Annotated in this window: 413 protein-coding genes, 1 tRNA gene and 1 other RNA gene (1 of these 415 cut by a window edge); 211 read left to right on the top strand and 204 right to left on the bottom strand. The window is 47.7% G+C overall.

All coding sequences use genetic code 11. The features are described from left to right. Together ACJJII_RS13100 and ACJJII_RS13095 are read right to left on the bottom strand one after the other, a co-directional pair. Positions 1 to 641 carry the 5' portion of an acyl-CoA dehydrogenase family protein gene (locus tag ACJJII_RS13100; protein ID WP_444916506.1) on the bottom strand. 592 nt of this gene lie to the left of the window's left edge, so 641 of the gene's 1233 nt are visible here — the first part of the coding sequence; it begins with the start codon at positions 639 to 641; the stop codon falls past the left edge of the window. A gap of 14 nt (positions 642 to 655) precedes the next feature. Further along, a complete protein-coding gene (locus ACJJII_RS13095; RefSeq protein ID WP_444916505.1) occupies positions 656 to 1330 on the bottom strand; it encodes a histidine phosphatase family protein in 675 nt (224 codons plus the stop codon). Between the two features lie 108 nt (positions 1331 to 1438). Here ACJJII_RS13095 and ACJJII_RS13090 point away from each other — a divergent pair, with 108 nt between their 5' ends. Both ACJJII_RS13090 and ACJJII_RS13085 read left to right on the top strand, forming a co-directional pair. Continuing rightward, positions 1439 to 2332, top strand: a complete 894-nt coding sequence (locus ACJJII_RS13090; RefSeq protein WP_444916504.1) for a LysR family transcriptional regulator — start codon at positions 1439 to 1441, stop codon at positions 2330 to 2332. Positions 2333 to 2557: 225 nt separating this feature from the next. After that, a complete protein-coding gene (locus ACJJII_RS13085) occupies positions 2558 to 4594 on the top strand; it encodes an oxidoreductase (protein ID WP_444916503.1) in 2037 nt (678 codons plus the stop codon). 84 nt (positions 4595 to 4678) lie between these two features. Here the strand turns inward: ACJJII_RS13085 and ACJJII_RS13080 are convergent, their stop codons facing one another. Further along, complete coding sequence (locus ACJJII_RS13080) at positions 4679 to 5944, bottom strand: MFS transporter (RefSeq protein ID WP_444916502.1); 1266 nt, start codon at positions 5942 to 5944, stop codon at positions 4679 to 4681. Between the two features lie 638 nt (positions 5945 to 6582). On the opposite strand from ACJJII_RS13080, the gene ACJJII_RS13075 reads away from it, so the two are divergent. Next, positions 6583 to 11352 carry a CapA family protein gene (locus ACJJII_RS13075; RefSeq protein ID WP_444916501.1) on the top strand — a complete coding sequence of 1590 codons (4770 nt, stop codon included), beginning with the start codon at positions 6583 to 6585 and terminating at the stop codon, positions 11350 to 11352. A gap of 36 nt (positions 11353 to 11388) precedes the next feature. Here ACJJII_RS13075 and ACJJII_RS13070 read toward each other — a convergent pair whose 3' ends face one another. From ACJJII_RS13070 to ACJJII_RS13050, 5 genes are all read right to left on the bottom strand, one after another. Beyond that, positions 11389 to 12300, bottom strand: coding sequence for a transglutaminase-like domain-containing protein (locus tag ACJJII_RS13070; protein ID WP_444916500.1), 912 nt, complete (start codon positions 12298 to 12300; stop codon positions 11389 to 11391). A gap of 12 nt (positions 12301 to 12312) precedes the next feature. Then, positions 12313 to 13569, bottom strand: coding sequence for an HlyD family type I secretion periplasmic adaptor subunit (locus ACJJII_RS13065; RefSeq protein WP_444916499.1), 1257 nt, complete (start codon positions 13567 to 13569; stop codon positions 12313 to 12315). Positions 13570 to 13590: 21 nt separating this feature from the next. After that, positions 13591 to 15795 carry a type I secretion system permease/ATPase gene (locus ACJJII_RS13060; protein WP_444916498.1) on the bottom strand — a complete coding sequence of 735 codons (2205 nt, stop codon included), beginning with the start codon at positions 15793 to 15795 and terminating at the stop codon, positions 13591 to 13593. Further along, the gene (locus ACJJII_RS13055) at positions 15792 to 17222 is read right to left on the bottom strand and encodes a TolC family outer membrane protein (RefSeq protein WP_444916497.1); all 1431 of its coding nucleotides are present in this window, start codon (positions 17220 to 17222) and stop codon (positions 15792 to 15794) included. The genes ACJJII_RS13060 and ACJJII_RS13055 overlap by 4 nt, the downstream gene beginning before the upstream one ends. A 146-nt stretch (positions 17223 to 17368) precedes the next feature. After that, positions 17369 to 20848: a BapA/Bap/LapF family prefix-like domain-containing protein gene (locus ACJJII_RS13050; protein WP_444916496.1), complete on the bottom strand. Its 3480-nt coding sequence runs from the start codon at positions 20846 to 20848 to the stop codon at positions 17369 to 17371. 176 nt (positions 20849 to 21024) lie between these two features. On the opposite strand from ACJJII_RS13050, the gene ACJJII_RS13045 reads away from it, so the two are divergent. Continuing rightward, complete coding sequence (locus ACJJII_RS13045; protein WP_444916495.1) at positions 21025 to 22683, top strand: carboxylesterase/lipase family protein; 1659 nt, start codon at positions 21025 to 21027, stop codon at positions 22681 to 22683. A gap of 10 nt (positions 22684 to 22693) precedes the next feature. Beyond that, entirely contained in the window at positions 22694 to 23242 is a 549-nt protein-coding gene (locus tag ACJJII_RS13040) for a histidine phosphatase family protein (protein WP_444916494.1), read from the top strand. A gap of 42 nt (positions 23243 to 23284) precedes the next feature. On the opposite strand, the gene pepN is transcribed toward ACJJII_RS13040, so the two are convergent. Further along, positions 23285 to 25936, bottom strand: coding sequence for an aminopeptidase N (gene pepN, locus ACJJII_RS13035; RefSeq protein ID WP_444916493.1), 2652 nt, complete (start codon positions 25934 to 25936; stop codon positions 23285 to 23287). A gap of 496 nt (positions 25937 to 26432) precedes the next feature. Here pepN and ACJJII_RS13030 point away from each other — a divergent pair, with 496 nt between their 5' ends. The 3 genes from ACJJII_RS13030 to ACJJII_RS13020 all read left to right on the top strand — a co-directional run bounded on the left by ACJJII_RS13030 (position 26433) and on the right by ACJJII_RS13020 (position 30136). Beyond that, positions 26433 to 29423: an intermembrane phospholipid transport protein YdbH family protein gene (locus ACJJII_RS13030; RefSeq protein ID WP_444916492.1), complete on the top strand. Its 2991-nt coding sequence runs from the start codon at positions 26433 to 26435 to the stop codon at positions 29421 to 29423. A gap of 181 nt (positions 29424 to 29604) precedes the next feature. Then, positions 29605 to 29799 carry a YnbE family lipoprotein gene (locus ACJJII_RS13025; protein ID WP_282931815.1) on the top strand — a complete coding sequence of 65 codons (195 nt, stop codon included), beginning with the start codon at positions 29605 to 29607 and terminating at the stop codon, positions 29797 to 29799. A 10-nt stretch (positions 29800 to 29809) separates the two neighbouring features. Continuing rightward, entirely contained in the window at positions 29810 to 30136 is a 327-nt protein-coding gene (locus tag ACJJII_RS13020; protein WP_282931814.1) for a YdbL family probable chaperone protein, read from the top strand. An 82-nt stretch (positions 30137 to 30218) separates the two neighbouring features. On the opposite strand, the gene rpoS is transcribed toward ACJJII_RS13020, so the two are convergent. The 13 genes from rpoS to ACJJII_RS12955 form a co-directional block, all read right to left on the bottom strand. After that, entirely contained in the window at positions 30219 to 31265 is a 1047-nt protein-coding gene (gene rpoS, locus ACJJII_RS13015) for an RNA polymerase sigma factor RpoS (protein ID WP_413664895.1), read from the bottom strand. A gap of 199 nt (positions 31266 to 31464) precedes the next feature. Next, on the bottom strand, positions 31465 to 32226 hold the full coding sequence (locus ACJJII_RS13010; protein WP_444894558.1) for a peptidoglycan DD-metalloendopeptidase family protein: 762 nt from the start codon (positions 32224 to 32226) through the stop codon (positions 31465 to 31467). A 194-nt stretch (positions 32227 to 32420) separates the two neighbouring features. Beyond that, positions 32421 to 33383, bottom strand: a complete 963-nt coding sequence (locus tag ACJJII_RS13005) for a DUF368 domain-containing protein (protein WP_444898139.1) — start codon at positions 33381 to 33383, stop codon at positions 32421 to 32423. Then, positions 33380 to 34051, bottom strand: coding sequence for a protein-L-isoaspartate(D-aspartate) O-methyltransferase (locus ACJJII_RS13000; protein ID WP_444898140.1), 672 nt, complete (start codon positions 34049 to 34051; stop codon positions 33380 to 33382). The genes ACJJII_RS13005 and ACJJII_RS13000 overlap by 4 nt, the downstream gene beginning before the upstream one ends. Before the next feature lie 54 nt (positions 34052 to 34105). Then, positions 34106 to 35068 (bottom strand): tRNA pseudouridine(13) synthase TruD, encoded by a 963-nt coding sequence (gene truD, locus ACJJII_RS12995; RefSeq protein ID WP_444916491.1) that lies wholly within the window; start codon positions 35066 to 35068, stop codon positions 34106 to 34108. Beyond that, on the bottom strand, positions 35061 to 35546 hold the full coding sequence (gene ispF, locus ACJJII_RS12990; RefSeq protein WP_202862866.1) for a 2-C-methyl-D-erythritol 2,4-cyclodiphosphate synthase: 486 nt from the start codon (positions 35544 to 35546) through the stop codon (positions 35061 to 35063). Before ispF ends, truD begins: the two co-directional genes overlap by 8 nt. Next, the gene (gene ispD, locus ACJJII_RS12985; protein ID WP_444916490.1) at positions 35546 to 36265 is read right to left on the bottom strand and encodes a 2-C-methyl-D-erythritol 4-phosphate cytidylyltransferase; all 720 of its coding nucleotides are present in this window, start codon (positions 36263 to 36265) and stop codon (positions 35546 to 35548) included. The genes ispF and ispD overlap by 1 nt, the downstream gene beginning before the upstream one ends. Beyond that, a complete protein-coding gene (locus tag ACJJII_RS12980) occupies positions 36262 to 36549 on the bottom strand; it encodes a septum formation initiator family protein (RefSeq protein ID WP_282931806.1) in 288 nt (95 codons plus the stop codon). Before ACJJII_RS12980 ends, ispD begins: the two co-directional genes overlap by 4 nt. A 95-nt stretch (positions 36550 to 36644) precedes the next feature. Beyond that, positions 36645 to 37931, bottom strand: a complete 1287-nt coding sequence (gene eno / locus ACJJII_RS12975; RefSeq protein WP_444898143.1) for a phosphopyruvate hydratase — start codon at positions 37929 to 37931, stop codon at positions 36645 to 36647. Positions 37932 to 38074: 143 nt separating this feature from the next. Further along, entirely contained in the window at positions 38075 to 38920 is an 846-nt protein-coding gene (gene kdsA / locus ACJJII_RS12970) for a 3-deoxy-8-phosphooctulonate synthase (RefSeq protein WP_413664888.1), read from the bottom strand. A 56-nt stretch (positions 38921 to 38976) separates the two neighbouring features. Beyond that, positions 38977 to 40611, bottom strand: a complete 1635-nt coding sequence (gene pyrG, locus ACJJII_RS12965) for a CTP synthase (RefSeq protein WP_444916489.1) — start codon at positions 40609 to 40611, stop codon at positions 38977 to 38979. A 125-nt stretch (positions 40612 to 40736) separates the two neighbouring features. Next, positions 40737 to 42047, bottom strand: coding sequence for a tRNA lysidine(34) synthetase TilS (gene tilS / locus ACJJII_RS12960; protein WP_444916488.1), 1311 nt, complete (start codon positions 42045 to 42047; stop codon positions 40737 to 40739). A gap of 68 nt (positions 42048 to 42115) precedes the next feature. Continuing rightward, positions 42116 to 43345, bottom strand: a complete 1230-nt coding sequence (locus tag ACJJII_RS12955) for an AraC family transcriptional regulator (RefSeq protein ID WP_444916487.1) — start codon at positions 43343 to 43345, stop codon at positions 42116 to 42118. Between the two features lie 490 nt (positions 43346 to 43835). On the opposite strand from ACJJII_RS12955, the gene ACJJII_RS12950 reads away from it, so the two are divergent. From ACJJII_RS12950 to ACJJII_RS12935, 4 genes are all read left to right on the top strand, one after another. Then, positions 43836 to 44429 carry a gluconate 2-dehydrogenase subunit 3 family protein gene (locus ACJJII_RS12950; RefSeq protein WP_444916486.1) on the top strand — a complete coding sequence of 198 codons (594 nt, stop codon included), beginning with the start codon at positions 43836 to 43838 and terminating at the stop codon, positions 44427 to 44429. 11 nt (positions 44430 to 44440) lie between these two features. Then, the gene (locus tag ACJJII_RS12945; RefSeq protein WP_444916485.1) at positions 44441 to 46177 is read left to right on the top strand and encodes a GMC oxidoreductase; all 1737 of its coding nucleotides are present in this window, start codon (positions 44441 to 44443) and stop codon (positions 46175 to 46177) included. Positions 46178 to 46272: 95 nt separating this feature from the next. Then, positions 46273 to 47355 (top strand): sugar phosphate isomerase/epimerase family protein, encoded by a 1083-nt coding sequence (locus ACJJII_RS12940; protein WP_444916484.1) that lies wholly within the window; start codon positions 46273 to 46275, stop codon positions 47353 to 47355. Then, entirely contained in the window at positions 47352 to 48023 is a 672-nt protein-coding gene (locus ACJJII_RS12935; RefSeq protein WP_444916483.1) for a DUF1349 domain-containing protein, read from the top strand. The genes ACJJII_RS12940 and ACJJII_RS12935 overlap by 4 nt, the downstream gene beginning before the upstream one ends. A gap of 129 nt (positions 48024 to 48152) precedes the next feature. Here ACJJII_RS12935 and ACJJII_RS12930 read toward each other — a convergent pair whose 3' ends face one another. The 3 genes from ACJJII_RS12930 to ACJJII_RS12920 all read right to left on the bottom strand — a co-directional run bounded on the left by ACJJII_RS12930 (position 48153) and on the right by ACJJII_RS12920 (position 54023). Beyond that, complete coding sequence (locus ACJJII_RS12930) at positions 48153 to 48902, bottom strand: alpha/beta fold hydrolase (RefSeq protein ID WP_444916482.1); 750 nt, start codon at positions 48900 to 48902, stop codon at positions 48153 to 48155. An 812-nt stretch (positions 48903 to 49714) separates the two neighbouring features. Continuing rightward, a complete protein-coding gene (locus tag ACJJII_RS12925; protein WP_444916481.1) occupies positions 49715 to 52306 on the bottom strand; it encodes a glycoside hydrolase family 3 protein in 2592 nt (863 codons plus the stop codon). A 385-nt stretch (positions 52307 to 52691) separates the two neighbouring features. Further along, entirely contained in the window at positions 52692 to 54023 is a 1332-nt protein-coding gene (locus ACJJII_RS12920) for a sugar MFS transporter (RefSeq protein WP_444916480.1), read from the bottom strand. Positions 54024 to 54547: 524 nt separating this feature from the next. On the opposite strand from ACJJII_RS12920, the gene ACJJII_RS12915 reads away from it, so the two are divergent. Together ACJJII_RS12915 and ACJJII_RS12910 are read left to right on the top strand one after the other, a co-directional pair. Next, positions 54548 to 55720 (top strand): sensor histidine kinase, encoded by a 1173-nt coding sequence (locus ACJJII_RS12915; protein ID WP_444916479.1) that lies wholly within the window; start codon positions 54548 to 54550, stop codon positions 55718 to 55720. Next, the gene (locus ACJJII_RS12910; protein ID WP_444916478.1) at positions 55717 to 56556 is read left to right on the top strand and encodes a LytR/AlgR family response regulator transcription factor; all 840 of its coding nucleotides are present in this window, start codon (positions 55717 to 55719) and stop codon (positions 56554 to 56556) included. The genes ACJJII_RS12915 and ACJJII_RS12910 overlap by 4 nt, the downstream gene beginning before the upstream one ends. Positions 56557 to 56703: 147 nt before the next feature. On the opposite strand, the gene ACJJII_RS12905 is transcribed toward ACJJII_RS12910, so the two are convergent. The 7 genes from ACJJII_RS12905 to ACJJII_RS12875 all read right to left on the bottom strand — a co-directional run bounded on the left by ACJJII_RS12905 (position 56704) and on the right by ACJJII_RS12875 (position 65974). Then, entirely contained in the window at positions 56704 to 57966 is a 1263-nt protein-coding gene (locus tag ACJJII_RS12905; protein ID WP_444916477.1) for a sugar MFS transporter, read from the bottom strand. Between the two features lie 553 nt (positions 57967 to 58519). Then, positions 58520 to 59476: an acetyl-CoA carboxylase carboxyltransferase subunit alpha gene (locus ACJJII_RS12900; RefSeq protein ID WP_282931792.1), complete on the bottom strand. Its 957-nt coding sequence runs from the start codon at positions 59474 to 59476 to the stop codon at positions 58520 to 58522. Positions 59477 to 59569: 93 nt separating this feature from the next. Next, positions 59570 to 63088 (bottom strand): DNA polymerase III subunit alpha, encoded by a 3519-nt coding sequence (dnaE, locus tag ACJJII_RS12895; protein ID WP_444916476.1) that lies wholly within the window; start codon positions 63086 to 63088, stop codon positions 59570 to 59572. A gap of 58 nt (positions 63089 to 63146) precedes the next feature. Next, complete coding sequence (locus ACJJII_RS12890; protein WP_444916475.1) at positions 63147 to 63362, bottom strand: DUF1289 domain-containing protein; 216 nt, start codon at positions 63360 to 63362, stop codon at positions 63147 to 63149. Beyond that, complete coding sequence (locus ACJJII_RS12885; RefSeq protein ID WP_444916474.1) at positions 63355 to 63891, bottom strand: gamma carbonic anhydrase family protein; 537 nt, start codon at positions 63889 to 63891, stop codon at positions 63355 to 63357. The genes ACJJII_RS12890 and ACJJII_RS12885 overlap by 8 nt, the downstream gene beginning before the upstream one ends. A 98-nt stretch (positions 63892 to 63989) precedes the next feature. Continuing rightward, positions 63990 to 64511, bottom strand: a complete 522-nt coding sequence (locus tag ACJJII_RS12880; RefSeq protein WP_444916473.1) for a methylated-DNA--[protein]-cysteine S-methyltransferase — start codon at positions 64509 to 64511, stop codon at positions 63990 to 63992. Further along, positions 64508 to 65974, bottom strand: a complete 1467-nt coding sequence (locus ACJJII_RS12875; protein WP_444916472.1) for an AlkA N-terminal domain-containing protein — start codon at positions 65972 to 65974, stop codon at positions 64508 to 64510. Before ACJJII_RS12875 ends, ACJJII_RS12880 begins: the two co-directional genes overlap by 4 nt. A 784-nt stretch (positions 65975 to 66758) precedes the next feature. Between ACJJII_RS12875 and ACJJII_RS12870 the strand changes: the two genes are divergently transcribed. The 8 genes from ACJJII_RS12870 (at position 66759) to ACJJII_RS12835 (ending at position 72734) form a co-directional block, all read left to right on the top strand. Next, positions 66759 to 67298, top strand: a complete 540-nt coding sequence (locus ACJJII_RS12870) for a hypothetical protein (RefSeq protein WP_444916471.1) — start codon at positions 66759 to 66761, stop codon at positions 67296 to 67298. A 117-nt stretch (positions 67299 to 67415) separates the two neighbouring features. Further along, complete coding sequence (locus tag ACJJII_RS12865) at positions 67416 to 68498, top strand: GmrSD restriction endonuclease domain-containing protein (RefSeq protein ID WP_444916470.1); 1083 nt, start codon at positions 67416 to 67418, stop codon at positions 68496 to 68498. Positions 68499 to 68500: 2 nt separating this feature from the next. Then, positions 68501 to 68983: a HEPN domain-containing protein gene (locus tag ACJJII_RS12860; RefSeq protein ID WP_444916469.1), complete on the top strand. Its 483-nt coding sequence runs from the start codon at positions 68501 to 68503 to the stop codon at positions 68981 to 68983. A gap of 339 nt (positions 68984 to 69322) precedes the next feature. Continuing rightward, a complete protein-coding gene (locus ACJJII_RS12855) occupies positions 69323 to 69517 on the top strand; it encodes a hypothetical protein (protein ID WP_444919296.1) in 195 nt (64 codons plus the stop codon). After that, positions 69424 to 69720 carry a transposase gene (locus ACJJII_RS12850; RefSeq protein ID WP_444916468.1) on the top strand — a complete coding sequence of 99 codons (297 nt, stop codon included), beginning with the start codon at positions 69424 to 69426 and terminating at the stop codon, positions 69718 to 69720. The genes ACJJII_RS12855 and ACJJII_RS12850 overlap by 94 nt, the downstream gene beginning before the upstream one ends. Positions 69721 to 69887: 167 nt before the next feature. Beyond that, the gene (locus ACJJII_RS12845) at positions 69888 to 70520 is read left to right on the top strand and encodes a hypothetical protein (protein WP_444916467.1); all 633 of its coding nucleotides are present in this window, start codon (positions 69888 to 69890) and stop codon (positions 70518 to 70520) included. 948 nt (positions 70521 to 71468) lie between these two features. Next, positions 71469 to 71723 carry a hypothetical protein gene (locus ACJJII_RS12840; protein ID WP_444916466.1) on the top strand — a complete coding sequence of 85 codons (255 nt, stop codon included), beginning with the start codon at positions 71469 to 71471 and terminating at the stop codon, positions 71721 to 71723. A gap of 606 nt (positions 71724 to 72329) precedes the next feature. Further along, the gene (locus ACJJII_RS12835) at positions 72330 to 72734 is read left to right on the top strand and encodes a PH domain-containing protein (protein ID WP_444916465.1); all 405 of its coding nucleotides are present in this window, start codon (positions 72330 to 72332) and stop codon (positions 72732 to 72734) included. A gap of 250 nt (positions 72735 to 72984) precedes the next feature. On the opposite strand, the gene ACJJII_RS12830 is transcribed toward ACJJII_RS12835, so the two are convergent. Further along, positions 72985 to 73980, bottom strand: coding sequence for a transposase (locus ACJJII_RS12830; RefSeq protein ID WP_444916464.1), 996 nt, complete (start codon positions 73978 to 73980; stop codon positions 72985 to 72987). A 390-nt stretch (positions 73981 to 74370) separates the two neighbouring features. Between ACJJII_RS12830 and ACJJII_RS12825 the strand changes: the two genes are divergently transcribed. The 21 genes from ACJJII_RS12825 (at position 74371) to ACJJII_RS12725 (ending at position 89163) form a co-directional block, all read left to right on the top strand. Then, the gene (locus ACJJII_RS12825; RefSeq protein ID WP_444916463.1) at positions 74371 to 74796 is read left to right on the top strand and encodes a GIY-YIG nuclease family protein; all 426 of its coding nucleotides are present in this window, start codon (positions 74371 to 74373) and stop codon (positions 74794 to 74796) included. A gap of 105 nt (positions 74797 to 74901) precedes the next feature. Next, entirely contained in the window at positions 74902 to 75345 is a 444-nt protein-coding gene (locus ACJJII_RS12820) for a hypothetical protein (protein ID WP_444916462.1), read from the top strand. Between the two features lie 461 nt (positions 75346 to 75806). Next, positions 75807 to 76172, top strand: a complete 366-nt coding sequence (locus tag ACJJII_RS12815; RefSeq protein WP_444916461.1) for a hypothetical protein — start codon at positions 75807 to 75809, stop codon at positions 76170 to 76172. A gap of 208 nt (positions 76173 to 76380) precedes the next feature. Then, positions 76381 to 76659: a hypothetical protein gene (locus tag ACJJII_RS12810; RefSeq protein ID WP_444916460.1), complete on the top strand. Its 279-nt coding sequence runs from the start codon at positions 76381 to 76383 to the stop codon at positions 76657 to 76659. A 103-nt stretch (positions 76660 to 76762) separates the two neighbouring features. Then, a complete protein-coding gene (locus ACJJII_RS12805) occupies positions 76763 to 77062 on the top strand; it encodes a hypothetical protein (RefSeq protein WP_444916459.1) in 300 nt (99 codons plus the stop codon). A 64-nt stretch (positions 77063 to 77126) separates the two neighbouring features. Then, positions 77127 to 77498, top strand: a complete 372-nt coding sequence (locus tag ACJJII_RS12800) for a VOC family protein (RefSeq protein ID WP_444916458.1) — start codon at positions 77127 to 77129, stop codon at positions 77496 to 77498. Positions 77499 to 77597: 99 nt separating this feature from the next. Next, the gene (locus ACJJII_RS12795) at positions 77598 to 78011 is read left to right on the top strand and encodes a hypothetical protein (protein ID WP_444916457.1); all 414 of its coding nucleotides are present in this window, start codon (positions 77598 to 77600) and stop codon (positions 78009 to 78011) included. Positions 78012 to 78049: 38 nt separating this feature from the next. Next, positions 78050 to 78430, top strand: coding sequence for a hypothetical protein (locus ACJJII_RS12790; RefSeq protein WP_444916456.1), 381 nt, complete (start codon positions 78050 to 78052; stop codon positions 78428 to 78430). A gap of 147 nt (positions 78431 to 78577) precedes the next feature. Beyond that, positions 78578 to 79009: an MAPEG family protein gene (locus tag ACJJII_RS12785; protein ID WP_444916455.1), complete on the top strand. Its 432-nt coding sequence runs from the start codon at positions 78578 to 78580 to the stop codon at positions 79007 to 79009. Between the two features lie 88 nt (positions 79010 to 79097). Next, positions 79098 to 79478 carry a hypothetical protein gene (locus ACJJII_RS12780; protein ID WP_444916454.1) on the top strand — a complete coding sequence of 127 codons (381 nt, stop codon included), beginning with the start codon at positions 79098 to 79100 and terminating at the stop codon, positions 79476 to 79478. A 93-nt stretch (positions 79479 to 79571) separates the two neighbouring features. Continuing rightward, entirely contained in the window at positions 79572 to 79907 is a 336-nt protein-coding gene (locus tag ACJJII_RS12775) for a hypothetical protein (protein WP_444916453.1), read from the top strand. Between the two features lie 124 nt (positions 79908 to 80031). Next, complete coding sequence (locus tag ACJJII_RS12770; protein WP_444916452.1) at positions 80032 to 80334, top strand: hypothetical protein; 303 nt, start codon at positions 80032 to 80034, stop codon at positions 80332 to 80334. 150 nt (positions 80335 to 80484) lie between these two features. Then, entirely contained in the window at positions 80485 to 80730 is a 246-nt protein-coding gene (locus ACJJII_RS12765; RefSeq protein ID WP_444898167.1) for a VF530 family protein, read from the top strand. 630 nt (positions 80731 to 81360) lie between these two features. Then, a complete protein-coding gene (locus ACJJII_RS12760; RefSeq protein WP_444916451.1) occupies positions 81361 to 81771 on the top strand; it encodes a hypothetical protein in 411 nt (136 codons plus the stop codon). Positions 81772 to 83218: 1447 nt separating this feature from the next. Then, on the top strand, positions 83219 to 83989 hold the full coding sequence (locus ACJJII_RS12755) for an alpha/beta hydrolase (RefSeq protein ID WP_444916450.1): 771 nt from the start codon (positions 83219 to 83221) through the stop codon (positions 83987 to 83989). Between the two features lie 1165 nt (positions 83990 to 85154). After that, positions 85155 to 85514, top strand: a complete 360-nt coding sequence (locus tag ACJJII_RS12750) for a nuclear transport factor 2 family protein (protein ID WP_444916449.1) — start codon at positions 85155 to 85157, stop codon at positions 85512 to 85514. A gap of 230 nt (positions 85515 to 85744) precedes the next feature. Then, the gene (locus ACJJII_RS12745) at positions 85745 to 86215 is read left to right on the top strand and encodes a hypothetical protein (RefSeq protein ID WP_444916448.1); all 471 of its coding nucleotides are present in this window, start codon (positions 85745 to 85747) and stop codon (positions 86213 to 86215) included. A 90-nt stretch (positions 86216 to 86305) separates the two neighbouring features. Further along, entirely contained in the window at positions 86306 to 87064 is a 759-nt protein-coding gene (locus ACJJII_RS12740) for a hypothetical protein (RefSeq protein ID WP_444916447.1), read from the top strand. A 28-nt stretch (positions 87065 to 87092) separates the two neighbouring features. After that, positions 87093 to 87443, top strand: a complete 351-nt coding sequence (locus ACJJII_RS12735) for a hypothetical protein (protein ID WP_444916446.1) — start codon at positions 87093 to 87095, stop codon at positions 87441 to 87443. Positions 87444 to 87749: 306 nt separating this feature from the next. Beyond that, positions 87750 to 88700, top strand: coding sequence for an IS5 family transposase (locus tag ACJJII_RS12730; RefSeq protein ID WP_444916445.1), 951 nt, complete (start codon positions 87750 to 87752; stop codon positions 88698 to 88700). A gap of 133 nt (positions 88701 to 88833) precedes the next feature. Next, positions 88834 to 89163, top strand: a complete 330-nt coding sequence (locus ACJJII_RS12725; RefSeq protein ID WP_444916444.1) for a hypothetical protein — start codon at positions 88834 to 88836, stop codon at positions 89161 to 89163. 666 nt (positions 89164 to 89829) lie between these two features. Here ACJJII_RS12725 and csrA (ACJJII_RS12720) read toward each other — a convergent pair. After that, on the bottom strand, positions 89830 to 90018 hold the full coding sequence (gene csrA, locus ACJJII_RS12720) for a carbon storage regulator CsrA (protein WP_444915871.1): 189 nt from the start codon (positions 90016 to 90018) through the stop codon (positions 89830 to 89832). A 1345-nt stretch (positions 90019 to 91363) separates the two neighbouring features. On the opposite strand from csrA (ACJJII_RS12720), the gene ACJJII_RS12715 reads away from it, so the two are divergent. The 4 genes from ACJJII_RS12715 (at position 91364) to ACJJII_RS12700 (ending at position 93304) form a co-directional block, all read left to right on the top strand. Further along, positions 91364 to 91783, top strand: a complete 420-nt coding sequence (locus ACJJII_RS12715) for a GNAT family N-acetyltransferase (protein ID WP_444916443.1) — start codon at positions 91364 to 91366, stop codon at positions 91781 to 91783. 140 nt (positions 91784 to 91923) lie between these two features. Continuing rightward, complete coding sequence (locus ACJJII_RS12710; protein WP_444916442.1) at positions 91924 to 92307, top strand: VOC family protein; 384 nt, start codon at positions 91924 to 91926, stop codon at positions 92305 to 92307. 242 nt (positions 92308 to 92549) lie between these two features. Further along, complete coding sequence (locus ACJJII_RS12705) at positions 92550 to 92855, top strand: hypothetical protein (protein ID WP_444916441.1); 306 nt, start codon at positions 92550 to 92552, stop codon at positions 92853 to 92855. 38 nt (positions 92856 to 92893) lie between these two features. Next, a complete protein-coding gene (locus tag ACJJII_RS12700) occupies positions 92894 to 93304 on the top strand; it encodes a DUF4288 domain-containing protein (RefSeq protein ID WP_444916440.1) in 411 nt (136 codons plus the stop codon). 169 nt (positions 93305 to 93473) lie between these two features. Here ACJJII_RS12700 and ACJJII_RS12695 read toward each other — a convergent pair whose 3' ends face one another. Further along, entirely contained in the window at positions 93474 to 94517 is a 1044-nt protein-coding gene (locus ACJJII_RS12695; RefSeq protein WP_444916439.1) for an AraC family transcriptional regulator, read from the bottom strand. A 178-nt stretch (positions 94518 to 94695) separates the two neighbouring features. Between ACJJII_RS12695 and ACJJII_RS12690 the strand changes: the two genes are divergently transcribed. The 5 genes from ACJJII_RS12690 to ACJJII_RS12670 all read left to right on the top strand — a co-directional run bounded on the left by ACJJII_RS12690 (position 94696) and on the right by ACJJII_RS12670 (position 102953). Then, positions 94696 to 96612: a DUF3604 domain-containing protein gene (locus ACJJII_RS12690; protein ID WP_444916438.1), complete on the top strand. Its 1917-nt coding sequence runs from the start codon at positions 94696 to 94698 to the stop codon at positions 96610 to 96612. A 105-nt stretch (positions 96613 to 96717) separates the two neighbouring features. Next, positions 96718 to 97632: a peptidylprolyl isomerase gene (locus ACJJII_RS12685; protein ID WP_444916437.1), complete on the top strand. Its 915-nt coding sequence runs from the start codon at positions 96718 to 96720 to the stop codon at positions 97630 to 97632. Beyond that, positions 97622 to 98683, top strand: coding sequence for a HupE/UreJ family protein (locus tag ACJJII_RS12680; RefSeq protein WP_444916436.1), 1062 nt, complete (start codon positions 97622 to 97624; stop codon positions 98681 to 98683). The genes ACJJII_RS12685 and ACJJII_RS12680 overlap by 11 nt, the downstream gene beginning before the upstream one ends. Positions 98684 to 98907: 224 nt before the next feature. After that, positions 98908 to 99366, top strand: coding sequence for a GNAT family N-acetyltransferase (locus ACJJII_RS12675; RefSeq protein ID WP_444916435.1), 459 nt, complete (start codon positions 98908 to 98910; stop codon positions 99364 to 99366). A 569-nt stretch (positions 99367 to 99935) separates the two neighbouring features. Further along, complete coding sequence (locus ACJJII_RS12670; RefSeq protein ID WP_444916434.1) at positions 99936 to 102953, top strand: thrombospondin type 3 repeat-containing protein; 3018 nt, start codon at positions 99936 to 99938, stop codon at positions 102951 to 102953. 462 nt (positions 102954 to 103415) lie between these two features. On the opposite strand, the gene ACJJII_RS12665 is transcribed toward ACJJII_RS12670, so the two are convergent. The 9 genes from ACJJII_RS12665 to ACJJII_RS12625 form a co-directional block, all read right to left on the bottom strand. Then, positions 103416 to 104933, bottom strand: coding sequence for an MFS transporter (locus ACJJII_RS12665; RefSeq protein ID WP_444916433.1), 1518 nt, complete (start codon positions 104931 to 104933; stop codon positions 103416 to 103418). A gap of 550 nt (positions 104934 to 105483) precedes the next feature. Next, positions 105484 to 106296: a right-handed parallel beta-helix repeat-containing protein gene (locus tag ACJJII_RS12660; protein ID WP_444916432.1), complete on the bottom strand. Its 813-nt coding sequence runs from the start codon at positions 106294 to 106296 to the stop codon at positions 105484 to 105486. Between the two features lie 340 nt (positions 106297 to 106636). Then, the gene (locus tag ACJJII_RS12655) at positions 106637 to 107668 is read right to left on the bottom strand and encodes a hypothetical protein (protein ID WP_444916431.1); all 1032 of its coding nucleotides are present in this window, start codon (positions 107666 to 107668) and stop codon (positions 106637 to 106639) included. Positions 107669 to 107701: 33 nt separating this feature from the next. Further along, positions 107702 to 108796, bottom strand: a complete 1095-nt coding sequence (locus tag ACJJII_RS12650) for a hypothetical protein (RefSeq protein WP_444916430.1) — start codon at positions 108794 to 108796, stop codon at positions 107702 to 107704. A 106-nt stretch (positions 108797 to 108902) separates the two neighbouring features. Then, positions 108903 to 109994: a hypothetical protein gene (locus tag ACJJII_RS12645; RefSeq protein WP_444916429.1), complete on the bottom strand. Its 1092-nt coding sequence runs from the start codon at positions 109992 to 109994 to the stop codon at positions 108903 to 108905. 110 nt (positions 109995 to 110104) lie between these two features. Next, positions 110105 to 111193: a hypothetical protein gene (locus tag ACJJII_RS12640; protein WP_444916428.1), complete on the bottom strand. Its 1089-nt coding sequence runs from the start codon at positions 111191 to 111193 to the stop codon at positions 110105 to 110107. A gap of 388 nt (positions 111194 to 111581) precedes the next feature. Next, the gene (locus ACJJII_RS12635; RefSeq protein WP_444916427.1) at positions 111582 to 112376 is read right to left on the bottom strand and encodes a right-handed parallel beta-helix repeat-containing protein; all 795 of its coding nucleotides are present in this window, start codon (positions 112374 to 112376) and stop codon (positions 111582 to 111584) included. Positions 112377 to 112869: 493 nt separating this feature from the next. Beyond that, a complete protein-coding gene (locus ACJJII_RS12630; RefSeq protein ID WP_444916426.1) occupies positions 112870 to 114504 on the bottom strand; it encodes a PepSY-associated TM helix domain-containing protein in 1635 nt (544 codons plus the stop codon). A gap of 4 nt (positions 114505 to 114508) precedes the next feature. Then, on the bottom strand, positions 114509 to 114880 hold the full coding sequence (locus ACJJII_RS12625) for a hypothetical protein (RefSeq protein ID WP_444916425.1): 372 nt from the start codon (positions 114878 to 114880) through the stop codon (positions 114509 to 114511). Positions 114881 to 115317: 437 nt separating this feature from the next. Between ACJJII_RS12625 and ACJJII_RS12620 the strand changes: the two genes are divergently transcribed. Next, positions 115318 to 117390 carry a TonB-dependent receptor gene (locus tag ACJJII_RS12620; RefSeq protein ID WP_444916424.1) on the top strand — a complete coding sequence of 691 codons (2073 nt, stop codon included), beginning with the start codon at positions 115318 to 115320 and terminating at the stop codon, positions 117388 to 117390. A gap of 90 nt (positions 117391 to 117480) precedes the next feature. Here ACJJII_RS12620 and ACJJII_RS12615 read toward each other — a convergent pair whose 3' ends face one another. Continuing rightward, on the bottom strand, positions 117481 to 118347 hold the full coding sequence (locus ACJJII_RS12615) for a hypothetical protein (RefSeq protein ID WP_444912402.1): 867 nt from the start codon (positions 118345 to 118347) through the stop codon (positions 117481 to 117483). A gap of 721 nt (positions 118348 to 119068) precedes the next feature. Between ACJJII_RS12615 and ACJJII_RS12610 the strand changes: the two genes are divergently transcribed. Continuing rightward, positions 119069 to 119881, top strand: coding sequence for a NosD domain-containing protein (locus tag ACJJII_RS12610; RefSeq protein ID WP_444916423.1), 813 nt, complete (start codon positions 119069 to 119071; stop codon positions 119879 to 119881). Positions 119882 to 120065: 184 nt separating this feature from the next. Next, the gene (locus tag ACJJII_RS12605; RefSeq protein WP_444916422.1) at positions 120066 to 120878 is read left to right on the top strand and encodes a right-handed parallel beta-helix repeat-containing protein; all 813 of its coding nucleotides are present in this window, start codon (positions 120066 to 120068) and stop codon (positions 120876 to 120878) included. Between the two features lie 73 nt (positions 120879 to 120951). Here ACJJII_RS12605 and ACJJII_RS12600 read toward each other — a convergent pair whose 3' ends face one another. From ACJJII_RS12600 to ACJJII_RS12565, 8 genes are all read right to left on the bottom strand, one after another. Beyond that, entirely contained in the window at positions 120952 to 121764 is an 813-nt protein-coding gene (locus ACJJII_RS12600) for a NosD domain-containing protein (RefSeq protein ID WP_444916421.1), read from the bottom strand. Positions 121765 to 122062: 298 nt separating this feature from the next. Then, positions 122063 to 122905, bottom strand: a complete 843-nt coding sequence (locus ACJJII_RS12595; RefSeq protein ID WP_444912399.1) for a right-handed parallel beta-helix repeat-containing protein — start codon at positions 122903 to 122905, stop codon at positions 122063 to 122065. Between the two features lie 223 nt (positions 122906 to 123128). Beyond that, positions 123129 to 123950 carry a right-handed parallel beta-helix repeat-containing protein gene (locus ACJJII_RS12590; protein WP_444916420.1) on the bottom strand — a complete coding sequence of 274 codons (822 nt, stop codon included), beginning with the start codon at positions 123948 to 123950 and terminating at the stop codon, positions 123129 to 123131. Positions 123951 to 124199: 249 nt separating this feature from the next. After that, positions 124200 to 125423, bottom strand: a complete 1224-nt coding sequence (locus ACJJII_RS12585) for a VWA domain-containing protein (RefSeq protein WP_444916419.1) — start codon at positions 125421 to 125423, stop codon at positions 124200 to 124202. Beyond that, positions 125411 to 127714 carry a DUF5682 family protein gene (locus tag ACJJII_RS12580; protein WP_444916418.1) on the bottom strand — a complete coding sequence of 768 codons (2304 nt, stop codon included), beginning with the start codon at positions 127712 to 127714 and terminating at the stop codon, positions 125411 to 125413. The genes ACJJII_RS12585 and ACJJII_RS12580 overlap by 13 nt, the downstream gene beginning before the upstream one ends. 10 nt (positions 127715 to 127724) lie before the next feature. Beyond that, positions 127725 to 128804, bottom strand: a complete 1080-nt coding sequence (locus ACJJII_RS12575; protein ID WP_444916417.1) for an ATP-binding protein — start codon at positions 128802 to 128804, stop codon at positions 127725 to 127727. Between the two features lie 103 nt (positions 128805 to 128907). Next, positions 128908 to 130407 carry a DUF5691 domain-containing protein gene (locus tag ACJJII_RS12570; protein WP_444916416.1) on the bottom strand — a complete coding sequence of 500 codons (1500 nt, stop codon included), beginning with the start codon at positions 130405 to 130407 and terminating at the stop codon, positions 128908 to 128910. Further along, positions 130401 to 131789, bottom strand: coding sequence for an SWIM zinc finger family protein (locus ACJJII_RS12565; RefSeq protein WP_444916415.1), 1389 nt, complete (start codon positions 131787 to 131789; stop codon positions 130401 to 130403). Before ACJJII_RS12565 ends, ACJJII_RS12570 begins: the two co-directional genes overlap by 7 nt. Before the next feature lie 365 nt (positions 131790 to 132154). On the opposite strand from ACJJII_RS12565, the gene ACJJII_RS12560 reads away from it, so the two are divergent. After that, entirely contained in the window at positions 132155 to 133135 is a 981-nt protein-coding gene (locus tag ACJJII_RS12560) for an alpha/beta hydrolase family protein (RefSeq protein ID WP_444916414.1), read from the top strand. An 83-nt stretch (positions 133136 to 133218) separates the two neighbouring features. On the opposite strand, the gene ACJJII_RS12555 is transcribed toward ACJJII_RS12560, so the two are convergent. The 9 genes from ACJJII_RS12555 to ACJJII_RS12515 all read right to left on the bottom strand — a co-directional run bounded on the left by ACJJII_RS12555 (position 133219) and on the right by ACJJII_RS12515 (position 142784). Next, positions 133219 to 133557 carry a YnfA family protein gene (locus ACJJII_RS12555; protein WP_444919275.1) on the bottom strand — a complete coding sequence of 113 codons (339 nt, stop codon included), beginning with the start codon at positions 133555 to 133557 and terminating at the stop codon, positions 133219 to 133221. Positions 133558 to 133577: 20 nt separating this feature from the next. Next, a complete protein-coding gene (locus ACJJII_RS12550; protein WP_444916413.1) occupies positions 133578 to 134132 on the bottom strand; it encodes a hypothetical protein in 555 nt (184 codons plus the stop codon). Positions 134133 to 134396: 264 nt separating this feature from the next. Then, positions 134397 to 135053, bottom strand: a complete 657-nt coding sequence (locus tag ACJJII_RS12545) for a glutathione S-transferase family protein (protein WP_444916412.1) — start codon at positions 135051 to 135053, stop codon at positions 134397 to 134399. A 407-nt stretch (positions 135054 to 135460) separates the two neighbouring features. Beyond that, the gene (locus tag ACJJII_RS12540; protein WP_282931727.1) at positions 135461 to 136285 is read right to left on the bottom strand and encodes a right-handed parallel beta-helix repeat-containing protein; all 825 of its coding nucleotides are present in this window, start codon (positions 136283 to 136285) and stop codon (positions 135461 to 135463) included. A 219-nt stretch (positions 136286 to 136504) separates the two neighbouring features. Next, positions 136505 to 138226 (bottom strand): DUF8614 domain-containing protein, encoded by a 1722-nt coding sequence (locus tag ACJJII_RS12535; protein WP_444916411.1) that lies wholly within the window; start codon positions 138224 to 138226, stop codon positions 136505 to 136507. Positions 138227 to 138292: 66 nt separating this feature from the next. Further along, positions 138293 to 140110, bottom strand: a complete 1818-nt coding sequence (locus tag ACJJII_RS12530; RefSeq protein WP_444916410.1) for an ABCB family ABC transporter ATP-binding protein/permease — start codon at positions 140108 to 140110, stop codon at positions 138293 to 138295. A 540-nt stretch (positions 140111 to 140650) separates the two neighbouring features. Further along, positions 140651 to 141061 (bottom strand): hypothetical protein, encoded by a 411-nt coding sequence (locus ACJJII_RS12525; RefSeq protein WP_444916409.1) that lies wholly within the window; start codon positions 141059 to 141061, stop codon positions 140651 to 140653. Between the two features lie 422 nt (positions 141062 to 141483). Continuing rightward, the gene (locus tag ACJJII_RS12520) at positions 141484 to 142395 is read right to left on the bottom strand and encodes an alpha/beta hydrolase (protein WP_444916408.1); all 912 of its coding nucleotides are present in this window, start codon (positions 142393 to 142395) and stop codon (positions 141484 to 141486) included. Between the two features lie 11 nt (positions 142396 to 142406). Beyond that, on the bottom strand, positions 142407 to 142784 hold the full coding sequence (locus ACJJII_RS12515; protein ID WP_444916407.1) for a Cif family virulence factor: 378 nt from the start codon (positions 142782 to 142784) through the stop codon (positions 142407 to 142409). Between the two features lie 111 nt (positions 142785 to 142895). On the opposite strand from ACJJII_RS12515, the gene ACJJII_RS12510 reads away from it, so the two are divergent. After that, on the top strand, positions 142896 to 143774 hold the full coding sequence (locus tag ACJJII_RS12510) for a LysR family transcriptional regulator (RefSeq protein ID WP_444916406.1): 879 nt from the start codon (positions 142896 to 142898) through the stop codon (positions 143772 to 143774). A 58-nt stretch (positions 143775 to 143832) separates the two neighbouring features. On the opposite strand, the gene ACJJII_RS12505 is transcribed toward ACJJII_RS12510, so the two are convergent. Together ACJJII_RS12505 and ACJJII_RS12500 are read right to left on the bottom strand one after the other, a co-directional pair. Beyond that, positions 143833 to 144594 carry a hypothetical protein gene (locus ACJJII_RS12505; protein ID WP_444916405.1) on the bottom strand — a complete coding sequence of 254 codons (762 nt, stop codon included), beginning with the start codon at positions 144592 to 144594 and terminating at the stop codon, positions 143833 to 143835. Between the two features lie 375 nt (positions 144595 to 144969). Next, entirely contained in the window at positions 144970 to 145326 is a 357-nt protein-coding gene (locus ACJJII_RS12500) for a hypothetical protein (RefSeq protein WP_444916404.1), read from the bottom strand. A gap of 322 nt (positions 145327 to 145648) precedes the next feature. Between ACJJII_RS12500 and ACJJII_RS12495 the strand changes: the two genes are divergently transcribed. Continuing rightward, positions 145649 to 146164, top strand: a complete 516-nt coding sequence (locus ACJJII_RS12495) for a nuclear transport factor 2 family protein (RefSeq protein WP_444916403.1) — start codon at positions 145649 to 145651, stop codon at positions 146162 to 146164. A gap of 26 nt (positions 146165 to 146190) precedes the next feature. On the opposite strand, the gene ACJJII_RS12490 is transcribed toward ACJJII_RS12495, so the two are convergent. The 3 genes from ACJJII_RS12490 to ACJJII_RS12480 all read right to left on the bottom strand — a co-directional run bounded on the left by ACJJII_RS12490 (position 146191) and on the right by ACJJII_RS12480 (position 151445). Beyond that, positions 146191 to 146802, bottom strand: a complete 612-nt coding sequence (locus tag ACJJII_RS12490; RefSeq protein ID WP_444906063.1) for a CoA pyrophosphatase — start codon at positions 146800 to 146802, stop codon at positions 146191 to 146193. A 134-nt stretch (positions 146803 to 146936) separates the two neighbouring features. Further along, positions 146937 to 150110, bottom strand: coding sequence for an efflux RND transporter permease subunit (locus ACJJII_RS12485; RefSeq protein ID WP_444916402.1), 3174 nt, complete (start codon positions 150108 to 150110; stop codon positions 146937 to 146939). A gap of 12 nt (positions 150111 to 150122) precedes the next feature. After that, the gene (locus ACJJII_RS12480; protein WP_444916401.1) at positions 150123 to 151445 is read right to left on the bottom strand and encodes an efflux RND transporter periplasmic adaptor subunit; all 1323 of its coding nucleotides are present in this window, start codon (positions 151443 to 151445) and stop codon (positions 150123 to 150125) included. Between the two features lie 69 nt (positions 151446 to 151514). Between ACJJII_RS12480 and ACJJII_RS12475 the strand changes: the two genes are divergently transcribed. Further along, complete coding sequence (locus tag ACJJII_RS12475; protein WP_444916400.1) at positions 151515 to 152054, top strand: NUDIX hydrolase; 540 nt, start codon at positions 151515 to 151517, stop codon at positions 152052 to 152054. A 48-nt stretch (positions 152055 to 152102) separates the two neighbouring features. Continuing rightward, positions 152103 to 152642, top strand: a complete 540-nt coding sequence (locus ACJJII_RS12470; RefSeq protein ID WP_444916399.1) for a DUF4124 domain-containing protein — start codon at positions 152103 to 152105, stop codon at positions 152640 to 152642. Here ACJJII_RS12470 and ACJJII_RS12465 read toward each other — a convergent pair. The 5 genes from ACJJII_RS12465 to nhaA form a co-directional block, all read right to left on the bottom strand. Beyond that, on the bottom strand, positions 152639 to 152986 hold the full coding sequence (locus tag ACJJII_RS12465) for a YqfO family protein (RefSeq protein WP_444916398.1): 348 nt from the start codon (positions 152984 to 152986) through the stop codon (positions 152639 to 152641). The genes ACJJII_RS12470 and ACJJII_RS12465 overlap by 4 nt on opposite strands. Before the next feature lie 72 nt (positions 152987 to 153058). Continuing rightward, the gene (gene trxA, locus ACJJII_RS12460) at positions 153059 to 153913 is read right to left on the bottom strand and encodes a thioredoxin (protein ID WP_444916397.1); all 855 of its coding nucleotides are present in this window, start codon (positions 153911 to 153913) and stop codon (positions 153059 to 153061) included. Positions 153914 to 153958: 45 nt separating this feature from the next. Further along, on the bottom strand, positions 153959 to 154339 hold the full coding sequence (locus tag ACJJII_RS12455; RefSeq protein WP_282931699.1) for an MmcQ/YjbR family DNA-binding protein: 381 nt from the start codon (positions 154337 to 154339) through the stop codon (positions 153959 to 153961). A 2-nt stretch (positions 154340 to 154341) separates the two neighbouring features. Further along, entirely contained in the window at positions 154342 to 155718 is a 1377-nt protein-coding gene (locus ACJJII_RS12450) for a hypothetical protein (RefSeq protein WP_444916396.1), read from the bottom strand. Between the two features lie 103 nt (positions 155719 to 155821). Then, a complete protein-coding gene (gene nhaA / locus ACJJII_RS12445; protein ID WP_444916395.1) occupies positions 155822 to 157297 on the bottom strand; it encodes a Na+/H+ antiporter NhaA in 1476 nt (491 codons plus the stop codon). 126 nt (positions 157298 to 157423) lie between these two features. On the opposite strand from nhaA, the gene ACJJII_RS12440 reads away from it, so the two are divergent. After that, positions 157424 to 158185 carry a TlyA family RNA methyltransferase gene (locus tag ACJJII_RS12440; protein ID WP_444916394.1) on the top strand — a complete coding sequence of 254 codons (762 nt, stop codon included), beginning with the start codon at positions 157424 to 157426 and terminating at the stop codon, positions 158183 to 158185. A 150-nt stretch (positions 158186 to 158335) separates the two neighbouring features. On the opposite strand, the gene ACJJII_RS12435 is transcribed toward ACJJII_RS12440, so the two are convergent. After that, positions 158336 to 159238 carry a LysR family transcriptional regulator gene (locus ACJJII_RS12435; protein ID WP_444916393.1) on the bottom strand — a complete coding sequence of 301 codons (903 nt, stop codon included), beginning with the start codon at positions 159236 to 159238 and terminating at the stop codon, positions 158336 to 158338. A 136-nt stretch (positions 159239 to 159374) separates the two neighbouring features. Between ACJJII_RS12435 and ACJJII_RS12430 the strand changes: the two genes are divergently transcribed. Then, positions 159375 to 160064, top strand: coding sequence for a pirin family protein (locus ACJJII_RS12430; protein WP_444916392.1), 690 nt, complete (start codon positions 159375 to 159377; stop codon positions 160062 to 160064). 469 nt (positions 160065 to 160533) lie between these two features. Continuing rightward, a complete protein-coding gene (locus tag ACJJII_RS12425; protein ID WP_444916391.1) occupies positions 160534 to 161037 on the top strand; it encodes a thermonuclease family protein in 504 nt (167 codons plus the stop codon). Positions 161038 to 161150: 113 nt separating this feature from the next. Here ACJJII_RS12425 and ACJJII_RS12420 read toward each other — a convergent pair whose 3' ends face one another. The 5 genes from ACJJII_RS12420 to ACJJII_RS12400 form a co-directional block, all read right to left on the bottom strand. After that, on the bottom strand, positions 161151 to 162338 hold the full coding sequence (locus tag ACJJII_RS12420; protein WP_444916390.1) for an alpha/beta hydrolase-fold protein: 1188 nt from the start codon (positions 162336 to 162338) through the stop codon (positions 161151 to 161153). A gap of 204 nt (positions 162339 to 162542) precedes the next feature. Then, positions 162543 to 163283: an NUDIX domain-containing protein gene (locus tag ACJJII_RS12415; RefSeq protein ID WP_444916389.1), complete on the bottom strand. Its 741-nt coding sequence runs from the start codon at positions 163281 to 163283 to the stop codon at positions 162543 to 162545. Positions 163284 to 163403: 120 nt separating this feature from the next. Next, a complete protein-coding gene (locus tag ACJJII_RS12410) occupies positions 163404 to 163799 on the bottom strand; it encodes a GNAT family N-acetyltransferase (protein ID WP_444916388.1) in 396 nt (131 codons plus the stop codon). A 75-nt stretch (positions 163800 to 163874) separates the two neighbouring features. After that, entirely contained in the window at positions 163875 to 164348 is a 474-nt protein-coding gene (locus tag ACJJII_RS12405; RefSeq protein WP_444894651.1) for an OsmC family protein, read from the bottom strand. Between the two features lie 155 nt (positions 164349 to 164503). Beyond that, positions 164504 to 164848 (bottom strand): 4a-hydroxytetrahydrobiopterin dehydratase, encoded by a 345-nt coding sequence (locus tag ACJJII_RS12400; RefSeq protein WP_108732232.1) that lies wholly within the window; start codon positions 164846 to 164848, stop codon positions 164504 to 164506. 208 nt (positions 164849 to 165056) lie between these two features. Between ACJJII_RS12400 and ACJJII_RS12395 the strand changes: the two genes are divergently transcribed. Further along, the gene (locus ACJJII_RS12395; protein ID WP_444916387.1) at positions 165057 to 166880 is read left to right on the top strand and encodes a DUF885 domain-containing protein; all 1824 of its coding nucleotides are present in this window, start codon (positions 165057 to 165059) and stop codon (positions 166878 to 166880) included. A gap of 42 nt (positions 166881 to 166922) precedes the next feature. Here the strand turns inward: ACJJII_RS12395 and ACJJII_RS12390 are convergent, their stop codons facing one another. Both ACJJII_RS12390 and ACJJII_RS12385 read right to left on the bottom strand, forming a co-directional pair. Next, positions 166923 to 168431, bottom strand: a complete 1509-nt coding sequence (locus tag ACJJII_RS12390) for a fumarate hydratase (RefSeq protein WP_444916386.1) — start codon at positions 168429 to 168431, stop codon at positions 166923 to 166925. Positions 168432 to 168583: 152 nt separating this feature from the next. Next, positions 168584 to 169342, bottom strand: a complete 759-nt coding sequence (locus ACJJII_RS12385; RefSeq protein WP_282931689.1) for a coiled-coil domain-containing protein — start codon at positions 169340 to 169342, stop codon at positions 168584 to 168586. 332 nt (positions 169343 to 169674) lie between these two features. Between ACJJII_RS12385 and sodB the strand changes: the two genes are divergently transcribed. The 3 genes from sodB to ACJJII_RS12370 all read left to right on the top strand — a co-directional run bounded on the left by sodB (position 169675) and on the right by ACJJII_RS12370 (position 174684). Then, positions 169675 to 170256, top strand: a complete 582-nt coding sequence (gene sodB / locus ACJJII_RS12380) for a superoxide dismutase [Fe] (protein ID WP_108732228.1) — start codon at positions 169675 to 169677, stop codon at positions 170254 to 170256. 235 nt (positions 170257 to 170491) lie between these two features. Continuing rightward, entirely contained in the window at positions 170492 to 172369 is a 1878-nt protein-coding gene (locus ACJJII_RS12375) for a DUF885 domain-containing protein (RefSeq protein ID WP_444916385.1), read from the top strand. A gap of 428 nt (positions 172370 to 172797) precedes the next feature. After that, the gene (locus ACJJII_RS12370) at positions 172798 to 174684 is read left to right on the top strand and encodes a DUF885 domain-containing protein (protein ID WP_444916384.1); all 1887 of its coding nucleotides are present in this window, start codon (positions 172798 to 172800) and stop codon (positions 174682 to 174684) included. 224 nt (positions 174685 to 174908) lie between these two features. Here ACJJII_RS12370 and ACJJII_RS12365 read toward each other — a convergent pair whose 3' ends face one another. The 5 genes from ACJJII_RS12365 to ACJJII_RS12345 all read right to left on the bottom strand — a co-directional run bounded on the left by ACJJII_RS12365 (position 174909) and on the right by ACJJII_RS12345 (position 180552). Beyond that, positions 174909 to 175304, bottom strand: a complete 396-nt coding sequence (locus tag ACJJII_RS12365) for a cupin domain-containing protein (protein ID WP_282931686.1) — start codon at positions 175302 to 175304, stop codon at positions 174909 to 174911. Between the two features lie 272 nt (positions 175305 to 175576). Continuing rightward, positions 175577 to 177394 (bottom strand): DUF885 domain-containing protein, encoded by a 1818-nt coding sequence (locus tag ACJJII_RS12360; RefSeq protein WP_444916383.1) that lies wholly within the window; start codon positions 177392 to 177394, stop codon positions 175577 to 175579. A gap of 127 nt (positions 177395 to 177521) precedes the next feature. Beyond that, positions 177522 to 178454 (bottom strand): universal stress protein, encoded by a 933-nt coding sequence (locus ACJJII_RS12355; RefSeq protein ID WP_444916382.1) that lies wholly within the window; start codon positions 178452 to 178454, stop codon positions 177522 to 177524. Between the two features lie 285 nt (positions 178455 to 178739). Continuing rightward, positions 178740 to 179453, bottom strand: a complete 714-nt coding sequence (gene hda / locus ACJJII_RS12350) for a DnaA regulatory inactivator Hda (RefSeq protein ID WP_282931683.1) — start codon at positions 179451 to 179453, stop codon at positions 178740 to 178742. A gap of 1 nt (position 179454) precedes the next feature. Next, positions 179455 to 180552 (bottom strand): DUF2066 domain-containing protein, encoded by a 1098-nt coding sequence (locus ACJJII_RS12345; protein ID WP_282931682.1) that lies wholly within the window; start codon positions 180550 to 180552, stop codon positions 179455 to 179457. Positions 180553 to 180829: 277 nt separating this feature from the next. On the opposite strand from ACJJII_RS12345, the gene purM reads away from it, so the two are divergent. From purM to ACJJII_RS12315, 6 genes are all read left to right on the top strand, one after another. Beyond that, a complete protein-coding gene (purM, locus tag ACJJII_RS12340; RefSeq protein ID WP_444916381.1) occupies positions 180830 to 181891 on the top strand; it encodes a phosphoribosylformylglycinamidine cyclo-ligase in 1062 nt (353 codons plus the stop codon). Continuing rightward, positions 181891 to 182535 (top strand): phosphoribosylglycinamide formyltransferase, encoded by a 645-nt coding sequence (gene purN / locus ACJJII_RS12335; protein WP_444916380.1) that lies wholly within the window; start codon positions 181891 to 181893, stop codon positions 182533 to 182535. Before purM ends, purN begins: the two co-directional genes overlap by 1 nt. 101 nt (positions 182536 to 182636) lie before the next feature. Then, the gene (locus ACJJII_RS12330) at positions 182637 to 183341 is read left to right on the top strand and encodes a DUF3108 domain-containing protein (protein ID WP_444916379.1); all 705 of its coding nucleotides are present in this window, start codon (positions 182637 to 182639) and stop codon (positions 183339 to 183341) included. Between the two features lie 244 nt (positions 183342 to 183585). Continuing rightward, positions 183586 to 184989 (top strand): OmpP1/FadL family transporter, encoded by a 1404-nt coding sequence (locus tag ACJJII_RS12325; protein WP_444916378.1) that lies wholly within the window; start codon positions 183586 to 183588, stop codon positions 184987 to 184989. Between the two features lie 506 nt (positions 184990 to 185495). Then, complete coding sequence (locus tag ACJJII_RS12320) at positions 185496 to 186269, top strand: type IV pili methyl-accepting chemotaxis transducer N-terminal domain-containing protein (RefSeq protein ID WP_413664788.1); 774 nt, start codon at positions 185496 to 185498, stop codon at positions 186267 to 186269. Between the two features lie 2 nt (positions 186270 to 186271). After that, positions 186272 to 187588 carry a YlbE family protein gene (locus tag ACJJII_RS12315; RefSeq protein ID WP_413664787.1) on the top strand — a complete coding sequence of 439 codons (1317 nt, stop codon included), beginning with the start codon at positions 186272 to 186274 and terminating at the stop codon, positions 187586 to 187588. Positions 187589 to 187695: 107 nt separating this feature from the next. Here ACJJII_RS12315 and ACJJII_RS12310 read toward each other — a convergent pair whose 3' ends face one another. Both ACJJII_RS12310 and ffs read right to left on the bottom strand, forming a co-directional pair. Then, a complete protein-coding gene (locus tag ACJJII_RS12310; RefSeq protein WP_444916377.1) occupies positions 187696 to 189555 on the bottom strand; it encodes a M2 family metallopeptidase in 1860 nt (619 codons plus the stop codon). 250 nt (positions 189556 to 189805) lie between these two features. Next, positions 189806 to 189903, bottom strand: an RNA gene (gene ffs / locus ACJJII_RS12305) — signal recognition particle sRNA small type. 134 nt (positions 189904 to 190037) lie between these two features. Here ffs and ACJJII_RS12300 point away from each other — a divergent pair. From ACJJII_RS12300 to ACJJII_RS12290, 3 genes are all read left to right on the top strand, one after another. Beyond that, positions 190038 to 190898, top strand: coding sequence for a 6-carboxytetrahydropterin synthase (locus tag ACJJII_RS12300; protein WP_444916376.1), 861 nt, complete (start codon positions 190038 to 190040; stop codon positions 190896 to 190898). A gap of 54 nt (positions 190899 to 190952) precedes the next feature. Then, entirely contained in the window at positions 190953 to 191669 is a 717-nt protein-coding gene (locus ACJJII_RS12295) for a 16S rRNA (uracil(1498)-N(3))-methyltransferase (RefSeq protein ID WP_444916375.1), read from the top strand. Positions 191670 to 191916: 247 nt separating this feature from the next. Beyond that, the gene (locus ACJJII_RS12290) at positions 191917 to 193272 is read left to right on the top strand and encodes a substrate-binding domain-containing protein (RefSeq protein WP_444916374.1); all 1356 of its coding nucleotides are present in this window, start codon (positions 191917 to 191919) and stop codon (positions 193270 to 193272) included. Between the two features lie 307 nt (positions 193273 to 193579). Here the strand turns inward: ACJJII_RS12290 and ald are convergent, their stop codons facing one another. Next, on the bottom strand, positions 193580 to 194725 hold the full coding sequence (gene ald / locus ACJJII_RS12285) for an alanine dehydrogenase (RefSeq protein ID WP_282931671.1): 1146 nt from the start codon (positions 194723 to 194725) through the stop codon (positions 193580 to 193582). Between the two features lie 195 nt (positions 194726 to 194920). On the opposite strand from ald, the gene ACJJII_RS12280 reads away from it, so the two are divergent. Beyond that, positions 194921 to 195406 (top strand): Lrp/AsnC ligand binding domain-containing protein, encoded by a 486-nt coding sequence (locus ACJJII_RS12280; RefSeq protein ID WP_108732211.1) that lies wholly within the window; start codon positions 194921 to 194923, stop codon positions 195404 to 195406. A 50-nt stretch (positions 195407 to 195456) separates the two neighbouring features. Here the strand turns inward: ACJJII_RS12280 and ACJJII_RS12275 are convergent, their stop codons facing one another. The 3 genes from ACJJII_RS12275 to putP all read right to left on the bottom strand — a co-directional run bounded on the left by ACJJII_RS12275 (position 195457) and on the right by putP (position 198160). Continuing rightward, complete coding sequence (locus ACJJII_RS12275) at positions 195457 to 195921, bottom strand: Mpo1 family 2-hydroxy fatty acid dioxygenase (RefSeq protein WP_444894669.1); 465 nt, start codon at positions 195919 to 195921, stop codon at positions 195457 to 195459. 107 nt (positions 195922 to 196028) lie between these two features. Further along, a complete protein-coding gene (locus ACJJII_RS12270; RefSeq protein WP_444894670.1) occupies positions 196029 to 196541 on the bottom strand; it encodes an O-acetyl-ADP-ribose deacetylase in 513 nt (170 codons plus the stop codon). 152 nt (positions 196542 to 196693) lie between these two features. After that, the gene (gene putP, locus ACJJII_RS12265; RefSeq protein ID WP_444916373.1) at positions 196694 to 198160 is read right to left on the bottom strand and encodes a sodium/proline symporter PutP; all 1467 of its coding nucleotides are present in this window, start codon (positions 198158 to 198160) and stop codon (positions 196694 to 196696) included. A 114-nt stretch (positions 198161 to 198274) separates the two neighbouring features. Between putP and ACJJII_RS12260 the strand changes: the two genes are divergently transcribed. After that, positions 198275 to 198976 carry a hypothetical protein gene (locus tag ACJJII_RS12260; RefSeq protein WP_282931666.1) on the top strand — a complete coding sequence of 234 codons (702 nt, stop codon included), beginning with the start codon at positions 198275 to 198277 and terminating at the stop codon, positions 198974 to 198976. Here the strand turns inward: ACJJII_RS12260 and ttcA are convergent. Together ttcA and ACJJII_RS12250 are read right to left on the bottom strand one after the other, a co-directional pair. After that, positions 198861 to 199778, bottom strand: a complete 918-nt coding sequence (gene ttcA / locus ACJJII_RS12255) for a tRNA 2-thiocytidine(32) synthetase TtcA (protein WP_444912358.1) — start codon at positions 199776 to 199778, stop codon at positions 198861 to 198863. The genes ACJJII_RS12260 and ttcA overlap by 116 nt on opposite strands. 120 nt (positions 199779 to 199898) lie before the next feature. Beyond that, positions 199899 to 200567: an arylesterase gene (locus ACJJII_RS12250; protein WP_282931664.1), complete on the bottom strand. Its 669-nt coding sequence runs from the start codon at positions 200565 to 200567 to the stop codon at positions 199899 to 199901. A gap of 45 nt (positions 200568 to 200612) precedes the next feature. On the opposite strand from ACJJII_RS12250, the gene ACJJII_RS12245 reads away from it, so the two are divergent. From ACJJII_RS12245 to ACJJII_RS12230, 4 genes are all read left to right on the top strand, one after another. Then, positions 200613 to 201335 carry an ABC transporter ATP-binding protein gene (locus ACJJII_RS12245; protein WP_444916372.1) on the top strand — a complete coding sequence of 241 codons (723 nt, stop codon included), beginning with the start codon at positions 200613 to 200615 and terminating at the stop codon, positions 201333 to 201335. Continuing rightward, on the top strand, positions 201335 to 203785 hold the full coding sequence (locus ACJJII_RS12240) for an ABC transporter permease (RefSeq protein WP_444916371.1): 2451 nt from the start codon (positions 201335 to 201337) through the stop codon (positions 203783 to 203785). The genes ACJJII_RS12245 and ACJJII_RS12240 overlap by 1 nt, the downstream gene beginning before the upstream one ends. A 7-nt stretch (positions 203786 to 203792) precedes the next feature. After that, a complete protein-coding gene (gene bioA, locus ACJJII_RS12235) occupies positions 203793 to 205097 on the top strand; it encodes an adenosylmethionine--8-amino-7-oxononanoate transaminase (protein ID WP_444916370.1) in 1305 nt (434 codons plus the stop codon). 406 nt (positions 205098 to 205503) lie between these two features. After that, on the top strand, positions 205504 to 205920 hold the full coding sequence (locus ACJJII_RS12230; protein WP_108732203.1) for a DUF6746 family protein: 417 nt from the start codon (positions 205504 to 205506) through the stop codon (positions 205918 to 205920). 137 nt (positions 205921 to 206057) lie between these two features. On the opposite strand, the gene csrA (ACJJII_RS12225) is transcribed toward ACJJII_RS12230, so the two are convergent. Further along, on the bottom strand, positions 206058 to 206246 hold the full coding sequence (csrA, locus tag ACJJII_RS12225) for a carbon storage regulator CsrA (protein ID WP_299583554.1): 189 nt from the start codon (positions 206244 to 206246) through the stop codon (positions 206058 to 206060). A 1721-nt stretch (positions 206247 to 207967) separates the two neighbouring features. Between csrA (ACJJII_RS12225) and ACJJII_RS12220 the strand changes: the two genes are divergently transcribed. The 3 genes from ACJJII_RS12220 (at position 207968) to ACJJII_RS12210 (ending at position 209355) form a co-directional block, all read left to right on the top strand. Further along, positions 207968 to 208480 (top strand): hypothetical protein, encoded by a 513-nt coding sequence (locus ACJJII_RS12220; RefSeq protein ID WP_444916369.1) that lies wholly within the window; start codon positions 207968 to 207970, stop codon positions 208478 to 208480. 31 nt (positions 208481 to 208511) lie between these two features. Beyond that, positions 208512 to 208892 carry a VOC family protein gene (locus tag ACJJII_RS12215; protein WP_444906100.1) on the top strand — a complete coding sequence of 127 codons (381 nt, stop codon included), beginning with the start codon at positions 208512 to 208514 and terminating at the stop codon, positions 208890 to 208892. Positions 208893 to 208974: 82 nt separating this feature from the next. Continuing rightward, entirely contained in the window at positions 208975 to 209355 is a 381-nt protein-coding gene (locus ACJJII_RS12210) for an energy transducer TonB (RefSeq protein ID WP_444906101.1), read from the top strand. Between the two features lie 313 nt (positions 209356 to 209668). Here the strand turns inward: ACJJII_RS12210 and ACJJII_RS12205 are convergent, their stop codons facing one another. Next, positions 209669 to 210145: a hypothetical protein gene (locus ACJJII_RS12205; protein ID WP_444916368.1), complete on the bottom strand. Its 477-nt coding sequence runs from the start codon at positions 210143 to 210145 to the stop codon at positions 209669 to 209671. Between the two features lie 128 nt (positions 210146 to 210273). Here ACJJII_RS12205 and ACJJII_RS12200 point away from each other — a divergent pair, with 128 nt between their 5' ends. From ACJJII_RS12200 to ACJJII_RS12145, 12 genes are all read left to right on the top strand, one after another. Continuing rightward, positions 210274 to 210540: a hypothetical protein gene (locus tag ACJJII_RS12200; protein ID WP_444916367.1), complete on the top strand. Its 267-nt coding sequence runs from the start codon at positions 210274 to 210276 to the stop codon at positions 210538 to 210540. Positions 210541 to 210821: 281 nt separating this feature from the next. Next, entirely contained in the window at positions 210822 to 211286 is a 465-nt protein-coding gene (locus ACJJII_RS12195) for a Tse2 family ADP-ribosyltransferase toxin (RefSeq protein WP_444916366.1), read from the top strand. 801 nt (positions 211287 to 212087) lie between these two features. Next, entirely contained in the window at positions 212088 to 212381 is a 294-nt protein-coding gene (locus tag ACJJII_RS12190) for a hypothetical protein (RefSeq protein WP_444916365.1), read from the top strand. A gap of 590 nt (positions 212382 to 212971) precedes the next feature. Continuing rightward, positions 212972 to 213643 carry a hypothetical protein gene (locus ACJJII_RS12185; protein WP_444916364.1) on the top strand — a complete coding sequence of 224 codons (672 nt, stop codon included), beginning with the start codon at positions 212972 to 212974 and terminating at the stop codon, positions 213641 to 213643. 80 nt (positions 213644 to 213723) lie between these two features. After that, positions 213724 to 214398 carry a penicillin-insensitive murein endopeptidase gene (locus ACJJII_RS12180; RefSeq protein ID WP_444915795.1) on the top strand — a complete coding sequence of 225 codons (675 nt, stop codon included), beginning with the start codon at positions 213724 to 213726 and terminating at the stop codon, positions 214396 to 214398. 758 nt (positions 214399 to 215156) lie between these two features. Next, complete coding sequence (locus tag ACJJII_RS12175; RefSeq protein WP_444915794.1) at positions 215157 to 215789, top strand: DUF1294 domain-containing protein; 633 nt, start codon at positions 215157 to 215159, stop codon at positions 215787 to 215789. A gap of 773 nt (positions 215790 to 216562) precedes the next feature. After that, positions 216563 to 217081: a hypothetical protein gene (locus tag ACJJII_RS12170; protein WP_444916363.1), complete on the top strand. Its 519-nt coding sequence runs from the start codon at positions 216563 to 216565 to the stop codon at positions 217079 to 217081. Between the two features lie 132 nt (positions 217082 to 217213). Beyond that, positions 217214 to 218149 carry a hypothetical protein gene (locus ACJJII_RS12165; RefSeq protein ID WP_444916362.1) on the top strand — a complete coding sequence of 312 codons (936 nt, stop codon included), beginning with the start codon at positions 217214 to 217216 and terminating at the stop codon, positions 218147 to 218149. 823 nt (positions 218150 to 218972) lie between these two features. After that, positions 218973 to 219422: a hypothetical protein gene (locus ACJJII_RS12160; RefSeq protein WP_444916361.1), complete on the top strand. Its 450-nt coding sequence runs from the start codon at positions 218973 to 218975 to the stop codon at positions 219420 to 219422. Positions 219423 to 220318: 896 nt separating this feature from the next. Then, positions 220319 to 220723 carry an ester cyclase gene (locus ACJJII_RS12155; RefSeq protein ID WP_444916360.1) on the top strand — a complete coding sequence of 135 codons (405 nt, stop codon included), beginning with the start codon at positions 220319 to 220321 and terminating at the stop codon, positions 220721 to 220723. Positions 220724 to 220787: 64 nt separating this feature from the next. Then, entirely contained in the window at positions 220788 to 221120 is a 333-nt protein-coding gene (locus tag ACJJII_RS12150; protein ID WP_444916359.1) for a hypothetical protein, read from the top strand. A gap of 93 nt (positions 221121 to 221213) precedes the next feature. Further along, the gene (locus tag ACJJII_RS12145; protein WP_444916358.1) at positions 221214 to 221681 is read left to right on the top strand and encodes a hypothetical protein; all 468 of its coding nucleotides are present in this window, start codon (positions 221214 to 221216) and stop codon (positions 221679 to 221681) included. A gap of 413 nt (positions 221682 to 222094) precedes the next feature. Here ACJJII_RS12145 and ACJJII_RS12140 read toward each other — a convergent pair whose 3' ends face one another. Both ACJJII_RS12140 and ACJJII_RS12135 read right to left on the bottom strand, forming a co-directional pair. Further along, positions 222095 to 222982 (bottom strand): IS3 family transposase, encoded by an 888-nt coding sequence (locus ACJJII_RS12140; protein ID WP_413662311.1) that lies wholly within the window; start codon positions 222980 to 222982, stop codon positions 222095 to 222097. After that, positions 222934 to 223287, bottom strand: a complete 354-nt coding sequence (locus ACJJII_RS12135) for a transposase (protein ID WP_413662312.1) — start codon at positions 223285 to 223287, stop codon at positions 222934 to 222936. Before ACJJII_RS12135 ends, ACJJII_RS12140 begins: the two co-directional genes overlap by 49 nt. A gap of 37 nt (positions 223288 to 223324) precedes the next feature. Between ACJJII_RS12135 and ACJJII_RS12130 the strand changes: the two genes are divergently transcribed. The 5 genes from ACJJII_RS12130 to ACJJII_RS12110 all read left to right on the top strand — a co-directional run bounded on the left by ACJJII_RS12130 (position 223325) and on the right by ACJJII_RS12110 (position 226668). Continuing rightward, the gene (locus tag ACJJII_RS12130) at positions 223325 to 223744 is read left to right on the top strand and encodes a hypothetical protein (protein ID WP_444916357.1); all 420 of its coding nucleotides are present in this window, start codon (positions 223325 to 223327) and stop codon (positions 223742 to 223744) included. A gap of 126 nt (positions 223745 to 223870) precedes the next feature. Continuing rightward, positions 223871 to 224386, top strand: a complete 516-nt coding sequence (locus tag ACJJII_RS12125; protein ID WP_444916356.1) for a hypothetical protein — start codon at positions 223871 to 223873, stop codon at positions 224384 to 224386. Between the two features lie 108 nt (positions 224387 to 224494). After that, positions 224495 to 224830 carry a hypothetical protein gene (locus ACJJII_RS12120; protein WP_444916355.1) on the top strand — a complete coding sequence of 112 codons (336 nt, stop codon included), beginning with the start codon at positions 224495 to 224497 and terminating at the stop codon, positions 224828 to 224830. Positions 224831 to 224934: 104 nt separating this feature from the next. Beyond that, positions 224935 to 225276: a hypothetical protein gene (locus tag ACJJII_RS12115; RefSeq protein ID WP_444912330.1), complete on the top strand. Its 342-nt coding sequence runs from the start codon at positions 224935 to 224937 to the stop codon at positions 225274 to 225276. Between the two features lie 528 nt (positions 225277 to 225804). Next, positions 225805 to 226668 (top strand): PA4780 family RIO1-like protein kinase, encoded by an 864-nt coding sequence (locus ACJJII_RS12110; RefSeq protein ID WP_444916354.1) that lies wholly within the window; start codon positions 225805 to 225807, stop codon positions 226666 to 226668. 737 nt (positions 226669 to 227405) lie between these two features. Here the strand turns inward: ACJJII_RS12110 and rho are convergent. Together rho and ACJJII_RS12100 are read right to left on the bottom strand one after the other, a co-directional pair. Then, positions 227406 to 228344: a transcription termination factor Rho gene (rho, locus tag ACJJII_RS12105; RefSeq protein ID WP_444916353.1), complete on the bottom strand. Its 939-nt coding sequence runs from the start codon at positions 228342 to 228344 to the stop codon at positions 227406 to 227408. Positions 228345 to 229447: 1103 nt separating this feature from the next. Beyond that, positions 229448 to 229891 (bottom strand): SRPBCC family protein, encoded by a 444-nt coding sequence (locus ACJJII_RS12100; protein ID WP_444916352.1) that lies wholly within the window; start codon positions 229889 to 229891, stop codon positions 229448 to 229450. Positions 229892 to 229993: 102 nt separating this feature from the next. On the opposite strand from ACJJII_RS12100, the gene ACJJII_RS12095 reads away from it, so the two are divergent. The 18 genes from ACJJII_RS12095 to ACJJII_RS12010 all read left to right on the top strand — a co-directional run bounded on the left by ACJJII_RS12095 (position 229994) and on the right by ACJJII_RS12010 (position 249170). Beyond that, entirely contained in the window at positions 229994 to 230884 is an 891-nt protein-coding gene (locus ACJJII_RS12095; protein ID WP_413664753.1) for a LysR family transcriptional regulator, read from the top strand. Between the two features lie 691 nt (positions 230885 to 231575). Next, complete coding sequence (locus ACJJII_RS12090; RefSeq protein ID WP_444916351.1) at positions 231576 to 232628, top strand: hypothetical protein; 1053 nt, start codon at positions 231576 to 231578, stop codon at positions 232626 to 232628. A gap of 1238 nt (positions 232629 to 233866) precedes the next feature. Beyond that, positions 233867 to 234202, top strand: a complete 336-nt coding sequence (locus ACJJII_RS12085) for a hypothetical protein (protein WP_444916350.1) — start codon at positions 233867 to 233869, stop codon at positions 234200 to 234202. Positions 234203 to 234609: 407 nt separating this feature from the next. After that, positions 234610 to 235236 (top strand): LysE family translocator, encoded by a 627-nt coding sequence (locus ACJJII_RS12080; protein WP_444916349.1) that lies wholly within the window; start codon positions 234610 to 234612, stop codon positions 235234 to 235236. A 556-nt stretch (positions 235237 to 235792) separates the two neighbouring features. Beyond that, positions 235793 to 236248 (top strand): GNAT family N-acetyltransferase, encoded by a 456-nt coding sequence (locus ACJJII_RS12075; protein ID WP_444916348.1) that lies wholly within the window; start codon positions 235793 to 235795, stop codon positions 236246 to 236248. Positions 236249 to 236900: 652 nt separating this feature from the next. Next, positions 236901 to 237668 (top strand): hypothetical protein, encoded by a 768-nt coding sequence (locus ACJJII_RS12070; RefSeq protein WP_444916347.1) that lies wholly within the window; start codon positions 236901 to 236903, stop codon positions 237666 to 237668. Positions 237669 to 238138: 470 nt separating this feature from the next. Continuing rightward, a complete protein-coding gene (locus ACJJII_RS12065; RefSeq protein ID WP_444916346.1) occupies positions 238139 to 238663 on the top strand; it encodes a hypothetical protein in 525 nt (174 codons plus the stop codon). Between the two features lie 141 nt (positions 238664 to 238804). Next, entirely contained in the window at positions 238805 to 239062 is a 258-nt protein-coding gene (locus tag ACJJII_RS12060; RefSeq protein ID WP_444916345.1) for a hypothetical protein, read from the top strand. Between the two features lie 131 nt (positions 239063 to 239193). After that, complete coding sequence (locus ACJJII_RS12055; protein WP_444894851.1) at positions 239194 to 239652, top strand: DUF2314 domain-containing protein; 459 nt, start codon at positions 239194 to 239196, stop codon at positions 239650 to 239652. Between the two features lie 637 nt (positions 239653 to 240289). Continuing rightward, positions 240290 to 241174 carry a TolB-like translocation protein gene (locus tag ACJJII_RS12050; protein WP_444916344.1) on the top strand — a complete coding sequence of 295 codons (885 nt, stop codon included), beginning with the start codon at positions 240290 to 240292 and terminating at the stop codon, positions 241172 to 241174. Positions 241175 to 242573: 1399 nt separating this feature from the next. Beyond that, positions 242574 to 242978, top strand: coding sequence for a putative signal transducing protein (locus ACJJII_RS12045; protein WP_444916343.1), 405 nt, complete (start codon positions 242574 to 242576; stop codon positions 242976 to 242978). 884 nt (positions 242979 to 243862) lie between these two features. Then, positions 243863 to 244543 (top strand): DUF6629 family protein, encoded by a 681-nt coding sequence (locus ACJJII_RS12040; RefSeq protein WP_413664739.1) that lies wholly within the window; start codon positions 243863 to 243865, stop codon positions 244541 to 244543. A gap of 1089 nt (positions 244544 to 245632) precedes the next feature. Then, positions 245633 to 246049 carry a hypothetical protein gene (locus tag ACJJII_RS12035; protein ID WP_413664738.1) on the top strand — a complete coding sequence of 139 codons (417 nt, stop codon included), beginning with the start codon at positions 245633 to 245635 and terminating at the stop codon, positions 246047 to 246049. A 94-nt stretch (positions 246050 to 246143) separates the two neighbouring features. After that, positions 246144 to 246542, top strand: coding sequence for a hypothetical protein (locus ACJJII_RS12030; RefSeq protein WP_444916342.1), 399 nt, complete (start codon positions 246144 to 246146; stop codon positions 246540 to 246542). A 145-nt stretch (positions 246543 to 246687) separates the two neighbouring features. Beyond that, positions 246688 to 247014 (top strand): hypothetical protein, encoded by a 327-nt coding sequence (locus tag ACJJII_RS12025; RefSeq protein ID WP_413664736.1) that lies wholly within the window; start codon positions 246688 to 246690, stop codon positions 247012 to 247014. Between the two features lie 163 nt (positions 247015 to 247177). After that, a complete protein-coding gene (locus ACJJII_RS12020; RefSeq protein ID WP_444916341.1) occupies positions 247178 to 247489 on the top strand; it encodes an outer membrane protein assembly factor BamD in 312 nt (103 codons plus the stop codon). 48 nt (positions 247490 to 247537) lie between these two features. Further along, positions 247538 to 247999 (top strand): hypothetical protein, encoded by a 462-nt coding sequence (locus ACJJII_RS12015; RefSeq protein ID WP_444916340.1) that lies wholly within the window; start codon positions 247538 to 247540, stop codon positions 247997 to 247999. A gap of 127 nt (positions 248000 to 248126) precedes the next feature. Continuing rightward, a complete protein-coding gene (locus ACJJII_RS12010) occupies positions 248127 to 249170 on the top strand; it encodes an ABC transporter ATP-binding protein (RefSeq protein WP_444916339.1) in 1044 nt (347 codons plus the stop codon). A gap of 6 nt (positions 249171 to 249176) precedes the next feature. Here ACJJII_RS12010 and ACJJII_RS12005 read toward each other — a convergent pair whose 3' ends face one another. Together ACJJII_RS12005 and ACJJII_RS12000 are read right to left on the bottom strand one after the other, a co-directional pair. Next, positions 249177 to 250862 carry an ABC transporter permease gene (locus tag ACJJII_RS12005; protein ID WP_444916338.1) on the bottom strand — a complete coding sequence of 562 codons (1686 nt, stop codon included), beginning with the start codon at positions 250860 to 250862 and terminating at the stop codon, positions 249177 to 249179. A 121-nt stretch (positions 250863 to 250983) separates the two neighbouring features. Then, a complete protein-coding gene (locus tag ACJJII_RS12000; RefSeq protein ID WP_444916337.1) occupies positions 250984 to 252015 on the bottom strand; it encodes a Fe(3+) ABC transporter substrate-binding protein in 1032 nt (343 codons plus the stop codon). Between the two features lie 149 nt (positions 252016 to 252164). Between ACJJII_RS12000 and ACJJII_RS11995 the strand changes: the two genes are divergently transcribed. From ACJJII_RS11995 to ACJJII_RS11980, 4 genes are all read left to right on the top strand, one after another. After that, the gene (locus ACJJII_RS11995; RefSeq protein ID WP_444916336.1) at positions 252165 to 252572 is read left to right on the top strand and encodes a hypothetical protein; all 408 of its coding nucleotides are present in this window, start codon (positions 252165 to 252167) and stop codon (positions 252570 to 252572) included. 130 nt (positions 252573 to 252702) lie between these two features. Next, positions 252703 to 252969: a PepSY domain-containing protein gene (locus tag ACJJII_RS11990; RefSeq protein ID WP_282931601.1), complete on the top strand. Its 267-nt coding sequence runs from the start codon at positions 252703 to 252705 to the stop codon at positions 252967 to 252969. A 237-nt stretch (positions 252970 to 253206) separates the two neighbouring features. Continuing rightward, positions 253207 to 254652 (top strand): coniferyl aldehyde dehydrogenase, encoded by a 1446-nt coding sequence (locus ACJJII_RS11985; RefSeq protein ID WP_444916335.1) that lies wholly within the window; start codon positions 253207 to 253209, stop codon positions 254650 to 254652. 149 nt (positions 254653 to 254801) lie between these two features. Further along, a complete protein-coding gene (locus ACJJII_RS11980) occupies positions 254802 to 255107 on the top strand; it encodes a hypothetical protein (RefSeq protein WP_413664728.1) in 306 nt (101 codons plus the stop codon). Between the two features lie 96 nt (positions 255108 to 255203). Here the strand turns inward: ACJJII_RS11980 and ACJJII_RS11975 are convergent, their stop codons facing one another. The 3 genes from ACJJII_RS11975 to ACJJII_RS11965 all read right to left on the bottom strand — a co-directional run bounded on the left by ACJJII_RS11975 (position 255204) and on the right by ACJJII_RS11965 (position 257510). After that, positions 255204 to 256202 (bottom strand): AraC family transcriptional regulator, encoded by a 999-nt coding sequence (locus tag ACJJII_RS11975; protein ID WP_444906122.1) that lies wholly within the window; start codon positions 256200 to 256202, stop codon positions 255204 to 255206. Positions 256203 to 256220: 18 nt separating this feature from the next. Then, positions 256221 to 256994 carry an SDR family NAD(P)-dependent oxidoreductase gene (locus ACJJII_RS11970; RefSeq protein WP_444894871.1) on the bottom strand — a complete coding sequence of 258 codons (774 nt, stop codon included), beginning with the start codon at positions 256992 to 256994 and terminating at the stop codon, positions 256221 to 256223. 132 nt (positions 256995 to 257126) lie between these two features. Continuing rightward, positions 257127 to 257510, bottom strand: a complete 384-nt coding sequence (locus ACJJII_RS11965) for a zinc ribbon domain-containing protein (protein ID WP_444894872.1) — start codon at positions 257508 to 257510, stop codon at positions 257127 to 257129. 34 nt (positions 257511 to 257544) lie between these two features. Between ACJJII_RS11965 and ACJJII_RS11960 the strand changes: the two genes are divergently transcribed. Next, on the top strand, positions 257545 to 257826 hold the full coding sequence (locus ACJJII_RS11960) for a hypothetical protein (RefSeq protein ID WP_444894873.1): 282 nt from the start codon (positions 257545 to 257547) through the stop codon (positions 257824 to 257826). A 201-nt stretch (positions 257827 to 258027) separates the two neighbouring features. Here the strand turns inward: ACJJII_RS11960 and ACJJII_RS11955 are convergent, their stop codons facing one another. The 7 genes from ACJJII_RS11955 to ACJJII_RS11925 all read right to left on the bottom strand — a co-directional run bounded on the left by ACJJII_RS11955 (position 258028) and on the right by ACJJII_RS11925 (position 263047). Beyond that, the gene (locus ACJJII_RS11955; RefSeq protein ID WP_444916334.1) at positions 258028 to 258444 is read right to left on the bottom strand and encodes a PaaI family thioesterase; all 417 of its coding nucleotides are present in this window, start codon (positions 258442 to 258444) and stop codon (positions 258028 to 258030) included. 33 nt (positions 258445 to 258477) lie between these two features. Further along, a complete protein-coding gene (locus ACJJII_RS11950) occupies positions 258478 to 259128 on the bottom strand; it encodes a hypothetical protein (protein ID WP_444912306.1) in 651 nt (216 codons plus the stop codon). Positions 259129 to 259223: 95 nt separating this feature from the next. Further along, positions 259224 to 259715, bottom strand: coding sequence for a riboflavin biosynthesis intermediates N-glycosidase (ybiA, locus tag ACJJII_RS11945; protein ID WP_444916333.1), 492 nt, complete (start codon positions 259713 to 259715; stop codon positions 259224 to 259226). A gap of 63 nt (positions 259716 to 259778) precedes the next feature. Then, complete coding sequence (locus tag ACJJII_RS11940; protein WP_444912304.1) at positions 259779 to 260234, bottom strand: hypothetical protein; 456 nt, start codon at positions 260232 to 260234, stop codon at positions 259779 to 259781. 129 nt (positions 260235 to 260363) lie between these two features. Next, positions 260364 to 262004, bottom strand: a complete 1641-nt coding sequence (gene groL / locus ACJJII_RS11935) for a chaperonin GroEL (protein ID WP_444894876.1) — start codon at positions 262002 to 262004, stop codon at positions 260364 to 260366. Positions 262005 to 262052: 48 nt separating this feature from the next. Further along, a complete protein-coding gene (locus ACJJII_RS11930; RefSeq protein ID WP_020412315.1) occupies positions 262053 to 262346 on the bottom strand; it encodes a co-chaperone GroES in 294 nt (97 codons plus the stop codon). Between the two features lie 215 nt (positions 262347 to 262561). Then, positions 262562 to 263047 (bottom strand): FxsA family protein, encoded by a 486-nt coding sequence (locus ACJJII_RS11925; protein ID WP_413664721.1) that lies wholly within the window; start codon positions 263045 to 263047, stop codon positions 262562 to 262564. Positions 263048 to 263191: 144 nt separating this feature from the next. On the opposite strand from ACJJII_RS11925, the gene cfa reads away from it, so the two are divergent. Beyond that, entirely contained in the window at positions 263192 to 264340 is a 1149-nt protein-coding gene (gene cfa, locus ACJJII_RS11920) for a cyclopropane fatty acyl phospholipid synthase (protein WP_444916332.1), read from the top strand. Positions 264341 to 264430: 90 nt separating this feature from the next. Here the strand turns inward: cfa and ACJJII_RS11915 are convergent, their stop codons facing one another. Beyond that, a complete protein-coding gene (locus ACJJII_RS11915) occupies positions 264431 to 265192 on the bottom strand; it encodes an SDR family oxidoreductase (protein ID WP_444916331.1) in 762 nt (253 codons plus the stop codon). Between the two features lie 84 nt (positions 265193 to 265276). Beyond that, complete coding sequence (locus ACJJII_RS11910) at positions 265277 to 266308, bottom strand: DUF481 domain-containing protein (RefSeq protein WP_444894881.1); 1032 nt, start codon at positions 266306 to 266308, stop codon at positions 265277 to 265279. 241 nt (positions 266309 to 266549) lie between these two features. Here ACJJII_RS11910 and ACJJII_RS11905 point away from each other — a divergent pair, with 241 nt between their 5' ends. After that, positions 266550 to 266855 carry an MGMT family protein gene (locus ACJJII_RS11905; protein WP_413664717.1) on the top strand — a complete coding sequence of 102 codons (306 nt, stop codon included), beginning with the start codon at positions 266550 to 266552 and terminating at the stop codon, positions 266853 to 266855. 20 nt (positions 266856 to 266875) lie between these two features. On the opposite strand, the gene ACJJII_RS11900 is transcribed toward ACJJII_RS11905, so the two are convergent. The 8 genes from ACJJII_RS11900 to ACJJII_RS11865 form a co-directional block, all read right to left on the bottom strand. After that, positions 266876 to 268147 (bottom strand): AmpG family muropeptide MFS transporter, encoded by a 1272-nt coding sequence (locus ACJJII_RS11900; protein ID WP_444916330.1) that lies wholly within the window; start codon positions 268145 to 268147, stop codon positions 266876 to 266878. 236 nt (positions 268148 to 268383) lie between these two features. Then, positions 268384 to 269757, bottom strand: a complete 1374-nt coding sequence (locus ACJJII_RS11895; RefSeq protein WP_444916329.1) for an AmpG family muropeptide MFS transporter — start codon at positions 269755 to 269757, stop codon at positions 268384 to 268386. 340 nt (positions 269758 to 270097) lie between these two features. After that, on the bottom strand, positions 270098 to 270670 hold the full coding sequence (locus ACJJII_RS11890) for a YbhB/YbcL family Raf kinase inhibitor-like protein (RefSeq protein WP_413664714.1): 573 nt from the start codon (positions 270668 to 270670) through the stop codon (positions 270098 to 270100). Positions 270671 to 270685: 15 nt separating this feature from the next. Then, positions 270686 to 271672 carry a threonine ammonia-lyase gene (locus ACJJII_RS11885; protein WP_444894885.1) on the bottom strand — a complete coding sequence of 329 codons (987 nt, stop codon included), beginning with the start codon at positions 271670 to 271672 and terminating at the stop codon, positions 270686 to 270688. A 113-nt stretch (positions 271673 to 271785) separates the two neighbouring features. Further along, a complete protein-coding gene (locus tag ACJJII_RS11880) occupies positions 271786 to 273213 on the bottom strand; it encodes an aldehyde dehydrogenase family protein (protein WP_444906131.1) in 1428 nt (475 codons plus the stop codon). A 238-nt stretch (positions 273214 to 273451) separates the two neighbouring features. Next, positions 273452 to 274327, bottom strand: a complete 876-nt coding sequence (ampE, locus tag ACJJII_RS11875; RefSeq protein WP_444916328.1) for a regulatory signaling modulator protein AmpE — start codon at positions 274325 to 274327, stop codon at positions 273452 to 273454. An 89-nt stretch (positions 274328 to 274416) separates the two neighbouring features. Next, positions 274417 to 274974 (bottom strand): 1,6-anhydro-N-acetylmuramyl-L-alanine amidase AmpD, encoded by a 558-nt coding sequence (gene ampD, locus ACJJII_RS11870; protein ID WP_413664710.1) that lies wholly within the window; start codon positions 274972 to 274974, stop codon positions 274417 to 274419. A gap of 190 nt (positions 274975 to 275164) precedes the next feature. Continuing rightward, complete coding sequence (locus ACJJII_RS11865) at positions 275165 to 277624, bottom strand: DUF1631 domain-containing protein (protein ID WP_444916327.1); 2460 nt, start codon at positions 277622 to 277624, stop codon at positions 275165 to 275167. A 433-nt stretch (positions 277625 to 278057) separates the two neighbouring features. On the opposite strand from ACJJII_RS11865, the gene nadC reads away from it, so the two are divergent. After that, on the top strand, positions 278058 to 278912 hold the full coding sequence (gene nadC / locus ACJJII_RS11860; RefSeq protein WP_444916326.1) for a carboxylating nicotinate-nucleotide diphosphorylase: 855 nt from the start codon (positions 278058 to 278060) through the stop codon (positions 278910 to 278912). 27 nt (positions 278913 to 278939) lie between these two features. On the opposite strand, the gene ACJJII_RS11855 is transcribed toward nadC, so the two are convergent. The 10 genes from ACJJII_RS11855 to ACJJII_RS11810 all read right to left on the bottom strand — a co-directional run bounded on the left by ACJJII_RS11855 (position 278940) and on the right by ACJJII_RS11810 (position 289126). Then, positions 278940 to 279689, bottom strand: coding sequence for a sulfite exporter TauE/SafE family protein (locus ACJJII_RS11855; protein WP_444916325.1), 750 nt, complete (start codon positions 279687 to 279689; stop codon positions 278940 to 278942). Further along, a complete protein-coding gene (ccoS, locus tag ACJJII_RS11850) occupies positions 279690 to 279875 on the bottom strand; it encodes a cbb3-type cytochrome oxidase assembly protein CcoS (RefSeq protein ID WP_108732140.1) in 186 nt (61 codons plus the stop codon). A 34-nt stretch (positions 279876 to 279909) separates the two neighbouring features. Next, positions 279910 to 282342 (bottom strand): heavy metal translocating P-type ATPase, encoded by a 2433-nt coding sequence (locus tag ACJJII_RS11845; protein WP_444916324.1) that lies wholly within the window; start codon positions 282340 to 282342, stop codon positions 279910 to 279912. After that, positions 282339 to 282863 carry a FixH family protein gene (locus ACJJII_RS11840; protein ID WP_444891804.1) on the bottom strand — a complete coding sequence of 175 codons (525 nt, stop codon included), beginning with the start codon at positions 282861 to 282863 and terminating at the stop codon, positions 282339 to 282341. The genes ACJJII_RS11845 and ACJJII_RS11840 overlap by 4 nt, the downstream gene beginning before the upstream one ends. 85 nt (positions 282864 to 282948) lie before the next feature. Next, on the bottom strand, positions 282949 to 284367 hold the full coding sequence (gene ccoG, locus ACJJII_RS11835) for a cytochrome c oxidase accessory protein CcoG (protein WP_413664704.1): 1419 nt from the start codon (positions 284365 to 284367) through the stop codon (positions 282949 to 282951). 139 nt (positions 284368 to 284506) lie between these two features. After that, entirely contained in the window at positions 284507 to 285415 is a 909-nt protein-coding gene (gene ccoP / locus ACJJII_RS11830) for a cytochrome-c oxidase, cbb3-type subunit III (RefSeq protein WP_444906137.1), read from the bottom strand. Continuing rightward, positions 285415 to 285648, bottom strand: a complete 234-nt coding sequence (locus ACJJII_RS11825; protein WP_413664702.1) for a cbb3-type cytochrome oxidase subunit 3 — start codon at positions 285646 to 285648, stop codon at positions 285415 to 285417. The genes ccoP and ACJJII_RS11825 overlap by 1 nt, the downstream gene beginning before the upstream one ends. Before the next feature lie 18 nt (positions 285649 to 285666). Next, entirely contained in the window at positions 285667 to 286284 is a 618-nt protein-coding gene (gene ccoO / locus ACJJII_RS11820) for a cytochrome-c oxidase, cbb3-type subunit II (RefSeq protein WP_413664701.1), read from the bottom strand. A gap of 11 nt (positions 286285 to 286295) precedes the next feature. Further along, entirely contained in the window at positions 286296 to 287750 is a 1455-nt protein-coding gene (ccoN, locus tag ACJJII_RS11815) for a cytochrome-c oxidase, cbb3-type subunit I (protein ID WP_413664700.1), read from the bottom strand. Between the two features lie 155 nt (positions 287751 to 287905). Beyond that, on the bottom strand, positions 287906 to 289126 hold the full coding sequence (locus tag ACJJII_RS11810; protein ID WP_413664699.1) for an argininosuccinate synthase: 1221 nt from the start codon (positions 289124 to 289126) through the stop codon (positions 287906 to 287908). 319 nt (positions 289127 to 289445) lie between these two features. Here ACJJII_RS11810 and pyrC point away from each other — a divergent pair, with 319 nt between their 5' ends. The 3 genes from pyrC to ACJJII_RS11795 all read left to right on the top strand — a co-directional run bounded on the left by pyrC (position 289446) and on the right by ACJJII_RS11795 (position 291643). Beyond that, positions 289446 to 290477, top strand: coding sequence for a dihydroorotase (pyrC, locus tag ACJJII_RS11805; RefSeq protein ID WP_444894895.1), 1032 nt, complete (start codon positions 289446 to 289448; stop codon positions 290475 to 290477). Positions 290478 to 290606: 129 nt separating this feature from the next. After that, positions 290607 to 291278 (top strand): ribonuclease T, encoded by a 672-nt coding sequence (rnt, locus tag ACJJII_RS11800; protein ID WP_282931564.1) that lies wholly within the window; start codon positions 290607 to 290609, stop codon positions 291276 to 291278. A gap of 170 nt (positions 291279 to 291448) precedes the next feature. Further along, positions 291449 to 291643, top strand: a complete 195-nt coding sequence (locus tag ACJJII_RS11795; protein ID WP_413664697.1) for a PFL_1563 family small protein — start codon at positions 291449 to 291451, stop codon at positions 291641 to 291643. A 105-nt stretch (positions 291644 to 291748) separates the two neighbouring features. On the opposite strand, the gene secF is transcribed toward ACJJII_RS11795, so the two are convergent. From secF to queA, 4 genes are all read right to left on the bottom strand, one after another. Continuing rightward, positions 291749 to 292750, bottom strand: coding sequence for a protein translocase subunit SecF (secF, locus tag ACJJII_RS11790; RefSeq protein ID WP_444894896.1), 1002 nt, complete (start codon positions 292748 to 292750; stop codon positions 291749 to 291751). 11 nt (positions 292751 to 292761) lie between these two features. Beyond that, on the bottom strand, positions 292762 to 294630 hold the full coding sequence (secD, locus tag ACJJII_RS11785) for a protein translocase subunit SecD (protein ID WP_444916323.1): 1869 nt from the start codon (positions 294628 to 294630) through the stop codon (positions 292762 to 292764). Positions 294631 to 294849: 219 nt separating this feature from the next. Continuing rightward, positions 294850 to 295968, bottom strand: a complete 1119-nt coding sequence (gene tgt, locus ACJJII_RS11780) for a tRNA guanosine(34) transglycosylase Tgt (RefSeq protein WP_444894765.1) — start codon at positions 295966 to 295968, stop codon at positions 294850 to 294852. 14 nt (positions 295969 to 295982) lie between these two features. Next, positions 295983 to 297056: a tRNA preQ1(34) S-adenosylmethionine ribosyltransferase-isomerase QueA gene (queA, locus tag ACJJII_RS11775; protein ID WP_444916322.1), complete on the bottom strand. Its 1074-nt coding sequence runs from the start codon at positions 297054 to 297056 to the stop codon at positions 295983 to 295985. Between the two features lie 178 nt (positions 297057 to 297234). Here queA and ACJJII_RS11770 point away from each other — a divergent pair. From ACJJII_RS11770 to ACJJII_RS11745, 6 genes are all read left to right on the top strand, one after another. Next, a tRNA-Leu gene (locus tag ACJJII_RS11770) sits at positions 297235 to 297321 on the top strand. A 598-nt stretch (positions 297322 to 297919) separates the two neighbouring features. Further along, the gene (locus tag ACJJII_RS11765; RefSeq protein ID WP_444916321.1) at positions 297920 to 298960 is read left to right on the top strand and encodes a DUF3800 domain-containing protein; all 1041 of its coding nucleotides are present in this window, start codon (positions 297920 to 297922) and stop codon (positions 298958 to 298960) included. Between the two features lie 1057 nt (positions 298961 to 300017). Beyond that, the gene (locus ACJJII_RS11760; RefSeq protein ID WP_444916320.1) at positions 300018 to 300491 is read left to right on the top strand and encodes a YhfG family protein; all 474 of its coding nucleotides are present in this window, start codon (positions 300018 to 300020) and stop codon (positions 300489 to 300491) included. Position 300492: 1 nt separating this feature from the next. Further along, the gene (locus ACJJII_RS11755) at positions 300493 to 301104 is read left to right on the top strand and encodes a Fic/DOC family protein (protein ID WP_444916319.1); all 612 of its coding nucleotides are present in this window, start codon (positions 300493 to 300495) and stop codon (positions 301102 to 301104) included. Positions 301105 to 301364: 260 nt separating this feature from the next. Continuing rightward, a complete protein-coding gene (locus ACJJII_RS11750) occupies positions 301365 to 301532 on the top strand; it encodes a hypothetical protein (RefSeq protein WP_444916318.1) in 168 nt (55 codons plus the stop codon). 474 nt (positions 301533 to 302006) lie between these two features. Continuing rightward, positions 302007 to 302438: a GFA family protein gene (locus tag ACJJII_RS11745; RefSeq protein WP_444916317.1), complete on the top strand. Its 432-nt coding sequence runs from the start codon at positions 302007 to 302009 to the stop codon at positions 302436 to 302438. Positions 302439 to 302547: 109 nt separating this feature from the next. Here the strand turns inward: ACJJII_RS11745 and ACJJII_RS11740 are convergent, their stop codons facing one another. After that, positions 302548 to 303477, bottom strand: coding sequence for a hypothetical protein (locus tag ACJJII_RS11740; protein WP_444916316.1), 930 nt, complete (start codon positions 303475 to 303477; stop codon positions 302548 to 302550). A 406-nt stretch (positions 303478 to 303883) separates the two neighbouring features. On the opposite strand from ACJJII_RS11740, the gene ACJJII_RS11735 reads away from it, so the two are divergent. The 4 genes from ACJJII_RS11735 to ACJJII_RS11720 all read left to right on the top strand — a co-directional run bounded on the left by ACJJII_RS11735 (position 303884) and on the right by ACJJII_RS11720 (position 308101). Then, positions 303884 to 304189 (top strand): hypothetical protein, encoded by a 306-nt coding sequence (locus tag ACJJII_RS11735; protein ID WP_444916315.1) that lies wholly within the window; start codon positions 303884 to 303886, stop codon positions 304187 to 304189. Positions 304190 to 304807: 618 nt separating this feature from the next. After that, on the top strand, positions 304808 to 306184 hold the full coding sequence (locus tag ACJJII_RS11730) for an amidohydrolase family protein (RefSeq protein WP_444916314.1): 1377 nt from the start codon (positions 304808 to 304810) through the stop codon (positions 306182 to 306184). Between the two features lie 151 nt (positions 306185 to 306335). Continuing rightward, positions 306336 to 307367: a sensor histidine kinase gene (locus tag ACJJII_RS11725; RefSeq protein WP_444916313.1), complete on the top strand. Its 1032-nt coding sequence runs from the start codon at positions 306336 to 306338 to the stop codon at positions 307365 to 307367. After that, a complete protein-coding gene (locus ACJJII_RS11720; protein WP_444916312.1) occupies positions 307364 to 308101 on the top strand; it encodes a LytR/AlgR family response regulator transcription factor in 738 nt (245 codons plus the stop codon). Before ACJJII_RS11725 ends, ACJJII_RS11720 begins: the two co-directional genes overlap by 4 nt. A gap of 262 nt (positions 308102 to 308363) precedes the next feature. On the opposite strand, the gene ACJJII_RS11715 is transcribed toward ACJJII_RS11720, so the two are convergent. The 4 genes from ACJJII_RS11715 to ACJJII_RS11700 form a co-directional block, all read right to left on the bottom strand. Next, positions 308364 to 309041, bottom strand: a complete 678-nt coding sequence (locus ACJJII_RS11715) for a DUF7822 domain-containing protein (protein ID WP_444916311.1) — start codon at positions 309039 to 309041, stop codon at positions 308364 to 308366. 514 nt (positions 309042 to 309555) lie between these two features. Continuing rightward, positions 309556 to 309804, bottom strand: a complete 249-nt coding sequence (locus ACJJII_RS11710) for a hypothetical protein (protein WP_444916310.1) — start codon at positions 309802 to 309804, stop codon at positions 309556 to 309558. Between the two features lie 43 nt (positions 309805 to 309847). Then, entirely contained in the window at positions 309848 to 310075 is a 228-nt protein-coding gene (locus ACJJII_RS11705) for a hypothetical protein (protein ID WP_413664682.1), read from the bottom strand. A 432-nt stretch (positions 310076 to 310507) separates the two neighbouring features. Further along, positions 310508 to 311005, bottom strand: a complete 498-nt coding sequence (locus ACJJII_RS11700; protein ID WP_444916309.1) for an SMI1/KNR4 family protein — start codon at positions 311003 to 311005, stop codon at positions 310508 to 310510. Positions 311006 to 311879: 874 nt separating this feature from the next. On the opposite strand from ACJJII_RS11700, the gene csrA (ACJJII_RS11695) reads away from it, so the two are divergent. Further along, complete coding sequence (csrA, locus tag ACJJII_RS11695; protein ID WP_444916308.1) at positions 311880 to 312059, top strand: carbon storage regulator CsrA; 180 nt, start codon at positions 311880 to 311882, stop codon at positions 312057 to 312059. A 121-nt stretch (positions 312060 to 312180) separates the two neighbouring features. Here the strand turns inward: csrA (ACJJII_RS11695) and ACJJII_RS11690 are convergent, their stop codons facing one another. Further along, positions 312181 to 312909, bottom strand: coding sequence for a helix-turn-helix transcriptional regulator (locus ACJJII_RS11690; protein ID WP_413664679.1), 729 nt, complete (start codon positions 312907 to 312909; stop codon positions 312181 to 312183). Between the two features lie 170 nt (positions 312910 to 313079). Here ACJJII_RS11690 and ACJJII_RS11685 point away from each other — a divergent pair, with 170 nt between their 5' ends. From ACJJII_RS11685 to ACJJII_RS11660, 6 genes are all read left to right on the top strand, one after another. Then, positions 313080 to 314024, top strand: a complete 945-nt coding sequence (locus ACJJII_RS11685; RefSeq protein WP_444894958.1) for an alpha/beta fold hydrolase — start codon at positions 313080 to 313082, stop codon at positions 314022 to 314024. Between the two features lie 343 nt (positions 314025 to 314367). Beyond that, positions 314368 to 314841 carry a LabA-like NYN domain-containing protein gene (locus ACJJII_RS11680; RefSeq protein WP_444894959.1) on the top strand — a complete coding sequence of 158 codons (474 nt, stop codon included), beginning with the start codon at positions 314368 to 314370 and terminating at the stop codon, positions 314839 to 314841. A gap of 177 nt (positions 314842 to 315018) precedes the next feature. Then, a complete protein-coding gene (locus ACJJII_RS11675) occupies positions 315019 to 315387 on the top strand; it encodes a hypothetical protein (protein WP_444916307.1) in 369 nt (122 codons plus the stop codon). 53 nt (positions 315388 to 315440) lie between these two features. Beyond that, positions 315441 to 316013, top strand: a complete 573-nt coding sequence (locus ACJJII_RS11670; RefSeq protein WP_444894961.1) for a hypothetical protein — start codon at positions 315441 to 315443, stop codon at positions 316011 to 316013. A gap of 20 nt (positions 316014 to 316033) precedes the next feature. Continuing rightward, positions 316034 to 316393: a hypothetical protein gene (locus tag ACJJII_RS11665; RefSeq protein ID WP_444894962.1), complete on the top strand. Its 360-nt coding sequence runs from the start codon at positions 316034 to 316036 to the stop codon at positions 316391 to 316393. A 284-nt stretch (positions 316394 to 316677) separates the two neighbouring features. After that, positions 316678 to 317694, top strand: coding sequence for a patatin-like phospholipase family protein (locus tag ACJJII_RS11660; protein ID WP_444916306.1), 1017 nt, complete (start codon positions 316678 to 316680; stop codon positions 317692 to 317694). Positions 317695 to 317750: 56 nt separating this feature from the next. Here the strand turns inward: ACJJII_RS11660 and ACJJII_RS11655 are convergent, their stop codons facing one another. From ACJJII_RS11655 to ACJJII_RS11645, 3 genes are all read right to left on the bottom strand, one after another. Then, complete coding sequence (locus ACJJII_RS11655; protein WP_444916305.1) at positions 317751 to 319697, bottom strand: aconitate hydratase; 1947 nt, start codon at positions 319695 to 319697, stop codon at positions 317751 to 317753. A 350-nt stretch (positions 319698 to 320047) separates the two neighbouring features. After that, entirely contained in the window at positions 320048 to 320767 is a 720-nt protein-coding gene (locus tag ACJJII_RS11650; RefSeq protein WP_444916304.1) for a class I SAM-dependent methyltransferase, read from the bottom strand. 283 nt (positions 320768 to 321050) lie between these two features. Continuing rightward, positions 321051 to 321446, bottom strand: coding sequence for a DUF4345 family protein (locus ACJJII_RS11645; RefSeq protein ID WP_444916303.1), 396 nt, complete (start codon positions 321444 to 321446; stop codon positions 321051 to 321053). Positions 321447 to 321505: 59 nt separating this feature from the next. Here ACJJII_RS11645 and ACJJII_RS11640 point away from each other — a divergent pair, with 59 nt between their 5' ends. Both ACJJII_RS11640 and ACJJII_RS11635 read left to right on the top strand, forming a co-directional pair. Beyond that, positions 321506 to 322273, top strand: coding sequence for a helix-turn-helix transcriptional regulator (locus tag ACJJII_RS11640; RefSeq protein ID WP_444916302.1), 768 nt, complete (start codon positions 321506 to 321508; stop codon positions 322271 to 322273). Positions 322274 to 323006: 733 nt separating this feature from the next. Then, positions 323007 to 324161 (top strand): serine hydrolase domain-containing protein, encoded by a 1155-nt coding sequence (locus tag ACJJII_RS11635; RefSeq protein ID WP_444916301.1) that lies wholly within the window; start codon positions 323007 to 323009, stop codon positions 324159 to 324161. A gap of 70 nt (positions 324162 to 324231) precedes the next feature. Here the strand turns inward: ACJJII_RS11635 and ACJJII_RS11630 are convergent, their stop codons facing one another. After that, the gene (locus tag ACJJII_RS11630) at positions 324232 to 324702 is read right to left on the bottom strand and encodes a helix-turn-helix domain-containing protein (RefSeq protein ID WP_444916300.1); all 471 of its coding nucleotides are present in this window, start codon (positions 324700 to 324702) and stop codon (positions 324232 to 324234) included. Between the two features lie 222 nt (positions 324703 to 324924). Here ACJJII_RS11630 and ACJJII_RS11625 point away from each other — a divergent pair, with 222 nt between their 5' ends. Then, positions 324925 to 325242 (top strand): cupin domain-containing protein, encoded by a 318-nt coding sequence (locus ACJJII_RS11625; RefSeq protein WP_444916299.1) that lies wholly within the window; start codon positions 324925 to 324927, stop codon positions 325240 to 325242. Positions 325243 to 325434: 192 nt separating this feature from the next. Here the strand turns inward: ACJJII_RS11625 and ACJJII_RS11620 are convergent, their stop codons facing one another. Continuing rightward, on the bottom strand, positions 325435 to 325983 hold the full coding sequence (locus ACJJII_RS11620) for a cysteine hydrolase family protein (protein WP_444916298.1): 549 nt from the start codon (positions 325981 to 325983) through the stop codon (positions 325435 to 325437). A gap of 115 nt (positions 325984 to 326098) precedes the next feature. Here ACJJII_RS11620 and ACJJII_RS11615 point away from each other — a divergent pair, with 115 nt between their 5' ends. The 5 genes from ACJJII_RS11615 to ACJJII_RS11595 all read left to right on the top strand — a co-directional run bounded on the left by ACJJII_RS11615 (position 326099) and on the right by ACJJII_RS11595 (position 332085). Further along, positions 326099 to 327061 carry a GlxA family transcriptional regulator gene (locus tag ACJJII_RS11615; RefSeq protein ID WP_444916297.1) on the top strand — a complete coding sequence of 321 codons (963 nt, stop codon included), beginning with the start codon at positions 326099 to 326101 and terminating at the stop codon, positions 327059 to 327061. A gap of 181 nt (positions 327062 to 327242) precedes the next feature. Further along, positions 327243 to 327620, top strand: coding sequence for a hypothetical protein (locus ACJJII_RS11610; protein WP_444916296.1), 378 nt, complete (start codon positions 327243 to 327245; stop codon positions 327618 to 327620). Between the two features lie 409 nt (positions 327621 to 328029). After that, positions 328030 to 329049, top strand: coding sequence for a cytochrome-c peroxidase (locus tag ACJJII_RS11605; RefSeq protein ID WP_444916295.1), 1020 nt, complete (start codon positions 328030 to 328032; stop codon positions 329047 to 329049). A gap of 557 nt (positions 329050 to 329606) precedes the next feature. Beyond that, a complete protein-coding gene (locus ACJJII_RS11600) occupies positions 329607 to 330773 on the top strand; it encodes a patatin-like phospholipase family protein (RefSeq protein WP_444916294.1) in 1167 nt (388 codons plus the stop codon). Positions 330774 to 330978: 205 nt separating this feature from the next. Next, positions 330979 to 332085 carry an acyltransferase family protein gene (locus ACJJII_RS11595; protein ID WP_444916293.1) on the top strand — a complete coding sequence of 369 codons (1107 nt, stop codon included), beginning with the start codon at positions 330979 to 330981 and terminating at the stop codon, positions 332083 to 332085. Between the two features lie 97 nt (positions 332086 to 332182). Here the strand turns inward: ACJJII_RS11595 and ACJJII_RS11590 are convergent, their stop codons facing one another. Then, positions 332183 to 332803: a LysE/ArgO family amino acid transporter gene (locus tag ACJJII_RS11590; protein ID WP_282933969.1), complete on the bottom strand. Its 621-nt coding sequence runs from the start codon at positions 332801 to 332803 to the stop codon at positions 332183 to 332185. 130 nt (positions 332804 to 332933) lie between these two features. Here ACJJII_RS11590 and ACJJII_RS11585 point away from each other — a divergent pair, with 130 nt between their 5' ends. Then, on the top strand, positions 332934 to 333836 hold the full coding sequence (locus tag ACJJII_RS11585) for a LysR family transcriptional regulator ArgP (protein ID WP_444906174.1): 903 nt from the start codon (positions 332934 to 332936) through the stop codon (positions 333834 to 333836). Positions 333837 to 333844: 8 nt separating this feature from the next. Here ACJJII_RS11585 and ACJJII_RS11580 read toward each other — a convergent pair whose 3' ends face one another. Together ACJJII_RS11580 and ACJJII_RS11575 are read right to left on the bottom strand one after the other, a co-directional pair. Beyond that, positions 333845 to 334720: a nucleoside deaminase gene (locus ACJJII_RS11580; RefSeq protein ID WP_444906175.1), complete on the bottom strand. Its 876-nt coding sequence runs from the start codon at positions 334718 to 334720 to the stop codon at positions 333845 to 333847. Continuing rightward, positions 334711 to 335580 carry a LysR family transcriptional regulator gene (locus ACJJII_RS11575; RefSeq protein ID WP_444919243.1) on the bottom strand — a complete coding sequence of 290 codons (870 nt, stop codon included), beginning with the start codon at positions 335578 to 335580 and terminating at the stop codon, positions 334711 to 334713. The genes ACJJII_RS11580 and ACJJII_RS11575 overlap by 10 nt, the downstream gene beginning before the upstream one ends. 90 nt (positions 335581 to 335670) lie before the next feature. On the opposite strand from ACJJII_RS11575, the gene ACJJII_RS11570 reads away from it, so the two are divergent. Then, positions 335671 to 336171, top strand: a complete 501-nt coding sequence (locus tag ACJJII_RS11570) for a lactoylglutathione lyase family protein (protein WP_444914509.1) — start codon at positions 335671 to 335673, stop codon at positions 336169 to 336171. A 100-nt stretch (positions 336172 to 336271) separates the two neighbouring features. Here the strand turns inward: ACJJII_RS11570 and ACJJII_RS11565 are convergent, their stop codons facing one another. Beyond that, positions 336272 to 337477 (bottom strand): multidrug effflux MFS transporter, encoded by a 1206-nt coding sequence (locus tag ACJJII_RS11565; protein ID WP_444919242.1) that lies wholly within the window; start codon positions 337475 to 337477, stop codon positions 336272 to 336274. Positions 337478 to 337757: 280 nt separating this feature from the next. Here ACJJII_RS11565 and ACJJII_RS11560 point away from each other — a divergent pair, with 280 nt between their 5' ends. After that, complete coding sequence (locus ACJJII_RS11560; RefSeq protein ID WP_444919241.1) at positions 337758 to 338861, top strand: glycosyltransferase family 25 protein; 1104 nt, start codon at positions 337758 to 337760, stop codon at positions 338859 to 338861. An 11-nt stretch (positions 338862 to 338872) separates the two neighbouring features. On the opposite strand, the gene ACJJII_RS11555 is transcribed toward ACJJII_RS11560, so the two are convergent. Genes ACJJII_RS11555 through ACJJII_RS11540 form a run of 4 tightly spaced genes read right to left on the bottom strand, consistent with a single transcriptional unit; the run spans position 338873 to position 342225 of the window. Further along, positions 338873 to 339310, bottom strand: a complete 438-nt coding sequence (locus ACJJII_RS11555) for an ion channel (RefSeq protein WP_282933977.1) — start codon at positions 339308 to 339310, stop codon at positions 338873 to 338875. Continuing rightward, on the bottom strand, positions 339297 to 339752 hold the full coding sequence (tadA, locus tag ACJJII_RS11550; RefSeq protein ID WP_444919240.1) for a tRNA adenosine(34) deaminase TadA: 456 nt from the start codon (positions 339750 to 339752) through the stop codon (positions 339297 to 339299). Before tadA ends, ACJJII_RS11555 begins: the two co-directional genes overlap by 14 nt. A 35-nt stretch (positions 339753 to 339787) precedes the next feature. Continuing rightward, complete coding sequence (locus ACJJII_RS11545; RefSeq protein ID WP_444892963.1) at positions 339788 to 340591, bottom strand: putative RNA methyltransferase; 804 nt, start codon at positions 340589 to 340591, stop codon at positions 339788 to 339790. Continuing rightward, entirely contained in the window at positions 340588 to 342225 is a 1638-nt protein-coding gene (locus tag ACJJII_RS11540) for a GMC family oxidoreductase (RefSeq protein ID WP_444919239.1), read from the bottom strand. Before ACJJII_RS11540 ends, ACJJII_RS11545 begins: the two co-directional genes overlap by 4 nt. 84 nt (positions 342226 to 342309) lie before the next feature. On the opposite strand from ACJJII_RS11540, the gene ACJJII_RS11535 reads away from it, so the two are divergent. After that, a complete protein-coding gene (locus ACJJII_RS11535; protein ID WP_444919238.1) occupies positions 342310 to 342999 on the top strand; it encodes a class I SAM-dependent DNA methyltransferase in 690 nt (229 codons plus the stop codon). Positions 343000 to 343025: 26 nt separating this feature from the next. Here the strand turns inward: ACJJII_RS11535 and ACJJII_RS11530 are convergent, their stop codons facing one another. Then, entirely contained in the window at positions 343026 to 343178 is a 153-nt protein-coding gene (locus ACJJII_RS11530) for a hypothetical protein (protein WP_413664650.1), read from the bottom strand. Between the two features lie 165 nt (positions 343179 to 343343). Between ACJJII_RS11530 and ACJJII_RS11525 the strand changes: the two genes are divergently transcribed. Further along, positions 343344 to 343832, top strand: coding sequence for a hypothetical protein (locus ACJJII_RS11525; RefSeq protein WP_444914514.1), 489 nt, complete (start codon positions 343344 to 343346; stop codon positions 343830 to 343832). An 88-nt stretch (positions 343833 to 343920) separates the two neighbouring features. Further along, positions 343921 to 344415, top strand: coding sequence for an RDD family protein (locus ACJJII_RS11520; RefSeq protein WP_444919237.1), 495 nt, complete (start codon positions 343921 to 343923; stop codon positions 344413 to 344415). Between the two features lie 13 nt (positions 344416 to 344428). Here the strand turns inward: ACJJII_RS11520 and lptG are convergent, their stop codons facing one another. Further along, complete coding sequence (gene lptG, locus ACJJII_RS11515) at positions 344429 to 345490, bottom strand: LPS export ABC transporter permease LptG (protein WP_444919236.1); 1062 nt, start codon at positions 345488 to 345490, stop codon at positions 344429 to 344431. Further along, the gene (lptF, locus tag ACJJII_RS11510) at positions 345483 to 346613 is read right to left on the bottom strand and encodes an LPS export ABC transporter permease LptF (protein ID WP_444919235.1); all 1131 of its coding nucleotides are present in this window, start codon (positions 346611 to 346613) and stop codon (positions 345483 to 345485) included. Before lptF ends, lptG begins: the two co-directional genes overlap by 8 nt. Positions 346614 to 346802: 189 nt before the next feature. On the opposite strand from lptF, the gene ACJJII_RS11505 reads away from it, so the two are divergent. The 6 genes from ACJJII_RS11505 (at position 346803) to ACJJII_RS11480 (ending at position 354344) form a co-directional block, all read left to right on the top strand. Further along, the gene (locus ACJJII_RS11505; RefSeq protein ID WP_444919234.1) at positions 346803 to 348269 is read left to right on the top strand and encodes a leucyl aminopeptidase; all 1467 of its coding nucleotides are present in this window, start codon (positions 346803 to 346805) and stop codon (positions 348267 to 348269) included. A gap of 129 nt (positions 348270 to 348398) precedes the next feature. Next, the gene (locus ACJJII_RS11500) at positions 348399 to 348821 is read left to right on the top strand and encodes a DNA polymerase III subunit chi (protein WP_444919233.1); all 423 of its coding nucleotides are present in this window, start codon (positions 348399 to 348401) and stop codon (positions 348819 to 348821) included. Between the two features lie 24 nt (positions 348822 to 348845). Continuing rightward, on the top strand, positions 348846 to 349736 hold the full coding sequence (locus ACJJII_RS11495) for a hypothetical protein (RefSeq protein WP_444919232.1): 891 nt from the start codon (positions 348846 to 348848) through the stop codon (positions 349734 to 349736). A 173-nt stretch (positions 349737 to 349909) separates the two neighbouring features. Beyond that, positions 349910 to 352684, top strand: coding sequence for a valine--tRNA ligase (locus tag ACJJII_RS11490; RefSeq protein WP_444919231.1), 2775 nt, complete (start codon positions 349910 to 349912; stop codon positions 352682 to 352684). A 535-nt stretch (positions 352685 to 353219) separates the two neighbouring features. Next, on the top strand, positions 353220 to 353843 hold the full coding sequence (locus tag ACJJII_RS11485; protein WP_444919230.1) for a suppressor of fused domain protein: 624 nt from the start codon (positions 353220 to 353222) through the stop codon (positions 353841 to 353843). A 96-nt stretch (positions 353844 to 353939) separates the two neighbouring features. Continuing rightward, positions 353940 to 354344 carry an ABZJ_00895 family protein gene (locus ACJJII_RS11480; protein ID WP_444919229.1) on the top strand — a complete coding sequence of 135 codons (405 nt, stop codon included), beginning with the start codon at positions 353940 to 353942 and terminating at the stop codon, positions 354342 to 354344. 101 nt (positions 354345 to 354445) lie between these two features. On the opposite strand, the gene csrA (ACJJII_RS11475) is transcribed toward ACJJII_RS11480, so the two are convergent. Beyond that, positions 354446 to 354634 carry a carbon storage regulator CsrA gene (gene csrA / locus ACJJII_RS11475; RefSeq protein ID WP_444919228.1) on the bottom strand — a complete coding sequence of 63 codons (189 nt, stop codon included), beginning with the start codon at positions 354632 to 354634 and terminating at the stop codon, positions 354446 to 354448. Between the two features lie 937 nt (positions 354635 to 355571). Between csrA (ACJJII_RS11475) and ACJJII_RS11470 the strand changes: the two genes are divergently transcribed. Continuing rightward, complete coding sequence (locus ACJJII_RS11470) at positions 355572 to 357395, top strand: ATP-binding protein (protein ID WP_444902077.1); 1824 nt, start codon at positions 355572 to 355574, stop codon at positions 357393 to 357395. Between the two features lie 582 nt (positions 357396 to 357977). Here the strand turns inward: ACJJII_RS11470 and ACJJII_RS11465 are convergent. Then, positions 357978 to 358964 (bottom strand): transposase, encoded by a 987-nt coding sequence (locus ACJJII_RS11465; RefSeq protein ID WP_444919227.1) that lies wholly within the window; start codon positions 358962 to 358964, stop codon positions 357978 to 357980. A 504-nt stretch (positions 358965 to 359468) separates the two neighbouring features. Between ACJJII_RS11465 and ACJJII_RS11460 the strand changes: the two genes are divergently transcribed. The 15 genes from ACJJII_RS11460 to ACJJII_RS11385 all read left to right on the top strand — a co-directional run bounded on the left by ACJJII_RS11460 (position 359469) and on the right by ACJJII_RS11385 (position 374248). Next, positions 359469 to 360197 carry an SMI1/KNR4 family protein gene (locus tag ACJJII_RS11460; RefSeq protein ID WP_444919226.1) on the top strand — a complete coding sequence of 243 codons (729 nt, stop codon included), beginning with the start codon at positions 359469 to 359471 and terminating at the stop codon, positions 360195 to 360197. 787 nt (positions 360198 to 360984) lie between these two features. Continuing rightward, the gene (locus ACJJII_RS11455) at positions 360985 to 361488 is read left to right on the top strand and encodes a hypothetical protein (RefSeq protein WP_444906195.1); all 504 of its coding nucleotides are present in this window, start codon (positions 360985 to 360987) and stop codon (positions 361486 to 361488) included. Between the two features lie 61 nt (positions 361489 to 361549). Next, positions 361550 to 362014: a DUF4262 domain-containing protein gene (locus tag ACJJII_RS11450; protein ID WP_444906196.1), complete on the top strand. Its 465-nt coding sequence runs from the start codon at positions 361550 to 361552 to the stop codon at positions 362012 to 362014. A gap of 563 nt (positions 362015 to 362577) precedes the next feature. Next, positions 362578 to 362940, top strand: a complete 363-nt coding sequence (locus ACJJII_RS11445) for a hypothetical protein (protein ID WP_444906197.1) — start codon at positions 362578 to 362580, stop codon at positions 362938 to 362940. Between the two features lie 165 nt (positions 362941 to 363105). After that, entirely contained in the window at positions 363106 to 363492 is a 387-nt protein-coding gene (locus ACJJII_RS11440; RefSeq protein ID WP_108732066.1) for a type II toxin-antitoxin system YafO family toxin, read from the top strand. Between the two features lie 612 nt (positions 363493 to 364104). After that, entirely contained in the window at positions 364105 to 364281 is a 177-nt protein-coding gene (locus ACJJII_RS11435) for a hypothetical protein (RefSeq protein ID WP_444919225.1), read from the top strand. A 664-nt stretch (positions 364282 to 364945) separates the two neighbouring features. After that, positions 364946 to 365599 carry a hypothetical protein gene (locus tag ACJJII_RS11430; protein WP_444919224.1) on the top strand — a complete coding sequence of 218 codons (654 nt, stop codon included), beginning with the start codon at positions 364946 to 364948 and terminating at the stop codon, positions 365597 to 365599. Positions 365600 to 366267: 668 nt separating this feature from the next. Further along, positions 366268 to 366750: a YcxB family protein gene (locus tag ACJJII_RS11425; RefSeq protein WP_444919223.1), complete on the top strand. Its 483-nt coding sequence runs from the start codon at positions 366268 to 366270 to the stop codon at positions 366748 to 366750. A 107-nt stretch (positions 366751 to 366857) separates the two neighbouring features. Beyond that, positions 366858 to 367370, top strand: coding sequence for an SEL1-like repeat protein (locus tag ACJJII_RS11420; protein ID WP_444919222.1), 513 nt, complete (start codon positions 366858 to 366860; stop codon positions 367368 to 367370). Between the two features lie 856 nt (positions 367371 to 368226). Further along, positions 368227 to 368430, top strand: coding sequence for a cold-shock protein (locus ACJJII_RS11415; RefSeq protein WP_444919221.1), 204 nt, complete (start codon positions 368227 to 368229; stop codon positions 368428 to 368430). Positions 368431 to 369037: 607 nt separating this feature from the next. Beyond that, on the top strand, positions 369038 to 369448 hold the full coding sequence (locus ACJJII_RS11410; protein ID WP_444919220.1) for a hypothetical protein: 411 nt from the start codon (positions 369038 to 369040) through the stop codon (positions 369446 to 369448). A gap of 60 nt (positions 369449 to 369508) precedes the next feature. Continuing rightward, on the top strand, positions 369509 to 369859 hold the full coding sequence (locus tag ACJJII_RS11405; protein ID WP_444919219.1) for a hypothetical protein: 351 nt from the start codon (positions 369509 to 369511) through the stop codon (positions 369857 to 369859). A gap of 790 nt (positions 369860 to 370649) precedes the next feature. Beyond that, the gene (locus tag ACJJII_RS11400) at positions 370650 to 371915 is read left to right on the top strand and encodes an amidohydrolase family protein (protein ID WP_444919218.1); all 1266 of its coding nucleotides are present in this window, start codon (positions 370650 to 370652) and stop codon (positions 371913 to 371915) included. Between the two features lie 466 nt (positions 371916 to 372381). After that, complete coding sequence (locus tag ACJJII_RS11395; protein WP_444919217.1) at positions 372382 to 373002, top strand: class I SAM-dependent methyltransferase; 621 nt, start codon at positions 372382 to 372384, stop codon at positions 373000 to 373002. Between the two features lie 1012 nt (positions 373003 to 374014). After that, complete coding sequence (locus ACJJII_RS11385) at positions 374015 to 374248, top strand: DUF5062 family protein (RefSeq protein WP_413664607.1); 234 nt, start codon at positions 374015 to 374017, stop codon at positions 374246 to 374248. Positions 374249 to 374292: 44 nt separating this feature from the next. On the opposite strand, the gene ACJJII_RS11380 is transcribed toward ACJJII_RS11385, so the two are convergent. Beyond that, positions 374293 to 375018 (bottom strand): SDR family oxidoreductase, encoded by a 726-nt coding sequence (locus tag ACJJII_RS11380; RefSeq protein ID WP_444919215.1) that lies wholly within the window; start codon positions 375016 to 375018, stop codon positions 374293 to 374295. Positions 375019 to 375132: 114 nt separating this feature from the next. Here ACJJII_RS11380 and gcvA point away from each other — a divergent pair, with 114 nt between their 5' ends. From gcvA to ACJJII_RS11365, 3 genes are all read left to right on the top strand, one after another. Beyond that, positions 375133 to 376062 (top strand): transcriptional regulator GcvA, encoded by a 930-nt coding sequence (gene gcvA / locus ACJJII_RS11375; protein WP_444919214.1) that lies wholly within the window; start codon positions 375133 to 375135, stop codon positions 376060 to 376062. Between the two features lie 2627 nt (positions 376063 to 378689). Then, positions 378690 to 379559 (top strand): ankyrin repeat domain-containing protein, encoded by an 870-nt coding sequence (locus ACJJII_RS11370; RefSeq protein WP_444919213.1) that lies wholly within the window; start codon positions 378690 to 378692, stop codon positions 379557 to 379559. A 766-nt stretch (positions 379560 to 380325) separates the two neighbouring features. Further along, positions 380326 to 381255: a DUF4124 domain-containing protein gene (locus ACJJII_RS11365; protein WP_444919212.1), complete on the top strand. Its 930-nt coding sequence runs from the start codon at positions 380326 to 380328 to the stop codon at positions 381253 to 381255. 1040 nt (positions 381256 to 382295) lie between these two features. Here ACJJII_RS11365 and ACJJII_RS11360 read toward each other — a convergent pair. Beyond that, complete coding sequence (locus ACJJII_RS11360) at positions 382296 to 382733, bottom strand: DoxX family protein (protein WP_444919211.1); 438 nt, start codon at positions 382731 to 382733, stop codon at positions 382296 to 382298. A 113-nt stretch (positions 382734 to 382846) separates the two neighbouring features. On the opposite strand from ACJJII_RS11360, the gene ACJJII_RS11355 reads away from it, so the two are divergent. The 17 genes from ACJJII_RS11355 to ACJJII_RS11275 all read left to right on the top strand — a co-directional run bounded on the left by ACJJII_RS11355 (position 382847) and on the right by ACJJII_RS11275 (position 401525). Next, positions 382847 to 383716 carry a LysR family transcriptional regulator gene (locus ACJJII_RS11355; RefSeq protein WP_444919210.1) on the top strand — a complete coding sequence of 290 codons (870 nt, stop codon included), beginning with the start codon at positions 382847 to 382849 and terminating at the stop codon, positions 383714 to 383716. Between the two features lie 426 nt (positions 383717 to 384142). Continuing rightward, the gene (locus ACJJII_RS11350; RefSeq protein WP_444919209.1) at positions 384143 to 384547 is read left to right on the top strand and encodes an ACT domain-containing protein; all 405 of its coding nucleotides are present in this window, start codon (positions 384143 to 384145) and stop codon (positions 384545 to 384547) included. 108 nt (positions 384548 to 384655) lie between these two features. Continuing rightward, positions 384656 to 385129, top strand: coding sequence for a CYTH domain-containing protein (locus ACJJII_RS11345; protein ID WP_444919208.1), 474 nt, complete (start codon positions 384656 to 384658; stop codon positions 385127 to 385129). A 711-nt stretch (positions 385130 to 385840) separates the two neighbouring features. Beyond that, positions 385841 to 386254, top strand: coding sequence for an NADH-quinone oxidoreductase subunit A (gene ndhC / locus ACJJII_RS11340; protein WP_282934024.1), 414 nt, complete (start codon positions 385841 to 385843; stop codon positions 386252 to 386254). Between the two features lie 18 nt (positions 386255 to 386272). Beyond that, positions 386273 to 386920 (top strand): NADH-quinone oxidoreductase subunit B, encoded by a 648-nt coding sequence (locus ACJJII_RS11335; RefSeq protein ID WP_444919207.1) that lies wholly within the window; start codon positions 386273 to 386275, stop codon positions 386918 to 386920. A gap of 36 nt (positions 386921 to 386956) precedes the next feature. Further along, on the top strand, positions 386957 to 388762 hold the full coding sequence (gene nuoC / locus ACJJII_RS11330) for an NADH-quinone oxidoreductase subunit C/D (RefSeq protein WP_413664590.1): 1806 nt from the start codon (positions 386957 to 386959) through the stop codon (positions 388760 to 388762). 145 nt (positions 388763 to 388907) lie between these two features. Beyond that, the gene (gene nuoE / locus ACJJII_RS11325) at positions 388908 to 389474 is read left to right on the top strand and encodes an NADH-quinone oxidoreductase subunit NuoE (protein WP_444919206.1); all 567 of its coding nucleotides are present in this window, start codon (positions 388908 to 388910) and stop codon (positions 389472 to 389474) included. Continuing rightward, complete coding sequence (nuoF, locus tag ACJJII_RS11320) at positions 389452 to 390726, top strand: NADH-quinone oxidoreductase subunit NuoF (protein WP_444919205.1); 1275 nt, start codon at positions 389452 to 389454, stop codon at positions 390724 to 390726. The genes nuoE and nuoF overlap by 23 nt, the downstream gene beginning before the upstream one ends. Positions 390727 to 390795: 69 nt before the next feature. After that, positions 390796 to 393639 (top strand): NADH-quinone oxidoreductase subunit NuoG, encoded by a 2844-nt coding sequence (gene nuoG, locus ACJJII_RS11315; protein ID WP_444919204.1) that lies wholly within the window; start codon positions 390796 to 390798, stop codon positions 393637 to 393639. Between the two features lie 2 nt (positions 393640 to 393641). Beyond that, a complete protein-coding gene (gene nuoH / locus ACJJII_RS11310; RefSeq protein ID WP_282934030.1) occupies positions 393642 to 394598 on the top strand; it encodes an NADH-quinone oxidoreductase subunit NuoH in 957 nt (318 codons plus the stop codon). Positions 394599 to 394629: 31 nt separating this feature from the next. Beyond that, positions 394630 to 395148 carry an NADH-quinone oxidoreductase subunit NuoI gene (gene nuoI, locus ACJJII_RS11305; RefSeq protein ID WP_282934031.1) on the top strand — a complete coding sequence of 173 codons (519 nt, stop codon included), beginning with the start codon at positions 394630 to 394632 and terminating at the stop codon, positions 395146 to 395148. Positions 395149 to 395185: 37 nt separating this feature from the next. Next, the gene (nuoJ, locus tag ACJJII_RS11300) at positions 395186 to 395695 is read left to right on the top strand and encodes an NADH-quinone oxidoreductase subunit J (RefSeq protein ID WP_413664586.1); all 510 of its coding nucleotides are present in this window, start codon (positions 395186 to 395188) and stop codon (positions 395693 to 395695) included. A gap of 4 nt (positions 395696 to 395699) precedes the next feature. After that, entirely contained in the window at positions 395700 to 396017 is a 318-nt protein-coding gene (gene nuoK, locus ACJJII_RS11295; RefSeq protein ID WP_444892930.1) for an NADH-quinone oxidoreductase subunit NuoK, read from the top strand. A 1-nt stretch (position 396018) separates the two neighbouring features. Further along, positions 396019 to 397857 carry an NADH-quinone oxidoreductase subunit L gene (gene nuoL, locus ACJJII_RS11290; RefSeq protein WP_444919203.1) on the top strand — a complete coding sequence of 613 codons (1839 nt, stop codon included), beginning with the start codon at positions 396019 to 396021 and terminating at the stop codon, positions 397855 to 397857. Beyond that, on the top strand, positions 397854 to 399452 hold the full coding sequence (nuoM, locus tag ACJJII_RS11285) for an NADH-quinone oxidoreductase subunit M (RefSeq protein WP_444919202.1): 1599 nt from the start codon (positions 397854 to 397856) through the stop codon (positions 399450 to 399452). Before nuoL ends, nuoM begins: the two co-directional genes overlap by 4 nt. After that, on the top strand, positions 399449 to 400993 hold the full coding sequence (locus tag ACJJII_RS11280; protein WP_444919201.1) for an NADH-quinone oxidoreductase subunit N: 1545 nt from the start codon (positions 399449 to 399451) through the stop codon (positions 400991 to 400993). The genes nuoM and ACJJII_RS11280 overlap by 4 nt, the downstream gene beginning before the upstream one ends. Positions 400994 to 401066: 73 nt before the next feature. Next, the gene (locus tag ACJJII_RS11275; protein ID WP_282934036.1) at positions 401067 to 401525 is read left to right on the top strand and encodes a hypothetical protein; all 459 of its coding nucleotides are present in this window, start codon (positions 401067 to 401069) and stop codon (positions 401523 to 401525) included. Positions 401526 to 401640: 115 nt separating this feature from the next. Here the strand turns inward: ACJJII_RS11275 and ACJJII_RS11270 are convergent, their stop codons facing one another. From ACJJII_RS11270 to ACJJII_RS11245, 6 genes are all read right to left on the bottom strand, one after another. Beyond that, positions 401641 to 404169, bottom strand: coding sequence for a TonB-dependent receptor plug domain-containing protein (locus ACJJII_RS11270; RefSeq protein ID WP_444919200.1), 2529 nt, complete (start codon positions 404167 to 404169; stop codon positions 401641 to 401643). A 766-nt stretch (positions 404170 to 404935) separates the two neighbouring features. Beyond that, positions 404936 to 405643 (bottom strand): aspartate/glutamate racemase family protein, encoded by a 708-nt coding sequence (locus ACJJII_RS11265; protein ID WP_444919199.1) that lies wholly within the window; start codon positions 405641 to 405643, stop codon positions 404936 to 404938. 181 nt (positions 405644 to 405824) lie between these two features. Next, positions 405825 to 406646 (bottom strand): MBL fold metallo-hydrolase, encoded by an 822-nt coding sequence (locus ACJJII_RS11260; protein ID WP_282934039.1) that lies wholly within the window; start codon positions 406644 to 406646, stop codon positions 405825 to 405827. A 166-nt stretch (positions 406647 to 406812) separates the two neighbouring features. Continuing rightward, positions 406813 to 407316 (bottom strand): protein disulfide oxidoreductase, encoded by a 504-nt coding sequence (locus tag ACJJII_RS11255; protein WP_444919198.1) that lies wholly within the window; start codon positions 407314 to 407316, stop codon positions 406813 to 406815. A 15-nt stretch (positions 407317 to 407331) separates the two neighbouring features. Then, entirely contained in the window at positions 407332 to 407958 is a 627-nt protein-coding gene (locus ACJJII_RS11250) for a thioredoxin family protein (protein WP_444919197.1), read from the bottom strand. Positions 407959 to 407960: 2 nt separating this feature from the next. Then, positions 407961 to 409991, bottom strand: coding sequence for a protein-disulfide reductase DsbD family protein (locus tag ACJJII_RS11245; RefSeq protein WP_444919196.1), 2031 nt, complete (start codon positions 409989 to 409991; stop codon positions 407961 to 407963). A gap of 134 nt (positions 409992 to 410125) precedes the next feature. Between ACJJII_RS11245 and ACJJII_RS11240 the strand changes: the two genes are divergently transcribed. Beyond that, a complete protein-coding gene (locus tag ACJJII_RS11240) occupies positions 410126 to 410983 on the top strand; it encodes an alpha/beta hydrolase (RefSeq protein WP_282934044.1) in 858 nt (285 codons plus the stop codon). A 31-nt stretch (positions 410984 to 411014) separates the two neighbouring features. On the opposite strand, the gene ACJJII_RS11235 is transcribed toward ACJJII_RS11240, so the two are convergent. Both ACJJII_RS11235 and ACJJII_RS11230 read right to left on the bottom strand, forming a co-directional pair. After that, positions 411015 to 412043, bottom strand: a complete 1029-nt coding sequence (locus ACJJII_RS11235; RefSeq protein ID WP_444919195.1) for a glycosyltransferase family 4 protein — start codon at positions 412041 to 412043, stop codon at positions 411015 to 411017. Between the two features lie 91 nt (positions 412044 to 412134). Further along, entirely contained in the window at positions 412135 to 413292 is a 1158-nt protein-coding gene (locus tag ACJJII_RS11230) for an NAD-dependent epimerase/dehydratase family protein (RefSeq protein WP_444919194.1), read from the bottom strand. A gap of 1377 nt (positions 413293 to 414669) precedes the next feature. On the opposite strand from ACJJII_RS11230, the gene ACJJII_RS11225 reads away from it, so the two are divergent. Further along, on the top strand, positions 414670 to 416298 hold the full coding sequence (locus tag ACJJII_RS11225) for a di-heme oxidoredictase family protein (RefSeq protein ID WP_444919193.1): 1629 nt from the start codon (positions 414670 to 414672) through the stop codon (positions 416296 to 416298). Between the two features lie 70 nt (positions 416299 to 416368). Here the strand turns inward: ACJJII_RS11225 and ACJJII_RS11220 are convergent, their stop codons facing one another. Beyond that, positions 416369 to 416677, bottom strand: coding sequence for a GFA family protein (locus ACJJII_RS11220; protein WP_444919192.1), 309 nt, complete (start codon positions 416675 to 416677; stop codon positions 416369 to 416371). A 46-nt stretch (positions 416678 to 416723) separates the two neighbouring features. Further along, positions 416724 to 416936, bottom strand: coding sequence for a GFA family protein (locus ACJJII_RS11215; RefSeq protein WP_444919191.1), 213 nt, complete (start codon positions 416934 to 416936; stop codon positions 416724 to 416726). Between the two features lie 92 nt (positions 416937 to 417028). Here ACJJII_RS11215 and ACJJII_RS11210 point away from each other — a divergent pair, with 92 nt between their 5' ends. Beyond that, a complete protein-coding gene (locus ACJJII_RS11210) occupies positions 417029 to 417817 on the top strand; it encodes a class I SAM-dependent methyltransferase (RefSeq protein ID WP_444919190.1) in 789 nt (262 codons plus the stop codon). A gap of 18 nt (positions 417818 to 417835) precedes the next feature. Here the strand turns inward: ACJJII_RS11210 and ACJJII_RS11205 are convergent, their stop codons facing one another. From ACJJII_RS11205 to trmJ, 26 genes are all read right to left on the bottom strand, one after another. After that, positions 417836 to 418069 carry a hypothetical protein gene (locus ACJJII_RS11205; protein WP_444919189.1) on the bottom strand — a complete coding sequence of 78 codons (234 nt, stop codon included), beginning with the start codon at positions 418067 to 418069 and terminating at the stop codon, positions 417836 to 417838. A 59-nt stretch (positions 418070 to 418128) separates the two neighbouring features. After that, positions 418129 to 418344, bottom strand: coding sequence for a hypothetical protein (locus ACJJII_RS11200; RefSeq protein WP_444919188.1), 216 nt, complete (start codon positions 418342 to 418344; stop codon positions 418129 to 418131). Between the two features lie 299 nt (positions 418345 to 418643). Then, positions 418644 to 419465, bottom strand: a complete 822-nt coding sequence (locus ACJJII_RS11195) for an MBL fold metallo-hydrolase (protein ID WP_444919187.1) — start codon at positions 419463 to 419465, stop codon at positions 418644 to 418646. A gap of 164 nt (positions 419466 to 419629) precedes the next feature. Beyond that, positions 419630 to 420313 carry a tRNA (N6-threonylcarbamoyladenosine(37)-N6)-methyltransferase TrmO gene (tsaA, locus tag ACJJII_RS11190; RefSeq protein WP_444919186.1) on the bottom strand — a complete coding sequence of 228 codons (684 nt, stop codon included), beginning with the start codon at positions 420311 to 420313 and terminating at the stop codon, positions 419630 to 419632. A 24-nt stretch (positions 420314 to 420337) separates the two neighbouring features. After that, entirely contained in the window at positions 420338 to 421801 is a 1464-nt protein-coding gene (locus ACJJII_RS11185) for an NAD-dependent succinate-semialdehyde dehydrogenase (RefSeq protein WP_444919185.1), read from the bottom strand. A gap of 167 nt (positions 421802 to 421968) precedes the next feature. Continuing rightward, entirely contained in the window at positions 421969 to 423366 is a 1398-nt protein-coding gene (gene der, locus ACJJII_RS11180) for a ribosome biogenesis GTPase Der (protein ID WP_282934066.1), read from the bottom strand. Positions 423367 to 423512: 146 nt separating this feature from the next. Further along, complete coding sequence (gene bamB, locus ACJJII_RS11175) at positions 423513 to 424676, bottom strand: outer membrane protein assembly factor BamB (protein ID WP_282934067.1); 1164 nt, start codon at positions 424674 to 424676, stop codon at positions 423513 to 423515. Next, a complete protein-coding gene (locus tag ACJJII_RS11170; RefSeq protein WP_444895038.1) occupies positions 424676 to 425383 on the bottom strand; it encodes a YfgM family protein in 708 nt (235 codons plus the stop codon). Before ACJJII_RS11170 ends, bamB begins: the two co-directional genes overlap by 1 nt. A gap of 70 nt (positions 425384 to 425453) precedes the next feature. Then, entirely contained in the window at positions 425454 to 426716 is a 1263-nt protein-coding gene (hisS, locus tag ACJJII_RS11165; RefSeq protein ID WP_444906247.1) for a histidine--tRNA ligase, read from the bottom strand. A 57-nt stretch (positions 426717 to 426773) separates the two neighbouring features. Beyond that, entirely contained in the window at positions 426774 to 427886 is a 1113-nt protein-coding gene (ispG, locus tag ACJJII_RS11160) for a flavodoxin-dependent (E)-4-hydroxy-3-methylbut-2-enyl-diphosphate synthase (protein WP_282934070.1), read from the bottom strand. Between the two features lie 98 nt (positions 427887 to 427984). Beyond that, entirely contained in the window at positions 427985 to 428941 is a 957-nt protein-coding gene (locus ACJJII_RS11155; protein ID WP_444919184.1) for a RodZ domain-containing protein, read from the bottom strand. Then, positions 428931 to 429707, bottom strand: a complete 777-nt coding sequence (gene pilW / locus ACJJII_RS11150; protein ID WP_444906250.1) for a type IV pilus biogenesis/stability protein PilW — start codon at positions 429705 to 429707, stop codon at positions 428931 to 428933. Before pilW ends, ACJJII_RS11155 begins: the two co-directional genes overlap by 11 nt. 355 nt (positions 429708 to 430062) lie before the next feature. Further along, the gene (locus ACJJII_RS11145) at positions 430063 to 432012 is read right to left on the bottom strand and encodes a cytochrome-c peroxidase (protein WP_444919183.1); all 1950 of its coding nucleotides are present in this window, start codon (positions 432010 to 432012) and stop codon (positions 430063 to 430065) included. A 608-nt stretch (positions 432013 to 432620) separates the two neighbouring features. Then, positions 432621 to 434561 (bottom strand): cytochrome-c peroxidase, encoded by a 1941-nt coding sequence (locus ACJJII_RS11140; RefSeq protein ID WP_444919182.1) that lies wholly within the window; start codon positions 434559 to 434561, stop codon positions 432621 to 432623. A 410-nt stretch (positions 434562 to 434971) separates the two neighbouring features. After that, complete coding sequence (locus tag ACJJII_RS11135) at positions 434972 to 436924, bottom strand: cytochrome-c peroxidase (RefSeq protein WP_444919181.1); 1953 nt, start codon at positions 436922 to 436924, stop codon at positions 434972 to 434974. Between the two features lie 537 nt (positions 436925 to 437461). After that, a complete protein-coding gene (gene rlmN / locus ACJJII_RS11130) occupies positions 437462 to 438580 on the bottom strand; it encodes a dual-specificity RNA methyltransferase RlmN (RefSeq protein WP_444892905.1) in 1119 nt (372 codons plus the stop codon). 63 nt (positions 438581 to 438643) lie between these two features. Then, on the bottom strand, positions 438644 to 439072 hold the full coding sequence (gene ndk / locus ACJJII_RS11125) for a nucleoside-diphosphate kinase (protein ID WP_108731991.1): 429 nt from the start codon (positions 439070 to 439072) through the stop codon (positions 438644 to 438646). A 291-nt stretch (positions 439073 to 439363) separates the two neighbouring features. After that, on the bottom strand, positions 439364 to 439558 hold the full coding sequence (gene iscX / locus ACJJII_RS11120) for a Fe-S cluster assembly protein IscX (RefSeq protein WP_282934076.1): 195 nt from the start codon (positions 439556 to 439558) through the stop codon (positions 439364 to 439366). Positions 439559 to 439582: 24 nt separating this feature from the next. Further along, a complete protein-coding gene (gene fdx, locus ACJJII_RS11115) occupies positions 439583 to 439921 on the bottom strand; it encodes an ISC system 2Fe-2S type ferredoxin (protein ID WP_108731989.1) in 339 nt (112 codons plus the stop codon). A 90-nt stretch (positions 439922 to 440011) separates the two neighbouring features. Then, on the bottom strand, positions 440012 to 441883 hold the full coding sequence (gene hscA, locus ACJJII_RS11110) for a Fe-S protein assembly chaperone HscA (RefSeq protein ID WP_444919180.1): 1872 nt from the start codon (positions 441881 to 441883) through the stop codon (positions 440012 to 440014). A gap of 63 nt (positions 441884 to 441946) precedes the next feature. Further along, positions 441947 to 442474, bottom strand: a complete 528-nt coding sequence (gene hscB, locus ACJJII_RS11105) for a co-chaperone HscB (RefSeq protein ID WP_444919179.1) — start codon at positions 442472 to 442474, stop codon at positions 441947 to 441949. A 136-nt stretch (positions 442475 to 442610) separates the two neighbouring features. After that, positions 442611 to 442922 (bottom strand): iron-sulfur cluster assembly protein IscA, encoded by a 312-nt coding sequence (gene iscA / locus ACJJII_RS11100; RefSeq protein ID WP_444895049.1) that lies wholly within the window; start codon positions 442920 to 442922, stop codon positions 442611 to 442613. Between the two features lie 56 nt (positions 442923 to 442978). Next, complete coding sequence (gene iscU, locus ACJJII_RS11095) at positions 442979 to 443401, bottom strand: Fe-S cluster assembly scaffold IscU (RefSeq protein ID WP_108731985.1); 423 nt, start codon at positions 443399 to 443401, stop codon at positions 442979 to 442981. Between the two features lie 27 nt (positions 443402 to 443428). Continuing rightward, positions 443429 to 444643 (bottom strand): IscS subfamily cysteine desulfurase, encoded by a 1215-nt coding sequence (locus ACJJII_RS11090; protein WP_444894792.1) that lies wholly within the window; start codon positions 444641 to 444643, stop codon positions 443429 to 443431. 62 nt (positions 444644 to 444705) lie between these two features. Next, positions 444706 to 445182, bottom strand: a complete 477-nt coding sequence (gene iscR, locus ACJJII_RS11085) for a Fe-S cluster assembly transcriptional regulator IscR (RefSeq protein WP_282934079.1) — start codon at positions 445180 to 445182, stop codon at positions 444706 to 444708. Between the two features lie 106 nt (positions 445183 to 445288). Then, the gene (gene trmJ, locus ACJJII_RS11080; RefSeq protein ID WP_108731983.1) at positions 445289 to 446080 is read right to left on the bottom strand and encodes a tRNA (cytosine(32)/uridine(32)-2'-O)-methyltransferase TrmJ; all 792 of its coding nucleotides are present in this window, start codon (positions 446078 to 446080) and stop codon (positions 445289 to 445291) included. A 135-nt stretch (positions 446081 to 446215) separates the two neighbouring features. Here trmJ and ACJJII_RS11075 point away from each other — a divergent pair, with 135 nt between their 5' ends. Continuing rightward, positions 446216 to 447019: an inositol monophosphatase family protein gene (locus ACJJII_RS11075; protein ID WP_444919178.1), complete on the top strand. Its 804-nt coding sequence runs from the start codon at positions 446216 to 446218 to the stop codon at positions 447017 to 447019. A 58-nt stretch (positions 447020 to 447077) separates the two neighbouring features. Here ACJJII_RS11075 and ACJJII_RS11070 read toward each other — a convergent pair whose 3' ends face one another. Beyond that, entirely contained in the window at positions 447078 to 449117 is a 2040-nt protein-coding gene (locus ACJJII_RS11070; protein WP_444919177.1) for an ATP-binding protein, read from the bottom strand. Between the two features lie 469 nt (positions 449118 to 449586). Here ACJJII_RS11070 and ACJJII_RS11065 point away from each other — a divergent pair, with 469 nt between their 5' ends. Beyond that, positions 449587 to 450750, top strand: a complete 1164-nt coding sequence (locus tag ACJJII_RS11065; RefSeq protein WP_444919176.1) for an acyl-CoA desaturase — start codon at positions 449587 to 449589, stop codon at positions 450748 to 450750. A gap of 59 nt (positions 450751 to 450809) precedes the next feature. Here the strand turns inward: ACJJII_RS11065 and ACJJII_RS11060 are convergent, their stop codons facing one another. From ACJJII_RS11060 to ACJJII_RS11035, 6 genes are all read right to left on the bottom strand, one after another. After that, the gene (locus ACJJII_RS11060; protein ID WP_444892899.1) at positions 450810 to 451805 is read right to left on the bottom strand and encodes an alpha-L-glutamate ligase-like protein; all 996 of its coding nucleotides are present in this window, start codon (positions 451803 to 451805) and stop codon (positions 450810 to 450812) included. An 8-nt stretch (positions 451806 to 451813) separates the two neighbouring features. Next, positions 451814 to 453346, bottom strand: coding sequence for an inactive transglutaminase family protein (locus ACJJII_RS11055; RefSeq protein ID WP_108731979.1), 1533 nt, complete (start codon positions 453344 to 453346; stop codon positions 451814 to 451816). A gap of 55 nt (positions 453347 to 453401) precedes the next feature. Beyond that, positions 453402 to 454085: an ATP-dependent zinc protease family protein gene (locus ACJJII_RS11050; RefSeq protein ID WP_413664553.1), complete on the bottom strand. Its 684-nt coding sequence runs from the start codon at positions 454083 to 454085 to the stop codon at positions 453402 to 453404. Positions 454086 to 454317: 232 nt separating this feature from the next. Beyond that, on the bottom strand, positions 454318 to 454641 hold the full coding sequence (locus ACJJII_RS11045) for a YqcC family protein (RefSeq protein ID WP_444919175.1): 324 nt from the start codon (positions 454639 to 454641) through the stop codon (positions 454318 to 454320). Between the two features lie 91 nt (positions 454642 to 454732). Next, positions 454733 to 456868 (bottom strand): ATP-dependent DNA helicase DinG, encoded by a 2136-nt coding sequence (gene dinG, locus ACJJII_RS11040; protein ID WP_444919174.1) that lies wholly within the window; start codon positions 456866 to 456868, stop codon positions 454733 to 454735. Between the two features lie 92 nt (positions 456869 to 456960). Continuing rightward, positions 456961 to 458130, bottom strand: a complete 1170-nt coding sequence (locus ACJJII_RS11035) for a 1-acyl-sn-glycerol-3-phosphate acyltransferase (RefSeq protein ID WP_413664551.1) — start codon at positions 458128 to 458130, stop codon at positions 456961 to 456963. Positions 458131 to 458443: 313 nt separating this feature from the next. Here ACJJII_RS11035 and nhaC point away from each other — a divergent pair, with 313 nt between their 5' ends. Both nhaC and ACJJII_RS11025 read left to right on the top strand, forming a co-directional pair. After that, positions 458444 to 459910 (top strand): Na+/H+ antiporter NhaC, encoded by a 1467-nt coding sequence (nhaC, locus tag ACJJII_RS11030; protein WP_413665846.1) that lies wholly within the window; start codon positions 458444 to 458446, stop codon positions 459908 to 459910. A 19-nt stretch (positions 459911 to 459929) separates the two neighbouring features. Further along, entirely contained in the window at positions 459930 to 460970 is a 1041-nt protein-coding gene (locus ACJJII_RS11025; RefSeq protein WP_444919173.1) for a DUF3549 family protein, read from the top strand. Positions 460971 to 461373 lie beyond the last annotated feature (403 nt).

The raw sequence follows: 461373 nt of genomic DNA, 5'->3' as shown, positions 1-461373 counted from the left end.
GTCATCGGGCGAACTATTTTGACTCCAGGCGTATCGGTGGGTACCAGGATTTGCGATTGCTGCTGGTGACGATTGGGATTTTCCGGGTCAGTCTTACCCATCACGATCATCACTTTACAGCGTTTATTCATCAAGCCACTGATATAAAACTTGTGGCCGTTAATAACGTAGCTATCGCCATCGCGGATAATCGACGTTTCGATATTAGTGGCATCGGAGGAGGCAACCCGGGGTTCAGTCATAGCAAATGCAGAGCGAATTTTTCCATCCAAAAGCGGGGTTAACCATTGTTCCCGCTGGGCCTCAGAACCATATTGAGCCAAAACTTCCATATTGCCGGTATCCGGGGCATTACAGTTAAATACCTCCGATGCAAAAAGTACTTTCCCCATTTCCTCAGCCAGGGGCGCATACTCCAGGTTATTGAGCCCGGCACCGTAACGGGAATCCGGCAAGAACAAATTCCAGAGTTCCGCTTCCCGGGCTTTAATCTTTAATTCTGCCAAAATCGCCGGCTCTCCCCAGCGATCCTCCTGCAACTGCTGCATAAATATCGCTTCGGCGGGATAAATATATTGCTGCATGAAATTTTGCAGGCGTTCCAGCAGTCCCTTTACCTTGTCTGAGTATTCAAATTCCATCGCTACCTGCCCAATCAACTGTAAGTGATATGTTCGTGACGCCCATCCCGATCCAGGTGCGGCACATGATTGAAACTGTGCAGACTGATATTTTCTGCACTGAAAAATAAACGGCTAACGGCTGTGTTTTGGATTTGCATATTGAGATTGGCAACGGTGGATATTGAGCCTCCCAATATTTGCGTCAACATCATGGCAATGGCACCACCCGAACTAACAACCAGGGTTCGGCTGCCTTTGGGGCTATCGCAAATGTTTTTAAGCGCATCTGCGATTCTGGCTTCAAAATGCGACCAGGTTTCCGGTGGACTGATGTCACCGGCGGCCCAAGCCAGCATCCCCTGCTTCAAGAATCGATAAAAATCGGCGCGACTGGCACCTGCTCCCGGTGCCCGATCCGGGTATAGCTCGCTGTAATGCTTGGCAACCGCTAGAAAATCAAATTCATTAAGTTGGGGGAGTACACTGCGGGTATTTTCACTGGGGAGTTCCAGCCCCTCGCAAATTCCGTCCAAAGTTTGCCGGTGCCGGGTTAGGTTGCCGCACAGCAACCGGTCGAAACGAATACCCTTATCCCGCCAGTATTCACCCAGCCAGCGCGACTGTTGCCAGCCAGTATCGGAGAGATTGTCATAGTCATCGGCCCCAAATGAAGCCTGTCCGTGACGTACCAGAATAAATTCAGCCACCTATTTCCCTCCCCTTTTGATCTCCCCAACCCTATCCCCAGCATTTGAATCATCAAAGTTTATTATGCGAATATTGAATCATTCATGAGAGTGATGACGGTGGCAGCAATGCAATTACAGCGAATCGACATGAACCTCTTTCCCGTGCTGGAGGCGATATACGCAACCCGAAACCTGACTCGTGCCGCTGAGCAACTGCACATCACCCAGCCGGCTGTCAGTAATGCTCTGGCACGACTTCGCCGTACGTTAGACGACCCACTATTCACTCGCAGTCCCACCGGTATGGCACCGACGCCACTGACTGAAAGTATTATGCCGAAGGTCCAGGAAGCTCTTTCTCTACTGGGGGCAAGCCTTAGCGAGCAGCGTCACTTTGTGCCACAGGAAGCCAGAAAAACCTTGCGCCTCTCCATGAACGATATGGCGGAGACTTTCCTTTTACCCAGGCTGCTGGAAGTGCTGGAGCAGGAGGCCCCAGGTATTACTGTCGAGTCTTTCCAGGTCCCAAGGGAGCAGCTGGTCAAGGAACTGGCCGCCAACACGCTGGACTTTGCCCTGGATGTTCCCGTACCCACTTCCCCACAGATAAAACAACAGCGACTGATGAACGATCGCTACCTGTGTATGTTGCGCCAGGATCACCCCTTGGCGGATTCCGCCAGCCTTACCCTGGAACAGTACCTGAAGCTGGAACATATCCATGTCTCCAGCCGTCGCAGTGGTCCTGGCCTGGAAGATATTGCCCTGAACAAGTTAGGGCGCCGTCGCAATGTGAAATTGAGGGTCCAGCACTACCGGGTCGCACCGTTAGTGGTATTGAGAACCGACCTGGCACTGACAGTCCCCGCCAGCCTGGCGCGACAGTACTTAGCCCGATTGTTTGAGCTTCCGTTTCAAATACCGCAAATGGACTGGCACCTGCTGTGGCATAAAAATCAACACGACGACCCAGCCAATCAATGGCTGCGAAACAAGTTGGTAAGCTTGGTAGAGGAGTAAATGAGCCTCTGTATACGTCGAGACAGGGAACCCTTAAAAAACACTTTATTTATAGATGAGAATGGGACGCATCAAGGTTAGATAGGGCCCGTAATTGATCACTGAATTCGACCGGTTAAGTCACTGTTTCACAGTGGGCCGTCTTGTTATCCTGCTGGGCAACGATATGCACTTTTTTGCATATACATAAATGAACCCTAAAGGTTACAAGAAGAGAAATTTGCCATGTCCCAAGCCTACCCTAATATGCTTGCCCCCCTGGACCTGGGCTTCACCACCCTGAAAAACCGGGTGCTGATGGGCTCCATGCACACCAACCTGGAAGAACACCCCAATGGCTTCACCCGTTTGGCGGCCTTTTTTGCCGAACGTGCCCGCGGTGGCGTTGGCCTGATTGTAACCGGTGGTATTGCCCCGAACGAAGAGAGTGGCGTATTCCAGGGCGCTTCGAAGATGACCACTTCGGAAGAAGCCCAGCAGCACCGCGAAGTCACCGATGCTGTTCACGCTGAGGGCGGCAAGATCTGTATGCAGATCTTGCACACCGGCCGTTACGCCTACAACGAAAACCTGATTGCACCCTCTCCCATCCAGGCGCCGATCAACCCCTTCACCCCGCGCGAATTGACCAGCGAGGAAATCGAAGGCCAGATCGATGACTATGTACGCTGCGCCACCCTGGCTCGCGAAGCCGGCTACGATGGTGTGGAGATCATGGGCTCCGAGGGTTACTTTATTAACCAATTCATCGTGAAACGCACCAACAAGCGTACCGATGAGTGGGGCGGCTCCTTCGAAAACCGTATCCGCCTGCCGATCGAAGTTGTGCGCCGCGTACGGGAAGCCGTCGGCGAGAACTTTATTATTATTTACCGCCTGTCCATGTTGGACCTGGTGGAAGATGGCAGTGACTTCGATGAAGTAGTGGCTCTGGGGCAGGCTATCGAAAAAGCTGGCGCCACAATTATCAATACCGGTATCGGCTGGCACGAAGCGCGCGTTCCCACTATTGCCACCAGTGTTCCCCGCGCGGCATTTACCGATATCACCGCCAAGGTGAAAAAGCACCTGTCTATCCCGGTAGTTGCCAGCAACCGTATCAATGTGCCGGAAGTCGCCGAAGAAGTTCTGTCCTCCGGCCAGGCTGACATGATCTCCATGGCACGCCCCTTCCTGGCAGACTCTGAGTTCGTCAACAAAGCCGCCGAAGGCCGCGCCGACGAGATCAACACTTGCATTGGCTGTAACCAAGCGTGTCTGGACCACACTTTCCAGCTGAAACTGACCTCCTGTCTGGTAAACCCCCGCGCTTGTCACGAAACCGAATTGAACTACCTGCCTACCAACAACGTGAAAAAGGTAGCTGTAATCGGCGCCGGCCCTGCGGGCATGGCCGCATCTACCGTTGCCGCAGAGCGTGGACACGAAGTAACCCTGTTCGAAGGCAGCGATAAGATTGGTGGCCAGTTCAATATCGCCAAGCAGATCCCCGGCAAGGCAGAATTCCAGGAAACCCTGCGCTACTTTAAGCGTCGCCTGGAAGTCACCGGTGTTGAAGTAAAACTTAATACCATTGCCACAGCAGAAGACCTGCAATCTTTTGATGAAGTGATTATTGCTACCGGTATCGAGCCGCGCACTCCACCGATCCCCGGCATTGAGAGCGATAAAGTCCTGGGTTACCTGGATGTACTGAAGCACAAGAAGCCGGTTGGCGAGAAGGTTGCCATTATCGGAGCCGGCGGTATCGGCTTTGATGTAGCGGAGTACCTGACCCACGATGGCCCCCACTCCACAGAAGATGAAGTGGTCGCCAGCGATAAGGAAGAGTTCTTCAACGAATGGGGTGTCGATATTGCCCTGGAGAATCGCTCCGGCCTGAAGCCTCGCGAAGCAGTAAGCTCTCCGCGCCAGGTATATTTGTTGCAACGCAAAACCACCAAAGTGGGCGCGGGCCTGGGTAAAACCACCGGCTGGATTCATCGCGGCAGCTTGCAGCATCGCAAGGTAGAGATGATTGCCGGTGCCCTTTACGACAAAATTGACGATAAAGGCCTGCATATCCGCGTTGGTGAAGAGGAAAAGGTACTGGAAGTTGACAATATTATTGTCTGCGCCGGTCAGGAGCCTGCACGCAAGCTATACGAAGCTCTGCAAGAGCGCGGCGTAACCACCCACCTGATTGGTGGCGCTGATGAAGCCGCAGAACTCGATGCCAAGCGCGCTATCGACCAGGGCTCACGTCTCGCTGCCGAGATCTAATCTCCCGGCGATCACAAAATAAAATACCCCCGTCGACCAGAGTTGGCGGGGGTATTTTTTTGCCCTTAAATTCTGTATCCCGTGCTAGGACACGTTGGCGACTCGATCCGCGACGACCGTTCCCTCAGGCTCAGGCCACTCAGGGCGAGACAGATACTCGGTAAGGCGATAGAGCACAAACACGACTCCACATAACGCCACTAACAAGCCGTATAAGGCCGGGCCACTCCACCATTGAATAATCACTCCACCAATTAATGGCGCCATCGACCAGCCAATGGCATAAAAGGAAGAGGCCCCAAAATAGGTACCGCGTAAATGGGATGGTGCCAGCCGGTCAATTTGAATGCTCATGGTTGGAAACAAAATTGCCTCAGCCAGGCTCAAAATAAAAGTCGCTCCGAGCCAACCCCAAAACCAATCTACCGGATTTAGGGCATACCAAATCTGGGAGACCGACAAAATACCCAACCCAATCACAATACGGGTGTTAATGGCCAGCGGCCCCATTAACTTCATAATGGGAAACTGCAGTAATACTATCGTCGACGCATTAACAAAGATCATGCTGGATATCAGCTCTACCAATCCCGGCGCTTCAGCTCGAGTGAGGTATTGCACCAAGCTTGAATCCATATGCGCGTAGATAAACAGCGTTAAAATATTCGCAATAATCACCACCAGAAATACCTGATCACGGCTCAATACCGAGAGCGTATTTCCCAGAGATACGCCCGCATCCCTTTGCTTACTCGCTAAACGTCCGCTCTCGGTTCTGGCAAAACCCCAAACAAAGGCCAGGGCTAAGAGTAAGTAGCTGAGAGAGGTGAGCCCAAAAGTGGATTGCTGCGCACTCAAACCAGCCCAGACACCCACAATCGGCCCCAGCGCGGCCCCCACATTAATCAGGAAGTAGCGGAATTGCAGCGCCAATTCACGGCTGGCTTGATCGTCAATTAAGTCGCCTATCAGCGCACTCGCCGGCGGCTCCCACACCGCACGACCGATAGCACACAGGGTCATCGCACAGATAAATCCTGCCAAGGTTTGCGTCACAGCCAACAAGGCAAAGGAAAAAATACTCACAATACAGCCAAGCAATAGCATATTGCGGCGCCCATAGCGATCCGATAGCGCACCGGTAAAGAAGCCCAACACAGCAGCACCAACGGCAGATGCACTTAAGATCAAACCAATTTCAGCCGCGCCGAGGTGAAACTTTTCAAATAGAAGGATGGCCAGGAAAGGCCAGACCATAAAATAAGTTCCACGGCTAAAAAAACTGCCAATTAAAATAATCCAAACTAACGGAGGGAAGCTCCTCAAGCTTCTCCACCACTTCCCATTCATGGTTACTACTCCAATAGATTCACTGCCAACAATTCGATAGAGGCACCTGTCCTGTATGGTTTAAGTTGGCTGGTTCCAGATAAGAGAATGGCGCTAAGGCCACTCGGCGAGTGCCCGCGAGTCATTGGTACAAATGCAAACCCGGAAGGTTCTCTCACTATTCGGCCAAGGTGCCCATCTTTCAGGGGAGGGCAAGCAGCCTACCTCAGAAAATTAAGAGGCAGACAAAGAAGAGTTTCAGTAAGCAAGATGAATTTGAGACAAACAACCTTTATTTACCGACAAAAAAACCCGAGATGATAAGATCCCGGGTTTCCTTCTTGGCAGAAAATGCTCCTGCCCTACGGCTAAACCTTGGTATTAACCCTAACTGTTAATTACAGGTTAATAGAGAATAATCTGAGTGAGTTGCACAACAGTCATTCTGAATACGGTTACCCAATACTATCCGACAAGATTTGTTTTGAAAACCCAAACTGACAGATAAAACAAAAAAAATATTTGCCACATCATCACCCCAGTACAAACCACTAAAAGCAGAATCTTCCCCCCCGTCTATACTCGTTCAGGAAAAGCACCCGAGCCGACCAGCAGAAAAAATACTGCCACGCTTTTTTAATAGAGAGATAAGTCGCGACATGTCCCTATCCAACATGCTCGTTCAAGTGCGTGCTCAGGTTGAGCAGGCACTGGGTAAGCAACGCCCCCCCTATACCTTGTTTTTTTCAATTAGTGATGCCAAGCATCGCGCCATCGTGAAGCATAAAACGGCGGCGGATATTTCGGAAGCCTGGCAAGCCTTAGCAAAGACAATCCAAAGGGCAGCAAAGTCGCACAAGATGGAACCCTGTTGGTTACGTGTCGATTGGGTCACCCAAAAAAGCACAATGACATTTGCAGGCTTGGAAGAAATCCTTAAAGACACCAAGAGGTCGTATTTCCGCTATGGCCTCGCACTTGATATGGACTGCGAAATAGCATTCCTGGAGCAAGAGCTAAATGCTAATGCCATGCTCTATGGCGGAAATCAGATTGATCATGTCATTATTAATGAGAACAATTTTCTTGCCTACGCTAAGCAAAGATTCGGAATAAATACCGAGCTGGATTTTTCAGAAGAAAAGACTGTGCTTTTGCTTTCAACTCAGGGAATTTTCTGTGAATCCAAGCGCCAGCCCGTTTGCCTCTACGGACCCGGTTTAGATGCCGGCCGACGTGTCATAGAAAAATTAGATACTAATACTGTCTCTGATTTGATTAGAAACAGCAGTAACTACTTAAGCTCTCAAGTCAAAAAGAATGGCTCCTTCCACTATGGTTGGCACGCCTGTTTCGACCGAAAGATCGACACCTATAACAACTTACGACATGCCAGTAGTACTTATTCGATGATTGAAGCCTGGGAGGTTACTGGCGACAAAGCTCTAATGAGCTCCATACATCGATCACTGGAACACCTTACAACAGAGCTAATTCAGACCGCCACCCTCCCCTCAGGCGCTGAGGGAGCTTTTTTGGTAGAGGCAAATAATGAAATAAAACTAGGGGGCAACGCAGTATCACTGTTAGCCCTGGTAAAGTACTCTGAAGCAACGAAAACCGACAAGTATTCCAAACTGATGGAGCAATTAGCACTTGGGATAGAGTATATGCAGGACTCAATCACCGGGCAGTTCTCCCATGTTCTTGAATATCCAGACCTTCAAGTTAAAGATAAACATAGGGTCATCTATTACGACGGTGAAGCTGCCTTTGGTTTGATGCGGCTTTATGGCTTTACTAAAGATTCACGCTGGCTAAATTTAGTTGAAAAGGCATTTGATTATTTCATTCAAGCCAATCACTGGCGCGCTCACGATCATTGGTTAAGCTACTGCGTTAATGAACTAACCCTTTATCGCCCCGAAGAGAAGTACTACCAGTTCGGTATTCGAAACTTCGCCAGCTATTTGGATTTTGTGGAGAATAGGATAACCACATTCCCTACTCTGCTTGAATTGATGATGGCAGCTGAAAAGATGGTAACTCGCTTGGGCAAAGAGCCCGAGTTCCAATATTTACTTGACCAGGTAGACCTAAAACACTTTTACAGAGCACTACATAAGCGTGCGATGTACCTTCTAAATGGGTATTTCTGGCCTGAATTCGCCATGTATTTCAAGAATCCCAAACGTATATTGGGAAGCTTCTTTATCCGGCACCATGCCTTCAGAATCCGTATTGATGATGTCGAGCACTATCTATCTGGTTTTGTCGCTTATCGAAAGTACCTGCTTACGCCCAAAAATGCACCCGAGGATATTGAGGAGGCATACCAAGAAATGACCGTCGAGCCAACTGCCGGCTCCCACAAGTCACTACCAGTGCTCGCTTGGGGAGGAGATGTTAACTTAGCCCGGAGGCAGCATTACCGTACGGCCCAATTTGGCACCGAAAAAGTACTCGGCACAGTCATTGCCCTAAAAAACGCAGATATAAGCGTCGTTAACTTAGAGTGTGTCGTCGGAACTGAGGGTGAGCAAGGGATCAGTAAAGGCGAATCGTCCCCATACTATTACCGAGCCCGGCCCGAAATGCTTTCGGTATTAATGGAAGCCGGTATTGATGTTGTTGTCACTGCAAATAATCACAGTGGAGACTATGGCACTGCTGCGTTAATGGAACAGCAGTATTGGCTCAACGAAACCGGTATCGGGCACACAGGCTCAGGCATCAATATCGAAGAAGCTCTGGCCCCAGTATATCGCCCGGCAGGTCGACTTAATGTAGCCATTTTTTCTCTTGATGCTACACAACCCCGATTTGCAGCAGGTCCAAATACTCCCGGATGTGCACACTTGCCACTAACCATGCCCAGTCTCTGGTTCGACAATTTGAAGCCTCGAATTGAGGCCGCGCGAGAGAAAGCTCATATAGTACTTGTCGCTGTTCACTGGGGAGGCAACAGAGAACCCGAACCCAGCGAAGACGAAATCGCTATTGGTCATGCCATTATCGATGCAGGGGCAGATGGTATTCTGGGTACCAGTGCGCATAACCTACAAGGTATTGAAGTCTATAAGAATCGGCCAATCATCCATGACGCCGGGGATCTATTATTTGATGCAGTTCGGCGAAGCTTGGCAGATAGTGGAGTCTTTCGGCTTTACTTAAGTGAAAAAGGAGTAGAAAAGGTTGTCTTTGTACCTGTAGGTGTCGGATTTGGCTTTAGCAAGCAGTTGAGTGGAGATAGCGCAAAAGAGCTTACCCAACGATTTTCCAAATTCTGTTCAGCTCTGGGAACAAACCTAGTACCGAATTCAGATGGTAGCGGAACCATCTTGCTTTCGCCTCCGGATAGACAATACCGTAAATTACCACATCTCTTTAAAACCCATTACAAACGGGACCCGATTAAGCAGCAGCGTCCATTGAGTCCAAACTGGACAGTAGATCAAGTACCCCTGGATGCGCAGATCCCTCCGCTTGAATGCGGACCGCTTAAATTATTAGGTGTCAGATTTTATCCCCGTGAAATAAAAACTCGCCAGATGCTGTGGGTAGAATCCTTCTGGACTACCGACGAGAAAGTACAGGAAGATTTTCGCCTGGACTTTCGAGCTATCCCCATTAAGGAAACATCTATGCCTTATTGGGGAAAATCGATGGACCATGATCCCTGTGATTGGCAGGTACCCACCACAAAATGGCAGCCGGGGGTAATCTACCGAGACCTGTATGGAATAAGAGCACCAGCCAAGAATGAACTTCAACCTGTACATTTACATTTAGCCGTAGGCCTAATTTCAAACACCACCCAAATTAAACCCATACTCGTGGGGGGAATGATTACTCAACTGAATCTACTGGGGAAGAAGCCCTCCACTCGTCCCAGAGTCCCAAGTTATATGACCGAGTTCCCACCGGTTGTTTATCAACATCATCCAGGTCAAACTTGGAACGAAGAACAAATTAATACAATTGCAGGTGGCAGATGGTTGGTCCCTCCCCCAAAGGGATGGTTTGTCCGAAGCGTAATCTCAGGGAGTAGCTTTATAGAGGAGTCTCTTGACCCTATTCTATTCGTTGCACACACTAACCTTGATCGAGCTTACCATGAACAAAGCTCAAAGAAGCCAACTAAATTTTGGGATTTCCACCAGAAGCTCCCTTCTTTTGCCGATCAAATTGCCGGAGTAATTGTATCCAAACCCGTTGCTGGACTTCCAAAAGATCTCCCTGTACTCCAGGTAAAAGACCCAATCAAAGTTATTGTCGAGTTAGGTTTAGCGGCAAGGGAGCGATTTACTGGTGATGTAATAGCGATTACTGGCACTGCGGGAAAGTCAACAACACTCAAGATGATTACCCAAACGCTGGGAACAAGAGAAAAAATACTTTCCAGTATGGGGAACTATAACTCTCGCGTAGGTGCGCCATCAATGATGGCTAGCCTGAATCAAGATCATGAAGTCGCAGTTATAGAAGTTGCTCAAAGTGCCCTATGGATGAAACGTGGCCCTATTACACATCAAGTAAAACCCACTATTGCCTTAATAACCGAAATTGGAATGTCTCAAACTAGTCACCACGTAAAATGTGTCGAAGATACTGCTCGTTGGAAGTCACGAATTTATGATGGTCTTACTGGCTCCGCTATCGCTATTGCTGGAGAGCATCTAAAGTGCTTTGACTATGTATTGAAGAAAGCCAAGAAACATGCAAAGCGAATCATCATCTTTGGGGAAAGTCCTAATGCTGAAGTTCGTATTCTGGGAGTACGTACCGATGAATCTGGTAGCTGGGTCCAACTGAAATTTCCTAAGCGGGAATTAGAACTTCGCGTTCCTGCTCCAAGTATCGGTATGCTACACAATGCTGTCGCCTCCATTTGCGCAGTCTATGCCTTGGGCAGAGATATCGATGCAGCGGCATTAAAACTACAAGAACTACAGTTAGATGACAGCCACCTACAGCGCACCCGTATAAAAGTACATGGGAAATCCATTAGTCTGATCGATGATAGTTGGAATGCTACTGTCAGCTCAATGCTTAATGCTTTTTCCGTATTTGCACAAACTGAAACTCAAGATAAAGGAAGAAAGATTGCCGTTCTAGGCCGAATCGTTCATTTAGGCGAAAAAGCCAAGGAGCTTCATGAGAGCCTTGCTGGCCCCCTTATTCAAAGCAAGGTAAATTGGGTAATAACCCATGGCGAGGAGATGGAGTATCTTCGCAAGGTGCTGCCTGATGAATTATTAGGCCCTCACTTTTCCGAAGCTCCCGCCTTGGTAAGTTATCTAACAGACTTTTGTCAGGATTCAGACCTTATCCTTTTAAAAGGCTCAAGGCGGGATTCAGATTTTGGCTCTATTCCTGCACTGCTAGATAAACTCCAAAAAACCGGGCAGACTTTGGAAACAGAATAAAATTCAGTCTACAAAATATATCAGAACAAGTAGTCGCTATTGTAAGCTCCACTCAATGGCGACCTTTGTTTGGTCTACATTTCCCTTGAATTCTTTAGGCCACAAATTAGACCACACCCAAGTAAAATCGCGGGTAAGAGTAATTTTACTGAGCTGTCCTCGACCAAACCCATATCCAAATCGAGACTCCTGAGCCAAATTAGGATCTACCGGCATCCAGCGTCCATTCATGTAGACTTCAGCAGCATGATGATTGGGTTGTTTAAATTGCTTTCTTTTGGTAAAAAGAAACTCAGAAGTGACCCTTGCTGGATAGCCCATTGAACGGGCCAAAGCAACAAAAAGAGCTGCATACTCTGTACAATCGCCCTTTCTTGACTCGAGTGCCGCAAGTGCGCCTTTTGTCGGTTGGATTTTATATTCGATAACAGCTTGGGGTAAGAGAAATGCAGCTCGCAATCGCCCCTCTTCATCAGAAAACGTATTCTGAATTTCCAAGGATAATTTTTTTATTGCCAAAGCATCTGATTCAATATACTTTGCTGGCTGAAGATATTTTTTAGCCGGATAAGGCTCACGACCTCGAGAAATCTTGGCATAATCATAAGAACTCAACAAAAGGTCAAAATGAAATTTTCGCTTAACGACCTTTCCTGCAGGTATGTCTAGCCTTACTTCTAAATACTTGGAATCTCCCTTCTTATGATCCTTGATAACTAAATTTTCAGGGTATTCGTATCTTATCTCTTTTAATGACTGCTGCAATCCAGTTTCAACTGGCATCGACAATCTGTGAATATACCCTATGACATCACGTTCAGAGTGATTTTCTATAGTAACTTCTGCGGACAAGGTAACCTTCTTGCTATCAGCTACTGCACCGCGCCAAAGACCAAAAAGGCCGAGAAAAATACAAAACACCGAAAACGCGATTTTGCTACCAAGCATCAATTCCCACCGCTATCTCTCTCGCAAAGCTTCACTTGCTCTGTTAATCGGCTTTAACAGATAATCAAAGATGGTTTTTGATCCTGTTTTGATATCCACCGTAGCAATCATCCCAGGCACAATTGGGAATTTCTTTCCAACTTTATTTATCAAGGAATCTTTTTCAGTTAGGATAAAAACCCGATAATAATACTCTCCTGGTGTAAATTCATCTTGTATTGTATCTGGAGATATAGTCGTAACCTCACCATCTAAGCCTCCATACACTGCATACTCATAAGCTGTTATTTTTACCTTGGCAGCCTGTCCAGGACGAATAAACGCCACATCTCTAGGAGATATTTTTGCCTCAATTAAGAGCTGATCGTCCAGAGGGACTATCTCCATTAATTTTCCATTGGGTGGCACAACTCCGCCTATTGTCGTAACTTCAATAGCCTTAACGATTCCCCTCACAGGAGATCGATGAGTCAACCGGGTCAAAGAGTCAGACCGCCCTTCTTTTACTGAAGAAAGTGACTCAACTTCTGCTCTGACATTGGCAAGCTCTTCTCGAGCCTTGACCATATAATCGGACTTGATTTCCAGAATTTTGGTTTCCAGCTCTGACTTCTGCCGTTGCAGACGCAACACATCGACACTACTAGCCGCCCCAGAATCAAGTAAAGAAGTTGTTATAGTTAGTTCCTTGTTAACCAACTCTAATGTTTCTTTTGAACCACGAAGGGATTCCGCCAGACCTCGCTGTCTTATGTCAAATAACTTCTTTTCTGTGGCAATAAGTTCGGTGAATTCTGTAAGTTCTTCCGGGAATTTTATTGGTGTTCCATTTACTTCGGCATTTAAACGGGAAACGCTAGCAAGTGCAGCTCTATATCTTGCTGAAATTTCATCTACATTTGAGCGAAGCTTTGTCGGATCCAGTTGTGCTAACACCTCCCCTTTCTCGACAATGTCTCCCTCAGATACTTTTAAGTCAGCAAGTATGCCCCCCTCCAAAGACTGAATAATTTGTGAACGTGAAGTTGGCACTACTTTTCCACTACCCGATGACACTTCATCCACTTTGGCGAGATATGACCAAGTCACTGACGCTGCAAGAAGTAGGAAAAATACCCAAACAATTCTTCCAGAACGAACCAGAGATGCATCATCAACATCATCGCCATACTGCTTTTCGTCATTTTGAGAGTCTATATCTAGGAGGGCAACGCGTTTTGGCTCTCGCTGAGGGTGTGATAGCAAATCGTGACCATCTGCGTTTGACATGGCTACCTCGCCAAAATTTGTCTATGAAACCTTCTCACCCTGTTGGGTATCTTTGCCTTTTTGTCGTGACAATATGGAAATCGCCTTATCTTTGGGCTCATCTAAAGCAACTCTGCCGCTATCTAAAACTATTACGCGATCCACAAAATTTAGAATACTTGTTCTATGAGTAGCGACTACAACTGTCCGCTCAGCACTCCACTGTGAAAGAGCATGAATAAACCGCTTCTCAGTAGCTTCATCCAGGGCTGACGTTGGCTCATCTAACAAAAGAACATTTGGTTGGCGTAGAAGCAGGCGGGCTAGAAGTAGAGATTGCTTTTGTCCTCCAGAGAGTCCAAACCCTCCTTCCTGGATCAAGCACCCCAACCCTTTTGGAAGCTTGTTAACAAAAGCCTTGGCGCCTGTCATATCAAGCGCCCACATAATTTCCTCATCACTGGCATACGGGGCGCCTAGCACCAGGTTTTCATAAATAGTGCCATGGAAAAGGCCTGTTTTCTGACTAAGCAGGGAAACATCACGCCTGACATCAGCAGGATCTATGTGGGCAAGGCTCACATCATCAAGCCGCAACTGCCCCCTGGCAGGCTCGATGTATCCAGATAAAGCATGTAAAAAGGTTGACTTCCCTGACCCATTTCTACCCAGGATTGCAATTCGCTCACCTTGATGTATTTTTAGGTCGGAAATAACCAGCGCTGGTTCAGCAGCACTATCTCCGTAGTTATATACCGTTTGCTGAAAGTGATAATTGCCCTGGATAACTGATTTTTGTACTTTTTTTTCATTCTCAGGATTATCAACCGGCAGCTGCATAATTTGATCAATACCCTGCATCGCAAATCTAGCCTGCTGCCATCGACTAAGAACTTGGGTTATATTTGCCATTGGCGCCATCATTCTGGAGCCCAGAATCGAGGCCGCTACCAAGGCTCCGGTCGTCATACTCCCTTCCATTACCATCGGCGCCCCAAAAAGAACAACAACAGCAAAAACCGATGATTGAACATTGTGTGTCCAGCTCAATAACAGCCCTACCAAATACCGCAATTTAAGACTGGATTCGGCGGTAATTGCATTGAAGTGATTCCACTGCCCTTGAAATCTCTGCTCTGCCTGCATTGCTTTTATATCTTCAAGTCCCTGCACTGTCTCAATTAGCATGGCATTGCGCAGAGCACCCTCTCTGATTGATTCTTTGGAGAGAGTCGCCAATTTTGGCTGAAGTAGCAAACCAGGAATTATCAGCAGGAAGACTGCTACCAAAGGAATTAATGCCAGGCTTCCTGCAATCCACCACATAACAAACAGAAAAAGAATAAAAAATGGAAGGTCCGCGAGTGCCAGTATTGTAGAGGATGTAAACAACTCTCTTATTCTTTCAAGATCTCTAATTTGTGAAATAAAGGTCCCTGTAGACTTTGGTCTTGCCTGATCTTTGACCCGGATAGCATGGCCAAAGACTAAATCTGACATACGAATATCCGCGCGTTTTCCCAACAGATCCGTTACCCTGACCCGCATGGTTCTCATAATGAAGTCAAAAACAATGGCAACTACAACACCACTAAAAAGGACATAAAGTGTTGGCAATGACTCGGCGGGGATTACTCGATCATAGACTTGCTTGGAAAAAATGATGCCTGCTAACGCCAATGAATTAGCGATTGTAGTAGCAATCATCACATGAAAGTAGGGTTTTAAGTCCCGCAATATAATACGTCGAAACCAATGTTTATCGTGGGGCTTAATATACTCATCAATTCTAGAATCAGTCGCTGTACGCCTAGGCCGGAATATTGCCAAACTTAAAATTTGACTCTGCAACTCACACAGAGGCACACTCGTTTTTAGGCCTTTATCGCCACAGTAGGTAACACTCAGTTGCTCTTGCTTGGATACAGAATCGATGACAACCAACTGTCCATCTATCGTTTGTGCTACAACAGGCAATCTCCAAGAATTAATCGCAGACTCTGTGAATGGGCAAAATTTAACCGTTAGGCCTGCTTGCCGTGACATCTGACGAATAACACCTTCTACCGAATCACAGCCCCCCCAATTTCCCGCTATTCGTACTCTCTCAGCCGAACAGTCGATACGATAATGTCGTGCAATGGCAATAATTGCCTCACACCATGGACCAAAGTCAGATGCCATATTGGAGGTATCTAAAGATGAACCCTCACCATCATTAGTACTTTCAATTTGGTTATTATTCAAGGCAACACCTCCACGCCCTGAATTTGAATACCTTCTAGCTTGAAGGCTTCACGCATACCGCCACGACTATGTAAGCAGTCAATTTTTAATAAATGCAAATCAAAAATCGTATTATTTTTTTCCAGACGGGCAAGGTGTAATTCCTGCTCTGAATTTAGCAAATCAATTAAAGTTCTTGTTCCCAAGGTGGAGTATTGCTGCTTATAGAGATCCCTTGTTTCTGCAATTGCACTTTCCCTGGCACTAAGCGCCCCCAAACTTCGCATTAACCCTTCTGCCTCCTCTTGTGCCTCCCGATACTTTTGGGTTGCTGACAGTTGAGCTGAATCCCGAGCAGCATCCGCGGACTGTAAGGCATAATTAGCACCTTCTCGACCAGCGGATATTTTTCCGCCTTGGTATATAGGCATGGAAACATTTAGGAAGATGGCTTTTTCATTTTCATTGAGGGCGTTGGCATCTACATAGTTTTGATCCAAATATTGATTTACATTACCGTCCAAAGTGAATGTCGGCCAAGTGTTTGCTTTTGCCAACTTTAGTTTCGCTTCTGCCTCTGCTCTATCTGCTTCGGCAACCAGAACCTCTGGAACAGAGGAAAGATTAAACGATTCAACGTCACAAGCTTGGGCGACATCTTCCGGAACATACATAGCAACTCGAAAAGGGGACTGAAAGCCTGTTAATTTTTGTAGCGTGCTACGCCACCGCCGCAACAGGGCTTCAACCTGTTGCTTGGAGGCCTGCGCAGCATCTACTCTAGACTGAGCTTGTAAAACATCTGAACGAGAACTCACCCCTCGTTCTTTTCGAATTTGCACAAGTCTGGCAATAGCAGATACACCTTGAACTTGTGCATCAGAAGTAATTAGAAGTGACTGGTAACGTTGAACTTCAATCGCAGCTTTTGCAGTTCTCCTTGCAACTTCATCAATAGATTGGAGAACTTCAGCTTGCGATCTTTGCACCCCTGCTTGGGCAACAGAAACGCTACTGGATACTTTGCCAAAGTCATAAACCATCTGTGAAACATTCATCTGAAATGCGTGACCATCACCTTCACGCTTATATTCAGAATCATGTCCAGCCACAACACCAGCACTCAACTGCGGGAAATATCCTGACCTTGCGGAACGGACACCCTGCCTCTGCTGGTAAAGACTGCCTATTGCTTCTGCAATTAGGGGGTGCCAACCCACCGCTTGATGCACGACTTCAAGGATATTAAGTTCATTTCGTTGAATTCCCCTTTCATACTCACTAAACGATAACTGCCTAAGTGAATCATTCACTTCGACATCCATTTTACTTGGACTAATTACTTCAGCTGTGGGGGACGAACCAAAGAGGTCAGCTTCAGCAAGGAGAGCCCAAAATGCCAGAGCAAATAGCAATGACATTTTCCATAGTCGTTTAAACACTTCCACTATGTTCACTTTTCACTGATTATTGGAGAGGTAAAACACGCACTCACCGCTAGACATCAACGGTTTCGTAGAGTGGCTACGAAAGTCTAGCCAAAAAAAACCGGGCCTTGCGGCCCGGTAAATAAGTTAATTAAAGGCTATCTGATCTAGGTGTCACTCAAGCCATTTTGTTGCCACATATCTCCAACAGGATCTTCAAACGCCGCTGCATTATCTGTCGCTGTCAGGGCATCAGTGCCACCAACCATGCCAATGGAATCTAAGGTCGGGCTCACACCCTCCTCATTTCCGCTCGACTCAAATACCTGAGCATCTTCACTCGTTGACTCAAGTAGCTCATCGATTGACAGGTTAGAACCGGCACCCAGCATACCTTCGCCCGCATCTGCAGTAACGTCGATATCGAGGAACCCATCAGATCCAACGGTTGAATCAGAACCGATATTGATGATGGTGATATCAATATCAATGTCGATATCAAGGTTGATATCTATGTCGATATTTATATCGATGTCTACATCTGCATCAGCGTCTGCATCAGCGTCTGCATCAGCATCTGCATCAGCGTCTGCATCCGCGTCTGCATCCGCGTCTGCATCCGCGTCTGCATCAGCGTCTGCATCAGTGTCAGCGTCTGCATCTCCATCGGGCACCCAAGCGAACAACGCATCGGACGACGTTCCAGCTTCGCTATCGAGAGCTTCTACATCGCTGTCTTGAAGTTCACCAGGCTCTTGCGAATCCGATCCGATATTGATGATGATAATATCAACGTCAATATCAATATTGATGTCGATATCAATATCAATATTTATGTCGATATCGACATCTGCATCCGCATCAGCGTCGGCATCCGCATCAGCGTCGGCATCGGCATCGGCATCGGCATCCGCATCCGCATCCGCGTCAGCATCAGCATCAGCATCAGCATCAGCATCAGCATCAGCATCAGCATCAGCATCGGCATCGGCATCGGCATCGGCATCTGCATCTGCATCTGCATCGGCATCTGCATCTGCATCTGCATCGGCATCGGCATCGGCATCGGCATCAGCATCAGCATCGGCATCAGCATCAGCATCGGCATCAGCATCGGCGTCGGCGTCGGCGTCGGCGTCGGCATCCGCATCCGCATCCGCGTCAGCATCGGCATCGGCATCCGCGTCGGCATCGGCATCGGCATCCGCGTCGGCATCCGCGTCGGCATCCGCGTCGGCATCCGCGTCGGCATCCGCGTCGGCATCCGCGTCGGCATCCGCGTCGGCATCCCCATCGGGCACCCAAGCGAACAACGCATCAGACGGCGTTCCGGCACCGCTATCGAGAGCTTCTACATCGCTGTCTTGAAGCTCACCAGGCTCTTGAGAATTTGATCCGATATTGATGATGATAATGTCAACGTCAATATCAATATTGATGTCAATATCAATATCAATATTTATGTCGATATCGACATCTGCATCAGCGTCTGCATCGGCATCCGCATCCGCATCGGCATCGGCATCGGCATCGGCATCCGCATCCGCATCAGCGTCGGCATCCGCATCGGCATCGGCATCGGCATCGGCGTCGGCGTCGGCGTCGGCGTCGGCGTCGGCGTCGGCATCAGCATCCGCGTCAGCATCGGCATCCGCATCGGCATCAGCGTCGGCATCTGCGTCAGCATCCGCGTCGGCATCGGCATCGGCATCCGCGTCAGCATCGGCATCCGCATCGGCATCGGCATCGGCATCGGCATCGGCATCGGCATCGGCATCGGCATCCGCGTCAGCATCCGCGTCGGCGTCGGCATCCGCATCCGCATCCGCGTCAGCATCGGCATCTGCATCTGCGTCAGCATCCGCGTCGGCATCCGCATCGGCATCTGCGTCGGCATCCGCGTCGGCATCCGCGTCGGCATCGGCATCGGCATCCGCGTCGGCATCAGCATCTGCGTCGGCATCCGCATCTGCGTCAGCATCCGCGTCGGCATCGGCATCGGCGTCCGCATCAGCATCAGCATCAGCATCAGCATCAGCGTCGGCATCCGCATCAGCGTCGGCATCCGCATCAGCATCAGCATCAGCATCAGCATCAGCGTCGGCATCGGCATCGGCATCGGCGTCAGCGTCAGCGTCAGCGTCGGCATCGGCATCGGCATCGGCATCGGCATCGGCATCCGCGTCAGCGTCAGCGTCGGCGTCGGCGTCGGCATCTGCATCTGCATCTGCGTCAGCATCCGCGTCGGCATCCGCATCGGCATCTGCGTCGGCATCCGCGTCGGCATCCGCGTCGGCATCGGCATCGGCATCCGCGTCGGCATCCGCATCAGCATCTGCGTCGGCATCCGCATCTGCGTCAGCATCCGCGTCGGCATCGGCATCGGCATCGGCGTCCGCATCAGCATCAGCGTCGGCATCCGCATCAGCGTCGGCATCCGCATCAGCATCAGCATCAGCATCAGCGTCGGCATCGGCATCGGCGTCAGCGTCGGCATCCGCGTCAGCGTCAGCGTCAGCGTCAGCGTCAGCGTCAGCGTCGGCGTCGGCATCCGCATCCGCATCCGCATCCGCATCGGCATCGGCATCGGCATCGGCATCGGCATCAGCATCAGCATCAGCATCAGCGTCGGCATCCGCATCAGCGTCGGCATCCGCATCAGCATCAGCATCAGCGTCAGCATCGGCATCGGCATCGGCGTCAGCGTCGGCATCCGCGTCAGCGTCGGCGTCGGCGTCGGCGTCGGCGTCGGCGTCGGCGTCGGCGTCGGCGTCAGCATCGGCATCCGCGTCGGCATCCGCATCGGCATCTGCGTCGGCATCCGCGTCGGCATCCGCGTCGGCATCGGCATCGGCATCCGCGTCGGCATCCGCATCCGCATCAGCATCGGCGTCGGCATCGGCATCGGCATCGGCATCGGCGTCAGCATCCGCATCGGCGTCAGCATCTGCATCGGCATCAGCGTCGGCGTCGGCATCCGCATCAGCATCAGCATCAGCATCAGCATCAGCATCAGCATCAGCATCAGCATCAGCATCGGCGTCAGCATCCGCATCAGCGTCAGCATCTGCATCGGCATCAGCGTCGGCATCGGCGTCCGCATCGGCGTCCGCATCGGCATCCGCATCGGCATCCGCATCGGCATCCGCATCGGCATCCGCATCGGCATCGGCATCAGCATCTGAGTCAGCGTCGGCATCAGAATCAGGAATAAAAAAACGATCGCCGTCATTATCATCGTCATCACTAGCCGCGATAGCGATAACAACAACTCCAAGGGCAATTAATGCAGGAATCCACCAAGAAATACCGGGATTGGCTGGAGCTGGTGCGGGATAAGATGCACCACCAGCCGCAGCAAAGGCAGAGATTAAGTCTCCATTAGAAGCTAACATAAGAGGCTCTTCAGCCCCGGTTAGCACTAGCTCACTATGGTCACCTTCTTCATCTAACAGGTAAAACCCTGAAATAATGATGATTTGACCGGACTTTAAAACAATTACAAGGTCTACTCCGTCCTTGGAAAAAGACGCAATATCCTCAGGATCTGCGGGCATTTCGACAAGACCAGGAGAGGTCAAAGATAGCCCCTCCAGTGATCGCTCGTCGATTGAGCCCGTGGATTTGTCAAAGATTTTCGCAATCATGCTCTCACCAACTTCAAACGGTGCAACTTCCTAAATACACAGTTCATGGCCTGAGCTTAAAGACGGAAAATACCCCACTTTGAGCCCATCCGTGACTAGATTCACTAATACATAGCCTTACTAATTTCCCTCCATAAAAAAACAATTACGCCAGTACGTTTTTACGCGCACTACTTTTGTATGGACGTAATTCAAAACGTTTTCAAGGAGGAGTTAGGCTGCGGCAGGAGAAAAACAGTTTTCGTGCTAACTTCAGCAAGATTAGGAAGTTACAAATGACTACAGACCCGGAAATTGGCAGGCACTTAAACAAAAAACCTACCCCCGTTGTTGATACGCCTGCCGGGCCAATCATCGGAACCACAGATGAAGAAACTGGCGTGTATAAATTCTTGGGTATTCCCTACGCTCTCCCCCCTGTAGGAAATTTACGCTGGCTACCACCGCAAGAATTGGACCGCTGGAAAAATCCTTTCCAAGCGCATAGCTTTGGTACACCAGCAGCGCAAAACTCATCCGCCCTAATGGAAGTTCGAGATCAAAACGGGAATCTTCCTGAAAGGGAGGAATGCCTCTATTTGAATGTATTCTCTCCCGCAATGTCGCAAGGAAAAAAGCTGCCAGTAATGTTTTGGGTTCATGGCGGCTCTTTTTACATGGGATCAGGATGCCAAGAAATTTACAATGGTAAATACTTGGCGGCTAGCGGTCGGACAATTGTTGTCACTATTAACTACCGTTTAGGCGCACTGGGATTTCTGCGCCTAAAGGATATTAGTGATATACCATCAACCGGCAATGAAGGGCTTTTAGACCAAATAGCCGCCCTACAATGGGTTCGAAAAAATATCTCAGCATTTGGCGGAGATCCAAACAATATCACTCTTTTTGGCGAATCAGCCGGGGCAATGAGCATTGCCTCCTTACTTGAAACTCCACAATGTAAAGGTCTTATACGCCGTGCAATTGTCCAAAGTGGGCACCCAAGAGCCTCCCACTCCCAGCAAAGCGCCAACCATGTTGGTAAGACTTTCATTCAGCACTTTGAGGAAATCTCTGGTGGCATCTCACTACAAAATTGTCCAACCAAACTTCTTCTGAAAACCCAAAAAGCAATACTCTCTGACACGTCTATGACAGCAAAATGGGGGCAACTGCCATTTAAACCTGTCGCAGACAGGGAACTTTTTTCCCCTGAAAAAAAGCTCCCCCCGACACACCAAACATCCCTTTTGTTAGGGAACAATTTGGAGGAATGGAATCTCTTCAGCGCAATAAACCCTGAAAGCTTTAACATGGACTACCGGCAAATATGCACTCATTTGGAATGGCTTATCCCAGAGTCCGAGTTAAAGCCCCTACTCAGACATTACTATCAACTAGCAAAAAAAATGACAGACAACCCCTGGCCAGAATGGAGCCGAGCCTGGAACCTCTTGCTCACTGATATGGTATTCACCTTGCCAGGGTTGAGACACCTACAAAGTCATCAGGGGGAAAACTATCACTATCACTTTGCACAACCTCTCGCTGCACAGCCTTTACTAGGGGCCTGTCACGCCGTTGAGCTTGGCTATGTATTTGGAACCCATAGCGATCAGTCCTTGAAAACACTATATGGTGCTGAAGAAAACCCCCATTTATTAAGTGCCTCAATGCAACAAGCTTGGCTGAATTTTGCTGAAACAGGGAAACCCGGCAATGATTGGCCAGAGTTTTCAGGAAAACACAGTAAGCGATTTGGCAATCATCCCTCAGCCAGGGCGTTTAACTCACCAGAGCTTCTCAGTTTATGGCAACATATACCCGACGATAGGTTGAATGGTTATCTTTAGGTTGGCATAGATGGCAAGAATTTTTTTAATCAGGCATGGAGAAGCAGCGAAAGGGGAGCACATCCCCGATCCAATACTCACAGACGAAGGTTACAAGCAGGCAGAAGAGCTAGCCCTAAAACTTTCCACACTCGAGAAAGTTCAATTAATAAGCAGCCCCAAACTCCGTGCACAGCAAACAGCAAAGCCCTTGGCCGAAGTTTGGGATATAGAGGTTGTAATTGAAAATGCAGTGACGGAAATACCTACACCAGAGGAAATACCCAAAGCTCAACGCCTAACCTGGTTACGAACATTACTTACTGGAGACTGGGACCCCTGCGACAGAGAACAAAAAGATTGGCGCGATGGAATAATCAGGTATTTGGAAAGTCTTTCAGAGGACACCTTTATCTTCTGCCATTTTATGGTCATCAATTCAGTTGTTGCACATATCCGGAACCACCAAAAAGTACAACAGTTTAGGCCCGATTACACTTCAATCACTGAGCTAAAAAATGATGGAAACAAGCTACATTTAGTCCAGCTAGGCGAAGAAAAAGAAAACAAAATTCTATAAGAAAATGGGGTATGTGCAGCATACCCCAAGCGGGCATTTATTTTAAATCAAGCTTTTGCTGACTACCTCAAACAAATCCTTAGATAGGTCTCCCGAATCAGCAACCCTTTGCAGGGCAACTTTCATCTTCTCACCCAGGCTACCAGAGTACTTTTTCCAACGTGTGATCGGTATAACCAGCCTTGCTGAAATTTGTGGATTTAGCTTGTCCAAGGCCAGAACCTGATCGGCAACAAACTCAAACCCGCTACCATCGCTCTTATGGAATTGCTTAAAATTACGATTAGCAAAACCACCTATTACAGACCTTACTTTATTGGGGTTTTTCATTTCAAAAGCAGGGTGATCCATAAGTGCACGAATATTTTCCAATGTACCGCGCTTGGGACTACAACTCTGCTGACCCAGCCATAGTTCTACTACTTGAGTATCGGTTTTCCAGCGCTCATAAAATTGTTCAATCAACCCCCCGGCTCGGTCTTCCGGTGCATGATTAATAATAACAGCGAGAGCCGCCGCACTATCTGTCATATTACTAGCGCTCTCAAACTGAACCTGGGCTATATCTAACGCCTCCTCAGTTTCTGTTATGCAGATATAGGATAAACAGGTATTTTTAAGTCGTCTTTGCGCAATATCTAACGCATTCGGGCTATAGGGCTTTGTGGTATTCAATTCTAGATAGCGCTTGCGAAATTCATCAAATAATTCACCTGCAATTACCTTCTTTACAAATTCCCTCGCAACAATTATTGCTTCCGCATCAATAGATGATGACTCTTCAGCGATAAACTGCTCACTGGGCAATTGCAAGATCTCTGCGACCAGCGCTAGATCGAGATCAACATCCTCTAAAACCTCTTTATAAGCACTGATTAAACTTGGTTGTACCTGTAGTTCCTCACCTTTACGAAAAGCCACCTGAAGCTCACACAAAGCATTTAATGCTAGGCGCTGACTTGCATCCCAGCGGTTAAACGTGTCCTTATCCTTGCTCATTAAAAATTGAAGCTGCTCATTACTATAGTTGTACCTTATTTTTACTGGAGCGGAGAAGCCTCGCAGCAATGAGGGTAAAGGCTTCTCCGCAAGTCCGGAAAACTCAAAAGATTGCTCATCTTCTGTTAACTGTAAAACAGTTTCAGTATCACCCTGCTCATTGAGTACAAGCTCTGCGCCATCAGCCCCCAGCAATCCAATTCTTATTGGTAAGTGGAAAGGTAACTTCTCTTCCTGGCCTGGCGATGAAGGGCAAGACTGGCGAATAGTTAGACTATAAGTGCCATCAGTTTCATTAAAGCTATCTGTCACATCAAGTATCGGCGTGCCTGCTTGGCTGTACCAGTTGCGGAATTGCTTCAGTTCAACCTTGTTAGCATCTTCCATCGCCTTGACGAAATCTTCACAGGTTACCGCGCAACCATCGTGCTGCTGAAAGTACAAGTCACTTCCTTTGCGGAACCCTTCTGCACCTAAGAGTGTATGAATCATCCGTACAACTTCCGCACCCTTTTCATAAATTGTCAGAGTGTAAAAGTTTGAAATTTCTATATAAGAATCTGGCCTGATAGGATGGGCCATAGGGCCGGCATCTTCAGCAAACTGGGTAGTACGCAAAAGGGATACATCTTCAATACGCTTAACCGCTCGGGAATTAAGATCAGCGGAGAACTCCGCATCACGAAATACGGTAAAACCTTCCTTCAGGCTCAACTGAAACCAATCCCGGCAAGTAACCCGATTGCCGGACCAGTTGTGAAAATACTCATGTCCTACAATAGACTCAATCCGCTGAAAAGCTGAATCCGTTGCTGTTTCTGGGCTAGCGAGCACACAGGCCGAATTGAAAATATTCAATCCTTTGTTTTCCATAGCCCCCATATTGAAATGATCAACAGCAACAATCATAAAGATGTCTAGGTCATATTCCTTTCCGTAAGTTTCCTCATCCCAACGCATCGCATTTTTAAGTGAGCGCATAGCATGATCACACTTCCCAATATTTTTCGCTTCCGTAAAGATCTGTAACTTAACCTTTCTACCAGAGGCTGTTGTGAAGCTATCTTCCACATGCTCCAAGTCCCCGCCTACCAACGCAAATAAGTAAGCCGGCTTGGCGAATGGATCTTCCCAAGTTACAAACTGACGACCATCTTCATATCTACCCCTTTCAACTTCATTGCCATTTGAAAGTAGTACTGGGTGGTCCATCGGCGCGACGATGGTGGTGGTAAATTTGGACATAACATCCGGCCGGTCAGGATAGAAAGTAATTTTTCTAAATCCTTCAGCTTCACATTGAGTGCAATACATACCATTAGAGAGATATAATCCCTCTAGAGATGTGTTTTCCTCCGGATTTATCCGATTGCGGATTTCCAGCAGAAATTCTGGTTTCTCTACAGGGATAGACAGGCCCTCAGGTAGAACCTGATAATCAGATGTAGACAACAAAACTCCATCCAAAGAAACCGAAAGTAATTCCAGCTCGACACCATCCAGCACTAAAGGCGGCAGCCCTGCACCCGCTTGCGGATTTCTGCGAATATTCAAACGAGATTTGACCAAAGTTGCCTTGGGTTCCAGCTCAAAATGTAAATCAGTAGCATCCACCAGGTAATCTGGTACTTGATAGTCTTTCAGGTAAATGGTCTTTGGCTGGCTATCTTTCATTATTGAAACACCTTCAGTCATTCTATGCCCTTCCGGGGCAGTATGAATTCGATTAATTGGACCAACAATATCGTTACCCGGGCCAATACTATTTATCACCCAAGTTAAAAACCGGACTATAGCTTCCCAGCGCGATTGGTGCCACGCATAGATAAGTTTGATTAATACTTGCCCTTGCAGCCTTGCCCACAGCCACTCTTGGCACATCTGCCTCCACAAGCACAGAGGTAACAGCGACGGAGAAGGTAAAAACTATCAGTGCGCCACATTAGATAGGTGAAAACTATATAATAGTGGTCGATTATATACCCATATAGAGCACTTACTGTCTGCCCTACCCCACAGCACAGTAGATACTGACCAACATGGTGAGAAATTGCAGCCAGTATAATTATCCAATCTGGTAAACTCGTCATAGGGTAGCAGTAAGGGATTAAAGTATTCCTACTTCGCCCTTTCGTAACGAATAATAGATTTAAGTTTGAGCTAATCTCTTGCGGGAATTCCGAGGTTCAGTGTGCGTAAACTCCGTATCTCCATCATAACTCTATCTTGTTTTTTAGCTGCCCTCATAGCAGCTAGCTGGTGGAAAAAGGATATCGTTGCCTCTCAGCTAATCAATATTTTCTCAGGAGAGGTAGTTATTCAGGAGCTGACAGGACTACGACTGGGTTTTAAAGAAGTTTCCATCCAGGAAGTTCGCCTAAAGTCCAGCGTAAATAGTATTATCCTCCTCGAGGGAGTAAAAATTGTCTATCCTTTCCATATTATTTATGACCGAGATAACACCCAAAAAATTGAACTATCAATAGAAAAGCTAACCAGGAGCATGGAAGCTGAAGATATCGTTACCAAAGCCCATATCAACGAGCAGCTCCCGGAAAATAATGTCAAGACAAGTAATACATTATCGTTAAGTGCCCTAAGCCAAAGTCTAACCCGCTTTTTGCCAGGCAAGATATCCGTTAAGCAAATAGTACTCGATGGCCAATTGATTGGCGGCCCACTAAATATAGCTCGCGACAGCACAAAAATTCATGCCGAAACTCCCCTTAAACACCCCCAGTTTGGCGAGCTTAATTTATATTTTGAGGCTTTTTTAGGTTTGTCAGAAATCAAACTAAAACCCAGAATACTAACTAACAACTCAAAGATTCTGTCTGAAGCTGATATAACTATTGCTAAACTAGAAACTGACACATGGATTTTAAACAGTGAACTTGTATCAGAGCTGGAATCTATAGCCCCACTGATAGAGATATTTGAACCTAAAGCTAGCTCCACAACTAAGCCGACAGTATCAGGCAAAATTATAGCTACCACCGCAATTAGCTTGCCAGACAATCTGCTATCCATTTCAAGCTACCGAGAAATTGACATTCAACTTAATGGCAATGATCTAAAGGCCACAATCCCATACGCTCAACTAAACTCCAATATAGAAGCCCAATTATCTATAAGTAATCCAATAAAAATAACACTTGAATCACTATTTCCATTTAAACCTCGACATATCAAGGGGAGTGGCGAGCTTGATATAGCTTTAGATACTGATAAAAACACCAATACCCCGCTATTAAGTGCGGACTTTAGCTCGAGCACATCGGCGACATCTCCCGAATTAGATATCGAAGGTACTTTTCATCTAACAAGTGCAAATACTATAGTTAATTCCCCCCTATATCTCAGACACTTGCCAGCACTACCTATTGATAGTGTTAATGGAGATGTGACATTTAAGGGTAAACTTCAACTAAGTTCGCTTAACAATATTAACTCTCCAGAAGTAAATAGCTTTCAATTAGAATTGATACCAAACCAAACTATTCAATTGGATATTTCAGCTTCCACTTCAGGAAAAAACTCTCCTTTAATTACTACTGGATTACATCAGAGCAAGATACAGGCAAGCATTAAAGATCTTATCTCCATTACAGGTGACCTGACCAATCCCAACCAAAGAGATATTAAGATCGAACAAGGATCTCTAACTGCAACGATACAAGGCTCCAATGGGGACTCGACAGTACAGTTAACCGCTAGCGACATACAATGTCACTTCTCTGATATCAGTGCCTGTAACTTTGAGCTGAAGACAAAAATATCCCAACTTTATGAGCGGGCCAGAGAATTAGCAGTTACCAATCTAAGTTCAACGGCCAAGGCAAAGATTGAAAGCAATCTTAAAGGTCAAAAATTCACTCTAGAGAACATTAAAGTATCTGGAGAAAAAATAACAACCAAAACATTGGAGGCTGACAGAGTAAACTTAGATATACCAACAGTACACTGCGAAGTAACAGAACCTACAATCTGTACTCTCCCAGAAATAAGCAGTCAGTTTGGAATTATCAACACCGAGCAATTTTCCCTTTCTGGAGACCTCAATTTTCTTGATAGTATTGTTACCATCAAAAATGGTGCTACAGCGCTGGACAGTGAATTTAATAGTAACAATTTAGAGATTGAGACACCGGAAAAGTACAAGGTTAACTCTTCAGCCAAAGGCAAGCTATCCCTGCAACACAATAAGCTAACAAGTCATAGTCAAATTAAAGCAGGTGCAATTAAAATTGATTTAAGCGGCTCTTACGACTTATCAAAATCCTCAGGTGGAGTTGAATTTTCCGTTCCTGAAGTGACCTTTAGTACGGATCGCTCTCTAAACGATACGATCCAGGGCCTTCCCCTCAATATCGTCTCGGGCAGACTTTCTGCCGGTGGTTCTGTGTCTTTGCCCTCCCAGTCCAAAGATAGTATCCATGTTTTATTGGACGATATTGCAGCAACCTATAAAGATAGTTTTGCCACCGGAATCAGTGGAGATCTAAAAGTAGAAAACGAAGATGGGCACTGGATCACACCTACACCATACCCACTATCGATAGAATCTATTAACGCGGGCTTACCAGTGAAAAATATCCAGTTATCACTGCAACTGGACAAACAGAAAGATATTACATTGCATAATTTTTCTGCTGATTTTTTGCAAGGCAAGGTTACTTCATCAGCCCTTATTTGGAATCTCGCTGAAGAGACTCGAAAAAGCATTGTACATGCACAAGGTATTTCTCTAAAGGCTTTAGCTCAGGAGACGGACTCAGAGAACTTTGAGGCCAGCGGGCTAATTAATTTGGAAATCCCCATTGTAACGGGACCTGAGGGTATCACTGTGGAAGCCGGCCACCTTCAGGGTGAAGCTCCAGGCGGACGCTTACGCTACTACGGAGCCTTTTCTCCGCAGATGCTGGCAAGCAACCCCCAACTTAAGTTGATAGCCAATGCACTGGAAGATTATGAGTTTCAAACACTGGAAGGCAGCATAGACTATCCAGCCAGCGGAGATCTCCAACTACAGCTAAAGCTGGTTGGTCGAAGTGAGGCTATCGATTCTGATCGAGACCTGGTGATCAACCTGAACCTTGAAAACAATATCCCAGATATGCTGCGCTCATTGCAAGCCAGTCGTGATTTGACTGAAACCCTGGAAAAGCAGCTGGACCAATAGGTCAGGAGTGAAGTAGCCTTTATTGGTATGTACAAGCCTGCTTGGTTCATCACCGGTTAAGGTTGACTCAATAAAATACTTGGGTCTGCCGGCATCCAACTCACCTGCTGAACCAGGCAGGTAACACGGGCTAGGTACAAAAAGTAAAAGGGTACCAAAGAGGTACTGTGAGGAGTGTCAGATGAAAGCCAGCCGACTGATTCCTATGGGGCTGCTATACGCTATGGTTGCTACAGGGTGTACACCCACTGTAGCGGTCAAGGCTCCCAGTGAGCCAATTACAGTAAACCTGAATGTGAAAATTGAGCATGAAATTCGGGTCAAGGTCGACAAGGACCTGGACAACCTGTTTGAAGACAAGGAAGGGATTTTCTAAGGAGGCAAATATGAAGACATTAATGAAAGCCTTTTTGGCACTGAGCTTATTAATCGCCCTGCCTGCAATGGCAATTTCCCTGAATGAAGCCAAAAGTAAGGGCCTGGTTGGTGAAGCCAATAGCGGATACATCGCTATCGTAGATGCCAGCTCACCAGAACTGGAAAAACTGGTCAAAGAAGTGAATGCCAAGCGAAAAGCTGCTTACGCTCGAATCGCTGAACGCAATAAAATTGATATAGCCCAAGTGGCAACACGCGCCGCTGAAAAGTTGGAAGCCCGCTTGTCACCCGGAGAATACTACCAGGACAACCTGGGACGCTGGGTAAGGAAGTAACTCATAGCCCGAAGACTTCAAAGAGATGATAAAAAACCCCACAGCCAGAAACTGGCAGTGGGGTATTATCAAGGAGTAGAGGCTACAAATTGCCAAATAGTGAATGCCCGTCGAGCCCCTGCTTCTCCATAACCTCTCTTAAACGTTTCAGTGCATCCACCTGTATCTGCCTGACCCGCTCCCTGGTGAGACCGATTTCACGCCCTACTTCTTCCAGGGTGCTCGCTTCAAAACCGCGCAAACCAAACCGCCTAGAGACCACTTCACACTGCTTGTCAGGTAACTCTCCCAACCAGCGGTTGATGCTGTCAAAAAGGTCCCTGTCCTGTAAAAGCTCTGCTGGGTCAGATTCCTGCTGATCGGGGATGGTATCTACCAAGGTCTTCTCAGAAGAGGGCCCAATGGGAGTATCTACAGAAGTAACCCGCTCATTGAGCCCCAGCATACGCTCGACATCTTCGACTGGCTTCTCAAGGAGGGTGGCAATTTCTTCTGCAGATGGCTCGTGATCCAGCTTTTGCGCCAACTCTCGAGATGCACGCAAGTACACGTTTAACTCTTTCACGACATGGATGGGCAGGCGTATGGTCCGGGTCTGATTCATTATGGCCCGTTCTATCGTCTGACGTATCCACCAGGTGGCGTAAGTGGAAAAGCGAAAACCTCTCTCTGGATCAAACTTCTCAACTGCTCGAATCAGGCCCAGATTGCCTTCCTCAATAAGGTCCAGCAGTGCCAAACCTCGGCTAACGTAGCGGCGAGCAATCTTTACAACAAGGCGAAGATTGCTCTCGATCATTCGTTTTCTTGCCGCAGCATCTCCACGCAAAGCCTTGCGCGCGTAATACACCTCTTCTTCTGCGGTCAATAGGGGGGAGAATCCAATTTCATTGAGATAGAGTTGAGTAGCGTCGAGATTTTTCTGCAAATGGCCATCGCCATCCAATCTACAAACTCTACTTTTCTCTGCCTGGGAGGGTGCGGAACTCTTTTTAGCCGCAGATTTCCGCGTGCGACTAACACCTGCTTCAGTTGAACCTAATTTCTGCTCATCATTTTCAACGTCTAACTCAGGAGGAAAGTCTTCTGCCTGGCCAGCCATAGACTGGTCTTGCCGTTGTGCTTCCATTTCCCCTGCTCCTTGTACTTTGCCAATTTCAGCCGCACAACACACTCGGACATTGATAACACAACTATCAATGCCGCAGGTATGTGGCGACAGCCACTGAATCGGCTGACCCTGGGATGGCCACGATTACAGTGACTACCTCAAGTGGTACTAGTTAAAAGTCCATTTTTATTTGCAGAGCTTTACTGCGGCCGTGAACTTACGGTAAGTAGGCAAGAGGGTCTACTGGCTGACCGTTTTTGCGAATCTCAAAGTGGAGCTTGTTGCGGTCGGTACCACTCGAACCCAGTTCCGCTATCCTTTGCCCCGCCTTTACCCTGCTGCCCTCCTTTACGAGCAACCGGTGATTGTGTGCATAGGCACTGAGGTAAACCTCGTTGTGCTTGACGATCAGCAGCTTTCCATAACCTCTCAAGGCGCTTCCTGCGTAGATCACGGTGCCATCAGCCGCTGCCAGTACAGACTCACCCTTTTCACCCGCGATATCAACTCCCTTACGCAATGGGTCCCCAGAGCGGAAGTGACTAATCACTTTCCCCTTGGCGGGCCAGCGCCAGTTGACCGATCCGCTCCGGCGAGATGCTGTTGATTGGCGCTTTGGGCTTGGTGTTAAAGATTTTTTAGCAGTGGTCGTTTGTGTTGTTTTCGGTTTAGCTTTTGCGACTGGCGCTTTTTGCTTCTTTTGCGTGCTGGCAGTGCTCTTGGTTGGCACTGAACCCGTCAGCCTGATTCTCTGCCCAGGATATATTTGATAAGGGGAGCGGATACCATTTATCGCAGCCAATTGGCGAAAATCCTTGCCGTAACGCCAGGCTATCGAATAGAGGGTATCTCCTTTACCAACCGTGTGGTGGGTAATTTTGATACTCGGGGGCTGGCGTAGGGAGCTTGAGGGGGCTTTGTGGCTGGAACAGGAGGAAACGGCCTGCAGCAGAACCAGCAAGCCTAATATTTTAAACACCCCCCACAAACAATGACCGATTTTAGGGAGTTTGTTCCGCCAACATCGGCGCTCAAGAGGTTGCAAAAGATGACATTCCATTATTCTCTTTTTACATCAGACCACGGCATTTATGGAAAAAGTGTCTAAAGAAAAGCTCCAAAAATCTCTGGAAAAGTTTGATAAAACGCTGCCATACCGAGATTTTCCAGATCTTATTGCGGAGTGGCGCAAGACTTCTCTCTGTGCACCTTGCCAAAGAAGTCTACAGCGAGAACTAAGAGCGCTGCCACTAGAGCCGCAACAATTGCGCCCCCCAAATGAGCACTGTCGCCGGTTTGCTCGACATAAGTTAGCGGAGAAGTGTTGGATAGCAAAGGGGCCAATTTGCTTGATGCTTCGATTTCCCCAGGCATAGGCAGTTTCCAGGGCCAAATAATCTTCAAACTACCCAACAAAACCCCGGCAAGAAATGCCAATGTCCTGGCTACATATTTGTGCATCAGCCAAGACAACAACCGACTGAAGAGCATCAGACCTATTGCCGCTCCTGCCGCAAAGCACAATAGGTTTGAAATTTGGAGTTCATGAACTGCAGCTAAAACCTTGGGGTATATCCCGATTAATAACAGCAGGAAAGCGCCGGAAATTCCCGGCAGTGCCATCGCACATATTGCCAAAGCACCTGATAAAAATAGTGTAAGTGGAGTTGCCGGTATCTCCGAAGGCCGCATCTCGCTCACTGTTACTGCAAGCGCAATACCCAGTACGAGAAAAACCAAAACAGATGGCGACCACCGGGGGATATTTCTCACAATGGGAACAATAGAAGCGATAACCAAACCGAAAAAGAAAGACCACACAACAATTGGATAATTTTGCAGTAAGCCACTAATCAGGTGGGCCAAGCTAAAAACGCTCAACAATACCCCAAGGAAAAGAGAGAGCAGAAAGCTCCCATTAATATAGCGCCAAGTGGATAGAAACCCCTCCTTCCGCCACACTGTAATACAATGCGGGCCTATTCGACTGAGGGAGTCCAAAAGCTCCTGGTAGATGCCGGTAATAAAGGCAATAGTTCCCCCGGAAACACCGGGTACCACATCGGCAGCCCCCATTGCCATTCCCCGCAGAAGTACTCCGGGGTAGCGACTTTTTAGAACCTCAGTAAATCTCATCGAACCACGCCACCGAGTAAAGGCACGAAACGTACCGCTTCCAACTTTTCCACATCAAACTTATTACTATCCTCACGACGAGTCACCATCGTCAGGTATTGTTGCTCGGCCCCCACCGGAATTACCAAAACCCCATTGGGAGCCAGCTGTTCTCGCAGCTCATCAGGAATCATTGCAGGTGCTGCTGCAGCCAGGATTGCATCGTAAGGACCCTCGTCTTTCCAACCAAAGCCCCCATTGCTGAGCTTGTACTCTACATTGCTATAACCCAGCTCCCCCAACCGATGGCGAGCGGTTTCCAATAGAGGTTCGACACGCTCGACGGAATAAAGTTGTTCGACCAAGCGAGCAAGAATGGCCGTTTGGTAGCCAGAGCCCGTACCCACTTCCAGAACTCGGTGTAGAGACTTGGCTCTACTCAGTAGGAGTTCAGTCATACGGGCGACAATGTATGGCTGGGAAATAGTTTGGCCATACCCTATGGGCAAAGCAGTATCTTCGTAAGCCCGAATAGCCAGGGCTTCATCCAGAAAGAGGTGTCGAGGAGTGGACGCCATTACATCCAGCACCTCCTCGTTGGATATCCCCTCTTCCCGCAATCGCTGGATCAAGCGATTACGGGTTCGCTGGGAAGTCATCCCCAGACCTTCTTGTCTCAAGCGATCCATATTCTTTTCTTGTCCATGATTTGTGCAACAGTGCCAGTCACCTAAATACAAATTTTATGTGCACTGTTTAACATTGACCAGCTGAGCTATCTCCCGTAGCAAAGCCGTAGCAAAAGTACCCGGTGGCAAGGCAAATTCGACGATTAAATGATCACCTTCCCACTCATAGCGAAACGCCTCCGGGGATAAAATCATGGCCCGGCGCTCCTGGCTAAGACCGCAGTGCTCCAGCCAGTTGCACCAAGGCTGCCACGGAGACAACACTTGCTCTTCCAACAGCCCCAGGGCATCCGTTGACAGATTTCTGCCACGCCCCCAAAGAGGCCCAGTTGGGTAATCTTCAGGTTCTCCAACGAGAGGGCTCTGCCAGGTTCCGGTGTTGATTCGTTCAGCCAAAACCTGGTTGAACAGCCAGCTTCGGGCAGCAGACATGGCGAAGGCCTTTTCGCTTTTGCGGCAGCGACCGTCCTCTTCAGCTAAGTTTTTTGCCAGGCTAAGGTTATTGCCATCAATCCCAAAGCGCTGCTCACCGAAGTAATTGGGCACCCCTTTGGGAATCAGCTGAAGTACTTCTTCTGCTTTGTCCCGATCACCTTCTACATTTCGCAGCCGAATCTTGAAGCGATTCCCCATATGCTCGCCACGACGCAACTTTCGTGCTCCCCGGAAGGCCTGGAGCAATGAAATCTCATCGCTGTTAATTTGCGACCAGTCTGCTTCTGGCTTTTGTCCGAGCCATACACTGAACCATTGAGTGGTAACAGCATGTCGGTCTTTCAAGCCATAAAAGCTGACATCCCGGCTTTGCACCCCGGCTAACTTCGCCAATTCCTTGGCAACCCAGGCGGTATTTGCCCCGCGCTTTTTAACCTGCAAATAAACATGCTCGCCATCTTTATCAGCCGGCGGCATAGCCAGTTCATCGACAATAAAATCTTCTGGTTCTGTGCGAAAATCGCCAGAAATTACCGCACCCCCAAGCGCTCGGGGCCAATCCAGGTTCCAAACTTCAGACATCTTTGCGCTCTAATAAAACAGTAGCTTGCGCGGCGATACCCTCACCGCGACCAGTAAATCCAAGCTTTTCTGTAGTGGTTGCTTTGACACTGATCGCATCGCAATCAACACCACAGTCAGCGGCAATATTGACTCGCATTCCATCGATATGCGGAGCCATTTTGGGGGCCTGGGCAATCAACGTCATATCCGCATTAACCAGGCGATACCCTTTACTATCGATTAATCCAACAACATGTCGAAGCAGGTTTCTGCTATCCGCTCCGGCAAATTGTTCATCGTTATCGGGAAAGTGTTTACCGATATCTCCCAGGGCCAGAGCACCCAGTAAGGCATCCGACAGGGCGTGCAGTAAAACATCCCCGTCAGAATGAGCTACCAAACCATACCCATAGGGGATTTGTACTCCTCCGAGCACTACATGATCACCAGGGCCAAATGCGTGCACATCAAAGCCCTGGCCTATTCGAAAACTCACTATCGCTTATCCTCAGTCGGGGAGTAGCGCAGACGTAAAATAGTTTCTGCAATTATGATATCGGCGGGGTGCGTCACTTTAATATTGTCACTATCACCCGCAACCAATTGCGGTGAATGGCCAAAAAACTCCAGTGCACTGGCTTCATCGGTTACAGCGACCCCTTGTTCCAGGGCTTTACCAAGGCATGAGTGCAGAGTACTGAGAGGGGCCCGCTGTGGGGTTTGCGCCAACCAAATACTTTCGCGGTCAACCGTTTCTTCCACACAGGCTACACCGCCAGTCAAATGACTGCGCTTTAATGTGTCGCTTGCGGGGCGCGCCAAAAGTGCCATCGGTGAGACTTCGTCACTGAGTAAAGCGCAGATATCGCGCTCAGACACACAGGGTCGTGCAGCATCGTGGACTAAAACCGGAGTATCGCCGCTTTCTCGCTCCGCCAGGAAATCCAGGGCGGACTGAACAGAGTCTGCTCTCTCAGCTCCACCAATGACGGTGTGTACCAAGGGGTGGTTTGCTTCTTTCAGGTGAGGGAAGTAGGTATCCTGCTCCGATAGCGATACTACAACGCCAGCCAAACCTGGCCACCCAAGAATATTTTTTAAAGTCAGGGATAGCAGTGGTCGCCCGAGCAATGGCAGGTACTGTTTCGGGCGATCAGCCCCCATACGTTTGCCAACGCCGGCAGCGGGTACAATGACCCAGTAATCCTTAATCAATTTTCAGCCTCTTCCTTATCCAGGAAGATAAACAGTGTTTCCCCTTCCTTGATCAGTCCCAGGTCATAACGGGCTTTCGCTTCCACACCATCAGTGCCAACTTTCAAACTGCGGACTTCCCTAAACAGTTGACGGTTTTCCCGCACCAGCGCGATATTTTTTTCTTGCTGTTGGGCTAATTGACGCTTGAGACGGGTAACTTCGGCGAGACTACCTTCACCAACCCAAAGTCGGTACTGGGTGGCGAGGAGCATAATGGTGAGTATTGCCAGCAGCCATTTCATACGAGATTACGATATTTCGCTTGTTCGTATTTATAGTACTACAAAGAGGGGCTGGCCCCTCTTTGTAGTACTTGCACGCTAATTCAAATAATGGATTACTTGAATTCAGCGCGGCCGCGATAAGGAGCGGAACCATTCAGCTCAGCTTCGATGCGCAGCAGACGGTTGTACTTGGCTACGCGGTCTGAACGGCAAAGGGAACCGGTCTTGATTTGACCAGCAGCAGTCGCAACCGCCAGATCCGCAATAGTAGTATCTTCGGTCTCACCGGAGCGGTGAGAGATCACAGCGGTGTAGCCCGCATCTTTAGCCATTTTGATCGCATCCAGAGTCTCGGACAGGGAGCCGATCTGGTTGAACTTGATCAAGATAGAGTTACCGACACCTTTCTCGATACCTTCCTTCAGGATCTTGGTGTTGGTTACGAACAGGTCGTCGCCTACCAGCTGTACTTTTTCACCAATTTTATCGGTGAGTACTTTCCAACCGTCCCAATCACTCTCGTCCATACCGTCTTCGATAGACAGGATCGGATAGTTGGCGGACAGATCGGCCAGGTAGCTGGCAAAACCTTCACTATCGAACTGCTTGCCTTCGCCAGCCAAGTCGTACTTGCCATCTTTGTAGAACTCGGAAGAAGCGCAGTCCAGAGCCAGGGTAATGTCATCACCCAGGGTGTAACCGGCCTTCTCTACCGCTTCAGCAATCACTTTCAGCGCTGCTTCGTTGGAAGGCAGGTTCGGAGCAAAGCCACCTTCATCGCCAACTGCAGTGTTCAGGCTGTTGCTGGACAGTACTTTCTTCAGGGAGTGGAAGATCTCAGCACCTTGGCGCAGAGCTTCGGCAAAAGATTCAGCCTTAACCGGCTGAACCATAAATTCCTGGATATCCACATTGTTGTCAGCGTGCTCACCGCCATTGAGGATATTCATCATCGGCACCGGCATGGAGTACTCGCCCGGAGTGCCGTTTACCTCAGCAATGTGCTGGTACAAAGGGATTTTTTTGGAAGCAGCAGCTGCTTTAGCGGCAGCCAGGGAAACCGCCAAAATAGCGTTAGCGCCGAAGTTCGCCTTATTTTCAGTGCCGTCGGCATCGATCATCGCCTTGTCCAGGGCGCGCTGATCAGTAGCATCCATACCCTTGAGCAGGTCGGCGATAGTAGTGTTGATATTTTCAACCGCTTTCAGGACACCCTTGCCCAAGTAACGGCTTTTATCGCCATCGCGAAGTTCCAGCGCTTCACGGGAGCCAGTAGAGGCACCGGAGGGGGCGCAGGCGGAGCCAATAGAACCATCCTCCAGGATTACATCGGCTTCAACGGTAGGGTTACCGCGAGAATCCATTACTTCAAAGGCTTTAACAGCGACAATCTTGCTCATTTACAATGGGCTCCGTATTGGTACTTACTGAAAATAGGTTTTCGTAAATCAGACTTTACGCACTTTTTGCTACAGCACTCAGGCTAAATAGCAGAGGGGAAAGTGCCGCGCGCCCAATCAGGGCGCGCAAAAATATTTCTTTTTTATTTCGTATCCAGCGGCTCAAAACCTTTAATCAGGTCATCTACCGCTTTCATCTGCGCCAGGAATGGCTCCAGCTTTTCCAGTGGCAATGCACTGGGGCCATCACACAATGCTTTGTCTGGGTTCGGGTGTGCTTCCAGGAACAGGCCGGCAATACCGATAGCCAAACCTGCGCGGCCCAGCTCAGTGACCTGTGCACGGCGACCACCAGAAGCTGCACCGGAAGGATCGCGCATTTGCAGTGAGTGGGTGACGTCAAAAATCAGCGGCGCACCGCCGGAGGCATTGATCATGGTGCTAAAGCCCAGCATATCGACAACCAGGTTGTCGTAGCCAAAGCAGGCACCGCGCTCACACAAAAGAATATTTTCGTTGCCACACTCAGCAAATTTCTCCACCACATTTTTAACTTGCGGCGGGCTCATAAACTGGGGCTTTTTGACATTGATCACTGCACCAGTCGCTGCCATAGCGGCGACAAGATCAGTCTGGCGGGCCAGGAAGGCCGGCAGCTGGATAATATCCACGACTTCGGCAACCGGAGCAGCCTGGTGTACTTCGTGGACATCAGTAATCAAGGGAACCTTAAAGGTATCTTTGATTTCCTGAAAAATCTTCAGGCCTTCTTCCATTCCCGGTCCGCGATAGGAATTGATGGAAGAGCGATTGGCCTTGTCAAAAGACGCTTTAAAAACATAGGGAATACCCAGTTTTTCAGTGACTTTTACATAGTGCTCAGCCACCTGCATCGCCAGGTCGCGGGATTCCAGTACATTCATACCGCCAAACAGCGCAAAGGGCTTATCGTTGGCGACCTGAATATTTCCGACTTCAATTGTTTTCACTGTCAGCTCCCTGTCATCTCACCCCCAGTCACAGAGACCGGGGGGCGGATTACTGATTAACCCTGGTTTTCACGCTGCTTCATTGCGGCGGCAACAAAGCTTTCGAACAGCGGATGGCCGTCGCGCGGGGTTGAAGTAAATTCCGGGTGGAACTGGCAAGCAACGAACCAGGGATGGTTCGGCAATTCAACCATTTCTACCAGGGTATCGTCTGCAGACCAGCCGCCAATTTTCAAACCAGCTTGCTGCAGGCGATCAACGTAGTTGTTGTTCACTTCATAGCGGTGGCGGTGGCGCTCTACAATGACGTCTGCGCCGTAGATATCGCGAGCCTTGGTGTCTTTAGCCAAGCGACATTCCTGGCCGCCCAAGCGCATGGTGCCACCCAGGTCGGACTGCTCGTCGCGCTTCTCGATATTGCCTTCGCTATCGATCCACTCTGTGATCAGGCCGATAACAGGGTGCGGGGTTTTAGTATTGAATTCAGTACTGTTGGCACCTTCGAGGCCGAGCACATTGCGCGCGAACTCGATAACCACAGACTGTAAACCGAGGCAGATGCCCAGGTAAGGAATATTGTTTTCACGAGCGTAGCGAACAGATTCAAGCTTGCCCTCTAAACCGCGCTCACCAAACCCACCTGGAACCAGGATTGCATCGGCATCCTTGATCAGGCCAATGCCGTTCTCACCCTCAACGTCTTCAGCGTTGATAAAGTCGATATCCACTTTGCAGCGATGCTTGATACCCGCATGGGTCAGAGACTCGATCAGGGACTTATAGGCATCCAGCAACTCCATGTATTTGCCAACCATGGCAATTTTCACTTCGTGCTGCGGGTTCAGCTTGCCATCGACTACTTCATCCCACTCGGAAAGGTCTGGTGCCTGGCATTCCAGCTGCAGTTTTTCCACAACGATATCGTCGAGGCCGTAACTGTGCAGAAGACGCGGTACGCCGTAGATGGTCTTGGCATCAGGCAGGGGTACAACAGCGCGCTCTTCAACATTGGTGAACAGTGCGATCTTGCGGCGGGAGTCCTCATCGATCTCGCGCTCGGAACGGCACAGCAGAATATCCGGCTGCAAGCCGATTGAACGCAACTCTTTAACAGAGTGCTGAGTCGGCTTGGTCTTGGTTTCACCAGCAGTGGCAAGGAAAGGCACATAGCTCAGGTGGATCAACAGGGCGCGATTGGTGCCCATTTCCACACGCAGCTGACGCACAGATTCCAGGAACGGTTGGGATTCGATATCACCTACGGTGCCACCGATTTCAACAATAGCGACATCGACATCGCGGCCACCTTCTACAACGCGGCGCTTGATCTCGTCGGTAATATGGGGGATCACCTGTACGGTGCCACCCAAGTAGTCACCACGGCGCTCTTTGCGCAGTACGGTTTCGTACACGCGGCCGGTGGTGAAGTTGTTACGCTTGGACATCCGGGTACGGATAAAGCGTTCGTAGTGACCCAGGTCCAGGTCAGTCTCGGCACCATCCTCGGTGACATACACCTCGCCGTGCTGGAAGGGACTCATGGTACCCGGGTCTACGTTGATGTAGGGGTCCAGTTTGAGGATGGTAACCTTGAGGCCGCGGGCCTCGAGAATGGCGGCCAAAGAGGCGGAGGCGATACCTTTCCCCAACGAGGAAACCACGCCACCAGTTACAAAAATATAGCGCGTCATGCAAAACCTTGGTCAGTTGAGCGCTCGATGAATGTCGAGCTTACAGGGCTGGCCCGGGCGGATAATCCAGCTTCTCCCGGTGCCTTTTAGACGGGGCGCCAGGGTAGCAGAAACCCCCTTAACACTCAATCGAAAAACCGCCAGCCGGGTGGTTCATCCGGGATGGCGCAGCCTGCTTTGCATGAAAAGAGCCCCGCGACAGCCACCAGATCATCCCCCAAAAATACCAATGGGACACGATCCCTGAGCCAGGGCTCTAGAGCCCACTCCTGCAAGAGCTTCTTAAGCGTTTGTGACCTGGAGCGATTTACCGGGTGAGCACGCTCCCCTCCTCTGCGATAACACACTCGATAATCGTCCACTGGCCAATCCGACAAGGGCCGAAGAATGCCACCCGCTGGCAGAGTCAGATTAGAGCGGCCATCCCAGTGCCAACTTTTATCGGAGTTATTGGCAATTGGCGCCAGCTCAGGGGTCAGGTAAAGGCGATTCCGAAAACGTCGCACCACTCGCCCACCCATATTAACTTCAAGCTGTGCGTCCTCTGCCGCATGAGTCACCTGGAAAAGCGCCTGATTTAATAGGGCTGACTCTGGCGGTTGCCCCCCTTGGCGCAATACCCAATGCCGCACAAGGTTTTTACGGCGCCCCTCGCTAAGGCTGAAGAAGCGAGGCAGGGCCAGACTTTCGCCAAATCGCTCCACCTTTAAATCAGCCTCCTCCAGGTCTGCAAGTGCCAACTCAGACAGCAAGTCCGCAGACTCCCTCAGGTTCTCCGCTGCCCGAGCGATCTGGCGACTCACTCCCCAACGCTGGTTGAGCAGTGGCACAACTCGATGCCGCAAAAAATTACGCTCCAGGGCCTCATCCGCATTGCTGTCATCTTCAATCCAGCTCAATCCGTGAGCCTCAGCCCACTGCTCTAGCTCTTTTCGCCCCGCTCCGAGTAGAGGGCGCAGTAAGTACTTATTATCTCCGATAGTTCGACTCTCGGACATACTGGCCAATCCCAACACGCCCGCGCCCCGCATTAATCGCAGCAGGAAAGTCTCAGCTTGGTCATCCGCGTGGTGACCGAGCAGAATTTGATCACCTTCGGACATCACCTGATTGAAGGCCGCATATCTCGCCCGGCGAGCCCCCTGCTCCAATCCGCCATCTTTGTAATCAACAGCAACCTGGATGGCTGTAAAGGGTACCGCCAGATTTTCAGCAAACTCTTTACAGTGAGCCAGCCAAATGTCCGCATTTGTATTTAGGCCATGGTGAATATGAAGCGCATGCACGGGAATCTGGCAAGTTACCAGAAGGTGCAGGAGAACAGTAGAATCCAGACCACCAGAAAACCCCACCCACAACTGGCCGCTGGCAGGGTGGGACTCTAGTAACCCCTTTATCAGAGTTGGGAGTTTTTCAGGGGGGTCTACGGGTTTCACAAGGGATCAAGCCAGAATCAAATTTTCAAAAGTATACTGCCAAACCCAGCAAAGACGGCTAGAGCCCTTTAGCTGGGCTCTATAGCACCCTTCTCACTGCCAGCCCTGGCTTCGCAATTAAGCCGGCGGTACTCGGTCGGCGTCATACCAACCATTTTCTTAAAAAAGGAGTTAAATGTAGCCTTGGTATTAAAGCCCGAGGACAACATTACCTCCATCACGGTGAGCCCCGCATTTTGCGGCTCCCGCAACATCCGTTTTGCCTCACCTATACGGTAACGGTTTACAAACTCGAAGAAGTTGCACTGAAAATGACGATTAATCGTCTGTGAAAGCAACCTGCGTGATACCTGTAACTGCCCTGACAACTGCTCTAGGGTAAGGGCTGGGACCAAGTAAGGCTTTTCTTCCCGCATATAATTTTCAATTTGGGCTGCCAACTCCAGATCAATCTCAGGCTCCCCATTAGCATCCTGTTCCTGGTCAGAACCTACATCTTCTCCGGACTTCTCCATTTTATGCCCATCGCCCTCAAACATTGAGGAGTAACTGAGACTAAAGAAGATCATGGCACTAACCAAAACAAATACAGCGTAGTTACTAAACAGCCCCATCGCTCCAATATTCAACTGGAGCTGCCACTCCTGCGCCAGCCCTACCGCCAGGTTAATCATCAGAGCCCAAATACGAACCAGCAAGAAGCCCCAGATCAACACCAGCAGCCAAGTCAGGTCAATTTTCTCAATACTGGAATGATTATCTCGAATCTGCCTGCGGCATCGACGCACCTCAAAAAGACACAAAACACCGAAAAGTACCCGAAGCGATTCACGAGCCAATCCCAACAAGTGATCGAACATTGAGCCAGTAGTTAAATTCTCCCCACGCAGCATGGCTGTCTTGGTTTCGCTATCAAATTGCCAGTAGGAGAAATATTCAAACACAACTGCCAGAAAAAAAGGCAGCAGGTACCAAAGGTACCGCCTGGAAATCCTAAACCCCTCGCGAGTTAAGGAGCGGGTATACCAAAGCAACAGGGGACCTTCTAACCAGTAGGCTGCGCCAAATACAAAAAACAAGTTCGGGGAAGTCTCAATGGACCAACTGCGGAAACCCTCACCAAAATTAATCAGGATATCCAGGGGAATAGCGGCTTGTGAGAACAGAAATAGCGCCAACAAGGTGTTGCTGAAACGCCGCTCACGACGAATCACTAACAACAACAGTGCAAAAAGAGCGCACTGATAACTGGTCATTATCAAAACAATATCGTGGAAATTGAATAGTAAAGCGTCCATTGATACTCAAATAGCCCTTCTACCTAGGGAGCCTCTGAATAACGCCATAATGCCTCTGCGGGTCTTGAAGGCTGCAGATGTTAGGCGTAGCTCGCCGCGAATGGCCTAGTCCTTTGCAAGAGCTGCAACGCAGCAGCTGTGGCCTTCAAGGCCCGCCCTTCGGGGCTTGCAGAGCGATTCACACTCCGCGTTGCGACTTCTTGAAAGGTCTAGACATTCCTGCGAAGCCGCGCCTTGATTGTGAACCGCTCTGCATGCCAGAGGTATCACGGAGTTATTCAGAGGCTCCCTAGAAAGATATTACCACTAAACCACCATCGACCCGTCCAAATGAGGGGTAAAGCTTTAGGTAATACCTGAATTTGTACGTCCAGATTTGGGTATTACCACAAATCAAGACGACGAGCTTGAGCCCCGAAGACAAAATCTCCCTACCAGTATCGATTCACCAGAAAAGAACTAACTCTTCAAGCAACAAGGGGAGACCGGGATGATAAACCGTCGGAAATTTATTCAAGGACTGGCCACTGTGGGCGGGACCTCTCTGGCCCTAACCTGCACAGAGCAGCAAGCTCTTGCGGCAGCAGATAATTTTTTCAAATCGCGAAGAACTGACGCCTACCGGGCACGGCTTTTCTCTATTGAACAACTCACCACCCTGCACAAAATCTGCTCCTACCTGATACCCGCAACGGATACTCCCGGCGCAGCTGAAACAGAGTGCCATTTATTTGTCGATCACTATTTAACCGACTGCATAGAAGAGCAGACCCAGCTAAAAACCAAAAAGCTCTTACATGAGTTGGATGAGTGTGCCACCACCCGGTATGGACACCCCTTTATTCATCTTGCCCCAGAACAATCGGTTGCTCTACTCGAATCACTCGACACCGGAATAGCCCCCTTTAACCCAGACTTACAGCAAGACTTCAGGAATCTTAAATTCCTGGTGTGCCTTGGCTACTACACCAGCTTTACCGGAGCCACCCGTGAACTTGCTTACCAAGCAATTCCCGGTGGGTTCAAAGGTTCAGTTCCCTTGGATCAAACCGGGAAGGCCTGGGGTTCACTGCCACGTATTTAAAGGAAAGCACTATGCAAAATGATGAATTATTGATCCAAAAAGAAAGCCAAGTATTTGACGCAATCGTTATAGGGTCAGGTATTAGCGGTGGCTGGGCAGCAAAAGAACTAACCGAACGAGGGTTAAATACCCTGATGATAGATCGGGGCAGGATGGTAAAACACGGCCAGGACTACCCCACAGAAAACAAAGGAACTTGGGAATTCCCACTCCGTACTAAAATGAACATGAAAGAGAAAAAAGAAATCTATCCGATACAAAGTCGTAGTATTTTTCTCAATGAAAGCACCAAGCATTTTTTCTGCAATGACAACGAACAACCCTACTCCACAGAGTCCGGCTCAGACTTTACCTGGATTCGCGGCAATCAAGTAGGGGGCAAAAGCCTTCTCTGGTTCCGGCAGTCATATCGATTTAGTAACCACGACTTTCTCGCAAACAAACGTGATGGCGTAGGAGTTGATTGGCCCATTCGCTACAAGGATATTGCACCCTGGTACAGCAAAGTCGAACGCTTTGCCGGAATCAGTGGCAATACTGACAATATTGAGCAGCTGCCAGACTCCGAATACCAACCACCATTTGAGATGTACCAGTGTGAACAAGACATCAAGTCCAAGTTTGAAAAGCAGTACAGTGATAAGCATTTCATTATTGGAAGAGCTGCTCACCTGACCAAGCCAAACCGGGAACAGGTAGCCCTAGGCCGATACAACTGCCAGGCTCGTAACCAGTGCCAACGAGGCTGCTCATTCGGCGGCTACTTTTCTACACAAAGCGCCACCATGCCAGCCGCAATGAGAACCGGCAAACTACAAATTGCCAGTAATAGCGTGGTACACAGCCTTATTTATAATTCGAAAAAGAACCGAGTAGCTGGCGTAAGGGTAATCGACAGCGAAACCCTGCAACAACGAGAGTATTTTGGCCGAATCATTTTCCTCTGCGCATCCACATTGGGCTCAACCCAAATACTCCTCAACTCAGCCAACAAGCATTTCCCCAAGGGGCTCGCCAACAGCTCTGGTGTACTGGGCCACTACCTTATGGACCACAATTACAATGCCTCAGCCCACGGCTTTATTGATGGTTATGAAGATGAGTACTTCTCCGGGTGGAGACCAACCGGCATCCTGATTCCCAATTTCCAATATCGCCCCGAACTTTACCGAAAGCACTACAAGCGCGGCTACCAGATTTCAGGAAGCGCCTATCGGCAGGACTGGCGGACAATGGCTGCTTCCGAGGGGATTGGAAAATCCTTCAAAGAAAAACTGCAACAACCTGGGCGCTGGGGATTTTGGATCGGTGCACAGGGAGAGATGTTACCGAGGCACGAAAACCAGGTCAGCCTCCACTCCACCAAAAAAGATAAGTGGGGAATCCCGCAACTACATATCAATTGCCAATGGTCTGAAAATGAGCGCCTAATGATGGAGGATGCCTGTGAGACCATGCAAGCTATGCTTAAGAATTTGGGGCTAAGTGAAGTTAGTGGACAAGTCACTAGTGATAAATACCCCCCTGGAAGTGCCATCCATGAGGTAGGCACAGCACGAATGGGTAGTGATAAAACCAACTCAGTTTTAAATGGGCACAACCAGTCGCACGATATACCCAACCTTTTTGTAACCGATGGCTCCTGCTTCGCCTCTTCAGCAGTTCAAAACCCCTCTCTAACTTTTATGGCATTAACTGCTCGAGCCGCAAACTATGCAGCCAGCGAACTTTCTGCGGGGAGATTATAAAAGTGATAAGCCTACGAAATTTATCTCGCAATCTGTTTACAGCTCTTCTCTTGACAACTTTACCTACCTTAAAATCAATCGCGATAGAAGTGAATATGACTACTGAGAAAATTGAACCCCAACTCGTGGTTCAACTATGGTCTGTTCGCCATGAGTTAAACCGGGACTTTTCAGGCACACTAAAAAGACTAAAAGCAGCAGGTTTTAATGCGATAGAACTGGCTGCGGAACTAGGTCTGTACAAAGAAAAATCAAAGGAACTCCGCTCTCTACTGGAGCAATTAAAGCTAAAATTGAGCGGTGCACACGTTTCTATTACCCAGCTGCTCCCGGAATCAATTGATGCAACGGCCACTTATTACCAGACCCTGGGTGCCGAATACCTAATTGTTGGCTGGGACCCGAGAAGCTGGGACCCTAACGGAGTAAACAAGTTAATATCGCAGCTTCGCAGTGCGCAATCCGTTCTTTCCAAGTACGGTTTGAAAATGGGATTTCATAATCACGATAAAGAATTTTCCACCTATCAAAACACAACTTTCTGGGACTATATATCCCAGTCTACTGATGACAATTTCATTTTGCAGTTAGACATCGGCTGGGTTTCTGCGGCAGGCAAAGATCCTATCAACTATCTAAAACGATATCCGGGGCGAACCTATACCACTCACTTTAAATCCTGGGTTCCTGATGAGAATATTAACAATAAAGCTAGGGAGCCTCTGAATAACTCCATGATGCCTCTGGCATGCAGAGCGGTTCACAATCAAGGCGCGGCTTCGCAGGAATGTCTAGACCTTTCAAGAAGTTGCAACGCGGAGTGTGAATCGCTCTGCGAGCCCCGAAGGGCGGGCCTTGAAGGCTACAGCTGCTGCGTTGCAGCTCTTGCAAAGGGCTACGGCCATTCGCGGCGAGCTGCGCCTAACATCTGCAGCCTTCAAGGCCCGCAGAGGCATTACGGAGTTATTCAGAGGCTCCTTATAATCGGCATGGATCTAATAGATTGGCCTTCAATTATTGAGGCCAGTATCGAAGTCGGCGGCAGCCAGTGGATTATTCTTGAGCAGGAGACTACACCAAAGGGCATGGAAACAATAGAGGCACTTATAAAATCAAAAGCAAATCTTCAGCAATACCTTTCATCGTATATGTCCACTAGAAAGGATATAAAATCATGAAATACCTACTCCCCGCCCTATTGACTTTGATACTTCAAGCCAGCAATTGCATAGCAATGACAGCCGCCCCAGAAATTTACAACTATTTAAGAATTCCCTATCCGCTGGAAAAACAGCACACAATTCAAGAACCAAACATCGCACCTTCAAAAATCACCATCACCGCTACAAAAGGCAGCGATTTATTCACCAATGCCGACAGCTCTTATCAAATAGACAATGCCCCAAGGTTACTTTTCGCACCGAATACTGACTTTATTTTTTCCGCAAAAGTCTCTGTAGACTTTGAGAAAAATTTTGATGGAGCCGCTTTAATTGTTTATGCAGACGAGGGAAACTGGGCAAAACTTCTACTTGAGAGGTTTAACTCTGGCAAAAATGGCATAGCGTCTACCGTCGTTTATAAAGGTGGTGACGATGCCTACCATATAGAAACCCAGAGGGAATACAGCCATCTAAAAATTGCAAGGAAAGGAACTACATACTTCTTTTATCACTCAGAGGATAGCAGACACTGGTCATACCTTCGATCATTTTCCCTGCAGACCTCCAAGCCCACCAGGATTGGTTTTCTCGCCCAATCACCTACAGGCCTCAAAGTACAAGCTTTGTTTTCTGATATTAACTTTGAGGAAAAAACAATTACAGACTATATGCAGGGAACCTAACGACCCGACTATCGTCTCGAGGAAAAAACTTCGAGAGAACATTAATAACAGCCTTCGAGATACATAGCTATGACAAGCGCAACTTCTGTCATAGCTATGCATCTCGAGCCACCCGGGAAATGCTTGTCATCAAGCAGTCCGCGCCAAGGGCCTGTTTATACCAAGAAGATACCCAGAGAGAAGCTGATAAAATTCTTCAGGCTTTTCAAGCATAGGACTGTGCCCACAATCATACACTTCACAATAATCCAAATTATCATTCTGGGAGGCCAGCAACCGCCAGGATTCAGCCGGTGTTATTTGATCAAAGTCTCCCCATATTAACTTGATCGAGCATCTCACTTTTTCCAGGCTTTCATGAACATCATATTTCCTGCTTATATTCAGCCATTTAATCACAGATTTAAAGGTCTCATTAGTGGAGAATATGGTATCGATATCGGCCACGCCCTTTTCGTAGTCCGGTTTCGGCAGGCGGTTAATATCTCGGAAGACCCGCTCACAAAGTATATTTGCTGCTCCAGGTACCGACCCGCGTAAATCAGAAAGGGAAACTCCTGCCTCCAATTCCTCAAGCCCCGGGGCTCCACTGATAACCACCCCGGCTACCAGTTCAGGATACTTTGCGGCAAAATCTAACGTAATAAGCCCACTCATCGAGTTCCCGACCAGAATATTATTATCCATATCTCCATTTAACTGGAGGCACTCTCGAATCATTTCGTGGGCCGAATCCAACTTACCCATAAAAACCTCGGGGATAGATGGCTCGATAACAGTTATTTTATGCCCCTGCTGCCGGCAAGCGTCTGCAACCTGGTTCCAAATCCATCCACGCGCGAAAAGTCCTGGTAAAAAAACGATATGACAAGGTGCCATTAGTTCCTCCAATTCCATTTCAAGTTAATTTATCCGCACCACCCCCGGCACTACCATGACCGAGGACCTCAAAATGCACAAAAATCAAATAGGGAACCAACCCACCATAACCGCCATAATTCAATGGAAGGCTAGGTCTGAAAAGTAAACACTCGAAAAATAACAAGCAATAAGAATGCCAACTATCCAAGAGCCCTAATTTTGAGAGCGAAGCCATACTAACCAGTGAGGAATGGCAGCTTCATTTCAAATTAATTACCTTTCTGTTCCTGAAAAAATGGAACCTACGCAAAACCTAGCTCACCCTGAAATTTAAATCAGATTAGAAAATAAAATTTATTGAATAATCTATTTGCCTGCACGCTTGCAGTGCTTGACAACTCAACACAGCACCAATAGCGGCAATAATTTTGTGACAAGTAATACTATGAAGGCGTGAAATAACAAAAATTAGGAGAGGTAGATTTATTGTGGGATAACGCTATCCAATATACTAAAAATGGAGAAGGAAATAATACACTGCGCTCGGGACCCTATGAGGCACGGATGCCGATTAGGAGCTTACAGGGATGTATTCACAGCGTGTCTCAAGTGAAGTGTGTTCTTTCCTTCCACCCCAGTAGTAAATCTATGGGATAAAAGAAATAGTAATGTCTGGAAAGAAGAGATTGGCGGGCAAAGAAGTGCCAACGGGATGGAACATCACACTGGCACCGTTCCTGTGAGAACAAATTGTTTCAGCCGCTAACCGGAACCAAAAAACAGGCTCCGGTTAGAACTGAGGGTAATTAGCCCTTTAAGTGTGTTGTAACTTAACCGTCACAACGAATATCAGCAGATACTCCAGCTTCCGGGGTCAACTTAACATTGGCAACCGCAATAGCCATCGGAGCTTCACTCTCCAGACCAAAGGCACTAAAGACCTTGCCGAAATCCGCACCGGCTTTTACAAAACACTGCAGATCTACAGAAACCCGGGTCCAGCTTTCCTGTTCCATGGATTTCAGCGCAGACTCCAGCGGTACCTTGGCAGAACAGCCATCACCACAGTTCATGGTAGCCACCACCGGCTTTTCAATTGGCTGATCGACACGGATATTCAGTGTCAGCGCAGATTTCTCTTCCAGGTAGACATTCAGGTCCTGCATATATTCAGCAGACAACTGAACTGCACCAGGACGCAGGCCTTTCCAGGTAATCAGTCGAGCATCTTCCTGGGAAGACATATCGATGGAGCTGACAGTGATGTTTTTATCGTCTCCGCTAACCGCGAAGTTACCGTGTACAGGTACAACCTCTGCCCCAGCTTCAGCAATATTCAACACCCAGGGAGCTTGCGGGCGGGATACCAACAGCCAGGCTTCTTCCAAACCGCCACCGGCACTGGATTCACTGGTCTCCGGCAATTCGTTGCTCACCAGGGATTCCTGTTCAGCAGCCAGGCCATAGCCCAACTCAAACAATGGCTCGTAATTGTCGTGGTAAGGATTCAGGACATTCTGATAGCTGTGCATTGGCCAGCTAAATGGCAGCTTGCCAGTAAAGTCGTAACGGGCTTCCCCATCGGCGCCTTTAATCAGCACATCCGCAACACCAGCACCTTCAGAGCCAGGCAGCCAGGCAGCAACAAAGGCATCGGATGCATTCAATTCACTGTTAATCCAGAGAGGACGGCCTGAAAGGAAAACGCTCACTACCTGAACACCCTGCTCGCGCAGTTTTTTCAGCAGCGCCAAATCCTTCTTATTACCGCGCTGGTATTCCAGGTTGGTAATATCGCCGTGCCACTCTGCATAGGGCTCTTCGCCAAATACAACAACAGCAACTTTGGGTGCCTTACCATTAGCAAAAGTGGCATCTGAGAAGCTGCCATCCGCACTCAATACCGCTTCACCGCCAGCGGCTTTAACCGCCGATGAAATGCCTTCAAAGATTGAAGTGGCACCGGGGAAGTCTGCGCGCGTGTTGCCGGTACCCTGCCAGGAAATCGTCCAGCCACCACTCTGTTTGGACAGGTTATCCGCACCATCGCCGGCAACCAGAATATTCTGGTCCGCAGCCAATGGCAGCAGCTGGTCGTTGTTTTTCAGCAACACCAGGGATTTGCGTACCGCTTCACGAGCGATTGCGCGGTGCTCCGGGTTGCCCAGGATGCCGTCTTTGCCTGCCAGCGGCATATTGCGGTCAAACAGACCTGCACGGATCTTCACTCGCAGGATACGGCGAACAGCATCATCGATACGCTCTGCACCGATTTCACCGCTCTTGGCCTGGGCCAGGGTGTTGTTGTACAGGGCTTTCCAGTCCGCCGGCACCATAAACATATCGAGGCCGGCATTAATCGCCGCTGCACAGCTCTCTACGGTGCAACCGGGCACGAAACCGTGGCCATTCCAATCGCCCACCACAAATCCATCAAAACCGAGGCGCTCTTTCAGAACAGTAGTCAGAAGGTATTTGTGGCCGTGGAGTTTTTCACCGTTCCAGCTATTGAATGAAGCCATAACGGTCTGTACGCCTGCCGGCAGAGATGTCAGGTAACCCGCTGCATGGACTTCTGCCAGTTCTTTTTCCGGAACCGCATTATCACCTCGGTCAATTCCTCGATTCGTACCACCGTCACCGACAAAGTGCTTGGCAGTGGCTACCAGATTTTCGCCGCGCAGGAATTCAGCGCTGGATTTTTCGCCCTGGAGCCCCTTCACCATTGCCTCGGCATAATCCGCAACAATCTTGGGATCTTCGGAATAGCTCTCGTAAGTTCTGCCCCAGCGGTCATCGCGGACTACCGCGACGGTGGGAGCGAAAGTCCAATCAATACCGGTCACTGCCACTTCGCGGGCGGTGGCGCTGCCAATACGCTCAATCAGCTCCGGGTCTTGAGCGGCACCCAAACCAATATTGTGAGGGAACAGGGTCGCACCGATCACATTGTTGTGGCCGTGAACCGCATCGGAGCCCCAGATCAGGGGAATCGCAACACCGCCATCGGAAGTGTCCATAGAAGCCTTAAAGAAGGCGTCAGAAAGGGCCAACCAGTCTTGCGGCGTGGCAAACTTATCGTTGTTCGGGAAGGCGCCACCACCATTCAATACGGAACCCAGGTGATAGGTCTTCACATCTTCAGGAGTAACGCTGCGGATTTCCGCCTGGATCATCTGACCCACTTTCTCTTCCAGAGACATGCGGGACATGATTTCAGTGATTTGGGCTTCCAGCTTTTCATCGCGTGGTAAGGCTGGCTTGAGTTCAGGCCAGTTGTCGATGCCCTCGGCGGCACTGGTGCCAGTATCGGCCTGCGCTTTATCGGCTTTTGGCTCAGTTTGTTGGCTCTCGGAATGACACCCGGCGAGCACAGAAGCACAGAGCACAAAGCCCAGCGAAAATCGCTTACTAAAATTCACGAATAACTCCCAAAATTATTCCACGCTTGTTAACTGGCTCTACGAGTTGCGCTCAGACAAACTTCAGAGGAAATATCTCCAAAGCCCTACACCCAGCGCGACCTACTATCGCCATATTTATTATGCCGCACATCACCTGCCCCGGCAGTTGTGCACGGTCTGCCTCCACCGAGCTGAAATATTAGAGATAACTCCAAACCCAGCTCTCGTCGGAATCTAGTTCTGCGAATGCCGTATGCACCGAACGGCCATAAAACTAAGTCATGGCTACCCTGTGGGCACAGTTCGCAATGACAACAAATTGCAGTACTTGTCTCTATAGGCCAATAGAAATCCGATGGGCTGGTCCAAATCGCAGACAAGGCGGAAAGGACAAATGAAGGCTTTACTCCGCCGCGCTACCGCGCAGGGTTCGCGAAAAAGCGCCGTAATAAACGATGTAGCAGTAACACACCAGAGGCACCAAAAATGAATACTGGATACCGGCGCTATCGGCCAGCATCCCCTGGAATAGAGGAATAACTGCACCGCCGACGATTGCCATACACAGAACACCGCTACCCTGGCTGGTATGTTTGCCCAGCCCACGCAAGGCCAGGCTGAATATGGTCGGGAACATAATCGAGTTACACAGGCCCACTGCAACTATGGACCAGACCGCGATCGGGCCAGACGTCATCATCGCGATGGCAATAAGCACCACCGAACCCAGACCACAAACCGCCAGGGTTTTTCCCGCAGAAACAAAGCGAAGCAAAAAGGCCCCTGCAAAGCGCCCTATCATCGCCCCACCCCAGTAATAGGAGACATACTTTGACGCTTCAAAAGGAGCCATCTTGGCCACTGATGGCTCACCAAAGAAACTCACCAGAAAACTGCCAATAGCCACCTCTGCGCCAACATAAGCAAAAATGCCCACAGCCCCCAAGGTCAAGCGGGGAAAACGCCACAGAGAAAACACATCGTGACCATCCGCCCCTCCACCTTGTTGGTGCTCGGGAATAGCTGGCAACCTGATCCAGGAAAATAAAGCGACCATTACCAGGAGAAGTACGGCCAACCAGAAATAAGGGGTCTCAACCAAAGCCGCTTCGCGAGCCCTGAACTCGATAATACTCGCCGCTGTATCCGGGTCAGCGGAAATAGTGAGCCCAGCAAAGAAAACTGCGCCGCCAATCACCGGTGCCAAGGTAGTTCCGAGGGAGTTAAAAGCCTGGGTCAGATTCAGTCGACTGGGCGCCGTGCGAGCACTGCCCAGCGCAATAACATAGGGGTTCGCAGAAACCTGCAGCAGGGTAATACCGGAAGCCAGGACAAACAGCCCCAGTAAAAAGACTTCGTAGATTTGCAGGCGGGCAGCGGGAATAAAGACCAGGCAACCCGCACAGGCCACCAAAAGCCCGAGTACCAGTCCTAACTGATAACCAACCCGCCTCAACAACATGCCTGCCGGTACAGACACAAGGAAATAAGCAGCAAAAAAGTAAAACTGCACCAAGACAGCCTTGGTATAACTCAGCTCAAAAACATTTTTCAGGTGTGGTACCAGCACATCGTTCAGGCCGGTAATAAATCCCCAAATCAGGAATAGGGACGTAAGTGCAATTAAATTGATATAGCGCGGGGCAACGCCGGCTGCTACTCCAGCACGGGCATCAGTGTCATATTTAGCCATCTCGCTCGAGGAGAACCCCGATTCGGGCAACATCTGGCTCATCGGAAACCGATCCCCAAATCAAAACTATTTCTTACTAGCGGTTTGTCCATTCACCCGGAATTTTTTCCGCCACCACAACATTTTCAACAGAAGCCAATATCACCCCTGCAACTGTGGATTCATTCAAGCCGTTAAAGGCCCTGCACATTTTTACCACAATTACTGGCAACTACCTATCTACTCAACCAAATTTCAAATTACCGTTTTTGACCAGATAGACAATCTAATAGTGTCGAACTGGATAAACAGAAGTACCACTGAACTTTGCTATCAAAGAAGCTCTGACCGATTTACTCGGGTTTAAAAATAGAGAGGAGTTGTCTTCTGAATCGAGATTGCCGAAAATTACTCGACTATTCACCCCGAAATCAGATAGAAAGGACTTTCTCGGGGATGAGTAGGAAGCGTGGCGCTATCCCCCCTAGCGGGTCACGTTTCTGCAAGGTAATATTTCGCGGATAATAATGAACGCGACGATGAGCGTCTATCCCGTCCTTTTCACAATACTAAATATGCGGGAAATCATGCAGTACTCGACCCGTCTGGAAACGAGACCGAACACTGAAATTCAGTCGACCCGCTGGTTTTGGAAACTGCAGCTGGTCAGCTGGGTTGGTATATTACTGGTCACTTTTCTTTCACTGACCCTGTGGCACTCCCCGACTGAGTGGCCCCACTTCGAGCCGGTCAATACAGTATTCCAGTGCGCTATTGCATTTTTATTATCCCTGTTTCTAAAACCGATTTTTGATGTTGCCTGGGAATCAGAGCTCGCTTTCCGCACCGTGATCTACCTTCTGGCTGTCGCTGTTATTTCGGGAATATGGACCCTGGTTCGAATGGAGGCCTATATACGCCTCAGTGGTGAACACTCGATCTGGTCTGAGTTCGGCGGCTGGTATTACGCTTCTTTATTTGTATTTTTATTCTGGAGCGCCCTGTACTGCGGGGTAAAATATCACTTCCTACTCAATGAAGAGCACAAGAAAATGCTGGAGGTTGCAGCAGTACATGAACGGGAGCAACTCCGCAGACTCCAAGCAGAGGCCATCGCCAATGAAGCGCAACTAAAAATGTTGCGCTACCAGCTTAACCCCCACTTTCTCTTCAATACGCTCAACTCCATTAACGCCCTGATTCGATTCCAGCAAGCTGATGAAGCGCGAGAAATGGTTGTGCGTCTCAGTGATTTTTTAAGGCTCTCCCTAAAAGAAGATCCGATGCAGAAAGTTGAGCTTGAACGAGAGATCGAGGCGGTATTGCTCTACTTGGAGATTGAAAAAACCCGCTTTGCCGACAGGTTGTCCGTAGACCTGTCGATCGATGAAACCGTACGCCGCGCACAAGTGCCCAGCATGTTGCTGCAACCACTGGTGGAAAACTCGGTGAAATATGCCATAGCCCCCAACGAAATGGGGGGCAATATCGGTATCCATGCACACAACACCGATGATCGCCTGGTGCTGGAAGTCTACGACACCGGTTGCCCAGATCACTTTGCCAGCGAATGTGACCCGGAATCCTCCTCAACAGGAGTGGGCCTCAAAAACGTGCGCGAACGATTATCCACGCTCTACCCTCAAGATTTCAAAATAGAACAAAACAAAAATTCTGATGGCGGTATGCAAGTACTCATCAATATTCCACTGGAAATTTCCAACCCATCAACCCACCTGACACAGGGAGAAGTTCAATGAGCAAGCTCAGCGTCGTACTGGTGGACGACGAGCCCCTGGCTTTAAGACTACTGAAAAGTATGCTCGAAGAACGCAGGGACCTGGATATTCTCGCCTGTTGTCGCAATGGCCGGGAAGCTGTCCAAGCAGTTTCAGAGCACAACCCGGACCTACTCATTCTCGATGTGCAGATGCCAGGAATGAACGGTTTTGATGTAGTGCGCAACCTGCAGGCTGACACCATGCCCTTGGTCATCTTTGCCACAGCCTACGACCAATACGCCCTTAAGGCTTTTGAAGTCCACGCAGTTGACTATGTACTCAAGCCACTGGACCCGCGCCGACTGGAAACCGCCCTCGACCGGGCCCGACAGCGCCAGGCACAGATGATATCCAAAGGAGAGGATGGCCATCAGGAAGAGAAAAATCGCCTGATGCGATCTTTCGAAAGCAGTGCCGGCAAAGCATCAAGCGGAGAGAACGCCACTGCTTCAACCCAACGTCTCGCCATTAAAGACCGGGGCAGTATCACCATGGTTAGCCAACCGGATATCGAGTGGATCGATGCGGCGGGTGACTATATGTGTGTGCATGCCAAAGGGGAAACCCATGTAATGCGCAGCACTATTAAAGACCTGCAAAAACAACTCTGCCCGGACACTTTTAAACGCATTCACAGATCCACACTGGTTAACCTGAACTTTATTGTACATATCAAGGTTTTAACCAAAGGCGAGTACTTTCTCACCCTGAGCAGCGGCGCAAAGCTGAAAGTAAGCCGCAACTATCGCTTACCGATTAAAGAGTTTCTCGATTCCAACAAACAGTCTGATCTAACTGCCCCCCAAGCTTCCTAACCCCCAACCTCTCTAAAACTGGCAGGGATCGCCGGTACCCCCTCCCCTCCACAATCAAATACATTTCAAATTGGCCATTTATTCCGGACACAAAAAAGCCGGCATAAAAATGCCGGCAAACGAGCTCAGAAGAGAAGAAAAGAAAACTTAAGCGCGTTTATCTGTACGGTGTCCTGAGAGACCGTAGTAGAGAATATAGAGGTAACAGAAGATCGGCAGAACGAACGCCAATTGGATACCAATTTGGTCAGCCAGAAGCCCCTGTAACAACGGCACAATGGCACCGCCTACAATGGCCAGGCATAAGATTCCGGAGCCCTGACTGGTCGATGGGCCCAGCTTGGCCAGCGCCAAACTAAAGATAGTCGGGAACATAATAGAGTTGCACAGACCCACAGCCAGTACCGCCCACATCGCCAGATAGCCGCTACCCGTAACAGTAATCAACAACAGTACACAGGAGCCGATAGAGCAGATTGCGAGCACTTTGCCAGCAGAGATAAAGCGCATAATTAAAGCGCCGGCAAAGCGACCGACCATAGCGCCACCCCAATACAGGGAGATATAGAAGGCGGCTTCAGACTCTTCCAAACCGGCAATGGAATCCTCAGCGATAAAGTTCACCAGGAAGCTACCGATAGAGACTTCGGCACCCACGTAGACAAAAATAGCGATCGCGCCCAACACCAAGTGACGGTAGCTCCAGGCGGAAGCGGCTTCAGTATTGGAAACAGACTCAGAAGTTGCACTACTGACAATTGAGGGCAAATTCAAAAATGCGAAGACGATAGCCAGGATCGCCAGCGCGGAGGCCAGGATCAGGTAAGGCACTTCAATAACAGCAGCGCTGGCAGCACCCGCTGCAACACCGGCAGCGGGTAAAATCAGCAGTGCACCAAATTGAGGAGCGATAGTCGTGCCCAAGGAGTTAAAGCCTTGGGTCAGAGTCAGGCGGCTGGGCGCAGTGCGCTCATCGCCCAGTGCTGTCACATAAGGGTTGGCGGAAACCTGTAAAATAGTAATACCGGAAGCCAGAATAAACAGTGCACCGAGGAATAGCGCATAGACTTCCATTCTTTCAGCGGGGATAAACAGCAAACAGCCAACCACCGAAATACTTAAGCCGGTCACAATCCCTTTCTGATAACCAATTTTACTGACCAGGGCACCGGCAGGCAGGGAAACGAGGAAATAAGCACCAAAAAAGCAGAACTGCACCAGCATTGCCTGGGCATAGTTCAGCTCGAAAATTCCTTTCAAGTAGGGAATCAAAATATCATTCAGGCAGGTGATAAAGCCCCACATAAAAAATAGTGAGGTCAGCGCCACCAGGGCAAACCTGTGCCCCGACTGGTCACCCGTCGGTATCTGCGCAGCATCCGTTGCTGTATTACTCTGCATTATTGCCATAATTATTAATCCTGAGACTTCAGCTCACAGGTCTCTCCGGTCGATATTTTTATCCGGGCAAACCTGTGCCTATTGCACCAATCTTTATTGTTGGTACTTTCTATCATGGAGGTAGCGCCGCCTCAGAGGGCTTTTCGATAAGGGGGTTCAAAATGGGGGCAGCGTGGACAATCAGCGGCCGCCAGGCTCCAGACTGTCTGCTATCGGGTCAGGCAAACCGCTTTCTCAACGGCTTCCCTCGAAAGAGTAGATCAACCTGTTTGAGTACTTTTTTTCCCTCTAAGGCTTCCCGGGAGTCCAATAACCTAGCTGTTTTGACAAGACTGACCACAAGGCAGCTCTGTAAATAGTGGTTTTTTCAGGCAGAGGGACAGCGAAAGGGAAAACTCAATCGCGCGGAAAATGACACACAAGCGCAAGCATCTATGAGTAGGGAAAGAAGGGACTAGGAAGGAAACACCAACCGCGCACACGGCAATAAATTTATACACTTGGCGCGGCAGGGAAAGGATCTAGGGAGCCTCTGAACAACTCCCTAGAGTAAAAAAGCAGCTTAGGAAACGATATTGCCGTAGCTCATCAGGCGCTGATAGCGCTTCTCCAGCAGCTCATCAATGGGGATGCTGCTCAGCTGGTCCAGCTGCTCGCTGAGACGGTCTTTGAGGTTATTGGCCATTGCATCTGGATCGCGGTGAGCGCCACCGAGAGGTTCGGGGATGGTTTCATCCACAATACCCAACTCTTCCAACACGCTGGAGGTCACCCCCATCGCCTCAGCGGCCAAAGGCGCTTTCTCGACCGTTTTCCAGATAATGTTGGCGCAACCCTCAGGGGAAATTACAAAGTAGGTGGAGTACTGCAGCATGTTCAGCTGGTCACCCACACCGATCGCCAGCGCACCACCGGATGAACCTTCACCAATCACGGTACAAATAATCGGCGTGCGCAGGCGGGACATCACTGCCAGGTTCTGGGCGATGGCTTCACTGATACCGCGCTCTTCACTGTCGATACCCGGATAGGCTCCCGGGGTGTCGATCAGGGTCAGCACCGGCATTTTAAAGCGCTCGGCCATTTCCATAACACGCAGGGCTTTGCGGTAACCCTCCGGCTTCGGCATACCAAAGTTGCGTGCAACCTTCTCGTTTACAGAGCGGCCTTTCTCTTCACCAATCACCGCTACCGGCTTGCCATTTAAGCGAGCGATACCGGCGATAATCGCCTTGTCATCACCAAAGTGACGGTCGCCGTGCAGCTCATCCCAATCGGTAAACAAGCGCTCGATATAGTCCTTTGAATAGGGACGTTGCGGATGGCGGGCTACCTGTACGACCTGCCATGGGCTCAGGTCGGAGTAGATGGACTCGGTCAAAGTTCTACTCTTCTCCCGCAACCGGGTAACTTCATCGGCGATATTCAGCTCGTTGTCATCACCCACAAGCTGCAGCTCTTTTATCTTGCCTTCCAGCTCTGCAATTGGCTGCTCAAACTCGAGAAAATTAAAATTCATGAAATCTGCGCCTTTAACTCTTTTTGTTACCACCGGGCTATCACAGCGGCATAGCTTAACTGTACAGAACCAGCCAGTCGAGCCCGGTAGATTTTAACGCCGTTGTGCGTATTGAAGCGCCACCTGCTCACGTCCCAATAGTTCCCTGAGGGACTGGACCATCTGGTCGTTTGGTTCTACGTTCCACTGCGGCGGCAGTCGGTACAAGCCCCGGGCATCGTGGCGGGAAACCTCAAGGCTCACCCCGCACTGACCACCGGTATAGGGTTGCAGGCAAGCGGCCAGCCGCTTGGCCAGCCCCGGTGCCACACTGCCGCTATCCACTCGCAAGCGCACCCCGGTCACCCGGCTCTGGCGCAACTCATCGAGCGTGGAAACGCTGTTTACTGTCATCTTCAGGCCGCCGCTGTAATCGTCAGTGGCAACCGGTCCATCCAATACCAGCAAAGCATCCTTGGCCAACTTGTCTCGATGTTCGCCAAAGGCCTCGCTGAACATGGCCGCTTCAATACGGCCACTGCGATCATCCAGGGTAACAATAGCCATGGAATCACCGCGTTTTGTTTTCATTACCCGCATCGCCACCACCAGGCCCGCAACTTTTTGCGATTCCCGGCCGGGTTTCAAATCGGCGATTCGCGCCTTCACCAGGTGTTGTAACTCACCGGCATACTCGTCAATCGGGTGCCCTGTGAGATACAGACCCAGGGTATTCTTTTCGCCTTCCAGGCGCTCGCGGATACTCCAGCAGCGTGTGCGACGGAAATCCTCGTACACATCGCCTTCCGATGCCTGGGGCACCACTTCGCCAAACAGGTCCATCATGCCCGCATTGGCATTGGCCTTTTGCTGTTCCGCCGCTTTTACCGCTTCATCCAGCGCGTTAAACAGCACTGCACGGGAATAATCCAAACCGTCGGCACTATTGGTATCCGGGCCTATGCTGTCCAGTGCTCCGGAGCGCACCAGCGCCTCCAGCGCGCGCTTGTTCACCTTGCGTGGGTCAACCCGCGAACAGAAGTCGAACAAGTCGGTAAAGGGACCGCCCTCTTCCCGCGCCGCAATAATATTTTCGATCGGACCTTCACCCAGGCCCTTAATCGCACCGAGACCGTAAATAATGCGATTGTCGATATCCACCGAGAACTGAAAGCTGCCCAGATTCACATCCGGCGGCACCAGCACCAGCTCCATGGCTCGGCACTCTTCGATAAAGGTCACCACCTTATCGGTCTTATCCATATCCGAAGACATGGTCGCCGCCATAAACTGGGCGGGATAGTGCGCTTTCAGCCAAGCGGTCTGGTATGACACCAGTGCGTAAGCCGCAGAGTGCGATTTGTTAAAACCATAGCCTGCGAACTTCTCTACCAGGTCGAAGATCTTAATCGCAAGTTCGGGGTCAATTCCTTGCTCTTTTGCCCCATTTTCAAAAGTGGCCCTCTGTTTGGCCATTTCCTCCGGTTTCTTTTTACCCATCGCCCGACGCAACAGGTCGGCGCCACCGAGGGTATAGCCCGCCAACTCCTGGGCGATCTGCATAACCTGTTCCTGGTAAACAATAACCCCGTACGTGGGCTCCAGGATCGGTTGCAGTTTTTCATGCTGGTATTTGGCATCCGGGTAGGCCACCTGGGCGCGACCGTGCTTACGGTTAATAAAGTCATCAACCATGCCCGATTGCAGCGGACCCGGACGGAACAGGGCCACCAAGGCGATCATATCTTCCAGGTTGTCCGGCTGTAGGCGCTTGATCAGGTCCTTCATACCTCGGGATTCCAGCTGGAATACCGCCGTGGTCTCTGCCCTTTTGAGCATTTTGAAGGTTTCTTCATCGTCCAGCGGCAGCGCGGCAATATCCAGGGGCTCCTCACCCTCTCGCGCACGGGTCTCGTCCACCATGCGCTTGGCCCAGTCGATAATGGTCAGCGTCCGCAGGCCAAGGAAGTCGAACTTCACCAGGCCCGCATCTTCCACATCGTTTTTATCGAACTGGGTTACCAGACCCGCACCGGTCTCGTCACAGTAGAGCGGCGCAAAGTCGGTGAGCTTGGTGGGGGCGATAACCACACCACCGGCGTGCTTGCCCACGTTACGGGAGACCCCTTCGAGTTGCAGGGCCATCTCCCAGATTTCCTGGCCCTCATCGTCGTGGTCGAGGAATTCCCGCAGGATCTCTTCCTGGTCGAAAGCCTTTTGCAGGGTCATGCCCACATCGGGGGGAATCATTTTGGACAGCTTGTCGGCAAGGCCGTAGGACTTGCCCTGCACCCGCGCCACATCCCGCACCACCGCCTTCGCGGCCATGGTTCCGAAGGTGATAATCTGGCTCACCGCCTGGCGGCCATAGTTATCCGCAACATAGCCAATTACCCGGTCGCGCTTCTCCATACAGAAGTCGATATCGAAGTCGGGCATCGACACCCGCTCCGGGTTCAGGAATCGTTCGAACAGCAGATCGTATTGCAGCGGGTCCAGATCGGTAATGTCCAGCGAGTAGGCCACCAGGGAACCGGCACCGGAACCCCGCCCCGGGCCCACCGGGATATCGTGGTCTTTGGCCCACTGGATAAAGTCCATTACGATCAGGAAGTAACCGGGGAATCCCATCTGGATAATGATATCCAGCTCAAAGCGCAGGCGGTCTTCGTAGATCTGGCGGCGCTCGGCATAGTCCGCAGCGGACTTGTCGAGGATGGTGGCGAGGCGCCGCTCCATACCTTCATAGGAGACCTTTTCGAAGAACTGGTCTTCGGTCATGCCCTCGGGAATCGGGTATTCCGGCAGGAAGTACTTACCCAGCTGGATCGGTGCGGAGCAGCGCTTGGCAATCTCCACGGTGTTTTCCAGGGCTTCGGGGATATCGCCAAACAGCTCCCACATTTCTTCCGGTGTGCGGAAATACTGCTGCGCGGAATAGCGGCGTTCGCGGCGGGGATCATCGAGAGCGCGGCCTTCGTGAATACAGACACGCACCTCGTGGGCCTCGAACTCGCTCTCGTCCATAAAGCGCACGTCGTTAGTGGCTACCACTGGCAAGTTCAGGTTCTGGGCCAACTTCACCGCCGAGTGCAGGTAGTCCTCATCGCCGGCGCGACCGGTGCGCTGTAACTCCAGGTAATAGCGGCCGGGGAATAACTCCGCCCACTCCCGTGCCAGCTCCTCCGCCTGGGCGCGGCGCCCCGCTACCAATGCACGGCCCACATCGCCGTACTTGGCACCGGACAGCATCAGCACCCCTTCGCTGTACTCCTTAACCCATTCGCGCTTGATATAAGCGTTACCGTGGTACTGCCCCTCCATCCAGGCGCGGGAAATCAGCTCGGTAATATTGCGGTAGCCATCGGCGTTCATCGCATAGAGCGTGATCAGCGTAGGCTTGCCTTCGCCGCCTTCGCTGAGCCAAAAATCCGCTGCGGTAATCGGCTTGATACCGGAACCCAAACAGGCCCGGTAAAATTTAATCTGCCCGTAGAGGTTGCACTGGTCGGTAATCGCCAGGGCTGGCATTTCCAGCTCCTGGGCGCGGGCGATGGCCGGCTTGATTCTTACCAGGCCATCGATCAGGGAAAATTCTGAGTGAATTCTTAGGTGGACAAAGGGTTGGGTCATAGTCGCATTTAGTTCCGGGCCCTGCGAGGCCCGGCCCCGACAAAGCGCTATCGATTGTTTACCAGATTCGGCCCATTTGCCGCGCGCGCTCGGTGCAGAGCTTTAACACTGCACGGCGCTCATCATTGTTCATGGAGCCCCAGCGGCTGATTTCGTTACCACTGCGAAAACAGCCCTCGCACAGATCCTGCTCATTCAGGGCACATACGGAGATACAGGGGGATTTCACCGGGCGCTCTTTCGGCTCCACGGTTTTTACCAGTTGTTCAGACATCTTTAGCCTCAAGCGGGACCAGTTCACTGGCGAAATGTTTGCCGTTGGCCGCATAGTGATCGCTGCTGGCTTTGAGCAGCTCGTAGGTGGCGGGATCGAGAGATTTTACTACCTTGCCGGGAGAGCCCAGCACCATAGAGTAATCGGGGATTTCTGTGCCCTCGGTCACCAGCGCATTGGCGCCAATGATACAGCACTTGCCGATTTTGGCCCGGTTTAAGATCACGGCATTGATACCAATCAGGCTGTAATCACCAATGGCACAGCCGTGAAGCATCACTTTATGGCCTACGGTGACACCGGTGCCGATGGTTAATGGCACACCCACATCGGCATGCAATACCGAGCCATCCTGTACGTTGCTGTGTTCACCGATAGTGATCGGCGCACAGTCGCCGCGCACCACCGCGTTAAACCATACGGAGCTATGCGCGAGCATACGTACATCTCCAATCACATGGGCACCGGGCGCAATATAGTGGCCCTCACCTTCCAGTTGTGGCTGTTTATCCCCCAATCTGTACAGCATTTGGCCTCCGGCTCGATATGATTATGAACCGCTCATTATCTCGCGCCAAAGAGGCCGTGGCTAGGGAGAGATGATTGCGCTTTTCCCAATATTACCGGTTAAAGCAGCTCGCCCTGCTGGACAAAGTTGGCCCCCTCAAGAGTGAGCAAGCGCGCTTTCAAAGACAGGCCGCCGGCGTAGCCGGTAAGGCTGCCATTGGCCCCGATTACACGGTGGCAGGGAATAACGATGGCAATCGGATTCGCACCATTGGCCCGCGCTACCGCGCGAATAGCCCGTGGCTGATCCAACCACTGGGCTTGCTGGCTGTAACTGCGGGTTTCGCCAAAGGGAATTTGCAACAGCGCATCCCAAACCCGGCGCTGGAATTCAGTGCCCTTTGGCGCCAGAGGCAAATCAAAACTTTTGCGCTGGCCGGCGATATATTCCCGCAACTGCTGAGCGGCCAAATCTGTCAGCTCCGAGGCCCCCCGCTGCCAACCGGCTCCCAAACGCAATGGCCGTTCATCGTCATAAAACTGGAGTGCAACTATCCCCCGGGAGAGACCCTCTCCCTCCTGCTCGCAGGCCGCGATGGCAACATCACCCAATTCCGTGGTGTAACTCTCATAGACAATCATTTTTTCTCTCCAGATTTCAGGGACTGCCACAACAAAATGGCTCCATATGCCCGCCAGGGCCGCCACTGCTCAGCCCGCTCCAGGGCCTGCTTGGGTTTTGCCTTTTCACCATCACTGCCCAAGGCTTGCAGAATACCCAAATCCGACGCGGGGAAAGCATCTGGCATCGACAGGCCCCGCATAGCAATATAATGCGCCGTCCAATCGCCAATACCCGGCAGTGCCGTTGCTTGGCTGCACCAGTCCTCCAGGGACTGATCGGCAAAACTCACACGGCCATCCAAAGTTGCGGCGACAAACTCCTGTAGGGTTTTCACCCGAGCCCGGGTCAAGCCCAGATCGGCAAAGTCCGCCTCAGCGAGACGCTCCGCCGTTGGGAATAAAAACCGCTCTCTGCCAGCATCGTCCACAAACGACTCCCCGTAGCGGGCCACGATACGTCCGGCAATAGTGGTCGCCGCCGCGACACTGATCTGCTGACCGAGAATCGCCCGCAGTGCATATTCGAATGGGTCCCAGGCACCGGGCAAGCGCAGGCCCGGATTCTTCGCCAACTGATCCGCCAGCAGTGGATCTTCATTTAATACCGTCTGGATCTCTTCAATATCCGCATCCAGATCAAACAACCGGCGCAGGCGCTGGTTCAGTAGATATAACCCCGCCCCACCTTCCTGACCAAAAACCTCCACTACCAGGCGATTTCGTTCCGGATCGTGGGAAACCTCCATCACGCCGCGACAGGCATCCAGTTCGAAACTGCGTGAATAGACCTCCCCCTCCACCTGCTCCACCCCCGCCAAAGCGCGAGTTCCCAAGAAAGCCAGGAGTTGTTGCCAATCTAATGGCGGGCGGTAATCCAGGTACAGCCGCACCCGTGTGGCACTCGCCTTCTCCGCGCGCACTGCGTGTCCCTCCCTGCGCACCTCGGATGGGGTGCGTTTGTAGATCTGTTTGAATACGCCGTTAAAGCGTCTCAAGCTGTTAAAACCGGACTCGTAGGCTATTTCAGCAATAGGCAGGTCCGTATCTCGCAGTAAACGAAAAGCAAACAGTGCCCGCTCGGTTTGCCAAACCGCTAAGGGACTTACCCCCAGGTGCTCAGAGAACAGACGGCGTAAATAGCGGCTGCTGACCCCGAGACGCTCTGCCAGTTGCTCCACAGATTGAGGCTCGCGCTCACTGCGCATCAGTTTTAAAGCGCGCTGTACGGTAGTCGAAACCAATCCCCAAGCTGGACTGCCCGGCGCAGAATCGGGTCGACAGCGCAGACAGGGCCTAAAGCCCGCATTGGCCGCCTCCGCCGCAGTCTCAAAATAAGTGACATTGCGCTCCAGCGGAGGCCGAGCGGGACAGATCGGGCGGCAGAAAATGCCGGTTGTTTTCACTGCGGTATAGAAGCGTCCATCAAAGCGCCGGTCTCGGGCCAATCGAGCACTGGAGCAAACTGCTGCATCAATCTTCATAAGTCTCTCTCGTTTCTGACTACCAGTGTATGGATTGGACGGTATCGGAACTAGTCATAAACGGAACTGACCATTTTAGGCTGTAGACTTGCAAGTCAGGATAGTGAGGCCCGGAGGGAAAGGGGCCAAGTGGGCTCACTTTAAATATCTCACTCAAAGAACACCTCGGTCGATAAGTCACACTTAAACATTATTTTTAAGTAAACCTATAAAATCGAGTTTTTATAAATTGCAGAGAGGTGTTTCTTACATAGATTGATTAGCCTTCAGATAAGGTGTCCTATTTGGCAAAAAATTATTGATTAAGTACGCTACAATTCATCATACAAATTTTGCATAGCCTGTTTGTCCTTTTGAAAATTGCAGCCTCCAGCAACTTTGAAAGCTGCCTTTGTAAGTTGTTCCCCCTTTTAAATCGGTCTGTAAGTCAGAAACACCATGGAGTGTTTCAACAGCAATCTAGGTTTTCAAACAGCCAGGCCGTTGCTTGGTTCAACGCCAGCTCTATATGAGCTGGCCTCAGCCAGTAACAAACTGTTATTTTCAACAACGGCTTTAACAGGAGAAATTTGTTGAAATACAATGAATTACAAATTGAGCCAACATTTGGGATAGTGTCAAAGTAATCACGTTTACATTTGGTACGATTGACATAAAAGCAGGCAGATTTTTGATTGAAATAATGTTTTTTAGCCAAGGAGTAAGATTGATTCTAGGATAGCAATTAGGATAATAGTGGACAGAATGATCACTAAATAAATGTTAGGCGTTATTGAAGCTAAATATGATTATAAAAATTTGGAAAGATCCCGTTTGGAGTAAAGTGATCGCTACTGCGATCACTTCAATTCTAGCCGCATTTTTTTATAAGATGGGGGTATCTTCTGAATCAACTGTAAAAATAACCTCTGATCTAGCAACGTTTTTTGCAGCAAAACTTGAAGTAAAAATGTGGCAGATCGCTCTTTTATTCATTTCTGCGGTTACACTTCTTGGTATCATTTTCAAATGGACTGCAAAAAAAATTTTCTATTCCTCCTATCTCACAGAGTACCTTTCTGACAACGATATTATGGGGCTTAAATGGGAATGGAGGTATGGCCCAGATGGAGAATTGGTGGATTTCAAATGCCTTTGTCCAGACTGTTCTATGCAAATGACTTTCAAGGATAAAACGGTGGATTCCATACCAAGATGTGAGTATTTTTGCCCAAAGTGTAGCCACTCCCATGGCTTTACCGGCTTCGAAAACGTAGAAGAATTGGCAAAGCTACTTATAGAAAGAATAATCCGATTGGGGCGATGGAAAAAGCGAGCCACCTAACAAAGCGCTGCAAGGTGTCGTCTTGCTTTGTACGTTTTTTGCGCACAATGCAAGCCGTCCCTGAGCACGGCGTTAACTCTCAAGAGCACTGAAAGTTTAGGAATCTAAGGAAATCGAATGAATACAGAATATAATGAAGGTCTAGAAGCTATAGAAAGTGAGGACGCTGACTTAGATTCAACCCCAGCGGAATATGAGGTAATCACATATCCTGCCGATTTTACGCTTGAAGGTCTAGTATCAAAATATAAAAAAGGATCAATGACAGTCCCTGGCTTTCAGCGTAGCTACGTTTGGAATATCAAACAAGCCAGTAGACTTATAGAGTCATTCCTATTGGGGCTTCCGGTTCCTGCAATCTTTCTTTTTACTGATGATGAACGAAATGAGCAGCTAGTAATCGACGGCCAGCAGCGTTTGATGACCATAGTATATTTTCTAGACGGATACTTTGGAGAATCGGATGCAAAGGGCAGAAGGAAAATTTTCAAATTGACGGGGCTGAACGAAAAGAGCCCTTTCTATAATAAAACGTATTCTGACCTAGAAGAAGACAATCAAGCTGCTTTTAATAAGCTGAACGATAGTGTGCTGCGAGCATTTGTAATTAAACAAATAACTCCGAATGGAAATACAAGCGTTTATCATATATTCGAAAGACTGAATACCGGCGGTACTCAGCTAGTTGGCCAAGAAATACGAAACTGTGTATATCATGGTCCATTCAATGATCTTCTTTGCGAATTAAATCAATACGAAAACTGGCGAAAGATATTCGGTACGCCAACTTTGCATAAACGACAAAAAGACGTAGAGCTAATCCTACGCTTCTTTGCATTCTTTGAAAATGGTGACAGCTACGAAAAACCGATTAAAGATTTCATGTCCAATTACATGAAGATCAATCAATACTTGCCTGCTGACAATGCCGAAATGCTTGCAGGATTATTTAAAAATACATGTGATGAAATTATTCGAGAGCTTGGAGAAAAGCCTTTCCACATATGGTCTGGTCTAAACGTGGCGGCTTATGACTCAGTATTTACCACTATAGCTAAAACTGACCCTATTGATGAGCTTCAAGAAAAATATGAACATTTAAAAAGTGATGAGGACTTTATAAAAGGTGTTCGAGGATCAACTACAGATGATTCGATCATTGAATTAAGAATGAGTCTAGCCAAACGGTACCTGGTATAGCTATGCATTACGAGCGTATAGAAAATGCGTTAGATGTGTGTAATGAGCATGTCATGCATTTGGATCCTTCCAATTTACAGGACAAAGAGCTTGAGACATATCTTGTATCAGGTTTAGTAGTACTAATTGTCTCTGAGTATGAGGAATATCTCGAGCAGTTATTCGGGCAGAGAGCGGATAGATGCGGTGATCAGCACGCCTCAAACTATATTAAGAAAACGCTTTCTCAAAAGTTTAGAAGTCCTGATTTGGGCAAAATTAATGAAACGTTGAATCGCTTTGATCGAGCCTACAAAGACGTGTTTATGGGGGAGGTTGAAAACTCACCAGAACACGCCGCCTGGGATTCAATAATGAAAGCAAGGCATGCTGTTGTCCATAAGAAAGGCAGCTTGAATATGACGTTTTTAGAGCTAAAAGAAAAATACCCACTTACAAAGAATCTTATTTCAAGTGTAGAGACTGCTTTAGGAGTGGTGAGTTAAATCGAGTAGCCGGTAGTTTCTAACTACCGGCCCCCACACCACCTATCGTGCGGGTCCGCAATGGGCAGTTCCCTATCGGCAATGATGCACATAAATAGGACACCCATGAAATCACAAATAGACACTCACTCAAATAGGACACCCATGAATCATTCCCAATAGGGTTTGCGGCTTACGCTTTTTGTTCGGTGGGTGTCTAGATCTGCTCTTACTAAGCAAAAAGCCAAGTATGGCAAGCGTAAACAAAAAGGTAGGGCTAATGTCCAGCAGACTTTCCCTGCTAGTGAATTTACATTCAATAAGAAAAAGAAAGCCTGTATCTGTCAGGCAGGAAAATCTATGCTTTTATTAAAGGGAGAGCATGTCAGTGAAGGTCAGAAAAGCTATTGTTCGAAGGGCGCCTCACTGACTGCAGGGGATGCAGCCTTAAAAATCAGTGTATGCGAAACCCAGGTTCTGCCAGCTCTCGAAAAGGACACGGAAGGCAAGGATCCCAAACTTGGACAAACGGTCGGACAGCCACTGACTGGATGAAAAAGCGGGTTGATAGTATCGAAGGCAAGACCATTTATGGACATCGAATGTCTGTTGTTGAGCCAGTGTTCGGGAACATTAGTACCAACAAGCGATTGAATCGCTTCTCGCTACGAGGAAAAAGTAAGGTTCAGGGACAATGGCAGATGTTCTGCTTGGTACATAATATTGAAAAGTTGATGAGATATGGCAGTATCCAATGATTGAGTATAAATCAAGGGCATCAAGACGCTTAAATTTAATACAATGAAAGAAATTTGGTGGTATAGATAAATTTTGGCCGAAATTTTAATTGAAGGAGTTTGGGAAATGACAGCTTTTTCTAAAACTGTTTTTCTACAGCCTCGTTAGCACTCAAAAGGAATATTCCATGAACCTGAGCCAGTTTCCTGGTTACTACCAGCAGTATGAGTGGAACGGAAAGCACAAGTTATTCGGGTATCCCGCTGACACAAGCCCTGAATTCAGTTGGATAGCCTCGCTTGAAAAGCGATTCATTTGGTTAAGAAACAATTCTCAAATCGAGAATACAGCATCAAAATATTTAATCCAAGAAATGATTGAATGGGGAGGTAGTCAAAATGGTGTCCTTCAGAAATTCAACGATGGAAGCGGCGAAGTAAACCTATACGATAGGGTGCAGGAAATAATTATAAACATAAATAATCCGCGATCAGCAATCTCATTTGCTTTGCAATTACCTGGTCTTGGCCTAACTTACGCATCAAAATTTTTGCGCTTTATGGAACCAGGAATATATGGAGCGCTTGATTCTCGAATTCGCACAGCCCTGCTCAATGAAGGTGTACTCCAGAGAATACATGATGGAAACACTAACAGCATGGTGAACGGATATTTAGCTTTCTTAGATTATCTTGGTAAGCTCCGGGATGAACTCGAAAGTCAACACATTAGAAAACCGGATTGCGTTCTGTCTTGCACAGGTATGTGGAGACCATCAGAAATTGAAATGGCGTTATTCTGTTGGGCCGAGGCAGCATAAGTAGTGCTAAATCGGGTAGCCGGTAGTTTTTAGCTACCGGCCCCCACACCACCCATCATGCGGGTCCGCAATGGGCGGTTCCTATCCGTAATGAATCTCTACCCAACGATAGTGTCGAGCAGATCTTCATTTGAGTTGAGTGTCATGGCAGTGCGCTACATCAACTTTAACCGACTGGAAACATATCAGTAGGCTAGCCCTGTCTTTTAACTCGTGGATTTTGGGTTCAGGCCTTCAACGTATCCAAGGTATTAATCTTGGTATTCGGCTACTATGCCGTCGGCTGACTTCTGTTTAATCACCTTGATCATTACTGACCAAGGCGCCGCTGTGTTCCACCAATTTTGTTTACCCCCGCGATCGTGGCTAGTGGTCCATGCGGAAAGTAATGTAACTTAAGAAAATATACTTTATTTCTTTATGCGTATTACTGATGTCTAATTTTTACAGCTATAAATTTATTAGTTACACAATTAACCGCATGGACCACTAGCGGGCTGGGCTTACTTATGAGTCAGCGGCCACGCTGACAGCTTTACAGCAGCAGGTTGAACAGATCTCCCCAGATAAGAACGTGAACTTTCACTACACAACTGCATCATTTACTCTACCCGTTAGACCACATGGCTTTTGTATCCTTGGCTACCTCGCCTCCAGGCTAAGCCTTATATGATGTTTCTGTTCGTCAGCTCGTAGTTTTGCTAGCGGCTTCCTCCCCACAAAACCTCACGGTGTTGCAGTTGCCATTCGCTAGTAGTTAGCATTTAATGAAGTCCATTAAACGGTGATCTTCCTACAGGGGACTTTCACCCCATTAGTTCACGCCCATGCTGGGCGTACCAAGGCCAAGCATACCGCCCACGAAAAACGTGGGCTGGGCGGCGTTAGAGGCTAATTCCCTCAGCCTCTGCGTATTTATATGATAGAGGGATTCTTGAGGAGATAATAATGAGTGATGAAGTAGATAAAGAGGCCAAAATTGCAGGTGTTGCTGGTGGAGTAGTTGGGGCGGCAGGCTCTGTGGGTACAGTAGCCGCTTCAGGAACTGTAACCGGGCTTGGCGTTACAGGTATAACGTCAGGCCTCGCCGCAGTTGGAGGAGTAGTTGGAGGGGGTATGGCCACCGGTCTAGTTATAACAGCGGCGGCTCCTGTTGCTATTGGAGCTGCGGCTTACGGTTTATATAAATGGCTAAAGGACTAATTCGCCCCTAACAAGTGACTATGGTTGCTGCGGGCCTTTGGCCCTTCGCGGGACAGCCTAAACTACGCTCCGGCCGCCCCTGTTGTAGTCGTTATTGTGGCGGTCATTTTTTAGATGGTTTGTAGTTGTTGCAAGTAACAATTTCTACCTGAACACGCTTCGCCAGAGAGTTCTCCTTCAAACTGGTACCGCAGTTTCGTTCAAGTGCCTTCGTTTAAAGCCAACAAGTTCTGCAAGCCAACTGCACCATTGTGGAGTGCCAATCAGCTAGTTAACTGGTGGGGAAAGTATTGAAAATAAATAGGACACCCATAAATCATGCCCAATAGGGTTGGCGGCTTATGCTTTTTGTCTGGCGGGTGTCTAGATCTGTTCTTAGATCTATTCTCGCTCCAGCCACTACGTGGCTTCCGCCGGACCTCCGCTTCGCTCCAGCCGGTTATTGCGGGCGTTAGGTGGATTATGAGGAAGTGGATATACCTCTTGACATTGACCGTGATTGGCAGCACAACAGTCAATTATTGGGCAGTGGCCAGCCTACGCGTTGCTTCGGCTGCCCTTGCTAGCGGCATTATAGCTACACAGTTACCAAGTAAGGAGATATAAATGGCTTATATAGAGGAATCATTATCTAAAGGCGAAGAGATCCATGAGGTTTTCAAACTACATTGGTTTTCTAAAATCCCAATGGTTATTTGGATTATCTTAGCGTTGCCGACATTAGGGCTGACTTTAATTCTCGCTATTTGGGAATGGCTGAAACTTAGGAGCTTAGAACAGGGAGTTACAAACAAACGCGCCATACGGAAAAGTGGCATCATTTCACGAAAAACTGATGAAATGAAAATTGGTTCCATTGAAACAGTCGAAATAGACCAAGGGGTATTCGGGAGGATTTTTGGTTTTGGTAGCGTGAAAATAACCGGCCGCGGAATTAGTGATGTTGTTTTTGAAAAAATAGACAACCCCCTTGAAGTAAAGAAATCGGTTGAGAGCATTGAGTCAACATAAAGCTGTAAATCGGGTAGCCGGTAGTTTCTAGCTACCGGCCCCCACACCACCCATCGTGCGGGCCCGCAATGGCAACACAAATAGGACACCCATGAATCATATGGGAGAGAGGGAAGTCGGCAAAATAAAAAGCCATGCTCGCCAGAGGAGCATCGAAGCACGAATATGCGGAGTATTTTATCTATTTTTGATGTGCAGAGCTTTCAGCACACAGGGCGAACGGGGATCGATCGGTGGGATTAAAAATGATTCAATTGAGTTGAGATGAAGGGTAAGAGAGAAACTTTTGGCAATCACGCACGCCTTGGGCCCAGCGTCTATTCAATAAGTTACAGGCTTTCCGTACTGCTTCAACCGACCCTACCAATCCTTTAAATCGGCTTTCAAAATTTCGGTTGAGGTAAAGCCAGTGCTCAGGTGAAATACCCAGGCGTTCAAGTATGGGAGGGGTATTTTCAGCCATAGTGCCGCGCTTTCTGGGATCTAGATGCCGACCACTCCAATCCACCAACTCCAAATAGTGGCCCAGCTGAAAAGGTAACCCTTTTGGCATATTTAAGCGCTCATCCCCCACAAACGGTAGTAAACTTTTGGGTTGCTCAGCGGTGATTGCAGAGCGAATACGCAGTTGAATAGAGGTGTGATCAGAGTCTTCAGGCGTTTTGGCAATATTAGCGCGGATAGGGTTTAGGTCTACATAGGCCATGCAAGCGGCGAGGGCTTTTTCATCCAACAAAGCCTGGGACTTAAATCGCCCCTCCCAAAAACGGCCTGTACACTTGTCTTCAGCATTGTCTTGTCGAGCAATAGACTCGTTTAAACAGCGCATAAACCAACTGATATCTATTAAGCGCTCCCTCCATATTGCGGTGACTTCTCTTAGCTTTTCCAGCTCACAGTGATCGAGGGTATCGCCTTTGAGATAGCGTAGAGCCAGAGAGGGAGCCCGAAACAGCTTCTCCCAACGGGTAATTACCTCTGCAAGAGACCACTTATCAGCAGATTTTTTGTCGATGTAGAGTACTACATGGTAGTGATTGCTCATCACTGCAAAGGCGGCAATATCCAGCGCAAAAACCCCGGCCAATTGCTGTATACGATTTTCAATCCATTCGCGCCGATGTTCGTAATCTCTCCCAGATTCAGTATCCCGACCACAAAGGAATGCTCGCCGCACACAGCGGGATACGCAGTGGTAATAAGGGGTTGCATCAAGAGATATCTGACTGCTTCGAGGTAGAGTCATCAGCTGAACACACATTTATGTGGATGAGTATCCAGTATCTTCTAGTGTATTCATCCCATGTCAATGGGGCTGGCGGCTTATACCTTCTGTTTGGAGGGTGTTTAAATCAACTCTTCCTTGGCCACCTCGCCTCCAGGCTAAGCCTTATATGATGTTTCTATTCGTCAGCTCGTAGTTTTGCTAGTGGCTTCCTCCCCACAATACTTCACGGTGTTGCAGTTGCCATTCGCTAGTAGTTAGCATTTAATGAAGCCCATTAAATGGTGATCTCCCTACAGGGGACTTTAACCCCATTAGTTCACGCCCATGCTGGGGGTACCAAGAAGCTGCTAGGGGCAGCATTACACTACGCTCCATGCAGCCCCGGGGCCATACGTTATGGTGACAATCATGCTAGTGAAACTTCGTACAAAATTTTCGGAAAACGGAAGTTTTGACTTGCCTACAAAAGAAAACGTAACAAAGTATATCCGTTTAAATAAAGTGCCCAACAGACCCGGATTATATTTTATTTTTGCTGGCCATGGTTGCAAAGGTGATCCAATTTATATTGGCAAAGCTGGGACGTTAACACAAGCGGGGCTTTTCAGGCCGCAAGGTATTGCAAAGCGCTTGGGTGCAAAGCAAAATGGGAAAACCCGCAATTGTTACTTCCAACAGATTATGCGGCAAAAATATAAACAAGGTCTTTCTTTTGCTTGGTTTGTTACATATGGCAATGGTCACTCAACTTTGCCAGCTCTTGCTGAGGCTGAAGAAATCCAAAAGTTTTTACAAAAAAATAGGTGCTTGCCAGCCCTTAATAAGGCGTTCTAGTCATGTCACCATACAAGCTTGTCAAACAACGCCACACATCTTCGGTGTTCCGCTGGACTCGCTCCTGCACCACTCGCCGTTTACAAAAGCGTTATGTGGTTAAGTATGAACAATAAGCGTACCCTGCTAGCTGTACTGCTATCTCCTATTGCATCCTCAGTCTTAATAGTTGCGATACTTGTAGATTCACTTTTCAACGGGCAAAGTTTGGTCTCATTTGAAGGACTTTTGGTTCTAACTTTGTTTGCAATTGGCTCTATAGCTGTATCATATGTATTCGTTTTGCTTGTCGGGCTACCTATTCATTTTGTATTTTCAAAACTGAATATTACATCCTGGCTGGCCTATACATTATCTGGAATAGTTGTCGCGCTTAGCTATCAATATATTCAATACCTAGCTGATGAGATGCCTGCTCAATTACAAGAAGCAGGATATGCGTTGTACGCAGGAGGTGGTTTGATTGTGTCACTCGTATTTTGGTACTTTGCAGTGAAACTGCATAACAATAACAGGCAAAGCGACGGAAAAAATTCTCGCGTGCTATAAGGCATTATGTGTGTGCACGTATGACTATCAATGTATACATCAAAGAAACTAATATAGATAAGATTCAGAGCTGGATCTCCTCAGTCTTCGAATCTGTAGAGCAAGTAGACCACGAAGACGATTTGTATATCTATCACGGCAAATTTCACCATGACCGTGTTTTTGTAACCGTCACCACTGACCTAGATGATTTCACGGAATTTTCGTGCCTTTTTCTCGTGTTTGAAGGTGGTGCCAAATGGGGAAATGATCAAGAATGTGCGCTCGACCTACATAAACACTTTCATTGTAAAGTTGTTTGTTCCCATGGAACAAACCAGTACAATCCATATACGTGGCTTCATATCTCCGATAAAGGTGAGGAAATTAGTGATAAAGCTTGGTAAAACGTATAACAAGCATAGGCAAGGGGTGGACAAACCGCTGGTTTGCCCGCACCTAATACAGTCGTTAGGGACCTAATGAGAGTAATCACACTTTATATAGTTTTATTTTCATCACTAGCAATGGCCACGGAATTTGCGCCCCCTAAATGGTACCCACATAAAGACTATACACCGTCAGATAAAGTAATCCTAGCCTTCGATACCGCTCAGGAATATTATGTAAAGAATGTAGCGAGCACAAACCAACCTATTGATTATGAGTTTCATGCTTATGCAACAGATGGTGGCTATGTCGTTTCAATTATGGTGCTTTATCGTGAGAAAGATGGTAAGCATAGCGTGGCGATGGATGGCGAGCACTGTATCTTTTTGAATCAGCAATACACAATAAAAGGATCAAGGCAGTGCATGGCAGCAGGCCCAAGTCCTTTAAAGCAGTGACACCTAACAATCAGCAGCAATCGCTCCCGTTGGTCGCTGGGACAGTCAAAACGCTACGCTTATTTGCCTGTCCCTGTGCGGGTCGTTATGAGTTAGCTCTGAGGAAATTACGATTATAGGATCTATCTTCTATTCACTCTTAGTGTTTGTAGTTGTGGGGCCGTTTATCGGCACTATACTATTTTCCATCCAAGGTGGAGCCTCTCCATTGAAAATATTAGGGCTTGGTTATGTCATGGGCTTGTTGCCCGCTTTAGTCGCTTGGGCATTTAATTTGGCGTTTACGCTATTAATCAAGCGTCGCAACCTACCGGGTTACACATCTGGTATGCTAAGCGGTGTTGCTTTGCTGCTAGTTGCATTGGTTATAAAGGGTTTTCCATCTGACCCTAAAGCTGGTTTGTTTTTGTTGTTTATGTTAACTATTCCATCATGTATTTGTAGCTGGCTGGTTAATCAAAAGTTGGGGAGTCTTCAAAGTTCATAACAAGGCAATTAACTATGCCACTTGCTGTGCAAGCGGCCGGACCTCCGCACACTGCGCTTGCTTCAGCCCGTTATCGCGGCGTCATGAAAAAGGAAGTTGAAATATGTGGGATGAAACTGTTGTAAAGATCTTGCCTTATCTTAAAGGCTTTACTCTCTGGGAGGTAAACGAAAGAAGAGAATATGAAAAAATTGATCCAACAGATATTAAATCGATAAGTGAAAATGTGTGCTATTTGGCTATATCGTGCGCAAAAGAAAGAGAGTTACTTCCCTATAACACAGGTGGCCCAATAGAGGAGTTACTTGATTCCTTGTCGGGTGTGGTGGGAAACGATATTTTCAGGCAAATAAATAGAAGTGGACCATTTTTTGGTGAGTACCTTCGGATTGAAAAATCATAACAAGTCTGTGTTGTCGCCCCATTGCGGCAGTTTTGTATCATAAATTAATAAAAGAGGATATATTTTGATAAAGCTCTCTGTAAGTATTGATGTTTCTAATATTAAACAAGCTGAGAATTTTTATATTAAAGCTCTTGGTTGTAAAAAACTAAGGGATCAAGGTGGAATGTCTGTAATTTCAGTAGAGAACTGTGATATTTATCTACAAGAGAAAGAAGCTCGATCAGTAGCAGCCCCCACCGAGACAGTTGAGCGAAATTATTCTCGTCATTGGACCCCCGTCCATATTGACTTTCTAGCTGAAAACGTAGATGAAATAGTTAAGCGAATTGTTAAACTAGGCGGAAAGCATGAAGGCGGAGAAAGAGGTGACTGGGGTACTATTGCATATTGCTCAGATCCTTTTGGTAATGGGTTTTGTGTAATTAATGAGTAAAACACATACAAAGCACATTAAAAGTCGCTCCACCACGTTGCGCCTGATGTCGTTGACGCTCTGCCTTTTATATGGTTGCTAGCCTCCTATAGGAGTTTTATGAAAAATATAGATTTAAAAGGAATTTTCGTCGGTGGATTTCTTGGGCTACTCGGTGTTTTCGTTATCATCGTAATCTCGACATTTATTAAAATTATGCTGTTTGGCTATCAACCATACAATGCTCCATACACTACCGAAGAGCTTGTCATTTTGGTTTTTACATGTACCTTTAACTATATCTGGTCAGGCTTTATAATCTCCAAAATATCCCGAAAAGGCAAATTACTTAATCCGATTATCGTCTCTTCAATAATATTGGTATTAGCTTTCTTTCCCGCTCGTGAAGTACCGTTTTGGTATATTTTACTATCTGGTTTTCTAGCACCACCACTTTTCTACTATGGTGCTAATTACCACCTTAAAAGGCTAACCAGGCGCTCAAGCAGGGAAGCCGAAAGCAGCGCTGCTTAGCCCGGCGTTGGCCTTCTAGGACATTACGGAGCACTTACATGTCGATCAATGCTGACTGGGCCTATTGGACGTATATTCTTGTAGACGGAAATGTTGCTACGAGAGGTTGTATTCTAGAGCTAAATTTAGAGAAAAAATGGATCAAATATTCTAAGGAAACAGGAAATTCCCCTCAAGACAACCCCTTTAAAAAAGGAGATCCACGGAGAAGTGAGTGGTATCTTGAAACCTGTGAAGGAACTTATAAGGAGATATGGGTGGACCCTAAAAAGTCTCTAATTCTCTCGCGTGAAGAATTCCGTGCTATTGAGTCTGGTATTAAACCCGAATCTTTTATATTTTTGAATGATACCGATCCGAGAGCATATTTCGAGAGTGAAATCCAAGTTGTATCGACAAGAGTTCCACCGAAAAAATAGCCATGAAAAAAAGTCTAACAAGGCCGATCAGTTTGTTCCAGGCCTGCAGCCTTACGCGGGACGACCAACGCTCCAGCTGCTCCTGTTGTGGTCATTATGCCCCGTTCAGCTCTCCAACCTCAGTAAATAATAAAAAGGAATCAATGAATGATTGAAAGTGCCCAAATAATTCAGCCTGTAATTGCCTTGATAGCTTGGTCAATGGTTATGTGGTTGTGGATGTACGCAACACGATTGCCTGCAGTGAAGAAAGCTAAATTAAAGCTTGATCCGAATGCTCCTCGCGGAGAGCAAATGTCAACCCTACCTCCCCACGTTCGTTGGAAAGCTGATAATTATAATCATCTCATGGAGCAACCAACTATTTTCTATGCATTGGCAATATCGCTTGCAGTCCTTGGCGCAGGAGATAGCATAAATTTTATTCTGGCATGGACATATGTCGGCATTCGAGTAATTCATAGTATTGTGCAAGCAACTTTCAACAAAATTGAAATCAGGTTTTTAATATTTGCTCTATCAAACATTCCATTATTAGCCTTAACAGTGAGCGCTGTGCGAACCACATTTATGCAATAAAACCAGTGGGCATAATAAAACGTCGGCGTTCGGCAGCAAACTGCCAGGGACGCCTACGGCGCCCCACAACTCCGTGTTAGCACAATATATGAAAGCACATATACCTTATGAAGAAAGATCTGGAAGAAAACCGGATTTTGTAGTCAAGTACAAGATAGACTTATCTGAAGAGAATAAAAATGCCAAGCCGGGACAAGGAATGAGAGTGGATTTTCTTTATGACGGGGATGATCCTCAAGTTGAAGGTATACACATGATCTGGCCAGAGATTCTTGATGAAGATGGCAGAGTCATAAGAGATACTACTCCGGGCAATATTCCTAATGAAGGCTTTGCCAATATGTGGATATTAAGTGAAGATCGCCGTGAGTATCACCATAAAAGGCTTAAGATTGGTGCAAAAGGGACTTGGTGGCGCGGTGGTCGCATTGCTAATGTTACGGTAGTTCAGATCAATGCTGTTAAATAGTACTTACAAATTGTGGCACAATCGCCGACATAGGATATAGGCTGGACTCGCTACACGTCGTTCCACTCGCCTGTGTATAAGGCGTTAAAAGTTATGAAGTTAATCGCAGCATTAATTTTGACTGCTCTATCTTCTAGTGCCTTATCATATCAGGCACTTTCAACGGCCGTCAGATCTCTATTGGAGTCAGGGAGTACAGATAGCTTTGTTCACGTCGGAAACAGCATACAGTCAGAATTCAACAAGCGTCAAAGCATTATCTCGTTATGCACCCTCAACATTCTCGAAGGTGATGCCAAACAACCAATAGGTGATGGTAGTGCTAGCAATCATGCTCTCATTACCTGCCCTGGCTTTAGAGCTCTCGGCATTCGTTTAAAACCTGAAGAGTCCGGCAAATACCATATATTGGGTTACTGGTCCCAGTGAGCTTTTAACAAGTTGCTGCATCCCACCACCTATACTCCGTTCGCTTTGTGCTGTACGCTACGCTAGCACAAAGCGGCTCCATTCCATCGGCATCTGTGCAAGGCGTTATGTGTAAGGAAGAATTGTGGATGCAACTACACTGAGAGAAAAGCAGGAAGAGTTTTTTCAGTCAGGGAAAATCAACAAGGCTGAATACAATGAGCTCTCGTCGATTCACCAGAGGATATCTGAAATATCATCAAAGGCTGAAATGAGCTCAGAGGAAGCTGAAAAGATAGGTGAACTATTGCAATCTAGCTCAAATATTCTATTAAAAGATGCTATCGAAACAGATACCACCTTTACTCAAAATTTAACAAAAAGAAGTAATCAAAGATTCAAACAATGTATCACTATATTACTTATATCCACATTTATTAGTATATAATTATAATTATTTAAGGGCTTTAAACACATAAGAAATTTTGAGAAAGGACTGGCAAACCTATCACCTAATTTTATTTGCGATTAGGTGCCAACTTCATCAGCCCTTATTCACGGCATTATGCGCCATTAAACATTGAGTATTAATTGAAAAATGAGTAAAGATCAACCAAATAATCCGCTACATGGTATTACTCTTGAGAAAGTTGTTACACGTTTGCAGGAACATTATGGCTGGGATGGTTTAGCAGATAGGATCAATATCAATTGCTTTAAGAGCGACCCATCAATTAAGTCTTCGCTCAAGTTTTTACGCAAAACCCAGTGGGCACGAGATAAAGTCGAAGATCTGTATATCTCAACTTTTGAAAATAAATCTCCGTGGGCTAATCGTAAATAAGCACTATTTGGTAGCCACATAGATGTCGCTGTGATTAGGTAGGGACAGGCGCATAAATAGGGTAGCCGGTAGTTTTAGCTACCGGCCCCCACACACATATCGTGCCAGTTCGCAATGGTGACTAGCGGGTTGGGCCTACTTATGAGTCAGCGGCCACGCTGACAGCTTCATAGCAGCAAGCTAAACAGATCTCTCCAGATAAGAACGTAAACTTTCACTAAACAACTGCATCATTTACTCTACCCGTTAGATCACCCGGCTTCGCTGTCCTTGGCCGCCTCCCCTCCAGGCTAAGCATTATATGATGTTTCTGTTCGTCAGCTCATAGTCTTGCTAGCGGCTTCCTCCCCACAAGAACTCACGGTGTTGCAGTTGCCATTCGCTAGTAGTTAGCATTTAATGTAACCCATTAAGCGGTGATCCTCCTACTGGAACTTTCACCCATTATTCCGTGGGCGTACCAAGCACATCAAAGTAAGTCCCAGACAAACGTGTGGGCCGGGCAATTTGTCGCACCAGCATTTTGTGCGTTAAAATTATCGAAAAAACACCTTCACAACAAATTGCCCTTTATGCGAGTGTTATGCGGTTAATCATTTAAATATTTATAATATATAAGGAAAACTAAGTATGTCTACAGATTGGATATTGATTTTTCAAGGAATGGCCTCTTTCTCTGCCATGATACAAGCCGCGAAAGCAGGACTAGATATAACCGGTATCACGAAAGATGAATTGGCCGAAAAAGTTCGAAGTGCAGAGTCAAATGCCAGGGCTGTTTACGAAGCCAGTGCTGAAAATAGGAAGTTTGCTTCATCCTTAAGTGAATCAGAAATAGAGTTAATAAATAAAAAGTTGGACGAGGCAAAGGAGCGCTGGTATGAGGCAATATCACATAGTGATGATCAAGCCGATTGGGCTGAAGCTACCGATCGTTCAAGGTCTGATCAATGTGCCCTACTAAAAATTGCTAAGCAGTTACATCGAGGCATTTTACCTAAAGAGTGGTACAAGCTTTGGGTAGATCTCGGTTGCTGCTAGACACATAACAAGAGCCGACACAAGCGCACCCTTCGTACACTGAACTCGCAACAATTTGCTCGTCTGCGCAGTGGGCGTTATGCATCTTAGGAAATTATGAATAAGAGAGAAGATTGTGTACTAGCTTAGACCTAAGGGCTATAGAGCAAAAATTGAGTAAAGCGGACAGAGAAGCATAACAAACAGCAGCACGTACGCCCGGCAAAGACGACAGGCTGGAAGGCCTACACGCCGCTTCGCTTTATTTTGGTTACCCGTGTACTGGGCAGGTTTCTAAAGCATGAATGACACAACACTAACAATACTTGCTGGTAGTTTTGAGTTCGGACTTCTAGCTGCTCTTATAATTATTGCTAGTCAGTTTCGATCTAAGAGGGATTTAGTCATTCCTGCTCTAGGAGCAGCCACTCCACTCTGTTTATTCATGCTTTATGGTTTGTTCCAGCATTATTTCCTAAACCCGCCAGAAAATAATATGCATATGGCAGGCTTCGTTATAGGCTTCATCCCATATATATGGTGCATTGTAGCTGGCCTTGTATTGGGGTTGGTCACGCCTCAACAGGTAAGCCCTATAGCGCGCTATTTCATAGGCCTTATTTTTGGGCCTACTGCAGTGGCTATACTGTTAGCAAGCCTATGAATCAGGTAGCCAGTAGTTTCTAGCTACCGGCCTCCACACCACTCATCGTGCAGGCCCACAAAGGGCGCCCCTTATCCGTTGAATCTCTACCCAAGCGATACTATCGTGCAGCTCTTCATTTGAGCTGAGTCTCATGGCAGTACGTTACCTTAACTTTATCCGACCATCGGTGGACTAACCTTGTCTTCTAACTTGTGGAGTTTGAGTTCAGGCCTTCACCATATCCAAGATATTGATCTTCGCGTTATGCTACTATGCCGTCGACTGACTTCTGTTCAATTAGCTTGGTCATTACTGACAGAGGCGCTGCTATGTTCCATCACTTTTATCCTCGCGATGTGTCTAGAGGGTTGGGCCTATTTATAAGTCAGCGACCATGCTGATAGCTTCACAGTAGCAAGTTAAACAGATCCCGCCAGATAAGAACAAGAAATTCCGCTACACAACTACATCATTTACTCTTCCATTGAGATCTCATAACTTCAGTGCCCTTGGCCACCCCGCCATCAAGCTTAGCCTTATATGATGTTACCGTTCGTCAGCTCGTAGTTTTGCTGGCAGCCTCCTCCCCACAAAACCTCACGGTGTTGCAGTTGCCATTCGCTAGTAGTTAGCATTTAATGAAGCCCATTAAATAGTGATCTTCCTATATGGAGCTTTCACTCCATTAGTTCACGTCCATACTGGGCGGGCGTACCAAGTCAAGGCTATCGGAAGCTTCGCTCTGCAGCTTGAGGCGTTAACTGCTTTATTAGCAATTTTACTTGCAAGTGGAAAATCAAGAATACAAAAAGAGGGATTTCATTGAAAACTATATTCTCATTAGTAATATTCTTAATATTTACGACATTTGAAACTGTTGCTGAAGAAGTTGATACAAAAAAAGATTATCACACCTTTGTTTTGGTACATGGTGCTACAGGCGGTGGATGGGACTGGAAAGAGGTTGGTAAACACCTTAGCGCTAAAGGTCATACCGTCTACAGGCCAACACTGACGGGGTTAGGTGAGAGGCACCATCTTTCCTCTCCTGATATTAACTTAACCACACATATCAACGATATCGTTAACCTGATTATTTTTGAAAAATTGAAAAATGTGGTACTTGTAGGTCATAGCTATGGTGGCATGGTAATCACCGGAGTTATCGATCGTATTCCAGAACGAATTCATCATGTTACATTTTTAGACGCGAAAGTACCTGAGGATGGCATGTCAATGATGGAAGGGCAGCCAATATCTGCGGAACATAAAGTGGTAAATGGTCAAGTTCACTTCTCATGGATTGATGTTAATTCCGAATTTCCACGAGATGTTACGCAGCCATTAAAAACACTTACGGAACCTGTATCGTATAAGAATCCTCTGGCAAAAAAACTCAATGTCACTTATGTAGCTTTTATTCCTGAGGGGGTGTCGCAAGCCGATAGAGCTAAAGATCCTTCTTGGCATCGGGCAGTAGAGCGGAAATGGACAATTCGTACATTTAATGGTGATCATGTGATTTATCGGGCCAAGCCCAAAGAATTTTCAGAGATGCTTGAAGAGTCCGTAAACGATACAAATAATATTTAAATATTTTGTGGCATGCAGTTAAATCGGGTAGCCGGTAGTTTCTAGCTACCTGCCCCACGCTACCCATCGTGCCGGTCCGCAATGGCCGGTTCCCTATCCGCTGAATCTCTACCCAACGATAGCGCCGAGCAGATACTCATCTAAGTTGAGTGCCATGACAGTGCTCAACTTTATCTGACTGAAAGCATATCGGTAGGCAAATCCGGTCTTTTAATTCGTGGAGTTTAGGTTCAGGCCTTCACTTTGTTCAAGGTATAAATCTTGGCACTTGACTACTATGCCGTCAGCTGACTTCTATTTAATCACTCTATTCATTTCTGACCGAGACGCCGCCGTGTTCCACCACTTTTTTCTATCCCCGCGATGGCGGCTAGCGAGCTGGGCCTACATATTATTCAGCGGCCACACTGACAGGTTCACAGCAGCAAGCTAAACAGATTTCCCGAGATAAGAACGTAAACTTTATATACACAACTGTATCATTGACTCTGCCCGCTAGATCATCCGGCTTCGGTGTCCTTTATCCCCCACCTCCAGGCTCAGCCTTTTAGGATGTTTCCGTTCGTCAGCTCATAGCCTTGCTAGCGGCTACCTTCCTACAAGACCTCGCGGTGATAAAGTTGCCATTCACTAGTAGTTATCATTTAATGGAATCCATTAAATGGTGATCCTCCTACAGGGGACTTTCACCCCATTAGTCCACACCCGTTCTGGGCGTACCAACTCGCCTCACAGGAAGCTAGGCGTTATGTGCTAATCGATCCATGAGCCACTATAAGAAGAGATTAATACAGCTTTTAGCGACTGGCGCCATATTAATCCTGCTATATCGAGTGGTCGATTCCTCTGGCGCCATCTCCAATGAGCCAACAAGCTTCCCCCCATTCGGCTGGCATTGGTGGGTAGCAATGGGATACTGGTTGTTCATCGTTACATGTGTTTTGCGCTTTAATTGCTCTAAATGTAAGAAACCACAGATAATCAGGGCAGTAGTATCAAACAATGGCATTGGCCAAGTGAGTCATGCTGGTCTTGCAATCATAAATTTAGACAAAATAGTGACAACACATAAAAAATCAATCAATGGTGCCTTCGGCTGGACTTCCTTACGCTTTACTCCAGTCGACCCATTATTGAGGCGTTAGGATCTAAAAGGATTCGAGTTATGGAACCAAAAGAAGTAATTCAGGCTTGGGTTGAGGCCTTTAACAAAGCGGATGTAGAGAAAGTGGTCAGCTTCTATTCTGATGATGCAGTTAACCATCAAGTTGCTAATGATAAGGTGGTTGGCAAAGATGCTATTCGAGCCAGATTTGAAGAAGAGTTCATTGCAGCGGATATGGTATGCATAGTAGAGCATATCTTCCAAGATGGAGATTGGGTAATTTTAGAGTGGAAAGATCCTCTAGGTTTGCGTGGCTGCGGTTTCTTTCAAGTCAAAGATGGAAAGATCGTATTTCAAAGAGGATATTGGGATAAGCTTTCTTTTCTAAAACAACATGGATTGCCAATCCCGCAAGAGTAATTAGCATGGTTGCCCTAGCAAGCCGCTGTGCTGAACATTGAAGTTGTAGAAAAACTAATGTATATCTTTGCTCCCTTAGGAGTGGCCAAATAATAACCACAAATGGTGATCCTACGTGAATTCTGATTTAGCCTTTCACTGATAAGTAGGCTATTTTTCACATAAAAACAAAACACGAAAAGCGGGCTGAGTTTTCCTGCACCTTCGTTAGCACTAATTTGGTACAACCAATGAAAATGACATTACTTTTACTGGTGTTACTTGTTCTTTGTGGATGCTCTAGTAACAAGGTAATTGATAGAACCGAAAACGGTGTACTCATAAATAGCCGAGAAAAAACAGATGGCGGTGTTTCGCTCATTTTTGCTTCAATCGATGGAAAAAAACTTCATCCCGGACCATGGACGGCGCCAATTGAGGCAACCTTTCCAGTTCCGCCAGGATGGAGAGATATTGGTGTAAGAGCTGTATTTACACCAGAAAAAACCACAGCGCAAAAAATAGGTTTTCAACCCCCTTTTCACTATGTCCTTGAGTCAAATACTGAGCTATTGGCAGAGGCAGGGAAATCGTACATGTTGAAAGCTAAAAGGAGTGGGAGTTTAGCTACTTTCTGGATCGAGTCAGAATCGGGGGATATCGAGTCAGATATTAAAACTGGCCCAGTGAAAAAAGTAACAATTATTCCAGTATTCTATTAAATTAGAATCTGTAGGTAACAGTACTAACAAAGCACAACAGAAGGACAATTTTCTTTATGTGGGCAAGACCACAGACAATAGGAGCATAGAGTGAAATTAAGAATTTTTATTATATGGTTCATAAGTAGTACTGCTTTCGCAAGTGAACACCTTGAACCTGAGGACTCTCAGTTTTCGAGAGAGCTCTTTGGCGGATATACGCATCTTGTCTTAAGTTATCTTGGTTCAGCATATGAAGAAGATGTAATAGTAAGGCTTATTGGATTCCCTTCCTTTTCTCCTGAATACGTCTTGGGTATAAAGCAAAATGATAAAGAAAATTATATATTTTTTGAGTCCCCCAAAATGCAATTATGGGGATACCAAATGATGCCTTTGATGGAAGAAGGTTCTGTGAAGGTTATGAATGATGAGGGTGAATTCGTTAAAGATGAAGCAGGGCTTAAAGAACTAGAGTCCCAATACCCTAAATCTCCCCAAGAAATTCCACGAATAAGGTGTAAAAAAGAAATTCGTCAAGAGTTAGCAGATAAAATTCAGTATGTTTGGCAAGAAATGCTGTATGAAACAAGGTATCCACGAAATTTTTCTATGGGAGCAGACGGTCAAACTTACCACTTCTCAGCAAAAATGTTTGGAAACTTGAATTACGCTGGCAAGGTATGGTCACCTTCGCCAGAGAGCAAAACCGGTAAACTCGTTAGAATATCTGATTTAATGGTGGACTACTGTCTTGAAGGCAAGAGGAGAATTAGGAAAGAGCTAGAGAAAAAAGTAAGCACTTTTAAAGTAGAATTAGAAAACATTAACAAATCAATCCAACCGTCCACTAACGTATCAGTTGATTGAAGTGTTTTAAGTATAAATAGGTGGGAAGATGTTACAGGCTGCAATAATTGCTTTGATATTGATAGGCATCTACAAGCTAATTGACAGAAACAAGGCACAAAGTAGTGATCCAGATATTGACTGGTGGGTTGCCTTTACCTTCGTTTTTGTACCTATGATTCTTATATTCATAATCAGCTTAGTAGTCATAGGAAATGCTTTTTCGGAGATCATTATTTTATCGGCCTATTCCTTATATTTTATTATTCCGTTTATCTATTTAAAGAAGATTCTAGGCCATTCAGCAAAAAAATCACTAAAGTATTCAGTATGGGTTCCAGTTACAGTGTTGGCTATAGAAATTCCATATACTTTGTTTTTTGGCCTACACAATGTTTAACAAGCTTGTGTTGTCGCCTCCGACTTGAACAGCCTACTGCATAGGTTCTCATAAAAAGGCGTTATGACCCATAGAAAATGAATATATTACCGGGTATTGGAATAGGTGAAATTAGGTACGGCATGATAGAGAAAGAAGTCATTTCTTTCTTAGGCAAGCCAGATCGAGCCGAAGAATCCGAGTATGTTGAAGGCAAAGGTGATTGGCATAGAGAATTATGGTATTCGCATAGAAACTTAAGGAACCTCTGAATAATTCTGAGTCAATTTGGTAATATTCACCTACCCATCAAGACTACGATGAATCATGCACCAAGTCACCTTTGCCGAAGCAGAATATAAGCTAAAGCGCCGTATAACTCGCCGAGAGAAGTTTCTTTCTCAAATGGAAACCCTCATCCCATGGCAGCGACTAGAGGCTCAGATCACTCCTTGTTACCCACAAGGCAAACTTGGCCGACAGCCATATCCATTGAGTGTCATGCTTCGTATTCATTGCATGCAACTATTTTACAATCTCAGTGATCCCGCTATGGAAGATGCACTGTATGAAATTGAATCCATGCGTAGTTTTGCTGGATTGACTTTGAGTAACCCAATTCCCGATGAAACAACGATTCTTAACTTTCGCCACTTACTGGAGCTCAATCAGCTAGGTGCAGCTCTTTTTGATGAAATCAACAAACATCTTGCTGAGAATGGCATGGTACTGCGTGAAGGCACGATTGTAGATGCCACTATTATCTCTGCGCCAACTTCAACTAAGAATGAAAAGAAAGAACGTGATCCGGAAATGCATCAAACAAAGAAAGGCAATCAGTGGCATTTTGGGATGAAAATGCATATCGGGGTTGATGATGTGCTCGGAGTAATACATAGCATAGATACAACAGCAGCGAATTCGCATGATGTCACAACTACAGAGCGAGTTCTCCACGGGGAGGAGAAAAGAATCTGGGGAGACTCTGGGTACATTGGTGCGGAGAAACGTGAAGAGTTGAAAGAGCGGGAGGCGGATTGGTATATAGCAATGAAGCCGAGCAAGCTAAAAACTCTTCCAGGGCGTGATGCACTTCGTAAAGCGGAAAAGATCAAGGCGCAGATAAGAGCGAAGGTCGAGCACCCCTTCCGCTACATCAAACGGATATTTGGCTATGACAAGGTCCGCTATCGGGGACTGCTAAAGAATACTGAGAGGCTGTGCTTACTGGCAGGCTTTACCAACTTATTAATAGGGAGAAAATACTTGGCTGCCTAGGGGTGGTTCGCCTGAAACCCGCCTATTGAGGGTTTCAGATGAAAATTAGGGGACTATTACGCGAAAATTACACATTTGTGCGTAATAAAGTGAATTTTCAAGCAGCTCAGCTTAATTCTGGAAAAATGCTTCGTTGATCAGAGGGTCCTTAACATTTACCTTCAATGATAATGATAACTTTCGCTTAGGTACAATAACAGTTATGGGAGCCGGATATTTATTATTTGAACAGCAACTATTCGGTTTAGGAATCAAAGAAATATCAAGGTTAATAGCTAAACATACTGGAGAGATAGCAAAACTAGAAGACTGGTCTTCTGAAGATCTTCCAGATCATAAATGCTTAATTCATGATGGTTTAGGTATAATGTTTTGGTTTGATTACAATTACCTTGCAGAAATGCAGTGTAGCTATCTATTTGAGCTGGACAACGAGACTGTTATATGGCCAGTAAAGTCATAACAAGTTTAGCCAGCATCGCCAAGCCAAAAAAGTAACTGGGCTGAACCTTACGTCGTTCGGCCTATGCTAAAGGCGGTAAGCACCGACAATATACGGATCAATAATGAAGCCTGATGAAAGATGGAAAAAGATTCGATCTAAAGGGTCGTTTCATTTTACTTTAACTAGAGGTCTATTTGGGGGCGGTTGTTTACTATTTGTCAATGGGTTTCTATCAAGGCAGATGATCCATAATCAACCCATTCTCACTATGGATACATTTTGGTCAGTAATAGGTAGTTTGGCTGTTGGGTTTCTCTTGTCAGGTGTAATCTGGTCTATTAATGAGTCAAGATACAATGGGCCCAGAACCTAGATCACATAGCCGGTAGCTTCTAGCTACCGTCCCCCACACCACCCATCGTGCAGGTCAGAGATGGGCAGCTCCCAACCAGTAATGAATCTCTACCCAACAATACTGTCGAGCAACTCTTCATTTGAGTTGGAACGATCTTGGGCGCCCATAATTTGGTCATCTATGACATATTGGTAGGTGAGTTCAACATTAACCCATTGCTTACATCCAGCAAGTAGGAGTCGCTTGCAAAGGCACCCAACATCAAAACCGCTACCTCACCATGGTTTTGACATGGATGCTTTGGGAAATCCGTAGCCACAGCGAGGCTATCATCGATCTCCTCTTCCAAGTGCCCGCTCCTTTTGTACACGTATATATATTTCTTCACGGTGAACAGGCAGGGATTTGGGGGCAAGTATGCCTATCTTCACTTGATTACCCTTAACTTCCAGTACGGTAATTGAGACATTTGCTCCAATCCTTAAGTTTTGACCCGTCCGGCGCTTTAAGATCAACATATTTGTTTCCTCTAAGACTCAAACCATTTGTAGGCCACCCTTAATGGAAGGCTTTGTAAGTAACTTTTTGAGGAAATATGAGGTGGTGCACGAGAACGGTAGGCATAGAAGAAGAAAAGGCGGGCACTACGCTCCCAGAGCTTGGAGAACCTCTCCAAACTGCTCAATATCCTCCAGTTTATTGAAGACGAGCGGGTTTCTAGCGTATGATCCATATAGCCATTTTGATAGTTCGGTTATCAATTTGGTTAGCTGGCCCCTGGTGTTCGAGCACCTTGGGTCAGCGCCTTTTACTTGCTTTTACGTCACAATACCGCTCTCCTTTGACGGGCTGATTCTTAGAAAATTATTGACTCAGTTAAACTTCTTTGTTAGTTGGCGTTTTAAAAGGCGGACCTACGCCAACCAAAATACCAATAAGTATCCATTGATTTTACGCAGCTTTGACACTAAAACAAACTTAATAAAATTCAATAAGATTATTTTTGTGCCTATATTTTTTAACTTAGCGATTTGAATAATCTGAGTTACGCATATAATTAGCCACTTATGCTGGTGCTTCCATTAAGCTCACACGAAAGAATTCAGAAGAATAGATCTTCAATACTGCTACTTACCGCAAGCCCCCTTCTTCTTACAGTCAAAATTGCTTAGTATTTTTAATATATTGTGAGGATTTTAGGTAATCAGTCTATTAAGAATAGCAATGGTGTTATTTTATAACCCTTTAGGGTTTTGACTTATTGATGCGACAACCTCTAAAAATTCACTTCATTCAAAGGGTGGAACTATAAATTCTAAATGTTCGCAGTGCATCTCAAATAGTGAAGTCCAAGCGAGATATACGCGCAACGATTGAAATCGCTAGGGATGGGGTTACAGAGCAATTGAGATATAAAGCAACGATTTATGGCTAGCACTCTTATCAATTGATGACGCCAATCTGGTACCGCTCAATCAGATACAGCGAGCTGATATAAGTTCCTATGGAATTCCTGGCTTGTTTGTGTCGGAGCACGCCTGACTACTGCTAGCTTCCTTCATTACCGCCAAGTGTGTCGGTCATTGTGGGAACCTAGGCTGCAATTGATCCTCTATTTGGTCTAGAATTGGCTCCTAAGGAAAGTGCATACCTTTGAACTGTTTGAGCTTGTGAATCAGCTCATATGGAAGAATCAAAGTGCTAATCTATCAATCAACTAACCGTGGGTGACAATAGAAATTGGTCTTATTTTTCGAGACAGGCCAAATAGTTAAGAGGAGTGGTTTACAATAAAGCCACCAGGCCATCTTACGCTGCGCTCAAAGCGACACGTTGTAGTAGCGTTACATACACGAGGTTCAAGTGAATATATCTATAGCTGAGACAGATCAAGATATACTGGGTTGTTATGAGGTTTTATCTGAGCTCAGGCCACATATATCTAAAGATGATTTCTTGAAAAGGATCTTATCTTTAACTCACAACTGCGGGTATAAACTGGCCCGGCTAGACGATAACGGCATAAAAGCTGTAGCAGGTTACCGTATATCTGACTGGCTACATACAGGAAAGTATCTCGAAATTGAAGACCTTATAACCTCAACAGAGAAAAGATCGAGTGGTTATGGCGGAAAGCTTTTTGACTGGATTTTGGAGCAAGCAAAAATTGAGAACTGCAACCAGGTTCGCCTTGTTTCTGGTGTTCGACGCGAGCAAGCTCACAAATTCTATATAGAAAAAGGCATGGTATGGGAAGCAAAGTACTTTTCCATTAACGTTTAAAGTCCATTGCCAAGCCAATAACCTAACCTCTGCGTACTATCAATTTTACGTAGATAACAAAAAATTATCCCAATTAGGGATGGTTATAGAGACGTTATACCTAAGACTTACCCACGTTTACGAACAACAAGGTGAAACTTATGTTGAATCCATTTCATCTCTCTTTCGTGGTTCCCGACAAAGAGGAAGCGAAGCGCTTTTATTTAGACATTTTGGGTTGCTCTATAGGCCGTGACAACCCCACCTGGTTCGACATTTTATTTTACGGCCATCAAATTACAATTCATCAAGCTTCCGACAAAATGCCGGCCTACCAAATTGACCATTTTGGACCAATTCTAAGTAAAGAAGAATGGCTGTCCGTATTAGAAGTTTGCAAATCAAATGATGTAGAGTTTGTAGCAAGTAGCCTTATAAAGAACGAAGGCGCTGAAGATGAGTCAGGTAAGTTTCTTATAAAAGATCCGAGTGGCAATACACTTGAATTTAAGTATTATATGAACTTTGAGCGTACAGTCGGGTAGCGACATATATCAATTAGCCAGTATAGCGCATCTATTACCCAAAAAACGATCTGTTGGCTCCGTAGATGAGCCCCAACCTATCTGCTCGCGGAGGGGCTTCAACATCAAATTCAGGTGAGAATAACTATACAAGCTTGCAAAGACATGCACTAGTTTAACAAACCGGTAAGTCCCCAAAGAAAAGCCCATCACTGGCAAGTTGCCTTAGTTGTTAGCCCGCACTAATTGGAACATCGTATTTTATGAGCAAGAAGGCATTTGGAATTAATGAATGTATTATCCTAACCACCCTACTGGCAATGCTTGGTTTGCTGGCCATCCGGTTTTTGAATCCTGAGATGCTAAATCTGTCCATTTTCAATACTCGGGCAGGCTCCTTTTTACTTGGCTGCGCATTTTGTTACTTCACTCTAAATGAGTTCAAGACGGCCATAGCTAAAGATGAGTGGGGCCCAAACAGAATTGCAGGTATTATTCGTGTACCCCTAAATCTCGCCGCTGCTTTGTTCCTGTTTTACATGAGCGCAAGCGGAGGAATTAATGCATAATAAGCTTCCCCATCACTGGTGAGTACAAGGCAGTTAAAATGAGTAACCAGAGAATTCCTGACAGAAATAAGAGCCCCTACGGCTGGTGGGTCGCAACAATTATAGAGAGATTTCAATTTGATGATGAGGAACTCGACAATATGCGTCGGCGCTGCCGGGCATTCTCAAATGTTGTGATACTAAAAGCTGATGACAGAGAGCAAGCTTACCAGAAGGCCATTCAGTTCGGGAAGTCCGGCACCGAGGACAAAAGTGACTGGACAAATAATAAAGGACGTAGAGGTCGATGGATTTTTGAGGGATTAAGCAGTCTTATTCCCATCTATGATGAACTTGATCCTGATGGCACTGAAATCCTATTTGACGATGATAATGGGATTACAGTTGGCAGAGTTAAATCTTGGGTTCGAAGAAAGGAAGAGCTTGAGGTATTTGATGACACCGAATGAGAATTTCAAGTACTTTATCAGCCCCTTTAAAGCTTAGATCTCCCCCCTTTTCTCTCGATAACTATAGAATATACCAAGCAATCCTAGCTGTGCGGTATGTAATATCCAATAGCCCTAGGAGTAATTAATGCAAACAAATCGACTCCTCTATTGATAGATAAAGTCGTTCTTAATCTATACAGATTTCTATTGAAATATCTCTACTATGCTTAGTCCGAAACTCTCGTGGAGATTGTCCAGTCCATTTTTTAAAGCTTCTGGAAAAACTACTGGTATCACCGAATCCCAGTTTGTAGGCGATTGACGTGATCGGGGTATCGTTTTGCTTAAGGTACTGCACAGCCTGATACTGGCGTATTTCATCTAGCACAGTCTGATAACTGGAACCTCTTTCTTTTAGTTTTCTATGCAAACCGCGACAACTAATACCAAGCTCCTTGGCCACGACCTCTTGTGAAAAATTACCTGAAGCCATCAGATCAACAAGCACCCTACTGGTCATGCTAACTATGTCATTCTTCTGCAAACGCTCCAAATAACCAATTAGGGCTTGCTCGTTAACTCTGACCAGCTCATCGTTTCCCGAAGAGAGCTTTCGATCAACAAACTCTTGTTTAAACCTAATCTCACAAATGTCTGATGAAAAGTTAATTGGGCACTTATACATCAATTGATGCCGCTCAAGGGTAGCAGGTCTAGGCCTCTCCAGATTAATTGAAATCAAATGATGATGCACATCGGGGCATATCTTTCTTATGGACTTTATTAGCAAGGCCATAAAAGCATCTATAGCATGAATACTTGGATCATATGAAAAATTATCAGCTTTTTCCCAAGAGACTACTACTTGTTTCTGTTCATCATGAACATTGATTCGCATAGCGGTGGTAACCACTTCTGAGAATCGAGCAGACCTCAGTAAGCTCTCCCTGATGGAGCTACTGGCCAAGTGGGCATAGCTTAGAGCATGAAGGTTTGTATGATTAACATACTTAGTGACTTGCAGGCCGATACAATCATCATCTGATATAGATTCAGCGAGCCCCCATAGTTTTTTCATATTCTCTAAAGGAATTCTCTGGTTTGCATCCACTATGCATTTAGGGTCAATTTCTGCACGCTGCAAAATTTCTTGGGTGGAACAGAATGGTTTTAGGGCCTCAATAATAGGTAATACCCAAGTTGCAATGGTCGTGTGTCCATACTCAGCCATCTACAAATGTGTCCTAATTGGTCAAGAGATTGGCTTTATTTGCAAAGAAACCTAAAAGCCAAATGATTAGCATCTAATCAATCACATCCTTATTTACCAAGATTATCCTAACGATCCTGACATGTTAAGAGGATCTAGTCGCCTAAAAGATAGCCAGCCGACGCTGGTAATTGGAAATATGAAAAATCCCATAAAAAGAATAGCACGTCTGGTAGGGGTTACATTATCCATCACTCACCTAAGTGTTGCTGCTAGTGAGCCCACTCAGGTTTTCTGGGGAGATATGCACCTTCATACCTCCTATTCGTTCGATGCCTTCTTAAGCCAAAATTATTCGGCAACTCCAGACACTGCTTATCGCTGGGCCAAGGGACAGCCGGTTATTCACCCCTACACTCATGCGAAAGTACGTATAGACACCCCCCTGGATTTTCTCGTGGTTTCAGATCACGCTGAAGGGCTGGGTGTTATGAGGGCAGTGGTGAATAAGACAGATGAGCTAGACAGCGATATGTCCTTATACCAGTCGATGATGCGCTGGTTTGCCAAGCAGCATATCCGATATAAAGTATCTATGAATGAAGGTATGGATATTTTCAATGAGTTACTGCCCGCTAAGGCTCTCGACACAGTAGCTCCCGCCGACCCTGTCCAGGACCCGGCTAACAAGTTCCCAGAGCCGGTTCTTGGTGATTTGGATAAAACCCGGACAAGTGCATGGAGCGCAATAGTCGATGCTGCAGAGCGCCATAACAACCCAGGCACCTTTACCAGTTTTATTGGCTGGGAATGGAGCTCAACCCCAACAGGGGCCAACTTACACCGGGTTGTGGTCTCCCCTGATGGGGCGGATAAAGCTAAGCAGTATCTTCCTTTTGGGGCTGATCAGAGCCAGTACCCAGAAGATTTGTGGCACTGGTTAGATGAGACATCTAAACGAACTGGCAGTGAATTCATTGCGATTCCCCACAACTCCAATGTATCCAAAGGTTATATGTTTGCAGAAACCACTCTGCGTGGTGAACCAATTGATACACAGTATGCGCGTACACGCATGCGCTGGGAGCCTCTGGTTGAAATAACACAAATTAAGGGGGACTCAGAAACCCATTCAACGCTTTCCCCGGACGATCCTTTTGCCGACTTTGAGAATTATCCATTCTACCTACAAGCTGACCCAGAGTCGTACCGTGTTGCCAAAGGTGACTTCGTCCGATCGGCCTTGCGCTCTGGGCTGGAAATACAGAAAAAAATTGGTGTAAACCCTTATAAGCTGGGGTTCATAGGGTCCACAGATTCACACACGGGTATGTCAACTGCGGAGGAGAACAACTTTTGGGGCAAGTTTGCCCACGACTCAGTACCAAGCAGCAAGCGAACTAACACTGTCATTGGCGGAACCAAGGCTACAGGTTGGAATATGTCTGCTTCTGGACTCGCCGCCGCTTGGGCAGAAGAAAATACCAGAGAAAGCCTTTTCGCTGCATTTAAACGTCGTGAGGTATACGCCACTACAGGCCCTCGAATTCAGGTGCGCGTCTTTGCAGGCTGGAATTTTCCGAAACACGCTATCGATGCTGAAAATATTGCTGAACTAGGTTATTCCCATGGAGTACCTATGGGGGGTGATTTAGTGAAACCACAAGGAACTGACCAACCAATTCAGCTACTTATACGCGCGACAAAAGATCCTAAAGGAGCAAATCTGGATCGAGTTCAGGTGGTAAAATCTTGGCTGGATGCAGCGGGAAAAAGTCATGAGAAAGTAATTAATGTTGCTTGGTCTGGGGAGCGCACTCTTAATAACCAAGGCCAGTTAAAGCCAGTGGGTGATACCGTGAGTCGAGAAACGGGGCAATACACTAACAACATTGGTTCTATTGAGTTATCGACCTTGTGGCAGGATCCAAGCTTTAATGTGAACGAAAGAGCATTTTACTATGTTCGGGTATTACAAATCCCTACTCCTCGCCATTCACTTTACGATGCAGTGGCCGTAAAAGAAATTAACAACGGAAATATTCAGATACCCGCTGAAGGACCCGCTGTTATCCAGGAGCGCGCTTATACATCCCCAATTTGGTATACCCCCTGATACCGATAGGATACCTCGACGCTACAGCAAGCAAATAGCATATCTAAAAAAGTAGCTTGCATACTGATATCAATACTCTCTGCAGGTTTCAATGGAGGAAGCTTCATGCAGCGGAAATTAGAGATTCTGAAAAGGGAGCCTTTGGTACACTTTTCTATTATCGCTTTATTGCTGTTCGTTTTCGCAGAGTTGTTAATAGAGGAAAATGGAACCAACTATGAAGATACCTTGCTTATCAGCGAGGACATACTAATTGAGCACCTCCAATTCCAGAAAAAAACATTTAACCAGAGTTTTGTACGACGTTATTGGAAGGGCTTGACCCAGCCAGAAAAGTCCAACCTGATTAATGATTACATTAAAGAAGAAGTACTTTACCGTGAAGCCCTTAATCTAGGCCTGCAGAAGCATGATCAGATTATACGACGACGCCTTATTCAAAAGCTGGACTATGTAAATGGAGGCTTTTCCAGTAACACTGATATTAGTGAAGAAGACCTGGAAAACTACTTCCAGCTTCATCGCGAAAAATATCGAATTGAAGCATCTATTACCTTTAGTCATGTTTTCTTTGATTTTAGGCGACACTCTACAGAAAAGTTAGAGGAGACTGTCAAACAGAACTTGAACCACTTAATAAAGCAGTCAGTTCCATTCGAGGAGTCTGCCCTCTACGGAGATAGATTTATCTTTCATCGGAATTATGTAGATCGCACTCCCCGTCTAGTGGCCAGCCACTTCGGAGATGATTTCGCAGAAAGTATCTTTCAACTACCATTGAACACCTGGTCCGGTCCATTTGAATCTCCATATGGTCTACATCTAATTTTGGTTAGTGAAAACAAAACAAGCCGTCTACCCAGCTTTAGAGAAGCCTCCCCCTTAGTCCTTGAAGATTATCGACGAAATAAAATGGAGGAAAACAAACAACTCAGGATACAAGAGCTGTTGGCAGGCTACAGAATAGAGAGGGATGCCTCGATACCATATGTACCTGTGGATATCACCTATGCCAACTAAAAATCCCTACAAGATCATCAAAGCCATTCTATTCTTATTGTTACTTACAACAACTAGCAATTTTAGTTTCGCTCATGACGGAAGACCGATATACATTGAGTTAAAAGAAATCACGGAAAGCAGATATATCCTTCGATGGAAAATCCCCCCTATCATGCAGCCAGGCACTGAACCTGAGATACACTTAAAGGGCGAACTCTGCCAAATACAACCAGAGATAACAGGGCCTGCCGGACCCAACGTGAAGAGTTACCTATGCAGGAACCCCCACCCAAACAATTTGACAAGACCATATAATCCCTTAACAATAAAAATCACATACCCCATTGCCAATCCAGCCTTATCGAGCTTAATTCATTTTGAAAAATCAGACGGTGACACCATTAATCTCTTTAATGGCCCCAAGGTCTTAGAGATAAATCTACCTTCCCGCCTAACTATTTGGGATAGTGTCACACAATATATTGAAGCAGGTTTCTTACATATATTAGAGGGCTATGATCACTTACTATTCGTATTATGTTTAGTCTTTATCGCCAGAAAATTTAGAGGCATTTTAATAGCGATTAGCGGATTTACAGTAGGCCACTCTCTCACTCTAGGGCTCGCAAGTTTAGACTTATTCACCATAAGAGTAGATGTTGTTGAAGTGTTGATCCCATTGAGTATTATGCTATTAGCCGCAGAAATTGTATACGCGCATAATGGACAGAGTAAAACGAGTTTAACCCGACGCTATCCTGCGATTGTTGCCAGTGGCTTTGGGTTACTTCACGGATTTGGTTTTGCCAGTGCGCTAGCGGAATTAGGCCTTCCTCACAGCAATAAAATCACCGCATTATTTAGCTTTAATATAGGTGTAGAACTGGGGCAGATATTATTTGTCTTGGTTTTGATTTTCTTATCATCTACAGTTCAGTGGATATTCTCGAACTGGAAGATCTCAATTTTGTATCAACACATTCTAACACAATCAAAATACGCTATTTATCCAGTTGGAGTAGTCAGTGGGTATTGGGCAGTTGAAAGGACCGTTGGGCTAATTTCCTAAACAAACAAAGCTTGAATCACAAAAGCTGCTTCAAGACTTACAATCTGCTATCCTCACGCAATCACACAGATCACGGCCTGCAGTAGAGGCCAGATACAAGTATGAATTGACCGCCACTCAATAGAAATTTGTCTAGCTTTGTTAGCCCACACCAAAGTCAGATACAGGCCTTTGTAGAGTTGGAGCAGTTTTCATGACCAAATCTATCACCACTGAAAATATAGATGTTAAATTTTAGAACAGCACTTATAGAAGACCTTCCTGATTTACTTAAGCTGGAACAGTGTCTTATCGAAGCCGAAAGGCCATACAATTCATCCATTAAAGCTGAATCAGCATTCTATTATGATATGGAGAAGTTGATACTATCTGATGACTCATATCTTCTGGTAGTTGAAATCGAAGGTGAGGTTATTGGAACGGGATATGCCCAGATTCGAAGCTCAAAAATATCTCTTGATCATGAGCGGCATGCTTATCTGGGATTTATGTATGTATCACCAGCGCACCGAGGAAAGGGCATTAACTCAAAGCTAATAGAAAAATTAATTGCATGGGGTAAACAGAATGGTGTTCAAGATTTCTATCTTGATGTTTACTCTCAAAATAGCTCAGCGATAAAAGCCTATGAAAAAGTTGGCTTCCAACCATCACTTATGGAAATGAAGTTAAATCTTAAATAGAAAGTTCACAGCCTATAAACCCAGGTGATGTCGATGCCCTTGGCTCACCTGATTTACACCAGGCGATTTCAAAGAGTGTTATTAAAGAAGCCTTAGCCAATATACTTCGATCTAAATACCTGCCTGCAAGATTTATAATCAACTTGAAATGGCGGGGTAATTCCCCATCTTAGTAGCGGCTTAATCAGGCTCAGAATCAGATTCCACTTTAGAAAGAGTCAAGAGCAACAGCAAATCAAGCTGTCAAATTATCTATTCCATTATATTTTATGGCGTAAATTTGTCTTCACTAATTACACGCTTTATCACCCATAAATTATCCCGCCAAAATTTCGCCATTCATCACACTTTTAGTGAGAAAGAACGCATAGTTACCACACTCATAAACGGTTGTGCGCCATAACTTTAGTATTAGAAATACGCACAACCAAAATAATGACATCTATCTAAAAATAAGCCGGAGTCCAAGTTCGCCAGCATAAATGATTTATTGCAGGCGTATTTTTTATAGGTCTACTGCGCTTGTCCGACAGATAACAAAAATGGATTTTGTTCGGGAGATTATGACCATGCGTCTACCTTCGCTTATTGCGATACTATTTTCATTGGTGCTTTTAAGTGCCTGCGGTTCTGATGGAGGCCGGGGCGATGCCGCAGATGACTTGCTCCCGCCCCCTGGCGTCACAGACTCAGATGGTGACGGTATCGATGATGATAATGACAATTGTCCGAGTGTTAGTAATTCAGACCAGGATGATTTAGATGGCGACGGCAGCGGTGATGCCTGTGATACTGATGACGATGGCGACTCCCACCCCGACACTTCAGACAACTGCCCACAAACCCCGAATTCGGACCAAGCCGACAGTGATAGCGACGGCATAGGCAATGCCTGTGACAGCGACCTGGATGGTGACAACGTCCCCAACGATTCTGACAACTGCCCTGCTGATTCAAATAGTGAACAGGGAGATATCGATGGCGACGGCGTCGGGGATGTGTGCGACAACGACCGCGACGGGGACAACTACACCGACAGCTTGGATAACTGTCCGGACGTAGCCAACCCAGACCAATCAGATCAGGACAATGACGGCATCGGCGACGCCTGTGACGAAGATAGCGATACTGACAATGACGGCCACGACGACGGCCAGGATAACTGCCCAGCCGTATCCAACCCAGACCAAGCCGACCTTGACGGAGACGGCATTGGCGATGCCTGTGACAGCGATGACGACGGTGATGGCGTAGACGATCAAGACGACAACTGCCCAACCGCAGCCAACTCCTCACAGACCGACCAGGATGGCGATGGTATAGGTGATGCCTGTGATGACGATGCGGACAGTGACGGCATCGATAACGAAGATGACAACTGCCCATCCACCCACAACCCGAGTCAAGACGATAACGACGGAGATGGCATTGGCGACGCCTGTGACAGCGACGACGACAATGACTCTGTCGATGATGAGGCCGACAACTGCCCCAGCCATAGCAATACCGACCAAAGTGATATTGACGAAGACGGTGTCGGCGATGCCTGTGATAGCGACCAGGATGGTGATGGTATTGATAACGACGATGACAACTGCCCTGCTACCGCCAATTCAGACCAAAGCGATATCGATGGTGATGGGCAAGGCGATAGCTGTGACAGCGACGATGACGGCGACGGTATAGACGATGGAAATGACAACTGCTCGGCCGTTGCCAACGATGATCAAACCGATACCGACGGCGACGGCACCGGCGATGCCTGCGACAGCGATCGCGATGATGACGGCGTTGATAATGAAAATGACAATTGCCCGCTGGTACCCAACGCAGATCAAACAGATACAGATGGTGACGGTTACGGAGATGCCTGCGATGACAACACCGATGTCGACGGTGATCAGGTACCTGACAGCGTCGACAACTGTGTACTCATCCCCAACACGGATCAAATTGATCAGGACGGCGATGGTGTCGGGGATGCCTGCGACGAAGACCTGGATGGAGACGGCACCGATAACGATGCCGACAATTGCCCATCAATACCCAACTCAGACCAACTCGATACTGACGGGGATGGCAGCGGCGATATCTGTGATAGCGACGACGACAACGACGGTGTCGATGACATAGCCGATAACTGCCCCACAGCATCCAATAGTGAGCAAACAGATACCGACGGGGATTCAGTCGGTGACGCCTGCGATCCAGACCTCGATGGAGACGGCATCTTTAATGACGACGATAACTGCCCCTACGTCAGCAATACACTACAGGAAGACAGTGATAACGACGGAATTGGCGATGCCTGTGACGGCGACAACGATAACGACGGAGTAGATAACGCTAACGATAACTGCCCGGATACTGCCAACAGCGATCAGTCGGATATCGATCAGGATGGCGTTGGCGATGTCTGTGACAGCGACCGGGATGGTGACAGTGTCCCGGACACTTCCGACAACTGCCCGGCTATTCCAAATGATGATCAAGCCGATCAGGACGGTGACGGAATCGGTGATGTTTGTGACGATGACAGTGATACCGACAATGATGGCCACGATGACGGTGAAGACAATTGCCCAGCCATTCCCAACCCGAATCAAACGGACACGGATGGCGACGGTGTCGGCGATGAGTGTGATAGCGATGCCGATGGCGATGGCACGGACAACACCGATGACAACTGTCCACTAACGCCAAACGACCAAACTGATACTGACGGTGACGGTATTGGGGATGCCTGTGACGAAGACCTGGATGGTGACGGCGTTAATGATGACGTCGACAACTGCCCAATGATTCCGAATCCAGGGCAAGAAGACGGCGATAACGACGGTGCCGGAGACGTCTGCGATAACGACCGCGACGATGACGGCCTTGATGATACCGTCGACAACTGCCCGGCGATTCCAAATCCAAACCAAACCGATACCGATGGTGATGGAGAGGGAGATGCATGCGATGCAGACATGGATGGCGACGGGGTAGAAAACGATCTCGATAATTGCCCCCAGACTCACAATCCCGGGCAGGAGGATTCTGATAACGATGGTATCGGCGATGCCTGCGACCTCGAATCAGGACTATCCTGTGCAGCGTTTGAAGACCTGGAGATCGTTAACGGTGTAGATGCAGACCTGACTTACGGAATTGAGCAGCCCTGCGATGGATGTTCTATTACTGCAGTAGAAAGGGTATTTAACGGCGTCCTATCGGATGCAGCCAGAATGGAAGTTGTCAGTGGTGCAGGCGGCTCTACCCATATTCAAATCAACCACCACTCGGTTAAAGAGGGGCGCCATGTGGTCGGTTTCCTGGTAGAGCACACCACACCACTGCTGGATATCATCTACCTCAACACCATCACAATCAGTACATACTTGGATGGAGTAGCTACTGGGGAGTCCACCAGCGGGTATCGTCTGGCCCCCTTCAAAGTCAACGGTGCGCGCAATCACCGCTTGCTATTAGTCACCACTAATAGCGACTTTGATCAGGTCAGGCTATCTTTAAGCGGCTTGAGCTTTATAAACAACCAACTGGATGTTTACCTGGCCTGCTCAAAAGCTGTGGGCCAGCCATAACTAAAAGAAGAAATAAAAAGTCCCGGTACGCCGGGGCTTTTTATTTACAATTAAATTGAAAGGAATAAAGCGCATAAAGAAAACCAATTCCAACCTTTAAAACAATAAAGAACGCAAGCTAAAGAACTTATTCCCCCCCCACCTATTCCCCATACACCAAAAATTACAAAATCAAAAATCCTAAAAAATAAAACTTTTTTAAATATTCAAGGTAGGTCTGGTCAAATTGACAGCGGAGCGCCTTATAGTTACTGACCAGCAAGTTAACTATATATTGGCCGGCTTATTTTTTAGGCATAATTGACAATTAAACTTATAGGCACTCGAACGCCTCTCAGAAACCATTCCAGCTGCAATAAGACTTTAGAAAAATATGGGCTTGCCATTATCAACAACATGCAGATGTATCTGTACATTCGGAGGTGAAGTACTTGACGAGGAACTCCATGGTTTTTTTAATGATTAGCCAACGTCATCAAGTGACTTACCCGTCATTTCTATCCGGTACTTCCAGGTTATCACTGCGCCAATCAAGGAAGTCACCGCTAGTGCACTAAGCAACATACTTGCGCCAATGTCACTAAGTAAAATTGGAAAAAAAAATGCGATTGCGACACCCCCGAACTTTGAGATGGATGCGGCCAATCCCGCACCAGCACCACGATAGCGGGTTGGGAATACCTCCCCAGCGATTAGATAAGTCTGAGAATTTGGCCCCAGATTATTCATCAAGTTGAACAACATAAACCCCCCGAAAATGAATGGTAACTGCTGGCTAGTATTTAAAGATTCTCCATAAGCGGCAATAAGAAGGCCGAGTGCACAACCAAGGAAGCCAAGAACTTGCAATCGGATACGCCCCACCCTATCCACAAATATAATTGCTAGAATAACGCCAACTACCAGCATTACATCGATTAGTGCTGCCCCTTTCGCCGCCTCGACTTTGTTATGGATTAATTCCGAAACGGAGCGTGCATGGGGTGACGCATATCCAAACACGTTCGCTAAAATTACTGGCGTGAAGATACCAACGCCATAGGTTCCCAAATCCTGCAAAAACCAGGGAATAGAAGAGAGTTTGATTGCTTTTCGAGAATTCTTATCCTGAAGTAAATGCTTAATACTCGATAGTTCACCTATTTTTTTCTCATTCGTCTCCGCTGTGGCAACATTCTTCAATAAGAATCTGGACGGGTATGGCGGATCTCTTTTCAACAGTTGGCTGATAGATTTCTCCGCCTCAGGCATGCGACCTTTAGCCAGAAGCCACATCGCACTCTCTGGAATATAGAAACGACCAATCGTAATCAAAATCGCTGGAACAATCGCCGCAGCATACATATACCGCCAAGCTTCCAGGGAGGGATACCAAGAGAGAACCAAAAATGCGAGACCTGTACCCACCAAAATTCCAACAGCCTGAAAACTAAAGGCTCCGAGAACTAGCCTGCCCCGCATCCTCGATGCCATACTTTCAGAGATCATCATGTGAGCTGTGGGATAATCACATCCAAGCGCCAATCCCAGACCAAATAATGAAATAACAATCACGAGATAAGAATCTGCGAAGGTCAATATCACCAGGAAAAAGATAAACATGATCATCTCAGCGATGAACATTTTCCGCCGGCCATAATGATCGCTGAGCCCTCCTAGGGTTATCGCTCCAACCAGAATTCCAAACAATGTCGCCGATGTCACAAAGCCCATACTAAAGGCGGTCAAACCAAATTCTTTAGCAATTAAAATGTGGGATACCCCAGTCATGAAGACGATCATTCCCTCAAAAAATTTACCAGCTGTCGCAAGCCACCAAATTCGCCACTGCATTGGCGTAAAAATATTCTGCGGAATCGAGGTTCCATCACACCAAACGGGAGTTTCGTCAATGTAATAGTCAGCCGAATGGTGTTCGCTGAACCGGGCATTTTCAGTCAATGACGGATTTTGAGTGCCATTGGGCTCATTTCTCTCCATAACTACTTCTTTAAATACCCCAGTGAATTATGGCGAACACTAGCATAAAGTGATGACAACTAAGTGATCGAAATATCAGTATTAAGAAAGGTTCGAAAGTATGGTCTGTTACTACATTAGACTAAGGCGGTCGGTGATGCTTTTGTAGGTAAAGACATACCATAAGGCAGCTACTATTATCAGCCCTTGAACTACTACAACTAATTATATAGTGGGCATACTATTATTCAGGTAATTAGTTAACTACGACAAACTACCAACATTAAGGGTTTTGAAACTTTACTAAAATTAAAGGTGGGCACGGTATGGCATCCGCACTGCTCAACTTTTCTTTTACCTTCACTTCCGCAATTTACAGTTTCACAAGGATACATGGAAATACCATCAATGAAATTCGTTCCCATATCAATGACAGTCTCATTTTGTCTTCTCCTGATATTAGCCATGGCGCTAAGACAAAAGAGGTTCTAATCAGAGCTATATATAGCTTTGGATGGCATACTTATTGAGCAAACAACACGCTATTCTCCCACCAATAACAAGAATTCAATTATTCCAAGCAACTTGGGCTAGCTGTATCGAATATGTTACCAAACCAAGTATTACTGGAGAGGCAAGCATCAGGAGTCTCATCTACCAAATCACCTTCACCATTACTACCAGTCACCTGATTTCCAGAAATAATGTAGTTCATTGAGGGTGGATCCACTATATCAAAATCCATCATGATACCGCTATCTGAAGAATTCGATATCACATTCTGCACCACCAATCCATTAACAGTTGGAGGCTCTATAATAATTCCAAAAATAGATCCATCAATGGTATTCTGAATAACCTGACTGAAACTACCCGCAATGACAATCCCTGCTATGGCATCACTATTACCACTTAGAGAGTTCCCTGAAATATGACTGAAATCCCCATTGAGTTGAAAACCAATACTGCCAGGGCCACCTGAAAGAAACATTGAGCCATTAATAGAATTGTTGTCACTCTCCACTATAAAACCCACCCCTGGACTATCAGAAATCAAACCTTGAACTGAATGAAATCCATCGCCTTCTAAAAAGACAGAAATTCCACAAGTGTCTATGGTACCTCCTACTAATACAGCTCCTAAACCTTCAAGAGAGATCCCTACGCTATCACTATCTTCACAAGTAAGTACATAACCGTTCATGTCCAGGCTTCCGGAAGGCCCTTCTATTGTGACCTGTGTTTCAAGGTCACAGGAAATATCCTGACTGAGAATTTCTGCTGTCGTTATCGTATCTCCACACTGAACATCTGCCAGAGAGAAAATTGGCTTTGAAATAAAGATTGTTAATAATGCCAATGATGCACATACCTTCAGGTTCATCTTTTCCTCTAGAATAAATATTTGTCAAAGAGCTTTGATATACGAACAAGAATAACAGCCTATAAGAAATACTTTAAATGGCTCCGAAGACCAACAGAGGAGGATTTTAGTGAAGTGTTAAAGGCCTTCACTCCCTAACAGACTCCTTAAATTGCCAATGTGTACGCTAAAAATTCCTAGCCAAAAGAGTTCTCCGAAAAATTAAGCCAGGTGATGCGCCACTGAGAATCCCCGGGAAGAAAAAAGGCGCATCAGCTGACTAGTTTGATATAGAGCACGCTATTAAACAAAGTTCTTCACAAGCAGAAACCTACCCACCTCTACACATTGAGAGTAAAACTTATTGCAAGCCGAGCACGGTATTATTGTCCCCAAACTGGACGGCGGTGGCCAGATTACTAACCGTTGCCTGACTTAATCTCAACTGATTGGTATCACCATCCTGTATAGCCACTGCGGTATTAAAACTCTGTAGCTGTACTATCAAGGAATCATTAAGCAAACCACTTAACTGTAACGTTTCTCCAAAATTAAACTCATTGCTTTGCACAGTTTCCGCAGTATTAATCCCACCGCGCTGTTCAGTTAGCGCAGTATTAAAAGCACCAATCTGCTCATGTATCACCTCAAGGCTGGTACCCCTCTGCAGGATATAGCTGTCATGACCAAGATTCTCCTGAGTAGAATCAATAGAATTAGTATTCCCACTTTGAAGGGCAAACGAACTAGATCCCGAAGCAGAGTTTTGTGTAATCTCCAAACTCATAGAGTCACCTAACTGAATCCCTACAGCAGAATTATCTATTGCCGACCTTTGATTCATCTGGAAAGTTAAGCTATCTCCAACTTGAAGCACGAACACCTCATTCTCGGAACTATTTTGAACACCGCCCTGATTGACGGTGCCTCCGTTATCAACACCTAGCTGAGTAACCGTCGCTGAATTCCCAACTCCATTATTCTGCCCTATACTGACATCGTTACTTATCCCACCCTGAAAAACAAAAGTAGAGCTATCGTCGACATCACCCTGAACTGAAGTTACCGTATTCCCCTCTCCAAACTGATACTGTACAGCTATTGAGTCAATTGCTGCCTCCAGCTGTTCCGCACTAGCGGATTGATTACTGCCCACCTGTCGCTGGATAATAGTACTGTTTTCAGCAAAAGGACCTTGAGTTGCAGAAGCCCCATTATTAACACCAATTTGTAGTTGAATAATGGTACTTCCATTTACACCAGGACCACTCTGATCACCCTGTGCCGTATTACCTTGCCCGATTTGAATGAGCTGGTACGTATTATCAGCAGCTATCCCTGCTGCACTGTAAGTCGAAAACAGAACACAGGCCGCAAGAGAACTGTACTTCATGAGTGGTTACTCCCTTTCATCTGACAATATTGATTACTGAAGTCCTAAAACTGTGTTGTTGTCACCAAACTGGGAGGAATTAGCCAAATTCCCCACTGTAGCCTGACTCAAACGGGTAGAGTTCGTATCCCCAGCCTGTGTTGCAATAGCTGTATTGAATGCCTCCAGCTGCAAAACAAAAGCATTGTTACGAAATCCACTCAATTGCAGCATCTCTGATGTACTAAAATCTCCACTTTGAGCCAATTCAGCAAAATTTAAAGCTCCAAACTGCTGGACTAACCCAGCACTAAAATTACCTATTTGATCCTGCATGGCGTCCAGACCAATACCGTCCTGAACTCCAACACTTAAATTACCTATATTCTCTTGCCTAACTGCATAAGAGTTTGCGGTATTTTTTTGACTCACAAGTGAGGACGAACTCGCAGCTGTACTCTGAGCTACAAAAGAACGCAATTCATTACCCGACTGCACAACAAGAACACTATTGGCCACCCCTAAATTCTGATCAACATTCGAATCATTTCTAGACCCAAACTGAAAATTAACTACAGAATTCTCAAAACCAATATTTTGTGATACTCCACTTCTATTGGAATCGCCAATTATCGTTACTCTTATAGAGTCACTGACACTGCTATCCTGTGTTAAACTTGAGTTATTGCCGTCACCAATTAAAATTGCGCTAATATCTCCAGCTACCACGCCGGCTTGAGACGAGCCAACATCGTTATTGGTACCAACTTGTGTAATAGCAATACCCGATTGTGCAGTACCCGTTTGACCGATATTTTCGGCACTATTGTTGTTCCCAATCTGTATAATGGTAATGGTGGACGATATAGCTGCGCTCTGGTTAGATTCGGTAGAGTTACTGGCACCCAGCTGTAACTGATAAATCTCACTAGACTCGGTAAACAACTGCTGCTCACCTGTCACCTCATTGTCATTACCAATCTGTATCTGGCTAATCTGGCTATTACTAACCGTTAAATCACCTTGCTCACCCGTTGCCATATTTCCCGATCCGACCTGTATCAGGTTATAGGTGTTTTCAGCAGCCACTGAAACCGTATTGGCCACAACAGCCAGAATTCCTGCTAAAACAGGTTTCAATACAGTCATCATAATTCCCTTAAAAGATCAAACTCAGCTTAAAACCCTGACTCCAGACAACGTCCACAAGAAATGGAAGAGATAGATTTACTTAAGTTGCTTGAAATCAATAAAGTTATTGAAGTCCCAGAATAGTATTACCATCACCAAACTGTGCAGAGGTAGCAAAATTTCCCACTGTAGCCTGACTGAGACGGGTATAGTTTGTATCACCGGTCTGCGTCACACCGGCAGTATTAAATGCATCCAGCTGCACAACAACTGCATTATTGAGAAGTCCGCTAAACTGTAAGATCTCTGAAGTGCTAAAATCACCACCCTGAGCAAGCTCAGCAAAATTCAGCCCACCAAATTGCTGGATAAACCCCCTACTAAAGTTACCGATCTGATTCTGAATTCCCTCTAAGCTGGTTCCATTTTGGAATCCAATACTAACGTTACCCACATTTTCCTGACGACTTTCAAAAGAATTATTATTATTATTTTGATAGATAAATGAACGAGAACCATAAGCAGAAACCTGAAATGTCTGAGCATTTAGTGCATTTCCCGTTTGCACTGTAACCTCAGCATTACCAGCCCCACCGTTCTGAGTAAGTGATAGAGTATTCATTGACCCAAACTGAAATCCACTTGCCGAACTCACCTGACCAGACTCCTGGGTAATTGTTATATTACTTGAATCACCTAAAGTTATTCCGCTGGCAGAAATATCCACACTGGAATTTTGTATCACATTAGCAGTATTACCATCACCAATGCTCACGATATTTATAATACTTCCTAAAGTGCTATCTTGAACAAGACCGTTGACATTACCATCTCCTATCTGTACGGAATCAATGGTAGATAGTAAGACCCCATTTTGTGAAATACTTGAAATATTACTCGAACCAATCTGTGTAACTGTGATACTGGTTAAAACAGAAGCGCTTTGCTCAACTTCTGCAGTATTACCTTGACCCAACTGAACTACAACTATTTCGCTAGATTCGGTAAATGATTGCTGCTCTCCAGTAGTATCATTGTTATTCCCTATTTGCGTTTGGCTAATTAGACTATTAGTAACACTGGGATCGCTTTGCTCACCCATTGCTGTATTACCCGATCCTACTTGAATGAGGTTATAGGTGTTATCGGCAGCTACTGAGAAACTGCTAACCATCGCCAAAAAGATACCTACCGAGAGAGGCTTAAACGAATTCATCACTAACTCCTTAAAGCAGAAAACAATTAGTCTTGCCACCGCCGATCTTTTGCAGATCCAAAGAACGAGACAGATATGCCCCTTATCACTTCAGCACTCAAACCTATAATTTACTGAGTTAACATACCCACATTACCGTCTCCTACTTGGGTAGTAGACACACTATTATTACCGTTGGCTTGTGTGAGAGTGATCTGATTTGAGTTTCCTAGCTGGGAAGTGGAGCTGGCATTAAAGCTAGCCAGCTGAGTGACCATTACAGAGTTTCCTGATCCCCCTAGTTGCACAATATCTACACTATTAAAGGCACCTGCCTGATCGATTTCAGCAATATTGGTACTGCCATGCTGTTCCGTAGAAACAACACTAAATTCTCCACTTTGAGTAATGTCTACGCTATTTGATTCACCAAATTGCTGAGTGTATGCCTCGTTGTAGACACCGGACTGAGAGTGCCAGGCTCCCAGGTCTTCGCCTTCCTGGCGAATTTCACTGTAGTGCCCGATAGATTGTTGAAGAATATTTGCGCTATTGCCTGTACCATCCTGAGCAACAATTGCAGTAGAGTCAAAGGCAAGAGTATGACTTATATTTAACGTATTGGAACTTCCATATTGATCAGTGGTAATACTATTCCCTATACTTGCAGTTTGTGTCACTGCCGCACTCTGTGCACTACCTTCTTGATGCAAAGAGATAGAGTTTGCTGCTGAGCCAGTCTGCAATACATTCAGAACGTTAGTATCTCCCACCTGAACAATACCAATAAACTCATTCAGTGTATTTGTTTGAGTAAATGAGGCTTCATGATTATTCCCAATCTGCACTATCAAAATAGTACTTAACTCGGCAAACTCCTGCGCAGGTGTCGCTGAGTTATTATCACCAATTTGCTCTACTAGAATGCTTGAAAAAACTGAGCCGGCTTGGGTTGCCTCAATATAATTACTATCACCCACCTGTGATTGCTGAATCAAACTGAAGGAAGTAAATAGGTTCTGGGTTGCATTCACCTCATTATCATCACCCACCTGAACTTGGATAACCGTATCACCAACAGCAGAATTGTCACTTTGATCTGAGTTAGCGGTATTACCCGATCCTACCTGAAGAACATTATAGGTGTGGTCTGCGGCAAGAGCGGCAGTTCCAATCATTGAAAATAAAACAGTTGCTGCAACAGGTCTGTACATGCTCATCTAATACTCCTTAAAGATGACAGGTCCAGCTCGAAAGCTTTTACGACGATTTTTTCAAGAGCGCAGCATCATTGAGTAGAACAAATATTGAGGTCGTGGCGCATAGCATGGGCCACTTAGGGGCGGGCGGTGACAGTTGAATGACTAGTTTCATAAGTCAAACTCATACTACTTCGCATACAAACAACAATATTGCGATACTTCTTGAGTGATAAAACGATGCTGAATTCAGTATTGATAAGAAACAAAGGTTTTTCTATGAGAGATTAGTTGTATGCTAGTGGGAAGAAAGTATCCTGTTTACACAGGCGAGCAATCAGAGAGTGAGTATTTCTTACTAATAAATGAAGGAGCAGCCATACAATTCGACTACTCCATAGATTATTATTTAATCTAAACAACTCGGATCAGCCGTATCAAAAATATTTCCATACCATAAATTTGTAGACATACAGGCATCCGGATTTGAATCAACCAAATCACCATCAGGGTTACCCGTTGCTATGTTTCCGGTAATCAAATAATCACTTTGCCCCCCTCCCTCCATTGATATTCCAGTCTGTCCATTATTTGTCACTATATTTTGAACAACCAAGCCACCAGAAGATGGGTCAATAACTATTCCCTCACCATTGTTGTTATCACAAATATTCTGAGCAACAAATGAGTTATCACCGTTAATCAATATCCCGCTAGAGGTTCCTCCTTGGTTATCTATAAGAAAATTTCCAATTACTTGACTGTTAGAACCTTGAATTTCAATCCCTCGATTAAAGAAACCAGTAGCAGTAGAACCATTCACAATATTATTTTCGCTTATTAACCAAATACCGACGTCGATACCATCTTGCACAGTCATCGTTTGAATACTATGAAAGCCATCCCCATCCACAAAAATACCTATTGCACATCCATCCACCACTCCATTTGAAAGAACAGCCGCGCTGCCGAGGACGTCAATACCTCTAGAGGATCCACCGCCACATTCCAAGGTGAATCCATTCATATCTAAACTTCCAGTTGGACCCTCAATCGTTAGCGCCGGCGTACCACTACAATTTAATAGATCTTCAGTGAGAATCTCTGCGCTTGTAATAGTATCTCCACACTCCACCGCAGCCACTGACACAAAGGGAAGAGCCAATATTGCTGACACTAGAAGCTTCACATCCATTAGTTTCATGAGCTAAACCTTTAAGTCTATAAAAACAACAATTAAAAAAAGTTCGCATCCGAAGATTTTACTTTTATCGGAGGCGAAGCATTTTTTAGTCTAGCTACGGTTATTAACTTAACGATAAGAATATTTTCTCATACCTTAAAGTTTGAAATTAAAACAAATTGGCACTGAATAATACTTTCGGTCTAGGGCCTAATAAAACCCAAGCACATCAAACGACGTAATGCCTCTATTTAAATTAGCGCCTTCTATTTAGCAAGTAGCGATGTAAAGCCTATTAGCTTTTAAACGCTCTCTGTCTACTCAGGATCAAAATCTAATAAAAAAGTAATGGGCAGGCTATTCAACTTATTCATAGGCGCATAAGCACAAGAATTGGAGTCAGCCTGTTTAGCAATACCTATAGAGGCATCAGGCATGAACTAAAGGTAAAATAATCATTCCAATAGTACCCATATATCATCAAAAAAGGGGCTCTGAATAGAGCCCCTTTTAATTATCCTGATGCCTGTGGATGGGTATCAGGTAAAGGATTTTGAATACTGCTCTCTACTGCGGGTTTCTCCACAAGTTCAGACCATACACTGTCCGCTTCGATTTTTGCCCGCCGCTTGCGAAGATGAATCAAGAGTAAAACAAATGATGCACCTATCAGTAGCGCAACAACGTCAACCGCCCATACCTGGGTGGCAGCTCCCAGCAACTCGCCATTTATAAGTGAGCTAATTGGTATCAGGAAGATAGCGGCGGCACAGAAGACAAGGAGCTGCCGAGCAGCTGCCATGGGACGACGAACAAATACCCATGCCAGCGCAAATAAAAAGCCTGTGTAATAAGCAGCTTTCTGCCAAAACTCAATATCCACCTGCGCATGGGGCAGCCATTTAACTGCCAGCATACTAGCGGCGACCCCCAAGATAGTGCCCAGCCCAACCCCCACTGTGAGCTTTGCCATTACCACTGATGAGGTTGTTTGTACCGGCAGCGCCCCCTGCCCCCTGCGTTTTTTGCGCCGGCTTTCAATCCACAGCAGATTGCCGGTGAAGAAGATCAGTGCTCCCATAATGCCGAGAATGAAGTAGACCCAGCGCACGGCATTTCCACCAAAACTGCCAAAATGCAGGGAAAAAATGCTTAATACCGTGCCACTATAGCCATTGAAATTATTGGGCAGAATGCTGCTATAGGGAACTTCGCTCAAGTAAGGGTTGCCTAGCACATAAGCATACTCAGCACCTCGCACCACCTCACCATGCATGATTCCACCTACACGCATACGTGGAGCGCGGGTATCCAGATTCAAATAGAGAATTTCCGCCATCTGGAATTTGGGCTCCCCCTCCTGAATCGCAGCTTCCAACTCTGTGACAGGCACCAACTCAGAGAAGCTCTTCACCTCTGCTGGCGCCGGGCGAGTGAACATGGGGGAATCACCGTAGACCGCCACGCGCAGGGCACCATAAAGCGGATCATGGAAGGCAAATACAAAGGCGGTAAAAGCAATAATCAGGTGAAACGGCAGAGAGGTGATACCCAGTACATTGTGAAAATCCAGCCAGTAGCGCTTGCGGTTCTTACCCTTTCTGAGTACCAATAAGTCCTTGAACCAAGTGGGCAGGAAAACAATCAGCCCTGAAATCAATGCAACAAAATACAACGCCGCCACAACACCCAATACATAAGTACCAAAAGCATCGTGGCCCTCACCACCGGGAATACCGGCGGTGCGATGTAAATGGTCGACAAATTCGCCAATGGCAGAAACCGTAAAACTTTGAGTGATCAGCTGCCTTTTTTCATCGAAGCTGGCATACCAGAGAGTATGGTCATGGGTTTCTTCATCCTCTATTTCCCAACTCACCGGTGCCGCCTGCAGACCCGCCAGTGGCAATTGGACGGTCATCTGTTTTGCCGCTTCCGGGTGTGCCTGCAGAACTTCGGAAATAAGGCTGTCATACTGATCGATAGAAATACTTGGCAGGGTGGTCTCAGGCTGCAGAGCCCATTGATTGAGGGGCCCTTTAAACATGGTCAGAGCGCCAGCGACAAAAGCGATATACAGAAACAAGCCCGCAAGAATACCGGTCCAGGTATGCACGCTTTTATAAGTTTTAATCAATTCAACGCGCATATTCTTAGACTCCGAATCTCGCTACCCACAACAGGGTAAACAGCACCAAATTTAGCCCCAGGTAGAGAGACAACATACGCCTGACACTAATAAACAGGTAAACCAGACTTACCAAAGTGAGCCAGACAGGTGTGATCAACCACATCACGAATTGACTTTTATCATCGACCACTACATCACCGGGGCCCCACAGAGCAATCAAACCAGCAACGGCAACTGCAATGGGTAATCCCAAGAAAATTGCACATAGGCTTTTTCCCCACCAGTGGGGTTTATAGCCTTCTAACCCTTTTTCAATTCTCTTCTTTTTCTTTACCAAGACTTTGCCTGGCTTATCCAGCACTCCGCTAAAAGGCAGCAGTCCCAGCGCTAACATAAAAGTGCTAAGAAGCGTAAAGGAAGCTGACATTGCCGAAAAATTTTGGTGGAAAAGCCCCCAGGAAATGACAAGGAGCGCGAAGCTGATGAGAAGAGCGGGGTAAAACTGGAGTGGTCTCTGCTCACGCCACTGCTGATTGGGACACCCTAAATAAAAGACAGAAGACGCAAGGACACAACTCAATAGGCCGAGTCCCGTTAAAACTGAGGAATACATTTCTAGTTTCACTTAAGAGTTAGAAGCACTACCACTAAAGTGGTAGAAAATTGTTTGCCAGGCACTGATCAATCGGTGCAGCTAAGCCGTTGCCAGACGAAATAATAGTGAGAGTTTATTGCGGCAATCCCCTATTTGCAAATAAGAATGATTAGCATTATATTCACCGCCGATCTTCCTTGTCGTCCTGACTTCTTTACCTTGCTAGGGATTACGCTATGTACAAACGCCACCTGCTCAGCAAAGCCGTTTCACTCACTATTCTTACTTCGATTGGAGCGACTGCGATCGCCGCAGATGAGAACAAAGAAGAGTATGCGCCGCAGGCAATGGAAAATGTCATTGTTATTGGCGAGAAAACAGAGCGCTCCCTCAAGGAAACCACCTCTTCGGTATCCGTAATTACCGAAGAAACCCTGAATAGCATGCAACACCTGAGCATCACCGATGCGGTGTCTAATATCTCTAACGTGGTGGTACTTTCCGGCGCTACTCCGGATATTCGCGGTGTGTCCGGTAACGGTTCAGCCACCGGCTTTAACTCCTTTACCGGTGGTGCCAAAGCCCGTGTCTCCACGTTAATTGATGGTGTCGCCGAGCCATTTGTCGCAGACCTCACGGGTGATTCCGGTATTTGGGATGTAGAACAAATTGAAGTATTTCGTGGACCCCAGTCCACCAGCAATGGCCGTAACAGCATTGCCGGCTCTGTCTATATCAAAACCAAAGATCCCAGCTTCGACTGGGAAGGTGCTGCTCGCGTAGGTTACCGCGACCAGGACGGCTATATCGATACTTCTGGCATGATTTCCGGCCCAATTGTTGATGATACCCTCGCATTTCGGATAACTGCTCAACAGCTCACCGGCGACACACTGTCTAATGCTGAAGAATATGAAAATAATCCTGCTGATTTCGACCTAAATGAATTGGAAACCCAGCGACTAAAAGGCAAGCTGCTGTGGACTCCCACAGAAAAACTGAAAGCGCTCGTGGCTGTATCTACCAATAGCGAAGAAGGTAATACGGGGCGTATCTACTATACCCTGGACGATCCCTACGAATATAAGCCTGCTTTCTATCGCAATATGGATACTGAATCCACCACGACTAGCGTCAAAGTGGATTACCAGATCAACGATGATACCTCCATCGAAGTCCTCGCGGCCTATATGGATTATCAGTGGGGCTTTGACTCCTATGAAGAGGAAGCTACTGACCAACAGTATGTTCGTATGGACGAACAGAACATCACGCTCGACGCAAAACTGAACTTTGGCCTCAACAGTGATAGCTTGCACGGATTTATCGGCTTTGCTCACTTTGAAAGAGAGCAAGAATTTGACAGCACTGGTAGTACCATCTATTTCGGTGATGATGAAAGTACCTCTACTGCTTTTTATGGCGAAGTCACTTATGCACTGACTGATAGGCTGAATTTAATCAGTGGTCTACGCGTAGAGCAGGAGGAACAGGACCGTTACTTTAGCTTGCTATTCTTCGGCGAACCCAAGGACGACTCTCTTGATACCGACGAGACAATCGTTCTTCCAAAAATTGCACTGCAATATGATCTTACCGAAAACACTGTCATCTCTGCTAGCGCTCGAAAAGGATACAACTCAGCCGGTGGCGCCCTCACTTTTGACTCGGAAACATTCGAGTACAACTATTATTATTACGATGAAGAGACCGTTAATACCTACGAGCTGGCTCTGCGCAGCTCCCTAGCAGACGGCACCATCAACATAACTGGCAACCTCTTCTACAACGAATACTCCGGCTATCAAGCTCTCAGCTCTGCCCGTAGAATCGTCAATATGGATAGCGTCGAGACTTACGGTGCGGAAGTTGAAGCTATTGCTATGCTAACCCCGCAGTGGGAACTCCGTGCAGGTCTAGGCCTGCTAGAGAGTGAAATTACCGATGCCGGTACGGATTATATAGATGCGAATGGCAATGAACTCAACTCTGCCCCCAATGTCACCGCAAACTTGGGTACAAAGTATTGGTTTAATGATGCACTTAGTGTAGGTATTTCAGCCAATTATGTAGCTGAGTACTATGGTGATTTCGCCAACACTGAAGAAAGAGTCGCCGGTGACTATACTCTGGCCCGATTGAACGTGAACTACGAAGGTGAAGATTGGAACATTGCAGCGTTTATTAACAATGCCCTGGATGAAGAAGCCTATACAAATAGAGAGCCAGCTGGCCGCAGCTACCCAGACGGCTACGCTGCAATTATTGACCCACGTAATTTTGGTGTATCCGCTACCTATCGCTTCTAAATAGCGACGTTATTACCTGCTAAAAATCCGGCCCTGAATGAGTTTATCTCACACAGGGACCGGAATTCCGATATCGTCCTAAGCCTCGCCCTACTGCACAATTATTACCATATTGCTGTTTCCAATCTGGGAAACATTAGCATTTTGAAAATCGTTAACCTGGCTAACGGTAAACATATTTAAGTTACCCTGCTGTAATGCCGTGGCAACACCATTCGCTCCGCTTTGGATAGTCGAACCCATATTAGTCAAACCGATCTGAGTGGTACTTGCCAAATTAAAGCTGCCAGATTGAGCGTGGATAATAGTGTTAAATTCATTTTGCTGACTAATAGCACTGGTATTATTATTATCTGTTTGATTCACAGTAGCATTATTACTATTTCCCAACTGACTTAATGTGGAAGTGTTAGTGTCGGATACAAATTGCGACACGGTAGCCACATTCAAATTCCCTTGCTGGGCAGTTACCGCCGAGTTCGTCGTGCTGTTGGTTTGAACAACCGTACCGGTGTTGTTGTCACCCACTTGATTAATAACTGCTGTATCAGTAGTACTACTCGACTGTGTAACAGTGGCAAAGTTAACCAGATTGAACTGATTTATAGTTGCAACACTGGTTGTAGATGCCACCTGATTAATTACGCCAATATTAGTATTCCCATTTTGAGTAATAACGGCAGCCACAGTATCAGATGAATTTTGAGCAACAGTGGAAGTATTTAAATTCCCTGTTTGTATCTGATTAACTGTGCTTCCGGTATTTCCGTTTACCTGAGTGGCAGTGGCTGTATTAGTGTCTCCAGTCTGGGTTTGGCTGATAAAGTTAAATGTAACGGTTGGATCACTTTGATCTGCTGTCGCGTTATTACCTACTCCATTTTGGTTCTGAACCGCAACATTGTTGGAAGCAAAAACACCCTGACTTGCAACAGCAAGCAGGACCGCAGCCGCCAACGGGGCACACCTTTTCATATTTATCTCCTTAGAATATGAAATGTCGCTAAATTAAGATTCTTATACTGCATCAACACACAAAATTAATTAGCACCATATGCAACAACATTAAGAGAAAGCAATTTACGATCAGCTGCGCTTAATTTTGCTAAAACAAACACCAGAACTTCAGCATTTATGCTTATAAACTCTCGCTTCTCAAGAACTCAATCCCCAATTTCCTTCAGGAACACATGCTTGATGCTGTGTTGAGTCTTATCCCCGATAGCACTTTCAGCAATAGGAGAATAGTGCGGAAAATATAGGAAGAAAGTTCCCCTCTATTTAGAAAATAGCGATACCGTGGTCAAACTATTATTTTTAGCGCCATCACCATACACATACGGAGAAACCTCTCAAACATACCCTCCGTTAATATCAACCAAATCACAAACCACCTAATAAAATCACGCACTTACCAATTAACATACCATCAAAGAACAATCGTAAAATCATTACGCATATTTAGACCAAAGAGCTAACTTCTATACTTACCTATAAAAGCACTAAATAATGAAAACCCAACCCTCCAGCACATACTTCAACCACATAATCAATCAATAGAAATTGATCGCTAAAAATATGAGAGTAAGTTCCTATTGCCATTAACCAATTAAAGACCAGACTTCGGGATATTTACGCTATATCAATCACTTCAAACAATCACAACAGGAATAGATCAATGAAGTCGATTTTAAATATCAAAACATCAATAATCGCAGCAGCAGGCTGCTGCTTAATGAGTGCATCGGGTATAGCCTTAGCCGTAAGTTGCGGAGACACGATCTCTACTCCCGAAGTATTAGATACAGATATATCTAACTGCGCAGCCTCACCAGCCATCACAATAATGGGCCCCACCGGCAGCCTCGACCTCAATGGATTTTCACTATCCTGTGATGGTCTGGCTGGCACAGGAATTCTACTTGAAGGAACTACAGCCGTACTTATTAATAGTCAAGCATCCAGTGGCATCATTACATCATGTGATATAGGCATATCTGTAGAGGGCAGCGGCCTCCACAATGTCATCGGCGTTACAACACAAGAAAATGGATCTTTGGGAATGTCAGTCAGTAGCAGCCGCAATATTATCAGCGGCTCGATCAATGACTTTAATTTTGGCAATGGCATTATTGTTCTCGGCGACTGGAATAGCTTTTCTAAAGTAAGTGCCACCAGCAATGGGGAAGGTGGCATTATTATCTCCGGAGACCACAATCAAGTTTTCCAAAGCACCGCCAGAAACAATACTTTTTCTGGAATAGCAATCCAAGATGCAAATCACACCAGTATTATACTTAATACCACGTCAAGTAATAATGAATACGGTATTTCAGTAAGTAATTTGGGACAGGTAGGCAATCTCATCACAGGAAATACTGCTGAATCCAACGACATAGATGACCTATTTGATGATAATACACCTGCCTGTGTAGGAACCACTTGGTACGGCAACATTTTCAGTTCATCAAATGATGCCTGCATAAACTAGACAAAAAATACGGGATTCAAAGCATTAAATTTCTACCCTTTGAATCCCGTATAAAAACAGGCAACTTTTAACTATACCTCACCTTTGAGAGTAAAGCCCCATGAAAAAACCAGCCTTACAAACCAAACTCCCTTTACTCTAAACCAGCCCACACTGACCAACTGAGAATTTCTTAGGACTAAATATGAGAGCAAAAATCTACAGTGGGAACAGCTTTTCATTCATCACACTAGCTGCAGTGGCCAGCCTATTCGTAACCAAAACCGCATTAGCCGTAAACTGTGGCGACACCATTACAACGGCAGAGGTATTAGATAGCGACATTACAAATTGTGCTGCTGACCCCGTCATTACAATCATTGGACCAAATGGTAGCCTCAATTTAAACAATCACAATATTAGCTGTATCGGCGTAGGAACGGGAATCTTTCTCGATGGTATGTTTGCAAATCTTACCGGAGGAGAGGATTCAACCAGCACCATCAGTAATTGCGGTGTTTCGCTTCGTTTTCAGGGGGATGGATTTCATTTTGTAAGCGGCATCAATGCAACTGATGCCTCTATGGCCGGAGTGATTATTCAAAGTACCCATAATATTCTAACAAACACCAACTCCAGTGATAACAACGGTACAGGCATAATAATATTTGGGAGTGATAATACACTAAACCAAGTTACCGTTGAGGAAAACACACTTGATGGGATAATAACATTCGCCGATAGAATACTGATATCCGACAGCCAAGTAAGCTCTAACGAGCCAAGCGGCATTGTTATTCAAGGCTCTGACGACAGCTCATTTATTCAAAATACATTTAACTCTAACTCGTCCTTTGGCATGTTCGTAAGCGGGCTGGGACAAACGGGCAATCAAATGATCGGAAATACCGCTTTAAATAACGGCTCTATCGACCTGGTAGATCTAAATGGTAACTGTGCCGGAGCAACTTGGTTAGGAAACACCTTCGGTTCAGCAAATGAGGCCTGTATTGAATAATTTCACAACCTCAACTCGCCTGCAGGCAAACACTAAATTGCCTGCAGGCCTATCAACTTATCGTAAAACACTACTAATTTGACGTAACACAATCTCCGGAGGTAGTTGCATCAGGGGAGTTCCCAATCCAGCTATTTAAACAGGGGGAACTATTATTATCCTGCAGATCAAAATCTATATTGCTGAAAACAGTATTCCCGACAATCACATTGCCAGACTGCCCCAAAAGTTCCAGTAAGATTCCAGCAGTATTCGCCCCTCCGATCCCACTCATTGAGACGGTATTTTGGGCAACCGTATTGCCATCTGCTTTACCAATCAAAATACCATTTAAAGTGCTTCGACTGATATCATTGCTTACAATAAGGTTTCTACTACCCTCTAATTGAATGCCGTTCTCTAAATTATCCAGGATAGAGCTAGAACTAATTGTATTGTTATCACCAGCTATAAATATGCCAGTGCCGTTGTTTTTAAATATCCCTGATTGAATAATAGAGTTAAAGCTACTATTAACAGAAATCCCTGATATATCTGCTCCATCTACTCTGATTGTCTGTATATTGTGAGATCCAGCTCCATCTATCGATATCCCGATATCACATAGTGTTACCACACCATTTGATAGGAAAGCTGAAACGCCATCAATCTGGATACCAACAGCAGAGCCATCACACCTAAGAGTGAACTCAGCCATGTCCAGGCTACCCGCAGGCCCCATTATCGTTAGCGCGGGTTCTGTTGAGCACACAAGGTCCTGATCAAGTACTTCAGGTGTAGTAATTGTGTCACCGCAGTCTACTGCAAAGGCGGAATTACCCAAAGCAATATATAAAACGCCCGGCACCAAGAGATGTCTAGCGGCTCCTCTAATTTCTAACTTCATACAATCCTCCTTGAATCAACTTAACAATCTAATCCTCAGCTAACCAAAAGGATGACCCATCAAGCGCTGACAAAATAACTATAGGATATATCCCCTGTAACTTTAGGTAGCCTCACCACCCAAAGATTACATACAAAATAAAACTCACGGCAAATTAGAGCTAGACATAAGACACCTTAAGAAAAGACTTTAGCCACATCCAATAGGGCTTATGCGGAGCGAAGATATTAATTAACTTTAGAGATCTGAAGGCAAATAATGAACTGCCTCCAGATCCAACTTTATCACCAAGGTAACGTTATTGTGATGTTACACATTCACCAGAGGTAGTCGCATCAGGAGAATTTCCTATCCAGTTATTCTCACAGGGTGCAGAGTTGTCATCTTGCAAGTCAAAATCCACATTGCCAGAGACAGTATTGCCTACGATATTGTTTCCAGTCTGGCCAAATAGCTCCATTAAGATTCCTGCAGTATTTGACCCTTGAGTGCCATTATTCTCCACCGTATTCTGGCTGATAAGACAGCTACTGGCGTTATTAATTTGTATTCCAGTTAAAGTATTATCCGATACTGTATTTGACGATATTATTGAACTGCTACCATCTACCTGTATACCCGTTATTTCATTTCGACTTATGTCATTAGAAAACAGATTATTTGTTCCCCCCGCGATTATAATACCTGTACCTGCATTATCCGATATATTTGATATGGTTAGCGTATTATTACTACTAACAAACTCAATACCAGAAGAAGTATTACCAGAGGTGTTCAGGCCGAACAAATTATGAATACCGGAACCTTCTACAGAAATACCTGTATTGCAATTAGATACAAACCCATCCTGTAACACCCCGCCCGATATTATGGCCGCAAAACCATCGACCAAAATTCCCACTGTAGTTCCATCACAACTCAGCGTATAACCATTCAAATCCAGATATCCGGTCGGCCCAGTTACAGTCAAAGCCGGGGTAACATTGCAGAGCAAATCTTGATCCAGTATTACCGGACTGGTTATGGTGTCTCCGCACTCAACAGCACCATTTGCTAGTGAACACAAAGATGCAGACAATAAAGAAGCCGCCAAAGAAGTTATCAATGCCTTGCTTATCACAGATCGAGATATAAAGCTCACGAGAGTCCTCCCAAATAAAGCTCAAATACAGAAAAGATATGTCATGCTGATTTTGAGTCAAAAACTGGTAACAGCCATGGGAAATTTGTCCGCAAAATTTAGTAAAATAGTTTAAGCGGGGAATGGAGCATATTGATATACAAGCTACAGGAATATAAATTGTAAAAGATAACACCACTACCGAAGCCACCATAGTGGCACTATCTTTTTATATCCGTATATTTCAATCCAGGCAGCTAGGATCTACAGTATCAAAAGTATTATTTCGCCATAAATTTGTACCATTGCAGGGATCACTGTTTAAATCTTGCGCATCGAAATCTTCATTGAGAATCCCCACATTTAAAATGATCAAATTATATTGCTGATCAAAATCATTCATTAAGATTCCTGCCGTTCCCGCACCTGAAGTGCCATTATTTTCCGATGCATTTTCAACGATCCAGCTATTACTGGAATCATTAATCTCTATTCCTGAGCCCATATTCTCAAAACAGAAATTCTCTGTTATATATGACCGATCACCATCTATCTGGATACCACTCAGGGTATTTTCCTCAAAAGTATTCTGGAAGACATTATTTCTCTCCCCACTAACAATCAGCCCAACCCCTGTATTTTCCTGAGCGGTACAGGCTGTCATATAGTTGCTATTGCTCACTAATTCAAATCCGGCGCTGGCATTTTCCGTGGTCGATACCGCTTGAATATTATGGAATCCATCTCCATTCGCTAAAACACCCACCTCACAATCTGCAACCTGCCCTCCTCGAAGTAGCGCAGCACGCCCCTCTAACAGCACTCCAACTTCACTACCATCACATTGAACCTCGTACCCGGTCATATTCAGGCGTCCATCAGGGCCTATCACAGTTAAAGCAGGGCTGACATCACAAGTGAGATCCTCATCCAAAGTAACAGATGTGGTAATCGTATCCCCACATTCAACATCATCCGCAATCACTGGCTTGGAAATGGAAATGTTGGATATCCCGATCATTGAGACAATGGCGATTTTATAGAGACTTGAACGAGGGAGTTTCATCAAATTTTTCCTTAGCGCTGTGTTCGTTATTCATAGTCCAGGGTCATGCCTAGGTGATTTTGATCCAGCATTAAGAAAGAACCATGAGAAATTATTCCTAATAAAATGGGAATTTAGTTTGGGTTTTATGTTTAATATGCGCCAATACGGCTACGATTTTATGGATTTTATTAAAGAAACGAGAGTTAGGGAGATGGCCAAATGATGGAGTGGGCGTCGCCCCTGCTCCATCATTTAGTGGATAAGAATTTAGGCTTTTGGCCGAACGGCTTTGATATCCTGATCTGCAGCCCAGTTAAGAACGTCTTCACGACGCAGCGCCGTTGCCATCAGGTCCGGGAATTGATCCGGTGTACAGACAAAAACCGGAGAGCCTATCGCAGCAAAATCTTCCGCCAGCGACTGGTCATAAGATGGACGCCCATCATCACTGAGTGCCAGTAAGGTAATCACATTTACATCCTGGCGAACAAGGTTAGCAACCCGTGCTTTTAACTCCTCTTCATTCCCCCCTTCATACAGGTCGGTAATCAGGATTAAATGCGTCTTGCCAGGCCGCTCAATTTTATCCTCACAATAAGCCACCGCCTGGTTAATGTCTGTGCCACCTCCCAGTTGTACGCCAAACAAAACGCTGACCGGGTCTTCCAAGTCCTCAGTGAGATCGACAATTGCGGTATCAAAGCAGACCAGTTTGGTTTTCACTGCCGGTATTGAAGCCATTACCGCTGCAAAGATTGAGCTGTATACCACCGATGTCGCCATGGAACCGGACTGATCGACACATAGAATGACTTCATCCAGATCCGCAAGCCGGCGGCTTTGTCGCATAAAGCCAATCAACTTCTCAGGCACCACTGTGTGGTAGTCATGTTGGTAGTGCCTGAGGTTTTGCTGGATGGTTCTATGCCAGTCGATATCAGCAAAGCGCGGCCTGAAACTGCGTTTTGATTTATTGACAGCTCCCCTAACCGCTTCTGTGGTCTTTCGCTCCAAGCGCTCCATCAGCTCGTCGACCACTTTCTTGATGACCTGGCGAGCAGTCTCAATAGTCTTTTCAGGCATCACTGAACGCAGACTAACCAAGTCTGCGACCAGGTGAACATCCGCTTCAATCGCCGACAAAAACTCGGGCTCCATGAGCATCTGCTTGAGGCCAAGGCGCTCAAACGCATCACGCTGGACAACTTGTACTACCGAAGTCGGAAAGAACTCGCGGATATCACCCAGCCAACGGGATACTTGCGGAGACGAGCGGGACAACCCGCCTCGACCTTTTTTACCAGACTCTGAGTCTCCGCTGCCATAAAGCGCACTTAACGCTTGGGACAAACGCATATCCCGCTCAGAAAGCCCGGACTCACCTTCATCAGCCCCTAGCACCAAGCGCCAACGGCGTTCCTTTTGCTGGTCTTTATCGACCGTTATCTCATCAGGTTGTTGCTCTTCAGACACTTCGTTTACTGCGCCCATGTCTTGTCCTTCTGGATTAATTTGCCGATACGCAATAGATGCTCTGACCACAGCGGCAAAACTTCGGGATTAATGACTTTGGATACCGAGTGGTTAGATCGGGCACCGAGTACCAGCTCCATCATGCGCCGACGCTCCATCGCATCTAGACTGGAAAATACGCGTCGGAACAAAGGCAAATACTCGATAAATATTTCTTCGTCCAGATGCAGCAACCAGCGCTGTACCGCTCCCATCAATACCGGGTCGTACAGCAGGCGCTCAACCGCTTCAGCAAAAAAGCCCTCAAAAAATCGTGCTGCATCGGCAGTAGCTACCGCTGGAGACAGGGATTTTTCCAGCAATTGCTGTAACCGATGTCCATCAAATCTTTCAGCCTGATACAAAAGACGCGCACAAAGACCGCTGACCTGTAAACTGGAAAGAGAGCTGTCTACCAGTTGCTCGAAGGCTTGCCACCAGTCCTCCATAACTTCATCACCCAACTCTGCCAATTGCAGTGCCTGGTGAGCGCTGTGAATACTGTTTCGCAGCCGTAGGGACTCTTCATCGTTAAGATTGCGACAGGCGTACGGCAGGGCCAGGGCAGATTGCATGGCTAATCGTTCTACCAGGCCGGCAACTTGCTCCAACGCTAATTCTCGCGCGGTACCATAGCGCTGAACCTGGATTAACGCCGGCAGGCTGTCGAGAAGCTCGATACCGTCACTGGCCAGAGCCGCTCTCTCGGCCAATCGCTTCAGGCCCGCTTCAGAAGCCCGGTGCAACTGAGATTCGAGGGACAGCAAAACCACTTCTGCTAATTTGCCCAAATGACTCTCAGCGGTGATCGCCTCGATAAGTTTATTGTTAGCCGCTTGCTCAATGGTGGAACCGTAAACTAAGTTTTCCACCAACTTAACCGCATACTCCGGCTGCCAGCTGAGCACCCAGTTTTCCCGGAAAGTACCTCGACTTTTTCCGGTATGGGAGGGTTTACCCCAAGGCACTTCCAGCACAGCAAGACGATGCAGTAACGTAGATTTATTCAGGCCAATATCACTGCGTAAATCCAGGGAAACTTCTTTATCCAGGGCGGTGGGCTTTAGCTTGATCTTTTTCTGCCAGCGCTGTAGATCCTCCAGCAGGGGCACCAGTGGGGCATCCTCGGGGATAGCCCCAACTTGCTCACCCAGAAGCAACTCTCTCTCTACCTGTTGCCAAATAAGACGCTCGCCAAAACAGAGGCAGGCCACAGCGGCTTCAATAATTTCTTCAAACCCCGGAGCTGGACGATTTCTAACGGCAGCCAAACTGCGGCTCAGGCGCACGGCTTCAATAACCGAAGCCGTAGAGACCACTTGCCCACTTTCGCGCAGTGCGCGCACCAGCCGCCCAAACCAAAGCTCCAGCCACTGCTCGCCGGTGCCCTCGCGCCAAATATGCTGATACCACATAGGTGCAGCAACCCCAGCCCCGTAACCGGAAGCCATCGCCAATCGCGGCGATGTCCAGGGAATCCAGGTGGTTTTCACTTTGCTCTTGGGCAATTTCGCCGGCAGCTGTTTAATCAGTGCGCGGTCATCTTTTGCTGTGTGCTTTTCACGAAATGCCGGTAAGTGCCAGGCCCCGCAGACTACAGCGACCTCACCTTCCACCCCTTTCATTTCTTTGGCAATTTCCAGGCGCATATAGGCTTCGCGCAGTAAATCCCTTTGCGATAACGGCGCGGTTTCAGTTATTTCTCCGCGCAGCGCGGTCATCGCCGACTCTACCCGGGAAAATATCTCCGCACTGCCATCGTTATTCTGCTCGATCAGGTCATTCCACCAGGCCTCACCATCTTCATAACCCGCCAGCTTCGCCAAAAGGCCGATAGGATCAGAAGTATCAGATGGTGGCTCTGGCTCGCCTGCCACCGCAGGGGAATCAGACTCTCCGCCGTCTTGCTCTGTTTCAAGGCCCTGGGCTTCAGATTGGAGTAACTGCGCCAGCTGGATATTAATGGGCAGATCAATGAATTTAACTTCTACCCCCTGTTGTACAGCCCATAGGCAGGCCTGGTACTCAGGGGAGTATTCCACAAACGGGTAGTAAAGGCTGGAGCCGGGCGACTCTGCGGCATAGCCGAGTAGCGCTACCGGCGGCTGCATCTGTGCGCTAGCCAGCAGAGGCAGTAATTCACTGCAATCAGCGGGGCCCTCTATCAATACTTTTTTTGGCTTCAGCTGATCCAACGCGGCGACAAGGCGCCGCGCAGAACCGGGCCCGTGGTGCCGAATACCAAAATAATGACAATCCACCTTGGACACGGGATATCCCTTACAGTACTTCGTTCATGGTGTGGTAGTAACCGGCAAAGTCACGGCGCTTTTTCAGGACCGTTTCCAAATACTCTTCCAATACAGCTTTATCCTGCACTGGATCTTTGACAATGGCGCCGACCAAATTACTGGAAAGCTCTTCTGCACTGAATTTACCATCGCCAAACCAGTTCGCCTGGCTCAATCCACCCACCATTACCGCAATTGCCTCAGCCGTAGACAAGTTACCGGACGGTGTTTTCAGAGTTATTTTTCCATCGAGTGTTTCACCGCCGCGCAGCTCGCGGAAAATGGTCACTATTTTCTCGATCTCTTCGCCGGCATTTGCCGGTACTGGCAACTCCAGGCTCTCACCCATCTCTGCCACGCGGCGAGAAATAATGCTGACCTCTTCATTCATATCATCGGGCAACGGCAATACCACAACATTGAAACGTCGCTTTAGTGCGGAGGATAATTCATTAACGCCCTTATCGCGGTTATTGGCTGTTGCGATTACATTAAAACCGCGCTGCGCATAAACCGCATCATTCAACTCGGGGATCGGCAGCATTTTCTCTGACAGCACGGTAATCAATGTATCCTGAACATCAGAACCCATACGAGTCAGCTCTTCCAAGCGACACAAGGTACCCTGCTCCATAGCGCGATATAAAGGCGTTGGCACCAGGGCTTCTTTGCTGGGGCCCTTTGCCAGTAGCTGAGCGTAGTTCCAGCCATAGCGAATCTGGTTTTCGTCGGTGCCCGCCGTACACTGGATCACACGGGTACTGTTGCCACAGATCGCCGCAGACAGGTGTTCAGACACCCAGGACTTTGCCGTACCCGGCACACCGAGTAACAGCAGTGCTCGATCGGTAGCGAGGGTGGCAACAGCAGTTTCAATCAAGCGGCGGTTGCCGATATATTTTGCACTTATCTCAACACCTTCAGCCGTTTTTCCGCCCATCAAGTACTTCACGACTGCCTGCGGAGACAGGCTCCAGTTCTCTGGTTTTTTGCCGGTGTCTTCTGCTTTTAAGGCATCCAGTTCTGATTGGTAGGTAATTTCAGCGGGTTGACGAAGTACGTCACTCATGGGGAATCCTTTTATTTTACCTGCCCGGAAATTCACTGCTTATTTTATGAATTTTGCCGGGCAACGATTGGTCTTAAAATTAAATCTGTGTTGGGTGTATGGACTAAAGCCCATCCACGCCGGCAAGCTCGCTATTAAATCGAAGACAGTCAGTTGCGGGGTCTGCCCGTAGCACACCCTGCTCAAAAAGCGCTTCCAGTAACTGCCGTGCCGTCTCTCTGGGTAACATCAAGCCCAATGCGGTCAACTCCCGCTGGAGATAAATAGACTGCAAATAACCACTCTCACTTAATTCCTCGGCAACAAGCTTTAACAGCGCCTTCCAGGGCGACGTTTTTTTCAAATCATCCCAGGAAAGCTCCGTTAACGGTTCGGGCAAAAACTTGAGTAGATCCTGAAAATCAACCTTGGCCTTTTTATTACGCAAAAGTCCAAACATCAATTCGGCACGGCGGGACTGTTCCAGGCGCGGCAATAAACTGTGCAGGAGAGACATACCGGCCTCACCGGTATCCAGGTAGCTCTCAATATTGGTGACCAGCAGGGCAATAGCCTTATCTGGCAAAGTATTTACCGCATTGGTAACAAAACTGTGGTTGTCATAATCGCGATTTTTATCGAGCTGCCAAGCCCCAGCTAAGTCAGTCACGCTGATATCCAGTGCTTCCGCAAGGCTTTGCAGAGATACCTTCTGCAAAAATTCCGAGCGAATGGCTTGCTGTTTTTTGCTCTTGAGCTTACGGGGCAATAGTTGCAACTGCTTCTTTACCAGGCCCACTTTTTTTAATTCGTAAAACTCAGCCAATTCCTGCGCAAAAAACTCTTCCTGAGTATTAGATTCAAGTTCCGATGACAATCCCAATCGAGATAAATACTGATTGGCAAGACGTGCCACCTTTTGTGAACGATCTTTAAGCAGGGACTGTAAATATTCCCCATCGGACTCACTCAGCCGGATAGCAAGAACTCGCACGACCCTTAAACGCTTATCAGCGGGTTCGTGCCCGGCGCAGGTCTGGATCAAATTCAAAGCGGCGGGGGGGTTACTGAAGCGCAACTCCCTGAGCTTTGCCAGGCGACTGGCGGGATACCAATCATCCCAGTTTTCCTCAGTTAACGCTTCAGAATCATCAATATTACCCCGCTCATTCGCGGCCCATTGTGACCAGGGAAGATATACTTCCGGCAAGCCTTCATCATTACTTGAGGGAAGCCAGTCCGCAGGATGGGCAATATATCCCCGCTGTAACAGCAACTTCAGGAGCAATCCGGTTTGCTCCATAGAGCGGGACTGAACACTTTCAGTCACCCGTCGAAAATGAGCCCGCATTGGGTAGGGGAGCACGGGCTTATTCAACTCGGGCAACAAGGGAAATTCGCGTAACTCCCCCGGAGCCTGGGGCTGATAGAGTGCGCTTTGGTGCTGGCTGAGAAGCGCTACCGCCGCTGATGCCAAGCGCTCCTCTTCCAGGCCTTCAAACAATGGACGCCAGGACTCAGGTAAGGCGTCGAGCTCTAAGGGCAAATCACTGCCCACCATCCAACGCTGCTGTAGGCGCTCTACCAATAACTGCTCTTCCTGGATTTTCTCAGGCGTTAGCATGCGATTGTCCCCCACTTATCTGTCCGCGCGCTGTGCAGTTCAGCACTGCTTCCATCCCACAAAATAAACGCAGCCTGTAATTTTGAACCCAGTAATAGAGAGGGAATCTGTTCATTGTTGAGCGGTAGCGTTTGCTGCCCAGTCGAGCAGCGCCACCAATAATTGCCGTTGGCACAGCGCAGTAGACGCCCCCCTTCAAGAAGGTGCGGTACCTGCTCTATCCAGGGTTGCTGAGACAACTGCTTTTGGTAGTGGGAGAACACGCTCTCTTGCTGGGCTGGCCATCTCTGATTTACACCATCCTGCACGACTTTAAAGTCCACAGGGAAGGCTCTCAGGGGCGTACGACTGGGATAAAAAACCAACTCCCCTTCTACACTGGCGCCGATACCAATGCCCACCTCCCTGCGCCCCGCAGAAGCCGGATAGTGATCCAACAACAGGGCAAATACTGGGGTGTCACTATCAAGCTTGAGCAACCAGGAAGCGTGGCTCACCAAACCATCGCGACGGGTGCTCACTTTCTCTCCTACATTCTGCCAAATGCCCCTTTGTCGGGGGCTGGCTGGGTTTTCCAAGACCTGGTCACGGTTCTCGGCAACGGCAATAGCTCTGCGAGCATCCACATCTTCCTCATCAGTGAGCCAAGCACTGCTGAGTAACATTAATTGCCCCAGCTCCTTGAATACCACTTCCGCCTGTTTCTGTGGTGCAAGCCCCAGGGCCTTGGCTGGAAGCTCATCAACCCTCGATGCCAGGCCGGCGGCTTTGGCGTCTACCAAGCGCGCAGAGATATAGCGGCAGCGCTGGCGAAGTTCCTTGAGAAATCCCACCATGCCAGTACGCAATTGATCCTCAACCCACTGCTGGAATTCACCTAGCCCAGTGGCGATACTCTTGTTGGTTTTAGCGCGTGTCTGCGCTGCCCGCTTAGCCCTGGCCGCTTCCTTTTTTTCCTGCTCCTCTTTACTTTCCGAGGTTTCCTCAGAAATACCGTGAATGTATTTATTGGTAGAAGCTTTTGTCTCAGCTTGGGCTTCAGGCTTACTCTTACGCCGCCGCCCCAACCACTCTACTACCCACTCCGGTGTTTCAGCCTCAATAAAGTCATCCGGGCCGTCGGCGAATTGCCACAAAAGGGCTAGAACATGCTTGCAGGGAAACTTACGTGAGGGGCAGGTACACTTGTAACCGTGATCTACTGTATCTGCCATGGTGTAATAGGGATTGGCCCCCGACCCTTGGCATTGCCCCCATATACAATTTACAGAAGCCGCTTTACCGCGCAAAGGCCATTTAGCCGGCTTCAACAGTTTTTTGGCTGCGTTTAAAGAAGCCTGGTCTGGGGCCAGCTCTTGCACAACCTCTAGGGAAATATTCATCTCTTGCCTTATACAGCTCAATACTGTACATAAACACAGCAATCGTATCTATGTAGCTATAGCGGCGCATAAAGTATCACGCAGCCCACAGAGATTAAAATCTAATTTCTCAAATTTTGATTTTGCCGTCACTCTTGTTGATTTAAGACAAAAAGTACACTCGGCGAGCATTTATTTGGCACGATCGAACAAGCTCTAAAGAAACAAGGTGTTCTCTCCTGCCAGCATTAGAGGGATTTCGCCTAGCCTCTCTAAATAAGTTACCATTTTCAGGAACTGGCTATATTGGCACCAATTCCAGCCAAACCTAATCGCAACAAGATATCCTTCTCTATACGATTAGGTCCATTGGATATCAACGGCCAGTGAAAAATGCAATTAAACTAAATACGATATTTACTGTCATTAGCACATGCTTAAGCATGTCCAGCTTCTCTCAGAGAATTGCCAAACTTATTGAAAAATCTGAAAGCTTTCCTTTCAATGAGACAATAACCCAAGAACAAATTAAAGACTTAGGGTTTAAAAAAGGCAGCTATGATATAGAAAAAAGCAAAGAATACATCAGGTATTATCACGCTCCTGCTTCATCTAAAGACGGCATTCATTACTCAGTCAAATATGACACCGACGGCAAAGAAAGCACCGTTAAACTTGATTTACCAAAAGATGCACTGAAAGAAAAATATTCTGGAACAGTGATTTTATTACATGGGTTCCGATCATCAAAAGAGTTCATGTTATTTTCTGCTCAATACTTTCGCTTTCTTGGATTTCAAGTTGTAGCTCCGGACCTCCTTGGTCACGGGGAATCGAATAGCACCAAAAAATATGGTGTAGGAGATAGTGAAATCATCAATAAACTTATTGATGCACTAATCAGTAAAGGGGACATCAAGGACAAGCCCTTATATATCGTAGGAAACTCTATGGGAGCCTTAACGGCTCTCTATATCTCAGCCATGAGATCTGACTTAAATGGAATTATTTTACTTGCCCCAATGGTCCCTTTTGATCAAGCCGTGTATAACTACGGTAGGCTCAATCATCCCATACTTAGCCGGGTTATACCCGAAAATAAAATTCGAAAAGGAGCAAATCTGGCTCTGGAGCAGTCTGGTATTGAACCGAGTGATACCAATATACTTCCCCTTCTCTATTCTTCCAAGCTCCCCATACTGCTAATATCCTCCCCCTCGGATCTAATTGCACCCTATGGTAATTATATAGCTTTAGATCAATCAAATATTAATTTGGTGAAAATTCCCAATAGAAGCCACCCAAGCATATCGACCATTGGAAATATTGAACACGAAGCAATTATCAGCTGGCTTAATAAACTGTAAGATATTTACGCGATCCAAGAATTTCTCAGCTTTAAGGATAAATCACAAAGTCACCCTTAAATAAGGGCGTAGATTTATCAAATCTAATTGATCATCTGCCTCGGTGAAAACATAATAATAGCCATACCCAGCATTGCTACAGCGGCACCGCTCACATCCCAAATGGTGGGCTTAACGCCATTAACCAGCCATAACCACATTATTGAAGTAAAAATATAAATTCCCCCATACGCCGCATACACCCGACCCGCAGGGGCCGGATGTAATGTCAAAAGCCAAGCAAATATTGCCAAACTAATACCACCTGGCACTAGCAACCAAATACTTTCACCCTGCTTTAACCACAAGTAAGCCGTGTAGCAGCCTATTATCTCTGCAAGCGCCGTAGCCAGGAACAAAGCTATAGTTTTTATTTCAAACAGCAGCATGAACGTCTAAATATTTAGCTATTTACCGGACAAACATTTTCAAGACGCATTGTGAAGGCTCTTTTCATATATGAAAATTGTTCGATGGTCTCCATATGCTTACTCAGGGAGTTTCTTGCACGTGTGAATTTTCTCTTTTCCGCCGCATTCATTCCCTCGTTAAACATATATAAACTTTGCAGTGGCGCCATGGCAGTTTTCTCTGTGCGATAAAAAACATCATCAGACATCGCCAAATCAACCTTATCCCGTATGGAGCCATCCGGCATAATTTGCACCGATACGCTGGGAACGTAATTCGCAATAGGGCCTTCAAAGTTAAGAACGGTGGATTCCTTCTCACTCAATTTCTTCGCCACATAAACCTTAAGCTTGTTATTGCGCACTTCCAATTTTACAAATGGTTTAATTATTTTAAACTTCTCCTTATCCTCCTCAAATAGTTTCACGGATGCTTCAAGCATTACCAAGCTTTGAGTATTGATAAAGCGTTCATATTCTTCTAAGTGGCACGATGCCTGTACCCCACTACTCAACAAGAAACATAGACTAAAGGCTAATCTTTTCATTGATCTAAATATTATCCTTAATATTTGATAAATTGATCGCCTCAAACATCAACTGGCGCACTGGTTAACCCAGCACAGTTTAGACCTCATTGGCATCACTATTAGCCAGTGATTGCGCTTGAAACTTTCTTACGATAAAAAATACGTACCCTGCTTCTTTTTCCGATTAATTTACGCCACTAATAGTAAAAAAGGTGAAGCTGGTTCAGCTTCACCTAACGGGTTTAGTCACTAAAAAATCCTGATCTCTGCGGAAGTTAGTCCCTACCGATAATCCGACAGTACTACCGGCGGCAGTTCAGTGGCCTCTGACATCCACTCTTTTACGCTTTCACGCCCCAGCAACCGGTCTATCCACTGTTTAGTAAGCGGCCAGGGCTGCAAATTTGGGGCGTGGGAGAAAATTCTTATCACTGTTGGCACAAAGGCTAAATCTGCCAGGGACAAAGCACCCATCAAGTAAGGGCCAGCATTTTGCTCAAGCTCTCCTTCCCAGGCGGCAAATAGGCGCTCCGCATCCATCTCTTCTTCGGGGGTCATTGGGCGTTTGTCGGGGTAAAATGCACTTTCAAAGGATAGGCGTGGACACAACCCGGACAATCCAGAATGTTGCCAGCTAAGCATGGCCCGGGCTCGGGCCCGCATCAATGGATCTTGAGGTAACAGTTCACCAGAACCAATATCATTGGCATATTCCATAATGGCCAAGGAATCAAAAATAATCATCTCCCCCTCTTCCAGTACGGGTACTGATCTCGCAGGGGATAGCTCTCCTATACGCTGTAAATTCTGGAATCGCTGTGGCCGGCGAATATCTACAACCACTTCCTCAAATTGAACTTCCTGTTCACGCAATGCCAACCAAGCCCTAAAGGCCCAAGTGGATGCATTTTTAGTACCCGAGTACAGAACACGAGACATAATTAATCCATTGTTATAGTTGAATTATATTGATCAATTGGGAGCTTCAATTATACCGCTTAACCGCCAAACAATTAGAATATAGCATCAAATTTATTGTGCATTAACAACACTACGGTTCATAGCCATCAATGCCTCATCACAAACAGCTATTTTTTTTGAATCGCCTCACAAACTTAAAGAAACCAAAAGGCGGCTCAAGTTTAGGTTAGCTCTCACTATTCAATTGAATCGCCTAAGAGACACAACTTACTACTGGGGTGGAAGGAAAGAATACACCGCACTCGAGACACGCAGTGAATACATCCCTGTAAGCTCCTAATCGGCATCCATGCCTCATAGGGTCCCGAGCGCAGTGTATTCTTTCCTTCTCCCTTGTTAGTAAGTTTCGAAAATCGCCAAAAAATTCAATCCAGGCAGCTTGGACTTTTAGTAATGGCAACATTAGCGTACCAAGTGTTGGTGCCACTACAATCGGGGTCAACCGTATCATATAAATCAAAGGAAAGATTAAGTTCAGAGAAATTTCCAGTTATGACATTATTAGTCGAACTCGTGAATTCCAAAACGATACCTCCACCATCATTACTTGCTATTAAATTTTGGGAGATTATATTACTGGATGAGCCCTCGATTAGAATTCCTGCTCCACCATTGGATGTAGATATATTATTGAACACATTTGAAAAGCTATCATCTACCTGAATTCCATCAGAGACACTGAGCGATACAACACAAGAAGAGAGAGTATTAAAATCATCATCCATATCAACACCTACTCGACCACTATCAGTGATTATGCATCCACTAATATTGTTAAAGATACTGTCAATATCAATACCATCGTCAACACTACCAACTAGCTCAGTTCCGACCACCGTGTGATAACCCACACCGCCTATAAAAATATTGTCAAAACATTCATTAATGGTGCCGCCAGTCAACACCGCACCTTGACCCAGGATACGTATTCCAGCACCGCCAAATCCCGCACCTGTATCACAGGTCACAGAAAAATCTCCCATACTCAAACTACCTTCAGGACCAACTATCGTAAGGGCATCTGGCTCAGCAGCAGTAAGGTCACAGGATAAATCCTGTGTAAGCACTTCGGCGGTTGTAATAACATCACCACAGGATACCTGAGCTGAAGCTACAAAAGAGTATGACGCTGTAAATAGCCCCATTACGCCTAATATTAATGACTTAATAACTGACTGTTTAATATCCATGTAAAACCTCTATCAATTGTGTATAAGAGTTGGATTTCCTTGCCCGGGATACAGACCGCCTCCTTAGTTTGGACGTGACTATTAATTCCGCCATAAGAAAAAGTACTTAAAGTACTAAGCTGCAATCAGCGGGGAAAATTACAAATCGTGCGGGGATAAAGTTTAGGGGCACAAAAAAACCCGGCGGGTGCCGGGTTTTTTAAACAAAAGGTAAGAAAATTACTTCAAACCGAGTACTTCTTTACCCTGAATAAAGGTAACGTCAACCGGAATATTGGCCTCGGCCAGGCGATCCAAATCAGCCTGCAGTTCAGGGCCAATTACGCCTTTGGTCTCCAGCAATGATTTGGCTTTCTCGTAATCGCCATCACCCTGAATAGTAATGATTAAACGAGACAAGTTGGTCATCGCCTGTTGCATCTTTTCAAAATCAACACTGTATTGACCAGTCTTGGGATCGCGAGTGAAGGCACCCTGCTCCTTAAAGTAGTTAAAGCGCATCATGTTGGCTTTACCGTGGGCACTGGCCGCACCAAAACGTACGCTGCGGAAGATACCCGCCAGGAAGGTGACATAGTTATCCATCAACTGGCCCTCTTCCAACTCACCTTTTTCATGCAAGCGGGTAACCATGTACAGACCGAGGATATCAGCCTTACCTTCTTCCAGGGCGGAGGAGGTTTCCTTCAAAGCCTGGCGAACATTATTGCCGCCTTCTACGGTCTTTTTAATTCCCAAACCGTGGGCCACTTCGTGGAACATGGTGTTGGCAAAGAAAGCCGGGAAGGTAATATTCTTGCGCTGATCTTCTGCGATCAATACATCGCTGATCGGCACCAGGATCTTGTCAAACTTGGCCTGCATTGCATTCTTCAGCTGCAAACGTCGAGTGCCTTTGGCCAGCTGTACTTCCTCATCATTGGGAAGGTTAATGGCGATAGTCTTGGAGCCAGCATTACTGTGGCCGGCGTAGAAGAGTACATCGTAGGCATTCAAGTCTGAATCAGTACCGGGCTCTTCAGATTTGTATTTTTCCTCAACCGGCAAACCCTTCTGCAGCTCGGGCAGCAGAGCGGCAAACTTGGCCAGTTTTTTACTCCACTCTTTGTCTTTCAGCAGGACGTAGGACTCATAAGCGGTACGATAGGCAAACAGCTGGTCTTCATAGTTTTCAATAGGACCAATAACCACATCGATATCATTCTCCTTCATATCCATCCAGGCCATATCACTGGGGCGGAAATTATCGGAGAGAAGTGCATCGGCACGCATGGTGAGGTAGTTAGCAAATTCCTTGCTCTCAGCCAGTTCAGCTGCCTGGCGCAGAATGCTGGCCGCCTTATTCAGGTCCGCATTGTAGGCTTCGTTGTAAGGCACCAGTTCGAGACTGCCAGACTCATTGCGGCGTACCAGCGAGTACAAGCCGTCTTTTCCTGCCTGGTCCCATTTCTCGAACTCTTCGCGGGTCATATCCGCTGGGTAGAAGTTAGCACCCAGGGGCTTATCTCCATAACCAACAATAAACGGCTTATTGTCGTTAAGGCGATCCCAGGGGCCATAGTTGATATCGGCAAACTTACGAGCGCGGTTGTCTTCAATATCCGGCAGCAATTCCTCAGCTGGGCCGTAGGATTGCAACCAGAACAAGCGATCCATAATCTGGCTGGCATCAATCAGCAGGCCAATCATTTTGCGCTGGCTGTCGGAGAGACCGCTTAGATTTGCAGTGAGCTCAACCGGTACATAGATATCAAAACGCTTATCCGCATCTTCTACCTTTTGGCCTGAGGGCACAGGTACAGTCTTGGACTCTACAATCTGAGCCTCAGCTTCCGCTTTGGCAACTTCTTCGGGCTGCTGCTCTTTTTTGGAACAAGCGCCAACAAGGGCCAGTGCCAACACTGCTGCCGCTATCTTGGTAGCCTGAAAAGGAATGGTCATATCGCTCTGCCTATCATTTTTTTGTATCGGCGCCACATTAGTCTGGCTGTAGGGATTTATCAACCGTCATGGCGTAGGCACCTCGGCCGCCTGGGTCTCAGTTCCACGCTCCTGTTGCTGCATACGCCAGAGGGCCGCGTAGTGTCCGTCAGCCTGCATCAATTCCCGGTGGGCTCCCTGCTCGACTATTCCGCCCTGATCCATTACCAGAATGCAGTCTGCATCCACAATTGTGGAGAGGCGGTGAGCGATCACTAACGATGTCTGCTCGCGGGCAATATCCTGCAGGGATGCCACTATGCCCTGCTCAGAGTGGCTGTCGAGAGATGAGGTCGCTTCGTCAAAGATCATAATCGGAGGCTTTTTCAACAGGGCCCGAGCGATAGCAACCCGCTGCTTTTCCCCTCCGGACAATTTGAGCCCCCGCTCCCCCACCAGGGTATCGGCTCCCTCTGGCAGCTGCTGAACAAAGCCTTCCAGCTGAGCGTGACGGATCGCCTCATCCACCTCAGTATCTGAGGCATCTACACGTCCGTAACGCACGTTCTCCCGGATCGACTGGTTGAACAACACTGCATCCTGAGGCACAACACCAATAGCCCTGCGCAGCGACTCCTGGGAAACACTGCGAATATCCTGGCCATCGATGGAAATGGAACCGCTGTTAGCGTCATAAAAACGAAACAGGAGCTTAAAGAGGGTGGACTTACCTGCACCGCTAGCGCCAACAATTGCCACTTTTTGCCGTGGCTCCACAGCAAAGCTGATGCCTTTGAGGATCTGGCGATTATCTTTGTAGCCAAACTGGACGTTATCAAACTCAATTCGACCCTCCATCACGGTGAGGGGGGCCGCCTGGGGAAGATCTTCCACAGCAGGTTTTACCGCAAGTAAAGAGAACATCTTCTCAATATTTGCCAATGCCCCTTTCATCTCCCGGTACACAAAGCCGAGGAAATTTAGCGGTATAAAGATCTGCATCATAAAGGCATTCACCAATACGAAGTCACCGATGGTCATAGTGCCTTTGGTGACTCCTACCGCGGCAAGAACCATTGCTGCACACATTGCGCTGGCAATAATCAGCGCCTGGCCACTATTCAGGCCAAACAGGGACAGCCTGTTCTTACGCCGGGCCTTCTCCCAACTGGCCAGCTCCCGGTCATAGTGACCGGATTCATGTCGCTCATTGGCAAAGTACTTAACGGTCTCATAGTTGAGCAGACTATCAACTGCACGGCTGCTGGCCTGTGACTCCGCCTCATTCAACTCCCTGACAAAGCGCGTACGCCATTCAGTGGCTACCACAGAAAAGCCGATATAAATAATCACCGCCGCCAGCACTAATAGCGCAAATAACCCGCTGTAATTCCACCAGAGCAATCCCGCCACCATAGCTATCTCTACCAGCGTGGGTACGATATTGAAGACCATAAACCGCATCAGGAACCCGATGCCGCTATTGCCCCGCTCAATATCCCGAGAGAGCCCGCCGGTACGGCGGTTCAGGTGAAAATCCAGGTCCAGTTTGTGCAAATGCTGGAACACTTCCAACCCGATCCGGCGCTGGGCCCGCTCAGTGACACGACCAAAAATCGTATCTCGCAATTCGCCAAACAGAGTGCTGGAAAGGCGTACAGCCCCATAGGCCAACAGCAGCCCCAAAGGTAATGCCATTGCCTGGGCCATGCCCCCAGCACTATCCAGGTCATCGACAATATGTTTGAGCAAAAATGGCAGGGTAACACCCGCAACCTTGGCGCCAATCAGGCAGAGGATCGCCAAGACTACGGCGCGGCGGAATTCCAATAGGTAAGGGAAGAGGGTTTTGAGTGCACCCCAATGCACCTCATCCAAAGAGACAGTGGATTTGGGTCTCGGCATAATCTATCCAGGAGGAGGAAACAAGCGCCCATTATAATTCGTAGATTAGATTTATATAGACGCTTACTCTCAAATGGGGAAGAGATGTATTTCCTTATAGGATCTACCTTCTAAACTCATAAAGACACAGTAAGCCGCCAGACTTAATCATATTGCTTCAGAAAAACCCCAATTGGCGAAACCTTATAAACCCTGAAGTTTGCCCAATAAAATTACGGCCCGGTTATAGCTAAACCTTACAATAAAACTCGTGTGCATTTTCCTTGCTAGCTAGCTATTTATTATTTTTTTCCTGCTCGCCCAGAACTGTTTATCTATTAGGGTAGTTTAACGGTGACATTCTCATACACAGGGAATTAACAATACTGAATTATCAACCTCTAAACATATAGAATGAGATTCTTAGTCTATTTCTTTAACAAGAAGAGTTATTTAAGCCCGCCTTTCTTAACTTGTAAAAAACAGCATATCTAAACCAATCTTTAAGCAACGTCAGTTAAGTCGGCGGGCCACTATATAAGTAACTTTTTATTCATCTTATCAAGTTAACATAAGGGGAATATGCGAATATTGTGCATTATTCCCCCTAACCCAACGAGTTCCGGGAAAGATAGCTCTGCCTGGTCCAAGACCAACCTCAGCATAAGTTAGAAATCGGTTACCTTTTTTAACCCTTAGCGTCCACTCTTGCGCAGCTAAATGGTTAGGATTTGCTCTCGAATCTGGGCCATGCCCCCAGACAGACCACCTGAAGGCAGTGCAGCTCCACTCGTACTTGAATCCAGCAAATGTTCTGGGGCCAGGAACATAAACATCCTGAGTACCCAGGGGAATTAGCGCCCCCAAAGCCTCAACATCAATATACCCTTCAACTGCATCCTCAAAATCCTGTTCCGTTGGTACATTCAACCCCCGGGGCACTACCAATGTAGAGAAATTGACCATTGGCATATTAAATCCTCCTTAATTTATTTAAATCAAACCTCGTGTAAAAACATGAAAACTAAAGACCTGTCATTTATCACTTAGCAAACCCGAAAACAGATTTATTTTGAATCAAACAACCTTCTTCCTAGACAACGAAAACAACTTTATGCTTAGCCCCAGCAAAGAACCATTTAAAAAAATATATCAACCTGATAGATATTTACCGGCATGAAGAAAATCTACGGATATGTCGAGACCTACTAACAATTTATTACACTAGAAACCAAAAGAATCACGCCATCCCGTCGACGGGCAAAGCATATGGCACTATTTATGTCGAATAGAGCCTCAACCGAAAAAGCTGAGGCCTACCCAACCAACAGAGGAAATCAAATAAATTCAATTAATTTAATTTCAGCAGCAGAATTAAAAATAACTTCTTAAAACTACTCTTGCATATTACTAATCATGTAATTCATAACTTCATCTTGATCGTTAACTAGGTTTTCTATCAAGTCAAGATGATCCCGATTATTCGCTAACTTGAAATAACAGGGATTATCCATTTTTAGCATTTTCTCCTGATACTCTTTGGTCTGCCGAAAAAACTCTGGCGTATCAAATTCAGGCACAATTAAATGTAGCGGGCATTCGGTTGTGTCAATACCAGGCTCTAGCAGCTGGGGGCTTACCTTTTCGGCAGATTCCATCGACATATTAATGGCGTCATTGACAAAACTATTGACCAGTGGCCGAATGTCAAATAGTCCTGCCAGGGAAAATGCACCTTTAAACTTACTTTGAGCAGATGCCGGTACACCAAATTGACTCCAATCCGTTTGATGCAACAGTGCTACCAGTTGGCCACCTGCCGAATGCCCCACAAGATACACAGATGGAGCCCCTCTTTCTTCAGCCTCTTTCAGTATGGTAGCCATTGCCCACTGCATCTGTAAGACAATAGACTCCATTGGAGTATCATTTTCCCAATCCGGGGCCATACGGTAACCCGGCATATAAACCGCAAATCCCTCTTTATTAAAAGGCTCAGCCAGAAAAGAAAACTGCTCTTTTGAAAACCACTGCCACCAGCCACCGTGAATATAAATTACGACCGGTGCATCCTCAGCAACTTCGTCTGACCTGAAAATATCCATCGAGCCAGCTAAATCACCTTCCCCAAAATCGACAGTTTGCAAACCGTCCTTAATCCCGCTGCGATATGCCGAGCTACGACTGCCAGTAAACTCAGCATGAGAAGGCAGCAGCAGATCGGTTGGAAGGCGGCGGGTCCACAACGTAGGGTTATATTGCTCGTCCGTTTTCTCACGGGTAAAGCTATTCCAAAATTCACTCACGGCTAGCACCCTTACTTTTCGCTTGGATTTATAGCTTCGAACTGGTCATCACGCAGTAGCATAGTACCGTCCTCCTGTAGGACCCAGAGCTCACGAGTGATGACACCTTCTGCGTTGTTCATTTTCCAATTACTTGAGAGTACGGTTGAGACTTCATCCACTACTTCAATTTTTGCGCCAATATAGGTCACATCTGCAAAACCCTGATCTACCAGATTTTGCCAGAAAGCTTGTATATTCTTTCGACCTTCGAACTGGCCAAAGGGTTTGGCAGTCATCTGAGCCTGCTCTTCATACATGGATGCACACCCAGCTGCATTGCCACTATTGAAGTAAGACTTCCACTGTTCACTGGCAGCTTTTGTTTTCTCAATCAGAATATCGCTCATATCAAAATCCTCTTCTGTAATAGGTAACGACCTTGTGCCTATAGATTGCCCCATGCCCATAGTTGTGATAAACATCCATTAATTGATATTAGTGTTTAGGAAAATTAAACAATGAGGCCAAGTCTGGAGGATATGCAGGTATTCCTAGCCGTTGTAGAGGCGCGCAGCTTCACACTGGCAGCCGACCGCCTGGAGCGCACCAAATCAGCAGTAAGCCAAGCAGTTACCCGGCTGGAGTCTGATATCGGCACCCGCTTGCTTTACCGCAGTACCCGCTCCCTATCTCTCACCGAGGCCGGCTCAGAGTTTTACGCCCATTGCCGGGAGATCAAAGATATTTATAACTCAGCAATAGCGGGTCTTAGGAATAGCGGTGACAAATTGGCGGGCTCCCTATCTGTAACAGCGCCTCACGCACTGTGCGAGCCAGTAATTATTCCTGCAATCATTAAGCTGGCCGAGCAGCACCCGCAACTGAGAATCAGGCTGTTAGCCAATGACTCACCCATGGATTTGATTGAGTCGCAGGTAGACCTGGCCATTCGCGTAGGCAGTCTTGCACTTCAATCGGCAAAAGTTTCAAAGTTGGGATTGTTAGGAGAAAGTCTCTACGCCAGCCCGCAGCTTATTGAAAAGCTATGTGGCATTCCCTCAGACCTTACTGAACTACAAAATTGGCCGCATATCGCTAATGATTGGCAGGGCATGCCATTAAAGTATGAATTGAAAAGTGGGATTCAGGTAAAAGCCACGCCTAAGGTTCGCTGTAACTCCCTACACGATATAGTACAGTTAACCGAAGCCGGAATTGGGATTGCCAGGTTGCCCGATATTATCACTCGAAAAAAAGTGGATACCGGCACACTTTGTCCAATAACATCTGTTGCCGCTGCCCCCATTCATTATATGCATCTATTTTCAAAGCGACCTCCTGTAAAGGTACATACATTTATTAAAGCTGTTAAGGCCCAGTTGTCGTGTTATTGCTGAAACTAGACACATAACAGAAACTATTTAACGCTATAATTCAAGAGTCTTTCTACTTCTCTTACTCTAATTTTAGGCTTGCTTTATTTGCTATTTCAGCAAGCCTAAAAACAATCTCTTCAGAAAGATTATCAACTTTACTCGACATTACCAATGACTCCCCCTTAAAATATCGAGCAAAGACTAACGAGGTCAATAACAAGCCTGCAGCATTGGGGTGGCTTCCATCTTGCGTATATAAATTAATAGCATCAGGTGATGAACTTAAACTTTCCCATACTTGACCGACTGGCACTATTGAGGCCCCACAAAGATTTGCTATATCCTGATATCCCACTCTGAGGCGCTCCTGCATCATACTTCTTGTATCAGTTGGTACATTCTGAGTATCACCATTTTTACGCCCCCAAGTTAAATAAAGTAATGGCTTCGCTCCAGAGAGAGAAACTTCTTGACAGATTTTCTTGGCATAAGGATGTATTTCTTCTAAGCGCTGAGCCTTAGAAAAAGATGGAAGCTGACTCTGCTCTTGGAGCACAACAAAGTCCCAGGCATTTTGGCGTATCGCGGATAAAGTGATCTCTGAATTAGCATGTTTTTTCAAGGTCCAACCATTGGAAGCAGCAGTTTCGAAGTAGACATCAACTCCATTTTCCCCTGAAATTTGCTTTATGATTGGCGGAAGAGGAAAAGTATAACTATTACCGATAAACAGGATGTTTATTTGCTTATTACAATCCAAATCAGACCTGCAACCCAGCAGAAAAATAGAAACCACTCCTAAAAATATTAATAAAGGTACTTTAGCTCCCAATTGCTTCACACTGATATCCCTGCAATTAAACATCAATATAATATTCAGGTTAACAATCTCTTATAACCTGATTCAATTTGACGGCATAAAAACGATACAGCTATCACAAAAAGAGAAGTTACTTTCAGTCTATATACATGAGGAGTTCAATAAATGATTCTAGAATCATCCAGCTCAAGTAGAAAGGAATTTAAACTGTTGAGGATATCGCTAGATCATTTTTTCACATACATTCACATTCAAAATGATCGGCATCTAAATGCCGATCATTTTTATACCTAACCAATCTCTAAAGACGCAGTAGACTACAACTTTGGAATAGCACTAGGTTCAGCAAAAAACTACATTGATATTTTCAACTGAATATGCAGTACACCCCCACTTTTACCTATTACAGCGAAAGTACTTATGCGTTGAGTCTTTGGTATAACGTACTAATACCGTTCCACCAGAGGCAAGAGAGTAAACTTCCTCCGACGTCCACGTCTCCCCCTCACCTTTCATGTTAAGAACCAAATGAAGATTGCCATCACTCTGGCTGGCTGACATTAACTCGCCTGAAGACTCACTAAATTGAATGCCATTGTCCGCCAGAGTCATTGAGTCGACCGCTGAAGAAGTATTACAGGAATCCTGGGTTCCAGCCCATTGGCCCTGGTACTTAGGGGGTACAGTAGACATTGCACAAGCCTGGATTAATCCGATTCCCAGCAACACACAGAAAAAAGAAAGAGATCTCATTCAAGTAATCCAATAGCATTTATAATAAGAGGGATTAAGAATATAAGAACTCTAAACTATATCCAGTACTTCCGTCTCAAATAAGCCCTGTCATTGGCTAAAACCGTGAAACAGTCATCAAACGACAAAGACTTAAGGCAAGCAACATTGCTCCTCTTTACACACAAACGCCTTCCCATTCCGAAAATTCTTTCTAACTTATTCATAGGATTTGGGGTTAGATAACAAGTTTTGATTAATACACCCTGATGAATCCCCCAAAAACCATCACTAGAAACTATCCTCTTCAATATCTACTGGCGATAAAGGTCAAGGTAAAGAAATGGATGAGATTCAACAGCTAAAAGATCGACTAGCGATTAGTGATCTACTCGCCCGTTATACATTAACTATCGACAGTAATGATGCCCGAGGCTGGGCTTCATTATTTACACCCAATGGCCGATTTGAGCATGGCAATATTATGATTCGAGGAAGAGAAAAACTGGAGCGCTACGCAGCGGTTCACAGCAAGTTGGGAAGCCGGCATATTACAAGCTCCCCCCTACATTTTATTTCTGAAGATGGGCAATCCGCCTCAGGGAAAGCAACGACCGTAGAAATCATAGCAACACGATCCGGCTATCGCATTTCTGCTGTTGGAGAGTACCGGGACAAACTCGTTAAAGTCGATGACAACTGGTTAATCGAATGTCGACGAGGAGAAGAAGTTAAACTTCCTGAAGCTCCTGATTTCCCAATCCTCAGCGCCGACCCGGATGCCGGAAAAATAATGAAAATATTAATAGATGCTTGGGATGACTTAGGTGAGCCAATACCTGAACCTCCCCAAAAATAAAAATAAATCCTATTTAGTAAGCCGAGCTAATTAAGTGCACGCAGCGGCACATCATCGCGGCGCCCTATTGATGCCCCTAATATTTTCACTAAAAATTCGGTTAATACCCCTGCAGTAAAGCCCCAAATTTCGTAGTTTTCATACATATACGCCGGAAGGTATATTTCCTGGTTATCAATAATAATACGATCAGTGCGAATACGCGGGTCTGCAAGAAAGAAAGACAGGGGGACTCGAAATACTGCATCCAATTCTCCTGGGTTTGGGAACAATTGGATATCCGGTGAAATTATCCCTACCCAAGGAGTCACATGTACTTGCCAGCGCGTAGTCCGAGGCCAAAGGGGGCCGAGTACGCGCACGTCATCCATAGGTAGGCTGACTTCTTCTTCCGCCTCACGCAAGGCGGTAAATTGAAGCGATGGGTCCGTGGCATCCCAGCGCCCCCCAGGGAGAGAAACTTCACCGGAATGTGTGGAGAGATTTGCAGAGCGCTTAGTTAGAATTACTTGAGGGTCCGGCTCTTCTGTCAGGGCAATCAGTACTGCGGCATGGCCTTGCAGGTCAGGTCCTGCCGGAACCCTTGCTTCCAAGTCCTCAATTTGCCCTACGATTTTCTGTTCAATAATCTCTAGCATAAATCTGTGCCCTGCCCCGATCGCTGCGGGGGCTCCATAACATTCATCATACCGTTTTTCAGCGGTAACACTGAGCGATATGCCACAATATCCATTTGTGACTTACCACCCTACCACACAATCAACAGCTTGGCTCAGGTGGATTCAGACCCACCATTCACGGTCTTATCCTCATCAATTTTGGGGGTATAGCCCCCTTTCAGCTTTTCCCGCACCGTTTGCACCAAGGCGTAATACACAGGCACTAGCAAAGTGGCGAAGAGACTCGCAGCCAACATACCGCCAAAGACCACCAGCCCCAGGGAAACCCGGCTCACTGCGCCAGCACCGGTGGCGACCAGTAGTGGAATTACCCCTAAAATAAAGGACATGGCCGTCATTAATACCGCGCGGAATCGCAGGCGCGTGGCCGAAAGAGCCGCATCCGCAATAGACCGCCCCTTATCGCGTTCCACGCAGGCAAACTCTACTATCAGAATCGCACTCTTTGCTGCCATCCCAATCAGTAATACCAAGCCGATCTGCGTATAGAGATTGTTGATGGACCCCGCGATAAATACCGTAAACATAGCGCCACCAATCGCAATGGGGACGCACAACATCACTGCAAAGGGGATAGTCCAGCTCTCATATTGGGCGACCAAAAACAAGTAGACAAATATAACGGCCAAAGAGAACAGGATTGGGGCCAGATTACCCGCGGTCACCTCCTGTAAGCTGATGCCCGTCCATTCGTATCCATAACCTTCTGGCAACTTTGATGCCAAGTCTTCCATAGCATCCATCGCCTGGCCACTGGAATACCCCGGTGCCGGTGATCCATTGATAGTGACGCTGTTATATAAGTTGTAACGGGTTATTGTTTGGGGCGCGACCACCGGAGTAATAGTTGAGATAGAAGTCAGCGGTACCAAACCGCCACTATTGGCACGAACATAAAAACCAGCCAGATTTTCCTCTTTATCGCGAAATTGAGCATCGGCCTGAGCGATTACACGAAAGACCTTTCCATATAGGTTAAAGTCATTGATGTAATAGCCACCCAAAAAGGTTTGCAACGTTAAATACACATCCGGCAGGGGGACCCCAAGCACATGCGATTTTTCTTTATCCACCTTTAATTCAAGCTGCGGTGTTGCGGCCTGAAAACTGGTAAAGGCCTGGGAGATTTCACTGCGCTGATTGGCATTGCCCAGCAGGTCAAACAAGACCTGTGACAATTCAGTAATACTTCGCCCCTGTAGATCTTCGAGTACAAATTCAAATCCACCAACAGTGCCAATACCCGGAAGTGGTGGAATGACAAACGGCAGCACTTGCGCATCGGGAATTGCAGATAATTTTTTCTGTACCCGATCCATAATGGCAAACTGGCTATCTTCTCTATTCGTGCGGTCATCCCAGGGTTTTAGCACAGCAAACATCATTGCCGTATTGGAAGAAACACTGCTGGTAAGCAGGTTGTAACCGGGCACACCAACCACATGAGCCATACCTGGCTCTTCCATTAGAACATCGGTCACTTGATTGACAATGGGTCCGGTTCGCTCCAGGGAAGATCCATCTGGCAACTGCACGTGCAACATAAACGTGCCCTGATCTTCATCGGGAATAAAACCGGTGGGGATTCGGGTAAAGAGCAAATAACAGAATAATAAAATCAGAATAATTGAGGCGATACCGATAAGCGGTATTTTGATACAAGCCCTCACCATTCCCACATAAAAACCTGTAGAAATATGCAGAGCTTTATTAAAGAAACCAAAAATACCGGTCTCCTTAATACCGGCAACTTCCCCGTCTTTACTCGGCTTTAACAAACTGGCACAGAGAGCCGGACTTAGTGTGAGTGCATTCAGGGAGGAAATGGCCACCGCCATTGAAATGGTGACAGCAAACTGCTGATACATTTTTCCCGTAATTCCCGGCATCAACATTACCGGGACAAAAACTGCAAACAAAACAAGGGTAGTAGCAATAACGGGGCCGGTAACTTCACGCATGGATTCCAGCGCGGCTTCCTTTGGCGGGAGGCCATCAGCCATTAACCGCTGGGTGTTTTCCACCACGATAATCGCATCATCTACCACTATGCCTATCGCCAGAATTAAGGCAAACAATGTGATGGTGTTAATCGTCATCCCAAATGCCAGCATTAAGGCAAAGGTGCCTATCAGGGATACGGGAATAGCAATGGCTGGTACCAGCGTAGAGCGCCAATCCTGCAGAAACAAAAAAACCACCAGGATTACCAGTATCAGGGCAATAATCAGGGTTTCCACGACTTCTTTAATTGACGCTTCTACAAACAAGGTGGTGTCGTAGAGAATCTCCGCTTCCAGCCCATCCGGGAAGCGCTTCGACAACTCAGCAACCTTGGCCTTAATGCCATCGGCCACTTCGATCGCATTTGCCTCGGGCAGCTGGTACACCCCTATCACTGCTGAAGCCTGGTTATCCAATTGCCCATAGGAAGAGTAAGATTCACTTCCCAGCTCCACCCTCGCCACATCCTTGACTTTTACCATGGCACCATCGGGCTTGGCGCGGATGGTGATGTCCTCAAACTCGCGGGGAGAGACCAAGCGCCCCTGCACCAAAATATTGTATTGGAACTGCTGATCTTGGCGGATCGGTGGCGCCCCGATCTGACCGGCAGCTACCTCTACGTTCTGTGCCTGCACAGCAGAGATAACATCTTGGGCGGTGACATCTAACGAGGCCATTCGGTTGGGGTCGAGCCAAAGGCGCATGGCGTAATTGCGCGAGCCAAAAATAACAACACTGCTCACCCCCAGCACCCGCGCCAATTCATCTTTTAAATAAATCTCGGCGTAATTTGCCAGAAATAATTCATCAAACTTTTCATCTGGGGAAAACAAATTGACTACTAGTAACAGCGTGGTGCTCTGCTTGGAAACTACCACCCCATCTCTTTTCACATCCTCAGGTAGCTGGGGAGTGGCCTGCTCCACCCGGTTCTGAACATTAACCTGGGCGATGTCATCGTCGTAGCCAGGCTTGAATGTCACTGTGAGACTGTAGGAGCCATCATTGCCACTGGTGGAAGACATATAATCCATGCCCTCCACACCATTAACTTGCGACTCAATCGGCACAGCCACACTATCGCGCACTACTTCGGCGCTGGCACCGGCAAACGTGGCGGCGACATTGATGGTCGGTGGCGTTATTTCAGGGAATTGCGACACCGGTAATTGTGGCAAGGAGAGTATCCCAGCGAGGGTGATCAATATGGAAATAACAAAGGCGAATCGTGGCCGCCGGATACAAAAGGCACTAATCATGGGCAGCGACAGCTATTTGTAGTCATCGTCATGCCCCTCAGATTCAGGGCTTGCTGGTGCCGCTTCCCCATCAATTACCCGTAGCTCTCTCTCCCCTTGACTGTCTGTAGAGCCAGATTTCGCCGCAGAACTACTACTTTGCTCGGCGGGAGGGGCTGGTGGCGCTTCAACATCGTAGGGGTTTCTAGGGGTGTTTTGCGGCGTCACCGGCTTTCCTGCGACAACCCTCTGCAAACCATTAACGATTACAGATTCACCGGCGACAAGCCCGCGATCTACAGCCCACAACTCCCCTTCCCTCTGCCCCAAGGTCAGGTAGCGCTTCTCCGCAATATTATCTTTGCCCAAAACAAAGACATAACGCCCCTGCATATCCTCCATGACCGCTGACTGGGGTACCAGCGGCCTCAGGGCGTCATTGCCGGTGTAGACGCTTATGGAAACTCGGGCAAACTGGCCCTGTACTAATAGTTGGCCTGGATTGGGAAACAGGGAGCGCACCGCTACCGATCCGGTATTGGGGTCGATCTGATTATCGATAAATACGATTTTGCCCTTATGGGGGTAGTAATTGCCGTCGGGTAACTCAATACGTACATCCAGGCGAGTGGGACTTAAACCCTCTCGCTGCCGCCTCTGGGAATCCACCTGCACCGCATAAAGTTGCTCTTCAGGCACTTCAAAGAGCACATAAATGGGGTCCATTTTTACGATGGTGGCCAGGGGATCGGTGCTTGGCCCCACCAGGGAACCCACTGGAAATTCTGTACGCCCGATTCTTCCAGTGAGTGGCGCGTAAACTTTGGTATAAGAAAGGTCCAGCTCAGCGCTTTGCACTTTGGCGCGATTGGCATCGACTTGGGATTCCGCTTCCTCAAAATTACCTTCAAGCTCGTCCATCTGTACCTGGCTGATAGCCCCAGTGGCCACCAAACGTCGGCCACGGTGGAAGTTCCGCTCAGCAACTCTCAGGGAAGCTTGGGATTGTTCCAGAGTGGCGCGCTGATTCGCCAGTTCGGCAATAAAAGGGCGCGGGTCAATTTCAAACAGTAACTGCCCTTTCTGGACGGTTTCCCCCTCGGTAAAATTGCGGCTCTGGATATACCCTTGTACTCGTGGGCGGACTTGATATTCATCAGTAGCCTCTACCCGTCCGACGAATTCAAAGCGGGGGATAACAGGCTCCTCCCTAACAACCAGCACTTCTACTGGCGGGGGAGGTGGCGCCTTTTCCTCTTCGCCTTTACCGCCACAGGCGCAAAGGGCAAGGAGCACTAGTCCGAGCAGAAAAAAATGCGCCATCGCAGGGTAGATACCGCCTTTATACTTCAACATCACTAACAACTATAGGCGTCAACCGGTCCTGAAGCTGGCGCTCAAATCTCGCATGGGTATACTGACGCCATGAAATTTTGCAGCCAATGCGGCAGTAACGCCGTAACACTTTCCATTCCCAAGGGCGATGACCGCCCCCGCCACATCTGTGGCAATTGCGGCGCCATTTACTACATCAACCCCCGTGTTATTGTCGGAGTTGTCCCTTACGTTGGCGACAAGGTGATGCTGTGCAAGCGCGCCATACAGCCGCGCCTGGGGCTCTGGACTCTGCCTGCCGGGTTTATGGAGAGTGGCGAAACTAGCGAAGAGGGCGCCTTGCGGGAGTCCTGGGAGGAAGCCCGGGCCAGTATCCGCGTGGACGAGCTCTACTCCGTCTACGATATTCCCCATATCAATCAGGTCTACATGATGTACCGGGGTGAATTGACCGATATGAATTTCGGACCCGGGCCTGAATCGCTCGAAGTTGAGCTATTTCGCGAAGACGAAATTCCCTGGAGGGAGATTGCATTTCCCATTATGCACCGCACTTTGGAGCACTATTTCGAAGATACCCGTATCGGGCAATACCAGTTACACCGCGGTGTCATCAATCGAAAGCTGTAAACCACTTTACTTAGTTAGTTAATGACCCTGCATTAAAAGGATGTTTGCATGAAATACTTTCCAATGCTCGGTGCCTTGTTACTGGTAGGCGTTGTCCTGCCTATGATTTTACCGGGCCCAGATGGCAAACCCATCATGTCACCCTCCGACTGGCTGCCGCAAAAACCGGATATTTCAGCGATTCGCGAAACCGGTGAGCGAGCTATGCAAAGTGTGCGCGAAACCACCCAGGAATCAGTGTCAAAAATTGAAGAGTTGGCAGCTTCCAGCGAGCTCGTATCTCAAGGGGATTCTGACAAGCAAACATCTGAGGTTTTTACCTGGAAAGATAAAGATGGGAACTGGCACTTCTCAGACACCGTGCCGGAGGGATTGGATTCACACGTGCGTATTCACCGCGTCAAGCCTATGAATACAGTCACTGCCAATGACCCTATTGAGTTGAGATCCGACTCGATCGTTGAAGATAGTAGCCCCGCCGAAAATAAACTGCCGACCCATCACACCAGCGTTTCAAAATTACTGGAAGATGCGAAAGCGATCGAGCAAAAAAGCCACGAACGACAAAAAGTACTCGATAGCCTTTAAGAGGCCTCTGCTTTATTTAAGCCGGCACTACTGCAACGCTCATCCAATCGCCAGAGGTCAAACGCCGGTTCTTCATAGGGGTGGGCTGCTCGCATTGCATCGAGAGCAGCATCCACCAGCTCATCGGCACAGACCATCTCCACACGGTATTCCATCACAGTCTCGACCTGGCCCGACTGACCAATAAATGGCTGACTCCCATCCAGCGGCCTGAACTGTCCCTCTCCCAGAACTTGCCAACAACAACTATCGTAGTCGCCAATACGTCCTGCACCCACGGAAAATAGCGCTTGCTTTACCGCTTCCAAGTACGGCTCGGGAATATAAACACAGAGCTTATACATTAATAATCGTCCTTCTCTTCCCCAAAAAACAAAGAGGCCTCTTGGGCCCCTTTGTTTACCGGCAGAGTATTTTTAAAACATCATAGTCATTAACTTGCGCTGGAACTGAGTGGCAACAGGGTCGCCAGCACCCAAACTTTTTACAATATCCAGGAACGTCTGCTTGGCAGCACCATCGGCAAAGCCCATGTCTTTACGTAAAATATCCAGCAATAATTGCAATGCTTCTTCATAGCGGTTGGCCTGACTGTACTGCACAGCCAGTTGATAAGCAGAATCGCTATCCGCAGGGTTTTCTTCCAGCGCCTTTTGCAGAGCCTGAATTTCTGGAGTTTCCGCTGCCTGTTGCTTCAGCTCCAATTGAGCCATCAGCTGCTGGTATTCCGCATCCTGATCTGCCAGCAGAATTTTACTGAGCACAGTCTCCGCTTCCTGGGCACGGTTTTGGTCGAGCAGGATAGCAGCCAGTTGTTTGGCGATATCAGTGCGCTCAGAAGATTCCGTGTAAGCCTGACGCAACAGCGGCAGGGCTTCCGCCACTTTATCTTCACCGATTAACGCTTTTGCCTGCTGCAACTTTATGTCCCAGGGTTTTGGCAGATACTTATCCAGCATCTCACGAATCTGTGTCTCTGGCTGCACACCGGCAAAGCCATCTACCGGCTGGCCATCTTTTAAAACCATTACCGTGGGCAAGCTGCGTACACCCAGCTGACCCGCCAGCATTTGCTCGGTATCTGCATTGACCTTCGCCAATAAAAACTGACCACTATACTCATTGGCCAGTTTTTCCAACACCGGCATCAACTGCTTGCACGGCTCACACCAATCGGCCCAAAAGTCCACCACTACCGGGCGCTTCATGGACTCTTCAATCAGAATTTGCTGGGCGTTCTCTGCCGTTACATCGACAATAAATTCGTTCACATCCTCTCCTAGACTAAATCTGGGTATTTCTATTCTCAGGGGCCTCTAGCGGTAGAGCAGCTCCGCTCCATAGGCCAGTTCCAGGGACTCCCGCTCAAGCTTGCGAAGCCCCTTAACCACCAGACCATATGAGCGATCTACCATTCGCTCAATCTCATAATCGGGCACTGTGCCATCCAACAACACCGTATTCCAGTGTTTCTTGTTCATATGGTAACCCGGGATAACACCGGAAAAGATGTCCCTTAAGGCCTGGGCTTCATCGGGATCACACTTGAGATTACTGGCGTCCACCCCGCGGTAACAGCTTAAGGTAGCAAACATACGCCCCTTAATCTTAAATACCGCTACATCCGGGCCAAAAGGAAAATCCTCGATAGCTTCCGGTCGCGATAGTAAATACTCTCTCAAAGTGCCTTTTTGCATGATTACCAATCCAGGGATGACGGCAGGCGCGGCGAGGATAATAAACGGGTAAAACGCTGCCAACGCTCTTCATTATTTTGACTGCCCTGCTCTACATAATCAGCAACCAGTGTCTTACCCCAATTGTAATTAATTACGTAGGCGCCGTATGCATCTACAAAATCCTTCCGTTGTGCCGCCTTGGCGGGACTCATCAAGGTATATTTCTCAAACAACGCAGGTACCTGCGCGCCCTCAATTTCCCCGTCGATATACTGGCGGGCAATCTCATTGCCGGCAAAGCCCAACTTATCTACCAGGGCCATTACCTGCTCATACTTTTCCGCCGTTTTCGGATCCAGGCCAGCTAGGGGGTAGAGAACTTCCATTTCAAAGCGGGTTTTCTCTTCACCGGGGAAAGTCAGCTCAATTCCGTAGTTTGCACTTCCTTCCGCAATCAGTGATTGTGGACTGAAAAGCGGGTAAACGCTGTACTCTGCCCAACCCCGTTCCTTGACCAGAGTTTGCTCCAACAGCGCGTTATAAGTGTGATGCCCCGGATACCCTTCGTGACACCCCAGGTCAATAGCCCTATCTATCGTAATAGGCAGGCCATTGTTCACCTGTATAAGACTGTGCGAACGCCCCTTATACCAGTTGTAGCCACTCCAGGGTTTGTCGCTGACATACTCCAGTACAAAACTCTCATCCGCTGGGAGCGAAACATACTGCTTGCTGCGCGCGCGGCATTCTTTAATGGCGGCATCAAATACGGCCTGAAGGCGATCGGCAGGAACTTCATAAGCTTTGCGGAAGCTGGCTACCCTCTCACTCAAGGGCTGCTCACCTGGGAGTAATGCTTCCAACTCCTCCAGCATGGGTTCAAAACTTTCCAAATCCTGCTGCGGGGGCTCGGTGTCGTAGAGGGTTCGAGCTTCATTGGCGAAGCTTCTCGGGCTCTCTCCTGCTAGACTACGAGCATGGAACACCAGGGCCCGCAACTGTGTCTTCAGGTAATGCATACGCAGGTTTTCGATAGACCCATCGCCGTCGATTACCGCTGGCAGCTCTGCCAGTAAAGACTCACCGCGCCGGGCGATATCTGCAGCGCTCGCATTACTCTTGGTGGCAGTTTCACGCAATTCAGCCGGGCCGTAATAGGCATCGACATAGCTGTCGTCGTGATTTCCCAGTTCAAGTACTAGAAGGACATAAGCCTGGGCCAGACTATCCATCGCACTATCTCCACTATCGGATTTGGGAATTGTTGTAGTCGATTGATCATCAACCCCGACTTCAGAATCGGCTTTTTTATTAGCTGTAGTTTGGCCATCACAAGCCCCAAGCAGCAGGGAAATAGCCAGCACTGGTAGCGCCTGTGCCAGTGTTCTCAAATGCATAATTCTTATTTCTCTCACGTACATTAACAATGGGAACTGGAGACTAATGGAATCAGGCCCCTCCAGGACCGAGGGGCAGTGACATCAGGAACGCTAAAACAAATTAACCCTGGCGGCTGGGCTGCTGTTCTACGTCCTCCCCTTCCCCAAGGCTATCGCTGCCACCTTCATCCAGGGGCTCCCCCTCCCCATGAACTTCAAACTCATCGGCCACCGGAGCTTTGCGCAATACCAGGAACCCAGCCACTCCAGCAATTACTGATGCCAGTAGGATACCCGCTTTAGCTTGGATCAACAGCTCATATTCAGAGCTAAAGGCCAGCTCGGCAATAAAGATCGACATAGTGAATCCAATCCCGCCAAGGAGTGCAACACCGACAATGTGTTGGAAATTGGCGGACTTAGGCAACTTGCCCCAGCCCAGCTTCCAGCCAATCCAGGTGGCGCCAACGATACCCACCAACTTACCCACAACCAAGCCGGAAATGACCCCAAGGGTGACAGGGTTTATCACTGCCGAAGAACTGGTAAAACTACTAAAGGGAATACCGGCGTTAGCCAATGCAAAAATAGGGATTATTACGAAGCCCACCGGTGTGTGCAGGCGGGTTTCCATACGCTGTAGCGGTGATTGCGCCAGGTTGACGCCATTTCCCAGCGCCATCACTCGGGCGCGCAACGCATCGTTAGCAATAATCTTATCGCCTGGCCGGAAACAGCGGTCAAAGCTGCGAATAATATCCTTTACAAAGGAGCTAAAAGCCACCGGGTCATATTTGGGTTTGGCCGGCAGTGCCATTGCCGTAATCACCCCCGCAATAGTCGCATGTACCCCCGCCAGGTAGAACTCATACCAGAGCAGCACACCAACGAATACATATGCCGGAGAACTGCGAACCCCCGCCGCTTTTAGCAGCCACATAATCACTACCAGGCAACCCGCCGCAATCAGCGCAGTGATATTCACCTGTTCGGTATACCAGATTGCAATCACTAAAATTGCGCCCAAATCATCCACAATGGCTAGCGCAACTAGAAAAGTAACTACCGCACGAGGCACCCGATTCCCCAAAAGGGCAATACAGCCGACAGCAAATGCTATATCCGTGGCCATGGGAATGCCCCAGCCGCGTTCTGCACCACTATCCGCATTAAAAGAAGCGTAAATAAGTGCCGGCACCACCATTCCGCCAATTGCCGCCATCACAGGAAGTACAGCCTGGCGAAGGTCGGACAGCTCTCCCACCATAAATTCACGCTTTAACTCCAATCCCACCAGAAAGAAAAAGATCGCCATCAAGCCATCATTGATCCAGTGATGTAAGGAGAGAGAGAATTCCCAGTTTCCCGCGCTGAGGCTGATGGGCATGTGCAACAGGTGTTTGTAAGCCTCCTGCAAAGGAGAGTTGGCAATAACCAACGCCGCCAGAGCTGATAGCATCAGCAAAATACCACTGCTGCTTTGGCGATGGATAAACTCTTCAAAGGGAGTTACCAAGCGCCCAAAGGCACCCTCAAGTGGCGCCTCAAAGACCTTTCCCTTGCGAATTTTGAACTTATCCAGAACGCTTTTTGCCATCAGCTAACCTCCTCCTTACTAAAGATTAGTCCCACAATTTGCGGAGCCGCACTTCTACCTGCTGGAGCCAGAGGTTAGCATGGCCCCTGTATTCTCAATTATGTAAACAGGATTGCACCGCGAAACATGACCCGATTGGATCAACTGCTTGTACAGAGAGAGCTGGCAAACTCCCGCACCCATGCAAAGAAACTGATTGATGCCGGAAGGGTCATGGTATCCGATGGCGGTACCCTCCAGCCCGCGCGCAAGGCTGGGCAGAGCATTCCGGAAGATTGCGCCCTTGAAGTCACCCCCCTACCGGAAGACCAGTATGTTTCCCGAGCGGGCCTGAAATTGGCCGCCATCCTCGACCAGACAGGACTGAACCCCTCTGGGTGGCACGCACTGGATGTTGGCTGCTCTACTGGCGGTTTTAGCGACTGCCTACTTCAACGGGGAGCAGCATCAGTTGTCGGTGTTGATGTTGGGCGAGATCAGTTGGCGCAGAAGTTACTGGATGACCCCCGTATGCACCTATTTGAAGGGGTAAATGCACGCCACCTGGAAGCTTCCCAAATCTCCCCCCACGGAGACGCATGTTTTGATGCCATCGTTATGGATGTCTCTTTTATTTCCCAAGCACTCATTCTGCCGCAGTTACCCGCCTTGCTTAAACCTTCGGGACAACTCTTAAGTCTGGTTAAACCGCAATTTGAGGTGGGCCCGGAGGGGATCGGCAAGGGTGGTCTGGTGCGTGATGCCGAATACTACCCGGAGGTACGCGAGCGTATCACTGCCTTATGCGAAGATTTGGGACTTGAGGTGAAAGAGTATATTGACAGCCCAATAAAGGGCGGCGATGGCAATCGGGAGTTTTTACTTTGGGCCACTCGGCATCCACGCTAACCTGAATTTCTTCAGGTGAATTAAACCTCACAGAAAAAACCTTTGCTGAAGTTTCGATAGCCCTAACGAATAAGGGCTATCTACCGAGTTAATATTTAAATACATATTTAGTTAGCTTGATATGCAGCTTGAAAAGATTTCTCAACGCGTTCAGCCCAGTCGATTCATACACACCTGCTGAACAAAGGCCAAAAAAGAACTCACCTTTGGCAATTTTTGTCGATGTTGCGGGTAGAGCGCATACAGATCCACCGGTGGCATCTCCCACTCAGAAAATACTGACACCAATAAATCCGCAGCTACTTCTTGTTGGCACATATAGTCGGGGAGAATTGCTATTCCACAACCATCAACCAGCATCTGCTTTAGCATCAAGAAGTCATCGACTCTCACTCTCGGCTCGATCATTATCTCTCGAACATCAGTGCCATTCGTTAAGTTCAACCTGCCACCATACTGTGCACTGCTCATAATTAGAAACTCGCAATCGGCCAAAGATTCTAACTCGGCATTCAGATTCTGCCGCTCTATGTAATTTGGGCTAGTGTATAAACGGCGCCTAATTTTCCCTAATTTCTTGGCTATCAACCGAGAATCAACCAACTCTCCCACGCGGATAACCAGATCGTAGCCCTCCTCAATCAAATCCACTCTTTTGTTAGATAGAGTTAACTCCAATTCAATATCAGGATGGGCCTGTAGAAACTCACCCAGCACATCTTTCAATATCGCATGGCCTACACCAACAGAGACGCCCACCCGTAACTTACCGCACGCCTTGCTCACTAAACTGCCGACTTTGCTTTCTGCTAGATCGACTTCATGCTGTATTCGTCGGCAGTGTTGCAAGTAGGTACTGCCGGCTTCAGTCAAGCTTTGTGTGCGGGTGGTTCGCTCTAGCAAAGTGACTCCCAGAGCATGTTCCAGCCTGGCAATTTTTCGGCTGAGATTTGCCTTAGGCAAATTAAGCCGTTCCGCAGCTGAGGTAAAACTACCTGCATCCACTACTGCCATAAAAAGCAGCATGTCGTTCAAATCAACGTTACGGCCCATCCTATGAAACCTGCAAAGCTCTATTGTTGTTAAAAATGGAATAATGATTACAAAAAATAACTATATATCAAACAAAAAGGGATATCTAGAATGACTCCATCGACTACAGCAACAGACAAACCACCCGGAGAAAAAAATGGAAATTTTAGCTCGAGACACACTAGAGTTAGGCGGCTTCGCAGGTATTACTGAACATCGACTGGTGACTGATAGCCGCGTATTTGGTGCTCGCAAAAAAGCAGAGGCTTTTGAAGGACTGGGCAATATGGTGTATTTGGCTGATGCGCGCTATTTACCCCAGGGCTCATCGGGTATGCATCCGCACAGTGAAATCGATGTTATCTCTATCATTGTCGAGGGTCGGGTCAGCCATGAGGGATCTTTAGAACACGGCAAGGATTTAGCCGCAGGTGAAGTTCAGGTACAACGTGCAGGGGGAGAGGGTTTCTCTCACAATGAAATTAATCCAGACAAACAGCAAAACAGAATGCTGCAAGTCTGGGCGCTGCCAGAGAAAGCTGGCCAGCCTGCGGGGTATAAAACCTACAAACCGGCATTAGATGGCACCACTCGTATTTATGGAGGTATTGACGAGAAAGGCAGTACTTTTGATAGCAGCACTTTAATGGACATTGCACACTTAAAAACAGATGAACAATTATCTTTAAATGAAACTCATTTAATCTATGTGATTAGTGGAAATGCAAAAGTAACCTCAGAACACATCACAGAGCAGGTGAAGGAGGGCGACTTAATCCGAGGGGACAACTTAACTCTCACCAGTACAGCGGCGCTGCACTTGCTTCTTGTGAGCCATAACAATTAGATCCTCAGTTACAAAAACATCATTCAGAACTATATGGCCGACCAAGCAACAACTCTACCATTAGCTAGAATGTGAGCTACATCCATTTTGATGAAGGCGCCCAAATCAAAACCAAGCCTCCACAAAACCCTTTTGAAAGGAACTAAACCTAGACCTAAAAACAGTAAACTTAATTTAATGAAAGCATCTCACATCAACACCCAGTAGCTCTTGAGATTAAGAGCTACTGAATCCAAAAAAAATCAAATAAATAGACCCACAATAAGACACATCTACCCACCCCTATTTTCGATTCAATAAAGCTAAATATAGCCTTTAGCAGGCTGCAAGGATATACCTCCCTATTTTCAACAGCCTGACCTCACCATACATTTAATAAAAATCCATTTTTTATCTCGCTATTTCTACACAGCACCGTAACAACCCCCACCTATGCTACGCCATGCAATTTTTATCTAGGAAAATCATAATGAAAAAACTACTTATCATGACGACCCTATCCACTTCGATTCAGGCTGCTCAGCTAACAAACTATCAAGTTATTGATGGCGATACAGTTCACGGTTACGTCGACAATGAGTATATAAAAATACGCTTGAATTGCATTGATGCCCCTGAGACCAACCCCAGCAACCAATCGTACGGCCCCGAAGCCACTCAAATCCTAAGCGACCTATTGTCATTTGGTTCAGTTGATTTTGAATCTACAGGGAAAGACATCTATGGTCGGGAAACTGGGTACCTGTATGTGAATGGGTACAATATCAATCAAGAAATGGTAATACAGGGAGCTGCCTGGAATTATGAATACTATTGTGGCAGCGAGTTTGAACTCGAGCAGGAATTTGCTTACTACTACGGCCTTGGGTTGTGGTCGAACACTGATGCTATAGACCCCTACTGTTTTCGCAAGAACTTGGACTACGATTACTGCTACTACAATCCAGAGAACAACTTAATTTTAGATAACTAGATCAAACGCAATAGAAATCAGAAAAATACAGCATAAAATAACTTGGCGATCTGACTTTAGGGCAACGGTAGCACTTCAGATCACCAGGTTAAGCATAACTACTGAAAATAAATCTAATCGACCTCAAGTTGAGCCATTCTATTTCTTGCTGTTTCATTATCAGGATTTATTAACAATGACTTTCTATAGCAATCTATAGCAAGCTCTTCCTCCCCCTTTACCATATAAGCTTCAGCCAAACTATCCCAGGTCTTATATGAACCTGGATAAAACTGTGTATTCAATTCGAAAAATTCTATTGCCTTATCAACATCTATGCCAAACTGATCATTATAGAGACGATCATAGCCAAAGAAACGAATAACATCTTCCCTCAACATAAACGTCCCTCCGAGCTTTCTTGAGAACTGTTCGAAGTGATTTTTAACATTCACTGCGGTGCGAAATCTAGCTTGATCATCGATCATATAACCATCAAAAATTGATCGAAGCCCTCTATAAAAGCTAATAACGGGCATGGTATGATGATTTTCTTCTGCCCCATAGGTTACTGAATCTACGTACAACCCTTTTTTGGGCTCCTCATTTAGCAGCCTAATAAATTCTGCAACATAGTTTTCTTCAGGATATACACCTTCTACTCTCTCTGAAGTAGCGATAAACAGCCTGCGCTTTTCAGTTGATTTACTTTGTAGGAATTCAGAATACCGCTTTAACATAATTTGCTCATCCCACCACATACTTGGATCAATAGCGATATACGCATTAAAATCTTCAGGCGATGAATATAAGCTATGAATAACAGGTAGACCTGTAAATGAGTAACCTGCAAGAATTTGATACCCAGATGTCGGATATTCCGCGTTTATCTCTGGGATAAGCTCCTCTCTTAAGAACTCAAGGAATTGATCAGCGCCCCCTGTATTGGAAAGCGCCTGATTTTTACGCCCGCCATATTCAATTAGCGATCTAGTAGGTGAGCTATCTCTAACACGTTCTTGGCTTACGATACCTACGACAATCATTTCAGGAATTACTGGAGTGGCATCAGAACTCAGCTGCCGAACCATACCCGTGAAGACATGAAAGAAACTATTAAAATCTGCATCAAGTAAATAAAGAACCGGATAATTTTTATATCCACCTTCTTTAAAGGATGTGGGAAGAGAAATCCAATACTCCCTTCTCTCTTCGAGAGTTTGCGAGACAATAACCTTGCGCTCACCAATAGTTAACTCATTGGATTGAGCAGTCAAACTCCAAACTGCGGCAATTAAAATTGCTATAAATTTGCCTTTCATAGGAACACTCCATCTTTCCACCAGCTAACCATTTAACCCACTAATAATTTAATAATCATAAGAGAAAGAAAAGCATACACCGCATTCTGGGCTCAATGAGAATGAAAAATTCACGATGTGTTTAGAATGCAGCTTAGTCTTTCCCTCTGCCCAAAAAGTAAGTAGTTAAACTGCGATATATACTCAACTAATCATTTGGATCTTTTAGGCATTAGTCCAAAATATTTCCTGTTTTGCGAAAGGATCCTTGTAAGAGTCTTGGCTGACCTGGGTTAAACCAAGCCTCTGCAAGGACATTTCAGCAACATGTCTATTAAATGCTGAGATATGCCCTCCATTTAAGTAGTGGTCAATATCCACCCAGGAAGCATGCTTAATTTCTTCCGTATCTGTTATTGAAATATCCCGATTTAAGGCACTCAATTCACATACGAAGTAGATATCCGTGTAGCCTAAATTTGTAGGAAATCGGGTGGCAAATCCGAGTACTGAGGAAAACTCGCAGGACACACCGGTCTCCTCATAAACCTCACGAATCACCGCATCGGCTATCTTTTCACCCAGGTCAACGGTTCCTCCAGGCAGCTTCGGGCTCGATGCTGCACTGTGGCCCTGGACACAGAGCAGTTGCCCATCAAGATGTACGAATCCCCCAACTCCCACCGTATGGGTTGGGTAGAAGGGAACATATGCATCTTCCTGAAGCTTAAGAACCAGCCTTGTAGCAGAATCCCGACAGCTATGAAATGTAAAACCATGCTTTAGGCATATCGGGATAAACCGGGTAAGTGCATCTCGGAGATCTATCCATATCAACTTTCGTCTGTTAACTCTGGATACTTCTATAATGGCTACCAGTTCAACCAAGAACTGATTTTCCGTACCAGAAAAATTCTCGAGATCCAAAGTAACGCAATTAAAGGAATCAACTGTATGATGAAACACAAGCAACCTATTCAACACCTAAATGATTTCAATACCATAAACGATATAGCCAACACTGAATCAATCATTCGTTCATTGATGTAAAGCCAACTTCGAATCCAAAATAATAGCTCTGTGCCATTATTTGATAAGATACATCCCTTCAGTATCTGGACGGCTCAATTCAAATCCAAATTTTCTATAAAGCTCGGGAACATCTGCCATCAACGTAATATATGCTGAAGGAAGGGCTTCTCGATCCAGGTAAGCCATAATGTGCTCCATGATCTGACGCCCCAGGCCAACACCTTGGAATTTGGGATCGACAGCAACATCCACTATCTCAAAATTAAGTGCGCCATCCCCCACTACCCGCCCCATAGCGACAGTTTCAGATTGTCTTTTTATATGGATACCATACAAACTATTTGGAAGGCCTTTTTCCGCTGCTTCACGGCTTCTGGGGGTTAAGCCAGTTATCTCTCGCAGCTTGAGGAAATCCTCAGTAGGAGCTACTTTCTCAATAACTGTGTACATATCTTGCCGGAAAAAATAAATAAATGAATAGTGCCGCCAAGTCTACCTAGCACCTAGCGACAACCAAACTGCTATTTAAACTGGAGCTTCCTGGATCTCTGTCACCACTTCAGCTTTCACGGAGTTCGCAATAAAACACTGTTTGTGGGAAAGGTGGTGTATTTTTTCTAACTGCTCGCGACTGGGTTGTTTTTCACCGGAGAAGCGCACTGAAGGACGCAGGGTAACTTTAGTCATAGCAATTCGGCCATCCTTATCGGCCCCCATAATTCCTATAGCTTCATCGCAATATTCATCAACCACAAATCCTCGCTTGGCTGCAATCGATAGAAAAAACAACATGTGGCAGCTGGACAGAGCCGCTACAAAAGCTTCTTCTGGATCAACGTTTTCAACTACTGAATAGGGAATGGGTACAACATGGGGGGAAGAGGAGGCTGGGATAGATGCCCCACCATCAAATTGCCAGGTGTGGGCTCGACTGTATTGATTATCGGTGAAAATCTGCTCGTCGCGTTTCCAGGTCACCGTTGATGTATACTCTGACAAGACTTATCTCCCTTTAGACGACACCCCTAGTCTTGGGGGAAAAGGGGCTAAATTGGGATGCTCACCAGCCCTAAGATTACCAAGAACCGGTGAGTGCTATTTCAAATGGTCCATCGCCTCCCGAAGCCGGATATAGGCGCCACAAGAAATACTAGTTAAGCGGCATCCACCTGCTCATCGGTGCGAGCAGCCATGATAAAGTCATTTTTGTGCAGGCCCTTAGCCTCGTGACTCCACCAGGTAACCGTAACCTTACCCCATTCAGTCAGCAGTGCGGGGTGATGCCCCACCTCTTCAGCAATCGCGCCGACACGGTTGGTAAACGCCAGAGCCTGCTTGAAGTTACGAAACTTAAACACGCGTTCCAGCTGCATAATTCCGTCACGGGTCATCGGCGTCCAGTCAGGGATCTGCCGCAGCAGTCCTGGCAGTTCGTCATCACTCACCAGCGGCGCATCGGCACGACAGGCTTCACATTGTTGTTGAGCTAGTTCGGTCATGAATCGGTCCTCAAAACCTTGTTTATTATCGGCTCAATTGGGCCGGCCTCACTCTACCCGCCCCCCCTTAACGAAACAAGTACAGGGCTCAAAAACGCATTTTATCCGGTTTTACCATCACAAAATGGAACCGCATGCTAAAAATATTGGACGATCTATAGCCACCGCAGCCTTGGGTCGACATCGGCAGATTAACGTGAGGATTGTCATGAAAGCACACCTCAGTCTCTTATTACTTCTAGTATCTCTAGGAGCCTGTGAGCGCCAGCAAGTGGATAGAGAGCGCCTTCCTCCACCAGAGAAGGTTATCCTGGAGGAAATGCGCTCCGAGACAAACCTGGCATTCGAGCAGCTCTGTCAGCAATTTATACACGGCCTATGGAATCTATTCCCATCCTGGGCGCTCAGTGAAGGCTACTATGAAGTAGCCAAAGAGCTTCAGGTGCCCGATAAGAGTTATCGTGAATTTGTATTGGATTTTGCTCAAATCTATGAACGCAAATTTGCAGCCTTGGATAAAAGCCAGCTCAATATCAATTCACGCAGTAATCTCGCTCTTATAGAAAATTTTCTGCAGCGACTGCAATGGCAATATACCAGCTTTAAGTCATACCAATGGGACCCATCCATCTATAATGTTTCCCATTCTTTTGCCCTGATCCTAAACACCGACTATGCGCCACTTCTAAAGCGCCTACATACCGTTAGCACTCGTATGCTGCAAGTGCCCGAGTACTATCAGGCCGCTAAGGCAGCTATCTATCGTCCGGCAGCGCCACAGCTTGAATTAGCAATTCAACAGAGTACAGGCTCACTGGAAGTCTTTGGTGAAGAGCTGGAAAAAACGGTTAAAGAAAGTCAGATGCCTGCGGACGCAAAGGAGATTTTCTTACGGCGAATGCAGGATTCTCGCTTAGCGATACAAAGCTATATCCACTTCCTACAAAACCTGCAAAAGAAATTGACTAAATCCGGAAAATTCCGTGATTTTCGTATCGGTGAAAAACTCTACGAAGAAAAATTCCAGTTTGATATCAATATTGGAATGAGCGCTGCTGAACTATACCAGCGCGCCATCATAGAGAAGCAGGTAACCCACGATAAAATGACCAAGCTTGCCGATCAACTCTGGCCAAAATACTTTCCTTCTGATTCCCCACCCAACGAGCCACTGGCAAAAATTGAAAAGCTGCTGAACAAGCTTTCCCAATATCATGCCACCAAAGAAACTTTCAAGAAAAAAGTAGAGCAACAGATCCCGGAGCTGGCAGAGTTTGTGACCGAAAAAAACCTGTTAAGCCTGGACAAGGAAAAGCCACTGGTAGTTCGAACAACTCCAGCCTATATGCAAGGCTTTGCTGTAGCTTCCATTAATGCGCCTGGCCCCTACCATAAAAGTGCAAATACCTATTATAACGTGATGCCCATAGAGACCTACTCCGATCAACGGGCGGAGAGCTTACTGCGAGAATACAACGACTATATCCTGCAGATACTCAATATCCATGAAGCGATCCCCGGGCACTACACTCAACTGGTCTACGCCAATCAGTCACCCAGTATCCTGAAAACTATTCTCGGCAATACTGCCATGATCGAAGGCTGGGCCGTCTATGCGGAACGCATGATGCTGGATGCGGGTTACGGTAATTTTTCCCCCGAGCTGTGGCTGATGTACTACAAGTGGAACTTGCGCACTATCACTAATACCATTTTGGATTATGAGGTACAGGTAAAGGGTATCAGCCAAGCAGAGGCGATGAAGTTAATGGTCAGGGATGCCTTTCAACAACAGGCTGAAGCAGAGGGTAAATGGCGCAGGGCGACCTTAAGCCAAGTGCAGCTCACCAGCTATTTTGCTGGCTTTACAGATATTTTGGCCCTGCGCGAAGAAATCAAAAAGAAAATGGGCAACAACTTTAGTCTCAAGGGGTTCCACGAGATGTTCCTGAGCTATGGCAGTGCACCTATACCAATTATTCGCGAACTGATGCTGGCGGACTTAGCTGAGCAAGGCAATAAATTCCAATAAAAAAGGCCCCTGTTGGGGCCTTTTCTTTAAATGGCGGAAGCGTTACACCTCACCTTCGGCAATCTTGGCTTTCCAGATCAGCGGGCCAGTAGTGTGTACTGACTCACCCTGACTGTCGACAGCCACAGTTACCGGCATATCTTCTACTTCGAACTCGTAAATCGCTTCCATTCCCAGCTCGGGGAAGGCGATAACTTCGGAGCCTTTAATCGCCTGGGCAACCAGATAAGCAGCGCCACCGACGGCCATAAGGTATACCGCTTTATTATCGCGGATCGCCTCAATTGCCATGGGGCCGCGCTCCGCCTTACCGATCATCCCCGCCAAGCCAGTCTCTTCCAGCATAGTGCGAGTGAATTTATCCATACGGGTAGCGGTGGTTGGACCAGCGGGACCAACAACCTCATCGCGCACCGGATCTACCGGGCCTACGTAGTAGATAAAGCGGCCGGTGAGATCCACAGGCAACTTCTCGCCTTTGGCGAGGATATCTACCATTTTCTTGTGAGCCGCATCGCGACCAGTCAGCATCTTGCCGTTCAGCAGCAGGGTCTCACCGGGCTGCCAGCTTTGGATATCTTCTGCAGTAATGGTATCCAGGTTTACCCGACGGGTATTGCTGCCCGCTTCGCGGGTAATTTCCGGCCAGTCTTCCAACTTAGGCGGAGTCTGGCGAGCGGGCCCGGAGCCATCCAGGGTAAAGTGGGTGTGACGGGTAGCCGCGCAGTTGGGGATGATCGCCACAGCCTTGTTGGCAGCGTGGGTAGGATAATCCTTAATCTTCACATCCAACACAGTGGTCAGTCCGCCCAGGCCCTGAGCACCGATGCCCAGTTTGTTGACGGAATCATAGAGTTCCAGACGCAGCTCTTCAGCACGGTTAGAGGCTCCGCGCTCTTGGAGCTCCTGAATGTCGATGGGGTCGAGCAGGGATTCTTTGGCCAACAGCATCGCTTTCTCAGCGGTACCGCCAATACCAATACCCAGCATGCCGGGCGGACACCAGCCGGCACCCATCTGCGGAACCATCTTCAGCACCCAGTCAACCACCGAGTCAGATGGATTCAGCATGGCAAACTTGGTTTTGGCTTCACTGCCGCCGCCTTTAGCTGCCACATAAACTTCTACGGTATCACCGGGAACGATTTCATAGTGAATCACCGCCGGAGTATTGTCTCCGGTATTCTTACGAGCACCATCTGGATCTTCCAGAATAGAGGCACGCAGCACGTTGCTGGCATTTTGATAGGCCCGGCGCACACCTTCGTTAACCATATCGGTAACGCTCATGTCCGCTTCCCAACGCACATTCATGCCCACTTTCAACTTCACGGTGACAATGCCGGTATCCTGACAGATTGGGCGGTGACCCTCGGCACACATGCGTGAGTTGATCAGGATCTGGGCCATGGCGTCCTTGGCCGCCGGGTTGACCTCTTTCTCATAAGCCTTGTTCAGGGCCTGAATGAAGTCCTGTGGGTGGTAGTAAGAAATAAATTGCAGCGCATCGGCCACGCTGCCGATCAGATCATCCTGGCGGATAGTGGTCATTGCCAACTCCGATTAACGTCTCGAGGCCGGCGATTCTACACGAAATGTAGGGTTATTGACCCAGATATTCCCAGAAATCCCATTCACCGAAAGGGAAAACGGAATAAAAAAAGGCGGACACCAGGTCCGCCTTTTTTAACTCAACCGGAAAACTACATGGATGAAGCGGTGGAGTCACCGCTGGATTGCAGAGAGCGAATCGCATCGCGAAGCTGCACCAGATCCTTATTCACCGAACGGCGGTAAGCATCGATAGACTCTACAGCCTCTTCATTCGCACCGACACGCATAGTCAGGTCACTGCGCACTGAAGCCAGCTGGCGCTCCAGGCGTGCAAGCTTGTCGGTCATCTCACGCTGGGAATCTGTATTGCCCTTGCGCAACTCTGCCAGCGAAGCCTCTACAGCAGCGATTTTCTTCACGCTGGACTCGAGGCCGCTGAGCTTGGTGCTAAGAGCGGCGACTTGCTTTTTGTTAGCCGCGACTGCTGTTTTATTGGCGGAAATACTCTTGCGGTTGGTGTCATAGGCAACACCCCACAATTTGCGGATCTCCGAGGAGTTTTCCTTGGCTTTTGCATTCAGTACTTCAACCGACGCCGTAGATTCCTCATCGGAGAGGCTAAAGCGCTTCTCCAGTTCAGCAATACGGTTTTCCGCATCGGCAATACGAGTCTCTGCATCACTCAACAGGGTCCGGCTGTCCTGCCATTGCTGGTACAGGAAACCCGAGGCACCCAGGCCACCCATCGCCATAATCAGGGCACATAGCCCCAAGAAAGAGAAACCACCGCGGCGCTCCTCCACGATCACCTGGGGCTCTGGTGAATCACTCCTTTCTTCGCTGGTAGTGAGATCCAGTGACGGTTCAAGAGCGGCGCTGCCGCCCAGTGTGGGCTCTTTGCGTTGCATGGTTCGATACACCCGATAACTGTGCTGATGAGTCCGGTACCCGCCAGTTCTATGCTGCTCTTTCCGGTACCGTATTTTCAGAAATATATGACAATAGAATCCATTCAGATTCGTCGAATTCTGCGGCAGTTATACCAAAAATTGACGAAAAAGTAAGCGGTCGTCAGTAATAATAGACGACAGTCGAATAGAGCTGACAGCAAAAGCTTCCCCCCTTGTGTTTGAGGAAATCGTCCCAAACTTCCCTAATCCATCGCGCCGGCTTAATTCTGAGATGCGGCACGTGTAGAATGCCCTCACCAATAACCCTCAGACAAAGGAAGGAAAACACCATGGCTTTCGAATTGCCTGAACTCCCCTACGCTAAGAACGCCCTGGCACCGCATATCTCCGAAGAAACTTTGGAGTACCACTACGGCAAACATCATAAAACCTACGTAGACAAGCTGAACGGCCTGCTGGAAGGCACTGCTGACGCTGACAAATCTCTGGAAGACGTGATCAAGTCCTCTTCCGGTGGCGTGTTCAACAACGCAGCCCAGGTTTGGAACCACACTTTCTACTGGAACTGCCTGAGCCCTAACGGTGGCGGCGAAGCCACTGGCGCGATTGCCGAGGCTATCAACGCAGCCTTCGGTAGCTTCGACCAGTTCAAAGAAGCATTTACCACCAGTGCTGTAAACAACTTCGGCTCCGGCTGGACTTGGCTGGTAAAAAATGCTGACGGCTCAGTCGCCATTGTAAACACTTCCAACGCAGCAACCCCGCTGACTGAAGAAGGCGTTACTCCCCTGCTGACCTGCGATGTTTGGGAACACGCTTACTACATCGACTACCGCAACCTGCGTCCGAAGTACATGGAAGCTTTCTGGGCCCTGGTGAACTGGGAGTTTGTAAACCAGAACTTCGCTTAATCCCGAAGTCACCAGAAAAAGCGGGCCATGTGCCCGCTTTTTTTATTTCTTTAATGCCCTCCTCCCAATCAAATTCTCCCCACTACTGGCCAAATGCTGCTCCAGTCAGCACAATACCTGCTGATCTGCACTACACATCCCGCATAAAGTGTGGGGGATTTAGGCAGGCAACCTAAAGAATGCCACTGGAGTGGCACAAATTAGCAACGAAGAACCGAACACTGGGAATATGCTCATGAAGTTGAAACCAACCCTGATCGCAGCCGCCATAAGCGCGCTGGTAATCAGCGGCTGTGACCGCGGCGCCCCGAACACAGCCGAGCAGAGTGCAACCGCCACAGCCACGGAAAGCACAGCGACTCAAGAAGTCGCAGGAAAAGTGGACCCAGCCGCAGTCAAGCGCGTAAACCAGATGTTCGAGGACTTCTTCCAGGAGCACCTCGCCCGCAGCCCCGAGTACAAAACTTTCCTGGGCAAAAAAGAAGATTACGATAAGTGGAACGACCTCTCCCCAGAGTTTGCCAAGGAAACCCTGGAACTCGACAAGCGCCAGCTGGCGGAACTGAATAAAATTGATCCTTCCACTCTGGATGACGCTACCCGCTTGAGCTTGCGCCTGGCAAAGCGCAACTGGCAACAGGATATCGATGGCTACAAGTGGCGCAATCACGGCTACCCCGTCAACCAGATGTACGCCATCCACACCAGCGCAGCATCGCTACTGATCAGCCAGCACCGTATCGATGATGTCAGCGATGCAGAGGCCTATATCGCCCGCTTGAACGGCATGCCCAAGTATTTCTCCCAGTTGGAAGAACAACTGAAAGCCAATGCTGCAGTCGGCACAATCGTACCTAAGTTCGTATTCCCTTACGTTATTAGCGATTCCCGCAACCTGATCACCGGTGCACCTTTTAACGGTGAAAAAGACAGCCCACTGTTTGCAGACTTTAAAGACAAAGTAGAAAAGCTGGAAATCAGTGAAGATCAAAAGAAATCACTGGTCGATAAAGCCAGCCAGGCCCTGACTGAAAGCGCCGGCCCCGCTTACGAAAAATTGATCAGCTACCTGCAAGAACTTGAGAAAAAAGCCAACACTGACGACGGCGCCTGGAAACTGGCAGACGGCGAAGAGTTCTATAAATTCCGCCTCGGTGTTTACACCACTACGGATATGACTGCCGATGAGATCCACCAAACCGGTCTTAAGGAAGTTGCCCGTATTCACGACGAAATGCGCGAGATTATGCGCAAGGTGAAGTTCGAAGGTAACTTGCAGGAATTCTTCGAATTCATGCGCACCGACAAGCAGTTCTACTACCCCACCACTGAGGAAGGTAAAGCGGAATACCTGGAAAAGGCCACCGCAATTATCGACACCATGAAGGGCCGCCTGGATGAACTGTTTATCACCAAGCCCAAAGCCGATCTCGATGTAAGAGCCGTAGAAGCCTTCCGCGAAAAGTCTGCGGGTAAGGCCTTCTACCAGCGCCCTGCTCCCGATGGTTCGCGCCCCGGCATCTACTATGCCAACCTGTACAATATGGAAGATATGCCGTCTTACCAGATGGAAGCATTGGCTTACCACGAAGGTATCCCCGGCCACCATATGCAGCTTTCGATCGCTCAGGAATTACAGGATATTCCCAAGTTCCGTAAATACGGTGGTTACACTGCTTATACCGAAGGCTGGGGCCTCTACTCCGAACTGGTGCCCAAAGAATTGGGCTTCTATGAAGACCCCTACTCTGACTTTGGACGCCTGGCTATGGAACTGTGGCGCGCTGGCCGATTGGTGGTAGACACCGGCCTTCACGCCAAGAAATGGACCCGCGAGCAAGCGATCGACTACCTCGTAGAGAACACCCCGAACCCGAAAGGCGACGTGGTTAAAGCGATCGAGCGCTATATTGTGATGCCTGGCCAAGCGACCGCATACAAAATTGGTATGCTGAAAATTGTCGAGCTGCGTGAAAAAGCCAAAACAGAACTGAGTGATCAGTTTGATGTTCGCGGCTTCCACGACACTATCCTGGCCAGTGGCCCAGTCCCCTTGGATGTACTGGAAGAACTGGTTAATGAGTGGGTTGCAAAAGTAAAAACCCAACAATAAATAATAGAAGCGACAGATAAGTACCTGATAACTACTTGTCTGTCTTTTTCTTATCGTCAGTAGAGCATTGCAGAAGTAAAAATTCTGTATAGTTTTTACAATACGGCATTTATTGTTTTACAGGGAAGTCCGGAATGACACTCCGGACTTCTTATTAAGCAATCACCAGCTCCCAGCATGAATGGCACTGTGGTCTTATTTCAACCCCCCCTATTTTCAGCTCACCTTAGCCGCCACTGTCGTATAAAAGCACCAAAATAAAACATACCCAGTATTCCCCATACCAAAAAAGTGCACCGCTCTTATTTTCTGCTGAATTTATATCCACAAAACCAAATAATGGGATGCTTTTACATAAAAAAGTCCATTAACTGCAAAAATAATGATAAAAAAGTAAGAGCTACTCTTTGAACGCAAGGATTGTACTCATGAAGTTAAAAGTAACTCTGATTGCAGCGGCAGTAAGCTCACTCATCCTCACGGGCTGCAACGATAGTACCAACAACGCAGATGCACATAAGATTGCCCCCTTAGAGGAAAGTGCACTTAATCAGTCACCTCCCCCGAAAGTCAGCAAAGAAATGAGTGAGGCCAGCAAGAAGGTCAATTTGCTATTCGATAAGTTCTTCCAGGAGCATCTAGACCGCAGCCCTGAATTCAAAACATTCTTGGGTCTGAAAGAGGAGTACAGCAAATGGAATGATCTAACTCCTGAGTTTGCGCAAGAAACCCATGAAATTAATAAACGTCAATTATCCGAGCTGAATAAAATTGATCCCGCTATACTAGATCGACCTACCCAACTTAATCTTCGACTGGCAAAACGCACTTTGCAACAAGAAATCGAAGCCTATAAGTGGCGAAATCATAATTATCCAGTCAACCAAATGTTCGCCACCCATACCGGCGCCGCTTCAACACTTATCAGCCAGCACCGTATCGATAACATCAGGGATGCCGAAGCTTATATTTCCCGCTTAAATAGAATTCCCCAGTATTTCGCACAGCTGCAAGACCAACTGGAAGAAAACGCCAAAGCTGGCACCACTATCCCAAAATTCGTTTTCCCCTATGTTATTGGAGATGCACAAAACCTAATTACTGGTGCTCCTTTTGACAGAAAAAAGGACAGCCCTCTATTTGCTGACTTTAAGGGAAAAGTAGAAAGTCTCGATATCAGTAAAGAGCAGAAAAAGTCCTTAATAGATAAAGCTAAAACAGCACTAAAAGACAACACTGGCCCCGCCTATAAAACCCTAATCGACTACCTGCAAGAGCTTGAGATACGCGCAACTACTGATGATGGCGCCTGGAAACTGGCAGATGGCAGTGACTTTTATAATTTTCGCCTCGGCTTTTACACATCTACCGATATGACAGCCGAAGAAATTCATAGGATTGGCCTTGAAGAAGTGACTCGCATCCATGATGAGATGCGTGAAATTATGCGTAAAGTAAAATTCGAAGGTAAGTTGAAAAACTTCTTCGAATTCATGCGCACCGACCAGCAATTTTATTACCCGACCACTGAACAGGGGAAAGCTGCATATCTTGAGAAGGCTACTACCATTATCGATACCATGAAGGGTAGGCTGGACGAGTTATTTATCACCAAACCTAGAGCGGACCTCGATGTGAGAGCGGTAGAACCATTCCGGGAGAAATCTGCCGGTAAAGCTTTTTACCTGCAACCTGCTGCCGACGGATCACGCCCAGGCATCTACTATGCCAACCTCTACAACATGGACGATATGCCCAGTTACCAGATGGAAGCACTGGCATACCACGAGGGTATCCCCGGCCACCATATGCAGCTCTCTATCACCCAGGAATTACAGGATATCCCTAAATTCCGCAAATATGGTCACTATACCGCCTATACCGAGGGTTGGGGCCTTTACTCTGAAATGGTGCCAAAAGAGATGGGACTCTACCAAGACCCCTACTCAGATTTTGGGCGCCTCGCCATGGAGTTGTGGCGAGCAGGACGCCTTGTAGTCGATACCGGAATTCACACTAAGAAGTGGACCCGAGAACAAGCCATACAATACCTGATGGAAAACACCCCTAATCCTGAGGGGGATGTGATTAAAGCAGTCGAGCGCTATATCGTATTACCCGGCCAGGCAACAGCCTACAAAATTGGCATGCTCAAAATTTTACAGCTCCGCGAGAAAGCCAAAAAAGAACTGGGAGAAAAGTTTGATATTCGCCAATTCCACAATGCAGTTCTGGCCAACGGCCCAGTACCACTGGATGCCCTGGAGGAAATTATTGACGAGTGGATAGCAAACACCAGAACTCCAAAAGTATAACTAAAAGGTTAAAACAGAATTAAAAAAGGCCACTATCTGTGGCCTTTTTTGTTTGAGCTATTAGTGAACACCTAACAATTCGAGAGCCAAATATACACGAGGACAAGCGATATACTTGGTTTACCTGCATTTTTAGAACCCTATAGCTCAAGGTTGAAAGCCCCAGCTAACAGCACGCACTCTTGTACTGCAAACCGCTGCAGCATGTAGAATGATCCTATTTCTTAAGTATCGCATGGCTTAGTGATACTGTGCTCAGTTGGCTGCGGGGTGATAGTCATAACTTTTACTTCGCTAGGTGTTTCAAATCGGTGCCAGATACCTTTTGGTATTACCAATATTTGCCCGGCTGATAATTCGTTCCGCTTCTCATCACCGTTAACGAGAAGAATTAGAGCTGTTTCCCCACCTATAACTTGAACAAACTCATCTCCATTGGTGTGTCTTTCCCACTCGCTATTCCCTGAATAGTGGGCTACGTATATTCCACCATCCCTATACTCGGACAATAAGGCAAATGCATCTTTAGCTTCCTCATCCGTTGTTTCGGGAGTTCTTCCTTTTAGAAATTTAACTCTAGAAAACCCATCATCTATCGTAATAGCTTTTGACTTCGGCACTTACCAACCCCTTACAAGTACTACTCTTACTACTGGGGTGGAAGGAAAGAATACACCGCACTCGAGACACGCTGTGAATACATCCCTGTAAGCTCTTAATCGGCATCCATGCCTCATAGGGTCCTAAGCGCGGTGTATTCTTCCCTTCTCCCTTTTTAGTTACTAAAACCACATAATCCGAGCACCTTCACCCTTTCTAGCGGCAAAGATGCTCAAACTTTTAAGTTACTCTTTTGACGATCCTATAGCCGAATACTCTGCAAAAATGAATCCTAACTCTTGTTGGTTGCTATCCACTGATCTACCTGCTGCTCCAACACTGCCAATGGCAAAGCGCCATTGGTGAGAACTACATTGTGGAACTGGCGGATATCAAACTGGCTACCAAGCGCTTCTTTAGCGCGTTCACGCAACTCAAGAATCTTCAGCATACCGGTTTTGTAGGCCAGCGCCTGACCGGGCCAAACCATATATCGCTCGATCTCGGTGGTGACTTCGGACCCAGTCATACCGGTCTTTTCCAGCATATACTCAATCGCTTGCTCGCGACTCCAGCGCTTATAGTGCATTCCAGTATCCACGACCAACCGCACAGCCCGGAACATTTCCGCCTGCAACCGACCCAAATCATCATAGGGGTTTTCTTGGAAACCGGCTTCTTTAGCAAGCTTCTCGGAGTACAGTGCCCACCCTTCCGAGTAAGCATTAAACAACCCCATTTTACGGAAAGTCGGCACACCTTTTAGCTCTTGTGCAATTGCCAACTGGAAGTGATGCCCAGGTACCGCTTCATGGTAAGCCAAGGTACGCATTCCAAACTTTTTGGTTTCATGAACATCCCGCAAGTTTGCATAAAATACGCCGGGGCGAGACCCGTCCATTGCTGGAGGGTTGTAGTAGGCTCCCGCCGAACCTTGCTCTTTAAACTCTGGGACTCGGCGCACCTCAACACCCATATTGGGTTTTAAATCAAAATAGTCACCCAGGCCTGCATCAATTTCATCAATCATTAGCTGGTAATCGGCAATAATTTTCTCCCGCCCTAAATCTGAATCCTCATAAAGAAACTGGGGATCATTATTCAGTGCAGAGAAACGTTCGCTAATAGTGCCACTGGTTCTACCAACGGATGAGAAAATTTCATTCATTTCCGTTTCAATTCTTGCAACCTCTTCCAATCCAATACGATGGAGTTCCTCCGGTGCAATATCTGTACTGGTAAAGTTGCGTACCTGATAGGCATAGTAGGCATCCCCATCCGGCAATGCCCAAACACCATTGTTCTCTACAACCTTTAAGCGGAGAGTACTGAAATAATCGATTAGCCCTTGATACGCGGCGTAAACTTCTGTACCAATCAGCAACTCAGCTTGGCTGAGAATACGTTCCCGCTCCTGTTTATCCAGCTTTTCAATTTTGTTAAGTCGCTCCAGTAATGAGGTATAAAGTATATTTTCTTTTACCGGCGCGGCGATAAAACCCTGCATTTCCTCTAAAACACTATCGACAACAAAGCGCGGGGGCAAGATATCTTTCTCTTCCCTTATCTTCAGACCATCCAGCAATTGATAAAACTTACGCCCGACCTCTCCCAGACGAGACAAGTAATAATCAGCTTCTCTTACATTGTTGATCTGATGTACTTCAGCGAGAAACTCCGGCAACCTATTCTGCTCACCCGACATTTGGTTAAGCGGGTAATCATGGTGCCTCCAGCGTTCAACTTCTGCCTTTATACTGAGAAGATGCTCTAACACATCATAGGAAATGGCCTGTTGCCCTTCCAAACTTTCGCGATCATAGCTGCGCAATACCGCCAGCTCGCTCTTCATCATTTCAATAACACGCAACTGCTCTTCTTCAGACAAATCATCGAGATGCGCATTGTGTCCATCAATTCCAAATTGTTCCAAAATTCTAATTTGTGAAAGGATTTCCGGACTGCTACTGCCGATTTTTATAAATACACGTTCAAAAAATACATCTATAGACCAAGGCTTGAAATAAACTGCATTAATAGCAAAAGCAGAAACTGCCAAAACCCCCACAAAAAATAAGCCGCCAAACCATTTGGCAATAGTCTTAATCATTATATTTCTCCCGAATTCTTAGCTGTAATTTTGTCCCGGTATCAGGATCACCTCAACTCCCGCAGCAGAGAATTCCGATAGAGCGATCAGCGCAGGGGCCAAGCTGAATTAGACCCATAATTCACAACTATTTTATCGGCGATACAAAGTCACTGGGCTTCAGAGCCAGCAGGGAGCAACTGACCTTCTGCAATATATTCTCTGCAGTATTCCCCATAATGAAACCGGGAATACCCGCCCGCCCAACAGTGCCCATAACCAGCAAGTCGAGACCTTCCTCATCAATCAGCAATGGAATAAAGTTATCTGGATGGGCAACCACATGGTGAATACGTATTTCCCCCTCAATTCCGGATGCACGTATCAATACATCGAGCTTTGATCGGTGCTGGGCCCGCGCCGATTCAGTGGCCTCATCCAACTCTTCCTCAGAAGCGCTCAAGGGAAAATGACGCCGCAAGTATTCATCGATATCGAAGTCCCAACAGGAAATAACATTCAGCACGCCACTGCAGCTGTCAGCGAGTACTCGCGCCCAGCGCAGCAACCGGATCGCCAAGTCATAAGTGCTGCCATCCTCGCATTCAGGGTCGAGAGCAACAGCCACCTGTATCTTGTTGCGATGTTCCTTGATTGGGCGGCACAGCCATACCGGGCAGGGACACTTTCGCAGCAGATCCATATCCATTGCCTTGAAGCCCTTAAGCTGGCTGCGACCCTCAACATTCTTGATCACCAGGTCATAGCCCTCAGCCAATACCCGGCGGATCACTCGCTCGGCAGGTCGGGCACCACAATCTGACTCAATCTCCAAATTGGTCCTTTCCGCCGATAACTCCATATGTACGCGGGCCGACTCAATTTCACTCCTGACCCTATCAAGCATTGTCCTCACACAGAGCCGACTAAACTCCTCAAACCCCTCCGGCACCTTTGGACAGACCAGTAAAACCTTTATCTCCGCCTGATGATTGCGCGCTACTGCAAAAGCCTGCATGAGTCCACTGCTTTCATCCTCAGCAGCATGGCTGACATACAGGATTTTATGAATGTTTGGCATAACGCTGCCCTCAACCAGAGACATTTGGGAGCAAACAGGGGCAAGACTCACCATAAACCCACTCGCTGCCTCAAATTGGTATCGTGAACAGAGCAGATTTCACACGGAAATACACAGGTGAAGGAGATGGAGCAGGAGTAAGTAGATAGGGGAAGGGGAAGGCGAAGTGAGTAAACACCAACCTTAATAGACGGAAAAAGCGTCTAGTGTCGCTAAAACACAAGGCAGAGGAGCCCAAATGAGCTCAGGAGGCTAAAGCAGGTCGGCCAGAGCCCGGTGCTGGGGTCAGATATCCAAAACCTGCTTAACAAAAGGAATGGTGATTTTACGCTTAGCCATAAGTGAAGCCCGGTCCAACTCCTCCAGACACAGAAAGAGTGCTCGAGTATCCCTCGGGGCGCGGTGCAATATGTACTGGGCCACATCTTCCGGCAGGTCGAAACCGCGCAGACGGCTGCGACGGCGCAGGGCGGCAACTTTATCGCTGTCATTCAGGGTTTTGAGCTGGAACACCAGGGACCAGTGCAAGCGTGACTGCAAATCAGCCAGGGCAATATCCATACCGCGGGGAGACTTGCGAGCCCCCATCAATAACTGCCTGCCGCCATCCTTAACTCGGTTATAGAGATGGAAAATAGCGGTCTGCCACTCGGGCTGCCCCTCCAACAAATGAACGTCATCTATACAGACAAGGTCCAGGCGTTCGAGTCCGTCGAGAATAACAGCCGGGTCCATGTTCATTAGGTCTGCTAGAGGGAGATAATGGAAAGAGCGACCATTGGCCTCTGCGCACTGACAAGCAGACTGAAGCAAGTGGCTAATACCACTACCCGCCTCACCCCAAATGTAAATTACAGACTCGGGATTCTCGCCACTGGCAAAAGACTGCAGCAGGGCAACTACCTGTCGATTTGGATCTGAATCCGACAGGTAGAAGTTATCAAAAGTGGCGTCATCCCGCAGGGATACCCCCAGCGGCAATTGTTGCGGAATACTCATCTCAATCCCAGTGATAGCGCAACGGATTCTCAGCGCTGCCCAAGGGTGAACGGTATCCATTCAGGTTAATGGCGTCTCCGTCCGCTTGTGCTCGCAATTTATGGTTTAGAGCCAGGGTATCACGCAAATTGCTCAACCCTGCCGAAGTGACCAGTGCCAGGCGCATTCGGTCCCCTTCAACAGAGAGCAGGTTAGCACTGCTGACCTGTGCCAACCCCTGTAGATAACCAGATGCCTTGGCATAATCAGCAAAACTGTCGATACCAGACAACTCAACAATCACCGCACCCAACTGATTGTCCTGGCCATTCGGGGACACCGCATAGCGCTGTGCAAGAATATTGGCCAGTTGGTTAACGCCGCGCAAAGCGACCTCTTCCAGCGAACCTCCGGCAGTATCGAAGGCATAACTGCGACCACCGTGGATTAGCAACCAATCTGCCTGCCAGCGATGGCCGGAAGCTTGAAGCACCCGGCCCATCAAAGTGGCATCGGGGCTATAGCGAAAGCCCGCCTTCTCAGCTGCCTGCTCATCTTGGGCCCAGAGAGCTCCCAAAGGCATATTGCGCTGGTCATTGAGATCCATTACCGGGAAATCCAGGGGGACACCGCGCTCGATAGCCATTGCCTCGAGTACAGAGAAGAGCTCCGGGGTCGCCTCTTCACTCAAAGCACTGCGGCCCTCTTGCAAGGTATCTACTGCAAGCCACACCAAAGTGCCGGGGCGATTGTTAGGCCACATGGGCAAGTTCATTTGATTAACTTGCCGGGAGATCGCTTGAGGATCAAAGGAAAGGTGCAAGTAGAGCTGATTGTCCTCGCGGGTATAGCGATACCCCTGAACAAACTGCTGTGCATTCTTTAATATCGGCTGCACATTTGGGTTACTACCGACAGCGGCATCTCCCGTAACACGTACGAACACCCGTTCCAGGCCGCGACTTCCGGCTGCTGCACGATCCGTGGCTCCGCGACTCGACACAGCCTCGACAACTTCGTACAAATCCGAGATGACTCGAGCTTGGACCGGTAGGGCTAGAACACTGATGATCAGAGCCAGCAACTGCAACACCAATCCCTGCCGGAGCAGCTTGTGCATAGGACTTCTCTCCAAACCTCTTATTTTCCGCCCCTGAGCTTGCAGAAATTATTATCGATGTGCAAGACGCCAGATTTTAGGGCGGACTAAAAATTGCGGCTATTGTATCAGCGTCAGACGTTTCTCTCAGCCCCGAGTTCTCACTATCGGAGTGATTTCACAGTTCAAATGGTGAGAAAATGCCGAAATCCCCCTTCGAGATGCCGTCTGGGCGTGGCTCCCGAGGCAAGACCCAGATAGAATACGCGCCCTTCGAATACCCACCGCAGGAAGAATCATGAGCGATTCCAAGCCGCAATCTACGCAAACATCCCTCTCTTATAAAGATGCCGGTGTCGATATCGACGCAGGTAATGCACTGGTAGAGCGCATCAAAAATGTCGCCAAACGCACATCCCGCCCCGAGGTAATGGGCGGACTGGGCGGATTCGGCGCCCTGTGTGAACTACCAAGCGGCTATAAAGAGCCGGTTTTGGTTTCCGGCACCGACGGTGTGGGTACCAAGTTACGCCTGGCAATGGACTTGGGCATTCACGACAGCATCGGTATCGACCTTGTCGCCATGTGTGTGAATGACCTGATCGTAGCAGGAGCTGAACCCCTCTTCTTCCTCGACTATTACGCAACCGGCAAACTCAATGTCGATATTGCTGCAGAAGTAGTTACCGGCATCGGCAAAGGCTGTGAGCTGTCAGGCTGCGCACTGGTCGGCGGCGAGACCGCCGAAATGCCCGGCATGTACGAAGGCGACGATTATGACCTGGCAGGCTTCTGCACCGGTGTCGTAGAAAAATCTGAAATCATCGACGGCAGCAAAGTTAAAGCTGGCGACGTATTGATCGGCCTGGCCTCCAGTGGCCCCCACTCCAATGGCTACTCCCTGATCCGCAAGGTTCTAGAAGTCAGCGGTGCCGATCTCCAGCAGGACATCGGCGGTGAAACCCTGGCCAAAGCGTTGATGGCCCCGACCCGTATTTACGTTAAAAACCTGCTGCAATTAATGAAGACCTTCCAGGTGAATGCGCTAAGCCATATCACTGGCGGCGGCTTACTGGAAAACCTGCCCCGCGTACTGCCCGAAGGCTGCAGCGCGCGTATTGATGTCACCAGCTGGGAAATGCCTCCTGTATTTAATTGGCTGCGTGATGCAGGCAATATCGATAGCCGCGAAATGTACCGCACGTTTAACTGCGGTGTTGGCATGGTTATTTGCGTGCCTGCAGAGCAATCCGAGCCGGCACTATCCGCTCTCAAGCAAATGGGCGAAGACGCCTTTGTCGTTGGCACTATCGAAGATGCCAAAGAAGGGGCGGAAGCAGTAGAGCTGGCGGGGCTGTAATGTCTTGTAGAGTTGCCGTATTAATCTCCGGTAGTGGCAGCAACCTGCAGGCTCTGCTGGATGCCGCCGCACAAGAGGACGCGCCTTTTTCCGTGACTGCAGTTGTCAGCAATAAGGCAGATGCCTATGGACTGACTCGCGCAGAACAGGCAGGCGTTCCCACCTCTGTGGTGGATCACCGGGATTTCTCCAGCAGAGAAACCTTCGATCACGCCTTGATCGAAGAGATCGACAAGTGCAAACCAGATTTGGTTGTACTGGCTGGGTTTATGCGTATTTTGACGCCCGACTTTGTGCGCCACTACAGCGGCCGCCTGATCAACATTCACCCCTCCTTACTGCCGAAGTACCAGGGCCTGCATACCCATAAGCGGGCACTGGAAGCCGGGGATAAAGAACACGGCGTAACCGTGCATTTTGTCACCGAGGAACTCGATGGCGGGCCACCTATCGTCCAGGCCATTGTTCCTATTAAGGAGGGAGACACTCCTGAGCTACTGGCAAAGCGAGTGCAGGTTCAAGAGCACATCATTTACCCCATGGCGGTTACCTGGTTTGCCCAGCAGCGCCTGCAAATGGCCGATGATCGAGTTCAGCTGGATGGTGAATTACTACCTCACCACGGGGTTCAGGTTTCCGCATAAAACCAGCCCTTGATAGCTGGCGGGGTAAAAGTCCTTCAATGTACTTTGCGCGCCTCGCCAGCTAGTATTCAAAAGGGTTCAGTTTTTTGTGGGATATCACAGTGCGCCTTTTTGCTACCTCTCTGTTTCTTTTTTTAATTACCGGCCAGGCAATTGCTGCTGAGCTGGAACCTTTCAAAGCCACCTACGCCGCCCGATTTAATGGGATCAGCATTACCGCCACTCGGGAATTGTCCGAACAGGACGGCAACTGGCGCCTGGACTTCGATAGCAGCGCCCTTTTTGCCAGCATTAAAGAGTACTCTCGCTTTACCAGCCAGGATGGCCATATCACCCCCCAACATTACGAATATCGCCGCAAAGGCCTTGGTCGAAATCGCGCCACGGTGCTTAATTTCGAACCGTCAAAAGGTATGATCTTTAACGTCCATAATCCAGAGCGGGATCTCAAAGACGCCCCACCCAATACTCTTGACAAGGTGAGCTATCAAATCCAACTGGCACTCGATGTCGCCGCTGGAAAAACAGACCTTCAATACAAAGTTGCCGACGGCAAAAAAATTCGCGATTACAAATTCAGTCAAGTTGGCACTGAAACCCTAAAAACACCTCTGGGTCCGGTGGAGACAATTAAAGTCGCTCGAGTGAGAGATAAAGACTCAGGAAGAGAGACAACTGTCTGGATCGCACCGCAATGGAACTACGCTTTGGTGAAACTTATCCAAAGAGAAGAAAATGGCAAAAGGTATCAAATCAACCTGACAAATTTATCCATCAACGGCGAAAAAGTCGCTGCCAGCCAATAAATGGCCACATTTTCGACTGATGAAAAAAAATCCGTCGACTTGGATAGATTTTTGTCCCCATTGTCTTTATAAAGTCACTCCTCTCCCTCACTAGGGCAATGACGTATTGCTAGACTTTTTAGTAAGGGATTTGCTACGGAAGTGGAAGGTACTTATATAAGTCTAAAGGCCTTCCTGCCATGGCAGAGTTTATTCCAACCTGTTTATGGCTTTCAGTAATCAGCAGACTTAGAGATGGGTTCTCATGAATAAAAAATACCTGCGACACGCAGTTCTGGCCGCAGCTATCAGCTCCGTTTCCCAAGGCGCTATGGCTGCAGGTTTCTACTTGCAGGAAACCAGTGCAACAGGCCTTGGCCGCGCATTTGCTGCCGAAAACACTATCGGCGACAACGCTGCAATTCTGGCGCGCAACCCAGCCGGTTCAGCACTATTCAATACTTACACCATTTCTCTTGGTGCGACTTACGTTGATCCCGAAATCGATGTTGACGGTGATGTCACCTACTATGTCGGCAGTGAGGAAACTGGCTACCTGGGATTCGAAACTCCCGCGAGCGCCGATGACTACGCCACCAGCGCAGTAATCCCCAACGGCTACCTGGCCGCCCCCATCAATGATGAGTGGTCCTGGGGCCTGGCCATGTACACAGACTTTGGTCTGGAAACTGATTTCCCGGATAACTTCCCCGCAACTACGATCGCCAACAAAACCTCTCTGCTGACTGTAAACATCCAGCCATCTGTTGCTTACGATTTTAACGATCAATTCAGCATTGGCCTGGCAGCGAATATTTTCTACGTTGATGCAGAACTAAACACTACATTCCCCGATAACTTCCTGATCGGTGACGTTGTAGAACCCGCCTTTGGATTTAATCCCGCCGGCGCCACCGTGTTGGACGTAAAAGGGGATGCCTGGGACCTGAGCTGGACCATCGGCGGCCTGTGGCGCATCAGCGACAACACTCGCGCAGGTATTTCTTACCACGCTAAGTACGACCCCAAAATTAAGGGTGAAGTAAGCTCCGACATCGCTCCGAGCCCGCTGGATTCATTTGATGATACTTCCGGCAACCTGACCCTGAACCTGCCTGACACCCTGGAGCTGGGCTTCTACCACCGCTTCAACAATAATTGGGGTGTGGCAGTAGGCTACATGTGGACCAACTGGGACCGTTTCGAGCGCCTCGAAGCCTTTATCCCCTCCGCTGGTGAAGACTACAACCCGCTTCTACTGAAAGAAGAAAACTTCCAGAGCGGTTCTCGTTTCAGTATCGGTGGTGAATACTACCGCAATGACGAGTGGACCTTCCGCTTTGGTTACGCTTACGATCAAGGCGCTGCCCGCGACGGCTTGAACCGCCATGAAACCGAAGAACTCTCAGAACTGGTAGACGAAGACCTTCCGATTACCTGGCGTACCCTGTCTATTCCCGACACTGATCGCCAGTGGCTGACTGTTGGCGGCACCTACTCACTAACTGACAAACTCACTGTTGATGGCGCTTTCGCCTACATCTGGGGTGATGACGAAGTTATCCAGGAAGCTAACAACATTAACGACTCCCTGATTACCTACTTCGATGGTGGCACCACCAAAACTGAAGCTTACCTGTTCAGCTTGGCTCTGAATTACCAGTTCTAAGTCACCTTAGACCTGATAAGAAGAAGGCTCTACCCTTGGTAGGGCCTTTTTTATTTCCAGCGATTATCAGCCCTCCTCTAAACTTCCATAAACCTCACAACAGTCCGCTCCCCAGAAAACTCTCCCCGCCCCCAATCCAAGTACCACCAAAGCGTTAACACCGAAAAAAAGGGTTAGATATCTCCATCCTTAAATTTGATATAAGGAACGTCAAATCCTAAAACCAGATGAGTTTGCAAAATTATATATCTTAACAGCGCATTTAAATTATTTATTTTTGCTCATTTAATGGAATCTGGAGCTTATTTGTTTAACTTATCAATATTGTTCAAAATCGCCTTATTCAGAAAGCAGGCCCCATAAGCTCACACCACTATTACTCAAGGATCTCTGAATAACCCCGTAATACATCTGCGACCTCTCATTAGCTGAGAGGGATCACCCATGCATTGCAAACCTCAAGCCCACTTAAATTGTGAAGTAAGTCAAACTACAAGAGTAAAATCATGAAGTTGTCAGCAGTATTTATCTTGTTAATTTTAAGCCTGGATGTCGCAGCCTTCTCTATGGGAGACGCCATCAATACGGCTGGTCGACAAAGAATGCTATCCCAACGCATCACCCAGACTTACATCTTGCGCGGGATTCAACCGGATGCAGAGCGCCACGAAAAGGTATTTACCCGATCAATTCACGAATTTAAAAAGAATCACGAGAAACTAAATAATTTTCATGGCGCAGAAAAGATCAGGGATCAACTTGTTAAAGTTGAAAGAGAATGGAAAGCGTTTGAGTCTGTCGCCTTACAACCCGTCAATAAACAAAGCGCCAGCGAATTATTTCAGCGCAGCAACTCCCTTCTTTCTGCTGCCCACACCTATGTAGTCCAACTCCAACAAGTCGCCAATCACAACAGCGCCGAACTCATTAATATCGCCGGCCGCCAGCGTATGCTCTCCCAGAGAATCGCCAAGAACTACGCTGCTAAACTTTGGGAAGTATCCTTGGATGATGCCGAAACCGGATTGCAAGAAGATCTCTCCGAATACTCCAACCGACTGAATCAGCTATTGGAGAGCCCCCTCAATACGCCAGAGATCAATGACAACCTGCGCAAGGCAAAAGATCACCTGAGTTATGCTAGCCGGGGGTTTGAGGGAGATATGAAAATATCTGAAAAGCGCCAGATTCAGGTAATCACCGGCACCACTGATCTGATGCTACGCAATATGAACATCGTTACTGAACAATATGCTGAGTTGTTAAATTCAGGGGAGTAGGAATGAGAACAGACATTGAATTCAGGCCCAGCACCGAGGAAATCCTCCATAAACTGGCAACCCCTGAGTTCCAAGCTCTCAATCAGCAAGCGAATGACGAATCCATTAAGCGCATGAAGCAGGCTGTCCCGATCTTGATCGGGATAGGTAAAGCTAGCGACAACATCCCCGGAATGCGGAAAAATTTAATTTTGCATGCCGGCCCTCCGATAACCTGGCAGCGGGCATCAGGCCCGTTAAAGGGCGCAATAATTGCCGGTCTAATTTATGAGGGGTTCGCTAAAGATAAAGCGGAAGCTGAACAGGTTATGGAGGAAGGCCAAGTTGATCTTGAGCCCTGCCATAACCACAGTGCCGTCGGGCCAATGGCAGGTATTATTACCTATTCAATGTCTGTGTATATTGTCGAAGATAAGCTATCTGGTAATCGCGCTTACTCCAATCTCAGTGATGATCGTGCCGATTACCGCGGCAGCTCTATCCGCTTTGGTGTCTACGATAAATCAGCAATCAATTACCTTCGCTGGATAGAGGACGAAATTGCTCCCGTATTAAATCAAGCAATTCTAGATGAAGGCGGGATTGATTTTATACCGATCATTGGCCGCAGCCTCCTTATGGGGGACGACTGCCATGTCATGACTAATGCCGCAACACTGATTTTCTCCAGAATTTTAATGCCGGGAGTTATTCGGGCTAGTAAAAAGCGAAAAGATATTGAAAAGATTGCGAACCAAATTTACAAGGATGAGACATTCCCGTTGAACCCAATCATGGCCACCTGCAAACTTGTTTCCGATGCAGGCAGCGGTATTCCTCACAGCAGTATTATCACAACCATGGCTCGCAATGGGACGGAATTTGGTATTCAAGTTTCAGGGCTGGACAAGGCCTGGTTTACCGGTTTGGCTGGGGTTGGCCATGGATTATTAATGCCGGGCATCACTCCTGCAGATGTCAATCGAGATATGGGAGACAGCGCCATCACAGAGACTATGGGTTTTGGCGGCACCCACAAAATATTCTCAGGAACATACCAAGATAACATCGACAACATACTGAAAATGTACGATATCTGTCACTCGGAAAGTGACTTTGTCGTTACTCCGGGCATCGAGGGGAGAGGCGCCCCTCTTGGATTCGACCTACTTAAAATTATCAGGACCGGTACAACACCAACAATTAATTCTGGCTTGGCCCACAAAAGCATGAACCGTTATCAAGTCGGCACTGGGTCTCTCCACCCCCCGCTGGAAGCATTTTTAAATGCTGCTGCCAGCTTTCTAAATTCTGAGGAAGAGCAACCCCCTGTCCACTAATAACTGAGCCTCACAACTAATTCCCAAGATTCATATTTCACGTGCGCATAAAACAGAAAAAGGGGCAAAGCCCCTTTTTCTAATACCGACAAAATTGAAAGCTCAGATTACCAACCGCACTGACGCCCTTGGTTCTGCTCTTCCAGGTACGCCATCAGCGGCTGGAAGTAATCGATAATGGCGGAAGCATCCAGGTCGCGCTGACCAGTGAGCGCTTCCATAGCATCCGGCCAGGGCTTGCTTGCACCCATTGCCAACATAGCGCGCAGCTTCTTACCAGCCTCATCATTCTGGTAGATGGAGCAGCGGTGCAGCGGTCCGGTTTCACCAGCGGCTTCACACAGCGCGCGGTGGAATTGGAACTGCTGGATACGCGCCAGGAAGTAGCGAGCGTAAGGCGTATTACCGGGGATATGGTACTTGGCACCCGGATCGAAGTTCTCTTCGGAGCGCTCTACCGGAGCGGCAATGCCCTGGTAATCTTCACGCAGCTTCCACCAGGCCTTGTTGTAGTCTTCCGGCTTCACCTCACCGTTGAATACTTGCCAGCGCCACTTATCAACGAGCAGACCAAATGGCAGGAAGGCAATCTTATCCAGCGCCTGCTGCATCAGGTAACCGATATCTTTACTCTCATCCGGCACCTCATTCATCAAACCGATTTCCTTCAGGTACTTCGGTGTGATGGAAAGCGCGATGGTATCGCCAACAGCTTCGTGGAAACCGTCGTTAGCGCCATTTTTATAGAGGAAAGGCTGATCTTTATAGATGCGCTGGTAGAAGTTGTGGCCCAACTCGTGGTGGATGGTAACCAGGTCTTCACCCGTTTTATTGATACACATCTTGATGCGAAGGTCGTCCTGCCCGTCCATATTCCAGGCGCTGGCATGACAAACCACATCGCGATCGCGAGGCTGGGTGAACTGGGAGCGCTCCCAGAAAGTTTCCGGTAGAGGCTTAAAGCCCAGGGAGGTGAAGAACTTCTCCCCGACTTTAACCATGTCTTTTTCACTCATGCCGGAATCAACCACCAGCTGAGTCAGATCATAGGGGGCCTGCATGTCGTCGTCTTTGACGATGTCGTAGACGTTACCCCACTCCTGGGCCCACATATTACCCAGCAAGTGTGCAGGAATCTTACCCTGAGCCGGCACTACGTCATCGCCATAATGCTCATTCAACTTGGCGCGAACATGGCAGTGCAAAGCTTCGTACAACGGCTTCACTTTACCCCACTGGGTATCCATATCCTCAGCAAAGGCATCCGGGGCCATATCATATTTGGAGCGCCAGAAAACACTCAGGTTGTCATAACCCAGCTCTTTGGTACCCGCATTACCGATCTCCACCTGGCGCTCATACAGAGGCTTCATAGGAGGAGAAACTTTACGCCATCCAACCCACAGATCCTTGAGTAATTCAGGATCGCGATTGGTTGCCATCACCTGCCCCATCTCGGTCAGGGTGTAGCACTTTTCTTCACCGCCATCTTCGCGGCAGTATTTACCGGCACCGTACATGCCCTGCATTTTTGAGCCAATTTGCGCCAACTCAGAAGTTAGTGCCGGATCTTTCGGCGCCGGGAATACCAACCCCTGCTTCAACATGGTCAACTGGCGACGGGTATCCGGGTCCAGGTCCAAGTCGTTAAATTTGGCGGCCTCTGAAGCCAGCTCCACGGCCAGGGTGGTGTATCGCTCTGAAGCCAAAGCCTCTACATATTGGGAATCAATATTGATATAAGTAGAAGCGAGCCAAGCGGCATGACTTGCCTCTTGTCCCATTTTTTCCATGCGAGCTTGGGCGTCTTTTAAGAAAGCTTGCGCATCTTTGGCTGTCAGCTGGGAATTATCAGCTGGACTTTCCGCAGTCGCCTGGGCCACACCAACCGGTTTTACCGCTTGCTGCCCACTGTCACAGGCAGACAGTGCAACGGCAACCGCTATCGAGAGAGCAACTTTTTTCATTTTCTCCTCAAGAATCATTTTCAGATCTGCTTATAGTTGACGCCGTTTATAGCATAAGCCCCACACGATCAGCGACGGCAAGGCCGAAGATCGAGCCAGATCGACACAAAATCCCCTTTTATATCGTCTTTGCGGGAAAAAATTTGGTGAGGAAAAGAGTAAAAACCCAGGACACGGTCGAGCAAAACACTCTCAACGGGGATTTTCAGGGGATGACTTTTGAAACAAAGAAGGGAGAGATTGGAGGCAGCCCAACCAGCAACACCCTCGGCACATGATACCACTGCTACCGTTGCTCCCTTCCGGGCCTGGCGGAGTTCACAGCTGCTCATTGCGAGGGGACCGGGAGGGCCGCCACAACGATCTTCGGTGCCAGTGCATCCGAAGAGGGCGCGATTATAGAGGCATAAACGAATAAGATCCAGCCCTATTAACAGGTTATAATAAACGACTACTATCTCACCCCCTGCAAAGAGTTACTCATGCACTTGTTTGTCGATAATTTAACCAACGTTGACTTCAGCTACCTCGACTCAAAACGAGGCATCGTAGGCGAGACCTGGCTGGCAAACGCAGCCCTCGATGGCGCCTTGGATGAACAGGGGATGGTTTGCGACTTTGGCATAGTGAAAAAGACCCTGAGGCATTGGCTGGATGATCAAGTCGACCACCGCCTCCTGGTACCTACCCGCTCACCCCAACTGACCCTGAAGCACAATGGAGACCAGGTTAACCTGACCTGGCTATTGGAAAACGGGGCTTCTATTAAAGTGTCAGGCCCGAAACAAGCTTTTGCCTTAGTGGACGCCGAGGTAATTACCCCTGAGAGCGTCGCCGTCTGGTGTGTCCAGCAGCTGGCCAGCCACTTCCCCGACAGCGTGGAGAAGCTCAAGCTCAGCTTCCACTGTGAAGTGATTGAAGATGCCTTCTACCACTACAGCCATGGCCTGAAAAAACACCTTGGTAACTGCCAACGTATCGCCCATGGACACCGTTCACGTATTCAGGTCATGACGGGTGACCAACGCGATACAGAGCTGGAAAAGTACTGGGCTGAGCGCTGGGAAGATATCTACCTAGGCACTCGCGAGGATCTGGTTTCAACAACTGCCGATGATCGCGGTGAGGAAATCCATAACTTTGCTTACAGTGCACAACAGGGAAACTTCACCTTGTCCATCCCTGCCAAAGTTTGTGAAATTCTTGACTGTGATACCACGGTGGAGCAGTTGGCCCAATATATCGCCAACACCCTGGCGGCAAGAGAACCGGGGAAAGCGATTACCGTAAGAGCCTACGAAGGTATTGGCAAAGGCGCGATTGCTTCAACTCAAACCAGCTAATCCAGCCCCATAGCATCGACACCGTTATAAATTGAAGTACCAAGGCGCCCGACTTTGAACCTGATTGTTTTACAAAAGCACGACTTTATTAGCCCCAATCGCGTCCGCCTGAGTGGACGCCAGCTGGAGCATATCACCAAGGTTCACAGAGCAGCACCGGGACAACAACTTCGTGTCGGACTGCTCGACGGGCAAATAGGTAGTGGCGAGATTGTTACGCTCGACGAGAAGTGCGTTGAGCTTGAAGTGGCATTCGCAATCGATCCGCCCCAGCCATTACCTCTCACACTTATTTTGGCCCTGCCTCGCCCCAAAATGCTCAAGCGGGTTATCCAGCACCTGACTGCGCTCGGGGTCAAAAAACTGGTTTTAATTAATAGTTACCGGGTCGAAAAGTCTTACTGGCAAACTCCCTGGTTGCAGGAAGACAAACTCTTTGAGCAATGCTTGCTCGGACTAGAGCAGGCCGTCGATACGCAAATGCCGGAAATTCTGTTGCGCAAACGCTTTAAACCGTTTGTCGAAGACGAACTCCCTTCCCTTTCCAGTAACTCCCGTAAACTGGTGGCTCATCCAGTAGGGGGAACGGCTTGCCCTGTGGACATAAAGCAACCGACCACTTTAGCCATTGGCCCTGAAGGCGGCTTTATCAGTTATGAAGTCGAGAAACTCCAGGAAGCAGGTTTTCAATCCGTTCACCTGGGGCCACGTATTTTACGGGTAGAAACTGCACTGCCAGTGCTAATTAGCCGGTTATTTCCCGCGTTTTAAATTATCGGACTTTACGAGGCTCTGCTGCATATCCACAGGAGCCTCTGAGTACTTACCCGACGTATTACTTTCTAAGCTTTTACGAAAGCTTAACCACCCATACTTCAATTGTTCAAATAACCCCCAGTAAAGTTACCTATCTCTTGTGATGAGACATTTGCACAATTCAGCAATCAATATTTCATCAATTTGTCACAATTAAGTCATATTTTGCGCCCTCGTTTTACCACCTTACGGTCGAATTACTATGAGCGTATTCTTAAGCCGGCTAAAGCAAACCCTTACCTTCCTTCTTCTTGGGGTGTCCCTGGCTGCTGCAACTTCTACAGCCCAAACCCGCTTCCCTCCCGACACATCGGGCCTGCTTTTTACTTTACATGGCTCCAATACTGTGGGCGCAAAGCTGGCGCCCAACCTGGTGAGCGATTACCTGGAATCTCGAGGTGGCAGTAATCTGGAGATTATCCCTTTAGGGAAAGAAAATGAGGTTCGAGTGCAAGGGGATCTCGGTGGCAAAAAAATATATGTCGATATTGCGGCACACGGTTCAAGCACCGGATTTAAAGGCCTTGAACGTTCCCAGGCCAATATTGCCATGGCTTCGCGACCAATAAAAGATACTGAGCACGCAGCCCTGAGTCGCTTTGGGGATATGCGCGGCCAAAGTGCAGAACATGTTATTGCCATCGATGGCCTGGCAATTATTGTTCACCCTCAAAACCCCATCAGCCAATTAACCCTGCAACAAATAGCAGCAATATTTTCCGGGAAAATTACCGACTGGTCTGAAGTGGGCGGGCAGAAAGGTCGCATCAAAGTATTGGCGAGAGATAATCAGTCCGGTACCTGGGATACGTTTAAAAGCTTGGTACTTGGAAAAAAGCACTCCCTTATTGCCAATGCAAAACGCTTCGAATCGAATGATCAATTGTCGGACCGCGTTTCGGCAAACCCCAACAGTATTGGATTTGTCGGTTTGGCATCTATTCGACGGGCCAAGGCAGTGTCAGTATCCGACCAGAACACCCAACCACAAGCTCCAGAGCATCTGACAATTGCAACTGAAGACTACCCCCTCTCCCGCCGCCTTTTTCTCTATACCGCTGCTTACGGTTTAAAACCCGCCGCCGAAGAGTTCCTGCACTTTGTACAGAGTGAGCAGGGGCAGGAGCAGGTAAAGGCCACTGGGTTTGTCGCGCAAACGCCGATCGGTGTAAAACCTGAAGCCAACCGGGAAGGCCCCAGCGAGTACCTGAAATTAACGGAAAATGCCGAGCGCCTGAGTATTAACTTCCGTTTCTCTGAAGGCAGTGCCTCTTTAGATAACAAGGCAAAACAGGATGTACAGCGGCTTGTCCGCTTTATGCAAAAGCCTGAGAACAGCCACAAGCGACTGCTATTGATCGGGTTTGGCGATGAGAAAGTCAGTGAGGGGCGTTCAATCGTTTTATCAAAACTACGCGCAGTTACCGTTCGCTCCGCACTCAGGGATCACCAGATTAATACAGCACCGGTTCAGGGCTTTGGTGCCTATCTGCCGGTAGCCTCCAACAGCTCCAGCTCAAAGATAAAAAATCGCCGGGTAGAAATCTGGGTTATTTAACACTAGCCCTAAACCCCTCTCCCCCGTGAGGCGACAAGGAAGTCCCTCAGCATCCTTTCTCTTTTTTCTCTTCCACTCCCCCCCTTCCCATTCCCCGGTCTTTTCCCTAACCAACAAGTCCAGCTTTCTCCAAAACATAAATAACGCGCATAAAAAAGCCGCGTAAACACGCGGCTATCAATTAGTGGCTATGCCACCAGGTCTCACAGAGAGGAACGCAAAGAGCGCTCCGGGGGAAACTTCCCAACAACAAGCGCGTTACCGCTTATTTACAATGCGGCCGCCCGCAGGCGGCCACCGGGGGCAATTAAGCTACAGCGTCTTCCGCTACTGCTTGTTTTTGCAGAGCCAGTTTGGGATCTACAAACTCGTAACCCAATACGTCGGCTACGGCTTGGTAGGTCACCATGCCAGCGTGAACATTCAGGCCTTCCAGCAGGTTGGAATCGTCCAACAGTGCCTGCTTGGCGCCTTTGTTTGCCAGGGCTACCGCGTAAGGCAGAGTGGCATTGTTCAGGGCCATAGTAGAGGTGCGAGCTACACCACCGGGCATGTTGGCAACACAGTAGTGAACGACACCATCAACTACGTAAGTAGGCTCTTGGTGAGTAGTCGCCTTGGAAGTCTCGAAACAACCGCCCTGGTCAATAGCAACGTCAGCTACAACTGCGCCTTTTTTCATGCGGCTGATAATGTCGCGGGTCAGCAGTTTGGGGGCTGCCGCGCCAGGAATCAGAACCGCACCAACAACCAGGTCAGCTTCCAGTGCGTGCTTTTCAATAGCATCGTTAGTGGAGTACTCAGTGCGAACCGCACCACCGAAAATATCGTCCAGCTGACGCAGACGCGGCAGGGAGCGGTCGAGGATAGTAACGTCAGCACCCATACCCAGGGCCATCTTCGCTGCGTTAGTACCAACAACACCGCCACCGATAATCAGGACTTTAGCGGGAGCGACACCGGGAACACCGCCGAGCAGTACGCCGAGACCACCCTGGGCTTTTTCCAGGTGGTGGGCACCGCACTGTACAGACATACGACCGGCAACTTCAGACATAGGCGCCAGCAGGGGTAGGCCGCCGAAGCGGTCAGTTACAGTTTCATAAGCGATACAGGTAGCGCCGGATTTCACCAGCAGCTCAGTTTGTTTGGGGTCTGGAGCCAGGTGCAGATAGGTGTACAGAACCTGCCCAGGGCGCAGCATTTCGCACTCGTGGGGCTGGGGCTCTTTTACCTTGACGATCATATCGGCAGTGGCAAAAATCTCTTCCGGAGTATCGATAATCTTGGCGCCGGCTTGAACGTACATCTCGTCGGGGAAACCAATAGCGGCACCACCATCCTTCTGTACAATCACTTCGTGGCCGTGGCCAACCAGTTCGCGAACACTCGACGGCGTCAGGCCAATACGATACTCGTGGTTCTTAATCTCTTTAGGGACGCCAATCAACATTTTCCTTCTCCTCGCTCTGTGCGCTCGGTACTGCCTTAATCAAATAGGAGTACCTAATTTCTATGTTTTCCCCAGTATAAGAACAGATAAGAAGTGGATATTTAGTAGATTTTTGATAAAACTAGTGGAATCCACTACACAACCTGTCGCCAAGTCTACTTTTTGACCATGTCGACCAATTCGGAGTCAGCAGTTATGCGCAAACGTGCGGGAGAGCTAAGCACTATCGACCGGAACATATTGCGTGTTCTACAAAAGAATGGGAGAACCAGCTATGCCGAGCTGGCCCGACAGGTGGGATTGACCGCGACCCCCTGCGTCGAACGGGTCAAGCGCCTGGAAAATGACAATGTTATTCAGGGTTATACCGCCTTGATTAATCCGGAATACCTCGATGCTGCCCTGGTGGTTTTCGTGCAGATCAGGCTGAACCGCTCCGCACAGGACGCTTTTGAGGAATTTCGCAACGCCGTAGCCGCCCTGCCGGAAGTTCAGGAGTGTTACTTGGTATCGGGGAATTTTGATTACTTGATCAAGGCCCGGGTGGCGGATATGAGTGCCTATCGCAAGTTCTACGGCGAAACGCTTTTAACGCTGCCGGAGGTGCAGGAGTGCACCAGCTATGTGGTGATGGAAGAAGTCAAAGAGACACTGGAAGTACCGGTTCACTACAACCGATAGCAGGATAGATCGATGAGTGGCCACAGCCACTCATCTGCATAAACCGGCAATCAGTATTGAATGCCCAGTTTCCGGTAAATAAACCCGATCACCCAGGCAGGGCCAATCAACAGGAATTGTAAGTCCTTAAAGAAAGAGGGTTTCTTGCCTTCGATATGGTGGCCGATAAATTGGAACACCCACATGATCACAAATAGGGCCAGTGCCGTCTGCCAGATGGGCACCCCCAGCCGCTCCAATACCGACCAAGCCCACAAACACAGAACAGTTAATCCCGTCATTCCCAGGGCAATGGGAAACGACATCGCGAAATAAAACAGAAGAATCGGGATTGTCACCACGACAGCCCAGTTCAGCCAGGGAATTGTCGCCATAAAGTCCGGCTGCGGAACTGCCCACAAAAGTCCGGCCACAGTTGCATAAATTACGGGAACAGCAATCCAATGAATGGATTTGTTGATCGGATTCTGATGACTCTCACCATACTCGGAAAACCACTGCTGGGCACTGCGCATGACAATCTCCTCATTCTTATATTGTTATTGTCAGAGCAATAATAATCCCCAACCCATGGATATCAATCAATGGCCGAAAATACCACGAGGCCTACAAAGCGTGGCTTTTAGCGCCTAACGTAAGCATCCAACTGGGATAGATAGAGATCCGCCATCGATTTTTCGAAACAACAGAATACAACCTGCTGCGGTGCCCCCTCCTTCTCCTGGAATTGCTGTACCTGCTCTACAGCCACCTCTACGGCCAGCTCCGGGGGATAATCGTAGATACCGCAACTGATCGCAGGAAAAGCGATTGAGCGCATGTTTTCGCGCCGAGCCAATGCCAGGCAGTGTCGATAACAGCTGGAGAGCAGCTCGGGCTCACCCAAACTGCCGCCGCGCCAAACCGGCCCAACTGTGTGGTAGATACGTTTTACGGGAATGGAATAAGCGCCAGTGGCGCGCACTTCACCAACAGGACAACCGCCCAGACTGCGGCAGGCCTCCAGTAGATTGGGCCCCGCTGCGCGGTGTATGGCCCCATCGACACCACCGCCTCCCAAGAGACGGCTGTTGGCAGCATTGACGATTACATCGACGTGCAATCGAGTGATATCACCGAGATGAACTTTGATCACTCAGCATCTCCAACCGCTATTTGAATAATTGCTGCGGATGGAAATCCATTTCACTTCACAACAGTCGCACCTTTGCCAGAGATGCGTCCCTAGCGCGGCTGGTCTGTCTCGGCCCGAGCGAGTCGCTCGGGCTCAAGTCCTGCCCTGCCCCCTCAACCAAGCAACTTGCGGTGCTGTGAGGCAACGGCTTCCGGGCACTTCGTCAGCGCGCTCACTAACACGATAGCAGCTGAAGAGAAAACAAAACCCGGCAACAGCTCATAAACATCAAAAATGCCACCGGAGAGTTGCTCCCACACCACAACGGTGAGGCCGCCAACGATAACACCGGCAATAGCACCACTACCGGTCATACGGGACCAGTAGAGACTGATCAACAACGCCGGGCCAAAGGCGGCGCCCAGACCAGCCCAGGCGTAACTCACCACATCCAGAACCTTGGAATTCGGGTCCATCGCAATCCACACAGCGACCAGTGATAAAGCAACCACAGCCCAGCGCCCCACTTTCACCATGGCTTCCGGGGTGGTCTCACGCCCAAACCAAACGTGGTAAATATCCTCCGCCAGTGCAGCCGAGGACACCAACAGCTGGGAATCTGCCGTACTCATAATGGCAGATAGAATCGCCGCCAAAAGAACACCGGCAACTAGCGGGTGGAACAGCACCTGCACCATTTCCATAAACACAGTCTCGCCATCCGGCAGGCTCTGCTGGATTTCCAGGTGGGCAAACAGGCCTACCGCCATTGCACCCAAGAAACCGGCCAGGGACCAAACCGCCGCTACTGTCGCCGCAACCGGAATATCGTTAGGGCTACGCACCGCCATAAATCGCGCCAAGATATGCGGCTGGCCGAAGTAGCCCAATCCCCAGGCAAGAGAGCTGAGTATCGCCACCAGGCTTAATGTTTGCCCGGTGTTATCAGTCATCCAGTGGGTCAGCTGTGGCATCTCCGTTTGCAGGCGAGTCCAGCTGGCGGAAAAACCGCCCTGGTCAGAAATAACAACGAGAGGCACCGCAATCAGCGCCGCACTCATCAGCAGCCCCTGGAACACATCGGTCCAGGACACCGCCAAAAACCCGCCAAACAGGGTGTAAGAAATAACGGCAACCGCACCGATAATCACCGCCCAGCGATAATCCCAGCCAAACACCGTTTCAAACAATTTGCCGCCGGCAATCAGGCCCGAAGCTACATAGAAAAGGAAAAATAACAGAATGAATATCGCGCAGACGGTGCGCAGATAGGGGTGCCCCATCTTAAACCGACGATCCAGATAAGCTGGCACTGTCAGGGAGTCGTCCAGCTCATAGGTGTAGATGCGCAGGCGCCGGCCCATTGTCACCCAGCTCAGAACGATGCCGGAGAAAAGGCCAATTGCGATCCAACCGGCAGAGAGCCCCGCCGCATAAGCCGCACCAGGCAGTCCCAGAAGCAACCAGCCACTCATATCCGAGGCTCCGGCAGACAGGGCCGCCACAGCCGGCGGCAGGGAACGGCCACCGAGGAAATAGTCGCTGGCATTTTTTGTACGCATATAGGCGTAAATACCGATAACAACAATCAACGCCAAATAGGCGACAAAAGTAAGGGCGATCAGCCACTCGGCGGCCATAAGGGATTCCTTCTGATCAAAGTGGGGTGGCACTTGGCGCGGGAATAGTCTGCGTTTTCCTGCTCAATTTTTCAGCGCATTGAGCTATGGAAAGAGCACCACCTAAAAATTGTTATGTTTATTGCGCGTAAATCTACCCATAAGGTGGCGCCGACTCAATCAGCAAACTACATATATGTTGGATACAACTACAGAAAAAAAGACAACACTATGGGCATTTGTCTGGACGAGCTCCGACTCCAGGTTATCCGTCCAACCCTCAAGCACTTGAGAGCCTGGAGCCAGGGCATGGAGAATCTCCTTCTGGGAACCGCTGCCCAGGAGTCGCAATTGGGCTTCCACCTCAAACAGGGACGGCGCCACGGGCTGGGTATTTACCAAATCCAGCCCCACACTCATCGGGAAATCTGGGATCAATACCTGATCGATCACCCAAGCCTCGCCTCAAAAGTGCGAGGGCTGGCGAGCCAGCGGGATTTTCTCGATCACCCCCACAGCGAACTGACCACCAACCTGCGCTATGCCACAGCCATCGCCTGGCTGATTTACAGGTCTGCCGAAGTCCACAAGATCCAGGACGAGGAAACCTCAGACGTGGCCAATATGGCGCGCCTCTGGCATCAGCACTTTCACCATGGACCCAGTGCCAGTCCCAGGGACTTTGAATGCAGTTACGCGCAACTGGTCAGCGGTGCAGATCCTACAGATTCAGCGCCTCGATATACTGGGGCTCCACTTCCTGAGCATCCTCAGGCTCCCAAGAATTCACCTGGCGCTGGATTGAATGGTCAGGACGCTCGACAGCCGACGGCGTAGAGCGATCCAGTTCCAGACTCTCAAAATCGTAGAGGTCCCTGTCCGCCAATTGTGACGGGGACACCCGGGTAATCGCGGCGAAAATATTCTCGCTGCGGCCTGGGAATTTCTTATCCCACTCCCGCACCATCTGCTTGATCGCCTGGCGCTGAAGGTTCTCCTGGCTGCCGCACAGGTTGCACGGAATAATCGGAAACTGCTTGTACTCGGCGTACTGGGCGATGTCCTCTTCGCGGCAATAGGCGAGCGGACGAATTACGATATTGCGGCCATCATCGGCGCGCAGTTTGGGCGGCATCGCCTTGAGGCGACCACCGTAAAACATATTCAGAAACAGGGTCTCGACGATATCGTCTTTGTGATGGCCCAGTGCCACCTTGGTGGCGCCAATTTCTTCAGCAAAACCATACAGGGTGCCACGGCGCAGACGGGAACAGAGCCCGCAAGTGGTCTTGCCCTCAGGCACCACTTCCTTCACGACCGAGTAGGTATCCTTCTCGACAATATGGTGGGGAACACCCAGGGACTGCAGGTATTCCGGCAGGATATGCTCGGGGAAGCCCGGCTGTTTCTGGTCCATATTGACCGCCACCAGTTCAAAGTTAACCGGCGCTGTCCTCTGCAAATTCAGCAGCACGTCCAGCATGGCGTAGGAATCCTTACCGCCGGACAAACAGACCATAATCTTGTCGCCCTCTTCAATCATGTTGAAGTCGGCGATGGCGCGGCCCACATGGCGGCGCAGGCGCTTTTGCAGCTTATTAAACTCGAGCCGCTCGCGGCGGTTTTCCAATTCGGGCATGGTGTCTCTCTAACTCATTCGCGACCAGTGACCGGGCCCAGAGTACCGGCACAAAACCTTAAACTTTGGGACCAGAGCCAGGCTTTCCTGTTCCTGGGGGCGCGATTGTACGCATTTCGATCACGGAGTACACGACTCACCAGCCGCCTTCTCCCCCAACAGGGACTTCACACAGGGCCAGACATGATCCAGCAGGGCCGGCTGCGCCTTGGCGGTGGGGTGGATACCGTCGGATTGCATAGCGCCCTGCTCCAGGGCCACGGTTTCCAATAAGAAAGGCACCAGGGCGACCTCTTCGGCCTTGGCCACTTTGGGGAATACAGCGGCAAAAGCCTCGGTATAGGCGCGGCCGTAGTTCGGTGGGATACGCATCCCCAACAGCAGGACTTCGGCCCCGGAATCCTTCGCCAGTTTTACCATCTGCTGCAGGTTGCGCTGTAAGCTCTGCGGAGGGTAGCCCCGCAAACCGTCGTTACCGCCCAACTCGACAATCAGCCACTGGGGATTGTGCTCTTCCATCAGGCGTGGCAGCCGGGTCAGGCCGCCTGCGGAGGTCTCCCCACTGATGCTGGCATTGACCACCTTCACCGGGCGCCCCTTCTCCTGCAAGCGCTCTTGCAACAGGTTGACCCAGCCCAGCTCCTCATCGATACCGTAGGCCGCACTTATGCTATCCCCTAATACGAGCAGAGTGCCGGGCTTGTTGGCACTCAGCGCCAGATTGGGGACCGACAGCATCAGCACCAAGCCGAACCGAGTCAGTAACTGCCGAAAAAAGGCTGTTGTCATGTCATACTCTCCAAAAATCTCGCGTATCCGCAAAGGGAATACAGTATGTCCGCCATTCTCACGGCAGAAAACCTCTATCACAGGGTCTCCACCAGCGAAGGGCCACTGACCCTATTAAACAATATCTCCCTGAAGGTCGCCCGTGGCGAGAGCCTCGCTGTGACAGGGGCCTCAGGTTCCGGCAAGTCCACCCTGCTCGGCCTGTTGGCAGGATTGGACAAACCCACCGAGGGCAAGATCTGGCTGGCGGGGGATGAGATCACCGCCATGGACGAAGAGCAACGTGCAGCAATACGGGCCCGCTGCGTGGGTTTTGTATTCCAGACTTTCCAACTGCTGCCCGGCCTTACCGCCCTGGAAAATGTGATGCTGCCGAGCGAATTGCGCGGTGAGCGGGGCGCCGCCAAGCGGGCGGAAGAGTTCCTCGCCCGAGTGGGCCTGGAGCAGCGACTGCGCCACTACCCGCGCCAATTATCCGGCGGTGAGCAACAGCGGGTGGCCATTGCCCGGGCCTTTGCCAGCTTTAGCAGCAAAGATGCCATCCTCTTTGCCGACGAACCCACCGGCAGCCTCGACGCTGGCAACGGCGCCAAAATTATCGACTTGCTGTTTAAACTCAACGAAGAGTCTGACACCACCCTGGTGCTGGTGACTCACGAACAGCGGCTGGCAGAGCGCTGTGCCTCACACCTGCATATGTCGGCCGGTGCCGTAGATACCTACGCTCCGCTTATCGACGGAGACAACCTGTCGGAGGTGTCCGCCTGATGCTGCCACTCAGACTGCTGTTCAGGGACTGGCGCGGTGGCGAGTTGGCGCTGATTGCCTCGGCCCTGGTTTTGGCTGTTACCTGTGTCACTGCGATCGCCCATTTCACCGACCGCCTTACCCGCGCCATGGAGCAGCAATCCCTCACTTTCCTGGCCGCAGAGCGGGTGCTGCGCAGCAGCAAACCCGTGGATAGCGCATGGCTGGAGGAAGCCGACAAAAAGGGGTTGGAACAGGCCGAGATAGTCCAGTTTTCATCCATGATCTCCGCCAACGACCAGTTCCAGTTTGTCTCGGTCAAAGCCGTCGATAAAGGCTATCCATTGGTGGGACAACTGGAAATCAGCAAGTCCCCGGAAGGCCCAGGGGAAGTGGCACCGCAAGGACCTCCCCCGGGAGAAGCCTGGGTGGAGTCCCGCCTTCTGCCATTGATGGGAATCCAGCTCGGTGATCCTATCGCCCTCGGCGACACCCAATTAAAAGTGACAGCCATACTGGAGCGGGAACCCGACCGGGGCACCAGCCTGTTTGATATGGGTGCGCGAGTATTAGCCAATACCGCCGACCTGCCCGCCTCAGGTGTAATCCAGCCCGGCAGCCGTGTGCGCTACCGTTATCTATTTGCCGGTGATGACCAAGTCCTGAAGGATTACTTTGACTGGCTCAAACCTCAACTGACTGAGCACCAGCGGATCTTGGACCTGCGCGAAGGCCAGCCCCGGGTTGCCTCAGCCCTGGATAGAGCCGAGTCCTTCCTGTTTCTCGCCGCCAGCCTGGCCGTTCTCCTCGCCAGCGTCGCCGTTGGCCTGGCAGCCAGACGCTACGGACTCCGCCACGGCGCCTACGTAGCCGTAATGAAAAGCCTCGGCGCCGGGCGCAACAAAATCCTCGGTATCTACCTGGGACAGCTGGCCGCTCTCACCCTGATTGCCACTGCTATCGGGCTGGCGCTGGGCACCTTTATCCAGAGCCAGGCGGTCAACCTGATGGAAGGGTTCTTCCCGGTTCAACCCCCGGCTACCAGCTGGAGCCCACTGCTGATTGGACTCGCTACCGGCCTCGCCTGCGCCCTGGGCTTCGCCCTCCCGCCGCTGTTCCGTTTGGCCCGCACAGACCCAATGCAAACCCTGCGACACGACTGGAGCAATCCGGACCGACGCGAATGGCTCGGGCTGATTCTCGGCCCCAGCGCCATGCTGCTTCTAATCTGGTGGCTGTCCGGCAGCTTGCTTATGACGCTCGCCCTGTTTGTCGGCATGCTCCTGTTGGTAGCGGGCAGCGCCCTGGTTAACCGACTCCTGGTGCGCGGAAAGCTGGCCTCCCTGGGAGGCGCCTGGCGCATTGCCCTGGGCAGCCTGCAACGCCGCGCTGCATTTAACACCCTATTGATTGCCGCTTTTGGCACCGGATTATTGGCCATGCTGGCCATGGTCTTTGCCCGCACCGCCCTGGTGGATGAATGGCGAATGCAATTGCCGGAAAAAGCCCCCAACCACTTCCTCCTGAATATCGCCCCCCACGATGTTCCAACCATGGAAAATATGCTGGCAGAGGGCGAGGTAAGCAGCACCGAGTTCTACCCCATGGTGCGCGGCCGTTTGGTGGCGATTAACGGCGTCTCGATTAAAGAGAAAAAAGATCGCCCTGGTGGTGTTCGCCGGGAATTAAACTTGAGCTACACCGATACCCTGGCGCCGGACAACCGTATCTTGGAAGGCGAATGGTGGGACAAGGCCAGCGAAGGTGTTTCCGTAGAAGTGGAGCTGGCAGCCCAGCTGGAACTGTCACTGGGAGATCAATTGCGTTTCTCTATCGGTGGCCTCGAAGTAGAAGCCCCGGTAGCCAGCTTCCGCTCGCTGGACTGGAACAGCATGCGCCCCAACTTCTATATGATATTTGCACCGGGCACTATCGATGATTTCCCGGCTACCTATATCACCAGTTTTTACCTCCCACCGGAGGACAAACTACTGGTCAACGATCTGGTCCGCGCCTTCCCCAGCGTCAGTGTGATAGAGCTGGATAAGATCATCCAGCGTATCCGCGACACCATTAACCAGGTGTCCTTTGCCATCGAATCGGTGATGGCCCTGATGCTGGTTGCCGGGGTCCTGGTATTAATCGCCGGGGTCCGCGCCAGTATCGCCGAGCGATTGCAGGAAGCGGCAATTATCCGCACACTGGGAGGCCGCAGGCGCTTGTTGCTGAGAAGCCTGATACTGGAATTTGGCCTACTGGGTTTTGCCGCCGGCTTGCTCGCGGCTATCGGTGCTGAAGCCACCTTGGCGGTGCTGTCTTATTGGGTCTTTGAACTGCCGGTGATATTACACCCAGTCCTTTGGCTAACCGGACCACTCACCGGTGCAGTACTGGTTGGCACCGCCGGTACCCTGGCCTGTTACAGCTCGATCAGCCAGCCCCCGCTCAGAGTACTGCGCGAACTGGCCTAACTGATGAATGTCGGCTCTTGAGAATAAAGATGTAGTTTTTATGGACCTGGATTTCGATCGCAAACATATTTGGCATCCCTACTCTTCCCTGATCGACCCGCCGCCGGTGTACCCGGTAGCGCGGGCCGAGGGGGTAAGACTTTACCTGGAAGACGGGCGCGGCCTGATCGACGGTATGTCCTCCTGGTGGAGTGCCCTGCACGGATACAATGTGCCCGAGCTAAACCAGGCCATGCGCGAGCAGATGGACAAAATGTCCCATGTGATGTTCGGAGGCTTAACTCACGAGCCCGCAATCGAGCTGTGCAAGAAATTAGTGGAAATCACTCCACCCGGCCTCAACCGGGTATTTCTGGCTGACTCCGGTTCAGTGTCTGTGGAAGTGGCCATCAAGATGGCCATTCAATACTGGCACTCCCAGGGAAAGCCCCAGAAGAGCAAACTGCTCGCCCTGCGCAACGGTTACCACGGCGATACATTCGGAGCCATGGCCACCTGTGACCCGGTCACCGGAATGCATCACCTGTTTGCAGGGCAACTGAGCCAGCATCTGTTCGCCCCCGCTCCGCAGGTCCCCTTTGGCAACACCTGTAGTGACAGTGATATCGCCGAACTGCGCCAGCAAGTGGAAGCAAACCGCGATCAACTGGCCGCGATTATTTTAGAGCCCATCGTCCAGGGCGCTGGCGGCATGCGTTTTTATTCTGCCGATTATTTGCGCCGTGTACGCGAGCTCTGTGACGAGCACGATCTGCTATTAATCGCCGATGAAATCGCCACCGGCTTTGGCCGCAGCGGCAAGTTATTTGCCTGTGAACACGCCGATATCACCCCGGATATCCTCACACTGGGCAAAGCCCTCACCGGCGGCACCATGACCCTGGCCGCGACTCTCTGTACCGATAAAGTGGCCGAAGGTATTTGCAAAGGGGAAGCCGGTGTCTTTATGCACGGCCCCACTTTTATGGGTAACCCCCTGGCTTGTGCCGTCGCCGATGCCAGTATTCAACTGCTACTCAGCGGCCCCTGGCAGGAACGAGTAACCGCAATCGAGCAACAGCTGACTGAACAGCTAGCCCCATTAAAATCCGCACCGGGTGTCGCCGATGTTCGAGCCCTTGGAGCGATTGGCGTGGTGGAAATGCGCGAGCCGGTAAATACGGCTAAAGTGCAGGAAGCTCTAATCGAACGTGGAGTTTGGCTGCGCCCCTTCGGCAAGCTGGTCTACGCCATGCCGCCCTATGTGATTTCGGAAGAAGATCTCAGCCAATTAACTTCGGCAATGGTTGATGTACTGGGAGAGATCCAATAGCGTCAGTACCAATTAATTTGTGAAGCCGGTCTCAATAATTCCGGATAAATCAGCTCTTTCTGTAAAAACCAGCGGCGTTGTTACAGCAAATAGTGGGTTAGCTGAATACTTTTCTTAACACGGGGGTCGCCTCTTCTTGGCTAAAGGCCTCCGTTTACCCTTCCCGCACGCGCCTCTCTCAGATTCCATTTTCTTAATCCTTACAAATTTCGATCAGCTTGATCGCAATTTTTACGACAAATGTTTTGAGCACCTAAAAATTCCTGTATCATGAATGTTAATGATAGTTATCCTCATTTACGATAGCGATCAAAGTGGTCAAAATGATCACTGATAAATGTTAGGCATTCACCTCGCCCGATCAATGCCTTACCAACCCTTAAAGTTTGGGCGTTAGAGAGGAAAGATGAGAACTTTAATTGCATTACTTTTTGCTGTTACTTTTGCTACCACTGCTCAAGCTAGCCCTGCATCAGGCGAAAAGCCCATCCAGCACTTTAAAGTAGCGAAAGTTACTTCCTTGAAGGATGCGAGAAAGATCTTTGTTGAAACAACAGAAGAAATTAAGGGCAAGAAAAAGCTTAACCCTGCTGAACTTCACGAGATTCATGTCATCACCTACAGACTCGAAAAAAGTGTTGAGTATTTCGCTGAGAACCTGAAGGGCGAAAGACAGAAGCTGGCAAAGGACATCGCCGTTGTTGTGGAAAACATCCACATTAACTCCGAAAACAACCGCCCAGAAAAAACCCGCAAGGATCTGAATCACTACTTTAAATTAGCAGACAAATTTGCTGCTGGATTTAAGCATAAACATCACTAATACAGATCACTTCCGAGCTTAACCTGTGGCTGTACCCGCAGCGAAAGGCTCGACTGAAAGCGCTAACTATCAGCAGTTAGCGCTTTCATAGCAACACCACCCGCTTATGGCGACACGCCACAATCCCGATCAGATCCTCAACGATTTCCACTGCCCATATTTCCTTCCCTTTTGATCCGCCTATAAATCTCCTCGCGGTGTACGGGCAGGGATTTTGGAGCAAGTATTCCTACCTTTACCTGATTGCCCTTAACTTCCAATACGGTGATTGAGACATTCGCTCCAATCCGTAAGTTCTCGCCTGTGCGGCGCTTTAAGATCAACATATTTGTTTCCTACTGATACTCAAACCATGGATAGACCTTCCACAATGGGAAAGCTTGAATAGAAATGTTTTGAGTAACTACGAGGAGGTGCGCGAGAACGGTAGGCATAGAATAAAAAAAGGCAGACGCAACGCCCCCAGGGCCTGGGGAATATCTCCAAGCCGCTGATCGCGCTCCACTTTATTGAAGACGAGCGGGTTTGTAGCGTACTATGCATATAGCCACTTTGATACTGTGATTATCAACTTGGTTAGCTGGCCCCAGGTGTTCCAGCACCTTGGGTCAGCGCCTTTTACTTATTCTTACTTTACGCTACCGTTCTCCTTTTAAGGGGTGGTCTATAGAATATTCTTGGATTCTTGATTCTCTCGATACTCTTGAACCAAGCTGCTTTGATTGTTGCCTTTAGATGGCTTATTAATCGCGGCCAAACTACCAATAAATATCTATCGATTTTACGTGGCTTTGACACTAAAACAATCCTAATAAAATCCAATAAGATTATTTTTGTGCCTATATTTTTTGTTACTCACGCATTGAAAATTTCGGTTGCATATAAAAATGGTCGTTTAGATTAATATACCCACCGCTCCCACGCTGGAGTTCAGACAACGATAGATCATCAATGCTTCGACATAATACGTACTCCACATATCTACAGAAAAGATATCTCCATAGACCAAAGTAACTTGCAGACTTTTAGGATATTACCGCAAGATTTAGGAGCCTCTGAAGAACCGAGTGATGCCTCAACTTACAGAGTGGTTTCAATAAGAGCATAGCTTCACAGGAATGACTAGACCATAGAAGAAGTCTGAACACGGTGCATGAATCGTTATGGAAGCCCCCCAGGTCGATCCTTGAAGGCCACATCTACTGCGTTGCAACGCTTGCAAAGGGCTACACCCATTCGCAGCGAACTGCTCCTAACATCTTTTAGCCTTCAAGATCCGCAGAGATATTACAGAGTGATTCAGAGGCACGCTGGCTACCTTAACCACTCCCCAACCAATACCAGCCTGTAAAAGTTGGCGAGTGATAGCTTAGGGATTTACGATCATATTGACCGTGATATTGGAGAACAAGAAGATAAACCCAAAAACAATAATGAAATAAAGGGGTTACGGACTAGCGTTAGAATTGAGATAGTAGTCAAAGTGATCGTTTTTCCAGTTTGTACGGACGTATCAGGATGCTTTAAGTCTATGGTTTTAAATAAAAAGTTAGGCCTTGGCGTAGAAATTGATTCTGAGATAACAATCAGGATAGTAGTGGTCAGAATGATTACTATATAGCTGTTAAGAGTCATAATCGAAAGATCGAGTTATGAGTGAGTTTATTAAAATAATGAATGTATTTCATGCTAAGAAATTTGCATGGCTTCCATTTACATTTCTCTGCCCAAGGCAAGGGAGTAGATTTGGTGTTGCGCGCTTTATTGGTACTGTCATTCTGAACACCTCGTTCTTTGCTTCACTTTTGGTATTTTTGTTGTATTCCAAATTTGGTAGTAGTGCTATAGATCACGTGGGGTTTACAATTATGTGGATATACGCCCTATTTGGTAGCTACTACTTATTTGTGTGCTTTTGTTGGAATCAGGAACATGGTGCCAATAACTCTTAACAATCACAGGCACGCTGCTTTGGCCCTTCGGGCCTCCGCGGGACAGCCTACGCTGCGCTTCGGCCGCCCGTGCTGTGGGCGTTATGAGTAAGATCATGAAGAAATACGCAATCATCTTAGCCAGTCTTTTATTGTGCGGTAAAGCTTTTGCGTGCGCCATCCCCGCTCAAGGATCTTACTGGTCCCACGATGAACTAATAGAAAATACAAATTCAATATATCTCGCGACACCGGTTTCTAAAAACCATCAGTTTAAATTCAAAGTAATCGAAGTGTTAAAGGGCCAAGAAGTAGCAGAGTTTCAGTGGCGTACCTTTCGCTCAAAAAAAGAGCATAGTTCCATTGACTTCAATTCACATGAAAATCCGGATTTCTGGAAAGAAGGTGATGAGAAGGTTGCTCGCTCACCGTACTATGGTGGAGCATGTACACTGCAATTTACTTTCGTGCCCGGAGAGAATTATCTTATTTTCAAAGAATCTCCAGGTCATTTTCACTCTGCGGAAATAATTAAAACTGAAAGTGACAAGTGGTACAAATATGTACGTGCCAAGGTCACTCATAACAAGTCAAGCAAGCGGGACGCTGTAACCGGCGCCCCTTCTTGAGGCGTTAGGCAACAAGGGATAGTCGTAATTTATGAATTTAAATCAAGTCAGTTTGCCTGTAAGGGATATGAAAAGAGCAGTTGATTTTTATCTTACATTGGGGTTTTTACAAATTGTTGATACTCCACATTATGTTAGATTTCAATGCCCCGAAGGGAGTTCAACATTTTCTTTAGTGCTTGAAGAAAATGAGTGCTCAAATACTTCTGTTATATATTTTGAGCATGAACAACTTGATCAATTGGTTGATAGCCTTATTAAAAAAGGCATAATTTTTGAGCAGATGCCAACAGATCAGGGTTATCTTTGGCGTGAGGCAATTGTAAAAGATCCATCGGGTAATAAAATTAAATTGTATTGGGCTGGAGAGAATCGTTTAAATCCGCCTTGGAGAGTAAATATTCATGCCTAACAAACGCATCTTGTCGCCCTACGGGCTGAGACTGCTTGCGCTGCGCTTTAGCAGCCCCAAATGCGGGCATTAGGCTGTACCCATGAAGCAAGCGCTACTTCTATTAACAGTATTTTTCAGTCAACTGGTTGGGGCTGAAGAGGACGTATATTTAATTACAAGAGAAAGTGATTTCTGTGCGGGAAAAGCCTTAAATCCCGATCATTGCCAAGACAATGGAATGTGTTATCACTTCAAAAAAACGCCAATATATCCTTTGGATGCACTAAAGAAAGGAGTTGAGGGGTTTGCTAAAGTAAAATTTGATACAGACCCAAAAGGTTGCACTATTAATCACAAGGTTTATGCCTCTAGTCCTGCGGGTGTATTTGATCAAGCGGCAATTGATGCTATAAAAAATTACCAATATTCTGGCGGGGCCAAGGGTATTGTTGAAACAGTTACATTCAGTATTCAAAAATAAGCCTAACAAGGTGGTGTTGCCGCCTTCGACTGGGACCTTCGTTCCGCTGGCGCTCCACTCCGGCCCCAAACCACGGAGCAACACTAGGACACCCATAGATTGAAAGATAACATCGGAAATAGTATAGGCCTTCCACTTTGACGGCCATTTATCCTAGCCTGATGTAGGGCAAGGTGAAATACTGAAAAATTATGCTTGAGGTTTGAAAATTTCGTGTTTTTAGCCAAACCGGAAGGAATAGTATCGAAAGGTTGGGAAGGAATTAATGGGGCGTTGCAGAAAGGAAACGTTGGCAATCGCCTGTGCCATGTACCTAACGTTTATTGAGCTGAATACAGGCTTGCCGTACAGCCTCTGCTGATCCCACCAGGCCTTTAAAGCGGCTTTCGAAGTTCCGATTGAGATAGAGCCAGTGTTTTGCTGAGATGCCCAGCCGCTCAAGGATAGGGGGAGTATTTTGAGAAATGACACTGCGTTTTTTCGGGTCTAAATGCCGGCCACTCCAGTCTACTAACGCCAAATAGTGATCCAATTGAAAGGGCAACCCCTTCGGCATATTAAGGCGCTCGCCGCCCACAAACGGTAGTAGCTCTTTAGGCTGCTCACCTGAGATCACAGCGCGAACACGCTGCTGAATGGACGTGTGATCGGAGTCCTCCGGGGTTTTTGCAATATCGGCACGGATAGGATTGAGACGGCCCTCCCAGAAGCGGCCAGTACAGCAGTCTTCTGCGTTGGCTTGGCGAGCAATAGATTCGTTTAGGCAGCGCATAAACCAACTGATATCCATTAATCGCTCTCGCCACAGCTCAATCAACTCTTTAAGCTTGTTCTTTTCACTGCGGTATAGTTAGACCTAAATGAAGCGCTGAGTCAAATTATTAGTGGAAGAATAGATCAAGATTTTAGTAGGGTTTTATGCAAGAAATCGAATGGAAGGACGGAAATCCTTCACTAGAAGGTTTATATTTTGTAGCGGTTAAAATGGGACCAGCAGCGGGATGTTATGATTTCGCAAACTGGAACGGCGTGTCTTGGGAAAAGAGTATTGAGGGAAGTGTAATCGCTTTTTGTGACATCGGCAGTTTTATACAACAAATTTCAATTAAATGGCCTTTTGCGGACAACGTGAATATAGACTTCAAACCGACACCTGGCGGAGAGTCGGAGTTTGAAGAAGTATAGCTAAATCGGATAGCAGGTAGTTCCTAGCTACCGCCCTCCACAAAACCTCATGGTGTTTGAATTGTCATTCGCTAATAGTTAACATTTAATAGGGTCCATTAAATGGTGATCTTCCTGTAGGAGACTTTAACCACATGAGTTCACACTCATGCTAGGCGTACCAAGTTAAGGCATGTTCAGCTTCGGCTGGCTCTCCGTCTCGGCACTTTGTGCCCACGCTGCGTGTCCATACTTAAGGCGTTAAAATAAAACCAATTTCAAATATTCAATGGAGTGAATTTATGAAAAAAAGCAAGAAGGAAGAAGAGTTCTTTATTAAAAAGAGGGAACTTGGTGAACTTTTTGACTCCGAATTTAATTTAGACGTAAATTTGTGGAGAGGGCAGCGTAAAGCTGATCGAGGATCGCCTGTTTTGTATCCTATACTAAAGTCTTTTAGGCTTTCTAACGGAAAAATTAGAAATCCTGATATAGACACATACTGGAGCAATGGTGAGTGGTGGGTAGACTGTACTTCAGGGGGTGTTTCATTATTTGATGTGCTGGGGGTACCGGTTTCTCGTTGGGATTATTATAGGCTATCACCAAACATTGCAATCCCTCATGGCCTAGTTATAACGAAAGATTCATATAATCGAAGTTATGAGGCTACACATTACTCAATCCGCCCTCATTGGGATATGCCAGTCACTAAGTTTTGTATACTCTTAGATGAACTTACTAAAGAAATCGTATTCGAGAATTAATTATGGAACTAAGCCTTTCACATTTGTCTCTCATGATCGAGCTAACTGAGTCAGAAATATATCGAATGAAATTGATAATAGATAATCCCTCTTCAACAGAAGAGGAAGTGGATGCCAGTGGAGAGCATTCCATGCAACTATTATCTCTATCGACAGCACTTGCGGAATTGTATAAGCATAAGTGGAGCGATAACTGTAACTATCCTAGTTATGAGGATTTAGTTTCTTCACTCCAATTGGAGAATTGAACTCTAAATCGGATAGCCGGTAATTTCTAGCTACCGGCCCCTACACCACCCATCGTGTAGGCCCGTAATGGACGGTTCCCTATCCGTACTGATTTTCTATTCAATGATAGTCTTGAGCAGATCTTCAGTTGAACTGAGTGTTATGGCAGTACGCTACCGCAACTTTACCCGACTGGAAACATATTGGTAGGCTAGCCCTGTCTTTTAACTCATGGAGTTTGGCTCCAGGCTTTCACCATGTCCAAGGTAATAATCTTGGCGCTAGGCTACTATACCGTCGGCTGACTTCCGTTTAATCACTTTGGTCATTACTGACAGAAGCGCTGCTGTGTTCCACCACTTCTTCTATCCCCACGATAGTGAAAATCGGGTTGGACCTGCTTACAAGTCAGCAGCCACACACAATTTCATAGCAGCAAGTTAAACAGGCCTTACCGGATAAGAGGCACTACCTGATTGTAGCCACCAAAAGAATGAGGGTTGAAGACTTGGTAAGTAAGTTAACTTGGGTTGCTGATCGAATACCAGTAATTAAAGAGGCTCAAGACGCACTATGATTGAATATAAATACCCAGAAGAACGCGAGATCCTTATTCACTACGCTGAAAAGATGGACAATGAAACTGCACTAGATATTCTTAAGAAAGGCGTAGTTTCTAATCGAGAGCAGGCATTAGCTCTTTCTCAATTCTATTGGAAAATGATAGACGTTGCTGCTGATGATCAAGGTTCTGGATTCCCTCTGCTGGAGAAAGAAGGAATCGAGCAGTGGATGGAGTATATTTTTCACTCTCTGAATGGCTACTTGGTGAGTAATGGCTATGAAGAAGAGTGGGATCAAGAGTAAGGCTCTGAATCGGGTAGCCGGTAATATCTAGCTATCGGCCCCCACAGCACCCATCGTGGAGGTCCACAATGGGCAGCTCCCTATCTGTAATGAATTTCTACTCACCGATCACTACTGTGTTCAACCACTTTTTTTAACCCACGATAGTGGCTAGCGGATTGGACCTATTTGTGAGTCAGCGGCCACCTGAAAGCTTCATAGCAGCAAGCTAAACAGATCTCCCCAGATAAGGACGTGAACTTTCACTACACAATTGTATCATTTACTTTACCCTTTAGATCGCATGGCTTCGGTGCCCTTAGCCACCTCGCCTCCAGCCTAAGCGTTATGATATTCCTGTTCATCAGCTTGCAGTTTTTCTAGCGGCTTCTCTCCGCAAGACCTCGTGGTGTTGCAGTTGCCTTTCACTAGTAGTTAGCATTTAATGGAACCCATTAAATGCTGATCTTCCTACAGAGGACTTTCACCCCATTAGTTCACACCCATGCTGAGCGTACCAAGGCTAGGCAAAAACATTACGCTACGCTCTATTGGACACCGCATCCGCGGCGCCTTTACTAGCGGCGTTATGACTCCACAGGGATCGAAGAATGATCACCAAGAAATATACCCTAATTGCAATGTCTGTCGTGCTGACTGCGTGCGCGGGTGTCACTGAGCCGATAAAGTTTAAAGCTTCTAGTGTCTTAACAGAGGACTATTATCACGCCACCAAAGTAACAAATGGTGTTGTCCTGCTAGACGTAAACTGGGGGCGTTGGTGGGACTGTGGAGGCTATGAAAATGCGCAACTCATTAGCATGGCATTCGATAAGCTACCAATGAGCTCTATCAATAATGAAGCCGAGCCAGCCCTTGTACTGCATAGCCCTTCACGCTTGGCTGTTGATCCAGTGTTTACAAATTATGCTTACTCTCTAGAGCCCGGAGAATATGCGATCAGCGCCTTTAGCATCAAGGCAGCAAAGTCTGTATCCAATGTAGGTTTTCTTACGGCGCAACGAGATAAACTGTATTCTGCTGGCAAACCCGTTGGTGGTACATTCACAGTTAAGCCGGGCGAGGCCGTTTTTATTGGCAACTTTTACCTAGATTGCGCTTATGGTCCAACATTATGGCGGTATCACTCAGATGGTAGGGATGCATTCGATGATCAGGTCAAAGAGTACGCTAGCCGCTTCCCTTACCTCGATCTAACTAATGTGCAATTCCGCTTGTTTAAAACAAAAGAATTCGGCAATGACTATAAGCTCGTGCCATGAATTGGCTCCCTGTCATAACAAATTGCGCAAGCGGGACAAAGTGCTGCGCACTTCGCCCCCTCGCAAGGCGATAGCACCACATGAACATAAAGTATCTTTTATTAATTACATTTTTGTTTCCGCTGATAGCTTTGGCTGAAACCAGCACATGCTTTGGGACGACTTCCAATGGCAGCCTTACTAATGGAGTGAAACTGCCATCCGAAGGGGAAAACTACGTAGGCTATAGCACTATAGCGAGATTGACTGGTCGTACCTACGTTCATTCAGAAGTAAGAGATATCATAGTATCTGCATATAAAGACTTAGAAACTGAACAGCCAACAAAGGTCTACAAATACGCAGAAACAGGATTTAAGGATGGTGGCCAATTCAAGCCTCATAAAACCCACAGAAATGGACTTTCAGTTGATTTCATGACTCCAGTAAAGGATAAGAATGGAAAATCAGTCCATTTGCCAACAAACGCATTAAATAAGTTGGGTTACAATATCGAGTTTGATGCTAATGATCATTATGATGGCATGTACATTGATTACGAAGCGATTGCAGCTCATGTTGTAGCTTTACACAAACAAGCCAAGGAACATGGGCATGATTTATGGCGAGTGATTTTCGACCCAAAATTACAGCCAAATTTATATAAGACAAAGTATGCGCAGTATTTGAAAGAATATATCCAGTTTTCCAAAAAACGGTCGTGGGTCAGGCATGATGAACACTACCATGTTGATTTTGCTATACCGTGCAAATAACAGTGCTAAATCGGGTAGCCGGTAGTTTTTAGCTACCGGCCCTCACATCACCCATCATGCAGGTCCGCTATGGGCGGTTCCCTATCCGCAATGAATCTCTACCCAACGATAGCGTCGAGCAGCTCTTCATTTGAGTTGCGTGTCATGGCAGTACGCTACCTCAACTTACCCGACTGGAAACATACCGGTAGGATAGCCCTGTCTTTTAACTCGTGGATTTTGGGTTCAGGCCTTCACCCTGTCCAAGGTATTAATCTTGGCATTTGGCTACTACGCCGTCGGCTGACTTCTGTTTAATCACCTTGATCATTACTGACCGAGGCGCTGCTGTGTCCCACCACTCTTGTCTACCCCTCGATGGTGGCTAGTGGGTTGGGCCTACTTATGAGTCAGCGGCCACGTTAACAGCTTCATAGCAGCAAGCTAAACAGGTCCCCCCAGATAAGAAGGTGAACTTTCACTACACAACTGCGTCATTTACTTTACCCGTTAGATCACCCGGCTTCGGTGTCCTTGGCCGCCTCACTTTCAGGCTAAGCCTTATATGATGTTTCTGTCCGTCAGTTCCTAGTTTTGCTAGCGACTTCCTCCCCACAAGACCTCACGGTGTTGCAGTTGCCATTCGCTAGTAGTTAGCATTTAATGGGACTCATTAAACGGTGATCTTCCTACAGAGGACTTTCACCCCATTAGTTCACGCCCATGCTGGGCGTACCAAGCGTAGGTACGGGCGTTAGCCATCAGGTTCGAGAGGGAGCATGCAGCTTCAAGGTAAAGTAGTAAATTGGAATGATGATAAAGGCTTCGGTTTTGTTGAGCCTAATGGTGGAGGCGATCGTGCTTTTGTTCACATTAAAGCTTTTAAGCCTCGTTCACGTAGGCCTATTAATGGTGAAGTCATCATCTACGAACTAGTCAGAGAAAATAGTAATCGGTTTAAAGCTACAAATATCAAATTTGCTCGAGATACTGAATCTTCAAGTAATCGAAGCAAAGCTAACGGTGGTGGCAACTTTGGTGTACCTTTTATAATAGTTTTTTGTATTGGCCTTTCGACATCGATCGTTGTCGGTAAATTACCGTTAATCGTTGCTGGCTTGTATGTTGCAATGAGTTTAATAACATTTATCGCTTACGCAATTGATAAGTCCGCTGCTCAAAATGGGCGTTGGAGAACAAAAGAAAGTACATTACATTTGTTTTCTACATTTGGTGGTTGGCCTGGTGCTTACTTTGCTCAAAACAAGTTACGTCACAAGTCGAGTAAAAAAGAATTTAAAAGTGTTTATTGGGTAACTGTCTTTTTGAATTTAGGTGGCTTAATTTGGCTTCATACTGAAAAAGGAACAAAGTTCCTTAATAACACAGTTGTTCCATTATTGAATGGCTAAATCAGGTAGCCGGTAGCTTTTAACTACCGGTCCCCACACCACCCATCGTGCGGGTCCGCAATGGGCGGTTCCCTATCCGTAATGAAGCTCTACCCAACGATAGTCTCGAGCAGATCTTCATTTGAGTCGAGTGTCATGGCAGTGCGCTACATCAACTTTAACCGACTGGAAACATATCAGTAGGCTAGCCCTGTCTTTTAACTCGTGGATTTTGGGTTCAGGCCTTCACCGTATCCAAGGTATTAATCTTGGCATTAGGCTACTATGCCGTCGGCTGACTTCTGTTCAATCACCTTGGCCATTACTGGCCGAGGCGCTGCTGTGTTCCACCAATTTTGTTTACCCCCGCGATGGTGGCTAGCGGGCTGGGCCTACTTATGAGTCAGCGGCCACGCTGACAGCTTTACAGCAGCAGGTTGAACAGATCTCCCCAGATAAGAACGTGAACATTCACTACACAACTGCATCATTTACTCTACCCGTTAGATCACATGGCTTCGGTGTCCTTGGCCACCTCGCCTCCAGGCTAAGCCTTATATGATGTTTCTGTCCGTCAGCTCGTAGTTTTGCTAGCGGCTTCCTCCCCACAAGACCTCACGGTATTGCAGTTGCCATTCGCTAGTAGTTAGCATTTAATGAAGTCCATTAAACGGTGATCTCCTACAGGAGACTTTCACCCCATTAGTTCACGCCCATGCTGGGCGTACCAAAGCCAGCCAGGGGGACGTTACCGCCCCTGCTGGCAAGCGTTAGGCATTTACAAGGAAGATGACATGGCATTAAAAAAATTCAGCACTGAAATAACTTCGGCAAATGGAATATTTGGAATTATCGGTGTTTTAGCTGCAATAGGTTTTGGAGCCTATGGGCTGTCTCAAAATAATACACAGCCGGAACTTGAAGTACGACTCTCGAATATAAGTGACACTCGATACCTGCATATTTCAAATAGCGGAAATTCCACCTGCTTAGATCTTAAAATATCTTACAATGACGTTTTTTCGTCCGTATACAGCATTCTCAACTATGAAGAGTCAAGTATTTCAAATACATCGGCATCCAAGGGGGTTATATCTGTTCCTGCCAGAGCTAGAGTAAATGTGGCGAAATGTACAGACAAACATTGCGTGATCGAAGCTGGTTCATTGTTGGTGGATAAAACCTACACAATAGAGGTTGTACCGTGGGTTCAGAAGCCCTTAGGTTTTCCTAATGGTGACCCGAAGACATCAGAGGTTACTGTTTCATGTGGTGCCGATCACCAAAAGGTATCAGTACCTCTGCATGCCTAACAATGCGCTGCGGACCGACGTCTAACTTTATACGCTTTGTGCGCGGTCGCTACGCTCCGATTTTGCATGTAAAGCGCATTAAGTTAGCCACGGCTGAGCGCGACGTTATTTAAAAAACTAGAACTGTGATCTATGGATAGAGAAGAGTATAAAATTAGAGTGCTGTCTCCGATAGGTGTATATCCAAATAGGGATCTAATCTTTGATGATTGCGCATTCTTTAAAGACGAAGATATTTGCTTTTCAATTAGTAGATTTCATGAATATGATATTGATGATGGAGATGAATATTACAGCGAGGTTGAGTGGCTTAATCCAACAGAAGCTAGGCTATACGGCATAGTAAACCTAGCGACAGATAAACACGAGGGCTACTCGATGTTTAATCCATTCCCAAAAACAGAGTCGATTTCGCTTTCATTACAAGAGTATCAATCTCCAAACCTTAAAGAAATTATTAAGTCTTTTCTTTTAGATATATTTAACGTGCCTTGTGTTAAGCATCCAAATTCAGGGCACCAGATTCCAAACTACTACTTAAACTGCCACGATATTCCGTTACCTACGATAATAGGAGATAGAGAATATAGGCTTGTGGAAAAGGGAATCAATTTTGAGCTAATTGATCAACTATATAACGACTTTGATATAAATAATAACTTGATCGTTAGAGGAGTTACTGCGTTATTGAAGTCTAGAATGCTCCATGAGCATTATCAATTTGCAGAGCAATCTATAAATACGCTTTTTATAGCTATGGAAGTATCCTATCGATTAGTCTTGGGCATTCTCTCTGCGCAAGGAAATAAGAACCCATCATCTAAAGAAGCTATGCATCATTTACATGATGTCTTTAATGACCCATATAAACTAGATTCATACTTCGAAGAATATTACCAAAATAGAATCAAAGCATTTCATCCAGAAAGTCGTTTTGGTATTTATCCGCATGCTCCACACTGCCAAGATGATTACTATCACCTTTACAGGGATATGAATGAGCTTTATTGTTATTTGATAAGCGGGTATGTAAACCCAATTTATAGTGAAAAAGCAGCAGTGAGATAAATACATAAATCGGGTAGCCGGTGATTTTTAGCTACCGGCCCCCACACCACCCATCGTGCGGGTCCGCAATAGGCGGTTCCCTATCCGTAATGAATCTCTACCCAACGATAGCGTCGAGCAGCTCTTCATTTGAGTTGCGTGTCATGGCAGTGCGCTACTTCAACTTTAACCGACTGGAAACATATCAGTAGGCTAGCCCTGTCTTTCAACTCGTGGATTTAGGTTCAGGCCTTCACCCTGTCCAAGGTATTAATCTTGGCATTTGGCTACTATGCCGTCTGCTGACTTCTGTTTAATCACCCTACTCATTACTGAGCGGAGCGCTGCTGTGTTCCGCCATTTTTTCTATCCCCGCGATGGTGGCTAGCGAGTTGGGCCTATTTATGAGTCAGCGGCCACGCTGACAGCTTCACAGCGGCAAGTTAAACAGATCTCCCCAGATAAGAACGTGAACTTTCACTACACAACTGCATCATTTACTCTACCCGTTAGATCACATGGCTTCGGTGTCCTTGGCCACCTCGCCTCCAAGCTAAGCCTTATATGATGTTTCTGTCCGTCAGCTCGTAGCTTTGCTAGCGGCTTCCTCCCCACAAGACCTCGCGGTATTGCAGTTGCCATTCGCTAGTAGTTAGCATTTAATGAAGTCCATTAAACGGTGATCTTCCTACAGGGGACTTTCACCCCATTAGTTCACGCCCATGCTGGGCGTACCAAGTGCAGTCAGCATCGCCCCTACGGGGCTGGACCTCTATTTCGCAGCTTCGCTGCTACATTTCGGCCGTTGCTGCAGGCGTTAGAGCTACAGGAGAAGTAGATAGGAATGAAAGACAACGTTTTTAAAGGATTGAATCATCCTATAGCCAGTGGAGAAAAAATAGCTACAACTGGGCAGGCTGTTACCCCTGGGTACAAGCCGGATATTACGATTAATGACGCAGGTGGTTCTCTCAAATATATTCTTGAGTCGGAACAGAAAACAGATCGCAAGGCTTTTCTAGGTGATCTAATGAAAGCCGAAATGTATTCAGAGAATATTTCCGCAAGCCCAGAGTTGATAATTGTCATGCAAGTTTTCAGTAATACTACTACCGAACAAATAGCAGATCATATCCGTCCATATGCTAATTGGCTTGCCTCAAAAAATGGAGGCTCCCTGAATTTATCTGCTATACAAGTTGTTTCAGATCGAGAATATGAGGCTGCAATTTTGGCGGGAGAAATACTAGGTTCTAGACAATTTAAGGCGCGAGGACATGTCATATTGACATAATCGGGTAGCCGGTAGTTTCTAGTGGTCCATGCGGTTAATTGTGTAACTAATAGCTTTATAACTGTAAAAATTAGACATCAGCAATACGTATAAAGAAATAAAATATATTTTCTTAAGTTACATTACTTTCCGCATGGACCACTAGCTACCGGCCCCACACCACCCATTGTGCGGGCCTGCAATGGGCGGCTCCCTATCCGTAATGAATCTCCACTCAACGATAGTGTCGAGCAGATCTTCATTTGAGTTGAGTGTCATGGCAATGCGCTACATCAACTTTAACCGACTGGAAACATATCAGTAGGCTAGCCCTGTCTTTCAACTCGTGGATTTAGGTTCAGGCCTTCACCCTGTCCGAGATATTAATCTTGACATTTGGCTACTATGCCGTCGGCTGACTTCTGTTTAATTACCTTGATCATTACTGGCCGAGGCGCAGCTGTGCTCCATCAATTTTTTATCCCCGCGATGGTGGCTAGCGGGCTGGCCTATTTATGAGTCAGCGGCCACCTGACAACTTCACAGCAGAAAGCTAAACAGATCTCCCCAGATAAGGGCGTGAACTTTCACTACACAACTGTATCATTTACCCTACCCTTTAGATCACATGGCTTCGGTATCCTTGGCCACCCCGCCTCCAGGCTGATCCTTATAAGATGTTTCTGTTCGTCAGCTCGCAGTTTTACTAGCGGCTTCTCTCTGCAAGACCTCACGATGCTGCAGTTGCCATTCGTTAGTAGTTAGCATTTAATGGGACCCATTAAATGGTGATCTCCCTACAGGGGACTTTCACTTCATTAGTTCACGCCCATGCTGGGTGTACCAAGTCAATTAACTACGCGCCTTTGGCGCCCGACAGCTTACACGCCGCTTCGTTATGTTTCTGAGGATGACTAGTGCATAAAGATCAAGTTCGAAAATTTTATGAGGTTCTTTGGGATGCCCACGATAAAAAAGCTATGCCATCGATCCTGCATGAGAGCTTCTCCTTTAGAGGATCGTTGGGGCAGGAAAAGCGAGGTCACAAAGGTTTCGCTGAATATGTCGATATGGTTCACAAAGCGCTGGGTGATTACAAATGCATTATTGAAGATCTCGTAGAAGAGGGAGACAAGGTTTTTACAAAGATGTCCTTTACCGGATTTCATAGAGATGAGTTTATGGGCTTTTTACCATCACATAAACGCGTAACTTGGAATGGGTGCGCCTTGTTTACCTTTGAAGGTGATCGAATCTCTGATGTATGGGTGCTGGGTGATTTAAAGAGCCTTGAAAACCAGCTCAAGAAAAACGAAATCTAACAGTCGCAGCCAGCAGGACCATCGCTACGCGCCGACTTCTACTGCAAGGCGTTATGTGTAAAAAATGAAAGAACACCAAATACAAAAAGTAATAGACGAGCTTCCTGATGATAAAAAGATTCAGCTGTTGTGTAATTACGGCCATCAGTTAACAATTCATGCCCGTGGTGGCTATGAATTTCAAGGGTCGGGTGTTACCGATCCGAGACTACTGAGAGACTGCAACGAAATTCAACACCGCGTTTTTCAAGCAGTTCGCGAAGTGGCTCAAGATTCAGACAATCAATTTTGTCTCAATAACGTTGGTGGCTGGATATCAGCCGAAGAAAGAAATGAAACAATACGTGCAGCTAGTGTTCAAGCTTTTCAAACAGCACTGGCTAAACTCAACACATAACCAGGAGCGCAATGCTCGGCCAAGGGAACCTTGGCTTGGACTGTCACTGCTTCATAACGCCAGCCCATTCGCTTGGCGTTAAATGAATTTTCTATGGACCTATATACGATCAATTTGACAACCAACACACGCAAGATGGTAAATCCCTTTACTGAAGAGGTTTCCTATGTGTCTGTAGATGATCCTATTAGCGCTTCGGCAAAAAGTAACCTAAAGCAGCTCTTGTTAGAATTAGGTGCAACTTCTGAAGAAGAAGATACTTATGTTTATGTGCCACTAGAAAGTAACGCGACGCTAAGATTAGGGATACTCAACTTTCTAGAAAATGAATCTCTGGTGGGTATTGCATTCGAGTACGATGATTTAGATATATCGCTTGCTAAGGCCTTGTTTCAAATTTGCAGAGCTGGTGAGTTGGTTATTCGGTCCGGTACTGATGAAGAGCCTGTGGCTGTAGTAGCAGAACTCGCTAATCCTTCGCTGCAATCGCGTTGGTTAAAGCTGGAAAAAATTGGGCGAGCCGAAGAGCTTTTAGCCTGGATGCAGACGAATTTAGAATGAAACAGTTAACAAGGCACTACAACTGATCGCTAACGCGCCGGTTGAGCTTGGCGTTCAGGCTGTAGAAAAACTAATTTATGTCTTTGCTTTCTTGGGTGTGATTGAATATTAACCATAAATGGTAATTCTAAGTGAATTCTGATCTAACTTTCACAGATAAGTAGGCTATTTTTCACGTAGAAGCACAATACGAAAAGAGGGATGAGTTTTTCTACACCCTCGTTAACACCCTCAAGAGATTGATGTATGTTAGAATCATTACTAAATAAATTTAAAGCAAAGAATGAGAAACATTCTCCTGGAAATATGTCATTCGATTTTAAGTTGTTCTTTATTTATCACATAGCTATGATGATTTTATTTGGTGGGAGAGAAGCCTCCCCCCTTAAAGTAGACGCCACCTTATATTCATCTTATGCGGCCATTCTTTCATATTCATCTGGGCTTTTGAACCCAAGTGAACCATGTCTTCTTTTAAAGTTATAGTACCTATCAAGATACCAAGCTAAGTTAGCTCTTAGTTCCTCAACGGATTCAAAATTAAATCCTTTGAAACTCTCAGTTTTCAGTGTTTGAAAAAATGATTCTACATACACATTATCATTCATAAATCCTGGACGGTTCATGCTCGGCTCAATACCCAGTTCTTTGAGTCGACTTTGGTATGCATAAGCACCGTACTCAGAACCTCGGTCACTGTGAAATATTAGATCTGATTCTATATTTCTGCGACGAACAGCTTTATTTAGCGCTGACAGTGTTAGCTCAACAGTTCGAGTATCCGACAACTCCCAACCCAACACTTTCCGGGAGTAAAGATCAATAATCACAGCTAAATATTGCCATTGTCCATTGATCTTCAGATAGGTTACATCACCAGCCCATTGAGAGTCTGGTTTACTCGGCATACCATGCTCTCTTTGTAGGTTTTCAACCTTAATATAAGGATTTCCAGGCAAAGGGCGTCGACGATAGATCCTTCCAGCTTTCCCCACGATTCCAGCCTCTCTCATAAGGCGTTCAACGCGTTTGTGATTTATTCGTTCACCATTAGCTTTCAGCTCTGCGCTAATTCTTGGACTTCCATAATTACCATCATGCTGTGTATAGATAGCTTCGATACACCCTAGAATTCGCCTATTCTCTATGTCACGAGTGCTCTCATCTCGATTGAGCCACTTATAAAACCCTTGGGGTGAAACATTCAAGTATCTACATAAGTACCTGACACCAAAGTCTGATCGATTAAGAGCTATGAACGAGAATCTTTCAGCTTTGGATCTTTCAGGTACATTTCCCACTTTTTTAGGAAATCATTCTCCTTTTGCAATTTCTCGACCTGCTTTTTTAGACGTCTTATCTCTTTATCATCGGTTTGAGACCGATTTTTCGTTGTTTTTGTCATACTTATTCTACGACTGGGCTTCTCGACCAGCTTGCCTTCTCTACTTTCCTGTCGCCATCTATACACCATTACTGGATGCAAACCAATAATGTTGGCGATAGTAGTCGTATCTACTTTCAGTTGATTAGTGAGAGCTACCACTCTAACTTTGAATTCTGTTGAATATTCAACAACTCGCTCTTCACTCAGTATTTTCGGCATTTTTTCCTACCCTATTCAAAAGGTAGGCGTCTACTCAATGGGGGAAGGTTTCAGACCTATAGAAAGCCCGTTAAATCAAGCTATGTTTGCAATGGCATTAGGCATAGCCTTAATTGTGGCATCAATCATATATAAAGCTAAATACAATTGGTCGTGGCCTGGACTTTCAGTAACTAGTATTCCTATTGTAATATTCAATATTATTTTTCTGTATGCTTTTTTCGCTTTTTCAGCATACACAATAGTATCAAATGGGAATATGCCAGATATTAAAAATACTGATATATTACTTCTTATTCAAGAATCATGGGGTGTAATATTGCAAGCATTCAATCACCCTGCATTAACTCCTTGGTTCTTGGGTGGAGCGGGTATTATGGTATTCAATACTCTTTCAAGCTTAAATCTTGTTTGTAGTAACAAAGATGAATTTGAAGCTCAATGCAATGTCAGTTAACAAGTTTACCAACGACCACTCAACGGTAGGGCTGTTGGGCTGGACCTCCGTAAGCTGTCGCAAAAAAACAGAGCCATCTTACTCCGGCCCGTTCCAAAGACGTTAGTTTCCATCAGGCTTCGATTAATGAAAGTTATATCTCTAACCTTATTAGTCATCCTTTATTCTCAGCGAGCCATTTCGTTTGAATATGATCATAAGAATTTAAGCTTTGATTTGAATAATGCCTCTGACATTGTTATTGCCAAGAAAATCTCAGGCCGAATTCCGTACGCAGATCTGACATATGAAATTAGCTCATATAACTCAAAGCCCATTGAGTGGCGTGACTCTCAAGCCTGGGAGAGATTACAAGATCTGAATCGAGGTATCGACTCAACTTTTTTGGTATTGAATTCAATCAAAGGTTCTTTTGAAATAGGGGATCGATTTACATTTAATGACTCATGGATACCTGTTGAATTGGGTTCAGTTCAACTGTATTTTCTTTATCAGAAAAACGATCAAATACAGTCTAATCCGTGTCATCGAATACCAATCGGCGATAACAAACAATCAATCGTCGAGCTTTCTTCAGATCCTAATGGGATTATTGATTTGGCTTTACGTGACAAGCTATCATTTTGCGATTCAAAAAACTGACAAAGCAATGCACTGGACCTCCTGTGCACTGCTTTATTTTGTACTTTAATAGCATAAAATCAACCAACTACTTTCCGGCTAGTGCTTGGGACGTTATGACTTCCAAATATGAAAGAGATTAAAGGAAGAATTATAAACGCGGGATTAGGTGAAAAAGGGTTGCCGGTATTGGCCAGAATGGGTGAAGATCCAGGAAAAGAATATATAGAACAACTACTGTCTGACTTGCATTCACTATTTCAAAACCTAAAAAGTTCAAGCAGTTTGAGCAAAGAGTTGTCGTACGCCTTGTACTGTATAGGCCACTATCCATATATTGAGTACTCAGCGTGGATTGATAAAGGTGCAACATTTAGAGGCGACCTGATTGACCCCCAGATATTTCAGTTAGAAATGGCCGTTGAAAGTATATTTTGTAATGAATGGTTGGAGTATGTTAATTAATCAAAGTAAAATAATAACAAAAAGCTCTTACGGAAAACCTACGGGTTGCTTCGGCGTCCGTAAAGCTTGGCATTAGTTATCAACAAGGACAAGAAATCAACGAGATGAAATATTTATTTGCAATAATATCTGGCTTAACTTTAATCTCATGCGCGACTCAAAAAACATATTGGGAACATCCTGAATACGGAAAGCTTGATGGGAACAGTCCGATTGTCTCGTCGGATAGAGATTCCTGTGGAGTTAAGGCATATAGTAAAGGAATTACAATGGATGGGACCTTATATACTGATCGAAGTAAAGTTATTTCCAAGGTGGTAGAAGATTCATTAGCGCGAATAAGAAGCGGAAGTCAAGCAGAGCCAGAGTATTGGAGTGAATATCAAGCACTAGAAAAAGAGTCGATTGAGTGCTTTAAAAACAAAGGGTGGACACGAAGTAAATAGCTAAATCGGGTAGCCGGTAGTTTTTAGCTACCGGCCCCCACACCACCCATCATGCGGGTCATGAATGCTAACCAGTTGGACCTACTTACCAGCCAGTAGCCACGCTGGCAGAATCACTGAAACAAATTACACAGATTCCCCAAGATAAGAGTATAAAATTTCACAAATCATCTGCATCATTAACCCTATCCATTAGATCACGTGGCTTCGGCACCCTTGGCCTCCAGACTAAGCCACATAGGATGTTTCTGTTCGCCAACTCATAGTTTTGCTCGCGGCTTCCTCCCCACAAAACCTTATAGTATTGCTATTTGCTGGTAGTTAGGGGTCATTAAACGGTGGTCTGCCTACTGGGGGATTTCACATGTCAAGTGCTATTCTTATTGCCCCCATCCTTTACGCGGGCATTATAGGGCCCCATAATCGCTCTTTATCCATAAGCAGGATTAGATTTCTTGCCTCAAATACACATAGAAATATGTCAATAGCATATATGATTAATTGCCGAACACTCGAAGCTGGTATCTAGTGAAAACTCCCAAACGTCTACAGCCTCTCATCGATGATGGCTTAATCGATGAAGTTATCAGCCGCCTAATGAGCGGCAAAGAAGCCGATATATTTATTGTCCGTTGTCGTGACGAAATTCGTTGCGCCAAAGTCTATAAAGACGCAACTAAGCGTAGTTTTAAAAAGGCCGCACAGTATCAAGAAGGGCGTAAAGTTCGCAGTGGTCGTCAAGCCCGTGCCATGCAAAAACGGTCAAATTATGGCCGCCAACAGCAGGAAGAGATTTGGCAAAATGCCGAAGTTGATGCTTTATCCCGTTTAGCACGCGCTCATGTACGAGTTCCCAAGACTTTTGGTTGTGTTGACGGTGTATTATTGATGGAGTTAATCACTGACGAAGCAGGCAATGTCGCACCACGGCTTGGCGATGTGACAATGTCAGAAGAGCAAGCAATTCAAGATCATGCATTAATGATTCATTACATCATGCTCATGCTTCACGAGGGAATTGTACATGGTGATTTATCCGAATTTAACGTCCTAGTGGATGATTCCGGCCCTGTGATTATCGATTTACCCCAAGCTGTTAATGCCGCTGCCAATAACAGTGCACAAGAAATGTTCACTCGCGACGTCGACAATATGCGTCGTTACTATGGCAGATTTGCCCCCTCTTTATTACAGACTCAATACGCCAAGGAAATATGGGCACTGTTTGAAGAGGGTAACTTAACGACTAGCTCAACGCTCAGCGGCAAGTTTGATGATGACGATGACAACGCCGATGTCGACGCCGTGCTAGAAGAAATCAAAGCGGTGATGCAAGAGGAACTGGAACGGAAAGAGCGCATACGTGAATCTTCAGAAGATGCATCAATTTAGATGAAAGCACCCGGTTTAGTAACCTTATTGGTTTCTGCGGGTATTGTTTATTACCCTATTGCACAAATTAGTGCACACACACATTAGGACAGCCAAAGGCTGGAGGATGATGTGAACTGTAGAGCAAGCTCTCTTTCTGGGGGCGCTAACCCTTTGATTTATGGGTAAGAGAGGTTAAGTTCTGGAAATTGATATGCAGATTTTTGGAAATGCTATTTTGGATAAAAGAGTGGTAATCGTGTTATAGAGTATTTGCGGTAGGAGTAGATTAGCAGGGTGTGGCTGAGAGGAAACGCCGGAATCCTTATTCCGTGTACCCAGCGTTTATCGAGTTGGATGCAAGCTTGCTTTACCGTCTCCACTGATCCCAACAAACCTTTAAAGCGACTTTCTAAGTTCCAACTGAGATAGAGCCAGTGTTTTGCTGAGTTCCCCTGCCGCTCAAGGATAAGAGGCGTCTTTTGAGAAATGGCACTGCACTTTTTGGGGCTAAATGCCGGCCACTCCATTCTAATAACGCCAAATAGTGATCCAGCTGAAAGGGCAACCCTTTCGGCATATTAAGGCCACATTTCCACTAAGCTCCTCATTGAGCGGTATCTTGTAAAAACACACCAGAGGATTGAGGTGTAAAGCCCTCAACTGAATAACAGCTGTCCTAATAAGGACTCGGTCACTAAGCAACTAACTCCAAAAATGCTAAGCGGCTAAATACTACCCTTAAACTTAACTAAAAATTAATGGTCTAGTAACTCCGCATTAGTCGGGTACTTTTCAAGGAGTTCAATAAGCTTTTTAGTGCCATCTACAGGCTTTAGGCTAGCAAGCGTTCTTCGTAAAGCTCTTATCGTTGCAATATCTTTCGAGTTAAACAGGATTTCTTCACGGCGAGTACTGCTTTTAGCAATATCCAAGGCAGGGAAAATTCGCTGTCTCGCAACTTCCTTTGACAATACTACCTCCATATTTCCCGTACCCTTAAACTCTTCAAATATCACCTGGTCCATTCGGCTTCCGGTATCCACGAGTATCGTTGCCAGAATCGTAAGTGAACCACCACCTTCAATCTTCCTCGCAGCACCAAACAGCTTTCTGGGTACCTCCATAGCCCTGGCATCTATCCCGCCAGACATCGTACGTCCCCTACCACTCCGCTGCGCATTGTGTACCCGTGAAAGCCTTGTCAACGAGTCAACCACGATCATTACATCCTGACCTTCACCGGCTTCCTTGCAGGCCCTATCATGGAGTTCATTAGCTACTCTCACATGCTCTTCATAGCTATGATCAGAAGAGGACGCATAAACTTCGGCCGGTACACTTCGCTTAAAGTCAGTAACCTCCTCTGGCCTTTCATCAATAAGCAAAGCGTACAGCTTTATTTCGGGGTAAGCCTCCCCCACTGCTTGGCAGATATGTTTCAGGATAGTGGTTTTGCCACAGCCCGGTGGAGCCACAATCAAGCCACGCTGCCCCTTACCAATTGGCGTAATCAAATCCATCGCCCTTACCGTAAGTTGCTGAGAACCAGACTCAAGGCGAATAGGCTCAGATGGATTAATAGCTACTCCATTTAAGAAGCGTTTCTTTGGATCAGAAGTATCCTCTTGCTTTTTATCAGCCTTCTTAGGCTCCGTATTTCTCTTTACCTTTAAGGATAATATTTTTCTGGACATAACATGCTCTTTATAAATCAGTCGAGACCGGGGAGATTATTAATGATTGTCGATGGCTGGACAAAAGATTAGCGCTCCCCCAAATTGGATACTATAGCCAGAACTTGCGGCTAAGCGATTACCCTACCGAACCCAAGGCAGACAAATAGCCCTATTAAAACCCGAGAATACCGATTAACGTCAGCCGTAACCATCGAAACACCAATCAGAAGGTTGAAAAAAACGAAGAACCGCTACTGATTGAAGGTGCACACTAGGACACCCACAGATTGAAAGATGACACTGGAAATGATACAGGCTTTCCACGTTAACGGCCATTTCTCCTGGTCTGGCTCGGACGAAGTGAAATGCTGAAAAAATATACTTTAGGTTGGAAAATTGCGTGAATTAGCCAACCTAAAGGAATAGCATCGAAAAGCCGGGAGGAAATAGTGGCGTGTCACCAAAAGGAAGCATTGGCAGTCGCCTATGCCATGCACCCAGCGTTTATTGAACTGAATACAGGCTTGCCGTACAGCCTCTTCTGATCACAGCAGGCTTTAAAAGCGGCTTTCAAAGTTCAGATTGAGATAGAGTCAATGCCTGGGCGAAATGCCACGCCGATCTAGGACAGGGGGCGTTTTTGTGCAATATAACCTCGTTTTCCGATGTCCAAATGTCGGCTACTCCAGTCCACTAGCTCCAAGTAGTGATCCAGCTGAAAAGGTAGCCCTTTCGGCATATTCAAATGTTCAGTGCCGACAACCGGGAGTAGATTTTGGGGCCGCTCATTTGAGGCTGCCGCACGGATACGCTGTTGAATTGAAGTGTAATCAGACTCTCAGGTATCTTGGCGATATTGGCACGGATCGAGGAGGTCTACATAAGCCATAGAAGCAGCCTGGGCTCTTTCATCCAGTAAGGCTTGCGACTGAAACGGCCTTCCCGAAATCAACCTGTACAAGTGTCTTCAGCATTAGCTTGGCGAGCGACAGATTCATTTAAATATCGCATAAACCAGCTGATATCCGTTAGGCGCTCCCGCCATAGAGAGAGGATTTCTTTATTTCATCACTTCGCATCGGCGCCACTTAGTTAAGGAACAATTATTGGATCAAGTCAGACTAACTAAAGCGCCGCTGTAAATTATCGACTGCAATTGAAATTCGCACACCCAAATTTAATTTCATCTCTTTTATTACATCAGAGTTAGAATCGAGAATGTCACTTCGAGAAAAGTACTTCAGGTTGAACCTGGTTGACTTCGGTGTTTCAGCATTAAACTCCATTAGCATGGCGGGTAATAGAGGGAGAAGATCACCCTCAGTGTAGAAATCTTGATTCAATCGGCTTTTCTTAACTTCTATAACAAGGGTTGCTTCTCCTTCAGGCATGACGATCACTTCTTGATATGTTTTTCCGGTCATGCCATGGGGAAGTTCATTGTGAGAGGCAATAGAGGTTACTCCAGGGAACCATTCTCCGTAATTTTCCATGTTGGTGACGTACTCAAAGAACGTGTTAATCGGACGTTTAACCGTGATCGCGACTTCCGCTAATAAAATCATTATTTACTCCGGGTTCGTTATTTACGAGTCCACTATATTGTTCTTTTTGAATGACAAAAAGTGAACTATAATGCGATCGGAGTTTCCATTTTGGAAAGTGATATGTCGAAGTTTACCCAGTATGAGTCTTTTGTGGCTGTTGTTGATTCTGGTAGTATTCGGCTTGCTGCTGACAGTCTAAACAAGACGCCATCAGCGCTGAGTAAGCAGATTACAAACCTAGAGTATGATCTTGGTGTGCAGCTATTTGATCGCTCCAATAAGCAAATGGTACTTACAGAGCATGGCGCAAGCTTTTACAAAAGCAGTGCTGCAATACTAAGGCAAATCAGTGAATCAGAAAGGCGCATTCAGTATGATAACGAACGCGTCGAAGGGGACCTCAAAATAACGTTATCCCGGTCTTTAGTTGACTCAAGCTTGTCTTCTTGGTTGAGTGAGTTTTCTGAGCGTTATCCAAATGTTAGATATCGGCTGGAGTATTCCGAATCCATTATTAACTTTAGTGATTCTGATCTTGATTTTGCTTTTAGAATTGGTGAGATTGCGGACAGTACACGTTTAATCTCCCGCGAGCTATGTGAGGTTCGACCCACATTTTTTGCAACGACAGAATATCTCGCGACCCATGGTACACCTACTCAAATCTCTGAACTTACTTCCCATCGCGTTGCCATGCCACCTCTCGAGGACCTTTCACCAGAAGTAAGAAAGTGGTTAAAGAACAACAAGTTTAATAATCAGACGTATGCTCACCATAGAATAAATGATGTTCACGCCATTCAAACCATGGCGCTAAAGAATATCTGTATTGGGTTCCAGTTGCATCAGAGTATTATTAAGTTAATTGAATCGGGACTGGTAATACCTCTTTTCCAAAACAACAAGTTACCACCTAAGAAACTCAGCCTTGTATATCGTCAATCTCAATACAAAGCTAAGCAGATCGAAGTTTTTAAACGATTTATTTTCGAGAAATATAATAAAGAATAAGATGGCGGAGGGGCTAAATGATATTTCCTCTGCTCTAAATTCACACGATAATCGACATATACCAGCCCACAATGGGGCAACCAAAGACTGGGGGATGTTGCCAACAGTGTCTTATATTATGCTTCTATTCGTCAGATTGTAGCTTTGCTAGCGGCCCCTCCCCTCATGGATGGCTTTATCCTAGAGAGAGGCGTTGTGCAATTTTTTCTGGGTTCGATCAACTTTAGATGTATAACAAACACTGGTAGCTTTATTCGACCCCCTCAGGTCTCCGAAGGAGACCCAATATTATGCATGTTTATGTGGCTCCCTGTGGTCTCAGTTTCGTAAAAAAAGGGACAGGTAATATTTGGTTGCTCTGCCTCAGTGGCCATCAATCAAAACGCAGAAAATCTCTATTCTAGTTATTAATATAAGATTTTTTAAATTTAAGTATTTTAATAAATCTTAAATTGTTAAGTGCAAGCTTGATTGATTTAAATGGGAATCTACCCACTATTACCTTAAAGCAATTATTATTCGATATCGCATAACGTTCTTCATCACCTTCCATACGCAAAAAAACACCATTGATACCCTTCAGTCTGCCTTAGGTTATGAGCCCTTGCTATTTTCATTAGCAAGCTTAGTAAGGATCTTAATTGCTTGATTAAGTAAAATTACAGAATATACTTCATGGGGTGGTTAATTTATGGAAAGGGGCTATAAAAATAGTTTTTTAAACACAGCTAATAAGGCACTTATAAAGTGCTTCATTCTCACGTGTATGTGTTTGGCTCTAGGCTGCGATAATAGTGGTTCTGACAGCAATGACACACCCAAGGATACCACAACAGCAAGTGAATCGTTGCTGGCACAATTTGGCGATGCTCAGGGCCGCTTTAGCAAACAAACAATGCAGGCGCTATTAGAATATGAGGATACGTCGAACACATTGGCTCTTGTGCAGCTTATCGCCGTGAGTGATACCTATGGCTTTAGCAACTACGAGAGCTCGATTGAATCAGTATGGTCTAGCGTAGGTGGAGGCACTGTTTTTGCGAGTACAGTAGCGGCAACTATGTTCGCTGAACGGGAATTTAGCGCGATTCGTATCGCCGAATTTCCGAACATTGATGCAATACTAGAAGCTATTAATTCAGACAATTTTACAACCGCTATAAATACGCTGTATGGAGCTTCAACTGATCAAACTTGGATAATAGGAATACCCGGGAATCTTCCGTTTGAACCTTCCGGTTCCTTCTCTGACCCAAGCCTGGATAATCTTGATGAAGACGAAGCCATTGAACTACTTCTCAATACAGGCGCATTGGATGATAGCGGCGATGCGATATCGCTTTACACAAATATCGATGTCATGATCGATATGATTGTCAGCGACTCACCCTCCCCATTTTTTATGATGAACCTCATCGACTTTTATGAAACAGCACAATATTCTGACGGCCTAGAAACAGAATTAACCGGTGAAGAAGCTAATAGCATCTATGGTGAAACTATTGGGCTAATACTCTTTTCTTACAACAGCGGCCCTACCTATTCAATGGATGTTGATATTGTTTTGACTGAAGATACTATCGACTGGGAAAAGATTATGATTGTGCGCTACGCCAGTCGTGATGCCTTTTTAAATGCATTCTTAAACCCTGCCGCACAGGAGGCTTTAGAACATAAAGAAGCTGGATTAGAGAATACTTTTGTTTACGTAACAGAGCTAGCTGAAACCGGCACGGAAAATTAGCTATCCTTTTCAAGGCAGTTAAAACCATAACAGGACAAGCTACTGGATACTACGTAACAATACTTCCGGTGGGAAGCCTTCCTCCATTGAGTAGACACCTACCATTTGAGCAGGCTACACACTGGGACACTCATTTATTGAAAGATGACAGCGGAAATAGTACAGCGCTTCTGTCTTAACGACTATTTCTCCTAACCTGGTGTAGGGCAAGGTAGAGTGCTGAAAAATTGTACTTTAGGTTTGAAAATTACGTAACTTTGGCCAAATAGACCTTTGGATTGCTCACCTGAGGTGGCAGCACGAATACGCTGCTGAATGGAAGTGTGATCAGAGTCCAGCGAGTTTTTTCAATGTCAGCTCGGATAGGATTGAGATCGACATAGACCATGCAGGCGGCCAAGACTCTTTCATCCAATAACGCCTGAGACTTGAAATGGTCCTGCCAGGAGAAGTCTGTTTAGTGATCTTCTATGTTGGTTTGGTGGGCATTAATTCGTTTAGGTAGCGCATAAACCAGCTGATATCCATTAATCGCTTTCGCCATATCTCAATCAACTCTTTAAGTTTGCTCTCTTCAAAACGGTCCAGCGAGGTACCATGAATGAAGCGCTGAGCCAAGTTAGAAGCTTTAAATGGTTCCTGCCAGCGGGGAATGACCTCGGTATCAGACTAAGTATTGGCCTTTATAGCATCAATATAGAACACCACATGATAGTGATTGCTCATTACCGCATAGGCAGCGATATCCCGCGCAAAGATAACAGCCAGCCTTTGCATTTCAATCTCAATCCACTGGCGTCGGTGCTCATAATCCCTCCCCCACCTCCATAAAGGAATACTCTGCTTACACAGCGGGAGACTCAGTGATAGTTTGGAGTCGTATCAAGAGAGATCTGTGAGCGGCAAGACTGGGTGATGGGGTATGGGTTAACTGTTGATTTTCGTATTGTGTCAATGGTTGTGAAGCCTTAAGCTCTACCTTTGATAGATATCAAGAAAAGGCCTTCTAAGAAAACATAAACCGGCCCCATTTCTGTGGCGGCTGAGCAAAACGTTCAGGCTGTAGAAAAACTAATTTATGTCTTTGCTTCCTTAGATGTGATCAAATATTAACCATAAATCGTGATTCTACGTGAATTCTGATCTAGCTTTCACTGATGAGTAGGCTATTTTTCACGTAGAAGCACAATACGAAAAGAGGGCTGAGTTTTTCTACACCCTCGTTATGTGAAATCAACATGAACAAAATAGAGCTTGCTCGAAAATATATGGAAATATTCTATGAATCAAAGGACTTTGATTCATTAGACCTAATACTAGATGAAAAGCTGGATTTTGAAGGGCCATTGTTTAAATGTAAATCGGCCAAAGAATATATAGAATCCCTGAAAGCTTCGCCTCCAGTTGATGTATCGTATGAGATGGTAGAAGAGTTTCACAACCCGAATTCAACATGTTACATGTATAGATTCACTAAAAATTGTAGAAATACATTAATGGCTCAAACATTCCATTATAAGGTGGGTCGTATTAGCAAAATTCGTCTTGTTTTTAATCCAGAGGAAATCTCATAAACCAGGTCGATAGTTTCTAGATACGAGCCCCACATCATCCATCGGGTGGGCTGGTCCGCAATAGGCAGCTCCCAATCCGTAATGAATATCTTCCCATTGGATCACATAGCTCCGATGCCCCTGCCATCTCACCTCCGAGCTAAGCGTTATAAGAAATTTCTGCTCGTCAGCTCACAGTTTTTTTGCTGGCGGCTTCTTCTTCACAAGACCTCTCGATGTTGCAGTTGCCATTCGCTAGTAGTTAGCATTTAATGGTGATCTCCCTATAGGGGACTTTCACCCCCTTAGTCCACGCCCATACTGGGCGTACCAAATAAAGGCATCTGATCGGCATAGAAACCACCGCTTTGGTTTTCAACTGGACCCTTCAAGCGTAATATCACAAATTGTTAATATTGAGGAAAAAAATGGATTTAAGTTCTCTACCTTTATTTGTTGTCGCTTGCTTAGCAATCAATATGATACCTGGCCCAGACGTAATCTACATCGTATCGAATACAATGAAAGGTCAAATGGCAAGCGGTATAAAAGCTGCTATTGGGCTAGGCGTTGGATATTTTGTCCACACACTAGCAGCTTGTTTGGGTTTATCGGCAATAATCCTAAGTTCTGCCATGGCTTTTAGCATAGTCAAGTGGTTGGGTGCAGCCTACTTAGTATACTTGGGTGCCCAGTCTTTACTTTCCATGTGGCGAGGAAGTAATAAAATTGTTGTTGAAGAAAGTACTGATACAAATAAAAACATATTTATTCAAGGTCTCATTGTTAGCGTTTTGAACCCGAAAGTAGCATTGTTTTTTCTCTCATTCTTACCTCAGTTCATCGATACTTCGACCGATTTAGTATCGTTACAAATATTGATACTGGGTTTACTCTTTAGTACTTTAGCTACGGTATGTAATGTTCTATATGCTTCAGCTGGAACTTGGTTGTTTAGCAAATCAAATTCTGAGCAATTCTCTCGAGCACTCGAAGGCGTATCTGGAGCTCTACTCATCGGGCTGGCTGGGAAAATTGCCTTCACTGAACGTTAGTAGTATCAACTGGGCAATCGGTAGTTTCTAGCTACCGACCCCTCCCCCATAGTGCGGATCGGCATAGGACGGTTCAGCATCTATAGTAAATTTTTCACAACTTTAGTGTCAAACGGCTCATTCATTTGAATTGAATGACATGGCAGAAAACTACCTCAAATTAATAGCGGTATGCTAAACAGATCCCCTCAAATAAGGACCTAAACAATCACTACTCATTTACTCTATTTGTTAAATCATATCGTTCCGCTGCCCTTGAATGCCTACACTCCAAAATAAACCTTACGTGATGATTCTGCGGTTTTTTCACCAAAGGAATACTGTGTTATAGTTACCATTCGCTAGTAGTTAGCATTTTATGGATCTCATTGATGGGTGAGCTTCCTACAGAGGGCTTTTACCCCATTCAGACAATACTCATACTGGATGTACCAAGTACCAGCAATCCGACATTTATCCTAACACTTGCTTTGTGTTCGCTGCACCTATAAGCCTCCTCCCTAGATGCTGTTGCGGTAAGAGTTAGAGAACCCACGAATTTTAGACTAGGCTTAATATGATAATAAAACTTGACAATTTTAGCGAAGATATGGCAGGTCAGATCTTCACAATATTTCAACGCTCCTATAAGATTGAAGCTCAATTGATAGGCGCCGCTGACTTTCCTCCACTATCGCGAAGTGCGCAAGATATAGAGAAATCCAAATCGCAATTTTATGGATTTATTGACAATAAATGTCTAGCCGCAACTATCGAGATTGCTATAGAAGATAGGCGATTAGAAATTAATAGTTTAACTGTTGACCCAGATTATTTTAGGAAAGGAATAGCAGGTAAATTACTAAGCTACATTCTAGATGAATTTGAATTTATAGAAGCAATTGTAGAAACAGCTGCTGTAAATGAGCCCGCAATTAATTTATATAAAAAGTATGGTTTTGTTGAGTTTAAACAATGGATTCCGCCTCATGGCACTAAAAAGGTGGCATTATCATTAAAAAATGCGCTATAAAAAGAATAGCCGGTAGTTTCTAGCTACTGGCTACCCACACCATCCATCATAGGGTCCGCAATAAATTTCTATCCGGTGACAGCATCAAGCAGGCCTTAAGCATCTCCAGGGTAATAGTCTCGGTATTAGGCTATTAGACGATCAGCTGACATCTGTTTAATCACCTTGATTATTACGCGGTATTGTTCCACCACTTTTTTTCTATTCCTGTGATCGTGGCTAGTTGATTGTGCCTATTTATATAATTAGGAGTGACAGTGACAACTTAATAGCAACAAGCTAAGAATAGCTTCCTAGATAAGAGCGTGAACTTTCACTACACAACTACATCATTTACTCTACCCATTTTATCACTTACTTTCGTTGCCTTTGGTTGCCTCCCCTCACGGCTAAGCTCTGTATGACATTCTCTTTTGTCACTTCATAACTTTTCTAGAAGCTTCCATCCCATAAGACCTCACGGTATTTCAGTTGCCATTCGCTGGTAGTTGGCATTTAATACCCTCCTTAAATGGTGATCTTTCTACAACGGACTTTCACCTCATTAGTCCATACCCATACGGCAGTACCAAGACGGCATACTGTGTGCCCTCGGCCCCGGACAGCTTACGCTTTGCTACGGGTTACTCAGGCGTTAAATGCTAAGGAAACTATGAATATTACATTACGCTCAACCGGGTTATTTGGAATTCTATTTTTTGGAATTCTATTCTCTATTACATTCTTGTCGCCTGAGAGCATAGAAGAATCAGCAAAAGGATTTGTAAAATACCAAATAGAGAAGGAGGTTCGAGAAAAACAGCATCTTGTAAGCGAATCTACAGTTGCAAATCAAGCGCTGAGCATTGCTAATAGACTTGGACTGGAATCGGAAAAAATTAAAGAAGACTTAGATAACAATCTGCCGCAAAAAATAGCAAGTGTAATTGCCTCTATGTGTGGTTATGACTGTGAAAGACAAAAGGCTTTGGCTCAGTCTATCACAGCAGGCTACCTCGATCGCCTTAAGAGCATTAAAGTTGCGCAACATGCACTCGGCGATCTTATTAAGGGAAAGTACCTTGAGATAGTGGGAAATTTAAAACTTGACCTTCGTATATTCCTTGGATCAAATTTTCTAATGTTTCTTATCCTCTTAGCCGTATCTTTCGTCAAACCAAAAGCAATAGCTCACTTGTTCTTACCTGCAGTGCTTTTGTTTGTTGCTACCATCATATCTTCCGCCATATACACATATGGTCAAGATTGGTTTTATACCATCTTATACAATGACTATATGGGTTTTGGATATCTGGCCTATATCTCTGTCATTTTTGGCTTGCTGGTTGACATCGCACTTAATAAGGCACGAGTCACAACTGAGCTAATAAATGGTATAGCAAATGCCTTGGGCTCGGCGCTTTCGGTACTTCCGTGCTAAAAATGTATTGAAATCGGGCAGCCGGCAGTTTCTAGCTGCCGGCTGCCCGACTATCCATCGTTCGGGTCTGTAATGTGCGATTCTCTATCCATAATGAATTCCGACTCGCAGACAATTATCTGTTTTGAGGCAAATAGGCATCCCCCCCGAGAAAACCATACATCGATGCGTTTGTCCAACTCAGAACAGACTAAAAGTTTGAAATGGCTTTCAGAATTTATGATTTAGGTAGAGCTAGAGAATATATCTAATCTGCTTGAACGTTTTTTTGATAAAAGACTAAAAGGCCTGAAAAGCTTTTATATTACTGAGTGTTTAGGGGCCGCTCATGTACAAGGAATAGTAGCCAAATCGCTGTAATCGTACTTAACACCATCGCTACAATTTAGATATAACCCACTGATTCTTAATGGTTTTTGAGTGCTTTTATGGTAGATTGCCCCTTGAAAAGTATAAAGCGGTAGTAAAATATGAAAAGTAAATTTTTGCTTTGTGGTTTAGCTGTTTTAGCTTTGCCTTTTGTTTTTCATCAGAAAATAATTGAATTTACCTTTGTAAACCCATATGCAGAGTGGGCTGAGAAAATTGATACTGAAGGCCTTCGAGTTGGTCACCCTCTAGATCAGAAGCACCTTGATATTGCGAAAGAGATAGGCATTAAGAACCCTGAAAAAATAAGACTGGTTTATGTGGATGAAGTGCCATTTCCACGTGAGAATTCACTTCTAAAGTTTATTGGTGAGACGGCCGGACTTATAGGCGACGGAGTTGTGAATAATGCACAAGTATTTGGTTATTCTATATACATAAGAAAGGGATTCCAGATGGATACTCCGAAGTTGGCACATGAGCTTGTTCATGTTTTGCAAGTAGAGCGAGCTAGCTTTAAGGACCTCCTCTCTGGTCATTTGTTAGGTGTGTTAGAGTATGGGTATGAGGATTCTCCTATTGAAGCCGAAGCATTTAAAGCAAATGTTAAATACAGAGAGTACTAGTAAGAAATTATAGTAAATGAATCCAGTGGATGCTTTGAGTCCACTATATTTTGGGCGGGAATTTCTAGCGTAGCCAAAACTACGCTGCCGCCCAATGAGCCGCTTAGCAATGCATTTTACATATCAACAAGGAAGATAGTTATGGATGATTTAATTGGGGAGATAGGCAAGGGATTTCTCCGAGGTATAGGATATATCTTAGCGGAAATATTCTTCAGCACCATCTGCTACTGGATTGGCTGGCCCATCTGTAAACTAATCACTCTCGGCCGCTACCCTTCACCAAAACAAACTGTCTATCTAGATAGTTATAACGGCAATAGTCACGGTTTTTGGTGTAGTGCCACCGGCCTTGTTGTAATAGTTATAGCGGGCTTATCTGCTGCCAGACAGTTTTAACACGTACAAAACATATAACAAACAATAGTGCGTACACTCTTAAAAAACACTGAGTTGGACTGCCTACGTACTATTTCTCCCTGCTTTGGTCGCTGATATACTGGGCGTTAGCGGGCAAGGAAAAATCGAGAATGACCGAACCGTTATTCAGAAACACGCATAATCAAGATCAAGAAATGCTTAAGGCATCCGCTCAAGCATCGAACACTATTGGTGATTTCATCAATCTTGTGAAATCCGGCCCTAAAGCCATTTACGCAGCAAAGCTAAGGTTTAGAGATCCGGATTTATCTGAAAAGCTTGGAGAAGATCGGTTTCTATACCTCTGGTTGTCAGATGTATATTTCCATGTCGAAGAAAACTTCCTTTCAGGAGTATTCTTCGATGTCCCAGAAGAGCTTAGAAAGTGGCATCAAGTAGGTGAGCGACTTGGTTTCGATCCAGAGGATTTATTTGATTGGATGGTGATTGAAAACGGGCATGCAATAGGCGCTTACACCTTGCGGGTAACAAGAGAACAGCTTGGTTCGGAAAAAGAAAAGCAGGAATATGACTCATATATTGGAATTTCATCATATGAGCCAATTTAGAAGGCTAGCGCCTAACTAGCGAATGCTGTTCGTTGCTATCGCGATCAGACAGCTTACGTCACACGCCAGCCACAGCAAATTCTAACTTCATTCGACCACCCAGCATTGAATCGTTAAACAACTAACCCTTTTCGCACACCTCCAAGCCATATTCGCCTAGCGATTTCTCAAGGCCTGAATTTCTTAAATGGTGGTCAATTTACACCGATATGGCAGAGTTGAGTTTGGTGTGTTTAAAGCTTCGTGCTGGCGCTGCAACATCCTTAGTGGGTACTCTCGGCACAGCAGCGAGAGGCGACCTTATACCCTTGATGGAGGCACTATGCGATGCTCCAGACTAAAGATTTCAGTCCAGTAAGCGCTTCCATCTAGTATCCTTCTTTCAAGGACAGCTGGTTGGTACGGATTCCCATGATCTTCCTGCCCTAGATATTTGAAAGTTGACCAGCCTACAGTGGCCAGCTGCCGGTCTTTACCTTTGCCAAGTGTGTCGGTTTTTGTGCACTTTAGGTTTAAAAGTTTGGTGTCGTCAGCTCAAAATCATTTAAAAATCATAAGTACTTCAGGTGTTTTCATGCCGAACTGATTAAATTGCCCGCAGTTCATTTATTCGTTGATGTAAAAACAAGGACAAGCTGTGAAGCATTTTTGTAGTTCTATTAGCCTCCTGATTTCTCTTTTTGCGGTGAGTAGCCACGGTTGTAGCCAAGAAGCACTTCCCCTGCTGGAAGGCCCCTACCTTGGACAAACACCACCGGGACTAACACCCATAATATTCGCGCCGGGCTATGTCGCAACCCGGCATCGTGACTATAGCGGCTCTTTCACACCAGACATGACAGAGTTTTACTTTAGCCGAATGGATGTCGACACTGAAAAGTGGTTGCTCATTCGTTTCAAGCAGATAGGTAACCAGTGGCACGAATCCGTTGTTGGCCCAAGGGTCGGCCGCCCTCTACTTGCCCCGGATGGCAAAACCATGCACTTGGGGAACAAGTACATGGTGCGTACCGAATCAGGCTGGTCAGATATTAAAAGTATGGGGACGATGTTCGACCGCAAAGATTGGGGTATCATGCGCCTGACTTCTTCAGCTGATGGCACCATAGTATTTGACGACTACAAAAGCGATGACGTGCTACGTATTTCAACCGTTAGAAACGGCAAGCGGCAGCCACCTGTATTATTGGGGCCGCATATCAACTCTGGTAAGTGGACAGCCCACCCCTTCATTGCCGCCGATGGCTCTTACCTCATCTGGGACAGCGAAAAAGACGACGGTTACGGTGACAAAGATCTCTACATCAGTTTCCGCCAACAAGATGGTTCCTGGGGTAAGGCAATAAACCTGGGGGATACCATAAACACTGCTGGTAATGAAGCCAGCGCGTATGTGTCACCAGACGGTAAGTATCTGTTCTTCAATCACAACCCCATTAAGAGAGAAGATGGTGTCGATCCTGAGGGCGATATCTATTGGGTAGATGCCCAAATCATCGAAAAACACAGACCCAAATTCTAATCCGCGCAATACAAAGATACAGCCAGCCTAAATCGGGTAGCCGATAGTTTAAAACTACCGGCTCCAACACTACTCTCTTATGAGTCAGCGCCCACACTGATAGCTTTATAATAGCTAGCTATATGAGAATATGAACTTTCATACTACAAACTCCGCATTCACGATCATATAGTTTTGGTGTCCCTGACCACCTCACCTACAGGTCAAGCCTTAGATCGTTTTCTGTTGGTCAACTCGTTACTTTTATAGGGCGTCTTTCCCTCAGAATCTCACCGTCTTTTAGTTGCCATTCGTTGGTAGTTGGCATTTAATGGAAGCCATAAACGGCGCTCTTGCAATAGGGGTTTTCATTCCATTAATCCAAGCCTAGCCAAAGGAAATTCCACTTCTCTGCGGCCGCTGCTGGCGGGTATTATTCCGTTCTGTGGAGTATCCGATTTTGAAGAGAAGATATTGCTTACTAGTTACCGCTGTATTGCTGATTATTGGTGTTAGAAAGGCTTCTTTGGGGTGATGCCGAATGCGATGATCAAGAACCAAAGTGGAATATAGGTAGACTCAGCAGTTGTTCAGCTTCCAAGCAATAGACTTAGGTTTGGTGCTGTAGCACCAGATGAGTCCCAGACAATTTACCGGTCATTGAGCAAAATAATGGAAGCTACAAATACACAATTGCTTTGAACTCTGGTGTGGATTTGTCTGGGAAATGTGGTTACTTCACTGCAAGTGAGTTTTTCACCAACTTCGTAATTGTTGTTGGGCTGGCAAACGATGTGTCCTGTTCAAGCTGAGCGGCATTACAATCAAATGAACCAGGCATTCGTCACTACAGTCCTTACAGTGGCAGGTGTAATATAGCTGTCGAGGCGCTGCACTTGCCCATTATACAGACGTTATACTTCATCATAATTGGAACTAATTTTTATGCTCTTTAAGGGATCGTGTAAATGTAACCGTTGGCACGTTGAAGTTCAGTTAGCAGAGCCGCTCGAAGCTTTGAATCCGCGTATTTGCGATTGCAATTATTGCCAAGCCAGTCCTTCCCCTATTATAAGTGACCCAACTATGTCTGCGATTTTCACTGGCGATGGAATCTCAACTAAACAAAATGGGGATCAGCTTGCTGATTTCTACCATTGCAAAGATTGTAATCAACTGCTAGCTGTAGGCTGCAATATAAATGGTCAACTTCGCGGCGCAGTAAATCTCAACCTATTGAAAGGTGTAGATCAACTTGGCGACCCTATTCAAGTTCAGCCGAGGCTATTGAGCGCTGATCAAAAGCTAGAACGGTGGGGTAAGTTGTGGGGTTTCCTTAGTGGGCTATAAAAACATAACACGTCTAAGTTTTCAGACACTTCGTCCCGCAGCTCAAGACGTTAAGCGCTAAGGTGATCACTTGCTAGTAACCGTTGCTAGATTCTCATTTCCATATGAAGCGCAGATTGCAAAAGCACGACTTGAGTCTGAAGGAATACACGCTTTCATTGCAGATGAGCACACAGTCAATATGCAGTGGCTATATTCCAATGCTATGGGTGGAGTCAGGCTTCAAGTGTCGGAAAGCGACCTAGATGAAGCCAATGAAATATTGAATCAAGACCGTTCCATTCTTGTAGACCAAGAATTAGGGCATGATGAAGAAAGAGTATGCGAGTCCTGCTCATCACGAAATGTCGAGCCGTTTACCAAGGGGAAAAAGCCCGCATTTTTGGTTTTCCTACTTTTGGGGATGCCTTTATTTTTCTATCAACATGGAGTTAAGTGCAAGGACTGCGGCCACTTCCAAAAGCTTGATAATTAGCGATCATAAAATATTGCCCCTTTAATGTTGAACATGGCGCCAATACCCCCACCCATACTCTTTGTTAAAAGCCTATTGATTTGAATATGAGTTTTAGACTAAACAAATAAGGTATATCCATTCACCAAGCTGCTGGATTAAACCTTAATTGCCCCATTTACAATCACCGCGAACAAGACAACGCCATTTTAAACACCCCAATCATTCTTATATGGCCAATCATCTGGAAAAATAGGGGGTCAAATGGACATGACTGCCAGCCCTAACCGCAATATCCAAAGTGAGTCGTAAAGCATGGCAAGGATACCGGGTCTATGGCAATGATGACCTTTGACTGTCAGTTCTCGTTTACGGTAGATAGGCTTATTCGTGGCGCACATCTGAAATCTAAGATGTCTTGAGTAAAAGGCAATTACTCTGGTATCAACGATTTAATAGCGCTCTATGATAAATGTGTTCATCGTAAATGACCGGTGAGTATCGCTAGGATTAATACCCCCCAATGTATTTAATTTAACGGACGTATTAAGACTGTTAAGCGTTAGAGCCAACCCCACACCCAAGAGACAAAACTGAGACCCACTTTGATTAATGGAATAGATAATGCAACCACCACAGTATCATTACACTGACTTGTTTAACCCTCTCGGCATAGATTCTACTTATATAGGCAAGCTAAATATAGCTTTATTAGTCTTTTCAGCTTAACTCATAAGATGAATTGAAAGCATTGAAGTAGAGATAGTCTTCGCAGATAAATTAAGTAGCTTAGTACAAATTAGCGAAGTCAACTGATTTTCTTGGTTAAGGGTATTGTTATGTTGTACATCAAGTTATAAGACCTTGGTTTTAATTAGAATATTTTATATATAGAGAAAATCATTATGTGTTTTTCAGCCACGGCATCGTTCGGATCAGCAGCTCTGCTTATTGTCGGTGGTGCTTTGTGTACAACACATGCAATAAAAAATGATAAAACCTATTTATTACTCGCAGTCACCCCCCTCCTTTTTGCGTTACAGCAAGTAAGTGAAGGGGTAGTATGGATTGGATACAATGAAAATTTAGTGTCACTGACCGCAGCATCTTCTATTTTTTATTTATTTTTTGCTCTATTTTTTTGGCTTGCCTGGATACCAACCGTTGCTTTTAGTCTTGAGACAAAAAAATGGAAAAGAATTTTCTTTATTACATTAATAATCATAGGTTTTATTTTTGGCTTATATCTTTGGGTACCGATCCTATTAGAAACAGGGCCAAGACACTTGATAAAAACGAGTGTATGCGGACATAGTTTATGCTATATCACTTCCGATTACAGCTTGTTTGCTATTACAGCTGGACATATTATTTATTCTTTACTCGGATTTTTATTTTTATTATCTAGCAATATGATTTTCAGGAAGTTTTGGGCACTTGTCATGGCACTCGGTGTTATCGTCTACTTTACCCATCGTGAAACATGGGTATCAACCTGGTGTTTCTTTGCTGCAATATCGACTTTATGGATATATTTTCTATTGCGAAACAATCATAAAGCAAACATAAAAAAACAAGCCTCATGATTACCACTGCAAAGCCAATATTAGTCACGACATTAGGAGATATATAATTTTTCCACAGTTAGCAGTTAGCAGTTAGCAGTTAGCAGTTAGCAGTTAGCAGTTAGCAGTTAGCAGTTAGCAGTTAGCAGTTAGCAGTTAGCAGTTAGCAGTTAGCAGTTAGCAGTTAGCAGTTAGCAGTTAGCAGTTAGCAGTTAGCAGTTAGCAGTTATTATTGAATATGTTCATGTTGAATATCTATAAATGAAAATTTAAGAACCAATTTAAGTTTTCTTCTCAGAGAGTAATCCACCCAAACTCTAAACTAGCACTAATTCCAACGGACAAACATCAACTATCTATTTTCAAACTGCCTACCAAATCCCTACCCTCTTTTGGCATACTTAACCTCTGGATCTTCAATAGCTCCACAGGGATTGCAGATGCTAATTAATCTATAGTCACCCCTGCCGTTATTCAGAGGTCCGCGTAGGAATATGGGAAAATAATCTGAAGGTAAAAGAGTTACAGTTTGATATATAGAATGGGATAGCAGCCAAACTGATAGTTATTATATTCTTTACAACCGAGCTAGATAGATTCATCTCTATTACTTTAAAACAATGTTTTTGTTTAGCAGAGCGATTACTCCTGAGGTAGCAATTAAGATAATGGTGGTATCGTAAGGACAATCTTTTTATCGGAGATAAATTAGCCCCTTCGAGATCAATGATCGCACTCTTGTGACACTCTGTGAGACCCAAAGGTTGGTAGTAGCGAGTACAAAAACTTAGTTTTCTCTTTGTTCCGAGATAAATCATTGACTAATGACAATCTATCCGCTCAGCAACCTGAGAACTTGAAATATTTTATTTTCTTATCACAGAAAGGAGATATTTTTTCTCCCTTGTGATCCGATAACATTTCATGTACGCAATCACTCCTGAGTGAGAGCAAAAACATCTGAAATTAAGAGGCATCTCTTTATTTTTGGAGTATGTCACATTTGGTTTGTGAATTTTGAAGATAAAATAGGCTATAATTTTCACCACTTTGTAGCAGAATACTCCTACTGCTCCAAATATGGATATGTTCTTAGCTAGGATAGATAAATTGAAAGTAGCATTTAAAAGTTTAGTTGGTATATTCGTTGGATTTATTGTTGCGCTAGTTACAATAATGGTTCTCTCATTCTTTAGTATTTTTATATTCTCTTACCTTATTGTTGATAAGGCCCCAATGGATATACTGATGACCTCAGTTGAGCCTTTGGTATATTCATTGTTCACAATATTTGTTGGTATTGTTATTGGTATTTACTTATCGGCTCAAATATCGGGAAGTCCAAATATAGTAAATGCGATATTAGTCGCAGCCATGTATGGTGGTTTTATGTACTATATTGGACAATCTCCATCGAATCTAGATAAAGAGTACCCCATTTGGTATGAAATAGCATCGAATATAGTTTTGGTACCTTCGTTCATAGCAGGGTACTTTCTTACTCTAAAAGCAAAATCAAATACCTGATGAGGCGGGTTATGCCCAATCAATTCACTTCCTTGCCGCCCTGTACGTTAGTACGTCCTCGTATTAGTGCACTCGTACTATTTTGTGCATCGGAATGAAATATCGAAAAGCTGAAATAGAAAGACTCAACTTAAGTGTTCGATGGCTTAATTCTAAGAATGCCAAAAATGCTTACGATTTTTCAGCCAAATACTGTGCGACCGACTTCTATGGGCTAAATAGTGAAGTCGTTGAATCAATTTTTAGACTTAAGATTGAGAGTAATACCATTACAGACGCTTGGCTAAAGAGTAATTTCAACACTGAGGGAACAGTTCAGGTGGTATTTAGCGAGAATCAAGTTTTTATTCTAGCAACCAGCATCTTCCTTAGTGCTTGGCAGGATATATTTATGCCTGCCAGAGATGATGCAATAGTTCTGCACAATAATTCAAACAAAATTTTATTCTATTCTCATGAGCATGTACTTGAGATAGGACAAAGGAAAATATAATAGAAAGCTATATTGCAGCACCTAGTCACTTCGCATTAAATATTTAGTCAATTTTATTGCTGTATATAATTAGGCGGGGAACCTACCTCAAGGCCATATAAATCAAACCTGAAAACTGGAAACCTTAAACTAAAAGGAATATAAAATGAAGAAAATTGTACTAGCAATTATTATTGCTTCAACTTCACAAGTTACCAATGCCTACGAGGCAAATGAACTTAATGGTGCTTGGTGCTTTTACGAACAGGAAGCAGCAGGAAATGTCGCCGCTGAAAATGTCACAATTACTTTCAAGAAAGATGGCTCCTATAAGTGGGTCGATAGTTTTTGGAAGCAGGATGGCACTTGGTCTGTTGAAGACGACAAGCTGATAATGTCAAATGTTGGGACACATAAACTTTTATCAGTTACCCCAAGCAAAGTTGAAATGGTTCGCGGAAGTACAATGAGAATGCGTAAAGGTCCATGCTAATAGAAAATCCATAGGGTCGCATTATAGCTAGCACACGGATTTTAAATGCGGTCCGCGTGCCAACTACACTGGGCTTTGATTATCAGAAGCCCAGCATTTAGCTCGCTACTATGATATATTGCTGGTAATCCTATACAGGCCAACACCTACCAGTAATAATTTTATGAAACTCGAATTTATTTTACCGAACATGAAGAGTTTATTTTTTATACTGTCCGTTTTATTTATTTCCGGGTGTGCCTCAACCCCAAACATATATGAAAGAAACGCGAAAGCTAACGAACTTGAAGCTCAAGCAGAGGAAGCTAGGGTCCGTAATAACTATTCTATGGCTACACAACTAGACAGAAAGGCCGAGAACCTAAGAGAAAAAGACATTATCAACAAAGAGGATATCGTTGCAGATATTTTCTCCGGGCTTTTTCGGCAATTGCTGGGAGGAAGTTCCAAGAGTGACAAAAATGCTTGGCAATAAAGCAACGCACTAGTACATATCGTTGTCAGTAAGCGCTAGGCAGTTCACTTGATAAAGTACCTACCTGTATTAATTTTTGCTATTTCACCTGCTATAGCGCATACAACTCAAGATCTCTATGCCGAGATTCTAAACACAAGAGTAAGCGGAAGTTTAATTAGCCCCTTCAAAGAATTTTCGCTGCAAATTTCCCTCACACCAGATGACAATTCCGTTAGTTATATCGACCTCAGTATTGATGAACGACCCGTGAAGATATCCCTCCCTGAAAAATTCAATGTAAGAAATGTATCGTTATCTTCTCTCGAGATCACTCATAGTCCGATACATGCACCAAATGCAGGGGCTGATGGTATAATCGGAGTTGGGCCGGCTTATCTTAAAATCAAATATCGTTACTATTCAGCTGAGCACTGTGAATCTGGAACAGGCGAGATTTCAATATCCACGAGAATGGATACCTTAGTATACGAGGTTGATGGCGAGTGTTTAGATAATTCACTCGTCTAAAAAACATCCAACACTACTGCACAGCTAAAAGTATACTTCACTCTGGACTGGCTACCGGTTAGTGTAGTGATAACTATGAACCCGAAAGCTGCCCTAATCGTTTACAGGCCAAACTACCGGAAGACCCGTGCTCCCTATACTCTCTATAGAAAACCTGCAATGCCGCTACAGTGAGCAGGTAGTTATCGAATCGGTTTCCTTTGCTTTACAAGCGGGAGAAATTGCCTGTTTGTTGGGCCCTAGCGGCTGCGGTAAGACAACTCTGCTACATGCCATTGCCGGCTTCCAGCCAATCGCTGAGGGGAATATTCAGCTATCTGGAGAAGTAATCTCTTCTCCTGAATTACAGATTCCCGCAGAGCAACGGAATATTGGGGTGGTATTTCAGGACTACGCCCTCTTCCCACACCTTACCGTTGAACAGAATATTGCCTTCGGTATCCAGTCAATGCCGAAAAGCAAGCGGCAATCCCGCACCCAGTCTTTGCTAAAGTTAGTGCGTCTGGAAGGCTTCGGGCAACAGTACCCACATCAGCTCTCTGGCGGTCAGCAGCAGCGTGTCGCTCTGGCTCGGGCACTGGCACCGCGCCCCAAGCTGTTACTCCTGGATGAACCCTTCTCCAACCTGGATACCGAGTTGCGCCGCAGTCTCGCCGCCGAAGTCCGCCATATACTGCGCGAAGAGAAGATCCCTGCAATTATTGTTACCCACGACCGCCATGAGGCTTTTATTGCCGGAGATAAGCTGGGAGTACTCAGCCAAGGCCAATTACAGCAGTGGGACAGCCCTCAAGACACTTATCAAACACCTAAAAACTTGGCAGTTGCAAGGATTGTTAGTGAAGGGAATATCATTTCCGGTACTGTTGTGGGCAATGACCTGATTAGCACCCCTCTGGGGGAAGTGAAGGTGCCAACAGCTGCATACGAAAGTGGAGATCAGCTCGAACTGTTTGTGCGCAGTGAGGATATTGCCGCAGGCGAACATCCCGGTGCTGTGATGGCTCAGGTTGTGGAAAAGAATTTTCTCGGCAACCAGGTGAGCTATCGCTTTCAGCTAGCCGCAGGGGAAACTGTCGAGGCCGCTTTGAATGCAGACGTTCAAGCCGCTCCTGGTGATAAACTTCCCCTGCACCTTTCCTCTGCTCTGGTGTTTGACCAGGCCCGATAAAAGCTATCAGGACAGGGCGGGCGCTTCTGAGTCCGCCACGGCTGTGCGCTCCTCACCTCTGCGCCAACCAATGGAACGGCTTAGTAAAATCACCGGTATCAACCCCACCAGGACAATCAATAAAGCCCCCAGGGCCGAGCGTTCCAGCATCTCATCGGAAGCGAACTGGTAAACATAAGTCGCCAGGGTGTCAAAGCCGAAGGGGCGCAGTAGCAAAGTCGCCGGCAGTTCTTTCATACAATCCACAAAGACCACCAAGCCCCCCGTTAGTAGGCCTGTACGCACCAAAGGTAGATGTACAGCCCACAGGGTTTGCCAGCTATTGCGCCCCAGGGAGCGGGCAGCGCGATCCATTGAAGGGGTTACTTTCTCCAGGCTGGATTCTATGGCCCCTGTGGACACTGCCAGGAAGCGCACTGTGTAGGCAAAAATAATGGCGAAAATACTGCCGCTTAACAGCAGCCCTATGGAGATATCAAAGTGTTCACGTAAAAAACCATCCACCGCATTATCAAAAGCGGCCAGGGGAATCAGGACACCAATCGCCAGTACTGCCCCGGGCATTGCATAACCCAGCTTGGAAAAGCCGACCAAGACCCGTACGGATCTTTTGGGTTGCAGTCGCTTACCGTAAGCCAACAGCAAGCCCAGCAGTACAGAGACCAGTGCCGCTGTGATTGACAGCAACAAGCTATTGCTGGCGATCTGTATAAAATCTTCGCTCCAGTAACTGGAGAAGTTACTAAATGCGTAACCTCCCAGAACCAGCAGGGGAATAATAAAACCGGCCACCAACAGTAACCCGCAGAACAACAGGGCGACACCGGATCGCCAGCCGCGCAATACATAGCGTTCACGCTGGGAATTTGGCGATTGTACAAAGTGCTTCTGTCTCGCCCGCCCCATTCGCTCCAGCGTAATTAACAGAACAACAAAAATCAGAGTGCTACAGGCAATTTGCGCCGCGCCTCCTAAATTACCGTGGCTCAACCAGGTATCGTAAATCCCGACACTCAAGGTGCGTACGGCAAAGAAGTCCACAGTGCCGAAATCATTCAGGGTTTCCATCAACACCAGTGATAAGCCCACCGCAATTGCCGGGCGTGCCATTGGCAGGGATACGCGCAAGAAGCTCTGCCAGGGCGTACAGCCCAATGACCGGCTCGCGGCACGTATACTGCCGCACTGCTCGATAAAGGCTGCTCGCGCGAGCATATAGACATAGGGGAAGAGCACCAGTGACAGCATGGCTATCGCCCCACCCATGCTACGGATCTCTGGGAACCAATAATCCCTGGATGTCTGCCAACCAAACCAGGCGCGCAGGGACTTTTGCACAGGGCCCGCATATTCCAGCAAGTCCGTGTAAACGTAGGCAATCACATAGGCGGGAACAGCAAACGGCAATAACAGCCCCCACTCAAACAAACGACGCCCGGGGAACTGGCACATGCTCACCAGCCAAGCACTGCCCACGCCTGTTATCAGCGTTACCAAACCGACACCGCCAGCCAGAATCAAAGTGGAGGACACATAGTGAAACAACACCGTGTCCACCAAGTGCGGCCAGATATTTTCTTCAGGGAAAAATGCCAACCAAAAAATGGATAGCACTGGCAGGGCTACCAGTAGGGAAATAGTAGCTACCAGTAGCAGCCAGCGGGAAGCTGATAAGTTGGCTCGGTTTAGCATGGATTAAGGAATCAAAAGCTCATTATAAAAGAACGGCCCTGGTCTCTCGACAGGGCCGTTCGAATAAGGCTGAGATAGTGCTGTCAATTACTCGGCAGCAATTCCCATTCAGTTAACCATTCTAAAAGTCAAAGCGTACTTCATCAACCATACGGGAAGCCGCTGGAACGTAGGAACCGATCTCCGTGAGACTCAGATCGTCTTCCTTAAACTCACCCATATACTCCTTAATCAACTCAGAGCGGGCAGTGCCAGGGCGTACCGGGAACTCAAAGTTTTTCTCAGCGTAAGAGTATTGAGCATCGGCGCCGCTGAGGAATTCCAGCAGCTTAACGGCATTTTTACGGTTGGGGGCGTGCTTGGTCAGCGCCGCACCGGAAATAAACATATGGGTACCGCGATCTTTCTGGTTAGGGAAGACCAGGTTTACAGACTTGGCCCAATCAACCTGCTCCGGCTGCTCCTTATTGGTAATCATTTTACCGAAGTAGTAGCTGTTACCCAGGGAAAGGTCGCAGACACCTTCGCTAATAGCTTTAACCTGAGCGCGGTCATTACCCTGGGGCTTACGCGCCAGATTCGCTTTCACACCTTGCAGCCACTCTTTGGTTTCTGCTTCACCATGATGGGCGATCATGGAGGCGATCAGGGACAAGGTATAGGGGTGCTTGCCGCTACGAGTACAAATTCGGCCCTTCCACTTAGGGTCTACCAACTCTTCGTAGCGAGTAATTTCACCGGGCTTAACGCGGTCTTTGGAGGCGTAGATCAAACGCGCCCGGGTGGTCAGGCCAAACCAGTTGCCGGCCTTATCGCGAAATTGTGATGGGATATTGTCTTCCAGGATTTCACTGCTTACCGGTTGGGTCAGCTGCTTATTAAGCAGATCCATCAGGCTGCTGGTATTGGAAGTCAGGACCAGGTCAGCGGGGCTATTGCGTCCTTCCCTTTGCAAACGCTCGTTCAAGCCTTTGCTGGCGTAGACCACTTTGGCCTCAATACCGGTTTTTTCGGTGAACTCCTTTAAGATCGGCTCTATAAGGAAAGGCTGTCGGTAAGAGTAGATATTTACCTGCTCGGCCGCACTGGCACCCACAGCACCCAACAAGCCGGCTACAGCCAGCACTTTTTGAAATAGAGCTCTGGTAGACATTATCGTAGATCACCCTTGGATTAAACGAGAAACATTCTCATTTGATTTAATGGCAATGTCAATAAAAATACATATGACCTAAGGCGATAAGGCAAAGTCGTCAATTTCCTCCTATGCTTAGGCTTGATACCGCCACCCATAGAGGTCCTATGTACCGCTTTGGCCCTTTAATAGCACTGATCTTTGTCCTCTGCAGCTGTGGGGGCCCGAAGGACTCCAAGTCACCTGCAGCCCCTCCCGCAGATGAGTCGGCTACCAGCGCCATGAAGGAGCCCATTGCCCCACCGGGCAATGGAGCGGAAGCGGAAAAGAAAGCTGCAGCTATATGCACCCCAGAATGGTTTGCCTGGGTTCAACAGCAAGTGCTTGCCCAGCAAAATGGCGATATGGCGAAACTATACCCGTCCGGTATGCCGACTACCGGTAGTGAGGAGTGGTTCACAGCCATCACCCGGCTCAGCGGAGCCAATACCAACGGTCTCAAACCCGGAGGAATGGAGTGGTGCGAGGCTATCCAGAAGCATCTTACCGAGGGCAGTCCACAAAACCCGTTATAAGTGCCTGGAGACCAAACGCAGACGCATCAGTTTTTATTTTACAGTTTGGAAATACCGATCGCTCGGTTAAGGGAAGATTTGATTCATAGGATACTGCGATTTAGCAAATAGACAGCGAGGTAATAGCACCATGCAGCCTATCAGCAAGTTGTTGCTGGCCTTTATCGCCGCAACAGCACTACCCTATGCACTCGCCAAAGAAAAGCCCCCACCCGGAGCTATGGCCCTTTCCACCGTATTGACCAAATTGGAACAGCAGGGCTACACCCCAATTGTTGAGGTCGATCTGGACAAGGGTAAGTGGAAGATTGAAGCCTATAAGGGTGACCAGAAGTACGACTTGCACGTAGACCCCAACTCTGCGGAAGTTTTGTCGGAAAAACCGGACAACGATTAAGGATTAGCGTCCTCATTCCGAGCTATCCTGCCAGGGCCGGCTGCCAAAGCCGGCTCTAACCTATTCTGCTTGAACATTGCGATGTAATCCGCGCCATAAATTGCGATGGCAAAACAAACTTGGCCATACCCCGGATAAAATTTGTTATCCGATCATCAAAGGAATTTACCGGATTGGTCAATCACTCCGATTCAATTTCGTTTAGTCTTTCTGAGATCAACGCCACAGGATAATAAAATGACAACACAAACCCTGACCCGGCAGGATGCAGACAAAGCGGTACTGCAAAACTATCTGGACAAACAGCGCAGCGCCTACCTGGCCGACCCGGCTCCCAGCTATCAGCAACGTGTGCAGGATCTTAAAACCCTTGCCCAGCTCCTGCGTGAACAGCAGGAGCCCATTATCCAGGCGATCAGTAACGACTACGGCAATCGAGCCAGGGAAGAGATATTGCTCTACGATATCTACCCAGCGCTCTCCGGTATTAAAGAGACTATCAAGCGCTTAAAGAAGTGGATGAAGCCCAGGGGGCGCCATACAGATTTTAAATCCTATCCCCTCTCTAAAAATCGTGTGGTCCCACAACCTCTGGGGGTAATTGGCGTCATAGTGCCGTGGAACTTCCCAATAAACTTGAGCTTTTCACCACTGACCAATATTTTCGCCGCAGGCAATCAGGCGATGGTCAAGATGTCCACCAACTCCAAGCACCTTGCAGAATTACTCAGTAAAGTCTGTGAACAATACTTCCCGGAAGAAAAGCTGGTTTTTATTCCCGATGCCGATGAAATAGGTCCGGTATTTTCCAGCCTTAAATTCGATCACTTAATCTTTACCGGCTCCAGTAATACCGGCCGTGCAGTAATGCGTTCTGCCGCAGACAACCTAACTCCAGTCACATTGGAGCTTGGTGGTAAATCACCGGCAATTGTTGGCCCGGATTACCCGGTTAAGAAAGCCGCCGAGCAACTAATTTACTGGAAGCTGGTAAACGCTGGGCAGATCTGTGTCAACGTGGATTATCTTTTCTTGCCGGAGGAGCATCTCGAAGAGTTTATCGAGCACGCAAAACATTATGTTCAGAAGCGCTACCCCGACTTAGATGGCCAGGATTACACTTCTATTATCGACGACACATCTTACCAGCGAATCTGGGCAACCCTGGATGACGCCAAGGCTAAGGGTGCTAATGCCATAGATTTAAGTGCTGGCAAATTGGATAGGGACAATAAACTGCGAAAATTCCCTCCGCATATCCTGACCAACGTAGACGGCGAGATGCTGGTAATGCAGCGTGAGATTTTTGGCCCTCTATTGCCGATTATCACTTACTCCAAGCCAGAGGAAGTTATTGATTATATTAATGCTCGCCCCAGACCCCTGGCGATTTACCCTTACACTCAAGACAAAACCTTACAAGATTTATATATCAACAAAGTAATGTCCGGAGGCGTGTCGGTAAATAATTGTGTACTGCACGTTGGCCAGCACGATATTCCATTTGGCGGCGTTGGTGAAAGCGGTATGGGTCACTACCATGGCTACGAGGGGTTTTTAACCTTCTCTAAACTTCGTCCCATCTTCTATCAGGGCCCAATCGATCTATTAAAATTACTGCGGCCTCCCTATGGCAAACTCTCAACTCGTGTTATCGACTTTATGCTAAAACTTACCCGCTAGTATTTTTATGGCCCGGCTACATCCTGTAGCCGGGCCATCCACTGCTATAATCGCGCTCAGGTAAGATCGAAATCACTACAGCCCGCTGGCACTGCGATAATCCTTAGTCCAAACTAATACTATGGCTTGTTAGCAGTATGGAGCCGTAGATGATTTTTCTTACCGCTATAGCTTTAGTTGGCAATCTCACTAACCCAATCCCCCCCGGCCTCGATCCCAATAAACCCGCCCCCATCTACGACAGCCCCGACCTTTACGGAGCAGAACCTTCGGTCATTGCCTTGGACTTATCCACTATTAAAGCGAAACTGCATGGTCTAGGGTTCAACCCCATCACGCATATCGAATTTGTGGGCGGAAGATGGAAAATCCAGGCGGTCTACGGAGGAGAATTGAGGGCTCTGGAAGTGAATCCGGACAACGGAATAATTATTGCTGACCGACCAGCCAATTAATCGCTGTTTAAATGTTAAAACTAAACCTCTAGGTCCAAACTGGTCATAAAAATTTACAGTGATATGCAAACATTGGTATTTAACTAAGGGGTCTATTCAGTGAATAGAGTCCCGGTATTGCAATGGTGTCATTCCTTTCCAGCCCCGGTAGGCCCGAATAAATGAATTGGGTTCTTTAAATCCCAGCATAAAAGAAATCTCACCCAAATGAAGGCTGGACTTCGCGAGGTAGTGATCAGCCAAACTTGATCTAACTCCCTGCAATACTGTCTGGAAGGATTGATTTTCCTCCCCCAGTTTCCGCTGCAAAGTCCTTTTACTGATAGCCAAGCGTTCAGACACCGCTTCGACAGAACTCTCACCGGCCGGTAGTAACTCCATCAATACTGAACCTACCCGCTCTCCCATTGTGGCTTCGCTATCCAGATCCTTGAGCTGTTGACTCAATTTACCTTCAAAGAAATCCCACATAGGGGCATTGGCAGTCAGAAATGGCTTTTGTGCATCTTGCGCTGAGAAACAAATTCTCACCCGGTCTGACTGCTTAATTGAACAACCAAAAAACTCCCGATAAGGCGTTTGATCTTCAGGCAGCTGCGGTAGTGCCAATTCCAATGGTTGAATTTCCTCCCGGGTTCCCAACCGAGCAAGGCGGATATAGAAAATTAATTCGCTCAGGCCCAAAGCTTCAGGGATATTTCCATCACTTCCATAGCACTCTAAATTGAGCTTGGTGTACTCATCAGTAATATCCAAGTGCAATTCCATGGGACCGATCAGTGGTTTGTATTGCTGTATCCGCAGTAGAGCTTGATTCAGATTTGCACTGCACAGGCTCGCAAATATGGGAGGGTCAAACGACTCAGCCGAAAGGTGCTCCGCCAGTAAAAGTGGTAATGGCCGATCCTTAGAGGCCCGATCAATACCACACCAAAAACGGAAATATTCCACCGGAGAGAGTGTCACAGCCTCCCGCTGTAACAGATCCGCAGGTAACCCGGCATAGGCAAGAGCCAGCGCTGTATCGATATTCATATCGTGTAATATCAACTTCCAGCTGGGAGGTACCAGGAATTTCGCTGCACGTTTGATCATTACCGGACCTGCCTGTAATTAAGACTTTTCCATCGTCTGACGGGAAAACTTCAGTACCATTTTACGGGGCAGTAAAGGCATTATCCAATTCAGAAACAACTTGAGCCGTGTCTCATTAAAAGCAACCAGATCTCCCCGCTCCATTGCCTGATAGCCACATCTGGCAACAGACTCAGCCGAACGGGCATTTTTCCAAATATCGACACCCTGAAGATCACCAGCGGCCACAAACCCTGTTGCAACAGCACCGGGGCACAAAGCCGTTACTGTTACACCTGTGCCTTTCAACTCTTCCGCCAGTGCCTGGCTAAATGAAGTTACATAGGCTTTAGTTGCGTAGTAAACCGCCTGTAAAGGGCCGGGAATAAAAGAGGCTGTAGATGAAACATTAAGAATATGTCCACTATTGCGGCCAACCATCCCCTTTAAATACAGGTGGGTGAGATTGGTAAGGGAAACCATATTCACCTGCATCATACCCTGCTCAGCTTCCAAATCCCTCTGATGGAAAAGACCATGACCACCAAAACCCGCATTGTTAATTAGAGTGCCAATCTCCACACCCTCACTTTGGGTTCGCTCAAAAATTCTCTGCGCGGACATGGGGTCAGAAAGGTCCTCGGCAATAACCATTGCCTGGATACCAAACTCCTTCTCCAGCTGCTGTTTGAGTGCTGAAAGCTTCCCTTCAGACCGGGCAACCAGAACCAAGTTGCCACCCTTAGATGCATGTATCCTGGCCAGTTCAAGGCCGATGCCACCAGAGGCCCCAGTAATAAGTGCCGTTTCCATCTATCTGTCTCCCAAGCGTTAATCTTGAAATCAGTATATGATCAGAAGGCGCCAACTAAGAATCCGATGATGCCAAGTGACTATCCAAGTATGCCAAAAACCATATTGGTAGTTCTTCCATCAAATGGGAAATTAATCAGTCCGCTGTGAGCCCATAAACGGGCTGGATAAAGTCAGCTCTGTTCCACACCAGTAACAATTTGCCCTTTGCTTTCTCACCTTATGGCCACAGGAAGGGCACTCTTTCAAGTTACCCGTTGTTATTTTTCCATCGCGCTTACCATCTCGCAGATCAATCTGCCCCATCTTTTCAATAAGCTCAGCCTCGGTTACCCCTAATTTTTCCGATAGAAGCTCCCACATAGCCTGATTCGCCAACACTAATGTATCTATACGCCCCTGAATATCACCGACTTCCAGTTCCAGGTTAGCGGCCATCTGCTTTGCATTTTGAGCTCGATATCTCGCATCATCGATTTCTCGCTGCTGAAAATAATCCCAAATAGTGTCTAACATTTATTTCACTTTACTTAACAAATCAGAATAAAAAATGGATCAAATCTGCATTTACGATTTTCGTTTAATCAAAATTATTAACAGATATATCAAACCAAATAATGTCCCAAACGGAAAAGAGCCAATCCAAATCAGTGAGAGTATTAAAGAATACCAGAATAACCACTTAGCTCGAAAAGACGATAAAAACAAAGCAGTACAGGAAATCAACAAACCTGGAGCAGACAATAGACCTCCTATAACAAAATTAGAGATGGATTGGCTCATCATGCCTGCCATTACTTCAGGGGATGTATCAAGTGATTGGGCGATCTGAGAAGTTTCCCAAAAACTCAACATCCCCAAATAAAAGAACACAATAATCGGGGTTTGAAGAGCAGTACCCAATATAGAAAGAACGCTCCCCAACCTAACCCGCTTATTTCCCTCCGGGCAAAGCTCACTTTCCGGGGAGCTATATATGCCTTGTTCAAAACTCATTTTTACCTCAGAAAACATCACATCCTTCATCAAGGATTTATAAATTTTGTCCCTTTATTAAAGCGGTAGCGGTTGCCCTAGCAATTAGTTTCCCCTCTTGAAGAAGCTCTCCTTCCAGAAAGCAGACAGTTCCACCTCGAGATACAACTCTGCCAACACCCTCAACTGGCCCCACTTTAGCTGGGCGAACAAATTGAGTCTTTAGCTCTAGTGTCGGAGCAAACTGACCAATATTCAGTGAAAATACAAGTGCAGGACCCATTACGTCGTCGAGCATTGCACATAGAAACCCACCCTGTATTGTTCCCGCAGGGTTTAAGAATGACTCACTGGCAAAAAATCGGGCTTTGATCTCCATTTTTTCACGTGAATAGCTTATTAACCCAAATCCCAGAGTTTTCGCACACTCAGGTACTGGCAGATCTCCTGACTCTACCATTTCGTAGATGTCCATATTTCCTCACTAAGCCTATTCCATGTTTGCTACTTAAACTTCAATCGAGTTCACCATCGCCTGCCAGTCCTTCTCTACTCGATCCCGCCCTCGACTATTTTGGCCTAATGCTCCGGTATGGGCCTGACAGCAAACCCTGATACCGGCAATATCAAATGAAGATTGCAGCGCTTCCGCTAAATTTTTACAAGATTTTAGACCAACTGCTTTTCGTATGGCATTAAAGGTTTTCAACCCCAAGCATATAACAATTGTTGGTGCCACCACTTCAATCTGAGGAACTGCAAATTTCTGAGCAGCCCAGACCATATCTTTCGCTGGGACATCTGCACTTAAATTCCCATACTTAATTAGTGGAAAAACATTAGTTGCGTAAATATCGCTAAGGGATAAGCCAAAATGCCGCTGCAACAGATCCTTAAGTCTTTTATTCGTGGGCAACGAGGGAATCTGCCCGAGATCTACAGCATCCTGGATAATAGACCCGGATAACTTATCTACCCCCAACCAATCCTGTAAAAGAACCATAACAGAAGCATCGATATTATTAGCGGATTTCGTATAAGGAGAGACATAATCACAATCATAAATTCCATTATGGAAATCACCGATATTCTTATACCCCTCTTTCTTTACTTGCTGCCTTTCCTTTGCCAACGCGGCCAACCTTAACGATTTTTCCATATAAAGCCTACACTACAAAGCAATAAAAAATGCTCAATATATTTAAAACCACTAACTTAACAAAAATTGAAGAATTTCAACCTGAAAAAACCATCTCAGAATTCTAACACCAAGCGGATTGAGGAACGTACGGACATAAGGACTTTGCCCAACAAATTCTGCCCTCGCCAATTCGCCTCATCTAGAATTTCAACAGAATCAGAACTCCAACCAACGCCCCACACAAGATCATAAGGAGATGCTTCCACCAACGTCTTATCACCGGTATCTATTAATCGCTCTGCCAAATCAATATGCTGAGTAAATTTTAAGTAATTACCGTACCAAACAATACCAATCTTATGAAGGTTCCAAACACTAGAGTTATACCCGACAACATTTCGCCCTAATCGCTGCTGAATCTCTGGATCAGTTTCTACAAGAATTCTCTCTGAAGTCTTTAAATCACCGAACAATATCGCTTTCTTATACATCATATATTGTTCACAGCAATTAAACTTAACGCCATCTGGATCAGTAATATCTCGCTTAGTCCACTGTCCAAATTGGTGCTTCCAGAAGAAATAGTATTTCTCTGTTTCTCTCATGCTATTTCTTACCATCTGTAAGTCATAATTAATCAGCTGAAAGTAAATCGATCTACCATCGCACTAAAGTTTCTTTCCTATATCTCCCCCTGTAACCCTAACTCCAGCAACCGAGTATTGCTCAACTTCACCAGGAACATCATCGGTTGAGCGCCTAGGGAAGGGCTTTGGCTCTCCCAGAATCAGATTTGAAATCAAGAAGTCCAACAACAATACATCATAGCGATTATCAGTCTCTCGATATTGACTCGGATCCCTGTTAACCCGCGTATTTTCTGCAGAGCAACCACTTTCAGTCTCCACCAAGTCAAGTTCATAAATACAAACACCCGTCCAACTTCGACAAAGATAAAAACGCCCATCATGAAAATAGCCGTTCCATTTCTCATCCATGCTTCTCGCAGTCAACCCCTGCTGTAATTGCTTATATTCACCATGAGAAAATTGGCGGTGGTATTCAATCAACTCACTTTTCCCAGAGAGCGTCTTGATACTAGAGAACCTATCGCTACCAGTCACTCGCCTACACCCTGAAGATAAAATTGAAAACTATATTGATAACTAAAAGCAGATCCTAGTAAACCACTTTCCACAAGGCAAAAAAAAGCCCCGCAATTGCGGGGCTTTTTAGATAGGCTTAAGGCCGGCTTACATCATGCCGCCCATACCGCCCATGCCACCCATACCGCTCATGTCAGGGGCAGCCGGCTTGTCTTCCGGAATTTCTGCAACCATGGCTTCGGTGGTGATCATCAGGCCAGCGATAGAAGCTGCCGCTTGCAGAGCAGAGCGGGTTACTTTAGCTGGGTCCAGGATACCCATTTCCAGCATATCGCCGTACTCACCAGTAGCAGCGTTGTAACCGAAGTTGCCTTCGCCTTGCTTGATCTTGTCAACAACTACGGAAGCTTCGTCACCAGCGTTGGAAACGATTTGACGCAGAGGCATTTCCATAGCGCGCAGGGCTGCTGCGATGCCGTGGTTCTGGTCTTCGTTGTCGCCAGTTACAGAGATAACCTGGGTAGCGCGAACCAGAGCGGTACCACCGCCAGGTACTACGCCTTCCTCTACTGCGGCGCGGGTAGCGTGCAGCGCGTCTTCAACGCGGGCTTTCTTCTCTTTCATTTCCACTTCAGTAGCGGCGCCTACTTTGATTACCGCAACACCGCCAGCCAGCTTGGCTACGCGCTCTTGCAGCTTCTCTTTGTCGTAGTCGGAAGAGGACTCTTCGATCTGTGCACGGATCTGGCTAACGCGAGCTTCGATGTCTTTAACATTGCCAGCGCCGTCAACGATTACAGTGTTTTCTTTGGACAGGGTTACGCGCTTAGCAGTACCCAGGTGCTCCAGAGTGGTACCTTCCAGCTCCAGGCCAACTTCTTCAGAAATCACGGTGCCGCCAGTCAGGATAGCGATGTCCTGCAGCATGGCTTTACGACGGTCGCCGAAACCAGGTGCTTTAACAGCAGCAACTTTAACGATGCCGCGCATGCTGTTTACTACCAGAGTTGCCAGCGCTTCGCCTTCTACGTCTTCAGCGATGATCAGCAGCGGCTTGGAAGCTTTAGCTACTTGCTCCAGCAGGGGCAGCAGGTCGCGGATGTTGGAGATTTTCTTGTCTACCAGCAGGATGAACGGATTGTCCAGCTCGGCAGTCATGTTCTCTTGGTTGGTGATGAAGTAAGGAGACAGGTAGCCGCGGTCGAACTGCATGCCTTCTACTACGTCCAGCTCGTTTTCCAGGCCGGAACCTTCTTCAACAGTGATAACGCCTTCTTTGCCAACTTTTTCCATGGCTTCAGCGATGATGGTACCAACGCTCTCGTCGCTGTTAGCGGAAATAGTACCTACCTGAGCGATAGACTTGGTGTCAGCGCAAGGAGTGGACAGGCCAGCGATGTGATCAACAGCTGCGATTACCGCTTTGTCGATACCGCGCTTCAGGTCCATAGGGTTGAAGCCAGCGGCTACGGATTTCAGACCTTCAGTTACGATAGCCTGAGCCAGAACGGTAGCGGTAGTGGTGCCGTCACCCGCAGTGTCAGAAGCTTTGGAAGCGACTTCTTTAACCATCTGCGCGCCCATGTTCTCGAACTTGTCTTGCAGTTCGATTTCCTTGGCTACGGAAACACCGTCTTTGGTTACGGTAGGAGCGCCGAAGGACTTGTCCAGAACTACGTTGCGGCCTTTGGGACCCAGGGTAGTTTTTACAGCGTCTGCCAGGATGTTTACGCCTTTCAGCATTTTCTGACGAGCGTCGTCACCGAAAATTACGTCTTTAGCTGCCATGATTCTTATTCCTCAAATTCTTTTTGCGAGTAAAGTTAAAGGCTGGCCTTAGCCTTCCAACACGCCGTAGATGTCACCTTCGCTCATGATGATCAGCTCTTCGCCTTCCACCTTGAGGGTATTGCTGTCGGCATAGCGACCGAAAACAACAGTGTCACCTACCTTCACAGACAGTGCGCGAACATCGCCATTGTCCAGCTGCTTGCCCTCACCCACGGCTACCACTTCACCTTGGTTCGGCTTTTCTTTGGCAGCGCCTGGCAGCACGATACCGCCAGCTGACATCGCTTCTTCTTCCTTACGGCGTACTACGACGCGGTCGTGTAAAGGACGAATTTTCATGGATAAGTTCTCCATTGAGTCGTTTTAATGGTTTCCAACATGGACGGCACTGGCCCTTTGGGCCGGTAACCTCACCCCTCTCTGATCCCCAGAGGCGGGGCTTAATTCTCAGTTGAACCCTATCTATGGGCGGGAATAAGGATTTCAACACCATCAGGTGAAAAAACTGCAAAGCAAATTCTCATCACTGACATTTTGTATATTTTTTAACCCAATCAGTGCTTGGGGCGCTTATCTTCAACGGAGTGTTGATTCTCTCCGGGGCGCTTCTCATCTTTCGAATACTCCCCCTCGATAATGTCGTCACCACGCTTGTGATTTGGCGGCTGGTTAAAATTCTGCGGGGGAACCACCTTGACGTGGCGAAGGATAAAACCGAGCAACAGGTTCCTGAGCCCCGGTATCAGGCAGATAAAGCCGAAGAAATCAGTGATAAAGCCCGGGGTGAGCAACAGCACACCACCCACCGCGAGGAATATCCCCTCAACCATCTCTTTGGCGGGAATATTTCCAGCCTGCATCTTCTCCTGGGCCCGCATCAGGGTAGAGATTCCCTGGCGGCGAAGCAGTGTCACTCCTACCACTGCGGTCAAAATGACCAGGCCGATCGTTGGCAGGGCGCCAATTTCACTCCCTACGGCAATCAACACCCACATTTCGAGTACAGGTAGGGCTATAAATAGAAGTAATAATGGGCGCATTGCGGAAATTCCTAGTTAACCAGCTTCGCTGAGAGCCGGGACGATCACGGTTTTTTCAATATGCTGTAGTAAATGGAGTGGGGAGGCAAATTATTCAAGGGCGCCTTATTCCACCCCACAGTAACTGGAGAGAGGAAGGATTGAATGGCAAGCGAGCAACAGGATGCTATAGAAGTGCCAGCCATCGGACGCAGTCGCCACTTAGTGGACGATATATTGGCGAAAGCGGACATTCAAATTAACGGGGAAAGACCCTGGGACCTGCAACTCCATCGGGAAGCAGCCCTTGATGAGGTCATCGCCCGGCACAGCTTGGGCCTGGGTGAGTCCTATATGCGCGGCGATTGGGATGTCCAAGACCTGGATCAATTCTTCCACCGGCTACTCAGTGCTGAAATTCATCACAGCATCAAGAACTGGCGCTACTTTTGGCGCGCCACACGCAGCTATCTGGTGAATCTACAAAGCAAAAACCGCTCGTTTAATGTGGGAGAGCAACACTACGATCTGGGTAATGAATTCTATAGTGCCATGCTCGACAATCGGCTTACGTACAGCTGCGGCTATTGGAAAGAGGCTGAAACCCTCGACCAAGCCCAGGAAGCCAAGCTGGACCTGATTTGCCGCAAGCTGGAATTGAAACCCGGGATGCGCTTGCTGGATATTGGCTGTGGCTGGGGCAGTCTGGTTAGCTATGCCGCGCAAAAGTATCAAGTGGAGTGTGTTGGAATTACGATTTCCCGAGAGCAAAAAGCCTATGTGACAGAGCGCTATGGTGAACTGCCAATTACTGTCCGCCTTCAGGACTATCGAGAACTCAAAGAACCCTTCGACCGCATTGCCAGCGTAGGGATGTTTGAACATGTCGGCCGCAAGAACTACCGAACATTTATGGAAACAGCAGCGCGCTGTCTGAACAAAGATGGGTTGATGATGTTACATACGATCGGCAACAACCAGCGCACCGCATCTACGGACTTGTGGACAGAAAAATATATATTCCCAGGTGGTGAGCTACCTTCCGTAGGACAGCTGGGCGACGCGACCGATCGCTTGCTAGTGTGCGAAGACCTGCACAACTTTGGATACTACTACGATAAAACCCTGATGGCCTGGCATGAAAACTTTGAGAAAAACTGGCCGCGCTTTGCCGATCGCTACGGCCAGCGCTTCTACAGGATGTGGCGCTACTATCTACTATCTTACGCCGGTGCATTCCGGGGGCGCACACTTCAGCTATGGCAGCTAATGTACTCGAAGTTCCGCGCCGATGGTGTTACGCGTTTGAGTTAAAGCACTATTTGCTGTAGATCCAGAAACTAATTACAGAATCAAAAAAGGGTGAACTCAGTTCACCCTTTTTATGCTGGGAAAGAGGGAAGCTTACAAGCGCGCTCCGCCATCAATATCTATCACTCGACCGGTGACATAGTCGTTCTCCAGAATAAACGCTACTGTCGAGGCGATCTCATCCTGCTCACCCAACCTGCGCAGGGGCACTTGTTTTACCAGGCTCTCAAGAATCTCAGGGCGCATTTGCGCAACCATATCGGTGCCGATAAAACCCGGGGCAATCCCGGCAACACGCACGCCGTAGCGCGCCAGTTCGCGTGCCCAGGATACCGTCATCGCTGCAACACCCGCTTTACTGGCGGAGTAGTTGGTCTGCCCCATATTGCCCGCACGGGACAAACTGGAGATATTGACCATCACCCCACCCTTGCCGCTTTCCGCCATAATGCCCGCTGCAGCACGGCCACAAAGGAATACACCGGTAAGGTTCACATCGATCACAGACTGCCACTGTGCCAGAGACATGCGATCTGTCACTTTGCCGTCTTTACACTTGAGCAACATACCATCGCGCATAATGCCGGCGTTATTAATCAGAACCTGGAGTCCGCCAAAGTCTGCTGCGATTTTCGCAAAACCGGAGTCCACCGCTTCTTCATCGGCAACATTGATCAAGTAACTGCGAGCTTCTGCACCGAGCTTTTCACAAGCTGCAACGCTGTCTTTCAGGCCTTCCTCATTAACATCGATCAGGGCCAGGCGGGCGCCCCGCGCAGCCAGATACTCGGCCATGGCTCGGCCCAACCCCTGGCCCGCACCGGTAATAGCAACAATACTGTCAGCGATTTGCATATTGAACTCCTCGTCGTCGCTCGTTTTTTAGATTTATCGTTTATGACTGCCTTCGAACCTGCCCTATGCAGGCTCGAGGGGGAATTACCACTCGTAACCGACACCAACGGTCACTTTGGTATCTTCTTTTTCACTTTCCAGGGAGGGCGTATTGTCGTACTGCCACTCGTAACCGATCTCCATCAGCACGCCTTCAACCAGCGGTGTGCGCACCCCCAGCTTGGCGTTAGCTTCGTAGTCGTTACTGTGATCAAAGGATTGTAAGGTTTCCTGGTCGAAATAAATTTCCGGCCCAAGGGAAAACTTGTAGCGGTAGTTAAGTGCAATTCGACCGGCGACATAGCGCTCATCCTGGTCTTCACTCAACTCTTCGTCGATAAAACTCTCATGCAGGCTACTCACACCACCTTCGAGGGAGAAAGTGGTTTTACTGGTATCGTAAAACAGATAACCCATACCGAGACCGAGCGTAGTGCCCAGGTCTAAGTTCTGAGCCTCCTCTCTTTCCAGCTCACTGTTAGCCGCGGCAAACCACTTCTCAGCAAATATCCAGCGAAGATCATAATTGAGCTGATATTTTTCCAGGTCACCTTCTTCCTCATTGTCCTGGTTCTGGTACACAGAGCCGATTAGATGGTGGAAATCTCCATGGCGAATATCCAGGTTTATACTGGCATCCAAGTCTTCACGTTCACGGTTACCGCTCTCGAATACGCCCCCGGCGGTAACATTACCGCTGAATAACACCGGACTGGTGGTAAACGTACTGTAAGGCTCTGCTCGTTCAATGCCCGGAAAATCGATCAGCCAGCCGCGACCTTCAGCGCAGTACACTTCCCAGCGCTCCTGGCGGTGGCCGGCCAAGGTACAGGGTTCATCCCTGCCGGCAATTTTGATGTCGGTATCGATATCCATCGACACCACTTTGGATTTGTCGACTTTTACCTCACCAAAAGTCTCTGACTTCCAAGTGACCTGATCCTTTTCCACAAGTACCAACTCACCTTGAATACGATCGCCATTTTCCAGGGTCAGCACACCGGCATGGACCTGGAAGGGCACAAGAAATAAGAGAGTTCGAGCAAAGAACCTGGGAAGTCGTGTCGATAAAACCACTAAGAAACCTTGGACTTTTTAGGTGTATGAACGGTGCAAATAGCCGCAGTAATCGCACCATGATGCCATAACTAGAATCATGTGGCACGCTGTCACAACAGAGGCTTTGCGCCAGTAAACTGTGACCTTACAAGCTGGTAAAGTATCCATTAATGGCGAATAAAAATCTCGGTTTCAGGAGATTTCCAAGTAAAAAGTTGCGCCCAGTCAACGTAGTTCGCCGATATTCAGAGCTTTTTTTATGGAAAAACAGAACTCCCTGGAAAGAATATGCCAAGCCTTGGCGGCGATCCCCAAAGGGCGGGTTGTCACCTACGGGGACTTGGCTGAGATGGCCGGCTACCCACGCGCTGCGAGACTTGCAGGTCAGACCCTGCGTAAATTACCCCGGGGTACCAAGCTACCCTGGCACCGGGTGATCAACGCCCAGGGGCGCATCTCCCTGCCGGAACCCGGCGCCAGCCGCCAGCGTGAAAGACTGGAAAGAGAGGGGGTCATACTGCTGAAAGGGCGAGTGGATATGGGCAAATACCGCTGGAAACCTTAGCCCCAATCGCATACAGAAAACTACGCCACCTCATCAGCCCCCCAGGGCGCGACCCAAAATAACAGGATCATTCCAGGCACCGCCAGAACGGCACACAGGAGAAAGAAATGTGTCCACCCCATTCCCTCCACCAAATAGCCGGTGGAGGCATTGGCGAAGGTGCGCGGGAGCGAAGTCAACGCTGTAAACAACGCAAATTGAGTAGCGGTGTGCAACTTGCTGGTAGTTCGGGCGATAAATGCAATAAACACCGCTGTCCCCAACCCCACCCCGAGATACTCAAAGGCAATTACTATCGCCAATAGCGAGAGGCTAGGATTGAAATCTGGTGTGCCCACCAGCTCACCATTCACTTCAGACAAAATCATAAACCCGAAAATTGAAACCAGCTGTACTACCCCGAAAATCCATAGGCACTTATTAATCCCGATCTTCACAATTAACAAGCCGCCAAAGAAACCGCCAATTACCGCAGGCCACAGACCGGCATTCTTTGCCACTATGCCGATATCCGTATTGGAATATCCCATATCCAGGTAATAGGGCGTCGCCAGTGCCGTAGCCATGCTATCGCCAAGCTTGTACAAAAACATAAAGGCCAGTACAAGCACCGCCTGTTTTACGCCATTGCGATTAAAGAATTCGACGAAGGGTAAAACTATGGCCTCGCGCAAAGATTTCGGGCGACCTGCTGGATGGTCTGGCTCAGCCACCATCAAGGTCATAAAGACGGCAATCAACATAAAGGCCGCAGTAATCATAAACACCTGGTCCCAGGCCAGGTGATCCGACAGGATCAAGCTGAGGGATCCCGGAATCAAGCCGGAAATACGATAGGCGTTGGCATGGAAGGAATTGCCCAGGCCCAACTCCTGGTCCGGCAGAATCTCTCGTCGAAAAGCATCCAGGACTATATCCTGGCTGGCGCTAAAAAAAGCCACGGCAAAGCAAATTGCAGCAATTGACCAGATATCAAACTGGGGACTGAACATCCCCAGGACGCCAATGGAAATAATCAGTAACAGCTGCATTACCAGCATCCAGCCCCGCCGGCGGCCGAGCATCGGGAATGCGTAGCGCTCCATCAATGGAGACCAGATAAATTTCCACGTATAGGGTAATCCGAGCAATGCAAAAATACCGATAGTGGCCAGATCCACGCCTTCAGTACGCAGCCAAGCGGGCACCAACTGTATCAATACAAAAAGAGGCATCCCCGAAGAGAAACCGGTGCCAATACAAATCAGCATACGCCGATTAAACACCGCCTCCCGGATGGTTTCGTGGGCCATAGTTTGTCGCTTTTATTCGCTGAGCATCGTCTACCAGTGATACCCGACCCGACAGGCAACAGACACACAATCAAACATAAGGGCGAGTCTATGGAGGGGTGGGTTTCACCTTTACAACCACCATAGACACAAGCCGGGCAGAATGCCCGGCGAAGAGTTTTGATATGACATAGGGATTTAGAAAAGAGCTGGATTCGGGATGTACTCTTAGAGAGGAAATAGCATCCCTGTAAACCTTAGGTAGTGTCCGCTCCCGGCTGAACTTCTTCTCCCGGCCAGTCGCGCTGCTCGCGGCGCCAAAAATAAATGGACAGCAGAATGGCTGGAATTCCCATAAGCGCCGCATAAATAAAGAAGTAGGCATAACCCTGAGCATCCACCACTATGCCGGAAAAACCACTGATAAATTTCCCCGGCAAGGTCATCAGGGAGCTAAACAAAGCATATTGAGTGGCGGTATAAGCTTTATTGGCAAGACTGGAGAGAAACGCGATCAGTATCGCATTGGCAATTCCTCCACTAATGTTGTCCGCACTAATTACCAGCGCCAGCCAAGCTTTATCGGGACCGATCACAGCGAGTTGGGCAAATAACAGGTTAGTGCAGGCGACCATAACCGAACCCAATATCAGCGGACGCACAACACCGTATCGCACCACTAACAGCCCGCCTAGAAAGGAACCGATAATGGTACAGAAGAAGCCAAACAGCTTACTGATTTCAGCAATTTCCGTTTTGGTAAAGCCCAGATCCAAATAGAAGGGATTGGCCATCACCCCCATCGCAATGTCACTTAAACGGAAGATACCGATAAATAACAACAGAATGATTGCAAAGCGGCCATTGCGCTGAAAAAACTCGATAAAGGGGCAGGCCACGGCGCGAATAAACCACTGCTTCAGGCGACCATGCTCCCCCTTGCCCAACAGGCGCTGGGCCCACTCGCTTTGCAGCTCATCGGCTTCTTTGTTTACCTTGCTGTGATCGGGCTCGGCAATAATCAGAGTGGTAATCAGGCCCACGCCCATCAATCCAGCCATCGCAAGATAAGCACCGGACCAGCTAAAGATATCCGCAATAAACAGGGCGCCCGCTCCGGCTATCAGCATTGCCACCCGATAGCCAAATACATAATTGGCAGCCATAGCGCCCTGATAATCGTCATCCATGGCCTCAATTCGATAGGCATCAATCGCCACATCTTGAGAGGCCGAACAGAAAGCGACCCACAAGGCCAGCAGGGCGACGTGCATCAGGGAGAGCTGGGGATTTACACTGGCCATACCTATCAGGCCAATCGCTATCCCGATTTGGGATACCAACATCCAGCCCCGACGCTTGCCCAATTTGTCCGTGAAAAAAGGCAGACGCAGCTGATCGACAATAGGGGCCCAGAGAACCTTGATCGAAAAGGTGATCCCCACCCAGGCAAAAAACCCGATGGCGGTACGGCTGACACCGTAGTCCCGCAGCCAGGCAGTCAAAGTAGAGAAAACCAGCAGTAATGGGAGGCCGGCGGAAAAGCCGAGGAAAAACATGGTGAGTACACGGGGCTTCAAATAAGCGGCCAGCGCTTGCCCCCATGTCATTTGTTTTTGTAAGTTGGTCAAGCGCGGGCCTCCAGAGCCTCAGCCGCTGCAACAGGTGTTCCTGTGCAGCGGAGTATTAGGGAGCCTCTGAATAACTCCGTGATACCTCTGGCATGCATAGCGGTTCACAATCAAGGCGCGGCTTCGCAGGAATGTCTAGACCTTTCAAGAAGTCGCAACGCGGAGTGTGAATCGCTATGCAAGCCCCGAAGGGCGGGCCTTGAAGGCCACAGCTGCTGCGTTGCAGCTCTTGCAAAGGGCTACGGCCATTCGCGGCGAGCTGCGCCTAACATCTGCAACCTTCAAGACCCGCAGAGGCATTACGGAATTATTCAGAGGCTCCTTAGATTAGTTTATTTACTCAGTGGCCCCACAAAACTTCCAGCTCCGCTTCGGCCAACTTATTGGCATTGATATTGAAGCCAACTTTAGCAGGAGAAGTGTTTTCATCCAGCGGCAGGGATTCCACTTTCAAGGCATAGACACGAAAACGATAGCGATGATCCCCGTGCCCCTTGGGCGGGCAGGCACCACCGTAACCGGAATTACCATAATCATTGCGCCCCTGCACTGCTTCTGGAATCAGGCCGTTTTTCAAGTCACCGGCCCCTTCCGGAAGATTGGTCGTATCCACTGGGATATTAAATACCACCCAGTGCCACCAACCACTGCCGGTAGGCGCGTCGGGATCGTAAGCGGTAATAGCAAAACTCTTTGTGCCCTCCGGTGCCCCACTCCAACTCAATTGGGGAGACAGGTTCTCACCGCCGCAGCTGCCATAAACATGAGCCATGGGCATTTTCTTTCCAGCTTGTAGGGAGCTGGATGACAGTGTCAGCTTCTCAGCAATCGCGTTGGTTCCAGTCAGTGACAGCGCAGCAGCACAAAGCAGCCCGGCCAAACCCCGGCCGCCCTTTTTCAATAAATGGCTCATATCCCAGTTCCCCTTTTAGTTTTCTTCACTGGACAGCAGTGGGCCCACTTTGTCCAGATCCATATTTCCGCCGGTCAGAACAACCACGACATTCTTATTGCGAAAGCGCGCGCTGTGCTCAATGATCGCAGCGAGACCCACCGCAGCCGACGGTTCTACCAGCTGCTTGGTTCGCGTCCACAATAGCCGCATCGCATTGACGATACCAGCTTCACTGACTGTCACAATATCCCGCACCGTGCGCTCAATAACGGCGTAATTTTTGCCGCCCAATGTTGTGCGCAGACCATCGGCGATCGTATCGGGTTGTTGTGTGGTGATATGAACGCCACCGCGCAGTGAACGCTGGGCATCATCCGCTCCGGCGGGTTCCGCACCAATTACCAGGATATCGGGAGCAAGCGCAGCCATAGCCAATCCCACGCCGGACAAAAGTCCACCGCCTCCCACTGGCGCCACAATAACGTCTGGAGCAAAGCCCTGCTCGCGACTCTGCTTGAGCACTTCCATGGCTACAGTGCCCTGCCCTGCAATAATGCGCTTATCGTCATAGGGCGGGACTTCGTGCGCACCGGTTTCCTCAAGTACCTTTGCCAAAGTGGATTCGCGATCAGCCAGGCTGGGGCCCGAAGTCACCACTTTGGCACCGTACCCCTCAACCGCCATGCGTTTTGTCTTGGGAGCCGTTTCGGGCATCACCACCGTGCAGGCCAATCCCCGCTGGGCTGCTGCCCAGGCGAGCGCCGCACCGTGATTACCGGACGAATGGGTGGCAACTTCCTCTACCCCGTCTGGGAGCAGCGAAAGCGCATTAGCCGCGCCCCGCGCTTTAAAGGCACCCACTTTCTGCAAGTGCTCACACTTAAACCACAAATTGGCGCCCGTCAGCTCGTTCAGCTGCCGAGAGCTGAGCAGAGGGGTCTCGTGTACCATGCCTGCAATATTTTGTGCGGCACTAAATACATCCTCACTGGCAGGTATCTCGTTGCGATCCAGGGGCATAACACTGTGTATCCTTTTCGACTACATGGGAATAATCCAGCTTATCCACCGCCGATAACATCCAGTGTTCTACGGAGCAGGCACAGTGGAAAACCGTGCCTGTCGATAAGGAATTATTTGCTGAGCATACGCAGGAATTTCATTTTCCTGTCGTTGAAGGGTGCATATCGTATATCGATATCGAGGATATTTCTGCGCCGCATTACGGCCTTGTAATGACTGAAAGTGCGGAAGCCATGCTCTCCATGGTAGGACCCCATACCGCTGGCACCGACGCCTCCAAAAGGCAGGTCCTGGGCCAGCATAAACATCATGCAGTCATTCACGCAGGCGTTGCCGGAGCTGCAACGGGATAGAATCCGATCCGCCAATGCTTCATCCTGGGTAAATACATACAGGGCCAGGGGCTTCTCTCGCTCATTGACAAACTCCTCCGCTTTGGAGAAATCATCCAGTTCAATAATGGGGAGTATCGGGCCAAAGATCTCCTCCTGCATAACTCCCGCAGAGAGATTGACGTTGCGCATTATGGTGGGCGCCATATAGCAGTCGTCCACATCGACTTCACCGCCAAATACCACCTCTCCATCCCCCAGGTAATCCGACAGGCGAAGGGTGTGCTGGCTGTTAATAATGCGCCCATAGTCGGCAGATTCTCGCGGATGCTCCCCATACATTTCCCAGAGCACCCGCTGCAACATGGGGGTGAGCCGATCGGCTGTCCGCCGACTACAGAGAACATAATCCGGGGCGATACAAGTCTGCCCCGCATTGGTAAATTTACCCCAGGCAATTCGCCGTGCAGCCACTTCCAAGTTGGCATCATCGGCAACAATACAAGGGCTCTTTCCGCCGAGTTCCAGGGTTACCGGAGTCAGGTATTTAGCCGCCGCACTCATTATGATTTTGCCAACCCGGCCACCGCCGGTGTACATAATATGGTCCCAGCGCTGCTCCAGCAGCGCCGTGGTTTCCGCCACACCACCTTCGACACACGCAAAGGCATCGTTGTCGAGATAACGCGGTAACAATTCTGCGATTAACCGGGAGGTTGCGGGCGATAATTCAGAGGGCTTTACCACCGCGCAATTGCCGGCGGCAATCGCCGGTACCAGCGGCGATAACAATAATTGCAGCGGATAATTCCAGGCACCGATAATCAGCACAACACCCAGTGGCTCCGGTTGCACATAGCTCTTGGCCGGCTGGGTCATCATCGGCGATTGGACCTTGCGCGGGCGCACCCATTTCTTCAGGGACTTCAGGGTGTGATCGATATCGTTGTAGAGAAATGAAATTTCAGTGAGGTAGCTTTCCTGGGGAGCTTTGCGCAAATCATCGTGAAGGGCTTGGACAAAATGTGCCTCGTTCTCGGAGATCATCTTGCGCAGCTGAGACAGTTGCTTGCGCCGCCAACTCAATTCAGTGGTGCTGCCGCTGCGAAAATAGGTTCGCAAGCCCGCCACTAATGTGGCTGCGTTCCAATCGTTTGCCCTAGCCAGATCTGACAACATTTGCGGTTCCAATACCGAAACTTCCAAACCCTACTTCCTCCAATGAGTATAAGCCGTCGCAGGCAATGACTAGCTTCGCTTTATTGATATGGCAAAGCACCGAAGTCCGGCCGCTGGGGCGCGCAATTTCGTAGGAAGGGGGGGATAAGTCAAGATAGGAAGGAAAGAAAATTTTGAAAATGGCGACAAATTCAACAATCGCCCCAGCAGACAAAAGTAGCTCTGGGGCGATGGTACAGGCATTACGGAGTTATTCAGAGGCTCCTTAGATAAATAGAACCAGAAGGGCCAAACCAGTGATCCACAGAAGCAAGGTTCTGGATAGCAGCGCTTGAAGCCCCTCAATCTCCGCACCACTTTGGCGCTGCATCTGAGACAGATCGGAACCACCACTGCACTCACTGGCGTCAATACCGCCGAGAGCTCCTTCCAGGTAAGCCTCGAGAACCTGATCGGTATGGCTCTCACGACACATCAACACCCGGCGCCAGGCGCGGTAACAACCGGCAAAGTTACCCACAATGGCAAAGCTCAGCCCCATCACACGGACCGGCAGCCATTCCAGCAACCACAACCAACGCGCCGCCGTCGCCTCTTCGGAGGAGCCCCGGGTATTTTCTGCGTACAAAGCACTCAAGCGGAAGAGTACAGCCCCGGGAATACCCAGCAAAATAAACCAGAACAGCACGGCGAAGAGTCTCTCAAAGGCGCAGTAGGCAGCGCCGCGAAATACCTGCTCATGCAGACAAGTGTCATCGGAGGGCGCTTCGTGTAACTCGCGCAAAATGGGCGCCGCTGCTTTGGTGGCACCTTCCAGGTCGCCGCTATACCAGTGACGCAGGTAGTTTGCGACGATATCGTTGAAGTTGCCGCGACCGAGACAATAGAGCAGCAGTGGCACCCCCAACAGCAGGTAGCCCAGACCACCCGCAGCGCCCTCTGCCAGCGTCATCGCAATTGCAGAGATCAATACTGGAACCAGGATAGTGATACCAAGCAGCAGACCGCTATTGCCATTAATGCTGGGCAATGCCTGTAAGTACTGACTCCAGCGACTGAACCAACCATCGCGATGTAACGGAGCCCCTGAGCCCCAGATTTGCACCAGAGCAACGGTTATCAGAACAATTAACAGAGTCATAAATAATCCGAGACTGTTTCAGTTATCAAAATCGTGCTGCGGCTCCTGATACAGAAACCCTTCCCACTTTTAAGGTCCACTACTGGGTATCAGACGATTTCTTTCAGCTTGTTGAGGTAGCGCTCCCAGTCAAACCCCGGGCCCGGGTCCAATTTCCTTCCGGGAGCAATATCCGAATGACTGGCAATTCTATCGATATCAATAGCGGGATAAGCTTGCATAATCGCAGCACTCACCTCGGCAAGTGCGTGATATTGAGAGTCGGTGTAAATATCGGTATCCAAACCTTCCAGCTCAATACCAATGGAAAAATCATTGCAGTTAGTGCGACCTTTAAATTCGGACTTGCCCGCGTGCCAGGCACGACGATCAAGGGGCACGTATTGAGTTACCAGGCCATCGCGGTCGATCAAAATATGCGCAGACACCTGTAACGCAGCAATATCGGCAAAATAGGGGTGCGCGTCGATATCCAACTGCCCCAGGAAAAAGGCATCAATGTAGGGGCCGCCATACTGTCCGGGCGGCAAGCTGATACTGTGAATCACCAATAGATCCACCGCACAGTCTTCCGGGCGGCTATTGCAATGAGGACTCGGAACCCGGCGCGCGCCCGCCAACCAGCCAGACTCCACTTGATATTTCAATCTGCGATCTCCGCTGCAACCTATTGATAGCCCCGGTATCGCCCGAGGCTTCAGCAGTTACCATTCTATGGAAGCGTTGATCGATATGCCAATCTGATCGGAGCAGTATCGCGACATAACTTGCGGAAAACCACTGGCCACTGAGTATCCCTGCTAAATACTCAACGTCCGCTCGTTACATTCCTGAAAATTAGCGCTGCTCACTGCGCTTCTTGCGCACATTGCCAATTACGGACTGCAACGCCCGCTCAAACAACATGCCGTCATCCAGCGGCAACAGTTGTGCCGAACGCAGCGCATGGGCCAGCTCTAGTCGGGCGAATTCGGCGACTTTGGCGCCATTGCGATTAACGAAGATAAACTGGTCGATATCGCGAATTACCGCCGCCAGACGACAACGGAACTGCTCGTCCTCAGAGCGCTTCAGCTCGAACCAACTGCCCTGTGCCAGGCGGAAGGTCATCTGCCAGTGGGGATCATCTTCGTCAAGGGGGGCCAGTCCATCCTGCTCCGGTGCAGCCACCTCTGCTTCAGCAACTGCCTGCTCAAGCTCTTCCATCTGCGGCACAGCCACTTCCTGGGGTTCGGCTTGGACAGCTTCAACAGTAACTTCAGCTGGCTCATCTGGAAGTTGATCTTCGGCAGTGTCTGAAATCACTTCCTGGGTAACCACGGCTTCTGCAATAACCGCTTCAGTCACTGCAACTTCATCAACCGTAGCTTCAGTAACATCAGCGGGTCCGGCATCAGCAGCAGTTTCCTGCTCCACGACAGGGGCAACAGGCTTGTCAGCAACATTAGGCTCAGCAGATTTCGCTGCGCGCACTTCGCGGGCAACCTGCTCTGCCACTTCACGTTCACGCTGCTCAGCCAATTGCTGGGCCAGGGCAAAGCGCTCGCGATAAACTTCTTTGAGGCCGGTGAAAAGGGTACGCGCTTCGAAAGCGTTATAGGAAAGCGCCTCAATTCCCTCGCGCAATCTCTCCTGCAAAACAGGCAGTAAGCTCAATAACTGTTTGCGGGAATCCGGCATTGGGGCCTGCACACTCCACACGAGATCTCTCGCTGTGCGCACGTCGCGGTTCCAGGCGTCGCTCTCTGTTCCCTCTTTGACGCAAGTCAGGAACAGCACGTTGTTCCAAACTTTGTTCAACCAATCCTGCACCACCTGTGGCAGATCCCGCTCTGCAACCAAGGCATCCATGACTGCGGCAACCCGTGCGCGGGCAGCTTGGGTTTTAGCCCGACCATCCGCCTCATCGACAACGCGGCGCTCCAACATCTCGGCGCGCTTGCGCTCGCGGACGATAAATTCGCGTAGGGATTCCAGCAAAACGGCAAAGATGTTGATGTCCCGATCAAACTCATTAAGCACGCGCTCAACAATTTCGGATATCTCTTTGTACAGGGGATCGGATTCGTAGTTATCCCCCGCCTGCCATCCGGTAGCGGCATCGGCCAACTCGTTCAGCAATTTGCGCGCAGGGTGGCCGCCTTTACTGAAAAATGACTTGTCTGCAATGGCTACTTTCAACAGCGGCAGTTGCAGGCGGCCCAGAAGTGATTTGATTTGGGTGGCAAGGCTGCGGTCCTCCAGGATAAAGGAAAACAACATCTCTACCAGCTTGATCACATCGCTATCGACTTTTGCCAGCGAAGCGGCCTGGTTGGAATCCACCAAGCGCTGCTGTAGCAATTCGCCCACATTCAAAAGCTGTACCGCACTTCCACCTTGATAGTGGCTGCCACTTTGCAGCGCACCCAAGTGGGAAAGCAGATCCCCTGCAGGCATTGGAGTTACACCTGCGGCTGCGGGCACTAACCCTGGGGGGAAGTGCCCCGTAGCTGCGACTCCACCTTGCACCGGCTGGCTGCCAGCTTCTACACCGCCGGCACTACCAGTGGGGGCACTGGCGGCGTGGGGAGCGCCGTTGTAGGCCGAGCGCTGCCTGGCTACTCGCTGCTGCTCACGCAGAGATGGCAGTACGCCCTGCTCTACGAGTAATTGGTTACAGAATTCATAGAAGTCCCGCAGCTGCAGCATGACCACCTGCTCGAACTTTTTCAGCAGGGTGAGGCGAGCGCGGATAAATAGATCCAGATCCTGAATCGCCTCTACAAAAGCGTCACAGATTACATCTGGCCCCAGAGGGTTGTTCTTGTCGTACACCTTGACGGAGTAGAGCGTATCGAGCCTCATGCACAGCTCGGTAAGGGGCTCGGCGAAATCGCGCTTGGCATTGGCCACCATGGTATCGGCAGCGACCAACTGCTCCAGGTCATCGTTGTGAACCAGCGACAGGTTATCTGAGGCGAAACTGCTTTCCGTCTTTTCCTCCTGGCGGACCTGAAAAGCGCGCGAGACGTTCTGGATAAAGTGCTCTGCAATATTGCGGCGCTCAACGCGCAGCAGGCGCAGTGCCTGGAAAAGCCCATCCTGCTCCTCCTGGCCATGAGCTCGCTCGGCCATTGCAAACAGGGAATCATCCACCTTGCCAAACAGCGCTTTAATCCGCTCCAGCAGCTGTGCCGTCGCTTTGTCCTTCAGCATTGTTACTGCGGCGGGCAGAACAGGGGGCTTACCTGATGCAGAAATATTTCGCGCTCCACTTTTCTCTGAGAGGGAAACTACCTTTCTGGATTCACTCATTTCCAAGAGGTCCTTCGAATGCCGTCCGACTTGTAGCGCTGAGGCCAAAAGCAAAAATTAGTGAATGGAAAAGTGGTCTCCCTAGCGGAAACGGGGGCTTTCTGTTCCCCGTTAACCACATTCCCAAACTGTTGAAATCCCGCCGCGATCATGCGCGAAAAATCTGCCGAAGTTCTTGATTTCACTCAAGTTTTGACCGCGAGAGAACAGCGTTTACCGGCCCTGCTCTGAAACAATTCAGGCTGCGATCAAGCCTAACTCTTCGGTCATTCTACTCGCGTTATAGGACTGTTTTACACAGTTCTGCGACATATTTGAGACACTTGTCACAGCTATTCGTAGAGCCAACTGCTACTTGCCAATGACTGAGTTGAGCAGTCAAAACCCCGAGTGTTTTGGTAAACTGCGCCGGCGTTAATTTCGAGGTTTCCCAATGCGACCACAAGACACGGCTATTCCCAATATCACTACCGACCTGCAACGCTCAGTTCAGGTGGCCCTGGAAGAAGATATTGGTAGTGGCGATATCACCGCCCAGCTGATCCCAGAGGACCGCAATGCGCGGGCCCGGGTAATCACCCGCGAAGATTGCACTCTGAGTGGTCGCGCCTGGGTAGAGGCTGTATTCCACGCCCTGGACCCGGAGCTCGTCCTCACCTGGCACTTCGAGGACGGCGACCGTATCAGCGCCAATGCCGTTATTTTTGAGCTGGAAGGCAATGCCCGCGCCATCCTCACCGGCGAGCGCTCCGCACTGAATTTCCTGCAAACCTTATCCGGTACTGCCACAACCGCTGCGGAGTTCGCCGCGCGAGCTGAAGGCACTGAGGTGAAGATTCTCGACACGCGCAAGACCATTCCCGGTCTGCGCAGCGCACAGAAGTACGCCGTACTTTGCGGTGGCTGCCACAATCACCGCATCGGTCTTTACGACGCCTTCCTGATCAAAGAGAACCATATCTTCGCCGCCGGAGGCATTGAACACGCCGTCGCCCAAGCGCGAGTGATCAAGCCGGAAGCCCTGATTGAAGTCGAAGTGGAAAATATTGAAGAGCTGGAGCAGGCGCTCGCCGTCGGTGTGGACGTGATTATGCTCGACGAATTCAATGATGAAGACACTAGAACGGCCCTGAAACTGGCCAAAGGCAAAGCCAAAATTGAGCTTTCCGGCAGTGTCGACCGGGATCGCATCGCTCAGTTAGCTGAACTGGAAGTGGACTATATCTCTTCTGGTAGCCTGACCAAGCACCTGCGCGCTATCGACCTATCCCTGCGGATCGATCTCTAGCGCCCACAGGACCCATCATCACTGTACTTAGTGATGGTGATGATGGTGTCCCTGCTCTTCCGTGTCTTCGGCGGGAGTTTCCATCCCACTCATCTGCCCGTGGTTGGCGTGGTCTCCGTGTCCACCGTGGCCCATAGCCCCCCAAATGGTCCAGATACCAAACAGCAAAATCGCTGCGGCGAAACCATAGCGAACCCCCGGCTTTTGCACTATGCCGCGCACCTGCGCCGCCGCAGCACCAGTAGCCAGCATGGCGGGCACGGTGCCCAAACCAAAAGCAAACATAGCCAGGGCAGACCGCTCGGCACTGCCCTGGGCCAGGGCGAACGTCAGCGCGCTATAAACCAAACCACAGGGCAACCAGCCCCATAGGGAGCCCAGTGCCAATGCCTGCCCCGCTGAGCGAACCGGCAACAATTTGGCCGATAGTGGCTGCACATAGCGCCAAAGGTAACGGCCCCCTTTTTCAATCCAAGCCAATCCCTGCCAGATACCGCCGATATACAGCGCCATCAGGATCAGCATGATCCCTGCAGCAAATCGCAGTGGAGTTAGAGCAGGCAATATCGCCGCACCAAGGGCACCGGCGAGCGCTCCCATCAGCGCATAGCTACCCAGGCGACCCAATTGGTAAGAGCCCAGCTGCACCCAAGCAGTCCTTTTCCCCGGTGTCGCCATACCCAGCGCTCCGGAGATTCCCCCACACATACCGATGCAGTGACTGCTACCCAAAAAACCGATAGCTAGCGCCGCCGCTAAAAAACCCCAGTCCCCCACTTACTTCTCCTGCTTCCTTTCCGCGTCAGATTTATCCTGCTGAACATCATCGTCATCAAACAAAATGCGACGACCTTCCGTTTCCAGGTCATCGTACTGTCCGTTATTCACGGCCCAGAAAAAGAGCTTCACCGCAAAGCCAACCAAAATCACCGCAATGGGAATCAGGAAATACAGACTTTCCATCAGTTAAACCTCCTCTCTTTCTGTAAGCACGGGATTATGCCGCAGCGCTCACAGGGTTTTCGTCGACTTCCTGCCCGCGGGACAGGCGCAACGCATTTAGCACTACGATCAGAGAACTCAGGGACATACCGATTGCCGCAGCCCAGGGCGGCACCAGACCGCAAAATGCCAGCGGCAGGGCAATCACGTTGTAGCCCAGAGCCCATGCCAGATTCTGCCGCACAATTCGGCGGCATTTGTACGCCAGCTCTATAGCTTTGGGCAGCACTTCGAGATCTCCGTTCAGCAAAATGGCATCGGCGCGGGACTGGGCCAGATCCGCCGCTGACATCATCGCCACAGAGGCATCAGCACCGGAGAGCACTGGCACATCATTGATGCCATCCCCCACCATCAACACCTTCTCACCATCGCTTTGCAGCTGCTTCATATGGCTGAGCTTGTCCTCTGGCGAGGCTCCGGCGCGGTAGTTGCTGATACCCGCTCGCCCCGCCAGTCGCTCAACTTCCGCAGACTGGTCACCACTGAGCAGTTCCACTGAAAGACCTTGCTCAGTCAAACCCTCAACAGCGGTGGTTGCCGAATCCCGTAACTTATCCCCCAACGCGATCCAGGCAATAGGGCCCATGGAGTCGCCGAGCAGCAGCCACTGCCCCTCCCCTTCGGGCGTGGAAATATCCTCACTGGAGACAAAGCTCGCCTTACCCAGTCGGTAACTATCCCCCTCGATCTGCCCTTCCAGGCCAGCTCCGGTATGGACTTTCAGCTCATTGGCGGTGAGATTGCCACGCCAGGCGCGGAAGGCCCTGGCCAGGGGGTGATTGGTCTGGGATTCCAGGGCTGCGGCAACATCCTTAACCCGCTGCTCGGTCCAGTTGGCCCGCAGCCAATCAATATGCAGGATTCTCGGTTCACCGCGCGTCAGGGTACCGGTCTTGTCGAACAGCACCCGGCCGATACGCGGCAGCGTTTCCAGTAGGCTGCCTCCAGCCACAAGAAGCCCCAACTGCTGTAAACGCAGGGTGGCGGAAGCCAGGGCAGCAGGGGTTGCCAGCGACAGTGCGCAGGGGCAAGTCACCACCAAAACAGATAAGGACACCCAAAAAGCGCGACTGGGATCGATTTGCCACCAGACAATAAACGCCGCCAATGCCGCGAATAAAACGACACCGACAAAAATACCCGCGACCCGATCTGCCAGGGCCACTTGGTTGGGTTTATCTAATTGCGCCCGTTCTACCAGGCGCTCAATAGCAGACAAGCGAGTCGACTGCCCCGCTGCCGTAATTCGAATAGTCAGGGTGGAATCGCCGTTGACACTACCGGCATAAACCGGGCTGCCTGCAGACTTCTGCTGCAGTGCCGATTCACCGCTGAGCAGGGATTCATCCACACCGCTCACGCCCTCCAGCACCTCCCCATCGGCGGGGATAGTGTCTCCCGGGCGCAACAAAACTTTATCGCCAGCGACCAATGCGGCCACCGGGACATGGACAATATCGCCCCCTTGGTATTTGGCCGCCGTCATCGGCAGCAACTGGGCCAAACCACCGCTGGCTAAGCCCGCCCGGTGGCGGGCACGCATCTCCACCGTTCGTCCCAACAACAGGAAGAAGGTGAACATGGAGATAGATTCGAAGTACACCTCGCCGGTGCCGAATACCGTGGCGTAAAAGCTGGCGACATAGGCCATACCAATCGCCAGGGACACTGGCACATCCATACTCAGGTGTCGGGCGCGCAGACTGCGCAAAGCGGCACTGAAAAATGGACGCGCCGCATAGAAAACCACTGGCGTTGCCACCAGCAGAGAAACCCAGCGGAAGTAGCGCTCAAACTCGCCGGCGCCCTCTTCCGCTGCAGCACCAAAATACAGGGCGATGGCAAACATCATCACCTGCATGGTGCCGAGTCCAGCGACACCCAGGCGGCGCAGGGCGGCGCGGTGCTCGCTCTGGATCACACTTTCCTGGTTGGCCGCAGTAGCCGGGGCCGGCCGGTAGCCAATCCGTTCCAGTTCGCCAAACAGCTCACTGGGTTTGATCTTGTCGGGATTAAAACCGATCTGGGCACGCTGGGTACTGGCGTTGACAGAGACCTTCTCAATCCCGTCCAACTGCCCCAGGTGCTTTTCTATCAACCACACACAGGCCGCACAGGTAATACCGCTAATCAACAGCGAGGCAATCTTGTTGCCGTTATCCCAATCGTGAACAAACTGCTGCTGCACTTCCGGCAAATCGTATGCCGCCCAGCGGTCCTGGGGTTGAGCTTCCTCCGGCCTGTCGCTCTCCTTCTCCCGGAAGCGATAAAAGCCATCCAGACCACCGGAAACGATAGCGCTGGCTACCGCCTCACAGCCTGGACAACACATATCCCGGGCGGCCCCGTCGATAACCACCGAGTGGTTGCTGCCGGGAGGGACTGGGAGTCCGCAGTGATAACAGGAGGAGGAAGACGAAGTCATTGAGTTACTGCGTTCAGTGGCGCGGCATTGCCGAGATCGAAGTTGATTTCACCTTTCAGGCGCCAGTTGGCGTCCTGATGTGCATCGGGATCGAGTTCCGGCATCAAGCGGAGATACCAGCGATTCCCAACGCCTTCAGGCAAGGTGCCCTGGTAGCGACCCACGGAGAGCTGGGAGAGCTCGATATGCTTGTCGAGGTCAGACTCCACCGGGTGGCTCAATGTGAGCAGTAGGGCCTTGGGGTAGTCGAGGTCGCCATTCAGCTCCACGACAACCGATTTTTCAGACGGCTGAAACTGGACCAAAGCGGCCAGACCCAGCTCTTTCGCGCGCAAGTCCTGCTCGGCGCTGAAGTGATACATGCGGCTGTCTTTGTAGTAAGTATCACTGACTTTATCGTCAGCAAAGCGCACCGCTATCGAGACTGTAATTGTGGAGACAACCACCACTGTAATCAGTGGGGCCAGTACCATCCACGCCCAAGGTTCCCGGTACCAGGGTTTTGGGGTTGGTTCATTCATCGCGTTACCAAAAAGTTACCGTTTGTGCACAAAAGTCGAGCCCGCCTGGGCGGGCCCGTACTTTGCAACGGGATTGGCGTCCCGTCTACTGCTTTGGACCAATAAACACCGTTCGGTGCTTATCAACCAGCTCAGGATTGTCGACTGCTTGGACAACAATCTCGATATCGTGCTTGGTATCCTTCAGCTGGTCTCTGGGAACGCTTACCCGAATGGGAACGGAGAACATCTCTCCAGGCACCAGGTAAATCGTCTTCGGCTTGCGAATGGAGTAATCGTATTCAGGCTTACCTTCCACCTTGATGGTGAATTCGTGGGGAGCCTGATCCATATTGTTGATTTTTACCGTGTAGACGTTTTGCACCTGCCCCTGAGACTCACGGAACATACGAGCACCGCGGTCGCGAGTGATTTCTGCCTCGATAGGGCTCCGAGTCATCACTTGCTGTGCAAACAGGCCGGTCATCGCAACCAGTATCAACGCGTAGCCAAATAGGCGCGGGCGCAGGAAGCGGGTCTTTCCACCCTGCAATTCGTCCTCAGAGGTAAAGCGAATCAAGCCCTGCTCATAGCCCATCTTGTCCATCACGCTATTACACGCATCGACACAGAGGCCGCAGTTGATACATTCGTACTGCATGCCGTCGCGGATATCGATATCCACCGGACACACCTGAACACACCAGTAGCAGTCGATACAGTCGCCCATACCTTCCGCCTTGTAGTCCACGTTCTTTTTGCGCGGACCACGGGTCTCACCCCGCTTGGCATCGTAGTAAACCGCCAGCGTATCCTCGTCGTACATCACCGACTGGAAACGGGCATAGGGGCACATGTATTTACACACCTGCTCACGCAGGAAGCCGGCGTTCATATAGGTGGCAAAAGTGAAGAATGCTACCCAGAAAACACCCTGCGGGTGCGCGTTAAACGTCGCCAGATCCACTACCAGCTCGCGCACCCCGTAGAAATAACCCACAAAGGCCAGTGCAGTTGCCAGCGAGATCAACAGCCAGATGGTATGTGTGCCGCCCTTGCGCAGAACTTTTTCCAGGTTCCAGGGGGCCTTGTCGAGCTTCATTCGCTTGTTGCGATCGCCTTCACAAACCCTTTCTGCCCAGATAAACATCATGGTCCAGACGGTCTGCGGACAGGTGAAGCCACACCACACCCTGCCTAGTAAAGTGGTGACCGCAAACAGCGCGAAGGCGGCAATGATCAGCAGCCAACCTAGAAGGAAGCCGTCCTGGGGGCCGAAAGTAGTCCAGAAAATATGGAATTGGCGGGTGGGGAGATCAAAGAAGACCGACTGGCGCCCGTCGATATTGATCCAAGGTAGGAAGAAGAAAGCCAGCAGCAAAGGCAGGCCGGTATATTTGCGAACACGGGTGAAAACACCCTTGATATGTCGGATGTAGACTTTGTCTTCCGACTCATACAGCATGCGATAGCGAACTTCGCCATCACCTTCCTGTTCCTCACGGGTTGGAATTAAATCACTCACACAAACCTCACTCTCGCACGGGCACATCTTGTACGTGGGCCAGGTAGCCCCTTATGTTGAGGCTTTTTTCTCCGTCCCTGCAGCGCCCGGAGTCCCTTGATAAAACAAGGCCCAGCAAATGCCGGGCCTCAATAGTTAATTACTGCTTTTCTTCTTCCTGCTGCGACAGGCTGTAGACATAGGCCGCTACGAGGCGGATTTTGTCTTCACGCAGTTTATCTTTTTGCGCGGGCATCATATTTGTACGACCACCGCGAATAGTGTGTTGGATCTGTTCGCGATTGCTACCGTACAGCCAGATGTCGTCGGTCAGGTTCGGCGCACCCAGCATTTGGTTGCCTTTGGCATCCATACCGTGACAAGCCATACACACGGTGTTGAATACCTTCTGACCTTCGGCGGCCATGGCGGTGTCATGCTCCAGGCCGTTCAGGGAGAGAACATACTCTGTCGCATTTCTAACACCTTCTTCACCGATAACCGGACCCTGAGGAGGCATCATGCCCTGGCGACCGTTGTACAGGGTTTCCAGGATTTTCTCCGGGGTGCCGCCGTACAGCCAGGCGTTATCGGTCAGGTTCGGGAAGCCGAAGTTACCGCCGGCATCTGCACCGTGACATACCGCACAGTTGTTAGCGAAGATCCGGGAACCCATCTTGAGGGCTTCGGGGCTCTGCGCAATCTGCTCGATAGGCATATTCTCGTACTTACCGAAGGTCTCGTGGAATCTCTCCTGAGCCTTAGCCTGGGAAGCTTCCAATGCACCGACAGAAGTCCAGTTGCCGACACCTTTGAAGTTACCCAGACCCGGGTAAACCACCAGATATCCCGCAGAGAACACCAGGGTGGCAATGAACAACATGAACCACCACTTGGGCAGCGGGTTGTCGTATTCCTCGATGCCGTCGTAAACGTGGCCCGTGGTTTTGTTTTCCGGTTCAGCCTGGTCATCCACTGCCACCTTTCGGTTGGCGAACAGCACCCAGGTAATCAACGCCAGATTGGCGAGGGTGAGCACAATTACCCACACACTCCAGAATGTACTCATTACTTATCCTGCCCCTGTTTTCGATTGGCTCCGGGTTTATCCCCGGAATTGGATTCGTCCTGCTGAGCGGCCGACTTGTCCTTGTCGGCTTGTCGCTCTTCATCGGCAAATGGCAAATTGGCATCTTCTTCGAAGCGCTTCTTGCGCTTCGGAGAGAAGGCCCACCAGCAGATAGCCAGAAAAGCCACAGAGCCCAGAACCAGACCGATTTCCCGCAAAGTTTCAATAGTCACGAGTTTCCTTCCTCGCTATTAGCGTTTTTGGGTAACCAGGGTACCCAGCTGTTGCAAGTAAGCGACCAGCGCGTCAATTTCCTTGACCTTGCCACCTTTGAAAGGCTCAGCGGCATTGGCGATGTCGTCATCGGTGTAGGGCACACCGACGAAGCGCAGCGCTTCCATCTTACGTGCGGTGTATTCGCCAGTTACCACATTGTCGAACAACCAGGGGTAAGCAGGCATGATTGACTCAGGCACAACGCTGCGCGGGTTGTACAAGTGCGCGCGCTGCCATTCATCAGAGTAGCGTCCACCTACGCGCGCCAGGTCTGGACCGGTACGCTTGGAGCCCCACAGGAAGGGGTGCTCGTAAATGGATTCCTGAGCCATGGAGTAGTGGCCGTAACGCTCAACTTCCGCACGCAGAGGACGAATCATCTGAGTGTGGCAAACGTGGCAGCCTTCGCGAATGTAGATATCGCGACCTTCCAGCTCCATTGCTGTCAGCGGCTTCTGCCCCGGCAGCGGCGTGTAGTTATCCTTGGTAAAGAACTGCGGAACGATCTCAACCAGGGCGCCGAAACTGATGGCGATAATGGTGAAAAAGATCATCCAGCCGATGTTTTTTTCTACGAGGTCATGATTCTTCACGATCTAAACTCCTATGCCGCAGGCACTGCTCGAACGGTATTATCGGCTTCGGCATCGTTTACCTTCTCGGTAATCGTGCGGTAAACGTTGTAAGCCATCAGCAGCATACCCACCAGGAACATGGCGCCGCCCAACCAGCGAACTACATAGCCCGGATGGCTGGCTACAACACTCTCTACGAAGCTGTAAGTCAGGGTGCCGTCGGCGTTAAATGCACGCCACATCAGGCCCTGGGTAATACCGTTAACCCACATAGCGGCGATGTACAGAACAGTACCTACAGTGGCCAGCCAGAAGTGCGCGTTGATCAGCTTGGAGCTGTACATTTCGCGGCGTTTCCACAGAACCGGAACCAAGTGATACAGAGCACCGATAGAGATCATGGCAACCCAGCCCAAAGCGCCGGAGTGTACGTGGCCAACGGTCCAGTCAGTGTTGTGAGACAGGGCGTTTACAGTCTTGATGGACATCATCGGACCTTCGAAGGTAGACATACCGTAGAAGGACAGGGATACCACCAGGAAGCGCAGGGTCGGGTCGGTGCGCAGCTTATGCCATGCTCCGGACAGGGTCATGATGCCGTTGATCATACCGCCCCAGGAAGGTGCCAGCAGAATCAGGGACATAACCATCGCCAGGCTCTGAGCCCAGTCGGGCAGCGCTGAGTAGTGCAGGTGGTGACCACCAGCCCATACGTACAGGGAGATCAGTGCCCAGAAGTGAACGATAGACAGCTGGTAGGAATAAACCGGACGACCAGCTTGCTTAGGTACGAAGTAGTACATGATGCCGAGGAAGGCTGCAGTCAGGAAGAACCCTACTGCGTTGTGGCCATACCACCACTGGATCATTGCGTCCTTAGTGCCCGAATAGATAGAGTAGGACTTGAACGGGCCAACAGGAATCTCCAGGTTATTAACAATATGGAGAACAGCAATAGTTACGATGTAAGCACCGAAGAACCAGTTCGCCACGTAGATGTGAGAAGTCTTACGCTTCATGATGGTGCCGAAGAACACCAGCGCGTAAGCAACCCAAACCAGGGCAATCAGGATATCGATAGGCCACTCGAGCTCAGCGTATTCCTTGGTGGAAGTGAAGCCCATCGGCAGAGTAATTGCCGCGGCGACGATAACGGCCTGCCATCCCCAGAAGGTGAAGGGGATCAGCCAGCCACCCCAAAGGCGGACCTGACAGGTACGCTGTACCACATAGTAAGAAGTGGCAAAGAGAACACTACCACCAAAGGCGAAAATTACCGCGTTGGTGTGCAGGGGCCTCAAGCGCCCGAAGTGCGAGAAGGGCTGCCAAAAGTCGTTGAGTTCAGGCCAGGCTAGCTGGGCTGCGATCAATACGCCCATGCCCATACCAAAAATGCCCCAGACCACGGACATGATGGTGAACTGGCGCACGATATTGTAGTCATAGTCCGGCACAGGGCCGGTCTTTGCCACCGTTGTCGTCATGTTTTTACTTCCGTTGCTTTTAAGATTCGGTTCCACTGTGCGGGACTGGCCCACCACAGAAGGTGTGTAACCACAATGTGTGAGGCACTGTGGTTACTATTGGCCGGATAAGGATTTAAGCGCATCCTTGCCCGGTGATTGCTGATCTAAATCAACTAAATCAATTTTCTTCCTTTACCTGCGGCAATGCGCAGGCGCAGGGCGTTGAGCTTGATAAAGCCCTCTGCATCCTTCTGGTCGTAAGCGCCAGCATCGTCTTCGAAGGTAGCGATACGCTCATCGAAGAGGCTGTCCGCAGAGCGACGGCCCACAGCACTCACGCTGCCTTTGTACAGTTTCAGGCGAACTTCGCCGTTAACCACATCCTGGGACTCATCGATCGCAGCCTGCAGCATGCTGCGCTCCGGGGACCACCAGTAACCGTTGTAAACCAGCTCGGCGTAGCGCGGCATCAGGGAATCCTTCATGTGCGCAACTTCGCGATCCAGGGTAATGGACTCAATGGCGCGGTGCGCCTTCATCAAAATGGTGCCGCCCGGTGTTTCATAGCAGCCGCGGGACTTCATTCCCACGTAGCGGTTTTCCACGATATCCAGACGACCGATACCGTTGGCTCCGCCCAACTTGTTCAGCTTCTCAAGCAAAGTAGCAGGGCTTAAGCGCTCACCGTCGATGGAAACGGGATCGCCCTTCTCAAAACCCAAAGTAATGTAGGTGGGTTCTTCTGGAGCCGCCTCGGGGCTCACACTCCAGCGCCACATATCCTCTTCGGCTTCCGCCCAGGGGTCTTCGAGGTTGCCGCCCTCGTAAGAGATGTGCAGCAGGTTGGCATCCATGGAGTAAGGGGATTTCTTCTTGCTGGAAGAGAAGTCCACCGGAATATTGTGCTGCTCGCAGTACTGCATCAGCTTTTCGCGGGAGTTCAGGTCCCACTCGCGCCAGGGGGCAATCACCTGAATGCCCGGCTTCAGCGCGTAAGCGCCCAGTTCGAAGCGCACCTGGTCATTACCTTTACCGGTAGCACCGTGGGAAATGGCATCGGCGCCAGTCTCGTTGGCAATCTCAATCAGGCGCTTGGCGATCAGCGGGCGCGCAATAGAGGTACCCAGCAGGTACTCCCCTTCATAAATCGCATTGGCGCGGAACATCGGGAAAACGAAATCGCGCACATACTCTTCGCGCAGATCGTCGATATAAATCTCTTTAACCCCGAGGGCCTCGGCCTTGGCACGGGCCGGTTCCACCTCTTCACCCTGGCCGATATCAGCGGTGAAAGTCACCACTTCACAACCGTAAGTCTCCTGCAACCATCGCACGATTACTGACGTATCCAATCCACCGGAGTATGCCAGTACCACCTTTTCGATTTTGCTCATTGCTGTCCTCTGCTGCCGGAAATACGCCGCCACGACTAAACCGCGGAGACGGGGAATGCCACTACGCGAAACTAGTGTCGGTCTGGGGGAGTTATTCTTGGAGATATGCCCAGGATCGGTAAATTGCGGGCACAACAATACCCACACTCTTTGTCGGGGCGCGATTGTAGCGCCTAAGCTCGCGATCGACTAGCGCCAAGGCGCGAGTAAGCACAATTGATTGATTTTTAACCTTTTCGTGCATCGCAATTTTGTACAGCTTCGGGTAGCATTCGCGCCGCACAACGACTCACTACGCTAAGAAGCTTTACGGAGTACCATGACGGAGCAAATTACCCTTCGCGCCCCCGACGACTGGCACATTCACCTGCGCGACGGCGCCGCTCTCGGGCGCACCGTGCCCGATGCTGCAAAACAATTCCGCCGCGTGATTGTAATGCCCAACCTGGTACCCCCAGTGACCGATGCCGAAAGTGCAGTGGCATATAAGGAACGTATCAACGCCAATGTTCCCGCCGACACTCCTTTCGAACCCTTGATGGTGATCTACCTCACTGACAAGACCGACGCCGCCGTTATTCGCAAGGCCCATGAAGCCGGCGTTATCGCCGCCAAACTGTACCCAGCGGGCGCGACCACCAACTCAGATTCCGGCGTTACCGATATCGCCAACATCTACCCGGCCCTGGAAGAAATGCAGGCCTGCGGTATGAAGCTGCTGGTACACGGTGAAGTGACCACCAGCGATATCGATATCTTCGACCGCGAGCAGGCTTTTATCGAGAAAACCCTGTCCCGCCTGGTAGATGATTTCCCCACGCTGAAAGTGGTGTTTGAACATATCACCACCGCCCAAGCAGTAGAGTTTGTACAAGGTGCCCGCGAAGGCGTTGCCGCAACCATTACTGCACACCACCTGCTGTACAACCGCAACCATATGCTGGTTGGCGGTATCCAGCCGCATTTTTACTGCCTGCCGATCCTCAAGCGCGGCTACCATCAAAATGCACTGATCGAAGCGGCCACCAGCGGTAACCCGAAGTTTTTCCTCGGCACCGACTCAGCCCCCCACGCCCACCACAAAAAAGAACACTCCTGTGGTTGCGCCGGCTGCTATACCGCCTACTCCGCTATTGAGCTCTACGCAGAAGTATTCGAGCGCGCGGGCAAACTGGACAAGCTGGAAGGCTTTGCCAGTGAGTTCGGCCCCGACTTTTACGAGCTGCCGCGCAACGAGGGCACCATCACCCTGGTCAAGAGCCCCTGGACCCTGCCGGAAAAACTGGATATGGGTGGTGAAAATCTGATTCCCCTCGCAGCCGGTGAAACCTTAAACTGGCAACTTGCGTAATCGGCGAGTGCCCTGATTACAGCGCCTGCGGGAGAACACTCCCGGCAGGCGCCGCAATTCGAATACAATACCCTGCCCCACCAGCGCCAAATGCTGCTGGCCTGAAGACAAGATTTACAAGGAACCACCGTGACACCCGCCGAAGAACCCACAGGACCAAAAAGCTCTCTCGCCCAGCGATTCCGAGGCTTTCTGCCCGTGGTCATCGACCTTGAAACCGGCGGCTTTAACGCCCGCACCGATGCACTGCTGGAAATTTCTGCGGTTATCCTCGACATGGATGACTCCGGCAACCTCTTCCCGCTGGAGACCCACAGTTTCCACCTGGAGCCTTTTGAGGGCGCCAATGTTGAGCAATCCGCTCTCGACTTTATTGGCATCGACCTGGAATCCCCGGACCGCGACGCCTGGCCTGAAGAAATCGCCATCCCCGAGCTGTTCCGCAAGATTCGCAGCGCCGTGAAAAAGCACAGCTGCACCCGCGCCATCGTGGTTGCCCACAATGCCCACTTCGACCTGGGCTTCGTCAATGCAGCAGTCGAGCGGACCGGTATCAAGCGCAACCCATTTCACCCCTTCTCCTGCTTCGATACCGCCAGTCTCGCCGGCCTCGCCTACGGCCAGACCGTATTGGCCAAAGCTTGCCAGGTTGCTGGAATCGAGTTTGATAACAACTGCGCCCACTCCGCCGAGTACGACGCAGAAAAAACCGCAACCCTGTTTTGCGGCATCGTGAACAAGTGGAAAGAGATGGGCGGTTGGCCGCTGGAAACCGAAGAAACCACAGAAGAAGCTGAATAACGCACTATCTTCCGGGCTGCCTCGAAGCGGCCCGATTTATCCAAAAACGACAGAATTATTCGAAAGCTGTCGACAAAACACCCGCTATGTGCAGACTCTGGCCACTTGGGTGATTTTTTGTGCAAGCCGTGCTAATATGGCCCGCTTACACATAAAAACCGGATAGCGCCGTGGCCAAGAAACCTTCCTCTTCCTCCAATCGCAAACAAGCCGCTCCCCTCGAGACCAGCGAAAGTATCGAGGAGCAGGTAAAGGCGTTCCTCGCCGGTGGCGGTGAGATCGAGCAGGTGCCCAAAGGGGTGAGCGGCCAGACCAATACTTCCGGCCCCAAGCACATCACCCTCGGCAAAAAGCCCAGAGCCTAACCTCCGCGCAATAAAAAACCCCGACGGCGCTCCGCTGACCAGCAGCAAAGCGCGGCCGGGGCCGCTCGAATATGGCTGCGTCAACGCAGCCACTTCTCATTCACATCAGGGCATTTCTTCCAGTTCTGCGCCCTCTTTCACCGGCGGCATCAGGTCTTCTTTGTTGATATTCAAAGCCATCAGCACGTTGGCAGCTACGTAAACAGAGGAGTAAGTACCCACAACCACACCCACGATCAAGGCCAGGGAGAAGTTGTGGATCAATTCGCCACCGAAGAACTGCAGCGCCCACAGCACCAGCAAGGTGGTGAAGGACGTCATAAAGGTACGGCCCAGGGTCTGGCTGATAGAGATATTGATAATCTCCTCAGACTCAGCCTTGCGCACCTTGCGGAAGTTCTCGCGGATACGGTCCGATACCACGATAGTATCGTTCAGGGAGTAACCGATCACCGCCAACACGGCCGCCAGCACGGTTAAATCGAAGTCCAATCCCATCACCGCAAAGAAGCCCAGCACGATAATCACATCGTGGCCCAGAGCCGCTACAGCGCCGAAAGAGAACTTGTACTGGAAGCGCAGGGCAACGTAGATCATTACCATAAACAGGGCCAGCATCATGCCCAAGCCGCCGTCGTCGCGCAGCTCGGCGCCTACCTGAGGGCCCACCATCTCGACACGGCGCAGCTCAACATCGCCCTCACTGCCCTCTCTCAGGAGAGCGACAACCTTGTCACCGATCGGTGTCGTTGTTTCCTGATCGGTAGCGCTGATCTGGATTTCTTCCTCGGTCACCGCAGGGGGCAACTTGATCAGCAGGTCCTTTTCAGAACCAAAATTCACTACCGTGGCACCGTCGTAACCCGCTGCTTCCAGCTGATCGCGCACGTCGCTGATAAAAGGCGTTACCTCGTAGCCCACTTCAACCTGGGTACCACCGGTAAAGTCCAGGCCGAACTTCAGGCCGTTCATTGCCAGTGCGGCGATAGAGGAAAGTACCAGCACCACCGAGACAATCCCGGCGATCTTGCGCCAGCGCATAAAGTCGTAGACGCGCTTGCCCATGTACTCGGTAATTTTGCCGTTATCCACTTTGGTCTCACTCATGACTGACTCCCTTAAATCCAGAGCTTCTGCACACGGCGACCGCCGTAGAACAAGTTAACAATTGCTCGCGTACCCATGATGGCACTGAACATGGAGGTGAGAATACCGATAGACAGGGTTACCGCGAAGCCCTGTACCGGACCGGAACCAATGGCATACAGGATCACCGCCACAATCAGGGTGGTGATGTTCGCATCCACAATGGTGCTGTAAGCATTGTCAAAACCGGCACTGATCGCTGTCTGGGGAGGCATCCCATTCCTGAGCTCCTCCCGTATTCGCGAGAATATAAGCACGTTGGCATCCACCGCCATACCCACGGTCAATACGATACCGGCGATACCAGGCAGCGTGAGGGTTGCACCCAGCAGCGACATCACCGCCACCAGCAGGATCATATTCACCGCCAGGGCCAGGTTCGCAGCCAAGCCAAATACGCGGTAGGAAATCAGCATACAGATAATCACGGCCAGCAGACCGATCTGTACGGATTGCACACCCACCTTGATGTTATCAGCACCCAGGGATGGGCCGATCACACGCTCTTCCACAAAGTACATGGGCGCAGCCAGGGCACCAGCACGCAGCAACAGGGCCAGTTCCTGGGCTTCGGCCGGGCTATCCAGACCGGTGGTGCGGAACTGCTTGCCCAGGGCACTCTGTACTGTGGCCAGGCTGATAATTTTTCGCTCTTCAGTGCGCTTCTGCACGGTAACTTCGTTACCATTTTCGTCGATCTCAGTTACCGGCTCAAAGCGAGTCTCGATAAACAGGGTGCCCATACGGCGACCGACATTTTTCCAGGTAGCGCGGTGCATCATCTCGCCGCCACGGGCGTCGAGGGTGATATTTACCTGCGGGAAGCCGCTCTCGTCGTAACCGACGCGGGCATTGGTAACGCTGTCACCCTTGATAATGATCTGGCGCTCCAACCAGGCACCACCGTACATCTGCGCCTGACGCTCATCGCGGTAATCGAAGTATTCCTTGTTGGAAACCAGCTCATCTGGGCGAGCTTCCATACGGTATTCGAGGTTGGCAGTCTTACCGATAATACGCTTGGCCTCTGCGGTGTCCTGTACACCGGGCAGCTCCACAACGATACGGTTGCGGCCCTGGCGCTGTACGATCGGCTCAGCAACACCCAGCTCGTTCACCCGATTGCGCAGGGTGGTGAGGTTCTGGGTTACTGCGTAATCTTCCAGCTGCTTGATTTCCTGATCGGTCAGGGTTGCGCGGATCTCCAGGTTTTCACCGCTGCCGGACTCGCGCAACTGAAGCTGCGGAAATTCCTTGCGCAGGGTGGACATCGCCCGGCTGCGCAGCTCATCGTTGCGGAAACGGGCAATAATCTCGCGATCATCCACCAATTCCACATTGCGGTAACGGGCCTTGGCTTCGCGCAGTTTGCTTTTCACTTCCTGCTCGTAGCTTTCCATGTTGTTCTTGACGATGGTGTTGGTGTCGACTTCCATCAGGAAGTGAACACCACCCGCCAGATCCAGACCGAGCTTCATCGGGCTAGCGCCGATATCTTTCATCCACTGGGGCGTGGTGGAAGCCAGGTTCAGGGCGACAACATAGTTGGTGGTACCGAGAGCTTTTTGAATCACCTCTTTCGCCGGCAACTGCTCCTCCATGGAGTTCAAGCGGATCAGTACTGACTTGTCCCCAACTTCACCGCCGAAGTGAGCAATACCCGCTTCATCCAGGGCTTTTTGTGCATTCGCAAGGACATCGGGGCCGATGGTGAGTGCACTGGATTGCCCGGAAATCTGCACGGCAGGGTCCGGCTTATAGAGATTGGGCGCGGCGTACATCAGGCCAAAGGCCACAACCGCGAGAATCAGAAAGTACTTCCAGATCGGGTAGCGATTCATGCTGTTCTCATTGTTCTAGTGTGACCCCGAGGGCCGGTAAATCTTGGCAATCTGCCTAAGCAATTTGCCTGGATATGCGGGCAGTATACGCAGAATGCAAGGTACACCGCCCCCAATAAAAGTGGGGGCTGATTATACGGGGATCGTGGGAACGGACAAATTACAGGGGTGCCGCAATGAGACGGGCAGCACCCCAGGCAGGGTAAAAGCGACGCCTGATCAGGCCTCCAGCGCTGGAACCTCGCGGCCCAGACCACGGTAGAACTCGGCGACATAAGCCTCCAACTCATTGGCGGCAATGGCATCGCGCAGCTTTTGCATTAAGCGCTGGTAGTGGCGCAAATTGTGAATCGTATTCAGCTGCGCACCGAGAATTTCACCACAGCGATCCAAGTGATGCAGGTAAGCGCGGGAGAAATTCTCACAGGTGTAGCAATCGCATTCTTCCTCCAAGGGACCCGTATCGTGACGGTGCCTGGCGTTGCGGATTTTCACCACGCCTTCGAAGGTAAACAGGTGGCCGTTGCGCGCATTGCGAGTGGGCATGACACAGTCGAACATATCCACACCGCGACGCACCGCCTCGACAATATCCTCCGGCTTACCCACGCCCATCAGGTAGCGCGGCTTATCTTCCGGCATCTTGTGAGCCAGGTGATCCAATACCTTGATCATCTCATCTTTCGGCTCACCCACAGACAAGCCGCCAATGGCATAGCCATCGAAACCAATCTCGGTCAGGCCGCGCAGGGACACATCGCGCAACTCCGGGTACATACCGCCCTGCACAATACCGAACAGCGCCGACGGGCTATCTCCGTGAGCCTTCTTGGAACGCTCCGCCCAACGCAGGGACAACTCCATAGATTTGCGCGCTTCGTCAGTGGTGGCCGGATAAGGGGTGCACTCATCGAAGATCATGACGATATCGGAACCCAGGTCCCGCTGAACGCGCATGGACTCTTCTGGGTCCAGGAATACCGGGCTGCCATCGATAGGCGAGCGGAAAGAAACCCCCTCTTCCGTAATCTTGCGCAGCTCACCCAGGCTAAACACCTGGAAACCGCCGGAGTCGGTAAGGATCGGGCCGGACCATTGAGTAAAGTCATGCAGATCGCCGTGGGCTTTAACCACTTCGGTACCCGGGCGCAGCATCAGGTGGAAGGTGTTGCCCAGAATAATCTGTGCACCGATCCCTTCGATATCCCTCGGCAACATACCTTTCACGGTGCCGTAAGTGCCCACCGGCATAAACGCCGGGGTTTCCACTACACCGCGAGGGAAACGCAAGCGGCCGCGACGGGCCTTGCCATCAGTGGTATCCACTTCAAACTGCATAAAACATTCGCGGCTCACTGGGTATCTCCTTTCGCTAGTGCTACTTCTTCTTTTTTGGCATTGGGATCGCGGGTAATAAACATGGCATCGCCGTAACTAAAGAAGCGATAGCGCTCCTCAACAGCGGCCTTATAAGCGGCCATCGTGTGCTGGTACCCCGCGAAGGCACTCACCAGCATCAATAAGGTGGACTCCGGCAGATGGAAGTTGGTGATCAATTTATCCACAACCTGGAATTCATAACCGGGATAAATAAAGATATCTGTCTCCCCCACCGTGGCCTGTAACTGGCCACTGCGCGCCGCACTTTCCAGCGCGCGCACACTGGTGGTACCCACCGCAATCACGCTGCCATTGCGAGCGCGGCAAGCGGCTACCGCATCCACCACATCCTGGGAGACATCCAGCACTTCGCTGTGCATCTGGTGCTCATAAATATTGTCCACGCGCACCGGCTGGAAAGTACCAGCGCCCACATGCAGGGTGACGAAGACAACCTCGGCACCTTTATCCCGCAATGCGCCGATCATCTCATCATCAAAGTGCAGCCCCGCCGTCGGCGCGGCCACAGCACCGGCGTTGCGGCCGTATACGGTTTGGTAGCGCTCGCGATCGCTGGCATCGTCTTCACGATCAATATAAGGAGGCAGCGGCATATGGCCGAGGCGGTCCAGAATCGCCAGCACACCTTCTTCTTTAGGGAAGGACAATTCAAACAGTGCATCCTTGCGGCCTGTCACCTCTATACGGGTGCCGTCCTCGAGGACGATGGTGGAACCGGGCTTAGGCGACTTACTGGAGCGCACATGGGCCCAGATATCCGTCTCGTTGAGCACCCGCTCCACCAGGATTTCCAACTTACCGCCGGTCTCCTTCTGCGCGAACAAACGCGCCGGAATCACCCGGGTATCGTTAAAGACTATCAGGTCACCAGCTTGGACCTGATCGAGAATATCTGGGAACTGCCGATGTGCAATGGCCCCGCTGGGCCCATCCAGACACAAAAGACGGCTGCCACGGCGCTCCTCGGTGGGCGCGCGGGCGATCAGCTCATCGGGCAGATGAAAGTCAAAGTCCTGACGCTGCATGGAATCCTGGAAATCTAGAAACTATGGAGAGGTCGCGAAGGTTATAGGAAATTTTAGGAGCTGTTAACTGGGACGACAGAAAATGCGCTAAGTTATTGAAATCACTGGTTGACCCAAGCGAAAGCATTGCTATAATCACGCCCTCTTCGCACCGACCCCAAGGTCGAGCAGCGAAAGTGCCAGAGTGGTGAAATTGGTAGACACAGGGGATTCAAAATCCCCCGCCCTTAAAAGCGTGCCGGTTCGAGTCCGGCCTCTGGTACCATATCTCAAACCCGCGATAGCGTAGGCTTTTGCGGTTTTTTTGTTTCTGGCTTACCTTCCCTCAATTTTGAAGAATGGCGCTTAAAAGCTCCAGAGTGACCACATTGTGTCCACACCGGATTTTTTTGCCCCCCCCCTTGCCCACATGTGGACACCATCAATCTATTGCTTTCCCCTTGTGAAGCTTCTCTTCATTTCTCTTCACAACTCTTCAAAGTGTGAAATCCAATTCTTACCCAAACCCCGCACCAGCTCAGGCCAGGGCCGCTAGTCTCATTTCATCAACTAAAAGAGCGACAAAAATCGGCAAGCGTGGGGAGGAGTGACCGGCAGCCCTTTTGCTGATGTATTTTTGATCAGACCTGCATGGAAGCTACAGAAATTCCGGGGTTTGAAGGGAATTGATAGTTTTGGTTGCTTCAGGGAAGAGTTTTGAAATTTCATTAGGGCGTGATTGCTGTGTGCTACAGGTTTTGGAGCACCCTCTCTGAGTGATAAGATTTTGTTAAGAAATACATTCTAAGCGGGAACAAAGTAAACCCCATAAGAAAAGCTAGCAAACGCTACCATCAGCTGACACCTAAACAGTGGGTACAAAGATGAAGTCTGTTTTTATAGATGAGAGTGGCTATACAGGTTACGACCTACTAAACCAGGAACAACCTTTTCAAGCCGCATCAGCTGTTTACATTTCAGATCATGACGCAAGTGAACTGATTGGAAAGCATTTCCCCAATCTAAGATCAAATGAACTAAAATATAGCAGATTAGCACGCAGAGAAAACCATTGGGAAAACTTGCTCGCACTACAAAAGGAACTCCTAACTAAATTTGATTGCGTAAGCTACATATGCAATAAAAAATATTTACTCATCTTACATTTTTTAAATTATGCAACAGAACCCTTTTACCATGAAAAAGGGACTAATTTTTACGAAGCTGGATCGCTCTACAATTTAGCTTCAGCACTATATTACGAAGGCCACGCCATCTTAACGGGCCATAAATTCCGGAAAATATTAGAGCTTTTCCAGTATGCAATGAAATCCAAAAGTGAAATATCAGTAATAGGGCTTATCGAAGAAATAAAAAGCTCACCGTGGAGGAAGCTTCCCGAGGTATTTGGACCGCTAGCGGAGGAGAACAATGCATGCAAAAAATCGATAACTAGCGAGGAAACCTCCACTGACGGCGCACTTGTAGCACTTCTATCCATAATAACAAGATTAGAGGACTTATTAGACCACAGTTACGACATCATCCATGATCGCTCTAAAAACCTTGAGCAATACGACAAATTTCTACAAGAAATAATAAAACACCAAAATAACACTTGCTTTAGACTATCCCAACTAACAAAATTAAAATTCCCTTTAAAGTTAGTCAGCATAACTCAAGTTGACTCAAAAAAATCATCCGGGGTTCAACTTGCTGACATTCTTGTTGGAGGCATCATAGATGGATCAAAGGCTATCACAGGAAGAAAAACCAATGAATACAACAATATTATTTACAAACTTTACAAAGACAACCAACTGATCCACTTACTACCAAATTCAAACATAAGCGAGAACAATAATTTTAGACGGGGGTCCCAGTCAAATGAAATGATTAACTACTTTGAAGAGCATTTCAGTTAACTCGTAGTATTTTAATACTTCGGGCAGTTTTGAGGATAAGATTGTTCGCGATGATGGAATCCTTGGGCTGAGACTGAGAAACAAGGCTCCTGAAATCTAAAATAATTCTGGACACCCGTAAAAGTAGTATTCACCAGGAGAAATATTAAACAAACTCACAAACTCCACAAAAAATACAGGGAGCAGCCATGCTTCACTGAAGCAGATCCAAAACTACAACATGAAAGATTACGAAAAGCCTTTGCAAAATTAGGCATAGAATAACCTAACGCCACCCCGATCAAGACAAGACCTGGAAACATCAATTTAAATATCGCCCTCAAACCTACAGCCATGACAATAAACACCCTAGCAAGCATATCGTATAAATCGAAATATGCCTACGACTATGACTTAACATAAGGGAACCCCACACAAAGACAGCAGATGACCCTGCATCATCTAAGCTCGAAGAATTCAGAAAGCTAAATAAGGTTATAAATTTTTAAACTTGGCAACCACTCAAGAGGAGGGCTTACAATCAGCCCTAACCCTAGATACATGTAAGTTGACTTTATTGATCCTAAAGAGCCATTTGATCGCCACAGGGAAATAGGTTTCAAGCCCACGGTAGAAACTCAGAAAACTGCCCTTGTCAAAATTTCTGAGCATGCGTTGCCAGCCAACCCATATTACTATTAATCCCTCGTATCTACGTAAACGTCAACTCTCCCTCCCCTTTCGTAGGTTTGCACCAAGAGCTCAATGCGATACTAAAAATAAAGCCCCTCAAACATAAAAACATAATACTCACTCCTTAGATCGAACCATATATCAACATTAAAACTATCCAGCACATATCCTCCAAGCACCGAATCAACTTGCCCCGAAATTTATAAATATGGAAATTTTTATACATTTATTGACAGCAAACGCCACATTATCCTTTTCTGAGTTCAAAAACATCTACATCATTCTCCCTTTGAGCACATAATCATGGAGAACCATCAGCTCTTGGCCATGTCACTAATTTCACGCTACAATACCCAGATAAGCATTATATCTGGAGCTCTCACAAATGGACATGGACTATGAAATGGCTGTATTAGCCGCCCTTGTTCAATTGGATAGACCTACCTGCCCCAAGATCACTGAGGAGACAGGTATCTCAGCCCAGCGGGTCAACATCGCCCTCAAGCACCTAAAAGATCTCCTCGACATTGTTATCTATTGGCATGGCACCAATAAAACCGGCTATTACCAAATCGAATCATGGGGTACTTTTGAAAGTCGCAAATCAATTAAACCCAAAGCTTATGCCCTGAATCTTCAAGTTTATAAAACAATGGAAGTATTTGAGTACGAGCCTGCGCGCTTCAAAAAATGTTACGCCAATGAGGTGAAGTTACACAATTATCGCCATAGTCTTAAGCTAGAAGGATTTACTATATCAACTTCCCAGTCGTCAACGCATAGCCCTCAAGAGCGAGCCGAACGTCGTACCGCCCTGAAAGAGAAGTATACTAAACTACAACAAAGTGCTGATCGTTAGTATGACGCTAGATAAATACGGCACTGGTAATGATCCTTACTGCTATCACGATAGTGATGTACTAATAAATCTCTTAAATATCGAAGATGATGAGGAACTAGCAGAAGTAGAAGCCCGCCTGACAGAGCTAGCGGTTGAAGAAATCGAATTTAACCCACCTCCATATAAGTTCGAATATTTTAAGGCAATACACCGACAACTATTTGAGGATGTCTATGGGTGGGCAGGTGAACTACGCACCATCGACATATCAAAAGGTGACACACGATTCTGCACTTGCTCCCGTGTTACGGCAGAAGCCAACAAACTATTTCAAAAACTGGCGGATGCAGACTATTACGAAAACCACAATCGAAACACCCTTGTCTCAGAAATCGCTGAATTCTATATCGAACTAAATATGATTCACCCTTTTCGTGAGGGTAATGGCCGCGCCCAGCGTATCTTGTTTGAGCATATCATTATTAACACTAGCCATGAATTTAATTTAGAAAGTATTACACGGCACGAATGGATCGCAGCCAATATAGCCGGTGTAAACTGTAATTATGCACCAATGTCTGCTTTATTTGATCGTTGTATTGGCCCCAAATTAAGTGAAACCTCTATATAAAACGACTCTAGAACAACAATTTCAAGAATTCTGCAACAAAAATTCTGGACATCCACAAAAATAGTACCAATTCTAGACACCCACAAAAGTGCTACCTTCAAGCGCAACCAATGCCTCTTCTACACAGTACTCAAATCTCACTAGAGGCCACGTCCTATTATCACTGCGTTTCCCGCTGTGTACGAAGAGCATTTCTGTGTGGCAGAGATACAGAGTCTGGTAAAAACTATGAGTATTGTCGCGAATGGATTGAATCTAGGATGCACGATCTGGCTTCAGTCTTCGCTATTGATATCGCTGCCTATGCAGTAATCAGCAACCATTACTATGCCGTACTTTATATCGACAAAGAAAAAGCGCTGAACCGGTCTGATACCGAAGTCACCCTCCGCCGACAGAAAACAGTCAGCGATTCTGGACACCCATAAAATTAGTAGTTTCAAACGCCATCCATATTGACACCACACAAAATACCGGATCAAATGCTGTATAAATAACCACACATATAGGGATAACCAATGCCCCTTCCATCTAGTCTCAAATCTCACTAGAGGGCACCCCTTATTACCACCGCATCTCCCGCTGTGTATGGATAGTATTTTTATGTGCCAGAGATGTAGAATCTGGTAAAAACTATAAGTATCACCTCAGATAAATTAAATCTAGAACACACAATCTTACTTTAAATTTAACTATTGACTTCATCATATATACAATCAGGAGCTACTATCTTCTTGTAATTCAGGATAAACAAATAAATAGCCATCCAGGCCATCAATATTTATATCATAAAATTAGAATGGCATTTTCCATTTAAAAGAATCATTATTACTGAAAATAAAAAGGCATACTTAATTTAAGCTATAAATTTAAGTAAATTTTTGCATCTACAGGCTCATTATATGAACAGTAACAATTTAATTACTTCCGGTGGTTGCTTATGTGGAGCTGTGCGGTACGAGGTTAAAGGACCACTACGCAATGTAGTTAACTGCCATTGTAGTATGTGTCAAAAACTACATGGAAATTTCGGACCTCATGCAAAGGCCCGCAAAGTCAATATTAAGATAACAAAAGATGACGGGCTGGCGTGGTATAAAACATCAGACGTAGCTCGCAGAGGCTTCTGCCAGCAATGTGGCTCGAGCCTATTCTGGGAACCATTTAATCTTGATGCAACTGGAATTATTGCAGGATCACTAGATGGCCCAACCGGGTTGAAAACTATGGGGCATATTTTCACCGGCGAAAAATCTGATTTTTACGAAATTGATGACGAACATCCTCAATTCAAGGGATCATCTGATGGGCAGCTAGTCAATGACTACAAATAGGTAGCTACCAGAGATTTGGGGGGCGCTAGTGCTCAAATCACACTAAAGCTCCCTATCAAATCTACGGACACCCAACTTTTCAGGCCCATATGTTATTTAATTCGTATCCCTAGTGGGCACTTAGGGATCTAATTGAGATAAACCCATCCCTTCTAAGATCTTTTAATCTAGAACCTCCACCAAATACAACCAGTAGAATTCCAGCCCCAAGTATTGGCAAATGCCCTATCAACTCATGGATACCGAGAATAGATGCGGTCAAAATGAAAAAACTTAATACCGTAAGAGTTGCCAACCGTGTTGACCACCCCAGCAAGATAACCAAACCAAAGCAAAACTCAGCCATTCCAGCAGAAAAAACGAAGGTCAAATCGGAGAAGGAGTGCCACCCCAGGTTAGACATGAAGTTCCAATGATAATGCTGTAGAAATTCAAGACCCAAGTGAGGATTGAGCCACTTATTGTGAACTGCCAGAGTCATTAGCTGAAGGCCTAGCCCACAGCGTAAGGCAAGCAGTCCAAGATCTGGCTTTTGGTACAATATAAATGCTAGTGAAAGACCTAAAAATTCAAAGCCGTAATCAATCCAGATTGAGAATGGGTAAGTAGCCATTATTGAGAGCAAAAGCGCGAAGATTAGATACCCGGAGCTTCTTAGGCTAACATCTAAAATTAACACAATACCAATTACCAGCTGAAACTCATTAACAAGACTTTGCGTGGCAGAGAATTCCAGGTTTGGGGCCAGTAATACACCCGAAAAATAATTAAAAACAAAGGTCAACCCAATCAAGGCAGACGTGATATGCCAAATTTTGTGGCGGCCAATGTCGGACCAGAGGTTGGGAAATTTATTAGATACTCTGTGAACAACTACTGTTTCAAGCGACTGTAAGGATCTATTCACCATACAGTATAGAAAGCCCCCCAAAAGAACTAACGCATATATCCAATTCCACTCGAACTCAACTGCATTACCATCGTTTTGTACAAACCAGCGTACATGAGACCACGCAGGAGGAGAAACAAAGTAGCTCATAAAAGCTATAACCAGTAGAAAGCTGTAAGACTTCCTCCGTGTAAACATAATTATTACCTCAATGAATACTGCTTTTAGCCTACAAAAACCTATGCGGGCAGATCTTGCACCTGATCATATATAGTTCACGTATTTAGAGTAAATAAGGTAGCGTTCACATTGCTAGGTACTTAACAAATGTGAAAAAAATAGCATTCTGAGGGGATTCTTTGTCAACCAAAAAATTTCTTGAAGCAAGTTCACAAAGTGTGAAATCATTGCTCATTGGTAATGATCACCAATAGATCTTAGCTATCTTGCGCGCGTCTAGAATGAGCATATTATCCGTCAGACAAATGGGGGAGCAACTACATAAGTCTATTTTTTATTAATAGTTTTACTAAAATCAAAAAAGTGCTGGTTATTTATGATTGAATTTAAAAGATATGCTCACATTGAAGACTTACTGCTTTACTATGCAAAATCATACAAAGATGACTCAATACTTAAAATACTAAAGGAAGGGGTAAATAGCACTAGTGAAGCAGAAGAGTTTTCTCTCTTTATTTGGTGGGTTGTTGATTCTATTCATGATGACCAGGAAAACGAAATAGAGATAATGAGCAGCGCAGGCAATCTTGAAATGTTACCTGATCTCGAATATGAAATATCAGATTATATGCAATCAGTAGGCTTCTACGATGTATGGTGTAGAGTGAGTAAACAGGCTTAATAGTACCAATACTCATTATTCAAGAATTGAAAATAGAAGCTCTACAAACCAGCTTAGTGTTGAGCTGACTAGTACTACTACCATCTCAAGCCTTTATCCCAACAATTCTGGGCACCCACAAAAGTAGCAGCTTCAAAGACAATCCATATTGATACCGCATAAAACGCTGAATCAAACTCTGCATAAATGGCCAGCCAAATAGGGGGTAACCAATGCCTATTCCACGCAGCGCGCAAATCTCATGAGTGGCCACTGCACTTACTTGCGTACATAAAGATGGCAAAAATATGGGGCCGGGTAAAAGATATGGACATCGTCTCAATTGGGGCGGCAAAAGCCAGCTGGCAGATTTCCCAAGATGCGGCAACTTATAACACAACAAGCAATTACAAGCCTGCCGTCCTTTATATCAATAAAAAGACCGCTTTGAACTGTCCTCCATAGCCAAGGCTAGCCTTGAGAAGCCAGGAGCAGACACCGCAACTCACTTCAATGCCATACCACTCACAGACTTAAACTGTTCGTTCGTCTACGAATATGTCGATTCGTCACTTTTTTAAACACCGAGATTACTGTCGCTATAAGCTAGGTCAAAACTCAATAGGAAAAGAAACTCTTATGAAAGTTACAGCCATTGCCTCCTGTTTACTATTAGCCTCAAGTAATAGCTTCGCCCTCGAAACCAAAAAGAATAACTACGATTTGAGAATCGACAATGTACAAATATTAACCAGCGATGCGGAAGGCTTTAGCGAGAAAAGCCGTATTTACATTCAAGATGACCGCATAGCCAGAATCACTCCAATGACCGGGACAGCCCTACCTGCCGAGAATACCCACGATGCACAGGGTAAATATGCAATACCGGGCTTAATCGATTTACATGTGCACTTGAGTGCATCTGGGTCAACGTATAAGAATTATCAGCACCTGCCGTTAGAAACCAACTTAAACAATCAACTCTATTATGGCGTTACCGCTGTCACTGACCTTCTGATGTCGAGCGAGATGATGCAATCTATATCCCAGTTGAACGATTTGGCTCCACTAGTATTTGCCTCCGGACCCGCCTTCACCAACCCTAGAGGTCACGGTACCCAATTCGGAGTGAAAGTTCATGAGATTGACAGTATCGAGCAAATCAGTGCGAGCTGGGATGCACACTTAAGTTACCAGCCAAAGTTGACCAAAGCCATCATAGAAACTTTTGATGGTACTGTCGTCCCGCTCTCAGATGATGTACTCAAAGAGATTGGAAAACGCTCCCAAAGCGCCGACTTACCGTTTTTTGTTCATGTCTCCACCCTGGAAGATGGGAAACGAGCAATCAAGGCCGGGGCTACTGCTTTAGCCCACGGTATTAACTTTGAACCAGTAGACAATGAATTTGTAAAGCTCATGCTACAAAACGAGGTTACCTATATACCCACTCTATCAGTGCTTCATAATCAGGCTGATGAACATGAAAATCAATCTATCACTCAATTAGACTTGGCACCTATACACCCAAAAATGAAGGGCTGCCTGTTTAATGAAGTCCAGGCACCAACGGCCAGTAGAAAACTAGCCTGGGAGAAAAAATCTATCGCATATAATAACGTGATCAAGCTAGCTAAAGCCGGAATAAAAATTGGCGCTGGCTCTGACTCCGGCAACCCCTACTCGCCACACGGACTGGGCTTAATAAGCGAGATATTAGCCTTGCACAAGGCGGGTCTATCCAATCAGCAAATTTTACTCGCCACGACACAGGTTGCAGCAAAAACTTTGAATGCAAGTGAGAATATAGGGTCAATATCCCAGGGAAAACGAGCTGATTTTATTCTGCTAAACAAAAATCCTATTGAGAACATACAAGCAATTACAAACCCAGAAAAGATCTATCTTGCAGGTGTGGCGGTAGAGAGAAAACAGCTTATCGAGAAGAGTTACGCCACTCCCCCCATTGGTTCTAGTTGTGAATCTTCATCGGAGACGAAAGGCCATAGAATATAAAAGAACTTCATAGTGTCAGCACCCATTTAAATTGTAATTTATGGGTGCTGATACTCACCTTTAGCTAATAAGCAAACATATCAAGCGGGCTTGAATTAAAACTATCTTATATTATTTAATCCCAATATAATTGACCAATACAGAATAAGCTATGATAGCTATTGCTCATCAATATTTTATGTCAATACTAAAAGATCTTAAGCATCCTTTCTTTGCGAAATCATTTGTCGTCGTTCTATTACTAGATATAGCTTGCGTATTTGTTTTTTTTGAATCAGGAGATATAAGCTCGGTCAGCAATGCTCTCACTGGTGCTCCGATATGGTTTGTTTTCTTTTATTGGCTACCCACCTGGTCCACAGCTCTTATTGTATTGCGCCTTAGACGCAGAGGGTATCATTCATTGTTAATCGAGTGGATGATCCTGGTAGTCCATATGACTATCGGCAATCAGTGCGTTAGCTGGTTTATAGAGTACGCCTTTAATGTCGAAGGCGGTTTGAATATGGGACTGGGCATTATCTTTAATGGGCTAATGTGGGCTACCTGTTTATACTGTTCTTACGCCATGCTGGAATACCGCCATAAAGCCTCTGAGCAAAAGCTCGCCATGCAGAAAGCAAAATTACAAACATTACGTTATCAGCTAAATCCACACTTTATGTTTAACAGTCTTAATACTATCTCCTCCTATATTCATAGCGATCCAAACCTTGCTGATGAAGTTTTACATAAACTGGCAGATATTTTGAGACATTCTCTCGACACTGGCGAGCTAGAAGAAACTACAATCAAAGAAGAAATTGAACTGATTAATAAGTATTTAGAGATAGAAAAAGTACGTTTTGGTGATAATTTGAAAGTAGAGATTACGGTAGACCCAAGAGCCAGTGATATCTCTATCCCTCCCCTATTATTACAGCCAATTTTTGAGAATTGCTTCAAACATTGTCGTACAATAGAAAACTTACATATTCAATGTCGTATCTACTTAAAGAATGACAAGGTAATTATTGAAGTCGCAGATAATGGATATGGATTTCAGGAAAGCGTTCTTAGTTTTATCCACTCACAGGGAACTGGAATTCATAATTTGCGCCAGCGCATTGAGCTACGACCAAATGGAAAACTTACTCTAAGCAATCAAAGCGGTGCCCACGTTAAAGTTGAGATGTCTGTATGAATTTAAGGGTCATTATTGCCGAAGATGAAGCACCGGCAAGGAATAAATTAAAAGCTCAGCTGGCGACTATTAACTCTATTGAATTGGTTGCAGAAGCAAAATCTGGACTGGAAGCATTAACATTGATTGAGGAGCATCAACCACAACTACTACTGATGGACATTGAAATGCCTCATCTTAGTGGATTGGATGTACTAGATGCCCTAACTTACCAACCCTATATTATTTTCACAACAGCGTATTCTAAGTTTGCTATTGATGCTTTTAACCACGATACAATCGATTACTTGCTTAAACCCTTCCCATTGCAACGCTTAAAAGCTGCCATCGAAAAAGCGGAGAAGCGAATCAAACTTATTCATAACAGTACTCGGGTAGGGGGTGATTCGATAGCACTAAAGCGCCTCGTAAGTAAGTGCGATGATCGCATGACCTTTATTGATCTGAACGATATTTCTTATATTAAGTCTGAACAAGGTTCAATTATTGCTCATACAGTGAAAGGCATCAAACCCTTACAAATGGGCCTAGATCAACTGGAGCAAAAGCTTAACCCAGATCAATTTCTACGCCTACACCGCAGCTACCTGATTAACCTGGACAGAGTCTCGGAAATTCAGCGTTACTTAAACGGAAAATTGGCAGTGATTATTGATGATGAACAGAAAACCACTTTAATATCTAGCCGATCCGGAGCCGATAGATTGAAAATGATATTCGAGCAGGGAAGCTAGAAATCGCTATTTGTTTCTTTATTCTTACACGATTAGACCGTACTTACACCATAAATGAAAATCGGGCTGAGTTTAATATGGAATGCTGGCAAGTACGTTCTTGATACCACCTCATAAGCACTATCAAGTAATCATCCCAACATCATAAATCATATCGAAAAAAATAAAGTGCTGAACCAATTCAATACATTGGGAAAGACACAGAAGCCTCTAAAACTAGCCCAGCATTTCTTTAAGTGGAAATAAGAGTTTCGACATTCAATTATTCAAGAGACTCTTCAAATTCCTTTTTGCTCTCTAAATCGTAATAAAGGATATCACTCCAATACAAACCCACCGGAGGCTCACTCTCAACGTTGTCAAATTTATCATTGAACTGGAGCCCATAAAATGGACTTAAAGCAGATTCTGAATTGTTTTCTGCCGCACTCTTTACAATATCAGCCGATACCTTTGGGTCTTCAGGAAGTGCATCAATAGCTGCTCCAGCTTCACGGCAAGCGATAATTTCGGATTCAACGTAGCCACGCAGAACTGACTCTTCAGAGCCATCCATACAGTCGAGCTCGATAGTCTCAAGCAGTAGATGCCTATCCTTATGCTCTTGAAGGAATTCTAACGTTTCATTTAGCATTGAATCCGGCAGATCCGTAATGTCTTTGCTAATAACTCGCAGAACTTCAACAAATTTCTTTAACCGCTCAAATCCTACTTCAAAGTCACTACTAATAGCATAAAGTTGAGTTTTATCATCAGGTAAATCGTCCTCAAAGCCATCCGAGACCAATGACGCGCACAGATTGGGATTCCCGGACATTAGTACACGGTAGGTGAAGGGAATACTATATGGCCATTCAGATAAGCCTGAGATAGTCTCGGGGCGGTCTGAATAGGATTTAGGTTGATTACTAAGGCTATAAAGATAAGAACGATTTGCCATTTTGAGGCTCCCTATAAATACTGCCAACGGCACAACTTTATCGCTGTCATGCCTTTTCTGCTTAAGAAAACTATTGGATTGAAACTTCCTGGGCTAAGAAAGTCGAGAGTGAAGTTAACTATGTGTACTTACCATCCAGTTAGTTGCTAATAACCATCGGTTCATTCGTAAATTGAGTAGATGGATAAGTTAGGTACTGACCGCCAGCGTTCTATTTCTGTTAGAACTAGACTCTACCACTACTGAGCCTGATTATGTACAAAGGGGCTTTATTTTAATGATATTTTTCAGAAATTGATTTTAATCAATTTCAGCTTGGAGTTTTTCTAACTGTGCCTTAGCCAGAGCCATTCAACTTTACCCCTGTAAATAGCTCTGGTCACTCGGTAGATTATCAAACCACAACCTGCCTTAACCTGAACTTTAAATTACTCACGCTATACATGTAACTATTACTTACTTTTTCTACCCTCTGTCTTCGTTCATTAAGTCTACCTTAGTTACCAGGCTCCTATTATTCGGGGCACTCCCTTTCTTCCAATACCCCACCCTTCTTGATTGAGTATTCTGTATAACTTCCGGTCATTATATCGAGAATTTGTAACCAGGAATAAAACAGCGCTTTTTCAGATTTAGCAATTTCTTCTGCCAGTTCCTTTGCGGATTCCTCTGTGGGTGCAGAATCCCTAAAGCTTTTTGCACCGCCATTCATTAAATGAACCCGCTCTGCAAAAATTGCGAACCGATTGATTTTTCTTCCCATAATTTGCTCCTTATCCATAAAAACAGCTTAAGTCCTTACATTCCTAAGCTGATACTTCCATCCAATTTATACTTCGCTCAACTCCTCGCATTTGCGCCAGGGTCAGTTCTAACTCCTCGCGTAGATTCATCTCTACTGATACCGAAAAGCTGCGTACGTATTTTGTATAGTTAAGGATACAGATAGCGTACATTGGCCGGTTGTTATAACCCGATCGGTAACGGCAGATCCGGATCGGCTCCCCGTCAATAGTGATACTTCTGGCTCCCATTGCTACCTCCACTCAAGATACTGTACATGCATACAGTATACGGTAAGAGGTTCAGGAACTGTCAAGTCACTATTGCCGCCAGTCCAGAGCCCACTCCGCCCATATCGCCCTTCTGCACGCGAAATTACCAGTGTTATCAAGGAGTTTGGTACGAGGGTAATCACCGTTTACGCCATAGCCGCAGATATACACTTCCTGTGTATTGGCAACCCAGTCGTATAAGTGCTGGGACAAGCCATAGACTGTATAAGAAACGATCAGCGATCTATTTTTTGATTAAAAAATGATTATCAAGGCTTAAGGTGAGGGAGCACCGGTGAGTAGTACATAGGCTACACCGCTCAACTCAATGCAAGGGAGAAGCAGAGGGGTTGTCGTAGAACAATGTGTATCCTGCTAGCTACCAGGAGTATTTGGGGAATGCTTGGGTAGTCAGCCTTTAGGAGGGTTTTGCGGTACCTCTAAGCTCTCTAGGCTTTTAGCCAGCCAGTCTTCATACCAGTTAAGATAGCTACTAGACCAAGGCTGTGGCTCACGGTAACTCTGAGTAACCCATACCTCTCCCCTATGAGCACCGTTAATAACTAACATAAATTCAATACCACAGCCTATTTCTGCAATATCAATGGTGCCTGCTGACATCGGATATTCATCTTCGTCATCCTGGTAATAGTGCGGAAGACCCTCTACGTTAGCACCATAAGAATGCCCAGCCCCAAAACCAATCTCAAGAAGAAAGGCCCGAAACTCCTGCGGTAAAGAAATGTTGTATTTCTTCTCGATACCGTTAATTTCTTCCTCCGAAAACCGACGGAAGTTATAGTTCCAGCGCTCTGCACCAAAGAGAGAACAATCCTTATCCAAACCACTCAGCCGCTTAAGTTGTTGTTTGATGCCCAGAAGTCGACTTTCTATATCTTGCGTACTCATACCGTCTATATTTTAAATATTGATAAGTTTCAATTCTGTCTAGATTATAACTTTTAACTCAACAGCTGAAGTACCCACTCCACATCCTGCTGCACTGTAACCTAACGAAGAGTGAGATTACTTCACTTTGTGCCATTTCGTTAATCTAAATTCGCAGCCATAATTACTGCGATAAGAGCCCCGCAAATAAAATAGAAAAATACAAACCACCCTTGAACTAAAGCACCTACTTACTTACAAGAATCAAAAGAGATATTTGCGATGTATACCAGTGATTTAATTTAATTTAGCCAATTTAATCTAGATCAACTATGGCCCAACAGTATCAAACTCCAACAGCAGCTAACATATTTTAAAGTTGAAAATACAGCTAAAAAGATAGGCGCAGAAATGATCTTATTGGAATTTATTCAGATTGTTTTCAGTAACAAAACTGCGTAAGGTAAGTGAATATTTCTCGATATTTTGTTCGCTGCTGAGCAGCGTTATTTGTGAAAAAGTCGAACTCAAAATACTGAAGAACTTTATAACTTGCCTATTCCCTCAAAGGAGAACGGTAGCGTGACATAAAAGTAAGTAAAAGTCGCTGACCCAAGGTGCTACCAACACCAGGGGCCAGCTAACCAAATTGATAAACGACCTATCAAGATGGCTGTATGGATGATACGCTAGAAACCCGCTCGTCTTCAATAAAGTGGAGCACATTCAGTAACTTGAGGCAATTACTCAGGTTCTGGCAGCGTTGTGTCTGTCTTTTCTACTTTTATGCCTACCGTTCCCGTGCCCCACCCCGCATTCACTCTTCAACTTTCTTTCACAGCTTTCCCATTGCGGAAAGGCTACCCATGGTTTGAGTATCATTAGGGAATAACATATGTTGATTTTGACTCGCCGAATTGGCCAAAACCTCAGAATTGGGGCTAATGTCTCAATCACTGTATTGAGCGTTAAAGGCAATCAAGTACAAGTAGGAATAAAGGCCCCCAAATCTTTGGCAGTTCATCGTGAAGAAATTTATAACCGTATCCAGAGGGAACAGAAGATAGGCAAGTAAAATCTGTGAGTGGAAAACCTGGACCAATTATTGGGGGCAGAGTCGAGTTAGCTAATGGGTTACACTGCCACCAATTATTGGCCTTTCGCGAGAGCGATCATACTTACCGCCAAGAACCCAATCATCTTGAAACTTTGGGATTATCACGAATAGGAGATACGCCATCTTCGAAGACTATATGTCGTCTTCGAAATTTCTTATCCAAAAGGTATTCAGGTTGGCTAATCCGATCCATTCGAAAATGACGAAAGTCATTGCGAGCAGGGTCCCAAGCTACCAGATACCATACGGGTGGTAAGATCAACATAGCTTGCGGTTCAACAACCCGGCTAGTTACTGCCCCTTTCGCATCACGATATTGGAAGCTCAGGTATAGTCGCTGAAGAAAAGCCGTTTCAAATGTAGGCAGTAGTAAGGGCGACATCTCTCCGACATTAGATACGTCTACCTCCGGTGAAAGCTTGCCGATGTACAGGCAATCCATAAACCTACGTAAATCACGCACCTTATCAACGGGTAAAGCCTTCTCTATTTTTGCCAGCCCGGCATCCGCAAGATCCGAAAAGGGCAAACTCCCTGCTGCACGCACGGATGCAACGCTAATAAGCAGCGCAAAAATCTCAGCGACCGAGAGCCGAGCTGTAGTTTGAACCGATTGCGGATCAAGTTGCAGGCCGCCCCCAGGGCCAGGTTCAGAACGGATAACAAAGCCCTCATCCCGCAACGAGCTGATATCACGCAGCACTGTGCGCCTGGATGCGCCAACTTCAGCGGCTAAATCGGCAATCGTCAAAGTGCCCTTTCGGCGAAGGCTTCGCACTATGGCGTCTTGTCGGAGACGTACATTCATTTTACACAGATATTAATAAATGGTGACAGTTTTTGGCACTATTAGATTCTAGCCTATGCACTCACGATCCAGCAAAGGGATGTTGAAGTTGGAACAACCCCTAAGGATAGAAAGTGGAGCCTGCTGGTAAACAGCACCTCTCAAGGCCTCCCCAAAAAAGAGGAAGTAAATTGTCTAGAATACCCGATTTCCCCACACCTACTATTATCTCAGTGAATGGCATAGAGCTGGAGGTCTTTGAAGCGGGCCAGCAGAACACAGGAAACCCCGTTGTGCTTTGCCACGGATGGCCGGAACATGCCTTTTCCTGGCGCCACCAAATACCCGCTCTCGCCGCAGCGGGCTACCACGTTATCGTTCCCAATCAGCGAGGCTATGGCAACTCATCCTGCCCAACGGAAGTAACCAGCTATGACATCGAACAATTAACCGGCGATCTAGCTGCACTTCTGGATCACTACGGATACCAAGATGCCACCTTCATCGGTCATGATTGGGGTGCAATGGTCGTTTGGGGAATAGCGCTATTACACCCAAACCGCGTAAATAAAATTATAAACCTCGCACTGCCCTATCAAGCCCGAACAGAAAAACCTTGGATCGAGTTTATGGAGGAATTCCTTGGGAGCGATTATTATTTTGTGCACTTCAACAGGCAGCCAGGTGTTGCGGACGCAGTGTTGGACAAGAACGCTTCCCAGTTCCTTCGTAATTTGCTCCGCAAAGACGTACCTCCTACACCGCCGGAGCCTGGTATGGTAATGATCAATCTCGCGAGAGCAGTATCACCGCTTGGTGCCCCCTTGCTGAATGATAGTGAACTGGCTGTATTCTTTTCCGCATTTGAAAAAACGGGTTTTACAAGTAGCATAAATTGGTATAGAAACCTGGATCGCAATTGGCATATCTTGGCAGATGTAGACCCAGTTATCCAAAAGCCGACCCTCATGATTTACGGCGATCATGATTTGATACCTAGGTCTCCAGATATCAAAGATTTCGTTCCCAATGTAGATGAGGTGAACCTTAATTGCGGCCATTGGATTCAACAGGAAAGACCGGAAGAAACCAATCAAGTGATTTTAAACTGGCTGGAACAACAATCCGCTACTTAGTATCCATTACTCTAGAAAATTCCCTTTCTGATTATCCACACAGAATCCCGCAAAGAAGGCGTTCACGGTAGGATACCCACTGTAAAGTGGCCATCTGGGGATAGCATGTGCATATAAGCGAGACATGCTACTTCATGAGGCCACTGCTCAACACTATATATCTCGATACAACTCATCAGATACTGATAAATTGGCTTTGCTGCCGAGATGTTCCTCACCGCTAAATTTGGCTGACAATCATCGCTTAAGTATGTAAAACTAGTGGCTTAATGCATCCACCCTGGTGCAGGCAGATCATAACTTCACTGTCAATTTCAGAATTTTATAATAACTGGATTCCCAAATGGAAAAGGTTGCCATATTTGTTGATGTGCAAAATGTTTATTACACATGTCGACAAATCTATAAACGAAACTTTGATTACAACAAGTTTTGGCGGGAGGTGACAGGGGGTAAAAAAGTTGTTAAAGCCATAGCTTACGCCATCGACCGTGGTGATAGAAAACAGTATGAATTTCAAAACATCTTAAGGTCGATTGGTTTCGAAGTGAAATTAAAGCCCTTCACCCAAAGATCCGACGGCTCAGCCAAGGGCGACTGGGATGTGGGCATAACTATTGATGCTATGGAATATTCAAGCTCGGTAGATACAGTGATTTTAGTGTCAGGAGATGGCGACTTTGACATTCTTGCCCACAAGCTCAGGTTAGATAGAGGCAAGAAAGTTGAAGTATATGGTGTTCCGGAATTGACGGCTGGAGCATTAATTAATGCGGCGAGCAAATTCACTCCAATTGAAGATAGGTTATTGCTGTAATAACAGCCAAGGCTACTAACTGGTGTTCAGTGGCCTTAAAGAAATTTCGCTCAAAATAACCATCTAGTCACTTATGTGATTTTAGAACAAATACCTATGCTATTAGTCAACAGACAAGTCTATTATTGGCTTTTATACTATCTAATAACACCTTAGTAAGGCTCAAGGCGTCAACAAATGAAGAACTCATTAGTTATAATTTTGACCCTATTCTCTATGGCTTCTATAGCAAGAGGGGATGTAAATAATTGCCCTAAATTAAATCTCAACATTCCTGAATCTAAAGCCAACCCAGTAATAAAGGTCGCACCACTGCGTCCGATAGGCACTAACAGGAACTTACCCGTATGCGTAGTCGTGTCCTTTAGACTGGTAGAGAAACCGACGTCTGAAGGTGGAGGTCTTGTTCCTGGGGAAATAAAGATCGAAGGTTCATCTGATAAAGCATGGGATACCCCCGTTAAAGTCGCCGTATCAAGATGGCTTTACCTTTCAGAAGGTATCGACTATCGTGGGCGTCAGTATGTGATCTATAAGATTCCCTAACAATCCCCATAGTCAAAAACTAGAAAAGCTAAATGGTACCGTTTAGAGATTTTATGCGTATATTGGTACTCTTGATTACATTTATCCCCGCAGCAGTTTTTGCAGGAGGTATAAATTGTACTAGCGACGGAGACTCAGATCGCTATAAAAATCAGCTCAAAAAATTCAATGCTCAGCTACTATGCGGCCTAAGTCCTGAGTATGTTGCAGGATTTCGTATTGTTTTTGCTCCATCATTCGGACAAGCCAAGATAACAACGGTTTACCAACGCCATGACGGGACACTAGATGTAAATGGTAAATATCCTCTATCGTTATCTCAGTACATGGACATGGTTTCCCAATTTAAGGATCTCAACCTCTTTGAATTAGAAAGTTATGATAGATTAATTGATTTGTACTGTGCCAAGCCTCCAAAATTATCAACGAAAATAGATTCCTCCGAACCTAATAAATGCCCTTTGGGGTTCGATGGGGAGACCGTTTATATTGAGGCTGCCTATGGAGGCCAAAAAAGGACCGTTCAGCGCTGGAATGGACTAAGTGTTGCTCCCGATGTGGAAAGGGACTTTAGTAAAACTGCAAATTTTCTCCTAAATATACTTGACTCTGAAATTAAGGAATAATTTATTTTTATATATACTCAATGAGAACACTCAAGATTCTATTATTTTACTTTAGGGAGTGGAAAGGATTTAGCCTAATAGTTCTCCTTCTATTACTGGTGTTACTTCATGTTATTAACCTGGCCAGTAACACCGAGAAGGTTGTAAAGCAAAATGGTACAATCAAATCAAAATTTTATATTGGTCGCTCCAATGCCGCTCACATACCAAAATACCAATATCAAGTAGAGCTGAAGAATCGCAAGGTGATTGATGTGGGCAGCGATATGAACCTACACCCAGGTGATACGGTTTGTATTGCAAGCATCACTTATAAAAATAGCGTAAGAGTCGCCAAATATACCATAGAGACTTCAAACGGCTGCACCGGTGCACAGTAATCGGCGTTGCGTAAGAATCTACTTTTATGTTCCGACTAACTCCACGAGACTCTAGCCGTTGAGCTTTAGGCGTCAGCTCAGAGACCCGCTAATTCCCATGCCTATCAATCCTTATATTAGTTTCTTTACCTTAACCATATTAATAAACTCAGCATGGTGATAGGTGCGCCTAACTTATTGATATTATATGCTTTTTTAGTGGTATTCAGGGTATATGAAGTATTACCCCTGTTACCAAATGCTATGTTTCTAGAGTCGCGTACAATCTACGGAACCAGAAGGCAATGGCTATCAGAATCCTTTCTATCGATGGTGGAGGAATCCGGGGAATCTTGCCTGGCCAGATACTGGTGTCCCTTGAGCACAAGCTAAAGGTGAAATCAGGCAATCCTGACGCCAGGATAGGCGAGTACTTCGACCTGGTGGCCGGAACAAGTACCGGTGCAATATTAGGTGCCGCCTACATCTGTCCTAACAAGCAAGGAAAACCAAAATTTTCTGCCCAGGATGCTGTCAGCCTCTACCTTAAGGAAGGCGAGAAGGTATTTGGCTCAGGCTCATGGCCTTTTCTAGAAAAGTTAAAGTTATTGAAGGAGGAAAAGTACTGTTCCATGGAGTTGGACAGGGTTTTATCGCAATTCTTTGGGAAAATGAAACTTAGTAATCTATTAAAGCCCTGCTGCTTTGTTTCCTATAATATCAAAAAACGGGAACAAGTCATTTTTAGGCAACATTGTGCCATAGTAAAGAATGAAGACTTTCTGGTTAAAGACCTTCTACTGGGAAGCACCGCGGTACCAACCTATTTTGTGCCAGCACGCATCTTTTCACTACCTCCATCCAACAATAAATATGTCTTAATTGATGGCGGCATGGTAGCCAGTGATCCTGCTTTATGCGCCTACTCCGAAGCCATCAAATTCAGCGGGGTCTCTGGGATGAAGGATATGGTTATTGTATCTCTGGGTACTGGCAGGCAACTTTCAGGATACAAATACAAGGAGGTTAAAGATTGGGGGATACTCAATTGGGCAAGGCCCGCCATTGATATCGCCGTAAATGGAAGCGCGCAAATGGTTCATTACTATATGAAGCAAATTTCTTCTACCGTAGAGAATTCAAATTACTACCGGATACAACCAAAGCTTTACGCTGCTGACTCATCTATGGACAATGCGACACCAGAAAACCTGAAGAAGTTAAAAAAAGCGGGAGAAAGGAATGCAGAGTATTTTGATAAAGAGCTGGAAGAAATAGCTACTATATTAGTCAACAACCAAGGAAGCCATAGGTATCAGTAATGCTACCGATCGGGACCAGCGTTGACTTTATCAAATTACAGCTATAGAAATTCATACTACTTATTAGAGCTTAGGTATTTTTCTCTTACCTGATTAATCATACCTCCTGCTTCCAACACTTCAATTTCGTCCTTAGCCAAATCACTCCGCAAGTTAATACATTCTCCTGATGATTTAATTATTAACTTAATTGAACTGCTTGACTTTATCTGTGCAATTGGATTGTCAATTTCAAGAGCTACCCCCTGTTGAAGAAGATTGTAATCATCAAAATTCTCAAATAGCAATGGTAGCACACCGAAGTTAATAAGATTACGCCGGTGTATACGGGCCATACTTTTTGCAACTATGCACCTCACCCCAAGAAAACGTGAAGATACCGCCGCATGCTCACGGCTGGAGCCTTGTCCATAATTTTCACCACCGACAACAAAACAGTCTCCATTGAGCTTCACTGCCCGATCATAGAATGATTCATCGATTCGTGAGAATGTATAGCGGCTGATGGCGGGGATATTTGAGCGCAGCGGTAAGATTTCTGCTCCAGCAGGTAATATTTCATCAGTGGAAACATTATCCCCTGCTTTCAGCAATAATGGGCCAGTTAAAACTTCCGGTAGCTTTTCGAAATCAGGAAGGGGCTTGATATTTGGCCCTTTGATCAACTCAACTGCTACTGGGATTTCTTGAGGTGGCTGCAATAACGGACGTATATCAGGTAGATATTCCGGCTCATGGAAGCTGGGGTAATCCATATCCAGGTCACGAGGGTCAGTGATCACCCCTCTTAACGCACTGGCAGTGGCCACTTCGGGGCTGCATAAATAGACTTGGTCGTCTGCGGTGCCTGAGCGGCCACGGAAGTTACGTGGGACCGTGCGCAAGCTGATACCGCCACTGGCGGGAGCCTGCCCCATGCCGATACAGCCACCGCACCCAGTTTGATGCAAGCGAGCTCCCGCTTGTAGCAATTTTGTCAGATCTCCACTCCGACTGAGCTCTTCGAGTAACTGACGTGAGGTTGGATTGATGTCAAAGGAAACGTCATCGGCTATTCGGCGACCTGAAACCATGCGTGCAGGTATCGCAAAGTCTCTCAACCCTGGGTTGGCAGAAGAGCCAATATAGCTCTGATAGATAGGACGGCCCTCCACTTCACGGACCGTCACAACTTTGTCTGGGCTTGATGGACAAGCAATTAGCGGCTCGAGATTTGATAAATCGATAGTATCTTCTTCGTCATAACCAGCACCTTCATCGGCCTTCATTTCGACAAAGTCGTTTTCACGATGCTGCTGTTTTAGGAAAGCCCTTACTGCTTCATCGGCAGGAAAGACGCTGGTGGTAGCGCCCATTTCCTGCCCCATATTGGCAATCACATGACGATCCATCGCTGTCAATTTATCCAGGCCGGGGCCGTAATATTCAACAATCTTGTTAACACAGCCCTTAACAGACTGCCGACGTAACATTTCCAGAATGATATTCTTAGCGCTAATCCATGGCGGCAGCTCACCTTCGAGCTTCACACCGAGTATTTTGGGCATTTTCAGTGCAAAAGGGACGCCTGCGATGGCCATTGCTACCTGTAGGCCACCGGCTCCAATCGCCAGCATCCCCATAGAACCCGCTGCACAAGTATGGCTATCGGCGCCAAGTAATGTCTTACCAGGAACATCGAAACAAGCCATCTGTACTGGATGGCTGACACCATTACCGGGCCGCGAAAACCAAATTCCAAATTTACGACAGGCACTTTGCAGGAATATATGATCGTCGGCGTTTTTAAAATCCGTCTGTAACAGGTTATGGTCTACATATTGTGCTGAAAGCTCAGTCTTGATTTGAGACAAACCAAGTGCCTCAAGCTCCAACATAATAAGTGTTCCCGTCCCATCCTGAGCTAGCGTCTGATCGATCTTTATCTCTATTGGGCTGCCAGGCTCCATTGATCCACTCACGAGGTGGCTTTGGATAAGTTTCTGCGCAAGATTCATAGGCATAAAGGGATACCCGGTGAGTGAGCTGGAGCTTTCTAGTATTGATGTAACTAGATCTTGATCATTGTAGCTCTAGCTTCCTCGGCTGAAGCACCGTTATAGCTGCAGGACTATGTAAGCGCCAAGGCTATACCCCTGGACTCTTAGTAGCCCTAACATACGTTAGCGCTACCTGAACCGTTTACTTCCTCAGTTTTGTAATGTCTGACACATGACTGAGTATATGCTGCAACATACCCTAGATAGGGGGGCGCTAGTAGATAGAGATTTAATTCAATCCAGTACTTATATTTAATCATCCAAAATAAAAAGTGTTCTTTGGAAAGATACTATTTCGCAAGATTGGCAATTGCTTATGGATTCAGCTTACACACAATTATATTAATTTTCTTCTCCACAAGCTGCCCTGTATTACTTTCTCCATACTCACTATGCTTCCCGCGGGATACAACTTTAAATCCAGCGTCAGACAATTGGGCACAAATATCATCCTCACCAAACAGCCTGAATCCATATTGAGTGAATGGTAGATTTTGCATAAAAGATTTATCGCCAAAAGCCAGGCATAACTTTCCTTTAGGTGCTAGTACTCTGGAGATCTCTGCAAGATGAGTTTTTAGGGTGTCCCAAAAATATATTGTGTGTACGGCTAGAACCTTATCGAACTGTTTATCGGCAAATGGCAGGCTTTCTGAGCTACCAACTAAAAAGTCCATTTGCCCTGACTCTATATATTCAAAATTTAGACCCTTTGCGGTTGCAACCATATCGCTCGACCAATCAATACCGGTATAGCGGACACAAGATCCCTTACGAATTACGTCGACTGCAAATTTGCCATTACCAGGACCAATTTCTAGAACAGAATCACCATCTACCACATTGAGAGCTGTTAAAGCGGCAAGGTTCGTTGCTTCATTCGCTTTGTTCATTTGCTGCGCGGTTTCTGAAGCCAATGTACCAGATGGTTTTCTAAGCTGCTCAGCAACGAGCTTTGGATCTTTTGACATTACTATTCCTTCAGCGTCAAAAATAGAATACTGACCAGATAATTCATTCTTTAAATTAACCAATCACTACCTGGGTAACCGTTTTGTTTTGAACATAGATATAAAATACAACTTATTCTACACTATCCTATTGCTCAACATCTATATCGATTATGTTAGGTAAAAAGTAGGTACAGGCAGAATACCTATTAAGATATTCTGCCTGCGTATCTCAGTATTTCCTGCAATACAAATTACTTCAATATGAAAATTTGTTTTTTAAGTATCCCTCTCCAAAATAGATTGCAAATTAAGCAAACTAGAACTTGTTATCTTTAATTTGGTTAGATTGTACTTAAAACGATATTTAAACATCCACAGTATGTGCCATGAGCTTGCAAGCAATTATCATAATGACAGCAGCCACAATTGTTGGGACCACTGTAGGGATAAATTCTGGATAAGATCCATCAATAAAATAGCCTACTAATCGGCCAACTAGAATCAACATCAATGCAATAAATCCAACCATAATATGGTCCACGTTAGATCTTATCGCTCCAAGAAGAACCATTGCCCAAATTGCGATTGTTGTCCCACCCCAAAGAGAGCGAATACTCGATAGCCCACTCACAGAATCAATAGGCCCGATAAATGTGTGGGCCAGCATGACAGATGGACTAATCATAAGCACCAATCCAGTCCCCATAAAAAACAGGGCTAAGATACCTAAAATACAGCGTCCAATAGTTGCCTTCGCCATATACCCAAAACCTCCAATCAATTTGTAATCATTCAATATCACCGAACGAGGCATAGGTTATGGATAAATATGCCACTATATGGCATATTTTGATAACTATGCGAACATCTACCCTCTCACGAATAGATAGACTTGAAGTTATCACCGCCCGATTAAAGTCGGACGAACCCATCACGATTGGTGAAATTGCCAAGGAAGTGGGCGTTAGCATTCGGACGCTGAATCGAGATATAGAGGTGTTGAGAAGCCGAGGCTTGCCGATTGAAACAGATGTGGGGCGCGGTGGTGGAATCCGTTTGGACCAGCGCTGGGGCGTTGGTCGTGTCAACTTAAACTATACAGAGGCTGTTGACCTGATGATCAGTTTGGCTATTGCTGAACAGATGAAATCCCCCCTCTTTATGGCACACTTAAGTAGCATCCGCCACAAGGTAATGGCTTCCTTTTCACCGTCCATGAAAAGTAAAGTGAATGGTATAAAGGCACGTATCATCATCGGAAAATCGGCTTCCGAGGTTGTGCTCTCAAATTTCTTAACTCCAAAGCGTAAAACTGTCGAGAAGCTCCACCAGGCTTTCTTAATGCTTCAACGCATAAAGATCACCTATTGTGACGAAAGCGGAAAAGAAACGCTACGTACTATTGAACCCCACTACCTCTTTCTTAGTTATCCCGTATGGTACATCCTCGCCTGGGATAAGCTCCGTGAGGATATGCGGGTATTTCGTTGTGACAGGTTTAGGAAAATTCAGGCTCTGAATGAAGACTTCAAGCTAATTCCACTTATTGAATTTAAAAATAAGAGAGATAAAATACCTCCATCTTAAGGTCATTTTGTTTAAACTTCATCGAAAACTACCTTAGAACAGTATAAGTAATTCTGATAGGCCCGCCCAAGGTCTTTCAGGTGATCGCTCCGATAATTTTGGCCGTTTTAACCTGACCCAGTATGAAACGTGCCATTATTGCTGATAACACCAAAGAATCAAAACTACGTTCTGACTACTCCGGTTGGCGCAAAGCCCAAATTGAGCAAGAACTGGGCTTAGACTGAGTAATTACTTTTTAGTGCTGCCTTCGGGCAGCTGGCTTCCCCACTCTCAAAATCTATCAATAAGAAAAGTTCTAGAAGACCCTTAAAGTTGTACGCAGGTATTTACTACTGCGGCTTATCTGGTATAGATATAGCAGACCATCAACAATTTACTATTTCCAACAATCTTATAAACGCATTACTTAAATGAATTATTTGATATTTTTTAAAAGACACTCTATCAAATGATTTTTATTCTATTTGTACCCTCAACTTCTTTTACAAGCTTTTTACAAACAGCTTCTTGATATTGGAAGGGTATAAACATCACAATTACAGTATAAATTACCACAAACACTCTTCTGAATAGAATTTCCCCCTCACAAATGCATACTTTTTAGGAACTTAAACAAAGCGATCCAGTCAGAAATCGAAGTAGTACGCCAATAACCTCGAAATTTCGTACTACTTTTAGCGGCAACTAAGATCTGACTCAGTTTTCAAGTTACTTTAAATACAGGCTTATCATGATGCATAGTCGGCACACAAAAATTATTTCAAAGATATTTCTTACAATCGCACTCTTAGCAGTAACCGTTGCTGTACGTGCAGACGAAGCGCTGCAGACATTTCTAGAGCAGACACTTACCACAGCACGTAACAAAAACGATCTTCCAGCCGTCGCCGCGCTGATTCAAATCGATGGCAAGACCGCTGCTATAGCTGCAGACGGTTTTCGTGCACATGGTCATATGGAACCAGCCACTATCGACGATCGTTGGCATATTGGATCGAATACCAAGGCGCTAACTGCAACAATGATCGCACGCTTAGTTGAGCAAGGTGTCATGCGATTTGAGGATACACTCGCTGATTCTTTTCCCGCTTTCGCAAAAAATATGGACCCCGCTTACCGCAATATTACGATCACGCAATTGCTCAGTCATACCGCGGGCTTACCATCTCTGACCGACGATAATGAATTTCCTCAATTTGAAGACTTAATTGAGTCGGTACCCAGTATTCGGGCGCAGCGTATTGCTGTTGCACGCAGTTACCTTGCAATGCAACCTACATCCGCAACTGGTTCATTTAAATACTCCAATCTCGGTTACATTATCGCGGGTGCCATCGCCGAGGCACGAACAGGCAAGACTTGGGAGGATCTCATCAAGGAACAGGTCTTTACTCCGCTCGGCATAAAAAATGCTGGATTTGCTGCGCCCGGATCCTCTGGCAAGTTGGACCAACCGCGCGGTCATAAAAAAACCTGGTGGGGCAAGCTCGTACCACTCGATCCCGCTGACATACAAAGTGATAATCCTCAAGCGCTCGGCCCCGCCGGCACAATCAATATTTCTCTTAAAGATTGGACTCTCTTCGCAGAAGACCAACTCAATGGCGTACATGGCCGCGGTAAATTATTGAAGTCCGAAACTTATCGCAAACTACACTCACCCGTAAATGGTAATTACGCACTGGGCTGGGGGGCATTTTACGATCCAGAGTTATTGCTGCTTACACACACCGGTAGTAACCTCTATTGGCTCACCGAAGCTCATATCATGCCGAAGAACAACATAATTTTTCTAATCGCGATGAACTCCGCTGATGATACTGCAAAAAAATCAATGGAAGATATTCGCAACCTTCTTATGGAGCGCCTAAAACCATTTGAGTGAACCTAAAAAGCAGACTTGTCTTGACATGTCCGCAATCCAGCGGCGACTGGGATATATATTTGATAATTAATTAAAGTCGGTAGTGCGAATCAGAAATATCTATGCGCTTTGGAAAAAGCTTTACGCCTGCATAAGAACTTGCCCGTTTACAATAAGATTTGGCTTTCCTTGGCAGACGTGACCTCCAGTTAAGTCGACGGATCCAGCGGTAAATTGTTGAACAGCTAACCGCTTTAGTACACCGTTCAAGCCGCATTCGCCCAGCAATTTGTTCAGGGCTTGCATTTTTTAGCTGGAAGTCGATTTGTACCTGCATGGCAAAGTCGAGCTTGCTGTGCTTAAGAGCTCCCTGCCACCGTTGCAGTGCCTGACGATGGGCACTCTCGGCACAGTAGGGGCTGCAACGACCAAGCTCGCGAGAGGTGGTCTTATTGGATCTATGGACGTGTTGTGCAATGGCTCGAGCTGAATAGCTCTGCCGATTAAAAGCCTCAATCTGGTATCGTTCTTTTAAGCTCAGCTGGTTGGTACGGGTTCCCATGAGGTTCCTGGCTTATTTGTATGGAAGCTTACTAGCCTACAGCCAGCTGGCCTCCCTCGCTATTGCCAAGCGTGTCGGTTGTTATGGAAATCTAGGAACAGATCAAAAATCCAACTACAAAGATAATAAAGATAGTCTTGGAACTATAAGGGTGGTGATTTACTCTACCTACAGGACCTTTAGCCCAAAACTATTTTATACGCACTCAACAAGGAAGCAGAGATGCCAGGCAGTTATCCAAGTAAAATTAAGGAATTACCTCTCTACGATGGTCGCTTTGATGCTTACAAGCTTAAGGCAGAAAACAGTAATGTTCTTTTCGCATCATATCCAGCTGGAACGTTTATTCCACCCCATACACATGACACAGATAATCATGGCGTTATCACAAAGGGGGAACTAATACTCACCATGAATGGTGTCACCCAACGGATTGGCATTGGACAGTGGTACCACGTACCGGCAAATGTAGAGCACTCCGCGACTTTTGAAGTCGAAACAGATGAAATTGAATTTTGGTTTAAAGATAAAACAATCTAAATCTCTACACGCACATAAACTAAGAGCTTTAAAAGCCTAGTCGGCAACCTGTAGATGCAGTGTAATTTATCATGAAATAGCGCTGAACATGCAGCTTGAAGAAGGACTTTAGGCTTATAAAGCCTAAAGTCCTTCTCGATAAAGGTATGGCAGTATCGTGTGTGGCTTAACGCTAAAGTGCAGGCGAGTTAATTACTGCGTTAAGTATTCGTCAGCACTGATAACCTCTGCATAAGCAAATTGTAGTGCTGCCATATAAGCTGCATGTATATGTGCAGCGGGAACATCGACACCATTGAAGTACATGTCCCGACTGGCGCAGGCATCATGAATAACGGTATTTTCATATCCAAAGTCACTTGCCGCTCGGGTGATAGCATCGATACACATATGGCTCATCGCACCGACAATGACCAATTTATTAACACCTAGCTCATCCAAGTGCTTTTTGAGATCCGTACCTTTGAAGCTGTTAACTTCATTCTTGAGTACTACCGGCTCACTTTCAACAGGCAGAAGGCTTTTATGAATTTTCGCACCCTCACTACCGGCAATAAATAATGGAGCATCCTCACTGAGAAATTCATGGCGAACATGAATAACTGGCCACTGCTTTTTGCGAAACTCAGCCAGCACTTTTTCGGCTTTGTCTGATGCTTGGCCAATGCCTTCAAGAGTCCACTTTCCGCCTTCAAAGTAGTCGTTTTGCATATCGACGACGATTAGCGCTGTCTTGCTCATAAGATTGTCCTTTGGTTGTGTCTTTGAAATGTACAAGCGCATCTTAGGGCGATGGGCTAAGATACAGGCGTGGCAAGACCGACATAAAACGGGCAAGAACTGACAGGGGGGGCTAGTGACCCAAACAATCCACATTGCAATACTGATGATCCCCGGAGCGGCTCAGTCTGCAACTTATGGCCTAATCGACCTGTTCCAAACCGCAAACCACATTTGTCAGGAGTCAATTCCAGAACCCAAGGCGCTATTTGAGGTATCACGCTGGCTAATTAATGACGGAAAAGTCATACCCGAGAAAAAAGGGGCCGCTAAAGACCCAAATATCGTTATTGTACCGCCGGTACTGGAAGGTCAGGAGTACATGGAGCCACCGAAAGATGTCAGTACGTGGTTGTTAAAGCGGCACAAAGAGGGGGCCGTAACCTGCTCCGCTTGTGCTGGGGCTTTTATGTTGGCCGACGCAGGACTATTAGATGGACGCCAGGCGACCACTCACTGGCGACTGGCCGATGCCTTTAAGCAGAAGTTCCCGGATATAGAGCCGAATATCGATTCCATCCTGATTGCAGACCCGGATGTTGTCACCGCAGGAGGTGTAATGTCTTGGATTGACCTTGGGTTACATCTGGTCGGACGATACATGCCTCCCCATATAGTTATGGAGTTGGGACGTTTCCTGTTGGTGGATACGGGTACCCGTTATCAAAGTTATTACCGCAGTTTTCTAGCTCCTCTAGATCATGGCGATAAAGCAATTTTAAAAGTACAACAGCAAATTCACCGGGATTATCAACAACCAATCTCTGTTGCAGAGATGGCTCAACTCGCCAATCTGGGCGAACGCACCTTTCTACGAAGATTTCAAAAGGTTACCGGCTATAGACCCGCCGAATATCTTCAACAACAACGTCTACAAAAAGCTCGCGAACTATTGGAAACAGGCACATTGCAAGTCGAACAGATCGCTTGGCAAGTGGGGTATGAGGACGTCAGCGCATTCCGAAAAATGTTTCACAAACAGACCGGACTCTCCCCTAGGGAGTATCGACAGAGATTTTCAGGTGGCTCTAAAATGTAATTCTCCGGAAAGGTTGATCAGTCGTGCTAATTGAGAAAGTAATCAAAGCCGGTACAGACATTGATTGAAGAATTGACGATGATTCACTATTCACAAGAATCCTCAGCTATCCGAGACAAATAAGGCCTATCTAAAGTAAAATTAATGCACAATCAGATCACACTATATAACCTTGAGAGATATGTGGAAATTCATACTTAATTATATAAATGGTGCTCTTGGTATAAGTTCCATTGAAAGCGGCGAAAGAATATCCCCAGAGGAAGAACGCTTTCCAACAGACGGAATTGTACGCGCACCCTCTTTTGATTCGATTCCACACAAACAAGAACCTTTGACGGGCTCAGTCCGCCCAAAAGAACTTGGTGAGGTAGTAGAAGTCATGGTTGGTGTTGATTATCCAATTTACGGTGGACAAACGATACTCGTTGCTGATTTTGGAACTTACACAATTGAGCTGCCCAGCCCTTGCAGCGGAATAATCGAAGAGACTCTTATTAAGCCCGGCAGCTTGATAGGTAGCGAAACGCCTCTATTTAGAATACGTAGACCAATATAAAAGTTATCCAGATATAACAATAAGATTAAAAGCTTCCTAAAACCTAAAGGTCCTACCTAAAAATTTAACCACATTCAGATAGTTATGGAATCATTTATCGTTCGAGTAGATATTACACCACCAACCGGCTAGCAGAAATACGAATCATTTCTCTTTAGAGATACTGATAGCTATCCCCTAAATCCTACATTTCCTCGCCAAATCCAGTTCACTCAATGTATAGGTCAAGTTCTGAATAGTATTTGAAAAAATATTTTGTGACCAATTCTGGATATTCTAATAACCCACAGCTTTTTTTGTTAAATCATGGTATCAGCCGAACGAGCTTCCCTATATAGTGGCGCCGCCTAACTTTGATTAAAAATAGGTTAGTTGTCATTGTTTTTTGAGATGTGGGAGAGATACCAAAGTGATTAAGAAAATTTTTTCGAAAAGAGATCTCAAGCTTCCAATCATTGGCGGCTTGATAGCAGCAGCAAGCTTGCTATCAACAACTGTATCGGCAACGGCCGAAGTTGATATAAATCAATTACGTCAACAATCAAAAATTATGTTCGGCACTCTCTCAGAAACTATGCCTGGCAGTGAGAATGACACCCCAGCGATGGTTGAGCTTGGAAGAACACTGTTCATGGACAAACGGCTTTCAGTCAATGATAGCCAGTCCTGTAACAGCTGCCATCAAGTAGGGAACTACAACGGCTCGGGCGTTGACAATGAAGCGACATCACCGGGAGCTTTACCTGGCACCAAGGGTGACCGAAACTCTCCAACGGTCTGGAATTCCGGATTCCAGGTAGCTCAATTTTGGGATGGTCGCGTAGAGGACCTGAAGGAACAGGCCAAAGGTCCAATTCTAAACCCTGTAGAGATGGGAATGCCTTCAGAAGAGGCTGTTGAGGCAAAGATTTCAAAAATTGCCGAATATCAAGAAAGTTTCAAACACGCCTTTGGTAAAGAGAATGCTATCTCTTACGACAATATTGCTGAGGCCATAGCTGCGTTTGAGCGCACATTGATTACAAATGATCGTTTTGATGATTTTATAAATGGTGATGATCAGGCTATGACAAAAAGTGAGTTAAAGGGCCTGCAAACCTTTATCAACACTGGTTGTTCAGCATGCCACAATGGTGCAACCTTGGGTGGAAACATGTACCAGAAGATGGGGCTGGTCAACCAATATCCACACCAAGAAGATTTAGGTCGTTATAAAGTTACAGGCCTTGAGAATGATAAAATGATGTTTAAAGTTCCAATGTTACGCGACGTAAGCAGAAGCGCTCCTTACTTCCACGACGGGCGTGTAGAAACCATTGAGCAGGCAATTTACGATATGGCTTGGTACCAATTGGGACAGAAATTGAGCACACAACAGGTAAACGATATTGCAACGTTCCTAAACGCTTTAGAACATCAAGCTCATTAAACTATTTCCCACCCTTCGGGGTGGGCATCTTTCGCTCTAATCAATTTTGGCTGAGCTCACGGGTTTCCAGTCACTAGCTCATTGATAACTTGTAACCATTCAACCCTGCGGTTACTTTGTGTTTAAACCACGCTCAGAGATAGCAGCCAATAGACTAAATGGTTTCCTGGTTACCGACCAACTTATAATGTCTAGCGCTCCACTAATACTTATATCAAGCCGATAAAATGAAATACGAAGGGAAATGTACAGCCTTCAGCCGCCGACTTGAGAGAGTTCCATTAAATTACTGTTCAATACCTGGGCATTCAGTCATCAGATTACTTTATGTGCTTTTCACTTTATAGATAGTGAAATTTTCCATAAGGGACTAAGAAAATAGAAATTACGATTTTTTCTCATTCGAATAAGAACCGCCAATAGAGCTTAACTTCCTATCACAGTCCCAAAGCAAGATAAGAAAACAGCCTTAAATAACTTTTAAATAACCCAAAGAAATAAAACTAATCTGATTTGTCACACTCACTGTATTAAGAGTTTAGCGTTCAGGAAGATCAATGAAACTTCGGCTAGCGTCAGCCCTCACCATATTAGTTATCGTAGCGTTTTTAGGCTTGGTATACGTCTACAATTATCGACTGACCCAAAGTATTCAGTATGACGCCCACCCTGTTGCTAAAGAGTTCATCAAAAGTAATGCTTCCCTTAAAGACAAAGATACTATCAACATCCTTATTATAGATGGCGGTGGAATACGTGGTTTGATACCGCTCTATGTCATTCAACATATCGAAGAGCAGACCGGCAAGCCTATTGATGAATTGTTTGATGTTTTTAGTGGAGTATCCACTGGCGCCATCATCGCTACTGGCCTCAATGTAACTCAAGAATCATTTGACGATGATCATCCAGGGATTGAAAATCTTAAATCCCAAAGTGATAAAATTATTGATATTTATAAACAAGATAGCAGATACGTATTCTCCGTACCCTGGTATCACAAATTACTAACCTTTAATGGTTTTATCTCTCCTCGCTTTAGCGGTGAGCGTTTAAGCGAAACCATGGAAAAGCATTACACTGAAAAATTGAAGTTTACGAGTTTGAAGAACTACGTCATCATCCCCTCTCTCAATATTCATATGGGCCAGCTTCAACTCTTCAAAAACCGTGGTGAAGCAGTCAGTAAACTGCCCACAGACACACTGTATCAACTTGTAACAGCGGCAGCTAGTGCGGAGACTCTATACCCACCTGTCGAGTTCGTAACTACTGGACGAGATATTCATCAGCGCTATTATGCCGACGCTGGTATATACGCAAATAATCCGGCCAGTATTGTTTTACGCGAAATTATTAGAGAGTTTCCTGAAAAAAACTACTATGTGCTAATTCTCGGGGCCGGAACGTCTCCACTGAGTACAATGGAAGCCAACTACAGAAACTTAAAAAACTGGGGAAGAATTAATTGGGTGAAAGACCTTATATCTAATGTACAGAGGTCCATGGATGACCAACAAGTATACACCTTGGAAATCGCACAATCCCTTAGCCCTAAAGGGCGAATAAAATATAACTACTTAAATGTAGAGCTTGTTAATCCATATGTTGACCCATTTGACTATAAAGCAAGTAAGAAGCTGAAAGTTCTAGCAGATAGGCTTCTTGAGGAAAATAAAACGGAGGTTGATCAGGTGGTAAACACCCTCAAGGACAAAGGCTAACTATAACGCCGGAGAATACTTCACCTATTCAGTTGAGCTTGCCATTCAGCATTGCCTTGGATGAGAAGCCATCAATGGATTGGCATGTATGAAGGCCCGAAGATTTGAGTTGAATCACACAGAATACAGATAGTGTGTTCAACTTAGGCAAGGTAAGATCATGCCCATACCTTCTTGGATTGACCATGGATATAGGTCGTTAGCAATGAACACACGCCTTCTTAATCTCGATGTGCTACGGGGGCTAGCTGCAACTTTGGTTGTCTGGCAACACAGTAGTGAAGTATTTATCCGCAACCCATCCATCGCCCAGCACGGCTCGGCACTGGCTGAATTTATCAGTCAACTGGATTTTGGCAGGATAGGTGTACTTTGCTTTTTCCTAATATCCGGCTTTGTCATTCCCCACAGTCTTCTTGCATCTAACCATACTCTCAAAAGCTTTGCTATCCGCCGCTTCTTCCGCTTGTATCCTGCTTACTGGTTATCTCTGACTGCAATTATCGGACTTACATGGTTGCTCGCTGGCCGAACATTCTCTGCATCTACCATTCTTGCCAATACCACAATGCTGCAAGGCCTTATGGGGTTTGAAAGTGTTCAGATTCTATATTGGACTCTCACTGCAGAGCTGCTTTTTTACTGTCTCTGCGCACTGATGTTCACCCTTCAACTACTAGGGAATCCCAGATATCTATTCTTAGTGTGCTGGGGGGCACTATCGGTATTTGTCAGCATGCAACTTTTAGGGCAATCATCCACTCCAATTTCCCAGCTTCCCGCCACCACTACTTACCTCCCCTTTGCTATCGCAGTTATGTTCTGCGGAACCCTACTCAGGTATTGCTACGAAACAAGGCGCGGTTATCGTTATATGCTTTGGGGCCTGGTTTCGACTTTCTCGATACCACTACTCGTTATGGCCATGCACCTACTAGGTAAGTCGATCAGCGAAACTCCCCTCCGCTTTGTATCATCTCATTTCATCGCTTTAGCTATCTTCCTCGTTTTTGTATTACTTCCACCAAAGCCAATACGACATTTAGCCGCTCTGGGGACTATCAGTTATTCCATTTACCTGTTTCATTTAATCGTGGTCTTTCTCGTCAGCTGGGCCATAAGCCAACCTTGGGGACAAGAGATTACAAGTATTTCTCTATCCACGTTGCTTGTGGCAGTTACACTACTTAGCTTCGCTTTGGCGGCAGCCATTTATTGGCTGGTGGAGAGGCCCTGCATGCAATTTGGGCGCTTTTTGAGCGATCGAAATGGCGGGTTAAACAGGTCAGGGGAAATGTTAAGGGGGGGTTAGTGTGGAAAACTATAGGAATAAGTTAAGGGCCTGGAAGCAAAAAAATAGCCGTAGACTTATTAGTCTACGGCTATTTTTAGCAGCCATTATTGAGTGTCTACTGCGCCCACAACAAGCTGATAGCAATAGTCCACATCATAATGCCCACCAGTACATCGAGTACCTGCCAGGTTCTGGGGTTCTTAAATAGCGGCTGCATCATGCTGCCACCCACTGAAAGAAGGGTGAACCACAGCAGGGATGCACTACATGCCCCCAGCACAAAAAACCAGGTTCCATTGCCAGCATACTGCGCCCCTACAGAGCCAATCAGTACAACCGTGTCCACATACGCGTGTGGATTAAGCAGGGTTAAGGCTACCGCGGTAATCAAGGCAGAGCGGCGGGATTTCATCCACTCTTTTTGCTCTCCAAGACCTTTGTTAGTGAAGGCCGAACGGAAAGCCATAGCACCGTAGGAGAACAGGAAAGCAGCACCGAGCCAGGTCAGCCAGATCATCCAGTCGCCACCCGCTTGTGCGAGATTTGCAACCAGGAACACACCACCTGTAATCAAGGCAATATCCATCAGTACGCATAAAGCCGCGATACTAAAGTGATATTGTCGACGGATACTCTGCGTCAGCAGAAACGCATTCTGCGCTCCGATCGCCATAATCAAACTGATGGTAGTCAAAAAACCTTTTGCGAGCGGCGCCAGCAACAACCCTGAAAACACGATGCCTCCTGTGCTTCATTCTCTAATTTGGAAGTGCCCGCAGGGCTGCGGGCCTTAATAGTGGCGCGAGATTAAGAGTCAAACTAGAATAAGTAAACTTAATTATACTGATCCCTCATAAGAAATTCTTATGCTAGACCTAAAGCAACTCCAGGCCTTTGCCTTTGTCATAGAGGAGCGCAGTTTTGACAAGGCTGCCGCCCTACTCCATGTCAGCCAGTCTGCGATTTCCCAACGAATCAAAGCCTTAGAAAGCCAGGTTGGCCAAGCCCTATTGATACGCTCCAACCCTTTGCGACCCACTGAAGCCGGCCTCAAAGTGTTGGGGTACTACCAGCAAATGCACTTGTTACAGCAAGAGCTTCTCACTGATATCGATCCAGAGGGGGGCAAGAGTCGCTATAGCAACCAGAATAAGGTTCGGATCGCACTGAATGCAGATAGCTTGGATACCTGGTTCCTGGCTGCCATCACACCATTGATTCGATCCCAGCAGTTGCTCGTGGATCTAAAGGTTGACGATCAGGACGCTACCCATGAACTGCTGAAGAATGGTGAAGTCATTGGCTGTATCAGTTCAACAACCAGTAACCTCCAGGGCTGCCAATCAGTACTGCTCGGTCATATGGCCTATTACCCAGTATGCACTAAGGCCTTCAAAAAGAAGTTTTTTTCAGACCCGATTAAGGTTGAAGAGCTCCACTACGCTCCCACAGTGGAGTTCAACTATAAGGATCAATTGCAGAGTCGTTACCTTAAACAGTTTTGGGGAGTGGAGACTGGCCAGTACCCATCTCATGAAATCCCCTCTTCAAAGAGCTTCCTCAGTTTCTTAACTCTGGGGCTGGGTTGGGGAATGGCGCCAGATATTCAGATCGCCAGCCTGCTAAAAAGTGGAAAGTTGGTGAAACTCGCTGAAGACCAGTATTTGAAAATTCCTCTTTACTGGCATGTTTGGAACTTAAAATCGAAATTGATTAAAGAGATCACTATCAACCTCACAGAGCATGCTCGAAAAGCTCTAAACCAATAGTCGAATAGTTAGTGATGGTGCGACTGCCAGGATGGACAGTAACCCAACTGCAGTTCACCATTTTCCAGCTGTTTTAGGGTTGAAAGTGCTTGGCGATATATATACCGATTTTCCTTATGCCTAATATCCAGATTCTTGAAGTTCCGAAAAGCTTCCTGATAAATTTCTTTAGCATCGCCACTCAATAGGAAGCTAACAATATAGTCTCCATGTAGTAATTCATAATTAAAGTAAGCCCCATCCAGCTTCTCTTTCTGTAAAAGCTTCGATGGTTCTGAAGTTATACGGCGAGTGTAATAATTTCCCGGTTTATCTACGATACACTGAGAATGCTCATAGCCACAATTTTTGTCAAAACTTTGCTTAAGTCGTTCAATACTTTGACCATAGTCTGGATCAGTTTGCCCGTATACAACACCTGAAACGCCCAAAAAAATCATCATTCCGCTACACATCATACAGGGCTCTAAAGATGTGTAGATCGTAACATTGGCTTTGGTCAAATATTGACTTTTTTCTCCGAGACATTTCTCTGATAGACACTGCTGCATTAAACGCACTTCAGCGTGTTGAGTTTTGTCATCGCAACGCAAAACTGAATTTAGTTGGGCCCCGACTATTTTCTTGGCATCATTATCAAATAAAACCGCACCAATATTATGGCCTCTTTTATTTTTATCAGTAGGTCTGACCCAGTCCTGTAATACTATAGAGTAAGCCAACAACATCAGTATCTTATCTTGCTCATCTTTAACACTCTCGGCTTTAGCTATTCCCACAAGAGAAAATTGTGATAAAGCCAAAAATAACAGGAGGCGAAACAACCCGGTATTTTTACCAAAAATTTTCAGCTTTTTGATACTTAGGAGCCCGATTAAAGCCATTTCTCCATTTCACCAATAATAAACCTGACTCTGGCGGGTACAAGTTGAGTGCGCCTAAGCGCCAAATATAGTGTCTCACTAACAGGATTTTCAAGGCTATGTGCCTTAATCAATTTCGGCTTTCGAAATGCACTTACCGCATAGGCAGGTAAAACTGTGAAACCCAATCCCATACTAACGGGCTCCAGTATTAAACTGATCTGATTGGAAAACCCTTTTTGTTGAAAAGCTTCAAGACTTCTAAATTGCGGGAAGTTTGCTCCCAATAATAGACTCGCATGGTGTATACCGTCCGGGTGGCCTATGTAGCCCAGCGCTAAAAGCTTCTCCCAGTCAGGAGTTTTTACTTCAGCCGGCGTCACTAGCAACAACCTTTCACTGGCGATCGGCCGACTATCAAGCTCCTCTGCTTGTGGCGGGCTAGTCATTAATCCAATATCAGCGCCGTTTTCCGCAATGGCCTTCTCTACATCCAGGTTGGGAGCGAAACGGCAGCTCATCGATAAACCCTGATGGATTTTCTGCAGGGACAACAACTTGGGGTAGAGCTTCAGCCCCACACTCCCGGGGCACATTACTCGCACATCCCCATGGTGGGGAGGGTCTTCACCAACAATTTGCCCCAGGCTGGCAAGCTTCTGAATAATCCCCTGCCCTTCCCGGTAGAGCCGATCACCAGCATCCGTGAGCGTGAAGTGTTTACCCTGTCTAACTAACAGAGCGACACCTAAGTGCTCCTCTAACTTGCGTATATGCTGGCTGACCCCAGACTGAGTCATATGCAAGCGATCCGCCGTACGAGTAAAGTGCCCCTCTTCAGCTAAGGTACAGAAGCTTCTTAACCACACTGGATTTATCATTACGAATGCTACTTAAAAATATTACAAATGATAATTATACGTAATGAATTTGAAGCTGTAACTTAACCGCATTCAACAAAGGAGACAGCTATGAGTAGCGCATACCCGAGAACCTTTTCTCATATCGGTATTTCAGTGCCGAACCTTGAAGAGGCTGTGAAGTTTTACACAGAGGTACTTGGTTGGTACCTGATTATGAAGCCCACAGATATCACAGAGGACAAAAGCGCTATCGGTGAAATGTGCACCGACGTATTTGGCCCAAACTGGGGTAGTTTCCGCATTGCTCACTTGTCGACAGGGGACAGGATTGGCGTAGAACTATTCCAGTTTAGCAATCAGGAAAACCCAGAAGATAATTTTGAATACTGGAAAACCGGTATCTTTCACTTCTGCGTGCAAGACCCCAACCTGGAAGAACTGGCGGATAAGATTGTAGCGGCCGGTGGTAAAAAACGTATGCCGGAGCCCCGTTATTACTACCCCGGTGAAAAGCCTTATCGCATGATTTATATGGAAGATCCTTTTGGCAACATTCTGGAAATTTACAGCCACAGCTATGAGCTGATCTACAGTGCTGGTGCCTACTGATAATAAGCACTCCAGAATTCACTCAGCATCACTCGAACGATGCTGAGTGAAATGCCGGCACGGAGTTATTAAGAGGCTCCCTAATTTATTTTGGTATTACTCAATCGCTCTGATCTGCTGTGATGCTGACTACATTACGCAAAACCAACCAGGAAACCACAAAGGCCAAAATTCCACACACCGCAATTACCCCAGCAAGTGATTCTGGTGTTCCATTAAAAACCAAACTGGTTACCAGGATAGCTACAGCCCCGATTGACAACTGCATAGTACCAGCCAGGGCAGAAGCCGTTCCCGCTATAGGCCCATGTCTTTCCATGGAAAGAATAAATGCTGTCGGAAGAACCAAGCCGAGAAACATATTGCATACGATAAGCATGCATATCAGTAGTACGAGATGATCAAAACCGGCCTCTATCACTAAATACATAGTCACCGAGCTTATTACAAATCCAGTCACACCCCACTTTACCAGCTTCACCATCCCTAAACGGGCACCGAAATTTGCCGAAAATTGACTCGACAGGAAGAAACTAAGCGCATTCAGAGCAAAAGCGAGACTAAATTCGGTTGGGGTCAATCCGTAGTAATTCGTATATAAGAATGAAGCTGCCGCAAAAAAAGCAAGTACACTAGCGAAGCCAAACCCTCCTATACAAGTAAGCCCTATATAGATCGGGTCACGTAGTAATATCGAATAAGACTCAAGCAGCGCACCTATTTTAAATGGTATGCGCTTATTCACTGGTAAGGTTTCGTGAAGGCTTGTAATAGCAAGTATCAGACTTAAAAAAGTAGCAATGGATATCCCCCAAAATATGCTGCGCCAACCAAACGAAATTAATAGCAAACTACCAATTAATGGGGCCAACATAGGAGAAATTGAAAGGACAAGAATTGCTGTCGTAAGAAGGCGAGTTGCTTGAGTACCCGTATAAGAATCTCGAATTATTGCACGGGGAATCGACATTACCGAGGCGGCACCCACTCCTTGTAAGAAACGGAAGGCAATTAACCACTCGATAGTGGTTGCCAGGGCACAACAAATAGATGCGAAAGTAAAAACCAGCAAACCAAAATAGAGCGGCGGTTTGCGGCCAAACATATCGGAAGCGGGGCCATAAAAAATCTGACACACCCCGAACGCAATAAAATAAGCCATCAACGTATAGGACGCGACCTGGGTTGAGGTGTCGAGGGCCTTTGTCATCGCAGGTAATGCAGGCAGATACATATCAATGGCCATAGGACCAACAGAGCTCAAAAGCCCCAGGATCAACGCCATTTTTATAAAGCCTGAGTTCATCCACAGTCCCTATTGAGCCAACTCCACCTTGGCACCTCTACAAGACACCTCTCACAATTGCTAAAAAGGGAGAAGGAAAGAATACACCGCACTTGGGACCCTATGAGGCATGGATGCCGATTAGGAGCTTACAGGGATGTATTCACGGCGTGTCTCGAGTGCGGTGTATTCTTTCCTTCCACAACAGTAGTAAGTTCCCCCATCCTTTTCGGACTGGCAGGTCAAACCTTAACCTTCAATCGTAGCAACTTAACTTAGGACCATAAGATCAGGGGAGTTAATGGCCCATGACGCTTCTATACCGTCTGCAGACGGTATAAATAAAGGTATTCCAACCCTGACCTCCAAGCGTCCAGGGGGCTCCTGTGGTGCCCGGCACTTCATCAGCGCCCCCTGGTGGAAAAGCCCTGTCATTCTAGCAACTGTGGTAGCTCAGGAATTTTTGCCTGGCCTGCTGGCTGCTACCAGCCACAAGCCCAAGCGGAACCCGCTTTCCCCACCAACAAGACAACGTCGCCGCCTCCCTTTAAGCTCCAGACGCCCAATTACCCCGCGCGGCCGCCGTCAGCGACCCTATATCGCCAATACCCCCTGTTGGATTATCACTCTGCAACCAAACAGTGATGACGTTGACCTATTACTCAGCGCCGGGAAAATGCAGCGACTGCATATCAACACGATTGATGGGATTGATGGGCGCTCAGGCATTCCGGAACTGGAAGACAATGAGCATATCGCGAGTAACGTCACCCGGTGGCGCCACTTGTGCGAACTCAAAAGCTCCGAAATTGGATGCTATCTCGCCCACTTGAGAGCAATTCGACGGGCATACCGCTCCGGCTTGGACCGGGTCTGTATTCTGGAAGATGATGTACAGCTAGAACCCTCATTTGGCCGCGTCTTAGCGGAGTTAGAGCAACTCCCTGAAAATATCGAGATGATTCGACTGATGGGACTTAAAGTCCGCAAGCGAAAAGTCGTGCAAACCTTGAATGACGGTGTTCATCAGTTAGTACGACCAGAGAGGGGGTGGTGTGGAGCACAGGGATATTTGATTAACCGGCGCGGTATGGAGAAAGTCTTAAAATATGCCAGCCGTATTTTCGAACCCATCGACAAGGTATTCGATCACTTCTGGCAATTTGACCTAAAACTGTATGGCGTTGAGCCACATCTTTTATGGGAAAACGAACACATCTCCAATATTGTTAAATCCAATATCCACCGCACAAAAGTCGCCCGGTGGCTCTATTGGCTGCACCCTTTCGGAAAACTCTGGCGCAGTGTGGGCAGGCACTTTTATTTAAGGCTCCACTCAAAAGAGTTCTATCCAGCAGAAAAACCCACACAACGCACAGGGCGTACGGCGCGAATTAAATCTTAAGAACCCTGCGATCAATTCTCCCAATAACGCTGCATTTTTAAAAACATAAAAGAAGCGGTCCAGGTAATCATCACCAGTCCCGTAAGGGCTTCAAGGCCAGCGGTAAAACGCAGGTGCCCCAGGGGCTCGATATCACCGAAACCCAGTGACGTATAAGTGGTAAATGAGAAATAAGCGCAGTCCAACAGGCTGCCATTAAAATTACCCACCAAAGTGCCAAAGTAAGGCGAATTCACCATAAAGTAGTAACAGTAGGCAAACAGCCATATTTCAGCCACATGGGCGATCAGGGCGCCAAACACCCCCATCACAATCGCCAGGTTATGCTTAATTGGTATCCAGCGACCGATACGGGCAAGGGCACTCAATACTTCGTGATGAATCAGGACGACCGTGGCGACAACTATCGAATTCACCACGAAAGCAAATGCCAGATCAGCGTCGATCATGAAAGAACTCGCGCACTAAATTGCTTGCCTCTTCCGCCATGACTCCCGACTCCACCGTAATCTTGTGATTGAAAAAGCTGGCCTGTGCCAATTCCAGCTGGCTCTCAACAACACCGGCCCGGGGCTCGGTAGCGCCATATACCAGCCGCCCTACCCGCGCATGTACCATTGCGCCAAAGCACATAGTACAGGGCTCAATCGTCACATATAAAGTGGTGTTTGGCAGGCGGTAGTTTTGTTGTTTATCTGCCGCTTGCCGCAGGGCTACGATTTCCGCATGGGCACTGGGGTCACAATTCCCAATCGGGCGATTACTGCCCTCCCCTATGATTGTTCCATCCTGGACCAAAACCGCACCCACCGGTACTTCACCGCGCTCAGCAGCGAGTTGTGCAAGTTCCAGGGCTCGCCGCATAAATCCAAAGTCTCTGGGAGTCGCCATAACGCTGTTCTATTACCTCTACTATCAAATGCCTGTTATTTATGTTTAATAAAACGACGAATAACAAAGTCCGCTTCCAGCTCCAGGCTGTCGCGCTCTTCGAGTTTCTGCCGTTCTTCACGGTTGCCCTTCCAGGCAAAAGGCGTCATAGCAAGGAAATCTGAAATGGCCTGCTTGCCCTTCAATACAAACGGGAAAGAGCAGCGCATATCGACTTCCGGCGTCAATTTCTCAATCACTTTGGGTGCGGGATGTTTACGCGGCTCTTTATAGAGGTAGTTCTTTAGTGTCCACAAGTGATCGGGGCCAGGGGATACATCTACCAGATGACCACCGACTTTAATCACCCGCTCCATTTCATGATCGGGGGCTGGGGCAAAGATCTTCAGCAGGTTATCCACCGACTCCGAGACCACCGGCAAATTCACATTGCTGGCAACCACAAACTGGGCGCCACTGTCGCGCTTGGCCGCCATACGCACGCCGGATTTTGAAATGTCGATACCGGAAAGGCCGTGACCATGCCAGCCGGCTGACTCAAGCTCCCGCAGGTAATACCCCTCACCGCAACCGATATCCAGCAAACGGCGGCCGGGCTTGTAGGGCAAGAGCGCCGAAATACTATCAACCAGAGGCCGATAGTAGCCGGCGTGAAGAAAGCGCCGCCGCGCGTGAAGCATCTCCGAAGAGTCACCGGGATCTTTGCGGCGCTTGCGGTAAACGGGCAACAAATTGACGTAGCCCTCACGCGCGCGATCAAAACTATGTCGGTTGGTACAGTGCCAAGTATCTTTTCCTAAAGTTAAGGGGGCAGCACAAAGCGGGCATTGCCAAATCATTCAACTTCCTGAGTGTGTCTATTCTCTTTTACAAACGAGCGCGAAGACTGCTGCATAATCAAATCTGCCGCCTTCTCCGCAATAGCGATCACAGGCGCATTGGTATTGCCACTGATCAGGGTGGGCATTATGGAGGCGTCCACAACCCTCAGTCCATCCACACCGTGTACTTTTAGCTCGCTGTCCACTACAGCCAATTCATCACTCCCCATTCGACAGGTACCTATCGGATGGTAGATGGATTCTGCATGCTGGCGAATATAGTGGATGATTGACTCTCTATCACTCAACTTCTGCTCTGGGCGCAAGGACTTTTTCTTGTAGCGACTCAGTTCCTCCTGGGCGAGGATATCCTGTGCCATTTCAAATGCCTCCACCATTACCTGCAGATCCTCGGGCTCACTCAGGTAATTGGGTTCAATTCTGGGCAGTTTGCGTGGATCGGTGGAGTCCAGAGTGATCTCACCGCGACTCTTAGGCCTCAGGGCACAGGCGTGAAGGGAGTAACCGTAGCAGGTGCGCTTATTAAACCCATGCTGGAAAGTTGGAACTGCCGTCATGTGGAACTGAATATCCGGGTTGCCACCCGCCAGACTGGAACTGGCAAAGCCCCCCGCCTCGGCCACATTGCTGGTTAAGGGCCCTTTATTTAAAAAGATCAGTTCTGGCAGGCGCATTGCGGTGAGGAGCTTCGGCCATAGTGCCTCGGAAAAGCTAACCGCTTCAGAGGCTTCCACTACTTGTATGATATCCAGATGGTCCTGCAGGTTTTTTCCAACACCGGGAAGGTGCGCTTGCGAAGTCACTCCAGATTTACGCAATTGGTCCTGATCCCCAATACCAGACAGCATTAATAGCTGTGGCGACTGGATAGCACCCGCACTTAAAATCACTTCCTTGTTCGCCAGGATTTTAGTGCCATCAAGCAATTCGACGCCGGTCGCTTTCTCTCCCCTGAGAATAATCCTCGCCACCTGGCTGTTGGTACGAACATGTAGGTTAGAACGGCTAGAAACTGGGTGCAGATAAGCTGTAGCGGCAGAGCAGCGGCGCCCGCGCCGTTGGGTTACTTGGTAAAAACCCACGCCATTTTGCTGGCTGCCATTAAAATCATTATTCGGCCGGTGTCCCAGGGACTCAGCTGCGCGTAAAAAAGCATGCCCCGATCGGGTTTTCCACTTTAAATCCGAGACCGACAGAGGGCCGTAGCCACTGTGGTGCGCATCAGTACCCCGTTCATTGCCTTCCGACATTAAGAAGTAAGGCAACAAGCCCTTCCAACCCCAACCGGGATTACCCTCCGCTTCCCAGGCATCGTAGTCATCGCTATTACCACGGATATAAACCATGGCATTTATAGAACTACTACCCCCAAGGGTCCTGCCCCTCGGCCAAAACAGTTTCCTGTCATTCAGGTGCTTTTGTGGCGTGGTATGGTGGTGTAGGTTATAGCGAGTACCCGGTAGCAACTCGCCAATACCCACAGGGATGGAGATCAAGGGGCTCCGATCTTTAGGACCCGCCTCCAGAAGACAAACTCGATTCTGCTCTTCGGCACTGAGCCGATTTGCTAAAACACAACCGGCGGAGCCGGCACCTACGATCACATAATCAAAAATCATTTGAGTGGACATGGGACCTCAGCACCTTTGTAGCTGGATGGTCCACTGACGGTACACTCAAGCTGTGAATAATGACAGGCTGGAGGTCACCCAAGCATGCCCAATTCCGAATTCAGTGATGATCAGGTACTCACCTGCTGGCATAAGAATGCTCATGAGTGGACTAAAGTAGTAGACAATGCCGCCATTCCCAGCCGCCGACTGGTTAGTGATGCCGCCATTGTCAGCACAATCATGGCGTACCAACCAGCAAGCATTTTAGATATCGGTTGCGGTGAAGGCTGGCTCAGCAGAAAACTGGCGGAGCAAGGTATTCGAGTCTGTGGTGTCGATGGCGTTAAAGATTTAGTGGATATTGCCAGCGCTCGAGCAGGCGCCAATGAGTCCTACCGGCGATTGCAATACGAAGAAATTTGCGCCGAAAAACTGGAACAGCAGTTTGAACTTATCGTGTGCAACTTCTCCCTCATCGGAAAGGAATCTGTCGAGCAACTATTCGGCAATGCACGCGAGTTAATGCTGCCCGGTGGGTATTTTGTCATCCAAACTCTTCACCCCCATCAAGCCTGCGGTAATGAGCCCTATCGAGATGGATGGCGCCCGGGATCTTGGGAAGGTATTGAGGGAGATTTTGAAGAGGCCGCTCCCTGGTATTTCCGCACCCTGGAAAGTTGGGTCCAGCTATTTCGCAGCAACGGCTTTACCATAGAAGCGATTCACGAACCCAGAGCCGATAGCCAACCAACCCCATCCTCACTGATTATTTGTGGGAGAATTTTGCGGTAGCGCATTTTGGAACTCTTTCCTGGCACCTAAGCCCCGATCCGGTGGAAAGAGGAGCTATTCAAGACAATTTTTTCATCAGCGTTGGCACAGAAATACCAAAACAATAATAAAAAAACATTGGCGGGCTCCTGCTCACGCTCGCGACCACTTAGACAAAAATGAAAAAGTATCCATTTCATGCGGCCTCCAAGGAAAGAGCTGACTTTTTCGGACTGTCCAGTAAGTGGAGTTGCATCAGCCGCCTAATTAATTCGAAAAAATGCTTTGTTAAGGGTGACCCATAATAAATTCAACGACCGCTTGCGGCTATCGAAATGAGAAGTTGACACCCAGGGGTAAACAGAATGCTACTCTGCAGTTTCCGATTCAGCGCCAATCAACTAGTGCCAAAAACCGTTGGCCTATTTCTTCTGCCCGCGTGCTGCGTCTGTTCTGCCGATGAGTTATTTATCCCGGATTCCCATGAAACCCTGAATATGGAATCCGGCAGTCTGTTTTTCTCCGACAGTGCATTTGCAATGGATAACGAAGCCCTGGTCCAGGCCGCCGAGTACTTGCGCACCAATAGTATGAGCAACGTACAGCGACGCCTGAATTACCAATGGCTGCAGATGCACACCAATCCAGATGAGTTTAAGCCTCTGAAAGGCGGCAAAGCTCTGTCCAAAATCCTGCGAATGGGGCTTGAGACTTACAAGGCACAAAACTCCCGCGCCGCACGTACAGGCTTGCTCAGGTACACCAACAATAAGGGTAAGATTGGCAGCTCGGTGGACTACGGCATCTCTCTGTCCGACGACAAATTCAAGTTCTCTTTTGAGCTGGAGTTTTAGGAAGCCCCTGAACTCAGGCGCGCTACCTCTCCTTCCCCGTTTACAGGTTTGTTAGAATCTCCGCCACCTAAAACCGGCGGAGATAACCGTGAGTAGCTCGAATACCCCCAAATCCTTTCCTGAACTCCCCGTTGCCGGGGTGGGCCCACGCCTGGCCGCACTGCTCTACGATCTGCTGATACTGATGGGCCTACTGGTAGTTTACGGCTTTATCGCGCTGATGGTTGCCTCTACCGTGGTGGGCCTCAACTGCCAGCCCGAGGCAAATGACTACAACCCCTGTGTCAGTGGACCATTCTTCCAGCTGGGCGCCCTAGCGGTTATCGTAGGGTATTATTTCTGGTCCTGGAGGGCTGCGGGTCAAACTGTGGGGATGCGCGCCTGGCGTCTGCTGCTGGCGAGCCCAAACGGAGCCCAGCTCACTTGGCGCCAGTGCATCCTTCGCGCCATCGTAGCGCCGATATCTATTGCTTGTTTGGGACTCGGTTACTTCTCTGCCTGGGCCAGATCCGACAAGGCCACGTGGCATGACCTTATCTCCGAATCCGAGGTGCGCGTACTTCCAAAGAAGTTGAAAAAGTAGATGACTAGGGGCCCTAACGGGCCCGCTGCAGTAGATACCATCCCGCGCCAAAGCACAGCAATATCGGTAGTAACACCGCAAGGAAAGGCGGGAAGCCAAATACCAGGGAAGATGGCCCCAGCATATCCTGGACAAACTGGAACACCAGGCCAACCACCAATCCGATAAACACACGAAATCCGGTGGTTACTTCCCGTAGAGGGCCAAAAATAAAGGAAATCGCTACCATTACCAAACTGGCGATAGTGAGTGGCTGCAATACTTTTTTCCAGAACTGCAGCCAATAGCGACTGGAATCCTCACCTTTACGATCGAGAAATTTGCCGTAAGCCCACAGGTTACGCGGAGACAAATCTGCCGGCAGAGGCACCACTAAGGCGAATAGCTCTGGCGAAATCTCCGCCTTCCATTCGGTCGTAGGTACCACCTCACTCTCTGTATGCTCACCGGTAAAGATGGTCGTGCGGCTATTCTCCAACTCCCAACGCTCGCCATCAAAATGGCCGCGCTGAGTAAACTCCACTTGCTCCAGCTCTCGATCTGCACCGAAGTGGTAGCGGGTAACACCGTAAAGTTCACCATCTGGCAGTGCCGCGTTGAAGTGAACAAACTCGCCGCTGTCTTTCAGCCACAGGCCTCTTTCCAGACCGCTCGCCTCCAGCTCACCCAATGCCCGGGCTTTGTCACTCTCGGCAATCACATTGGTCTTTGGAATAACAAATTCCGCTAGCGCCAAGCCCACTAAAATCAGCAGCATGATAGGTTTCATCACTGCCCAAGTAATCCGACCAATTGAAACCCCTGCCGCCCGCATAACAGTCAGCTCACTGGTGCCCGCCAGCGATCCCAACCCCACCAAGCAACCAACAAGAGCAGAAAAACCCAGTTGTTCATAAATACGCGCTGGTAATGTCCAGGCGACGTATTTGATTGCGTCAATAAAACCATAATCCTTCTTCAAGTCTCCCAGCTGATCCACTAGGGCAAAGACAACCGTGAGGCCGAGGATAATCAGCAAAGCCGCTCCCACTGAAACTAAGACTGTGCGAGCAATGTACTGGTCAAGCTTATTCATTTGGCAGCTCCTCAACCCCGGGTAACCGCTTGGGTGGCGCCTTGCGCCAACTTCTTCCCGCCAACAGTAACAAACCTATTAGAACGAAAGGTGGGTGCACCAACCAGATCATTGCTGGATTAGTAATCTTGCCATCCTCAACTGCCCCCCTGAGGCCCTGTAGGATTACCAGGTAGGTGATATACAGCAGAATGGCGGGGATCATCTTCGCAAAGCGCCCCTGGCGAGGATTTGTACGAGAAAGAGGCACAGCCAAAATAGCTACGACTAACACCAGAACCGGAAGGCTCAGGCGCCAGTAGAGGTAAGCTTTCTGCTGAGGGGTATCGCCATCAAGCAGATCTAGGGTCGATGCCGATTCCATCTGGTCTCGCTGGCGACTGCGCTCGCGGGGCACTTCAAGAATCACTGAGTAACTGGTAAATTTCATCTGGCGATACTCCCGCTCTCCGGGAACACCTTCATAACGAAAACCATCGCGTAATACTAAATAGCGCAGCCCCGTCTTGGGATCGATTTCCTGCACACCTTCACGAGCACGGATTACAACCTGTTGATCAGCCTCAGTTTCCTCTTCTGCGCCCCCCAACTCAGCCAGGAATACCCCCAGCATGGTGGACTTGTCCTCGCTCAATGCATCAGCGTAATAAACCGCGCGGCCACCTTGCGAGGATACAAACTTCTTGGGCACTAGGTGATCAAACTCATTGCGTGCCTTCTCGGCATTCAGCAGACTGGTAGAGCGCGCCATTCCCACCGGAGAAAAATACAAACTCATTGATGCCACCACCAATGCCAGCATCAAAGCCGGAATCATGGTGTAACCCAGCAAACGCCAGTCGCTGAAACCACAGGCGTGCAGAACCGTCATTTCACTTTCTATATAGAGGCGTCCATAAACCCATAGGATCCCGACAAACAGGCCCATTGGTAGAACCAACTCCAGGAACCCTGGCAAGCGGAAACCCATCAGAGAAAGTAGGACATTCGCTGAAATATCACCTGTCGCAGCCTCCGCTAGATACTTCACGAACCGGAGACTCATCACAATTAACAACAAAACTGCGCTGACCGCCAGCGTGACAAGCATCAGCTCGCGGCAGAGATAGCGAAAAATAATCACAGGGCGAACAAATTCCTTGATGACAGCGGTGTGATGGTGTCTGAATCAAAAACGAGCAAGTTTCCCTCTAGGTACAGCAATCCACAGGCAGGCGGGTTAAACTTGTGCGACGCATTATCACTAAAAATTCTTGCTATGTCTCGGCCTAGAGACATGCAATCTATTGTCAGATTTTAAGGAAAGCGAAAAATGCAGTTCTCCGCCAAGGTTGCAGATATCAGTAAACAACGCAGTGCCTGCTCTATTATTTCAGCAGATGCCAAAAATAACCTCAGCGAAAGTGGAAAAAGCCTGGATAAATTGACCGGGGGAATGATTGCAAAAATCCTCAAGCGCGGGGACTTGGGGGCCAAATCCGGCAGCACCCAGCTGATCAATCTAATCGACGTTCCCAGCGAGCGCGTTCTGGTCGTACGCACCGGTAAAGGCACCATCAGCCAGGCGGAATTCCGCAAGCTGGCAGCCAGCAGTGCCAATGGGGTAAAGAACTTTAAAGAAGCCGCGAGCTACCTGTGCGAAGTAGAAGTTGAAGGTGCCGATAATCGCTGGAAAGCACAGCAAATCGCCATGGCCGCCGGCCTGGCAAGCTATCGCTACACCCTGTCCCGCACCGATGCAAAGCCCCTGCCCCTGTCGAAATTCACCATCCACGCCCCAGAGAAAAAGCAGCTGAAAGCTATTCAAGGCGGCATGGAAGTGGGTGCCGCTCAAGCACTGGGCAGCAATGTCGCCCGTGATTTGGGGGATCTCCCAGGCAATATTTGTACCCCCAACTACCTGGTTGCCCAGGCGAAGGCGCTGGCTAAAAAACATGCAAAGCTCACCACCAGCGTGCTGGACGAAAAGAAAATGAAAGCCCTGGGCATGGGTGCTTTCCTCAGCGTCTCCAAAGGCAGCGACGAGCCCCCCGCGCTGATTGCCATGAACTACAAAGGTGGCAAGGCCAGCGAAAAACCTGTGGTATTGGTCGGTAAAGGCATCACCTTCGATAGCGGCGGCATCAGCATCAAGCCGGGCCAGGCTATGGACGAAATGAAATACGACATGGGCGGTGCCGCCAGTGTCTTCGGCGTAATGAACGCCCTGGTTGAACTGCAGCCTTCTATCAACGTAGTAGGCTTGGTTGCCGCTGCTGAAAATATGCCCAGCGGCCGCGCCAGCAAGCCCGGTGATGTTGTGACTTCCATGTCCGGCAAAACCATCGAAATCCTCAACACCGATGCCGAAGGCCGCCTGGTTCTTTGCGATACGATCACCTACGCAGCCAAGTTCAAGCCCAGTGCAGTGATTGATATCGCCACCCTCACCGGTGCCTGTGTTATTGCTTTGGGCCATCACGCCACCGGTCTCTACGCCAATAACGAAGAACTGGCCAAGAGCCTCCTCCAGGCCGGCGAAACTACTGGCGACCGCGCATGGCAAATGCCACTGTGGGACGAGTACCAGTCCTCCCTGGATTCCAATTTTGCCGATATCCAAAATATCGGTGGACGCGAAGCCGGTTCAGTAACCGCTGCCTGCTTCCTGGCGCGTTTTGCCAAAGACTACAAGTGGGCACATATGGATATTGCTGGTAGTGCCTGGAAGTCCGGCGCACAGAAAGGCGCAACCGGCCGTCCGGTTCCCCTACTGGTTGAATATCTACTGGGCAAATAAGTAGCCAAAGCGCACAATAGCCGCCGGCACCATCGGTGCCCGGCGCGCCGGGCGGTCCATTGATTAATGGGCCGCTTTTGTTTTTGGCAGCGTATCAATATGGCCGGGATTATTTGACCAGTATCTGTAATGACTCGCATTGATTTCTATATTCTCTCTTCCGACCAACCGGAACACGCCGATGTTTTTGCCTGCCGCCTGGCTGAGAAAGCCTTCCGCGCGGGTATGCGGGTATTAATCGCGGTGGACGACGCGCAACGGGCGGAGCAGATGGATCAACTGCTGTGGACATTTCGCGAGGACAGTTTTCTGCCCCACGCCCCGCAAACTGAAAACCAACAGGCGCAAATAGAAATTAACAGCGGCGAAGACCCCGCAGATCACCACGGCTTACTGATCAATCTCTGCTCCAAAGTACCCAAGTGGTTTAGCCGCTTTGAACGCTTGGCAGAAGTTGTAATCCAACAACCGGAACCATTAAAACGGTCCCGATTGCGATTTGGTCACTTCCGCGATCGCGGATATCCGTTACAATCCCATAAGATCAATTAGAGCCTTTAACTACGTCCGAGAGTCATGTCCGGCAAAAAAAACAAACACAAGCAACGCGGACAGCAGCGCAAGCAGCCCAGTGAATTTCTGGATGAACTTAATTCACTGCACAACTTGCTTGTCACCGACGAGAACAATGAAGAAATCCCCGTGCTCAGCCAGGTGGCCAAGCAGGGTAATCCTGTAACCCCTGAGCCCCCCACACTTCCCACTATTGCCGACATACCAAAACCCAGTGGGACACCGGCTACCAGTGAGTTCGAAGATATCGACACCTCACTGGAAGATATCGACCTGCCGATTTTATTTTCACCGGTTGAAGAAGAGATGCTGGCCCAGCAATCCCTGTCGCTGGCAGAGTCTGACCTGGCTCTTTTGCGCCCGCTTCAAGAGCTGGCTGTAGAGGATGAGGAACCACAGGCTTCCGCAGAAACCGGGCAAATCGAAGAAGAGCCCGTTGAAGATAAACCGGTTGAAACACCGTTAGAGCAGAATTCCCGGGAAACCAAAGCTGAAGTTTTCCCAAAGGCCCAACCGGAGAGACAGCCCGAACCGCAGCCGGAGCCCCAGGCGGAAAATCCGTTCCTGCCAAATCATATTCGCTCCCGCCTCACCGGTGGACGGCCCCTGCCAGTTGAAGAAAATACCCAAGTAACCGAAGCCCCAGTGCCCCCGGAAACAGAAGCTCCAACAACAGTGGCCCCGGCCCCTGAAGTAAAGAAAGAAGCTGAACTTCCAAGCACTGAGGCCCAAGCCGCCGAAGAAGATCCGGCCGCAGATCCTGAGCCCTCCGCCAAAGAGCGCCAGCGCCAGGAATTGATCGAGCAACTCGTCGCCCAGCAGCTACCCAAACTGGAGCGCCGCCTGCGCGCCCAAATAGAACACGTGGTCGACGAGCTCGGCGTTTGGGATTAAGAGACGGCCTAAGGGAGCCTCTGAATAACTCCCTAAGCTCAAATACCGCCTTTTGCCCACCAGACCCCGGCGGTATAATTGCCGCCTTTTCCGCGCAGCCCGAGCAAGCACCAGACTATCCTGAGCCAAAACGCTGTGCACGCAGTCAGTTAAACACAAGGTTTCCCGCCCGCATGGACAAAACATACCAGCCCAACGCCATCGAACAGCAGTGGTACAAAACCTGGGAGGAGAACGGCTACTTCAAGCCTTCCGGGGATACTGAGGCCAAGCCCTACAGCATTATGATCCCGCCGCCGAACGTCACCGGCAGCCTGCATATGGGCCACGGTTTCCAGGAGTCCATCATGGACGCCCTGATTCGCTACCACCGCATGCAAGGAGACAACACCCTGTGGCAAGTGGGCACCGACCATGCCGGTATCGCCACCCAGATGGTGGTAGAGCGCCTGCTGGGCGCCGAAGGCGTATCCCGCCACGACCTGGGCCGCGACAAGTTTATTGAGAAGGTCTGGGAGTGGAAAGAAGAGTCCGGCGGTACCATTACCCGCCAGCTGCGTCGCCTGGGCGCCAGCCCCGACTGGTCCCGCGAACGCTTCACCATGGACGACGGCTTCTACAAAGCGGTGCAGGAAGTCTTTATCAAACTGTATGAAGACGGCCTGATTTATCGCGGCAAGCGCCTGGTGAACTGGGACCCGAAATTCCACACTGCGATCTCAGATCTGGAAGTATTAAACGAAGAGAAGCAGGGTCACCTGTGGCACTTCCGCTACCCGCTCTCCGACGGCTCCGGCCACTTGGTAGTCGCCACTACCCGCCCGGAAACCATGCTCGGTGATACCGCCGTAGCCGTACACCCGGAAGACGAGCGCTACCAGCACCTGATTGGCAAGACCATCAAGCTACCCCTGGCGGATCGCGAGATCCCGATTATTGCCGACGAATACGTCGATCGTGAATTCGGCACCGGTTGTGTGAAAATCACCCCAGCCCACGACTTCAACGACTACGAAATGGGCCAGCGCCACAACCTCGAGATGATCAACATCCTCGATGCCGACGCCCACCTGAACGACGCAGTGCCGGAAAAATACCGGGGCATGGAGCGCTTTGCCGCGCGCACACAAATTGTCGATGACCTGGACGCCCTCGGCCTGCTGGAAAAAGTAGAGCCCCACACCCTCAAGGTACCTCACGGAGACCGCTCCGGCGCCGTGATTGAGCCCTGGCTCACCGATCAATGGTACGTAAAAACCCAGCCCCTGGCCGATGAAGCCATCGCCGCCGTTGAAGATGGCCGCGTTGAGTTCGTACCGAAAAACTACGAAAACATGTACTTCTCCTGGATGCGCGATATCCAGGATTGGTGTATTTCCCGTCAGCTGTGGTGGGGCCACCGCATCCCCGCCTGGTACGACAACGAAGGTAAAGTCTACGTTGGCCGTAGCGAAGAGGAAGTGCGCGAGAAGCACAACCTGGGCGCCGATATCAGCCTGCGCCAGGACGACGACGTACTCGACACCTGGTTCTCCTCCGGCCTGTGGACCTTCGGCACCCTGGGCTGGCCAGAAGATACCGAAGAACTGAAAGCCTTCCACCCCAGCTCCGTACTGGTCACCGGCTTCGATATTATTTTCTTCTGGGTCGCACGTATGATGATGCTGACCCTTTACTTCAAGAAGGAAGTACCGTTTAACACCGTGTACGTGCACGGCCTGGTGCGCGATAACCACGGCCAGAAGATGTCCAAGTCCAAGGGCAACGTGATCGATCCCATCGACCTGATCGACGGTATCGACCTGGAGAGCCTGGTACAGAAACGCACCAGCGGCCTGATGCAGCCGCACCTGCGCGAGAAAATCGAAAAGCAAACCCGCAAGGACTTCCCCGAAGGTTTCTCTGCTTTTGGTACCGATGCCCTGCGCTACACCTACTACTCACTGGCATCCACCGGCCGCGACATCAAGTTTGATGTGGGCCGTATCGAAGGCTTCCGCAATTTCTGTAACAAGATCTGGAATGCCTCCCGCTACGTGCTGCAAAACTGCGAAGGACAGGACTGTGGCCAGGACAACAGCAGCGACTATGAACTGACCATCGCTGACCGCTGGATTATTTCCCAACTGCAGCGCACCGAGATTACCGTGCGCGAAGCCATGGACACCTACCGCTTCGACCTCGCCTCCCAGGCCCTGTACGACTTTATTTGGAGCGAATACTGCAGCTGGTACCTGGAGCTGTCCAAGCCGGTACTGTGGGACGACAACGCCTCCGACGCAGTGAAGAAGGGCACCCGCCGCACCCTGATCCGCGTACTGGAAACCATTTTGCGTCTGGCTCACCCACTGATGCCGTTTATCACCGAAGAAATCTGGCAGCGTGTAAAAACCCTCGCCGGTTCCAACGGTGACACCATTATGCTGCAGCAATACCCGGAAGCCGACAGCAGCAAGATCGACGAAGAAGCGGAAGCGGCCGTTGCCTGGTTGAAGCAGGTTATTGAAGGCGTGCGTAATATTCGCGGTGAAATGAATATTTCCCCAGCGAAGAAAATCCCACTGATCCTGCGCGGCGGTTCCAACCGTGACAAAGAACTGCTGGAGCAAGCCCGCAGCCTGCTGATCAAACTGGCGAGCCTCGAAGAAATCACCTGGCTGGAAAGTGGAGAAGCTGCACCCGCCTCCGCCACCGCCCTGGTAGGCGATATGGAATTGCTGGTACCCATGGCCGGCCTGATCGACGTTAAAGCCGAGAGCGCCCGCCTACAAAAAGAGATTGATAAGCTATCTCAAGAGCTGGCACGGGTTGAAGGCAAGCTCAACAATCCCAAGTTTGTAGACAAAGCCCCCGAAGCCGTTGTTGCCAAGGAGAAGGGCAAGCTTGCAGAAATGAAAGGTGCTCACGAGCGCCTGCAACAGCAACTTGAGGAAATCAGTAACCTTTAATGGTTCTGGTAATCCGCTCTGATGAAGAGCGGATCTGATTTAAAAAAGGGGGCGCTGCCCCCTTTTCTTTTTTTGATATAAATCAAGCAACCCCTTCTTGCCCTAAAGCCTTTCGATTTTCTATCAACTTCAGAACCTGAGTATGTACTCAATTTACCTGCTTCGCTTATGGATTTGTCAGCTTTACCGAAGTGGTATACGACCTAAAGCGCGCTAAAACACTTCTAATACCGCTCCATTTTTCAACTCTCATAAGTACCTGATAAGAAATCAATATGATTTACAATCGGCTTGACTGCTATTTTTTATAAAGATCCCGATAGATTGAAAGGTCTAGGGAGTTAGAGAAAGTCTATTCCGTGGGGATAGTGGGCAAAGTGATCATTTTTTATTTGGGACAAGAGTTCAAGCTTATGTGTGATTTATTGATTCCTCAAGGTTTTACGCATTTTTTCGCTAGATTGATTCCAGGATGGTAATCATGATAATAGTGATCAGATTGATTACTATATAAATATTATGTGAAGGAAAAAGTATGAGCTTCCTTGAAGATTCCTGGAAAGAACGAGAAGAAACAATATACAGGGGAATATTTGGTGATCTAGGACCCGGAATTTATACTTTATCAAACGAAACCTTTGATCGTATGAATGCTAAGGCTGTTGATCCTCGCTGGTTAACGCATGGAGTTTTCAAGAGTCAGCCATCCGAAACAAGGAATACCTGGGCTTATGTTACATCTGGTATGTCCAACCCTTGGGAGACTGAGGAACCAGAAGAGTTTTCTGGATTGGGCGTAGAGTTTGTCATGGAAACAGACGAAGAGGCGGATTGGGCAATTGGAGTTTTACAAACCTTAATGGCTTATAATTTACTTCTCATTTCCGGTCAGATGGGCAATTTTCCGCCCCTTTATTATGGGCACCGTGTTCCCCTTGCACTTTCTACCTCCATAAAAACGATGATGTTTACTCACCCTGTGAATTTCCCAAAAAACTTTGCCATTAAATCTGGGGCAGTCGATCTTGTTCAGGTTGTGGGTATCACACCATCAGAATTAGAGGCTGCAAAAGAAACATCATCTGATGAGATAAGACAAAAAATAATTAGTAACGCAGGTGGCTTGGTCACAAATAAGGAACGAGAAAGTGTGGCATAAATCATATAACGAGCTCAGCCATAAACGCCCATCCAGCTAGACTCGTCGTCGCGCTCCTCGCTTATGCTGAGGGCACTAACTACACAAGGAGAAGTAATGAGTATCCGAGGAGTATTAACCCGGTTCACTTTAACTTATATAACACTGATTTTCATCGTAGGATTTACACTTAACTATTTTGGCCTTAGCAGTAGTAGCGGCGTAAATATCGGAATATTATTAGGCACGATATTTTGGGTATGTTCTTCTTTTGCGAATAAGAATCGTCGCTATTTCAATAAAGGTGAAAAAACCAGGGTAGTGATTGGTCTCATCACAATTAACATGCTTATTCAAGCTATTTTCGGAGCTATCGCACTTTCCGAATCTGGTCATGAAGTAAGCGGTTCAGTTCTTTTGTTCTCAGTTGCGATTATCGGAGCTATTCATGCAGTCGCTATCTATTTCTTCGTAGGGTTTGCGAAAAAAACACTAATTAAGCAAGGCATCATAGAGAGTTAAGAAGACCAGCCAGAGGGACGTCAAAACCGCCGCTTCGCTTTGGTTTTGCCTTCCCTACTGGACACACCAACGCGCGCCGCTGCTTCGTGCGCACCGTAATCTCAACCAACTCCATCCCCCAACACCCTCTCCTTTTGTAAACGCCTATAGATTTCCTCACGGTGAACGGGCAGAGATTTGGGAGCACGTATACCTATCTTTACCTGATTACCCTTAACTTCCAATACCGTAATTGAGACGTTCGCTCCAATCCGTAAGTTTTCACCCTTCCGGCGCTTTAAGATCAACATAATTGCTTCCTATGAATACTCAAACCATGCGTAGACCTCCCTTAATGGAAGGATTTGAAAGTAACTTTTAAGGAAGTATTAGGTGGAGCGCGAGAACGGTAGGCATAGAGGTAGAAAAGGCAGACGCAACGCTTCCAGAGCCAAGGGACATGCCCCAAACTACTGAATGGACTCCACTTTATTGAAGACGAGCGGGTTTCTAGCGTATGATCCATATAGCCATTTTGATAGGTCGATTATCAATTTGGTTAGCTGGCCCCAGGTGTTCCACCACCTTGGGTCAGCGCCTTTTACTTACTCTTACGTCACGCTACCGTTCTCCTTTGAGGGAATGGTTTTTAGAAAATTCTTGATTCTCTCGGATATCTTTGGTCATCGGCCTTTAGCAGGCTGTTCAATGACGACCCAAATACCGATAAATATCCACCGATTTTACGCAGCTTTGACACTAAAACAAACTGAATAAAATCCAATAAGATTATTTTTGTGCCTATATTTTTGGTTGCTCATGCATTGAAAAATTTCAGTCGCGTATAAAAATGGTCGTTAAGGCTGGTATTCTTCACTGCTTTTCAGCTTGGAATCCAGAAACAATAGATCATCCCTAGAGGCTTCACTTTGTTGTTTTTATATACAGGCTGTTACTTTTCTGTGTTCTCTATTTCGAGGATTAAGAGCAGCTACACATATCCACAGAAAAAAGAACGTTAACTTGTTGAATTTTAGCTAGTTTACATCTGTGATCAAAAGCAGCAAAATATCGGGATATAATACAGACGCAATATATTCACTAGAGTAATTTTCCACCGGTGCAGGCTAACATACTGATTGTATGTTTTTTCTGGCTAGAGGGTTTTTCTCCTCTTGAAATATATTGACTGGTGATATAATACGACTGCTTTTGAATACACTGCTATAACCCTTAAAAGGAATTTTCATGAAGCTTATATCAGTAGAAATCGAAAATATACGCTGCTACAAAGACCGCGTTAAGGTTCAGATAGATGACCTTACTACTTTTATTGGCAAGAACGATATAGGAAAGTCTACTGTATTAGAAGCTTTAGAGATCTTCTTTAACAATGATACAGTAAAGATTAGCCAAGATGATGCAAACATCTCTAACGATGATAAAGTGGTTTGTATCACCTGTGAATTCACGAAGCTTCCAGACAAAATAATCCTTGATAGTGGGCATGAAACTACACTAGGAAACGAATATTTATTGACATCTGAGTCAACCTTAAAAATTAAAAAGGTCTTTGATTGTGGAAAGAAAACGCCAAGTTGTGATGTTTTTATTATTGCTCACCACCCTACAGCTGCTGGCATAAACAGCTTACTTGAACTTAAAGAAAAAGATCTGCAGAAAATAATAAAAGATCAGGGCATTGATAGCGCACTTAAAGGCAACCCTCTAATGCGAAAAGCTATATGGGAAAATGCTGAAAACTTGGAACTTCAAGAGATAGAGATACCGGTAACAAAACCTAAAGAAGATAGCAAAAGAATCTGGGAGCAACTTGACAAGTATTTGCCTTTGTTTGCCCTGTTTCAAAGTGATAGGAGTAGTAAAGATTCAGATGGAGAAGTTCAAGATCCTATGAAGGCAGCTGTTGCTACTGCAATAGCCGAAGTTAAGGATGATATTGAACGAATTCAGAAAAGAGTAAAAGTAAGGACGGAAGAGATTGCCAGTAATACTCATAAAGCACTTAAAACCATAGATAAAACTCTTGCATCAGAACTAGTTCCCGATTTTACTCCTCCGACTCCAGCGAAATGGACAGGCTTATTTTCCGTAAGCCTTAGTACGGATGGTATACCATTAAATAAACGTGGAAGCGGTGTGCGCCGATTGGTCTTAGTTAGTTTCTTTAAGGCTGAAGCAGAAAGGCTCCTCACTCAAGGTAGCAAAAAAGGAATTATTTACGCTGTAGAGGAGCCTGAAACCGCTCAACATCCCAACAATCAAAAGATACTCCAACAGGCTTTTTCAGATCTTGCGAGTGAACATAATTGTCAGGTAATACTTACGACTCATAACCCTGGATTTGCTAGTGATCTTCCAATAGAAGGTATTCGTTTCGTTACACGAGATGAAAATGCCAAACCTTGCATAGAAAGTGGAGTAGATGTACTCGGAAAAGTAGCAGAAACTCTTGGAGTGACGCCAGATAGCCGAGTTAAGTTAATTTGCTGTGTTGAAGGCCCAACAGACGTCAAAGCATTAAAATCGCTAAGCCGCGCATTACATCTAGAAGATAATTCGATTCCTGATTTAACTACTGATGAAAGAGTCGCTTTCGTTGTTCTAGGCGGTGGTAATTTAAAACATTGGGTGAACGATAATTATCTAAAAGGTTTCGGACGACCTGAAATGCACATCTACGATGCTGATGTGTCTAGTTATGTTGGTATAATTGAGCAAGTTAACGCGCGTGGCGACGGTTCAATTGGTTTCATTACACAAAAACATGAAATCGAGAGTTACCTGCACTCAGATGTAATAAAAGAGGCTTTTGATGTAGATGTTGTTGTAACAGACCAACCTAATGAGGATGGAAAAGCAACGCCTAAGGTTTTCGCAGAAGCATATTCAGCTGCACAAGAATATGATGGTGTTATGAAAGATAGTAATGCCAAAATACGCCTTGCAGAAAGAGCTTTTCCACTTATGACTGCGAATATGATTCATGAAAGAGACCCTAACGGAGAAGTGAAAGAGTGGTTCACTACAATGGCTGGTTTTCTAAACTAGTGTAGCGGGTTATAACAAGTCAAAGAACGCTGGCGCAGCATTGCTACGCTGGTGTTTGAGACGTTAACTCTAAGGAAAGATTCCGAGAATATAACGTTAAACGAAATTACCATTAGAGGGCAATCTAATGACTGGGGGGTGGCGCCGTCAATAGAGCTAGCTCCCTCTCTGGCGGCTCTTTCTCTTTGGTTTACAGGTAAAGGAGATTAAATACTTGGAATTGGCGGCACAAATAGGACACCCATGAATCATGCCCAGCTGTATCATTGACTCTACCTTTTAGACCACCCCGTTTCGGTGCTCTTGGCCACCTCACCTCCAGGCTAAGCCTTATAGGATGTTTCTGTTCGCCAGCTCGCTGTCTTGCTAGCGGCTTCCTCCCCAAAGGACAGCAATCTAGGACAGCCAAAGACTAGAGAGTGGTACCGGCAATAGAGCTAGCTCCCTCTCTGGCGGCTCTTTCTCTTTGGTTTACAGGTAAAGGAGATTAAGTACTTGGAATTGGTCTTCAGGCTATTGGGATCGCTGTTTTTCGATTAAAGGGCGGTAATCGTGCTGTTGAGTACTTGAGGCCGGGGTAGATTAGCAGGGCGTAGATGAGAGGAGGCGCCGACAGTCGCTTATACCGTGTACCCAGCGTTTATCGAGTTGAGCACAAACTTTTTGTACAACCTCTACCGATCCCACCAAGCCTTTAAAGCGACTTTCAAAGTTCCGGCTGAAATAAAGCCAGTGCTTGGGTGAAATGCCGAGTCGCTCCAGAATAGGAGGTATGTTTTCGGCAATACAACCCCGTTTTCTTGGGTCTAAATGCCGGCCGCTCCAGTCCACTAACTCCAAATAGTGATCCAGCTGGAAAGGAAGCCCTTTCGGCATATTCAAACGCTCACCGCCGACAAACGGAAGTAGATTTTTGGGCTGCTTACCTGAGACTGCCGCACGAATACGCTGTTGAATCGAAGTGTAATCAGACTCTTCAGGTGTCTTGGCAATATTGGCACGGATGGGGTTAAGGTCTACGTAGGCCATACAAGCGGCGAGTGCTCTTTCATCCAGTAAAGCCTGAGACTTGAACCGGCCCTCCCAAAAGCGGCCTGTACAGTTGTCTTCAGCATTGGCCTGGCGGGCGATGGATTCATTTAAACAGCGCATAAACCAGCTGATATCCATTAGACGCTCCCGCCATAGGGAAACGACCTCTTTTAGCCTGTCTTCCTCAGCGTGATCGAGAGTATCGCCCTGAAGATAGCGCTGGGCCAAGCTAGAGGCTTTGAAGAGTTTTTTCCAGCGAGTAATTACCTCTGTAAGAGACCACTTGTTAGCTGATTTTGTGTCGATATAGAGCACTATATGGTAGTGATTACTCATTACTGCATAGGCGGCAATATCTAGCGCAAACACCTCGGCTAACTTATGCATACGGCTTTCAATCCATTCGCGCCGATGCTCGTAATCTTTTCCGGATTCAGTATCTCTGCCACATAGAAATGCACGCCGTACACAGCGGGAGACACAGTGATAGTACGGTGTTGCATCAAGAGATATCTGGGTGCTTCGCGGTAGAGTCATCGGCTGCACGCGCATTTGCATGTATAAAAATACAGTATTTTGTGGAATTTCAATCTTTTGTCAATAGGGATGGCGGTTTGTACTTTCTATTTGGTGGGTGTCCAGGATTAACACCGACCACGCTGACAGCTTCACAGCACAAGCTACACAGATCTCCCCAGATAAGAACGAGAACTTTCACTACACAACTGCATCATTGACCCTACCCATTTGATCGCTTGGCTTCGGTGTCCTTGGCCACCTCGCCTCCAGGCCATATAAAATGCTTCTGTTCGTCAGCTCGTGTTTTTGCTAGCAGCTTCCTCCCCACAAGACATCACGGTATTGCAGTTGCCATTCGCTAGTAGTTAGCATTTAATGGCGCCCATTAAATGGTGATTTTCCTAAAGGGGACTTTCACCCCATTAGTCCACACCCATGCTGGGCGTACCAAACGTAGTCGGGCGACACAAAATACGCACGCCTGCTACGGATGTCATGTGTTTTTTGGGTAGAGCCTTTGAAATGAAAAAATTACTTTTAATGGCAGTTGTATTTGTTTTGCTGGGTTGCGCTACAAATAATATAGATATGCAAAAAGAAAAGACAGATTTAACGTTACGTAATTCGTGGAAGCGAATAGATGGCTGGCTATCTGAAAATGCTCCTAAAATACGGGACGCGCTAAACCCTCCTGCTAGCGAAGAAGCTATAACTGAACTGGAAGAAACTATCGGTGAAAAATTGCCTGAGGACTTAAAAGAGCTTTATCGAATCCACAATGGCTTAAATAGCAATGCTGTTGCAAATCTTGTTTATGGTTTGCAGTTCTATTCAATTGAAGAAGTCATACTAGAGTACTCCAGACTAAAAAATATTAAAGATATGAAAGATTTTCCACCATTAAATTATGCTGATCCAGGTGTAAAGGTAACTTCCGTATCAAGCATGATGCGTATTCCAATAGGAGATGACTCTAGTGGGTGTGGGCTGTTTATAGACTTAGATCCAAATTCAGAAGGTAAGATTGGTCAAATAGTTTTGTATGATCAAGATTATAACATAGCGCTAAACCCAGCTTCATCAATAGAAGAAATGTATTCTGATTTTGCAAATCACTTGGAAGCTGGTAGGTACAAATTATTGGAAGACGCTCTAGCTGATGGTGAACACTGGTTAGACGCAGATGCAGAGCTAGATATTATTAATTGGCACAATTCAAAACGGTGGAAAGATATTCTTGGCAAGCGCTAATACATAAATCGGGTAGCAGGTATTGTCTAGCTATCGGCCCCCACACCACCCATCGTGCAGGTCCGCAATGGGTGGTTCCCTATCCAAAATGAATCTCTATCCAACGATCGTATCGAGCAGATCTTCATTTGAACTGAGTGTCATGGCAGTGCGCTACCTCAACTTTATCCAACAGGAAACATATCGCTAGGCTAGCCCTGCCTTCTAACTCGTGGAATTTGAATTCAGGGCTTCACCATGTCCAAGGTATTAATCTTGGCATTAGGCTACTATGCCGCCGGCTGACTTCTGTTTAATCACCCTGATCATTACTGACCGAGGCGCTGCTGTGTTCCACCACCTTTTTCTGTCTCCGCGATGGTGGCTAGCGGGCTAAGCCTACATATGAGTCAACGGCCACGCCGGCAGCTTCACAGCAGCAAGCTAAACAGATCTCCCCAGATAAGAACATGAACTTTCACTACGTAACTGTATCATCTACCCTACCCATTAGATCACATGGCTTCGGTGTCCTTAGCCACCTCGTCTCCAGGCTAAGCCTTATAGGATTTTTCTGTTCGCCAGCTCGTAGTCTTACTAGCGGCTTCCTCCCCCCAGACCTCGCGGTATTGCAGTTGCCATTCGCTGGTAGTTAGCATTTAATGGCGCCCATTAAACGGTGATCCTCCTACATGGGACTTTCACCCCAATTAGTCCACGCCCGTGCTGGACGCATCATGCGTAGGCACACCGACAAAATTGGCGCTGCGCTTCAATTTTCTTCGCTACGGGCGTTAAAGGTACGTCAATGATTAGAGCCATTTTCGTAATAGTTTCCCTAAGTATGATATCTGGTTGTGTTGGTTTAGCTGTTGGCACTTACGGGAAAAAAGAATGGGTAAGAACAAAATTCAGCTTAGGAAAAGAGAGAAATCAATTCGCTTTCGAGAAGAGAGATTCGCCTTACTCAGAGACTGAAATTATCGAGCATTGGGGCAATCCAGATACTGTAGATCAATTTGAGGAGTGCAAAGTACTCATTTTCAAAGATGGAACCTCATGGGCGGGCGCTGGTGCATTTGTTGGTGTAGTGCCGGTTCCTATTGCGGTACCAACTGGGACGTATAAGAATCGTTTTTACCTTCGTAACAATTCAGCTGTTGGCTTAATTCAAGAGTATGGAGAAGTAGATCGTGCTCTTGGCTATACGTGTGGCAGTAATGAGTGCGCAGCTAGCTCTGGAGAAAAGGTTAATGAGTCTGAGTTTGATGCTAAAGTGGCAGTAGCACAATGGTGTGCCAAGTCCCTTTAACAAACGCAGGTAGTATACTCCGAGCCTTCGCGGGACGTTAAATTTCTAAAGTAGTATTAAGATGGATGAGAGAGATCAAAAGGCACTTGATGATATTGAAGAATATGGATGCCATGTTCTTAATGTGATGGAAGGAGATGGTGAGCCTTCATTTACATATTCTATCGGCATAAATAAGCAGCAAAATAAGCCTGATGTTCTAATTATGGGGCTAAAGTCTGAGCTAGCTCATTCTATGGCGAATAACTATAAAAATCGACTTCTTGAGGGCGAAGTCTTTGAACCAGGGAAGTATTATTCAGGCTTTCTTGGTGACTTTGATGTGTGTTTTATAAAAGTAACAAAAAGACACTTTGAAGAGTACTTTGGGTGGGGGCTGTGGCTGCATGATGGAGACGATTTTGAAGTACTTCAGATGATATGGCCTACCACCGATGGCGTTTGGCCTTGGAATGAAAATAAGTCAGATTATTACAAGTGGGCGCAACCAATCCTAAACGATGATGGGTTGCTTAAAGAAATTTAAATCGGATAGCCGGTAGCTTCTAGCTACCGGCCCCCACACCAACCATCGTACGGGTCCGCAATGGGCGGTTCTCTATCCGTAATGAATCTCGACCCAACGAAAGTCTTGAGCAGATCTTCATTTGAGTTGAGTATCATGGCAGTGCTACTTCTGAGTCAGCAGCAACGCCGACAACTTCACAGCAGAAAGCTAAACAGATCTCCCCAGATAAGAACGTGATCTTCCACTCCACAACTGCGTCATTGACTCTAACCGTTAGATCACCCGGCTTCGGTGCCCTTGGCCACCTCGCCTCCAGGCTAACTCTTATGAGATGTTTCTGTTCGCCAGCTCGTAGTCTTACTAGCGGCTTCCTCCCCACAAGACCTCACGGTATTTCAGTTGCCATTCGCTAGTAGTTAGCATTTAATGGCGCCCATTAAACGGTGATTTTCCTACTGGGGACTTTCACCCATTAGTCCGCGTCCATTGGGCGTACCAAGTCAATATTGTTCGCCACTGCGTGGCTGGACTTGCTGACGCTTGCCGCAAATTGAGTCGATAGCAAAGATCGAGAAAAATTAATGAAATCTATAAGTTACGAAAACCTAAATAGCCTCTATCAATGGATGGATTTCATCGTAAATGAAAAGGACGTTTCTTTAGATAATGTAGATTGCAATTTAAAAATATTCGGCGAAGGAGATGATGCCTATTTGGTAATCAATATATATGAAGGCGAATCCAATTCGACTGAATATTATTTCAAACCGGATGATCCTGAGAATGGTCTATTACCACTTATCTCAACTTTAGCTGAATTTAATTTCTCAGCTAAGGAAATGTTAGAAAAACTTCCATCTCAAAAATACACAGAGGATGATATCGGCTGTTATTCGATCTTCAAGGGCATGAAAATATTCAAAGAAATCGTTGCATCCAATTAAGGCCTATTGCATGAAAAAGAATACTCAAATTAACGTGAAATATTCCGTTAAACATACAACTCAAAAGCCCATCTCTGAATCATCGCTAATTATATCGTCTAAAAATACCGATAAGGCCTTGGAAAAAAGGAAGAAAGAAAAGAGTAATACTGAGGAATTTACCGAATGGAAGTAAAGGTTTTTACCTCTTCTCTAATACGGGATACGATGCCAGAGTCGGAATTGGCTAGTCTTGTATCGGAGTTCAGAACGTATAAAAAATCCGGAAATGCTCCGCTACTCTTTGGTCGAGATGCCTCATACAATCGTCCAGATGCTGTACTCAAAGCAGATATGCATCATATCCATCTGAAAGGCAATGAAAAATGGAGCTTAAATATTGTCCAGTTTCGAAGGTTGAGCAATCTACATCTTTTATATTGTCGCGGTTTTATGAATCCGAATGCATACTTGCTAATCGCAGTTATAGATAGAGCGCATGAGAGGGCTAGAAATATCAATTTCATGCTGGATATGGCAGAAATTGCTGAGGGTTTTAGATCTAAAGTCTAATGCTAAATCCGGTAGCCGGTAGCATCTAACTACCGGCCCCCACATCCCCCATCGTGCGGGTCCGCAATGGATAGTTGCCTATCCATAATGAGTTTCTACCCAGCGATAGTGTCGAGCAGCTCTTCATTTGAGTCGAGTGTCATGGTAGCGCGTCACCTCAACATACCGATAGAAACAACATTCGTCTCGGTAACATTTGTCAAAAGGCCCTTATGCAGGTAAAGCTATGGGATGAAGACCCCAATAGGCGAGTTGATTGGCCTTGGGATAGCGGCTGGATTATTCATAAAGAAAGCCCAAGCGATTTGAACTGGCCACTTGGTATGGAAATACCCTTGCAGGCCTAAGCTTAGGTAGACCTAGCTACGCAGGCACACGACTTCGCCTAGAATTTATCGAATCTAGGCCATCTTCGAGTCCTCTTAGAGGGCGGATTGTTCCTATAACCATCTCAGTTGCCGAGCTGTATGCAAATGTTATTGGAGCTGATGAATTACGCATAATTGACCCAACTGATGAAAAATTGATCGAATCTTATTCGTCATTCGGATATACATACAGCAAAGCTGCTAGTGAAAAGAATCACAAGCACTATCTTGTGAAGGCCATCTCATGAGCAAGAACGAAAGAAAAAAACCATTAACTCCTGAAGAGCTTAGAAAGAGAGCTAAGAAGATTCTTCAAGATAACCCGACATACATAAATAATGAACCATCGGTTGTCGGATCACCAGAGACACTAACTGAAGAGATTGAGGATGATGATGAACCAACAAACGACAAAAAGTGATAAAGAGGCTAAATCGGAAGAAGAAGCAAAAAGAAAGATCGCCCAAAAACTGCATTCTTTATTGATTAAATCAAAACCGCAGGGCCCACCCCAGCGCTAAATCGGATAGCCAGAAGTTTCTAGCTACCGGCCCCCACACCACCCATCGTACGGGTCCGCAATGGGCGGTTCCCTATTCGTAATAAATCTCTACCCAACGAAAGTCTCGAGCAAGTTTTCATTTGAGTTGAGTATCATGGCAGTGAGCTACTTCTGAGTCAGCAGCAACGCCGACAACTTCACAGCAGAAAGCTAAACAGATCTCCCCAGATAAGAACGTCAACTTTCACTACACAGCTCCATCATTGACTCTACCCGTTAGAGCACATGGCCTCGGTGTCCTTGGCCACCTCGCCTCCTGGCTTAGCTTTATAGGATGTTTCTATTCGTCAGCTCGTAGCTTTGCTAGCGGCCTCCTCCCCACAAGACCTCACGGTATTTCAGTTGCCATTCGCAAGTAGTTAGCATTTAATGGCGCCCATTAAACGGTGATCTTCCTACGCGGGACTTTCACCCCATTAGTCCACGCTCATGCTGGGTGTACCAAGCACATTTTGTTCGCTGCTATCGCGGCCAGACGGCTTACGCTACACTTCACCTGCTGCAAATAAGAACGTTAAATGATATGAGTGAGTCGACTTATAATGAATTCTTAGAGTTCCTATTCAACAGGAATGAATCTCTTGGTGAGTGGAGATGGGATATTGATTTGGATGAACCTGACATCTCCGGAGAGTCATTGGTTTCTTATATTATTCGCATGTTTGATAATTATGACAGTGATTTAGCACAGTACAGCGACTGGCAATTAGCGTTAGGATTAGAGTACATTTTTAACAATACCTTCTCCGATCTATCTTTCTATTTAAGAGATGGTCCATCTTCTTTAGAAAAGCGACTACAAGCTATACACTCGTTAAAGCACTTGTATTCAAAGTGTTTAAATTTTCGGTGCCGAGATTCTCTCGGACACCTTTCTGAGGTAGGAAATCCACTCAATAATTTTTGCTATATGCTTTGGGATACAACCCCCCTTAGCTATTGTGAGGAACTTCCTGATTCAGATGCTCTATATTCAGCTGTTGCTGAGGTCATGGAATATGCTTTATCGCTAGATAACCTTGCATGTATCGAAAGTGGTCTTCATGGATTGGGTCATCTAGAGCTTTACTACAAAGATGCCCCCAAAATAGTGAAAAAATTTATAAAGGATGCAAGAGTTAAAAATAGTAGACTGCTCGAATATGCAATAAATGCGGAAAGTGGTTGTATTCAGTAAAACATTTAAATCCGGGGGCCGGTAGTATCTAACTACCGGCCCCCACATCACACTCCATACGAGTCCGTAATGGGCGGTTCCCTATCCGTAATAAATCTCTATCCAACGATAGTGTCGAGCAGTTCTTCATTTGAGCTGAGTGTCATGGCAGTATGCTACTTCTGAGTCAGCGGCCACCCTGACAGCTTCACAGTAGCATGCTAAACAGATCTCCCCAGATAAGAACGAGAACTTTCACTACACAACTGCACCATTGACTCTATCCGGATGATCACCCGACTTCGATGCCCTTGGCCACCTCGCCTCTAGGCCAAATCATATAAGACATATCTGTTCGTCTTTGCTAGCGGCCTCCTCCTCACAAGACCTCGCGGTATTGCAGTTGCCATTCACTACTACTTAGCATTTAATGGCGCCCATTAAATGGTGATCTTCCTACGCGGGACTTTCACTCCATTAGTCCACGCCCATGCTGAGTGTGCCAAATTTAAGAAAGCGGACAAATTACTAGGCCTTCGATTCCGTAATTTGCCGTTGCTAAAGGTGTTATGTAGGGCTAAGTCGAGAGCTTATTGATAGAGGTGGCGTAATTGACATTAGCTTAAAGAATCACCCTGGCACTCACTGTAGCGCTACGACAAATTTACCAGACACAATAAGTTGTTTTTATGCAGCCTTTTAATACTCAATTTACCTTATCTAGAGATTACCTTGCCGAATGCTATGATCAGTCTCTACCCTATGGGAAAAATGTCAAGCCCAATTATCTTCTTCCTACATTATTATTATCTTCTGGTGCGGGATTACTGTTATTTACTGAGCAACCTAAGATCGCAAGTTGCACGTTAATTGCATTAGGCGCGCTGGAACTGATTCACATTCGATATCGACGAGCTTGGTGGTTAGCACGGCAGATGCTTGGGAAAAGTGCCGGTAGTGAAGTGAAATTAACCATAGATAATGACGGAATCCAGACACAGAATCCTTATACGATAACAGTTCTGTCGTGGGCAGATATCGAGCGTATTATTGAAACTGATTTAGGTCTTATTTTGGTGGCTAAATCTGGGGGGCAGCAGTACTTGTCTAAATCGTTATTACCAGCTGAATTAATTAATGAGATAGTTACCAAGATTAAGGGTAAACATTGATTTCAATAAAAATTAGAATCTTGCCTAGCGCACCAAGGCGAATCAGATCTTTCCGACCCTACGGGCCTCCAACAGATAGCTTTCTTTGTGTAATTTTTGGAAAAATCATGCGAAATTCAATATTATTAATTTTGGTTCTATTCTCGGCACCTGTGTTATCAAAGGAAGATTGCGGGCTAGAATCTATCGGCTTAGAGAAGTCTTCAACTGTTGCCGAAAAACTGTATTACACAGGTACATGCCATTATCGAAATAAAGACTATGAACTATCAGCTAGGTCTTGGGAAGAGCTATCTAATCTGAAAAAGGTTGATCCAGAATTTCAGGGCTTACAAGTAGATGTGCTAAATAATCTAGGGTACTTAAAGTTCTTTGGTTTCGGAATTAAACAAGATCAAAAACTAGCGGTTTCGTACTGGGCAAAAGCTGTGTCTCTTGGTCATTATGAATCTGAGTATCATTTATGTCATGCTTATGCGGATAAAGAGCAATTAACCTATAACCTTGCCAAGGCAAAGAAGCATTGTGAAAAGGCGTTGCTGATATACAAGGGGATGGAAAATCCCGACAAGGATATAATGTCAACGCTTAAAAAATATAATGCTCAAGTAAATGGGTAAAAATGCATAAATCGAGTATCCGGTAGCTTCTAGCTACCGACCTCCATACCGCCCATCATCCGGCTCCGCAATGGGCGATTCCCTATTCGCAATGAATTTCTACGCAACGATAGTGTCGATCAGCTCTTCATTTCAGTTGAGTACCATTGAAGTGCGATACCTCAACTTTATCCGACTGGAAATATGTCGGTAGGCTAGCCCTATCTTTCAACTAAAGGATTTAGGTTCAGGCCTTCACCTTATCCAAGGTATTAATCCTGGCATTTGGCTACTATGCCGTCGGCTGACTTCTTTTTAATCACCTCGACCATTGGTGACCGAGGCGTCGCCATGTCCCACCACTTTTTTCTATCCCCACGACGGTGGTTAGCGGCTCAGGCCTACTTATGACTCAGCAGCTATACTGACAGCTTTACAGCAGCCAGCTAAACAGATCTCCCCAGATAAGAACGTAAGCTTTCACTACACAACTGCATCATTGACTCTACCCGTTAGATCACCCAGCTTCGGCATCCTTATCCACCTCGCCTACGGACTAAGCCTTATAAGATGTTTCTGTTCGTCAGCTCGTAGTTTTACTAGCGGCTTCCTCCCCACAAGGCCTCGCGATATTGTAGTTGCCATTCAATAGCAGTTAGCATCTAATGGGCACCATTAGTTCCCACCCATACGGGGAGCACCAAGCAGCAGCACGTAAGCCCAGCAAAAAAATGGGCAGGACGGCCTACACGCCGCTTCGCTCTGTTTCGGCCTCCCATGTGCTGGGCGTATGTGTAAATATGGTTAAGAAACCTTTTTCGTGATGGTGATAACGAAAATAGGTAATAGCAATCACCCAAGAAGAGTCATATTTAGTATGAGTACAGGTACAGTAAAGTGGTTCAACGGTGACAAAGGTTTTGGTTTTATTACTCCAGATGATGGAAGCAAAGATCTATTTGTTCACCATTCTGAAATTCAAATGAGTGGTTTCAAATCTCTGGATGAAGGGCAAAAAGTAGAATATGTTGTGGGGCAAGGGCAAAAAGGACCGTGCGCCAACAATGTAAAGTTGCTGTAAGATAGTTAACAGCATAAATCGGGTAGCCGGTAGTTTCTAGCTACCGGCCCCCACGCCACCCATCGTGCAGGTCCTCAATGGGTGGCTCCCTATTCATAGTGAATATCTACCCAACGATAGTGTCGAGCAGCTCTTCATTTGAGCTAAGTATCATGGCAATGCGCTACTTCTGAGTCACCGGCCACGCCGACAACTTCATAGCGGCAAGTTGAACAGATCTTCCCAGATAGGAACGCGGACTTTCGTTACACAACTGCATCATTTACTCTGCCCGTTGATCACCCGGCTTCGGTATCCTTGGCCACTTAGCCTCCAGACTAAGCCTTACAAGATGTTTCTGATAGACAGCTCGTAGTTTTGCTAATGGCTTCTCCCCACAACACCTCGCAGTATTGCAGTTGCCAATCGCTGGTAGTTAGCATTTAATGGCGCCCATTAAACGGTGATCTTCCTACAGGGAACTTTCACCCCACTAGTTCACGCCCATACTGGGCGCACCAAGTCAATTAACTTCGCACTTTAGCGGCCAACAGCTTACAGTCCGCTTCGCTACTTTTCAGCTGCGGGTTATTGACGCGCTATGGATAAGTTGGTAATTGAGTAAGAGATGACAATAGAAAAATATCAAGAAGAAAAAGAGATATTACGAAACTTGAATAAACGAGAAAGCCTGTGGGGCATGTTGATAGCCACACTGATTGGAATTTTTCCAACATTAGCAGTCTTCTATGCTGAGCCGGAGTTATTTGTTTCTGTTTTAGGATGGGTTATTCCAGGGGTAGTCCTCGGAGGTTTTGTTAAGTTGGCAATTAGCGCCCATAGTATTAAGCTTAGGCTTATCCCTGCTGGGTTAATATTTCTACTTGGACCGTTATTGCTATTTGTAACAGGAAATCCATTTACTTTTTTCATTGGCCTAATGAACATGTTTATAGTTATAACAATTACAAGGCCAAGATTATCAAAAGATCAAGAGCGGGCACTCTGGCTTCAACGACAGGGAAAGCTCCGGCCATAACATGCAGCTGTATTCTAACCCCCGAAAGTTGAGCAGGGCGTAAAATCTGAGGAGAAAAAAATGAGATGTATTTTAATAGCACTGTCACTGGTATTTTTTCTAGCTGGTTGCGCAGCTTCTATCCCAAAGGAAGATCTTGAGAGATCAGCATTTATTAGGGCAGGCTCAACCAATATTTGGTCAATAACAAGCGGCGGCTCAACGGTTTCTTTGACTGCCATTGATGGCCTACCTGCAAACACAAAAAATGGACCTGTAGCAGTCAGCCCAGGTAAACATACAATTACTATGTCGTGTGCAGGCAATGAAAATGATTTTGAACTAACCGTCAGAGCTGGTGAAATATACGAGTATACCTATGGTGTTGGCGGGCCAAAGGGGTGTTTTGGTGGGCTGATCAAGGTTAATTGATCTATATTCGGTAGCTTCTAGTTACCGGCCCCCACACCACCTATCGTGCGAGTCCGCAATCGGCGGCTCCCTATCCTTACGAGCGTACGATAGCCTCAAACAGCTCTTCAATTGAGTTGAGTATCATGGCAGTGCGATACCTCAACTTTATCCAACTAGAAACATATCGGTACGCTAGCCCTGTCTTTTAGCGCGTGGATTTAGGGTTCAGGCTTGCACCATATCCAAGGTATTAATCTTGGCACTTAGCTACTATGCCGTCGGTTCATTTCTGTTTAATCACCTTGGTCATTACTGACCGAGGCGGAGCTGTGTTCCACCACTTATTTTCTATCCTCGCGATGTCAGCTAAGGGGTTGGGCTGACAGCTTCGCAGCAGCAAGTGAAACAGATCCCCCCAGATAGGAGCGTGATCTTTCACTCCACAACTGCATCATTAATTCTACCTGTTAGATCACCCGGCTTCGGCATCCTTGGCCACCTCGCCTCCAAGCTAAGCCCTTTAGGATGTTTCTATTTGTCAGCTGGTAGTTTTGCTAGTGACCTCCTCCCCATAAGACCTCGCGGTGTTGCAGTTGCCATTCGCTAGTAGTTAGCATTTAATGGAATCCAGTAAATGGAGATCCTCCTACATGGGACTTTCACTCCAATTTGCCCACACTCATGCTGAGCGTACCAAGTGGCTGCACTGGACAAATTTTAGCATTCACCTTTTGTGCAAAATTACGTACAAACCGCCATCAAAATTTGCTCGGTGAACCGGGCGTTATAATTATAAGGGAGATTCTAATTGATAAAATTTCTAAAATATTTTGCCAGCTTTGGGGTCCTTAGTGGGATCGCATTTATAGTCGCCTACAACCATAATCTATATGTTTGGGAGCAACCAAGTAGAAGCATGTGGATTAGCAATGGTAGCTTATTTGATGGTACAGGTACGTTGCCCATAGAGAACCCTGGAATCCTTGTAGAGGATGGTAAAATTTCTTGTCTGGGAGATACTTGTGAAGTACCAATAGATGCTATTCAAGTTGATGCAGCAGGTAAATCAATTGTACCTGGACTCATAGAGCTTCACGGTCATTTTTTCAGTGGTAAAGCTGATTCTAGCGAGAGCAGCTTACCTGCAATGATTTGGAATTCGATCCGATTGCAACCAGATGTTAGACGGAAGCTGATCGAATCAGGTATTACAAGTTATCGTTCCGTCGGCGATCCCAGCTCGGGAATTTATAAGCTAAAAAAGTCACTTGACGACCAGGAGGTCGCTGGGCCACATATGTTTATTTCGGGGCCTATATTTACTGCTCCTGGTGGACATCCGGTTCAAAGAATACCAAATCGGATGATCGAGCAAATGGTCGTGCAATCCGATGATCCAAAATATGTAAAGGAGAAAATCGCTGCTCTGGTTGAGCAAGGCATTGACGGTATTAAAGCCGTCTATCAGGGCCATACAAATGAACAGGGCGAAATCACGTTACCCCGCATCTCAAAGGAAACCTTGCAGGCTATTACAACGGAAGCTCGCAAGCATGGGCTTTGGGTTGCGGTACACACAGGCTCTCCACAAGAAACTAATGAAGCTATTAAAGCTGGAATAACTACCGTTGAGCATGGTGTGCGACATGGCAATCTCATTAGCCCAGAAACAATGCAATTAATTGTCGAGCACAATATAGTTTATGTGCCAACTTTAGGTCGAGAACCCAAGGGACACCTGAATATACCGGCCCTACACGAGGCTGGAGTTCAATTTGGTGTTGGCACTGATACACAAGGCAAAATGATTGCTGGTGACAGCTACCACAATGAATTGTCACGCATGGTTGATGCTGGACTACCTGATGCGAAAGCGCTTATAGCCGCCACTAGAAATGGTGCCGAAGCTTTAGGGTTAATTGATCAACTGGGGACCATTGAAGTTGGTAAATCTGCTGATCTACTACTTGTCGATGGTCAGCCTTGGAGTGATATTCGTGACCTTAAAAATATCAAGATGGTCGTTCTATCAGGACGAATTGCGTTGGATAAACGTGAACTGACATCGATATAAATACCCTGATCCCCCGTTAACGATTTATAAATCGGGTAGCCGGTAGTTTTTATCTACCGGTCCTCACACCACCCATCGTGCGGGCCCGCAATGGACGGCTCGCTATCGGTAATGAGTATCTACCCAGCGATCACGCAACGATATCATTTACTCTACCCTTTTGATCATATAGCTTCGGTGTCCTTGGCCACCTCACCTCTAGGTTAAGCCATATAGGATGTTTCTATTCGTCAGCTCGTAGTTTTGCTAGCAGCTTCGTTCCCATAAGACCTCGCGGCGTTGCAGTTGCCATTCGCTAGTAGTTAGCATTTAATGGGCCCCATTCAGCGGTGATCTTCCTAAAGGGGATTAGTCCACGCCCATACTGCCCGTACCAAGGCCAAGCTGCATCACCCCCTCGGGCCTGGACCTCACTACGCTCGGCCGCTGTTGGCGGCATTGGATTTCTGCTCATCGGAGATAGGGAATGTCAACGAGAAAAATCTCCAAATATTATGACTCAACAGAACACAGTGATACTAGAGAAGATTTAATTTTTGCTCTTAGCGAAGTAAAAGGAAGAAAGGTTGCTGTTGATTGTGGCTGTGGAGCAGGATCAGATATCGCTTATTTGCGCGGTAAAGATTTCACAGTTCATGCCTTTGATATCGAAAATGAATCTATATCTAGATGTCGTAAACGATTCCAAGATGATGAGCAGGTTATTCTATCAAGGGATAGTTTTAATACTTTTAATTATCCTGAGTCGTCACTGGTAGTTGCTGATGCCAGTCTTTTCTTTTGTCCTGAAAAAGATTTTGAGTCAGTTTGGTTGAAAATAACTAACTCTTTGATAGAGGGTGGAATCTTTTGTGGTTCATTCCTAGGGCCGAAAGACACGATGGCTGGGCCTGAGTATGATAAGGAAGCATTTTGGAGTGATACCTTAGTTATGAATGAATCGAAGATAAGAAAACACCTCAGTAACTTTGAGCTATTAAAGTGGACTGAACATGACCTTTCAGGAGAAACTACAGATGGTACACCGCATCATTGGCATATATTCTCCATCGTAGCGAAAAGAAAATCTAAATCGGGTAGCCGGTAGTTTCTAGCCCCCCATTCCACCCATCGTGCGGCTCCGCAATTGGCGGTTCCCTATCCGTAATGAATCTCCGTTTTACTAGCGGCTTCCTCTCCACAAGATCTCTCAGTGCTGCAGTTGCCATTCGCTAGTAGTTAGCATTTAATGGAACCCATTGAACGGTATTCTTCCTACAGCGGGCTGTAACCCCATTAATCCACGCCTATGCTAGGTGTACCAACTGGCTGCTGGACTCGGCACTGTGTGCTTCTTCGACGCGCCAGGCGTTAAACACACGCAAGATTAGGAGCCCTCTCCGTTTTATCGCGGCTGCTGAACCCGATAATTGATAGAGGAAAGAATAATGGATGATTTAAGAAGCAGGGCTGCGAGAAGATCCAAGACCAAAGCTAAGCCCCATAAGAATAGTGCTAGAACTGAAAATCCATGGATTTCGGAGAAAAACTGGAAGTTGATGTATACACGCTCTGAAAAGCTTCGTAGAGCTAAGCAATTAGGGATCGAGTACCCCAAGCGAACTATACTTCAAATCCTAAATACTGAGTTTCCTGAGAAAGATTAAGATATGCGAAATCTCTTATTCATATGTAGCCGGAATCAGTGGCGTAGTCCTACAGCTGAAGCCATTTGGAGAAAACACCCTGATTTCAACGCTAAATCTGCGGGTACCAGCCCGCGAGCTAAAAAAACAGTCAGCTCAGCGGATGTTCGCTGGGCTGACGTGATATTCGTCATGGAACAAAAGCATAAAAATAGGCTAATGGCAGAATTCTCTAGAATCCTGGATCATAAGCCAGTTCATGTCTTAGATATCCCAGATGAATACAAGTACATGGACTCAGAGTTAGTTCAAGAATTAGAATCGGTTGTTGGGGCATACTTGGAGAGTTAGTGCCGAGGTTCAGTCCTTAACAAATTTAGGTAAGCTGAAAAATTACTACACCTGCGGTTCCGCAGTTTCCCTCTGCTAAAAACGGTAGGTGCGTAATATCGACAACCTCGTTGAGACATAATAATGAAGAAACTCAAAAACGAAAAAGAGTTAGTGAAAAAGGCTATAGCACTCGGTACTGCATATGGCACCAAGCGAGGAGTTGTCGAGTTCGAAGCTACCGATTCAGCTCACGAGAAACTCGAATATATTTACCGTCTTTTAGTTCACGATAAAGTAATTCAACCGCTTCCAGAAGACAAGATATCACAGAAGGCAATCATGCATAGGTTGGCAATTTGGGCTTCAAAGTACTGAGCGCTCTAATAGGATTTTCAACTAAATCAAGTAGTCACTAGTGTCTAGCGAACCGCCCGATTCATACCGCCATCAGACAAGATACTTTGCCCATTGATGTATCGGGCTTCATGTGAAGCAAGAAAGACACAGGTCTGCCCGATTTCTTCGAACGTGGCAGTGCGCTGTGCGGGTATGGATCTGCGGGCAAACTCCGACAGGTTTACGTTTTCACAGAAGCCCGGCATTAAATTATTCATGCGAATATTATATCTTGCATAACGATCACCATAGAGCTTGGCAAAACTGTGTAAAGCGCCACGTAGCATGCTCATCGGATAAGGCGCTCTCGGCTCAACCGTATTCATTGAAGAAATATTGACGAATGCCCCTCCCCCCTGCTCGATATAAATCGGCGTGACGATACGGGCAAGCTTGACGACATTGAGCACGTACATATCGAGGCTCTCATGCCAGAGATCATCACTTAGCTCGAGCAGGGGGCCGTTGAAATCAGGATCGAACCCTACTGTTTTAATTTCTTCCGGCACCCCGCCACCATGGCCCATATTGCTAACGACGGCGTCGATACGGCCATAGGTTTGCATCGTGTCGTCGACCATTGCTTGCAGATCTGCGGTTTCGAGAACCGAACCCTGCCGCCCTATACCACCTAATTCCTTGGCCAGTGCAACACTGCGGTTGGAAGGGGACATCAACGAGACTTTGTAACCCGCCTTAGCCATTTCGCGGGCGCAGCCGGCACCAATTCCCTGACCAGTTCCAGTCATAATAGCAACTCTTGTTTCGGACATTACGCTATCCTCTAGTGCAAATAATTCATGGGTGGAGATCAATATACGATCTTTAAAATTTGTAACAAAAGGATATAATTACATGTACTTATGAGTTTAATTCATACCAAAACACGATCTTTACCATCTTTGGCCGGCTTGCGTGGGTTTGAGGCTGCGGCAAGGCATATGAGTTTTACCGATGCTGCGAAGGAGTTGAGCGTTACGCAAACGGCGATCAGTCACCAAGTGAGAAATTTGGAGTCGAGACTGGGTGTAAAACTGTTCCATCGTACGGGAAAGTCGATTTCTCTTACCGATGCCGGGAAAAAGCTGTTATCCGAAGCCAGTGCATGTTTTGATCGACTCGAAAATACGCTCCACCTCATCAAAGCCGAGAGTCAATCTCCGGTGGTAACCGTGAGCGTAACCCCCAGTTTTGCCAGCAAATGGTTAATACAGAGGTTAGGTAACTTCTGGAGAGCCTACCCTGATATACAGTTGAATGTTCACCATACCCTGGCTCTCGCCAATTTCACTAACGATGGCGTCGATATTTCCATTCGAGCTGGTAATGGAAACTGGCAAGGCTCAGTGACCAGGCTTTCGTTGCCGCTCGATTTAAGCCCGATTTGCCACCCTTCACTGCTTAACGGCAAAAATCCTTTGAAAGAGCCTTCCGACCTCAAGCATCAAACCTTACTGCATGAAGATAATTTTGACGATTGGGCATCGTGGCTCAAAGCAGCCGGGGTCGACGATGTCGATCCGCGATCAGGTAGCGTCATGAATGATGGTAACTCTCTCGCAATTGCCGTCGAAAACTGCCAGGGCGTTGCACTGGGCCGAATATCTCTAATCGAGGATGACTTAAAATCTGGAAGAATCGTAAAACCATTCGACGTGAGTATTGATTCCAACTTTTCTTATTATCTTGTCTGCCCATACGAAAAACTTGATACTCCTGGAGTACAGGCTTTTCGTAACTTTATACTCAGCGAGGTAAATCAAGCTGTTCAACGCAAGCCCGGAGAGGGATAAGGTATCGCTCAACAACAATCAATTAGCTGGACATGGCAAAGCTTTACCGGTAACCCCAAACGTTAATGGCTTCATGCAAATTGGAATTGGATTGATAATTCGGAATACATAATTGTGGCATCCAACTTTAAATAGTTTGTAGTTACTACAAGTACCTATCTAAACTTTAACTCCCACTTTTAAAAAAAAACTCCCTGAAAACTGGTACCACAGTTTCATTCAAGTGCTTTCGTTTTAAGTCAACAAGCCCTACGACCTTGCTACGCCATCATAGAAAGCCCATAAGAGTTAATTGGCGGGAAAAGTATGGTATTTTCCTCTGTGAATTTATATGGCAGTGGCCAGCCAACGTAGGCTGCTAAAAGCAAGTAGGTTATTCAGGGCACTCCATCTATAACTAGGCAAGACAAAGTCGCCTAACCGTAGGCTGGGATGGGCTGTCTGCTCACCCTTTTGACGATTCTTGCTGGCAACATTGAGTGCCATTAAGCCCTAAATTATGATTACTTACTATTTAGAAATGAAGCCAAAAAGTAAACTTATTTCTAAACCCCGCCCACAGGATACCGAAATTGTAGAAGCTAAAATGAAATATTTCATATTCGATAAATTCCACTATCAATTAATTGGAGAAAGTTAGAGCTGGAATAATAAACTGTCTCAGACGAGTGATGAATGGAGGTCTTACGCAGAAGTAAATAACCTCAGAAGTTAAGTGGCTCACATTAAAGGCTGTATCGCTGGATACTATATGCTTCAGTATCAAAGCAATGGGAATGTTGAATTAGTGTACTTTGGCTTAGTTTCAGATTTTATAGGTAAAGGATATGGTGGTTATCTGATATGCCATGCTATACAGTCAGTATGGTTATATCCGCGAGTATCAAGAGTATCGGTTCATACTTGTACTTTAGATCACCCTAGTGCTCTTAGTAACTACAAAGTCCGAGGCTTCAGTGTATATAGTGGAGTTCACAATTAACAAGCAGCCCTAGCAAGTTCCATCCGTACAAAACGCGTCCTTTACTAGACTCCCTATTTATTACACCGGTCATCTTTTAGTTGGATGTTATCTTTCTCTATGACTAGCGACCTAGGAGAAATATCTGAATCGTTGACCTAAAAAGTATCATCCACAATTGCTATTACAACTACATTCTTATCCAACTCCAGAACAAATTTGGCTCGCTAGATTGAAGTTCCGACCTGAGGGAGATGATCTTATCTGCTTGCTTGAGGGGGATTTCCTCGAGCATAGCAAAGTTCTTGCCGAAGATATTAGAAGTCGCGTCATGGCGTAGCTGTGAGGCTCGTTAGTAATTTTGTACTAGTAAGTTTCTTCTAATTACTGAAACTGAGCTAGGTAAGGCAACGTGGAAAACTATCGAAGAGTTTCTCGATCACTACTAGAAGTATCTTTCGGAGTTTACGACCTATGAAATCACAAAAGAAATATTGCAATTCATGGCAGCAAGGGCGCTTCGGGTCGTAAGCAGCTCCTCTGATTGTTCAGCCGGACGGTAGTAATCCCAGAATAGTATTTATCACGTATAAGGAAAGATTACTTAGCTGCATGTAATAACTACCCTTGTTTAAACTGCAAGTAGATCATCTTGCATCTCCCTAAATAACTCATTTGGTCACCACCGTCCTCAACTCACTCATGCCTTACTATTCAGACAATCGATTTCAATTGAACCGGCTAATCTGTTACTTTATTAAAGGAAAATACTGTCGAATGACGCTTTTTATATTCCTATTAACCCGGTTCTCACAAGGTGAATATGGGTAAGTACAAACACATCAGCCTCTCAGCAATCCGAAATCGTTTTATGACCGACCAGTTCAAGACCATTTACGTATTTTAATACGTTTTGAATTCTACTTTGAAAGCTCACCATATAACTAATCGCCGCTTCAGCTAGCAAGTCTGAGCATTTACCCGCTACCTAACAATAATTGTAAATAACGTCTTGCGTTCAACCGTAGCCATCAAAGCTCTACTGCATCCCTTCCTTATAATGGTATCTCACCCATTCGATCTACCCGATCAACTGTAGTTGGTCGCTCATCTATGCTTGCACTTTTCATGATTTTTTCACGTCGAACATACTAACCGTAACGATTGAAGTAGGATATGCTTCAATCCTAAGATGCTTGCAAAAGTCTCAGCCACTGTTCCAATCTAAGAAAATTAGCTGATAGATCGTCTTATGATGTAACGACAGCCCCATACATCTCTTTTAATGGTGTACAACCTGATGAGAGCATACTGCTTTCTGAGTAGATCATCTATTTGTTGTCACACCCATTTAGTCACGTCTGTACTTTATACACTTACTAGTATCTTAAGTCTGCAAGCCTATATGTTTGCCCTGGGTGGTGTCCTCACAAGCCTGTTTTGCCCCGCAGCTCTCTACTTAACGTCTAAGGATGCCTCTCTAACAATTTAGCTATTACTTCCTGTAAGTGTCCGGCTTTTCTTAGGCTGTAAATCTGGTATCGTTCGTTATCGCTCGGTTCGCAGTAGCTCATCAATACATTTCTCTTAGACGGGGGAGGTGTCGAATCTACCAGATGAACCGTCCTTACCAATTGCACTTATTGTCTGGAACCAGGTAAGAAAAATGATGATGATCAGATTTTTTTTGTTGTTTATTTTGGTGATTTTTTCGCCGCTGTCTGTATATGCAAAAGACCTTAATAAGGGGCTTTTGTATCTGTCGGCGAACGGAAGCCCCGGGCAAGTTAGAAAAATTATTAAGCAAGGCGCAGACCCAAATCATGTCGATGAAAATGGAGTCACGGCATTGTCATTGGCTTCATATTATGGCATGGAAAGCAATGTAAAAGTCCTCATCAAGGCAGGGGCAGAGGTAAACTTTCTGAATGATGGAGAACTAGGAGCCTTGGGCGTGGCTATTAATCAGAGTAAAAATGAAGTGGTGGAAATTTTACTAAAAGCCGGCGCACGTCCTAATCATTCTCGTCTATTACTATCACCAATGTACACGGCTATGAAGGCCGACAATCTGAAGGCCGCTCAATTACTTCTGGACTCTGGAGTTGAGTTAAATACAAGGGAGGTTTCTGATGATGAAAGCCAGTATGTACTCCACTTTGGCCTTGAGATTATGCTAGATGAGGAGATTTCTGACGAAATGGCTTCTTTACTACTAAAGAATGGGTTGGAATTGCAAGAGTTCCTGGATAAAAAAGAAACACTACCAGTTCTAAAATATCTTATCAGCGAGAATAATAACCTCGGCCTACGCAGAGCGCTTAGCTGGGGGTTGAATCCAAATGTCACTTTTGAGGATGGCTCTACACCGCTGCATTTTGCAATTAGAGACTTTGACACTTACAGCCTCGAAATTCTTCTTAGCTGCAAGGAGATAGAAAATGCTCCAGATAAATACGGTATAACCCCATTAGGCTTGGCACGGGCTGAATACTTTGAAGAAGCTGTAAAGATGCTGGAGAATCGATTTCAGTAAATTTCAGTGTGAATTTGTGGAATATAAATGGAACGCAAATCGTCACTGTTCAATTAGGGGCTCTGATGCCTACAAATATAGATGGGAGTGGTCCTTGCCCCTATAATTGATGACCAAACAGCCGCTCTAGAGTTAGTACCAACCAGAATTCTAGAGTTAATTGGTAAAGGTGACACAGACAGAGGAGATACTGGGCCAAAAGCTAAGAGCCCACACCTTACTACCTTGCGGAGGGCGTTTAACAAAATTTCTACTGTTAAAGATTGTTGAATTTCCTATGTTTTAGATGCACTTAAAACTGCAATCAAACTCGAAGGTATGGCTGGTAAAGAAGGTAGTGGGAGCCCAGTGTTAATAAACGAAGACCAAGAATGGAAACTAGCGGGTGTAGTTGCTTGGGATTCAAGCGAAAGAGATTTACGTACCTATCACGGGGGGCTACGGAGATACAGGCTATAACGTCCGTGCGTCATATTACATCAACTGAATAGAAAATGCGATCTCCTCTCGTGCACTTGAGCAAGATTAATAAAGGGTAACAAACCATTACATTGAAATTATTCAAAGCTATGCATCTATTTATATCGGTTCGTTTCGGTACCGTTTTGGCATGATCAGTGCCTCACTAATTGATCGCGCCTGAATGTGGTGTTAAGTATAAGACTTACCCACGTTTGGTAGACATCCTGTATAGTTAGGTTTTGGTCTAACATGGATTTGCACCTTGGATAAAAACTCAATTGTATGCTTTGAGGTTGTACATTAAATGTTTCTTCGCTTCTTTCTTGGTTATTTAATTTTAGGAATCTGCTTACCATTACATGCTGAAATTTACAAGTGGATTGATGAGAATGGAAAAGTTCACTTTGGTGATCGTAAGCTTAATGAAATAGACCAGGAGGTCCTTGTTTTAGATGAGTTTAAATCTGAATGGTCACCATTTGATATCAGCGTTAAATCGATGGGTGTAAATATTACGCCAGAAGAGCATAAACATATTGTGGACGGGGTAAATTATATTTATGAATTTTTTGATCGAGTTCTGTATTTTGATATGTATAAAACTGTACCAGTTAACATATTGATACTCAAGGATAAAAAAGAGTACAGAAAATATTTAATAAAAAACAATCGTAGTAATTTAACTTCATCTTATGGCGTTTATTTCCCAAAGGAAAATCAAATAATTGTCTACATTAGAGAAGACAGAAAAGGTACCTTCAGAACAATAAGACATGAAGTGAGTCACGCAATAGTTGATACAATTATGCCATACGCTCCTGCTTGGCTAAATGAAGGATTGGCAGAACAAATGGAGACATTAGGTCGAAAAAAATCAGGGCTTTACATTGCGCCCCATAAAGGCAATAGGGAGATCGTAGATCGAGCAGAAAGAAATAGGAATTTAACCAATATTTCTGTATTCTTAAAACTACCAAGTAGTGAGTGGCGCCACACGTTAACGAATAAGGAAAAGAGCTTACAAAGTCAAGCAGGTCAATTCGTTTATTTCTTACTCTCTACACCGCCAAATCGTAGCTTTGTCATTCGATTAATGCATGAGTTCGAGCGAGGAAATCGTAAATTATCTTATTATCTTGTCAACGATAATTATATTGGAGGAGCTAAGGCGCTAGAGGTTACATGGCAAAATTGGATAAAGAATCAAAGTAAAGACATAATTGAGTTTCTTTAACTAAACTCCTACAGCTAGCTACATAACAAGTGGGTATGGTTGTTCATCAAAATTTAAACCATACTTTCACTTTAATAGACATTACTTTTTACCGGGACATCCAGGATTATTAGCTACTTTCTCAGGCAAACAATAAGGGCAACCTTTCTAGGTTTATCAACCTCCAACAGTCGCTTATACATCAGCAATAATTTGGGATAATGTTGTATGGCCGACATGATATAGGGAAACAGAACCGTATATACGCGATGCCTTCCCTCTCAAATGTATCGTTTACTATGAAAGCTACTGCTATCACGGTTCATTGGCACGATACTTATAAGTGCTAAAGTTTCCTTACCGTTCAATTTTCCAATCTGTAAGTTCGCTCGCCGATATGTAAGCCTATACATTGCGGAATCCTTTGGCGATTAGCAAAAGCCATGCCTTTTTCGCCATTCATAAACACAGTAAACAAGTTTGTCCGGCAGCTTTTCGGTTCCTTGTAATCCTTTCTTAATACTGTTTAGACAGGATTTAGAATTATCCATTAAGATGATTTAGGCAATAAATTATTCACGGATTTTATTCTTATTAAAGGCTATTCTTCAGATTTTTCAGAGACAAGTGTAGAGTCGAATTTATTGACATTTATTCAAGGGCTGGCAATGATAAAACACAGCTAGATTAAACAAACTTACGCAACTGATCGTCAGGCTGGGCGACCAATACTATACTCTGCCCGCCCTTACTGACAAAGTTATATGTTATTATGAAGAAACTGCTAGTTTCCCTAATGCCTATCAACGCCATTGCGCATAACAGAAAATTTAGCATTCCCGGCTTCAATGAGTGGCATTGATCAAACAGTTCGATTGACCTTGTCTGTATTGCTTTTCCGCCATCTTTCGCGAAGTCTTAAAGCATGTCAGATGACGCCGTTTTTCTCAGTGACACGTCATTAGCATCTCCCATGGAGATATACTCCTGTTGATTGCTAATTTTTTCAGATCAATCAACTAGATGCGCCTACATATCTCTATCTAATACACCATAACTGGTCATATCTTATTGGTCTCTGATATTCCTCTTTGCGTTGGAGAGACATTATTGCTGTCTTCCTCATCTGAAAAATCAAGGCGAGTCAGTTTCGTATTCAAGGTTATAACAACCGCTAAAACGGCCAATAGGACAGTAGCTGGTAAAGCGGTGCTGAGCGCTTGCCCGGCCAGTAGGTGCGATCCCGAAGCCCCGATCAGAGCTATCGAGAAGCCTGCATATCCCCACTGTTTAAGTGTTTTGAACTTTGGTTGAAGAATTGCAATCGCGCCAATCAAATAGGCGGTTCCTAAGATTTTCAACAAATAAAGCGGGTAGCCTAAATCAACCGTTGCCTGAACAATGGCTTCCTGTCCTGTTAGTTTGGCCATGCCTGATATCATCATCAGCACCGCGAACATAGATGAGACCACGTAAAAGATGACTACCTGTTTTCTCATGAAGGGAACCCTATTTCGTTAAATGACGAGCACAGACTAGCTGTTCTCTTGTTGCAGTTATATAGACAAAAAGGCAAACTTCCATTGCATGAATGCAACGTCAGGGTAATGTCATGGATTGGAACGATTTGAAGGTCGTTATCGCGCTTGCAGAGAAAGGAACCTTAAAGGCGGCTTCTAGGCAGTTGAATGTTAATTCAACCACTGTTTGGAGGCGGATCCAGCAGCTTGAAAGCGATCTTTCAACGCAGCTATTTATTGTTAGTCGTCGCGGCTACCAACTGACTGAGGCGGGGCGAACTGTTTTGGATAGTGCCAAACGAATGGAGTCATTGGCCGATGGCATCCTCATTCAAAGTTCTCTGCAACATGATAAAGTTCAAGGTTTAATTCGTGTTACCGCACCCTCAACAATGGCAACGACCACTTTGCCCGAGTGGGTTAGTGAATTCCGGAGGTCATTCCCCGACGTTGAGTTTGAGATCCTTGAAAGTGAGCAGGCTCTGGATATCGAGCATCGCGATGCGGACATTGCCATTAGGGCAAGTCATACAGCACCGGAAAACCTTATTGCACGTAAAATGAGAGATGTAAACTTAAGCATCTATGCTTCTGAAGACTTTTTGAAAGTTAGTGGGTATAACGCTCCTTTCAAGTTGTCCGAAATTGAACGCTTAACAGCTATTGACTACGTGCACTTAGACAACCCAGCAGTGCACTGGTATCAGAAACGAATTAAACACAACGCTAAATCCATACATTGTAATTCTATCACTACAGCATTGAACGCTGCGCTTAATGATCAAGGGATAGCCTTGTTACCAACTGATGACTCATACGTTCTAGTTGAACTCTATCAACTGGACGCTAAGTACAACTCATCTTTGTGGATTCTTGCTAATAAGGATCTGAGAAACACAGCACGTATCAAGGCTTTTTGGGATTTCTTAATTACTAAAATGGAAAATTATAAAGTTCAATGATTTGCATGTTCCTATGCATGGAACTATCAGGGGGAGATAAAATCCTATGTATGACGATATGTTACAACACCAAAGGTTCCTCTATCTCTTCTTCATTCTCTTGTCATCTTATTTTTCCGCCTCAAGTCCAAACCTGACTATGCAATTTACGCTTAATAGGTTTCTGATAATTCCCTGTTTATGCGGGCTTTGATAGGCTGGCTATCAAACAATATGTTACAAATCAAGGGCTTCGGTTACCATTGAATATGGGCTTTAATTTCCCGCTAACAAAAAGGAATTCAGTATAAGAATCAGGCAAGAACAACCATACAAAGCCAAGCACGATCGCAAGAACAAGTATTTGTTGGACCACCACCATTTTGCAGCCATGCTCCATATTGATTGGCGCTTGCTGTACAAGCAAGAATTTGGAATTATCAAGCAATGTCAGGAATACTAGAACTAGAGCGTCTTTTGAGCGAAATGAATCCCGAACTTATTGAAGATGAATTTGTATTTTGCACTGTTTCAGGCTCATTAGCTCAATATATTGAATGGAACCCACTTGCGAGCTTCAACGAAAAAGAAGGATTAACACTTGTCTTAACAAAAGGTATCGCAAGCCGTGAGGGGTTGCAGTTTAAGAATACTTATAAGCAAATAACTTTAACCGTACATTCTAGTTTAGAGGCTGTTGGATTAATAGCCGCTGTTTCAAACAAACTGGCTTCTAAGGGTATTAGCGCAAATGTAATTGCAGCATACTTCCATGACCATATTTTTGTACAATCAGAAAAAGCAAAGGAAGCGTTAATTGCATTGAAAGAAGTCGGCAAAAACGGCTTATAAGTGCTCCAACAAGGGCATATACTGGCTGACTACTACGCTGCGTGTCAGATTTTGACCACCTCGTATATGCCTATTAAGCAGATGTTAAGATTTTAGGAATGAGAAAGTATGGCAAAGGAAATTGAGCGGAAGTTCTTAGTAGATAAAAAGGCTATTGCTTCTTTTACAGGTGGAAAGAGAATCAAACAAGCCTATGTAAGTACGAAGTCCAAAGCTGTAGTCAGAGTTCGCGTAACCGGAGATCATGCATATCTAACATTGAAAGGTGAAAGTAAAGGAATTACACGGACTGAGTTTGAGTATCCAATACCCTTTGAAGACGCAAATGAAATGATTACTGAGCTATGTGATGGTCCCCTCATAGATAAAACGAGGTTCATAGTAGAGTACGAAAAACACACTTGGGAAATAGATATCTTTCATGGGGATAATGACGGCTTGATTGTTGCTGAGGTCGAGATGCAAAGTGAATCTGAGAGTGTGAAGTTGCCGGAGTGGATTGATAAAGAGGTTACTGGAGATCCAAAATATTACAATTCCAATTTATTAGATTTTCCATTTAAAGATTGGGACAAATCATAACTAGAACGTGCACAACATTGACACATGCTTCGCTGAGCTAATCACAAAATAAATTCTGTATTTTCCTCGGCTCATCGAGGCATCATGAGTAAATCACTATGAATCCAGCCATAGAAGGGTTCCGTAGGTACAAACTTCAATGTAACGCAAGCGATGTGTACCTTGTTAGAAATACTGAGAAGAATTGGATAAATGTACTCGCTTGGCCAAACTACCTCTCTCATGACAAATGGAAGCTCCCATACAGAGCCGCAAGTGGAGTGCACTATGATGGAATTATTAGGTGCCAAACAAATCAATAACATCACATTCTAATTCCAGTACAGCGTAACCCTAAAATTCCGATCTGCTTTTAATCAGAGGAATAGTTTAATAGCAATAGGACCCTCCTTCATCTTCTGAAAACTGGCGCACATTTTCATTTATTCAGCTGTCGCAAGACATTACATAACCCTACCGAATAAAAAGTATACACATAAGAATTAAACGTTCCTTCGCACCACTGGCGCTATCTCCCGCAACGATTTATAAATCAGACAAGCGAATAGGATTACCGACAACTAAAAAATTTCTCAGAAAAGCAATAATCGTTTTTCAAATTATCTCTTCTTGCGTGAGAGCACCCCCAAAATCAGAATTCTTGATTTGCCCTTTTACTGCAAGACCAGTGATTGATACGGGCTTCGCCCGCAGAAACATGGGAGAGCGAAGTTGAATTACCCGGATCAGTTCACTCCTCAGATTTGGCCATTGATTGTTTATTGCCTGGCCGTATTTGCCCTAATTACCTTAATGCTCAGCCTTTCCTATTTTCTCGGTCAAAAACGCAGAGATCCGGCTACCGATGAGCCCTATGAGTCAGGTATTGTTTCCCAGGGCAATGCGCGCCTGCGCCTCTCTGTCGCCTATTACCTTGTTGCCATCCTATTTATCGTCTTCGACCTGGAGGCGATTTACCTGTTTAGCTGGTCCATCGCATTTTATGAAACTGGCCTGCTCGGGTTTATCGAGGCGACCGTATTTATCGTGATACTGCTGGTGGGGCTTATTTATCTGTGGCGCCTGGGTGCACTTGACTGGGGCGGATACCAGAAGAGTTTGGAGAAACGCCAAAAACCCCGATAACAACAATGAGAATTCATAATGCGCTGGAAGCTGAGCAAAGCCGACGACCTGATTGCCACTGAACGCGGTAATCCTTCTGAAGAAATAAGCACTCAAGATTTAGAAAAAAATATTCTCCTTACCAAACTTGAAGAGCTGGTTTCCTGGGGTCGTTCAAACTCCCTATGGCCATTTAACTTCGGGCTGTCCTGTTGCTATGTAGAAATGGCCACCGCCTTCACCAGCCGCCACGACATCTCCCGCTTTGGCGCTGAGGTCATCCGTGCAACCCCGCGACAAGCGGATTTAATTGTAATTTCAGGGACAGTTTTCCTGAAAATGGCACCAGTGGTACAGCGACTCTACGAGCAAATGATCGAACCCCGTTGGGTCATCTCCATGGGTTCCTGCGCAAATTCCGGCGGTATGTACGATATCTACAGTGTGGTTCAGGGAGTCGATAAGTTTCTCCCGGTCGATGTTTATGTGCCCGGCTGTCCACCACGCCCAGAGGCTCTACTGCAGGGATTGACCTTGCTGCAAAAGTCGGTGGCTGCGGAGAGACGAGCCTTCAGCTGGGTTGTGGATGATCAAGGAGCTCACAAGGTTCCAAAGCCCAGTCAGCGTGATCTCCATAGGGAGGAACGTATGAAAGCTGACATGCTACGTGCGCCCGACAGTGTTTAGGCTTCATGGAATAAGAAAAAAACAACGGAATAGCCAATGACTGGCGTAATTGCGAAAACTGTCCACACAGCAACTCCCTACAGGAAAGCAGCAGAGGCATTTATTCGGGACCTCGACACCGGATATAAGCTTCACTCGTTCTGGTGGCAGCCACACTGTGATGATATGCCCACACTGTGGATCGAGAAACATGCCTTGATCCCTCTTTTACTCTTTCTCAAGCGGGATATCACCCAGCCATTTGAAATGCTGTATGACCTGAGTGCTATCGACGAACGGCTGCGGGTCAACCGTGGGGAGGGAACCGAAAAACAGCCTTCCAGCGATTTCACCCTGGTATATCAACTACTTTCATTTACCCGCAATTTATTTATTCGTATCAAGGTGGCTCTTCCCGAGAGTGATCTGAGCGCACCGACTATTACTGCCGTTTGGGAGAATGCCAACTGGTATGAACGGGAAGTGTGGGATCTATTCGGTATCGACTTTCCCGGTCATCCCCATTTACAGAGAATCATGATGCCCCTGACCTGGAAGGGGCATCCACTGCGCAAGGATCATCACGCCCGAGCTACCGAAGTCGACCCATTTAGTCTGTCAGAAGAGAAAGAGCGCAAAGAACAAGACGCCCTGCTGTTCCGGCCGGAAGATTGGGGCATGGCCAGGAGTAATGAAGACTCAGAGTTTATGTTCCTCAACCTGGGCCCGAATCACCCCAGTGTGCATGGGGTATTCCGTGTAGCCCTTCAGCTGGATGGTGAACAAATTATCGATGCAGTGCCAGATATCGGTTACCACCATCGCGGTGCAGAGAAGATGGCCGAGCGCCAGGCCTGGCATACCTATGTGCCCTACACCGACCGTATCGATTACCTCGGCGGTGTCATGAACAACCTGCCCTATGTGATGGCACTGGAGCAACTCGCCGGCATTAAGGTCCCTGAACGCGCACAGATGATACGGGTGATGATGTGCGAGTTCTTCCGCATATCCAGCCACCTGGTATTTTTTGGCACCTTTGCCCAGGACGTGGGGCAGATGTCTCCCGTGTTCTATATGTTTATCGATAGGGAAAAACTGTTTGGAATAGTTGAGGCCATTACCGGCGGCAGAATGCACCCGGCATGGTTCCGTATCGGCGGAGTAGCGCAGGACTTACCCCAAGGTTGGGACAAGATGGTGCGGGAATTTCTCGACTATATGCCCGCACGCTTAGCCGATTACGACGGCATGGTCATTAAAAATAAACTCCTGCAACGCCGTACCCGTGGCATTGGTGTCTACGATACGGCGGAGGCGTTTGAGTGGGGGGTTACCGGGCCAGGGCTTCGCGCCACGGGCCTGGATTGGGATCTGCGCAAAAAGCGTCCTTACAGCGGCTATGATCAGTTCGAGTTCGAGATTCCCAGCTACGATGGTGGGGACTGTTTCGACCGCTGCCGGGTCCGGGTGGATGAGATTTGGCAGAGCCTGCGGATTATCCGCCAGTGCCTGGAAAATATGCCGGCAGGCCCTTATAAGTCGGACCACCCTTTGACTACCCCTCCGCGAAAGGGGCGCACCATGGAGGATATCGAGACTTTAATTCAGCACTTTGTGAATAACAGCTGGGGACCGGTAATGCCAGCCGGCGAAGTGTGTTATCCCATTGAGGCCACCAAAGGTATCAACAGCTACCAGATCGTTAGTGATGGGGGGACCACCTCATACAGGACCCGAATTCGCACCCCTTCATTCCCACACCTGCAAATGATTCCGTTGATGTCCAACGGACTGTTGATTGCTGACCTTATTGCCATTATTGCCAGCATCGACTTCGTCATGGCGGATGTGGACAGATAACAATAAAAAACTACGGCAGGCACAGGGCCGTACAGCAGCGGAGTAGAAAAGTGCACGGAAATACACCCAGCGTTTCAGCCACCGCACACACAGATGGCAGCAGCGCCTCAACGACACCTCCGCAAGTTCTATCTCGGGGGCGACTATGTCCAGCTTATTAGAACCGGAATTGATTGAAGTAATGGAGCAAGGCAATAGCAACTCAGCAGACAACCAGGTGACCTTAACAGTACAAGAAAAAGAGGAAATTGATCAGGAAGCCACCCACTACCACGAGAAAACTTCAGTGGGGCTCGAGGCGTTGCGGATTGTACAGAAACATCGCGGCTGGATTTCCGACGAGAGCCTCCAGGCAATTTCCAATTATCTGGATATTCCCGTTGCAGAACTTGAGAGTGTCGCCACCTACTTCCAGTTGATTTTCCGCCAACCAGTAGGCAAGGAAGTGATCTACCTGTGCAAAAGCTCCAGCTGCTGGATTATGGGTTGCGATAATTTGCAGAAAAAAATATCTGAGCGCTTAAATATCCAGCCTGGAGAGACCTCCGAAGATGGGATTTTCACCCTGCTGGAAACGCCTTGCCTGGGAGATTGTGACAAAGCCCCAGTCCTTATGCTTGGCGAGGAAATGCACCGCCACTTGGATGAGAAAGGTATTGATGAATTAATCGATAAGAAGAAAAAATACCATGCTGACAAATCCACTGACTAAGAATATTTCCAGTGAAAATATTGCCGCCACTATTGAGCAATATGTGGAAAACGACGGCTACCAGGGCTGGCGCAAAGCCATCACCATGGTACCGGACGATATTATCAACGAAGTAAAAGATGCAGGCCTGCGCGGACGCGGTGGAGCGGGGTTTAACACTGGGCTGAAGTGGAGTTTTGTACCTAGGGGTAAAGATTCGCCCAAGCAGAAGTACGTTGTCTGTAACGCCGATGAAATGGAACCCGGCGCCTTCAAAGACCGATTGCTAATGGAGCGAGATCCTCACCTCCTTCTTGAGGGGATGGCTATAGCCGCCTATGCCATTGGCGCCTCTCACGCCTATATTTTTATTCGTGGTGAATACCACCTGGCTGCAAACCGTCTCGAACAGGCAATCGATGAAGCCAAGCAGCAGGGCATGATTGGCGAAAACATTTTCGACAGTGGCTTTAATCTGGAGATCTGCCTGCACCGCAGCGCCGGTAACTATATCTGTGGTGAAGAAACCGCACTGCTAAACGCCCTTGAAGGCAAGCGGGCCATTCCCCGTGCCAAGCCCCCCTTTCCACAGGTCAGCGGGCTTTGGGGCAAACCCACTGTCGTTAACAATGTAGAGACCTTGTGCAACCTCCCCCATTTAATTAGCCACGGCGTGGAGTGGTACAAAAACCTTAGCCGGGGTGACGATGCGGGAAGCAAAATATTTGGTGTTAGCGGCAAGGTTAATAATCCAGGGGCTTGGGAACTCCCAATGGGGACGCCCATTCGCGAAATTATTGAACAACATGCCGGTGGCATGAAAGATGGCCTGCAACTGAAGGGCATTCTTCCCGGCGGAGGGTCAACCGATTTCCTCGGCCCAGACCACCTCGACCTTCCCATGGATTACGACGTTATCGGCAAGGCCGGCAGCCGTATGGGGACCGGCACGATCACCGTGCTCGACGATAAAACCTGCCCCGTAGGCCTGGTGCTGAACTTGACCCAGTTCTTCGCTCGGGAATCCTGTGGCTGGTGTACCCCCTGCCGGGACGGCTTGCCCTGGGCCGTCAAAATTCTGGAGAGAATAGAGTCTGGCCAGGGGACTAAAGAAGACTTGGAACTCCTCAGGGAACAGTGCGAGCGTATTGGCCCCGGCAATACCTTTTGCGCCCTGGCTCCCGGCGCCGCCGAGCCTATACAAAGCGCGTTAAAACTCTTTGAGCAGGATTTTATCGACCATATTGAAGGCGGTTGTTGCCCCTATCAATAAATTAGCGCGACTAAATTAGTACAACAACCCTGCCCCTGAAAGCATTAATAAAAAGAAAATGGATTTCAAATGCCAACCATCACAATAGACGGTAATAAATACCAGGTTGATGGAGATCAAAACCTGCTCACTGCCTGCCTGTCCCTGGGTTTGAATGTCCCCTATTTTTGCTGGCACCCCGCCATGGGTTCTGTTGGCGCCTGCCGCCAATGTGCAGTTATCGAGCATAAGGACAGCGAAGATCAACGAGGCCGGTTGATTATGAGCTGTATGACGCCGATAAAAGACGGCGGTATTTACAGTGTCAGTTCGGAAGCTGCAAAAGATTTTCGCGGTTCTGTGATAGAAGACTTGATGACCAACCACCCTCATGACTGTCCGGTTTGTGAGGAGGGTGGCGAGTGCCACTTACAGGATATGACTGAAATGTCCGGTCATACCATGCGCCGCTATCAGGGTACCAAGCGCACCCACCGAAACCAGTATCTCGGCCCCTTTATCAATCACGAAATGAATCGCTGTATTACCTGCTATCGATGTGTCAGGTTCTATCACGACTATGCCGGTGGCGAGGATTTACAAGCACTGGGTCGCAATCACCAGGTCTTTTTTGGCCGCAATACCGAGGGCATGCTGGAAAATGGTTTTAGTGGGAACCTTGTCGAAGTGTGCCCCACCGGAGTATTTACCGATAAGACTTTCAGCCAGCACTTTGTCCGAAAATGGGATTTGCAAACAGCCCCCTCAGTCTGTGAACACTGTGCCGTGGGTTGCAACACCGCGCCTGGAGCGAGGGAATCCGGCAACAACCAAGACCCGATGTTGCGCCGTGTGGTCAACTTATATCACCACGATATCAACGGCTATTTTCTCTGTGATCGGGGGCGCTTTGGATACGAATATGTCAACAGTAAGAGCCGGATAACCCAGGTACTTTCTGCGCGCAAAGATGATGTGATCAGCTCTACAGCAGAAACTGATGAACGTTTGCACAAAGAGGTTTCTCCCAAGGACGCGGTGTTCTCACTTTCAGAAAAACTCGCATCTGCGCAAAGAGGTGAGCATCACTTAATAGGCATAGGTTCACCCAGGGCATCATTGGAAAATAACTTCGCCCTATTAAAGTTTGTAGGGCGGGATAACTTCTTCTCTGGCCTCAACCAGCGGGATATGCAGCTACTACACCTTGTCGATAGAATTCAGAGCGATGCCAATATCCACAGCCCGACCATCCCTGAGATAGAAAATTCAGATGTTGTATTGATACTCGGAGAAGATATCTACAACACAGCCCCCAGGGTTGCCCTGGCAGTTCGCCAAGCAGCACGGAGCCGCCAAAAAGAACAAGCTGAATCATTAAGAATACCCTTGTGGCAGGATGCTTCCGTTCGACAATTAGAGGGTGAACCCAGCCCGATTATTTTTATCGGCACTGAACTCAATCAGATCTCAGATATTACCTGTAAAGCGATCTATACCCTGCCGGAACAGGCTGCCCAAATCGGCCAGGCAATTGGCAATAATATTCTGGAGGTTAAAAGCAACAAAATTTCACTGAGTCCAGAGAATCTGGAGGAAGCTGAAAGAGTCTCAGCAATATTAACTGCGGCCAAGAACCCAGTGATCATCTCTGGAACCAGCAGCAAAAATATCCACCTTACCCACAGCGCAGCCAAAATCGCCAGTGCACTGGCAGAAAAAAATGGCAAACCTACTTCTCTATACTTGTGTTGTGAAGAGGCTAATAGCTTAGGAGTTATTCAACTGTTTGAGCCCGAAACCGGTTCCCTTGAGCAACTGATCACTGAACTCAAGAATGACAAAACCAATATCGATAAAACCCTAGTGATTCTGGAGAATGACCTCTCCTTAAGAATCGCGAGTGAAGAGTTAAACAGTCTGTTTGCCAGCGTCGACCATATCATTCTGCTGGACACCCTGCTCAATGAAACCGCCAAACATGCCGACTTAATCTTTCCTGTATCCGCAACGGCCGAATCCCAAGGGACATTTGTTAACAATACTGGTTTGGCACAGCGATTTTATGCGGTCTATGAAGGCACTGGCTATATCCAGGAGAGCTGGCGCTGGCTGGTAGATGCCGCTGGTTTTTGCACAGAACACTCCGAGAGTATCGACACTATTATCAATTGGAATCACTGCCCGGATATCACCGATTCCCTAGCGGAAAGTGTTTCTTCACTCAAGGTCATCAAAGATTTAGGGCCGGATGAAAACTTCCGGATTGACGGGCTCAAGGTTGCTCGACAGACCGCTCGCTACAGTGGGCGCACGGCTATTCACGCAGAGCAACATGTCTCAGAGGAGCCCCCACACCAAGACCCCGATGCTCCCATGAGCTTTAGCATGGAAGGTGTGCACAATCCGAACCGATCGCCGCTGCAAGCCAATATCTGGTCTCCCGGATGGAACTCCAACCAATCAATTTTCAAGTTTCAGCAGGAAGTGGGTGGCGAACGCCGTGGTGGTGCCTCGGGTAAATATATCCAGCGGCGAGAGCAAGCACTATCGGAGTGGTCCTTGCCCATAGCCTCCGATGGCGATACAGATAGCGATAACCACAGTCTAGCGACACTGCCGATTTACCGAATGTTTGGTTCGGAAGAGCTCAGTAACCGCGCAATGGCCATCGCTAAAGTGATCGATAAGCCATTCTTTACTTTAAATCGCGGTGATGCCGAAAGTGCCAACCTCAACCAGGGAGACACAGTGGCGTTAGACACCAATAGCGGTGTTTTCCGGGGCAGTGTGGTTATCTCCGATAGCCAACCTTCGGGCAGCCTGGGTGTGCCCTATGGTCTTCCAGGGCTTGAAACTCTTTCCCCCGTATTACCGGGTGGCGCCAATCTGTTGCCAGTGGAAGAAAGCTCCGCAATCGGGCAAGAGGACTAATTATGAGCACAAATATCTGGATCATATTGCTCAATATTTTCGGCGTATTGATAGTTACCGTGCTGCTAGCAGCCATTTTAACTTGGGGCGAGCGCCGCCTATTGGGCTTTTGGCAAGATCGCCCGGGCCCTAACCGGGTAGGGAAATTTGGCACCCTGCAAGTTATTGCAGATATGATCAAGCTGTTCTTCAAGGAAGACTTCACTCCGAAATTTGCAGATATTCCCGTATTTGTACTGGCACCCACTGTAGTTATGGCAACCATGTTGATTGCCTTTGCCGTAGTGCCCATATCGCCCAATATTGGGGTCACCGACCTGAATATCGGTTTACTGTTTGTGCTGGCTATGAGTTCTATTGCGGTCTATAGCGTAATTCTTGGGGGATATGCATCAAATAATAAATATGCTCTGCTCGGAGGGCTAAGGGCTGCCGCTCAAACCGTGTCCTATGAAGTATTTATGGGTTTGAGCCTGATGGGCGTTGTTATGCTTTCTGGCAGTTTCAATCTGCGCGAGATTGTTAATGCCCAGGCAGATGGTTGGTTTATCATCCCTCAATTCCTTGGTTTTATTGTTTTCTTTATTGCCGGTATTGCCGAGAGCCGCAGAACTCCATTTGATCTTCCGGAAGCTGAGCACGAACTGACAGCGGGATTCCATACCGAATACTCCGGTATGAAGTTCGGCATGTTCTTTGTGGGTGAATACCTGGCAGTAATCCTAATTTCAGCACTAATCACCACCCTGTTTCTCGGTGGATGGCACGGCCCCCTACTGCCCCCATTTATCTGGTTTTGCCTGAAGACTGCCATTCTGGTTGGTGTGTTTATTCTGTTAAGGGCGGCGATTCCACGCCCCCGCTACGACCAATTAATGAAATTTGGCTGGAAGGTCATGCTACCTCTGGCCCTGATCAACCTACTGGCTACCGCAGCGGTACTTTTGTGGACAGCCTAGAAAATTAAAATAAGCGTGCGAGGCCAAAGAAATGATTTCAAGCCAGATTCGCAGCATGTGGTTGGTATTTAAACACCTGTTCCGGAAGAACGTTACCGTACAATACCCTGACCAAAAGCCCTACCTGGCACCCAGATATCGTGGCAGGATCGTGCTCACCCGAGATCCCAACGGTGACGAGCGCTGCGTTGCCTGTAATCTCTGTGCCGTTGCCTGCCCTCCTGATTGTATTTCACTACAAAAAACAGAAGATCCAGACGGCCGCTGGCGTCCCGAATATTTTCGTATCAATTTTTCCCGCTGCATTATGTGTGGGCTTTGTGAAGATGCCTGCCCAACCTATGCCATTCAGCTAACACCTGACTTTGAGATGTGCGAGTACGATCGGCAAAACATGGTGTACGAAAAGGAAGATCTTCTAATCAGTGGCCCCGGTAAGTATCACGACTACAGCTTTTATCAAATTGCAGGAAAGGCCATCTCAGGTAAGGACAAGGGCGAAGCTCAAAATGAGGCCGAGCCCATTAATGTAAAAAGCCTAAATCTCTGATTTCAATAAGGCTAATAACTAAAAAGAGGTTTTCCCAGTGAATTACATTTTCTACTTAACCGCTGCGGTTGCCATTGTCTCAACCGCCATGGTTATCTTTCACAAGAACGCGGTCCACGCGCTACTTTATCTTGTCACTTCACTTTTATCGGTTGCCGTTATTTTCTACCAGTTTGGCGCCCCCCTGGCGGCAGCTTTGGAAGTTATTATTTATGCCGGCGCAATCATGGTATTGATTATTTTTGTCATCATGATGCTCAATCAGGGAGACGCTTCAGTTGCACAGGAGCAAGCCTGGTTACAACCCCACACCTGGATTGGCCCAGCCCTTCTATCAGCCATTTTGTTAATCCAGCTACTTCTGCTGGTTAGTAGCGGGCAAATTCCTTCAGAGCAAACCTACCACTATATCGGGCCCAAACAAGTCGGTATCGCACTTTTTAGCCATTACGTTCTCGCTGTCGAACTGGCTTCAATGCTGCTTTTAGCAGGGCTTGTTGGAGCTTTTCACCTCGCCCGACACAGAAGAACAGTTAAACCGGAGTGAAGCTATGCCTATCGAATCTGCACCTGGTTTGGAGGCTGGCGTGCTGTTGGCCTCCATTCTGTTTTGCTTGGGGTTAGCCGGATTACTAATCCGAAGAAATATTATTTTTATGCTGATGTGTATTGAAATTTGCACCAATGCTGCAGCATTAATGTTTGTTGTCGCCGGCGCACACTGGGGCAATGCTGATGGGCAGGTGATGTTTGTTTTTGTTGTCACCCTGGCCGCTGCCGAAGTAGCCATTGCACTGGCGCTGGTCTTGCAATTCTATTATCGAAAACACACGGTCGATATTGACCAGCTCAATGGATTGAGGGGTTAATATGAACGGATCACTAGCCTGGATACCATTGCTTCCCTTTCTTGGTTTCCTGACCCTCATCAGTATTCCACTGTTTACACAAAAGGAACCCTCACAAAAGTTGGTGAGCCTGATTGGAGTGGGTAGCGTGGGAATCGCAGCGATTCTGGTTTTTAACCTCGCACTCTCCACCTTTCTGGGCAACCCGGAATCGGTCGTTACGCTGTCAGTTTGGCAGTGGATGCGAGTATCTGACCTCCAACTCGGCTTCACCTTTCATGTGGACTGGCTAACCCTGGTAATGCTGATGATCATTACCGGAGTGGGCTTCCTTATTCACTTATACTCAGCCGGATATATGCGTGAAGATCCGGATTTCCGCCGCTACTTTTCCTACCTGAATCTATTTGTCTCTGCCATGTTAATTCTTGTAATGGCGGACAACCTGGTACTTCTCTATCTGGGATGGGAAGGCGTTGGTCTTTGTTCCTACTTGCTCATTGGCTTTTGGTATAAGGACCCCGCAAACGGCGCGGCCGCGCAGAAAGCATTTATCGTCACCCGCGTCGGCGATACCGCCATGGCGATCGGCTTGTTCCTGTTGTTCTTTGAGTTCTCATCACTAAATATACCGGAGCTCATCACAGCGGCAGGGAATCCCGGGGTCAACACTCAAATTGTCACTATCGCTATGCTGCTGTTACTGGGGGGCGCTGTGGGTAAGTCAGCACAGATTCCACTCCAGACCTGGCTTCCCGATGCGATGGCAGGCCCCACTCCCGTCAGCGCCCTTATCCACGCTGCCACCATGGTGACGGCCGGGGTCTACTTGATCGCCCGTATGCACCCGCTTTATCAGCTGTCTGGAACCGCCATGACAGCTGTAGCCATTGTCGGCGCTCTGACTCTATTAATCTCTGGATTCAGTGCTATCGCACAAAGTGATATCAAACGGGTCCTGGCCTATTCAACCATCTCCCAGATTGGATATATGTTCCTGGCCCTGGGTGTCGGTGCCTGGTCAGGAGCCATCTTCCATTTGATGACCCACGCCTTCTTCAAGGCTCTGCTCTTCCTCTCCGCAGGGTCAGTAATCCTGAGCGTACATCACGAGCAGAATATCTTTGCCATGGGCGGCCTCTATCGCAAAATCCCCTTTACCTTTATCTGCTTTACCATCGGTTGCGCCTGCCTGGCAGCACTCCCATTTACATCCGGTTTCTACAGCAAAGATCATATTTTGCTCAGTGCTTATGAATATCATCAAGGAATAAACCTGCTTTGGCTTGCCGGTCTATTAGGTGCGCTGGTCACAGGGATTTATAGCTTCCGGGTTCTGTTTCTTGCATTTCTGGGCAGTGAGGGCAGCGCCTCCTCACACTGTAAAGACGCCAATAACACGGTGATGATGCTTCCCTTGGGCCTCCTCGCTGTACTTGCCCTATTTGGTGGAATTCTCGCTCCACCTCTCCAGGGAGTCTTTGGCACCCCAACCGACGAACACCACTCCTGGGTCATTGAAGCCATTGCCATTGCCATGCCGCTGATCGGCCTGTTTATCGCCTGGAAAATGTTCCTGTTCGAGAAGAAAGTTGGGGAGCAGCGCTCTCCACTAATGCAGTTTTGGTTTAAGGGATGGGGTTTTGACTGGGTCTATGACCGGGTCTTTGTAAGACCTTTTAAATTTATCACCGCCCTTAACCACAAAGATATTATCGACAGCATCTACAAGGGTACCGCTTCGCTGAGTGCACATTTAAATAACGCCCTCAGCTCTTCACAAAACGGCCAAATACGTTGGTACCTGGCCACCTTTGTAGCCGGATCAATTTTATTCCTAGCCCTGTTGGTGGCTCTATGACATTACTGGCAATAATTATAATTTTATTTGTTGGGGGAATATTAGCCTGGCTGGCAGAGAGACATCTCTATGAGGGTGGACGCTTAATCAGCCTGGTTTCCCTGATAATCGCATCCCTACTCTTGATCAGCTATTTCCCCCAGGCAGAGTCCACAGCTGTTACAGGTGACAGTCAGTGGTGGGATAGCCTTTTGGTATCCTGGATACCCAGGTTTGGGATCAGCTTCCATCTGGCGATTGATGGACTCAGCTTTCTTATGCTGCTACTGACAATGGGGATGGGGATCTTTGGGTTAGTAATGACCTGGAATGATGTCACCTTCCGGCGCGGCTTTTTTTATTTTAACTACCTGTGGACACTGGCCGGTATTGTCGGTGTGTTTACCGCTATCGACCTGTTTTTATTCTTTTTCTTCTGGGAAGTCATGCTGATTCCCATGCTGCTGTTGATTGCAGTTTGGGGCTATGAGGGCAGAGTCTACGCTGCGATAAAGTTCTTTATTTTCACCCAGGCAAGCAGCTTGTTAATGCTGATTGCCATCGTTGCCTTGGCATTTATCCACTATCGGAATAGCGGACAACTGACCTTTAACTATATGGATTTGTTGGGTGCTCAAATGTCTGCAACAGCAGCTTATTGGCTAATGCTCGGATTTTTTATTGCCTTTATCGTCAAGTTGCCAGCGCTGCCCTTCCATACCTGGCTACCTGACGCCCATACCCAGGCCCCTACTGCCGGCAGTATTCTGCTGGCAGCGATTCTGTTGAAAACAGGAGCCTATGGTTTATTGCGTTTTACACTGCCCTTATTCCCGGAGAGTTCACAAGCTTTTGCACCGGTTGCAATGACCATTGGAGCCATCAGTGTGGTCTACGGCGCATCGCTGGCATTCGCTCAGAAGGATATGAAAAGGCTTGTGGCCTATTCCAGTGTGAGCCATATGGGATTTGTTCTATTGGGGCTCTACGCGTTGAATACTATCGCCCTGCAGGGCGCAGTGATGCAAATGATCGCCCACGGCTTGAGTACCGCTGCTCTCTTCGCATTAGTAGGCGCACTACAGCATCGTCTCCATACTCGGGATATGAGCCAGCTCGGCGGTGTCTGGCCTCTTCTGCCAAAGCTATCCGCCGTTGCACTCTTCTTTGCCATTGCCTCGCTGGGACTGCCTGGGCTCGGTAATTTTGTTGCCGAATTCCTGGTGCTTGTTGGTAGCTTTAAAGCTAATCACTGGTTAACGGTTATTGCAGCAATTGGGCTTATTGGAGCAGCACTCTATGCACTATTGATGATGCAGCGTGTCTTCTTTGGCAAGTTTAATGACAAATTGAAACCAGCTACAGAGGGGAAAACTGTCAGTGATCTAAGCCTCAGGGAGATCTCTGCGCTTCTTTCACTGGCGGTGCTTCTCGTGATCTTCGGGCTCCGCCCTCAGCCTATCTTTGATATCGCCGAGCCTACGATTGCTAAATCAATGCAAAAGTTTCAGGCCCCTGAAAATGAAGAAGTCGTCATAGAAAAGACAGGGCCGGAAACTTCAGCAAGCTTATCCTCTCCTACTGCTAAAAGCGCTAATACAGGTACATCTCTATGAGTGCCCAAGAACTATTTTCTATCCTACCGCTTTTACTGATTAGTGCCGGTATTGTAATTTTGCTGCTCCAAGTATCCTTCTGGAGAAATCATGCGGGCGCTCTGGTTACAACTCTTATCACTATGGTAGCCGCTATCATTGCCTGTTTCTGGGTTGGAGCCACCCTATCGGGCAATAACGGGTCCATTCAAGTGACTGCCCTACTCTCGATTGACTACAACTCATTGTTCTTCTGTCTGCTGATATTAGTTACCGCCATAGCCGTCAGCGTTATGGGGTACAACTACTTAAAACTTCGGTGTGACCTGAATAGAAATCCGGATAGCTATCCAGAAGAGTTTTATATACTACATTTACTTGCCATTTTGGGAGCAAGCACCCTGGTATTTGCCAGCCACTTTGCCACTTTCTTCCTCGGTATAGAATTAATTAGCCTCGCACTGTATCCACTGTTGGGATTTGCGGTTACTGGCAATTTATCCTCAAGCAAAGATCAAATAAATTCCCTGGAATCTGCCTTTAAATACTTAATCCTTTCAGCACTTTCTACCGCTCTCGGGCTATTCGGTATCGCATTAATTTATGCGGCGTCTGGGGCACTGGACTTTGGCAGTATCGCTACACGGATACAGGATCTTTCACAGACTTCTGCTCTTTTTGCAACCGGCGCCACTCTGCTGGTCATTTCTGTTGCTTTCAAGTTATCACTGGTTCCATTTCATATCTGGACACCCGATGTATTCCAGGGCGCACCTACGCCTACGACGGCGTTGATCGCCACAGTGGGAAAAACAGCCGTAATTGCCTTTCTGTTGCGATTCTTTAATACCTTAAATCTCTACCAGAGCCCTATTCTTATTGACTTACTGACAATCGCCGCCATAGCCAGCATGCTGATAGGAAATTTATTGGCCCTGATGCAAAACAATATCAAAAGGCTGCTGGCCTACTCCTCAATCGGCCATATAGGCTATTTAATTGTGGCGTTTATCATCGGCAATAGCGCGTTTGGTACAGAGGCGGTTATTTATTACATGGTCGCCTATGTCATTACTACACTAGGAGCCTTTGCAATTGTTGGCCTGATAGCCGATTCAGTCGAGGCCACACAACTAACCAATGGAACAAATGTCAGCGACGTGACCAACAGTGCAGATGATCCTTATCACAGGGACTTTTACCGGGGATTACTCTGGCGTAGTCCATGGCTGGCGAGCTGTCTTGCTCTAATGCTGCTATCTCTGGCTGGAATTCCCTTAACTATTGGATTTATTGGGAAGTTTTACGTCTTTACCGCAGGTGTAGAAGGAAAAATGTGGGCTCTTCTCGCTGGTGTGGTTATTGGTAGTGCATTGGGCCTCTTCTATTACCTTCGTCTTCTACTTACGATGGTACAAAGAGATGCCATTGACACTAGCAGTAACAGCGAAACGTTACAAATTACCACCTCAGGGCAGTTTTTAATCGCAACTCTCGCTGCTGTACTGGTTTTTTTCGGAATATTTCCACAGATCCTTATTAACTGGATAAATGCTATATAAAGTAGAGAGCGAGTGCTGATGTAAAAATATTTTAAAGCCCAGGCAATAGCCTGGTCATCAGAGGGTACTTACTATGAAGACTTTCAAACAAGCATTTGAAGTCATCAAGGATGCTGAGAGATTTCACCTGGAAATGGCAGCTGTTTACGAGACCTTACTGGATAAATCAGAGGACTACCGAACCCAATTGCTATTAAAACACATGCTTGAGCATGAGCAGAGAATGGCGAAAAACCTGCAGAACTACAATGATGTAGCGCAAAATAAGGTGATGAAGACATGGCTGCAATACACCCATGAAGAAAGTGCCAATGACTTTATTCGCCGCCTCAATCTGAGTGATCCACCCACAATTCGTGAAATTAATAATATGGGACGAGAGGTAGATCGCTATTTCTCAGAACTCTATCAGGCGGTGTATGGGGCAATTGAGTCGATGGAGGTGAAAGAGGTGTTTGAAGACCTAAAGCAAATACAAGATAAGGAAAGAATTACCTTATCTATGGCCACAAATTCACTGTGGGATATGTAAAAATCCCGCTACTTACAGCGGGATCTAATCGTCACATAATTCTGCAGTTGGCTAACCCGGTATTAAGAAACACCAGGTTAGCCAGCTACAAAATTCCAGCTACAGCTGGGATTACTTAGAACTCATACTGCGCTCTTACGTAGTACAGAGCTCCATTGAATCCCATAGGTGCCGTTTCCGGATATTCCGCTCCAGCAACACCGGACCAGGGGTTTTTATCTGGATAGTTGTTGAATACGTTTTCCGCACCTGCGATCAAGGTCATGGAATCATTGAAGTCATACGCAGCCTCAATATCTACTGTAAATTCATCACCGGCGTCGATGGGCAGACTATAGTCATCCAAATGTGCTTCCCAGTAGCTACCGTAGTAGTTGAGTCGCACTAGGCCTCGCCAATTATCTCCTGTGTGATTAAAAGTGGCATTACCACGAACATTTGGCAATCCGTCTTCCAGCTGCCTAAGACGCATATCACTTATAGTCTCTTCCCTGAAATCAGTTACTTCAGTATCAGTCCAATTCCAAGCGAAACTAAGGTCCGTAGCATCGCCTACTGGATAGGTTGCTACTATGTCAACACCACGGGTTTTAGTGTCAAAATCATTAGTATAGAAACGGAAGAAGGTTAAAGAGTCAGCGCCGCTGATACCATCAGCCACTAACTGAGCGCGTTCATCATCGGTCAGCAATTGATCCGCAGACTGGGTAATCCTGTCATCCACAGAAATCTGGAAATAGTCAACTGTAATTTCCCAATCACCTGCTGAGAATATCGCCCCCAATGTAAAGCTATCAGATTCTTCTGGCTGTAACTGCGTTCCGCCTCTTAACTGAGCAATTGGGTTTGTTGGTGGGATAGTGCCCTTGTTCTCTAACTGGCCATTAGTAAAAGCTGTTGTTACATTGCTGATATTAGATTGTGCTGGAGTTGGTGCACGGAAGCCCGTACTCCATGTAGAGCGCAAGGCAATAGCATCATTGATTGTGTAATGACCTGACAGTTTATAGTTAAAAGTATCGCCAAAATCAGAAAAATCTTCCCAACGCAAAGCTGCGCCTAATCGAAGATCATCATTTACTTCGAGCTCAAAGTCAGAGTAAATCGCTATATTGTCGCGGTCGAAAGTGCCTACAGTTTCTGGGCCAAAACCAGAAAACCCATTAGACCCAATCAAGAAACCCTGTTCTGCCAAATCGCCAATTTGCCAGGATGCGGTATCACCCTGTTTTACTTCAAATTCTTCTTCTCGCCATTCGAAGCCCGTCGCCATAAATAGCGGCAAGCCAGCAACTTCTGTGCTCTTTGTTAAATCAATATTAAAATTAGTTTCAGTTTGAGCATAACCACCAGGGCTGAACTCAGTCGGAGTATCTGGGCCCAAAGTAGCGTTTACCGTATTATAAATATTGAAATCTACTTCGTTATGGCCTCTACTGGCACTAACATCGTAGCCAATCCCATTGGCAAATTCTCCCCGTATGCCGAAGACCACAGAATAATCCTCTAGATCTCCACCAAATCTTGGCGTAAATCCTCCAGGGAACATTTCTGTATAAGAAAAACACTCATCGAGATCATGAGCTTCCGACACGCTCACGTTCTGGCAATCATCAATACCGTTACTGGGATCTAAGTCACCAATTAGAGGGTGGATGAATACTTCGTCGTCATCTATAACGCCATTCCCGTTTACGTCTACTTTTTCCTCATATGTAAAAACCCCAGATCGGTTCTCGGGGTTTCGGAAATAGAAACCTCCATCAGTAGAACGACTCGCGTAGTTACCAAAGGCATACAGCTCAGCGGCATCATTTAACTCTATGGCGCTGTTGACAAAGAACTTAGTGTCGTCATTAACTTCTGGCTGGCCCCAGATCTGTGCAGGATTAGCTACATAGGTATTGCCATCGGTGATCAACTGAGCAGCATCATCTCTCTGGACACTTCGACTGGTAGAATCCTGCTCACGGTACTCAAGGCTGACATTCACAAAGCCGGCGTCTGTCAATGGCAAGCCAAAGTTAGCTGCAACGGTGTTTTGATCACCATCACCCTCAACAGTGGTTGCGTGCTTAACTTCAACACTTCCGCCCTCAGCTGCATCCTTTAACTGAAAGTTGATAACGCCGGCAATCGCATCGGAGCCATATTGGGCTGCGGCACCGTCACGCAGGACCTCAACCTGTTTCAGAGCAATCGCCGGAATTGCAGAGATATCTGGCCCCTGGGCACCATCTGAAACACCACTTCCTAGGAAGGAAATGACGGCAGCGCGATGGCGACGCTTGCCATTCACCAGAACCAGTGTGCTATCGGGCGGCAGTCCACGCAGGTTTGCAGGGCGAACGATTGAGGCAGCATCAGAAATTGGCTTTGCATTAACGTTGTAGGATGGAACAACGTTTCTAAGCAGGTTACTGAGATCTCCATCACCCTGGTTTACAAATTCTTCTCCGGTCACGATATCGATGGGAGCGGAGGAATCTGTAGCGGAACGCCCTTCAACACGGGTACCGATTGTTATCACTTCCTCAAGGAGTGCATCTTCAGCAAAAGTGGGACTGCTTAGTGCAGCAATCGAAGCTGCAAGCAGAGAGGGAGCGCCACAGGCTGTAAGCCAGCGCTTCTTTTTTTCATTCATAGGAGAAATACCCTGTTTTAGTTATCTCTTATTTTCTTCCGAGCTAAATCAACCAGCTTTCACTTAAACCAACTTGTGCGTTAAAGCAAAAATAAATTGGCTAATTAAGGTAGTGCTCCAGGAGATCAATAAAAATTTTTTACGCACTTGAAAGCTCGCTTATGCAGAGGGAGGTTACCATCAATACATTCACTGCAAGAAGTGTGACAACCAGAGAAAATGCCAGAAAAACTACAATTTGCAAGAGCAAAAAAGGCAATTTAAAAATTAAGAACGACTAAAAATGTAGATACTGACAAAACTACCAAAAATAAAATAAATCTAATTAGATGATTAAATTAAAATTTATTGCAAGGGGAAGCCAAATGGAGCATTCATACACAAGCAGGGTATATCCCAAATAATAACTTCTACAGAGGACAAATGAAACTTATTTGATGATTTGAGGTAAAAAAATAACCTTAGCCTACCGTAATAAACATGATAAATATCATTTCCACAAACAAATACTGTGAAGACATTTTATCTTGTCAGCTCTAACCCACAGACAAACATCCACAGAAAACCCACTTAACAAAAGAAGTTAATACTAAAAAACTAACGAATATGGGACAAGCAAACCTAACAAGAGTAGATTTGTGTTATAAAAAAACCACCCACTGATACACTTCGAAGCTAGTAGAGTGGCTTTAATGGATGTCACAGTGGAGCATCAGTCTAACTTTTGGTTGACAAAGATATCTCTAAGTAAACCTAGCAACACTATTCAACAATCAAGTGCGATCTTTATTGCGGCTTGAGCGTGAATCTCTGTGGAGTTCATCAGGTGAGTAGAGGTATCCTCTTGCGAAAGCAACATGCAAATCTCTGTACACCCTAGGATCACACCTTCGGCACCTCGATTGGATAGCAAATCCACAATACGAATAAATTCCATTTTTGAACTGTTAAGAACTCTCCCCTTACAGAGCTCTTCGTAAATAACCCTGTGGACTATCTCTCTATCGCTGGGCTCCGGAATCAAAACCTCAATCCCATACTTTTCCTGCATATAGCCACGATAGAAATCTTGCTCCATAGTAAAAGCTGTCGCCAACAAGCCGACGGTCTTTATCCCTCTGTTCTTAAGTGCTTCAGCTGTAGCATCACCAATATGTAAAAAAGGTACATCAATAGTCTCGATAATATCTCCAGCTACTTTATGCATAGTATTAGTGCACAATAAAATGCCCTCAGCACCAGCTTTTTCCAGGCATATTGCCGCCTCAACCAATAGATTACTTGCCTGAGCCCAATCACCCTCCATTTGTAACCGTGCAATTTTTTCAAAATCGACGCTATAAAGTAGAATTTCAGCCGAGTGCAGCCCTCCTAACCTTTGAGCAATTCCTTCATTAATCAGGCGATAATAAATTGCTGTACTCTCCCAACTCATTCCACCCAAAAGGCCAATCTTCTTCATCTTTGAGCTCATCTAATATCCCTTAATACATGTTGCAAATACTAACATGAGAGAGTCGAAAGACTTATTGTACATTGAGGGCATTCAGGAATAGCGACAACTTAATTAAAAGTACCAATTTATATAAAATCGGTACTCACTTATAAATTACATACTGACGAGATTTAATACTTTTCTTATTCTTAGTGAAAGATCAATAATCAGACACTTCTGTAGGATCAACCCGCATACAGGAAGCTATTAAGTTTCTCTTACTGAAGTTGTAACCGGACACGACACTCATCAAGTTTTCCCTTCCCAATAGCCGGTGGGTAATCTCACCAAGAGGCAATCCTTGCCGGTCCAATTCCCGTGCTTCAGTTGCAAGATTTAACAAATAATCATACTTGGCTTGTAAGCGGATTTTTCCTTTTTCTACAATCCCTCTATGAGGACAAAATATAATATCAAAATCATAGGTGAGCACTTTTTTGATACTGTGCATTAAAGTTGGAATACTTTCATCTTTACGCAATAGCTTTAACTTACTAGCTACATACAGATCAGCAGTGAATATCCACCCTCGATCCTGAACCAGATAACAGGTCATGTCTTTGGCATGCCCTGGTGCGGGGATAACAACTACCTTTTCGCCGGAGAACCTTAAATCTTCCGGTAGTGGCGCAGCTTCCGCACGCCCGGCCCTCCCCCAAATCAGCATCTGTATTGGCGGTATCCGAAAACCTCTCTTTAATATCTCTACTGTCGCCTTAGGGGCTCTTGGCTGTATACCAGTAAGCTTATAAATTGCGCCGGCGTTACCACTATGATCTTCGTGGTGATGGGTGAGGACTAATTGCCGAAAAGGTTTATTTTTTACAAACCACTTGACGTATTTCCACTGGTTACTGGGGCCGGCATCGATAATAGTGTCACCCAACCGATATACAATAAAGGTTGTATTGATACCAAAGTCGAAACGGCCGACCCTTTGCGCATCCAGATCTTGATAGTCAAAAGAATCAATAACCGACACGCCACTCTCCAGCGCAAGAGACAGACCTTTAAGGAATTATAGAAGCATATCTATAAGGGCTGTCCTCCCCGGCAATTGAGCAATTTTAACGCCAACCATCGCAGGCTCGGGGAAAGAGAGTTTGATATAAGCTTAAATACGACACAGTGACATTAATGTTGACTAGCTACTTTGTCATTTTTAAACGCAACTGCAAACCCAACTTGGATGTGGCTCCAGTAGTGACCCAGGCAACGCGCCCGTCAGTGTCGACAATCAGCAAGGTTGGCGTCACTTTTACGCCCCATTGGGCGCTTAAAACACCATATGGATCATTTAGAGAAGGAAAAGCAAGTTCGTGATTCCGCATATATTCGGTAACCACCTCTTCTGTTCCAGACTGCATCGCAACACCAACAACCTGGTAATCCCGAGACAGGTCAGTCACAGCGGGGGAAACTATCCGGCAATAGGGGCACCAGGTTGCCCAAAAATAAATTAATACTGGACCTTTAGGGTACATTTGCTTTAGATCAATGAGATTTCCCTGCAGCGATTGCCCCTCTAACTGAGGGGCCTGGTTCTCAGGGATATCTCTTTGGTGGAAATAACCCACGGCAGTAACCATTAGTACCGCCAAGGTGATAAATATCAACGCCTGAACCAGGTAGCTATAACGAGCTTTTTCCACCCCAAATAAACTCCTTTAGTACTTCACACTACACCCATAAGCCCGCGACGAAGACTTGGGCACAGCCAGTCCCTTCAGTGAAGCATCCAGTACAGCAGAAACATAATTGTGTGAACTTCCTATAACCGCAGGATTGGCTGAGTCATTATCATCAATGGCTCCAGCATATACGACTTCCCCCTGAGGATTAATGATAAACATATGCGGAGTAGTTTTAGCCCCATAAGCACGCCCCATAACTCCAGAGGTATCCAGCAAGAAGGGTACGCTTGCGCCGAGATTATGACTCTGTGCAACTGCCATAGCCTGCTCTGGCTCGAAATAGCCCTGCTTTCCTTTAGCTGAAGAAATAACCGTGAGCCAATTTACTTTCTGTGCTGTATACCTTTTTTGAAGGGACTGCATATTACCACTGCCATAGTGTTTCCTGACATAGGGGCAATCTTTATTAAACCATTCAATAACCAACCATTGGCCTGTGTAATCGGAGAGATTGTGAGTTTTTCCAGCAGCATCCACTACTGAGAATTCTGGCGCTTTTTGTCCAGGAACGGCTGCTGCCAACACGACGCTCGGCAACATCAGGAATAAAAGCAAAACTCCTCTAAGTATCGAATTATTCACGTTGAAAAATAATTTCATAATTAACCATCCTCACTATTAACAGTTAAGTGCTTACTAAACAGTGCTGCAATTAAAGACTCTTGCAGCAGTGGTGGAAGTAACTCTGGTTTTTTCTCTCCTGCAGGATACCATGCATATACAGGTACAGAGTTCCTCCCTAAATCCTGCAAAGCTTGAGTAATTTCAGGGTTATAACGCGTCCAGTCGGCCCGAATTAGAAGCACGTTATTCTTTTTAAATAATGCTTGTACACTCGGGGTATCAAGCACCAGCTTTTTATTTACCTGGCAGGTAATACACCAGGCTGCGGTATAGTCAATAAATACAGGGCGTCCATTATCCAAGGCTTCCGTCAAAAATGCCTTGTCATAACGATGCCAGTCATACGCCATTTTTGCAGGTTGCTCACCACCCTCCATGCGGATTGCCGGTAGAGATATTAGCAAAGTAGCAGCGACACAAATCAGACCCGCTGCTCCCCCCATTTTGGAAAAATTTTTTACTAGCCAGATTGCAAGAGTAACAACGAGCAACAGGCTTAAACCGGCCAACCAACCAGAGTCCCCAGCTAGGCGCCCTAAAATCCATAGTAGCCATATCACCGTTGCGTAAAGCGGAAATGCAAGAAACTGACGCAACTTCTCCATCCATGGACCTGGAGCTGGCAGATGCCTCAGTATTACAGGACTTGCACACATCAAAATAAATGGCGTAGCGAGCCCTAAACCGAGGCATAAGAAGATGAGTAGAGCCTGAAGTGGAGGAATCACCACCGCTGCTCCCAGAGCTGCTCCCATAAATGGACCGGTACAGGGGGCGGCAACAAAGACAGCTAAAATACCAGTGGTAAAGGAGCCACGGCTATTGGAGCTAGCAAGCCCCATTAATCGGTGCCCAAACTCAAAAAAGCCGCTAAAGGATAGGGCCATCAGCCAGAAGAGCATAATTAACCCAATTACCACAACCGGTGACTGAAGTTGAAAACCCCAGCCAACGGCCAACCCACCCCAGCGTAGCGCCAATAAAGCAAACCCCAGAGCAAGAAAAGTCACCATAATGCCGGCGCTATATAGGAAAGATTCACGCAAACGTTCGGCTGGGCGATTACCACCGTTAATCAGTCCAAATAGCTTTATGGACAGTACGGGGAAAACACAGGGCATCAGATTCAATAGGATACCGGCAATAAATGCTGACAGAAGTAAAAGCCATATAGAGGTTGCACTCGTCTCAATTCCCTCATGGGATAAGAGGGGGGCAGAGACTTTCCAGGCCCGGCTCGAGTCTGCAATCACAAAATCACTGCTTTCACTAATCTCAGAGCCCGGCAGGCGCTTGAACTTGTAGAGGAGAGTTTCATCTTCGCGCTGAACTTCTGGCTCAGACGCAGAGTACAAGTCACCATTTACGGGGAAAATGCTAGGTATTTCATCGCTACGATTCCCTCTGAGCTGCAAAGTAATATGCTCACTACCTCGCGCTGAAATGGATACTGGTTGCCACGGGCTCTCACTTTCTCCCCTTGGAAGCCTGTTGACAAAGTAATTCCTTAACGCCAGATCTGTAGCTGGCCAAGCCGCCTGCTCTGCAACCGACCGTACAAGACTCATAGTGGCAAAGCCCGGTATGCAATCCACTTTACAAACCAACCACTCCAGGTCCGCATGCAGAGTAACCTCTTGCGTGCGCTTATCTGGGAGGAGCTGGAACAGATAGGCAACATTCCCGGAGTACCCCAGGTTAGTAAGATGCTCTACCCGGAGGCGCGTTGGGAATGGCCATTCGATCGGCCCTAATAAAGCGCCCTGAGCCTCCATATCAAACCGTGGAGCCGCCCCTGAATCTCCAGCATTACGCCAATACACATGCCATCCAGGATCTACCTCAAAGTAGAATCCAACCGTCTCTCTCATTCCTTGGCGAAATGTATCAGGTGCCAGCCAACGTACCTTGACGTGATCACCAGATGCCGTCTCCTGTGCTACAGGGAGACCCGCAACCAACAGTAACGTCAAACAGCAGATGTTGATCAGCGTGGTCTTTATTTTCAATGTGATTCTCCTTCTCGCCTAATCAACTGGTACTCCCCCTTTGGGTCAGATACAAGTTACAACATTGGCCTCACCCATCACAAAACGAAGTCTCACTATACTCCGATCATACCTAACCTAAAGAAGCGCCCAGAATGCCTGCCTTGCAGATAAGTGACGGCCGTATCCTTACTTATGATGACTATGGTGATCCAAATGGCTGGCCTGTGCTTTTCAATCATGGCTTCTCAGATTCGCGACTAATTCGCAATCCTGATAAGGACCTTACCGCATCTCTTGGCGTAAGAGTCATCTCTGTAGATCAACCTGGTGTGGGGGGATCATCTCCCCATAGAGGCCGGCGAATGGTTGATTGGGGGGCGGATATCGAAGAACTGGTTAATCGTCTAAATATCGAGACATTTTCGGTAGTCGGCCATTCAGGTGGTGCCCCTCATGCACTTTCTATCGCTAACAAACTTCCCCACAGAGTCTCTAAAATTGCCCTTGCAGCCCCTGTTGCGCCACTGGACTACCCAGGAATGACTGACCTGCTAAAAAACCCGGATATCAGACTTATCGCAAAGATTCATCGTTGGCAATTTCTTACTCGTTGTCTGTGCCGATTAAGTGCATACCAAGCCAATAGCAATATACAAGATTATATTCAGCTCTTTGCAAAGAAAGACGCCTCTGATGCCGCACTGTTTATTCGAGACCCGGCTCTTAAGAAAATGTTTGAAGAATCATTCTCTGCTGGAGCAACGCAGCATGGGGAGGGTTTTTTTGAAATGATAATGGCGCTTTGGGATTGGGGGTTTGATCCTCGTGAAATCACTACTTCCACCAAAATATTTTATGGTGATGCCGACGATATAATTGATATTAAAATGCCAGAATATCTCTCAAGTATAATGCCAAATAGCTCAACTCAAAGCTGGCACCAGCTGGGACACTATGCATTTGTTAACAAGTACTGTTGGGTTGAGTTGCTCAAGTCAGCTCGCAAGTAAGCCTTGCGAACTTTACGAGCAACGCTTTTATCTAGCCATCAACAGGCAAAGCCTCTACTGCACTGACCGGGACCAGACTTGAAATAAAATCCTCAGTGGCCACATCCCAGGAATAGGTCCTGGCATGAGTAACACAGTCCGATCGGTCCAATAATAGTGCCTTTTCTATGGCCACTTGCAGATTGCTATCCAACGCTCCAACGGGGGCATCACCAATGATATCTTTCGGACCTGTCACAGGGTAGGCGGCAACGGGCAAACCACAGGCTAAAGACTCAAGATTAACCAGACCAAAAGTGTCAGTTACCGAAGGAAATACAAAAACATCTGCAGCGCTGTAGCATTCAGTTAAGTCCTTCCCTTCTTTAATTCCCAGATATACCGCCTTTGGAAACTTCCTTTTTAATTCATTGAGCTGAGGACCATCCCCTACGATAACTTTTGTTCCCGGTAGCTCAAGCGATAAAAACTTATCCAGTGATTTTTCCACTGCAACACGCCCTACATTGAGCATGATAGGTCGAGTTAGGCCCTCAAAAAGTTTTGTCTCAACCGGATGGAATTTTTCTAACTCTACGCCTCTACGCCAGCGGGTGACACGGGCAATTCCCAAGGCTCGAGCTTCCGCTGCCATACCATCTGTAGTCACCATTGTTTGCGCTGCGGAATTATGAAAGCGACGCAGGAGACCGTGTAACCACTTCAGTGGAACTTTATAGCGAATCGATACATATTCAGAGAGACGGGATAGCCAAGATGTCGTAAAACGCAAATTATTCCGCTTGCAGTAGCCACGAACAGCCCACCCCACTGGACCTTCACTCATGATATGAATAGCGTCCGGTGAAAAATCCTCAATAATTCGGGCAGCTTTCCCACCGGGAAATACTGCAATTTTCACTTCTTTATAGCCTGGCCAGGGGAAATTAGTAAAATCATTAGCAGAAACAATTTTTACTTGGTGTCCCCTTGCCATGAGTTCTTTCTCTGTTTTTTCCAGCACTCTGGAAACACCATTTAGTTGCTCCGGATAAGTATCCGTAGCAATCAAAATCTTCATATTTTGCACTCTTCAGCTATAGACATAAAACCTCACCTTCCACAGGCAGCCTTGATTTCATATAAACCAGGGCCATTGAAGTATGAAAAAATCACCACTTCGATACACAAGGGATTTTAGTTTGGTCACATCGATGTGAATATTTTTTGGCAATACCCTCAATTTCAGTGAGAAGATTATCATTCAGGGTTATAGGATTGAGCCCCATCTCGATAAGTTGATCATTATTTACCAACAAATCATTTTCTGCTGACTCTTTCCTGGGGTTGTCTAAGTAGGCAATTCCCACCCCTGTCTTGTTGGAGATTAAATTTGCTAGATCCCTGATACGATGCGTCTCTGTCATTTGATTCAGAATTTTGACTCTATCGCCTATCTCTGGAGGATTTTCAATAGCTAACTGAATACATTGACAGGTATCCTGAATATGAATAAATGCCCGCTTCTGGCCACCAGTGCCATGAACGGTAAGTGGGTAATTAATCGACGCTTGCATCAGGAATCGATTGAGGACTGTTCCATAATCGCCATCATAATCAAATCGATTAATCAGAGATTCATCCCTCTGTGTTTGTCGGGTCTGGGTACCCCAAACGATCCCTTGGTGTAAATCAGTGACGCGTACCTGGTCGTTCTTGTTATAGAAGGCAAATAACAATTGATCCTGTGCCTTTGTCATATGATAGATAGAACCTGGATTACTAGGGTAAAGAATCTCCTGTTCACTCAAATGCCCTTCAGTCTCTACCTGAATTTTTAAATATCCTTCGGGAATAGTGAGACCAGCTGTTCCATACCCGTAGACACCCATAGTACCCAAGTGAATCAAATGTATATCCAATCCGCTTTCTACTATAGCCGCCAGGACATCATTGGTAGCATTCAAGTTATTATCAAGTGTATAACGTCTATGCCGGACAGATTTCATCGAATAGGGTGCGGCACGCTGTTCAGCAAAATGTACAATCGCGTCTGGTTTTTCCTCTTTTAAGAGAGTGAGCAATCGCTCAAACTCCTGTCCGAGGTTAATATAAATATGCCTGATGGACATACCGGAAACTTCACGCCATACACGAAGCCGCTCTGACAGATGCCTGATTGGTGTCAATGAATCAACTTCAAGCTCAATATCAATTTTTCGCCGTGATAAGTTATCAACAATAATAACTTCATAACCCACCTCTGAAAGGTGGAGAGATGTAGGCCAACCACAAAATCCATCACCTCCCAAAATCAATACTTTCCTCACCCTACCCCCTAAAAACTCTTAGGAATTTATACAATTCGAATACACTAATATTTTTATCAGCTTCGAATTAACCTACCTCATTCAAAAGTACCAACCGCAGTTAAACGAGGCCATACGGGCAAATTTATTCGACTTTTTGTGACAATGTCGTGACAATCCATATCACTATCCTTATTCCTTGTACGCCACAGTGAGAAAAAACGAACCACTCGTTAAAAATATCTCTCAGCAGCTTTGTAGTTGATAGTAAGTTGGGGGCTTCCTAGCCTACAGGCGCAATGATAGAACTATCTCATTGTTTCTATATTGAAATATATGGCGACAAAGATCTTTATCGCGCCATTCAAATGAATAATGCGCCAATTTTACTTTAAGCCTAAATAGATAGAGTACTCGAACGGAAACACCATTGTTTTAGACCGATCACTCTACCCCTCTGTTAGAAGGGGAAAATACGCCAAACATGTTTTCAATAAAGCTAAACTTTTTTGACAATTATACGGTTCACATTAGTTGCACACACCCCAAAGCACCTTTCTGTAAGTAAGACAGCGATCAAATACCCTTCATCTCTGTATCTACGCTCACAAGCGCATGCTGAAATTTGATCTGGTATAACGAACTGGCACGCACCGAAGATAAGAAGTGTTTCCATAAACCCTATCTACAAAGGTGACATTAAATTTCCACAAACAGATAAGTTATTAGCCTCCAAGCCATGTGTCACCTAAAGACAATGCGAATTCACAATTGGGGAATTCACTCTCAATCGAAAATAATTATAAGTTTTTCAAAATATCCATTGTCTTCAGTAACGTTAATAACCAGCACTTTTTCCTAAATCTAATGTCACAACCACCAGGAATAGGGACTTTCCGTGAAGCAGGAAAGCATGTCACCGAAAGGTAAATATTCAAATACCTACCCTTTCAAAGGAACTTATTTATCAGAAACGGCAACTAAAAAATCCGAAAAACAAAAACATAGCCGCGTACTAGCGCGGTAGGTTATGGGCAAAATCGACACAATCGGGATCGCATTTTAGATCTTTAGGTCAGTTAATCTGAGCTTTAAAATCTGCTATCGCAATACTGTATCTCCCGTGGTCTTGACGCCTGCCATAAGTGGCAGAACAGGCACAGTTCTACCTATAAGAAGCTTGCAAGGATGCTGTTAAACCTTCACTGGATGCACTTTGCGAGATAAAAATGTTATTACCAAGATCTCTATCAATTTTTCCTTGTAGCACAACTGACAATCAGTTTTTTGGGGAATCGTGCTTAAAAGAAAAGTGGTCGAGTGTCTCCGCATCGAGTGCATTTTCGTAGAAGAACTCACCTTACGTCCGCTCAATATCAGTACCCGGAGATATAGCTGATGATACTTAAAAAACACCTGTTGCCTGTCGCTATGGCAATATCGGCTTTAACATTTAATGCCACTCCAGCGCTTGCCGACTTTGGTTCCAAGCACGATAAAAACCGAGTTCCCAAGCACGCAAGAAAAAACCAAAGACAGCAAAGGACCACTCCTTTCGATTTTAGTGAGGTCTTCGATACCGTACAGATATTGCATGCTGGGGCAATTGAAATTCACCTGGGTGGACATTTAGAGCAATCTGATCTCGAATCCATGGATACCTTGGAAGCCTATGTTCACGCTTTTGAGGAGGGCGATGAATTATTCGAGATGAATTACAACGCTCTCGACGGGGTCGGCGTAAATGTAGGCAACGGCAAAAGATTCACCAGCTTCCCTCGACCCGACTTGAAAGGGCCAAATGCATGGGCAAATGTCTTGCCCCACCGTACGACAGGCCCCAACGGTGACTCCTGTATCAGTTGTCACAACGTACCCGTGGCCGATGGCGGTGGTGGTGTTAACGATAATGTGATTCGCATGGATCCTGAGCGCAAGCAAAGAGGATTTATCGAACGTCAGTCGCCCCACTTGTTCGGTATGGGGGCTGTACAGTTGGTAGCAGAAGAAATGACTACCCAACTGCACACTCTGCGGGATGAGGCTATCAGTGAGAGCTGCTCATCCGGCACAGATACGACTGTCGCACTAACCGCAAAAGGCGTTAGCTTTGGTGAGATCTCCGTCTCCTGTGATGAGGTCAACTACGATAACGTTGAAGGTCTCGATACTGACCTGGTAGTCAGACCCTTTGAGTGGAAAGGCCTAACCGGATTTGTACGCGCATTCGTTCGTGGCGCGGCACACCAGGAATTGGGTATGCAGGCCACTGAACTGGTCGGTGATGCGGACAGTGACTTTGATTCGATCACTAACGAACTCAGTGTTGGTGACATCACCGCGTTAACTATCTACAACGCAGCGCAACCCCGTCCGGTAACAAAAATCGAGCTTAACAGCGTAATCGACTCCCTAACGGAAGAGGAGCAGGAGACATACGGCCTACCCTTAAGCAATGAGGAAATTGCCAGTATCGAAAATGGCGAAGAGCTATTTAGCTCCATTGGCTGTGCCTCTTGCCACTCCCCCGAGATGGAAGTTGCATCGCCGGTATTCTATGAGCCCTCTCAGCACGCTAGCTACCGCGATGAAACTTATCCCGCGGGCGATATAGCCGGCCTACCCAGCCAATCCCTGCAATTTAACTTGCTCACAGAGATCATGGATAACCCGCAGGAGCTTCCTTCTGGACAAACGCTGGGGCAATTTGAGGAATCGGAAAATGGCGGGGCTATAGTCCGCCTATATGGTGACCTTAAGCGTCACGATATGGGAACAGCCATGGCCGAGGAAATTGATGAAGGCAATGTGGGAGCCTCAGTATTCCTTACAGAAAACCTCTGGGGCGTTGGCTCAACACCACCTTACTTACACGATGGACGCGCTACCACTATGACTGAGGCGATTGTAAATCACGGTGGTGAAGCTGAATCCAGCAAGGAACAGTTTGATGGGCTGAGTGACACTGAAAAGGCAGACCTGGTCAACTTCCTGGATAACCTGGTGCTCTATCTCGCGGAAGAATAAACGCAAGGTTAACTCCATAAACCTGAAGCGGGGCGGCCACAGGCTCGCCCCGCCTCTCTTTATCCCCTCCCTAATCGGGAATATTTCGCTTGTGCCATTCAGCCAGGGACTCTTCAGGGTAGCTTCCAAACATTTCGTCCCCCTCCCGTATATCTGGCTGCACCCAACTCGGAGCATAATCCAGCATCATGTGGCTACGCACTGGCGGTACCGGCAACTCAGAATCAATCGCAGAAGCGAAGGGGTGTACCAGTTCTGGCCAGCGCGGGTCCCAAAGCCATAACGCACTGCCACACTTTGAACAAAAATGTCGCTGTGCCGGACTCTTTCCGCTACTTTCCCGACTTCGAATCCCAATTTCAGCCTGATAGACACTCAAAAACTCCTCGCCCTCCACTTTCAGGGTTTGGAAATCTGCCCCCAGGTTAATAGCGAAGCCCCCCTCCTCCAGCTGTTTTTCTGCATATTGAGCAATAACAACGGTTGAAGGGATAAGGTTGTCGGGAGCTCAGACTGAACTTAACCGATTGGCAGTGGCAAGATCCTTTGAGTTTCACAGTACTTTCCCAGACTTTTACCTTTCGTTCGGCAGGTGGCCAGAATGACGGTTTTACGAACTGCACAGTTTCTTGTGCCATATTTATCGATGACTGAAATTGCTACACAGATCATAAGTGTATCTGGGCTAAACTGATTCACCATCCACAATGAGACTCAGGGCGTCACACCAATGAATGAACCTATCAGACATGATAAGTGGCAGGCTCAAGAGTACGTAAACGCCTCTGACATGCAGTGGCGCCACGCTATGGAAGCCATACATCGCTGCGATTATCGCCAAGCTGCCACTATTCTTGATGTGGGTTGTGGCGATGGCAAGGTAACCCGCTATTTAGCTGAGCGTATGACAAATGGCAGGATTATCGGTATTGATCTAACCGAGGATATGATTTGTTATGCCAATAAAAATTACGCCAATATACCCAACCTATCCTTCGAGCAAATGAGCGCAGACGAAATCCAGTTCGACTGCAAATTCGACATTATTTTTTCTTTTAGTTGTTTACACTGGGTAGCGGACCAAGCTCAAGTCTGGAATAGTTTTTATAAATATTTAAAAGTTAACGGTAAAGTAGTTTGTGGTTTTCAGGTTGATCATGAAAATTTCTGGGAGACTGTATACGAGGAACAAGAAACAGCTACATGGAAGCCCTATTTTGAAAGTTTTCACGATCCTTATAATCACTATACGCTAGAGGAAATGCGGAACTATGCCGAAGAAGCAGGCTTCTACTTACCAAGATTCGATGAAATCTATCATGTGGAAAATTTTCAAACCTGGGAAAAGCTCACTACCTTCTTTCTATCATGGGTTCCCCAGTTCCGCCATCTAGGCCACCCAGAAAGAGAGCAGTTTGCCGACCAGGTAATGAACAAATACTATAAGGAAATCCACCCGGAAATGCGAAAGGATGCTGGGGTAAGAATCAAACGATTTATTATTGAAGCGAACAAATAACCATCAACAAAATATTAATCACTTACCCCTCATACCCTTACTCCAATGGGCATACCAATAAATGGATTTATTTACTCCTACAACAATAAATCCAACCCCCAACCCCAATATAACCACCAACATCCATTTTGGTAAAACTATCCCCAACGCATCGCTCAAAAAATCCAACAACAAAAGGCAACCAAAAAATAAAATTCCAGGCAAAAAAATAACCAAAATATAGAACAATACAGCTTTTACACCGCTACCCATAAAAACCTAAACCCACCTTTGTAACCTCAAGAAAAACCAATTATCAATACAAACCAACTCTACCGGTCCCTATCTGAGAATTTCTTACGAACAAGCACAGCAGCCAGGGACATCGGCACCAAGGACAGAACAAACGCAACATTTTTTACAAACTGAGGAACCACACTCATACTTCCGCAAATAAACTCCACCAAAAAACTGACCAAAATTGCAAATATAGCGGACAAAACAAAAAGGGAAACAGCCATTACCTTATAGAAACTTATTTTGGACACAAGATCACCTCAAAACTTATCTCCCTTAGAAACCGCCAAATATATCACACCTTGATTGAAGACCATTTATTAGAAATGCAACTATTAAATGCAACCGCCTGAAAGCTAGAAAGGAGGGGGGGGATATAATCAACTAACTCCTACTTAAAGCTAAAATAGTTTTCTAAATACACAACCGTTTCTGTAAAATGGGATATAATAACCCCATCAAAATCTACTCAAATGCCTTATATGTAGTAGGTATAACTACCAGCGTACTATAGAAAATAAAAAAAACCACCCTCCAAATTACCAACAGATCAAAAACGGAACATTTCATCCAAGTTAACCTGTAAGCATGAAGCAATCAAATTTCTCTTGCAGAAGTTATAACCAGTCAAAGCACTGAATAACCCCTCTTTTCCAAGTAAGCGCTGTGTAACCTCTTCCAAGGGAAGTCCCTGCTGTTTCAACTTTTGCGCCTCTCCAGATAGATTTAACAGATACTCATATTTTTTATTCAACTGCTGCCAACCATCCTCTACCACACCTCGGTGAGGACAGAGGATAACGTCAAACGAATGATCCAGGACCCCCTTTATACTTTTCATTAATGTAGGGACATCTTCATCAATACGCAGGAACTTTAAGTAATTGGCAATAAATAAATCAGCACTAAACAGCCAGCCACGCTCAGGCAGTAAATAGCAGGTCATATCCTTTGCATGCCCGGGACTAAATACTGGAACCACTTTTTCTTCACCAATGTAGACTTCCTCTGGAAGAGGTGCCACCTCCGCTTTTCCCGCAGTTCCCCAGAAAAACTTCTGCATCGGGGGAATTCGGAAGCCTTTTTTTAATATACCAATAGTCAGATCCGGAGCCACCGCCTGCACACCGGTAAGTTTCTGGATAGCGCCGGCATTGCCACTATGGTCTTCGTGATGATGAGTCAGCAATAACTGCTTTAGCGGTGCGCTTTGTATAAACGGCTTGACATACTTCCACTGATTGCTGGGACCCGTATCAATTACGGTTCCATTGAGGCGATAAACAACAAAGGTTGTATTAACACCCATATTGACTCGGCCGACGCGAATAGCATCTAAGCCTTGATAATTAAAGGTTTCACGTACTGGCATAGCTGTGCCCTTGGATAGCTAGGCGTTATTTTTAGGCGAATGCCGTATCTTGGGGAATTGTATTTCCCATGAAAATGAATGACATATCCTTTCCAAACCTTAGACAGTTACGGAGGAGACACATCCTGACTTGCTGCAGAATACTGGAACTAGCTGGTCGAGGGTTATTCCAGTGCCACCACTTCTATTCCGGCATCGGTATAACGCCAACGCAAATTGAATTCACACAATTGCATGCCATAAATGCGCTGAGGGTCGGTCTTTTGGTATGCCGGTCTTGGATCCTGGGATAACACCTGTTCAATTAAACGGGGGAGATCTGTACCCCAGTCATCGCGGTAGGCTTTGGCTTTATTCAGAACTGGCTCGGGGATAGTAACGGGAATTTGCACTGGAGCTGCGACAGCAAATTCACTTTGCGCATGCGTTAACGCATCCGCATAGGGAACATAGGGTTTAATATCCAATACTGGCGTACCATCGACCAAATCTGCCCCGGCAACTATCAACTCCACTTTAGGAGAGGTGCGCACCTCCAGAAGACGAACTACTGACAGCCCGATATTATTGGGACGAAAGGGCGAGCGAGTGGCGAGTACACCCAGTTTCTTATTGCCGCCCAAACGGGGCGGGCGCACTTTAGCTGACCACTGCCCAGCGGCTTGGTGAAATTGGAACACTACCCAGATATGGCTATTTTGCTCCAGACCAGCAACTGCATCTGGCGTATCCAGGGGAGGTAACAACGCAATACTGGCGCGACTGGCATCCGCCAATAGTGGCTGGCGGGGCACTCCAAACTTTTCTCCAAAGCAGGAATGCACCCGCGCAATAGGCTCTACAACCATTTAAAATCCAAACACTTTAACAAACTACTTATCAATACCGCCGACACACAGATATTTTATTTCCAGGTAATCCTCAATACCGTACTTTGAGCCCTCGCGTCCCTGCCCGGATTCTTTTACACCGCCAAAGGGTGCCATTTCATTGGAAATAATACCCTCATTGATACCGACCATACCGTATTCAAGTCCCTCAGCAACACGCCAAATACGACCAATATCCCTGGAGTAAAAATAAGAAGCCAGACCAAATTCCGTATCGTTGGCCATTTTAATGGCTTCCTCTTCAGAGGAGAATTTATATAGCGGAGCTACCGGACCGAAGATCTCTTCTTTGAACAAGTGCATTTGATCGGTGGCCCCACCCAATACTACGGGAGAATAAAAGCATTCCCCCATAGTACTGGGACCACCAGCAACTAGAGTTTGCGCGCCTTTTTGCAGCGCATCTTCCACCAGAGATTCCGTTTTCTTCACTGCTTTGGTGGTAATCATAGGGCCCATGTCGACACCGCTATCAAAACCACTGCCCATGGAAAGCTGGTTTACCGCGGCGGAAAATTTCTGTGCAAATTCATCGTAAACACCTTCTTGCACGAAAATGCGATTGGCGCATACACAGGTTTGACCGGCATTGCGATATTTACAAACAATTGCGCCCTTTACGGCTTCGCCAATGTCAGCATCATCAAAAACAATAAATGGGGCATTACCGCCCAACTCCATAGAGGTTTTTTTCATGGTTGCTGCACACTGGGCTTGCAGCAATTTTCCGACAGCGGTAGAACCGGTAAAAGTAAATTTCCGCACTAAGGGATTGGCCGTCATTTCTGCGCCAATCTCCGGTGCCTTATCCCCTGCGACAATATTAAAAACACCTGGGGGAATTCCCGCTTCCTCAGCGAGAACTGCGAGAGCCAGTGCGGATAGAGGTGTTTCGGAGGCGGGCTTGGCAATAAATGGACAGCCTGCGGCAATAGCGGGAGCCATTTTGCGTGCGATCATAGCGCTGGGGAAATTCCATGGCGTTACAGAACAGGTCACACCAATCGACTGCTTGATAACCAAGAGCCGTTTATCACTGGAAGGCGGGCTAATAACATCCCCGTAGACGCGCTTGGCTTCTTCCGAAAACCATTCGACATAATTAGCACCATACACAATTTCGGTACGGGACTCTGTCAGTGGCTTGCCTTGCTCTGCGGTCAAAATAATGGCTAGATCATCGGCGTTAGCAATTATCAGCTCATACCAGCGCCTGAGTATTTTCGCTCTTTCTTTTACCGGAGTATCGCGCCAGGCAGGCCAGGCTTTATCAGCAGCTTCTATAGCACGGCGAGTCTCATCTGCCCCCAAGTTGGCGATACTGGCAACCGCCTTGCCAGTTGCCGGGTCCAACACATCGAAGGTATCGCCAGAATCAGCGTCAATCCACTGGCCATTGATATAGGACTGGTTGCGCAGCAATGCAGGATTCTTCAGCTTCAACATCGTATTCTCCTTGTGGTTTCTTCCCTGGCCCCGTCAAAAACGGGATCACTGGTACGATAGAAATCCCACAATGCCATTCCACTGTGGGTTAAGGCTGTAGAAGCTGGAGTGGTGCGCAAACCGGCAGTATCCCTTGCCGGCTTACAGGTAACCTAAGTTACCGCCTCTTATTTTTTCTTCTTTTTAACAAACTTCATCAGGCGGCGTTTCTTGGCCTTCTGGCGGTCACTCAGCTTGTTCTTTTTGTCCGCGTAGGGGTTAGCGCTGGTGCGGAACTCAATTTTTACCGGAGTACCGTGCAAATCCAGAGCCTTGCGGAAAGTCTTCTCCAGGTAACGCACATAATGTGCCGGTACCTGCTCAGTCTGGTTACCGTGGATCACAATAACCGGCGGATTTTGTCCACCGGCGTGAGCGTAGCGCAATTTGATACGATGTCCGTGCACCAAAGGTGGTTGGTGCTCACTTACCGCCCACTCCAGAATACGAGTGAGGTGATTAGTGGACAGTTTGTCTGTAGCGCTCTGGTAAGCACCCTCAATGGACTCGTACAGATGCCCAACACCGGTGCCATGCAGTGCAGAAATAAAGTGCACATCAGCAAAGTCCACAAAGCGCAGGCGGCGCTCCAACTCGGCTTTCACATAGTCGCGATGATCCGCTTCCAGCCCATCCCACTTGTTCAGAGCAACTACCAGCGCGCGTCCCGCCTGTACTACGCTGCCCATCAGGTGCATATCCTGGTCCACCAGGCCTTCGCGGGCATCGATCACCAGCACCACCACGTTGGCATCTTCCACCGCCTGCAAGGTTTTGACGATAGAGAACTTCTCCACCGATTCCTTGATATTTTTCCGGCGGCGAATACCCGCAGTATCGATCAGGGTGTAAGGCTTTTCGTCGCGTTCATAATTGATATAGACGCTATCGCGGGTTGTGCCGGGCTGATCGTAGACAACAACCCGGTCCTCACCCAAGAGGCGGTTAACCAGGGTGGATTTACCCACATTGGGGCGGCCCACAATGGCAATCTTGATTCCGGTCGCTTCTTCGGCTTCCTCTTCAACCTCCTGCTCGGGCAGGTCCTCGATAACCCGCTGCATCAGGGAGCGAACACCGCGCCCGTGGGTAGCAGTCGTCGGGAAAAGCTCACCAATACCCAACTCATAGAAAGGTGCCAGGGCAATATCCGGGTTTACCCCATCAACTTTGTTGGCCACCAGGAAAGTGGGCTTGGAGCGGGTGCGCAAGCGTTCGGCAATCATCTCGTCGGCTGGGGTCAGGCCAGCGCGGCTGTCCACCAAAAAGAGTACGAAGTCTGCTTCTTCGATGGCCTGCATAGATTGTTCGGCCATAGCCGCATCGATGCCTTCTTCGCCACCGGAAATACCACCGGTATCGACCAGTAACAGCTTGCGCCCGTCGATCTCCGCCTCACCGTACTTGCGATCGCGGGTAAGCCCGGCGTAGTTGGCCACCAAAGCGTCGCGAGACTTGGTCAACCGGTTAAAAAGTGTGGATTTGCCCACATTGGGGCGCCCGACCAGGGCAATTACTGGCAGCATACAAATTCTGGTTTTAGCCGTATAAAAAAATACAAAAGCCCGCGCGAGGCGGGCGATTTCAACTTGCCTGCACAGCAGGCTCCATTTGCGGGCTCTAAGCCCTAAGGCGGACAGCCTGTCCGCCTCTCGTCAGTTGGCTGCGATTATCAGGAATCAGCGAGGCGCAGAGCTGATAACTTGCCGTCATCCGACAGCACAAATATCAGGTCGCCATCAACCAGAATGGGGATGCGAATCGCATCACCGTCCACCTGCTCGCGGCCAATAAATTGTCCGGAATTGGGGTCCAGCACATGCAGGTAGCCTTCCAGATCTCCCACAACGACCACGTCCTGGAAGAAAGCCGGTCCGCTCAATTCGCGGCGCAATAGTTCGTTATTACTCCACTCGATCTGGCCGCTGCCCACATTGTAGGCATAGACGCTACCGGAGGCATCACTGAGGTAGACATGGCCACCACCTACTGCCACTTCGTGGTGGGTAGAGGCATCGCGAGCCCAGAGGCCGCGGCCATTATCTTTGGACAGGGCGACAACACGGCCCTGGTAGCTGGCGGCAAACACCAAATCACCGCGCACTACTGGAGCACCGTCGATATCAACTACCCGCTCCAGCTCAGCAGAGCCCTGGGGAATAGCGACTCGCTGTTCCCAGCGCTGAATGCCATCGCGGGCGTCCAGGGCCAGCAGCTTGCCGTTATCCAGGCCGGCAATCACCATACCACCGCTAATAACAGGTGCTGCAGTACCGCGCAGGGTCAGTACTGGCAAATTGGTATTGTGGCTCCACAACTCTTCACCGCTGGTAGCGTCGAGGCCAACCAGCTTGCCATCTACGGTCTGCAGGACAACCACGCCAGCACCGATCGCTGGAGCGGCAACTACTTCGCCGGAGACCTGGTAATTCCATAGCTCAGCGCCGTTTTCGAGATCCAGAGCCACAGCGCGGCCGCGGTAGTCGGAGACTACCGCCATGCCCAGGCCAGTGCCCACACCACCGCTCAGATCTACATCCAGATCTGTCTCCCAGAGCTTGCGCCCGGAGCTGCGATCAAAAGCACTGATTTCACCATCGCTGCTGGCAGCTATCAGGCGACCATCGATAAGGCTCGGCTGCAGCATCGCGTAACGCTTTTGGTCAATACCGCCAATATCGGCAGACCACACCTCTTGCAGGGCAACAGTGGAGTTAATATCCACCAGTTCGACGGGGTCGACATCTTCCTTCTCGTCATTAGAGGCACAGGCAGCCAGGGCCACCGCTAGCGCCACCGCTGCAGTGCGACCCGCAGCGCGATTCAGAAATCCCATTACTCGTCTCCCTCAGATACAGGCTCGGTTTGGTTCTGAGCGTCACTGCTCTCGGTTACCGCCAGGCTTTCAGCCTTCAGGCGCAGAAGTTGGGTGTTGCCCGCTTGCTCTGGCAGAAGCTCTGTCAGTGCTTGCTCGTACGCGGCACGCGCACCGGCGATGTCACCCTTTTGCTTCAGGATATCACCACGAGTCTCAGAATAAAGGGCCGCGAATGCCGGGGGTATAGTGCCCTCGAGCAATTTCAGGCCTTCATCTGACTCACCGCGGGCCGCCAAAACAGCGGCCAGGCGGCGTTTAGCGAGCAGCTCCAGGCTTGCTTCACTGGTGTTGTCGAGTACCCACTGCAGCTGCTGCTCGGCAGCTTCCAGGTCATTGCTCTCCGCTGAAATAGCCGCGAGACGCAGTGCAGCCTGGCTGGCGTAGATGCGCTTGGCAAAATCATCTTTCAGCTGCTCGGCCACATTCTTGGCAGTGGTAAGCTGCTTGTTGTCCGGTTGATTGTTGTTGGCGGAGACCGCTTCAACGAAAGTCTGGTACAGGTCAGAGGCCGCTTCAGCCTTAGTGCGCTGATCTCCCTGCCACCACTGATAACCGAAGTAACCGGCCAGGGCCAGCACGACGCCAGTCACAATTCCCTTGCCATTTTCCGCCCACCAGCGCTTCAGCGTTTCTATTTGTTCTTGTTCGGTAAGATGCTCAGCCATTGGGTAATTTGCCTTTCCTGTAGATTACTAACTTTCCCGGCGGGGGCCTCCGCCTCCCTCAGTGTTTCTTTCAGCCTTGCAGCAGTGCTGCCAGCTCTTTTGGTGCCAGCGTTTGCTGCGGTTGGTCAGCGCGAAGGTACTTCACAGTTATCTGACCATTTGCAGCCTCATCTTCGCCGATAATCAGCGCATAATCGGCGCCGCTCTTATCAGCTTTCTTCATCTGGCTTTTAAAGCTTCCTCCACCACAGTGCAACTGCAGTCGCAACCAGGGCAGCTCGTCGCGCAATTGCTCGGCGGCTGTCATGGCAGCTGATTGTACATCACCAACGGCAACCAGGTAGGCATCTACCTGTTGCGAAAGGGACTCAGGCAACACTTCTAGGGTTTCCAGCATCAATACAAGGCGCTCAACACCCAGGCCAAAACCCACGCCCGGAGTGGCTTTGCCACCCATCTGTTCTACCAGGCCGTCATAACGGCCACCGGCACACACAGTGCCCTGGGCACCGAGGCTGTCGGTCACCCACTCAAATACAGTTTTTCCGTAGTAGTCGAGACCGCGCACCAACTTGGGATTGATCTCATACTTAACGCCAGCCCCGTCCAAAAGTGCCTTTAACTGACTAAAGTGGGCGGCGGATTCCTCATCGAGGAAGTCCAGTAGACAGGGCGCATCCGCCAGCAGTTCCTGAGTTTGCGCATTTTTACTGTCGAGAATTCGCAGCGGATTGCGCTCCAGACGGCGCTGGCTGTCCTCATCCAGCTGGTCACGACGCTCACTTAAATAAGTGACCAGCGCATCCCGATAAGCAGCGCGGCTCTCGGCGTTACCCAGGGAATTGAGCTGCAGGGTCACATGTTCGCTGATACCCAGCTGACGCCACAGTCGCGCAGTCATGATCAGGATTTCTGCATCGATATCCGGCCCTTCAATGCCAAACACCTCGACACCAAACTGGTGGAACTGACGCAGGCGCCCCTTCTGTGGGCGCTCATAGCGGAACATAGGGCCGAAATACCACAGGCGCTGTGGCTGGTTCAGCAAGTTGCTCTGGATCGCTGCACGCACAGTGCCCGCTGTGCCCTCAGGGCGCAGGGTAACGCTGTCACCGCTCTTGTCATCAAAGGTGTACATTTCCTTCTCGACAATATCGGTAGCCTCACCCACCGCACGGCAAAATAACTGGGTCGACTCCAGGTAGGGAGTACGAATTTCGGTGTAGCCATAGCGACTAGTAAGTTCACTCAGTGTGGCTTCCACGTACTGCCATACCGGGGACTGTTCCGGTAGCAGATCGTTCATGCCGCGAATTGCGCGAAGCTGTTTCAACGCTGTTCCTTAATTTTCACTCAATTAATTGGGGCTTGCGCAGGGAGCTGTTGCCCTCTACGCCTTGGCGATGATATCCGCTTCGCGCTCGGCCTTGGCGGCCGCCTTCTCGCGAATCAAACGCTCTAAATCATCCACCAGATTTTCATTCTTAAACTTGCGGTCTGGCTGCCCATCCACATAGATGGCATGGCTCGGGGTACCACCAGTCAGGCCTACATCGGCTTCTTTCGCTTCGCCGGGGCCGTTGACGATACAGCCAATTACTGCCACATCCAGCGGTGTGGTCACATCTTCCAGGCGCGTCTCCAGCTCATTCATGGTTTTCACCACATCGAAGTTCTGGCGCGAGCAGCTGGGGCAGGCAATAAAGTTAATACCTTTACTGCGCAGACGCAGGCTTTTGAGCAGATCCCAGCCCACTTTGACCTCTTCCACCGGGTCTGCAGCCAGGGAAACCCGCAGGGTGTCACCGATACCGTCGAGCAGAAGGGCACCGAGACCAATCGCCGACTTCACTGTGCCGGCACGCAAGCCGCCAGCTTCGGTAATACCCAAGTGCAGCGGTTGCTCAATCTGCTGGGCCAGCTTGCGATAGGCAGCCGTGGCCATAAAGATATCGGATGCTTTTACACTGACTTTGAAGTCCTGGAAGTCCAGGCTGTCGAGGATCGATACATGGCGCAGCGCCGACTCTACCAGAGCATCCGGCGTGGGCTCGCCATACTTTTTCTGCAGGTCTTTTTCCAGGGAGCCCGCATTGACACCGATACGAATCGGGATATTCAGATCGCGCGCTTTATCCACTACGGCCCGAATACGCTTCTCTCGGCCAATATTGCCGGGGTTAATACGCAGGCAATCCACCCCCAGGTCTGCAACCCGCAGGGCGATACGGTAATCGAAGTGAATGTCTGCGACTAACGGGACATTCACCTGTTTTTTAATTTCTCCAAACGCCTCTGCGGCATCCATGCTGGGCACAGAAACCCGCACTATATCGGCTCCAGCCTGTTCCAGGCGCTGGATCTGGCCAACAGTAGCTGCTACATCGCAGGTTTCGGTGTTGGTCATACTTTGCACCGAGATCGGGGCATCCCCTCCGACCGGTACATCACCCACCATGATCTGGCGCGACTTGCGGCGGACAATGGGAGATTCAAATTGCATAGGCTGACCTGGTGGTATTACTGATAAAAATCGAGGGGAGATTATAGAGAGATTGGGCGCAAACCTACAGGGTTCGCGCCCAAACGGGGAAGATCATCTTAATCGCCGACAATCAGACGACGAGTGCGGCGGTCGCCAATAGGCTGGCTGTCGATAGTTTCATCGCGGTAAACCACATGGGTTGCACGGGCATTTCCCAACATCAGCTCAAATGGAGCATCTCCATCTAAAGATTTGGCACTGCCAGCAGCTTGGACCCCGGCCAGTAAAATCACACCTTGTGCGTCTTTCACCTCAACCCAGGCATCTTCATCAAAGCGAAGCCGCAATGCGCCTTTCAGGGCCTGGTCCAACTGGGCTACTTGGGCGGGAACAGGCTCAACCACTTTTTCCACAGAAGCAGCGGGTTTATTCTCCACCGTTTCAGCACTGCCAACCTCAAGCTGAACATGAGCAACTCCATTTGATGCTGGTGCAAATGGCTCTGAACTCAACTCTTCAACTGCGACTTCCTGCCGCTCTACTTCAGCAACCGGATCAGTTACAACTTCACTGGCAACGGGGGCTTCGGCAACCAGGTCCGCAGTATCCTCACCCATGGGCATACCGGGAATATTGACTGGAGTACCGTACTTCCACCAGAAGACACCACCTGCGAGCAACAGGGGAATCAGGGCCAGGGCACCATGTCCGCGCTTGCGCTCAGGGCGAAATGCCTCGGCTTTAGTGGTTCGCCGGGATTCACTGCGCTGTGCTGGCTGCGGCCGATCCCTATCATAGGCTTCCAAAGCCGGCTCAGCAGGAATATTCAACTCGCGACAAATATTGCGGATATAGCCTCGCGTGTAGACAGCTTCTGGCTGCTTTTCGTAATTATCGCTTTCAATCCACTCAACTGTGTTATCAATAATACACAGGCGCTGCGATAACTCCTCTCGGGACAGCCCGGCCGCTTCCCGAGCCGCCAGCAAAAGATTGCCAGCGGAACCCTTAGAAGTTTGCGTATTGGATACGACCTCACCACCTTCGCAGTGTTCGGGACTACTATCCGTCATTACCACTCAACTCCTGATATTTCAGTGTCTCCGCAGAGTACGGGTACAAATTCTTCAAAGCAAGGGCGTAACTCCGCTCCTTGTCACGATTGCCAAACACCTTCTCGATACGAATCCCAAGCCACAGTGACTGGGGTGTCTGGCGATTCTTTTCACTAAATTGATCCAGGTACGCCTTGGATTTTGCATAATCACCGGCGTTAAATTTCAGCTCAGCCATTTCGATCAACGCCAGCGGCAAATCGGAGTTCAGCGCTAACGCCCTGGCATAGGCCCCTTCCGCCTTGTCAGTGAAACCCAGACGCGCGGCCGTACGGCCGTAGTTAACCAAGGCAAAAGATCGACGATTATAGGTGAGGTCTGTAGAGGCGAGTTCGAACTGTTTGAGGGCCTCTTTGTAGCGCTCTTGTTTATAGAGAAAAACGCCGTAGTTAGTGTGAGCCATGGAAAACCCGTCGCTATAGCGCAAGGCTTTCTTGAAGTGAGACTCCGCAATATCCAGCTCACCATCCGCTTGATAAAGCAGTGCCAGACCGTGATGTGCCAGTGGGTTCTTTTTGCCCAATTCCAAAGCGCGGTTAAAATGACGGCGGGACTGCTCCCTGCTGTTGGGGTCCCGCAAATAGCGAAGCCCCAACTGAACATGGGTCTCCAATGCCTTATCCAGGTCAACTTCCTTGCGCTCGGGCATCCCAGAGGTTACACACCCCCCCAGCAGAGTACCGAGCAGCACCAGGAGCGACAGGCTCTTAAATTTCGCGGACACTACATCACCTGTATCTTTATTTTTCACTTATCGGCCCAGCGAGATTGCGCGGGTGTCACCAATACACCAATGAGTGCTAACGCCAATCCCTGGACAAAGCAAGCCCGCAAAACACAGCAAAACCCAACATCGACCACCGGCATCCACTGGCAGTGGTAAAAGTACATATCGGTATTTTGTGTGAGAAATCTGATCCCGCCTCAGCTGGCACTTTCCAAATCCCTATACTGCCGGAAAGCCTTGCCAGTTGCAGCCCTAAAACCCAATCAATTCCATTTAGTGATGACTTTGTCGAGTATTGTCAATCCGCCAGTACCGGTGTACCGGCGGAATAAGTAAAAAGGGCTTAGAAGAGTTAGAGTTGATTACCTTCCTGGTCAACCGCATCCAGCTGCATGCCATCTGGACCAGTGTCCCGCGGCGGAATCAGTGACTGAACTGCATTGGAATCAGTATTTGCCGCATCTGGATCAGTTAGGGTTTCGAGGAACGCTACCAGTAAATCAACTTCCTCGTCGTCCAAATTCACAGCGCCGTCGCCATTTTCAGCCAACAGTGCTTCAGTCAGTGCCTGGCCATTGGGCGCAACTTTCGCGGCACACTCATCCACCTCTGCAAACTGATCCAAATCGCACATCTCACTGTTGGTGAAATATTGGGAAACAGAGTCGGCTCGACCAGTGTAGTGTTCGACATTTCTTTTCAATGTACCGAACTGACCTGCGTGCCCCCAGGGGCCAGTGAGCGCCACGTTAAGCAGCGTTGGCGTGCGGAAGCTGCCGCTTCCATTACCACCCAAGTCAGCACCACTGCCACTCTCATCTTTACCAACACCAATTTGTGGATAACTGACAGCTCTCAACCCTTGATTAGAGAAAAAGGCTCCTGAGTGGCAATTTGTACACCCTGAATTTCGTGTCATAAAGGTAATTGCCCCTCGCTTTTCATCGTTATTGAGGGCCGCAAGGTCTCCATCAACATAATCAAAGAAGGGGTTATCAATAAAAATTTGCACCGCTTCGTAAGAGGCAATTGCCTCTGCAATTCTGCTGAAGTTAATTGCCGAATCGCCAAATGCTGCGGTAAACATTGCACCCCACGAGTCCTGGGTTAATTTTTCAGCGAGAATATCCTCACGATAATCAGTAAAACCATCATCGCTGGTATCGTCGTAACCGAACTGGGTAATATCCCCCATCTCAGCAGCTTCTGTGACCGGGAAGTGGGCTTGGGCCATCATCAGTGCGAGGGTACCAGTACCCACGGCCGCCTCTGTGTTGCGAGTAACATCCCGGGAGTCTGTCCTGAGCCCTCCATTACCATTGATCGCCACTCGGTTATCCCAAAACAAACCGTTATCCCAAAGGGCTACATTGCAGATAGGCTGGGCATTTCGAGGTACCAGCGGAACTTCATTCTGGCCGTCGGAGCGACCGGGACCGACTAATTCAGCATCAACGGGATCAACGCCAACTGGCATGGATAAGTCATCGCCACCACAACCTATTGCCGGGTGGTGGCAGGAAGAGCAAGATGCATCGCCATCAGCGCTCAGGTTTTTATTGTGAAACAAGCGCATACCCAGCTCTACCATGGCAGGGTCCTGTTCACTTCTGACCCGGGCAGCAAAGGCGCGCATATCTTCCAACTGCTCGGCCATGCCAACGTCATCCAGCACTGCCTGTAAGCAGCTATCGAGACTGCCATCAGCAATATTGACCGCTGAACGCGCATTTTGACATTCATCAAAATCGGAAATTCGGCTATCAGAACCATCTGCATCAGAACCATTACTGAGGCCGTCATTAGTATTATTTACCAATGTTCTGGCAGTGACGCTGGCGGTCTCATCTTCGCTGTCGACATCGCCGGTGGTTACTGAGTAGGTATATTCAGTGTCTGATGAGAGACCCTCATCGACATAGTATCCGCTAGTCGTCTCAGCAATTCGTTCGCTGCCACGATAGATAACATAGGTCGCACCGGTGCTTTCCCAGGAAAGACCGATACTGGTACCGGAAAATGCGTTGCCGATCAGTTCTGCAGGAACAATTCCCTGACCTGAGCCTGTATCGCCATCGCCATCGCCATCGCCATCGCCATCGCCATCGCCATCGCCATTATCATCATCACCTGAACCAGAATCGCCATCACTGCCAGTATCAGAAGTTTCAGTAGGCGTGTCATTGCCACTACTTGAGGAACCACCTCCTCCGCAGCCCACCATCACAAGAAATAGAGGTAGGACCAGCAGCTTTACCAGAGCCGTTAGCGATAGTGTGATTTGATTTTTATCAACATTCATAGTTCTTGACCTGCCCGTCAATGACCTTTTCTTATTCCGAGTTCTGGACAGCAAATACAGACCTAAGTGCCAGCGCTGGCATCAAAGGGTAAGGAAACACTTACTATATCTAAGAATAAATTCTGCGTTGCAACCTAATGAAAGATCTAGGGAGCCTCGCAGTGATTGCGGACCGTCCTGAAAATCAGCGGCATTGCGAAAATACCCAATTACTCCCAGGGCCTACTGTAATGACTTAAAACAGGAATAACTGCTAATAAGGTCGCAGTAAGCTACTACATCCGTTCTCATAGTCAGAAATTTAATAAAAATTAGTAGTTTCAGTGTTTGCTTAAGAGAATATGTAAATTCAATCAATGAAATTTGGGCGTTAACATCCAAATCCCAATGAAAATATTTTTACGTCGTTGAGTCAGAGGCGGGAAAAGCAAGAAGAGTTTGTAAGAACAAACTGTATCAGGATTGTTTCAGATAGATTAAAAAAAGCTGCCGGAAATAACCGACAGCTTTTTAGCGGTGACTACCGGCAAATAGCCGGCTAATCCAACTTAGGGGAAACACAAAGCGCTCTTGACGCAACCATTTCCCAAAGAGTTATGGAATGAAGGCTATAAACTTTCACCATCGCTATCTTTTGCATCTAACTGCTTTCCATCTGGTCCACCATCCCGAGGAGGAATCAGAAACTGAATCTCATTAGAGTTGGTATTCGCGGCCTTGGGGTCAGTAAGAGTCCCCAGAAATACCACTATAAGGTCCATCTCTTCTTCGCTCAGGCGATTTATACCCCCACCCTCATTTCCATCTAAGATCGCCTGAGAGTGTGCCAAACCATTGGGAGCCAGTTTACTGGCGCAATTTTCAAGATCCTTGAATTGAGCGAGATCACACATCTCACTATTTTCAAAGTACCTGGAAATGGAGGCTCCATGATCACTGTAGTGTTCAACATTTCTCTTCAGCGTGCCAAACTGCCCGTTGTGCCCCCAGGGACCAGTGATCGCCACATTCAGTAAGGTCGGTGCCCTGAATGCTCCGAACCCTAAGGAACCCTCTCCACCCAGATCTTCCCCACTGCCACTCTCATCGGTTCCTATACCTATTTGCGGATAATTTGCGGCCATCAAGGCTTCAGACGTGAAGAAAGCTCCCTTGTGACAGAACGTGCACCCAGCATCCTTCGACATAAAAGTAATAGCACCACGCTTTTCCTCTACATCGAGCGCTTCCAGGTTACCGCCCACATAGTCAAAGAAGGGGTTATCGATAAATATTTGCACGGCTTCATAAGCTGCAATTGCTTCAGCAATACGACTGAAATTAATTTCAGAATCCCCAAAGGCAGACGTAAACAGGGGAGCCCAAGCTTCGACATCCAAATTAGCCGCTAATATATCTTCGCGGTATGCAGTGAAATTTTCATCGACAGAATCATCGTATCCAAAGTCCGCGATGTCACCCATTTCTGGCGGGGCCGTTACCGGGAAATGCGCCTGCGCCATAAGTAGGGCTAACGAACCAGATCCCACAGCATCATTCGTATTATCGGTAACATCTCTTGAATCTGTACGGAGAACGCCATTCGGACTCAGTGAGACCCGGTTATCCCAGAACAGTCCACGAGACCATAGTGACGCATTACAAATAGCTTGTGAATTTCTCGGCACTAAAGGCACTTCATTAGTTCCATCAGATCGACCTGGCCCGAGCAAAGCAGTATCTACAGCATTCACTCCAACCGGCATCGAGAGGTCATCTCCACCACAACCAATCGCAGGGTGGTGACAGGATGAACAAGAAGCATCTTGATTAGCACTGAGAGACTTGTTGTGGAACAGACGCATACCCAGCTCCACCTTGGCTGGGTCCTGCTCACTGCGGACCCGTGCGGCAAAAGCCCGAATATCTTCGACAAGAGAGACCATGCGATTGTACTCGAGCATGGCTGCCAAACAATTGTCCAAGTCCTCTTCGAGTAGATCTAGTGCCGTCGCAGTATTTTTACACTCTGCAAACGTGGAGATACGCTCATTCAAAACATCATCTTCTGTACCGTTATTCAGGCCAGCATTGGTGTCATTAACTAATGTCTTGACCGTAACCTGCGAAGTTTCCGATTCGTTTGCAGCATCAACCGTACTGACAGAGTAAACATATTCGGTGTTAACTGAGAGGCCCTGTTCGACATAATAGTTATTGCTGGTTTCCGCGACCTTTTCACCGTTTCGATAGATAAAGTAAGTCTCACCATCTCTTTCCCAGTTAAGACCGATACTGGTTCCCGAGTGGGCATAGCCAATTAGCTCAGCGGGTTCACCGGCTTCTTCAGGCTCAGGCTCAGGCTCAGGATCGGTGCCCGTCCCTGAGCCAGAACCGGAACCGGAACCGGAACCGGAACCATCATCACCCTGAACGGTATCTGCAGGCGAATTATCCTCACTACCAGATGACCCGGAGCCGCAACCAACTAACAGCGAAAACAGCGTGAGGAAAAAGAGTCTAAGTAGGACTCTGGGAAAGACTTTTTGATCGAACTTCTGAGCACTCATAAGAATCCTAGTGGTCCCTTCCATATATTTTTAATAGTTCATAGGTGATAACGCGACACCAATAGATTTGGTTGACCAATTAAGGAAGAAATGTGAACAAAAGTCCGGAGTGAATCCCGGAGGGGACGACCAGCTCACCAGAATTTCAGGGGATAGAGTTTTTTTCCAGCAACAACTGACTAAAACTTCGCAATCCAGACGATGACTTATACCTAGCCCTGATCGTAGGAATTCACTCTCGAATCAACTCCGGCCTGGCTCTGGAAGCAAAGTAAGAATGAAACTGTGGTGAATTTTAAGGCAGAAGGCCGTTGCCTGAATGATGAATGCGAATAAAGGTCGCTAATGAAGAGTTGGCATCTCACCAGTAAGTCAATATTAGTGAGATGCTCAAATAAAATGCAGGAATGTTAAAGTTCGTTGCCGTCCTGATCCCAGGCATCCAGCTGCATTCCATCGGGTCCGCCGTCACGGGGAGGAATCAGGGATTGGGTTGCATTTGAATTTACATTCTCAGCATCCGGGTCAGTGAGCGCCTCAAGAAATGCCGCTAACAGCTTCACTTCATCGTCGTCTATCGGAAGTGCTGCATCACCATCTATCTCCAGAATTGCCTCGGTCAACTCCAGACCATTGGGCGCAACTTTCGCTGCGCAGTCTTCTAGCTCAGCAAACTGATCCAGGTCGCACATTTCACTATCTGCGAAATACCGGGATACCGAATCTGCTTGCCCGGCATAGTGCTCAATATTTCTTTCTAAGGAGCCAAACTGCCCGGCGTGCCCCCAGGGACCAGTAATGCCTGCATTGAGCAGTGTTGGAACACGAAAGCCACCGAGTACTGCCCCTCCCCAATCAGCGCCATCATCCTCTTTTCCGACACCAATTTGAGGATAGTTAACGACCCTCAAACCCTGGTTAGTAAAGAAGGCGCCCGTATGGCAAGCAGTACAACCAGAGCCTGGCGTAAAATAAGTAATTGCTCCCCGCTTCGCATCGTCATCCAGCGCTGTCAGGTCACCATCGATATAGTCAAAGAAGGGATTATCAATAAAAATATATACCGCTTCATAGGCAGCAATCGCCTGTGCGACCCTACTGTAGTCAATACTGTTGTCTCCATAAGCGGCAGCAAATAAGGGGCCCCAGGACTCCTCATTGAGCTTTGGTATAAGATATTCCTCACGGTAGTCAGTAAGGTCATCGTCGCTACTTTCGTCGTAGCCAAATTCAGAAATATCCCCCATCTCAGCAGCATCTGTCACCGGAAAATGGGCTTGGGCCATCATAAGTGCCAAAGTACCGGTACCAACCGCCGCTTCAGTATTATTGGTTACATCCCTGGAGTCTGTTTTAAGGCCACCGTCGCTCGTGAAAAGAACGCGGTTGTCCCAGAATAATCCATTATCCCAGAGCGCCACATTACAAATAGGCTGGGCATTGCGTGCAACCAACGGCACTTCGTTTTCACCATCGGAACGCCCTGGGCCAAGCAAATCGGGATCAACGGCATTAACCCCAACAGACATGGAAAGATCATCACCAGCGCAGCCTATTGTCGGGTGGTGGCAAGAAGAGCAGGCGGTATCACCGTTAGCACTAAGACTTTTACTGTGGAATAACCGCATACCCAACTCAACCATCTCCGGGTCTTGCTCACTTCTAACTCGAGCAGCGAAAGCGCGCATATCCTCCAATTGCTCTGCCATTCCCACTTCATCCAGCACAGCCTGCAAGCAACTGTCGAGACTACTATCGTCAACATCTACGGCTGAGCGCTCATTTTGACATTCATCAAAATCAACAATGCGCTTTTCAATGGCCTCTGCTTCAGTACCATTGCTCAGGCCATCATTCGTGTTATTAACCAGTGTTTTTGCAGTAACACTATTAGTATCACTATTAGTATCACTATCAATACTCCCCACACCGACCCAATAACTATATTCAGTATTAACTGAGAGGCCTTCATCCACGTAATGGTTATCTGTAGTTTCTGCGATCAATTCGCCATCGCGATAGATGCTGTAGGTCTCTTCAGAGTCCTCCCAGGAGAGCCCTATGCTGGTGCCGGAGAAGGGGTTTGCAATCAGTTCAGCAACCAAGATCCCCTGCTCTGAATCGGAATCATCATCTGACCCAGTATCACCATCCGAATCGTCACCATCCGAATCGTCACCATCGTCTGAGCCAGAGCTGTCCCCAGAGCCGCTATCATTTTCAGTAGTCTCTGTCGATGAATCATCCTCACCGCTAGAGGAACCACCGCCCCCACAGCCCACCATAAATAGAAATAAAGAAATGAACAGCAGCTTATTCAGCGCTACAAGCAATTGGGTTAATTGGTTTTTTTCCGCGTTCATAATGTTCGAACAGTCCCGTCGATAACTTTTCTGTTCCTAAGCCAGGCAACTCAGAGAACTCCATGCACTTCAACTCTCAACACAGCTGTGCAAGCACTTCTACACATTGTTTTTCCTGAACCTAAGCACGCTGCAACAGCTCCAGACCAAATGAAAATGACTGGATAGCACGCTATAGCGCCATAATGTTTTGATGGATGTTGGAGATACGGGTGTAGCTACTGCAAAGATCCAGTGCCAGACGGTCTAGTGAAGACCTCTCTCCAATGGCCAGCTATTTCATTCAAAGTCAAAATGTTGCAAGCAAAATGCAAATTAAAAAAATATAATCGTTTTGACCTAATCTCATGCATATATCCAACGCTCCCTTCCCGGGTAAATTTTCCTCGAGCGTTAAACGTTAGATAAAGCAATTTCGTTGACACGAAAAATAGAATAGAAAGGAACTTTTAGGCTAAACAGAGTTTTTTTGAGAAGGGGAAAATCGAAGCCAATAGGCTGCCAACAATTTGGCAACCTATAAAAAATTACCAGCGACTAGTTAACAATACGAACGGGGCGCTCTGCATTGCGGTAGCGCTCGGAGCGGCGGGTGCGGTCGTTAACACTGCCTGCCAACTGACCACAGGCCGCATCAATATCATCGCCGCGTGTAGTGCGCACAGTCACGGTATAACCTTTGTCGAGCAAAATCTGCTGGAAGCGACGCAGTGCGTTATTACTCACTCGCTGATAGTCGGACAACTCAAACGGATTAAAGGGAATCAGGTTAATTTTCACCGGAATCTCTTTAAGCAGCTCCGCCAATTGCTCAGCGTGCTCCGGGCGGTCGTTAACCTCGCGCATCAGCGTGTATTCAATGGTCATTTTACGGTGCGTATCCGGCATGCGGTCGATGTAGCGCTTGGCGGAATCCAGTAGCACCGCAATAGGGTATTTTTTATTGATCGGCACCAACTCGTTACGCAATTCATCGTTGGGCGCATGCAGGGAAATTGCCAGGCTCACATCGGTCACATCGGCGAGGCGGTCCAGTGCGGGCACTACACCGGAGGTCGACAGGGTGACGCGGCGCTTGGAAATACCGTAGGCGTTGTCTTCCATCATCAGGTTCATGGAATCGACCACATTGTCGAAATTGAGCAATGGCTCACCCATGCCCATCATCACCACGTTGGTAACCTTGCGCGGTCCTTTCGGGTCCAATTGACCGAAAGACTTACAGGCAATCCAGACCTGCCCGATAATTTCTGCCGCCGTTAAATCGCGGTTAAAGCCCTGCTTGCCAGTTGCACAAAAGCTGCAATCCAGGGAACAGCCCACCTGGGAGGAGACACAAAGGGTGCCGCGATCACCATCGGGGATATAGACAGTCTCGATAGCATTGCCACCGGAGACTTTAATTAACCATTTCCGTGTGCCATCGGCGGAATCCCACTGATTCAATACTTCCGGGGCACGGACTTCGGCCACTTCCGCCAGCTTTTGACGCAGGGCCTTGCTGACATTGGTCATCTCAGCAAAATCATCAACCCCATTCTGGTGAATCCACTTTAAAACCTGAACAGCGCGGAAGCGCTTCTCGCCCAATGATTCAAAAAAGGCGGCCAGCTTTTCTACCGAAAGGCCGAGCAGGTTGGTTTTCTCTGTGGTCATTCATTTCACCTCGGGGGAAGAATTGCACCGGTCCGGACAGACCGGTGCGATTTGTGGCGCGGATTAAGCGCGCGCGCAGATTTCGTCGTCGGCGAAGAAGTAGCTTACTTCGCGAGCAGCGGACTCTGCGGAGTCGGAACCGTGTACAGCGTTGGCGTCGATGCTGTCAGCGAAGTCAGCGCGGATGGTGCCAGCAGCAGCTTCTTTAGGGTTGGTAGCACCCATCAGGTCGCGGTTTGCCAGGATAGCGTTCTCGCCTTCCAGAACCTGTACAACAACTGGACCGGAAGTCATGAAGTCAACCAGGTCTTTGAAGAAAGGACGCTCTTTGTGCTCAGCGTAGAAACCTTCAGCTTTTTCGCGGGACAGTTGAACCATCTTCATGGCAACAATGCTCAGGCCAGCTTTCTCAAAACGGCTCTCGATTTCACCGATTACATTCTTGGCTACTGCGTCCGGCTTGATGATAGAAAGGGTACGCTCCAGGGCCATGGTTATCTCCAAATTGATTTTTTGTAACTTAACTTAGGAACCTCTGAACAACTCTGTAAGCCCCGCAGGGCGGGCCTTCAAGGCTCGCGGAGGTGTTGCGGGATTGTTGCGGAGTTGTTCAGAGGTTCCCTACATAAAGAAAGAGCAACCTACTCAGTTGCTCTTCCCTGATATTCCTTTCATACCCACCGGGGGTACTCAATTTTTGATCACCGCATTTCGCGGCCGGCGGATTATACGGGGTATTGATCGACTTTTGTACTCTCTTGCCAATACTGCCCCGAAGGCCGGTTACTCCTGCTCTTCGATCCAGGCAGCCTGGATCGCCTCGAGGATTTTCTCTCCGCAGCGATCGGGATCGTCATCAAATCCGGGCAGCGCCATCACCCAGTTGCGCAAGTCGACAAAGTTGACCGTCAGTGGGTCCACATCCTCGTGAGCTTCGCTCAACTCTATGGCAATATCGTGAATATCAGTCCACTTCATGATTCGGCTTCCTCAGCGTGCAGGTCAGTGCTTTTCCGACACCTGGTTGATGGTGTACTTGGGAATCTCGACCACCAGGTCTTCATCTTCCACAATCGCCTGACAGGACAGGCGAGACTCCGGTTCCAAGCCCCAGGCTTTATCCAGCAGATCCTCTTCAAGCTCGTCCGGCTCTTCCAGGGAATCGAAGCCCTCGCGCACAATGACGTGGCAGGTGGTACAAGCACAGGCTTTTTCACAGGCGTGCTCAATTTCGATATCGTTGGCCAGGGCCGCGTCGATCACGCTGACACCGCTCTCCGCTTCCACCACTTTGCCCTCGGGGCACATTTCCGGATGGGGTAAAAATACTATCTTCGGCATGGGGTACTGAACCTCTGTGGTCTCAATCCGACGGGGAGAAAGTAACGACTCCCCGGCCGCCGGCAGCGCAGAGTCTGCGCCTGATCATGGTTATTTATCAAATTCATCCAAGCTGTGGCCCTGCATAGCCCGCTTAATGGAGGCATCCATACGCTTGGCAGCAAAGGGCTCAGACAGCTTATTCAAGGCTTCGATACGTCGACGAATTTCCTCTGCATCCCCGCCGTTATGGGCCAGACGTAAAGCTTCCATCGCGTGCTCAAGCTCGTTTAACTCACCTTCGTCCAGCAGCTGGGCGCCGTTCTCACGCAGGGCCACCAACATGCTTTCCAGGGTTCTCTCTGCTTCCACTTGGGCCTCGCGCAGGGCCCGCAGGGCGATGTCCTCAGCGGCGTGGGTGTAGGATTCCTGCAGCATCCGCGCAATATCCTTGTCCTCCAGGCCGTAAGACGGTTTAACCGTAATATCAGCACTGACACCACTGCTTTTTTCCATGGCTGTCACCGACAAAAGACCGTCAGCATCCACCTGGAAAGTCACACGGATATGGGCGGCACCGGCCACCATCGGCGGTATGCCGCGCAATTCAAAGCGCGCCAGTGAGCGACAGTCACTCACCAGCTCCCGCTCGCCCTGCACGACATGGATTGCCATGGCAGTCTGGCCATCTTTAAACGTGGTGAACTCCTGGGCTTTGGAGACGGGGATGGTCGTGTTGCGATCAATCAGTTTTTCCGCGAGGCCACCCATGGTTTCAATCCCGAGGGAAAGGGGAATAACATCCAACAACAGCAATTCTTCGCTGGACTTATTGCCCACCAATACATCAGCCTGAATCGCGGCGCCGATTGCTACCACTTGGTCGGGGTCAATTTCCGCATGAGGGGGACGGCCAAAATAATCCTCAACCCGCTCGCGCACGCGCAGAGTACGGGTGGAGCCCCCCACTAGAACCACTTCCTGCACCTCATCGGCACTGATACCGGCATCGCGCAGGGCGCGCTTACAGGCGCGTAGGGTTTTGTCGATCAGGGGGTCCAGCAGTGAAGCCATGGTGTCGCGATCGAGCACGCCTGACCAATCGCCGTATTGCACTTCCACCTGCTCGACACTGGACAGGGATTCTTTCGCAGCACAGGCGCTGTCTAACAGGACTCGCTGGGTCGCGGCGTCGAGATCAGTACCCAATCCCACTTGCTCGGCGATCCAGGAAGCGATTGTGCGATCGAAATCGTCGCCACCAAGGGCTGTATCGCCGCCGGTAGACATGACTTCAAACACCCCCCGGGACAGGCGCAGAATAGAGATATCGAAGGTGCCGCCACCGAGGTCATAGACCGCGATCACACCCTCTTCGCCTTTATCCAGGCCGTAGGCAACAGCCGCTGCTGTGGGCTCGTTGAGCAGGCGCAGGACTTTCAGGCCCGCCAGTTGGGCCGCGTCTTTGGTCGCTTGGCGCTGGGCATCATCGAAGTAGGCCGGCACGGTGATCACCGCACCATCCAGCTCACCGCCCGCTTTGCCGTAGAGCGCTTCGCGGCCGCGCGCGGCCAGTTTTTTCAGGATTTCTGCCGATACCTGCACCGGGTTTACCGGTCCGGCTGCAGTTTCAATCGAAGGCATACCGCCACTGCTCTCAGCCAGGCGATAGGGCAACTGCTCACCAAAACTTTTGATATCCGCAACACCTCGCCCCATCAGGCGCTTGATAGAAATCATGGTGTTGTAGGGGTCTTCTGCAGCGCACGCGCGGGCTTCAGCACCCACGGTAATCGCCTCGGCTCCGTAGTGCACCGCTGACGGCAGGATCACTTCACCCTGCTCATCGGCAATGGCCTCTGCCGATCCACTGCGCACGGTCGCTACCAGTGAGTTAGTGGTCCCCAAATCGATACCCACTGCGTGCTTGCGCTGGTGGGGAGCTGGGCTCTGGCCCGGTTCAGAAATCTGCAGTAATGCCATTAGTTATCTCTTCTTTAAGCGGGGCGCGGTACCGTCTGGCCCTCTCAGTCAGTGCTCTCGCAACTAGTCGTTGAAAAGGTCTTCTTCCAGCTCGTCAATTTGTTTCTCAAGCTTGGCCAGGAACTGAAGCTTGCGCAGAGAATCCTCTGCTGCGCCCAGATCGCCCCCGTCATAAGTTTCGGCAAAGCGCTGTTCCTCACTGGAGATCAGCCCCCGCGCCTCAGCACTGAGCTCATCCAGCGCAGCTACCGGATCGGGCTGCTCGCGCACTTCTTCCAGGCGCTCGCGCAACATCATCTGCTGCATCAGAAATTCAGTATCTTTGGTGGTCTGCTCAGGTGGCACATCTACCCCGGCCAACTTGAGTAGGTAGGCGGCGCGCTGTACCGGGTCGCGCAACACGGTGTGCGCCTCATTGATCTGAGCCGCCATCTTGATGGCCAACAATTGTTCGCCCTCTGAATGGGAAGCGTATTTGTCCGGGTGGAATTCCCGCTGTAATTCCCGGTAGCGGGTCGCCAGGGCACTACGATCGACCGCGAACGCGGGTTGCAGACCAAAAACTTCGAAATGGTTCAGGTTGGTTGCCATCTGAATATACCTACTGGGGCACAGCCTGGGACGCGGCTGAAGTTGCCGCTTACTGCTGCACGGCCCCCAACTGTCCGAGGAGCCAATAAAAAGGCCGGTATGCGCAGCGCACCCGGCCTTGTGGGGCGAGAGCGAATCAGACGTGGAAACTCTCGCCGCAGCCACACTCATTTTTTACATTGGGATTCGAGAAGGTGAAGCCTTCGTTCAGGCCTTCCTTGACGAAATCCAGCTGGGTGCCGTCGAGGTAAACCAGACTCTTGGGGTCCACCACCAACTTAACGCCGTTTTGCTCAAATACCGTATCTTCGGCTTCGAACGAATCGACAAATTCCAGCACATAGGCGAGACCGGAACAGCCGGCCGTTTTGACACCGACACGAATGCCGATTCCCTTGCCTCGCTTGGCCAATTGACTTTGAATGTGGGCCTCAGCGGCCTCGGTCATACTAATAGCCAAAATAACACCTTCGCTATGTTTGGACGCTACATTTGGACGAGAAGTTAACCCGCCGCAGATTCCTTGGCTTCTACAGCGTCATCAGACTCACCGCGCTTTTCACGGATATCGCGAACCGCAGCCTTGATCGCATCTTCAGCGAGAACCGAGCAGTGGATTTTTACCGGCGGCAGCGCCAGCTCCTCTGCAATGGCAGTGTTCTTGATCTGCTCCGCTTCGTCGATCGTCTTGCCTTTCACCCACTCGGTCAGGAGGGAGCTGGAGGCAATGGCGGAACCACAGCCGTAGGTCTTGAACTTGGCGTCTTCGATAACGCCCTCGTCGCTTACCTGAATCTGTAGGCGCATCACGTCACCACAGGCGGGCGCGCCCACCATACCAGTGCCTACATTGTCCGCCTTGTCGTCCATACGCCCAACATTGCGGGGGTGCTCGTAGTGGTCAATTACTTTATCGCTATAGGCCATGACTTTTCTCCTAACTCTTGCGCGCGCTTAGTGAGCGGCCCATTCAATCTTGTTCAGGTCTACGCCGTCTTTGTACATATCCCAAAGCGGTGACAATTCACGTAGTTTCTCCACTGCCTTGCGCACTTCTGCGGCAGCGGTGTCGACATCACTCTCGCTGGTAAAACGACCAAAGCTGAAGCGCAGTGAGCTGTGCGCCAGTTCGTCGTTAACCCCCAGAGCTCGCAGTACGTAGCTGGGCTCCAGGCTCGCAGAGGTACAGGCGGAACCGGAGGAGATCGCCAGGTCGCGCAGCGACATGATCAGGCTCTCACCTTCTACAAATGCAAAGCTCACGTTCAGGTTGCCCGGAATTCTCTTCTCGGCGGAACCGTTGATATGGACCTCTTCCATATCCTTGATCTGATCCCAGAAACGGTCGCGCAGAGAGCGCAGACGCTCGGCTTCCTGAGCCATTTCTTCTTTAGCAATACCAAAGGCTTCGCCCATACCGACAATCTGGTGAGTCGGCAGGGTACCGGAGCGCATGCCGCGCTCGTGGCCGCCACCGTGCATCTGGGCTTCCAGACGAACGCGGGGCTTGCGGCGTACGTAAAGGGCACCGATACCTTTGGGGCCGTAAATTTTGTGGCCGGAGAAGGACATCAGGTCAACTTTCATTTCCTGAAGGTCGATCGGCAGCTTGCCGGCGCTCTGGGCCGCGTCCACATGGAAAATAACTTTGCGCGAGCGACACAGTTCGCCGATCGCAGCGATATCGTTGATCACCCCGATCTCATTGTTGACGTGCATCAGGCTCACCACAGTGGTGTCCTCGCGCATGGCTTCCTCAACCTGCTCCGGATAGACGATGCCGTCTTCACGGGGATTCAGGTAGGTCACTTCAAAACCTTCCCGCTCCAGCTGGCGGCAGGTATCCAAAACCGCTTTGTGCTCAATTTTGGAGGTAATAATGTGCTTGCCGCGACTCTGGTAGAAATGGGCCGCACCCTTGATACCCAGGTTGTCGGACTCGGTGGCACCGCTGGTCCAGACAATTTCGCGCGGATCGGCATTGATCAGCTCCGCCACCTGGCGTCGGGCATTCTCCACTGCTTCTTCCGCTTTCCAACCAAACAGGTGGGAGCGGGAGGCCGGATTGCCGAAATTGCCTTCCATCGTCAGCTGCTCTGCCATTTTCTTGGCGACGCGTGGGTCAACCGGACAGGTAGCCGAATAGTCCAGATAGATGGGAAGCTTCATAGTCATACCGTTTCCGCTTAGTAAATCTCTAATATCTGTCTGCTGGCCCGTTTGGGCCCCAATCACAGGCCGCCGAGTACAGCGACCCTCTCTTCCGGCGCCTCGCGCATATCTTGCCGACGCGCAACTTCCTGCACCTCAGCTCGGGAAACCAGGTTGGCCAAGCTGATACTGCTGAGGAAGCTATGAATCTGATCGCTCAAGTCTGACCAGAGGTAGTGGGTCAGGCACTGTTCGCCATTGGCGCAATCTGCATTGCCGCCGCAGCTGGTGGCGTCTACAGATTCATTGACCGCATCAATGATCTGCGCCACAAAAATCTCTTCACCATCCCGCGCCAGGCGATAGCCACCGCCGGGTCCACGCACACTGGACACCAGCCCAGAATGCCGCAACCGGGAGAACAACTGCTCCAGGTAGGACAGTGATATACCCTGGCGCTTGGATATGTCTGCCAGACTGATCGGTCCGCGATCAGCGTGCAACGCCAGGTCCAGCATGGCAGTCACCGCGTAGCGGCCTTTGGTTGTCAAACGCATATCAGCTCCCAACTGATGTACAGCCCTTTTCCGATCGGGGCGCGAGTATGGAATAACCCACTACTGTAGTCAAGTATATAACCCAGCGGGACACTCGGGTACTCAACTAGTCGGGTCGCCCCTTACCACCAGAGCGATGAATGTAATTCTGGATTGAGGTCAACATTCCGCGCAGGATGCCCAGCTCCATATCATCGGGGCGCACCCGACTATACAGTCGGCGCAGGCGGGTCATTGTTTGGCGGGGGTTATCCGGGTCAATAAAGCCCAGCTCGCCCAGCGCCTGTTGCAGGTGATCGAAGTACAGCTCCATATCGCTAGCCTTGGCCGGTGGGCGATCCCAATCGGTGTAATTCACAGGCTCACCCTTTTCAGCTTCCAGGGCCGCCATACGCACTTCATAGGCAAGTACCTGAACAGCAGTCGCCAGATTCAGGGAGCTGTATTCCGGGTTGGCAGGAATATGCACATGGTAGTTACAGGCCTGTAACTCTTCGTTGGTAAGCCCTCGATCCTCGCGGCCAAACACCAAAGCAACCGGATGAGACGCGGCCTCGGCGACGGTACGCTCTCCACACTGGCGCGGGGTCAGCAGCGGCCAAGGGATTCGGCGCTCGCGAGCGCTGGTGGCCACAACAAGACCACAATCAGCCACGGCTTCTTCCAGGGTATCCACCACAACGGCGCTATCGAGCAGCTCAGCTGCCCCGGCTGCACGCCAAACCGCATTGGCTGCAGGAAATTCCCGAGGCGCTACCAGGTACAGCTGACTCAGGCCCATATTCTTGAGCGCGCGCGCCGCACCACCAATATTTCCGGGGTGTGCGCTGTTAACCAGAACCACGCGCACATTGTCGAGCGCGGCAAGTGGAGTCGTGTCTAAAGGTGACTTGGCCATACTGAAAGTAATAAATCGGTGTCATGGGGGCGCGCGAGTGTAGCAAAAACCAATCGGAATCCCTACAATCGCGTCCGTCGCAGTTAACCTGCGGCCTGCTTTTTAACCCCTTTAACCACTTTGTGCGGAATAGTTATGGAACCCATGCTAAATATTGCCCTGCGCGCGGCGCGTAAGGCAGGAGAACTGATCGAACGGGCCTGGGAGCGCGGCGACCTGATGAAATTCGAAGAAAAGACGCGCAACGATTTCGTTACTGAAGTGGATAAGGCCAGCGAACAGGAGATTATCTATCACCTGCGCAAGGCCTACCCCAAGCACAGCATCCGCGCTGAAGAAAGCGGCCTGCAAGAGGGCGCAGAGCCCGATTACGAGTGGATTATCGACCCCCTCGATGGCACCACCAATTTTATCCACGGCGTCCCACAGTTCGCTGTTTCTATCGCCTGTCGCTATCGCGGCCGCATTGAGCACGCAGTCGTACTGGACCCGATCAAACGCGAAGAATTTACCGCAAGTCGCGGCCGCGGCGCTGCCCTGAATGGCCGTCGTATCCGCGTCTCTTCACGCCAGGGCATGCGCGGCTCTCTGATTGGCACCGGCATTCCCTTCAACGGCCTGCCGCTGGATAACATCGACGCCTACCTGGCCGCCCTAAAAGATATCGCAGGGCAAACTTCGGGAATCCGCCGCCCCGGCGCTGCAGCTCTGGATCTTGCCTATGTTGCTGCCGGGCGATTCGATGGCTTCTGGGAAATGCACCTGAACACCTGGGATATCGCAGCGGGCTCCTTGCTGGTCAAAGAAGCCGGCGGCCTGATTAGCGATTTCCGCGGTGGTGAGGACTACCTGGACTCCGGCCACCTGGTCTGTGCAACTCCGAAAGTATTTAAGCCCCTGGTGAAAATCGTGGGCAAACATATGGGGCACATACGCTAAAATCCTGAACGGCACTCCGGCAAATAAGATGCCGGGGTGCTGATTCCAAAAGTCCAACTCACCTCTTCCCCGTCAAACACTCCATCAAAACTCGCGCAAGCTGCGGTCGATCAAAGTTATCCGGCAAAGCGGTTGTCACCCCCGAGGAAGCCTCTCCTCCCATAACCACCAAACAGGTTTTTTGAGTGACTTGATCCTGCTTGAGGATACTTACCAAATCCCCAACCGACATTCCCGGTAAGGTATTGTGAAACAACACCACATCCGGTGCTTGGGTACGCGCCATAAATATGGCCTCAACAACATCTGCGGCCACAGAAAGCTGTACTTGCGGCGCCCCCTGCAAAAGTTTTTCCACCTGAGCCACACTTTCAGGACGGTTATCGACTAGCAGCAATCTACAATCGGGTAATGTTGACGGGGCATCAACAGAACTTGCAAATGACAGGAAAGACTCCGCAGCATCAACCATTGGGAATTCAACCCAAAATACTGACCCCTGCCCTTCCTGACTGTCAAAATCGATCCGCCCCCCCATCGCCTCCGCCAGACGCTTGGCAATTGCAAGACCGACACCCGTACCCTCGATATGACCTTTTTCCTCCCCCAGACGGTTAAAGGGCTCAAAAACTTCTTTGCGCCTCTCTGCTGCAATCCCCTTGCCGGTATCCAAAATATTCAGCCTCAACCAGCCATCGGCCTGCGGCGTAAAATTAATAATGACACGGCCATTTTCACGATTGTATTTCACCGCGTTGCCCGCCAGGTTCAATACAACTTGCTTATAGCGCACAGGGTCCGCACAAATATAAGCGGACTCCCAGCCGAGAGGCTCAAACATCAAATTTACGCGACGGGTTTCAGCCAGGGGCTCGAGTAAACGTTTACATTCTGCAACCAAATCGGCCGGACGAATTAATTCCATCGAGGGGCCCAAACGCCTACTGTCGATTCTGGCCAGCTCCAATACATCGCCGACCAAATGCAATAAATGCTGCCCCGCGCGACGAATTTCGGATAAGCGCTGACGCTGGTCTGCGTTGAGACTCTGATCTAATTCGACAATTTGGCTGTAACCTAAAATTGCATTAAGTGGCGTGCGTAATTCATGGCTCAGGCTAAATAATAAATCTGCCCGATGCGCATTTTCCTCCCGCTGCAACTCCAACTCCCGCTCCATTTGCGAAAGTCTTTCCCGGCTGCGGCTGACGTCTTGTAAAACTCCCAACACCCGCACGGGCTGACCGCGACTATTTAATTGGGCCTTGCCGCGGCAGCGAACCCAAACCACACTGCTATCCGAACGCCAGATGCGAAATTCCACATCGAGCGGTAACCCCTCGCGCACATGATCCCGCATGGACTGCTCAACCCGAGGGAAGTCCTCCGCTAAAATTCGAGCCTTCCACTGCTCCGCGGCTGAAATACCGATACTGCGTATCGGGCTCACTTCATAACCCAGAATCCCCCAGCAGGCATCATCAAGCACCATTTCATCTGCGCGTAGATCCCACTCCCATAAACCATCGCCAACTCCAGACAGTGTTTGTAAGGGGCGCTCGCCAGGCAGGTTGGATAGGTAGCGCTGGGCCAAGGTTTCAGTGAAGTCAGCGCAACTTCCAATCACAACAAATCCACTGTCATCCTCGAGGTTTATTGCGCGTCCCCGCAATCGTAACCAGCGCAACTGACCGAGACTGTCGTAGGCCCGAAAAGTAGTATCGAAGTGTCCACCTTTATTGGTAAGACGACGCCGCACAGTGATAATTCGATCCCGCTCATCAGAGTGAACCGAACGCAATTCATCACCCGTCCACAGGGAAGTCAAAGAGAGTTCTGCAGTTTCTGCAAACAGGAGCCAAATTTCACCCTGAGCACGCTGGGCACCGGAATCCGGATGCCACTCCCACAACCCGCAATCTGAATCTAAAAACAAATCTTGCAAACAAGCGGTATGACGAGGCAGGCGCGATGCATCCAAAGAAGAGAGCTCATCGCTGGTTGCCAACTGGAACACTGCGCTGGACGGATTTGGGGTTAGTGACTCTGACACACAGGGCTCGACTATCGAAATTAGCTCATTAATTACCTGGCTCATGCATCCTTGCCATAAAAGAGAGCCTCTCTCCCGGGGCCGTCAAATTTGGGAACGCCTGGGGAGACCCTAAACTAAAGCATTATGAGCTTTGCGCAAAGTGGGGGCAAAAAAAAGGCCCCGCAATGCGGGGCCGTAATCAGCGATGATGAGAGAAAACGGGAAGTCACCCAGTGTTAATGGTTTGCCATAACCCTAAGAAACTCTCCCGAAATGCGGGTCCTTTGCCCCGCACATTTACCAATGCAACCCTTATGCCAACTTTTAAAACAGCGTTTTTTAAGGCCTTAGCTTTCATACTCCAGCGCTTCTGTGGAATAGCGAACCAATGCGATCCTTCAGATGGCCAAAATGCACCAAAACAATGCACTCAAGTGAAAAGCTACGAAGAAAAAGTAAAATCTGGCCAAAGGAAATACTTCCACCCCTATTTCAAAATAGTCATGGGCAATCCTCAATAAAGGGGCCTGCTATGAACGCAACTCCTCTAAGTTCCAGCAATCAGCGAAAACGTTTTTGGATTCCCACAATTTTATTTGCCAGCACAGGTTTGTTAGCACTTACCGCAGTACCGATTTATGGATTTGTCTACGGGTACCACTGGTATCAATGGCTTGCATTTGCCATTTTTGGTGCACTTTGCAGCTTTTCTATAGCAGCAGGAAATCACAGGTTGTGGTCACACAAAAGCTACGAAGCCCACTGGTCAATTCGACTTTTATTTATTTTATTCAGTGCGGCAGCCATGCAAAACACCACTTTAAATTGGTGTGCAAGCCATAGATACCATCACCAATTTATCGACGATAACAATCGAGACCCCTATTCAGCAGGGCGCGGCTTCTGGTTCTCCCATATGGACTGGATGATGCACGAATATCCCAGCAGTTATCTCGATTACAAAAATGTTAAGGATCTTCAAAGGGACAAGTTGGTAATGTGGCAACACAATAACTATGTTCCCATCATTATCGCCATGAACCTTGGCCTACCTATAATCTTGGGGATCATTACTGGAGACGTTCTTGGTATGGTTTTGCTGGCCGGAGTATTGCGCCTTGTGGTTAATCATCACACGACTTTTATGATTAACTCATTTGGGCATTTATGGGGCCGGCGCCCCTATAAGGGATCAATCAGCGCAAGAGATAACGCTTTCCTCAACCTATTTGTATTTGGCGAGGGTTATCACAATTATCACCACACCTTTCAGATAGATTATCGAAGTGGTATTCGCTGGTTCCAGTATGACCCTACCAAATGGTTGATCAAATCATTGAGCCTTGTTGGACTCACCTATAATTTAAGGGTTGCTCCACCTATTCAGATCCAAAAAGTAAAGGTAGAGCAGCTTTTCAAACAAGCCAGGGAGAAAATTGAAAAGATTAAAGATAAAGAGAGCTGGCAAGAGATTCTGGAAAGTGAGGCTCGTGGATTCGCCAAGTTATTGAAGAACTGGAAATCCCTTCAATTTTTACGCCATGGAGAAAAACATGGTCAGCCACCCAGCGAGTGGGAACTCACTTCGATCCAAACGAAAATCCAAGAACTTGAATATGGACTCAAAATGCAAGGAAAGCGGCTAAAGATTCTAATTGAAAAAATTCGACCAAACGAAGGGGCAGCCATCCCCTAACCAGACAATAGGTATTGCTTCGCAAGATAATAAAATCGATAAACTATTAGCGGACTTTCCTAGTCGCTGGCAAATTTGCGCATGGAAAATGCCACCCGTTCATCCACATTTTTTCTGAACATTTCTTCATCAAATTTTTCGATAAAGCCCAAGCGCTCGCGCAAGCCAACACCGTTAGCAATTTGGATTGCCAATCCCGGGCGCGCATTGGCCTCCAATAAGAGCGGGCCACGTTCACGATCCAGGACAATGTCACAGCCTAAATAACCCAGCCCAGTCATTTCGTAACAGCTTGCCGCCAAGCGGACCAGCTCGTACCAACCTGGCACCTGCAATGCATCGAAAGGCACTTCAGTATCCGGGTGCTGGTCAATTCGCAACCCGCGCATTACCGCATGACAACTTTTGCCCGTGGCCAGGTCAATACCAACACCTACAGCGCCCTGGTGCAAATTGGCTTTACCATCTGAGGCGTGGGTTGAGCAGCGCAGCATGGCCATCACCGGATAACCGCGAAAAACAATAACCCGCACATCAGGCACACCCTCAACAGAGTAGCGATCGAAGACCGGGTCAAAGTCCACCAGGGCCTCCACCATCACCCTGTCGGGTTTGCCACCGAGACTGTAGAGGCCGCTGTGAATATTGCTCACGTGCCGCAAGATATCCAGCGCATCAATTTCAGCACCGGATATCTTTTTATATTTGTCGCCATTGCGACCGGCAATAACGAGAATACCTTTACCACCCGAGCCCCGTGCCGGCTTGATTACAAACTGCCATAGAGGGTCAATCACCTCCATAACTCGCTTGCGGCTGGCAGGGCTTTCAAATGCCTCGATCAACTCGGGTACAGGAATTCCCGCTTTTTTAGCCGCGCGCTTAGTGTTTAGCTTGTCGTCGACGATGGGATATTTTTTGCGGTCGTTATAGCGCGCAATATAGTCAATATTACGCGCGTTCATCCCTAACACCCCCATGCGGCGCAGGGTCAACGGAGATACCACTCCGCCGCGAACTTTATTGAAGATATGCTTAACTGAAAACTGCAGCATAACGCCCCCTAGCGAACCAGCGGACGGAAACGCATCAACTCACTGAGTCGATATCCGGTGTAGTTGCCCACCACCAGAATAAAGGCCAGCAATACCAACAGTAACTCGGGGAAGTTGAACGTCCAATGCTCAATATAGCGGTTGGTCATTACCCACCAAGCCAGTATCGCCACTAACAAACTGCCCCCGGACTGCACCACCACCTCGTAGGGGCCATCCTCTTCCCACACAATCGACATACGCTCGATAGTCCAGGCAAGGATAATCATCGGGAAGAATGTCACTGTAAGAGCCTGCTCAATGCCCAGCTTATAGCTGACCACACTGATTGCCCCCATTATTATCACCACCGTCACCACGACGGCGGCGATCCTCGACACCAATAGCAAATTGAGCCTACTAAGATAGAACCTCACCCAAAGGCCGAGGATCAGGATCAAAGTAAAAATTGCTAAACCGGTAATCAACTGGGTTTCGATAAAGGCAATTGCCAGCAGTACCGGCATAAAGGTACCGGAGGTGCGCAGGCCCACGAATACACGCAGCAGCACCACCACCAGGGCCCCCACAGGCACCAGCAGGATCAGCTTGAAAATACTCTGCTGCTCAATGGGCAAACTGTAGATCGAGAAATCCACCAGCGCATCTTTCTCATCCTTGGTGCTGCGCATAGAGACATCGCGAGCTGGGACATCATTGGCAATCACAGAGAAAGTCACTTGAGAGTTACGACCGCCCTCAAGATCCAAAAGACTCTTGCCACCGCGCTGCCAAATAAAGAAATTTTCCGGCACACCTGGCTGGCCACTGCTGGGTTCAAACACGATCCAACGCTTGCCATCATAGACCTCAAGCAGATCTTCTGGAGATAGTCGACGTCGATCATCCTCCAGGTAGAGGCCGCGAATACGGTGGGCGGGGATATCGGCTGTGGCCAGTACAAGCAAGGCAACATCTACAAAAGAGCGGTCGGCGTAATGGCGGAAGATCAGGTTGCGATCCTGATTCTCATCGTCATTCAATTCGAATAGTAATTGGGTAGTTAGAGATTCCACATCGGAAGAGCGCTCACGAGCCTGCTCAACCAGGGAATAAATCGCCAAGCGCACCGCTTCTTGCTCACGGGCCCCCAGGAAGGGTTTTTGTATCTCAGTGCTCAGATCCAGAGGCTGCGCCAGCGCGGCACCGGGACGCTGGTAAACATCCAGCTGATAGAAGAGAGATTGGGGGCCTCTTGCGGCCCGGCGAGACCAAATGGCCCGATAGGCATCATCTTCTCTCGCGATATAGAAACCAAAACCGGAGGAGCTGAAGGTCTCCCCCAGTATTTCCATATTGCGCTGCTCGCGCGGGAGGGTCAGTGCGGCCTTTACCGGACCGCCATCGGCATCGAAGCCCACTTTTGCTTCGATGGTCCACACGGTGCGGTACTCACCCGGCAACAGCGGAAAACCCAACTCGAGGTTTTTATAGGCGGTCAGGCCTGCTCCTACCAATGCGAGTAACGCCGCAATTACATAAACTTGGACACGCGGCGACATTCGCCATTCCCCGTAACTCTGAGGTCCCAATTAGGAACCCAATTGGATAACTGGCCTATTTAACCCCATCTATTTGGGGTTGGCCCTGGACATTGCGCCGGCTCACATCGACAACAGCGGCATCTTTGAGGAAGTTGCGTCCCAGCAGCATCAATAAATCAGAGCCGCCCTCATCGGTCAGGTTAACTTCGACTTGGTGGGTTATACGCCCAACGGTCAGGTTAAGCTCCACTACCGGCCTGCGCTGATTATCAAAGCCCAGGCGCTCCACTCGAACATGGCGTTTTATCGGCAACTCTACCGAGACAGGGTCCATTTTGCTCGACTGAACAATCTGGAACCTAATCCAGTCCCTGCCATCCCGCTCGAACGGAGTCAGCTTCCTGACCCGCAGTGTGGAGGTTGGTGAACCTGTATCGACAACGGATTCCAGGATCAGGCCGGGAGGCTCTATGGCCACTTCTTCTACCGATCCCAAAACCAACTTATCTTTGGCAACGGGCACTTCGACTACTTTTTCTACAGTTCGTTCGATTACCCGCTCAACAACCTTCACTTCCGGTTCCGCACAAATCACTTCCGCAGGCTCTGGGCACTGCATTGCAGAATCTGGTGATTCTACCGGTGGTGCAACTTCCGCTGGTTGAGCGGCCCTGTCCCGCCCCGGATACATCAGTGACTCACAACCGGCGAGCACCGAAAGCGTCAACATTAACCACAGAAGGGAAAATCTCTGCATACCGACCAATTACCTCAAGCCCCATTAGCAATGCCATTCGGACCGCTACAAACGCGCGGTGTTCGCTTATCTGACGGAGAAATTGCTCCCCGCCTCAGGCAAAAGGTCGATATTAGCTCATGAGCGCGGCCACTGCACAGCGATGTCCGCCGAGTCGCGGGACTCAACACTAACAATGTGACATGCCGCCCAGAGTGATTGAGAGCACTGGGCTAAGGGAATCAGAAGCTGGTTAGCCCTGCTGCAGGCGCTGGTCGATAGTTTCCAAAATAGCCAGCAGTGTCGCAGCATCATCCCGCCCCTTGAAGAACTCTTCGGCAACCGGAGCAATACCGCACTGGCCCGGTAGGGGCATCTCCCCTTCAATCAGGACCTGCATGCGCGGCAAAAAAATAAATTGAAGCCACTGGGGCAAGGTCAAAGTATCCACACAAAATGGCTCGGTGCTGGCCAGGGCTTCTGCAGGCGGCGCATTATCCTGCCAAACCTGCAGGCTGCGCAGTTCGGACTCGAGGAACAGGAGCTGATCAGCGATTTCAGAATAAATAGGTTGCATAACTCATAGAACCTTCACATTTACAGCCGTGATAATACGCAATAGCCACCTGCCCAATCTGAGTAACAGCGCAAATACGACCAAAGATTTTCTAAATTTTTCGATTAAAGGGCGGCAGTGAATTGAGTATTGCCTGACCATAGCGACGGGTAACCACCCGGCGATCCAGCAAAGTGACTGTGCCGCTGTCCCCTTCTGCCCGCAGTAAGCGCCCGCAGGCCTGCACCAATTTTAGGGCTGCATCCGGCACTGTGATTTGCATAAATGGATTGCCGCCCTTAGCTTCAATCCACTCCGCCAGCGCCGCCTCAATCGGATCATCGGGCACCGCGAAAGGCAATTTCGCAATAACCACGTGGCGGCAGTAGTCACCAGGCAAGTCCAACCCCTCGGCAAAACTTGCAAGCCCGAACAGGATACTGCTGCCACCGCCATCGATAATCTCACGGTGGCTATCCAGCAACTGCTGGCGGGATTGCTGCCCCTGCATCAGGATTCGGTTGCGCCAGGTACCAGGGAGCGCCTCGTAAACCGTCTCCATCTGGCGCCGGGAGGAAAACAGTACCAGAGCGCCACCCTCCCCTTTCAACAGGTCTGGCAACACATCGATAATGGCGTCTGTGTGTTGCTCTGCATTGCCCGCATCTACAGCTTCCGGGGGCACTTGCAGTGTTGCACGGGAAAAATCGAAAGGACTCGGCACCATCTGATAGCTGGCATTGTCTGGAGTACCGGCACGCATTTGCAAACGATCAAATTTCCCCAAAGCTGTGAGTGTGGCCGAAGTCAGTACCGCGCCGTAACAGCGGCGCCACAAGCTGTACTCCAGGGTTTTGCCTGCGAGTATCGGTGAGCTGCAAACCTCAAAATCTGTGGAGCCGCCCCAGTCCACCAGGGTGACCCAGCGCGCCTGGGGCAATGCGCCATCAGCATCGGCACGGGCGTAATTCGCCCACAACAGAAGATTGGCCTCAGCGCGCCCATGCCAACTGCCCAACTGGGGGTACCAGCGTTCCAGATCTGCCAGGGGTACCGGCGAGTGGCCGTCCTCCATCATGCGTTGGGCGGTCTGCAACATCTTGCTGAGCAGGCTTTCCAACTCATCAAAGTCTTCCCGCAGCTTTTCCGCCAGCTGCGACATGGAATCGGGGATTACCCCACCTTCAAAGCGATGGCGAATGGTATTGCCCCGCTCATCTTCAAATTCACACAGCTCTTCAATCAGCGGCCACATCTGCTCCAACCCCTGCTTGGCAGAGGTGAGAACCGCCGGCAGCTGCTCGCCGCAGCGGTCGATCTGGGCGCCGTCACCAATCTCACCCAGCATCTGCCCCAGGGCCTTATTGGTTTGATCCAACCAGCCGGTGGAAGCCCCTACGCGGCTGTGGTGAGAGAAATGATTGAGGGCCTTTTCCGGTAGATGGTGAGCTTCATCAAGTACATAGATAGTCTCTTCCGGGGGCGGAAGAATCGCGCCACCACCCAGGGCCAGGTCCGCCAGCAACAGGTCGTGGTTGGCAACTATCACCTGTGTCTTGCCCAGGCTCTCTCGCGCTCGGAAGAAGCTGCAATTGGTGACATGGGGGCAGCGGCGGCCACTGCACTGGCGATGGTCAGTGGTAACCCGACTCCAATCATCCGTCTCAATCGTATCCGGCCAGTTATCCCGATCGCCATCCCAGGTACCCGATGTCAGGCTATCCGTCATCTTCTGGTAGAGAGCGACACTCTCCGCTTCCACCTGCGGGAGTTCATCTTCATAGAGACCAAGGGAAAGGCCGGTGCCGGAGGCAGAAAAGCTGGACAAGAGTTGATCCAACTTGGATAGGCAGAGATAGCGGCCACGGCCCTTCGCCAGGGCAAACTCAAATTTGAGCCCACTGTGACGAGCAACTTCTGGCAGGTCCTTGTGGATAATCTGTTCCTGCAGGGCCACCGTAGCGGTGGATATCACCAGGGTCTTGTCCTGGGCCTGGGCCAGGGGAATAGAGGCGAGAAGGTAAGCTACGGTTTTACCGGTACCCGTACCCGCTTCAACCACACAGATATGCTCGCCATCAGTCTTGTCGCTATCGCGCTCACCACTGGCATTCTGGGCGATGGAACCCAGGGAGCGGGCAATGGCGGCTACCATCAGCTTCTGCCCGTAGCGGGCTTTCAGCCCTCGGCCAGACAGAAATTGGCTATAGGCGCCCTGAATGGCGCTTTTGTGTTTTTCGTTGAGCACGGGGGTGAGGTCTATTCACTAAGTGGCTGGCGCAGGGGGCGCTATTATCCACTAAGCGCCCTCTCCCCACCAGCTTCTGAACTCAGCGGGCCTTACTCATAGGCGAGGCGAGATACCACGGGATTGGCGTAGGCCTGAATAGCCTTGTCGCGCCAGCGCTCATCGACCCGAGCCATGCGCGCTTCAAACTTCTCCCGCTCTTCTTTATGTGCAGCGGGGTCCCAGGCTTTAGCCGGATATCCCACCGGTAATTGCGGAACCTCACCGTAAACCATCTCGTAGGCAATCATATTGGATGGATGCAATGTGTAGTTGCCGATAACTTGGCGATCTATTTCTTCAGCCAGGCTGTTTACATCGTTAAAATCACCTTCAATCGGCGTGCCGAAGGCGGCATGTACACGGCCTTTGTGACCGACAATGCCCTTACCAATCGAGGCCAAGTCCTCGTTTTTACCCTTCTTGTACTCGTCCTTGTGCTCGGTAACGTAAATTTCCTTGGCCTTCTGTGCATCACAGGGGTCCCATTCGTAGGAAATAGACACCGGAACAATGTGCAACTTGCGCCAAAAATCGGCAAAGGGCGTTTCCCGGTCCTTAGTCATGGCGAACATGGCGCAAAGTGCTGGATTGGTGCGATCCAGGCCATCTTTGGCGCGCCCGGAACGCTGTGCGATCCACACATGCTCGTTATCGTTGACGATGGAGTGATAGATGTAATTGGACAACTGGGTTGCTGCCTGCAGCTTTTCCCGACGACTGCCAGAACTGCGCACCACGGTGAAGCACTTGTTCAACTTCATCAGGTCGCTGGCAAACTGCTTGCTGAGCAGGTTGTCTCCAATCGCAATGCGGGAGGTCTCATGCCCTTCGCGGAACATCGCCTGAATCATCAGCGCCGGGTCCATAGCGATGTCGCGGTGATTGCTGACAAACAGGCAGGCGCGATCCCTGGGCAGGGTGTCCAGACCAGAAATGCTCAGGCCGGAGGTGGTGCGCTTGATCACCTTCTCCATATATTTGCCGACAATCTCTTGAAGATCCCGCACATTGCGAACATTGCGGAGTTCAAAGCGCAGAAACTGACGTACCAACCAGGCGACGGCGCCCTCCAGCTGAGCCAGTTTGGGGACAAGGAAATGCGCCGCTGCGTGGGACATTTCCGGGTCGGCAATTAGCCTTTTGATAACCTCGCGCACTTCATCATCGCGATAGGGGCGCATATCCTCGAATTGAGAGGGGTCTAACTCACTTGCTCTCATGAAATACTACCTGTCGGGCCTGCCTCAGACGGCCCGCACTTATTTATTTTGCGGCTGGATCAGCCGGGACTACTGGGCGCAGAACATACCGGAAGCGTCGACGAACTGCCAGCACTGGACCCGACCGGATAGTTGGCCACAGTGATAAATCCGGTTTCGACGACCAAGTCAACGCCAAAATACAGCGATGGTGCGATGATACAAAGTGGACTTCACCGCCCCAAGCTATGAGAATAAGGCTATTAACCGCCGCCGACGGCAAAACAACGATAACGAATACGGCGCTAGCCACGCAGTCAAGCAGGAGTTCACCTTGTCTCAATCCAACCCCAGCTCAGAGCCGCGCGCTCCCAGCTTAACGGACGCCCTGATCCCTCTCGGGATTCTCGTCGCCCTGTTGTCACTATCCGTATATTTCTACGGTGCAGACTCCTCCTACGGTCCCAATCAAATAGCGCTACTGCTCTGTGCCTGCGTTGTGGCCCTGATGGGGATGAAGAACGGACACAGCTGGAACGACATGGAAGGTGGGATGCTCCATGGCATTGGCCTGGTATTTGGCGCTATTCTGATCCTGCTGTCTGTAGGTGCACTTATCGGTAGCTGGATTCTGGCCGGCACAGTGCCTTCCATGATCTATTACGGCGTGCAGATTCTGTCGCCACAGTGGTTCTACGCCGCCAGCTGTATTATTTGTGCCGTAGTAGGACTGAGTATTGGCTCCAGCTGGACCACAGCGGGCACCTTGGGTGTGGCACTGATGGGAATTGCCGGCGCTCTGGGCCTATCCCTTGAGGTCACTGCCGGAGCCGTAATCTCTGGCGCCTACTTCGGCGATAAGATGTCTCCGCTATCTGACACTACCAACGTGGCCGCAGCGGTAACATCCAATGATCTGTTCCAGCATATTCGCCATATGATGTCCACAGCGATCCCGGCCTTCGCGATCGCCCTGGCAGTTTTCGCTTTCCTGGGTTTTACCTCTGAAGCCAGTTCTGCCTCCGCAACTGATATCGAATCATTGCTCACCGCCCTTAGCAGCGAGTTCAAAATTTCCCTGGTTAGCCTGCTGCCTTTGATCTTGTTACTAGCAATGGCTTGGCGCAAAGTCCCCGCTTTCCCAACATTGATCATCGGCTCCCTGGTTGGCTGTGCCATCGCACTGATTTTCGAACCGGAAGCCGCCCGTCGACTCGGTGGTGGTGAAGGTGCTTTAGCCCCCCTGAAGGGCGCTTGGTACAGTCTGTTCGACGGCTATAAGTCCACTTCCACCAACGAGAACGTGGCTGCATTACTGTCCAAAGGTGGTATGAGCAGCATGCTCAACACCGTATGGCTGATCACCTCCGCCATGGCCTTCGGCGGCGCTATGGAGCGGGCCGGATTCCTACAGGTCATCGTCCAGGGAGTTTTGTCACTGGTTAAAACAGTGGGCGGCCTGGTAACTGCCACCGTCTTCACCTGCTTTGGAATGAACCTGGCCGCAGGCGATCAGTACATGGCGATTATTATTCCGGGCCGTATGTTCCGCGAAGCCTTCAAGGAAAAGGGCCTACACGGGCTTAACTTGTCTCGCACCCTCGAGGATTCCGGCACCATCACCTCTGTGCTGATTCCCTGGAATACTTGTGGTGCCTTTATGGCGGCAACACTGGGTATTGCTACCTGGGAGTATTTACCTTTTGCCCTATTCAATATTATCTGCCCTCTGTTGGCGATCGCCTATGGCTGGCTGCACTTTAAACAGAAGCCCATTTCTGTAGCGGCTACGGCATCTTAAGGAAATAGACAAAACCCCTATGAGTGAAAGCGGTACCCTAAGCGTCCTGATCGAGCAGGCTGACTTCAAATTGCGCTGGTTCGATCTGGGCCGGCGCTTGCAGTCGGTTTCGAAATCCACTGCGGCATCCTTCGAAGCAGGTCTGGCTCCCTGGCCACACCCATACTTGCGCCAGGCCTGGACGGGCCTGCTGCTGCAACCAGCCGAAGGCGGTGAACCCATCGTCTGGTTCCTGCGCTTTCCGCTGGACGAGCAGGGCAAACTGCAACTTCAAGCCCGAGATGGGTTGCTTCGAGCTCTGGCACAGGAGCTCAAGCAGGGGCCCGCTTCTGAATCTGCTGCGCAGCTGGACCAGCTGCTGCAGCAAAGTGGCTTGCTGTTTACCCCGTCAACTGAGCGGCAGGCAGCATTCCACTCCCAAACAGCGCTTCTGCTGGGCCGCCAGCCCAGCGAACATTACGAGCCTGTCCTGCGCTATTTTGGCGACCCGGAAAATCACCGCTGGGACAACCTCGCGCTGCAAGGGGTCGCCGACTTGGCCGTGCGCTGGGAAAAAGAAAGCACTTTGTTAATGCGCCAGATTGGCAAAGTCGCAGCTCCGGTTTTTATTAACCTTTGCCATTGCCTGGAAAACCAGCCGGTCGACCACCGTCTTGCGGCAGCCATTATTGAGCGAGCAGAGCAGGAACTAACTGCAAGCACGCCGGATATATCCGTGGCCGCGGCTGCTATCAGGGGTATCTCTCACTCACCAGCCACAGGATTGCGACAGGCATTTATACAGTCACTTTTGGCTGAAGATGCCAGCAACCGGAATAAAGAAGTCCTGGCCGCAATAGGCAGTCGCTGCGTCCAAGATTTGGAAGGACAAGAATTGGCCGCACAGTGGGTTGGCAAGCTGGCCGCTGACCAGCAGACTTTTAACTTACTGCTTTCCGATTTAATGTTCATTCCGAAAGTGCGAATCGCCCTATTGAGTGCTCTCCGTGACCCGGCAAGAAAAGAAAGTCTCGCAGTAGCCTTTGGCAATTTTTTGCACGGACCCAAACCGACACACTGAAGGCCTAAAGATAACGCCTCAGCTGGTGCTCCCTCACCCATTAAAGCTACTTTCACGAGTGAGAATTTTTAACAGAAAAAACTCTTACTCGTGAAACCATTTTCTTTGCATCACAAAAAAACTCCCCAATCCATCAAACGGCATTGTCAGCCACAATAATAATTCTTAGAGTCTGCCTCAAAACTGGCGCGATCAGTTTCAGCGCGTAGATTAAACAACCGAAATTCACCATAAAAAACGGTCAGCACAAACCACATTTTTTAAAAAACCCCTTATTTAAGTAGTTTTTTAAAATAAATTGGCGCACCTCTTTTCATAACTTGATCATTGACAGACATTTAAACCCAACGCCTATTACACTCAAATAGGCGGTACCTTTGTAGAACAGATTTTACAAAGCTGA

The sequence above is a fragment of the Microbulbifer maximicatervae (SeqCode) genome, assembly GCF_052467825.1.
Note: the sequence above shows the minus strand (reverse complement) of the source record. Positions and strands in the feature narration are given on the sequence as shown.

What these genes read in the sequence shown, in the direction of transcription:
- ACJJII_RS11075 (WP_444919178.1), top strand. Translation starts at nt 446,216, where the DNA reads ATGGAACCCATGCTAAATATTGCCCTGCGCGCGGCGCGTAAGGCAGGA.
- ACJJII_RS12400 (WP_108732232.1), bottom strand. Translation starts at nt 164,848, where the DNA reads ATGACCGAACTAGCTCAACAACAATGTGAAGCCTGTCGTGCCGATGCG.
- ccoN (WP_413664700.1), bottom strand. Translation starts at nt 287,750, where the DNA reads ATGACGACAACGGTGGCAAAGACCGGCCCTGTGCCGGACTATGACTAC.
- ACJJII_RS12750 (WP_444916449.1), top strand. Translation starts at nt 85,155, where the DNA reads ATGGAACCAAAAGAAGTAATTCAGGCTTGGGTTGAGGCCTTTAACAAA.
- ACJJII_RS12250 (WP_282931664.1), bottom strand. Translation starts at nt 200,567, where the DNA reads ATGACAACAGCCTTTTTTCGGCAGTTACTGACTCGGTTCGGCTTGGTG.
- der (WP_282934066.1), bottom strand. Translation starts at nt 423,366, where the DNA reads ATGCTGCCAGTAATTGCCCTGGTCGGGCGCCCCAATGTGGGCAAATCC.
- iscA (WP_444895049.1), bottom strand. Translation starts at nt 442,922, where the DNA reads ATGACCGAGGCCGCTGAGGCCCACATTCAAAGTCAATTGGCCAAGCGA.
- ACJJII_RS12980 (WP_282931806.1), bottom strand. Translation starts at nt 36,549, where the DNA reads ATGAAATGGCTGCTGGCAATACTCACCATTATGCTCCTCGCCACCCAG.
- ACJJII_RS11065 (WP_444919176.1), top strand. Translation starts at nt 449,587, where the DNA reads ATGAACGCAACTCCTCTAAGTTCCAGCAATCAGCGAAAACGTTTTTGG.
- gcvA (WP_444919214.1), top strand. Translation starts at nt 375,133, where the DNA reads ATGAGTTTAATTCATACCAAAACACGATCTTTACCATCTTTGGCCGGC.
- ACJJII_RS11365 (WP_444919212.1), top strand. Translation starts at nt 380,326, where the DNA reads ATGTTTCTTCGCTTCTTTCTTGGTTATTTAATTTTAGGAATCTGCTTA.
- ACJJII_RS12640 (WP_444916428.1), bottom strand. Translation starts at nt 111,193, where the DNA reads ATGAGCATGTACAGACCTGTTGCAGCAACTGTTTTATTTTCAATGATT.
- ACJJII_RS12540 (WP_282931727.1), bottom strand. Translation starts at nt 136,285, where the DNA reads ATGGATATTAAACAGTCAGTTATTAAGTCATTAATATTAGGCGTAATG.
- ACJJII_RS11210 (WP_444919190.1), top strand. Translation starts at nt 417,029, where the DNA reads ATGAATGAACCTATCAGACATGATAAGTGGCAGGCTCAAGAGTACGTA.
- ACJJII_RS12510 (WP_444916406.1), top strand. Translation starts at nt 142,896, where the DNA reads ATGAGGCCAAGTCTGGAGGATATGCAGGTATTCCTAGCCGTTGTAGAG.
- ACJJII_RS13080 (WP_444916502.1), bottom strand. Translation starts at nt 5,944, where the DNA reads ATGAATGGGAAGTGGTGGAGAAGCTTGAGGAGCTTCCCTCCGTTAGTT.
- ACJJII_RS11235 (WP_444919195.1), bottom strand. Translation starts at nt 412,043, where the DNA reads ATGAAGATTTTGATTGCTACGGATACTTATCCGGAGCAACTAAATGGT.
- ACJJII_RS11495 (WP_444919232.1), top strand. Translation starts at nt 348,846, where the DNA reads ATGTCCGGCAAAAAAAACAAACACAAGCAACGCGGACAGCAGCGCAAG.
- ACJJII_RS12485 (WP_444916402.1), bottom strand. Translation starts at nt 150,110, where the DNA reads ATGATTAGTGCCTTTTGTATCCGGCGGCCACGATTCGCCTTTGTTATT.
- ACJJII_RS12660 (WP_444916432.1), bottom strand. Translation starts at nt 106,296, where the DNA reads ATGAACCTGAAGGTATGTGCATCATTGGCATTATTAACAATCTTTATT.
- bioA (WP_444916370.1), top strand. Translation starts at nt 203,793, where the DNA reads ATGTCGGCTCTTGAGAATAAAGATGTAGTTTTTATGGACCTGGATTTC.
- ACJJII_RS11205 (WP_444919189.1), bottom strand. Translation starts at nt 418,069, where the DNA reads ATGGGTAGCGGTGTAAAAGCTGTATTGTTCTATATTTTGGTTATTTTT.
- nhaA (WP_444916395.1), bottom strand. Translation starts at nt 157,297, where the DNA reads ATGGCAAAAAGCGTTCTGGATAAGTTCAAAATTCGCAAGGGAAAGGTC.
- ACJJII_RS12945 (WP_444916485.1), top strand. Translation starts at nt 44,441, where the DNA reads ATGCAAAATGATGAATTATTGATCCAAAAAGAAAGCCAAGTATTTGAC.
- ald (WP_282931671.1), bottom strand. Translation starts at nt 194,725, where the DNA reads ATGTTGATTGGCGTCCCTAAAGAGATTAAGAACCACGAGTATCGTATT.
- dnaE (WP_444916476.1), bottom strand. Translation starts at nt 63,088, where the DNA reads ATGACCCAACCCTTTGTCCACCTAAGAATTCACTCAGAATTTTCCCTG.
- ACJJII_RS11505 (WP_444919234.1), top strand. Translation starts at nt 346,803, where the DNA reads ATGCAGTTCTCCGCCAAGGTTGCAGATATCAGTAAACAACGCAGTGCC.
- ACJJII_RS12910 (WP_444916478.1), top strand. Translation starts at nt 55,717, where the DNA reads ATGAGCAAGCTCAGCGTCGTACTGGTGGACGACGAGCCCCTGGCTTTA.
- ACJJII_RS11575 (WP_444919243.1), bottom strand. Translation starts at nt 335,580, where the DNA reads ATGATAAATCCAGTGTGGTTAAGAAGCTTCTGTACCTTAGCTGAAGAG.
- ACJJII_RS11620 (WP_444916298.1), bottom strand. Translation starts at nt 325,983, where the DNA reads ATGAGCAAGACAGCGCTAATCGTCGTCGATATGCAAAACGACTACTTT.
- nuoK (WP_444892930.1), top strand. Translation starts at nt 395,700, where the DNA reads ATGCCTATCGAATCTGCACCTGGTTTGGAGGCTGGCGTGCTGTTGGCC.
- pyrG (WP_444916489.1), bottom strand. Translation starts at nt 40,611, where the DNA reads ATGACGCGCTATATTTTTGTAACTGGTGGCGTGGTTTCCTCGTTGGGG.
- secD (WP_444916323.1), bottom strand. Translation starts at nt 294,630, where the DNA reads ATGAATCGCTACCCGATCTGGAAGTACTTTCTGATTCTCGCGGTTGTG.
- ACJJII_RS12195 (WP_444916366.1), top strand. Translation starts at nt 210,822, where the DNA reads ATGAAAAAAAGCAAGAAGGAAGAAGAGTTCTTTATTAAAAAGAGGGAA.
- ACJJII_RS11680 (WP_444894959.1), top strand. Translation starts at nt 314,368, where the DNA reads ATGGAAAAGGTTGCCATATTTGTTGATGTGCAAAATGTTTATTACACA.
- ACJJII_RS11930 (WP_020412315.1), bottom strand. Translation starts at nt 262,346, where the DNA reads ATGAAAATTCGTCCTTTACACGACCGCGTCGTAGTACGCCGTAAGGAA.
- ACJJII_RS12630 (WP_444916426.1), bottom strand. Translation starts at nt 114,504, where the DNA reads ATGCGCGTTGAATTGATTAAAACTTATAAAAGCGTGCATACCTGGACC.
- ACJJII_RS11460 (WP_444919226.1), top strand. Translation starts at nt 359,469, where the DNA reads ATGAAAAAATTACTTTTAATGGCAGTTGTATTTGTTTTGCTGGGTTGC.
- ACJJII_RS11710 (WP_444916310.1), bottom strand. Translation starts at nt 309,804, where the DNA reads ATGGGAAGAAAAATCAATCGGTTCGCAATTTTTGCAGAGCGGGTTCAT.
- ACJJII_RS12355 (WP_444916382.1), bottom strand. Translation starts at nt 178,454, where the DNA reads ATGCCAAACATTCATAAAATCCTGTATGTCAGCCATGCTGCTGAGGAT.
- ACJJII_RS11155 (WP_444919184.1), bottom strand. Translation starts at nt 428,941, where the DNA reads ATGACGGATAGTAGTCCCGAACACTGCGAAGGTGGTGAGGTCGTATCC.
- ACJJII_RS11465 (WP_444919227.1), bottom strand. Translation starts at nt 358,964, where the DNA reads ATGACTCTACCGCGAAGCACCCAGATATCTCTTGATGCAACACCGTAC.
- ACJJII_RS11440 (WP_108732066.1), top strand. Translation starts at nt 363,106, where the DNA reads ATGGAAGTAAAGGTTTTTACCTCTTCTCTAATACGGGATACGATGCCA.
- queA (WP_444916322.1), bottom strand. Translation starts at nt 297,056, where the DNA reads ATGCAGCGTCAGGACTTTGACTTTCATCTGCCCGATGAGCTGATCGCC.
- iscU (WP_108731985.1), bottom strand. Translation starts at nt 443,401, where the DNA reads ATGGCCTATAGCGATAAAGTAATTGACCACTACGAGCACCCCCGCAAT.
- ACJJII_RS11990 (WP_282931601.1), top strand. Translation starts at nt 252,703, where the DNA reads ATGCAGCCTATCAGCAAGTTGTTGCTGGCCTTTATCGCCGCAACAGCA.
- ACJJII_RS11810 (WP_413664699.1), bottom strand. Translation starts at nt 289,126, where the DNA reads ATGAGCAAAATCGAAAAGGTGGTACTGGCATACTCCGGTGGATTGGAT.
- ACJJII_RS11705 (WP_413664682.1), bottom strand. Translation starts at nt 310,075, where the DNA reads ATGGGAGCCAGAAGTATCACTATTGACGGGGAGCCGATCCGGATCTGC.
- ACJJII_RS12890 (WP_444916475.1), bottom strand. Translation starts at nt 63,362, where the DNA reads ATGTCTGAACAACTGGTAAAAACCGTGGAGCCGAAAGAGCGCCCGGTG.
- ACJJII_RS12730 (WP_444916445.1), top strand. Translation starts at nt 87,750, where the DNA reads ATGCACCAAGTCACCTTTGCCGAAGCAGAATATAAGCTAAAGCGCCGT.
- ACJJII_RS12635 (WP_444916427.1), bottom strand. Translation starts at nt 112,376, where the DNA reads ATGAAACTAATGGATGTGAAGCTTCTAGTGTCAGCAATATTGGCTCTT.
- ACJJII_RS12065 (WP_444916346.1), top strand. Translation starts at nt 238,139, where the DNA reads ATGAAAAGTAAATTTTTGCTTTGTGGTTTAGCTGTTTTAGCTTTGCCT.
- ACJJII_RS11240 (WP_282934044.1), top strand. Translation starts at nt 410,126, where the DNA reads ATGCCTGCCTTGCAGATAAGTGACGGCCGTATCCTTACTTATGATGAC.
- ACJJII_RS12160 (WP_444916361.1), top strand. Translation starts at nt 218,973, where the DNA reads ATGAAAGACAACGTTTTTAAAGGATTGAATCATCCTATAGCCAGTGGA.
- ACJJII_RS12680 (WP_444916436.1), top strand. Translation starts at nt 97,622, where the DNA reads ATGCCAACTAAAAATCCCTACAAGATCATCAAAGCCATTCTATTCTTA.
- ACJJII_RS12780 (WP_444916454.1), top strand. Translation starts at nt 79,098, where the DNA reads ATGAAAGCACATATACCTTATGAAGAAAGATCTGGAAGAAAACCGGAT.
- ACJJII_RS11915 (WP_444916331.1), bottom strand. Translation starts at nt 265,192, where the DNA reads ATGCAAATCGCTGACAGTATTGTTGCTATTACCGGTGCGGGCCAGGGG.
- ACJJII_RS12500 (WP_444916404.1), bottom strand. Translation starts at nt 145,326, where the DNA reads ATGAGATCTCTTTCTTTTTTCTGTGTGTTGCTGGGAATCGGATTAATC.
- ACJJII_RS12465 (WP_444916398.1), bottom strand. Translation starts at nt 152,986, where the DNA reads ATGTATAAGCTCTGTGTTTATATTCCCGAGCCGTACTTGGAAGCGGTA.
- nuoM (WP_444919202.1), top strand. Translation starts at nt 397,854, where the DNA reads ATGACATTACTGGCAATAATTATAATTTTATTTGTTGGGGGAATATTA.
- ACJJII_RS13075 (WP_444916501.1), top strand. Translation starts at nt 6,583, where the DNA reads ATGTCCCTATCCAACATGCTCGTTCAAGTGCGTGCTCAGGTTGAGCAG.
- ACJJII_RS11735 (WP_444916315.1), top strand. Translation starts at nt 303,884, where the DNA reads ATGATTGAATTTAAAAGATATGCTCACATTGAAGACTTACTGCTTTAC.
- ACJJII_RS12590 (WP_444916420.1), bottom strand. Translation starts at nt 123,950, where the DNA reads ATGAAACTCCCTCGTTCAAGTCTCTATAAAATCGCCATTGTCTCAATG.
- nuoF (WP_444919205.1), top strand. Translation starts at nt 389,452, where the DNA reads ATGCTGACAAATCCACTGACTAAGAATATTTCCAGTGAAAATATTGCC.
- ACJJII_RS11265 (WP_444919199.1), bottom strand. Translation starts at nt 405,643, where the DNA reads ATGAGCTCAAAGATGAAGAAGATTGGCCTTTTGGGTGGAATGAGTTGG.
- ACJJII_RS12745 (WP_444916448.1), top strand. Translation starts at nt 85,745, where the DNA reads ATGAAAATGACATTACTTTTACTGGTGTTACTTGTTCTTTGTGGATGC.
- ACJJII_RS12430 (WP_444916392.1), top strand. Translation starts at nt 159,375, where the DNA reads ATGGAAATTTTAGCTCGAGACACACTAGAGTTAGGCGGCTTCGCAGGT.
- nuoI (WP_282934031.1), top strand. Translation starts at nt 394,630, where the DNA reads ATGATTTCAAGCCAGATTCGCAGCATGTGGTTGGTATTTAAACACCTG.
- ACJJII_RS12075 (WP_444916348.1), top strand. Translation starts at nt 235,793, where the DNA reads ATGATAATAAAACTTGACAATTTTAGCGAAGATATGGCAGGTCAGATC.
- ACJJII_RS12020 (WP_444916341.1), top strand. Translation starts at nt 247,178, where the DNA reads ATGAAACTCGAATTTATTTTACCGAACATGAAGAGTTTATTTTTTATA.
- ACJJII_RS11865 (WP_444916327.1), bottom strand. Translation starts at nt 277,624, where the DNA reads ATGAGTGAATCCAGAAAGGTAGTTTCCCTCTCAGAGAAAAGTGGAGCG.
- hscB (WP_444919179.1), bottom strand. Translation starts at nt 442,474, where the DNA reads ATGGCAACCAACCTGAACCATTTCGAAGTTTTTGGTCTGCAACCCGCG.
- ACJJII_RS12785 (WP_444916455.1), top strand. Translation starts at nt 78,578, where the DNA reads ATGATTGAAAGTGCCCAAATAATTCAGCCTGTAATTGCCTTGATAGCT.
- ACJJII_RS12260 (WP_282931666.1), top strand. Translation starts at nt 198,275, where the DNA reads ATGTTTATTGCGCGTAAATCTACCCATAAGGTGGCGCCGACTCAATCA.
- ACJJII_RS12345 (WP_282931682.1), bottom strand. Translation starts at nt 180,552, where the DNA reads ATGCACAAGCTGCTCCGGCAGGGATTGGTGTTGCAGTTGCTGGCTCTG.
- ACJJII_RS11960 (WP_444894873.1), top strand. Translation starts at nt 257,545, where the DNA reads ATGGATCAAATCTGCATTTACGATTTTCGTTTAATCAAAATTATTAAC.
- ACJJII_RS11655 (WP_444916305.1), bottom strand. Translation starts at nt 319,697, where the DNA reads ATGCCTATGAATCTTGCGCAGAAACTTATCCAAAGCCACCTCGTGAGT.
- ACJJII_RS12390 (WP_444916386.1), bottom strand. Translation starts at nt 168,431, where the DNA reads ATGACCACTATCCGCCAGGATGATCTGATCGGCAGCGTGGCCGATGCG.
- ACJJII_RS11900 (WP_444916330.1), bottom strand. Translation starts at nt 268,147, where the DNA reads ATGGCCCACGAAACCATCCGGGAGGCGGTGTTTAATCGGCGTATGCTG.
- tadA (WP_444919240.1), bottom strand. Translation starts at nt 339,752, where the DNA reads ATGGCGACTCCCAGAGACTTTGGATTTATGCGGCGAGCCCTGGAACTT.
- ACJJII_RS13040 (WP_444916494.1), top strand. Translation starts at nt 22,694, where the DNA reads ATGGCAAGAATTTTTTTAATCAGGCATGGAGAAGCAGCGAAAGGGGAG.
- ACJJII_RS12815 (WP_444916461.1), top strand. Translation starts at nt 75,807, where the DNA reads ATGAGAGTAATCACACTTTATATAGTTTTATTTTCATCACTAGCAATG.
- ACJJII_RS11045 (WP_444919175.1), bottom strand. Translation starts at nt 454,641, where the DNA reads ATGCAACCTATTTATTCTGAAATCGCTGATCAGCTCCTGTTCCTCGAG.
- ACJJII_RS12150 (WP_444916359.1), top strand. Translation starts at nt 220,788, where the DNA reads ATGAAAGAACACCAAATACAAAAAGTAATAGACGAGCTTCCTGATGAT.
- ampE (WP_444916328.1), bottom strand. Translation starts at nt 274,327, where the DNA reads ATGACTCTGTTAATTGTTCTGATAACCGTTGCTCTGGTGCAAATCTGG.
- ACJJII_RS12300 (WP_444916376.1), top strand. Translation starts at nt 190,038, where the DNA reads ATGCACTTGTTTGTCGATAATTTAACCAACGTTGACTTCAGCTACCTC.
- ACJJII_RS12360 (WP_444916383.1), bottom strand. Translation starts at nt 177,394, where the DNA reads ATGATTAAGACTATTGCCAAATGGTTTGGCGGCTTATTTTTTGTGGGG.
- ACJJII_RS12280 (WP_108732211.1), top strand. Translation starts at nt 194,921, where the DNA reads ATGCGCAAACGTGCGGGAGAGCTAAGCACTATCGACCGGAACATATTG.
- ACJJII_RS11480 (WP_444919229.1), top strand. Translation starts at nt 353,940, where the DNA reads ATGAGTATCCGAGGAGTATTAACCCGGTTCACTTTAACTTATATAACA.
- ispG (WP_282934070.1), bottom strand. Translation starts at nt 427,886, where the DNA reads ATGCAATTTGAATCTCCCATTGTCCGCCGCAAGTCGCGCCAGATCATG.
- bamB (WP_282934067.1), bottom strand. Translation starts at nt 424,676, where the DNA reads ATGGGATTTCTGAATCGCGCTGCGGGTCGCACTGCAGCGGTGGCGCTA.
- ACJJII_RS12605 (WP_444916422.1), top strand. Translation starts at nt 120,066, where the DNA reads ATGAGAGCAAAAATCTACAGTGGGAACAGCTTTTCATTCATCACACTA.
- ACJJII_RS12205 (WP_444916368.1), bottom strand. Translation starts at nt 210,145, where the DNA reads ATGGATATCAGTTGGTTTATGCGCTGCCTAAACGAATCTATTGCTCGC.
- ACJJII_RS12885 (WP_444916474.1), bottom strand. Translation starts at nt 63,891, where the DNA reads ATGCTGTACAGATTGGGGGATAAACAGCCACAACTGGAAGGTGAGGGC.
- ACJJII_RS12825 (WP_444916463.1), top strand. Translation starts at nt 74,371, where the DNA reads ATGCTAGTGAAACTTCGTACAAAATTTTCGGAAAACGGAAGTTTTGAC.
- sodB (WP_108732228.1), top strand. Translation starts at nt 169,675, where the DNA reads ATGGCTTTCGAATTGCCTGAACTCCCCTACGCTAAGAACGCCCTGGCA.
- ACJJII_RS11890 (WP_413664714.1), bottom strand. Translation starts at nt 270,670, where the DNA reads ATGAGCCATTTATTGAAAAAGGGCGGCCGGGGTTTGGCCGGGCTGCTT.
- ACJJII_RS12865 (WP_444916470.1), top strand. Translation starts at nt 67,416, where the DNA reads ATGAATACAGAATATAATGAAGGTCTAGAAGCTATAGAAAGTGAGGAC.
- ACJJII_RS11600 (WP_444916294.1), top strand. Translation starts at nt 329,607, where the DNA reads ATGAAACTTCGGCTAGCGTCAGCCCTCACCATATTAGTTATCGTAGCG.
- ACJJII_RS12570 (WP_444916416.1), bottom strand. Translation starts at nt 130,407, where the DNA reads ATGCTAACGCCTGAGAAAATCCAGGAAGAGCAGTTATTGGTAGAGCGC.
- ACJJII_RS11090 (WP_444894792.1), bottom strand. Translation starts at nt 444,643, where the DNA reads ATGAAGCTTCCCATCTATCTGGACTATTCGGCTACCTGTCCGGTTGAC.
- ACJJII_RS12855 (WP_444919296.1), top strand. Translation starts at nt 69,323, where the DNA reads ATGCTTTTATTAAAGGGAGAGCATGTCAGTGAAGGTCAGAAAAGCTAT.
- ACJJII_RS11610 (WP_444916296.1), top strand. Translation starts at nt 327,243, where the DNA reads ATGTGGAAATTCATACTTAATTATATAAATGGTGCTCTTGGTATAAGT.
- ACJJII_RS11720 (WP_444916312.1), top strand. Translation starts at nt 307,364, where the DNA reads ATGAATTTAAGGGTCATTATTGCCGAAGATGAAGCACCGGCAAGGAAT.
- ACJJII_RS12440 (WP_444916394.1), top strand. Translation starts at nt 157,424, where the DNA reads ATGACCCGATTGGATCAACTGCTTGTACAGAGAGAGCTGGCAAACTCC.
- ACJJII_RS11565 (WP_444919242.1), bottom strand. Translation starts at nt 337,477, where the DNA reads ATGAACTCAGGCTTTATAAAAATGGCGTTGATCCTGGGGCTTTTGAGC.
- ACJJII_RS12395 (WP_444916387.1), top strand. Translation starts at nt 165,057, where the DNA reads ATGAAAGCACACCTCAGTCTCTTATTACTTCTAGTATCTCTAGGAGCC.
- ACJJII_RS12565 (WP_444916415.1), bottom strand. Translation starts at nt 131,789, where the DNA reads ATGAATATTTCCCTAGAGGTTGTGCAAGAGCTGGCCCCAGACCAGGCT.
- ACJJII_RS12880 (WP_444916473.1), bottom strand. Translation starts at nt 64,511, where the DNA reads ATGATTGTCTATGAGAGTTACACCACGGAATTGGGTGATGTTGCCATC.
- ACJJII_RS12955 (WP_444916487.1), bottom strand. Translation starts at nt 43,345, where the DNA reads ATGGACGCTTTACTATTCAATTTCCACGATATTGTTTTGATAATGACC.
- ACJJII_RS12180 (WP_444915795.1), top strand. Translation starts at nt 213,724, where the DNA reads ATGAACATAAAGTATCTTTTATTAATTACATTTTTGTTTCCGCTGATA.
- ACJJII_RS12705 (WP_444916441.1), top strand. Translation starts at nt 92,550, where the DNA reads ATGAGCAAGAAGGCATTTGGAATTAATGAATGTATTATCCTAACCACC.
- ACJJII_RS11145 (WP_444919183.1), bottom strand. Translation starts at nt 432,012, where the DNA reads ATGAATGTTGATAAAAATCAAATCACACTATCGCTAACGGCTCTGGTA.
- ACJJII_RS12200 (WP_444916367.1), top strand. Translation starts at nt 210,274, where the DNA reads ATGCAAGAAATCGAATGGAAGGACGGAAATCCTTCACTAGAAGGTTTA.
- nuoG (WP_444919204.1), top strand. Translation starts at nt 390,796, where the DNA reads ATGCCAACCATCACAATAGACGGTAATAAATACCAGGTTGATGGAGAT.
- ACJJII_RS12410 (WP_444916388.1), bottom strand. Translation starts at nt 163,799, where the DNA reads ATGTACACAGTTATTGAGAAAGTAGCTCCTACTGAGGATTTCCTCAAG.
- nuoC (WP_413664590.1), top strand. Translation starts at nt 386,957, where the DNA reads ATGACTGGCGTAATTGCGAAAACTGTCCACACAGCAACTCCCTACAGG.
- ACJJII_RS11445 (WP_444906197.1), top strand. Translation starts at nt 362,578, where the DNA reads ATGAAATCTATAAGTTACGAAAACCTAAATAGCCTCTATCAATGGATG.
- ACJJII_RS11980 (WP_413664728.1), top strand. Translation starts at nt 254,802, where the DNA reads ATGATTTTTCTTACCGCTATAGCTTTAGTTGGCAATCTCACTAACCCA.
- ACJJII_RS12135 (WP_413662312.1), bottom strand. Translation starts at nt 223,287, where the DNA reads ATGCCGAAAATACTGAGTGAAGAGCGAGTTGTTGAATATTCAACAGAA.
- ACJJII_RS12170 (WP_444916363.1), top strand. Translation starts at nt 216,563, where the DNA reads ATGGCATTAAAAAAATTCAGCACTGAAATAACTTCGGCAAATGGAATA.
- ACJJII_RS12005 (WP_444916338.1), bottom strand. Translation starts at nt 250,862, where the DNA reads ATGCTAAACCGAGCCAACTTATCAGCTTCCCGCTGGCTGCTACTGGTA.
- ACJJII_RS12375 (WP_444916385.1), top strand. Translation starts at nt 170,492, where the DNA reads ATGAAGTTGAAACCAACCCTGATCGCAGCCGCCATAAGCGCGCTGGTA.
- ACJJII_RS12675 (WP_444916435.1), top strand. Translation starts at nt 98,908, where the DNA reads ATGTTAAATTTTAGAACAGCACTTATAGAAGACCTTCCTGATTTACTT.
- ACJJII_RS12190 (WP_444916365.1), top strand. Translation starts at nt 212,088, where the DNA reads ATGATTGAATATAAATACCCAGAAGAACGCGAGATCCTTATTCACTAC.
- pyrC (WP_444894895.1), top strand. Translation starts at nt 289,446, where the DNA reads ATGACGGAGCAAATTACCCTTCGCGCCCCCGACGACTGGCACATTCAC.
- ACJJII_RS11595 (WP_444916293.1), top strand. Translation starts at nt 330,979, where the DNA reads ATGAACACACGCCTTCTTAATCTCGATGTGCTACGGGGGCTAGCTGCA.
- ACJJII_RS12805 (WP_444916459.1), top strand. Translation starts at nt 76,763, where the DNA reads ATGTGGGATGAAACTGTTGTAAAGATCTTGCCTTATCTTAAAGGCTTT.
- ACJJII_RS12625 (WP_444916425.1), bottom strand. Translation starts at nt 114,880, where the DNA reads ATGTTAGCGCTGGGACTGCTGCCTTTTAGCGGAGTGCTGGATAAGCCA.
- ACJJII_RS12080 (WP_444916349.1), top strand. Translation starts at nt 234,610, where the DNA reads ATGGATTTAAGTTCTCTACCTTTATTTGTTGTCGCTTGCTTAGCAATC.
- ACJJII_RS12385 (WP_282931689.1), bottom strand. Translation starts at nt 169,342, where the DNA reads ATGCAACGCAAAGAGCCCACACTGGGCGGCAGCGCCGCTCTTGAACCG.
- ACJJII_RS11635 (WP_444916301.1), top strand. Translation starts at nt 323,007, where the DNA reads ATGATGCATAGTCGGCACACAAAAATTATTTCAAAGATATTTCTTACA.
- ACJJII_RS12165 (WP_444916362.1), top strand. Translation starts at nt 217,214, where the DNA reads ATGGATAGAGAAGAGTATAAAATTAGAGTGCTGTCTCCGATAGGTGTA.
- ACJJII_RS12575 (WP_444916417.1), bottom strand. Translation starts at nt 128,804, where the DNA reads ATGAGTGACGTACTTCGTCAACCCGCTGAAATTACCTACCAATCAGAA.
- ACJJII_RS11640 (WP_444916302.1), top strand. Translation starts at nt 321,506, where the DNA reads ATGGATAAATATGCCACTATATGGCATATTTTGATAACTATGCGAACA.
- ACJJII_RS11985 (WP_444916335.1), top strand. Translation starts at nt 253,207, where the DNA reads ATGACAACACAAACCCTGACCCGGCAGGATGCAGACAAAGCGGTACTG.
- ACJJII_RS11585 (WP_444906174.1), top strand. Translation starts at nt 332,934, where the DNA reads ATGCTAGACCTAAAGCAACTCCAGGCCTTTGCCTTTGTCATAGAGGAG.
- csrA (WP_299583554.1), bottom strand. Translation starts at nt 206,246, where the DNA reads ATGTTGATCTTAAAGCGCCGCACAGGCGAGAACTTACGGATTGGAGCG.
- ACJJII_RS11555 (WP_282933977.1), bottom strand. Translation starts at nt 339,310, where the DNA reads ATGATCGACGCTGATCTGGCATTTGCTTTCGTGGTGAATTCGATAGTT.
- ybiA (WP_444916333.1), bottom strand. Translation starts at nt 259,715, where the DNA reads ATGAGAGAAACAGAGAAATACTATTTCTTCTGGAAGCACCAATTTGGA.
- ACJJII_RS11455 (WP_444906195.1), top strand. Translation starts at nt 360,985, where the DNA reads ATGATTAGAGCCATTTTCGTAATAGTTTCCCTAAGTATGATATCTGGT.
- iscX (WP_282934076.1), bottom strand. Translation starts at nt 439,558, where the DNA reads ATGAAGTGGACTGATATTCACGATATTGCCATAGAGTTGAGCGAAGCT.
- ACJJII_RS11660 (WP_444916306.1), top strand. Translation starts at nt 316,678, where the DNA reads ATGGCTATCAGAATCCTTTCTATCGATGGTGGAGGAATCCGGGGAATC.
- ACJJII_RS12030 (WP_444916342.1), top strand. Translation starts at nt 246,144, where the DNA reads ATGAAATATCGAAAAGCTGAAATAGAAAGACTCAACTTAAGTGTTCGA.
- ACJJII_RS12525 (WP_444916409.1), bottom strand. Translation starts at nt 141,061, where the DNA reads ATGCCAATGGTCAATTTCTCTACATTGGTAGTGCCCCGGGGGTTGAAT.
- ACJJII_RS12875 (WP_444916472.1), bottom strand. Translation starts at nt 65,974, where the DNA reads ATGAAGATTGATGCAGCAGTTTGCTCCAGTGCTCGATTGGCCCGAGAC.
- ACJJII_RS12685 (WP_444916437.1), top strand. Translation starts at nt 96,718, where the DNA reads ATGCAGCGGAAATTAGAGATTCTGAAAAGGGAGCCTTTGGTACACTTT.
- ACJJII_RS11490 (WP_444919231.1), top strand. Translation starts at nt 349,910, where the DNA reads ATGGACAAAACATACCAGCCCAACGCCATCGAACAGCAGTGGTACAAA.
- ndk (WP_108731991.1), bottom strand. Translation starts at nt 439,072, where the DNA reads ATGGCCCTGGAGCGTACCCTTTCTATCATCAAGCCGGACGCAGTAGCC.
- ACJJII_RS11225 (WP_444919193.1), top strand. Translation starts at nt 414,670, where the DNA reads ATGATACTTAAAAAACACCTGTTGCCTGTCGCTATGGCAATATCGGCT.
- ACJJII_RS11730 (WP_444916314.1), top strand. Translation starts at nt 304,808, where the DNA reads ATGAAAGTTACAGCCATTGCCTCCTGTTTACTATTAGCCTCAAGTAAT.
- ACJJII_RS11425 (WP_444919223.1), top strand. Translation starts at nt 366,268, where the DNA reads ATGCAGCCTTTTAATACTCAATTTACCTTATCTAGAGATTACCTTGCC.
- ACJJII_RS12120 (WP_444916355.1), top strand. Translation starts at nt 224,495, where the DNA reads ATGAAAGAGATTAAAGGAAGAATTATAAACGCGGGATTAGGTGAAAAA.
- ACJJII_RS11135 (WP_444919181.1), bottom strand. Translation starts at nt 436,924, where the DNA reads ATGAACGCGGAAAAAAACCAATTAACCCAATTGCTTGTAGCGCTGAAT.
- ACJJII_RS11905 (WP_413664717.1), top strand. Translation starts at nt 266,550, where the DNA reads ATGGAAAAACAGAACTCCCTGGAAAGAATATGCCAAGCCTTGGCGGCG.
- ACJJII_RS12545 (WP_444916412.1), bottom strand. Translation starts at nt 135,053, where the DNA reads ATGTCTCGTGTTCTGTACTCGGGTACTAAAAATGCATCCACTTGGGCC.
- ACJJII_RS12735 (WP_444916446.1), top strand. Translation starts at nt 87,093, where the DNA reads ATGTTACAGGCTGCAATAATTGCTTTGATATTGATAGGCATCTACAAG.
- ACJJII_RS12900 (WP_282931792.1), bottom strand. Translation starts at nt 59,476, where the DNA reads ATGAATTTTAATTTTCTCGAGTTTGAGCAGCCAATTGCAGAGCTGGAA.
- ACJJII_RS12275 (WP_444894669.1), bottom strand. Translation starts at nt 195,921, where the DNA reads ATGCGCAGTGCCCAGCAGTGGTTTTCCGAGTATGGTGAGAGTCATCAG.
- ACJJII_RS12950 (WP_444916486.1), top strand. Translation starts at nt 43,836, where the DNA reads ATGATAAACCGTCGGAAATTTATTCAAGGACTGGCCACTGTGGGCGGG.
- nuoL (WP_444919203.1), top strand. Translation starts at nt 396,019, where the DNA reads ATGAACGGATCACTAGCCTGGATACCATTGCTTCCCTTTCTTGGTTTC.
- ACJJII_RS12230 (WP_108732203.1), top strand. Translation starts at nt 205,504, where the DNA reads ATGAGAACTTTAATTGCATTACTTTTTGCTGTTACTTTTGCTACCACT.
- ACJJII_RS11410 (WP_444919220.1), top strand. Translation starts at nt 369,038, where the DNA reads ATGACAATAGAAAAATATCAAGAAGAAAAAGAGATATTACGAAACTTG.
- ACJJII_RS12040 (WP_413664739.1), top strand. Translation starts at nt 243,863, where the DNA reads ATGTGTTTTTCAGCCACGGCATCGTTCGGATCAGCAGCTCTGCTTATT.
- ACJJII_RS12690 (WP_444916438.1), top strand. Translation starts at nt 94,696, where the DNA reads ATGAAAAATCCCATAAAAAGAATAGCACGTCTGGTAGGGGTTACATTA.
- ACJJII_RS12450 (WP_444916396.1), bottom strand. Translation starts at nt 155,718, where the DNA reads ATGCATTTGAGAACACTGGCACAGGCGCTACCAGTGCTGGCTATTTCC.
- rpoS (WP_413664895.1), bottom strand. Translation starts at nt 31,265, where the DNA reads ATGGAAGCACAACGGCAAGACCAGTCTATGGCTGGCCAGGCAGAAGAC.
- ACJJII_RS11535 (WP_444919238.1), top strand. Translation starts at nt 342,310, where the DNA reads ATGCCCAATTCCGAATTCAGTGATGATCAGGTACTCACCTGCTGGCAT.
- ACJJII_RS11845 (WP_444916324.1), bottom strand. Translation starts at nt 282,342, where the DNA reads ATGACTTCGTCTTCCTCCTCCTGTTATCACTGCGGACTCCCAGTCCCT.
- ACJJII_RS12490 (WP_444906063.1), bottom strand. Translation starts at nt 146,802, where the DNA reads ATGCTAGAGATTATTGAACAGAAAATCGTAGGGCAAATTGAGGACTTG.
- ACJJII_RS11360 (WP_444919211.1), bottom strand. Translation starts at nt 382,733, where the DNA reads ATGAGAAAACAGGTAGTCATCTTTTACGTGGTCTCATCTATGTTCGCG.
- secF (WP_444894896.1), bottom strand. Translation starts at nt 292,750, where the DNA reads ATGAGTGAGACCAAAGTGGATAACGGCAAAATTACCGAGTACATGGGC.
- ACJJII_RS12240 (WP_444916371.1), top strand. Translation starts at nt 201,335, where the DNA reads ATGCTGCCACTCAGACTGCTGTTCAGGGACTGGCGCGGTGGCGAGTTG.
- ACJJII_RS12820 (WP_444916462.1), top strand. Translation starts at nt 74,902, where the DNA reads ATGAACAATAAGCGTACCCTGCTAGCTGTACTGCTATCTCCTATTGCA.
- ACJJII_RS12025 (WP_413664736.1), top strand. Translation starts at nt 246,688, where the DNA reads ATGAAGAAAATTGTACTAGCAATTATTATTGCTTCAACTTCACAAGTT.
- ACJJII_RS12290 (WP_444916374.1), top strand. Translation starts at nt 191,917, where the DNA reads ATGAGCGTATTCTTAAGCCGGCTAAAGCAAACCCTTACCTTCCTTCTT.
- rho (WP_444916353.1), bottom strand. Translation starts at nt 228,344, where the DNA reads ATGTCCAGAAAAATATTATCCTTAAAGGTAAAGAGAAATACGGAGCCT.
- ACJJII_RS12130 (WP_444916357.1), top strand. Translation starts at nt 223,325, where the DNA reads ATGGGGGAAGGTTTCAGACCTATAGAAAGCCCGTTAAATCAAGCTATG.
- ACJJII_RS11690 (WP_413664679.1), bottom strand. Translation starts at nt 312,909, where the DNA reads ATGAATGTACGTCTCCGACAAGACGCCATAGTGCGAAGCCTTCGCCGA.
- ACJJII_RS12480 (WP_444916401.1), bottom strand. Translation starts at nt 151,445, where the DNA reads ATGTTGAAGTATAAAGGCGGTATCTACCCTGCGATGGCGCATTTTTTT.
- ACJJII_RS11625 (WP_444916299.1), top strand. Translation starts at nt 324,925, where the DNA reads ATGCCAGGCAGTTATCCAAGTAAAATTAAGGAATTACCTCTCTACGAT.
- ACJJII_RS11060 (WP_444892899.1), bottom strand. Translation starts at nt 451,805, where the DNA reads ATGCTGCAGTTTTCAGTTAAGCATATCTTCAATAAAGTTCGCGGCGGA.
- ACJJII_RS11335 (WP_444919207.1), top strand. Translation starts at nt 386,273, where the DNA reads ATGCGCTGGAAGCTGAGCAAAGCCGACGACCTGATTGCCACTGAACGC.
- ACJJII_RS12670 (WP_444916434.1), top strand. Translation starts at nt 99,936, where the DNA reads ATGCGTCTACCTTCGCTTATTGCGATACTATTTTCATTGGTGCTTTTA.
- groL (WP_444894876.1), bottom strand. Translation starts at nt 262,004, where the DNA reads ATGGCAGCTAAAGACGTAATTTTCGGTGACGACGCTCGTCAGAAAATG.
- ACJJII_RS12420 (WP_444916390.1), bottom strand. Translation starts at nt 162,338, where the DNA reads ATGAAAGGCAAATTTATAGCAATTTTAATTGCCGCAGTTTGGAGTTTG.
- ACJJII_RS13000 (WP_444898140.1), bottom strand. Translation starts at nt 34,051, where the DNA reads ATGGATCGCTTGAGACAAGAAGGTCTGGGGATGACTTCCCAGCGAACC.
- ACJJII_RS11570 (WP_444914509.1), top strand. Translation starts at nt 335,671, where the DNA reads ATGAGTAGCGCATACCCGAGAACCTTTTCTCATATCGGTATTTCAGTG.
- ACJJII_RS11580 (WP_444906175.1), bottom strand. Translation starts at nt 334,720, where the DNA reads ATGGCTTTAATCGGGCTCCTAAGTATCAAAAAGCTGAAAATTTTTGGT.
- csrA (WP_444916308.1), top strand. Translation starts at nt 311,880, where the DNA reads ATGTTGATTTTGACTCGCCGAATTGGCCAAAACCTCAGAATTGGGGCT.
- ACJJII_RS11970 (WP_444894871.1), bottom strand. Translation starts at nt 256,994, where the DNA reads ATGGAAACGGCACTTATTACTGGGGCCTCTGGTGGCATCGGCCTTGAA.
- ACJJII_RS12475 (WP_444916400.1), top strand. Translation starts at nt 151,515, where the DNA reads ATGAAATTTTGCAGCCAATGCGGCAGTAACGCCGTAACACTTTCCATT.
- ACJJII_RS12220 (WP_444916369.1), top strand. Translation starts at nt 207,968, where the DNA reads ATGAAGAAATACGCAATCATCTTAGCCAGTCTTTTATTGTGCGGTAAA.
- ACJJII_RS11355 (WP_444919210.1), top strand. Translation starts at nt 382,847, where the DNA reads ATGGATTGGAACGATTTGAAGGTCGTTATCGCGCTTGCAGAGAAAGGA.
- ACJJII_RS12775 (WP_444916453.1), top strand. Translation starts at nt 79,572, where the DNA reads ATGAAGTTAATCGCAGCATTAATTTTGACTGCTCTATCTTCTAGTGCC.
- ACJJII_RS11050 (WP_413664553.1), bottom strand. Translation starts at nt 454,085, where the DNA reads ATGCAGAGATTTTCCCTTCTGTGGTTAATGTTGACGCTTTCGGTGCTC.
- ACJJII_RS12905 (WP_444916477.1), bottom strand. Translation starts at nt 57,966, where the DNA reads ATGGCAATAATGCAGAGTAATACAGCAACGGATGCTGCGCAGATACCG.
- ACJJII_RS12215 (WP_444906100.1), top strand. Translation starts at nt 208,512, where the DNA reads ATGAATTTAAATCAAGTCAGTTTGCCTGTAAGGGATATGAAAAGAGCA.
- ACJJII_RS12125 (WP_444916356.1), top strand. Translation starts at nt 223,871, where the DNA reads ATGAAAGTTATATCTCTAACCTTATTAGTCATCCTTTATTCTCAGCGA.
- ACJJII_RS12930 (WP_444916482.1), bottom strand. Translation starts at nt 48,902, where the DNA reads ATGGCACCTTGTCATATCGTTTTTTTACCAGGACTTTTCGCGCGTGGA.
- ACJJII_RS11675 (WP_444916307.1), top strand. Translation starts at nt 315,019, where the DNA reads ATGAAGAACTCATTAGTTATAATTTTGACCCTATTCTCTATGGCTTCT.
- ACJJII_RS12650 (WP_444916430.1), bottom strand. Translation starts at nt 108,796, where the DNA reads ATGACTGTATTGAAACCTGTTTTAGCAGGAATTCTGGCTGTTGTGGCC.
- ACJJII_RS12835 (WP_444916465.1), top strand. Translation starts at nt 72,330, where the DNA reads ATGGCTTATATAGAGGAATCATTATCTAAAGGCGAAGAGATCCATGAG.
- ACJJII_RS11450 (WP_444906196.1), top strand. Translation starts at nt 361,550, where the DNA reads ATGGATGAGAGAGATCAAAAGGCACTTGATGATATTGAAGAATATGGA.
- ACJJII_RS12860 (WP_444916469.1), top strand. Translation starts at nt 68,501, where the DNA reads ATGCATTACGAGCGTATAGAAAATGCGTTAGATGTGTGTAATGAGCAT.
- ACJJII_RS12550 (WP_444916413.1), bottom strand. Translation starts at nt 134,132, where the DNA reads ATGAAAAGATTAGCCTTTAGTCTATGTTTCTTGTTGAGTAGTGGGGTA.
- ACJJII_RS11755 (WP_444916319.1), top strand. Translation starts at nt 300,493, where the DNA reads ATGACGCTAGATAAATACGGCACTGGTAATGATCCTTACTGCTATCAC.
- ACJJII_RS12370 (WP_444916384.1), top strand. Translation starts at nt 172,798, where the DNA reads ATGAAGTTAAAAGTAACTCTGATTGCAGCGGCAGTAAGCTCACTCATC.
- ACJJII_RS12535 (WP_444916411.1), bottom strand. Translation starts at nt 138,226, where the DNA reads ATGACCATTCCTTTTCAGGCTACCAAGATAGCGGCAGCAGTGTTGGCA.
- ACJJII_RS11350 (WP_444919209.1), top strand. Translation starts at nt 384,143, where the DNA reads ATGTCAGGAATACTAGAACTAGAGCGTCTTTTGAGCGAAATGAATCCC.
- ACJJII_RS11540 (WP_444919239.1), bottom strand. Translation starts at nt 342,225, where the DNA reads ATGTCCACTCAAATGATTTTTGATTATGTGATCGTAGGTGCCGGCTCC.
- ACJJII_RS12145 (WP_444916358.1), top strand. Translation starts at nt 221,214, where the DNA reads ATGGACCTATATACGATCAATTTGACAACCAACACACGCAAGATGGTA.
- ACJJII_RS11560 (WP_444919241.1), top strand. Translation starts at nt 337,758, where the DNA reads ATGGCCCATGACGCTTCTATACCGTCTGCAGACGGTATAAATAAAGGT.
- ACJJII_RS11035 (WP_413664551.1), bottom strand. Translation starts at nt 458,130, where the DNA reads ATGAGAGCAAGTGAGTTAGACCCCTCTCAATTCGAGGATATGCGCCCC.
- ACJJII_RS12495 (WP_444916403.1), top strand. Translation starts at nt 145,649, where the DNA reads ATGGATGAGATTCAACAGCTAAAAGATCGACTAGCGATTAGTGATCTA.
- ACJJII_RS12935 (WP_444916483.1), top strand. Translation starts at nt 47,352, where the DNA reads ATGAAATACCTACTCCCCGCCCTATTGACTTTGATACTTCAAGCCAGC.
- ACJJII_RS11275 (WP_282934036.1), top strand. Translation starts at nt 401,067, where the DNA reads ATGAAGACTTTCAAACAAGCATTTGAAGTCATCAAGGATGCTGAGAGA.
- ACJJII_RS12830 (WP_444916464.1), bottom strand. Translation starts at nt 73,980, where the DNA reads ATGACTCTACCTCGAAGCAGTCAGATATCTCTTGATGCAACCCCTTAT.
- ACJJII_RS11745 (WP_444916317.1), top strand. Translation starts at nt 302,007, where the DNA reads ATGAACAGTAACAATTTAATTACTTCCGGTGGTTGCTTATGTGGAGCT.
- csrA (WP_444915871.1), bottom strand. Translation starts at nt 90,018, where the DNA reads ATGTTGATCTTAAAGCGCCGGACGGGTCAAAACTTAAGGATTGGAGCA.
- ACJJII_RS12060 (WP_444916345.1), top strand. Translation starts at nt 238,805, where the DNA reads ATGGATGATTTAATTGGGGAGATAGGCAAGGGATTTCTCCGAGGTATA.
- ACJJII_RS11715 (WP_444916311.1), bottom strand. Translation starts at nt 309,041, where the DNA reads ATGGCAAATCGTTCTTATCTTTATAGCCTTAGTAATCAACCTAAATCC.
- ACJJII_RS11950 (WP_444912306.1), bottom strand. Translation starts at nt 259,128, where the DNA reads ATGGAAAAATCGTTAAGGTTGGCCGCGTTGGCAAAGGAAAGGCAGCAA.
- ACJJII_RS12795 (WP_444916457.1), top strand. Translation starts at nt 77,598, where the DNA reads ATGAAAAATATAGATTTAAAAGGAATTTTCGTCGGTGGATTTCTTGGG.
- ACJJII_RS12070 (WP_444916347.1), top strand. Translation starts at nt 236,901, where the DNA reads ATGAATATTACATTACGCTCAACCGGGTTATTTGGAATTCTATTTTTT.
- ACJJII_RS13065 (WP_444916499.1), bottom strand. Translation starts at nt 13,569, where the DNA reads ATGTCAAACGCAGATGGTCACGATTTGCTATCACACCCTCAGCGAGAG.
- ACJJII_RS11925 (WP_413664721.1), bottom strand. Translation starts at nt 263,047, where the DNA reads ATGCGCCCATTATTACTTCTATTTATAGCCCTACCTGTACTCGAAATG.
- ACJJII_RS12600 (WP_444916421.1), bottom strand. Translation starts at nt 121,764, where the DNA reads ATGAAGTTAGAAATTAGAGGAGCCGCTAGACATCTCTTGGTGCCGGGC.
- ACJJII_RS11500 (WP_444919233.1), top strand. Translation starts at nt 348,399, where the DNA reads ATGACTCGCATTGATTTCTATATTCTCTCTTCCGACCAACCGGAACAC.
- ACJJII_RS12940 (WP_444916484.1), top strand. Translation starts at nt 46,273, where the DNA reads ATGACTACTGAGAAAATTGAACCCCAACTCGTGGTTCAACTATGGTCT.
- ACJJII_RS11955 (WP_444916334.1), bottom strand. Translation starts at nt 258,444, where the DNA reads ATGGACATCTACGAAATGGTAGAGTCAGGAGATCTGCCAGTACCTGAG.
- ACJJII_RS11250 (WP_444919197.1), bottom strand. Translation starts at nt 407,958, where the DNA reads ATGAAATTATTTTTCAACGTGAATAATTCGATACTTAGAGGAGTTTTG.
- ACJJII_RS11995 (WP_444916336.1), top strand. Translation starts at nt 252,165, where the DNA reads ATGTACCGCTTTGGCCCTTTAATAGCACTGATCTTTGTCCTCTGCAGC.
- ACJJII_RS12700 (WP_444916440.1), top strand. Translation starts at nt 92,894, where the DNA reads ATGAGTAACCAGAGAATTCCTGACAGAAATAAGAGCCCCTACGGCTGG.
- nadC (WP_444916326.1), top strand. Translation starts at nt 278,058, where the DNA reads ATGCGACCACAAGACACGGCTATTCCCAATATCACTACCGACCTGCAA.
- ACJJII_RS11405 (WP_444919219.1), top strand. Translation starts at nt 369,509, where the DNA reads ATGAGATGTATTTTAATAGCACTGTCACTGGTATTTTTTCTAGCTGGT.
- ACJJII_RS12100 (WP_444916352.1), bottom strand. Translation starts at nt 229,891, where the DNA reads ATGATTTTATTAGCGGAAGTCGCGATCACGGTTAAACGTCCGATTAAC.
- ACJJII_RS11725 (WP_444916313.1), top strand. Translation starts at nt 306,336, where the DNA reads ATGATAGCTATTGCTCATCAATATTTTATGTCAATACTAAAAGATCTT.
- ACJJII_RS12655 (WP_444916431.1), bottom strand. Translation starts at nt 107,668, where the DNA reads ATGAAGTACAGTTCTCTTGCGGCCTGTGTTCTGTTTTCGACTTACAGT.
- ACJJII_RS12055 (WP_444894851.1), top strand. Translation starts at nt 239,194, where the DNA reads ATGACCGAACCGTTATTCAGAAACACGCATAATCAAGATCAAGAAATG.
- iscR (WP_282934079.1), bottom strand. Translation starts at nt 445,182, where the DNA reads ATGCGTTTGACAACCAAAGGCCGCTACGCGGTGACTGCCATGCTGGAC.
- eno (WP_444898143.1), bottom strand. Translation starts at nt 37,931, where the DNA reads ATGAGCAAGATTGTCGCTGTTAAAGCCTTTGAAGTAATGGATTCTCGC.
- csrA (WP_444919228.1), bottom strand. Translation starts at nt 354,634, where the DNA reads ATGTTGATCTTAAAGCGCCGGAAGGGTGAAAACTTACGGATTGGAGCG.
- pepN (WP_444916493.1), bottom strand. Translation starts at nt 25,936, where the DNA reads ATGACTGAAGGTGTTTCAATAATGAAAGATAGCCAGCCAAAGACCATT.
- ACJJII_RS12325 (WP_444916378.1), top strand. Translation starts at nt 183,586, where the DNA reads ATGAATAAAAAATACCTGCGACACGCAGTTCTGGCCGCAGCTATCAGC.
- ACJJII_RS11385 (WP_413664607.1), top strand. Translation starts at nt 374,015, where the DNA reads ATGAAGAAACTCAAAAACGAAAAAGAGTTAGTGAAAAAGGCTATAGCA.
- ACJJII_RS11345 (WP_444919208.1), top strand. Translation starts at nt 384,656, where the DNA reads ATGGCAAAGGAAATTGAGCGGAAGTTCTTAGTAGATAAAAAGGCTATT.
- ACJJII_RS11765 (WP_444916321.1), top strand. Translation starts at nt 297,920, where the DNA reads ATGAAGTCTGTTTTTATAGATGAGAGTGGCTATACAGGTTACGACCTA.
- ACJJII_RS11395 (WP_444919217.1), top strand. Translation starts at nt 372,382, where the DNA reads ATGTCAACGAGAAAAATCTCCAAATATTATGACTCAACAGAACACAGT.
- ACJJII_RS11665 (WP_444894962.1), top strand. Translation starts at nt 316,034, where the DNA reads ATGAGAACACTCAAGATTCTATTATTTTACTTTAGGGAGTGGAAAGGA.
- ACJJII_RS12185 (WP_444916364.1), top strand. Translation starts at nt 212,972, where the DNA reads ATGATCACCAAGAAATATACCCTAATTGCAATGTCTGTCGTGCTGACT.
- ACJJII_RS11545 (WP_444892963.1), bottom strand. Translation starts at nt 340,591, where the DNA reads ATGATTTGGCAATGCCCGCTTTGTGCTGCCCCCTTAACTTTAGGAAAA.
- ccoS (WP_108732140.1), bottom strand. Translation starts at nt 279,875, where the DNA reads ATGGAAAGTCTGTATTTCCTGATTCCCATTGCGGTGATTTTGGTTGGC.
- tsaA (WP_444919186.1), bottom strand. Translation starts at nt 420,313, where the DNA reads ATGGTTGTAGAGCCTATTGCGCGGGTGCATTCCTGCTTTGGAGAAAAG.
- ACJJII_RS12695 (WP_444916439.1), bottom strand. Translation starts at nt 94,517, where the DNA reads ATGGCTGAGTATGGACACACGACCATTGCAACTTGGGTATTACCTATT.
- ACJJII_RS12645 (WP_444916429.1), bottom strand. Translation starts at nt 109,994, where the DNA reads ATGAATTCGTTTAAGCCTCTCTCGGTAGGTATCTTTTTGGCGATGGTT.
- ACJJII_RS13005 (WP_444898139.1), bottom strand. Translation starts at nt 33,383, where the DNA reads ATGAGATTTACTGAGGTTCTAAAAAGTCGCTACCCCGGAGTACTTCTG.
- ACJJII_RS13085 (WP_444916503.1), top strand. Translation starts at nt 2,558, where the DNA reads ATGTCCCAAGCCTACCCTAATATGCTTGCCCCCCTGGACCTGGGCTTC.
- ACJJII_RS12915 (WP_444916479.1), top strand. Translation starts at nt 54,548, where the DNA reads ATGCAGTACTCGACCCGTCTGGAAACGAGACCGAACACTGAAATTCAG.
- ACJJII_RS12435 (WP_444916393.1), bottom strand. Translation starts at nt 159,238, where the DNA reads ATGGGCCGTAACGTTGATTTGAACGACATGCTGCTTTTTATGGCAGTA.
- trmJ (WP_108731983.1), bottom strand. Translation starts at nt 446,080, where the DNA reads ATGGCCAAGTCACCTTTAGACACGACTCCACTTGCCGCGCTCGACAAT.
- ACJJII_RS12470 (WP_444916399.1), top strand. Translation starts at nt 152,103, where the DNA reads ATGAAATACTTTCCAATGCTCGGTGCCTTGTTACTGGTAGGCGTTGTC.
- ACJJII_RS12845 (WP_444916467.1), top strand. Translation starts at nt 69,888, where the DNA reads ATGAACCTGAGCCAGTTTCCTGGTTACTACCAGCAGTATGAGTGGAAC.
- ACJJII_RS12090 (WP_444916351.1), top strand. Translation starts at nt 231,576, where the DNA reads ATGGAAAGGGGCTATAAAAATAGTTTTTTAAACACAGCTAATAAGGCA.
- ACJJII_RS13070 (WP_444916500.1), bottom strand. Translation starts at nt 12,300, where the DNA reads ATGCTTGGTAGCAAAATCGCGTTTTCGGTGTTTTGTATTTTTCTCGGC.
- ACJJII_RS12920 (WP_444916480.1), bottom strand. Translation starts at nt 54,023, where the DNA reads ATGAGCCAGATGTTGCCCGAATCGGGGTTCTCCTCGAGCGAGATGGCT.
- ACJJII_RS11055 (WP_108731979.1), bottom strand. Translation starts at nt 453,346, where the DNA reads ATGTCGCCGCGTGTCCAAGTTTATGTAATTGCGGCGTTACTCGCATTG.
- ACJJII_RS12515 (WP_444916407.1), bottom strand. Translation starts at nt 142,784, where the DNA reads ATGAGCGATATTCTGATTGAGAAAACAAAAGCTGCCAGTGAACAGTGG.
- ACJJII_RS12790 (WP_444916456.1), top strand. Translation starts at nt 78,050, where the DNA reads ATGTCGATCAATGCTGACTGGGCCTATTGGACGTATATTCTTGTAGAC.
- ACJJII_RS12765 (WP_444898167.1), top strand. Translation starts at nt 80,485, where the DNA reads ATGAGTAAAGATCAACCAAATAATCCGCTACATGGTATTACTCTTGAG.
- ACJJII_RS11700 (WP_444916309.1), bottom strand. Translation starts at nt 311,005, where the DNA reads ATGAGTACGCAAGATATAGAAAGTCGACTTCTGGGCATCAAACAACAA.
- ACJJII_RS11435 (WP_444919225.1), top strand. Translation starts at nt 364,105, where the DNA reads ATGAGCAAGAACGAAAGAAAAAAACCATTAACTCCTGAAGAGCTTAGA.
- ACJJII_RS12085 (WP_444916350.1), top strand. Translation starts at nt 233,867, where the DNA reads ATGAACAAAATAGAGCTTGCTCGAAAATATATGGAAATATTCTATGAA.
- ACJJII_RS11750 (WP_444916318.1), top strand. Translation starts at nt 301,365, where the DNA reads ATGCACGATCTGGCTTCAGTCTTCGCTATTGATATCGCTGCCTATGCA.
- fdx (WP_108731989.1), bottom strand. Translation starts at nt 439,921, where the DNA reads ATGCCGAAGATAGTATTTTTACCCCATCCGGAAATGTGCCCCGAGGGC.
- ACJJII_RS12870 (WP_444916471.1), top strand. Translation starts at nt 66,759, where the DNA reads ATGATTATAAAAATTTGGAAAGATCCCGTTTGGAGTAAAGTGATCGCT.
- ACJJII_RS12210 (WP_444906101.1), top strand. Translation starts at nt 208,975, where the DNA reads ATGAAGCAAGCGCTACTTCTATTAACAGTATTTTTCAGTCAACTGGTT.
- ACJJII_RS11380 (WP_444919215.1), bottom strand. Translation starts at nt 375,018, where the DNA reads ATGACTGGAACTGGTCAGGGAATTGGTGCCGGCTGCGCCCGCGAAATG.
- rlmN (WP_444892905.1), bottom strand. Translation starts at nt 438,580, where the DNA reads ATGACCACAGAGAAAACCAACCTGCTCGGCCTTTCGGTAGAAAAGCTG.
- ACJJII_RS12310 (WP_444916377.1), bottom strand. Translation starts at nt 189,555, where the DNA reads ATGAAAAAAGTTGCTCTCTCGATAGCGGTTGCCGTTGCACTGTCTGCC.
- ACJJII_RS12665 (WP_444916433.1), bottom strand. Translation starts at nt 104,933, where the DNA reads ATGGAGAGAAATGAGCCCAATGGCACTCAAAATCCGTCATTGACTGAA.
- truD (WP_444916491.1), bottom strand. Translation starts at nt 35,068, where the DNA reads ATGTCTGAAGTTTGGAACCTGGATTGGCCCCGAGCGCTTGGGGGTGCG.
- ACJJII_RS11670 (WP_444894961.1), top strand. Translation starts at nt 315,441, where the DNA reads ATGCGTATATTGGTACTCTTGATTACATTTATCCCCGCAGCAGTTTTT.
- ACJJII_RS12585 (WP_444916419.1), bottom strand. Translation starts at nt 125,423, where the DNA reads ATGGGCGCAGTAAACGAAGTGTCTGAAGAGCAACAACCTGATGAGATA.
- ACJJII_RS11530 (WP_413664650.1), bottom strand. Translation starts at nt 343,178, where the DNA reads ATGAAATGGATACTTTTTCATTTTTGTCTAAGTGGTCGCGAGCGTGAG.
- ACJJII_RS12850 (WP_444916468.1), top strand. Translation starts at nt 69,424, where the DNA reads ATGCGAAACCCAGGTTCTGCCAGCTCTCGAAAAGGACACGGAAGGCAA.
- putP (WP_444916373.1), bottom strand. Translation starts at nt 198,160, where the DNA reads ATGGCCGCCGAGTGGCTGATCGCCCTTACTTTTGTCGCCTATTTGGCG.
- ACJJII_RS12245 (WP_444916372.1), top strand. Translation starts at nt 200,613, where the DNA reads ATGTCCGCCATTCTCACGGCAGAAAACCTCTATCACAGGGTCTCCACC.
- ACJJII_RS11630 (WP_444916300.1), bottom strand. Translation starts at nt 324,702, where the DNA reads ATGGGAACCCGTACCAACCAGCTGAGCTTAAAAGAACGATACCAGATT.
- ACJJII_RS12760 (WP_444916451.1), top strand. Translation starts at nt 81,361, where the DNA reads ATGTCTACAGATTGGATATTGATTTTTCAAGGAATGGCCTCTTTCTCT.
- ACJJII_RS12175 (WP_444915794.1), top strand. Translation starts at nt 215,157, where the DNA reads ATGCAGCTTCAAGGTAAAGTAGTAAATTGGAATGATGATAAAGGCTTC.
- ACJJII_RS12610 (WP_444916423.1), top strand. Translation starts at nt 119,069, where the DNA reads ATGAAGTCGATTTTAAATATCAAAACATCAATAATCGCAGCAGCAGGC.
- ACJJII_RS11525 (WP_444914514.1), top strand. Translation starts at nt 343,344, where the DNA reads ATGCTACTCTGCAGTTTCCGATTCAGCGCCAATCAACTAGTGCCAAAA.
- ACJJII_RS12320 (WP_413664788.1), top strand. Translation starts at nt 185,496, where the DNA reads ATGAAGTTGTCAGCAGTATTTATCTTGTTAATTTTAAGCCTGGATGTC.
- nuoH (WP_282934030.1), top strand. Translation starts at nt 393,642, where the DNA reads ATGAGCACAAATATCTGGATCATATTGCTCAATATTTTCGGCGTATTG.
- ACJJII_RS12530 (WP_444916410.1), bottom strand. Translation starts at nt 140,110, where the DNA reads ATGCCGAGACCCAAATCCACTGTCTCTTTGGATGAGGTGCATTGGGGT.
- tgt (WP_444894765.1), bottom strand. Translation starts at nt 295,968, where the DNA reads ATGCAGTTTGAAGTGGATACCACTGATGGCAAGGCCCGTCGCGGCCGC.
- ACJJII_RS12620 (WP_444916424.1), top strand. Translation starts at nt 115,318, where the DNA reads ATGTACAAACGCCACCTGCTCAGCAAAGCCGTTTCACTCACTATTCTT.
- ACJJII_RS11025 (WP_444919173.1), top strand. Translation starts at nt 459,930, where the DNA reads ATGAGTGAAAGCGGTACCCTAAGCGTCCTGATCGAGCAGGCTGACTTC.
- ACJJII_RS12115 (WP_444912330.1), top strand. Translation starts at nt 224,935, where the DNA reads ATGAAATATTTATTTGCAATAATATCTGGCTTAACTTTAATCTCATGC.
- ACJJII_RS12710 (WP_444916442.1), top strand. Translation starts at nt 91,924, where the DNA reads ATGTTGAATCCATTTCATCTCTCTTTCGTGGTTCCCGACAAAGAGGAA.
- ACJJII_RS11485 (WP_444919230.1), top strand. Translation starts at nt 353,220, where the DNA reads ATGAGCTTCCTTGAAGATTCCTGGAAAGAACGAGAAGAAACAATATAC.
- ACJJII_RS11215 (WP_444919191.1), bottom strand. Translation starts at nt 416,936, where the DNA reads ATGGCACAAGAAACTGTGCAGTTCGTAAAACCGTCATTCTGGCCACCT.
- ACJJII_RS11470 (WP_444902077.1), top strand. Translation starts at nt 355,572, where the DNA reads ATGAAGCTTATATCAGTAGAAATCGAAAATATACGCTGCTACAAAGAC.
- purM (WP_444916381.1), top strand. Translation starts at nt 180,830, where the DNA reads ATGAGCGATTCCAAGCCGCAATCTACGCAAACATCCCTCTCTTATAAA.
- ACJJII_RS11270 (WP_444919200.1), bottom strand. Translation starts at nt 404,169, where the DNA reads ATGAATGAAAAAAAGAAGCGCTGGCTTACAGCCTGTGGCGCTCCCTCT.
- nuoE (WP_444919206.1), top strand. Translation starts at nt 388,908, where the DNA reads ATGTCCAGCTTATTAGAACCGGAATTGATTGAAGTAATGGAGCAAGGC.
- ACJJII_RS12840 (WP_444916466.1), top strand. Translation starts at nt 71,469, where the DNA reads ATGAGTGATGAAGTAGATAAAGAGGCCAAAATTGCAGGTGTTGCTGGT.
- hda (WP_282931683.1), bottom strand. Translation starts at nt 179,453, where the DNA reads ATGAGTATTCCGCAACAATTGCCGCTGGGGGTATCCCTGCGGGATGAC.
- ACJJII_RS11170 (WP_444895038.1), bottom strand. Translation starts at nt 425,383, where the DNA reads ATGGCTGAGCATCTTACCGAACAAGAACAAATAGAAACGCTGAAGCGC.
- ttcA (WP_444912358.1), bottom strand. Translation starts at nt 199,778, where the DNA reads ATGCCCGAATTGGAAAACCGCCGCGAGCGGCTCGAGTTTAATAAGCTG.
- ACJJII_RS11370 (WP_444919213.1), top strand. Translation starts at nt 378,690, where the DNA reads ATGATGATGATCAGATTTTTTTTGTTGTTTATTTTGGTGATTTTTTCG.
- ACJJII_RS11645 (WP_444916303.1), bottom strand. Translation starts at nt 321,446, where the DNA reads ATGGCGAAGGCAACTATTGGACGCTGTATTTTAGGTATCTTAGCCCTG.
- lptG (WP_444919236.1), bottom strand. Translation starts at nt 345,490, where the DNA reads ATGAATAAGCTTGACCAGTACATTGCTCGCACAGTCTTAGTTTCAGTG.
- cfa (WP_444916332.1), top strand. Translation starts at nt 263,192, where the DNA reads ATGGCAAGCGAGCAACAGGATGCTATAGAAGTGCCAGCCATCGGACGC.
- ACJJII_RS11885 (WP_444894885.1), bottom strand. Translation starts at nt 271,672, where the DNA reads ATGCCCCTGGATCGCAACGAGATACCTGCCAGTGAGGATGTATTTAGT.
- ACJJII_RS12095 (WP_413664753.1), top strand. Translation starts at nt 229,994, where the DNA reads ATGTCGAAGTTTACCCAGTATGAGTCTTTTGTGGCTGTTGTTGATTCT.
- ACJJII_RS11195 (WP_444919187.1), bottom strand. Translation starts at nt 419,465, where the DNA reads ATGCCAGTACGTGAAACCTTTAATTATCAAGGCTTAGATGCTATTCGC.
- ACJJII_RS13020 (WP_282931814.1), top strand. Translation starts at nt 29,810, where the DNA reads ATGAAGACATTAATGAAAGCCTTTTTGGCACTGAGCTTATTAATCGCC.
- ACJJII_RS11420 (WP_444919222.1), top strand. Translation starts at nt 366,858, where the DNA reads ATGCGAAATTCAATATTATTAATTTTGGTTCTATTCTCGGCACCTGTG.
- ACJJII_RS11965 (WP_444894872.1), bottom strand. Translation starts at nt 257,510, where the DNA reads ATGTTAGACACTATTTGGGATTATTTTCAGCAGCGAGAAATCGATGAT.
- ACJJII_RS11185 (WP_444919185.1), bottom strand. Translation starts at nt 421,801, where the DNA reads ATGTTGAAGCTGAAGAATCCTGCATTGCTGCGCAACCAGTCCTATATC.
- ACJJII_RS12425 (WP_444916391.1), top strand. Translation starts at nt 160,534, where the DNA reads ATGAAAAAACTACTTATCATGACGACCCTATCCACTTCGATTCAGGCT.
- ACJJII_RS11840 (WP_444891804.1), bottom strand. Translation starts at nt 282,863, where the DNA reads ATGAATGAACCAACCCCAAAACCCTGGTACCGGGAACCTTGGGCGTGG.
- ACJJII_RS11740 (WP_444916316.1), bottom strand. Translation starts at nt 303,477, where the DNA reads ATGAGCTACTTTGTTTCTCCTCCTGCGTGGTCTCATGTACGCTGGTTT.
- ACJJII_RS11975 (WP_444906122.1), bottom strand. Translation starts at nt 256,202, where the DNA reads ATGATCAAACGTGCAGCGAAATTCCTGGTACCTCCCAGCTGGAAGTTG.
- ACJJII_RS13090 (WP_444916504.1), top strand. Translation starts at nt 1,439, where the DNA reads ATGCAATTACAGCGAATCGACATGAACCTCTTTCCCGTGCTGGAGGCG.
- ACJJII_RS13050 (WP_444916496.1), bottom strand. Translation starts at nt 20,848, where the DNA reads ATGATTGCGAAAATCTTTGACAAATCCACGGGCTCAATCGACGAGCGA.
- ACJJII_RS12000 (WP_444916337.1), bottom strand. Translation starts at nt 252,015, where the DNA reads ATGTCTACCAGAGCTCTATTTCAAAAAGTGCTGGCTGTAGCCGGCTTG.
- purN (WP_444916380.1), top strand. Translation starts at nt 181,891, where the DNA reads ATGTCTTGTAGAGTTGCCGTATTAATCTCCGGTAGTGGCAGCAACCTG.
- ACJJII_RS11280 (WP_444919201.1), top strand. Translation starts at nt 399,449, where the DNA reads ATGAGTGCCCAAGAACTATTTTCTATCCTACCGCTTTTACTGATTAGT.
- ACJJII_RS11140 (WP_444919182.1), bottom strand. Translation starts at nt 434,561, where the DNA reads ATGAGTGCTCAGAAGTTCGATCAAAAAGTCTTTCCCAGAGTCCTACTT.
- ACJJII_RS12315 (WP_413664787.1), top strand. Translation starts at nt 186,272, where the DNA reads ATGAGAACAGACATTGAATTCAGGCCCAGCACCGAGGAAATCCTCCAT.
- ACJJII_RS12455 (WP_282931699.1), bottom strand. Translation starts at nt 154,339, where the DNA reads ATGCAAAAAGGCACTTTGAGAGAGTATTTACTATCGCGACCGGAAGCT.
- ccoP (WP_444906137.1), bottom strand. Translation starts at nt 285,415, where the DNA reads ATGAGTACATTCTGGAGTGTGTGGGTAATTGTGCTCACCCTCGCCAAT.
- ACJJII_RS11430 (WP_444919224.1), top strand. Translation starts at nt 364,946, where the DNA reads ATGAGTGAGTCGACTTATAATGAATTCTTAGAGTTCCTATTCAACAGG.
- ACJJII_RS11415 (WP_444919221.1), top strand. Translation starts at nt 368,227, where the DNA reads ATGAGTACAGGTACAGTAAAGTGGTTCAACGGTGACAAAGGTTTTGGT.
- ACJJII_RS11760 (WP_444916320.1), top strand. Translation starts at nt 300,018, where the DNA reads ATGGACATGGACTATGAAATGGCTGTATTAGCCGCCCTTGTTCAATTG.
- hscA (WP_444919180.1), bottom strand. Translation starts at nt 441,883, where the DNA reads ATGGCATTACTGCAGATTTCTGAACCGGGCCAGAGCCCAGCTCCCCAC.
- ACJJII_RS11070 (WP_444919177.1), bottom strand. Translation starts at nt 449,117, where the DNA reads ATGAGCCAGGTAATTAATGAGCTAATTTCGATAGTCGAGCCCTGTGTG.
- ACJJII_RS13025 (WP_282931815.1), top strand. Translation starts at nt 29,605, where the DNA reads ATGAAAGCCAGCCGACTGATTCCTATGGGGCTGCTATACGCTATGGTT.